Source organism: Methylocapsa acidiphila B2 (genome assembly GCF_000427445.1).
Taxonomy (GTDB): domain Bacteria; phylum Pseudomonadota; class Alphaproteobacteria; order Rhizobiales; family Beijerinckiaceae; genus Methylocapsa; species Methylocapsa acidiphila.
Window position 1 is genome coordinate 1 of record NZ_KE386496.1, and the last position, 457,868, is coordinate 457,868.

The 457,868-nt window shown below is 61.4% G+C and carries 401 protein-coding genes, 6 tRNA genes, 1 other RNA gene and 11 pseudogenes (1 of these 419 running past the window's edge); 173 read left to right on the plus strand and 246 right to left on the minus strand.

Annotated features, from left to right (window positions below):
• Positions 1-799: 799 nt before the first annotated feature.
• From dnaA to ruvA, 3 genes are all read left to right on the plus strand, one after another.
• On the plus strand, positions 800-2,326 hold the full coding sequence (dnaA, locus tag METAC_RS0101030) for a chromosomal replication initiator protein DnaA (protein WP_026605608.1): 1,527 nt from the start codon (positions 800-802) through the stop codon (positions 2,324-2,326).
• A gap of 110 nt (positions 2,327-2,436) precedes the next feature.
• Positions 2,437-2,985, plus strand: coding sequence for a crossover junction endodeoxyribonuclease RuvC (gene ruvC / locus METAC_RS0101035; protein WP_026605609.1), 549 nt, complete (start codon positions 2,437-2,439; stop codon positions 2,983-2,985).
• Between the two features lie 37 nt (positions 2,986-3,022).
• Positions 3,023-3,637, plus strand: a complete 615-nt coding sequence (ruvA, locus tag METAC_RS21775) for a Holliday junction branch migration protein RuvA (protein ID WP_036255188.1) — start codon at positions 3,023-3,025, stop codon at positions 3,635-3,637.
• 10 nt (positions 3,638-3,647) lie between these two features.
• Here ruvA and tsaD read toward each other — a convergent pair whose 3' ends face one another.
• Positions 3,648-4,706, minus strand: a complete 1,059-nt coding sequence (tsaD, locus tag METAC_RS0101050) for a tRNA (adenosine(37)-N6)-threonylcarbamoyltransferase complex transferase subunit TsaD (protein WP_026605610.1) — start codon at positions 4,704-4,706, stop codon at positions 3,648-3,650.
• Between the two features lie 213 nt (positions 4,707-4,919).
• Between tsaD and hemC the strand changes: the two genes are divergently transcribed.
• Genes hemC through METAC_RS0101080 form a run of 6 tightly spaced genes read left to right on the plus strand, consistent with a single transcriptional unit; the run spans position 4,920 to position 10,433 of the window.
• Complete coding sequence (gene hemC, locus METAC_RS0101055) at positions 4,920-5,864, plus strand: hydroxymethylbilane synthase (RefSeq protein WP_051335286.1); 945 nt, start codon at positions 4,920-4,922, stop codon at positions 5,862-5,864.
• Between the two features lie 5 nt (positions 5,865-5,869).
• Positions 5,870-6,628, plus strand: coding sequence for a uroporphyrinogen-III synthase (locus METAC_RS21780; RefSeq protein WP_036255191.1), 759 nt, complete (start codon positions 5,870-5,872; stop codon positions 6,626-6,628).
• Between the two features lie 29 nt (positions 6,629-6,657).
• Entirely contained in the window at positions 6,658-7,854 is a 1,197-nt protein-coding gene (locus METAC_RS0101065; RefSeq protein WP_156898059.1) for an ABC transporter substrate-binding protein, read from the plus strand.
• Entirely contained in the window at positions 7,851-8,822 is a 972-nt protein-coding gene (locus tag METAC_RS0101070; protein WP_425338898.1) for a YVTN family beta-propeller repeat protein, read from the plus strand. The genes METAC_RS0101065 and METAC_RS0101070 overlap by 4 nt, the downstream gene beginning before the upstream one ends.
• Complete coding sequence (locus METAC_RS0101075) at positions 8,809-9,588, plus strand: ABC transporter ATP-binding protein (protein WP_051335287.1); 780 nt, start codon at positions 8,809-8,811, stop codon at positions 9,586-9,588. Before METAC_RS0101070 ends, METAC_RS0101075 begins: the two co-directional genes overlap by 14 nt.
• The gene (locus METAC_RS0101080; RefSeq protein WP_036255195.1) at positions 9,585-10,433 is read left to right on the plus strand and encodes an ABC transporter permease; all 849 of its coding nucleotides are present in this window, start codon (positions 9,585-9,587) and stop codon (positions 10,431-10,433) included. Before METAC_RS0101075 ends, METAC_RS0101080 begins: the two co-directional genes overlap by 4 nt.
• A gap of 20 nt (positions 10,434-10,453) precedes the next feature.
• Here METAC_RS0101080 and METAC_RS0101085 read toward each other — a convergent pair whose 3' ends face one another.
• Positions 10,454-10,849, minus strand: a complete 396-nt coding sequence (locus tag METAC_RS0101085) for a c-type cytochrome (RefSeq protein ID WP_026605616.1) — start codon at positions 10,847-10,849, stop codon at positions 10,454-10,456.
• A 220-nt stretch (positions 10,850-11,069) separates the two neighbouring features.
• Here METAC_RS0101085 and METAC_RS0101090 point away from each other — a divergent pair, with 220 nt between their 5' ends.
• From METAC_RS0101090 to recQ, 4 genes are all read left to right on the plus strand, one after another.
• Positions 11,070-12,047, plus strand: coding sequence for an ABC transporter substrate-binding protein (locus tag METAC_RS0101090; RefSeq protein ID WP_245257395.1), 978 nt, complete (start codon positions 11,070-11,072; stop codon positions 12,045-12,047).
• 6 nt (positions 12,048-12,053) lie between these two features.
• Positions 12,054-12,791: an ABC transporter permease gene (locus METAC_RS0101095; RefSeq protein WP_026605618.1), complete on the plus strand. Its 738-nt coding sequence runs from the start codon at positions 12,054-12,056 to the stop codon at positions 12,789-12,791.
• Complete coding sequence (locus tag METAC_RS0101100) at positions 12,760-13,494, plus strand: ABC transporter ATP-binding protein (RefSeq protein ID WP_026605619.1); 735 nt, start codon at positions 12,760-12,762, stop codon at positions 13,492-13,494. Before METAC_RS0101095 ends, METAC_RS0101100 begins: the two co-directional genes overlap by 32 nt.
• 90 nt (positions 13,495-13,584) lie before the next feature.
• The gene (gene recQ / locus METAC_RS0101105; RefSeq protein ID WP_026605620.1) at positions 13,585-15,471 is read left to right on the plus strand and encodes a DNA helicase RecQ; all 1,887 of its coding nucleotides are present in this window, start codon (positions 13,585-13,587) and stop codon (positions 15,469-15,471) included.
• Between the two features lie 238 nt (positions 15,472-15,709).
• Here recQ and METAC_RS0101110 read toward each other — a convergent pair whose 3' ends face one another.
• Positions 15,710-16,204 carry a Fur family transcriptional regulator gene (locus tag METAC_RS0101110; protein WP_084143384.1) on the minus strand — a complete coding sequence of 165 codons (495 nt, stop codon included), beginning with the start codon at positions 16,202-16,204 and terminating at the stop codon, positions 15,710-15,712.
• Between the two features lie 207 nt (positions 16,205-16,411).
• Between METAC_RS0101110 and METAC_RS0101115 the strand changes: the two genes are divergently transcribed.
• Both METAC_RS0101115 and METAC_RS0101120 read left to right on the plus strand, forming a co-directional pair.
• On the plus strand, positions 16,412-17,197 hold the full coding sequence (locus METAC_RS0101115; RefSeq protein WP_026605622.1) for a 3-hydroxybutyrate dehydrogenase: 786 nt from the start codon (positions 16,412-16,414) through the stop codon (positions 17,195-17,197).
• 18 nt (positions 17,198-17,215) lie between these two features.
• Positions 17,216-18,259 (plus strand): patatin-like phospholipase family protein, encoded by a 1,044-nt coding sequence (locus METAC_RS0101120; RefSeq protein ID WP_036255196.1) that lies wholly within the window; start codon positions 17,216-17,218, stop codon positions 18,257-18,259.
• 8 nt (positions 18,260-18,267) lie between these two features.
• Here METAC_RS0101120 and METAC_RS0101125 read toward each other — a convergent pair whose 3' ends face one another.
• From METAC_RS0101125 to METAC_RS0101150, 5 genes are all read right to left on the minus strand, one after another.
• Positions 18,268-18,771 carry a TspO/MBR family protein gene (locus tag METAC_RS0101125; protein ID WP_051335754.1) on the minus strand — a complete coding sequence of 168 codons (504 nt, stop codon included), beginning with the start codon at positions 18,769-18,771 and terminating at the stop codon, positions 18,268-18,270.
• Between the two features lie 42 nt (positions 18,772-18,813).
• Complete coding sequence (locus METAC_RS0101130) at positions 18,814-19,326, minus strand: DinB family protein (RefSeq protein WP_026605625.1); 513 nt, start codon at positions 19,324-19,326, stop codon at positions 18,814-18,816.
• 38 nt (positions 19,327-19,364) lie between these two features.
• Positions 19,365-19,775, minus strand: a complete 411-nt coding sequence (locus METAC_RS21785; RefSeq protein WP_036255197.1) for a hypothetical protein — start codon at positions 19,773-19,775, stop codon at positions 19,365-19,367.
• A gap of 4 nt (positions 19,776-19,779) precedes the next feature.
• Positions 19,780-22,212: a phenylalanine--tRNA ligase subunit beta gene (pheT, locus tag METAC_RS0101140; protein WP_026605626.1), complete on the minus strand. Its 2,433-nt coding sequence runs from the start codon at positions 22,210-22,212 to the stop codon at positions 19,780-19,782.
• 250 nt (positions 22,213-22,462) lie between these two features.
• Positions 22,463-23,074, minus strand: a complete 612-nt coding sequence (locus METAC_RS0101150) for a DUF938 domain-containing protein (protein ID WP_026605627.1) — start codon at positions 23,072-23,074, stop codon at positions 22,463-22,465.
• Positions 23,075-23,274: 200 nt separating this feature from the next.
• Here METAC_RS0101150 and METAC_RS0101155 point away from each other — a divergent pair.
• The 7 genes and pseudogenes from METAC_RS0101155 (at position 23,275) to METAC_RS21790 (ending at position 29,633) form a co-directional block, all read left to right on the plus strand.
• Positions 23,275-23,351, plus strand: a tRNA-Arg gene (locus METAC_RS0101155).
• Between the two features lie 398 nt (positions 23,352-23,749).
• Complete coding sequence (locus METAC_RS27345; RefSeq protein ID WP_342446958.1) at positions 23,750-23,824, plus strand: hypothetical protein; 75 nt, start codon at positions 23,750-23,752, stop codon at positions 23,822-23,824.
• A pseudogene (locus tag METAC_RS0101170) lies at positions 23,815-24,231 on the plus strand (SDR family NAD(P)-dependent oxidoreductase); the annotation flags it as partial. The gene METAC_RS27345 and the pseudogene METAC_RS0101170, both read left to right, overlap by 10 nt.
• 11 nt (positions 24,232-24,242) lie before the next feature.
• Positions 24,243-24,434, plus strand: coding sequence for an SDR family oxidoreductase (locus METAC_RS0101175; protein ID WP_198017146.1), 192 nt, complete (start codon positions 24,243-24,245; stop codon positions 24,432-24,434).
• Between the two features lie 311 nt (positions 24,435-24,745).
• The gene (locus METAC_RS0101185) at positions 24,746-26,815 is read left to right on the plus strand and encodes a YgiQ family radical SAM protein (protein WP_026605630.1); all 2,070 of its coding nucleotides are present in this window, start codon (positions 24,746-24,748) and stop codon (positions 26,813-26,815) included.
• Between the two features lie 339 nt (positions 26,816-27,154).
• On the plus strand, positions 27,155-28,006 hold the full coding sequence (locus METAC_RS0101195) for an outer membrane protein (protein ID WP_026605631.1): 852 nt from the start codon (positions 27,155-27,157) through the stop codon (positions 28,004-28,006).
• 304 nt (positions 28,007-28,310) lie between these two features.
• Positions 28,311-29,633, plus strand: a complete 1,323-nt coding sequence (locus METAC_RS21790) for a S53 family peptidase (protein ID WP_156898060.1) — start codon at positions 28,311-28,313, stop codon at positions 29,631-29,633.
• Positions 29,634-29,962: 329 nt separating this feature from the next.
• On the opposite strand, the gene METAC_RS0101210 is transcribed toward METAC_RS21790, so the two are convergent.
• Positions 29,963-30,385 (minus strand): hypothetical protein, encoded by a 423-nt coding sequence (locus METAC_RS0101210; RefSeq protein WP_026605633.1) that lies wholly within the window; start codon positions 30,383-30,385, stop codon positions 29,963-29,965.
• 443 nt (positions 30,386-30,828) lie between these two features.
• Between METAC_RS0101210 and METAC_RS0101215 the strand changes: the two genes are divergently transcribed.
• Positions 30,829-32,058 carry a LysM peptidoglycan-binding domain-containing M23 family metallopeptidase gene (locus METAC_RS0101215; RefSeq protein ID WP_245257396.1) on the plus strand — a complete coding sequence of 410 codons (1,230 nt, stop codon included), beginning with the start codon at positions 30,829-30,831 and terminating at the stop codon, positions 32,056-32,058.
• Positions 32,059-32,189: 131 nt separating this feature from the next.
• On the opposite strand, the gene METAC_RS0101220 is transcribed toward METAC_RS0101215, so the two are convergent.
• The 3 genes from METAC_RS0101220 to METAC_RS0101230 all read right to left on the minus strand — a co-directional run bounded on the left by METAC_RS0101220 (position 32,190) and on the right by METAC_RS0101230 (position 38,573).
• On the minus strand, positions 32,190-34,160 hold the full coding sequence (locus METAC_RS0101220; protein ID WP_026605635.1) for an elongation factor G: 1,971 nt from the start codon (positions 34,158-34,160) through the stop codon (positions 32,190-32,192).
• Between the two features lie 109 nt (positions 34,161-34,269).
• Entirely contained in the window at positions 34,270-37,401 is a 3,132-nt protein-coding gene (locus METAC_RS21795) for an efflux RND transporter permease subunit (RefSeq protein ID WP_084143386.1), read from the minus strand.
• Entirely contained in the window at positions 37,398-38,573 is a 1,176-nt protein-coding gene (locus METAC_RS0101230; protein WP_245257397.1) for an efflux RND transporter periplasmic adaptor subunit, read from the minus strand. Before METAC_RS0101230 ends, METAC_RS21795 begins: the two co-directional genes overlap by 4 nt.
• 234 nt (positions 38,574-38,807) lie before the next feature.
• Here METAC_RS0101230 and phhA point away from each other — a divergent pair, with 234 nt between their 5' ends.
• From phhA to maiA, 6 genes are all read left to right on the plus strand, one after another.
• Positions 38,808-39,683 carry a phenylalanine 4-monooxygenase gene (gene phhA, locus METAC_RS0101235; protein WP_026605637.1) on the plus strand — a complete coding sequence of 292 codons (876 nt, stop codon included), beginning with the start codon at positions 38,808-38,810 and terminating at the stop codon, positions 39,681-39,683.
• Positions 39,684-39,751: 68 nt separating this feature from the next.
• Positions 39,752-40,855: a 4-hydroxyphenylpyruvate dioxygenase gene (gene hppD / locus METAC_RS0101240; protein WP_026605638.1), complete on the plus strand. Its 1,104-nt coding sequence runs from the start codon at positions 39,752-39,754 to the stop codon at positions 40,853-40,855.
• Between the two features lie 209 nt (positions 40,856-41,064).
• Positions 41,065-43,554 (plus strand): arylsulfatase, encoded by a 2,490-nt coding sequence (locus METAC_RS0101245; protein WP_026605639.1) that lies wholly within the window; start codon positions 41,065-41,067, stop codon positions 43,552-43,554.
• A 305-nt stretch (positions 43,555-43,859) separates the two neighbouring features.
• Positions 43,860-45,176: a homogentisate 1,2-dioxygenase gene (hmgA, locus tag METAC_RS0101250; protein WP_036255198.1), complete on the plus strand. Its 1,317-nt coding sequence runs from the start codon at positions 43,860-43,862 to the stop codon at positions 45,174-45,176.
• Positions 45,173-46,252, plus strand: coding sequence for a fumarylacetoacetate hydrolase family protein (locus METAC_RS0101255; RefSeq protein WP_026605641.1), 1,080 nt, complete (start codon positions 45,173-45,175; stop codon positions 46,250-46,252). The genes hmgA and METAC_RS0101255 overlap by 4 nt, the downstream gene beginning before the upstream one ends.
• Entirely contained in the window at positions 46,245-46,904 is a 660-nt protein-coding gene (maiA, locus tag METAC_RS0101260; protein WP_026605642.1) for a maleylacetoacetate isomerase, read from the plus strand. The genes METAC_RS0101255 and maiA overlap by 8 nt, the downstream gene beginning before the upstream one ends.
• A gap of 34 nt (positions 46,905-46,938) precedes the next feature.
• Here the strand turns inward: maiA and METAC_RS0101265 are convergent, their stop codons facing one another.
• The 3 genes from METAC_RS0101265 to METAC_RS21800 form a co-directional block, all read right to left on the minus strand.
• On the minus strand, positions 46,939-49,389 hold the full coding sequence (locus tag METAC_RS0101265; RefSeq protein ID WP_198017147.1) for a patatin-like phospholipase domain-containing protein: 2,451 nt from the start codon (positions 49,387-49,389) through the stop codon (positions 46,939-46,941).
• A 287-nt stretch (positions 49,390-49,676) separates the two neighbouring features.
• Positions 49,677-51,194, minus strand: a complete 1,518-nt coding sequence (locus METAC_RS0101270; RefSeq protein WP_156898061.1) for an esterase-like activity of phytase family protein — start codon at positions 51,192-51,194, stop codon at positions 49,677-49,679.
• A gap of 252 nt (positions 51,195-51,446) precedes the next feature.
• Positions 51,447-52,736, minus strand: coding sequence for a TIGR03862 family flavoprotein (locus tag METAC_RS21800; protein ID WP_051335291.1), 1,290 nt, complete (start codon positions 52,734-52,736; stop codon positions 51,447-51,449).
• A 173-nt stretch (positions 52,737-52,909) separates the two neighbouring features.
• On the opposite strand from METAC_RS21800, the gene METAC_RS21805 reads away from it, so the two are divergent.
• From METAC_RS21805 to METAC_RS0101325, 7 genes are all read left to right on the plus strand, one after another.
• Entirely contained in the window at positions 52,910-53,572 is a 663-nt protein-coding gene (locus METAC_RS21805) for a methylated-DNA--[protein]-cysteine S-methyltransferase (protein WP_084143388.1), read from the plus strand.
• A gap of 98 nt (positions 53,573-53,670) precedes the next feature.
• The gene (locus METAC_RS0101290) at positions 53,671-54,213 is read left to right on the plus strand and encodes a GNAT family N-acetyltransferase (RefSeq protein WP_026605645.1); all 543 of its coding nucleotides are present in this window, start codon (positions 53,671-53,673) and stop codon (positions 54,211-54,213) included.
• A 221-nt stretch (positions 54,214-54,434) separates the two neighbouring features.
• Positions 54,435-55,790 (plus strand): COG4223 family protein, encoded by a 1,356-nt coding sequence (locus METAC_RS0101295; RefSeq protein WP_026605646.1) that lies wholly within the window; start codon positions 54,435-54,437, stop codon positions 55,788-55,790.
• A 46-nt stretch (positions 55,791-55,836) separates the two neighbouring features.
• A complete protein-coding gene (locus METAC_RS21810) occupies positions 55,837-57,372 on the plus strand; it encodes a heme biosynthesis protein HemY (protein ID WP_051335292.1) in 1,536 nt (511 codons plus the stop codon).
• Positions 57,373-57,477: 105 nt separating this feature from the next.
• Positions 57,478-57,553 (plus strand) — tRNA-Thr (locus METAC_RS0101305).
• A gap of 1,828 nt (positions 57,554-59,381) precedes the next feature.
• The gene (locus METAC_RS0101320; protein WP_084143390.1) at positions 59,382-62,471 is read left to right on the plus strand and encodes an HsdM family class I SAM-dependent methyltransferase; all 3,090 of its coding nucleotides are present in this window, start codon (positions 59,382-59,384) and stop codon (positions 62,469-62,471) included.
• The gene (locus METAC_RS0101325) at positions 62,468-63,250 is read left to right on the plus strand and encodes a hypothetical protein (RefSeq protein WP_026605650.1); all 783 of its coding nucleotides are present in this window, start codon (positions 62,468-62,470) and stop codon (positions 63,248-63,250) included. The genes METAC_RS0101320 and METAC_RS0101325 overlap by 4 nt, the downstream gene beginning before the upstream one ends.
• Before the next feature lie 462 nt (positions 63,251-63,712).
• Here the strand turns inward: METAC_RS0101325 and METAC_RS0101335 are convergent, their stop codons facing one another.
• The 9 genes from METAC_RS0101335 to METAC_RS24965 all read right to left on the minus strand — a co-directional run bounded on the left by METAC_RS0101335 (position 63,713) and on the right by METAC_RS24965 (position 70,451).
• Positions 63,713-64,114 (minus strand): type II toxin-antitoxin system HicB family antitoxin, encoded by a 402-nt coding sequence (locus METAC_RS0101335; RefSeq protein ID WP_026605652.1) that lies wholly within the window; start codon positions 64,112-64,114, stop codon positions 63,713-63,715.
• 3 nt (positions 64,115-64,117) lie between these two features.
• The gene (locus METAC_RS0101340; protein WP_026605653.1) at positions 64,118-64,306 is read right to left on the minus strand and encodes a type II toxin-antitoxin system HicA family toxin; all 189 of its coding nucleotides are present in this window, start codon (positions 64,304-64,306) and stop codon (positions 64,118-64,120) included.
• A gap of 827 nt (positions 64,307-65,133) precedes the next feature.
• Positions 65,134-65,667, minus strand: coding sequence for a hypothetical protein (locus tag METAC_RS21815; protein ID WP_051335293.1), 534 nt, complete (start codon positions 65,665-65,667; stop codon positions 65,134-65,136).
• 58 nt (positions 65,668-65,725) lie between these two features.
• A complete protein-coding gene (locus METAC_RS26955) occupies positions 65,726-67,864 on the minus strand; it encodes a hypothetical protein (RefSeq protein ID WP_036255199.1) in 2,139 nt (712 codons plus the stop codon).
• Positions 67,857-68,165: a hypothetical protein gene (locus METAC_RS0101360; RefSeq protein ID WP_026605656.1), complete on the minus strand. Its 309-nt coding sequence runs from the start codon at positions 68,163-68,165 to the stop codon at positions 67,857-67,859. The genes METAC_RS26955 and METAC_RS0101360 overlap by 8 nt, the downstream gene beginning before the upstream one ends.
• Complete coding sequence (locus tag METAC_RS0101365) at positions 68,162-68,650, minus strand: hypothetical protein (protein ID WP_156898062.1); 489 nt, start codon at positions 68,648-68,650, stop codon at positions 68,162-68,164. The genes METAC_RS0101360 and METAC_RS0101365 overlap by 4 nt, the downstream gene beginning before the upstream one ends.
• Entirely contained in the window at positions 68,647-68,868 is a 222-nt protein-coding gene (locus tag METAC_RS0101370; RefSeq protein WP_084143872.1) for a helix-turn-helix transcriptional regulator, read from the minus strand. Before METAC_RS0101370 ends, METAC_RS0101365 begins: the two co-directional genes overlap by 4 nt.
• A gap of 346 nt (positions 68,869-69,214) precedes the next feature.
• The gene (locus METAC_RS0101380) at positions 69,215-69,907 is read right to left on the minus strand and encodes a hypothetical protein (protein ID WP_198017148.1); all 693 of its coding nucleotides are present in this window, start codon (positions 69,905-69,907) and stop codon (positions 69,215-69,217) included.
• A gap of 343 nt (positions 69,908-70,250) precedes the next feature.
• A complete protein-coding gene (locus tag METAC_RS24965; RefSeq protein WP_026605661.1) occupies positions 70,251-70,451 on the minus strand; it encodes a hypothetical protein in 201 nt (66 codons plus the stop codon).
• A gap of 92 nt (positions 70,452-70,543) precedes the next feature.
• On the opposite strand from METAC_RS24965, the gene METAC_RS0101395 reads away from it, so the two are divergent.
• The gene (locus tag METAC_RS0101395) at positions 70,544-70,786 is read left to right on the plus strand and encodes a helix-turn-helix domain-containing protein (RefSeq protein WP_026605662.1); all 243 of its coding nucleotides are present in this window, start codon (positions 70,544-70,546) and stop codon (positions 70,784-70,786) included.
• Positions 70,773-72,281 (plus strand): hypothetical protein, encoded by a 1,509-nt coding sequence (locus METAC_RS0101400; protein ID WP_026605663.1) that lies wholly within the window; start codon positions 70,773-70,775, stop codon positions 72,279-72,281. The genes METAC_RS0101395 and METAC_RS0101400 overlap by 14 nt, the downstream gene beginning before the upstream one ends.
• Here the strand turns inward: METAC_RS0101400 and METAC_RS0101405 are convergent.
• Positions 72,259-72,639: a hypothetical protein gene (locus METAC_RS0101405; protein WP_026605664.1), complete on the minus strand. Its 381-nt coding sequence runs from the start codon at positions 72,637-72,639 to the stop codon at positions 72,259-72,261. The two genes, METAC_RS0101400 and METAC_RS0101405, sit on opposite strands and share 23 nt — an antisense overlap.
• 10 nt (positions 72,640-72,649) lie before the next feature.
• Positions 72,650-74,221, minus strand: a complete 1,572-nt coding sequence (locus METAC_RS0101410; RefSeq protein ID WP_156898064.1) for a hypothetical protein — start codon at positions 74,219-74,221, stop codon at positions 72,650-72,652.
• A 73-nt stretch (positions 74,222-74,294) separates the two neighbouring features.
• Here METAC_RS0101410 and METAC_RS25580 point away from each other — a divergent pair.
• A protein-coding gene (locus METAC_RS25580) for an IS5 family transposase (RefSeq protein WP_245257393.1) occupies positions 74,295-75,061 on the plus strand; the annotation gives its coding sequence in 2 pieces (ribosomal slippage) (positions 74,295-74,607 and positions 74,607-75,061; 768 coding nt in all).
• Here the strand turns inward: METAC_RS25580 and METAC_RS0101425 are convergent.
• From METAC_RS0101425 to METAC_RS0101465, 8 genes are all read right to left on the minus strand, one after another.
• Positions 75,048-75,500 carry a hypothetical protein gene (locus tag METAC_RS0101425; protein WP_026605666.1) on the minus strand — a complete coding sequence of 151 codons (453 nt, stop codon included), beginning with the start codon at positions 75,498-75,500 and terminating at the stop codon, positions 75,048-75,050. The genes METAC_RS25580 and METAC_RS0101425 overlap by 14 nt on opposite strands.
• 67 nt (positions 75,501-75,567) lie before the next feature.
• A complete protein-coding gene (locus METAC_RS0101430; RefSeq protein WP_156898065.1) occupies positions 75,568-75,960 on the minus strand; it encodes a hypothetical protein in 393 nt (130 codons plus the stop codon).
• Positions 75,961-75,970: 10 nt separating this feature from the next.
• Positions 75,971-76,294, minus strand: a complete 324-nt coding sequence (locus METAC_RS0101435; protein ID WP_026605668.1) for a hypothetical protein — start codon at positions 76,292-76,294, stop codon at positions 75,971-75,973.
• Positions 76,295-76,485: 191 nt separating this feature from the next.
• On the minus strand, positions 76,486-77,316 hold the full coding sequence (locus tag METAC_RS26205) for a coiled-coil domain-containing protein (protein ID WP_156898066.1): 831 nt from the start codon (positions 77,314-77,316) through the stop codon (positions 76,486-76,488).
• A 35-nt stretch (positions 77,317-77,351) separates the two neighbouring features.
• The gene (locus METAC_RS0101445; RefSeq protein WP_156898067.1) at positions 77,352-77,918 is read right to left on the minus strand and encodes a hypothetical protein; all 567 of its coding nucleotides are present in this window, start codon (positions 77,916-77,918) and stop codon (positions 77,352-77,354) included.
• 53 nt (positions 77,919-77,971) lie between these two features.
• On the minus strand, positions 77,972-79,252 hold the full coding sequence (locus tag METAC_RS0101450; RefSeq protein ID WP_026605671.1) for a tyrosine-type recombinase/integrase: 1,281 nt from the start codon (positions 79,250-79,252) through the stop codon (positions 77,972-77,974).
• A 781-nt stretch (positions 79,253-80,033) separates the two neighbouring features.
• The gene (locus METAC_RS26890) at positions 80,034-80,207 is read right to left on the minus strand and encodes a hypothetical protein (RefSeq protein WP_156898068.1); all 174 of its coding nucleotides are present in this window, start codon (positions 80,205-80,207) and stop codon (positions 80,034-80,036) included.
• A 230-nt stretch (positions 80,208-80,437) separates the two neighbouring features.
• Positions 80,438-81,334, minus strand: coding sequence for a ceramidase domain-containing protein (locus tag METAC_RS0101465; protein ID WP_026605673.1), 897 nt, complete (start codon positions 81,332-81,334; stop codon positions 80,438-80,440).
• A 406-nt stretch (positions 81,335-81,740) separates the two neighbouring features.
• On the opposite strand from METAC_RS0101465, the gene METAC_RS0101470 reads away from it, so the two are divergent.
• The 4 genes from METAC_RS0101470 to METAC_RS0101485 all read left to right on the plus strand — a co-directional run bounded on the left by METAC_RS0101470 (position 81,741) and on the right by METAC_RS0101485 (position 83,547).
• Positions 81,741-82,091: a GYD domain-containing protein gene (locus METAC_RS0101470; protein ID WP_026605674.1), complete on the plus strand. Its 351-nt coding sequence runs from the start codon at positions 81,741-81,743 to the stop codon at positions 82,089-82,091.
• A gap of 53 nt (positions 82,092-82,144) precedes the next feature.
• On the plus strand, positions 82,145-82,459 hold the full coding sequence (locus METAC_RS0101475) for a hypothetical protein (RefSeq protein WP_026605675.1): 315 nt from the start codon (positions 82,145-82,147) through the stop codon (positions 82,457-82,459).
• Between the two features lie 81 nt (positions 82,460-82,540).
• Complete coding sequence (gene phoU / locus METAC_RS21830) at positions 82,541-83,284, plus strand: phosphate signaling complex protein PhoU (RefSeq protein WP_036255204.1); 744 nt, start codon at positions 82,541-82,543, stop codon at positions 83,282-83,284.
• Positions 83,285-83,358: 74 nt separating this feature from the next.
• Entirely contained in the window at positions 83,359-83,547 is a 189-nt protein-coding gene (locus METAC_RS0101485; protein ID WP_051335295.1) for a hypothetical protein, read from the plus strand.
• 44 nt (positions 83,548-83,591) lie between these two features.
• On the opposite strand, the gene METAC_RS26960 is transcribed toward METAC_RS0101485, so the two are convergent.
• Both METAC_RS26960 and METAC_RS21835 read right to left on the minus strand, forming a co-directional pair.
• Positions 83,592-84,581: an efflux RND transporter periplasmic adaptor subunit gene (locus METAC_RS26960; protein ID WP_342446959.1), complete on the minus strand. Its 990-nt coding sequence runs from the start codon at positions 84,579-84,581 to the stop codon at positions 83,592-83,594.
• 42 nt (positions 84,582-84,623) lie between these two features.
• Positions 84,624-86,894: pseudogene (locus tag METAC_RS21835) on the minus strand (heavy metal translocating P-type ATPase); the annotation flags it as partial.
• A gap of 198 nt (positions 86,895-87,092) precedes the next feature.
• Here METAC_RS21835 and METAC_RS21840 point away from each other — a divergent pair.
• Together METAC_RS21840 and METAC_RS0101500 are read left to right on the plus strand one after the other, a co-directional pair.
• The gene (locus METAC_RS21840) at positions 87,093-88,343 is read left to right on the plus strand and encodes a DUF3734 domain-containing protein (protein WP_084143874.1); all 1,251 of its coding nucleotides are present in this window, start codon (positions 87,093-87,095) and stop codon (positions 88,341-88,343) included.
• Positions 88,340-89,077 carry an acetoacetate decarboxylase gene (locus METAC_RS0101500; RefSeq protein WP_026605677.1) on the plus strand — a complete coding sequence of 246 codons (738 nt, stop codon included), beginning with the start codon at positions 88,340-88,342 and terminating at the stop codon, positions 89,075-89,077. Before METAC_RS21840 ends, METAC_RS0101500 begins: the two co-directional genes overlap by 4 nt.
• A gap of 98 nt (positions 89,078-89,175) precedes the next feature.
• Here the strand turns inward: METAC_RS0101500 and METAC_RS0101505 are convergent, their stop codons facing one another.
• Positions 89,176-89,475, minus strand: a complete 300-nt coding sequence (locus METAC_RS0101505) for a hypothetical protein (protein ID WP_026605678.1) — start codon at positions 89,473-89,475, stop codon at positions 89,176-89,178.
• 215 nt (positions 89,476-89,690) lie between these two features.
• Entirely contained in the window at positions 89,691-91,331 is a 1,641-nt protein-coding gene (locus tag METAC_RS0101510) for a B12-binding domain-containing radical SAM protein (RefSeq protein WP_084143394.1), read from the minus strand.
• A 334-nt stretch (positions 91,332-91,665) separates the two neighbouring features.
• Between METAC_RS0101510 and METAC_RS0101520 the strand changes: the two genes are divergently transcribed.
• Together METAC_RS0101520 and METAC_RS0101525 are read left to right on the plus strand one after the other, a co-directional pair.
• Positions 91,666-92,652 (plus strand): efflux RND transporter periplasmic adaptor subunit, encoded by a 987-nt coding sequence (locus tag METAC_RS0101520; RefSeq protein WP_026605680.1) that lies wholly within the window; start codon positions 91,666-91,668, stop codon positions 92,650-92,652.
• Complete coding sequence (locus METAC_RS0101525; protein ID WP_026605681.1) at positions 92,652-95,786, plus strand: efflux RND transporter permease subunit; 3,135 nt, start codon at positions 92,652-92,654, stop codon at positions 95,784-95,786. The genes METAC_RS0101520 and METAC_RS0101525 overlap by 1 nt, the downstream gene beginning before the upstream one ends.
• A gap of 20 nt (positions 95,787-95,806) precedes the next feature.
• On the opposite strand, the gene METAC_RS0101530 is transcribed toward METAC_RS0101525, so the two are convergent.
• Positions 95,807-96,763 carry a LysR family transcriptional regulator gene (locus tag METAC_RS0101530; RefSeq protein ID WP_245257398.1) on the minus strand — a complete coding sequence of 319 codons (957 nt, stop codon included), beginning with the start codon at positions 96,761-96,763 and terminating at the stop codon, positions 95,807-95,809.
• Positions 96,764-96,804: 41 nt separating this feature from the next.
• Between METAC_RS0101530 and METAC_RS0101535 the strand changes: the two genes are divergently transcribed.
• On the plus strand, positions 96,805-97,677 hold the full coding sequence (locus METAC_RS0101535; RefSeq protein ID WP_026605683.1) for an oxidoreductase: 873 nt from the start codon (positions 96,805-96,807) through the stop codon (positions 97,675-97,677).
• Between the two features lie 141 nt (positions 97,678-97,818).
• On the opposite strand, the gene METAC_RS0101545 is transcribed toward METAC_RS0101535, so the two are convergent.
• The gene (locus METAC_RS0101545; RefSeq protein ID WP_245257399.1) at positions 97,819-98,970 is read right to left on the minus strand and encodes an adenylate/guanylate cyclase domain-containing protein; all 1,152 of its coding nucleotides are present in this window, start codon (positions 98,968-98,970) and stop codon (positions 97,819-97,821) included.
• 52 nt (positions 98,971-99,022) lie between these two features.
• Positions 99,023-101,404, minus strand: a complete 2,382-nt coding sequence (locus METAC_RS0101550) for a HAMP domain-containing sensor histidine kinase (protein WP_051335296.1) — start codon at positions 101,402-101,404, stop codon at positions 99,023-99,025.
• 233 nt (positions 101,405-101,637) lie between these two features.
• Between METAC_RS0101550 and METAC_RS21845 the strand changes: the two genes are divergently transcribed.
• The 4 genes from METAC_RS21845 (at position 101,638) to METAC_RS0101580 (ending at position 105,891) form a co-directional block, all read left to right on the plus strand.
• Positions 101,638-102,357, plus strand: a complete 720-nt coding sequence (locus tag METAC_RS21845) for a Pr6Pr family membrane protein (protein ID WP_051335297.1) — start codon at positions 101,638-101,640, stop codon at positions 102,355-102,357.
• 322 nt (positions 102,358-102,679) lie between these two features.
• Positions 102,680-103,540, plus strand: a complete 861-nt coding sequence (locus METAC_RS0101565) for an NAD(P)-dependent methylenetetrahydromethanopterin dehydrogenase (protein WP_026605687.1) — start codon at positions 102,680-102,682, stop codon at positions 103,538-103,540.
• 19 nt (positions 103,541-103,559) lie between these two features.
• Entirely contained in the window at positions 103,560-104,189 is a 630-nt protein-coding gene (fchA, locus tag METAC_RS0101570; RefSeq protein WP_026605688.1) for a methenyltetrahydrofolate cyclohydrolase, read from the plus strand.
• Between the two features lie 217 nt (positions 104,190-104,406).
• Entirely contained in the window at positions 104,407-105,891 is a 1,485-nt protein-coding gene (locus METAC_RS0101580) for a hypothetical protein (protein WP_026605689.1), read from the plus strand.
• Positions 105,892-105,901: 10 nt separating this feature from the next.
• Here the strand turns inward: METAC_RS0101580 and METAC_RS0101585 are convergent, their stop codons facing one another.
• Positions 105,902-106,111: a DUF2842 domain-containing protein gene (locus METAC_RS0101585; RefSeq protein ID WP_026605690.1), complete on the minus strand. Its 210-nt coding sequence runs from the start codon at positions 106,109-106,111 to the stop codon at positions 105,902-105,904.
• A gap of 103 nt (positions 106,112-106,214) precedes the next feature.
• On the opposite strand from METAC_RS0101585, the gene METAC_RS0101590 reads away from it, so the two are divergent.
• A complete protein-coding gene (locus tag METAC_RS0101590) occupies positions 106,215-107,330 on the plus strand; it encodes a COX15/CtaA family protein (RefSeq protein ID WP_026605691.1) in 1,116 nt (371 codons plus the stop codon).
• Between the two features lie 43 nt (positions 107,331-107,373).
• On the opposite strand, the gene METAC_RS0101595 is transcribed toward METAC_RS0101590, so the two are convergent.
• The 18 genes from METAC_RS0101595 to METAC_RS26215 all read right to left on the minus strand — a co-directional run bounded on the left by METAC_RS0101595 (position 107,374) and on the right by METAC_RS26215 (position 126,078).
• A complete protein-coding gene (locus METAC_RS0101595; protein WP_026605692.1) occupies positions 107,374-107,784 on the minus strand; it encodes a DUF2147 domain-containing protein in 411 nt (136 codons plus the stop codon).
• Between the two features lie 113 nt (positions 107,785-107,897).
• A complete protein-coding gene (locus METAC_RS24970) occupies positions 107,898-108,578 on the minus strand; it encodes a hypothetical protein (RefSeq protein ID WP_156898069.1) in 681 nt (226 codons plus the stop codon).
• Between the two features lie 712 nt (positions 108,579-109,290).
• Entirely contained in the window at positions 109,291-109,590 is a 300-nt protein-coding gene (locus METAC_RS0101610) for a hypothetical protein (protein WP_026605693.1), read from the minus strand.
• A gap of 71 nt (positions 109,591-109,661) precedes the next feature.
• On the minus strand, positions 109,662-110,294 hold the full coding sequence (locus METAC_RS0101615) for a hypothetical protein (protein WP_026605694.1): 633 nt from the start codon (positions 110,292-110,294) through the stop codon (positions 109,662-109,664).
• Positions 110,295-110,695: 401 nt separating this feature from the next.
• Positions 110,696-111,691, minus strand: coding sequence for a cysteine synthase A (gene cysK / locus METAC_RS0101620; RefSeq protein WP_026605695.1), 996 nt, complete (start codon positions 111,689-111,691; stop codon positions 110,696-110,698).
• Positions 111,692-112,004: 313 nt separating this feature from the next.
• Positions 112,005-112,640, minus strand: coding sequence for a peroxiredoxin (locus METAC_RS0101625; RefSeq protein WP_026605696.1), 636 nt, complete (start codon positions 112,638-112,640; stop codon positions 112,005-112,007).
• A gap of 224 nt (positions 112,641-112,864) precedes the next feature.
• A complete protein-coding gene (locus METAC_RS0101630; RefSeq protein WP_026605697.1) occupies positions 112,865-114,178 on the minus strand; it encodes an O-acetylhomoserine aminocarboxypropyltransferase/cysteine synthase family protein in 1,314 nt (437 codons plus the stop codon).
• A 134-nt stretch (positions 114,179-114,312) separates the two neighbouring features.
• Positions 114,313-114,825 (minus strand): L-2-amino-thiazoline-4-carboxylic acid hydrolase, encoded by a 513-nt coding sequence (locus METAC_RS0101635; protein WP_026605698.1) that lies wholly within the window; start codon positions 114,823-114,825, stop codon positions 114,313-114,315.
• 239 nt (positions 114,826-115,064) lie between these two features.
• A complete protein-coding gene (locus METAC_RS0101645; protein ID WP_026605699.1) occupies positions 115,065-115,886 on the minus strand; it encodes a lytic murein transglycosylase in 822 nt (273 codons plus the stop codon).
• 203 nt (positions 115,887-116,089) lie between these two features.
• Positions 116,090-116,944 (minus strand): polyphosphate kinase 2 family protein, encoded by an 855-nt coding sequence (locus tag METAC_RS0101650; RefSeq protein ID WP_026605700.1) that lies wholly within the window; start codon positions 116,942-116,944, stop codon positions 116,090-116,092.
• Between the two features lie 27 nt (positions 116,945-116,971).
• Positions 116,972-119,470, minus strand: a complete 2,499-nt coding sequence (locus METAC_RS21855; RefSeq protein WP_051335299.1) for a plasma-membrane proton-efflux P-type ATPase — start codon at positions 119,468-119,470, stop codon at positions 116,972-116,974.
• Positions 119,471-119,667: 197 nt separating this feature from the next.
• A complete protein-coding gene (locus METAC_RS0101660; protein ID WP_026605701.1) occupies positions 119,668-120,237 on the minus strand; it encodes a rhodanese-like domain-containing protein in 570 nt (189 codons plus the stop codon).
• Between the two features lies 1 nt (position 120,238).
• Positions 120,239-121,039 carry a quinoprotein dehydrogenase-associated SoxYZ-like carrier gene (locus METAC_RS0101665; RefSeq protein ID WP_026605702.1) on the minus strand — a complete coding sequence of 267 codons (801 nt, stop codon included), beginning with the start codon at positions 121,037-121,039 and terminating at the stop codon, positions 120,239-120,241.
• Between the two features lie 25 nt (positions 121,040-121,064).
• Entirely contained in the window at positions 121,065-122,015 is a 951-nt protein-coding gene (locus METAC_RS0101670; RefSeq protein WP_026605703.1) for a quinoprotein relay system zinc metallohydrolase 2, read from the minus strand.
• A gap of 132 nt (positions 122,016-122,147) precedes the next feature.
• Positions 122,148-123,059 (minus strand): ADP-ribosyl-[dinitrogen reductase] hydrolase, encoded by a 912-nt coding sequence (draG, locus tag METAC_RS0101675; protein ID WP_026605704.1) that lies wholly within the window; start codon positions 123,057-123,059, stop codon positions 122,148-122,150.
• A gap of 14 nt (positions 123,060-123,073) precedes the next feature.
• Entirely contained in the window at positions 123,074-123,892 is an 819-nt protein-coding gene (locus METAC_RS0101680) for an NAD(+)--dinitrogen-reductase ADP-D-ribosyltransferase (protein WP_026605705.1), read from the minus strand.
• A 118-nt stretch (positions 123,893-124,010) separates the two neighbouring features.
• Positions 124,011-125,600: an alpha-amylase family glycosyl hydrolase gene (locus METAC_RS0101685; RefSeq protein ID WP_026605706.1), complete on the minus strand. Its 1,590-nt coding sequence runs from the start codon at positions 125,598-125,600 to the stop codon at positions 124,011-124,013.
• A gap of 160 nt (positions 125,601-125,760) precedes the next feature.
• Positions 125,761-126,078 carry a hypothetical protein gene (locus METAC_RS26215; protein WP_156898070.1) on the minus strand — a complete coding sequence of 106 codons (318 nt, stop codon included), beginning with the start codon at positions 126,076-126,078 and terminating at the stop codon, positions 125,761-125,763.
• A 121-nt stretch (positions 126,079-126,199) separates the two neighbouring features.
• Here METAC_RS26215 and METAC_RS0101695 point away from each other — a divergent pair, with 121 nt between their 5' ends.
• From METAC_RS0101695 to METAC_RS21860, 4 genes are all read left to right on the plus strand, one after another.
• A complete protein-coding gene (locus tag METAC_RS0101695; RefSeq protein WP_156898071.1) occupies positions 126,200-126,493 on the plus strand; it encodes a hypothetical protein in 294 nt (97 codons plus the stop codon).
• A 734-nt stretch (positions 126,494-127,227) separates the two neighbouring features.
• Entirely contained in the window at positions 127,228-127,776 is a 549-nt protein-coding gene (locus METAC_RS0101705) for a CDP-alcohol phosphatidyltransferase family protein (RefSeq protein WP_026605709.1), read from the plus strand.
• 239 nt (positions 127,777-128,015) lie between these two features.
• Positions 128,016-129,164, plus strand: a complete 1,149-nt coding sequence (locus tag METAC_RS0101710) for an AI-2E family transporter (protein WP_026605710.1) — start codon at positions 128,016-128,018, stop codon at positions 129,162-129,164.
• 1 nt (position 129,165) lies between these two features.
• Complete coding sequence (locus tag METAC_RS21860; RefSeq protein ID WP_051335300.1) at positions 129,166-129,960, plus strand: P-loop NTPase family protein; 795 nt, start codon at positions 129,166-129,168, stop codon at positions 129,958-129,960.
• Here METAC_RS21860 and METAC_RS0101720 read toward each other — a convergent pair.
• Together METAC_RS0101720 and METAC_RS0101725 are read right to left on the minus strand one after the other, a co-directional pair.
• Complete coding sequence (locus METAC_RS0101720; protein ID WP_156898072.1) at positions 129,945-130,514, minus strand: hypothetical protein; 570 nt, start codon at positions 130,512-130,514, stop codon at positions 129,945-129,947. The genes METAC_RS21860 and METAC_RS0101720 overlap by 16 nt on opposite strands.
• A gap of 176 nt (positions 130,515-130,690) precedes the next feature.
• Positions 130,691-131,554 (minus strand): EcsC family protein, encoded by an 864-nt coding sequence (locus tag METAC_RS0101725; protein ID WP_051335301.1) that lies wholly within the window; start codon positions 131,552-131,554, stop codon positions 130,691-130,693.
• Between the two features lie 451 nt (positions 131,555-132,005).
• Between METAC_RS0101725 and METAC_RS21865 the strand changes: the two genes are divergently transcribed.
• Positions 132,006-132,716: a transglutaminase-like cysteine peptidase gene (locus tag METAC_RS21865; RefSeq protein ID WP_051335302.1), complete on the plus strand. Its 711-nt coding sequence runs from the start codon at positions 132,006-132,008 to the stop codon at positions 132,714-132,716.
• Here the strand turns inward: METAC_RS21865 and METAC_RS0101740 are convergent.
• From METAC_RS0101740 to METAC_RS0101785, 7 genes are all read right to left on the minus strand, one after another.
• Positions 132,685-133,215, minus strand: a complete 531-nt coding sequence (locus tag METAC_RS0101740; RefSeq protein WP_026605713.1) for a 4'-phosphopantetheinyl transferase family protein — start codon at positions 133,213-133,215, stop codon at positions 132,685-132,687. The genes METAC_RS21865 and METAC_RS0101740 overlap by 32 nt on opposite strands.
• Positions 133,216-133,349: 134 nt before the next feature.
• Complete coding sequence (locus METAC_RS0101745) at positions 133,350-135,770, minus strand: TonB-dependent receptor (RefSeq protein WP_026605714.1); 2,421 nt, start codon at positions 135,768-135,770, stop codon at positions 133,350-133,352.
• A 441-nt stretch (positions 135,771-136,211) separates the two neighbouring features.
• Positions 136,212-137,660 (minus strand): DEAD/DEAH box helicase, encoded by a 1,449-nt coding sequence (locus METAC_RS0101755; protein ID WP_026605716.1) that lies wholly within the window; start codon positions 137,658-137,660, stop codon positions 136,212-136,214.
• A 717-nt stretch (positions 137,661-138,377) separates the two neighbouring features.
• Entirely contained in the window at positions 138,378-139,478 is a 1,101-nt protein-coding gene (locus METAC_RS21870; protein WP_084143878.1) for a S1C family serine protease, read from the minus strand.
• A 155-nt stretch (positions 139,479-139,633) separates the two neighbouring features.
• A complete protein-coding gene (locus METAC_RS21875) occupies positions 139,634-139,906 on the minus strand; it encodes a hypothetical protein (protein ID WP_026605718.1) in 273 nt (90 codons plus the stop codon).
• 576 nt (positions 139,907-140,482) lie between these two features.
• The gene (locus METAC_RS0101780) at positions 140,483-141,526 is read right to left on the minus strand and encodes a glycosyltransferase family 4 protein (RefSeq protein WP_026605719.1); all 1,044 of its coding nucleotides are present in this window, start codon (positions 141,524-141,526) and stop codon (positions 140,483-140,485) included.
• Entirely contained in the window at positions 141,526-142,347 is an 822-nt protein-coding gene (locus tag METAC_RS0101785) for a UDP-2,3-diacylglucosamine diphosphatase (protein ID WP_026605720.1), read from the minus strand. The genes METAC_RS0101780 and METAC_RS0101785 overlap by 1 nt, the downstream gene beginning before the upstream one ends.
• A 463-nt stretch (positions 142,348-142,810) precedes the next feature.
• On the opposite strand from METAC_RS0101785, the gene METAC_RS0101795 reads away from it, so the two are divergent.
• Positions 142,811-143,428, plus strand: a complete 618-nt coding sequence (locus tag METAC_RS0101795) for a helix-turn-helix domain-containing protein (RefSeq protein ID WP_026605721.1) — start codon at positions 142,811-142,813, stop codon at positions 143,426-143,428.
• Between the two features lie 12 nt (positions 143,429-143,440).
• Here METAC_RS0101795 and METAC_RS0101800 read toward each other — a convergent pair whose 3' ends face one another.
• Both METAC_RS0101800 and METAC_RS0101805 read right to left on the minus strand, forming a co-directional pair.
• Positions 143,441-146,563, minus strand: a complete 3,123-nt coding sequence (locus METAC_RS0101800) for an efflux RND transporter permease subunit (protein ID WP_026605722.1) — start codon at positions 146,561-146,563, stop codon at positions 143,441-143,443.
• 3 nt (positions 146,564-146,566) lie between these two features.
• The gene (locus METAC_RS0101805) at positions 146,567-147,736 is read right to left on the minus strand and encodes an efflux RND transporter periplasmic adaptor subunit (protein ID WP_026605723.1); all 1,170 of its coding nucleotides are present in this window, start codon (positions 147,734-147,736) and stop codon (positions 146,567-146,569) included.
• A gap of 788 nt (positions 147,737-148,524) precedes the next feature.
• Here METAC_RS0101805 and METAC_RS21880 point away from each other — a divergent pair.
• Positions 148,525-150,255 carry an urease accessory protein UreH domain-containing protein gene (locus METAC_RS21880; protein ID WP_051335758.1) on the plus strand — a complete coding sequence of 577 codons (1,731 nt, stop codon included), beginning with the start codon at positions 148,525-148,527 and terminating at the stop codon, positions 150,253-150,255.
• Here METAC_RS21880 and METAC_RS0101815 read toward each other — a convergent pair.
• Entirely contained in the window at positions 150,237-151,103 is an 867-nt protein-coding gene (locus METAC_RS0101815) for a dienelactone hydrolase family protein (RefSeq protein ID WP_245257541.1), read from the minus strand. The two genes, METAC_RS21880 and METAC_RS0101815, sit on opposite strands and share 19 nt — an antisense overlap.
• Before the next feature lie 223 nt (positions 151,104-151,326).
• Between METAC_RS0101815 and METAC_RS21885 the strand changes: the two genes are divergently transcribed.
• The 4 genes from METAC_RS21885 (at position 151,327) to METAC_RS21890 (ending at position 157,616) form a co-directional block, all read left to right on the plus strand.
• Positions 151,327-152,655: a dicarboxylate/amino acid:cation symporter gene (locus METAC_RS21885; RefSeq protein ID WP_051335303.1), complete on the plus strand. Its 1,329-nt coding sequence runs from the start codon at positions 151,327-151,329 to the stop codon at positions 152,653-152,655.
• Positions 152,656-152,832: 177 nt separating this feature from the next.
• Positions 152,833-153,339, plus strand: a complete 507-nt coding sequence (locus METAC_RS0101825; RefSeq protein ID WP_026605725.1) for a DUF1269 domain-containing protein — start codon at positions 152,833-152,835, stop codon at positions 153,337-153,339.
• Positions 153,340-153,411: 72 nt separating this feature from the next.
• On the plus strand, positions 153,412-156,054 hold the full coding sequence (gene uvrB, locus METAC_RS0101830; protein WP_026605726.1) for an excinuclease ABC subunit UvrB: 2,643 nt from the start codon (positions 153,412-153,414) through the stop codon (positions 156,052-156,054).
• A gap of 62 nt (positions 156,055-156,116) precedes the next feature.
• Positions 156,117-157,616, plus strand: coding sequence for a S10 family peptidase (locus tag METAC_RS21890; protein WP_051335304.1), 1,500 nt, complete (start codon positions 156,117-156,119; stop codon positions 157,614-157,616).
• Positions 157,617-158,109: 493 nt separating this feature from the next.
• On the opposite strand, the gene METAC_RS25585 is transcribed toward METAC_RS21890, so the two are convergent.
• The 4 genes from METAC_RS25585 to folE form a co-directional block, all read right to left on the minus strand.
• The gene (locus METAC_RS25585; protein WP_245257400.1) at positions 158,110-158,424 is read right to left on the minus strand and encodes an MliC family protein; all 315 of its coding nucleotides are present in this window, start codon (positions 158,422-158,424) and stop codon (positions 158,110-158,112) included.
• 134 nt (positions 158,425-158,558) lie between these two features.
• Complete coding sequence (locus METAC_RS0101850; RefSeq protein WP_245257401.1) at positions 158,559-159,395, minus strand: lytic murein transglycosylase; 837 nt, start codon at positions 159,393-159,395, stop codon at positions 158,559-158,561.
• A 349-nt stretch (positions 159,396-159,744) separates the two neighbouring features.
• Positions 159,745-160,146 carry a phosphoribosyl-AMP cyclohydrolase gene (gene hisI / locus METAC_RS0101860; protein ID WP_026605729.1) on the minus strand — a complete coding sequence of 134 codons (402 nt, stop codon included), beginning with the start codon at positions 160,144-160,146 and terminating at the stop codon, positions 159,745-159,747.
• A gap of 194 nt (positions 160,147-160,340) precedes the next feature.
• Complete coding sequence (gene folE / locus METAC_RS0101865; protein WP_026605730.1) at positions 160,341-160,979, minus strand: GTP cyclohydrolase I FolE; 639 nt, start codon at positions 160,977-160,979, stop codon at positions 160,341-160,343.
• A 181-nt stretch (positions 160,980-161,160) separates the two neighbouring features.
• Here folE and METAC_RS0101870 point away from each other — a divergent pair, with 181 nt between their 5' ends.
• On the plus strand, positions 161,161-161,607 hold the full coding sequence (locus tag METAC_RS0101870) for an iron-sulfur cluster assembly scaffold protein (RefSeq protein WP_026605731.1): 447 nt from the start codon (positions 161,161-161,163) through the stop codon (positions 161,605-161,607).
• Positions 161,608-161,662: 55 nt separating this feature from the next.
• On the opposite strand, the gene METAC_RS0101875 is transcribed toward METAC_RS0101870, so the two are convergent.
• Complete coding sequence (locus METAC_RS0101875) at positions 161,663-162,484, minus strand: MipA/OmpV family protein (RefSeq protein WP_026605732.1); 822 nt, start codon at positions 162,482-162,484, stop codon at positions 161,663-161,665.
• Between the two features lie 119 nt (positions 162,485-162,603).
• On the opposite strand from METAC_RS0101875, the gene yidD reads away from it, so the two are divergent.
• Positions 162,604-162,903, plus strand: a complete 300-nt coding sequence (gene yidD, locus METAC_RS0101880; protein WP_026605733.1) for a membrane protein insertion efficiency factor YidD — start codon at positions 162,604-162,606, stop codon at positions 162,901-162,903.
• 5 nt (positions 162,904-162,908) lie between these two features.
• Here yidD and METAC_RS21895 read toward each other — a convergent pair whose 3' ends face one another.
• Positions 162,909-163,814: a TrmH family RNA methyltransferase gene (locus tag METAC_RS21895; protein WP_036255209.1), complete on the minus strand. Its 906-nt coding sequence runs from the start codon at positions 163,812-163,814 to the stop codon at positions 162,909-162,911.
• 285 nt (positions 163,815-164,099) lie between these two features.
• Here METAC_RS21895 and METAC_RS0101895 point away from each other — a divergent pair.
• From METAC_RS0101895 to ptsN, 3 genes are all read left to right on the plus strand, one after another.
• Positions 164,100-164,184: transfer RNA gene (locus tag METAC_RS0101895), tRNA-Tyr, on the plus strand.
• A gap of 434 nt (positions 164,185-164,618) precedes the next feature.
• Positions 164,619-165,257, plus strand: a complete 639-nt coding sequence (hpf, locus tag METAC_RS0101905) for a ribosome hibernation-promoting factor, HPF/YfiA family (protein ID WP_026605734.1) — start codon at positions 164,619-164,621, stop codon at positions 165,255-165,257.
• A 112-nt stretch (positions 165,258-165,369) separates the two neighbouring features.
• Positions 165,370-165,834 (plus strand): PTS IIA-like nitrogen regulatory protein PtsN, encoded by a 465-nt coding sequence (gene ptsN / locus METAC_RS0101910; RefSeq protein ID WP_026605735.1) that lies wholly within the window; start codon positions 165,370-165,372, stop codon positions 165,832-165,834.
• A gap of 33 nt (positions 165,835-165,867) precedes the next feature.
• Here the strand turns inward: ptsN and METAC_RS0101915 are convergent, their stop codons facing one another.
• Positions 165,868-166,866, minus strand: coding sequence for a glucokinase (locus METAC_RS0101915; protein WP_245257402.1), 999 nt, complete (start codon positions 166,864-166,866; stop codon positions 165,868-165,870).
• Between the two features lie 206 nt (positions 166,867-167,072).
• Here METAC_RS0101915 and METAC_RS0101920 point away from each other — a divergent pair, with 206 nt between their 5' ends.
• Entirely contained in the window at positions 167,073-168,689 is a 1,617-nt protein-coding gene (locus METAC_RS0101920) for a fumarate hydratase (protein WP_026605737.1), read from the plus strand.
• 134 nt (positions 168,690-168,823) lie between these two features.
• Here METAC_RS0101920 and METAC_RS21900 read toward each other — a convergent pair whose 3' ends face one another.
• The 6 genes from METAC_RS21900 to METAC_RS0101955 all read right to left on the minus strand — a co-directional run bounded on the left by METAC_RS21900 (position 168,824) and on the right by METAC_RS0101955 (position 181,151).
• Positions 168,824-170,257 (minus strand): L,D-transpeptidase family protein, encoded by a 1,434-nt coding sequence (locus METAC_RS21900; protein WP_245257403.1) that lies wholly within the window; start codon positions 170,255-170,257, stop codon positions 168,824-168,826.
• Between the two features lie 171 nt (positions 170,258-170,428).
• Entirely contained in the window at positions 170,429-171,382 is a 954-nt protein-coding gene (locus METAC_RS0101930; protein ID WP_026605738.1) for an acetyl-CoA carboxylase carboxyltransferase subunit alpha, read from the minus strand.
• Positions 171,383-171,517: 135 nt separating this feature from the next.
• On the minus strand, positions 171,518-174,826 hold the full coding sequence (locus METAC_RS21905; protein WP_051335305.1) for an efflux RND transporter permease subunit: 3,309 nt from the start codon (positions 174,824-174,826) through the stop codon (positions 171,518-171,520).
• Positions 174,823-177,939, minus strand: coding sequence for an MdtB/MuxB family multidrug efflux RND transporter permease subunit (locus tag METAC_RS0101945; RefSeq protein WP_026605739.1), 3,117 nt, complete (start codon positions 177,937-177,939; stop codon positions 174,823-174,825). The genes METAC_RS21905 and METAC_RS0101945 overlap by 4 nt, the downstream gene beginning before the upstream one ends.
• A 109-nt stretch (positions 177,940-178,048) precedes the next feature.
• Complete coding sequence (locus METAC_RS21910) at positions 178,049-179,407, minus strand: efflux RND transporter periplasmic adaptor subunit (RefSeq protein ID WP_051335306.1); 1,359 nt, start codon at positions 179,405-179,407, stop codon at positions 178,049-178,051.
• Positions 179,408-179,672: 265 nt separating this feature from the next.
• A complete protein-coding gene (locus tag METAC_RS0101955) occupies positions 179,673-181,151 on the minus strand; it encodes an efflux transporter outer membrane subunit (RefSeq protein WP_026605740.1) in 1,479 nt (492 codons plus the stop codon).
• Between the two features lie 332 nt (positions 181,152-181,483).
• Between METAC_RS0101955 and METAC_RS21915 the strand changes: the two genes are divergently transcribed.
• Positions 181,484-182,395, plus strand: coding sequence for a protein-methionine-sulfoxide reductase heme-binding subunit MsrQ (locus METAC_RS21915; protein WP_036255210.1), 912 nt, complete (start codon positions 181,484-181,486; stop codon positions 182,393-182,395).
• 121 nt (positions 182,396-182,516) lie between these two features.
• Here the strand turns inward: METAC_RS21915 and METAC_RS25590 are convergent, their stop codons facing one another.
• Both METAC_RS25590 and METAC_RS0101980 read right to left on the minus strand, forming a co-directional pair.
• Positions 182,517-182,756, minus strand: a complete 240-nt coding sequence (locus METAC_RS25590; protein ID WP_084143885.1) for a hypothetical protein — start codon at positions 182,754-182,756, stop codon at positions 182,517-182,519.
• Between the two features lie 467 nt (positions 182,757-183,223).
• Positions 183,224-184,156, minus strand: a complete 933-nt coding sequence (locus METAC_RS0101980; RefSeq protein WP_026605742.1) for a ribose-phosphate pyrophosphokinase — start codon at positions 184,154-184,156, stop codon at positions 183,224-183,226.
• A gap of 189 nt (positions 184,157-184,345) precedes the next feature.
• Between METAC_RS0101980 and METAC_RS0101985 the strand changes: the two genes are divergently transcribed.
• Together METAC_RS0101985 and METAC_RS0101990 are read left to right on the plus strand one after the other, a co-directional pair.
• Positions 184,346-184,852, plus strand: a complete 507-nt coding sequence (locus METAC_RS0101985) for a hypothetical protein (protein WP_036255215.1) — start codon at positions 184,346-184,348, stop codon at positions 184,850-184,852.
• A gap of 106 nt (positions 184,853-184,958) precedes the next feature.
• Positions 184,959-185,273, plus strand: a complete 315-nt coding sequence (locus tag METAC_RS0101990; RefSeq protein ID WP_026605744.1) for a hypothetical protein — start codon at positions 184,959-184,961, stop codon at positions 185,271-185,273.
• A gap of 92 nt (positions 185,274-185,365) precedes the next feature.
• On the opposite strand, the gene cckA is transcribed toward METAC_RS0101990, so the two are convergent.
• On the minus strand, positions 185,366-187,885 hold the full coding sequence (gene cckA / locus METAC_RS0101995; protein WP_026605745.1) for a cell cycle histidine kinase CckA: 2,520 nt from the start codon (positions 187,883-187,885) through the stop codon (positions 185,366-185,368).
• Between the two features lie 260 nt (positions 187,886-188,145).
• Between cckA and METAC_RS0102005 the strand changes: the two genes are divergently transcribed.
• Together METAC_RS0102005 and METAC_RS24975 are read left to right on the plus strand one after the other, a co-directional pair.
• Positions 188,146-188,421, plus strand: coding sequence for a hypothetical protein (locus METAC_RS0102005; RefSeq protein WP_026605746.1), 276 nt, complete (start codon positions 188,146-188,148; stop codon positions 188,419-188,421).
• Positions 188,422-188,696: 275 nt separating this feature from the next.
• Positions 188,697-189,686 carry a flagellar biosynthetic protein FliO gene (locus METAC_RS24975; RefSeq protein WP_051335307.1) on the plus strand — a complete coding sequence of 330 codons (990 nt, stop codon included), beginning with the start codon at positions 188,697-188,699 and terminating at the stop codon, positions 189,684-189,686.
• A 229-nt stretch (positions 189,687-189,915) separates the two neighbouring features.
• On the opposite strand, the gene dksA is transcribed toward METAC_RS24975, so the two are convergent.
• From dksA to METAC_RS0102035, 4 genes are all read right to left on the minus strand, one after another.
• Positions 189,916-190,320 (minus strand): RNA polymerase-binding protein DksA, encoded by a 405-nt coding sequence (gene dksA, locus METAC_RS0102020; RefSeq protein WP_036255217.1) that lies wholly within the window; start codon positions 190,318-190,320, stop codon positions 189,916-189,918.
• Between the two features lie 274 nt (positions 190,321-190,594).
• The gene (locus METAC_RS0102025) at positions 190,595-191,815 is read right to left on the minus strand and encodes an NADP-dependent isocitrate dehydrogenase (RefSeq protein WP_026605750.1); all 1,221 of its coding nucleotides are present in this window, start codon (positions 191,813-191,815) and stop codon (positions 190,595-190,597) included.
• A gap of 327 nt (positions 191,816-192,142) precedes the next feature.
• Positions 192,143-192,880, minus strand: coding sequence for a hypothetical protein (locus METAC_RS0102030; RefSeq protein ID WP_026605751.1), 738 nt, complete (start codon positions 192,878-192,880; stop codon positions 192,143-192,145).
• A 312-nt stretch (positions 192,881-193,192) separates the two neighbouring features.
• Positions 193,193-193,936, minus strand: coding sequence for a metallophosphoesterase family protein (locus METAC_RS0102035; RefSeq protein ID WP_026605752.1), 744 nt, complete (start codon positions 193,934-193,936; stop codon positions 193,193-193,195).
• Between the two features lie 257 nt (positions 193,937-194,193).
• Here METAC_RS0102035 and METAC_RS0102040 point away from each other — a divergent pair, with 257 nt between their 5' ends.
• Complete coding sequence (locus METAC_RS0102040; RefSeq protein ID WP_026605753.1) at positions 194,194-194,598, plus strand: VOC family protein; 405 nt, start codon at positions 194,194-194,196, stop codon at positions 194,596-194,598.
• Between the two features lie 153 nt (positions 194,599-194,751).
• Here the strand turns inward: METAC_RS0102040 and METAC_RS0102045 are convergent, their stop codons facing one another.
• Positions 194,752-196,338 (minus strand): CYTH and CHAD domain-containing protein, encoded by a 1,587-nt coding sequence (locus tag METAC_RS0102045; protein ID WP_026605754.1) that lies wholly within the window; start codon positions 196,336-196,338, stop codon positions 194,752-194,754.
• 485 nt (positions 196,339-196,823) lie between these two features.
• Here METAC_RS0102045 and METAC_RS0102050 point away from each other — a divergent pair, with 485 nt between their 5' ends.
• Positions 196,824-197,219, plus strand: coding sequence for a DUF6197 family protein (locus METAC_RS0102050; RefSeq protein WP_026605755.1), 396 nt, complete (start codon positions 196,824-196,826; stop codon positions 197,217-197,219).
• A gap of 450 nt (positions 197,220-197,669) precedes the next feature.
• On the opposite strand, the gene METAC_RS0102060 is transcribed toward METAC_RS0102050, so the two are convergent.
• Positions 197,670-198,362, minus strand: a complete 693-nt coding sequence (locus METAC_RS0102060; RefSeq protein ID WP_156898074.1) for a helix-turn-helix transcriptional regulator — start codon at positions 198,360-198,362, stop codon at positions 197,670-197,672.
• Between the two features lie 790 nt (positions 198,363-199,152).
• On the opposite strand from METAC_RS0102060, the gene thrS reads away from it, so the two are divergent.
• Both thrS and METAC_RS0102080 read left to right on the plus strand, forming a co-directional pair.
• Complete coding sequence (gene thrS, locus METAC_RS0102075; RefSeq protein WP_026605758.1) at positions 199,153-201,099, plus strand: threonine--tRNA ligase; 1,947 nt, start codon at positions 199,153-199,155, stop codon at positions 201,097-201,099.
• A 366-nt stretch (positions 201,100-201,465) separates the two neighbouring features.
• On the plus strand, positions 201,466-202,866 hold the full coding sequence (locus METAC_RS0102080; RefSeq protein WP_245257404.1) for an undecaprenyl-phosphate glucose phosphotransferase: 1,401 nt from the start codon (positions 201,466-201,468) through the stop codon (positions 202,864-202,866).
• A gap of 499 nt (positions 202,867-203,365) precedes the next feature.
• Here the strand turns inward: METAC_RS0102080 and METAC_RS0102090 are convergent, their stop codons facing one another.
• Positions 203,366-204,418 (minus strand): DUF2125 domain-containing protein, encoded by a 1,053-nt coding sequence (locus METAC_RS0102090; RefSeq protein WP_036255219.1) that lies wholly within the window; start codon positions 204,416-204,418, stop codon positions 203,366-203,368.
• Positions 204,419-204,564: 146 nt separating this feature from the next.
• Here METAC_RS0102090 and METAC_RS0102095 point away from each other — a divergent pair, with 146 nt between their 5' ends.
• Complete coding sequence (locus tag METAC_RS0102095; protein WP_026605761.1) at positions 204,565-205,089, plus strand: gamma-glutamylcyclotransferase; 525 nt, start codon at positions 204,565-204,567, stop codon at positions 205,087-205,089.
• A gap of 50 nt (positions 205,090-205,139) precedes the next feature.
• Here METAC_RS0102095 and METAC_RS0102100 read toward each other — a convergent pair whose 3' ends face one another.
• The 3 genes from METAC_RS0102100 to METAC_RS0102110 form a co-directional block, all read right to left on the minus strand.
• Positions 205,140-205,625 (minus strand): hypothetical protein, encoded by a 486-nt coding sequence (locus METAC_RS0102100; protein WP_051335308.1) that lies wholly within the window; start codon positions 205,623-205,625, stop codon positions 205,140-205,142.
• 128 nt (positions 205,626-205,753) lie between these two features.
• Positions 205,754-206,524, minus strand: coding sequence for a lysophospholipid acyltransferase family protein (locus METAC_RS0102105; RefSeq protein ID WP_026605763.1), 771 nt, complete (start codon positions 206,522-206,524; stop codon positions 205,754-205,756).
• A gap of 81 nt (positions 206,525-206,605) precedes the next feature.
• On the minus strand, positions 206,606-206,827 hold the full coding sequence (locus tag METAC_RS0102110; RefSeq protein ID WP_026605764.1) for a PsiF family protein: 222 nt from the start codon (positions 206,825-206,827) through the stop codon (positions 206,606-206,608).
• Between the two features lie 163 nt (positions 206,828-206,990).
• Between METAC_RS0102110 and METAC_RS0102115 the strand changes: the two genes are divergently transcribed.
• From METAC_RS0102115 to METAC_RS21930, 4 genes are all read left to right on the plus strand, one after another.
• Complete coding sequence (locus METAC_RS0102115) at positions 206,991-208,001, plus strand: ArsR/SmtB family transcription factor (RefSeq protein ID WP_026605765.1); 1,011 nt, start codon at positions 206,991-206,993, stop codon at positions 207,999-208,001.
• Positions 207,998-208,915, plus strand: coding sequence for a methylenetetrahydrofolate reductase [NAD(P)H] (gene metF, locus METAC_RS0102120; RefSeq protein ID WP_026605766.1), 918 nt, complete (start codon positions 207,998-208,000; stop codon positions 208,913-208,915). Before METAC_RS0102115 ends, metF begins: the two co-directional genes overlap by 4 nt.
• Positions 208,916-212,659, plus strand: coding sequence for a methionine synthase (gene metH, locus METAC_RS0102125; RefSeq protein ID WP_026605767.1), 3,744 nt, complete (start codon positions 208,916-208,918; stop codon positions 212,657-212,659).
• Between the two features lie 89 nt (positions 212,660-212,748).
• Positions 212,749-213,363, plus strand: a complete 615-nt coding sequence (locus METAC_RS21930) for a hypothetical protein (RefSeq protein WP_245257405.1) — start codon at positions 212,749-212,751, stop codon at positions 213,361-213,363.
• A gap of 127 nt (positions 213,364-213,490) precedes the next feature.
• Here the strand turns inward: METAC_RS21930 and METAC_RS0102135 are convergent, their stop codons facing one another.
• Positions 213,491-213,907: an SRPBCC family protein gene (locus tag METAC_RS0102135; protein WP_026605768.1), complete on the minus strand. Its 417-nt coding sequence runs from the start codon at positions 213,905-213,907 to the stop codon at positions 213,491-213,493.
• 332 nt (positions 213,908-214,239) lie between these two features.
• Here METAC_RS0102135 and METAC_RS21935 point away from each other — a divergent pair, with 332 nt between their 5' ends.
• On the plus strand, positions 214,240-215,190 hold the full coding sequence (locus tag METAC_RS21935; RefSeq protein ID WP_051335761.1) for an NADP-dependent oxidoreductase: 951 nt from the start codon (positions 214,240-214,242) through the stop codon (positions 215,188-215,190).
• Between the two features lie 208 nt (positions 215,191-215,398).
• Here the strand turns inward: METAC_RS21935 and METAC_RS0102150 are convergent, their stop codons facing one another.
• Together METAC_RS0102150 and METAC_RS26690 are read right to left on the minus strand one after the other, a co-directional pair.
• Positions 215,399-216,145, minus strand: a complete 747-nt coding sequence (locus METAC_RS0102150) for a peptidoglycan recognition protein family protein (protein WP_026605769.1) — start codon at positions 216,143-216,145, stop codon at positions 215,399-215,401.
• A 12-nt stretch (positions 216,146-216,157) separates the two neighbouring features.
• Positions 216,158-216,493 (minus strand): hypothetical protein, encoded by a 336-nt coding sequence (locus METAC_RS26690; protein WP_026605770.1) that lies wholly within the window; start codon positions 216,491-216,493, stop codon positions 216,158-216,160.
• Between the two features lie 194 nt (positions 216,494-216,687).
• On the opposite strand from METAC_RS26690, the gene rnpB reads away from it, so the two are divergent.
• Together rnpB and METAC_RS0102165 are read left to right on the plus strand one after the other, a co-directional pair.
• Positions 216,688-217,071, plus strand: an RNA gene (gene rnpB, locus METAC_RS25445) — RNase P RNA component class A.
• Positions 217,072-217,199: 128 nt separating this feature from the next.
• On the plus strand, positions 217,200-217,502 hold the full coding sequence (locus METAC_RS0102165; RefSeq protein WP_026605771.1) for a hypothetical protein: 303 nt from the start codon (positions 217,200-217,202) through the stop codon (positions 217,500-217,502).
• Between the two features lie 46 nt (positions 217,503-217,548).
• On the opposite strand, the gene METAC_RS0102170 is transcribed toward METAC_RS0102165, so the two are convergent.
• Positions 217,549-218,046, minus strand: a complete 498-nt coding sequence (locus tag METAC_RS0102170) for a putative molybdenum carrier protein (protein WP_084143406.1) — start codon at positions 218,044-218,046, stop codon at positions 217,549-217,551.
• Between the two features lie 414 nt (positions 218,047-218,460).
• Here METAC_RS0102170 and rpsA point away from each other — a divergent pair, with 414 nt between their 5' ends.
• Together rpsA and METAC_RS0102185 are read left to right on the plus strand one after the other, a co-directional pair.
• A complete protein-coding gene (gene rpsA, locus METAC_RS0102180; protein ID WP_026605773.1) occupies positions 218,461-220,227 on the plus strand; it encodes a 30S ribosomal protein S1 in 1,767 nt (588 codons plus the stop codon).
• A gap of 92 nt (positions 220,228-220,319) precedes the next feature.
• The gene (locus tag METAC_RS0102185) at positions 220,320-221,621 is read left to right on the plus strand and encodes an Hsp70 family protein (protein WP_026605774.1); all 1,302 of its coding nucleotides are present in this window, start codon (positions 220,320-220,322) and stop codon (positions 221,619-221,621) included.
• Between the two features lie 34 nt (positions 221,622-221,655).
• Here METAC_RS0102185 and METAC_RS21945 read toward each other — a convergent pair whose 3' ends face one another.
• Positions 221,656-223,119, minus strand: coding sequence for an arylsulfatase B (locus tag METAC_RS21945; protein WP_084143408.1), 1,464 nt, complete (start codon positions 223,117-223,119; stop codon positions 221,656-221,658).
• Between the two features lie 601 nt (positions 223,120-223,720).
• Between METAC_RS21945 and METAC_RS0102205 the strand changes: the two genes are divergently transcribed.
• Positions 223,721-224,695, plus strand: coding sequence for an amidohydrolase family protein (locus METAC_RS0102205; protein ID WP_026605775.1), 975 nt, complete (start codon positions 223,721-223,723; stop codon positions 224,693-224,695).
• A 55-nt stretch (positions 224,696-224,750) separates the two neighbouring features.
• Here METAC_RS0102205 and METAC_RS0102210 read toward each other — a convergent pair whose 3' ends face one another.
• Positions 224,751-225,989, minus strand: a complete 1,239-nt coding sequence (locus METAC_RS0102210) for a metal-dependent hydrolase family protein (RefSeq protein ID WP_026605776.1) — start codon at positions 225,987-225,989, stop codon at positions 224,751-224,753.
• A gap of 401 nt (positions 225,990-226,390) precedes the next feature.
• Between METAC_RS0102210 and METAC_RS0102225 the strand changes: the two genes are divergently transcribed.
• Positions 226,391-228,010 (plus strand): ABC-F family ATP-binding cassette domain-containing protein, encoded by a 1,620-nt coding sequence (locus METAC_RS0102225; RefSeq protein ID WP_026605777.1) that lies wholly within the window; start codon positions 226,391-226,393, stop codon positions 228,008-228,010.
• A 27-nt stretch (positions 228,011-228,037) separates the two neighbouring features.
• Here METAC_RS0102225 and ispG read toward each other — a convergent pair whose 3' ends face one another.
• On the minus strand, positions 228,038-229,339 hold the full coding sequence (gene ispG, locus METAC_RS0102230; protein ID WP_026605778.1) for a flavodoxin-dependent (E)-4-hydroxy-3-methylbut-2-enyl-diphosphate synthase: 1,302 nt from the start codon (positions 229,337-229,339) through the stop codon (positions 228,038-228,040).
• A 360-nt stretch (positions 229,340-229,699) separates the two neighbouring features.
• Here ispG and METAC_RS0102235 point away from each other — a divergent pair, with 360 nt between their 5' ends.
• The 8 genes from METAC_RS0102235 to METAC_RS0102270 all read left to right on the plus strand — a co-directional run bounded on the left by METAC_RS0102235 (position 229,700) and on the right by METAC_RS0102270 (position 237,804).
• Complete coding sequence (locus tag METAC_RS0102235) at positions 229,700-230,527, plus strand: SGNH/GDSL hydrolase family protein (RefSeq protein WP_026605779.1); 828 nt, start codon at positions 229,700-229,702, stop codon at positions 230,525-230,527.
• The gene (locus METAC_RS0102240) at positions 230,524-231,087 is read left to right on the plus strand and encodes a hypothetical protein (protein WP_026605780.1); all 564 of its coding nucleotides are present in this window, start codon (positions 230,524-230,526) and stop codon (positions 231,085-231,087) included. Before METAC_RS0102235 ends, METAC_RS0102240 begins: the two co-directional genes overlap by 4 nt.
• 1,101 nt (positions 231,088-232,188) lie before the next feature.
• A complete protein-coding gene (locus tag METAC_RS0102245) occupies positions 232,189-233,046 on the plus strand; it encodes a helix-turn-helix transcriptional regulator (protein ID WP_156898076.1) in 858 nt (285 codons plus the stop codon).
• Positions 233,047-233,273: 227 nt separating this feature from the next.
• Positions 233,274-234,158, plus strand: a complete 885-nt coding sequence (motA, locus tag METAC_RS0102250; RefSeq protein WP_026605782.1) for a flagellar motor stator protein MotA — start codon at positions 233,274-233,276, stop codon at positions 234,156-234,158.
• Positions 234,159-234,190: 32 nt separating this feature from the next.
• Positions 234,191-235,105 (plus strand): flagellar motor switch protein FliM, encoded by a 915-nt coding sequence (locus METAC_RS0102255; RefSeq protein ID WP_026605783.1) that lies wholly within the window; start codon positions 234,191-234,193, stop codon positions 235,103-235,105.
• Positions 235,106-235,330: 225 nt separating this feature from the next.
• A complete protein-coding gene (gene fliN / locus METAC_RS0102260) occupies positions 235,331-235,666 on the plus strand; it encodes a flagellar motor switch protein FliN (RefSeq protein ID WP_026605784.1) in 336 nt (111 codons plus the stop codon).
• Positions 235,667-236,704, plus strand: a complete 1,038-nt coding sequence (locus tag METAC_RS0102265) for a flagellar motor switch protein FliG (protein ID WP_036255222.1) — start codon at positions 235,667-235,669, stop codon at positions 236,702-236,704.
• Between the two features lie 14 nt (positions 236,705-236,718).
• Positions 236,719-237,804 (plus strand): EscU/YscU/HrcU family type III secretion system export apparatus switch protein, encoded by a 1,086-nt coding sequence (locus tag METAC_RS0102270; RefSeq protein WP_026605786.1) that lies wholly within the window; start codon positions 236,719-236,721, stop codon positions 237,802-237,804.
• A gap of 150 nt (positions 237,805-237,954) precedes the next feature.
• On the opposite strand, the gene METAC_RS0102275 is transcribed toward METAC_RS0102270, so the two are convergent.
• The 15 genes from METAC_RS0102275 to METAC_RS0102355 all read right to left on the minus strand — a co-directional run bounded on the left by METAC_RS0102275 (position 237,955) and on the right by METAC_RS0102355 (position 255,606).
• A complete protein-coding gene (locus METAC_RS0102275) occupies positions 237,955-239,478 on the minus strand; it encodes an ABC transporter ATP-binding protein (protein WP_026605787.1) in 1,524 nt (507 codons plus the stop codon).
• Positions 239,475-240,740, minus strand: a complete 1,266-nt coding sequence (locus tag METAC_RS0102280) for an ABC transporter permease (protein ID WP_245257406.1) — start codon at positions 240,738-240,740, stop codon at positions 239,475-239,477. The genes METAC_RS0102275 and METAC_RS0102280 overlap by 4 nt, the downstream gene beginning before the upstream one ends.
• Before the next feature lie 55 nt (positions 240,741-240,795).
• On the minus strand, positions 240,796-242,475 hold the full coding sequence (locus tag METAC_RS0102285) for a hypothetical protein (RefSeq protein ID WP_026605789.1): 1,680 nt from the start codon (positions 242,473-242,475) through the stop codon (positions 240,796-240,798).
• Between the two features lie 590 nt (positions 242,476-243,065).
• Complete coding sequence (locus tag METAC_RS0102295; protein ID WP_026605791.1) at positions 243,066-243,782, minus strand: pyrimidine 5'-nucleotidase; 717 nt, start codon at positions 243,780-243,782, stop codon at positions 243,066-243,068.
• A 110-nt stretch (positions 243,783-243,892) separates the two neighbouring features.
• The gene (argB, locus tag METAC_RS0102300) at positions 243,893-244,777 is read right to left on the minus strand and encodes an acetylglutamate kinase (protein ID WP_026605792.1); all 885 of its coding nucleotides are present in this window, start codon (positions 244,775-244,777) and stop codon (positions 243,893-243,895) included.
• An 82-nt stretch (positions 244,778-244,859) separates the two neighbouring features.
• Entirely contained in the window at positions 244,860-245,561 is a 702-nt protein-coding gene (yihA, locus tag METAC_RS0102305; protein WP_051335309.1) for a ribosome biogenesis GTP-binding protein YihA/YsxC, read from the minus strand.
• A gap of 17 nt (positions 245,562-245,578) precedes the next feature.
• Positions 245,579-247,465: a membrane protein insertase YidC gene (yidC, locus tag METAC_RS0102310; protein ID WP_026605794.1), complete on the minus strand. Its 1,887-nt coding sequence runs from the start codon at positions 247,463-247,465 to the stop codon at positions 245,579-245,581.
• A 159-nt stretch (positions 247,466-247,624) separates the two neighbouring features.
• Complete coding sequence (gene rpmH / locus METAC_RS0102320; protein ID WP_010300405.1) at positions 247,625-247,759, minus strand: 50S ribosomal protein L34; 135 nt, start codon at positions 247,757-247,759, stop codon at positions 247,625-247,627.
• Between the two features lie 66 nt (positions 247,760-247,825).
• Positions 247,826-248,506: a ribulose-phosphate 3-epimerase gene (gene rpe / locus METAC_RS0102325; protein ID WP_026605795.1), complete on the minus strand. Its 681-nt coding sequence runs from the start codon at positions 248,504-248,506 to the stop codon at positions 247,826-247,828.
• A gap of 37 nt (positions 248,507-248,543) precedes the next feature.
• Positions 248,544-249,467: a CbbX protein gene (gene cbbX, locus METAC_RS0102330; protein WP_198017149.1), complete on the minus strand. Its 924-nt coding sequence runs from the start codon at positions 249,465-249,467 to the stop codon at positions 248,544-248,546.
• 43 nt (positions 249,468-249,510) lie between these two features.
• Complete coding sequence (locus METAC_RS0102335; protein WP_026605797.1) at positions 249,511-249,936, minus strand: ribulose bisphosphate carboxylase small subunit; 426 nt, start codon at positions 249,934-249,936, stop codon at positions 249,511-249,513.
• Positions 249,937-249,949: 13 nt separating this feature from the next.
• Positions 249,950-251,425, minus strand: a complete 1,476-nt coding sequence (locus METAC_RS0102340) for a form I ribulose bisphosphate carboxylase large subunit (RefSeq protein WP_051335310.1) — start codon at positions 251,423-251,425, stop codon at positions 249,950-249,952.
• Positions 251,426-251,440: 15 nt separating this feature from the next.
• On the minus strand, positions 251,441-252,529 hold the full coding sequence (gene fba / locus METAC_RS0102345; RefSeq protein ID WP_026605799.1) for a class II fructose-bisphosphate aldolase: 1,089 nt from the start codon (positions 252,527-252,529) through the stop codon (positions 251,441-251,443).
• Between the two features lie 176 nt (positions 252,530-252,705).
• Positions 252,706-254,718 carry a transketolase gene (gene tkt / locus METAC_RS0102350; protein ID WP_036255223.1) on the minus strand — a complete coding sequence of 671 codons (2,013 nt, stop codon included), beginning with the start codon at positions 254,716-254,718 and terminating at the stop codon, positions 252,706-252,708.
• A 12-nt stretch (positions 254,719-254,730) separates the two neighbouring features.
• The gene (locus METAC_RS0102355; RefSeq protein ID WP_026605801.1) at positions 254,731-255,606 is read right to left on the minus strand and encodes a phosphoribulokinase; all 876 of its coding nucleotides are present in this window, start codon (positions 255,604-255,606) and stop codon (positions 254,731-254,733) included.
• On the opposite strand from METAC_RS0102355, the gene METAC_RS0102360 reads away from it, so the two are divergent.
• The gene (locus METAC_RS0102360; protein ID WP_026605802.1) at positions 255,605-255,895 is read left to right on the plus strand and encodes a hypothetical protein; all 291 of its coding nucleotides are present in this window, start codon (positions 255,605-255,607) and stop codon (positions 255,893-255,895) included. The genes METAC_RS0102355 and METAC_RS0102360 overlap by 2 nt on opposite strands.
• Here METAC_RS0102360 and METAC_RS0102365 read toward each other — a convergent pair.
• On the minus strand, positions 255,892-256,950 hold the full coding sequence (locus METAC_RS0102365; protein WP_026605803.1) for a class 1 fructose-bisphosphatase: 1,059 nt from the start codon (positions 256,948-256,950) through the stop codon (positions 255,892-255,894). The two genes, METAC_RS0102360 and METAC_RS0102365, sit on opposite strands and share 4 nt — an antisense overlap.
• Positions 256,951-257,196: 246 nt before the next feature.
• Positions 257,197-257,874, minus strand: coding sequence for an alpha/beta hydrolase (locus METAC_RS21950; RefSeq protein WP_051335311.1), 678 nt, complete (start codon positions 257,872-257,874; stop codon positions 257,197-257,199).
• Positions 257,875-258,237: 363 nt separating this feature from the next.
• On the opposite strand from METAC_RS21950, the gene METAC_RS0102380 reads away from it, so the two are divergent.
• Both METAC_RS0102380 and METAC_RS0102385 read left to right on the plus strand, forming a co-directional pair.
• Positions 258,238-258,906 (plus strand): M15 family metallopeptidase, encoded by a 669-nt coding sequence (locus METAC_RS0102380; protein ID WP_026605805.1) that lies wholly within the window; start codon positions 258,238-258,240, stop codon positions 258,904-258,906.
• Between the two features lie 22 nt (positions 258,907-258,928).
• Positions 258,929-259,348, plus strand: coding sequence for a secondary thiamine-phosphate synthase enzyme YjbQ (locus tag METAC_RS0102385; protein WP_026605806.1), 420 nt, complete (start codon positions 258,929-258,931; stop codon positions 259,346-259,348).
• Between the two features lie 24 nt (positions 259,349-259,372).
• Here the strand turns inward: METAC_RS0102385 and METAC_RS0102390 are convergent, their stop codons facing one another.
• The 3 genes from METAC_RS0102390 to METAC_RS21955 all read right to left on the minus strand — a co-directional run bounded on the left by METAC_RS0102390 (position 259,373) and on the right by METAC_RS21955 (position 260,647).
• Positions 259,373-259,690 carry a hypothetical protein gene (locus tag METAC_RS0102390; protein ID WP_026605807.1) on the minus strand — a complete coding sequence of 106 codons (318 nt, stop codon included), beginning with the start codon at positions 259,688-259,690 and terminating at the stop codon, positions 259,373-259,375.
• 66 nt (positions 259,691-259,756) lie between these two features.
• Positions 259,757-260,095 (minus strand): hypothetical protein, encoded by a 339-nt coding sequence (locus tag METAC_RS0102395; RefSeq protein WP_026605808.1) that lies wholly within the window; start codon positions 260,093-260,095, stop codon positions 259,757-259,759.
• A gap of 24 nt (positions 260,096-260,119) precedes the next feature.
• The gene (locus METAC_RS21955) at positions 260,120-260,647 is read right to left on the minus strand and encodes a hypothetical protein (RefSeq protein ID WP_156898077.1); all 528 of its coding nucleotides are present in this window, start codon (positions 260,645-260,647) and stop codon (positions 260,120-260,122) included.
• A gap of 163 nt (positions 260,648-260,810) precedes the next feature.
• Here METAC_RS21955 and METAC_RS0102405 point away from each other — a divergent pair, with 163 nt between their 5' ends.
• Together METAC_RS0102405 and gpt are read left to right on the plus strand one after the other, a co-directional pair.
• Positions 260,811-261,566: a competence/damage-inducible protein A gene (locus METAC_RS0102405; protein WP_026605809.1), complete on the plus strand. Its 756-nt coding sequence runs from the start codon at positions 260,811-260,813 to the stop codon at positions 261,564-261,566.
• On the plus strand, positions 261,563-262,081 hold the full coding sequence (gene gpt / locus METAC_RS0102410) for a xanthine phosphoribosyltransferase (RefSeq protein ID WP_051335313.1): 519 nt from the start codon (positions 261,563-261,565) through the stop codon (positions 262,079-262,081). Before METAC_RS0102405 ends, gpt begins: the two co-directional genes overlap by 4 nt.
• 78 nt (positions 262,082-262,159) lie before the next feature.
• Here the strand turns inward: gpt and METAC_RS21960 are convergent, their stop codons facing one another.
• From METAC_RS21960 to METAC_RS21980, 14 genes are all read right to left on the minus strand, one after another.
• On the minus strand, positions 262,160-263,716 hold the full coding sequence (locus METAC_RS21960) for a PepSY domain-containing protein (RefSeq protein WP_051335314.1): 1,557 nt from the start codon (positions 263,714-263,716) through the stop codon (positions 262,160-262,162).
• Between the two features lie 490 nt (positions 263,717-264,206).
• Positions 264,207-264,419: a hypothetical protein gene (locus METAC_RS24985; RefSeq protein WP_156898078.1), complete on the minus strand. Its 213-nt coding sequence runs from the start codon at positions 264,417-264,419 to the stop codon at positions 264,207-264,209.
• A gap of 78 nt (positions 264,420-264,497) precedes the next feature.
• A complete protein-coding gene (locus METAC_RS25595; RefSeq protein WP_245257407.1) occupies positions 264,498-266,072 on the minus strand; it encodes a vWA domain-containing protein in 1,575 nt (524 codons plus the stop codon).
• Positions 266,069-266,695 carry a hypothetical protein gene (locus METAC_RS0102435; RefSeq protein ID WP_245257408.1) on the minus strand — a complete coding sequence of 209 codons (627 nt, stop codon included), beginning with the start codon at positions 266,693-266,695 and terminating at the stop codon, positions 266,069-266,071. Before METAC_RS0102435 ends, METAC_RS25595 begins: the two co-directional genes overlap by 4 nt.
• Positions 266,692-267,705: a vWA domain-containing protein gene (locus METAC_RS0102440; RefSeq protein ID WP_026605814.1), complete on the minus strand. Its 1,014-nt coding sequence runs from the start codon at positions 267,703-267,705 to the stop codon at positions 266,692-266,694. The genes METAC_RS0102435 and METAC_RS0102440 overlap by 4 nt, the downstream gene beginning before the upstream one ends.
• Complete coding sequence (locus METAC_RS0102445) at positions 267,702-268,610, minus strand: hypothetical protein (protein ID WP_026605815.1); 909 nt, start codon at positions 268,608-268,610, stop codon at positions 267,702-267,704. The genes METAC_RS0102440 and METAC_RS0102445 overlap by 4 nt, the downstream gene beginning before the upstream one ends.
• Positions 268,611-268,619: 9 nt before the next feature.
• Positions 268,620-269,501 carry a DUF58 domain-containing protein gene (locus METAC_RS0102450; protein ID WP_051335316.1) on the minus strand — a complete coding sequence of 294 codons (882 nt, stop codon included), beginning with the start codon at positions 269,499-269,501 and terminating at the stop codon, positions 268,620-268,622.
• Positions 269,498-270,526: an AAA family ATPase gene (locus METAC_RS0102455; RefSeq protein WP_026605817.1), complete on the minus strand. Its 1,029-nt coding sequence runs from the start codon at positions 270,524-270,526 to the stop codon at positions 269,498-269,500. The genes METAC_RS0102450 and METAC_RS0102455 overlap by 4 nt, the downstream gene beginning before the upstream one ends.
• 177 nt (positions 270,527-270,703) lie before the next feature.
• On the minus strand, positions 270,704-271,024 hold the full coding sequence (locus METAC_RS0102460; protein WP_051335317.1) for a methanol dehydrogenase: 321 nt from the start codon (positions 271,022-271,024) through the stop codon (positions 270,704-270,706).
• A 55-nt stretch (positions 271,025-271,079) separates the two neighbouring features.
• A complete protein-coding gene (moxG, locus tag METAC_RS21975) occupies positions 271,080-271,703 on the minus strand; it encodes a cytochrome c(L), periplasmic (protein ID WP_425338901.1) in 624 nt (207 codons plus the stop codon).
• Positions 271,704-271,751: 48 nt separating this feature from the next.
• Positions 271,752-272,654 (minus strand): methanol oxidation system protein MoxJ, encoded by a 903-nt coding sequence (gene moxJ, locus METAC_RS0102470; protein ID WP_026605819.1) that lies wholly within the window; start codon positions 272,652-272,654, stop codon positions 271,752-271,754.
• A gap of 108 nt (positions 272,655-272,762) precedes the next feature.
• Positions 272,763-274,652 carry a methanol/ethanol family PQQ-dependent dehydrogenase gene (locus tag METAC_RS0102475; protein WP_036255227.1) on the minus strand — a complete coding sequence of 630 codons (1,890 nt, stop codon included), beginning with the start codon at positions 274,650-274,652 and terminating at the stop codon, positions 272,763-272,765.
• Between the two features lie 286 nt (positions 274,653-274,938).
• Positions 274,939-275,574 carry a response regulator transcription factor gene (locus METAC_RS0102480; protein WP_026605821.1) on the minus strand — a complete coding sequence of 212 codons (636 nt, stop codon included), beginning with the start codon at positions 275,572-275,574 and terminating at the stop codon, positions 274,939-274,941.
• A gap of 50 nt (positions 275,575-275,624) precedes the next feature.
• Positions 275,625-277,022, minus strand: coding sequence for an ATP-binding protein (locus METAC_RS21980; protein ID WP_036255228.1), 1,398 nt, complete (start codon positions 277,020-277,022; stop codon positions 275,625-275,627).
• Between the two features lie 388 nt (positions 277,023-277,410).
• Between METAC_RS21980 and METAC_RS0102495 the strand changes: the two genes are divergently transcribed.
• Positions 277,411-277,929: an SRPBCC family protein gene (locus tag METAC_RS0102495; RefSeq protein ID WP_245257409.1), complete on the plus strand. Its 519-nt coding sequence runs from the start codon at positions 277,411-277,413 to the stop codon at positions 277,927-277,929.
• Complete coding sequence (locus METAC_RS27405) at positions 277,926-278,903, plus strand: YVTN family beta-propeller repeat protein (protein ID WP_026605823.1); 978 nt, start codon at positions 277,926-277,928, stop codon at positions 278,901-278,903. The genes METAC_RS0102495 and METAC_RS27405 overlap by 4 nt, the downstream gene beginning before the upstream one ends.
• Before the next feature lie 61 nt (positions 278,904-278,964).
• Here METAC_RS27405 and METAC_RS21985 read toward each other — a convergent pair whose 3' ends face one another.
• Both METAC_RS21985 and METAC_RS0102510 read right to left on the minus strand, forming a co-directional pair.
• Positions 278,965-280,728: an enoyl-CoA hydratase-related protein gene (locus METAC_RS21985; protein WP_036255230.1), complete on the minus strand. Its 1,764-nt coding sequence runs from the start codon at positions 280,726-280,728 to the stop codon at positions 278,965-278,967.
• Between the two features lie 167 nt (positions 280,729-280,895).
• On the minus strand, positions 280,896-281,930 hold the full coding sequence (locus METAC_RS0102510) for a GlxA family transcriptional regulator (RefSeq protein ID WP_036255866.1): 1,035 nt from the start codon (positions 281,928-281,930) through the stop codon (positions 280,896-280,898).
• A 254-nt stretch (positions 281,931-282,184) separates the two neighbouring features.
• Between METAC_RS0102510 and METAC_RS0102515 the strand changes: the two genes are divergently transcribed.
• From METAC_RS0102515 to METAC_RS0102565, 10 genes and pseudogenes are all read left to right on the plus strand, one after another.
• Positions 282,185-283,357, plus strand: a complete 1,173-nt coding sequence (locus METAC_RS0102515; RefSeq protein ID WP_026605825.1) for a phosphoserine transaminase — start codon at positions 282,185-282,187, stop codon at positions 283,355-283,357.
• A gap of 64 nt (positions 283,358-283,421) precedes the next feature.
• Positions 283,422-285,008 carry a phosphoglycerate dehydrogenase gene (gene serA, locus METAC_RS0102520; protein ID WP_026605826.1) on the plus strand — a complete coding sequence of 529 codons (1,587 nt, stop codon included), beginning with the start codon at positions 283,422-283,424 and terminating at the stop codon, positions 285,006-285,008.
• 310 nt (positions 285,009-285,318) lie between these two features.
• A complete protein-coding gene (locus METAC_RS0102525) occupies positions 285,319-286,641 on the plus strand; it encodes a porin (protein ID WP_051335318.1) in 1,323 nt (440 codons plus the stop codon).
• Positions 286,642-287,071: 430 nt separating this feature from the next.
• Complete coding sequence (locus tag METAC_RS26225; RefSeq protein ID WP_156898079.1) at positions 287,072-287,161, plus strand: K(+)-transporting ATPase subunit F; 90 nt, start codon at positions 287,072-287,074, stop codon at positions 287,159-287,161.
• A 12-nt stretch (positions 287,162-287,173) separates the two neighbouring features.
• Positions 287,174-288,901, plus strand: a complete 1,728-nt coding sequence (kdpA, locus tag METAC_RS0102540; RefSeq protein ID WP_026605828.1) for a potassium-transporting ATPase subunit KdpA — start codon at positions 287,174-287,176, stop codon at positions 288,899-288,901.
• 39 nt (positions 288,902-288,940) lie between these two features.
• Positions 288,941-291,082: a potassium-transporting ATPase subunit KdpB gene (gene kdpB / locus METAC_RS0102545; protein ID WP_026605829.1), complete on the plus strand. Its 2,142-nt coding sequence runs from the start codon at positions 288,941-288,943 to the stop codon at positions 291,080-291,082.
• A gap of 13 nt (positions 291,083-291,095) precedes the next feature.
• Positions 291,096-291,689: pseudogene (locus tag METAC_RS26970) on the plus strand (K(+)-transporting ATPase subunit C); the annotation flags it as partial.
• A gap of 470 nt (positions 291,690-292,159) precedes the next feature.
• Positions 292,160-294,871, plus strand: coding sequence for a sensor histidine kinase (locus METAC_RS0102555; RefSeq protein ID WP_026605830.1), 2,712 nt, complete (start codon positions 292,160-292,162; stop codon positions 294,869-294,871).
• The gene (locus METAC_RS0102560) at positions 294,868-295,566 is read left to right on the plus strand and encodes a response regulator (protein ID WP_026605831.1); all 699 of its coding nucleotides are present in this window, start codon (positions 294,868-294,870) and stop codon (positions 295,564-295,566) included. The genes METAC_RS0102555 and METAC_RS0102560 overlap by 4 nt, the downstream gene beginning before the upstream one ends.
• A gap of 98 nt (positions 295,567-295,664) precedes the next feature.
• Complete coding sequence (locus tag METAC_RS0102565; RefSeq protein WP_026605832.1) at positions 295,665-296,123, plus strand: PTS sugar transporter subunit IIA; 459 nt, start codon at positions 295,665-295,667, stop codon at positions 296,121-296,123.
• Positions 296,124-296,378: 255 nt separating this feature from the next.
• On the opposite strand, the gene METAC_RS0102575 is transcribed toward METAC_RS0102565, so the two are convergent.
• The gene (locus METAC_RS0102575) at positions 296,379-297,524 is read right to left on the minus strand and encodes an LptF/LptG family permease (protein WP_026605833.1); all 1,146 of its coding nucleotides are present in this window, start codon (positions 297,522-297,524) and stop codon (positions 296,379-296,381) included.
• A gap of 39 nt (positions 297,525-297,563) precedes the next feature.
• On the minus strand, positions 297,564-298,439 hold the full coding sequence (locus METAC_RS0102580; RefSeq protein ID WP_026605834.1) for a hypothetical protein: 876 nt from the start codon (positions 298,437-298,439) through the stop codon (positions 297,564-297,566).
• A 228-nt stretch (positions 298,440-298,667) separates the two neighbouring features.
• On the opposite strand from METAC_RS0102580, the gene METAC_RS0102585 reads away from it, so the two are divergent.
• Positions 298,668-299,924 (plus strand): glycosyltransferase, encoded by a 1,257-nt coding sequence (locus METAC_RS0102585; RefSeq protein WP_026605835.1) that lies wholly within the window; start codon positions 298,668-298,670, stop codon positions 299,922-299,924.
• Here METAC_RS0102585 and METAC_RS0102590 read toward each other — a convergent pair whose 3' ends face one another.
• Positions 299,925-300,158 carry a hypothetical protein gene (locus tag METAC_RS0102590; protein WP_026605836.1) on the minus strand — a complete coding sequence of 78 codons (234 nt, stop codon included), beginning with the start codon at positions 300,156-300,158 and terminating at the stop codon, positions 299,925-299,927.
• A gap of 181 nt (positions 300,159-300,339) precedes the next feature.
• Between METAC_RS0102590 and ahcY the strand changes: the two genes are divergently transcribed.
• Positions 300,340-301,746 (plus strand): adenosylhomocysteinase, encoded by a 1,407-nt coding sequence (gene ahcY, locus METAC_RS0102595; protein ID WP_026605837.1) that lies wholly within the window; start codon positions 300,340-300,342, stop codon positions 301,744-301,746.
• A gap of 188 nt (positions 301,747-301,934) precedes the next feature.
• Here the strand turns inward: ahcY and METAC_RS21995 are convergent, their stop codons facing one another.
• Entirely contained in the window at positions 301,935-302,786 is an 852-nt protein-coding gene (locus METAC_RS21995) for an AraC family transcriptional regulator (protein WP_245257411.1), read from the minus strand.
• A gap of 655 nt (positions 302,787-303,441) precedes the next feature.
• On the opposite strand from METAC_RS21995, the gene METAC_RS0102605 reads away from it, so the two are divergent.
• Entirely contained in the window at positions 303,442-304,176 is a 735-nt protein-coding gene (locus METAC_RS0102605; RefSeq protein WP_156898080.1) for a hypothetical protein, read from the plus strand.
• Positions 304,177-304,264: 88 nt separating this feature from the next.
• On the opposite strand, the gene METAC_RS0102615 is transcribed toward METAC_RS0102605, so the two are convergent.
• The 5 genes from METAC_RS0102615 to METAC_RS0102635 all read right to left on the minus strand — a co-directional run bounded on the left by METAC_RS0102615 (position 304,265) and on the right by METAC_RS0102635 (position 308,257).
• Entirely contained in the window at positions 304,265-304,480 is a 216-nt protein-coding gene (locus METAC_RS0102615; RefSeq protein WP_026605839.1) for a hypothetical protein, read from the minus strand.
• Between the two features lie 299 nt (positions 304,481-304,779).
• Positions 304,780-305,943 carry a YncE family protein gene (locus METAC_RS0102620; RefSeq protein ID WP_026605840.1) on the minus strand — a complete coding sequence of 388 codons (1,164 nt, stop codon included), beginning with the start codon at positions 305,941-305,943 and terminating at the stop codon, positions 304,780-304,782.
• A 93-nt stretch (positions 305,944-306,036) separates the two neighbouring features.
• Positions 306,037-306,633 carry a TetR/AcrR family transcriptional regulator gene (locus METAC_RS0102625; protein WP_026605841.1) on the minus strand — a complete coding sequence of 199 codons (597 nt, stop codon included), beginning with the start codon at positions 306,631-306,633 and terminating at the stop codon, positions 306,037-306,039.
• Positions 306,634-306,747: 114 nt separating this feature from the next.
• Entirely contained in the window at positions 306,748-307,161 is a 414-nt protein-coding gene (locus tag METAC_RS0102630) for an EVE domain-containing protein (protein ID WP_026605842.1), read from the minus strand.
• 76 nt (positions 307,162-307,237) lie between these two features.
• Positions 307,238-308,257 (minus strand): NAD(P)H-dependent glycerol-3-phosphate dehydrogenase, encoded by a 1,020-nt coding sequence (locus tag METAC_RS0102635; protein WP_036255232.1) that lies wholly within the window; start codon positions 308,255-308,257, stop codon positions 307,238-307,240.
• 359 nt (positions 308,258-308,616) lie between these two features.
• On the opposite strand from METAC_RS0102635, the gene METAC_RS0102645 reads away from it, so the two are divergent.
• From METAC_RS0102645 to tgt, 6 genes are all read left to right on the plus strand, one after another.
• On the plus strand, positions 308,617-309,654 hold the full coding sequence (locus METAC_RS0102645; RefSeq protein WP_026605845.1) for an NAD(P)/FAD-dependent oxidoreductase: 1,038 nt from the start codon (positions 308,617-308,619) through the stop codon (positions 309,652-309,654).
• Between the two features lie 49 nt (positions 309,655-309,703).
• Positions 309,704-310,207 (plus strand): pantetheine-phosphate adenylyltransferase, encoded by a 504-nt coding sequence (coaD, locus tag METAC_RS0102650; protein ID WP_026605846.1) that lies wholly within the window; start codon positions 309,704-309,706, stop codon positions 310,205-310,207.
• A 112-nt stretch (positions 310,208-310,319) separates the two neighbouring features.
• The gene (locus METAC_RS22000; RefSeq protein ID WP_051335319.1) at positions 310,320-310,934 is read left to right on the plus strand and encodes a peptidylprolyl isomerase; all 615 of its coding nucleotides are present in this window, start codon (positions 310,320-310,322) and stop codon (positions 310,932-310,934) included.
• Between the two features lie 503 nt (positions 310,935-311,437).
• Positions 311,438-311,893 carry a peptidylprolyl isomerase gene (locus METAC_RS0102660; RefSeq protein ID WP_026605847.1) on the plus strand — a complete coding sequence of 152 codons (456 nt, stop codon included), beginning with the start codon at positions 311,438-311,440 and terminating at the stop codon, positions 311,891-311,893.
• Between the two features lie 84 nt (positions 311,894-311,977).
• Complete coding sequence (gene queA, locus METAC_RS0102665; RefSeq protein ID WP_026605848.1) at positions 311,978-313,072, plus strand: tRNA preQ1(34) S-adenosylmethionine ribosyltransferase-isomerase QueA; 1,095 nt, start codon at positions 311,978-311,980, stop codon at positions 313,070-313,072.
• Positions 313,069-314,199, plus strand: a complete 1,131-nt coding sequence (gene tgt, locus METAC_RS0102670) for a tRNA guanosine(34) transglycosylase Tgt (protein WP_026605849.1) — start codon at positions 313,069-313,071, stop codon at positions 314,197-314,199. Before queA ends, tgt begins: the two co-directional genes overlap by 4 nt.
• 84 nt (positions 314,200-314,283) lie before the next feature.
• Here tgt and METAC_RS22005 read toward each other — a convergent pair whose 3' ends face one another.
• From METAC_RS22005 to sdhC, 8 genes and pseudogenes are all read right to left on the minus strand, one after another.
• Positions 314,284-315,237 (minus strand): hypothetical protein, encoded by a 954-nt coding sequence (locus METAC_RS22005; RefSeq protein ID WP_156898081.1) that lies wholly within the window; start codon positions 315,235-315,237, stop codon positions 314,284-314,286.
• 223 nt (positions 315,238-315,460) lie between these two features.
• The gene (locus METAC_RS26975; RefSeq protein WP_280643021.1) at positions 315,461-315,700 is read right to left on the minus strand and encodes a peptidoglycan-binding domain-containing protein; all 240 of its coding nucleotides are present in this window, start codon (positions 315,698-315,700) and stop codon (positions 315,461-315,463) included.
• A gap of 33 nt (positions 315,701-315,733) precedes the next feature.
• Positions 315,734-316,807 (minus strand): annotated as a pseudogene (locus METAC_RS26980) (lytic murein transglycosylase); the annotation flags it as partial.
• On the minus strand, positions 316,755-317,315 hold the full coding sequence (locus METAC_RS22015; RefSeq protein WP_051335323.1) for a lytic transglycosylase domain-containing protein: 561 nt from the start codon (positions 317,313-317,315) through the stop codon (positions 316,755-316,757). The pseudogene METAC_RS26980 and the gene METAC_RS22015, both read right to left, overlap by 53 nt.
• A 236-nt stretch (positions 317,316-317,551) precedes the next feature.
• Positions 317,552-318,331: a succinate dehydrogenase iron-sulfur subunit gene (locus tag METAC_RS0102690; protein WP_026605850.1), complete on the minus strand. Its 780-nt coding sequence runs from the start codon at positions 318,329-318,331 to the stop codon at positions 317,552-317,554.
• Between the two features lie 64 nt (positions 318,332-318,395).
• The gene (sdhA, locus tag METAC_RS0102695; RefSeq protein WP_026605851.1) at positions 318,396-320,231 is read right to left on the minus strand and encodes a succinate dehydrogenase flavoprotein subunit; all 1,836 of its coding nucleotides are present in this window, start codon (positions 320,229-320,231) and stop codon (positions 318,396-318,398) included.
• Positions 320,232-320,294: 63 nt separating this feature from the next.
• Entirely contained in the window at positions 320,295-320,687 is a 393-nt protein-coding gene (gene sdhD, locus METAC_RS0102700) for a succinate dehydrogenase, hydrophobic membrane anchor protein (RefSeq protein WP_026605852.1), read from the minus strand.
• Positions 320,688-320,906: 219 nt separating this feature from the next.
• Entirely contained in the window at positions 320,907-321,320 is a 414-nt protein-coding gene (sdhC, locus tag METAC_RS0102705; RefSeq protein WP_026605853.1) for a succinate dehydrogenase, cytochrome b556 subunit, read from the minus strand.
• Positions 321,321-321,545: 225 nt separating this feature from the next.
• On the opposite strand from sdhC, the gene METAC_RS22020 reads away from it, so the two are divergent.
• Entirely contained in the window at positions 321,546-322,490 is a 945-nt protein-coding gene (locus METAC_RS22020) for a CE1 family esterase (protein ID WP_051335765.1), read from the plus strand.
• A gap of 10 nt (positions 322,491-322,500) precedes the next feature.
• Here the strand turns inward: METAC_RS22020 and METAC_RS0102715 are convergent, their stop codons facing one another.
• On the minus strand, positions 322,501-322,836 hold the full coding sequence (locus METAC_RS0102715) for a DUF167 family protein (RefSeq protein WP_026605854.1): 336 nt from the start codon (positions 322,834-322,836) through the stop codon (positions 322,501-322,503).
• Positions 322,832-323,122 carry a YggT family protein gene (locus tag METAC_RS0102720; RefSeq protein ID WP_026605855.1) on the minus strand — a complete coding sequence of 97 codons (291 nt, stop codon included), beginning with the start codon at positions 323,120-323,122 and terminating at the stop codon, positions 322,832-322,834. Before METAC_RS0102720 ends, METAC_RS0102715 begins: the two co-directional genes overlap by 5 nt.
• Before the next feature lie 140 nt (positions 323,123-323,262).
• Between METAC_RS0102720 and METAC_RS0102725 the strand changes: the two genes are divergently transcribed.
• The 3 genes from METAC_RS0102725 (at position 323,263) to METAC_RS0102735 (ending at position 325,924) form a co-directional block, all read left to right on the plus strand.
• Positions 323,263-323,338 (plus strand) — tRNA-Ala (locus METAC_RS0102725).
• A gap of 189 nt (positions 323,339-323,527) precedes the next feature.
• On the plus strand, positions 323,528-324,712 hold the full coding sequence (locus METAC_RS0102730; RefSeq protein WP_026605856.1) for a glycosyltransferase: 1,185 nt from the start codon (positions 323,528-323,530) through the stop codon (positions 324,710-324,712).
• Between the two features lie 147 nt (positions 324,713-324,859).
• Positions 324,860-325,924 carry a class I SAM-dependent methyltransferase gene (locus METAC_RS0102735; RefSeq protein ID WP_036255234.1) on the plus strand — a complete coding sequence of 355 codons (1,065 nt, stop codon included), beginning with the start codon at positions 324,860-324,862 and terminating at the stop codon, positions 325,922-325,924.
• A 232-nt stretch (positions 325,925-326,156) separates the two neighbouring features.
• Here METAC_RS0102735 and METAC_RS0102740 read toward each other — a convergent pair whose 3' ends face one another.
• The 6 genes from METAC_RS0102740 to petA form a co-directional block, all read right to left on the minus strand.
• Positions 326,157-326,501 (minus strand): DUF952 domain-containing protein, encoded by a 345-nt coding sequence (locus METAC_RS0102740; protein ID WP_026605858.1) that lies wholly within the window; start codon positions 326,499-326,501, stop codon positions 326,157-326,159.
• Positions 326,502-326,517: 16 nt separating this feature from the next.
• A complete protein-coding gene (locus METAC_RS0102745; protein WP_026605859.1) occupies positions 326,518-327,162 on the minus strand; it encodes an alpha/beta hydrolase in 645 nt (214 codons plus the stop codon).
• Between the two features lie 21 nt (positions 327,163-327,183).
• On the minus strand, positions 327,184-328,869 hold the full coding sequence (locus METAC_RS0102750) for a lysine--tRNA ligase (RefSeq protein ID WP_036255236.1): 1,686 nt from the start codon (positions 328,867-328,869) through the stop codon (positions 327,184-327,186).
• Positions 328,870-328,988: 119 nt separating this feature from the next.
• On the minus strand, positions 328,989-329,888 hold the full coding sequence (locus METAC_RS22025) for a cytochrome c1 (RefSeq protein ID WP_051335324.1): 900 nt from the start codon (positions 329,886-329,888) through the stop codon (positions 328,989-328,991).
• Between the two features lie 63 nt (positions 329,889-329,951).
• Complete coding sequence (locus METAC_RS0102760) at positions 329,952-331,217, minus strand: cytochrome b (protein ID WP_026605861.1); 1,266 nt, start codon at positions 331,215-331,217, stop codon at positions 329,952-329,954.
• A gap of 56 nt (positions 331,218-331,273) precedes the next feature.
• On the minus strand, positions 331,274-331,804 hold the full coding sequence (gene petA / locus METAC_RS0102765) for a ubiquinol-cytochrome c reductase iron-sulfur subunit (protein WP_026605862.1): 531 nt from the start codon (positions 331,802-331,804) through the stop codon (positions 331,274-331,276).
• A 223-nt stretch (positions 331,805-332,027) separates the two neighbouring features.
• Between petA and METAC_RS0102770 the strand changes: the two genes are divergently transcribed.
• The 3 genes from METAC_RS0102770 to hemF all read left to right on the plus strand — a co-directional run bounded on the left by METAC_RS0102770 (position 332,028) and on the right by hemF (position 334,299).
• Positions 332,028-332,492 (plus strand): tRNA (cytidine(34)-2'-O)-methyltransferase, encoded by a 465-nt coding sequence (locus tag METAC_RS0102770; protein ID WP_026605863.1) that lies wholly within the window; start codon positions 332,028-332,030, stop codon positions 332,490-332,492.
• A 99-nt stretch (positions 332,493-332,591) separates the two neighbouring features.
• The gene (locus METAC_RS25005; protein WP_026605864.1) at positions 332,592-333,275 is read left to right on the plus strand and encodes a hypothetical protein; all 684 of its coding nucleotides are present in this window, start codon (positions 332,592-332,594) and stop codon (positions 333,273-333,275) included.
• A gap of 112 nt (positions 333,276-333,387) precedes the next feature.
• Positions 333,388-334,299 (plus strand): oxygen-dependent coproporphyrinogen oxidase, encoded by a 912-nt coding sequence (gene hemF, locus METAC_RS0102780; protein WP_026605865.1) that lies wholly within the window; start codon positions 333,388-333,390, stop codon positions 334,297-334,299.
• A gap of 13 nt (positions 334,300-334,312) precedes the next feature.
• Here hemF and METAC_RS22035 read toward each other — a convergent pair whose 3' ends face one another.
• A complete protein-coding gene (locus METAC_RS22035) occupies positions 334,313-334,978 on the minus strand; it encodes a 4'-phosphopantetheinyl transferase family protein (RefSeq protein WP_198017151.1) in 666 nt (221 codons plus the stop codon).
• 145 nt (positions 334,979-335,123) lie between these two features.
• On the opposite strand from METAC_RS22035, the gene METAC_RS22040 reads away from it, so the two are divergent.
• The gene (locus METAC_RS22040; RefSeq protein ID WP_051335326.1) at positions 335,124-336,251 is read left to right on the plus strand and encodes a quinone-dependent dihydroorotate dehydrogenase; all 1,128 of its coding nucleotides are present in this window, start codon (positions 335,124-335,126) and stop codon (positions 336,249-336,251) included.
• Here the strand turns inward: METAC_RS22040 and METAC_RS22045 are convergent.
• The 3 genes from METAC_RS22045 to METAC_RS0102805 all read right to left on the minus strand — a co-directional run bounded on the left by METAC_RS22045 (position 336,170) and on the right by METAC_RS0102805 (position 339,258).
• Positions 336,170-337,552, minus strand: coding sequence for an MATE family efflux transporter (locus METAC_RS22045; protein WP_036255238.1), 1,383 nt, complete (start codon positions 337,550-337,552; stop codon positions 336,170-336,172). The two genes, METAC_RS22040 and METAC_RS22045, sit on opposite strands and share 82 nt — an antisense overlap.
• A gap of 13 nt (positions 337,553-337,565) precedes the next feature.
• Positions 337,566-337,922 carry a DUF6460 domain-containing protein gene (locus METAC_RS0102800; protein WP_026605866.1) on the minus strand — a complete coding sequence of 119 codons (357 nt, stop codon included), beginning with the start codon at positions 337,920-337,922 and terminating at the stop codon, positions 337,566-337,568.
• 133 nt (positions 337,923-338,055) lie between these two features.
• Positions 338,056-339,258: an acetyl-CoA C-acyltransferase gene (locus METAC_RS0102805; RefSeq protein ID WP_036255240.1), complete on the minus strand. Its 1,203-nt coding sequence runs from the start codon at positions 339,256-339,258 to the stop codon at positions 338,056-338,058.
• A 265-nt stretch (positions 339,259-339,523) separates the two neighbouring features.
• On the opposite strand from METAC_RS0102805, the gene METAC_RS0102815 reads away from it, so the two are divergent.
• From METAC_RS0102815 to METAC_RS0102825, 3 genes are all read left to right on the plus strand, one after another.
• Positions 339,524-340,144 (plus strand): 2,3-bisphosphoglycerate-dependent phosphoglycerate mutase, encoded by a 621-nt coding sequence (locus METAC_RS0102815; RefSeq protein WP_026605868.1) that lies wholly within the window; start codon positions 339,524-339,526, stop codon positions 340,142-340,144.
• A gap of 23 nt (positions 340,145-340,167) precedes the next feature.
• Entirely contained in the window at positions 340,168-340,815 is a 648-nt protein-coding gene (locus METAC_RS0102820; RefSeq protein ID WP_051335327.1) for an alpha-ketoglutarate-dependent dioxygenase AlkB family protein, read from the plus strand.
• A 285-nt stretch (positions 340,816-341,100) separates the two neighbouring features.
• Positions 341,101-341,400 (plus strand): usg protein, encoded by a 300-nt coding sequence (locus METAC_RS0102825; RefSeq protein WP_051335328.1) that lies wholly within the window; start codon positions 341,101-341,103, stop codon positions 341,398-341,400.
• Positions 341,401-342,051: 651 nt separating this feature from the next.
• Here the strand turns inward: METAC_RS0102825 and METAC_RS22050 are convergent.
• The 4 genes from METAC_RS22050 to METAC_RS0102850 form a co-directional block, all read right to left on the minus strand.
• Positions 342,052-342,330, minus strand: a complete 279-nt coding sequence (locus METAC_RS22050; RefSeq protein ID WP_036255242.1) for a hypothetical protein — start codon at positions 342,328-342,330, stop codon at positions 342,052-342,054.
• 216 nt (positions 342,331-342,546) lie between these two features.
• Positions 342,547-343,257: a RadC family protein gene (gene radC / locus METAC_RS0102840; protein ID WP_026605872.1), complete on the minus strand. Its 711-nt coding sequence runs from the start codon at positions 343,255-343,257 to the stop codon at positions 342,547-342,549.
• On the minus strand, positions 343,254-344,096 hold the full coding sequence (gene map, locus METAC_RS0102845) for a type I methionyl aminopeptidase (protein WP_036255890.1): 843 nt from the start codon (positions 344,094-344,096) through the stop codon (positions 343,254-343,256). Before map ends, radC begins: the two co-directional genes overlap by 4 nt.
• A 211-nt stretch (positions 344,097-344,307) precedes the next feature.
• On the minus strand, positions 344,308-344,622 hold the full coding sequence (locus tag METAC_RS0102850; protein ID WP_026605874.1) for a hypothetical protein: 315 nt from the start codon (positions 344,620-344,622) through the stop codon (positions 344,308-344,310).
• Between the two features lie 294 nt (positions 344,623-344,916).
• On the opposite strand from METAC_RS0102850, the gene METAC_RS0102855 reads away from it, so the two are divergent.
• On the plus strand, positions 344,917-346,245 hold the full coding sequence (locus METAC_RS0102855; RefSeq protein WP_026605875.1) for a homoserine dehydrogenase: 1,329 nt from the start codon (positions 344,917-344,919) through the stop codon (positions 346,243-346,245).
• 52 nt (positions 346,246-346,297) lie between these two features.
• On the opposite strand, the gene METAC_RS0102860 is transcribed toward METAC_RS0102855, so the two are convergent.
• Positions 346,298-347,839 carry a globin-coupled sensor protein gene (locus METAC_RS0102860; RefSeq protein ID WP_026605876.1) on the minus strand — a complete coding sequence of 514 codons (1,542 nt, stop codon included), beginning with the start codon at positions 347,837-347,839 and terminating at the stop codon, positions 346,298-346,300.
• Between the two features lie 120 nt (positions 347,840-347,959).
• A complete protein-coding gene (locus tag METAC_RS0102865; RefSeq protein WP_026605877.1) occupies positions 347,960-350,095 on the minus strand; it encodes a glycosyltransferase family 2 protein in 2,136 nt (711 codons plus the stop codon).
• A 290-nt stretch (positions 350,096-350,385) separates the two neighbouring features.
• Here METAC_RS0102865 and METAC_RS0102875 point away from each other — a divergent pair, with 290 nt between their 5' ends.
• Both METAC_RS0102875 and METAC_RS0102880 read left to right on the plus strand, forming a co-directional pair.
• Complete coding sequence (locus tag METAC_RS0102875; RefSeq protein ID WP_026605878.1) at positions 350,386-350,883, plus strand: hypothetical protein; 498 nt, start codon at positions 350,386-350,388, stop codon at positions 350,881-350,883.
• Positions 350,884-351,017: 134 nt separating this feature from the next.
• Positions 351,018-351,092 (plus strand) — tRNA-Gln (locus tag METAC_RS0102880).
• A gap of 340 nt (positions 351,093-351,432) precedes the next feature.
• Here the strand turns inward: METAC_RS0102880 and METAC_RS0102885 are convergent.
• The 4 genes from METAC_RS0102885 to METAC_RS0102900 form a co-directional block, all read right to left on the minus strand.
• Positions 351,433-353,229, minus strand: a complete 1,797-nt coding sequence (locus METAC_RS0102885; protein WP_026605879.1) for a recombinase family protein — start codon at positions 353,227-353,229, stop codon at positions 351,433-351,435.
• Entirely contained in the window at positions 353,226-353,780 is a 555-nt protein-coding gene (locus METAC_RS22055) for a DUF2924 domain-containing protein (protein ID WP_051335329.1), read from the minus strand. Before METAC_RS22055 ends, METAC_RS0102885 begins: the two co-directional genes overlap by 4 nt.
• 34 nt (positions 353,781-353,814) lie before the next feature.
• Positions 353,815-354,402 carry a DUF3489 domain-containing protein gene (locus METAC_RS0102895; RefSeq protein WP_245257413.1) on the minus strand — a complete coding sequence of 196 codons (588 nt, stop codon included), beginning with the start codon at positions 354,400-354,402 and terminating at the stop codon, positions 353,815-353,817.
• A gap of 351 nt (positions 354,403-354,753) precedes the next feature.
• A complete protein-coding gene (locus METAC_RS0102900) occupies positions 354,754-355,869 on the minus strand; it encodes a tyrosine-type recombinase/integrase (RefSeq protein ID WP_084143891.1) in 1,116 nt (371 codons plus the stop codon).
• A gap of 447 nt (positions 355,870-356,316) precedes the next feature.
• On the opposite strand from METAC_RS0102900, the gene METAC_RS25615 reads away from it, so the two are divergent.
• On the plus strand, positions 356,317-357,237 hold the full coding sequence (locus METAC_RS25615) for a DUF1403 family protein (RefSeq protein ID WP_026605882.1): 921 nt from the start codon (positions 356,317-356,319) through the stop codon (positions 357,235-357,237).
• Positions 357,238-357,300: 63 nt separating this feature from the next.
• Positions 357,301-357,987 carry an SMC-Scp complex subunit ScpB gene (gene scpB, locus METAC_RS22060; RefSeq protein WP_036255245.1) on the plus strand — a complete coding sequence of 229 codons (687 nt, stop codon included), beginning with the start codon at positions 357,301-357,303 and terminating at the stop codon, positions 357,985-357,987.
• Here scpB and METAC_RS22065 read toward each other — a convergent pair.
• From METAC_RS22065 to METAC_RS22070, 5 genes are all read right to left on the minus strand, one after another.
• Positions 357,984-359,060 (minus strand): TniQ family protein, encoded by a 1,077-nt coding sequence (locus METAC_RS22065; RefSeq protein WP_051335332.1) that lies wholly within the window; start codon positions 359,058-359,060, stop codon positions 357,984-357,986. The genes scpB and METAC_RS22065 overlap by 4 nt on opposite strands.
• Before the next feature lie 7 nt (positions 359,061-359,067).
• The gene (locus tag METAC_RS0102920; protein WP_026605883.1) at positions 359,068-359,946 is read right to left on the minus strand and encodes a TniB family NTP-binding protein; all 879 of its coding nucleotides are present in this window, start codon (positions 359,944-359,946) and stop codon (positions 359,068-359,070) included.
• 5 nt (positions 359,947-359,951) lie between these two features.
• The gene (locus METAC_RS0102925) at positions 359,952-361,634 is read right to left on the minus strand and encodes a Mu transposase C-terminal domain-containing protein (protein WP_036255246.1); all 1,683 of its coding nucleotides are present in this window, start codon (positions 361,632-361,634) and stop codon (positions 359,952-359,954) included.
• 658 nt (positions 361,635-362,292) lie between these two features.
• Positions 362,293-362,694 carry a DUF6481 family protein gene (locus METAC_RS26985; protein WP_084143420.1) on the minus strand — a complete coding sequence of 134 codons (402 nt, stop codon included), beginning with the start codon at positions 362,692-362,694 and terminating at the stop codon, positions 362,293-362,295.
• A 124-nt stretch (positions 362,695-362,818) separates the two neighbouring features.
• Entirely contained in the window at positions 362,819-363,046 is a 228-nt protein-coding gene (locus tag METAC_RS22070) for a PIN domain-containing protein (protein ID WP_051335333.1), read from the minus strand.
• 260 nt (positions 363,047-363,306) lie between these two features.
• Between METAC_RS22070 and METAC_RS25015 the strand changes: the two genes are divergently transcribed.
• From METAC_RS25015 to METAC_RS25020, 3 genes are all read left to right on the plus strand, one after another.
• Complete coding sequence (locus tag METAC_RS25015) at positions 363,307-364,101, plus strand: AprI/Inh family metalloprotease inhibitor (RefSeq protein ID WP_198017152.1); 795 nt, start codon at positions 363,307-363,309, stop codon at positions 364,099-364,101.
• A gap of 547 nt (positions 364,102-364,648) precedes the next feature.
• Positions 364,649-364,846: a hypothetical protein gene (locus METAC_RS26235; RefSeq protein WP_156898082.1), complete on the plus strand. Its 198-nt coding sequence runs from the start codon at positions 364,649-364,651 to the stop codon at positions 364,844-364,846.
• 304 nt (positions 364,847-365,150) lie between these two features.
• Complete coding sequence (locus METAC_RS25020) at positions 365,151-365,717, plus strand: DUF1003 domain-containing protein (protein ID WP_051335335.1); 567 nt, start codon at positions 365,151-365,153, stop codon at positions 365,715-365,717.
• Positions 365,718-366,738: 1,021 nt separating this feature from the next.
• On the opposite strand, the gene METAC_RS22085 is transcribed toward METAC_RS25020, so the two are convergent.
• From METAC_RS22085 to METAC_RS0102975, 3 genes are all read right to left on the minus strand, one after another.
• Positions 366,739-366,954, minus strand: a complete 216-nt coding sequence (locus tag METAC_RS22085) for a hypothetical protein (RefSeq protein WP_036255248.1) — start codon at positions 366,952-366,954, stop codon at positions 366,739-366,741.
• Positions 366,955-368,182: 1,228 nt separating this feature from the next.
• Positions 368,183-368,341, minus strand: a complete 159-nt coding sequence (locus tag METAC_RS25625) for a DUF3309 family protein (RefSeq protein ID WP_084143421.1) — start codon at positions 368,339-368,341, stop codon at positions 368,183-368,185.
• A gap of 114 nt (positions 368,342-368,455) precedes the next feature.
• Complete coding sequence (locus METAC_RS0102975; protein WP_036255902.1) at positions 368,456-369,190, minus strand: Crp/Fnr family transcriptional regulator; 735 nt, start codon at positions 369,188-369,190, stop codon at positions 368,456-368,458.
• A 616-nt stretch (positions 369,191-369,806) separates the two neighbouring features.
• Between METAC_RS0102975 and METAC_RS0102985 the strand changes: the two genes are divergently transcribed.
• From METAC_RS0102985 to METAC_RS27290, 3 genes are all read left to right on the plus strand, one after another.
• Positions 369,807-370,589, plus strand: a complete 783-nt coding sequence (locus tag METAC_RS0102985; RefSeq protein ID WP_026605889.1) for a sensor histidine kinase — start codon at positions 369,807-369,809, stop codon at positions 370,587-370,589.
• 179 nt (positions 370,590-370,768) lie between these two features.
• Positions 370,769-370,933: a DUF3309 family protein gene (locus tag METAC_RS25630; RefSeq protein ID WP_084143422.1), complete on the plus strand. Its 165-nt coding sequence runs from the start codon at positions 370,769-370,771 to the stop codon at positions 370,931-370,933.
• Positions 370,934-371,849: 916 nt separating this feature from the next.
• Entirely contained in the window at positions 371,850-372,197 is a 348-nt protein-coding gene (locus METAC_RS27290; RefSeq protein ID WP_156898083.1) for a hypothetical protein, read from the plus strand.
• Between the two features lie 396 nt (positions 372,198-372,593).
• On the opposite strand, the gene METAC_RS26895 is transcribed toward METAC_RS27290, so the two are convergent.
• Both METAC_RS26895 and METAC_RS26900 read right to left on the minus strand, forming a co-directional pair.
• Positions 372,594-372,758, minus strand: a complete 165-nt coding sequence (locus METAC_RS26895; protein ID WP_156898084.1) for a hypothetical protein — start codon at positions 372,756-372,758, stop codon at positions 372,594-372,596.
• Between the two features lie 24 nt (positions 372,759-372,782).
• Positions 372,783-373,079 carry a hypothetical protein gene (locus METAC_RS26900; protein WP_156898085.1) on the minus strand — a complete coding sequence of 99 codons (297 nt, stop codon included), beginning with the start codon at positions 373,077-373,079 and terminating at the stop codon, positions 372,783-372,785.
• A gap of 493 nt (positions 373,080-373,572) precedes the next feature.
• On the opposite strand from METAC_RS26900, the gene METAC_RS26255 reads away from it, so the two are divergent.
• From METAC_RS26255 to METAC_RS0103065, 7 genes and pseudogenes are all read left to right on the plus strand, one after another.
• Entirely contained in the window at positions 373,573-373,842 is a 270-nt protein-coding gene (locus METAC_RS26255; protein ID WP_156898086.1) for a hypothetical protein, read from the plus strand.
• A 231-nt stretch (positions 373,843-374,073) separates the two neighbouring features.
• Positions 374,074-374,791: pseudogene (locus METAC_RS0103015) on the plus strand (IS6 family transposase).
• Positions 374,792-375,805: 1,014 nt separating this feature from the next.
• On the plus strand, positions 375,806-376,540 hold the full coding sequence (locus METAC_RS0103035) for a response regulator transcription factor (protein WP_198017153.1): 735 nt from the start codon (positions 375,806-375,808) through the stop codon (positions 376,538-376,540).
• The gene (locus METAC_RS25025; RefSeq protein WP_198017154.1) at positions 376,506-377,963 is read left to right on the plus strand and encodes a sensor histidine kinase; all 1,458 of its coding nucleotides are present in this window, start codon (positions 376,506-376,508) and stop codon (positions 377,961-377,963) included. Before METAC_RS0103035 ends, METAC_RS25025 begins: the two co-directional genes overlap by 35 nt.
• A gap of 968 nt (positions 377,964-378,931) precedes the next feature.
• Positions 378,932-380,293, plus strand: a complete 1,362-nt coding sequence (locus METAC_RS0103055) for a hypothetical protein (RefSeq protein WP_156898087.1) — start codon at positions 378,932-378,934, stop codon at positions 380,291-380,293.
• Positions 380,294-380,447: 154 nt separating this feature from the next.
• Positions 380,448-381,755: an MFS transporter gene (locus METAC_RS22100; RefSeq protein ID WP_051335339.1), complete on the plus strand. Its 1,308-nt coding sequence runs from the start codon at positions 380,448-380,450 to the stop codon at positions 381,753-381,755.
• Between the two features lie 289 nt (positions 381,756-382,044).
• On the plus strand, positions 382,045-382,764 hold the full coding sequence (locus tag METAC_RS0103065) for a hypothetical protein (protein WP_026605899.1): 720 nt from the start codon (positions 382,045-382,047) through the stop codon (positions 382,762-382,764).
• A 44-nt stretch (positions 382,765-382,808) separates the two neighbouring features.
• Here METAC_RS0103065 and METAC_RS0103070 read toward each other — a convergent pair whose 3' ends face one another.
• Positions 382,809-383,183, minus strand: coding sequence for a hypothetical protein (locus tag METAC_RS0103070; RefSeq protein ID WP_026605900.1), 375 nt, complete (start codon positions 383,181-383,183; stop codon positions 382,809-382,811).
• Between the two features lie 702 nt (positions 383,184-383,885).
• Here METAC_RS0103070 and METAC_RS0103080 point away from each other — a divergent pair.
• Positions 383,886-384,119, plus strand: coding sequence for a hypothetical protein (locus tag METAC_RS0103080; RefSeq protein WP_026605901.1), 234 nt, complete (start codon positions 383,886-383,888; stop codon positions 384,117-384,119).
• On the opposite strand, the gene METAC_RS0103085 is transcribed toward METAC_RS0103080, so the two are convergent.
• Positions 384,099-384,377 carry a hypothetical protein gene (locus METAC_RS0103085; protein ID WP_026605902.1) on the minus strand — a complete coding sequence of 93 codons (279 nt, stop codon included), beginning with the start codon at positions 384,375-384,377 and terminating at the stop codon, positions 384,099-384,101. The genes METAC_RS0103080 and METAC_RS0103085 overlap by 21 nt on opposite strands.
• 244 nt (positions 384,378-384,621) lie before the next feature.
• Between METAC_RS0103085 and METAC_RS0103090 the strand changes: the two genes are divergently transcribed.
• The gene (locus tag METAC_RS0103090; protein WP_026605903.1) at positions 384,622-384,894 is read left to right on the plus strand and encodes a DUF2312 domain-containing protein; all 273 of its coding nucleotides are present in this window, start codon (positions 384,622-384,624) and stop codon (positions 384,892-384,894) included.
• Between the two features lie 422 nt (positions 384,895-385,316).
• On the opposite strand, the gene METAC_RS25030 is transcribed toward METAC_RS0103090, so the two are convergent.
• The 5 genes and pseudogenes from METAC_RS25030 to METAC_RS0103110 all read right to left on the minus strand — a co-directional run bounded on the left by METAC_RS25030 (position 385,317) and on the right by METAC_RS0103110 (position 388,575).
• A complete protein-coding gene (locus METAC_RS25030; protein WP_051335340.1) occupies positions 385,317-385,700 on the minus strand; it encodes a DUF5681 domain-containing protein in 384 nt (127 codons plus the stop codon).
• Positions 385,693-386,064 carry a DUF5681 domain-containing protein gene (locus tag METAC_RS0103100; protein ID WP_026605904.1) on the minus strand — a complete coding sequence of 124 codons (372 nt, stop codon included), beginning with the start codon at positions 386,062-386,064 and terminating at the stop codon, positions 385,693-385,695. The genes METAC_RS25030 and METAC_RS0103100 overlap by 8 nt, the downstream gene beginning before the upstream one ends.
• Positions 386,061-386,531 carry a DNA-methyltransferase gene (locus METAC_RS26995; protein WP_245257414.1) on the minus strand — a complete coding sequence of 157 codons (471 nt, stop codon included), beginning with the start codon at positions 386,529-386,531 and terminating at the stop codon, positions 386,061-386,063. The genes METAC_RS0103100 and METAC_RS26995 overlap by 4 nt, the downstream gene beginning before the upstream one ends.
• A 629-nt stretch (positions 386,532-387,160) precedes the next feature.
• Positions 387,161-387,376: pseudogene (locus METAC_RS27000) on the minus strand (ParB N-terminal domain-containing protein); the annotation flags it as partial.
• Between the two features lie 473 nt (positions 387,377-387,849).
• Positions 387,850-388,575: a hypothetical protein gene (locus tag METAC_RS0103110; RefSeq protein WP_026605905.1), complete on the minus strand. Its 726-nt coding sequence runs from the start codon at positions 388,573-388,575 to the stop codon at positions 387,850-387,852.
• Between the two features lie 266 nt (positions 388,576-388,841).
• On the opposite strand from METAC_RS0103110, the gene METAC_RS25035 reads away from it, so the two are divergent.
• A complete protein-coding gene (locus METAC_RS25035) occupies positions 388,842-389,285 on the plus strand; it encodes a hypothetical protein (RefSeq protein ID WP_051335341.1) in 444 nt (147 codons plus the stop codon).
• Here METAC_RS25035 and METAC_RS0103120 read toward each other — a convergent pair.
• A complete protein-coding gene (locus METAC_RS0103120) occupies positions 389,255-390,253 on the minus strand; it encodes an IS1595 family transposase (protein WP_026605906.1) in 999 nt (332 codons plus the stop codon). The two genes, METAC_RS25035 and METAC_RS0103120, sit on opposite strands and share 31 nt — an antisense overlap.
• Before the next feature lie 107 nt (positions 390,254-390,360).
• On the opposite strand from METAC_RS0103120, the gene METAC_RS0103125 reads away from it, so the two are divergent.
• The gene (locus METAC_RS0103125; RefSeq protein WP_051335342.1) at positions 390,361-390,600 is read left to right on the plus strand and encodes a DUF6471 domain-containing protein; all 240 of its coding nucleotides are present in this window, start codon (positions 390,361-390,363) and stop codon (positions 390,598-390,600) included.
• A gap of 9 nt (positions 390,601-390,609) precedes the next feature.
• On the opposite strand, the gene METAC_RS0103130 is transcribed toward METAC_RS0103125, so the two are convergent.
• The 10 genes and pseudogenes from METAC_RS0103130 to istA form a co-directional block, all read right to left on the minus strand.
• Complete coding sequence (locus tag METAC_RS0103130) at positions 390,610-391,416, minus strand: hypothetical protein (RefSeq protein ID WP_156898088.1); 807 nt, start codon at positions 391,414-391,416, stop codon at positions 390,610-390,612.
• Positions 391,417-392,120: 704 nt separating this feature from the next.
• A complete protein-coding gene (locus tag METAC_RS22120) occupies positions 392,121-393,902 on the minus strand; it encodes a recombinase family protein (RefSeq protein ID WP_051335343.1) in 1,782 nt (593 codons plus the stop codon).
• Positions 393,895-394,377, minus strand: coding sequence for a DUF2924 domain-containing protein (locus METAC_RS0103145; protein ID WP_026605909.1), 483 nt, complete (start codon positions 394,375-394,377; stop codon positions 393,895-393,897). The genes METAC_RS22120 and METAC_RS0103145 overlap by 8 nt, the downstream gene beginning before the upstream one ends.
• 5 nt (positions 394,378-394,382) lie before the next feature.
• A complete protein-coding gene (locus METAC_RS22125; RefSeq protein WP_051335767.1) occupies positions 394,383-394,772 on the minus strand; it encodes a DUF3489 domain-containing protein in 390 nt (129 codons plus the stop codon).
• Between the two features lie 576 nt (positions 394,773-395,348).
• Complete coding sequence (locus METAC_RS0103160) at positions 395,349-397,091, minus strand: recombinase family protein (RefSeq protein ID WP_051335344.1); 1,743 nt, start codon at positions 397,089-397,091, stop codon at positions 395,349-395,351.
• Positions 397,084-397,563: a DUF2924 domain-containing protein gene (locus METAC_RS22130; protein ID WP_051335345.1), complete on the minus strand. Its 480-nt coding sequence runs from the start codon at positions 397,561-397,563 to the stop codon at positions 397,084-397,086. The genes METAC_RS0103160 and METAC_RS22130 overlap by 8 nt, the downstream gene beginning before the upstream one ends.
• A gap of 2 nt (positions 397,564-397,565) precedes the next feature.
• On the minus strand, positions 397,566-397,913 hold the full coding sequence (locus METAC_RS22135) for a DUF3489 domain-containing protein (RefSeq protein ID WP_084143425.1): 348 nt from the start codon (positions 397,911-397,913) through the stop codon (positions 397,566-397,568).
• Positions 397,914-398,211: 298 nt separating this feature from the next.
• Positions 398,212-398,547 (minus strand): annotated as a pseudogene (locus METAC_RS0103175) (transposase); the annotation flags it as partial.
• Between the two features lie 149 nt (positions 398,548-398,696).
• Positions 398,697-399,435, minus strand: a pseudogene (istB, locus tag METAC_RS22140) (IS21-like element helper ATPase IstB).
• A complete protein-coding gene (istA, locus tag METAC_RS0103190; RefSeq protein WP_026605912.1) occupies positions 399,435-400,934 on the minus strand; it encodes an IS21 family transposase in 1,500 nt (499 codons plus the stop codon). Before istA ends, istB begins: the two are co-directional and overlap by 1 nt.
• A 112-nt stretch (positions 400,935-401,046) precedes the next feature.
• Between istA and METAC_RS22145 the strand changes: the two are divergent.
• Positions 401,047-401,313 (plus strand): annotated as a pseudogene (locus METAC_RS22145) (ATP-binding protein); the annotation flags it as partial.
• A 270-nt stretch (positions 401,314-401,583) separates the two neighbouring features.
• On the opposite strand, the gene METAC_RS27410 reads toward METAC_RS22145, so the two are convergent.
• Together METAC_RS27410 and METAC_RS0103205 are read right to left on the minus strand one after the other, a co-directional pair.
• Positions 401,584-401,871, minus strand: a complete 288-nt coding sequence (locus METAC_RS27410; protein WP_026605913.1) for a transposase — start codon at positions 401,869-401,871, stop codon at positions 401,584-401,586.
• A 176-nt stretch (positions 401,872-402,047) separates the two neighbouring features.
• Positions 402,048-404,063 carry a tetratricopeptide repeat-containing sulfotransferase family protein gene (locus tag METAC_RS0103205; protein ID WP_198017155.1) on the minus strand — a complete coding sequence of 672 codons (2,016 nt, stop codon included), beginning with the start codon at positions 404,061-404,063 and terminating at the stop codon, positions 402,048-402,050.
• Positions 404,064-404,202: 139 nt separating this feature from the next.
• Between METAC_RS0103205 and METAC_RS0103210 the strand changes: the two genes are divergently transcribed.
• Positions 404,203-406,512, plus strand: coding sequence for a phosphocholine-specific phospholipase C (locus METAC_RS0103210; RefSeq protein ID WP_026605915.1), 2,310 nt, complete (start codon positions 404,203-404,205; stop codon positions 406,510-406,512).
• A 106-nt stretch (positions 406,513-406,618) separates the two neighbouring features.
• Here METAC_RS0103210 and METAC_RS22150 read toward each other — a convergent pair.
• Positions 406,619-406,903, minus strand: a pseudogene (locus METAC_RS22150) (transposase); the annotation flags it as partial.
• Between the two features lie 222 nt (positions 406,904-407,125).
• Here METAC_RS22150 and METAC_RS27415 point away from each other — a divergent pair.
• Positions 407,126-407,413 (plus strand): transposase, encoded by a 288-nt coding sequence (locus tag METAC_RS27415; RefSeq protein WP_026605913.1) that lies wholly within the window; start codon positions 407,126-407,128, stop codon positions 407,411-407,413.
• On the opposite strand, the gene METAC_RS0103225 is transcribed toward METAC_RS27415, so the two are convergent.
• From METAC_RS0103225 to METAC_RS0103285, 12 genes and pseudogenes are all read right to left on the minus strand, one after another.
• Complete coding sequence (locus METAC_RS0103225) at positions 407,401-407,844, minus strand: hypothetical protein (protein WP_026605916.1); 444 nt, start codon at positions 407,842-407,844, stop codon at positions 407,401-407,403. The two genes, METAC_RS27415 and METAC_RS0103225, sit on opposite strands and share 13 nt — an antisense overlap.
• 500 nt (positions 407,845-408,344) lie before the next feature.
• Complete coding sequence (locus tag METAC_RS0103230; RefSeq protein ID WP_026605917.1) at positions 408,345-408,860, minus strand: pyridoxamine 5'-phosphate oxidase family protein; 516 nt, start codon at positions 408,858-408,860, stop codon at positions 408,345-408,347.
• A complete protein-coding gene (locus METAC_RS0103235) occupies positions 408,841-409,419 on the minus strand; it encodes a UbiX family flavin prenyltransferase (protein WP_026605918.1) in 579 nt (192 codons plus the stop codon). The genes METAC_RS0103230 and METAC_RS0103235 overlap by 20 nt, the downstream gene beginning before the upstream one ends.
• A gap of 105 nt (positions 409,420-409,524) precedes the next feature.
• Positions 409,525-411,333, minus strand: a complete 1,809-nt coding sequence (locus METAC_RS22155) for a UbiD family decarboxylase (RefSeq protein WP_051335346.1) — start codon at positions 411,331-411,333, stop codon at positions 409,525-409,527.
• A 424-nt stretch (positions 411,334-411,757) separates the two neighbouring features.
• Positions 411,758-413,398, minus strand: a complete 1,641-nt coding sequence (locus METAC_RS0103250; RefSeq protein WP_026605919.1) for a UbiD family decarboxylase — start codon at positions 413,396-413,398, stop codon at positions 411,758-411,760.
• Positions 413,399-413,821: 423 nt separating this feature from the next.
• Positions 413,822-413,984: pseudogene (locus METAC_RS25640) on the minus strand (IS6 family transposase); the annotation flags it as partial.
• 3 nt (positions 413,985-413,987) lie between these two features.
• Entirely contained in the window at positions 413,988-414,692 is a 705-nt protein-coding gene (locus METAC_RS0103260; RefSeq protein ID WP_026605921.1) for a hypothetical protein, read from the minus strand.
• Positions 414,637-415,677, minus strand: coding sequence for a GLUG motif-containing protein (locus tag METAC_RS0103265; RefSeq protein ID WP_026605922.1), 1,041 nt, complete (start codon positions 415,675-415,677; stop codon positions 414,637-414,639). Before METAC_RS0103265 ends, METAC_RS0103260 begins: the two co-directional genes overlap by 56 nt.
• 24 nt (positions 415,678-415,701) lie before the next feature.
• On the minus strand, positions 415,702-416,595 hold the full coding sequence (locus tag METAC_RS0103270) for a hypothetical protein (RefSeq protein ID WP_026605923.1): 894 nt from the start codon (positions 416,593-416,595) through the stop codon (positions 415,702-415,704).
• Entirely contained in the window at positions 416,568-417,443 is an 876-nt protein-coding gene (locus METAC_RS25040) for an autotransporter outer membrane beta-barrel domain-containing protein (RefSeq protein ID WP_198017157.1), read from the minus strand. Before METAC_RS25040 ends, METAC_RS0103270 begins: the two co-directional genes overlap by 28 nt.
• A gap of 11 nt (positions 417,444-417,454) precedes the next feature.
• Positions 417,455-418,288, minus strand: a complete 834-nt coding sequence (locus METAC_RS25045) for a two-partner secretion domain-containing protein (protein ID WP_026605925.1) — start codon at positions 418,286-418,288, stop codon at positions 417,455-417,457.
• An 88-nt stretch (positions 418,289-418,376) separates the two neighbouring features.
• Positions 418,377-419,551, minus strand: a protein-coding gene (locus METAC_RS0103285) for an IS3 family transposase (protein ID WP_156898090.1) whose coding sequence is annotated in 2 segments (ribosomal slippage) — positions 418,377-419,287 and positions 419,287-419,551 — 1,176 coding nt in all. Because the reading frame shifts where the segments join, the coding sequence is not laid out codon by codon here.
• A gap of 40 nt (positions 419,552-419,591) precedes the next feature.
• On the opposite strand from METAC_RS0103285, the gene METAC_RS0103295 reads away from it, so the two are divergent.
• Positions 419,592-419,798 (plus strand): L,D-transpeptidase family protein, encoded by a 207-nt coding sequence (locus METAC_RS0103295; RefSeq protein ID WP_026605928.1) that lies wholly within the window; start codon positions 419,592-419,594, stop codon positions 419,796-419,798.
• A 223-nt stretch (positions 419,799-420,021) separates the two neighbouring features.
• Here METAC_RS0103295 and METAC_RS0103300 read toward each other — a convergent pair whose 3' ends face one another.
• The 6 genes from METAC_RS0103300 to METAC_RS0103335 form a co-directional block, all read right to left on the minus strand.
• Positions 420,022-420,900, minus strand: a complete 879-nt coding sequence (locus tag METAC_RS0103300; RefSeq protein WP_051335347.1) for a dienelactone hydrolase family protein — start codon at positions 420,898-420,900, stop codon at positions 420,022-420,024.
• A gap of 32 nt (positions 420,901-420,932) precedes the next feature.
• Entirely contained in the window at positions 420,933-421,970 is a 1,038-nt protein-coding gene (locus tag METAC_RS0103305) for a DUF4424 family protein (protein WP_198017158.1), read from the minus strand.
• Between the two features lie 200 nt (positions 421,971-422,170).
• Positions 422,171-422,515, minus strand: a complete 345-nt coding sequence (locus METAC_RS26265) for a hypothetical protein (protein WP_210162535.1) — start codon at positions 422,513-422,515, stop codon at positions 422,171-422,173.
• A gap of 233 nt (positions 422,516-422,748) precedes the next feature.
• Positions 422,749-423,462, minus strand: coding sequence for a Crp/Fnr family transcriptional regulator (locus METAC_RS0103315; protein WP_036255927.1), 714 nt, complete (start codon positions 423,460-423,462; stop codon positions 422,749-422,751).
• A 164-nt stretch (positions 423,463-423,626) separates the two neighbouring features.
• Positions 423,627-424,898 carry an adenylate/guanylate cyclase domain-containing protein gene (locus METAC_RS25050; protein ID WP_051335349.1) on the minus strand — a complete coding sequence of 424 codons (1,272 nt, stop codon included), beginning with the start codon at positions 424,896-424,898 and terminating at the stop codon, positions 423,627-423,629.
• A gap of 611 nt (positions 424,899-425,509) precedes the next feature.
• Positions 425,510-425,749 carry a DUF2188 domain-containing protein gene (locus METAC_RS0103335; protein ID WP_026605933.1) on the minus strand — a complete coding sequence of 80 codons (240 nt, stop codon included), beginning with the start codon at positions 425,747-425,749 and terminating at the stop codon, positions 425,510-425,512.
• A gap of 32 nt (positions 425,750-425,781) precedes the next feature.
• On the opposite strand from METAC_RS0103335, the gene METAC_RS26270 reads away from it, so the two are divergent.
• Entirely contained in the window at positions 425,782-425,949 is a 168-nt protein-coding gene (locus METAC_RS26270) for a hypothetical protein (protein WP_156898092.1), read from the plus strand.
• A 195-nt stretch (positions 425,950-426,144) separates the two neighbouring features.
• Here the strand turns inward: METAC_RS26270 and METAC_RS22170 are convergent, their stop codons facing one another.
• The 5 genes from METAC_RS22170 to METAC_RS0103370 form a co-directional block, all read right to left on the minus strand.
• Positions 426,145-427,407, minus strand: a complete 1,263-nt coding sequence (locus tag METAC_RS22170) for a Gfo/Idh/MocA family protein (protein ID WP_051335350.1) — start codon at positions 427,405-427,407, stop codon at positions 426,145-426,147.
• Positions 427,404-428,810, minus strand: coding sequence for a D-arabinono-1,4-lactone oxidase (locus tag METAC_RS0103355; protein WP_084143429.1), 1,407 nt, complete (start codon positions 428,808-428,810; stop codon positions 427,404-427,406). The genes METAC_RS22170 and METAC_RS0103355 overlap by 4 nt, the downstream gene beginning before the upstream one ends.
• Positions 428,717-429,445 (minus strand): hypothetical protein, encoded by a 729-nt coding sequence (locus tag METAC_RS0103360; protein ID WP_026605935.1) that lies wholly within the window; start codon positions 429,443-429,445, stop codon positions 428,717-428,719. The genes METAC_RS0103355 and METAC_RS0103360 overlap by 94 nt, the downstream gene beginning before the upstream one ends.
• Positions 429,445-431,163 carry an AMP-binding protein gene (locus METAC_RS22175; protein ID WP_156898093.1) on the minus strand — a complete coding sequence of 573 codons (1,719 nt, stop codon included), beginning with the start codon at positions 431,161-431,163 and terminating at the stop codon, positions 429,445-429,447. The genes METAC_RS0103360 and METAC_RS22175 overlap by 1 nt, the downstream gene beginning before the upstream one ends.
• A 448-nt stretch (positions 431,164-431,611) precedes the next feature.
• A complete protein-coding gene (locus METAC_RS0103370) occupies positions 431,612-433,177 on the minus strand; it encodes an alpha-amylase family glycosyl hydrolase (RefSeq protein WP_026605936.1) in 1,566 nt (521 codons plus the stop codon).
• A gap of 356 nt (positions 433,178-433,533) precedes the next feature.
• Here METAC_RS0103370 and METAC_RS25055 point away from each other — a divergent pair, with 356 nt between their 5' ends.
• The 3 genes from METAC_RS25055 to METAC_RS27420 are packed head-to-tail and all read left to right on the plus strand — an operon-like array spanning position 433,534 to position 434,200.
• Complete coding sequence (locus METAC_RS25055; RefSeq protein ID WP_026605937.1) at positions 433,534-433,806, plus strand: hypothetical protein; 273 nt, start codon at positions 433,534-433,536, stop codon at positions 433,804-433,806.
• Entirely contained in the window at positions 433,807-434,064 is a 258-nt protein-coding gene (locus METAC_RS26705; protein ID WP_026605938.1) for a hypothetical protein, read from the plus strand.
• Positions 434,039-434,200: a DDE-type integrase/transposase/recombinase gene (locus METAC_RS27420; RefSeq protein WP_425338902.1), complete on the plus strand. Its 162-nt coding sequence runs from the start codon at positions 434,039-434,041 to the stop codon at positions 434,198-434,200. Before METAC_RS26705 ends, METAC_RS27420 begins: the two co-directional genes overlap by 26 nt.
• A gap of 153 nt (positions 434,201-434,353) precedes the next feature.
• Here the strand turns inward: METAC_RS27420 and METAC_RS0103390 are convergent.
• The 4 genes from METAC_RS0103390 to METAC_RS0103410 all read right to left on the minus strand — a co-directional run bounded on the left by METAC_RS0103390 (position 434,354) and on the right by METAC_RS0103410 (position 438,117).
• Positions 434,354-434,427: transfer RNA gene (locus METAC_RS0103390), tRNA-Gln, on the minus strand.
• A gap of 124 nt (positions 434,428-434,551) precedes the next feature.
• Positions 434,552-435,562 carry a cytochrome d ubiquinol oxidase subunit II gene (cydB, locus tag METAC_RS0103395; protein WP_026605940.1) on the minus strand — a complete coding sequence of 337 codons (1,011 nt, stop codon included), beginning with the start codon at positions 435,560-435,562 and terminating at the stop codon, positions 434,552-434,554.
• A 36-nt stretch (positions 435,563-435,598) separates the two neighbouring features.
• Positions 435,599-436,975: a cytochrome ubiquinol oxidase subunit I gene (locus METAC_RS0103400; RefSeq protein WP_026605941.1), complete on the minus strand. Its 1,377-nt coding sequence runs from the start codon at positions 436,973-436,975 to the stop codon at positions 435,599-435,601.
• Positions 436,976-437,337: 362 nt separating this feature from the next.
• Positions 437,338-438,117, minus strand: a complete 780-nt coding sequence (locus METAC_RS0103410; protein ID WP_026605942.1) for a HesA/MoeB/ThiF family protein — start codon at positions 438,115-438,117, stop codon at positions 437,338-437,340.
• A 145-nt stretch (positions 438,118-438,262) separates the two neighbouring features.
• Here METAC_RS0103410 and METAC_RS0103415 point away from each other — a divergent pair, with 145 nt between their 5' ends.
• Positions 438,263-439,621 (plus strand): cytochrome P450, encoded by a 1,359-nt coding sequence (locus METAC_RS0103415; protein WP_026605943.1) that lies wholly within the window; start codon positions 438,263-438,265, stop codon positions 439,619-439,621.
• A gap of 9 nt (positions 439,622-439,630) precedes the next feature.
• Here the strand turns inward: METAC_RS0103415 and METAC_RS0103420 are convergent, their stop codons facing one another.
• The 3 genes from METAC_RS0103420 to METAC_RS22190 are packed head-to-tail and all read right to left on the minus strand — an operon-like array spanning position 439,631 to position 445,716.
• Positions 439,631-442,792, minus strand: coding sequence for an efflux RND transporter permease subunit (locus METAC_RS0103420; RefSeq protein WP_026605944.1), 3,162 nt, complete (start codon positions 442,790-442,792; stop codon positions 439,631-439,633).
• Positions 442,789-444,123: an efflux RND transporter periplasmic adaptor subunit gene (locus tag METAC_RS22185; protein WP_245257415.1), complete on the minus strand. Its 1,335-nt coding sequence runs from the start codon at positions 444,121-444,123 to the stop codon at positions 442,789-442,791. Before METAC_RS22185 ends, METAC_RS0103420 begins: the two co-directional genes overlap by 4 nt.
• A 27-nt stretch (positions 444,124-444,150) precedes the next feature.
• Positions 444,151-445,716 (minus strand): efflux transporter outer membrane subunit, encoded by a 1,566-nt coding sequence (locus METAC_RS22190; protein WP_245257416.1) that lies wholly within the window; start codon positions 445,714-445,716, stop codon positions 444,151-444,153.
• Between the two features lie 873 nt (positions 445,717-446,589).
• On the opposite strand from METAC_RS22190, the gene METAC_RS0103440 reads away from it, so the two are divergent.
• From METAC_RS0103440 to METAC_RS22195, 3 genes are read left to right on the plus strand one after another with little or no spacing between them, the layout of a single operon-like run.
• Positions 446,590-447,600: an ABC transporter substrate-binding protein gene (locus METAC_RS0103440; RefSeq protein WP_036255937.1), complete on the plus strand. Its 1,011-nt coding sequence runs from the start codon at positions 446,590-446,592 to the stop codon at positions 447,598-447,600.
• Positions 447,578-448,624: a FecCD family ABC transporter permease gene (locus tag METAC_RS0103445; RefSeq protein ID WP_084143895.1), complete on the plus strand. Its 1,047-nt coding sequence runs from the start codon at positions 447,578-447,580 to the stop codon at positions 448,622-448,624. The genes METAC_RS0103440 and METAC_RS0103445 overlap by 23 nt, the downstream gene beginning before the upstream one ends.
• Entirely contained in the window at positions 448,615-449,487 is an 873-nt protein-coding gene (locus tag METAC_RS22195) for an ABC transporter ATP-binding protein (RefSeq protein WP_198017160.1), read from the plus strand. The genes METAC_RS0103445 and METAC_RS22195 overlap by 10 nt, the downstream gene beginning before the upstream one ends.
• A gap of 26 nt (positions 449,488-449,513) precedes the next feature.
• Here the strand turns inward: METAC_RS22195 and METAC_RS22200 are convergent, their stop codons facing one another.
• Positions 449,514-450,779 (minus strand): efflux RND transporter periplasmic adaptor subunit, encoded by a 1,266-nt coding sequence (locus tag METAC_RS22200; RefSeq protein ID WP_051335356.1) that lies wholly within the window; start codon positions 450,777-450,779, stop codon positions 449,514-449,516.
• Positions 450,776-453,961 (minus strand): efflux RND transporter permease subunit, encoded by a 3,186-nt coding sequence (locus METAC_RS0103460; RefSeq protein ID WP_026605947.1) that lies wholly within the window; start codon positions 453,959-453,961, stop codon positions 450,776-450,778. Before METAC_RS0103460 ends, METAC_RS22200 begins: the two co-directional genes overlap by 4 nt.
• Positions 453,962-454,044: 83 nt before the next feature.
• On the opposite strand from METAC_RS0103460, the gene METAC_RS0103465 reads away from it, so the two are divergent.
• Positions 454,045-454,716 (plus strand): TetR/AcrR family transcriptional regulator, encoded by a 672-nt coding sequence (locus tag METAC_RS0103465; RefSeq protein WP_026605948.1) that lies wholly within the window; start codon positions 454,045-454,047, stop codon positions 454,714-454,716.
• On the opposite strand, the gene METAC_RS0103470 is transcribed toward METAC_RS0103465, so the two are convergent.
• On the minus strand, positions 454,713-455,078 hold the full coding sequence (locus METAC_RS0103470) for a protease inhibitor I42 family protein (protein ID WP_036255251.1): 366 nt from the start codon (positions 455,076-455,078) through the stop codon (positions 454,713-454,715). The two genes, METAC_RS0103465 and METAC_RS0103470, sit on opposite strands and share 4 nt — an antisense overlap.
• Positions 455,079-455,473: 395 nt before the next feature.
• Here METAC_RS0103470 and METAC_RS0103480 point away from each other — a divergent pair, with 395 nt between their 5' ends.
• On the plus strand, positions 455,474-456,043 hold the full coding sequence (locus METAC_RS0103480; RefSeq protein ID WP_026605951.1) for a hypothetical protein: 570 nt from the start codon (positions 455,474-455,476) through the stop codon (positions 456,041-456,043).
• A gap of 26 nt (positions 456,044-456,069) precedes the next feature.
• Here the strand turns inward: METAC_RS0103480 and mtnA are convergent, their stop codons facing one another.
• Together mtnA and METAC_RS0103490 are read right to left on the minus strand one after the other, a co-directional pair.
• The gene (gene mtnA, locus METAC_RS0103485) at positions 456,070-457,191 is read right to left on the minus strand and encodes an S-methyl-5-thioribose-1-phosphate isomerase (protein WP_026605952.1); all 1,122 of its coding nucleotides are present in this window, start codon (positions 457,189-457,191) and stop codon (positions 456,070-456,072) included.
• 124 nt (positions 457,192-457,315) lie between these two features.
• Entirely contained in the window at positions 457,316-457,594 is a 279-nt protein-coding gene (locus METAC_RS0103490) for a hypothetical protein (RefSeq protein ID WP_026605953.1), read from the minus strand.
• A 163-nt stretch (positions 457,595-457,757) separates the two neighbouring features.
• Between METAC_RS0103490 and METAC_RS25070 the strand changes: the two genes are divergently transcribed.
• On the plus strand, positions 457,758-457,868 hold the 5' end (the start) of the coding sequence (locus tag METAC_RS25070) for a coiled-coil domain-containing protein (RefSeq protein WP_051335357.1). The gene runs 900 nt beyond the window's last position; 111 of the gene's 1,011 nt are visible here — the first part of the coding sequence; its start codon is at positions 457,758-457,760; its stop codon lies off the right edge, out of view.

Sequence of the window (457,868 nt, forward strand, 5' to 3'; positions counted from 1 at the left end):
ATCTATTTTCCAACTAACTCAACAGCTTGTATCCAAAGATCGCCGACGGACGTTTGATGCGACAGATTTATGCACAGGGCCGGAATTTCTCGGCGGCTTGCTGCGATGAACGGCGGTCATCCAGTCGACGATTTTGTCGCTGGCGGATCGGCGCGAAATCAGACGTTTACGTCAGGCGTCGGTCGAGCGAGCCGGCGGGCGGCGGAACCGCACTCGACGACTGTGAATATTTCGTAAAGCGGAGCCTTGCAGAGCCCTCGCCCTATGCTAAAGTCATTTCGCGTTCGGGATGCACAAGCTAAAGAGCCTAAGGCAAAACGACGCGCTCTTTCCAATTTTTTGTGTGTGCAGTGCGTATACACGCTACGCGTGATCGTATAACGCCTGTATCAAATTTGATCTCTCATGTTTCAACCATGGGGTTTCTTGAAACGAGCTCTCCGGTACGCGAAGGGCTCTCACACATTTCCGCAAATTCTGTCGCTGATTTGAAGCTTTGTTTTGGTATCAGAGTGCTATGCCTTTGGGTTACAAGGCGAAGCGAGGGGGATCTTTGACCGTGAATTTGATCGCGCTCTGTCTGCAGCTTTATCGTCAGGTTGGGTCGGATCGGCATGCGCCCACGCCGGAGCGGATGATGCGCTGGGCGTCAGCGCGGCGTCGTCTCTCCCGCAGCTAAAGTCTCCGCTTCTTTTCATTCACATCTCCCGAGAGACGTTCCGGCGCCGCATGCCGAGCGCCGACTCTCCTCGTCGTCCCGATGCGCAGAAGAAGACCGATGCTGGATTGGCGTAGACCGATGAACGAGCCTCGAGACCGAGGTGATTTGACCTCTCCGATCACCACTGCGACGAAAGAAGAAGCCTGGATGCGGATCTGCCGCCGACTGCGGATTGAGCTCGGCGATGATGTCTTCTCATCCTGGTTCGGTCGTCTGGAGCTCGACGAGCTTTCCGAGACGAGCGCATATCTTTCCGTGCCCACCAAGTTTCTGAAGAGCTGGATTCAGTCGCATTACGCGGAGAAGATTCAGAAGGCGCTCATCGGGGAGTTTCCCTCGGTCAGTAGCGTGACGATCGCCGTTCGCTCGTCGACAAGGCCGATGCCCGGCCGCCGGCCCGGACCCATGGAGCGCGCCAATAAAAGCGATGCGCGCACAGAGGGCGATAAAGCCCCGCCGCCGCCTTCCGCATATGGGCGTTCAGAAGTAAGACTTGCCGTGGAGTCGAAGACGCCCGAGCGGCTCGCAAAAGCGTCGGTGGATGGGGCGGAAGCCGAGATCTATGTTGGCTCGCCCCTCGATCGACGCCTGAATTTCTCGAATTTTCTCGTCGGCAAGTCGAACCAGCTGGCGCATGCCGCTGCGCAACGCGTCGCCTCGACGGAACCCGGCGAGCCGCTGACCTACAATCCCCTTTATCTTCACGCCTCGGTCGGCCTCGGCAAAACGCATTTGCTTCAGGCCGTCGCACATGCGGCGTCCGACGTCACGCGCCGCGTCATTTACCTTACCGCAGAGAAGTTCATGTATGGATTCGTCTCGGCGCTGAAGGCGCAGACGGCCATCGCCTTCAAAGAGCGGCTGCGCGGCATCGACGTCCTCGTGATCGACGACATCCAGTTCCTGCAAGGCAAGTCGATTCAACAGGAGTTCTGTCACACCTTGAACGCCTTGATCGACGCCAGGCGGCAGATCGTCATCGCCGCGGATCGCCCGCCGGGAGATCTCGAAAGCCTCGATGAGCGCGTTCGTTCGCGTCTCGCAGGCGGGCTATGCGTCGAGATGGGCGGCCTCGATGAGGCGCTTCGCGTCAAGATTCTTGAAACGCGCATCGCCGCGGCGCAGGCGGTCCATTCGAATTTCGACGTTCCCCCCGCCGTCATCGCCTATGTCGCGAGCGTCATCCAAACCAATGGCCGGGATCTCGATGGGGCGGTCAATCGCTTGCTCGCCCATGCTTCGTTGAGCGGGGCGCCGCTCGGCGTCGAGACCGCCGAACTCGCGATCCGCGACCTCGTCCGCACGCATGAGCCCAAGCGGATCAAAATCGAAGATATTCAGAAGCTGGTGGCGAGCCATTTCAATGTGAGTCGGGCCGATATTTTGTCGTCGCGGCGAACCGCGAATGTCGTGCGGCCGCGCCAGATCGCCATGTATCTTTCCAAGATTTTGACCTTGCGCTCATTGCCCGAAATCGGGCGACGTTTCGGCGGCCGCGATCATACGACCGTGCTTCATGCTGTGCGCAAGATCGAGGCGCTGACGACTTCCGATGGGACCTTGTCGGAGGAGATCGAGCTTTTGAAGCGGATGCTCATGGAATGAAAAAGTTCCGAGGCGTAGAATCTCCTGCTCGAAGGCCTCATTCGACCTTTTTCTGAACAGGCTCCAGCCGCGCGCTCCCGGTCTGCGCCGATTGGGGCTAGTCTCGCAGCATGACGCAAGAAACGATTCGCATCATCGGCATTGATCCCGGCTTGCGCCGCACCGGATGGGGCGTCATCGAATCATGCGGCTCGCGGCTGATCTATGTCGCCTGCGGCGCAGTGCGCTCGAATGAGAAAGCGGCGCTTTCCGAGCGTCTGCGCGAGCTGCATGACGGGCTCGCCGCGGTCATTTCCGCCTATGCGCCGGCGGAGGCGGCGGTCGAGGAGACCTTTGTCAACCGCGATCCGCAATCAGCCTTGAAGCTCGGCCAGGCGCGTGGGATCGCCCTGCTGGCGCCGGCGCGCGCCGGCCTGCCGGTCGCGGAATATGCCGCCAACCTCATCAAGAAGACGATCGTGGGCGCCGGCCACGCCGAAAAAGCGCAGGTCGCGATGATGGTGAAATTTCTGCTGCCCGCGAGCGACGCCGCGAGCGCCGATGCGGCCGATGCGCTCGCGGTGGCGCTCACCCATGCGCAACTCCGCGCGGCGGCGGGGCGCATCAGTTCGGCGCTGGCGCGCTGCTCGCGCGTCAAGGGCGAGACGGCGCAGTCATGACCCGACGGTCCATGACAATGGGCGGAGTCCTTCGGCGATGATCGGCAAGCTTCGAGGGGTCGTCGATTCCTTTGGCGAGGATTTCGTGATCCTCGACGTCAATGGAGTCGGCTATATCGTCCATTGCTCCAGCCGCACCTTGCAAAGGTTGTCGCGCGTCGGTGAGTTGGCTTCGCTCGCGATCGAGACCCAAATGCGCGAGGATTCCCTTCGTCTGTTCGGCTTCTCGACGGAGGCGGACCGCGACTGGTTCAAGCTCCTGCAATCAGTGCAGGGCGTCGGCGCGAAGGTGGCGCTGGCCGTTCAGGGCATTCTCGAGGCCTCAGAACTCGCCGCTGCGATCGCTTTTCAGGACAAGGCGGCGATCGCCCGAGCGAGCGGGGTCGGGCCGAAGCTCGCCGCCCGCATCGTCGCGGAACTAAAAGACAAGGCGCCGGCCGCTGGCGGCGCCGAGGTCCATCTCCAGGCTGCCGAAGGCGCGTCCGGCCAGGCCGCGCCGACCGCCGTCACCGATGCGATCTCCGCTCTGGTCACTCTCGGCTATGGCCGGCCGCAGGCGGCGGCGGCGGTCGCCGCCTCGGTCGCGGCATTGGGGGAGGGCGCGGCAACCGCCGAATTGATTCGCCGCGGCCTCAAGGAGCTGTCGCAATGATGAAACGGATTCACGCCTTGCCGTGATGCACGGCTTCCGCATTGGCGTCGAGCGGCCAGCGGGCCCGCGCGGCGAAGGTCAGATCGTCGATGAGGCCAAGCGACAGCCTCTCGAGCCCGGCCCAGGCGATCATCGCCCCATTATCGGTGCAGAGCTGCGGCGGCGGCAGGACGAGCCGCATGCCGCTCTCGCCGCAAAAGCGCATGAGCGCGCGGCGGATCGCGCCATTGGCGGCGACCCCGCCGGCGACGACCATGGCGTTCGAGGGACCGACCGTTTCGCGAAACAGGCGCAAGCCGACGCGTGAGCGATCGATGATCATGTCGACGACCGCCGCCTGGAACGAGGCGCAGAGATCGGCGACATCCGTCGGGCTGAGGGAATTCAGCCGCTCCATTTCGAGCCTGACGGCGGTCTTGAGGCCGGAGAGGGAGAAGTCCGGCTTCGGCCGCCCGAGCATGGGCCTCGGGAAGTCGAAGCGCGCCGCATTGCCCTCCGCCGCGCGCTTCTCGACCTCGGGGCCGCCGGGATAGGGCAGGCCGAGCATTTTTGCGATCTTGTCGAAGGCCTCGCCCACGGCGTCGTCGACCGTCGAACCGAGACGGAGATAATCGCCGACGCCTCTTACTGCGACGAGCTGCGTGTGTCCGCCGGAGACGAGCAGGAGCAGATAGGGAAATTCGAGGGCGTCGGTAAGCCGCGCCGTCAGCGCATGGGCCTCGAGATGATTGACAGCGATGAAGGGCTTACGGCTGGCTAAGGCGAGCGCCTTGGCGGTCGTGAGGCCGACGATGACGCCGCCGATGAGGCCAGGCCCTGCGGCGGCTGCTATGCCATCGAGATCGGCCAATCGCGTCCCGGCGTGGGCGAGGGCGCGCAGGACGAGCCGATCAATGATGTCGATATGGGCGCGCGCCGCGATCTCCGGCACGACGCCGCCATAGGCCGCGTGCTCCGCGATTTGGCTCATGACTTCGTTTGAGAGGATTTCCCCGGCGCCGCCCGGTTCGAGCCGGACGACGGCGGCGGCGGTTTCGTCGCAGGTGGTTTCAATGCCAAGAACGCGCATCGGCCTCTTTCAGTGCTGGGCCCGGACCCTTGCGCGACGCGCGGCACCGTGAAAAAAGCCGGGACCTCAACAGTAATGCGCTCTCGAACGGCTGACGGAAGTCCGTCCGGCTCGAAAATGCGCTTGATTTTCGATGATGGATGTTGGCGTCCAAGAACGGCCGCGTTATTTTCCAACCTATAGAACCATCCCATCGTTTTAGGAAATACGTCGATCTCCCTTTCACCTTCTTCCAGCGGCGCCCGCGGGCTCAAGATCGGAACGCGCGGCAGTCCGCTGGCGCTTGCGCAGGCGCATGAACTCCGGGGCCGGCTTGCGGCGTCGAGCCGCATCGACGGGGACGCGATCGAGATCGTCGTCATCAAGACCAGCGGCGACGTGATCCAGGATCGCGCGCTGAGCGAGGCCGGAGGGAAGGGGCTCTTCACCAAGGAACTCGATTTCGCGCTGATGCGGGGCGAGGTGGATATCGCCGTCCATTCCGCCAAAGACCTGCCGACAAGCCTGCCCGGCGAGATCGCCATCGCCGGCTATCTTCCGCGCGAGGATGTCCGCGACGCCTGGATCTCGCCCAAGGCGGCGCATCCGCTTGAGCTGCCGGCCGGCGCCGTCGTGGGCACGGCGTCCTTGCGGCGCGGCGCCATGGTGAAGCGGCTTCGTCCCGACCTCTCGATTGTCCTGCTGCGCGGCAATGTCGAGACGCGGCTTGGGAAGCTCGCGGCGGGCGAAGTGGACGCCACCCTCCTGGCGCTCGCGGGCTTGAAGCGGCTTGGTCTTGAAGATCGCGCGACGGCGGTGCTCGATGCGGGCGAATTCGTTCCCGCCGCCGGCCAGGGCGCCATCGCCATCACGCTCCGAGCCGGCGACCAGGCGGCCCTGGACGCGCTTGCGCCCGTCCTGGATGCGGCGACCGGCGCGGCGCTTGCGGCGGAGCGCGCCTTTCTTCATGTCCTCGACGGGTCCTGCAAGACGCCGATCGGCGCCCATGCCCGGCTCGCGGGCGATGAGATCAATTTTCACGGCGTCGTGCTAAAGCCGGACGGATCGCAGTTTTTCGAGGTCGTCTTGTCCGGGTCCGCACGCGAAGCGGCGGCGCTCGGGGCGGCTGCGGGGGATGATGTGCGCGCGAGGCTCCCAGCCGCCTTTTTCGAGGATTGAGAGCGATGCTGGTCTTGCTCACCCGCGCCCTAGACGAAGGCACGCGAACGGCGATCAAGCTCGCGTCGAGCGGCCATCGAGCGATTCTGTCGCCGGTTCTGGATATGGTGCCGACCGGCGCCGAATGGCCGCATGGCGTCGTCGGCGGCGTGCTGGCGACAAGCTCGCAAGCCTTCGAGCTTTTCTCCGACGCGCCCGAATGGCCTTCGCCGGAAGCGCGCCGCCTGCTGCCGCTTTACCTCGTCGGCGCGCGCACGAAGGACGCGGCGCGCGAGCGCGGTTTCGAGGGGGCCGCTCTGATAGCCGCCGACGCCAAGGAGCTGGCGGCGAGCGTCGCGGCGAACGTCGAAGCGTCGCGCCGGCTGCTCTATCTCGCCGGCCGCGACCGCAAGCCTGATCTCGAGAAGACGCTCGCCGAGGCCGGCAAGCGCATCGAGACGATCGAAGTCTATTCGGCGCAGGCGGCGGAATCCTTGAGCGATGAAGCGGCCGCCGCGCTTGGCGCCGGGACGATCGGCGCGGTGCTGCATTATTCCAGGCGCAGCGCGGAAATTTTCCTTAGCCTCGCGCGTCGCGCCGGCCTCGACGTTTCGAAGATGCCGCATGTCGCAATTTCAGCCGATGCGGCTGCGCCGCTGAGGGCGGCCGGTTTCGACGAGATGCATGTCGCCGAACAGCCGAACGAGCAGGCGGTGCTCGCGCTTGTCGCGGCGCTGGCGGCGAGGGCCGAGACCTTGTCGGCCCGACGGGGCGCTCGGTCTTGATGCGGCGGCGCCCGACCCTTCGATCTATAATGCGGAGGCTGGTTTTTCTCGCTTCGCTGCTCGCCCTGGGCCAAACGGCGGGGCTGGTTGCGGCGCGGGCCGACGATGCCGTCGAGGTGAAGGTAGGCTTTATTCGCGCGCCCCATGTGAGGGAGACGATCTCGATTCTCGACATTCCGGCCGAAGACGACGCCATCGCCGGCGCGCGGCTCGCCGTCGAGGATAATAATACGACGGGGCGCTTCCTGGGCCAGAGCTTTTCGATCGAGGACCGGCTCCTCAAAGCCGGAGACGATCCGTTGGCCGCCATGAACAGCCTTGTTGAGCACGGGGTGTCCTTGCTGCTCGTCGATCTTCCCGCCGCCCAAATCCTCGCCCTAGCCGATGCGGCGAAAAGCCGGAACATCCTCCTTTTCAACGTCGGCGCTCCAAACGACTCGCTGCGCGAAGAGAATTGCCGAGCTGACGTGATCCATGTCGCGCCGTCCCATTCCATGCTCGCCGACGGCCTCGCCCAATATCTTGTCTGGAAGCAATGGAAGCGCTGGCTTTTGATGAAGGGGTCGCATTCCGAAGACCAGCTTTTCGCCGACGCCTTGCGCCGCTCCGCCAGGAAATTCGGCGCCAAGATTGTCGAGGAGCGCGTTTACGAAGATACGGGAGGCGGCCGGCGCTCGGATTCCGGGAGCGTCCAGACCCAAAGGCTCGTGCCGGTCGCGACGCAAAGCGCGCCGGCCTATGATGTGCTCGTCGCGGCGGACGAGAGCGAGGTGTTTGCGGAATATCTTCCCTATCGAACCTTCGATCCGCGCCCGGTCGCGGGCTCGGCAGGGCTGAAGCCTCTGAGCTGGGATCCGACCCATGAGCAATGGGGCGCGATCCAGCTCCAGAACCGATTTATGAAGCTCGCCGCCCGCCGGATGAACGCGCGCGACAATCAGGCTTGGGTCGCGATGCGCATGATTGGCGAGGCGGCGACGCGGACGGGCTCGAGCGACCCTAAGCTCCTTCGCGAATATTTGATCGGGCCGGAGTTTTCCATCGCCGCCTTCAAGGGGCAAAAGCAGACCTTGCGGCCGTGGAACCTGCAATTGCGCCAGCCGATCCTGCTCGGCGACGGGCGCATGATCGTCTCGGTTTCGCCGCAGGAAGGCTACCTGCATCAAAATTCCGAGCTCGACACGCTCGGCCTCGACCAGCCGGAAACGAAATGCAAGCTGCAATGATGTCTCGCCTTGGCGTGGCCGCCCTCTCGATGCTCGTTGCGACGGTCGCGCCCGCCGCCGCCTACACCGCCTATGTCTCGAATGAGAAGGGCAATTCGATTTCCGTCATCGATACGGAAAAGCTCGAAGTCACGAAGACCGTCAAGGTCGGCCAGCGGCCGCGCGGCGTCGCCCTGAGCCGGGACGGCGGCCAATTGTTCATTTGCGCCGGCGACGACGACGCCATTCAGATCCTCGACACCAAGAGCTTGACGATCGTCGGCGAATTGCCCTCCGGACCTGATCCCGAGCTCCTCATCCTGAGTCCCGACGGCAAGCTTCTCTACACCTCGAACGAGAACGACAATCTCGTCACGGCGATCGACGTCGCCACGCGCAAGGTCGTTTCGGAAATTCCGGTCGGGGTCGAGCCGGAAGGAATGGCGCTGAGTCCTGACGGCAAAGTCCTCGTCAACACGTCCGAAACGACAAATATGGCGCATCTCATCGACACTGAGACGCGCAAGATCTTCGCGAATGTTCTTGTCGACGCGCGGCCGCGCTCTGCGCAATTCACGGCGGATGGCGGTGAGTTGTGGGTCTCGGCCGAGGTCGGCGGCACGGTCAGCGTGATCGGCGCCTCCACCCATAAGATCAAGCAGAAGATCGCCTTCGAAATCCCGGGCCTCGCCAAGGAGGCGATCCAGCCGGTCGGAATCAAATTCTCGCTAGATGGCCAGCGGGCCTTCGTCGCGCTTGGTCCGGCCAATCGGGTCGCGGTCATCAACGCCGCGACGAAGCAGGTTGAAAAATATCTGCTCGTCGGCCAGCGCGTTTGGCAATTGGCCTTCACGCCGGATGGAAAATATCTTTATGCGACCAATGGCGTCTCGAACGACGTATCGGTCATCGACGTCGCCGCGCTCAAGGTCGTCAAATCGATTGCGGTCGGATCCTTTCCCTGGGGCGTCGCGATTGCCGGACGATGAGCCCCCGCTAGCGGCCTTGACGGCTGCCTTGGAGATCGCCGGCGTCAGCCATCGTTACGGCAAGCGCCTGGCTCTAGACGACGTCTCCCTCAGCGTGAGGCCCGCGAGCTTTTGCGTCCTGCTCGGGCTCAACGGCGCGGGCAAGAGCACCCTTTTTTCCTTGATCACCCGCCTCTATGCGGCGCAGTCAGGGAAAATTAAGATTTTCGGTTGGGACGTCAGCCGCGACTCCGGGGAAGCGCTCCGACGGCTCGGCGTCGTCTTTCAGGCGCGCACGCTCGATCTCGACCTTTCTATCGCGCAAAACTTCGCCTATCACGCGGCGCTGCATGGCGTCGGCGCGCGGGAAGGACGGGCGCGCGCCGAGGCGCTACTGGCCCAGATCGGCATGGCTGATCGCGCCGGGGACAAAGTGCGTTCGCTCTCGGGCGGGCAGATGCGTCGCGTCGAGATCGCGCGCGCCCTTTTGCATCGTCCGAGCATGCTGCTCCTCGACGAGCCGACCGTCGGACTCGACGTCAAGGCCCGCGCCGATATTCTCCACCATGTGCGCGGCCTCGTCGCGCAGGAGGGCGTCGGCGTCCTCTGGGCGACGCATCTCATCGATGAGGTCGCGGGGAGCGACGACGTCGTCGTGCTGCATCTCGGCAGGCTGCTCGACAAAGGCAATGTCGGCGAGGTCGTAGCCCGAGCTGGCGCGGATGACATCGCCGCGGCTTTCGCGAAGTTGACCGAGGCGGGCGCACCGGGAGAAGCGGGTCGATGATCAATCCGGCTGTGAGCGCCTGCGCGACTAAAAAGGGCTTCGGCCTCGCCGAATATGCAATCTGCCTCAATGGCGTGGTCTGGCGCGAGGCCTTGCGCTTCTTGCACCAAAGGGAGCGTTTCGTCTCGGCGCTGGTGCGCCCGCTCGTTTGGCTCTTCATTTTCGCGGCGGGATTCCGCTCGGTGCTGGGCGTCTCCATCATTCCGCCCTATGACACTTACGTTCTTTACGAGGTTTACATCACGCCCGGCCTCATGGCGATGATCCAGCTTTTCAACGGCATGCAAAGCTCGCTTTCGATGGTCTATGACCGCGAGATGGGGAATATGCGGACGCTGCTCGTCAGTCCCTTGCCGCGATGGTTTCTATTGACCTCACGCCTCGTCGCCGGGGCGTCGGTCTCGCTGCTTCAGGTCTATGCGTTTCTGCTGGTGGCCTATGCGTGGGAGATCGAGCCGCCTTCGCTATGGGGCTATCTCACCGTGCTTCCCGCGCTCGTCCTGTCGGGGCTGATGTTCGGCGCGCTCGGGATGCTCTTGTCGTCGCTGATCAAACAATTGGAGAATTTCGCAGGGGTGATGAACTTCGTCATCTTCCCGATGTTCTTCGCATCTTCGGCGCTATATCCGCTCTGGCGCGTTAAGGAGGGCAGTCCCTGGCTTGCCTTCTTTTGCGAGCTCAACCCCTTCACGCATGCGGTCGAGTTGATTCGTTTCGCCTTCTATCAGCAGCTCAATCTAGGGGCGCTGGCGGTGACGATGGGGGCGACGATCGTCTTTCTCGGCGCCGCCATCACGGCCTATGATCCTTCGCGCGGCATGCTGATGCGGCGCGAAGGAGCTTGAGCATCGGCTGTCGCGAGGCCTTACTTCTTCTTGCCGTCGGCGCCGAACTGCGCGAGATAGGCGACGAGATTGTCCCGATCCGATTCCTTCGGCAGGCCGGCGAAGATCATCTTGGTGCCGGGGACCACGGCCTTGGGATTGGCGAGATATTCGTTCAGCTTCGCCTCGTCCCAGGTGATGCCGGAATTCTTGTTGGCGTCGGAATAGCTATAGCCCTCGACCGCGCCGGTCTTGCGCCCGATCAGGCCATTCAGCTCCGGACCGACGAAATTCTTGGCGCCTTCGCCGATCTGATGGCAGACCTTGCACTTCTGGTTGTAAATCGTTTCGCCGGCGGCGGCGTCGGCGGCCATGGCTCCGGCGGCGGACGCGGCCCAAGCGACCGAGGCGACCATGCAGACATATTTCAATTTCATATCCCGTTTCCTTCCCATTATGCGAGGGGCGTTGGATAAAACTCTCGCTCTTCGCCCGTCGTCATGGCCAAATCGGCGATCCGTTTTCGGGCTCGCGCAACCCTGCATCTATCCTGACACCATGCCTCAAGACAACCCGGACCTTTTCCAGAAATGTTGCGAAGGCCGCCGAAAATCAACGCGCGCCGGTGCGGCTGGGGGGATTTTATCCCGCGGCGTTGTGGTTTTTTACCTTGCCGTCGCGGTAGTTTTCATTTGCGCGCCTCTCGCTTTGGGGAGCGCCTCGGCCGCCGAGACTCTGCGCATCGGCGTGCAAAAGACCGGCACCCTTGGTTGGGAGCTCGCGATCATCAAGGCGAGGGGGCTCGACAAGAAAGCCGACCTTGATCTCAAAGTCGCTGAACTCGCTTCCCCCGAGGCCGGTAAGATCGCCCTGATCGGGGGCTCCGTGGACATGATCCTCTCCGATCTCCTGTGGGTTGCGCGCGAGCGAAGCCTCGGCGCGCATCTGCTCTTTAAGCCCTATTCCAGCGCGCTTGGCGCGCTCATGGTGCCGGCAGGCTCGCCGATCAGGGATTTGGCCGATCTGAAAAATCGAAAACTGGCGGTCGCCGGGGGGCCTTTGGACAAAAGCTGGCTCCTGCTCCGGGCGCTCGCGCGCCGCGCCAACATCGATCTGAAGGGCGAGGCGGAAATCATTTATGGCGCGCCGGCCCTTCTTTATGAAAAAGCGGCGAGCGGAGAGGCCGACGCAAGTCTGAACTTCTGGAATTTTTGCGTCGCCCTGGAAGCGCGCGGCTTCAAACGGCTCATCGGCATGGACGAAGTCGAGCGGCGCCTCGGCGCCAAGGAGCCAGTGGCCCTCGTCGGGTATGTCTTCGACGAGTCTCTCGCGCAAAAAAGCCCGGCGGCTTTGGCGCGATTTTTTGCGATCGCGGCGGAGGTGAGGGACAGTCTCGTGCATTCGGAGGTAGAGTGGGCGACGCTGGCGCCGCGCATCGGGGTCAGCGATCCGGTCCAGCTTGCGCTTTACCGCCGGACCTATGCGGACGGCGTTCCTAGGCGATCGATCGACGCCGAGGCCGCCGACGCCCGCGCGCTCTATCGCATCCTCGCCGAGATCGGCGGCGCCGATCTCGTCGGCCCCGCCCAGGATCTCGACGCGGCGATCTATTATCGCCCGCCTCAGGACAATTAATCCGTGCTGTCCAGATTGGCGTCGCTTCTCGTCTTGCTGCTTGTGTGGCAGCTGGGCTCGGTCTTCGCCGGCCCGCGCGCCCTGCCGGCGCCGCTGGCGGTGCTCGCCGTCATCGACGCAGAAGCGCGTTCCGGCGCGCTTTTCTTCAATTTGGCGGCGACCCTTCTTCGCGTCGTCGCGTCCTTCACTTTGGCCATGGCCTTGGGGACGGCGCTCGGCCTTGCCATGGGCCGGCACAAGCCCGTCGACCGTTTCTGCGATCCCTGGCTCATCATCCTCCTAAACCTGCCGGCGCTGGTCGTCATCGTGCTCGCCTATATCTGGATTGGGCTCAACGAGACCGCCGCGATCGGCGCCGTCGCGCTCAATAAATTGCCGATTGCGACGGCGACGGTGCGCGAAGGCGCGCGCGCGCTGGATGCGAGCCTCGATGAAATGGCGCGGGTCTTCGCCATGCCGCTCGGCGTGAGGGTCAGGCATGTGCTCCTGCCGCAGCTTGCGCCCTATCTCGCGGCGGCGATGCGTTCCGGTCTATCCTTGGTTTGGAAGGTCGTTCTCGTCGTCGAATTGCTTGGTCGCTCGAACGGAGTCGGCTTCGAGATCGGCGTGGCCTTTCAATTATTCGACGTGACAAAGCTTTTGGCCTATGCGCTTCCCTTTGTCGGGCTGATGCTGGCGATAGAGACCTTTATTGTCCAACCCATTGAGCGACATGTCTCCCGCTGGCGACCGGGTCGGACTTGAAGTCGCCATCGCCAAAAAGGCCTATCTCGGCGCGTCGGGCGAGTCGCGCGCAGCCCTTCGCGACGTCGCCTTCGCGTTGAAGCGCGGCGAGGTCTGCGCCTTGCTGGGCCCCTCTGGCTCAGGCAAGACGACTTTGCTGCGCATCGTCGCGGGTCTCGATCGTGATTTTGAAGGTGGAGTCTGGCTTCCGTCGCCGCATCGGCTCGGAATGGTGTTCCAGGAGCCGCGGCTCTTGCCCTGGCGCACCGTCGCCGAGAATTTACGCCTCGCCGGCGCTTCGGAGCCAAAGAGCCTTGCGGAAATCGCTGCGGTTCTCGGCCTCGCCCTCCATCTCGATCATTTTCCAGGCGAATTATCTCTCGGCCTCGCCCGTCGGGTCGCGATCGCGCGGGCTTTCGCAGTCAAGCCCGATCTTCTCCTGCTTGACGAGCCCTTCGTCTCGCTCGACGCCGCCCTTGCGCTACGCCTGCGCGGCGAGCTTCAGGCGCTGGTCGAGACGCATAAGGCGACGACTCTCATCGTCACCCATGACGTGGAAGAGGCGATCTCTCTCGCTGATAGGATCATCGTGCTGGCCGGCGCGCCGGGAAGCCTGATCGCCGATCTCGCGATCGAGACGCCGCGCCTCGCCATGACCTCTAGGCAGGCCGCGGCGATTAAGGCCGAATTGGCCGCGCTCGCCGCGCCGCGCGCGGATCGGTGAGATTGGAGCTTCCCGATCGAGCCCGCGCTTCCGTCTCGACCGGATCCAGCCTAGAAATCTGCGAGTTCAGGAAGGCGAATCGGGGGCGTTGTGCAAGCGGATATCAGAGCGGCGGAGGCGGCGCTCGAACGCGTATTCGGCTTCACGTCCTTCCGGCCGGGTCAGCGCGACATTCTCGAAGCCGTGCTTGCGGGTGAAAATGTCCTCGCTGTCATGCCCACGGGCGCCGGCAAATCGCTTTGCTATCAATTGCCGGCGCTTGTCCGTCGGGGCCTCACGATCGTCGTCTCGCCGCTGATCGCCTTGATGCGTGATCAGGTTCAGCAATTGCGCCGCGTCGGAATTGCCGCCGCCGCCCTGAACTCATCGAATAGCGGCGAGGATAACGCTCTGGTAGAGCGCGGCCTTCGTGACGGCCGCTACCGACTCGTTTATGTCGCGCCGGAACGTCTCGTACGGCCGGACGCCGTGGCTTTGCTTCGCGATTCGGGCGCGAATGTCCTCGCCATCGACGAGGCCCATTGCGTCTCGCAATGGGGTCATGACTTCAGACCCGAATATCTCGGCCTCGCCCAAGCGGCGCGCGCGATCGGCGATCTCCAGTTTGTCGCAGTGACCGCCACGGCCGACGCGCCGACGCGCGCAGACATTGTCCGCAGGCTTTTTTCCGCCGAGCCGCGCATCTTCGTCAGCTCCTTCGATCGGCCGAATCTCCACCTCGCCATGCGCCGCAAGTCGGACGCCGCGCGCCAAATCGAAGCGGTGGTGAAGAGCCATAAGGGCCAAAGCGGCATCGTCTATGCCGCCTCGCGCAATGGCGTGGAAAAGCTCGCGCGAAGCCTGAGCGCCAGCGGCGTTCCGGCGCTCGCTTATCATGCAGGCCTCGAGGCGGAGATCAGATCGGCGAACCAAGATGAGTTTCTGCGCAATGACGGCGTCGTCATCGTGGCCACCGTCGCCTTCGGCATGGGCGTCGACAAGCCGAACGTCCGGTTCGTCTGCCATGCCGATTTGCCGCAAAGCGTCGAGGCCTATTACCAGGAGATCGGCCGCGCCGGGCGCGACGGGTTGCCGGCCGACACTTTGACCTTGTTTAGCGACGCCGACATTCTGTTGCGGGAGCGCCAGATCGCCCAGGGCGACGCCCCGGAGGAGCGCAAGCGCCTGGAGCGGCGCAAGCTGCAGGCGCTGATCGCGCTCTGCGAGACGCCGCGCTGCCGTCGCCAGACGCTGCTCGCGGCCTTCGGCGAAGCGTCGCAGCCTTGCGGAAATTGCGACATTTGCGAAGGCCGATGGCCATTCTTCAACGGCGCGGTGGCGGCGCAAAAGGTCATGTCGGCCATTCATCGCACCTCGGGCCGGTTCTTTTCCGGTCATCTCGCCAATCTGCTCGTCGGCCGCGCGACCGAGGCGATCAAGCGGCATGGCCATGACCTTCTGCCGACCTTCGGCGTCGGCAAGGAATTGAAGCCTTCGGAATGGCGAAGCATCTTCCACCAGCTTCACGCGGAAAACTTGATTGCTCAGGACCAGGACGACCGCGACCGCTGGGTTTTCACCGAGGCGGGGCGCGCCGTGCTCAAGGGCGACGCGCCTTTGACTTTGCGGGGCGAGATCACTCTGCCGAGCGGGCGCAAGGCCGACCGGCGAGACAGTTTGCGCCACATCGAGTCCGTTCAGGCCGGCGATCCGACGCTCGAGGGAAGCGCCTTCGAGCCTCGGGCGGCAGGGCCGGCGCTGACCGCGGCGGAACATAGCCGCCTAGCCGCGCTCAAGGGCAAGCGCCTTGAACTCGCGCGGGCGCAGAAGATTGCACCTTACATGATTTTCCATGACAGCGTTTTGATCGCGATGGCGCAGCGCCGTCCACAAACAGGCGAGGCCATGCGCTCGATTCCCGGGGTTGGGCCGGGCAAGCTCGAACGCTATGGTTCGGTTTTTCTCGCCGTTTTGGCCGCCCACGACAAGGAAAGGTGAGAAGGCGCCATTGCCGGGCCATTTCACTTTGCGCGAGCGCTGTCCCAGGGGGCGCGGCTTGAAGCCGACGTCTCAGCGCGCGCCCACCAGAGAGCGGGGGACGAACTTAAAAATTGATAGGTAATGTAAATACCCAATCTTAGTTCGTGATTTTTACGGGACCATCACCCATTTGGATGAGAGACATCAGGTTTTCTTATGATCAGGCCTGGAAATAGGAGCGTGCGACAATCAATCTCTACGCGATTGCGCAAGTTCGACACCTTCCGGCGACTTCCATGACGGTGGCGCGCGGCGAAAACTGCGCCTTTTCGACCAAGCCGGCCAAGCTCCCGTTCAGCTCGTGAGACGTCGCCTCGACGACCTCGCCGCAGGTCTCGCAAATCAAAAATACGATGGGCTCCCGCGCCGCATGGCCGTGGCCGCAAGCGAGATAGGCGTTGCGAGAGGTGAGGCGATGGATGAGATTGGACTCGAGCAGGAAATCGAGGGCGCGATAAATCGAGATCGGAGCCGGCCTTTTACCAGTCGCCAGGGCGACGCGATCGATCATCTCATAGGCGCCGAGCGGGCGTCCTTCGATCGCGAGAATCTCGAGGATTCGCCGCCGGCTCGGCGTCAAGGCGATGCCTTTCTCGCGGCAAAGCGCCAGGGCCGCCGCGGCGCGATCGCCGCTGCGTCCCGGCGCTTCTCCGCCTTCGCCCGGCGGGCGCGGTGCGCGTGAAATCGTCATATAGACAATATAACCGGATTAAGGGGCCGAAGCGAACCTGGCGATGAAAAGCTTTTGCCGAGACTTCGTTTCGCCAAAGCAAGGGTGTAATTTAAGCCTACGGCTTAGCCGATTCGCCGATCTGAAAGCATGTCGCGCAAAAAATGCACGCGATTTTGATCTCGGACATGCTCCAACTGCTGACGCACGCAAGATTTTGGAGAACCCATGACCCTTAAAAACCGCAGCGCCATCGTCACCGGCTCGACCAGCGGCATCGGCCTCGCCATCGCCCGCGCCTTCGCTAAGGAAGGCGTCAACGTCACGATCAACGGCCTCGGCGATCCAGCGGCGATCGAGGCCGAGCGCGCCGGCATCGAGAAGGAGTTCGGGGTCAAGGCTTTTTACTCGCCGGCCGACATGACCCGGCCCGACGAGATTCGCGGCATGGTGAAGGAGGCCGAGGAGAAACATGGCGGCGTCGATATCCTGGTCAATAATGCTGGAATTCAGCATGTCGCGCCGATCGAGGACTTTCCCATCGAGACCTGGAACCTGATCCTGGCGATCAATCTTTCGGCCGCCTTTCATGCGATCGCCGCTGCGATCCCGGGCATGAAATCGCGCAAATGGGGCCGCATCATCAGCACGGCCTCAGCGCATTCGCTTGTGGCTTCACCGTTCAAGTCGGCCTATGTGACGGCCAAGCACGGACTGGCCGGGCTCACCAAGACTGCAGCTCTGGAACTCGCCACCTATGGCGTGACGGTCAATTGCATCTCGCCGGGCTATGTCTGGACGCCGCTGGTCGAAAAGCAGATTCCCGATACGATGGCGGCGCGCCACCTGACGCGCGAGCAGGTCATCAACGACGTGATTCTGGCCGCCCAGCCGACGAAGCAATTCGTGACCGCCGACCAAGTCGCCTCGCTCGCCGTCTATCTCAGCACGGATGCGGCGGCGCAAATCACTGGCGCGAATATTTCCATCGACGGCGGCTGGACCGCTGAGTAACAGCGCATTGATCTGGACATGGCGAGCGGTAAAGGCGAAATCGATTGGGGCGGCCAGAAAAAGGTCAACCTGGCCTTGCAGGGCGGCGGCTCGCATGGCGCTTTCACCTGGGGCGTGCTCGACTTTCTGCTCGAGGACGAAAGGCTCGATTTCGAGGCGATCACGGGGACGAGCGCCGGCGCGATGAACGCGGTCGTCCTCGCTGAAGGCTATCTCACCGATGGCCGCCAAGGCGCGCGCAAGAGCCTCGCGAGATTTTGGCGCTCGATCAGCGACGAAGGCGCGCTTTCGCCGATCGAGCGCAAGTTTCTTCACGCTTATTTTCTCGGGTGGCCGCTGCAGGCGCAATTCGCCACTTGGTGGGCGGACCTCGTGACCCATTACGCGAGCCCTTACGAATTCAACCCGCTCAACATCAATCCCTTGCGGGACCATCTCGCGAAGATGATTGATTTCGAGAAAGTTCGAGCCCTGACCGAGCTCAAGCTCTTCGTCGCTGCGACCAACGTCCAAAACGGCAAGATCAGGGTATTTGAAGGACATGAGCTCACCGTCGATCATGTGATGGCCTCGGCCTGCCTGCCCAATCTGTTCCAAGCGGTCGTGATCGACGACGTCCCCTATTGGGACGGCGGCTATATGGGCAATCCCGCGTTGTTTCCACTGTTCTACAAGACGGCGTGCCCGGACATCGTCATCATTCAGGTCAATCCCATCGAACGCGACGAAACTCCGCGCTCGGCGCGCGACATTCAGAATCGCCTCAACGAGATCACTTTTAACGGCGCTCTCATGAGCGAGATGCGGGCTATTGATTTCGTGGACCGGCTCGTCGACTCCGGCGTTTTGTCACGCGACAATTACATGCGGCCCTTCGTCCACCGGATCGACGGCGGGCGTTTGCTCGAGCCTTTCTCGGCCGCGACGAAGCTCGACGCCTCTTGGTCCCTGATCAGCCAGCTTCATGGCTTCGGCCGCGCCGCCGCTCGGCAATGGCTCGATTCGCACTATGATGCGATCGGCAAGCGAGGCACGCTCGATTTGCGCATGGCCTATTCGTAGCGCAGGCCTCACCGATTCAGGATGAGGATCGCGCCGTTCAGGGCGCCCGCATAGCAGAGCCAGGCGAAATAAGGGGCGAGCAGCATTGCAGATGCGCGATCCGCTTTGGCGCTTTGAAATATAGTCGCCGCCAGAATTGCGCATATGGCCAAGAGGATCGCGAATCCCGACCAAATCGCGTGTAGGCCGAAGAAGATAGGCGACCAGATCGCGTTCAGTACCAGTTGGCCGACGAAGAGGCGGAGGGCGCGCGTCCGCGCCGGCGAGGGAACGGCGCGATCCCAAAGGCGCCAAAGCGACAAGGCGATGAGAAGGTAAAGAATTCCCCAGGCGAGAGGGAAGACGAAATTGGGCGGGGTCCAGGGTGGTTTCGCCAAGCTGGCGTACCAGGTCGGAATTTGTGAGGCCGTCGCGCGCCCGCCTAGCCCGGCGATGGCGGCGCAGAGGGCGAGGCAGAGGCCGAGTCGTATCATTGACCTGACGGGCGGGGCGATAAGCGCGTTTTCACCCATTTTGTCGCCTCGCATGCATGGGGCGTCGCGCGGCTTGGCGCGTCAAGCCGGCTTCGGCATGGTGAGTCGTTGAAAAAAGAGAAGATCGAGTTCCGGCGCCCGTCCGACAAGCGCCGTCAGCAAGGCGTGGACTTGTCCGCGATGATGCGTTTGATGATTGAAGACATGGCTTAGGGCGGAGGCGAGGGGTTGCTCAATCGGCGTGGCGGGCGCCGAGATGCTGCGATACTTGATCACGCTGCTGAGCCGGGCGTCGTCAAGGCCCTCGACAAACGCGATGATCCGCCGATCCTCCGCCTCGCGCGCTTGGCGCAGCGCGCCGAGCGAATCGAAAAGGATCGCGTCGAGCCTATCGGGCGCCGCGCCTTCTCCGGTGAATCGCCGCAGCCAGATGCGATCCGCCGCCAGCAAATGATTGAATGTTCCATGCACGGATTTGAAGAAGGCCCCGCGATCGGCGCGGTAATCGGCGTCGCTCAGCGCGCTGGCTGCGTCGTAAAGCCGTTGGTTCGCCCACGCGTTATAATCGGCGAAGGCGTCGAAATGAGCTTTCAGCACCGGCTGCGCCTCCTCGAAAGGTCGCGCATGCGGATCTAGCGCAAATGTGTATGGCTTGGCGTGATCGTGAAGGCGAGCCTCTTGCCGTGGCCATGCGCATGATCGGCGGCTCTAGAATGCCGCCCGTGCGGGCCATGCGCATGCCGCGTCCAGCCATGTCGGCCGGCATGATGACGAGAATGGCCGGAGGCATGGGCGACGCGCTGGCCGGACGAGCCCGACTCGGGCTGGACGGCGTCGCCATCGGTGGAATCGCTGACGTCTTGGACCTGCGCGCCGCCGCCGCTATGGCCATGGGCGACGGGGCCGAAGGCCGCCAGGCATTGATTATAGGCGTCGGCGGCCTCGATCTTCTCGCAATCGTCAATTGTGCGGGGGGCGGCGCTCGCAAGCGCCGACGGCGCGAGCAATGCGGCGGCCAAGATCATCGTCGAAACATATTTCACGGCTTCATCCTCTGAGCGTCGCGCCGGTCTTCCTGCCGACTTCGGCGATGATCTTCGCGGCGACGGCGTCGATCTCGGATTCGGTCAGGGTTTTTTCGCGCGGTTGCAAGGCGACGGATATGGCGACGGATTTCTTGCCCTCCGGCACCCCTTTGCCCTCGTAGACGTCGAAGACCCCCACATCCGATACGAGCGTGCGCTCTCCGGCGAGCGCTGCTTTCACAATGTCGGCAGCCTGCACGGAGCGATCGACAAGGAAGGCGAAATCACGCAGCACGGGCATGAACTCCGAGAGTTCGAGCTTTGGTTTGGCTTTTGTCGACCTAGATTTTGGCGTTGGTATGTCATTCAAAACTAGCTCGAAGCCGACCAGGGGGCCCTGCGCGTCCAGTTCCTCGAGCACGCGCGGATGGATCTCGCCGAAGGCGCCGATCTGGTTCTTCGGCCCGAATTGCAAAATTGCCGAGCGGCCCGGGTGGAACCAGGCCGGTCCGCCGAGGACAACCTGCAATCCCCCGACCGGCGCGCCGAGCGCGGCGAGAAGAGCCATGGCGTCGGCCTTGGCGTCGAAACAATCGACGTCTCCGGTCGCGGCCGACCAGTGGCGTCCGACGCCAGCCGACTTGGCGCTGCCGCGCCGCACGCCGCACGCCGCCATGCGCTGGCCTGCTTCATCGGCGCCTTTGAAGATCTGACCCACTTCGAAGAGAGCGAGATCGCCGTGGCCGCGGTCGGCGTTGCGCTGCGCTGCGGCTATAAGCCCTGGCAGCAGGCTCGGCCGCATGTCGGACAATTCCGGCGCGATCGGGTTGGCGAGGGCGAGCTCGGGCGCGCCGCCGCCGAAAAGCTCGGCGCGTCGGTTTGAGACGAAGGACCATGTCACCGCTTCGACCAAGCCGCCGGCGGCGAGCGCGCGCTTGGAGGCGCCGACGCGTTTCTGCAATGGCGTGAGCACGGGATCAGCAACATGTTCCGAGGCGCGGGGCAGGGGCCTAGCCGCGACCCGTTCGAGCCCGGCGATCCGCACGATTTCCTCGACGAGATCGGCTTTGCCTTCGATATCGGGGCGGAAGGAGGGGGCCTTGACGAGGATCCGGTCGCTATTGCCAGCCGAGCCAGCGAGCTCGAAGCCGAGCCTTTCGAGGATCGCGGCCATTTCCGACGCTTCGATCTCGAGCCCCGCAAGGCGGGCGACTTCACTCCACGGAAAGGCGATCCGCGTATCGGGCTGCGGAACCTTGCCGACGCATTTCACAAAAGAAGCCACGCCGCCGCAGAGCTCCAGCACAAAGGCGGTCGCGAGATCGAGCCCCGGCAGGCAGAAGGCCGGATCGACGCCGCGCTCGAACCGATAGCGCGCGTCGGAATTTATGCCGAGCTTGCGTCCTGTCCGGGCGATGTTCACCGGGTCCCAAAGCGCCGACTCGATCAGGACGGATGTCGTCGCCTCATCGCAGCCCGAGGCCTCTCCGCCCATGATTCCGGCGAGCGATTCCACGCCCGCCTCATCGGCGATGACCACCATATCGGAGTCGAGGGCGTAGGTGCGCCCGTCGAGGGCGCGCAATTGCTCTCCCGGCCGCGCGCGCCGGATGACGATGTCGCCCTGGACCTTCGCGGCGTCGAAAACATGGAGCGGGCGGGCGCGGTCGAAGGCGAAATAATTGGTGATGTCGACCAGCGCATTGATAGGCCGCAGCCCGATCGCCTTGAGCCGCCTCTGCATCCACTCGGGGCTTGGTCCATTGCGGACGCCGCGCACGAGGCGAAAGGCGACGACCGGCGCGAGATGGGCGTCCTCCGGCGCAAAATCAAGCTTGACGTCGATCGGGAAGCGCGCGCCTTCCGGCACCGGCGCGACCGTGCGGTCCAAAAACTTGCCGAGGCCCGCCGCCGCGAGGTCGCGGGCGACGCCTTGGACTCCCATGGCGTCCGGCCGGTTCGGCAAGAGATTAATCTCGACCATGGGATCGGCGAGCCCGGCCCATTCCGCATAGGGCGCGCCGACCGGCGCCGACTCGGGCAGTTCGAGAATGCCGTCGTGATCGTCCGATAATCCGAGCTCCGACCCCGAGCAGAGCATGCCGTTCGACTCGACGCCGCGGATGACGCCTTTGCCGAGCGTCACCTTCTTGCCGGGGATATAGGCGCCGGGCAAAGCGAAAACCGACTTGAGGCCGGTTCGCGCATTGGGCGCGCCGCAGACGACCTGGATCGGGCGCTCGCCGCCGGCGTCGACCAGGCAGACCTGCAGCCGGTCGGCGTTGGGATGCGGCTTAGCCTCGACGACAAGCGCGGTGACGAAATCGCGCAAGGCGGCCGAGGGGTCCTCCACCCGTTCGACTTCGAGGCCGATCTTGGTCAGCGTCTCGACGATCTCGAGGAGTCCGGCGTCGGTTTCGAGGTGGTCTTTGAGCCAGGACAGAGTGAATTTCATGAGCGTTCCGAGCAAAAACGGCGGGGCCGCCGCCCTAGAGCAAATTCTCTTCGATCGGATGGATTTGCTCCGATCGAAGAGAATTTGCTCGAGCTTTTGAATCTGTAGCGTCTTCTAGTCGATCGCAGGAGTCGATGCGATCGGAGAGCGCTCTAGAATTCGGGTGCGGATCGAGCGGCGGATTTTCTTTTCTCTAGCGCCGATCGCGGCCGAGGGGAAATTCTTGTTGGCTTGGCGCTCGAAAGGCGTTTCAGCCGCCCTGCGGCAGGTGGAAAAGAAGCGTCAGATTATTTGCCGGCATCTCGAAAACGGCAGGCGCTGAAAATCCCTTGAGTCCAGCGATTTCGGCGACGCGCTCCAGATCCCTCACGCCCCATTCGGGATTTTCGTGGCGCAGCGCGCGATCGAAATCCTCATTGCTTTTGCTGGTGTGAGCGCCGTCGCGCTTATAAGGGCCGTAGAGGAGGAGGGGCGCGCCGGGAGGCAGAATCCGCGCGGCGCCGGCAAAGAGGCCTTCGGTCGCGGACCAAGGCGAGATGTGAATCATATTGATGCAGATGATCGCCGAGGCCGCTTTCACCGGCCAATCGCGATGCGATGAGTCGAGATCGATCGCGGCTTTGACGTTGGGCAGCCCGGCGGTTGCGATCCACGCGTCGATGCTGGCGCGGGCGCGTGGGCTCGGGTCGCTTGGTTGGATCGCATGGTTTCGCAGCTTTTCAGCGAAGTGAACGCAATGCTCGCCCGAACCGCTCGCAATCTCTAGGATGAGCCCCGTGGCGGGAAAATGAGCTTGAACGATGTCGAGAATCGCGTCGCGGTTGCGAAGCGCTGCCGGCGCGTGCAGGCGGAGATCTTCCATGAGTTTCTGTAGTTTTCTGCCCAAGGGGTCGTCGTTCAGCTCCTTGAAGCAGGAATCGTGCGGGCCAGCGAAAGAAATTGCGGGGGCGGATTTCCGCGACCGCTGGAACTGCTGGTTTCGAAAGCGGCCAAGATGACGCTTGGCGCTGCGCCGAGAAATCGGCTAAGGTGAAAATATAAGCGCAGGCTGACGCCGCGCAGGCACCCGTAGCTCAGCTGGATAGAGCGCTGCCCTCCGAAGGCAGAGGCCAGAGGTTCGAATCCTCTCGGGTGCGCCAATTTGGCCGAAATCGCCAGTTCCGTGAATGGTTTCCCGCTGGCTTTCGGGTATTCTCGCCGATTGCCGAGTGAGCCCGAACAGTGCTCATTGATTTCCATTTATGGCTAATCGCGATTTCAGCTCATGGCCTGCTTCACGAGGATAGCTGCCCGGCATCAGCCTTGCCACATTTTAGGATTTGGCTCCCTGCATGCGCACTCTGCGGCAAGACGACTTCAGACCGGGCGCAAATAGCCGTAGACCGCGCGTTTGACGCGCTCTTCGAGGGAAACGATCGCGGTTTCGCCGAACGGAAAGAGCCGGCGCCAGCATCGGCAGCCTCTGCGTGAGGCGACCATGAGGATCGAGGGAAAGCGCGCGCTGGTGACCGGGGGCAGCGCCGGGATCGGCGCGGAAATCGCGTGCCGGCTCGCCGCCCGGGGCGCCAAGCTGGTCATCGTGCGCGAGACGGGGCGCGCGCCGAGGCGGTGATGGCCCGAGCTCCCGACGGCATGACCTTCCTGTCGGCGGACCTGTCGCGATTGGATGAACAGAAAAGGATCATTTCCGAGGTCACCGATCGCTGGCCGGACCTTTCCATCCTCGTCAACAATGCCGGCGTGCAGATCGACATGCCGGCCACGGGGATTGGGGATCATGGCCGGATGGCGTTTCGGTCGGAGATCGCGGCGAACCTGACCGCCCCGGTCGCCTTGTGCTTCGGGCTGACGCCGGTCCTCGCCCGCCAGCGGGAAGCCGCCATCGTCAACATCTCCTTGGGCCTCGCCATCGCGCCGAAGCGGACTGCGCCGGTCTATTGTGCGACCAAGGCGGGGCTCTGCACCTTCAGCCGCGCCTTGCGATATCGCTGTGAAGATGCGCGCCGACGATCAGGGTGATCGACGTCGTCATGGCTCTCGTCGCCACTGGCATGACGAAGGGGCGGGGGACCGGCAAAATGTTGGCCGCAGATGCGGCGCAGGCCCCCCTGAAGGGCATCGAGGATGGCCGGGATGAGGTTTGGGTCGGGAAGACACAGCTGCTGCGGGCGATCGAGCGGATTTCGCCACCCTTGGCTCACAGGCTGTTGCGAAACGGGTGACGGAAATAGCCTGGCGGCTTCATGGCTGGTCCCGAAACGCGCTCGTGACGATGGCGTATGCGTGACCGCCCCAAGGCCGCAGGTTCGCTTTTTGACCTGTAGCGCGGCGCTCGCCGCGACGCCGAGGCGGCAAACCGCCGAACATCGGGCGGGCCTATCGACGCCCTTCGAAAAGGCTCCTATTGGTCAAAGTTAAATGGAAGACCAAGGCTGCTCGGAAGGCGACAAAGCAGGGCGGCTCGGAAAATCCCGAGATGTCCAAAGAAGTCAAATGCGTTTCCGAAGGGAGCGCGTCAGGATCGAGTAGGATCATGTTTTCGCCCGTCTCTCATCCGGCAAGCGCGAAGCCCCTTTTTTCCTACCGGAAATATTGGGCGCACGGCTGCGGCGCGGCCCCTTTCCTGCCTATGTCGCGGGCGGAGATGGAGGCGCTCGGCTGGGACTCCTGCGATGTGATTCTCGTGACGGGCGACGCCTATGTCGACCACCCGAGCTTTGGGATGGCGATCATCGGCCGACTTCTGGAAGCGCAGGGTTTTCGCGTTGGGATTATCGCCCAGCCCGACTGGCGTGACGCTTCCGCTTTTGCCGCGTTGGGCCGACCGAACCTGTTTTTCGGAGTGACCAGCGGCAATATGGACTCGATGGTCAACCGCTACACCTCGGACCGACGGTTGCGGCGCAATGATTCCTACACGCCGGACGGAGAAGGCGGCAAAAGGCCGGACCGAGCCGTCATCGTCTATGCCCAGCGTTGCCGCGAGGCCTTTCCGAATGCGCCCGTCATACTGGGCGGCATCGAGGCCTCGCTGCGCCGCATCGCCCATTATGATTACTGGTCCGACAAGGTGCGTCGGTCTGTCCTCCTCGACGCCAAGGCCAATCTGTTGCTCTATGGCAATGCCGAACGGGCGCTTGTCGAAGCCGCCCATCGCATCGCCCAAGGCGGAATCGGCCAGGATTTCTCCGACATACGCGGCCTCGCCTTTGCGCGGACGGCGACGCCCGAAGGCTGGCTCGAAGCGGCGGCCGACGATCTCGACGATCCAAATGAAGGCCGGCAGCGAATAGCGGAGCGGCGAAATGGCGATGACATCGTCATCAGGCTGCCATCCTTCGAGCAGGTGTCCGACGATCCGGAATCTTACGCCCGCGCCTCGCGCGTGCTGCACAAGGAGAGCAATCCGGGCAACGCGCGCCCGCTGACGCAAAAACACGGGGACAGGGACGTCTGGCTGACAGCGCCGCCTATTCCCTTAACGACGCAAGAAATGGACGGCGTCTACGATCTGCCCTTCGCGCGCGCGCCGCATCCAGCCTATGCGGGCGCGAAAATCCCCGCTTGGGAAATGATTCGCCATTCGGTGACGATCATGCGCGGTTGTTTCGGCGGCTGCTCCTTCTGCTCAATCACGGAACATGAAGGCCGCATCATCCAATCGCGCTCCGAAGAGTCGATTCTGAGAGAAATCGAAACCATCCGCGACAAGACCGAAGGCTTTACCGGAGTCATTTCCGACATCGGCGGTCCGACCGCCAACATGTACCGCATGGCCTGCAAGGATAAGGAGACCGAGGCGCTCTGCCGACGTGCGGCCTGTGTCTATCCGGACATCTGCAAAAATCTCGATACCAGCCACGACTCGCTAATTCAGCTCTACCGCAAGGCGCGGGCGGTCCCGGGCGTGAAGAAAGTCATGGTTGCGTCCGGCGTGCGTTATGATTTGGCGGTGCAAAGCCCGGCCTATGTGCGCGAGCTCGTCGAGCATCATGTCGGCGGCTATCTGAAAATCGCGCCCGAACATACCGAAGCAGGACCGTTGTCGAAAATGATGAAGCCGGGCATCGGCGCTTATGATCGCTTTAAGCGATTATTCGACGCGGCGGCCAAGACGGCGAAGAAGAACTACTTTCTCATTCCGTATTTTATCGCGGCCCATCCGGGCACTACAGACGAAGATATGTTGAATCTGGCGCTCTGGCTCAAGCGCAACAAATACCGCGCCGATCAGGTCCAAACCTATTTGCCCTCGCCAATGGCGCTATCTACAGCCATGTATCATAGCGGTTTCAATCCGCTGAAACCGGTGCGGCGCGACGCATCCGAAAAGGTGGACGCCGTGAAAGGGCTACGCCAACGCCGCCTGCATAAGGCTTTTCTGCGTTATCACGATCCCGAAAATTGGCCGGTCCTGCGCGAAGCTTTGAAAGCCATGGGTCGCGCCGACCTGATCGGGTCGGGCGTGGACCAGCTCGTGCCGATTTGGCGACCGTCCGGCGCTGACGAATTCGGGCGTAGAGGTCAAAAAGGCCGCGCGCGGCCTGAGGAGCGAAAGTTTTTGACAAAGGGCGTTCACAAACTGCCCCGGGTCAAAAGCTGAAAATGCAGCGTTATTCTGCGCGCGGGCGGCTTGCCCACGCGCAATGACGGCTCAATGTCGGCCGTCGGAGCGCGTTTCGATCGGGTTCACATCCGAGGCCGGGCTCACGCGCCGAGCTAAAGTGCAGCTATTCCAATCGGTTTCCAAAGGCGTTTGGCGTCCGGCGATGCCGAATGTCATAATCTGTACGCAAATGTACGCTCCCGCGGTGTCTCGTAAATGCTACAGCGTCCAAAATAGTACATTTGGCGCCCAACAATGTATCGAGTAGCAATTGCTCAGAGAAGAGAATGGCGTAACTTGCATAACGTTTGATGCTCTGAATTATGGGGAATACATATGTTGCGCACATTTCTTTTGGCGTCTGCTGGCGCCGTCGCGCTCGCGGGTTCCGCCTTTGCGGCCGATCTCCCATCCCGCGCCCCGCCGCCGGCCTATGTTCCGCCCGCGCCGATCTTCACTTGGACCGGCGTTTATATCGGCGGCCAGATCGGTTACGCCTGGACCAATCCAAATGTCACATATGGCGACGCCGGCTATACGGTCGGGGGCTTTCCGCTCGGCTATGCCGACTCCTATAATGTCGGCGGCAACGCCAATGGCGTGATTGGCGGCGCTCATGTCGGCTACAATCTGCAGTTGGGCCAGTGGGTGTTAGGCCTCGAAGGCGATGTTGACGGCTCCAGCATCAGCAAGACAGTCTCCGTCTCGCCTTACTCCAGCTACTACGCGGACTATATCCCGACCACCTTCCACTCTAACCTTGGCATTCAGGGGTCGATCCGCGGTCGGGTCGGCATCGCATGGGACCGCGCGTTGCTTTACGCCACCGGCGGCGTCGCCTTCGGCGGCTTCACGAGCTATGTTTCAACTTCCTATGCGAATCCGCAGGGGATTCTCTCGAATTTTCCCTTCTCGGGGAATGACAGCTTCTCGCAAACGCGCGTTGGCTGGACGGTCGGCGGGGGCCTCGAATACGCCATCACCAACAATTGGTCTGTCCGGGGCGAATATCGCTATACCGATTTTGGACACACCTCCAATTACCTGGTCAACGCCTTCCCAGTCTATCCTGGCGATGTGAGCGTTGGCGCATGGGTGCATCGTCATCTCACCGAAAATAGGGTTCAGGTCGGCTTCAGCTATAAGTTCGACACCTTCCAGCCCGCTCCGGTTGTCGCCAAATATTGATTGTAACTTTGGCGAATCTGATTTCTGATAAACCCAGTTGGTTTTTCTACAGTTGGGGCTAGCCTTTTTCTGGTTTGCGTCAACGGGAACTAACTGCGAAGCTGAAGCGTTTGCAAAGTGAAAGCGTGTTCCGAAAAAGGAGAGTTCTCTTTTTCGACGGAATCACGCTTTCACTTTTTTCTTCTGAGCGCTTCTTTATCGATTGTGAATCGCTCTGGAGTTTTGAAAATATGTGAGCGTCGCGTGTGAGTTTGCGTTCGTTGATTGATTTTTGATTTTGCAGCAAGCGAGCATGGAGAGAAGCATGCGTTTAAGCTCAGAAAAGGTCCTCGTCGCGACCACTTTGATGATCGGCGCGGCCCAGGCCCAAGTCAGCACTAATGTTAATACGCAGCAAACTGCTCCAGGATCAGTAGCGGCAATTACGCGACAAAGTTCGCCGACGGCTGGTGGTTATGTCGTCGTTCCAACATCGAGCGTTCCGAATCCCGGAGATCGCGGCAAGATTGCGCATACGAATTACCGCTTCTTCGTTCCTTACCAAGAAACGCAGGCCCAGTCCCAGACCCAGGCCGCTACTCCGAAGCTCGGCCCGCCCTTGGCCGGCTTTTTTTTCAATACGCCGGCTTCTCTCGCCTGCATCTATTCCGTGGTCTCGGCGAGTTCGGGATGCGACCCGAACATAGTCACGAAAGTTTCGACTTATGGCAGCAAGGTGATAGCCATCGTCGACGCCTACCACAATTCATCGGCTTTGGCTGATCTACAAACATATTCTACTCAATTTGGCCTGCCGGCGCCTAATCTTCAGATCGTCTATGCGACGGGCGTTCAGCCGCCTGTGGATTTTAACTGGGCCGGGGAAGAGGCGCTCGACCTCGACATGGCTCACGCGCTGGCGCCCAACGCAAAGATCATCCTGGTGGAAGCTGCGTCGAATTCCAATGCTGATCTTTTGCTCGCCGAGGATGTCGCCAGTGGGCTCGTGGCGGCGGCCGGAGGGGGGCAGGTTTCGAATAGCTGGGGGCAGGGCGAGTTTGTCGGCGAAACGACGCTCGATTCTCACTTTACGACCCCCAAGGTTGTCTATTTCGCTTCGACCGGGGATGATCCCGGCACGCAATGGCCGTCGGTTTCGGCGAATATCGTCGCGGTGGGAGGGACGACTGTCGTGCGTTCGGCCTCAGGCGCATTCCTCGGGGAGACGACTTGGGCGAGTGGCGGCGGCGGCCCCAGCACATATGTGGCGCGTCCGACATATCAAAATGGCATCGCCGGCGTCGTCGGAACCGCGCGGGGCGTGCCGGATGTCTCGGCTGTCGCTAACCCGAGCACCGGCGTGTGGGTTTATTGCAGCACGGGTTGCGGCAATGCGCCGATCAATAGTTGGTTCGGCATAGGAGGAACAAGCGTGTCGTCGCCCCTCGTCGCGGCGCTGACCAATGCAGCCGGGCATTTCGGTGTTTCGACATTTGCCGAGCTGAAATCGCTTTACGCATTGCTCGGGTCGAATCGATTCAATGATATTACGCTCGGACTCTGCGGCATTGGCAGCGCCTATTCGGCGGTTGCCGGGTGGGACTTTTGCACGGGCGTCGGCACTCCACATACGCCGATGGGGCTTTGATCGGTCAGCGCGGAACCGCCCGACCTGAGCGTTGCCTTGGCCTCGGTTTTTCATCGTGACTGAAGAATAAAAATAGAGGCGTCGACTTATCAGCGGTGATCGGCGACGCGATTCGGAAGAGTCTTATTTGATGAATGAAGACGGCCCTCGTCGCCCGATGAGGGCCAGTCATCGAAAGGGTGTGGATGGCGTCGCCGGCCTTGTCCAGACAGCGCTTCGCGTCGTGATTCGAAGCGGGCGCTTCTGCCGGACGGTTCAATGGGCGGATAAGGAAAATCAGGTCCCTCTCGCCATCCATCCGACAGGGACGATTTTCGAATATCGCAGCGCTACTGCACGACTATTTGGTCTATTGCGCCGCCGTGAGACATTGTCACCTTCGTCGGAACAAGGTCTTTCGGCAAAACAAATGTTTGCTGATATTCCACGGCGGTCGCGGCGACGTGATGCGGCTCAATTCCCGTCGGAGCCACTGCGGTAAGGACCAGGGCCAGCGTGGAGCGGTCGCCTCCCTGCGAATCCACGCGAGTGAGGGTCAGACTATAGCCGGGCGTCGGCTCTTGGCAAATTCCCTTCACCGTGAGCTGGACCGTATCGACTCCGCGCGCCGTCGTCGCGGTCCATTGGCAGGCGCCGATGCTGCGGTCTGGGTGTTCGGCCCTCTCTATGGCCAGGGCTGCTTGAGAAATAAGCCCCAACGCCACCGCGGCCAGCGCGCAAACAGCGGCCGCAATAATCTCACGACGCTGCATGGCGTCCTCCCGTTGGCATCAAAGTGACACATTCGAAGATTGTGGGAAAGCCGGATCCGAGGTGGATGGTCGTCTCCTCTTGGCGCGAGGGTCGCTCTCGCCGGCCTGAGCACTAAACACTCCAGGTTCGGCAATGTTCCGCCCGCGCCGAGCCGCCAGCGGCCGGCGCGCAGACTCAGCAGGGCGGCGGCGAAGAGCTTGTCCAGCCATTTTCGCTCAAATGGGATGAAACGCTCCGCCGCTTTTCGGGTTCAGGCGCGCTGAGCGACCTGCCGTCCGAGGACAGAAAAGCTACTCAGAACGAATTTCTTGAATATTCGTTCATCTAAACTCTCCCTTAACCCACGGCCCATCTAATGCGACCAAAGGGTACAGCGTCAGTGGGTTGCGTCATGGGCCATTTCTTATCCATTTTTTGCTCGCGTCTCGCATTTCGGCTCGCCGTGACAGGAGCTGCGGCCGGCATGCTCGCCGGTTGCTCGAGCTCCGAACGCTTGGGCGATCCTTTCAGCAACCCTTTCCAGACCTCGTCCGGTGGGGACGCCGCGTCCGCCGCGAGCCCCGCTCCAGCGGCTTCCGCTCCGGTGTCTCCCGTTCAGTCGCGTCCGCTTGCAGCCCCTGCGGCGAGCGCGCCGATCCTGGCTCAGCCGACTTCCAAGCTCGCCGCTGCGGCGCCGTCGCGCCCTGCGCAATCGGCCAGCGGATGGTCCGTGGAAGGCGGGTCGCCGGTCGTCGTCGCACAAGGGGAAAATGTCGAGGTTCTGGCGCGTCGTTACGGCGTGCCGGCCGAAGCGATCGTGCGGGCAAATGGTTTCGCCTCGGCGACGCAAGTTCAGCCTGGCTCGCGCGTCGTCATTCCTGTCTATAACGCGGCGCTGGCGGCCTCGAGCGGCGCGCATGTCCCAACAAGCGCGAGCGCAGCAACCGCGACGACGGCGCAGCAAGGCAAAAGCCGCTATGCCGAAAAAGCCAAGCTTCTGAAAGGCGGCGTCGGCGCGACCAAGCTCGCAGCCGCGGCGCCGGCCGTCCCGTCGAGCCCGGTGAAAGTTGCGTCGGAACCCAAGGCGGCGACGGCGAAAATTGCGGCGGCGGCGCCCAGTCCCGCTCCCGCGCCGATCAAGCCGACCCCCAAGCTGGCGCAATCCATCAAAACTGAAACCGTCGTCGCGCAGCCCAAGGCGGCTAAGCCAGAGCCGGCGAGCGTCGCGAAAGCCGAGCCCGCGCCGGCCGAGGCGAAAAAAGCCGTGGTCGAGCCGGTCCAGACCGCTTCCATGGATACAAGCAAATCTGGCGCTGACGCCGCCAATCCGGAATTCCGCTGGCCGGCGCGGGGTCGCATCATCCAGGCTTTCAAGCCGGGCGGCAATGACGGCATCAACATCGCCGTGCCAGAGGGAACCTCGGTGAAGGCGGCGGAAAGCGGCGTCGTCGCTTATGCCGGAAACGAATTGAAAGGCTACGGCAACCTGATCCTGATTCGGCATCCGAACGGCTTCGTCACCGCCTATGCGAATAATGGCGACATCGAAGTCAAACGTGGAGATACGGTCAAGCGCGGCCAGACCATCGCCAAATCCGGGCAAAGCGGCAATGTCGCCTCGCCGCAGCTTCATTTCGAGCTGCGCAAGGGCGCGACGCCGGTCGATCCGACGCAATATCTCGCCGGGCTCTAGCTGTTAGCCTTGGCCTTTGATGGCGCATCCTTCTCGCGAGACTTGAAGGATGCGCTACAATCACGGCTGAAGGCTGAGGATCGTTAAAGGCCTCGCCCCTCGCGAACACATTTGCAAAATGACTACAGGCGTCAGCGCATGGTCCGTTCGGGCGCGGCGCCGCGCGCTTCGGCGAGGTGATCGAAGCGACGCCGAAAGCTTCCGAGCCCCATCGTATCGGAGCGCAGCTCGATGATGAGGTCGTGAAGCTCTGAAGCCGGCGCCAGGGCTTCGACCTCGTCCCAGCCGGCCCAGCCCGGCCTCTCCATATAGCCGAGGATCTGGCCACGCCGGCCGGAGAGCAGACGCTGCGTCGCGGCGGTAAAGACGTTGGGGACGCTCGCCGTGACATGCTCGATCGGCTCGAGCAGGACGGGATCGGCCTTGGCGAGGGCTTCTCCGATGGCGATGCGCGTCGCCGTCTTGAACGCCATCTCCGAACTATCCACGGTGTGGAAGGAGCCGTCGACCAGGGTTACGCCTACGTCGACCACCGGATAGCCGAACGGGCCTTTCTGCATCGCCTCCTCGGCGGCCTCGCGCACCGCCGGAATATATTGCTTCGGCACCGCGCCGCCGACGATCTTATCGGTGAACAGGAAGCCCGCGCCGCGCGGGCGGGGCTCGATCTCCAGCTTGACGTCGGCGAACTGGCCATGGCCTCCGGTCTGGCGCTTCAAGCGGCCATGTTGGGTGACGGCGCTCTTGATCGTTTCCTTATAGGCGACCTTCGGAGAGCTGACCGCGACTTGAAGGTTGTAGAATGCAGCCAATCGTTCGAGAGCGACATTGAGATGGATCTCGCCGCGGCCCTTCAGAAGCGTTTCGCCGGTCTCGAGATTATGTTCCAAAGTGAGGGACGGATCTTCCTCGACGAGCTTGTGCAAGGCCCCTGAGAGCTTCACGTCGTCCTTGCGGTCTTTCGCCGCGATCGCCAAGGCGTAGAGCGGGGGCGGGGGCGCCGGGAAGGGGAGGGCCGCCGCGGGGCCCGCCGCTCCGAGCACCGTTCCCGTCGAGACGCCTTCCAGCCGTCCGAGCGCGACGAGTTCTCCGGCTTCGGCTTCTTGCGTTCGGACCGCCTCGCCGCTGACGAAGCGGGAAATTCCTCCGACGCGGACGCCGTCGAATGTGGCGCCGTCGCGGAGCGCGCCGCGCCAGATTCGTCCATAGGCGAGCTTGCCGGCTTGAACGGTCTTGAAGATTTGTAGCAGCGGCTCGTCGCCCTCGGCGATCCCATGGCGGGCGGCGGCGACGCGCGGACCTGGCGCATCATGGCGCAGGGCTTTCCACAAACGCGCCACGCCATGCCCTTGCGCTGCGGCGCCGAACAAGACCTCGACGATCGAATCCTTCGCCTGATCCTTGCGTAAATGCTGGTAGAGTTCGGCCGGCGTAGGCGCGATGTCTTCGAGGATTTGCTCCATGAGCTCGTCGTCCTGGTCCGCGAGAGTCTCGGCTATGCCCGCCAGCGCCTCCTTCTCGGGTTCGCGCATGTCGGGCGGAAGTTCGATCAACTCGGAGGCTTGCTTCGGACGGTAGCGGTAGGCGCGTTCGGCGACGACATCCACGAACCCGGTGACGGAGTCGCCTTCGCGGATCGGGATTTGGCGTAGCAGGAGAGGCCGCTTTGAATGGGCTTGAAGCGCCGCCAACATCTCGTGGACGGAGGTTGCGAGCGCATCGATCTTATTGACGAAGATAAAATGAGGAATTCCGCTCTCTTCAAGCGTCCGTAAAATCACGGGCAGCAGAGACGCACGCTCGACGGTGGGCTCGCAGACGACGACCGCGAGATCGGCAGCGGTCAGGGCGCAGGATGCGTCGTAGGCGAACTCCACCGAGCCGGGACAATCGAGGATGGACCAGCGATCGCCCAAATAGGTGCAATGGCCAAGGCGGAGCTCCGTGCTCATCGTTCGATTTCGCGCATTGCTTGACCGCTTGAGCGGCGCGCCGGCCGCGGCGAGGAGCGCCTCGAACAAGGTCGACTTGCCGCTGCCATATGGGCCAACGAGAGCGATCGAGCGCGGCCCCGCTGCGGCCTTCGGACAAGAACCTGTCATGATGACGCCTTCCTTCCTCCAGCGGAGCCGTCTTGAGCGCGGCTCCTGCAACGCTAGAACGGCGTCGCGCCGGCAAAGGATCCACAGCCTCAGCCGTTTGGGCGTCGCCTCAGGCCGCTTTTCGTCCTTCTTCGGCCGCTTGCGGCTCAGCTTTGGGCGGCCGCATTTTCGTCAGTTGACGTCCGGCATATGCGCTGAACGCCTCCATGTAGAGATAGGTGACCGGCGTCGTGAAGAGCGTCAGGACCTGCGAAACGAGGAGGCCGCCGACCACGGCGACGCCGAGCGGTTGACGAAGATCTGCGCCCGCGCCGATTCCAATGGCGATGGGAAGCGCCCCTAGGATCGCGGCCATCGTCGTCATCATAATAGGCCTGAAGCGCAGAACCGCAGCCTCGTAGATCGCCTCCTCGGCTGATTTTTGCTCGACCCGCAGGCGCTCCAGCGCGAAATCGATCATCATAATCGCGTTCTTCTTGACGATGCCGATCAGCATGATGAGCCCGATGATCGCCATCATCGTCAAATCGAAGCCAAAGAGGCGGAGAAAGAAAAGTGCGCCGACCGCCGCCGAGGGAAGGCTGAGTAAAATCGTGAAAGGATGGATAAAGCTCTCATAGAGAACGCCGAGCACGACATAGACAGCGAAAAGAGCTGTGGCGATGAGCAGCGGCTGCGTCGACAGCGAATTCTGGAATTCTTGAGCGGTTCCTTGAAATGAAGTCTGCAAGGTCGGAGGCAGGCCGATCTCCTTCTCCGCCTGTTGGACGCCTTCGACGGCCTGTCCGAGCGAAACGCCGGGCTTGAGGTTGAATGACAGAGTGACCGACGGAAATTGTCCTTGATGATTGACCGACACCGTTCCCGGTCGCGGCATGAGCTTGGCGAATTGGCTAATGGAGATCATCTTGCCGGCGCCGCCGCGCACATAGAGGCGCGAGAGCGCCGACAGGTCCTGTTGATACTGCGGCGCGACCTCGAGGAGAATATGGAAGGTGTTCAGCGGTCCATAGAGCTGTGCGATGAAAGGCTGGCCAAAGGCGTCGTAGAGCGTCTGTTCGATCGTCGTGACGTTGACGCCGAGGCGCGAGGCGGCGTCGCGGTCGATCTCGATCATTAATTGCGGGCTGCCGGATTGGAGATCGCTCGCGACGTCCTGCAGGCTCGGAAGCGTCTGGAGCTTGGCCAGGATCTTCGGCGCCCATTCGTTGAGTTCCTGGGGATTAGTGTCGAGCAGCGTGTATTGATATTGCGTCCGGGCGAGGCGCGCCCCGACCTGAATGTTCTGGATCGACTGCAGATAGGTCGAAATGCCTGGCAACGTCGCAAGCTTCGGACGCAGACGGTCGATGATCTGCTGGGCGGTGGCGCTTCTTTGGTCGAAAGGTTTGAGCTGAATGTATAGGCGTCCGGTGTTCAGGCCCGCACTTGCATTGCCGCCGATGAAGGAGCCGAAGCTCGCGACGTCGGGATCGGCGAGGATCACCTTGGCCACGGCTTCCTGGCGCTCGGCCATGCCCTGAAAGGAAATGTCCTGGTCGGCCTGTGTGAAGGCGAAGATGAGGCCTGTGTCTTCTTGTGGGAAAAAGCCTTTCGGCGTCGTGACGAAGAGCCAACCGGAGAGCGCGATGAGCGCGAGATTGAGCAGCATCACGGGGCGGCGATGCCGCAGCGAGAATTTCAGAAGGCGCTCGTAGCCAGCGACGCTCGCGGCGAAGGCTCGCTCGCTCCATTCATAGATTTTGCCATGGCGAGCGTCCTTCGGATTTTTCAGCACGAGCGAGGCCGTCATCGGCGACAGGGTCAGGGCGATGAGGGCGGACAAGACGATCGCCGCGGTGACGGTCACGCCGAATTCGCGAAACAGCCGACCGATGACGCCGCCCATGAAGAGCAGCGGGATAAAGACTGCGATCAGCGAGACCGTTATCGAGATGATCGTGAACCCTATTTCCTTCGACCCGTCCAACGCGGCTTTCATCCGACCGCCGCCTTCCTCCATATGCCTGTAGATATTTTCAAGCATGACGATGGCGTCGTCCACGACGAGCCCCACGGCAAGCGTTAACGCCATGAGCGACAGATTGTCGAGGCTGTAGCCGAGCAGATACATGACAGCGAAAGTGCCGAGAAGCGACAACGGCACGGTCGCGCCAGGGATAAGGGTCGCCCAGACATTGCGTAGGAAAGCGAAGATCACGATCACGACGAGGACGATCGTGCCGGCGAGCGTCAGCTTCACGTCGGCGAAGCTATCGCGGATGGAGATCGAGCGGTCGCTGACGACAGAGAGCTTGATGGATGGCGGAATCGACGCTTGAAGCGTGGGCAGAAGCGCCTTGATCCGATTGACGAGCTCGATCGTGTTGGCGCCCGGCTGGCGCCAGATGCCGATCATTTCGCCGCGCCGATCGCCGACCCAGCCGGCTTGCAGCGGACTTTCGGCGTCGATCACGACCTTGGCGACGTCGCCGACGCGCACCGGAGCGCCGTTGCGATAGACGATGACTGAATTGGCGACGTCCCGCGGCGAAAATAGCTGGCCGTTCGATCCGATTTGGTAGGATTGCCGCGGTCCCTGCAATGTGCCGACGGGAAGGTTCGCGGTATTGCTCGCGACGGAGTTCGCGAGCTCGTCCAAGCCGACGCCGCGCGCCGCGAGCGCCAAAGGATTGACCATGATCGTCGGCGCGAATTTCTGTTGCCCGAAGATGCCGACTTGGCCGACGCCGATCAGCATGGAAACACGCTGTGCGATGTTCAAATCCGCATATTGATCGAGCTCCGTCAGCGGCATCGTCTCTGAGGTCAACCCGAGGATGAGGATCGGCTGGTCGGCGGGATTGACTTTTCGATAGGTCGGCGGCGTCGGAAGATTTTTCGGCAGATAGCCGAGCGCTGCGTTGATCGCGCCTTGCACGTCGCCGGCGGCCCCGTCGATGCTGCGCGAGAGATCGAATTGCAGCGTGACGACCGTCGTGCCGAGAACGCTCGTCGAGGTGATCTGATTGACGCCTGGCAGGCTTGCGAATTGCCGCTCGAGCGGCTGGGCGACCGAGGCGGCCATGGTTTCGGGATCCGCGCCCGGCAGGTTCGCCGTGACCGCGATGGTCGGAAAATCCACGGTCGGCAGAGCCGCGACTGGCAATAAATTGTAACCGATAAATCCGCTGACCATCAACGCCGCCATGAGTAGCGTGGTGGCGATGGGGCGCTTGATGGAGGCTGCGGAAATGTTCATCTCGCGACGCTTTGGCCCTCGGCCATTGGCGTGACCGATAGTGAAGCCCCTTGCGCGAGAGGATTTGAAACCTGCACCTTGGCGCCTGGTTCGAGCCGGTATTGGCCCGCGGTGACGACCTCCTCGCCAACGCGTAGGCCCGAACCTATAAGCGCCAAGTTGTTTTCGGTCTGGACGACTTTGATTGGACGCATCTCGACGGTCGAATCCGGCTTCACGACATAAGCGTAGCTTCCATTGAGACCGGTCTGCACCGCGGCCGACGGAATGTTGACCCCGTTGCGAACGGTCTCCAGCACGAGATGCGCGTTGACGAATTGCCCCGGCCACAAGGCGACGTCCTTGTTCGCAAATTCGGCCTTGAGCCTCACGGTTCCCGTCGTCGGATCGACGGCGTTGTCGATGAGATTGAGCGCGCCGGCGGCGATTTCCCTTTGATCGGACTGGTCAAAGGCTTGGACGCGCAGCAGTCCGCCCTGCATCGCGTCACGGACGCGTTGGATATCCGCCTCTGGAAGCGTGAACACGACATAGATCGGCTCGATTTGGGTCACTGTCACGAGCGTCTGGGCGTTATTGCTATTGGCTTGAACCAGATTGCCGAGATCGACCTGCCTAATGCCTGTGATCCCGTCGACCGGCGATTTGATCGAGGCATATTCGACATTCAGCGCCGCGGCGTCGATCTGGGTCTGATCATTCTCTATCGTCGCCGTGTTTTGCGCGACCGTGGATTTTTGCGTCGTATATTGTTGCTCGGGCGTGAACTCTCGCTTCAGCAGTTTGCTGTAGCGCTGCAGATCCGCTTCGGCGTTGACGAGCGCCGCCTGATCCTTGGCGAGCACCGCCTTGGCTTGATCAAGGGCCGCCTGATAGGGACGCGGATCTATCTGGATCAGAAGATCGCCGGCGCGCACCTTTTGGCCTTCGCGGAAATTGACCTTGGTGATATTGCCTTCGACTCGGCTTTTGACAGCCACCGTGTTGAAGGCGACGACTTGACCTAGGCCGCGCAATATAACGGGCACGTCGCGCGCCACGGCGACGGCGGTCCGCACCGGAACGCCGGCGGGGTTTTGCGGAGGAGCGGCGCCTTGACGGCTCTGGGCAAATTGGTGGTAGAAAGCCGCCGCCGCGCCAGCGACGATAAAGAGGCCTACGAGGCCAAGCAAAGCTCTTCGCATCGACAACAGATATTTCTGGCCGCGACATGCCCCAAGTCTAATAACGTCGCGCTGTGCTGTGAGTTCCGGACGGCGCCCTCGCCGCAAAGGCGCGGCAATTCTTTTTGGCCAAAATCTTTGAGCGCGACTTTCGGGATGCGTGGGAACGCCTAATATATGTTGACGGGGCTATGGGCGTACATCCGCAGAGATTGAGGTTTGTCCGCCGGCAGGATCAAAGCCATGGAGCTGCTCGCCGACACCGACCGTCCGCCGCCCGGCGCAGAGCCGGATTGGACCGTGCCGCAGAGGCATAACGCCTACAGCGATGCCGATCACCGCGTCTGGGTCACGCTTTATGATCGTCAGGCCGAGATTCTACCGAGGCGCGCCTGCGACGCCTTTTTGCATGGGCTCGACGCGCTCGATCTCCACGGCGCCGGCATCCCGGATTTCCGTCCCCTGAATGAAAAACTTGGCGCGCTCACAGGCTGGAGGGTCGTGGCGGTCCCGGGACTCGTGCCGGACGCGGTCTTCTTCCACCATCTCGCCAACCGTCGGTTTCCCGCCGCCAATTTCATTCGTCGCCCCGACCAACTGGATTATCTCGAGGAGCCGGACGTCTTTCACGACGTGTTCGGTCATGTACCGCTTCTGACGGATCCGGTCTTCGCCGATTATATGCAAGCCTATGGCGAGGGCAGTCTCCGCGCTCTCGGGTTCGGCCGCCTCCCTAATTTGGCGCGGCTCTATTGGTACACGGTCGAGTTCGGCCTGATGGAGACGCCCGCAGGATTGCGGATCTATGGCGCGGGCATCGTGTCCTCGCGCACCGAGTCGATCTTCGCTTTGGAGTCCGGTTCGCCGCACCGCGTCGCCTTCGATCTCGAGCGGGTGATGCGGACGCCTTACCGCATCGATGATTTCCAGCAGATCTATTTCGTCATTCCGTCGTTGCAGGGATTGCTCCACGCAACCCTCGAGGTCGATTTCGCCCCTCTTTACGCAAAACTCTCGGGCGCGCCCGATTTCGAGATCGCCGCGCTCGCGCCTGGCGACAAGATCTTCTCGCGTGGGACGCAGGCCTATGCGCGAGGCCGAGTCCGTCAACATGCTTAGGCTCGAGAGCGGAGTCCCCGCCGTGACATGAAAGATCCTGCATCGCATTGAACGAAAGGATAGCGAAAATGGGCCCTTTTCCACACGGCGCCTCGCCTCCCGAGATCAGCGCCGAAAATCCGGCGGGGCTGGACGAATTTGAATTCGTAGAATTCGCCCATCCAAATCCAACAGCGCTCGCCGTGCTGCTCGAGCAAATGGGCTTTGAACGCGTCGCCCGCCATAAGGCGTGTCCGATCGCGCTCTATCGTCAAGGCGACGTCAATTACATTCTGAACGCCGATCGTGAAAGTTTTGGCGGGCGTTTCGTGGATCTTCACGGACCTTGCGCGCCATCTATGGCCTGGCGCGTCGTCGATGCGCGGCGGGCCTTCGCGCACGCCGTTTCGAAAGGCGGAAGACCCTACGGCGGAGAGCGTGGCGCGAAGACCCTCGATGCGCCGGCGATCGAAGGCATAGGCGGCAGCTTGATCTACTTCGTCGACCGCTATGGCGTAAAAGGCTCCCCTTACGCGGAGGCTTTCGAGTGGCTCGGCGAGGCGGACCCGAAGCCTGTGGGCTGCGGGATAGACTATATCGACCATCTCACCAACAATGTGTTTCGCGGCGACATGGATCGTTGGCATCGATTCTACACGGATCTCTTCAACTTCCGCCAGATCCGTTATTTCGACATTGAGGGAAAAAAGACCGGCCTTTTCTCGCGCGCCTTGACAAGCCCCTCCGGCAAGATCCGCATTCCGATCAATGAATCGGCGGACGACAAAAGCCAGATTGAGGAATATCTGCATCAATATGGAGGCGAGGGTATTCAACACATCGCCTGCGGTTGCCACGACGTTTATGAAACGGTGCGACGCCTCGCAGCGCGCGGCCTCGCCTTTATGCCGCCGCCTCCGGACGTCTATTATGAACGAGTCGACGCTAGGCTTCCGGGGCATGGCGAGCCCTTGGAGCGATTGCGCGCCAATGGTCTGCTTATTGACGGCGAATGTATCGGAGATGGGCTGCCAAAGCTCCTCTTGCAGATTTTTTCAACGACCGTCATTGGGCCCATTTTTTTTGAATTCATTCAGCGCAAAGGCGACGAAGGCTTTGGGGAAGGCAATTTCCGCGCCTTATTTGAGTCGATTGAGATGGATCAGATCCGCCGCGGCGTGCTCACGGCATGATTCGGCGAGCAAGGGTTCCTCGGGCCGTTGTCCCGGTCCTGGGTCATCGGGTCGTCGGCGACAGCTGCAAGTAATCTGTCCGATCCGATCGGCCTAGGCTCGTCGGCAATAGGCTTGAACTGTCGGCCTACTCATGCGTTTTCGTTCAAGCAAAGCTTTGCGAGAGAGGGAATAATTTGCCGGACTTTAAGACTTTGCGCTTCCGCGGCATGCTCGGGTTCGCTTGCGTGGCGTTCTCTTTATCCGTGGTCGCGACGGTTCATGCGCAGCAGATTTCCGGCGGGCCTGGCTCGCCCGACGCATTGACGACGATCGACGGTCGATATCTTCCGCCGCCGCCGCAACCCTTCACTGGCCAGATCGAGCTGAACGCCGCTCAGTCGAAGCCAGCGTGGCCGGCGCGTGTCGCGCCGCCGAAAGGCGCGCCGAACATTCTTTTGATCATGACCGACGACGTCGGCTTCGCGGCGCCGTCTACTTTCGGCGGGGTGATTCCGACCCCGAGCCTCGACCGCATCGCAGCGGAGGGCCTGCGCTACACGAATTTCCACTCAACCGCCTTGTGCTCGCCGACGCGCGCCGCTCTGATTACCGGCCGTAACCATCATTCGGTCGGCTTCGGCGTCGTTTCCGAGGCTGCTACGGGGTTTCCTGGATATAATAGCGTCATCGGCAAGGATAGCTCGACGATCGGACGCATTCTGTTGGAGAATGGCTATCGTACCTCATGGTTCGGCAAGGACCACAACACGCCGACCTGGGACGCGAGCCAGGCTGGTCCCTTCGACCAGTGGCCGACGGGCATGGGTTTCGAATATTTCTATGGCTTCGTCGGCGGCGACACGAGCCAGTGGCAGCCTAATCTGTTCCGCAACACCACCGCCATCTATCCCTATATCGGGCATCCTGGGTGGAACCTCACGACCGCCATGGCCGATGACGCGATCCATTGGCTGAACCAGCTGAACGACATCAATCCGGCAATGCCATTCTTGCTCTATTACGTGCCGGGCGGGACGCATTCACCGCATCACGCGACGCCTGAATGGATCAGGAAGATCAGCGATATGCACCTTTTCGACAAAGGGTGGAACGCGCTGCGCGATCAGATCTTCGCCAACCAGAAAAAGCTCGGCGTGATACCTCAAGACGCCAAGCTCACCCCGTGGCCCGAAAATCTATTGAAGCAATGGGATTCATTGACCGATGAAGAGAAGAAGCTCTTCATAAGGCAGGCGGACGTCTATGGCGCCTATCTCGCCTACACCGATCACGAGATCGGCCGCGTGATCGACGCGGTCGAGAGGATGGGAAAACTCGACAATACGCTCATCGTCTATATCAGCGGCGACAATGGCGCGAGCGCCGAAGGCTCGCCGAACGGCACGCCGAGCGAAATCCTACAATTCAACGGCGTTGAATTGCCGGTCAAGGAGCAGATGAAATGGTATGATGTTTGGGGCTCGGATCTGACCTATAATCATTTCGCGGTGCCATGGGCTTGGGCGTTCGACACGCCCTACAAATGGACGAAGCAAATTCCGTCCTTCTTCGGTGGGACGCGTCAGGGCATGGCGATTTCCTGGCCCGCGCGCATCAAGGACAAAGGCGGCGTCCGTTGGCAATTCCATCATGTCGTCGATATCGTTCCAACAATCCTCGAGGTCACCGGCATAGCTGCGCCGGTCATGGTCGACGGTGTCGCGCAAAAGCCGGTTGAAGGCGTGAGTCTCGCCTATAGTTTCGATAAGGCCAAAGGCGATGCGCCATCTCCCCATAAGACCCAATATTTCGAGATGCTGGGTGTGCAGGGGCTGTATAATGATGGCTGGATGTTGAGCGCGGTTCCGATTCGTCCGCCGTGGCAGCTTCTCGGCAAGGCGGTGCTCGATCCCGCGAGCGCATTCAAGTTCGAGCTCTATGACGTCCGGCATGACTGGACGCAAAATGACGACGTAGCTCCCGCGAACCCGGCCAAGGTGCGGGAGATGACCGACCTGATGTTCGCGGAGTTCGCCAAGCATCAGGTTCTGCCCTTGGACGCCTCGGTGGCGACGCGGATGGTGACTCCCCGCCCGTCCATGTCCGGCGGACGGAGGTCCTTCGTCTATTCGGGCGAGCCGGTCACGGGCATCCCGCGCGGGACCGCGCCGAGCCTGCTGAACACGTCCTACAACATCAAAGCGGAGATCGACGTGCCCGAGGGCGGCGCCGAGGGCGTCATCGTGACCGATGGTGGGCGCTTTGGCGGCTACGGCTTGTATCTTCTCAAGGGCAAGCCGATCTTCGTGTGGAATCTGCTCGATCTCAAACGCATGCGCTGGGAGGGCAAGGACGCGTTGAAGCCGGGCAAGCACACGCTGGAATATGATTTCAAATTCGACGGGCTGGGCTTTGCGACGCTCGCCTTCAACAATATCAGCGGCATCGGCCGTCCCGGCGTGGGAACGTTCAAGGTGGACGGAAAGCCGGCGTCGACCCAGACAATGGATCGCACCACGCCGCTGACGCTGCCTTGGGACGAGACCTTTGACATCGGGTCGGATACGGGCACGCCGGTGGACGACGACGACTATCAGGTCCCCTTCAGATTCACGGGCACAATCGACAAGCTGACGGTTAGCGTCGATCCGCCCAAGCTCACGCCCGCGGATGAGAAGCGTCTCCTGGAGGGCGAACGGAAGGCGAGCGATAATTAGCCGTCGGAGTCGATAAGCTTCGTCGCGCTGGCGGCCGGGACCGGGCGCCTGCCCCATGCGGGTAGGCGACAATAAACTGGTTTGCCGGAAAGCGGGACGGAGTCATAGTGGTGTGTGGAAGCGAACGTGAGCGAGGCTGCGGGATGGAGAACGAGGAAAATCGTCTCGCCTGTCGCGGCTTTGTCAGCCGCTCGATGGCGCCGGAGATTGATCGGGCTGTAGTCCGGGTCCGAGTGGAATCGGGACGGCGTCCGCTGCGTGCCTGCGGCGAGGCGACAGCCAAATAAAGCGTGGCGAGGAGCGAGATGACCACGCGTTATATGCATGGGTTTGGCAATGAGTTCGAGTCGGAGGCGCTTCCGGGAGCTCTGCCGCAGGGGCAGAACTCGCCGCAGCGTTGCCCCTACGGACTTTACGCCGAGCAGATTTCGGGCACGGCGTTTACGGCGCCGCGGGGCGCGAACGCGCGCTCCTGGCTCTACCGCATACGGCCGTCCGTTAGGCATGTCGGCCGGTTTGCGCGATTCGAGCTGTCAGATTGGAAGACCGCTCCGCATGTCGCCGCGCATGGCTTGCCGCTCGGTCCCTTGCGTTGGGGGCCGCCGTCGCCGCCGAGCGAGCCGTCGACTTTTCTGACCGGCATGCGCACAATGACGACGGCCGGCGACGTCAACGCGCAGGCCGGAATGGCGGCGCATATTTATTTCGCCAGCGAATCCATGACGGATGATTATTTCTACAACGCCGATGGCGAAATGCTGATCGCGCCACAAATCGGCATGTTGGATCTGGCGACCGAGCTCGGTCGAATGGCGGTCGGGCCAGGCGAAATCGCCGTCATGCCGCGTGGTTTGAAATTCAAAGTCGGGCTGGCCGATGGTCCGTCGCGCGGCTATGTGTGTGAAAATTATGGAGCCAGGTTCACCCTGCCTGAGCGCGGGCCGATCGGCGCCAATTGTCTGGCGAATAGGCGCGACTTCAAATCTCCTGTGGCTTGGTTCGAGGATAAGGAATCGCCATGCCGGTTGACCGTCAAATGGTGCGGGGAGTTCCATCGCGCGGAAATCGCCCATTCTCCCCTTGACGTCGTAGCCTGGCATGGCAATTACGCGCCATACAAATACGATTTGCGCACCTTCGCGCCGGTGGGCGCGCTGCTGATCGATCATCCCGATCCGTCGATCTACACGGTATTGAGCGCCCCTTCTGGCGAGGCCGGCGTCGCCAATGTCGATTTCGTGATCTTTCCAGAGCGCTGGCTCGTCGCGGAGCATAGTTTTCGTCCGCCATGGTATCATGTCAACATCATGAGCGAGTTCATGGGCTTGATCTATGGCCAATATGACGCCAAAGCGCAGGGCTTCGCGCCGGGCGGGATCTCGCTGCATAATTGCATGTTGCCGCATGGGCCGGACAAGGAGGCCTTCGACAAGGCCAGCAGCGCCGAGTTGCATCCGCATAAGCTCACGGACACGCTGGCCTTCATGTTCGAGACTCGCTATCCGCAGCACGTGACGAATTACGCCGCAAGCCTGCCGACGCTCCAACATGACTACATCGAGTGTTGGCGTGGGCTGGAAAAGCATTTCGATCCGACTCGGCGGGACTGGACCGGACCATGAAGCTCGCCACGCTCCGGACCGGCGGACGAGATGGGAGGCTCGTGGTCGTGTCGCGCGACGTGACGCGCGCGACCGATGCCGGCGCTGTCGCCGCGACCCTTCAGGACGCGCTCGACGACTGGGGCCGCGCCGCGCCGAGGCTGGAGGCTCTGGCCGAGCAGCTCGAGATCGGGGCGGTCCCCAATGAACGGTTCCACGAGCATGATGCGCTTTCGCCGCTGCCGCGCGCTTTCCAATGGCTGGACGGCTCGGCCTATGTCAATCACGTCGAGCTCGTTCGCAAGGCGCGCGGCGCCGAGATGCCGGCGAGCTTCTGGACCGATCCGCTGATGTATCAGGGGGGATCCGACGCATTTCTTGCGCCGCGCGCGCCGATTCGAGCGACGGATGAGGGATCTGGCATAGATTTCGAGGCGGAGATCGCGGTCATCGTCAATGATGTGGCGATGGGCGCGAGCCGCGAGGCCGCCGCCGCAGCGATCGTGCTGGTGATGTTGGTCAATGACGTCTCGCTACGCAATTTGATTCCAGGCGAGCTCGCCAAGGGCTTCGGCTTCGTTCAGTCAAAACCCGCCTCCGCATTTTCTCCGGTCGCCGTCACGCCAGGCGAGCTCGGCCAGGCGTGGGACGGCGGGAAGCTGCATCTTCCCTTGCTCGTCGACCTTAATGGCGCGCCGTTCGGACGCGCCGACGCCGGCGTTGGCATGATATTCGATTTTCCTCAGCTCATCGCTCACGCCGCCAAGACAAGGGACTTGACGGCCGGAACGATCATCGGCTCGGGCACGGTCTCGAACAGGGCGGCGGACGGCGGCCCTGCGCGTGCGATCCTCGAAGGCGGCGCGGGCTATTCCTGCCTCGTTGAATTGCGGACCGTGGAGGCGATCCTAACCGGCGGTCCAAGGACGCCTTATATGCGCTTCGGCGAAATTGTGCGGATTGAGATGAAGGATGCGGGCGGTCATTCGATTTTTGGCGCCATCGAGCAAAGGGTCGAGCGCTGCGCGGAGCAACAAAGCAGCGCGAGCGGGGCCGGTGGCGAAGCCGCGCCTTTCAAAGATCCGTCCTATGTCTGATCCCGTGCTTTATGGCTATTGGCGCTCGAGCGCGGCCTATCGCGTGCGCATCGCGGTGAATGTCAAAGGCGTCGCGGCGCAATATGAGTATGTGCGTCTGCGCGAAGGCGAGCAAAGGCGAAAGCCCTTTCTGGCCCTGAATCCCGCGGGCTTGGTGCCGGCTTGGCGGGACGCCGATGGATTTGTGCTGGGGCAATCGCTCGCCATCATCGAATATATCGACGATGTCTTTCCCGAACCGCCCTTGTTGCCGTCGGACCCGAGATTGAAGGCGATCTGCCGCGAGATCGCCTATGGGATTGCCTGTGATATTCACCCTCTCGGCAATCTGCGGGTGCTGGAAAGGCTATCCGCAGATTTCGGCGCAAGCGCGGAGGCGCGCGCCGCTTGGTGTCGGCAGTGGATCGGGCGGGGCTTCGCCGCGATCGAGCCCCGGCTCGTCCATTTCGCCGGGCGCCATTCTATCGGCGATCAGATCAGCTTGGCCGATATCTGCCTCGTGCCCCAAGTTTATAATGCGCGCCGGTTCGGCCTCGACTTGACGCCGTTTCCGCGGATCGTCGCGGCCGACGCATCGGCGCGGGAACAGCCCGCCTTCGCCGCCGCAGCGCCCGAGACGCAGCCCGATGCGCCATCGGCAAGCCCACCATAGGCGAGGCGGCTCCGCACCCGGTATAGCGCGCGCGTCAGTGTTTTGGCTGAGCCCCTGCGACGCCGAGGCCGGCGCAGACGGTCGCTCGAACTCTTCGCCGCGCCTGATCCTCGTTTTCGCCGTCGCGCCGGGCCACGGGGAAGGCGCTGTCCGGTTTCAGAAGATCCTGTAGGATCGCGCCTTTCATGATGTGGAATCCTAGCGCTCGATAGGCCTCGAGCTGTTCTTCTCCGAAAAATTGATCGCCCGTGGTCTCATGTGGGAAGCTCGGATTGAGGCGCTTGTAATCCAAAATATAATCGCTTTCATCGCCGCTGAGCGAGGCTTTGACGTATATCAGGACGCCGGTCTGGGCGACGCCATTGGCGTCGGGCCCATATTGGATCTCGCCGGCGGCCCAATGCGGCCCTGGTGCGCTCGGAATGTCGGAGCCGTCCGCCGCCGCCTTGACGAAAGCCGCATTCACGGCGAGCGAGCGGTAGCGGATCGCCGGCCAAGGCAAGTCGATGGTGACGCCGAGGTCTATGCGGGCGTAGCGCTCGAGGATCAGAAACGAGCCGAAGCCTAAATTCGGGTCCGCCTCGGCGTCGACCACGAAAATCACCTCGCAACGCCGCTTCAAAAGGGAATAGAGGCCGAGATTTTCAATATGGCCGCCGTCGGTCAAATAGACGGTCGCGCTTTTCTCGGTGATCCAGCTGAACATCTCCTTGAACAGAAGGAAGCTTCGCACGTCGAAGAGCCGGCTGATCCATGTCCTGCGGCCTGTGACGTAGCGCGGATTGCGCAGCCAATAACCGAGGCGAATATTGAGCACGGTGAGCGTGAAAGCCAGCGGCTTGATCGTCTCCGCGCCCATATTGGGCGAGAGCGCCGCCGCGGAAATCGCCATGGCGCTGCCGAGATCCAGCGCCGCTTCCTCCTGCTCTATGTTGCGCGTCCCGACATAGCCGGTTGCCTCGCTGCCGGTATATTCCGGTGTGAAGACGAAGAAATCGGCGTTTCGGCCGCGCTTGTTGGCGTATTGCGACCCCTCGATGTTCAAGGCTGCGTTGACGATCGGATAGGGGCAAAGATTCGTGTCGATCTGATGCAGCTTGGGCTCGTAAGCTTGCAGGTCGCCGTATTTCTCGTCGCGCAAGGCGGGATTGGTATTGAACAGAAACGCCTTGGCGAGCCGGTCGCGGTAGAGCCGATAGAGCGATGTCGCGTTGGGATCTATAAGGGTCGCCGCGCTCCCCATGATCGCCGCCGCGACCAAGTAGAGCCATGGGATCGAGGGCTGGTCGAGTCCGGCGAAGGACAACAAAAGATAGAGCAGCCACAAGAATGAGGGGATGACGATGGCGGCGAACCAAAGAGCCGCCATGGCGGCGATCTTCTTGAGCCAAGGCGCCCAGCCTGTGGCCTTTTTGGACAGGGCGACAATATCGCCGAAATATTTCGTAAAAAGAGCGAAGGCGGCGCCGATTGGCGCGAGGATGGGCGTTAGATAGACGAACCATCCATGCAGGAGCGCGCCGATGCAATCTCCCGAAAGGGTCCAGACGGTGCAAACCGATCGATAGGACGGCGATCCGAGCGCGCGCGCCGCGACCATCGACCGCAGGATGAAGGGCTGCGTCTCGAACACCAATGTAATTAGGGTGACGAAGAAGAGGATCTTGGAAAATGTAGCGAGGCCGCCGCGCAATTCGGCGCTCTCGACGGTGCGTCGTCTCGCCGTGAACGCCGCCTGCCAGAAATGTGACGTCGAAATCGATTTGGCGAAGGCCCAAAAGATCAGAAAGATGAGGTTCAGCGCCGCGACGATTGCCGTGAACCAGAAGCCATGGAGCCCCCAAAGCGGCGTCGAGGTCGCGATCCCCTGAGCGGCGAGAGCGTCGGCGAGATTCCAGCCAAGAAAACGCGGCTGATCGAGCGAGGCGGCGGTTGGGTGGCTAGCGAGGGTGAGCCAAGCGAAAAACAAAAGGATCGGCGCGAGGATGAGCGCGTTGGCGACAAGGCCGCGGCCGATGATTCCCAGTGCGGTGACGATGTCGAGGGCGCCGTGCGGAATGAGATAGTTGGAAAAGTCGCGGACGTGCCTGACTGAATCTGTGTCCGAGAAATCGCCGGCCTTGGGGCTCGTGAAGGGAAATTGGCCCTTGGAGCTCTGCGTCGCCGCGGTCAGCGAACAGCCGATGTAGCCTCCCCCGGACACGGTCGAAAGATAGTCGATCCCTTCAAGGCCCGAAAAGGCTTGCAGACCCTGCAAGGCGCCGAGCCCGAAGGAAGCTGATCGGATGCCGCCGCCCGAAAGCGCGACGCCGGTAAAGGACTTGTAGCCCGTCCGATCCCTTTTGTTCTTGAAGGAGTCGCGCCGCCGTTTGACGGCTGCTTCTTCGGCCTTGCAAACAGGACTCGGCAAATAGCCGGTTCTGCATAGGTTTGGATCATGGGCGTCGACATAGGCATGGTCGCCGCGCTCGGGCTCCTCAGGCATGGCGTCCTCCGTTCCTGTCGGCCGTGAAAGAATGCCCGCGAGATCAATGCGACGTGGAGACGGGCCGATCAGCATTATGGCTGGGACGAATTTCGATCGGCTGGAGCAGGCTGCCTAGGGCGCGTGGTTGCGCCTTTTCGGTCATGCAACTCCGATTCTACATGCGCGCCTCGCAGGACCGACAGATTCAATCAATGCTACGCCGGCCGACCGCGCCTGGCAAGAACGAACGCGCCGCAACGGTCGGCCCGTTGCGGCGCGTTCGCTCATTCCGGGGCCTTGATCTACTACCTCGGTCGGTCGTCGGACGGGCGCGGGGGATCATAAGTCGGCAAAGTGACGCGATACGCTAGGATGAGCGTGTCGACATTGGCGCCCGAAGCGTCCTGATAGGCCTGTCCCGCCATGAAGCCCTGCTGGGTGATGAAGTCGTTATCGCTGGCGACAAAGATAAAATAGTCTTGCGGGAAATCGCGGTCGCCGACCGGCGCGACTGCGATGCTCTCCCATTTTTCATATAAGTCGTTTTTGTCGTTGGGGAGGCCGTTATGCAACCCGAACTTGTTCAGCTGGGCATTGTCGTTGATGTCGAGAAACTTCTGATACGCGGCCGGCGTGATGGAGCTGTTGAGGACGCCGAGTGGCGCGATCGAACCGGTTGGCTCATCATAGGCGGAACCGCCGATATTTGTGGCGTGTGAAATGTCGATGAGGTCTATGCTGCGGTAGACCGACGCCGGATTGCTGGTCGTGAAGCCGGCGCTGCTGTCCCTAGCGAGCACGAGGAACTGATGATCGTTGAGGGCGAAGAGCTCGCTCTGCGCGGCGATCAGGAGCTTGGTCTTCTTGGTCGTCTGATCTTGGTAAAGCGGCAGCTGAACCACATATTCGCCTACCAGCCTCGGCGCGCGCCCGCTGATGTCGTAGGCGAGAAGCCTGGTGTTGCGCCGCGTCGTCTTGGTGTTGCTCGTGTCGAGGTCCTGAATGAGCGCGCTCTGCAGCAGCGCGAACAGGGTTCGGCGGTCCGGGCTCATGGCGAGCCCCTCAAGTCCTTGATTGTTCTGCCTGCCTGAGACCGGATTGCCGGGATCCGGATTATATGTGACCCCCACTGGCGGGCTGTTGGCGGAAAAATTCTCGACAATTGCCCCGGCGCTGTTTTTTCGCCTCGGGATGAAAGCTTCCGGCGGACGAATCGCTCCCAGAAGCTTGCCCGTGAGGCTATAATGGTAAATGTAGGGGCCATATTCCTCGCTGACCCAAACCGTCCCATCGCCGGGATAGACCACAGCCTCGTCGTCTACGCTGATATGGCCGTTCGACGCGATCGGAAGATCCGGAAAAGGCGCCTGCGCCGGCCTGACGCCGGCGGGATCCAGCCCGGTCGTGGCCCCGCCATTGAACAGGATCGACGTGTTGTAATTCAAAATGATCTGATTCTGATTGGCGGTGCTCGTTCCATAGAACGGCTTGAACGTGAGCTCGAAGCGCTGCAGGCGGCCGCGAAAATCCGTTGTTCCTTGCGTGTTCCAGCCGCGATCCGGCAACGCGTAGAGATCGCCGCGATAGCCGCCGCCCCAATTGCTCGTCCAGCTGTGCAGATTGAGCGCCATGCCCGAGCCCCATCCGCCGAGCGTCTCGCTATAGCGATCGACCGCATTCGACGCGACGCGCCCGACGCCGACGAGGCCCTTATTGACGAAAGTGGCGTCTTCGAAGGTCACGGATTGCGCGGCGGCGGGCGTGGCCGTCAGGGCGGCTGCGGCGAGGAGGCTGAGCGCCGCCGCCCTCAACGCGGGGCGCATCGGGCGACCCCGAGAAGAAGAAAATTGTTCTATCGTCATATGGTTGTCTCCGGCGGAGGTCTTTGGGCCGCCTGTAGCGAGTTTCAAGAGGGCTTAAAGCCAATGTGCGCGAGGCCAATGTCTGACTGAGGAGAGCGCTTGACCGAGCGCGAGACGAATGCGTTGGCCGGCGCCCGAACCTTCAGGACGCCTGTGGCTGTCGCCGCAACGGTCTGCCTGCTCAGTTCTAGTCATGCTTGCATGTCAATTATATTACGGAGACTTCGGGAGACTCGGTTGGCTGCTTCGAGGGTCGGGCGTTCCCATGCGCGTCGATGAGAAGAGCCAATTCACGACGCCAGCTCCGGCCGCGGCGCCGGTCGCGAAACAGGCTTGCAACAGATAGCCGCCTGTCGGGGCCTCCCAGTCGATCATTTCGCCGGCGACAAAGACTCCCGGACGATTGACCAGCATGAACCGCGAGTCGATTTCCGTGAAAGTGATCCCTCCCGCCGTCGAGATCGCTCTTTCGATCGGGGCCACGCCGATGAGCCGCAGCGGCGCGGCGTGGATCAGTTTTGCGAGTTGCGACGCGTTCATGGAGGACAAGCGCTCTGGCCCTTCGCCCGCGGACTCGTGAAGAAGGCCGATGGCGACGGGTTGAAGCCGGATCGACTTGCGGAGAAAGGTCGCAAGCGACTGTTTGGCCGGCCGCAGAGCGATTTCCGCCTCTAGGGTTGTGAGGCCGAGATCAGGACGAAGATTGATCTCGACAATGGCCTCGCCGGAGGCCGCAATGGCGTCGCGCATCTGCGCCGACAAGGCGTAGACGCCGCCGCCTTCGATCCCCGTCCGTGTGACGAGCGCTTCGCCGCGCGCCGACCGCCCGTCGAAGGACAGCTCGATATTCTTGAGCGGCTCGCCTTCGAAGCGCGTCCGGAAAATGTCGGACCAGCTGACGAGGAAGCCGCAATTGGCCGGCTTCAAGGGGCTCACTTCGATCACGTTTCGCCGCATGGTCTCGGCCCAGCTGGCGTCGGAGCCGAAGCGCGGCCAGCTTGCGCCGCCCAAAGCGAGCACCGTCGCCTCCGCCCGGACTTCGACCAAGCCGCCAGGGGCGACGAAGCGCAGAAGGCCGGCCTCATCCCACCCCGTCCATTGATGGCGCAGCGAAAATACGACGCCCTTGGACTTTAGCCGCGCAATCCAGGCGCGCAGCAGGGGCGAGGCTCTGAAGGCGGTCGGAAAGATGCGGCCGCTCGATCCGACGAAGGTCGTCTGGCCGAGGCTCTCGCACCAGTTCCTCAGGGCCTCCGGCGGGAAGCTTTCGATCGCGGGACGAAGCCGCGTTGCGGCGGCGCCGTAGCGCGCGAGCAAGAGCTCGATATTTTCGCTGTGTGTGAGGTTCAGGCCGCCGCGGCCCGCGAGCAGGAGCTTTCGGCCCGGCGCGGCCATGCGATCGTAGACGGTCACGGTCGCGCCGCCGTCCGCCGCGGCCTCGGCCGCCATCAGCCCAGCGGGGCCGGCGCCGATGACGACGACGTGAGGGAGGGTTGCAGGCATATCGCCTCTTTATCCGGTTCCGCGGGCTTGATAGGGTTTATCCCGCCAGAAGGCGTCGAGCGCGGCGTCGCGAAAAGTTCGATTCGCATCGAGACGACGAGCGATGGCCTGACGCCCAGAGGCCATGACGCAGCTTCGGGCGCAGCGCAAGCGGGACGAGGAAGGGGCTGACTATGACGTCGTCTGTAACACATATTGTCGCGGCCTTAGCGCCCTTGCCGCCGCGCGCCGGCTTCCGCGCCGAGTCGTCGAGCGCCGCCTGCGCCGGCCAAGGATTTATTCTCTTCGATACGGCGTTTGGACCTTGCTGCGTGGTTTGGGGCCCCCGGGGACTCCTTGGCTTGCAGCTGCCGGAAGGATGCGAGCGCGAGACCCGCGCGCGCATCCTGCAGCGGTTCCCGGACGCGCGTGAGGCGCTGCCGCCGGTTGACGCGCAGCAGGCGCGCGACGGCGTCATCGCGCTCTTGCGCGGCGAGGCGGCTGATTTTTCCGGAGTGGCGCTCGATCTCGACGGCGCGCCCGCGTTCCATCGTCGCGTCTATGAGGCTGCGCGCGCGATCCCTCGGGGCGCGACGGCGTCCTATGGCGAAATCGCAGCTCGGCTCGGCGCGCCAGGCGCTGCCCGTGCGGTCGGGCAGGCGCTCGCGCGCAACCCTTTCCTCCTCATCGTTCCCTGCCACCGGGTGCTCGGCGCCGGCGGCAAGCTCGGCGGCTTCTCGGCGCATGGCGGGGTTGCGACCAAGCAGCGCCTCCTCGCCGTCGAAGGAGTCGATCTAATTCGCGCCGCGAAAGTCTCTCGAGGCGCCAGGTCGCCGCGCGTTCCGCGACTGTCCTGAGTGTCGGCTCGGCGCGTTTGCGCAGCTCCAGCCTTCGGCCTATCAACGCCGGCGTGACGCCGTAGGCTCGCGGGTCATCTGATCCAAAGGAGAAATGCTTGCCTGATTCCGCCGAGCTGGACCGCCTCGTTTTGCGCGAGAGCGACGAGACGGACATTCCCGCCATCACGGCGATTTATCGACAGGCCGTCCTCACCGGTTGCTCGACCCTGGAAATCGAACCGCCGAGCGAGGCCGAAATGAAGATCAGACGGCGCCTCTTGCTCGCGGCGAATTATCCTTTTCTTGTCGCCGAAAGCGACGGCAAGGTAGTGGGCTTCGCCTTCGCGAATCTGTACCGCCAGCGCCCAGCCTATGCAAAGACCGTCGAAAATTCGATCTATGTGCGCGAGGGCGTTCAGGGCCGAGGCGTGGGCGCCAGGCTGTTGAGTGCGCTGATCGCCGAGACCTCGTCACGAGGATTTCGCCAAATGATCGCCGTCATCGGCGACGCGGCCAATGAAGGATCGATCCGGCTGCACGCGAAATTGGGCTTCGCCATTGTCGGCCGTCTCGGCGCAGTCGGCGCCAAGCAGGGGCGTTGGCTGGACACGGTCCTGATGCAGTTGCCGCTCGGCGTGGACGAGCGCCAATCTTCTTGAGCGAATGCGTTCTGGTCGGCGCCCTGGCGAGCGCATAGCGCCCGCCGCGCGGACCGCCGATGTAAAAAAGAACAAGATCGCTATTTCTATGCCTATATCGTCGGATCAAACTAAATCTGATGATTCTACGAAGATTTTGCCGACTCGCGAGCAGTTGATCGCGTCCGGCGTTGCGAAAAGTGGCTGGGTCCTTTACAAAGACGCAAAAACGAGGGTGTGGGATGGCTGGAGATCAGGACGACCGTTCACACGCGAAAGCCGATGAGGCGATCTCCGGCGAACGCCATCTGACGCCGCTGTCGCCCGAGAGCAAATCGGAAACCTCCGCCGCGGCCAGCCAACCCGTCGACGAGACGCCTGTTAGCTCCGAGGCGTCTGAAAGTTTGGAAGCGCCGTCCGCAATCGAAGCCTCTGCCGACGAAGCGCATGCTGATGCGATCCATGCGGAGGCCGAATCGGTCGGTGCGGACAAGTCAGCAGTTGAAGGGGGAGGCGCGCCGACGGAGCCTAAGGCCGAAGGGGCGGGGACAGTGCGGCAGCGCTCGGCGATTTGGCCACTTGCCGCCGCGATCGTCATTGGGGCGATCCTCGCGGTCGGCGGCGCATTCCTCCTGCGTTTCTTCGACAAATCCGGAACGGTCGCCGCTGACCTCTCGGGGCGGATCGCCAGTTTGAGCGAGCGGCTGGAGTCGACCGAGAAGAAGCTCGATTCGACCGAAAAGAAAATCGACGCCCTTGCGAACGCCGAGCGTGCGGCTGTCGCCGGCGTCGAGAGCCGGATCGGCGCGGCGGAAAGCGCCGCGAGCAAGACGGCGGCTGAGACCGCCGCGGCCCTGCGCGACGCGCAGAATAATTTTGCGGCGCGCTTATCCGCGCTCGTCAAGGCGCCGAATGGCGGCGCGGACGAGATCGTGGATCTTGGGCCGCTGCAAACGAGAATCGACTCGGTCGAAAAGAAGCTCGAAACGGTCGAGAACGCGCTCGCCGCGCCCAAGGCGGATGTGCGCGCGCAGCAGGATCGCGAGAACGTCGCCACTCAGCTCGAGCAGGGCGCCCATGCGCAAGCCGTCGCGATCGTGGCGGAAAGCCTTTTGCAAAAGGTCGATCGCGGCGTCGCGTTTCCGACCGAATTCGCCGCGCTGGAAAATTTGGGCCTTGGTCCGGCGCAACTCGCGGCCCTGCAGCCTTTCGCGGCGACGGGCGTCGTGAGCACGCGCAAATTGGCGGAACAATTTTCGGACGTCGCTTCGCAGGTGGCAGCAGCCGAGGAATCCGTTGAAGACAAGAACTTGCTCGAGCGGCTGAAGCGGGAAGCGTCGCATCTCGTTCGCATTCGGCCTGTCGGCGACGTCGATGCGAGCGACGTTGACGCGCCGGCCCTCGTGGCGCGCATCGAAAACGCCCTTGCGCGTCTCGACATCGAAGAGGCCGTTGGCGTTTGGGCCCAGCTTCCCGCTTCCGCGAAGGCCAAGTCGCAGAGCTGGGCTGACGCAGCGAAGGCTCGGATCGACGCAGTCAACGCGGCGCGGTCGCTCGAAGCCGACGCTGTAGCGGCTCTCGGCAAGCCGAAGTCCTGATCTCGCCGTCTCGAGATCTTGAACCGCATCCCACGACGAGAGAAACATGATCCGGGTCCTCATCTTCCTTCTTATCCTGATCGGCCTGGCTTTCGGGGAGGCCTGGCTGATCGACCGGCCCGGCGAAATTGTCCTGACATGGCAGGGATATCGGGTCGAAACCTCTGTCCTGGTCGGGCTCGGAGTGATCCTCGCCCTGGCGGCGGCGCTGGTTTTCCTCTGGAGTCTCTTGCGTTATGGGCTCCGCCTTCCGTCCTTGCTGTCGATCGCGACGAGGTCGCGCCGCCGCGACAAGGGCTATGCGGCCCTCTCTCGTGGAATGATCGCCGTCGGGGCCGGCGACGTCCAACTCGCCCGGAAATCGGCCGCCGAGGCGCAAAAATATCTCCGGCATGAACCTTTGACCTTGCTGCTCAGAGCTCAGGCCGCCCAGCTTTCGAATGATCCAAGCGAAGCGGCGCGCGCTTTTGAGGAAATGGCGCGGCGCAACGAAACCCGGCTTCTCGGCCTGCGCGGGCTCCACAGCGAGGCGCAGCGGCGCGGCGATGCCGAAAAGGCCCATCACTTCGCCAGCGCGGCGCATGAGATCGCGCCCTTGCCTTGGACGGCTCGGGCGGGGGTCGAGCATCGCGCGGCGGCCGGAGACTGGCGAAACGCGCTGGCGACGCTCGAGAGCGAGGCCGGCGCAAGGCATGTCGACAAGACCACCCGCGAGCGCCAACGCGCCGTGCTCGAGACGGCGATCGCTCTCGAGGCGGCGGATACGGATCCGGAGGAGGCGCTGCGCCTCGTTCGCGCCGCCGTCAAGCGCCAGCCCGGCCTCGTGCCGGCGATCGCGCTTAACGCCAAGCTCCTGAGCCGCAAAGGCGAGATTCGCAAGGTCACCAAATTGATCGAGACCGCATGGCCGCTCTCGCCGCATCCTGATCTCGCCAAGATCTATGTAAATCTGCGCCCGTCGGACTCCAACGCCGATCGGCTGGCTCGGGCGCTCGCGCTGGCGCGGCTTGCGCCGCGCGACGTCGAAAGCCGGATCGTCGTAGCCCGCTCCGCAATCGCCGCGGGCGACTTCAAGACCGCCCGCGAGAACATGGTGCCTCTCATCGAGGCCGGCGCGCGGCCGACGACCCGTATGTGCCTCATCATGGCCGATCTGGAGGAGGCGGAGCACGGGGCGGGCGGCTATGTGCGGGAATGGCTGGCGCGGGCCTCGCGGGCGCCGCATGACCCTGCCTGGGTCGCCGACGGCGTCATCTCGGATCATTGGCTTCCCGCGTCGCCGGTGACGGGCAAGCTCGACGCTTTCGTATGGCAGCGGCCGATCGAGCGCTTGAATATAGGCGCGGAGGCGGAGGAAGCGATTTTCACGCCCATCCCCGCGCCGCCCGCGCCTCCGCGAATCGACGACGCCCCGGCGAAGGCGCTGTCGCCGCCCCAATCCGAAGCCGCCGCCGCGCCGAGCAGCTCGCCGGTCGCAGAGGAGTCTCAGGTGGGCCAGGTCATTTTTCCGCTGCCCGCGGCGCCGGACGATCCCGGACAAGAAGAAAATCAGAAACCGCGCGGATTGGCCCAACTTTTATGACGGAGCTGGCAGGCGCGGCGCCGATGACATGCGGAGTTGCGAAACTGAGCCGGCCCGGCTAAAAGCGAAGCGCTTCCCATTCTGGCTTCCGTTGCACGGAAACAGGCCGCAATAGCTCAGCTGGTAGAGCACCTCATTCGTAATGAGGGGGTCGGGGGTTCGAATCCCTCTTGCGGCACCATCTAACTATCTGATTTTGTTAGAGCTATTTTCTTAGCGTGCATCAAAAGGCGGAAGCCGCGTGCGCCGTGTAAGCACTATGTAAGCAGCTGATCCAACGTCACAGCCCTAAAATTATCCCGCCCCCTCATCACTCGGAATCCGCCACAGGTCCGCGAGTGGCCGACTCCAGCTAATCTCTTTCTTTTCTTTCTTCTATAATAGGAAGGAAGCCGTCCAAGCCGTCCATGCCGTCCAAACAACGCAAAATCAATGCATTACAAAAGAGCCTTGCCGTCCACTAGCCGTCCAAAGCTGTCCAAATGAGACGTCACGTCGAGCTGGATCGAAGCCGCCGCGCTGGGCTGGAGCAAAACTCGCCCCCTCTTGATCTGGGGTGTTCCGGTTGCCGGTCCCTGCATGCTGAGGAAGCCGTCGCCGACATGACGGACCAAGAAAAAAGCCGCGCAGAGGGCCATATGAGCGCTGCAAGACCGGCCTTCCCATGACCAAGATCCGGCGGGGTCTCTTCGCCGCCCGCTTGCGGGCAGGATCAGAAGGGAAGACATGGGAGCCGACTTGCGTCGAGTGAAGCGCTCGAGCTGATTGCGTCGATGCCGGCGCAACCTATGAGCCGCACCTTTACAGCGCATTGTGAGCGCGCCGCGCCGGCTTTGATCGACGTCATTGCGGCTCGTGATCCAGGCCGAAGGCCGGCGTAGGGAGATGTTTCGGCGAAGTCAGGCGTCGAACTCATCGAGCGGCGAGGTTCGGCTCGACGTTGGCCCCGCGCCGCAGCCATGCCAAGCTTAGTCGACCTTGCTGGCGCGCGCGATCCACTCGTCGGCAAGGTTTCGGACCGCCGCGCCGTACGATGCTCGCCTTATCGGATCTTATATTTATGCGGACGGCCGAGACTTCGGGCTCCAGCGGATTTTCTATCACGCCACCAGCGATCCCGAATCGATGATCGCCCTCAAGGGCGCGGCGACGCCCGGTTTTGTTGTGTCAGGATGACCGGAAACCCCGCAGCGGCAGCCCATTCTGCGTTTCGCCCCGTCGGAGGCTGACGGCTCTCTCGAGTCTCAAGGCAGATCAGCCGAGAACAAGAATATCAGCCTCCGACCGCCGGAAAAAGGCCGAGCGGCGCTATAGCGTCAACCATGTCAACGTCATCCGTCAACATCGTCAACCCTGATTTTCCAAACTCTCGCTAGCAAAATCCCAGACTGCGCGGGCGGCGCAAAGGAAAAAGGGAGGGGGAAGGACCCGCGAGAGCATTTCGTGTACCACTGACGGTTCTACCCGATCGCGTTGAGCAGGTGTTTCAAGATTACTGATGCAGTTCTCGCCAAGAGGCCCATGACCGCGAGACCTCTACTCGTGCTGCTTCCTTGCCGCAGAACGCGCGGATCGGAAACCCCACCGCTCGGCAGAGCGCATTTGAGCATGGGTGTTGGTTTGGACTTATGCACGCGGTGCGTCGCGCTGGCATATCGTAAAGATGGTCCTTTATCAGGGGTCCTCACGGATTGTCGCAGGTCCGCCTATGCACCAGCCGCCAGACCCTCGTCCCCCGCGGCTGAGATTTGAGGTCCTCTTCTCCACTTTCGAGGCCTTTTCCAAAACCGGAAACCACCTCTGCGACTGCCATTCCGCGTCGACCCTGGCCACTCGCTCGGAAGATGCGCCAGGTGCTCGCCGCGGAGAAACGACGGCCTTCAGGGCGCTCAGATCCGCAGGCCCCCGAAAAATTTACAATTCGCTATGGTTTATCAGTTGTTTATCCAGCATGATGCGCGCGGCGGGTCTGCGCCGTTCGTCCATTTTCTGACCGGCCGAGTATTGAAATGCCGACTGCGCGCCCACAACCTGCTTCAGCTATGCTCGCACAGCGGATGGAAGCGGTCATTACCACACTAGGTTTCGACGAAACCCACGGGCTCATGCGGCGGTGGTCCGACTTCCAGTCTATGACCAATCGACATGTGGTGCGGCAAGCTTTCGACACTATCCGCGTGCATGCCGTGTTCGGTTTTACGTCTAGCCGTCACAATGCGCTGAAATTTGCACCCATCCTTTACTTGGCGATCGCGGACGACGACGCTGCAGCCACTGCGGTGCACCGGCTTGTCTGGAGTCAGGGCGTCGTCCCGATCCTGTTCGTCGCGACGCCGAGAGGTCTTCAAATCCGGCGCAGCCTTATGCCAAGCACGACGCGCCCGGTTATTGTCCCCTGGGACCGCTTGAGCGACCGCGCGAGCATTCCGCCCGAGTTGATGTCGCTCACCGCCATGGCGCTATCGAGTTCTGTCGTGTGGCGCGACTATATAACGGACCGATCGAACCGCGTTGACGCTGCACTGTTAAGGGCGATTGAATCCTTAAACAAGGCCGTTCGCCGCGACCACGCCGCGCTTCGTCAACAGCCCGCACTCATCAATGCCATTATCGGCCGCTTCATCTATTTCTTTGTCCTTCTCGACCGGAAGATTATCGACCGCACGTGGATCGCCGGGCTGAAGGATCAAACTGGTAAGGCGGCATGCCCGCAGATCGCCGCATCCATCGACGAGCAGGGCAATGTCGATATTAGCGACCGGCCGTGGCCCGCTCGGGAAGTTTGGTTGCTGTTTGACAAGATCGATGACGTACTAAACGGCGCGATCTTTCCGATTTCTTCGAGCGACAGGCGCTTCATTCCTACCAACGCGCTTCATTTGGTGCGCCGCGCGATCAGACACGGCGATACGCTCAGCGCCGGCGCGCGGCAGCTTGGTTTTCTCGATGTCTCGTTCTCGACGCTTCGCACTGAGACGATCTCAGCGATCTATGAGCTCTTTCTTATGATCGAAGACCCAGACGAGAAGGACGATAATGGCGCGTTCTACACGCCACCTTTCCTCGTCGACTATATGCTCGATGAAATCGACCGCATTCGAGCTTTCACCGCCAAAAGCCGCGTAGTCGATCCAGCGGCCGGCTCGGGAGTCTTCCTCGTCGGCGCCTATCGTCGTATCCTTGAGCGCGAGATGCCGCGCCGAAAGTGGACGCGCGCGCATTTTCAGAAAGCGCGCGCCATTCTGGAAAGCGCAATCTTTGGCATCGAGAAAAACCGCCAGGCTGCAAACGTCGCACGTTTTAGCCTCTATTTGACCCTGCTCGATTATGTCGAGAATGCCTCGATCAAGGAGCTCAAACAGCTGGCCGGAAGCCCCAGGGTCTTTCCGTGCCTTGGCGGGAATGTATTGGACCGTGATCTCTTTTCGATTTCCGGCGACGATTTGGCTCGCCTCGGGCGCTTCTCGCACGTGGTTGGCAATCCCCCCTGGGGAAGCTTCGGCGAACAGACGGGCCGTAGCAATGAACAGCGCAGCGTGACGAGCGGCTCACAGCGTGACGCACGGCTTAAGCTCGCCCGCGATTATCTCGTTTCGCTCGATTCGGTCCTGTACCCGGTTAGCAACAAGCGGCTCTCTGAATTATTTGTCTGGAAGATCCTGCGTGACCTTTTGCAAAAAGGCGGCGTGTTCGGCCTTCTAATCTCGACACGCAGCTACGTAGCGCCCTCCGCTGGGGCGTTCCCAGCGGCGCTTGCGAAGCACGTGAAGCTCGTCGGCCTCGCCAACCTGTCGCATTTCCGCTATCGCCTGTTCAAAGGCGCGCGCAGTCCCGCGCTTGCGATTTTCGCCGAGAATCGCGAGCCGGCCGACCTTGATACCGTATGGGTCTATTCGCCGCTCTTGACATCGCAGCCGATCGGCGAAGCGGGTCACCTCTGGTCAATTATCGTGTCGGAGAACGATGTCGAGCCGCACAAGCTTCGTGACTTGTCGCGCTCTCCCGAAAGTTGGTTCTGGGCGTTGATGCTTCGTCCCATGGACCGGCGCTTCGCCAACCATCTCAGGTTGTGGTCACGGCACTTCAAGCGCTCGTTTGGAGATTTTATTTCCGCATCGCATCTCGTCATGAGCCGCGGCGGCAACGCCTCACAAACTGGTGTTCCATCTGACCTGCTTCTCACGAGCGAAAATTATCAGGCGAAGCTCGGGCTGCAGGGGCTGAGAATTGGCGGCTACCCGCATGATCGCCTGCGCGCTCTAACCCCGAAGGGCGCGTTCGCGAAGCTGTTCGCAGGTGGCGTCGTATTTATTCCGCGACACATGAATGTGGTTCTTTATGTCGAGGAGCCGATTGCATTCGTTTCAACGTTCAACGCACTCTACACTGAAGATCCCCGCGCCATGGATAGAGGCGCAATCGCGGCCATGAAAGGCATTGCGCGTTATCTCACTTCGGACGTCGCGCGCTATCTTTACGCACTGTTCGGCAAGACCCGTATTCTTGACAGCGCTCGCCTTGAGAAAGGCGATCTCGAATTGGTTCCGTTTCCATTCGTGAATCTCGCCGACGCCGACCTGCAGCGGCTGGAGGAGATGGATGAAAACGCAATTACGACGCTCTTCGCCGAAAAGGTCGGGCTTGACGCGGCCTTCGTGCACGCTGTCACCGAATACAAGCTTTTTCGCCGCGGTTATGAGGACTCGCAAGTTCCAACTTCCGCGCTGGGGCCACCCGACAGCGAAACCGTGCGATACTATAAATCGATGCTATTCAGCCGCTTGGCCGAACACTTCGGCGCTGCCACGAGTTTCGAGTGCAGAGTCCGGCAGCCGCGTGCCTCCGAGCACTTCGCGGTCATGAGCATTCAGATTGGTCGTCTGGGCGCGACGCAGGCGGATGCGGTCGCGGAGCCGCTGTTCGATGCCATTAAGGCCAACATGGGGTTCAGTCCACTTGCGCGGATCATGTTCGACGCAGTTGCTTCTCGCGTTGCGGTAGCCAAGCCCTGGACGCGCGTTGCCTGGACCGTTGAACAAGCCTACGCAGACGCCCGTAGCATCTCCGAAGAGGTTTTGCGTTCCGGAGCAGCCTCGTGACTATTGCAGGATTTTTCTCGGCACATGCTGGCGGCGCCGATCAGACGGCCCGCATCCTTGTTTGGGAGCAGATGCTTTATCAAGCCATGCGCTTACTAGAAGAAGCGCATCGGCGGGTTTGCAGCCCTGATGGACAGGAACAGCTTCGCAAGCTCGATGGTTGGTGGCGTGAAACGAAATCAAGGCTCAACGGCAAACCATGTCTGGTACCCTCCGAGGAGGCGATCTCGGAGGCGCTTTGCACCGAGATGGAAAAGATTAGGGATGAGATCGTCCTAAAGAAGCTCCCGGCAGATGCGACGATGGCGGGTGTCGACATGCTGGCGGTCGCGAGCGAGCAGCCCCGAAAGATAAAGACTGGAATCGGAAAGCATTCTAAACCGACCGATATTCGCATTTACCGGCTTAATTCCGAGAAGCTCGACCTTCGAATCGAGGCAAAAGTCGTATTGCGCAATGCCGACCTGAAGAACAGCTATCTTTCGGGCAACGGCCTGAAGCGATTTTCTGATCCCAAGGAGCCCTACACCGATCATGAAATCGGCGGCATGGTCGCTTACTCGGTAACGGACGATAAGGCGACGTGGCTCACGCGCATTGATGATGCGCTTCGGGCTTCTACGCCGCCAGTACCGACCTTCAGGCATCACATCCAGACGTCGCCCGACGAAACTCTCTTTAGCCGCGTGCCGTATGCCATCACGACAAGCCTCCGGAACGAGGTTCTGGTATTTCACGTCGTTCTTGAGTTTATGTGCGAGCCCGACGCCCGCACATGAGCGGCGCAGCCAGTATCGATCCCATTCTTAATCCAGCCAGTTGACGCGGGTTCGGCGGTCACCACGTGGCGGCCTTTCCCTACGTCGCCTTCTATCTTCCTCGAAATCTGGCCGATGAAGTGTTGGCGATCTCCGACCCGGAAGACGTCGGCCTTGACCTTGTGAAGAGCGGGCTCGCGCGCCTCTACAGCCGTACGGACTACGACCTGCATCGTTTCGGTCAGATCGCGCCGACCCGGCATTTGGCGCGAGGCCGAGCGTTTGACGACCCGCATACCCACGTCGGCCGAGCTCGAGAGCCAGCCGTCGAGACGGAAAACCCTCGGCAGCAGTGCCGATCGACGCAAGACCGCCCTTTCACCGCGATCTCGGCTGTCCTTGCGTCCGCCGTCAACGAGCCGGAAAGTCGCGCCGCTTGGTCGGAGAGCCCACCCGCGCCGTGCATGACTCCAGGGATTAACCTTAGGCGTCCTCCAGCTTCATAACTTCCTTCGCGGCCCTTGCGAGAAAGCCAGATCGCGTAAGACCATGATGCTCAGAATAGGCGTCGATTTCCGCAAGGACGTCCTCTGGCAGGGTGATGTTGACACGAACGGTCTTTGCGACCGGCGACGGAGCCTTGACCAAAATAGCGACGCCGTCGCGGTTCTCTGGATTGTTCATGACCGATTCGAGAGAAGACGCCTCCGGGATAGCCTCGCCGTCGGCGACCATTCCTTCGATATGCAAAGCAAGCGCCTCCTCGGCCATGGCGCGAGCTTCATCAAGCGTGCGGCCGGCCGTGACGCAACCAAGAAAGTCGGGAAAGGACACGCCATAGTCGCTATCTGACTCCTTATGAATCAGTCCGATGTATTGACGCATGGCTCACCTCATCTTCAAGCCGGATTGCTTTTCAATGCTCTTGAGTGTTCCTATCGGAATGTCGCGCGAAGGATGCGGCACTGTCACTCGACCGAGCTTCGTATTGTGCTTGAACTGCACGTGGTCGCCTTTTTGGGCGACCTTGAACCAACCGTCACTCTCAAGCTTGGCTATGATGTCTCGGCTATTCATTGTGTGTATAAGTACACACTAGCAACGGTTGGTCAAGGCCTATTTGAAAGGATGGCCAAGACCGCGCCTCGTCACAAGCCGGCCCTTTCGAGGAAGCTCCAAGGCCATCTTGGCGGTCCTCGCCGGATCGCCGCGCCCGCGCCGACGTCGCCGAGCCGCAGGCTTCCTGGCACCGCGACCAGCCCCTCTGGCCGAGATTCCAGGTCCACTTCGTCACCGACGCCGCCATGGCCCAGGAAGCCGGCGGCCGAAGCTGCGTGGTCAAGCCGAAATGGTCATGCGGATCGCCGCAAAGTTGCCACCGCGTTCGCCGAGGAAGCCGCTACGCGCCTGCCGCTGAGCGCCCGATCGCCGCAAAGCCAGCGCAGTGCCGGTGCCGCCGTCGCCGAGCTACCGGCGCTCGCGCGCGGCAAGCCTGCCCTTAGGCTGAGAGTCCGGGTCCTCTTCATCGCCGTCGCCGGCGCGCCGCGGGAGCCGCCGCCCGACGCCGCACGGATCACGCCGAAAGGCCGCTGCGGACCGCCGGATCGCCGCCGCGCCCGCGCCGCCATCGCCGAGCTGCGGGCGTTCGATCGCTGCGAGCCAGCCCTCCAGGCTTGAGCGTCCGGGTCCTCTTGGGCGCCCGCGCCCGCCGCGCCGAGAAAGCCACCAGCCTCCGCCGCGCCCGCGCCGCCGTCGCTGAGCTCCCGGCAGCCAAGCCGCGCCAGAATCCCACCCCTACACGACCAAGACATAAGGTTCTCCCGGGCGTTGGCGCGTCAGTGCGCCGCTGAACGTCGTGACGCGGGACCATGGCGAGAAGCGCGGCGCTCGCTATGAAGCCGCGGCTAAGAGAGAGACTTCAGCAAATGCTTCAAAACCGCAGGCGGAACATAAGCCTCCGCTGAACGGTAAAACGTTGCCAGAACGACCTTTTCAGTCAACTCTTTCGGCAGCGAAGGCCCGTAGAATCCACGGACAGGAAGCCGCTTCGCGCCCAGGCGCGCTCTGAAGCCGGCTACTCCCTTTCCTTTGATGCCAAACGATCGCTTGAATAGATGGTCGACGCCCCATGTTTTAGCGTCAATTCCCTTCCCAGTGTCGCGCACCGGAAATTCCTTGATAGGAATGCCCTTTCCTGACGCGACGATCTGGTAAGCGAGCCGCCCCGGCGCCGCGCGCGCCCACCCACGCCCAGAATCCTTCATGCGCGATACGATTGAGGCGTACTTCGTGACATTGGTGTCTGTTTTCATCGTCCGTTGCACCTGCGTGCGCACCTTGTCGCCGCCTTCGTTCAGGCCGCGCGCGATCGCGCTAGACAATGCTTTTTCAAATGCCGCTTTGTTGAACCCCTCGATCCTAAAACGAAGCTCCAGCATTAAAACCCTCCCACAACTGCGCCAAGCCGCATATGAAATTCATGTGTAGAATTGTCGCTCAACCCGACCGTGCGATCGTGATGGTCCTGACGCCGCTGTGACGCCGCTCAACCATAATTCCCTTGGTCCGCAGGAGCGGGATGCAGCGCTCAAGGCAATTCCCGAGCCCCTGCGCCGTCTTCGGCCAGATGCGCATTTGACGGATGGATTCGGACGTAATGCCGGCGAGCAAGCCGAGCAGTTGAGTCGCTGTCCCGCTCCAGAATTTGAGGTCTTCACGTCTGATGAAATCGTCGATCGCCACGGCGATCACGTCGCTTTCGAAGGCGGCGTCCGCCGAATCGCGCCGGCCGCGCTCATAGGCTTCGGAGAAAGCACCAGGCTCCCATCCCAAGCCGGGCTCGGCGGCGGCGAGCCATTTTTCGAAATCCGCCATGCGGCTGGAGCGGGGCAGGCGGACCGATCCGATCCGGCGAAGCGCGGCCGACAGGGCGTCATAGAGCGCGCCCAGGACTCGAGGCCGGGCGATTTCCCAATCGCGCTCGATCTCGTCTTCCGGTCGCCGCGACTCCTCGGGGATAGAGGAAAGCCGCGCGATGATTGACCGGTCATTCAGGTCGGCGCGCTCTGCAAGTGCGGGAATACCGTTGATAACGATCGGCCGAGCGCCGTCGAAGATATTCTCGTCTTTGTCGGTGTGGAGCGCGCGCACCGCGAAGCCGCTCCCCGTCGATAATCGACACAGCCCGTCGGAGAGAGTCGCGTCGATGTGGGAGAGATTGTCGAACGCGATCAGGTGTCCGTTTTGTGCCGTGACGATAAGGTTTTGCTCATCCTTCGGCGGCCCTTGGATCGCGGGCGAGGAAGGATCGATGAGGCTACGCAGCAGACGGCAAAAGCTGGATTTTCCGGAACCCTGTTCGCCGTTCAAAATCAAGATCGGGTAGGGTCCGCGCTCGCGCAGGGCGGCTATAAGCCAGGCCACCACTATGACGAAATCATCCTCGCCGGCCAAGTTCCCAAAATGGCGGAGCTCGTCGATCGAATAGCCAGCCTCAGGCTCACAGAGAGGCCGCATGCGCGGCGAGCGGATAAAGGGTAGATCATGCTTTTCAAGCACGCGCCAGCCGTCGGATGCGATCTCGACTGCACGCCACGCGGCATCACATAAATCGACATAGAGTTTGCCGTCACGCCCGCCGACGCGGCGCCACGGGGCCTGCTCCTTTCCTTCGCTCGAGGCTCGCGCCTCCAGTACGCGGACAGTGTCCTCGATCGCTTGCGCGCCTGGCGCAAGGCCGCAGCTCTCATAAGCCCGCAGCGAAAGCCAGCGCTTGAACGCCTGCGACCGGATCGGCCAGCTTTCCTGATGGCCGCCGACGTCGATCGACGCGAAGGTTTCATAATCAGGTCCGCGCCACAACGCGCAGAATTGGGCAAGCGCCATAAGATCGTCGCGCTGCGATCGGCGTCGGCGGCTCTTGCCGCCTTCTGCAGATTTGGCGCGCTCGCCGAAAGCCGTCTCAAGCCGCGCGGCAGCGTCGACGAGACCGAGAGCCATTTCCTTGGTCCAGCCTTCGTCGAGCGCGTCTGCCGCATCCCAACCCTCGCCGGCCGTCGCCGGCGGCGCGATGATGGAGACTGAGCGCGCACCAGCCGCAACGGCAAGCCCTGCGGCCTCTTGGGCATAGGCGCCGCCAGGAGAGTCCGCGTCGGGCCATATGGTGACGTCTCGCTCCTCGAGCGGGCTCCAATCTGCCTTGGCGGCGGATTTCGCGCCGTTCGGAGAGGCGATGCACACATGATCGACGAGCAGCTTGCCGGCTGCGTCTGCGGCCTTTTCGCCTTCGCATAAAACCACGCCCGCCCTCGGCCGCGCGGCGAGGCGATCCTGACCATAAAGCGGGCGCGGCGCGGGCCAAGACTCCCAGCGCCATTTCGCCGCGCCGCCTCCGGCCGGTTCGAATAGGACGAGCGGACGGAATTGCTTGCCTGCCTTTTTGTCGAACCGGCAAACAAAGCCGAGCGGCGCGCCGGCGCTATCGAGATAGGCCCACATCGCAGAGGGCCTGCCGAGCGATGGATGACGTTCCGGCGGCGCCGGCGCATCCGACGGAGCGGGCAGAATCGCGCGAAACTTCGGCGCGTCGGCAGGTGGGCGAGCTTTGTTGTTGATCGGCGCGAAGGGGTCACTCAAATGGATCGACCCCGAGCATGTCGCCCACCTTGCGCGCGGCCTCGCCCTGGTCGAGCCCGAAGAGAAAAGCAGCAAGCGAGATCAAATCCCCGCCGCGATCATCGCTCGAGAAATCGCCCCATTTGCCGGTCCGTAAATTCACCTTGAAGCTGCCGTGGCGACGATCCGCGCGCATCGGGTTGCGAGCGACCCATTCATGGCCTTCGCGACGTCCGTCCGGAAGCCACCGCGGTAGGATGGAATCGGCGCGAGCCAAGGCGGCGGACGCGAGCCGGGCGAAGGCGATGCGGCGCGGGCTCATTTTCTTCGCCCCTGAATCGATTGACCCAGCGCCCTCGATTTCTCAGCAGATATTTCCGCAAAGTCACGCTCGCCGAGAACGTTTAGGAGAAGCGCCTTCGCTATTAATTCAAAGGCGACGCCGCAAAGCTCGCTCTCGCTTTGCCCTGTCAAAGAGGCCAGCGCAGACGTCACGCCCAGTCCGGAAGCGGGACCGCAGGTCCAACCCATTCCCTGGAAATCAATCTGAAGATCGTGAGGCCGCCCATTTAGCCGATAGACGCCAAACGGCTTCTTCAGCTCGCATTCGTCGCTAAAAGAACAAAGCAACTCGTAAGCGAGTTCGCCTTTGAGAGCGCCGTCGATCAGACCGGCCGAATTTAGATCGGTCATATCTCGCACGATCGCGAGCGCATCGGCGACTTCGGCAATTACCGATTCATATAAATGGAGATTCAATATTGGCTTTGCTGCCGGAGCACTTGAGTACGCACGCCGCGTCTTCATTCGACGAACTCCTGCGCTGTGTTGGCGCAGGCGCGTTGTGCGAGCCAGGCGTCGATGTCCTCCTGCCGATAGCGAACACAGCGGCCAACTTTGAGAAAGACAGGGCCGCCGCCTTTCCAGCGCCAGGCCTGCAGCGCCGCCGGCGTCAGTCCAAGGAATTGCGCGACAGCCTTCTCGTCGAGAAGCGCCGCGGCCTGATTGTTTGAAATCACATTCACGATGATCACCTCCGCTGAAATTGAACTTGCGGCGATGATCTTGGATTCCCGCCTTGCCGGCTATGCGCAAAACTGGCTGGAAGATGAGCGCGAATGCCTCATGCGTATGTGCGATAATTCGCGAAATTGACGTCACTGTCGCGCATTGACAATGGCGCGGCGGCGAGGCAGCGCATAGATCGCTTCGCGTCGAAGCTTTAGCCGAACGCTTCACGCAATGACATGCTCGATACAGCATCGCGAGATGTTCAGCCGACGGGGCGCGGCCTGCCGGCGACTTGCCCGCGCAGTATCCGGCTGCCAGCCAGACCGGCCTCCGTTTCTTGAGCGTGACGGCGGCCATGGCTCACGCCGCAGGAGAAAGCGCGCCGGCGGATGCGAACGATTCAAGGATCGCCTCGAAGTCGTCGCGCTGCAGGTAATCGGCGATGGCGGAGCAATAGCCGGCGAGGACGCGGATCTCGTCGCGCGAGGCCGAGCGCCTGCTGAGGAGGCGAGCAAGCGCCACGTTCGCCGCCTGCTCGGTGGCTTTCTCTCGCGCCACCGCCTGGACGAGGTCAGCCCTCTCGGCGATATTGGCGAGGTGCTTGAAATCTTCGTCGATCCACTCGCGCCAATATTCGAAATCTTTATCGCTGAAATTTCGGATGCTCTCGCGATTATCGGGATGAAGTTTTGTCGGTAAGTTGTGGGAGATCTCAAATTTCCAGCGATTCACCAGGCGCTCTAGATGCAGCTTGCATTCGTCCGCGTTCTTGCCCTCCAGCGTAACGCCAAGAAATTTGAAATGCCCACAGCGCCTCGCATGGCCAACCCACGCGTAGTATTTGTGGCGGGCGCTATTTGCTTCTTCTTTCGCGGCCGCGGACGCGGCGAGCGCTTGACGATGCGCCTCGATTAGCTTTTTGAGCGCCTGCAATCGGCCGGGCTTAGAGGTAGCTTGAGCGGGTGCGATAAATGCAGCGCCGGCCGATCGCATGGCGAGGAGCGGGCGGTTATTAGGCAAGCCTCGACCGGCTGCCGGAACGATGTTCGACATGATGTTGTTCCTCAGATGATTGTGGTAGGCGCCGCTGCTTTACGCGCCGCCAATCGTTGAAGAATCCCGCTCGGCGATCTTGACTGAGAAATCACCGTCCTGGACTTGGATCGTCGCAGTGCCCGCTGTGATGAGCGCATGAAGGCCTTCGGCCCGCGAGCTGATCAGGCGAAGCGATTTGCGCGCGGCCGATGGCGCCGAGGCGACGAGGAGGACCCTGCAAGCTGCAAGAGCGTCGCCGCGCTGGCGAGGCGAGGGCGTGCGCGGCTTTCTCGCTTTTGGTGAGGCAGGCCTGCGCACGCGCGCCACCTTTGGCTTTTCGAGCGGGTTGATCGCCATAGGCTCAACCCCGCGCCGCGGCGGCGATTGCGCGCAGCGCCGTAAGTTCGTCGCGCTCGCGCGGGTCAAAGTCCAAGCCTTCGCCCGGCTTCCGCGCCGGTGCTTGAAGCGCGGCGAGGCGATCAGAAAGGAGCCCGAAATGCCGCGCACCGACCCGGATCGCGTGCGAAGATCGGCCGTTGGCCGGAACGGTGACGTTCGGCATTGGTTGGTTTCCTGTTGTGAAATCGCAGCTATGATGCTATAAGAACGAAAGCCGCCCGCTTTGTCAATTAGAATCGTAACAAGGCTGCGAAAATGCTTCCCGTGCAATGCAAGATGGCGCGCACCGCTCTCAGTCTAGGAATTCGCAAACTCGCTGAACTAGCCAGTGTTTCATCAAACACCGTCTCCCGTTTTGAGGCCGGCGAAGAGCTGAAGCCCCGGACGGTCGAGGCGCTCCGCTCCGCCCTCGAATCTGCGGGCGTGATCTTCGTCGAGGAGAACGGCGAAGGGGCGGGCGTTCGGCTCCGCAAGGATAAAACCAATGCCGCGCCGTGACGAGTCGGGCGAAGCCGGGCGTCGAAACGAGGGGCGGCCCAACAATGATGCCCATGACAAGAAGGCCAAGACAGGGGCCCACAAGCAATCGAAAAGCGATCCTTATGAAGAGAGCCCTGGCGACGTGATGAGCCGGACGCTCGCGCTTCTTTTTCCCTATGCGAAGGACGAAATCTCAAAGGGAAACGCCACGCCAAGAGCATCATGGGCGCCGGGTGAGACACCACTTAAAGGACAGGCGCTCGACGAGGTAATTAAGACGCTCAAAAAGAAAAATAGACTGCGTTCTTTAGATGAGCTTCGAGCCCTGACCGATAAGACCTGGATGGATCCGAGACCTAAAGGTCTTTCGTCGAAATTAGACGCCGCATGTCCATTCTGGCGCGCGCGTTGGTGGACGGCGATGGCGGCCGCGGCGGCCCAGGAATCAGTTCAGCTGCGCCGCAAAAATCTTAAACGGCTAAAGCAGCGCAACAGCGAGATTGAAGCTCTTATAGAAAATCTCGACAGATTTGTCGCGGACTTTAAACCTAACGAGGTCGCTCCAATATATACTTTAGGCCTCGACCGCGTTGACTATGCCGAGACCACGCCGATTATTGAGCGCGCCGCTGAGGCGCACAATCAAGTCGCTGTTGCGCTTGCCGCGCTGAAGGAGTTGAAGGCCGCTGCGAAGCGCGAGCACAGGCGACTTTCTGCAACGAACCGGCCTGAGTCAATCATCTGGCTGCAGACGTTTTGTGAGGCTATGGGTCATTTATGGCGGTTTCTTACGGGGTCAAATCCGTCGTCGTCATCCGTCCTTTTCATTGACCTCGTCGAGGACGCTTTGACCAGCATTGGCGTCGAGCCAGAGCATGACCTCCAATCCAACATCCGAGCTGCCGTCGAGCGCGTGCTCGGCAAGCCAGGACAGGAGGGACGGCCATTTTGGGATCGGTTCGACAGGATGGAGGAGGGTTCTTACCCGCCGAGCTGGCTGCCTCGCAATATGAAAATGGATGAAAATATCGCCGAATGGAAGCATCGAGGCGACGATTGGAAGGCTGAGATCCGCAACATCTATTTTGAAGCGGTTGCCATTGACCCTGCTAAAAGATCTGTGGCGAATGCCATGCTGGCATGGATCTACCTTACAAAAGACGACGAAATCTGTAGTTTCATGGATAGCATTGGGTGGACGCCGCCGAAAGGGGTCGAAAGGATCGGGCTGCCCATTTTTCCAGATCCAGCTGATCTGAGAGATCTACAGACGGATTTTTGGAAGGATGAGTTACCGCGCTTGATCAAGCAGCAAAGGTCAGGCGACAGCGAGGCGGACGACAGGCTCCAAAAACTCTATGCCGACGCGGGACCTAAACAACGTGAACGGATTGAAGATCTCGGCTGGCGGCCGCCGCAGTCCATCGCCGACGTCGAGACTGCGCCCGCGCCCCAGCCGCCCGCAAAACGCGGCGCCCGGCGGCGCAACGTCAATCACCGGGAAAATTCATAAAGACATGCGCGCGCTCTGCAGCATCGGGCTGCAGCGCAGTCGTCGCCCGCGTCCGACGAACGAGCGAGACGGAGGTCGACGAACGGGCGATCATCGCATTTTCGGGCGTGATGTAGTTGACCCGGCCGCCGACGATACGCCAAACGAGGCCGCCGGGATGATCCAGCCAAGGCGGCGCGAAGAGATCATCGACCGTCCATCCTAAGCGCCAGGCGATCCGGCCGCGTTCTGCCAGGAAAGCCGCAGCGTCGACCAGCGCCTGCGCATGCCGCGTCGGATCGACGCCCTGCGGGCAATGCGCCTGCAAGCGCTGGAAAGCCTCGATATAGGGCACGGGAAGTGAAGTCTCGTCCGTCATGGCAAAACCTCTATCGTCCGCCGCCCATGCCGCCGGGCGCCGCCTCTGGCATGGAGACGCCGGTTCCGCTGCGCAGCGCCCCGCTCGCATACATGCTCTGCTCGACGCGCTTGACGATCGCATCCGTGTCAGCCGTCACCTCGATATGGAGATTAATGTCGGCCGCGCCCTTCAGCTCCGGCGCGGTTTGATGCGGCGTCGGCCCAAAAGCAAGCAGGCCCGGCGCGACGCTGGAGCCCGTCATCCCACGTCGCATTGTTTCCAAGTCGAGAGCGGAATTATAGCCTCCGGCGCGCCGGTCATTCGCGTCCAGCGCGCTTTGCGCGGCGATCCTAGCCTCGTGGGCGTCGGCGAGCTCGCCGAGCGCGCGATGCGCCTCCTGCCTCCGCCGTACGCTTTCTCTCAGCGCGGCCGTCTCAGCCGTCGGCGGCCCATAGATGTCGAGCCGCGCCAGCCGCTTCTCGTCTCGGTCCAAATCGTCGAAATCGCCGCCGGCGCCCGCAAGGCCCGAGGACGCCGCCTCATATTTATCGTCGAGACCTTGCATCCTTCGGCGATGATCGTTACGCGCGGCCTTGAGCGAATTTGGATCGCCATAAAAGGCGTCGTTCATCAAAGCATTGAAGCGCTTTTGATACGTGGGAGTCTTGTTCGGATCCACGTTTTGAAAATGCGTCAATCGATCCGTATAGCCGGCGATCGCGCGCGCCAAATCGTTCATCGGCGTAGCAAGACCGGCCGCGAGCTGCGAGCCGAGCGTCGCCCCAAGTCCTTCGAGCGCATGCTTGAGGCCGGAGAAGGCGATCGAGGGGTCTTTCGATTGATAGATGTCCGCCGCGCCGAGACCGTGGGCGCCGGCCAGCAAGGCCATATCCTTGTCGATTCGTGATTGCTGGGTCGCGAGCATGCCGACCAGCTGCGACGCCATTTGGTTTTGGAACAAGGCGCTGATGCGCTGAAGGATTTCATCCTTATCCTTCACCCCCGCTCGTTCAAGGGCCGGCAAAAGATATTGCTTGATCCACTCGTTCGGGTCGGACTGAGCCAGACGCCAACCTTGGATATGCATGCCAGGCTTGAGGCCTTTCGCCTCGCCCGTCCTCGTGCGCAAGAGATCTTCATGACGAACGAGCCCGAGGCTTTCGAAGTCAGTGAGCGCGCTATGCTTCATGATCCCGCCGACGATCGCGGCGTTGAAGGCGGAGACCGCCTTGCCGTAACTGGAACCGCCAAGTTCTTGTGCAAGCGTCGGCGCCGTCCCAAGAATAAATCTTTCCGAAAGGCTCGGCGTCGCCTGCCGCCCGAATTTGAACATTTCGTAATATTGATAGGGCCGGAGCGTATCTCCAAATACGTTCAGGCCCTTCGCGATGCCTTCCATATATTCATGAAACTGCTTCGGATTTTGCGTCACGCCCTTGATCTCGAGGCCCTTGACCAGCTGATCAAAATCCTCAGAGACATCAGCGCCCGGCCGCGCGGCTTGGGCGATGATGCGCAGCTTCGCCAGCGGCTCCATGATCTCGGCGGCCTCTTGATAGGAGCCAACAATCGAGCGCGCATTTCTAGGTCCCGTTGACAAATAGGATTCCCATTAGGGTAAGGTTCTGATTCAAGGTCGCTTTCGGAAGGAGGCGGGCTTGATTCGGGGATTGATGTCGGATGAGGAATGGGCGTGTTTCGAGCCGTTCGTGACGGTTCGCGGCGCGCATAGCGGGCGACGGCCGAAGGACCACCGCCTCGTTCTCGATGGGATTTTCTGGATTGCCCGCACCGGCGCGCAATGGCGGGACCTGCACGAGCATTTCGGCAAATGGTCGTCGGTCTATCGGCAGTTCCGGCGCTGGACTCTCAGTGGGCTGTGGGAGCTCCTTCTGGAAGCCCTGAATGAAACCGAGGGCGTTGGCGAGACCGTCCAGATGATCGACTCGACCATCATCCGGGCGCATCACTGCGCCGCCGGCGCTAAAGGGGGACTCCGCGTCAGGGTCTTGGCCGCTCGAGAGGTGGCTTCACGACAAAGATTCACCTCCGCACGAACGGCGAAGGACTGCCGATAGCCGCAAAGATCACCGCAGGCGAGGTCTCGGATTATTCGGGCTTCGCCCCCTTGATGGAAGCGGAAGGACCTGAGGCCAAAGTCCTGCTCGCCGATCGTGGTTATGATTCCGATCATATTCGCGAAACGCTGGAGAAAACAGGCGCTGCGGCCATCATTCCGACGCGCCGAAACCGCAAGATCCAAATCCAGATCGACAGTCACATCTATGCCTTGCGCAACCGCGTCGAGCGTTGCTTCAACAAGCTCAAAAACTCTCGGCGCCTCGCAACCCGCTACGACAAAACCGCAGCCAGCTATCTCGGGTTCGTCCAAATCGCCGCGATCAGGATCTGGATGCGCATATTTGTCAACAGGACCTAAGCATGTGCATGATCTCGGTTTGCCCGATCGCCGGAAATTTGGTCGCGAGAGCCGCGGCCTCTTGTTCCGCCTCGGCGATCTCTTTGCCCGACATGCCGGAGGCCTGCATGCGCAAGCGCTCGTGCACGCGATCCATTGATCCGCGAGCGACCTCATGCGCGGCCATGCCGCCGGCGACTGTGGCGCCGAGGCCAACGATTGAGCCCGCGCCCATTGCGATGCCCATGCCGCTGGAATGCGCCGAGGCGGCGCTGCGAGCGATCGAGGCTTGCGCGCGCGACACGCGGCTCGAGCTGTCGATAACCTGGCGCGCATTGGCGGAAATCGCCGACGCGGCCTGATTCATGCGCGCGATCTTTTTCTCGATCGCGGAAAGGGCGGCTCCGGTTCGATCATCTCCGGCGATGACGAGTTTGGCTTCGAGGATCTTTCCGGCCACGATTCAAACCCTCACTTGTCGTGATACTTCACCGCTCGCGCGAAGAGCCGGTCGATTTCATCGAGCGTCATGCGGTCGCAGGCGTCTGCGGCGATGACGCGGAACCCGAAGACGAGATGGTCGATCTTTTTCGCGAGATCGCCGACGCGGCGTCCGTAAAAAAACTGAAGAGCGCCTCTTTGATCTGGAGCACGTCGGCGAGCGACATGGCCCGCAGCACAAGCTCGCCGCCATCGATGTTTTGATCGTCGCTGAAGCTCAAAAGCTCCCGAATATACGCCGCGACCACTTCGTCTTTCTCGACAAAATAGCTCGCGCCATCCGCCATGCGGACAATGAAGCGCGGCTCGCCGAGGTTCATGTAATTGAACCCCGTGGGAGCTTTGAGAACGACCCGATTGACCAGCTTGTCGAACCACGGAAACGGCTCGACCAGCTCGATTTGCGTTGATTTCGTCATGTTGCGCTCCTCACGCATTAGTTGGCGCGACCAACGCGCCTGCATTGACATTTTTATTCATGACGCCAGCCATCACCGTGGCCAACGCGAGCGGCCCGACGGTTTTGGCGATCTTGGGCAAGCCGCGGAGCGCAAGGGGCATATCATCGACAGGGGGCAGGACTGCGCTCAAAATCGGCCCGCTTAACTCGGCGAGAGCGGCTACACTCGAACCGACGCCAGCGACCCGCTGCGAGATGGGGTCGACAACGATCGAGACTCTCGAGACATTCGCGACCACTCTCGAAATATTCGCGATCCTCTGTTCAACATCTTCAAACGTGGTGTTGCTCATGCCATTTCCTTCAAGTAGAGGATGCAGCGGACCGCCGACGTCATCGCTCGCGACCAGCCTGGAACCTAGTCGAAGTTGCAGACGTCGACGGCCGCCGGTGATCGCGCCCGTCCATTGGAGTAAAACGTCGCGATCTGCGGGTGTTTTGCGCCACCGCCCGCCGGGCCTTTGATCCGGATGGCAAAAGCGGATCAAATCTCGCCCAAATTTGCGACGAACATGGGGGCAAGATCATATTCGATCGGCCTCACGGGCCCCGCAGGAGCGCTGGATTCTGGTCGTTCTTGCGCGAATTGCGCTTGTCGCTCGGCCCGCATTTCGGCTCGAAACGCTTCATCCTCGGCACGCCTTTTTGCGTCCAGGCTGGCTCGCTCCGCAGCCTCTCTCTCGCGCAACGCGCGGCCGTCATTCTCGCTGAGTTCAGATTCTGGATTCGTCAACAGAGCCGCCGCCCAAGCCCGCAACGTCGCCGAAGCGGCTTGCACTCTTTCGTCACGGCGCGGCATTTCATGACCGGGACGCTCAACGAAGGGCCGCAGGTCTTCGACCGAAAAGCGAAGTTCCGCCGCGGCGTTCAGCACCGCCAACAGCTTTTCAAGCTCCGTGTTGAGTCCGAATGCGCGGGACAAGGTCTCTTTGATATGCGCGGCGACTACTGCCCGCGCAGTGGTCCCAACGCTTTCCTGGGCGTCGTCCGCCGATTGCACAGATTCGGCGTGATTTTTCTCCAGCTCCTCGATCGCGGCTTGAACGAGCCTCAGTTGTTCCGCGACATCAGATTTTGCTTTTGCGTGGGCGAGCTTAATGTCAGCGCCGCCGCCGCCATTAACCAGGAAAGCCTTCGCCAGGGCTTGAGCATCGGCTCGCTCGCCTTCAGTGCGGCGATCGAGCTCCGTCAGCAAAGCCCCCTCGCGCTCCTTGGCGCGAGTCAGAGCTTGACTTGCCGCGTCAGCCGCCGCCCTGGCCGCCGCAAAATCTTTTTGTGCAGCTTGTAGAGCTGCGCGAGCTTCAGGAAGAAGCATTTTTCTGTCTCCAGCGAAATAGGACTTCGGCGGCGCTAATGACTCACGATTGGCATGACGAAGCCGCGACGCCCCGCCTTCGCTTCGTCGTTTAATTTTTCAGCGACACTCTTCCATGAGGCGCTCGCCGACTCTTCTAACGGTTGGAGACTTTGATCAGCGTCGACGCCGGGAAGAAGCCGCGCGTGTTGCGTCGCACCGGCCGCACTGATCGGCGATTTGCTCAACAGTAGGCGCGCCTCAAGAGGCGAAAAATCCGTATTGAAGGCAAGATGCTTCGCAAGCTCCTCACGGCCGACTGCCTCGGGCGACGTGATAATGGCCTTCATGCGTTCGCGTGTGGCCGTTGCAGCGGCTTGTGCGGCCTCAGACTCAACATCAAATTTGCCCATGTGGTCTATCTCCTGTGAAAAATTCGCCTCGCCCACGCGCGCCGATTTGCCGAAGGTCAAATTGGTCGCAATTCGACTCCATGGAGAAGTTTCCATTGTGCCAATAATTGTCGTGGAATTGTCGCACCGGCGCGGACCCAGCCGGTTGGGTTGATCGTGATCGATTCGGAGCCCGCAGGACATGCGCGAAGATTGAGGCAAATCAGTCAAGCATCCCGCATTGACGGCTGCGGAAATTTGTGACAGCCGACGCCGCGAGAGCTTTAGGTCTTTGCGCTCTTTGGCGGCGTGGTCTTGCCGCCGTCGCCCGCGAGGCCGAACGCGATCCGATCGCCAACCACATCCGAGACCGCCCGAACCGGGTTCGCGTCAAAATTCGCGTAACGCCCCGTCATCGCTACCGTGGAATGACGAAGCAGGTCGCGGACCGCAAAGGCGTTGACGCCGGCCTGCGCGGCATAGGTTCCGACGGTATGCCTTAGATCATGCAGATGGACGTCCGGAATGCCAGCGCGAAGCCGCAAACGCTGCCAGGCGTTTTCAACAACCTCATTTGAGACATAGCGTTCGACGTCCGTGGAGCGCGGAAAAACCCAGGGTGAGCCCTCCACGCGGGCGACCCCGGCCAAGAGCTCCAGGGCGACGCCGCTGACTGGATGAGGCTTCCGCGCGCCCCCTTTCTTCTCAGGCAGATCGATCGTCGCAGTCTCAAAATTCACATGGGCCCATTCAAGAGAGACGATTTCGCCGCGACGGGCCCCCGTAAAGAGCAGAAGCCGAATTATGTTCAATACCTCGGGCGCGACGGGCGTCCGTCGGTTCTCCGGCTTCGCCAGATGCCGGTTTGTCGGTTTAGCCGGATTGATCGTCCAGGGGAGGCCCGCGCCGGCCGCTTCGCGCAGGGCTTCGCCGAGCCGTTTCAGTTCGTCGACGTTCAGGAACCGCTCGCGATGTGTCTCTGGATAACGCTTGATCCGTCGGCAGGGATTTGAGTTTTCCGACCGTAGTCCCCAAAGCTCGGCATTGCTGAAGGCCTTCGAGAGGAGCGCCAGCAATTTGTTCGCCTGGCTTGGCGTATCTCGCATTTCGAGATGCAACTTGACCAGGTCCTGACGCGTCACGCCCTCTGCCTTGAGCGCGCCGAGGCGCGGCCGCGCGACGCGATTAAACAGATATTCCGTTTCTTGCAGCGTTCGCGCGGCGCTGTGGACCTCGACATGCTCCGCAATATGCCGATCGAGGAGTTCATTGACCGTCAGCGAATCCCGACGCGCCGTCTTATCCCCCAAAGGATCGCCGCCGTCGGCAATGTTCACGAGCAACCGCCGCGCTCGAGCACGGGCTTCGTCGACCGTCAGGGCGCCATGGCGGCCAATGACCATCCGGCGCGAGCGGCCCAAGGCGCTTCGATATTGAAGAATGAAGCTCTTGACGCCTGACGGTTGGACCCTGAGGCCGAACCCTCGAAGCTCGGTATCCCAGACGAGGAGTGAGCGCTGGCCCGGCGCGATGTCATCAATGATGCGTTTGGTGAGCTTTGGCATGAAGCTTCATTTTGGACGGCTTGCGGACGGCGTTGGACAGGCGCTGAAATCTCGTAAAACATTGAAAGCAAATAAGTTTATACGGCTTGGACGGCCTGGACGGCTTTTGACCCCTACTGTCTTAATTGCACCAGCGAATGCGGCTCGACAGATAGCTCAAAACCCGATCTCGTGTAAGCACTATGTAAGCACGAGAGGTCGAAACCAACCGTAGGCCATCTCACTTCATAGAAGTGGAAGCCTCTGTTTTTAAATATCTATCCAACTCAATAGAACTCCGTGTAAGCAGGTAAAAATGCCAGTTTTCACCTTCGTAATGAGGGGGTCGGGGGTTCGAATCCCTCTTGCGGCACCAATATAGTCAAATAATTTAGACGCGGTTTGTGGGACCTTTTGGAAGACCGAGGCTTTTTGATAGGCGCTCGGGGAGCCGAATTCGAAAATTTGCAAAACGTCGGCCGCTGGTCCCCTTGCAGCGTTCTCGCGTCATCGATTCGGAACAAACTCTCTCGCCTGACCAACCGAGCTCGGGGCATTTTCTTTCAACAGGCTTTCGCGAGTCGTGTTCTTCGAAATAGTTTCCGAACATTCCGAACGAACGATTGGAAACCTGCCTGTCCAAGCCGAGGCCGCACCGGGACGGAGGACGGCGCCAAGTTCTCGCTTGTTTCCATAAACACCTAAAGCGAGATGGGGCGAACCAGAATCGAACGATCGGAAACCGCCGGAAAGGTCGTCGCCTTGACGCCGGAGACGCGTCCGACAACAATTATGCGCGTCGTCAGCTATTCATCTGCTTGCGCATACACCGGCGCAGCGCGGCGACCGAAATTTCGTAAAATTCTAATTCTGCGCCGAGACCGTTGCCACGGCAGCCACTATCACGGTCGCGGAGCAGAGCGACATAGGGCCAGTTCTGGTCAATCCATGCGTCGAGAGATTCCTCATCCATCATTGACCAATGTTTGGCCTCGCCAGACACAGCGCTGCAGCAGGTACTGCAACACACGCAGGATGCCGGAAATGACGATCCGATCGTCCACTCGCGACTTTCCAGGCCGCGTCCGCGATCGCGGCGGTTCAATGTGGCGAGGCTCTATCCGCCGCCGCAAGCTGCGCGTCTCGCGATGAGACGCGCCGTCGCGACGGCCAGCCCGATATTTTGAAGCCGGCCGAACCCTGTCGTCAGGATCGAGAAGCCGCGTCGGGCCGCGCCGGCCGCCAGGGCAGGACGGAGTTGGATCGCGCGAGCAAGGAGCGGAAGAACTCGAAGACGCCCAGGAACATGAGGGCCGAAAACACGTGCCAGAGCGCATGGCCCTGCACCAGCGAACTGGGGCCGTAAAAACATTTGGCGTAATCCCCGCCATGCCTGGCCAGAAACGCGTTATCGTCGCCGTCGGAAAATTTGAAGACGACCGCCGCGAGCGCGGGAAGGACCGCCAGGGCGAGGGGAGCCAGCAAGCCGTCGCCAGGCGCGGCACGCGTCTTGGGGTCTCGCACATATCGCAACGCGCCGGAAATCATGTAGACGATCAAGATGAAGACGAGGAAAGGCGTAAAATAATCCGAATCGAAGAAATGGACCTTGGCGCGCACGATTCCGCCCACCAGTCCGATGGCGATCGCGGAGAACATGATCACAAAGGCCCATGGATCGTCATATTCCAAAGGAACCATTTCAATAAAGCCGTAGGCTACGAGGGCGAGCAGAACAGCATAGACGCCCATGATGTCCACGGTTTGGCCGAATTCGCTGAGCGTTCCGTGAAACCACCCGCTACATATGGCGAGGATGATCAGGGCGGCGCCCACGGTCCAGCCGGTCCAGGCCTTGTTCAAGGTGAAAATCAGCAGGCCGACGGCGAGATAGGCCGCGTTGGACCAGAAATTATGGAATTGGAGAAAGAAGCCGGACGTGTTGACGAGCTCGCATTGCTCCTTATGATAAGACGTCACCCTGTCGGCCGCGACATGGGCCCATGGATGGATGTGTAGGAGCCCCAGCAGCAAAAATATGAGAGCCAGCGCGGGCAATCCCGCAGCGACGACAATCCACACCTTGCGATGCGTCTGCTCCACAGCGTCACTCCATTTCCTGTTCTACGAGCGCGCTTTGCTCTCCAGAGCATATTCCGGTCGGATGGAATCGATCCGATCGACAAGAATATGCTCAACCATTCGACTCTGGAGCGATTTCACATAGATCGCATGAATCTATGCGAGCGAAAGACGCTCTACGCGGAGATTATGGGCTTTCCCGCAAGCAGCGCAAGCATGACGCGCCGTCGGCGCGCTCCCGTGCAAGCACGGCTTGGGCGCCGCTACCAAACGCGAGGAAGCTCTCTAATTACATTATGGCGCACGGCAGAGCGGGAAGCAAAACCGAAAGCCGGGCCTTTTTAAGTCCGGGCGTCGTCCTGTCGACTAATTGAATCCATTTGGCCTGAAAGCGCTGAAGCGCCGCGAAGGGAAGGGTGGAAAGACCATGCCGATCTATATCACTCAAGGTCGTTACACGACGGACGCGTTGAAGGGCATGACGAGCAATCCCGAAAACCGGGAAAAGGCGGTCGCGGATCTGATGACCAGGGCGGGCGGCAAGCTCGTGGCCCTCTATTTCACCTTCGGCGAATATGACTTCCTCTCGATCGTCGAAGCGCCGAACGAAGCGGTCATGGCTTCCGCTCTGATCGCAGGCGCGGCGTCGGGCGGGGTCACGCACCTCAAGACATCGATCGCCATGGCCACGAATGACGCCATGAACGCCTTCAGGTCGGCGGGGGAGCTGCGCAAATCCTTCAAGCCGGCGGGGGGGCCGGCGAGAGCGTTGGAATAGCCGACCTTCGTCGCAAGAAGGCGCGCGTGCCTGTGGCAGGAAGGAGCAAGCCAATGTTGACGGAAGAAATGACGGATCTTCGGGATCGCATAGGAAAACTATTGGCCGATGGGTTGAAGACCGAGATCGAGCCCGTCCCCGAAACAGAAAAGGAGTTCGGCGACATCCTCAATAGGTTGCGCGCGCTCAATCCCGGCGATCTCTCGGGCAAGCTTGTAATCGCGGGTTTCATCGATCATCCCTACGGCGACGACCAAGTTCGCTGCATGGAATGCATGTATTATCTCGTGCATCAAAGGTGGTGCGATCTGCCTGAATTGGCTTTGCCGGTCGAGGCGGACTGGCGGTGCCGGCTGTGGCGCATCTGAGCGTCGCCGCGAGAAGGCCCTGACCGAGTTGACGGCATGTAGAGGTAAGGCCTCGCGGCGATCGATTGAGAGGAGCGGCGCATGTCGGAGCACATCATTAAGGCGTATGACGATGAACTCGACGTCCTTGATAAGAAAGTCGCGGAGATGGGGGGACTCGCGGAGAAAATATTTTCCGACGCTATGGAATCCCTGTCCAATTTCGACTCGCGGCTTGCTCAGGCGACAGTCCATGCGGATTTCCGCCTCGACGCCTTGCAGCGCGAAATTGAGGAAAGGGCGATTGTGACGATCGCCCGTCGGCAGCCTCTCGCCGTCGATCTGCGAGAGATCATCTCAACGATAAGGATGGCCAATGATCTCGAGAGGGTTGGCGATCTCGCGAAAAACATTGCCAAACGCGTGATCTATTTTTCGCCGAATTTGCGAATGCCGCGGTGTGTGGTCGGGCTCCGCTCCATGCATCGAGTCGCGGCGAATCTCCTGAACGACGCGCTTAACGCCTACTTGCGACGCGACGCCGACCTTGCGCTGCGCGCGTGGGCGGGCGATGTGGAGCTCGACGACCTGCACGACTCGGTGTTTCGCGATCTTCTGACTTTCATGATGGAAGATCCCGGCAACATCTCTTTTTGCGCGCATCTCTTATTCTGCGCCAAAAACGTCGAGCGCGTCGGCGACCACGCCACAAATATTGCTGAGACGGCGATCTATCGGATCACAGGAGAAGCGCCGCCGATAGATCGGCCGAAAGGCCGCAATCCGACCATGGTTTCCCCAGAGACGGCAGGGGAAGCAAATCAGCGACGATTTGGGCGGCCCTGAGATCAAATCGTGCACGCGGCGAGCGGATGAGCTAAAGCTTCGTCTCGACCCATCAAAGTCTTGGACTTGGCTTCATGCGCTTGAAATTGACCCCGCCTGGATTTCCCATATTTCTTCTGTCCGTCATTCTCGCGGGCGTCGCCATAGCAACCCTCTACACGCGCGTTCCGGTGGTCGGCCATTATGTCAGCGCGCATCGCTTCTGGGTCTTGGCGTCGGCTTACGCGGCTTTATTGGCGGGGGTTCTGTTTGAGGGCTTGTGAGCCGAGAGAGATCGGACAAGGCCGCGCCGCGCGCCGGGTCGAATTCAGTCCTTCGGCGCCGGCCTCTCCGTCATGATCGAGACCGCCGCCTTCATGCCTGGCGCAAGCGCGAGATCGGGGTTTGGCGCGGCGATGATCACCTCATAGGAAGAGGCGGGATAGGAAGAGGCGGGTTTGGCCGCTTCAGGCGAGGGGCGGATTTGCATGACCGCTCCAGAGAAAGTCCGGCTCGGCGGCCTGTCGATCGTGAACTCGGCCTGATCGCCGATCTTGACCGCGCCGATGTCTTTCGCCTCGACCTTGGCCTCGATACGCAAAACGCTCAAATCGGCGGCGATCTGGAACAATGGCGTTTGGGCCGCTGCGTCGATCAGCTGGCCAATTTCGACGCCGCGCGCCACGACCAAGCCGTCCGTCGGCACGACGATCGCCGTTTTGCCGAGAGCGGACTCTGCCGCGGCGAGCGTGGTCGCCCGCTTCGCCTTTTCCTGCTCTCCGAGCTCGATGCGCGCGCGGGCCCGCTCCTCGCCCTCGCGCGCTTTGGCGAACGCCTTGTGGGAAATGGCGCGGCGCTCGGCGCGCGCTTCAGCGCGATCGAGATTGGATTTCGCCCGCTCGGCCTCAGCGCGCTCCTTTTCGAGCCTGGCCTCCGCCGCAGCCAGATCGGTCCTGGCGCGATCGACTTCCGACTGATAGGGGCGGGGATCGATCTTCGCGCAGATCTGCCCCGCCGTCACGCGCGTGTCGCGGTCGCAATAAAGCGCTTGGATGGGGCCGGATACGCGCGCCGCCACTGGCGTGGTCGCGGCTGGAGCAAGGGTCCCGAGCGCGGTCACGACGCCGGCGCGGGACCCGCCAGCGGGGCTCGGGACAGGGCCGCGTCGAGCGCCGCCGCCATAATGCGCCCAATAGAACCATCCGCCGCCAAAGCACAAAAGGGCGAAGCTCACCATTGCGGCCTGCCGGCCCCAATGGGCGCCAGGCGCCCGCTCCATTGCTTCGCTTACGCGTTTCGGCTTGGGTTCGCTTGGCATAGGACTCTCTTGCGAGGATTCGCTGCGCCAGTCGATGGCCTGGTCATAGATATCTTCCTCTTGGGCGCTGTGGATGCGGACCAGAGATTCAATCGATTCGATGATTCGCTGCGCGTCGCGGATAAGGTATCGATCGGTCTCCGCCGGGCCGAGCCCGTCGGACAGGCGGGTCAGGAGGCGGGAGAGATGGAGAATCTCGCGATGGGCGCGGCTCATGGCGCATAGCCCATGGCCGTCGGCGAGGAAACTCGAAAGGCTTGGATAGACCACTGTCTCGTCAGCGCGCTCATGAGCGACGATCTCTGTCGCCACGATCCCATCGGCCTCGGCGATCAAGCGCGCGGCGACCTCGCCGGCCGCGTCGTCGAGCCCGTCCGCGATCTGGCGCAAGCGGTCGAGGCTTGCCCCTAGTCTCTCGTGGTCTTCATGGAGAATGCGGGCCGTTGCGGCCGGCATGGCCGCTTGCCGTCGGGCCCGCCCAGGGGTTAGAGCCCGTAGCGCGTTCAAAATGACAGCCACGTCGATGGCTTCCTGGGTCAGCGCCCCGGCGACGGGACTGAGCCAGCCGACGGCGGCGGCGGCCATGGCGACGCCCGAAAGCGACATGCCGACGATAATGCTTTGCAAGGCTATGGCGCGCGTGCGCCGCGCGATGACGACGGCGTCGGACACGCGATCGAGCCGATCGACGAGGATCACGACATCCGCCGCCTCCGACGAGGCGCTGGCGCCCCGCGCGCCCATGGCGACGCCCACGTCGGCCGCCGCCAGGGCGGGAGCGTCATTGATGCCGTCGCCGACCATCAATGTCGGATGAAGCCGCTGCTCGGCCGCGACGGCGTCGACCTTGTCGGCCGGAACGCGATCCGCGAGCACGGCGTCGAGATCGAGCGCGGCGCCGATCGTCTCGGCCGAATCGGCGCGGTCGCCGGTCACCATGACGATTCGGGCCACGCCCGCGGCTCGAAGCGCCTGGATGGCGCGCGGCGTCTCGCGCCGGAGTTCGTCGGCGAGGAGGAGGGCGGCGACGGCGCGGCCATCCACCGAGATGAACACGCTGAGGGCGGAGCGCCAAGAGGCCCGCCGCAGCGCCCGAAGCGCCCATTCCTCCGGGCGGCCGGCCCCGAAAACAAGCTGATGCGAGCCCACGCGGATCGCTTGTCCCCCCACGACGCCCTCGAGGCCAGAGCCCATGGTCTCACGGACATTCTCCGGGACCTGCAATGCGAGCTTTTTCGCCCGAGCCGCGGCGACGATGGCTCCAGCCACCACATGATGGGAGGCTTGCTCGAGAGAGGCGGCGAGCCGCAGGGCTCCTTCCGGGTCCTCGCCGGGAGCCGTTTCGACGGCGACCAGCCGCGCCCCGCCGACGGTCAAGGTTCCCGTCTTGTCGAACATCACCGTATGCGCGCGGGCCAGCGCTTCCAGAGGTCCGCCTCCCTTGATCAGGATGCCGCGCCGCGCCGCTTGCGAGGTGCCGGCGATGAAGGCCGCAGGCGCCGCCAGGATCAAGGGGCAGGGGGTCGCCGCGACGAGGACCGCCAGCGCGCGAATGGGGTCATGAGACAAGGCCCAGGCGCCGCCGGCGAGCGCGAGCGTCACGGGCAGGAGAAGCAGCGCATAGCGATCCGCCATCCGAATGAAGGGGGATTTGGCGGTCTGAGCCGCCGTGACGAGGCTGATGATTCCGGCGTAGGCGCTCTCCCCCGCGCGCGCCGACGCACGCATCTCGAACGTTTCGCCGGCGTTGATCGTCCCACTGCTCACTGCTTCGCCGGCGCGCCGCGCGACCGGGATCGGCTCTCCCGTCAGGGCCGATTCATCGATCGACGCGCTGGGGCTCGTGACTTGGCCGTCGACGGGGACGACCTCGCCGGCAAGAACCAGGATCGCGTCCCCGACAGCGACCTGATCGACCGGAATGTCCTCGAAAGCGCCGCCGTCGCGGCGATGCGCGAGGCGCGGGGCGCGGTCGATGAGCGATTTCAAATCCCGTTCGGCGCGTCCGACCGCGAAATCCTCGAGCGCGGCGCCGCTGGCATACATGACTGCGATGACGGCTGCGGCCAGGTTTTCTCCAAGCGCCAAGGCTCCCAACATTGAGAGCAGAGCGACCGCGTCGACGCCCATGCTGCCGATGAGAAGGCTGCGAATGATCGAGACGGCGAGACTCAGCGCGACGGGGATGGAGCCGCCGGCCCAGAGCCAACGCGCGGCGTCTGGGCGCCCCAGGACAAGAGCGACGAAGCCGCTGGCGAGCCCGACGATCGCGATCAGGATCAGGGCGCGACGCGCAGCTCGCGGATTGTTCATAGGAGTCACTTTTCCGTTGATCTTGTCATGTTACCCCTAACATCCGCGCCGTGACGGCGACGGTCGAGCTTTTCCGGGTCGCCGAGCCTCGACATGTATCCGCCGCCGTCGGACTCGAACCGAGCGATTTTCTCGTTCATTCAGCATTTGGACGAGAGTGCTTATGCTATAGGAGTGAAGGACAAGGAGAGTTCGCACATGCTGGATTCTAGCGGGACCTTCAAGCCTCGCCCGGATGAACATCGTCTTCCCTTCGAGAGAATCGCCCTTCTGCTGCAAGGCGGCGGCGCGCTCGGCGCCTATCAGGGCGGAGTCTATCAAGCTTTGGACGAAGCGGACCTCCTTCCCGATTGGGTAGCGGGAATATCGATCGGCGCCATTAATTCCGCATTGATCGCGGGCAATCCGCCGGAAAAACGCGTCGAGAAACTAAGGGAATTCTGGGAGCTCGTCAGCGCCCCGCCGATGAGTTCCTTCGGCGTTTCCATCCTCCCGCCGATTGAGATCACGGACCCCTCGATTCATCGGGTCGTCAATCAGGTCCAAGCCTATTTCGTGGCTCTTTTGGGCGCGCCGAATTTCTTCACGCCTCGTCTGCCGCCGCCGGTGCTTTTTCACCCGGACAAGCCCGACGGGCTGAGTTTTTATGATACCGCGCCCTTGCGGAAAACGCTCGAGCGGCTGGTCGATTTCGATCGGATCAACGCCGGACCCATGCGTTTCAGCGTCGGCGCCGTTCATGTGCGCAGCGGCAATTTCGTCTATTTCGATACGACGACTCACCGCATTGGCCCCGAGCATGTCATCGGCAGCGGCTCTCTGCCTCCCGGCTTCCCGCCGACCGAGATCGACGGCGAATATTATTGGGACGGCGGCATCGTTTCCAATACGCCGCTGCAATGGGTGCTCGATTCGCGGCCGCGGCAAGACACGCTGGCGTTCCAGGTCGATCTTTGGCACGCGGCGGGCCAGGTTCCGCGCAGCTTCAGCGAGGCTAGCGTGCGCGAGAAGGAGATCCGCTATTCGAGCCGCACCAGAGCCGCGACCGATCAGTACCGAAAGATGCAGAAACTGCGCATAGCGGTGGCGGAGCTCATCAAGGATCTTCCTGAAGAGCACCGCGACCGGCCCGAGGTGCGGCTGCTCGAAGCCGAATCCGATGACAAGGTCTGCAACATCATCCAGCTGATCTATCGCAGCGAAAGTTACGAAGGCCTGTCCAAGGACTACGAATTTTCTCGCGCCACGATGGAGGAGCATTGGCGCGCGGGCTATAACGACGCCATTCGCACGCTCAGCCATCCGGAGGTTCTCGAATGCCCGGGCCGCGCCGAAGGCGTGCGCACATTCGACGTGGCGCGAGCGACGCAGCAGAGACATAAATCTGAATTAGAGATCCAGAGTCTGGACCAGAGATCCAGCCATGACAGGCGAGGAGAGCCGCGATGAAGGAAAGTGACGTCCGCCGCCGAGCGTTTGCGATGCCGCTGACCAGCCCGGCTTATCCGGTCGGTCCTTACCGCTTCGTCAACCGCGAATATATGATCATCACCTACCGCACGGATCTCGGGAAGCTGCGCGAGTTGGTTCCGGAGCCGCTGGAGGTTGATGAGCCTTTGGTGAAATTCGAATTCATCCGCATGCCCGACTCCACCGGATTCGGCGATTATACCGAGAGCGGGCAGGTCATCCCGGTCAGCTTCAAAGGGCGCAAAGGCGGCTACAGCCATTGCATGTTCCTCAACGACCATCCGCCGATCGCCGGCGGCCGCGAGCTTTGGGGATTTCCCAAGAAGCTCGCCGAGCCGACCCTGAGAGCCGAGATCGACACCCTCGTCGGGACGCTCGATTACGGCAGAGAGCGGATTGCCACCGGAACGATGGGCTATAAGCATAAGGAGGCTGATCTCGCCGCGGTGAAGACCTCGTTGCTCGCGCCGAATTTTCTGCTGAAGATCATCCCGCATGTCGATGGGACGCCGCGAATTTGCGAGATCGTCGAATATTACCTGACCGACGTCGATCTCAAGGGCGCGTGGACCGGGCCGGGATCGCTCACGCTCACGTCGCATGCCTTGGCGCCGCTCGCCGAATTGCCCGTGCTGGAGGTCGTGTCAGCGACGCATATTCTCGCCGATCTCACCTTAGGGCTCGGCAAGGTTGCGCATGATTATCTGGCCTGAGCGCCACAGCGGATGAAGACTCTGGGACGACCGGCTTTGGGCCGGTCGCTCCGAAATGACCGTCGTCTAGCCACCCGCCGCGTCGCAGCGGTCGGGCCTCAGCAATTGCTGCAAATGCCCCTCCGCAGGATGCGATCGTCCCGATCATGAATTTGCCGGCCGCCGCCGCTCGGAGCATCGCCTGACAAACCGGGATGCGGGACGGTCCCGCCGCTCTTGGTCAGATAAGGCGCGTTGGCCAAGCTGCGCCCTGTCGTAAGTGGGGCCGACGCGTCTTGCGCCATTTCGGCAGGCGCATCCACGCCCTCCGCTGCGAGGCCGACGCCCGCGCCAAAAGTCACGGCATCGATAACAATCGCGCCGACAACAATGGCCCCAAAAGCCAAAATCTTATTCATGTTCGCCCCCCTTGCTCGCGAACAAAGCTAAAAACCGGCGGTCAACATTGCAAGTGGCGATAAGTTGCAGGGGCTGGCGCTGACTCGCCGGTTTTCTGCAAATATTTCGCTATTTTTCACTAATCCCTTCGGACAGTCGGGCGCCGCGGTCTATGCAGCTGGCGAAAGCGCGTGCGCTTGCAACCAAAAGTCGCGGTATCGGCTGCTGTCTGCGGTCATTGGCCGCGCGGCGCGGGCGTCTGAAATTCGAGAGTCAGCGCCTTGGCGGAATAATGCGAGGCGTCCGTCTTGCCTGCGCAAGCTTCGCGGGAGAACATGATCAGATGATGGGCGACGAGGCCGACGCTCAGGATCGGCTCGATCTGGCCGCGCAGCAGGCGAGGCAAGACGAATCTCCAGAATGCGCACCGATAGTCGCCGCGAACGCCGACTTTCCATAAGAGGCTCGACAGGATCACGAGCGCCTTGCGGATGTTGCGCGGCGACAGGCGCTGCCGGCTCTTTGGCCGCTCGAGCCGGTACGGCCTCGTCTCGCGCATTTGATATTCATAGCGGGCGAACAGCGTCTCCGGGCGATAGGCTCTGTCCATGCAATTGCGCCACATGGCGAGCACCTCGTCATAGGGCAGCTTGAAGCCGACATTCGATTCGCGCCCTGCGTCGTCCGGGCGCAGACGATCTTCCCGCCGGAGCCGATCCCATAGGGGCGTGCGCGGGAGGGCTTGCAGCAGATTGATGGTCGCCATGGGAATCTTCGATTGCTCGAGGAAGTCCAGAATTCGCTCGCCGGTGTCGCTCGTATCGGTGTCGAGACCGATGATGATCCCCGAAACGACCTCCATTCCGCATCGATTGATGGCGCGCACCGCGTCCAGGATCGGCAGAGCCATATTATGCGCCTTGTCGATGGCCCTCAGGGCCTCCGGCTCTGGCGTTTCGACGCCGCAGAAAATCGTGTCGAAGGCGGCCTCGCGCATGAGTTCGAGGATTTCCGGAGAGCGCGCAATATTGAGCGTCGCCTCGCAGGAGAAGCTGACGGCGTAGCCGTTGCGCTTCTGCCAATCGATGAGATGGGGCAAGAGCTCGCGAAGCGCGCGCCTGTTGGCGACGAAATTATCGTCGACGAAATAGATCGAGCCGTTGACGCCGCAGGCGACGAGCTTGTCGAGCTCGCCGAGGATCTGGGCTGGGCTTTTCAGACGCGCGACCCGGCCGTAAAGGCCGGGGATGTCGCAGAATTCGCAGGTGTAAGGGCAGCCGCTCGAAAATTGGATGCTGCCGAGAAAATAGCGGTCGATCCTGGCGAGTTCATAGGCGGGCGGCGGAAAATCGGCGAGGTCGCGGCGGAGGGTCGTCGTCAGAACGATCTGGGCCTCGGGGCGCGCCGCGTCGCGGGCGAGATGAGCAATCAGGGCGTCGGTCGCGTCGCCGAGCTCGCCGACGTGCAGATAATCGAAATCCGGATAAAGCTCGGGGCAGGCTGAGACGGAAGGGCCGCCGAGCGCGACGGGCTTGTCATGCTCATGAGCCCTGGCGCGAATATCCTCCATTTGCCGGCGCTGGATGTGCATTCCGCTGACGAGCACGGCATCGGCCCAGGCGAAATCCAGATCGCTCGCGCGCTCCATGTTTTCGTCGATGAACCTGACGTCCCAATGTTTCGGAAGAATCGCGGCGATGACCAGCAAGCCTTGCGGCGGCATGAAGGCGCTGACGCCGTCGGTCAGCGGATACGCGTGCTCGAACGTTCCAAAAGACGGGACATAGCGGGGGAAGACGCAAAGGATGCGCCTCTTCACATCAATGACCGGCGCATCGACGAGGCGACAGATTTGAGCCGGCGTGACTTGAGCCATTTTTTGCGCCCCGGAAGCTGGTCCGCTCTAGACAATGCTAGTCTTTATTCATCCCGTTATGAAGAATTAATCGGTCGAAAAGGCGGCGGTCCGCGATCGAAGCCTGCGCATTGGATGGCGAAGCCGAGGGTGAGCCTAAGATCCCGCGCCTAGGATCCACGGAAGCTTCGCCCGCGGCGATCGTGGCGGAAGCTTTGCGCCGGCGGTGGGAACTTCCTTGAGCAAAAGACAAAATTCGGTAATTTGGCGCCATTTCAGGGAGTCATTGAGCGTCAAACGAATTGCCTGCAGCTTTTGCGAGTCGATGATCAAATCAGCGAGACGAAATTTTTATATGAACGCCACCGAATTCGTTCCGCGACGTCTCGCCGCCGCGCGTCTCCTGATGTCGCTTCTTGTCTTCGTTTGCTGCGGTCACCGTCCACAAGCCGGCGAGTCCGCTAAAACGTCCGAGGCGTCGGCGGGAGAGGCCTGGAGCGCGCCCGGGCTGCCGGTCATCGTGGCCGCGGCCGCGCCCGCCTGCTTTTCGGCCTCGGTTAGGGCGACGGGGCTGCTGGCGCCGCGCGCCGAGGCGGTCGCCGGCGCCGCGCTCGACGGATTCGAGATTGCGGAGATTTTCGTCGCGGAGGGGGACTTCGTGCGGGAAGGTCAGGCGCTCGCGCGCTTGTCCCGTCTGCCGGGCGAAGGAATCACCCCCGCTCGAAACGCCGGAGCCTTGCCGCCGGCTTCGGTCACCCTGCAATCGCCCGCCGCCGGTTCGGTGATCAAATCGGCCGCACGAAGAGGCGCGGCGGCCTCGCTGCGCGGCGAGCCTTTGTTTCGTCTGGCGATCGACGGGGTAATCGAGGTTGACGCCGAAGTGTCGAGCATCGATCTCGCCGCGATCAAACCGGGCCAATCGGCGCGAATTGAAGCCGAGCCAGGGCAGGGTTTGACCGGCCGCGTGCGCAAGGTCGGGGCCGAGGTCGATCCGGTCACGCAGATGGGACATGTGCGCGTGGAAATTCCAGCCGACTCCGGCTTGCGCGCCGGGCGCTTCGTCCGCGCCACGATCGACGCGCGGCAGAGCTGCGGCATTTCGGTGCCCCGAGCGGCCGTTCTCTACAAGACCGAGGGCACCAGCGTCCAGGTCGTGCGCGAGGATCGGATTGAGACGATTCCGGTCAGGATCGGCCTGACCAGCGACCGCGACGCCGAGATTGCGGAGGGCCTGCAGGCCGGCGAACTCGTCGTAGCTAACGGCGGCGCTTCGCTCAGAGACGGCGACCGGGTCTTCGCCGTCGTCTCGCGCGGCGGGGATTTGTCGGCAGGGCGGCGCTGATGGCGATCAATGTCTCTGCCTGGTCGATCAGACATCCCCTGCCGGCCATCGTGTTCGCCCTGGTGAGCCTCGCCCTCGGCGTCGCGAGCTTTAGGAATCTGCCGATCACGCTGCTTCCGAATGTCGATCAGCCGATCATCACCGTGGTCATCGCTCAATTTGGCGCGGCGCCAGCCGAGCTCGAAATGCAGGTGACGAAACCGGTCGAGGACGCCGTATCGGGCGTGGAAGGCGTGCGACACATCATGTCGCAGGTCACCGATGGGGTGTCGACGACCACGATCAGCCTGGCTCTCGACGCCAACACGGATCGAGCGCTGAACGATGTGAAGGATGCAATCACGCGCATCCGCGGCAATCTCTCGCGGAGCATCAACGAGCCCTTGATCCGGCAGGTCGGGGTCGTCGGCTCCAGCATCGTCACCTATGCCGCGATCGCCCCGGCCAAGACGCCGGAAGAGCTTTCAAATTTCGTCGACGAGGTGGTCAAGCGCAAGCTCTTGGAAATTCGCGGCGTAGGCAATGTCGAGCGGGTCGGCGGCGCCGACCGCGAGATCTTAATATCGTTGAATCCCGCGCGGCTCGAAGCTTTCGGTCTGACCGCTTCGGACGTCAGCAGGCGTCTGCGCGGCAATAATCTCGATCTGACCGGAGGCCGCGCCGAGCTCGGCGGCGAGGATCAGTCGATCCGCACCATCGCCGGCGCCCGCACCATCGAGGAGCTTGCCGGCACGACATTGGCGCTCCCGCGCGGCGGGCAGGTGCGGCTCGACGATCTCGGCGTCGTGACGGACGCCATCGCGGAGTCGCGAACATTCGCGCGGCTCGACGGGCAGCCGATCGTCGCCTTCAGCATTCAGCGCTCGAAAGGCGCGAGCGACGTTGCGGTCGCCGCCGAGGTCCAGAAGCGCATCGACGCGCTTGCCTTGTCCCATCCCGATGTCTCGCTCGAGGTAATCGACAGCTCGGTCGCCTACACAAAGGGCAATTACCACGCCGCGATGAGCACTCTGTTTGAAGGCGCGGCGCTGGCGGTGATCGTCGTCTTCGTGTTCCTGCGCGACCTCCGCGCCACATTGATCGCAGCCGTCGCCCTGCCTTTGTCGATCATCCCGGCCTTCTTCGTGATGGACGCGCTCGGCTTTTCCTTGAACCTGGTGAGCCTTCTGGCGATCACGCTGGCGACCGGCATTCTGGTCGACGATGCGATCGTCGAGATCGAGAATATCGTCCGCCATATTCGCATGGGCAAATCGGCCTATCAGGCGGCGATCGACGCGGCCGATGAAATCGGCTTGGCGGTCATCGCGATCAGCTTGACGATCGTCGCGGTCTTCGCGCCGGTCAGCTTCATGAACAATATCGCCGGCCAATATTTCAAGCAGTTTGGACTGACGGTCTCGGCGGAGGTCATTTTCTCGCTTCTCGCCGCGCGTCTCATCACGCCAATGCTGGCCGCATATTTTTTGAAGTCGCGCGGACGCGAGGAAAGGGCCGAGAGCGCCGCGACCCGGCGCTATGGCCGCCTCGTCAAATGGTCGGTTGAGAACCGCTATCAGACGGTGGCGATCGGCGTCGTTCTTTTTGTTCTGTCGATCCTCAGCACGAAGCTCCTCGGCACCGATTTCCAGCCGATCCAGGACTCTGGACGCTCGCATCTGGCGATCGAGCTGCCGTCCGGCTCGACCTTGGTCGAAACGCAAAACGTCACCGACGCCATCGCCCGTCGCTTGCGCCAGCGTGCCGAGATAACCCATGTCTTCATCAATGGCGGCCATATTCCGCCGAGCACGACCGATGTGCGCAAGGCGGAATTAATCCTGAACTACTTGCCGCGATCCCAGCGCAAGGCGAGCGTGCACGAGCTCGAGGCCGAGATCCGCACGGAGCTCGCCGAAGTTCCAGACATCCGCAGCTGGTTCGTCGACGATTACGGCCAGCGGCCGGTGTCCTATGTCGTGACCGGTCCCGATTCGACGACGGTGGCGGATTTCGCGGCCACGTTGGCGACCGAGATGAAGCGCATCCCTTTGCTCGCTAATGTCGTCGCCTCGACGTCCCTGCAGCGACCGGAGCTCATCATCAAGCCATACCGCGACCTCGCCGCGCGCCTCGGCGTTTCGACGGAGGGGTTGTCGGAGACGCTGCGGATCGCGACCATTGGAGACGTCGGGCCGGCGCTCGCCAAGTTTGACGCCGGCGATAGGCTGGTTCCAATCCGCGCCCAGCTCGAAGCCGGCGCGCGCGCCAATCTTCAGGTGCTCGAGAATATCAGGGTGCCGACCGGCGCCGGGGGCTCGGTTCCCTTGCGCACCATCGCCCATATCGCGCTCGGCCAAGGCGAGGCGAGCATCGATCGCTTCGACCGCGAGCGCCAGGCGACGATCCAGGCGGATCTCGCTCCGGGCGCGACGCTGAGCGAGGCCGAGGCCGAAATCTACAACCTGCCCTCGATGCAGCACCCGCCCCACGGGATCAAGATCGCCAAATCCGGCGACGCCGAGGCCATGGCCGAATTATTCGACGGCTTCGCGCAGGCGATGCGCAGCGGGTTGCTGATGGTCTATGCCGTGCTCGTCATTCTATTCGCGAGCTTCCTGCAGCCCGTCACCATTCTATTCTCGCTGCCGCTGTCTATCGGCGGCGCTATTTTGGGCTTGTTGCTGACGGGTCGGCCGATGAGCATGCCCGTCATCATCGGCATACTCATGCTGATGGGAATCGTGACCAAGAACGCGATCATGCTGGTTGATTTCTCCATCGACGCGATGGCGAGCGGCATGGACCGGACGCTCGCCATCGTCGAGGCTGGCAAGAAGCGCGCGAGGCCGATCGTCATGACCACGATCGCGATGGTCGCCGGCATGCTTCCCAGCGCCTTCGCCATCGGCGCCGGAGGCGAGTTCCGTTCACCCATGGCGATCGCGGTCATCGGCGGCCTCATTGTCTCCACGCTGCTCTCGCTGCTTTTCGTCCCCGCATTCTTCGCCATGATGGATGACGTTGGGCTTGGGATCGGGGGCCTGTGGCGGCGCTTCATCGTCGAGCGGATGAGCGCGGACAAGGCGACGGTGGAAGAGTCCGACGACGCGGCGGCGAAACCGCCCGGTTCCGTCGGCCGGCCGGCGGAATAGCGATCAGATCGGGATATGCTCTAGTTCGAGCTCCGCTGTTCGGCGATGTAGTCGACGAAGGCGCGCAATGGCGTCGGCATCAACCTGCTGGAGAAGTAGAGTCTTGGCCCATCGAATTCAGGCCACCAGTCTGCCAGGACGGGGATGAGCGCGCCGCTTGCAAGATGCGGATCGAGCCAATTGCGAAAGGTATGAAGCAGCCCATGTCCCGCAAGAGCTAGATCCATTGCAGCCGAGGCGCCTGCCGCGCCGATGGTGACGCGAGCCGGCGGGTCGACGATTAAACTCTTGCCTCCCTTTTTGAACTCCCATTGGGCGATGGCGCCGCTCGCGAAGCGCACGCGGATGCACGCGTGCTTCAGGACATCCCGAGGATGCTTCGGGCCGCCGTGAATTTTCAAGTAATCTGGAGACGCCGCCAGAGCGCCGAATTGCCGGCGTGGGCCGATCGGAACCGCGATCATGTCCTGCGCAAGGTGCTCGCCGTAGCGAATGCCGGCGTCGCAGCCCTTCGCATTGATGTCGACGAGCCGATCGTCGACCAACACCTCAATCTGAACTTCTGGGTGGAGGTTGAGAAAGCCGTCAATCAGAGGCGGCAGAATGTCGACCATCACCGCGCCCGGCGCGTTGAGCTTGAGCGAGCCTCGCACCCGGCCCTGCGAACTCGCGGCGTCGTGAAGCGCGGCCCTCGCTTCGGCCATGACTGGCTCGATGCGCTTTGCGAGCGCGCGGCCGGCTTCCGTGAGTTGAACGCTCCGCGTCGTGCGGATGAACAATGGCGCGCCCAACTGCTTCTCCAGCCGCGAGATTGTGTCGCTAGCCGTGGAAGGGGAGACGCCGAGCCAGCGCGACGCCGCGCGAAATCCTCCGCCTCGGACGACAGCCAAGAACACTGAGAGATCGTCCAAGGACGCGAAGAATTTATTGTTCGGCATACCGAACAAACTATTCGGTCTCGCCTTGATTGTCGACATTCTGCCGATCAGTCATGTCTTCAGGCAAAGGAGATTCCATCATGACTGATAACTGTCCCGCAGCGGCCGCAGGCCGCTTGACCTTTTCCGGCTCCTCTATCTCGGTCAATCGAATGGGCTTCGGAGCGATGCAGCTTGCGGGTCCGAACGTATTTGGCGAGCCGAAGGAGGCGGATGAGGCCCGCGCCGTTCTGCGGGAGGCGCTGCGCCAAGGCGTGGACCATATCGACACGAGCGACTTTTACGGCCCGCGCGTGACGAACCGACTGATCCGAGAGGCGCTTTACCCCTATCCGAAAGGGCTCACGCTCGTGACGAAGATTGGCGTTCGGCGCGACGATAGCGGCGCTTGGATCCGCGATCGCGGCGAGGCGTTTCTGCGTAAGTCGGTTGAGGAAAATCTAGAGCGCCTTGGTCTCGAGCGCTTGGCCATCGTCAATTTGCGTATGGGCGGTCCCGAGGACGACATAGCTGCGCCGATGCGCGCGATGCGGCGCATGCAAGATGAGCGGTTGCTCGACCACATTGGCGTCAGCGTCGTTGATGCGACGCAACTGCGCATCGCGCGGGATATTGCGCCGGTCGTTTGCGTTCAAAACCACTATAATCTGGTTCATCGATCCGACGACGTGATGATCGACGCGTTGGCCGAGGACGGAATCGCTTATGTTCCATATTTTCCATTGGGCGGCTTCACCCCGTTGCAGGCGAAGGAATTGAGCAGGGTTGCCGATGAGATCGGACAGTCGCCACAAGGCGTCGCGCTGGCGTGGCTGCTCCAGCGCAGCCCCAATATCTTACTCATCCCTGGAACTTCTCGCCGCGCGCATCTGCACGACAATATCGCCGCCGCGCGATTGAAATTGAGAGATGACCACATAGCCCGCCTGAACGCCATAGGCTCCTGGCGATGAAGGAGGTTCCAACGAGGCCGCTCTTCCGACATGGCGATCCGGCCGATGCGCTCGATTCCGACGCAGGGGCCGTCGACCAATAAATCCAATGAGCTGTAGGATCGATTCCGATGATGCGCGTCATTTTCCAGAGTCGAACGACTAGATGATCTCATAGGCGCAAACCTCGCGCCGAAATCCCTTGAGCGGCATCGGCGGCAGGGAGCGCGCCTCGAAGAGGCCGGCTTCCGCAAGTTTCTCGACAGAGTGAAAAACCCGCGCCTCCACCAGGATTCGGCCTGCGCCAGCCTCGTCGCACAGGCGCGAGGCGAGATTGGGGACGCTGCCGACGGCGGCGTAATCGAAGCGCCGCTCGAATCCGATCCGGCCGAGCGTCGCGTCGCCTTGCGCGATGCCTATGCCGAAACCCAAGTCGTGACCGCGGGCCTTCCAGATTTCCGCGAGCGCGAACACGCTCTCGCGCATGTCGAGCGCCATGCGGACGGCGCGCTCGGCGTGATCGGGGCAGGGGAGCGGATCATTGAACAAGGCCATAAGCCCATCGCCGGCGAAACGCTCGAGCGTGCCCTCATAGGCGTCGATATGGCGTCCGAGAGCGCGATGATATTCGTTCAGGATCGTCATGACGTCGTCGGGCTTGGCCGTTTCGGCGAAGGCGGTGAAGCCACGGAGGTCGCAGAACAATACGGTGACTTCGCGTCTATGGCTCTCGAGTAGGCGCTCCCCGCCGCCGCTCGCGGCGACGAGATCGGCGATCTGCGGCGACAGGAAACGCTTGAGCCGGCTGATCCTTTCGATCTCCGCGACCTGCTCCGCGACCCGCGCCTCGAGCGTTTCCTTCCATGCCGCGAGCTCCTTGGTCTGCGCGGCGAGGGTCTCGGCTTGGTCCTGGACAATGTCGTGCAGCGCCTTGATCCGCAGCATGGCCCGCACCCGCGCCACGAGCGCCGCCTGGTCGAAGGGCTTTGTCAGATAGTCGTCGGCGCCGGCGTCGAGCCCCGCGATGACCTCCGTTCTATCTGCTTTGGCGGTAAGAAGGATCACCGGGATGAAGCCGAGGCTTTCGTCCCGCTTCAAGGCTTGCAGGACCGATATGCCGTCGAGCTTCGGCATCATCACGTCGAGCAGGATGAGATCAGGCTTGAGCGCGCGCGCCGCCGCGAGCCCTTCCTCCCCGTCGGATGCGGCGGCGATCTCATAGCCGTGCGCGCGCAGCCGCATCGAGACGATCTCGAGATTTTCCGGCACGTCGTCGACGGCGAGGATCAGGGGCGGGCTTCGCAAGGGGTTCACATTTCCTTTGAAAGCGAGATTCAGACATTCGCGCCCGACGCGGCGGCGGACGTTAAGGCGGCGCTTTTTGTGTCTCGACCCGAATTGGCAAGGCGATCATAAAGGTCGATCCGACGCCGACCGTCGAGAAAACCTTGATCGCGCCGCCGTGCATCTCGACAAAGCGCTTGCTGATCGAGAGGCCGAGCCCGACGCCGCCGCGCCGCCTCGTGCTCGCATTGTCGCCCTGATGAAAAGCGTCGAAAATACGCGCCTGCTCTTCGAGCGATATGCCGACTCCCGTGTCCTCGACGGCCAGCTCGAAATATTCACCCCTTGCGTGCGCCCTGATCGTCACGCCGCCCGCCTCCGTGAATTTGATCGCATTGCTCACGAGATTCAGCAAGACCTGCGTCAAGCGTCTTTCGTCGCCGCGCCCGACGGGAAGGACCTCGTCGATGTCCGCCGTTATGGAAAGTCCTTTGGCGCGGGCGAGCGAATAGGCCGTGGCCGCAACCTGCTCGACAAGATTGCGCATCGAATAGTCGCCGAGGTCGAGGGAAAGCTCGCCGGCTTCGAGCTTAGCGAGATCGAGCACGTCGTCGATGAGGCCGAGAAGATGGGCGCCATTGGCGCTCACGCTGTCGAGCGCGCGCGTCGCGCCTTCCGGTAGCGCGCCATAAAGACCGTCGCGCAGCAACTCGGCATAGCCGAGGATAGCGCTGAGCGGGGTTCGCAATTCATGGCTCATGTTGGCGAAGAAGCGCGACTGATGCTCATTCGCCAAGGCGAGCTTGCGGCTGGTGTCTTCGGCTGCGTGATAGAGCCGCGCATTATGCATCGCGAGCACCGACTGGTGCGCGAAGGTCTGGATCAGCCCGATCTTTTCCGCGGCGAAGCGGCCGGGGGTCCGGCTTTGAATGAGGAGCGCGCCGAGCGCCCCTTCGCTTCCGGTCAACGGAACGATTAGCGCTGATCGAAAGCCGGCGGCGAGCGCCGCGGTCTGCGATGGAAAACCCGGCGCTTCGCTGATTTCGAGGATTTGCACGGCCTCGCCGCCCCTCGCCGCCGCGCCGAGCAGACCGTCAATTCGGCTCACGCCGGTTTCGTCGCGCAATGTGGCGACGAAAGAGGGCTCGAACCCATGCGCCTCGGCCAGACGGAAGGTCCCGCCTTCCTGGTCGAAACTATAGATCGCGCCGCCATCGGCTTCGGTCAACTCGACCGCTCGCGTCAGGATCGTCGCGAGCAATTCCTTGAGCTCGAGCGAGGACGCCAGAGCAAGGCCGATTTCCTCTAGCGCCTTCAATTCGCGCACCGACTGGGCGAGATCGCGGGTCCGTTCCTCCACCTTTTGCTCGATTCTGGCGTAATTCGCCCGTAGCTCGCGCGCCATGTCATTGAACTCGTCCGCCAAGGTCTCGATTTCGTCGCCGGTGCGAACGATGATCTCCTGGCTGAAGTCGCCAGCGGCGAGCCGCGCGGCTCCGGCTTGAAGAGCCTTGATCGGAACCGTCATTCGCCGCGCGAGCAGCATGGCCGCGCCGGCGCAGAGCACGAGGCCGAGCGTGTAGAGCCAGCTGAGGCGGACGAGAAGATCGTAAACCGGCCCGTAAGCCGCGGCCAATGGCTGCTCGACGAACAGAAGCCAGTTCATCCGCGCGTTCTTGGCCGCGGCGGCGAGGACCGCGTCCTGGTCGAGGTTGAATCCGACGTCGATGGCAGCGTCGGAAGTCACGAGCGCCGCAACTTGGGGTAGCGCCGACATGTTCGTTTCGAGCGGCTTGAGGCTCGGATCCGTATGGGCGATGAGCTTGCCGTCCGTGGCCGTGATATAGGCCGAGACGTTATGGTCCGATTGGACGCCATTCAGGACATCCGTGAGGAAAGCGAGCTCGATTTCGGCGACGACGACTCCAGCGTCCTCGCCGGCGCTCGCCATCGACATTTGCAAGCGCGTGCCTGTCTGCGAAGCAATGACGGGGCCGAACCAGGCCACGTCCTTTTGCGCATTGCGGAAAGCGTCCGTCAGGCTCCAATTGTCGCCGCTGTCGACGACCGCCGTCGTGCGCGAGACGCTGAGGATCTCCAGACCGGCGCCATCGATCTGGACGATCCTGGCGATCGCCGGATTGATCTCTAGAAGCAGCGCGTAATCCGCGCGGCGGCGCTCGCGGCTCTCGTCCCCGGCGCGCGCCGCCCAGCCGATCTGCCGCTCGAGCTCCAGCACAAAATGCTCAATGCGCCGCGCCGCCGCTTCGGCCTTATCGCCTTGTGATTGAAGCATCGTGGTCTTGGCATTGCGGTAGGTGACCCATGCGTCGATAGCGCCGCTGATCGTCAAAACGAAGAGGACCAGCCCCACAAAAGCGAAAGCGTATTTGCCGAATAGGCTTCCGCGCGGCCGCTCGTCGATCTGCAGCTCCACCGGTTCGCCTTCGTTGCGTTGCGCCATCGCTGCTAAATCACGATGTATTTGGATGGAGATATCCAAATAAATGAAACGCGATCGCGTTTCGAGAGCAGGACTTTCCGCGAAAAACCGGATTCCACTCTTTCGCCTCCTGCTTGGGCGCCTAGCCCCGACCGGAGCGCCGGACCCCTAGCGAGGCTCGCCCATGGCATTTTGAGCGCGGTGATCCATTTTTCTGGGAAACCCCCACGCATGATCCAGCGGAGGATGCCCAGATGTATGGCGTTTCGGAAATTGTCGCTCCCGTCAAGACGTTGCGTGCGCTGGAGCTTAAGCGTGTTTGCGCTGCGGCTATAGCAAGCTTGGCGTGGTTCGCCTTGGTGGTCCAGGTCTATTTCGACATCAGTGATGCTCTCGCCAACAACCTGTCGGTCACGAACGGGCTTGTGCAATATTTCAGCTTTTTCACGATCCAGACGAATATGTTGATCGCGTTGATTCTGACAGTCTCCTTTGCGCGGCCGCAAGCCGAGCCATTCCTCATGCGGCCGAGCGTCAACTCGGCGCTCGCCAACTATATCGTGATCGTCGGCGTGGTCTATGCGCTTCTTCTGCGCCACCTTTGGGACCCGCAAGGGCTGCAATTTGTGGCCGATCGGGTGCTGCATGACGCGATTCCGGCGCTCTATCCGCTTTATTGGCTCGTGTTTCATCCGAAGGGACGGCTGCGCTGGATCGATCCGGTCATTTGGCTGATCTATCCAATTGTCTATTTCGCTTATATCCTTCTGCGCGGCGCGGTATTCGGCATTTACCCCTATCCGTTTGTCGACGTCATCAGGCTCGGCTATTCCGGGGTCGCCATCAACGCGATGTTTTTCCTGGCGGCGTTTTTCGCTCTGGGCGTGTTCTTCGCCGGGGTCGATCGCGCCTTGGCCGGGCGCGAAAGAAGGCTGCTGGCCGGCTTGGCAGAGCCGCCGAACTCTGACAAATAGTCTTCCGATCACTCCCGTCGAAGCTCGAAGGAGGGCGCATGGCCGTCTCTGAGACCGATCCCACGACCCGAAACGTAGAGAGAGCTTTCTCAATCAATTGATCGATTTTTTCGATCAATACATGCTCCACGCCTCCGAGCCGGCGCGTGATTGCCTAGCCTCGCGACAGCTCCCGCCGAGGCCGGCCCATCCTCCAAGGGGCGGCCCACACGAGGCGCTTCGAGGCCCGCCGGCGCCGCCGAGCGATTCGACCGCCCAGGAAGGCGTTTCGCAGCCTTTTAAGTCCCTCCGGCAAATTCCGCCCTAACCCAACGAGACCGTCATGACAAAAAAACTTCTCTTCCTGTTGGATACCGATCCGGCGCCGAGCGTCTTCGATACGGTCGTCGGCTATGACGGCGGCGCCGATCACGTCATAGGTTATGGCGGCGTGACGCTCGAAAACGTCGGCGCGCTCGTCGACGGCGCGATCTACACGCGCGGCCCCAAGGAAAAGCAATTCACCGCGATCTTTGTGGGCGGCGGCAATATCGTGGCGGGCGAGGCGGTTTTCGAGGCGGTGAAGAAACGCTTCTTCTCGAATTTTCGCGTGTCTGTGATGCTGGACAGCAATGGCTCCAACACCACCGCGGCGGCCGGCGTCGCGCTGCTGGCGAAAGCCAAGCCGCTCGCCGGCAAGAAGGCCGTGGTGCTCGCAGGCACGGGTCCTGTCGGCATGCGCGCGGCGGCCATGCTGCATATCGAAGGCGCCGAGGTCGCCATCACCTCGCGTTCGAAGCAAAGCGCGGAAGCGGCCAGCAAGGCGATCAATGACCGCTTCGGCTTCACGCCGGCGGCGATCGGCGCCGCCGACAACGCCGCCCGAGCAGCCGCCGTCAAGGGCGCGCACATTGTGTTCGCCGCGGGAGGCATTGGCGTGCCTTTGCTCGACGAAAAGGATTGGCAAGACGATCCCACGATCGAGATGCTCGCCGATTGCAACGCCCAGCCGCCGGTCGGCATCGGCGGGGTCGACCCATTCGACAAGGCCAAGGAGCGCCATGGCAAGATCGTGATCGGCGCGCTGGGGCTCGGCGGCCTCAAGCTGAAGCTGCATCGCGCCTGCGTCGGTCAGCTGTTCGAAAGCTCCGAACAAGTGTTCGATGCCGAGAATATTTACGCGCAAGCCAAAGCTCTAGCGTGACATCGGGGACGCGACAGTCATGACGAAGAACAGTTCCATCGCGGCCTTTCTCGACGATCTGGCCAGCGAGCGTCCAACCCCCGGCGGCGGCGGCGCGGCGGCGGTTTGCGGCGCCATAGGCGCGGCGCTCGTTTCCATGGTGGCCAATCTGACCATCGGCAAGAAAAACTATGAATCGGTCTCGGAGGATCTGGCGGCCGTGAACGCCAAGGCCGAGCATCTGCGCGCGGAACTGACCGGCGCCATCGAAGAGGATGTCGCAGCGTTCAATTCCGTGATGGGTGCTTATGGGTTGCCGCGCGGGACCGATGAAGAGAAAGCCGCGCGCACCGCCGCCATTCAAGCCGCCTTGAAGGAGGCGACGCTTGCGCCGCTGCGCGCCGTCAAAGCCTGTTTCGAGGTCATCCGCCTTTCCGCGGCTGCAGCGGAGAAGGGCAATCTCAATGTGATCAGCGACGCGGGAGTCGCCGTGCTGGCGGCCAACGCCGGGCTGCGCAGCGCGGCTTTGAACGTGTTCATCAACGCCAAGGCGATCAAGGACCGAGAATTCGCCGAAAAGCAGCTCGCCGAGGTCAATTCGCTCCTCTCGCAGGCGGCCGAGGCGACCGAGACCGTCTACGAAACTGTGCGGGCCAAGATCGGCTCTTGAGTTCCGAGATCGGCGCATGAATTTGGGGCGCGGCGAAAGCTTCGGCTGCGCCCCTTGCTTTCGATCGCTCGCCGGCGGTTCCAAGTTGGGATCGCCGGATGAAGCTTCGAAAGAAAAACCTCTTTATCGTTCATTAAGTTTGCTTCGGCCCGAAATATTAACTTCGCCGAAACCTTAACGTCGTCTCCTGAACGCGTTAAGATTCGGGAGCGGGCCCATGGGCTGGACGGACTGGGACGCGCCATGCTTGGAGCGTTCTCGGGAAGATGACTTCACTCCGGTGCGCGACGCCGTTGCGGCCTGGACGTGGAAGGTGGTCGTCGCGCCCGCGGCAGGCCTGGTCCTGATTTGCGTTTTTTTCCTTGCGGCGACGCCGCGCTACGAGGCCGAGGCGCAGGTCCTGCTAGCGCCGTCGGCGAACGTCGGAACCATAGAAGCAGACGCCGATGAGTTCGCCTCTCTCCGGGGCCAGACTCAACTCATCGCCTCGCGCGATCTCGCCCGCCGCGCGATCAAGGAGCTCGGAATTGAAGCGAGGCCGGAGTTCGACCCTCTGAACGGGGGGCTAGGTCCGGCCGCCCGCACGCTCATTTTGCTTGGCCTTATTCGTGATCCGGCCCGCATGAGCCCGGAAGAGCGCATTCTCAAGTCCTACGAGGATCGATTGAGCGTCAAGGCCGCGGAGGGCGCCGGGCGGCTCACCATCGCTTTCCAATCGGAAGACCGGGATCTCGCGGCGCGCGCGGCTAACCGGATCGCCGATCTCTTTCTCGAGATGCGTGCCGACGCCGGGTTGAGTGAGACTGACGCTAGCGTCGTCTCGCGCGCGACGGCGCCGGCCTTGCCGGTTTTTCCGGGCTACGCGATTCTGCTCGTGTTCGGAGCGGCGGCGACTCTTTTCACGGGCCTCGCCGCATGGGCGTCGAACGCGTTTTTGCGCGTGCTTCCGGCAAGCGGCATTGGCGAGGAACCCTTGCAGCCGCCGCGCGCCCTGGGTCAGGCGCCGGTTTTCGCCCGTTTCGCCGAAACCGCCCATGAAGCGCAGGAGCCGCCGAAAAGCGAGCTGGTCAGCCGCGCGAAGACGGATAATGCGCAGGCCATGAGCGAGGTCGTCGCACGGATCGCCGCCGGCTCGAATGCGTCCAGAGGCGCGCGCATCCTCTTCACGAGCCTTGCGGCGGCTGTGACTGCCCCTCAGGCGATGCAGGCGCTAGCGGGCCAGTTTGGGCGCGAGGGTAGATCGATCGTGATCTTGCTCGACGCGCGGAGCGGCGGCGTTTGGAGCGGTCGGCGAGAGGGCTCGGAAAGATCCGGATCGGTTGAGGCGCCGCGCCTTGGCGATCTCCTGGCGGGCAGGGCCTCCTTCGCCGAAGTGATTCGCCGCGACCCTGGCTCCCGGCTCCATTTCGTCGCGGCGGGACCGGAGGAAGCGATTGATCTTCGAGAATTCAGCAGCGTTCTCGATGCATTGTCCCGGACCTATGATTACATTCTCTTGGCTGCGCCTCCGGTCGACGAAGAGCCTTTGGCGCAGGAACTTGCCGCCGAGGTCGATTTCGTCGTGCTTGCGGCGCCTCCGCCCCCCGAAGAAAGCGCGGCGATCGCGGCCAAGGCCCATATGCTCGCCGGCGGCGCGCAGGAAGTCCTGATTATCGGCGCGTCGGCCGCTTGTCGCCCATGCCTCCGTCAGGACGCTGCCTGACGCGCCGACTTCAGTCGTCGGGCCGTTCCATCCATTTGATGAGCGGCATCAAGGGAAAGATCCACGCTAGGCCGAGCGCTGCGAGGATCAATCCTCGAACGACTTCCGGCATCTCCCGAATGGCGAGGCCCTGGGCCAGGACCATGGCCAAGAGCGCATAAGCGAGAGCAAAGCCAAGGGTGACGGCCGCGCCGATAAGTTTGCGAATCCGGCGGCGCATAATTTCTCCCGAATGGACTGCGGCGTCCTGGCGATGGACGGGGCCTCTTCAGGGCTTTATGTCGGAGCGACGTTATCGGTCAATATTGTAAAGGGCTCGGCGCATGGTCGGTTTGGTTCATGGCGCGGCGGCGCCCGGCGCGGCCTTACCGATTGACTCGCACGTTCAATATCGCGCTGTGGCGATCTGGCTCTGGAGCCTCGCGGCGCTCGTCTTTTTGATGGTTATAGTCGGCGGCGCGACCAGGCTGACGGAGTCGGGCCTGTCCATTACCGAGTGGAAGCCGTTAAGCGGCGTATTGCCGCCCTTGAGCGAAGCAGCGTGGCTGGCCGAATTCGAGAATTATAAAAAGATTCCGCAATATGCTCAGGTTTTTCCGGATATGGATCTGTCCGGCTTCAAGTTCATCTTTTTCTGGGAATGGAGCCATCGGCTTCTCGGGCGCTTGATCGGGGTCGCGACCGCTCTCCCCCTGGCCTTTTTTTGGGCGCGAGGGATGCTCCCCAAAGGCTTCAAGGCAAAGCTTCTCGGCGTTTTGGCGCTCGGCGCCCTGCAAGGATTCGTTGGCTGGTGGATGGTGAAATCCGGCCTCGTAGGTCGGATCGAGGTGGCTCAGGAACGGCTGGCCATTCATCTTCTTTTGGCGTCCGCGACCTTCGCCGCCCTGGTCTGGCTCGCGGCTTCTCTAACACGAAGCGCCCGGGCAGGCTCTGAACGCCCTGCGCCGGGGCTGAGTTGGTTCGCGAACGGCTTTATCCTTTTGGTCTTGCTGCAGATCGGCCTCGGCGCTTTGGTCGCGGGACTGCGCGCCGGGCGGGCCTTTAACAGTTGGCCCTTGATCGACGGCGCTTTCATCCCGCCGCGCGAAAAATTGCTCCTCCTGGAGCCGATCTGGCGGAATTTCGTCGACAATATGCTGCTGGTGCAGTTTCAGCACAGAATGGTCGCCTATGCGCTTCTCGCCGTCGCGCTCTTGCAGGCGCTCTATGTTTGGCGGCGCGCCGGATCGGGGCCCGACGCGCGCCGCGCTTTAATCCTCTTCGGCCTTGTCGGCGCGCAAATGGCGATTGGCGTCGCCACCCTCGTCCTCGCCGTCCCGCTCGCCGCGGGCCTTCTCCATCAGGCGTTCGCGATGATCGTTTTGGGCGCCGCCGTCATCCACGCCGAAGCGCTCTGTCGGCGGCGGAAGCCCGGCGAGGCCTATGCGAGCGCCGATTGATCCTAGGCGAGCCTCTTTGGCTTCGTGGCCGATTTGGCCGGGCTTACTTGACCCGAACCCAGGTTTCGGAGCCGCAAAGGGTGCTATTGGGGACGCAGCCTTGGATTTGAAGAGCGCGCTCGCTTTGTAGCGAGACCTTGGCGCTATAAAATTGGCCGTCCTCGGCATTGTAGGTTGTCCCGGTCCAAAGATTATTTCCGGCCGGCCGCAGATTGATCAGAACTTCAATGCCAAGCACGGAACGGCTGCGTTTGGCGGGATCCGGATTTTTTTCGTCGCGGCCCGGAGCGGTCCGCGTCGTGGCGACGAAGCCGCAATATGCGCCGCCGCATTTGCGGATTTGCACGGTGGCATTGCCGTCCGCCACTCTCCACTCGCCTATCGGGTCGGCTTTCGCCAGGCCTGCGCCGAAGGCGGCGAAGGCGATCGCGCTCAGGATCAATCGACGTTGCATGGGTCCTCCGTATTCTTTCGATGGTTCAAGACGCGCCTCAGCGCCCACAACGGCGCGCGTTCCAGCGCAAGGGTGTAGCTTTGGAAATGAGTTTCGTGAAGTCAAACTGCAGCTCAAGGCAGCGCGGCGTCGCTCAAATCTGCGTTCGTCGCGCGCGCGACGAGAGATTGGCGCGCACGCGACTTTGCCGTGAGAGCTTCGGCCGACTTCGGCGACGGAGATCTTTCCGCATGCGCCGGGAGGGGCCTCATTCTCTCTCCGCCTTTGGCGCCGGGAGCGGTGACGAGGAAATCCGCGAGATCGGAGGCGCCTTTGGCGACAACATAGTTGACGGCGGCGTCGTCGAGCGCGCTCCAGGGGTCCAGGTCCGTCGCGATCCCCTTTGCGAGAAGGCCGTCTTCAAGCCTGAACGCGCGCTTTTTCGCGGAATCGAAAACGTCGAATACGATCGTGACTTCAACTCCCGACGGACTCTGCGCGGCGTTGAGGTAGCCGCGCATGAGATAGTCGGCGTTTTTGACGTCGGACAGCGCGATGTCGCGTAGAGCCGCTTCTTCAGCAAAGGCCTTTTTCACGTGGTCCGCGACAGGCTCAGGAACGCCGCTCACGCTGACCAAGACGATGCTGGCGCTCCGCGCCTTGAGGCCCTCGGGCCGCTGCTGCGAAGCGACCTGAACTGACGGCGCGGCGAACGCATCGACGCCGACGACGAGACTCGCCGCAACTAAGGCCACGAACGCTGCTTTGGCGAGGGATTTCGTTGGAGATCCGCGTAGGCTGTCTGATCGAACCATGGCTCTCTCCCCTCTGCGGCTATGCCAAGTCTCTTCTTGGGTCTACGGACGGACCAAGTCCCTGGGGGCGACTCCGCGGCGGCGCTGCGCCGGCGCGCGGAGTTAGAACATGCTCCGGCTTTTTGATCTGGAGCGAGCTCTTATCAGTCGTATGGTTTCGTCCAATTCGAACGCGCTTTAGAGCCACGTCTCAGGTTTCGACACGTAAACGGAAACTTAAGAGACGTCCATAGCGGCCGGGATGCGGCTAAGCCGCTTGATGGCGTCGGCGGGCGGATAAAAGCCGCGGCTTGTTCTCGGCTGCCCGCCAAACGAGCTTTTCCTTATTCGTTCGGCCCCTTCATAAGGCCGATTCATAAACTGAATAAACTACTGATATTAAATAGAAAAAACTTGTTTTGTCGAATCTCGCGCCGAGCGTCGGACGGTTGCTTTGGCTTCGCGTAGGCGGCGTCGACAGAAATGCAACAGTCGCTGGAAAACGACTTGAATACCCGCGCGGGCGCGCGGATGACGCCCCGAGCAGCGTTGTTTCGATCTTTAAGGCGCGTATGAGGAATAGACGAGGCTCGTCGAAGCGACCGGCGTCTCGCCTTGCGCGGCGTTTGGGCGCCACGGTTCGGTAAGCGCGCCTGAGGCCGCGCGCCTTATGTTAGGGGGCAAGCGGCGCAGGCGCCAACGGCGAGCCTGCGCGCGGCGTTGCGACCTGAGCCTATCTCACATGTAGCGAACGCGAGCCTGCCGATTGTGACGAAGGCGCGAGCGACTTACGGATCGCCTGCGACACCGACGCGACAGTGGTTGAGAACATGCCGACGAAGTAACCGAACTGAAGCCCGGTCACCAACAGGACAATGTCCAGGAAGAGTTGCATAGGGCTTTGCGCGCTGGAAGTCGGAGCGGCCAAGAGCAAGGCGACCGCGAGCCCGCATGTAGGTATCAAAATCAATACCTTGAAACTGCGCCCGAGGACTGTCCCGAACAGCAGGCCTCCAATGAAAAGAACACCCATATCGATCCCTCCCAAGATCACAGAGCTTACCTTGCTTTTTCTTGCCGCTTGCTTTTTTTATTTATTAGAATTTAGCGCGAGTTCTTGTTTTCTACTATTGGGTCTGAAGCGCATTCGCCTATCAGGGACGCGACCGCCGAAGTTAAACCGGACAATTCGACGACCCCGTGAATCGGCGCGGCTCCGTCGTCGATATTGATTTCCAACGCCTCCGAGTTACGCCATGGACCCGTCGCCAATTTTGCGCCGTCCACCGGCAGGCGGACGCCGACGCCCGTCGGAATGACGACTCCTTCAAGGTATGACTCTTGTTCGTTCGCGCGCAAGGTGATTTTCGGTCGCGCATGCGGTGGAAATGGCTCGACCACAATGATGATGGCCTCGACCCCGTGTTCAGCGCAGCGCAGCATAAGTCCGGCGAGACGCGGGTCGGAGCGCGTGAGCGCCGCGACGCGCAATATGGCCGCGAATTCCTTCCCGCCGGAAGCGCCGGGATTGCGAACGCGGCGCCAGGAATCGGCGGCGGACGAGTCGGTTGCTTGCGCCGCCGCAAATATTCGCGTGGAGGCTGACGGCTCATCATGTTGCATCGCAGTATAGACGAGTGCGGCGCACAAGCTCTGGCGCGGGTCGCAGAGATACAGGCACAGGCTAAGTAGGAGAAGAAAAAGGATGCGACAAAGCATGGGCGCGAACTGGTTCATTGCGCTTCAACATAACGCAACAAATGTCCGCTGGCGTTCCGCACGCGCCGCCTCGATGTTGAATTTCGCGGGCTGTGTCAAAAATAGCGCGCGAAAGGTCTGTCAAACAGGACCAACATCCGTTGAACTCGGCCGTGATGATTTTGGATTGAAGTAATTTGAAATCGCAAACCCGTTCGCGCCGTCGAGACCATGCGACAAAGAATCGCGGGCGGCGCATGGTGGGCGGGTCGGTTCAAGAACGCCGCCGGCCGCGTCGCGGCGCGACATGCGTTCAAGACAATCGGCGCACGATCGTCTCGAGCACGCATGCGCCGTCGCGTATTTCGGTGCATCGCCGCCGCGGAAATGGGCGGCGGCGAAAACGTCCTATTGAAGACTCTGGAACGTCGTGCGGAGGATCAGAGTCCGTCAAACAGGGCGGTGGAGAGATAGCGCTCGGCGAAGGATGGAATGATCAGAACGATATTCTTGCCGGAGAACTCTGGCCTTAGTCCGATCTCGATTGCGGCGGCGACCGCCGCGCCAGATGAAATGCCGACCGGAATGCCCTCAAGGCGGGCGATGAGCCTCGCGGTGTCGAAGGCGGTCTGATTGCCTACGGCGACGACCTCGTCGATCAGCGAGCGGTCCAGGATCGCCGGCACGAATCCCGCGCCTATGCCCTGGATCTTGTGCGGTCCGGGCTGGCCGCCTGACAGCACCGGCGAATCCTCCGGCTCCACGGCGACGATGCGCAATCCGGGACGGCGCGGCTTCAAGACCTGCGCGACTCCGGTGATGGTGCCGCCGGTGCCGACGCCCGAAACGAAAGCGTCGATCTGTCCATCCGTGTCGTTCCAGATCTCCTCGGCGGTGGTGAGCCGATGGATTTCCGGATTGGCCGGATTTTCGAATTGCTTCGGGATCACGGCGTCCGGAGTCGATTCCGCGAGTTCCTGCGCCTTCGCGATCGCGCCCTTCATTCCCTGCGGGGCCGGCGTGAGGATGAGCTCGGCCCCGAGGAGGGCCAACATCTTGCGGCGCTCGATCGACATCGATTCCGGCATGACCAGAATCAGCTTATAGCCGCGCGCCGCGGCGACGAAGGCGAGCGCGATGCCGGTATTGCCCGAGGTCGGCTCAATCAGCGTCGTCTTGCCGGGCGTGATCTTGCCGGCGGCTTCCATGACGTTGATCATGTGCGCGCCGATCCGATCCTTCACGCTCGCAATCGGATTGAAGAATTCGAGCTTGGCGAGGAGATTGGCCTTGACGCCTTTTTCCTTGGCGATCTTGCTCAGCCGAACGAGCGGCGTGTTTCCGATCGTCTCCGTGATTGAATCATAGATCCGGCCGCGTCCAGGCGCTGGCGCGGTGTCGGGGCTTTCGGCCTTGGTAGCGGCGGTCTGCGCCATCGGTCATGCTCCAAACGAGGCTGCAGGCGGGACGCCCGCAACAGAAATAATCGCCCGGTGGAAAATCGCCGCCTTAGAGCATGTTCCAAAGTCGATCGGTTTCGTTTCGACCTTCAAACGCCGGATAGATCCGACATCTCACGGGAATATGTTCCAACTTTCCAATCTGAACGCGCTCTAGCAAACAGCCGTAGACGCTTCGCCACTCGGACATATTCATATCGCTCAGCGCGAAGGTCCGATCAAGGCGAACCTCTGCGCCGGCCGCTGCGCGCGAACGCCGCCGTCCGGCGCTCTTGGCGCGCCTAATGACTCAGTCGCGCGGTTGAGGGACGATGCGCAGATAGGGGCGCGGAGCGGTCCAGCCGCTCGGATATTTCTTTTTGGCCTCTTCATCCGACACCGAGGGGACGATGATCACGTCCTCGCCGCTCTTCCAATTCACAGGCGTCGCGACCTGATGTTTCGAGGTGAGCTGCAAGGAGTCGATCACGCGCAGCACTTCGTCGAAATTTCGGCCGGTGCTCGCCGGATAGGTCAAGGTCAGCTTTATCTTCTTGTCGGGGCCGATGATGAAGACCGAACGGACGGTCAGCGTGTCGCTCGCATTCGGGTGGATCATGCCGTAGAGATTGGCGACCGTCCGGTCGGGGTCCGCGATCAAGGGGAAGTTCAGCGCGTGGCCTTGCGTCTCCTTGATGTCATTGGCCCATTGCTCGTGGCTCGCGAGCTGATCGACGCTGAGGCCGATCACTTTGACGTTGCGCTTGTCGAACTCGGGTTTCAGCTTGGCCGTGTAGCCGAGTTCAGTAGTGCAGATCGGGGTGAAGTTCTTTGGATGCGAAAAGAGAACCGCCCAGGAATCCCCGATCCATTCATGGAAGCGAATATGGCCTTCGGTCGTATCCGCTTCGAAATCGGGGGCGACGTCGCCAAGTTGAAGCGCCATTTCTCATACTCCGACTTTGCTCTGCTGGAGGGTTCCCAGGCTGAGCGTTCCGCGGTCGGCCTGTCGCGCCAAGCCTTGCGCGCGATCCCGAACGCTCTCCATTGAAGGATATTAAGTCTAGGATCTATGTCAATAAATAAACCGCAATCTTTAGAACGATTCCATGCCCATGCTTGGGCGCCGCGCCTCGGTCAGGCCGCCTGAGCTTTCTGCTCGTCCTGGCGTCATGCGGCGCGCGCCGGCGCGGCGGCGGCGCTTAGGCTTTGGTCGAGATCGGCTAGAATGTCGTCGATGTGCTCAATGCCGACCGAGAGACGGACGTAACTTTCGGAGACTCCGGTGGCCAGCTGCTCCTCGGGCGTCAGCTGAGAATGGGTCGTGGTCGCTGGATGGATGGCGAGGCTGCGCGAATCCCCGATATTGGCGACATGGTAGAAGAGCTCGAGATGGTCGATGAACTTTCGACCGGATTCGGCGCCGCCGCGAAGCTCGAAGCCGACGAGTCCGCCATAGCCTCCGACGAGATATTTGTCGGCGCGTTCGCGCGCCGCGCCGGTCTGCAGGGACGGATAGATCACCGTTGAGACTTCGGGCTTTTTCAAGAGATAGTTGGCGACCGTCTCGGCGTTCTTGCTATGGCGCTCGATCCGCAAGGCGAGGGACTCGACGCCTTGGAGAATAAGGAATGCGTTGAACGGCGAGAGCGCCGCGCCGAGATCGCGCAACAGCGTGGTGCGCGCCTTGATGATATAGGCGACCGGCCCGAGCGGCTTGACCGCCTCGGTCCAGACCGCGCCATGATAGCTCGGGTCCGGCGTGTTCAAGGCGGGTTGGCGCTCCTTGAAGCCCTCCCAGTCGAAATTGCCTCCATCGACGATCAGGCCGCCGATTGAATTGCCGTGTCCGCCGAGATATTTCGTGGCCGAATAGACGACGATCGCCGCGCCGTGCTCGAGCGGCCGGCAAAGGACCGGCGCGGCCGTGTTGTCGACGATAAGAGGAATGCCGAAGGATCGTCCGATGGCGGCGACCTCGGCGATTGGAAAGACAATGAGCTTGGGATTGGGAAGAGTCTCGGCATAATAGGCGCGGGTGCGAGCATCGGTCGCGCGGCGGAAATTCTCGGGATCGCTCGGGTCGACGAAGCGGACCTCGATTCCCTGATCCTTCAATGTATTGGCGAAGAGATTCCAGGTGCCGCCGTAGAGATCCGTGGAGCTGACGATATTGTCGCCGGCGCGGGCGAGATTTTGCACCGAAAAGGCGGAGGCGGCCTGCCCCGAGGCCAAAGCGAGGGCGGCGACGCCGCCCTCCAGCGCGGCGATGCGCTTTTCGAGCACGTCGACCGTTGGATTGCCGATGCGCGTGTAGATGTTGCCGAGCTCCTTCAGTGCGAAGAGATCGGCGGCGTGCTGCGTGTCGTGAAATTGGTAGGATGTCGTCTGATAGATCGGCACGGCGACCGCGCCCGTGGTTGGATCGGCGCGCCAGCCGGCGTGGAGGGCGAGCGTTTCCGGTTTTTTTGATTGGGGCGCCATGAGAGTCCTCCTCGAGATCAAGCGAATTCGTTCGACGATGTTTCTGATCCGCTCGACACGCTCGCGATCGCGGTTCGCCGGGCGGGGCCGCCGAGACATATATTCTAGTTATTCCCTAAATTAAATAGAGATAACTATCCGTCGCGCCCGGGCTCGTCATCGGGCGCCGGGCCGGTCTCGATCGCGTAACGAAAATCGCAATGATCGGCGCCCTCCATGATGGTTTGGGTCCGGGTCAGGCGGATCATCGGATTAAAGCCGATGCAAAAGGCCTTGTCGCGATTGCACGACAGCACCGCGCCGAGATCAGCGACTCCGAGCGCGCGATACATGTCCGCGTAGCGGCACCTCAACACGTCGAATTCGAGACGGTCGGCCTCGCGCAGCTTGAGATCGATCGTAAGGGCGTCGCCCTCCGCCCAGGCGCTCAATATGTCGGCATAGGCAAGAAGGTCGGGAAAGCCGTTGTTCGGGCCATCGCGCCGCTGCGCCGCGAAAGTTTCGCCGGCTTTCTCGGCGAGCCCAATGACGGCCCGCACCAGGATCGCGATGGCGCGCTCCCGCCCGACATCCTCGGTGAGCGATTCGAGAATGCTCTTGGCGAATTCCGCCTCGATGCGTCGACGCTCGAGCAGGCTTTGGGTCATTCGCGTTAGGAGCTCGAGCAGGCAGTTAGAGCATGTTCCGAGAAGTTTGATCGACTTTTTCGATCAGAACATGCTTCGACTTTTCGATCAGGAGCGCGCCCTTGTCGATTGGACGATTCCATCCAATCGGAACGCGCTCTAGATCTCGAGGCACCGAGAATGTCGCAGCTCTCGAGGCCGGTCAAGCCGGCCTGTGCTTCGGCGGCGCCCAGCTCTCATGAGTGGGCAAGCGAGATCTCTCAGCGTCTTCCAGACCCGCCGTCTCCTCCATCGATCTGGCGGCCGACGATCGCTATCGCTTGCTGATAAACCGAGGCGGCGTTCCACGCCTGGATCGCGGCGAAATTGGCTTCGCCGGGCTGATAGCCGGCGCCTGCCTGCCAGCCATGGGCTTTGAGGAAATTCGCTGTCGAGGTCAAAGCGCCGGTCGGCGTCTCGAGACTTCCGCCCGCGCCATATTCGAGGATGGTCTTGGGCAAGAACTGGGTCTGACCGAGTTCGCCATGCATGGAGCCGCGCGTGCTTCCAGTGATGACTCCACGGTCGACCAGCGTCAAAGCCGCGTAGAGTTGATCGGTGAAATAGGCGGAGCGGCGGCAGTCATAGGCGAGCGTCGCGACGGCTGAGAGAACGTTCTGATTGCCGTGCTCTCGTCCAAAACCTGTCTCCATTCCCCAAATGGCGATGAGCGGTCCCGGCGGGACGCCGTAGCGCTGTTGGATAGACGCGAAAAGGGCGGCGTTGGATTGCTTGAGCGCGCGCCCGCGCGAGGCGATGACCGAGCCGCCGCGCTTGGCGAGAAACTGATCGAGCGACAAATGGAAGCTTCTCTGGCCTCTGTCGGCGGCAATGGTCGCCGTCGCATAATTCGTTCCCATGAGCGCCGCGATCGCCGTGGCTCCGACGCCCTTGGCCTTTGCTTCGCTGGCGAATTGCTGCTTCCATGCGTCGAAGCCGGCCGCCGAATTGCCGCATTGCGCCGCCTCCGCTCCGCCGGCCATCCCCGCGAGCGCCGCCAAGGCTGCGACGGCGATTGTCTTGAACTGCCTACACTTGGTCATTCAGAACTCCCGTCACTTAAAAATTGCTTTAGACGAATCGCTGATTGCGATTCCCGCCCGCTGGAAGGCGAGGTCGCCCGAATCTCGCACCGCCGAGATCGTCGTTACTTCATATCAAAGCGCAGCCGTATCGCCCAGCGCGACTCTTGTCGTCACGCAGAATCAAATTGAGATCGTCCTGCGCGCTGCGTTGCAATATGAGTCTACCTATTCCCGGCCCCTTTCTCTTCCATTGCGGCTGCGTGAAACTTCCGCCGAATGTCGTCGAGATCGACCGTTGGCTTGGGGAAGGACATTTTGAGGTCCTCCATCGTGTCGGCGACGATTTGCGACACGGCGAGATCGCGAAACCATTTGTGATTGGAGGGAATCACATACCAAGGCGCGTGAGGCCCGCTCGTGGCGTTCAACGCATCCTCGAAGGCGCGCGTGTAGTCGTCCCACAGCGCGCGCTCCGAATAATCCGATTCGCTGATCTTCCAGTTGCGCGTCGGATCGTCGAGCCGCTTGGCGAAACGGGCGAGCTGCTCCTCCTTGCTGATATGCAGGAAAAACTTCAGGATCGTCGTTCCGGCCTCATGCAGCCCTGTCTCGAATTCGCGGATGCGCTCGTAGCGCGCGGTCCAGGTCGCTTTGTCGATCAGCTTATGCACCCGCGTGATCAGCACGTCCTCGTAATGGGAGCGGTTGAAGATCGAGATCCAGCCCTTGGGCGGCGTATGCGGATGGATGCGCCAGAGGAAATCATGGGCGAGCTCCACGGGCGTCGGCTCCTTGAAGCCGGTCACTGAGGCGCCTTGCGCGTTGAAGGCGGCGAAGACGTGATTGACGGTTCCGTCCTTGCCGCCGGCGTCGAGCCCCTGCAACACGATTAGCACGGAGCGCTTTCTCTCGGCATAAAGTAAAGTTTGCTGCCGCCTGAGTTTTTCGGCGTAGTGCTCAAGCTCGGGCTCCGCCGTCTCATGGGTCTCATGAGGCCCCTTATAGGCCGGATCGACGTCGGCGAGCCGCAGCGGCTTGTGCTCCGGAGCGACGACAAACTCCTTGCGATAGTCCATGCCCGCCTCCGGGGGTTGCTTAATCGCTCATGCGCCGGCGCGTCCGTGCAAGGGCGTCTTCAGCCTCGATAGGAAAAGGGTGGCGCCGCCGGCCCTGAGCTCGATCTCTCGATAGGCGGCGCGCTTGACGATGTCCTGCACGACCATCCAGGCAAGGTTGTAGATCCAGACGAGCGCAATCAGCCCAAGCGAGAGCGGCGGGACGAGCAACCCGAAATAGCAGAGCAGGGCGGCGACGACCTGGGTCGCGAGAATCGCCCAGAACAGGGCGGGCGCCGGCTTCGGCGTCTCCCAGGCCGCGCCCTTCGTCCGCGTGACGAACAGCATCAGATGGCCGCCGACCACAAGTTGGAGAAAAAGGAGCGTCTGCAGATGCGCGGCGTCGAGCTTCAGAATTGTTCGCCCGATGTAGAGAAGTCCGAAGCTCTGCGCCACGGCCAGCGCGCCGAGCAAGGATGAAATCACGAGCACACGGCTCATGTCCCAGCGCACGGGCCTTTGGGGGACCTCGGCGTGGTCGAAGGCGATCGTCATGATCGGAATGTCGTCGAGCAGCGCCAGCATGATGATCATGACCGGCGTCAGTGGGAAGAACCCATAGGCGATGGTCGCGAGCACGATGAAGACCATGATGTCCAGCGTCATGGCGATGCGGTAGAGCGTGTAGCTCATCATCCGCTCGAAGATCCGCCGCGCCTCCTCTATGCCTTTGATGATGGTGGCGAGGCCCGGCGCGGTGAGGATCAGAGCCGCCGCGGCGCGGGCGGCGTCGGTCGCGCCGGACACCGCCACGCCGATGTCGGCTTGCTTCAACGCCGGCGCGTCATTGACCCCGTCGCCGGTCATGCCGACGATCAACCCGCGGTCCTGCAGCGCCTTGACGATGGCATATTTATGCTCCGGGAAGACCCGGGCGAAGCCGTCGGCGTTGTTAATCTTTTCCGCAATGTCGGATGGGACGGCTCCGCCTTTGGCGACGTCGCCCGTGAAGAGCTCGGTCGCGGGTTGGATATTGACGCCGAGACCGAGTTCGCCGGCGATCTGCTTTGCGATCGCGACATCGTCGCCTGTCACCATCTTGACCCTGACGCCATAGGCCTCGGCCCGGGCGATCGTCTCCTTGGAGTCGACGCGGGGCGGGTCGGAAAGAGGGATGAAGCCAAGAAAACGCCAATTCTCTCCGGGGTCTGCGCGGGCGACGCCGAGGGTTCGAAAACCCTTGGCGGCGAAATCGGCGACGCGCCGGTCCGCCGTCTCGCGCTCGGCGCCCTCCATTTTGACGAGATCGAGGATCACTTGCGGCGCGCCCTTGGCGACCTGGACGATGTTGCCGCTCGCGTCCGCGACTGTCGCTTCGGTCCGCTTCGTCACCGGATCGAAGGGCTGATAGGCCTCGCGCTTATAGGCTCCGAGCGCGGCGCGGTCGCGCTGGCCAGCCAGCACGGCGAGATCGATCGGATCCTCGTCCTCGGCCTTGGAGGCGAGAGCGGCGGCGAGCAATACCGATTGCGGATCAGTCTGGCCCCAGGGGGAGACCTCGCCGAGCGTCAGCTTGTTTTGAGTCAGGGTTCCGGTCTTGTCCGAGCACAGGACTTCCATGCCGGCCATTTCCTCGATCGACTCGAGACGCGAGACAATCGCCTTCTCGCGCGCCAGCATTTTCGCGCCGAGCGCCATGGTCATGGAGAGCACGGCCGGCATGGCGACCGGCACGGAGGCGACGAGCAGAATCAGTACGAATTCTGCGAGCCGCAGGACGCTGACCTCGCGCGAAAGTTCCACGGCCACCAGGATGACGGCGAGCGCCGCCGCGATGGCGATGAGAAAATCGCCGATGCGCATGACGGCGATCTGGAAATGCGACGCGGCGCCCGCCTTTTGCACGAGTTTCGCAGTGCGGCCGAAAAATGTCGCGGCGCCCGTGGCGATGACGACGGCCTCCATCTCGCCTTGCTTGGCGATGGAGCCGGAATAGACGATGTCTCCAGCTTTTTTCGAGACGGGAAGGGATTCTCCCGTCAAGGCGGCTTGATCGACGCTCAGATAGGGGCCGGAAACAAGCCGGGCGTCCGCCGGAACGATGTCGCCGAGCCGGATCTCGATCATGTCGCCCGGAACGATATCGCGCGCCGCGATCTCGCGCCAGGCGCCGCCGCGTAAAACTTTGGCCTTGAGGGCCAGCGCATTCTTCAAAGCGGCCAGCGCATTCGAGGCCTGTCGTTCCTCGAAAAAGCCGAGCCCTGCGTTAAAGGCGAGGAGCGCCAGGATGATTGTAAAGTCGCCCCAATCGTGGACGACCGCGGCCATGAGCGCGGCGGCCTCGATCATCCAGGGAATAGGCCCCCAGAAATAGCGCAGAAGGACCGCCCATTGGCTCGTCTTCTTTTCGTCCAGGGCGTTGGGACCGAATTTCGCGAGTCGGCTATCGGCTTCCGCCGCAGCGAGCCCGAGCTTCGGATTTGCGCCCAACCCCGCCAAAACGTCGGGGACAGGCGCCTTGGAAAAATCGACTGCCTGTGGCGCCATCGCTGTCCCTTCGATCGCACTGTTTCGCGCTAGCCGCGAATACGTCAGCAACACAACCAGAGCTCACGCAGTTTTTCTGCTCTCTATTGCCAAGGCAACACTTGGCGCGGTCGCTGGTTCCACGCGTCGGCGAGGCTTCAACGCCGCAGAACTGTCGCGAGCGCCATTGGCGGCTTTTGCCGAAACGGTTCGCCGTCCTATCGCGCCGTTGGTTGCGGCAGGATTTCGGCCGGGGGCGATTCTACGAGATCGCGGCCAGAATCCCGCCAAGCCTCGGGGCCGTCCGGATACCAATAGACATTGTGATAGCCGAAGCTGAGGGCGCGCTTCGCGGCGTTCCAGCTCGCCCAGCAATTTTGATGGCAGTAGAAAACGAGCGGATGTTGGAAATCGCCGTCGGCGAGACTTTGCAATCGGGCGCGAAACATATCGCTTGCGGCCTCGTCGAGCTGTCCCGCGCCGACGCCTGGCATCCACAGGCTTCCCGGCAGGTTTTGATGCGGCGCCGGCTTCCAGATCGAGCCGGGGGCGAGGCCGTCGGGACGGTGCGGCGGCTCGGCGGCGTCGATCAGGACGATTCCGCGGCCGCGCAGAAGCTCCGCCAAGGCGTCCACATGGATGACCTTGGCGCCCGCCAGAGTTGCGGGAACCTCGCCATGCATATGCCCGGTCCAATATCCTTGCGGCTCAGGCGTTTGCCCGACCGCGCCGCTCGCGAGCGCGAGAAGCAGCAGGCCGCCGAGGGCGCTTCGTCCTGAGAGGTTCATCTCAGCTTCCCAGCTGATCGAGGTCGAAACTCTGTTCGAAGACGGCGTTTTGGCTGTCCTGCGCCTTGATCGAAAGCTTGCCCTTCTTCGCGCCTTTGATCGCGAAGGTGAACGCCGGATCGGTGGCGAGGGAAATATCGCTTTCGAGGGACAGCACCGTTTGGCCGTCGTGGTCAATTTCTACGCTCTTCAGGAAGCGCGCTGGCGTGTAGAGCCGCGTGACTTGATCCATCTGCATCCCGTTGAAATTCGGGTGCCGGACGAGAAGTTGCGCCGCGAAAGAGGCGCCCGCGCCCGAATCTTCGGCCGGGCGAATCTTCATATGGCCGATGTCGGCCAAGGCGGCCGCATCGTAGGAGCCGGCCGGCGCCGAGCATCCGCCCGAGGCCTTGATGAAGCGATGGGTTTCGTAAAGCTCGCCGCGCGTGGTCTCCTCGATAGCGTGCATATAGGTGTAGTCGTTGATTCGGACACGCAGTTTCAGCAGGCGCGAGTCGCCCGCCGGCCCATAGGTCACATGGGCCGCGACCGGGGCCGGATTGTCGTCGATCACCAGGTAAAGGGCCTTCACGTCCGCGGGATTCTGGACAGCGATCGTCACTGGAACGAGGGCGGCGTCGAGCGCGCGATCCTGCGCGTCGAGCGTGATCTTGCCGTCGCCGTTCAGCACCTGCCGATCGCCGAACAGCGTTTGCCGCAAATCGGCCCAGCGGCCGGCCCGCGCGGTCTCGTCATCTTGCGCCGCCGCCGAACATAAGGGGAGGGCGACCGCAAGGGCGAATCCGAACCATAGCCTGTTCATGCCGAACTCCACGCGCGAGGATTGTTCACCGCCATTCGAGCTCTTTATAAGCCTCGGCGACATTGCGGCCATTGTAGTCGTCGAATAATTTCCATTTGCCGCGTTCCGATTGCGCGACGGTAGTGATCGCCGTCTCGATATCTTTTCCGCTCGCGATCGCCTGTTGCGTCTCGCGCTCCAGCACCTTCAAATATTGCTCGAGTCCAGCGGCGCCGATAGGCCATTCGACGGCGGTCGGGCCGTGGCCGGGCGCGATGCGCGCCGCGCCGATCGCCTTCAGCTTCGCAAGCTCGTCGAGCCAACCTTGCAGGCTCCCGTCCAGCGAGGGGATGCGGCCGACGAACACCAGATCCGCCGTCAGCAGCACGCCGGTTTTCTTGTCGAGCAGGCTCAGGTCGCTCATCGTATGGGCGGCCGGATGCGCGCTCGCCACGATCACGCGGCCGCCGAGATTGATCTCGGCCTTTTCCCGCACTTCCATTGTCGGCGCGACCGGCGCGCCCACCCGTTTGGCGCCGAGCAGCTCGGCGAGGCCCTTGGCGTAATAGTCGCCGCGCTGGGCGAGCTGCTCGGCGAGCCGCGCATGGCCGACGAAAATCGGCTCGTCGCGTCGGAACGCGCCGGCCCCGAAAATATGGTCGGGATGGACATGGCTCATCACGACATATTTGATTGGGAGATCAGTCTTTTGCTTGATCGTCGCGCGCAGATTCTCGCCATCGGCGAGGCTCCCGCCCGGATCGGCCACGAGAACGGCGTCGCGGCCTATGATGAAGCCTACGTTGGCGATCGCGTCTTCATTCTCCGTCGTGGCGTCTTCGTCGAATCCCCGACGAATATGAACGCCTTCGGCGATTTCATCGGTCGGGAAAGGGCCGGGGCTCGCGATCGCGCGCCTCGCCGCCGGGAGGCAGCAAAGGCAAAGTCCGCCGGCGAGAAAGCGACGTCTGGTCGTCGCCAAGGCTCCGGTCGTCAAGTCGGCGCGCCGACAAAGATCGGGCGCGGGTCAATCCGCGAGTTGCGCCTATCGACCGACAAAGGCGTCCTCCTTGTTGCGCGCGATCTGACGTCGCCTTGTCTGTTCAGTTAATCACGCGGATTTTCTCTGTCAAATGACTGAGGGATCGAAGGCGGCTCTGTGACGCGTCGCGAGCGCGAGCAATTGCGGAACTTGCTCGCGGATCTCCGAGGCCGCCTTACGGTCGAGCTTGCCGAGCCAGTCTTGCGGGATGGCGTCGCGCCCGTAAGTGGCGCCGGCCAGCATGCCGACCAGGGCCCCCGTGGTGTCGGCGTCGCCGCCTTGGTTCACGGTCTCAATAAGGCATTCGGAAAAGGATGCGGTCGCGAAATAGAAATGGAGCACGGTTTGAATCGTGTCGACGACATAGGCGGTGGATAGACCGCGATAGGGGTCGAAGCGGAGCGCCGGATGCGCGCGAAGCAAAACATCGACCACGGCGCGCGCGGCGATCGGGCCGCCGCCGACAAGGAGCGCCTGCACCATATGGACGAGCGCAAGGGCGACGGCATCGGACAAGGGATGATGATGGGTGATGTGGCATTGGCCAATCGTCCATTCCTTGGCGTTGGCGCCATTGCCGAGCGTCGCCAGCGCGACCGGCAGGACGCGCATGGCCGCGCCATTGCCGGCGTCGGCTTCATTCGGCGGCCCCGCCAACTCGCCTTGCGTGATGTAGCGACGAATGCCGCGCCTGCAGGTATTGCCGACGTCGACCGGCCCCGACCGCAGCCAGGCGGCGAATTCCTCGCAAATATCGCGGGCGTCGAAGCCGTCTCGCCGAATCAGCGAGCGGCCAAGCGCGAGAGACATTTCGGTGTCGTCGGTGACTTGCCCTGGCGCGAGGCGGAGCCAGCCGCCGCCGATGATCTTTTTATGCCGGCCGTGCCGTTCGACGATCTCGCCGGGGGTGAGGAACTCGACCGTCGCGCCGAGGGCGTCGCCGACGGCCAGGCCGAGAAAAGCCGCGAGCGCTCGATCCTCGATCTCTGGGGAAAGCATTGTCGCGTCCGCTTTCAAAGGCTGCTCGCCGTGACGCGATAATCGCCGCCGATAACGAGATATTCGGCCTCGCCGTTCAGCGCGTGCATAGACAGCAGCGTGTTGAAAAAGACGAGCTTCTCGAAGGGCACGCGCGCGGTCAGGATCGTGTCGCCGAAGCAGCCCGCGACGTCGCGATCGGCCGAGAAGGAAGCGAGATTATTGAGCCGCATGATCACCGTTTGCTTGTCGCATCGTTCCTGAATCTGATGCTCGTCGAAGGAATTGACTCCGCGATAGAGCGTGACATGGGTCTCGTTCGGCGCAACGAGGCGTTTCAACGCCCATTGGCAGAATTCATAGACGAGATCGAGCTGGGCGTAGATGGCGTTGTTGTGGAAGCGGCTCGACATTTTCTCTTCCACATAGCTCGTCCAATCGCCGCTGGCGATGCGGCGGATCGGCCCTTTGTGATAGGTCGGAAATATGCCGAACCGGCTTTCGACCCAGCCTTTGAAAACCGCGCCTTCCGGCCCGTTGCTGTCATAGCCCCAGCCCTTGATCAAGCGAAGGAAGGAGGACCGATAGCGTCTGCGGCCCGAGGGGGCGCGGCCGAGTTCCTCTCGCTGTTCCGGGTCGAGGCCGAACATGGCGTTCATATAGCAGATGAAGGCGTGGCCGGCGTCGTCCAAATCGTCGGCCTGGCCGAGCATCTCGAACAGCTGCCCATTCATCTGGCGCACCGCGGCGATGCTGAGCGGCATGGGCTGATCGTTGAAGTCGCAGCTCGCCAGAAATTCCGTGGGCAGTCCGACGAGATTCGTTGAATGGCCGACGGCGCCGTCTTTCTTCATTCTTTTATCCGCATCGGGTCAAAGTTTTATGTAGCAAAAATGACGCTGCCCACGCCAGCAAGAGTTTTGTCGCGAGGATGATAAGGCCGCGCTCGAGCAAGCCGGGAGGAGGATCCGCTCACGGCGGCGCAAAAATGACGCCTTCATCGGGGCGCAGGCGCAAGCTCGACCCCACCGATTCGCCTTTGCGGTCGCCATGGGTCGAGAGGGCGATTTCGAGGCCAGAAAGCTCGGCGGGAAGCGCCCAGTCTTGCGCGGCCTCGCCGAAATTGAGAGCGACGAATAGGCGCTCATCGCCTTCGCGCCGTTCATAGATCAGCAAATCCTCGTTGGAGTCGATGAGGCTCCAGGATCCCTTCGCCAGCGCCGGGCGCGCGCGACGATATTGGAGCAGAGCGCGCGTCAAAGTGAGGATGGACGTTGGATCGCCGCGCATGACCGCGACATTGCGCGTTCGATGGTCGTCGGTCAGCGGAAGCCAGGGCTCATGCGTCGAGAAACCGGCGAGATTGCTCGCATCCCACTGCATTGGCGTGCGCGCAGGGTCGCGCCCGACGCCGAGGCCCGGCTCGCGCTTCGCCCAGGGGTCGCGGATTTGCTCTGGAGCGATCGTGACGACGCCAATGCCGATCTCGTCGCCATAATAGAGCGTCGGCGTGCCGCGTAAGGTCAGGAGCAGCATGACGGCCATGCGGGCCTGCGCTTGCCCGACCCGCGCCGCGATGCGGGCGCGGTCATGATTGCCCAAAACCCAGTTTGGCCAGGCGCCTTCGGGCAGGGCGGCTTCGTAGCTTTGGATGAGCGCGGCGACCTGAGGCGCGCGCCAGGGCGTTTGCAGCAAGTGGAAATTGAACGGCAGATGCACGCCTTTCAGGCCCTCGCCATAATAAGCGACGAGCCTGTCGATCGGCAGATAAATCTCGCCGATCAACACGCGATCGTCGAACTCGTCGACGACCCGGCGTAGCCCAGCGATGATTTGTTGCACCTCGGGTTGGTCGGCTGAATAGGCTTGCGCCAGCCGTTCGAGCTCGGGTTGGTCGGGAGTCCAGGCGGGATTTGGTGGGTTGTCGCGAAGAGCGGCGTCTTTCATGAGATGCCAGATCACGTCGACGCGGAACCCGTCGACGCCGCGCGCCAGCCAGAAGCGCATGACGTCATGCATCGCCGCGCGGACTTGGCGGTTGCGCCAGTTCAGATCCGGTTGCTCGGCGAGAAAGGCGTGATGATAATATTGGCCGGTGTCTCGGTCCAAGGTCCACGCGCCGCCGCCGAAATTGCTGATCCAATTATTCGGCGGTCCGCCGCCGGGCGCTGGATCACGCCAAATATACCAATCGCGCTTGGGGTCCGCGCGAGAGCGCCGGCTCTCCTGAAACCAAGGATGCTCGATCGAGCTGTGGTTCGGAACGAAATCGACGATGACCTTCAGGCGCCGCTCATGCGCCTCGGCGACGAGCCGGTCGAATTTCTCGAGCGAGCCGAAGATCGGATCGACGTTGCAATAATCGGCGACGTCATAGCCGAAATCGGCCATGGGCGAGGGATAAAAAGGCGATACCCATAGGGCGTCGATCCCGAGCCAGGTCAAATAATCAAGCTGGCGCCGCAAGCCCGCGAGATCGCCGATTCCATCGTCGTTCGAATCCTGAAACGAACGCGGATAGATCTGATAGATAACCCCGTTGCGCCACCATTCACCAGACACTGAGTCATTCCCGGGCGAGGGCGCCTCGATTGCCAGAGACCTTGCGAGAGGGGTTCGAGACCGTTCGCCGCGTTCGCAAAGAGACTCGTGAACGCTTGTCAAAGGAAAGTGATTTCTCGCTTTCTAGGTTTCCAGACGAAATCATTTCATAAACGCGGCTTTAGGAGATCAACTTTATTTGAGCAGGCTGGGGCGCGAGTTGCGCTTGCGGACGTCCTATGCGAAATTGCATCGAAATTTGAGGAAACCGCCCGCCAAACGGGAGTTTGGCGTTCTCGTATCCGCTGCGGTTGGTAAGCGTCCATCGCTTTTTACCGCATGTTGGAAATTCACGACGCATGCTATGCGCCTGCGCCTTTTCGGCATTGGCGCGCATATTGCCTGCAACGATCCACACTGACGGCATGTCTTCTTGCCGCTTCCGAGACGGCGCCGTGCGCGCCTGGACTTTTTCGGCGAGCCGGACGCCGGTCCCCAATGACGCCGCCTCCCGAACCTGCTGCTCGCATGGACAATTGATTTCCGCTGCGCGGACGTTTTCGCCTGCGCAAACGAATAGCCAACGACAACCCTCACAACATGGAAGAGGAAACGATAACATGAAAATACGCGCCTTGATGATTGCCGGCTTGATGATTGCGACGATCGCTGGTCCGAGCATTGCCTTTGAACAATCTGCTGCGTCCAATGCGGCCGCGCTGTCCACGCTGCGCGGCGCCCAGGGCGACAGCCTCTTCCAGACCATCAGCTGCAATCCCAATGATGAGGACAAGCAGGCCTATTGCATGAGAAAATGCGAGGAGGAGATGGTCGATAGCAGCGAGCAATATCACGTCACGAAGGAAGAAGCTGAGGCGAGGAACAAGGCCTGCCAGACGAAGTGCGGCTGCTAAAGAGCGTTCCGACCGGATCGACGCATTCGGTCGCCTTAGAACCGCTTCTGCTTGGAAATTCCGAGCCTATTCAGTTCGATCAGATGGATTCAATCTGATCGAACTTACTCGCGTGCCGGTCACGCGCGCATGCGCCGTCTCTGTTGCGACGGCGACCGTTCTCGTCGCATCGGGTCCGACGCATCGCGTCGCCTCGGCGCGCGAGCAATGAAGTCGTTCGACCAAACCATCTTAATTGACGCCCGATGGATTTAAGGCTGCGCTTGGTTTGAGCTTCAGCTATGGACGTCAGCCGCGGGCGGGACGATTTTGATCCCCTTATTGGACGCGAGCCGCTTTAATCGCTCGCCCATCGGATATGAAAATCGACGACGCGTTTAAGTGCGCCCGAACCGCGCCATGAAAAGGCTCGGGTCCGGATGCTCGCGGCGAACGGTCCGGCCGGCTTGTCGTTTAGCGTCCTTCCATCCTGGTAAAGCTTCGCCGATCCCTTGGACGACTCACGCGCGGATCATCGGATCAGACGCCGCGTCTTGCCGGAGCGCGACGTTGATTGGCGCAGGGCTGAATTCGGTGTGGCGACAGGATCCGCCAGCGCCGACTGAGCATCAAGCTTGAACCTGGCGGTTTTACGTTTGCTTCCTATGCGTCCTGCCATTGGGAACGCCGCGCGCGATAGCACATTGTATACGATCGAGGCGAGCGATGGGGCTCTTTCAGCAGGGCGAAACGGCATGACTATTTCGCTTTACCGTAGTTTGCCCAATTTCATCACGGTCGGGCGTCTGGCCTTGGTTCCAGCGATAATCGCCGCCATATCCGCCGAGCGCTGGCGGGCGGCCTGCCTCCTCTTCGTCGTCGCGGGCCTATCGGACGCGGCTGACGGCTGGATCGCGAAGAGTTTCGATCTGCGGAGCGAGCTCGGCGCTTATCTCGATCCTCTCGCTGATAAAGCGCTGATCGTCTCGATCTATGTCGCGCTCGCCATCGTCGGCGCGGTGCCGGCGACGATCAGCATTCTCGTCGTCGCAAGGGATGTGATGATCGTAGGCGCCTTCATGGTCTCGTGGTTTCTGCACAAGCCGATGGCGGTCAGGCCGCTCTTGATCTCGAAGCTGAACACTTTAGTCCAACTCGGCTGCGCCGCTATGGTGCTCGCTGTGAAAGCCTTCGATTTCCCAGTTGGGAGCTGGTTCGAGATTTCGCTCTTCGCCGTCGCCTTTCTCACGATCGCGTCGATGGCCGCTTATTTCGAGCAATGGATGAAACACATGAGCGTTTGAGTCCGGCGCGCTATGGTTCTGGACGTCGCCCACCAACGCATCGTGATCTAGGAAGGGATTTCGCGGCGCAAAAATTCGCTGTGCGGCGCGGCTACGAGGCGTATTGCCGGCGTTTTTTTGCTATGACAAAAGCTGGCGATCGGACGGGCGGACAGCCGAGAGCCTCGATGCGGAGTCCCTTCGGCCCGAAAGAGCGGGCCGCTCCAAGCGCGCCGCAATCGCGAGGCGAGGCGACGAAGATGCGGATCGAATGGCAGATCGGCTTCTGGGCCGTCGTTCTCTTGATCGTCATCATCTTTCTTTGGCTGTTCAGTGGCGTGCTTTTGCCTTTCGCCGCGGCGGTCGCGCTCGGCTATCTTCTGAATCCGGTCGCCGACAGGCTCGAGCGGCTCGGCATGAGCCGGCTCGCCGCGACATTGCTCATCATGGTGGCCTTTGTCTTGATCTTGGCCGCGTGCTTTGTCCTGATCGTGCCGATTCTCGGGCGCCAGCTCGTCGCCTTCATCGAGGCCTTGCCATCCTATGTCCTCAAGCTCGAGCAATTGATCAGCTACGAGAGCGAACGCTTCAGCCGCGAATATGGCGGCGCGTTGCTGGCCCGCTTCGGGCTTGATGCGCAAGCCGCGTCGGAAATCAGGACGTCCACGACGGATCTCGTCGTCCAGGCCGCGCAATGGGCGGCGTCCTTCCTGAAATCGGTCTGGACCAATGGCGCCGCGCTGATCAGCGTGATCTCGCTGATCATCGTCACGCCGGTCGTCGCCTTTTATATGTTGCTCGACTGGGAGAAGATGATCTCGACGATCGACAGTCTCGTGCCGCTTCGCTATCGCGACACGGTGCGGGAACTCGCGCGGGAGATCGACGCCGCGATGGCGGGCTTCCTGCGCGGGCAATCTCTCGTCTGCCTTTTTCTGGGCGCATGGTACGGCCTCGGCCTCTCGCTGATCGGCCTGAATTTTGGGCTGCTCATCGGCCTCACCGCCGGGCTGTTGAGCTTCATTCCTTATGTCGGCTCGCTGACTGCGCTGGTCCTCTCGTCTGCGGTCGCCATCGTGCAGGACTGGCCGCAGTGGAAGCTGCTCGTTCTCGCGCTCATGGTCTTTCTCACAGGCCAATTTCTCGAGGGCAACATCCTGTCGCCCAAGCTCGTCGGCGATTCCGTCGGTCTGCATCCGGTGTGGCTGATTTTCGCCCTTCTCGCGTTCGGCAGCCTGTTCGGCTTCACCGGCCTCATCACGGCGGTGCCGCTCGCCGCCGCGACGGGAGTGGTTCTGCGTTTCGCCGTCAAACGCTATCGGGAGAGTGCAATCTTCACCGAATTGCCGTCTGGATCGCCGAAAATTTTCCTGGAAGCGACGGTGCTCAAACCGGAAAAGGATCGCTGAGATGGCCGGCGGGGCGGGTGGCGACCCTGTGTCGCCCGGCCGCCAGCTAACGCTGGATCTTGCCGCCGCGCCGGGATTCGGGCGCGAGGATTTTTTCATTTCAGGCTCGAACGAGAGCGCCTATGCGATGGTCGAGCTTTGGCCGAACTGGCCTGACGCCATGTTGCTCGTCCTCGCCCCGGCGGGCGCCGGGAAGAGCCATCTCGGCGCGATCTGGGCCGCGAGGGCCGAAGCGCGGATCTTGTCGGCCGCCGAGCTGATGCATTCGGACAAGCAGGTTCTCGCAGCCCGGCCACTGCTCATCGAGGACGCCGATGCGATCGGCGAGGCCGAGATCGATCTGTTTCATCTGGTCAATTTGATGCGCGAGCGCGGCGCGCCTCTCGTCCTGACTGCGCGAACCCGGCCAGACGCCTGGGGCTTGGGCGTTCCCGATCTATTGTCGCGCCTGCGTCTCGCGCCCGTGGTGGAGATCGGGACTCCTGACGATGCCTTGATGCGGGCCGTTCTCGTCAAGCTCTTCATCGACCGGCAGCTGATCGTCGACGCGAGCACTATCGAATTTGCCGCCCTCCGTCTCGAGCGGTCGCTCTATGCGGCCCGGGCCTTCGTGGCCGATCTTGATCGCGAAGCCATGTCGCGCAAAAGCCGGATCACCCGGCCTATGGTCGCCGAGGTGCTGCGCCGACATGAAGTTTCCGGCGAAAATCAAGCTTTGTCGGAAACCGAAAGCGACAGCTGCGACCAAGATGACAGCCGCAGGCGACAAACCGCCGCGCGTCAGGGGCCGACGTAGCGGATCGAGCGGCCGCGCGGATCCGTAATAAGCGTTCCCGCCGAAAGTCCGGTCTCCGCGGCTGAGCGGCCCGTCACCACATCGGACTGTCGCTGAAGCTCGCCGCCGCGTTCGGAACGGTTGGCGTCGATTTCGGCAAGCGCCGCGCGAGCGCGCTTGGAAAGGCCTTTCGTTTCATGCAAGGCTGCGAATTCGTCCGGCGTGTGGCGTTTGCCGGAATCGCCCGTGAAGATGCGGACCCCGCGATCGGTCATCACGGCGTCGCCTTCTTCCAGGCTGTCGTCTTCCATGATGCCGGAAGCGGCATGCGCGGCCGCGCGCGCCGCGCCGGAATGCCGCGCGTTCTCGACGGTCAGCCGATGATGAGGATGGTGCAGCGCAACGGTCGTTTCACGCGTGCGCTTTCGCGCATGGAAGGTCGGACGGGGATGGACGCGCGGCCTCATCGCGTAGCCTGGCGGCGGGCTTTGCTGCATCATGGGCGGCGGCGGGCTGAAGAGAAAATCGAAGAAACCGGCGTCGGCGCTGCTCGTCGACAGGCTAAGAAGAGCCACGGCCGCCAACGCCCCGCGCGCATATAAAAAAGTCTCGCGCGCATGGATGCTGAAACCAGAGAAAAACCGCCGCAAAAATCCCACGCTTGGACCTCCGTCACTTAATCGCCGTCTCGATTCGATCCAGTTCTGCTTCTATACTTCGCAGCTGCGAAATCGGGCAAGTTCCCGCCCGATCAGGCTCGCCTCAGGATTTGCTCGTATTCGGCCTGCACCACGGCCGCCCCATAGCGGCGCTCGAGCCGTAAAACCGTGAAATGTCCGCGCGCGAGGGTCTGGAAATGATCGACGAACGCGTAATTGATCGCTGCGCCGCAAAGAGCGCCGATCACCGGAGCGCTTTGGGCGGCGAGCTTTTGCGATACGACGAAACCGAAACGCGCGCCGACCTGGGTCACAAACCGCACCATTGCCGGCGAGGCCTCTTCGACCAATCCGCGCTTGGCCAGAAAGCCTGCGGCTTCGGACACGGATTTCGCGAGTATCCCACGCAGCGCGAAATAGCCGGTCTCGATGCTCGCGTCGCTCGAGCGCAGCGCCACGGGTCCCGCCTCGACTCTTCCGCCCAGGGCAAAGACCTCGAGGCAAGCGATGGCGGTTCGGGGGTGCGATAAGTCTTCCCCCTCGTTCTTGGCGATTTCGGCGATCGAGCGCAGCATGATCATCGTTGTGAAGGGCAGCTCGACCGCAAGGCCCGAGAGACCAAAGGCGCCGCCCGCAGCCCCAGCGAGGACGGCTGCGCCTTTGTGGCGCCGGCGAGAGTCCGCCGCGGGCTTCCGATCGAGACTGCGCAGCGCCACGGCGAGCGCGCTTCGGATCGCCGCCTCGGCCGACTTGTTGACGATCTCTGACACATGCGCCGGGAGGATCGAGCCGAGGATGCCGACCGGCCGACCGACCAAGGCGGTTAGGCGCATCGCCACGCTGGCGTGTTCCAGCTCCCGCACAGCGCGCTCCAGGGCGGCCAAGTCGTCGGCGGAAAGCGCCGAGTCCCGGATCCGCGCCAGCCACACGTCTTCCGCCGAGGGTGCAATGCTCACGAGGGAGCCTAAGTTCGTCACCTTCAAATCCTAGTTCTGCAAGACGTCCGGGGAGCCCTCTTCGAGGAATCGACCTACGATTGCATAATGCTGCGGAAATCTATCACCAGTGGCGCAGCCTGCTTAAATTTTGCCTCGGCGAAAAAATCTCAAATTCCATTTTCGACAAGCTTCGTGTCGTCTCATTAAACATTAAACCTCGACTGCCGTAACGCTTGCCGACGCTTTTGGTTCGCCTGCGCCCGCTTTTTCATGAATTGCGTTGCACCGATCAGGCCATTGAGCGCCGAGAGCTCATTAAGTTCAAGCGAATCCATCGCAGGACGATTAAGCGAGAAAAAAGGCCGGCGCCGCGGCGGCGCGAATCGTTAAAATCCTCAGCCTACCTTTAGCCGTTCGGCAAAGTCGCGCCGCCAAAAGCTTTCCCTAGCGAGATGCGGGAGAGCGAGACATGAAGGATCGACCGGCGAAGTCAAAGCCAATCTTTTTCGTAGAGTTTCGCGCTTTGACGCTTGCGCTAGCCTTGTTTTTTCTGATCTCCAGCATCGTCCTTCCCTCTGACGCTGAACAGGTTGAGCGCGCTCCGCCGGGCGCCTTCGCGCTTGTCGGCGCGCCCACCAGCATCCCTTATGGCTGGGCGGATTTCTGCCGTCGCTACGACGGCGAATGCGACGGCGCGCCGCTTCCGCCGCGCGATGTCGCTTTCACGCCTGATGCCGCCGAGGCGTTGGAACGCGTCAATACTTGGGTCAACGCGCATATTGAGGCGGTGTCAGACATGGAGCATTGGGGCGTTGTCGATCAATGGGATTACCCGAGCGACGGCAAAGGGGATTGCGAGGACTATGCGCTCTTGAAGCGAAAGCTTCTCATGAAAGAGGGGTTCCCGCGGCAGGCGCTTCTCATGACGGTCGTCAAGGACTTGAACAACGAGGGCCACGCGATCCTGACCGTCAAGACGGACGCCGGCGAATTCGTGCTCGACAATTTGAACAATGAGACGAAGCCTTGGGACCAAACCGGCTATCGGTTCATCAAGCGTCAATCACAAACCGACCAAAACGTCTGGGTGCAGCTCGGCGAACCGACCCCAGAGCCGGACTTCGTCTCCCGTCGAGCGCCGCCGCGCGTCACATATGGCCGACGAAGGCCAAGCGCATAAAGATCCAGAGCCCGTATCCGAAAAGGAAAAGCAAGGAGAGAAGCACCAAGCCGATGTAAAAATCCGGACGGCCCCTTTTGGATCCAGCGGGGCGTTTTGTCACGTCGGCGGACGCAGATCCTGATGCATCTTGACGAAAAGCGACGGCCGCAGCGATCGCATTATTGCTGGTGACGGAAAAGAGGCAGCCGGGATAGGCGGGCTTCTCGTCCGCATCCTGGACGATCTCAATGCGTCGCAAGTCCTCGAGCGGGCCTGTCGCCGCGCCGCATTTGACGATCGCCTTCTTGGTCGCCAAAAGCTCGCCGAACGCTTTTTTCGTCGAGGACCGCTGCATTGCGTAGGCGATTTCCGGCGGCGAGAAATTCTCATCGTAGAATTCGTGGTCGCCGTAATTCTCGGCGTCCGGCAGGTCTGCGATCGTCACGATCTCGAGTCCGATTCCGCCGGAGCAGCCGTCAGAAGCGATCAATCCATCCGATAGGGCGCTTTCCGCCACGGGCGCAGTCTCCCCCCAAACGCGCTTCTCGGGGCGTCGGCGGCCTGTCGAGCGCTTCTTAGCTATTCCCCACAAAATACCAATTTCGAAATCAAGCGCAAGCGCGGGAGAATGGCCGGCCTTGTGCGACGACGTTAAAATGTGACCTTCACCCCTGCATAAAACGAAATAGGCTGCATAGGCGTGACCGTCCGCGCGTCATTGGTGAAGGTTTGCGCGACGGCGAGCTGCGAGTTGGTGCCCGTGCTGAAATAGGTCCCATAGGTGGCGCTTCGATTGTTGAACAGATTGTTGATGAGCCCGAAGACCTGAACATTGTCATTGATCTGATAGGACGCATGCAAGTTGGCGACCCAATAGGCGGGCAATTTGGGATTGAGGTTGGAGTTGTCGCCGATAAAATATTGGCTGCCGACGATGCGGACGTCGCCGCCGAGCTTGAATTGGGGCGTGAAGGCGTAATCCGTCCCCAGCTTGATGAGATGACGAGGAATGCCCGGAATATGGTCGCCAGGCGTCACGTAGACGTTCCCATTGGCGTCGGCGTAGGGATTGTTAGGCGAGGAGAGCGTTCCGGCGAAGCGATAGGTCGCATCCACATAGGCGTAATTGGCGTAGACCATCCAATTGGCGTTGTGAAACTCGACTCCGGCCTCGACGCCCTGACGTAAGGTGCCGGGGACATTCGTGTAATATCCACGCCCAGTCAGCGTGCTGGCGACCGAGATAATGTCATTCGTGGCCTCGGTGTGGAAGTATCCAGCCTTCCAGTCGACCCGCGCGTCGCCGGGGAGCAGGGAGCTTCCGCGCAGGCCCGCCTCGACCGTGTGCGAGACGACTTGCTTAAGCGGCGGGTCGGCGACGAGCGAATTCGCAAGCAGGCAGGGACGGTTCGGATCGGCGCAATTGAGCTCGAGAGGCGTCGGCGCGCGATTGGCTTCCGAATAGCCGGCGTAGGCGGAAAGATTCGGCAGTATCTTGTAGGTGAGGCCGACGACCGGGTTGAATCTGGTGTAGCTGTTTTCGCTGTTGAGTTGGGACGCCTGGCCTGTCGTGTCGTTCGACGTGATATTGGCGACGTTGAAGCGCCCTCCGCCGGTGAGCGCGAGCTCCGGCGTTATGTTGAACGTGTCAAGCGCGAAAAGGCCGATATAGGTCGTCGTGCCTTGCAGATAGGTCGGAGCATAGCCGATTTGGCCCAGCGTTTGGATGATCGAGCCCGCGCCGGGAAACGACTCGTTGGAGTTGACGACCAGATTTGGATTGATCTCGCCGAGCGTGCTGGTGGAGCTGAAGCTGAAATTGCTGCGATCGACGCTGCCGCCGATCACGAAATAATTGTCATGATCGAAAATCTTGTCTTTGTTGGTCGCCTGGAGCGTGGCGCCTGCGGTGTTCGCATGAATGTAGGTGCGGTCGATCGTGCCGTAGACCGTGGTGTCGGAATAGGGGATCGGAGAGCCTTTTTGATTCGTGATCACGAAGGCGTTGCCATTGGTCTCGGACGGGAAATTGCTGTCATTGAGACAGAGATATCCCGCATAGTCGTTGGGCAGGCTGTTCTGCGAGCAATTCTGAATGTCGGCGTCATTGCCGTCCGTATGCTTCTGATTGAATGTGCGCAGATAGAAATTGCTGGCGATCGACCAATGTGGGATCACGTCGAATCGGCCGGTCATGGCGATGGAGCCCGCTTGGTTTTCCGTCGTTTGAGGCGAGGTGTAGACGCTTGCGTCATTTTGGGAGAGGAGCTGGACGGGCGTCGGTCCGACGACTCCCAAGCGCGACAGTGCGCCGGACGCGATGAGATGCAACTCGGCGTCCTGGGTGCGATAGCCGGCGTCGCCATAGACGCGGGCGAGCCAGGATGGTGAGAAATAGCGCCAGCCGCCATCGCGCGCGGCGTCCGCGGTGACGTACAGGCTGTAATTGTCGACCTGCTTTCCGTATTGGAAATAGCCGCTTGCTCGGCCGTAGGAGCCGCCGAGCGCTTGCGCTTCGAATCCTTGCCAGGTGAAGCCGTTCTTCATCTCGATGCTGATCGCGCCGCCAAGCGCATTGAGGCCGAAGATCGGGTTGGCCGTGAAGACCTCGGTGCGGTTGATCGCTTGCGGTGGAACGAGATCCCAGTTGACGGTGTCGCCGAAAGCTTCGTTGATGCGAATGCCGTTTTGATAGACGGCGAGGCCCTGCGGCGTGCCCTGCTGCGGCGAAGCATAGAAGCCGCGGTATTGCAGCTCCTGGGAAAAGGGATTGCCGTTGATGTCGTCGACGAAAACGCCAGGGACGCGCTGCTCCAAAGCGTCCGTCACGTTGGGAGAGCGCGTGCGCGCGAAATCCGGCGCGGTGACCGTCTGGACCAGGGCGGGGATCTTGTCGCGATCCTCGCCGCCGCCGGTGGGCAGGGGGGTCGTCGACACGACGTCGATTTCCGGCAGATTGACGACATTGGCGCTCGGCGCGTCCTGCGCCCGCGCCTCTGTTGCTTGATTGCAGAGGACGGCGCCGAGGGCGACAGCGCCGATGAGGGCAGAGTTTCGCGGTGTAGCAGGCATGAGCTCGACTCGATCATTTCTTCAACTGTGAAGTTATGGTCGAGCTTAAAGTCCGGCATCTGGCGCCACAAGTGTCATTTCGGGTACAGTTGGGAATTACTTTGCAAATTAATCAAAGATATACTTGAGAAATCCAAGGGGTGGCGGGAAAAGGTCATCATAGACATAGAAAAGTTCATCGCTGGGGCGCGCCAACGACGGTCTGCCTGCTTTGGCGCGATTTGCGCTGAGAGATCCTATGACAGCGATTGAATCCATGAAAAGCCGTCGGGGCGAGGAAGCCCGCAGGCCGTCTCGAACCGCAGTCGTCGCGCCAATGCGCTTCGCCTCGTTCGTCGCGCTTAACAATGAAATGAGCGAAGCTTCAACGGACTTCGAGAGCGGCCGCTCGCCGATGTCTTGGCGCAAGGGCTCCCGGAGCGGGGCGTCTGGTCAGTTCTTCTATTCCTCGACGACCTTGGCCGGTTTAAGCCTAACCGGGCGAAGAAGAAACATCGGGACATGGTCTCCCATGCCGACGACCGGCGCGTCTTCGTCTTCGGGGCGGCGTCTCGGTCCGCGCCGCGGCGCGGACGAGGCTGGCGCCTCACGGACGGGCGCGGAGTCGGCGGACGGGCGTTCGTCATCGCGCCGCGGCGCGCTGCTCGATCTTACGGATTTCCGTCGAGTAGCGCCATCTTCCGACTTTTCAGAGTCTTTGCGGGTTGAGCGACGGCCGCGTTCGCGTCCAAGTGGCTCTTCCGCATCTTCCTCGGTGAGATTGGCGAGCGTCTCCTCGCCGAGCCAGTCGATTTTCTGCGCGATCAGCCGCTCGATTTCGGCGACATGCTTTTGATCGGCGCGTGTGATGATCGAGATTGCGACGCCGCTCTTGCCGGCGCGCCCGGTCCGGCCGATGCGATGGACGTAATCCTCGGCATGGGTCGGGACATCGAAATTGAAGACATGGCTCACGTCTGGAATATCGAGGCCGCGGGCTGCGACGTCGGAGCAGACGAGGAGATCAACGTCGCCGGTCTTGAACGCATCGAGGGAGCTCATGCGCGCCCGCTGGTCCATGTCGCCATGCAGCGCCCCGGCGTTGAAGCCGTGCTTTTGCAAAGATTTGTGCAGGACGGCGACGTCCCGCTTGCGATTGCAGAAAATGATTGCGTTCTTGAAGTCCGCCGCTCCGCGAATGAGCCGCCGCAGCGTTTCGCGCTTGGCCGGCCCTGTCGCCGAGGCGACGAAATTTTGGGTGATGGTCGTGGCGGTCGAGGCCGCCCGCGCGACTTCGATGCGCACCGGATTATGCAGGAAGGTCTCGGTCAGCCGGGTGATTTCCGGCGGCATGGTAGCGGAGAAGAACAGGGTCTGCCGGGTGAAGGGCACGAGCTTGCAGATGCGCTCGATGTCGGGAATGAAGCCCATGTCGAGCATCCGGTCGGCCTCGTCGATGACGAGAATTTCGATGCCGGTGAGCAGCAGTTTGCCGCGTTCGGAGAAGTCGAGCAGGCGGCCCGGCGTCGCGATCAGGACGTCGGCGCCGCGCATGATCTTGGTCTCTTGATCGCCGAAGGAGACGCCGCCGATCAGGAGGGCGACATTGAGCTTGTGATTGACGCCGTAGCGGACGAAGCTCTCCTCGACTTGCGCAGCGAGCTCGCGGGTCGGCTCCAAAATGAGCGTGCGGGGCATGCGCGCCCTCGCGCGCCCCTGCTCGAGCCGCGATAGCATCGGAAGCGTGAAGGCGGCGGTCTTGCCGGTGCCAGTCTGAGCGATGCCGAGGATGTCGCGACCTGCGAGCGCATGGGGGATGGCCTGAGCCTGGATCGGCGTCGGTGTGGTGTAGCCCGAAGCTTCCACGGCTTGGAGGACCTTGGCGCTGAGACCGAGTTCGTTGAAAGTCATTCTAGTCCTGAATTGGGCGTTTGCGCCGCGAGGCCTGACGAAACCGACCCCGTTTTTGATCGGCTCAAATCGATCTGATTTGGAATCAGCTCGAGCTTTTGACGTTTGAGCGACTTCTTGTCGACCAAGTGATTCATTTGGTCGGAAAGCGCTTAGACCACGTTGCTTTTGGAAGAAAACGTCCAAAAGCATGAAACGTGATCGAATTTTGAAAGCGAGAGCGAGATTTTACGCGAAAAACCAGATTTCACTTTTTCGCATCCAGCTCTAAACCATCGCGCGCCGGCTGGCGAGCAATAGCCTTCCGGCGTTGAATTTGTCTCTATGTTCGAGATCAAGCTGCCGTAGCAAGAACCATGCACCGCGCTGACATGGCGGTCCGAAACGATCGGTCTCGCGCGCGGCGCCGGAAACCTCGACGAAAGGTCGCCGCCAAGCCGTGACGAAGTATCCCTCTAAAGCAATGAAATGACAAGCTGCACAATGTTTGCCGGGGCGCGGTCGAACGATCCTGAGCGCGCCGAATTGCCGCAGGCGGCGACGATTCTCAATAATTGAACGTGCGGCCCAGTTCAACTGGGCCTTGTCGCAGCGCCGAGCGCGCTCGATCGAAAAAGCGCTTCCGGGTCTTCGCGCTGAATGCGGAAAGATTGGAAGCGCGCCAAAGCGCGGATTCCTCAATGCGGCGCGGATTTTTTTAGGCGGCGTCCCAAACGCTTATTTTCGCTCTTGCAAGGCCACCCACAAGCGGCGGCGATCGGAGCGTCGCAATATATCGACAGCAACCGCGCGATTGATCCGATCCGCGTCGAGAAGGCGCACGAGGTCGTCGGCGCCGGTCACAGGAATATTGTCGACGGCCAGCACGATGTCGCCCGTCAAGAGTCCGGCGTGATCCGCCGGGCTCCCGGCCTCGACCATGCTGACGACTGCGCCTGTGGACTGCACGAGGCCGAGGCGCAAGGCGATCCGGCGCGGCAGGAGAATCGTTCCGGCGCCGACGCCGAGATAAGCCCGGCGGACGCGTCCATGCGCGATGAGTTCGCCGAGGACGAAGCTCGCCGTATTGGCGGCGACGGCGAAGCAAATGCCTTGGGCGCCGGTGATGATCGCCGTGTTGACTCCGATCACCTCGCCTTTCGTCGAAACGAGCGGGCCGCCCGAGTTTCCGGGATTGAGGGCGGCGTCGGTCTGGATAACGTCTTCGATGAGACGGTTGGCCTTGGAGCGCAAGGAGCGTCCCAACGCCGAAATGACGCCCGTGGTCACAGTCGTGTCGAAGCCGAGGGGATTGCCGATCGCAATGGCGATTTCGCCCGGCTTGAGCTTTTTCGAATCGCCCAGCCGGGCGGCGGGAAGCGTGACGGCTTCGTCGACCCGCGCCAAGGCGAGATCCGTATCCGGGTCGTCGCCGAGCACGCGGGCGGAGAGGCTGCGGCCGTCGAGAGTCGTCACGTCGACGCGTCGCGCCCCTTGCACGACATGGCTATTGGTGAGGATGAGTCCGTCGGGAGAAACGATGACGCCCGAGCCGGACCCGGCCTTGCGGCCGTCGCCGCGACGAATGTCGAGGCGCACCACGCTCGGCGCGACGCGCTCCACAATGCTCGTCACCCGCCTCGAATAGGCGTCAAGAAGCGCATCGTCGAGGGCGTCCTCGCGCTGCGCGGCATTTTGACGGGTCGGATGGCCCGACCCGTCTTTTCGGTCTTCGTCGAGCGTCTGCGAAAGTCTCGACCATGGTTCCAACTCGGCCTCGAATCCGCCATGCGCGAAGCGGGGCCAAGCGTCGGGCAGGGCATCACGATCATAGGTCATGCCGACTATATGGAGCAGGGTCGGTTGATGTTTAAGGGGCTCGAGGGAATGAGGAGACGGACGCTCGCGCCTGGTTGTGGTTGAAGCGCGTCGCGCGCGGGGACGGGTTTTCAGCGTCCGCGACCATCGCCGATCGGCCGGACCGAACATCCGCCTCAGCCAATGGCCAAGTTCGCTCGCGCCTTACAAGCAACGCCGGGCCCAATGCCATCCATTCGGACCCAAAACCCATTTGCGGCCGCAACCATATCCATATCCGTGATGGCCATAACCCCACCCGCCGTGATGCCACCCGCCGTGATGCCACCCGCTATGGTGCCATCCGCCATGATGCCACCCGCCGTGATGTCCATGGCCGTGATGATGCCCATGATGATGGTGATGGTGATGGTGGTGATGATGATGGCCGTGATGGCCGTGATGCCCATGGCCGCGAGCTAAGGCTCCTGTCGAGGCGAAGGCCGCGCCGAATATTATCGCGGCGCAAATCAGGATGAATTTACGCATAGGATGGGGGGCTCCCTTCGGGCTGCGAGGCGACTGTCGTCGGTCCTGTGACGCCAGCCTCGGGTAGAATAAAATTACAAATGACGATAGTGCATTGATATTATAGTTCTGAACGTCAACCTTCGACAGATGCGCCGCAGGGCGCCTCTGAGATGCGCCGAATGTTCGAAACAGGGGAGAAGAAGCGATCAAATAGCGCCGTGGATCGCTTAGCGACGTCATCAAGATAGCGACAAAAGGCCGCTCGAAAACTATCGGTCAGGCGCAAAGATCAGGCGCGAAGAATAGAGACATTCATCTGGAATGGCGCCGGCAGCCTACCGAAGAGGGCTCCAGCGGACTGATCCGATGAGCCCCCAAGCGCGCGCCGTCATGGAGCGGGAGGCAAAAAAGGGAATCCGGTTTTCGTAGAAAATTCCGCTCTCGCCTTCGATGCGCGATCGCCTTTCACGCTTTGGATGATGCCATCCAAAGCAAATCGATCTCGTCGTCTAGGCTCAGCCGGAAAAACTGGGGCTTGCGGCGTAGAAGTCGGGGCCCGAGGATTTCGCCTGCAATATATTGTCGAGGAATTGCTTCGCGCTATTCGCCCAGGTGAAGGTGAGCGCATGCTCGCGCGCCTTGTCGCGTGGGATTTCGAGGGCCGCAAGGCAGGCGGCGCGAAGATCATTGTCGAGAACTCCGGCGCCGCTCTCGCCGATGACGTCGAGGGGGCCGGGCACGGGCAGGGCTGCGACGGGAAGGCCGCAGGAGAGGGCCTCGAGCAAAACCATTCCGAATGTGTCGGTGCGGCTCGGGAACACAAAGACATCCGCGGAAGCATAGTGAACGGCGAGAGCGTCGCTCGTTTGCGATCCGAGAAAATGGGCCTCGGGGTAGGCCGACTGCAGGGATTTTCGTGACGGGCCGTCGCCGACGACGACCTTGCTGCCGGGAAGGTTCAGCGCGAGGAAGGATTCGACGTTCTTTTCCGGGGCGAGGCGACCCGCATAGAGGAAGATTGGCCGGGGCAAGTTCGTGACCACCGCTTTTTCCGGCGTGAACTGATTATGGTCCACGCCGCGCGACCAGTGCATCAGGCGCTGAAACCCGCGCCGCTGCAGGTCGTTCGCAATGGAGGCGGTCGAGACCATCACGCCCGAGCCTGCGTTATGAAAACGCCTGAGCAAGGCGTAAGTCAGCGTTTCGGGCACATGCGTCCGCTGGGAAATATACTCGGGGAACCGCGTATGATAGCTCGTCGTGAAGGGGCGCTGCGAGCGCAAGCAATATTGCCGCGTCGCCAGTCCCACCGGACCCTCTGTCGCGATATGGATATGGTCCAGCGTCGGACCCTCGATCCGTTTCGAGACGCCTCTCGGGCTCGCTAACGCCAGCCTGATCTCGCGATAGGTCGGCATTGGCACGGAGGCGAAGCCTTGCGGCGTCAGGAATTCTATTTCCGCTCCGAATTCCGCCAAAGCATTCGCCACGGATTCGAGTGAGCGCACGACTCCATTGATTTGAGGTTTCCAGGCGTCCGTAGCAATCAAAATTCGCATTAGGCAGCGGCCTTCGTCACCGCTTGAGCTCGTTCCTCGGCTGCGGCCTCGGCCAGGCGGCGCTGCTCGGCTGTCAGCTGCCAATGGATGATCTCGAGACGGCCGTCTGGATGTTCGCCGATCGCGGTGCAGGATTCGACGAAATCGCCGGTGTTGACATAGAGGATTCCGTTCATCTCGCGGATCGCGGCGTGATGAATATGGCCGCAGACAACGCCATCGGCCTGCTGGCGCCGCGCCGCTTCGGCTAAAGTGGTCTCATAGGCGCTAATGAAGTTCACCGCGTTCTTGACCTTGAGCTTGGCCCAGGCCGAGAGCGACCAATAATGATATCCCATCGCGTGCCGCGCCCGATTGACCCAGATATTCGACCAAAGAGCGACACTATAGGCCCAATCTCCAAGCCACGCCAGCCAGCGGGCATGCTGCACGACCATGTCGAACTGATCGCCGTGCACGACGAGCAGGCGCTTGCCGTCGCCGGTGACGTGATAGGCGTGGTTGACGACCTCGACGCCGCCGAACACCGTGCCGGCGAAATCGCGCGCGAACTCGTCGTGGTTGCCGGGCACATAAAGCATGCGCGAGCCCTTGCGCACTTGCCGCAGCAGCTTTTGCACGACGTCATTATGCGCCTGAGGCCAATACCAGCCGCTTTTAAGTCGCCAGCCGTCGATGATGTCGCCGATCAGATAAATGGTGTCGGCTTCATTGTGCTTGAGAAAATCGAGCAGAAGCTCGGCCTGGCAGCCACGAGTTCCCAGATGGATGTCTGAAAGAAAAATGGTGCGATAGCGCTTAGGCTCGGTTTCGTGCTTCACGGCGTGACCTAGTTTGTTTTCGAAAATATTACGTATTTATCAAAATCAGATTCTCGTGGCTTTTGGATGACAAACTAAGACAATAATACTGTCTCTTCTAGCTCATACACAGGTGCGTCATATAAAATTCATGAATAGAACGCCGCGAGAATGTGGCGCTTCATGAACGACGATATAAATTATGAAAGAGGCTGCGCCCCCATAGCGATTTTATAAGCCGTCAATCGCAGCGAGCCTCGGGAGGCGGACGATTAGGTCGGAACGGCTCACATAAAATTTCGTACTAAACGAGTAGCATTTCATAGAAACATCTTAAGGTTGTGTCGCCAGGCCAGAGCCGAGGCCGGCGTTTTTTCGCATTCTCCGCGCGCGAGCCGAGATATCCCCGAAGATTCGTTCGATATTTCAAACAAAATCGTCTATTTTCGCAAACGGCGTCGTTTTTTAATCGATGAGTTGGAGCATGGGCGTCGAAGGGCGTGACAAGGTCAAGGTTCTGGAGGCTGGCGCGCTCGCTTTGTCGGGCCAACTCGGCAAGACCGTGCAGCGGCTGCGCAAGGCCTATAATCTCTCTCTGTCCGAACTGTCCGAGCAATCGGGCGTCGCCAAATCGATCATAAGCCAGATCGAGCGCAACGAGACCAATCCGACCCTCGCCACGATTTGGCGGCTTGCGCAGGCCCTCGACGTCTCGATCGAGCGGGTGTTGCAGGCCGCGGACGACGAGCCCTTCCTTGAGAAATCGTCGCGCGGCGACACCCCGCTTCTGGTGTCCGACGACGGCAAGTGCCGTCTCGCGATCATCGGTTGGATCAAGACGGTCGAATGGCTGCAATGGTATGATTTTTCCGCTGATCCCGGCGGCGTGCTCGAGTCCGAGGCGCATCAGCGCGGCTCGGTCGAAAGCCTGTCAATCAGCGAGGGCGAACTCGAGGTCGAGGTCGCGGGCGCGATCGAGCGGGCCAAGGCCGGCGAGACCTTACGTTATCGCTGCGACCGGCCGCATATCATCCGCAATGTCTCGCAGGCCCCGGCCTCGGCCATGATGGTCTGCATTCTGAAGGCCGCGGCGATGGAATAGGTCGCGGGGCGTTCACTCCGCCGCAGGTCGTTCAGAAACGGCGCTCGCCGGGGCGAATAAGGGATCGCGGAGGCTCGCTCGGCCTTTGCCTTTATTGCGGTCCCGCGCGATCAGCGTGTACATGGCGGGCGTCACGAAAAGCGTGAACATCGTGCCGATGCTCATGCCCGACGCGATGACGACGCCAATGGCGAAACGGCTGCGCGCCCCGGCGCCGTCGGCGATGATCAGAGGGATCATGCCGACGACCATGGCCGCCGTCGTCATGAGGATCGGCCGCAGCCGAACCGCGGCGGCGTGCTCGATGGCCGCGCGCCGGTTCATGCCCTCTTCCTCCTGCAGCTTGTTGGCGAACTCCACCATCAAGATCCCGTGTTTGGAAATGAGGCCGATGAGGGTGACGAGCCCGATCTGCGAATAGATGTTCATGCTCGCCGCGCCGACGACGCCGAGCAGGTTCAGGGGTAAGAGCGCGCCGAACATCGAGGTCGGCAAAGCGATGAGAATGATAAAGGGATCGCGAAAGCTCTCGAATTGCGCCGCCAGCACGAGAAAAATGACGATCAGCGCGAAGACGAATGTCGCGAGAAGTGTGTTGCCCTCCTGGACATATTGCCGGCTCTCGCCCTGATAATCGACCGAGAAGCCCTCGGGCAAAAGCTCGGCCGCCGTTTTTTGCAGGAAGGCGATCGTCTCACCGAGCGTGTGGCCTGGAAATGGGACGCCCTGGAGGGTCGCTGAATTCAATTGCTGGAAGGTCGGCAGCCCGTTCGGTTGCACGCTGGTCGAGACGTCGGCGACGGTCGCCAGGGACACGAGGTCGCCCGAGGCCGTGCGCAGCTGGTATCGGGTCAACCATTCCGGCGTCAGTCGGAACTCCCGCGGTGCCTGAGCGATCACTTCATAGCTGCGGCCGCTGAGGCTGAAACGGTTGACGTAATTGGCCCCGAGCAGGGTAGCGAGCGAGCCGCCGATCTCCTGCATGTTGAGGCCGATCCTATTCGCCTTGTCGGCGTCGATCTTGAGCTCGATTTGCGGCAGGTCGAACTTGAGGTCGCTGTCGGTGAATATGAACAGGCCGCTCTCGCGCGCTGCGGTTTCGATCTTGGCCATGACGTCGGCGATCTGGCGATAGTCGCCGATGCTGCGGATAACGAATTGGAGCGGCGGTCCGCCTGTCGATCCAGGCAGCGCCGGCGGCGAGAAGGCGATGATCTGAGCGCCCGCGACATTGGAGAGCTTCGGCTGCAAGGCCTGCATGATCTCTTTCTGATTGCGCTTGCGCTCGTCCCATGGCTTCAGGATCAGGCCTCCGAAACCTTGGTGGACGCCGCTGGACCCGTTGATCATAAAGACGTGATCTTTTTCCGGGATGCCTTCGGCCGCCGCCTGGACCTCGGCCGTCGCCTTTTCCATATAGTCGAGGTTGGCGTATTGCGGCGTCTTGATCAGGGCGAAGATTGTGCCTTGATCCTCTTCGGGCGCGAGCTCCTTCGGCGTCGACATGAACATGATCGCGGTCAACGCTAGAACCCCGAGGAGAACCAGGACGGTCAACGCGCGAAAATTGAGGCTCCTATCGAGCAGGCGCTGATAGCGCCGGCGCAGCGCGTCGAACATGCGGTCGAGAAAGCCGACGAAGCCGCGCGCCTCGCCCGTCGGGGGCTTTAGGAGAAGCGAGCACATCATGGGCGACAGGGTGAGGGCGATGACGCCCGAAACGATGACGGCGCCGGCGAGGGTGAACGCGAATTCGCGAAACAAGGCCCCAGTGAGCCCGGTCACGAAGCCGATCGGCGCATAGACCGCGGCGAGGGTGATCGTCATCGAAATGACCGGTCCGGTGATCTCCCGCGCGCCTTGAAGGGAGGCGTCGACCGGCGTCATCCCCTCTTCGATATGCCGATAAATATTCTCGACGACGACGATCGCGTCATCCACGACGAGGCCGATCGCGAGGACGAGCGCGAGCAGCGTCAGAAGGTTCAGAGAATAGCCGAGTGCGAGCAAGACCACCATCACCCCGATGAGGGAGAGCGGAATGGTCACAATCGGAACGAGCGTCGAGCGCAAATTGCCGAGAAAGAGGAAGATGACGACGACCACGATGAGCGCGGCCTCGCCGAGCGTCTTCTCGACCTCGCGGATCGAAGCGCGAATGAAATTGGTCGCGTCATAGGCGATGGCGGCGTCGATGCCGACGGGAAGTTGCGCCTGGACTTCGGGAAAGGCCGCGCGGACCGCATTGATCACGTCGAGCGGATTGGCTGTCGGCGTCGAATAAATGCCGACGAACACGGCCTTGAGCCCGTCGAAACCAGAGGAGGAATCAACCGACTCCGGACCGAGCTCGATTTCCGAAATATCGCCGAGCCGGGTCAGGGCGTCGCCGCGCGCCATCACGACGAGCTGGCCGAAGGCGCGGGCCGAGTCGAGGGAGGTTTGCGCATTGATGCTGGTCTGGACGTAATCGCCTTTGATCTGGCCCGCTGCCGCGGTGAAATTATTGGCCGCCAGAGCGATCTTGACGTCGTTCGGGGTGACGCCCCGCGCCGCCATGCGATTGGGATTGAGCCAGACCCGCATCGCGAAGGTCTGGCCGCCGAGGATTTGCGCATTGGCGACGCCGTCAATGGTTTGCAGCTTCGGCTGGACGACGCGGGTCAGATAGTCGGTGATCTGCGAGGCGTTGAGGACCTCCGAATTGAAGGACATGTAAAGAAGCGCGGTCGAATCGCCGGTTTGCTTCACGACGACCGGGTCGAGCGCCTCGCGCGGCAAGAGATATTTGACCTGGTTGACCTTTGAGAGGACGTCCGCGACGGCCCGGTCGGGATTGGCGTTGAGCAGAAGGTTCAGCGTGACCGTCGAGACGTTCTGCTGCGAGTTCGACACCAGCGTGTCAATGCCTTCCGCGCTCGCCACCGCTTGGGCGATGGGCGTCGTGATGAAGCCTTTGATCACGTCGGCGTTGGCGCCGGGATAAGTCGTCGTGACCGTGATCGTCGTCGACGACAATTCCGGATACTGGCGAACCTGAAGCTTCGCAGCGCTCTGCAGCCCGACGAGCAGGATCAAGAGGCTGACGACCGTGGCGAGAACCGGCCGGCGGATGAAAATATCGGTGAATGACATTTTCTATTCTTTCGGCCGTTTCGCCGGCGGTTCGAGATGGGCGTTGGGATCGACGCGCACGCGTTGATTGGGCTGCAGCTTCAACTGGCCTTCGATCACCACGAGTTCGCCAGGCCGCACGCCTTCGAGCACGGCGACTCGATCCTCGCGGCTCTCGCCGAGGCGCACGAAGCGGCGCTCCACTTTGACCGGGGCGTCATTGGCCGGGCTCGCCTGGACCGACGCGGCCTGCGCCGCGCCGGTCTCCGGCGCGGCCGGGATCACCACGAAGACGCTGTCGCCGTAGAGCGAATAAGTGATCGCGGTGCGCGGAAGGGCGACAACCTGCGCCGGCGCGCCTGCGACGATGTTCACGTTGGCGAACATGCCGGGAAGCAGGCGCCGCTTCTTGTTCTCGAGCTCGCCGCGCACCAAAACATTGCGGCTCTCCTGGGCGACGCGCGCGTCGATGGTCTTGACGGTGCCGCGAAATATTTCGCCCGGATAAGCGTCGACGCCGACTTCCAGGGTTTCGCCCGGCTTCAAGAGATCGAGCGATTTTTCTGGCACGGGAAAATCGACGTAAATGGGGTCGAGCTGCTGCAAGGTGATGAGGCTCGAGCCGGGAGACACATATTGGCCGAGGTCGATCTTGCGGATGCCGAGCCGGCCGGCGAAAGGCGCCACCAAGGTTTTTTGGGCGATGGTCGCGCGAACCCGTTCGACCGCTGCTGCGGCGGTGTCTCGCGTGGCCTCGGCGGCGTCGAAATTCGCCTTCGCCGTGTTGCCGCTGATTGAAAGCTGGCGCTGCCGATCCAAGGCGAAATCGGCGTTCTTCAGGGTCGCGAGATTGCTCTTGAGGTCGGCTTGCTCGACGGAATTGTCGATGTCGAACAGATGCGCGCCCTTCTCGACGTCTTGCCCCGATTCGACGCGAACCGCGACGATGGCGCCGCCGACTTGCGGCGAGATGTCGATTCCCTGGAAGGCGTGGAAGGTGCCGATCGCCGGAAGCCGCGGGGTCCAGACCTCCGTCTTGGCGGCTTCCACCGCAACCGCGGGCGGCGGTGGCGCCGCTTGAGAAATGATCGATTTGATCATTTGCGGCTTGATCACGAATTGAAAATATCCGAGGCCGCCGCCGAGGCCGATGAAAAAGATCAGCGCCAGCACGAAAATGATGATGCGCTTCATGGAATCCGCCGAGCCGCTTTCGTTTGAAAATTCATGTTCCGCATTTCGATCACAGGCTCCATGATCCGGCCCGCCAAGTCTGCCGCCCGACGCCCGGCACAAAGGAATGCCTGTGATTTCGCTTGGGCCCAGGCGCGCGCCGACTTTAGATTTAAACGCGAAAATGCCTAACCGAAACCATCGGTACGATTATGCCTCCATCGAAGGCGAAATTGTGACGACGGGGACGTTCGCCAAGAGAAGCCGCGTGAAGTTTCTTTCTCTGGCGTTCAACAGAATGTGAACAAATCAGGACCGTCAGTCTCAACTCGACCGTTTGAGCCGCCGCAAGCGCGCCCGGAACCCGATCGCTCCGCCAACCAGGTCGCGACCAAAGTCACAGCCCTTTTTAAGGTCGTCGCCCTTTGCAGCTTTGGGCGATTTCTTTCGGCTCGAACGTCTCTGATCAAACGGGGCGCTCGAAATCATCCCGATTTTGGATTGGAACTCAGCTAGATCCCGATAGACATAGGATCCAATAGTTAGATGGGCAAAAAAATGGGCGCAGACGCGCCGCAGCTCTTTAATACACTTGTCGCCGCAGCCAAGCCATAGCGCGCCCTGCGCAATGAATAGTTTTAATTACCACGCCCTCGTTGCGCTGAACAGTCGTCAAGTTGCTTCACGGGCCGTTGCGACGCGTCGATTTTGCCGCAGTAAAAATGTGGCGCATCTGGCGCAAGGCGGCCGTTATAGACGCTACGGGAATAAGTCACGCGTCGGCGGCTCGAGATAAGGATCCTTTCGGAATGAATGCGCATGGCGTCAGTCTGCGCGCGCGCGGCATGCATTGCTCCGGATGCGAACATATAATCGAAGAGGCGGCGCGCGAGCTCGCCGGCGTGCGGAAGATCAAGGCCGACTATCCGACGGAAACGGTCTCGGTTTCGTTCGATCCCTCCTCGACCACCGTCCAGGAGATTTGCGCCGTCATCGCGCGCAAGGGGTACCGCTGCGCCCCGCTGGAGGAAGCGCCGCCCCGGCCGCGTCGATGGGCGCAGGCCCTCGGCCTCGTCGCCGGCATCCTCGGAATCGCCCTTATCATCCTCCTCGACACGCGCTGGATAAGCCAAAGCGGCGCGCCCGACATCAGCCAGCATATGAGCTTCGGCCTGATCCTGTCGCTTGGCCTTCTCACCGGTTTTCATTGCATCGGGATGTGCGGCGGATTCGTCTTGAGTTATGCGGCCGATGACGCGCGCGTCGGGCGACCTTCCTACATCTCGCATCTGCTCTACGGGGCCGGCAAGACTCTGTCCTACACGTTGATCGGGGCGACGTTCGGCCTCGTCGGCGCGATTATCGCCTTCACGCCGCTCCTGCGTGGAATCGCTGGCGTCGCCGCGGGCGCCTTCCTGATCATCTTCGGCTTGAACATGCTGAATCTGTTCCAGCCCTTGCGTAGAATTCGGCTGAAGACGCCGGAAGCTCTGGAGCGCTTTCTCCAAAAGAAGACACCGACCAGCCGCCGTCCATTTGTGATTGGTCTACTCAACGGCTTCATGCTCGCGTGCGGTCCCTTGCAAGCCATGTATGTCATGGCGGCCGGAACCGGCAGTGCGGTCGAAGGCGCCAAGATGCTCTTCTCCTTCGGCGTGGGAACGCTCCCGGTCTTGCTGAGTTTCGGCGTTCTCACGACGCTAATTTCGGCTTCGCTCACCCATCGACTGCTGCGCGCGTCCGGCGTGATCATCATTATTCTTGGCGCGGTGATGATCAATCGCGGATTGATCTTGACCGGCGCGGGCCATGATCTCGCCTCGATGCTCTCCGCTCTATCGGAGAAGGCTTTGCCCGCGCCTCCGACAGTCGCGCAGGGCGAGGCCCAAACGATTTACATGGACGTGAGCGCCTCGGGCTACTCGCCAAATTACTTTATTCTGCGAAAAGACCGACCGGTCAAATGGGTCATCGACGGCAAGGAGGTCACGTCCTGCAACCACCGAATTCTCGTTCCGAAGCTCGGTTTGGAATTCGATGTCGCGTCGGGCCGGCAGACGATCGAATTCACGCCGCGGGACGAAGGACTCATCTCGTGGAGTTGCTGGATGGGCATGTTGCACGGCGAGTTTCTCGTCGTCGGCGCGCCGGACGCGCGACCGCCGCCAGCCGTCGCCGGCAAGTCCGCGACCACTCCGGTCACAACGCCGTCAAAACCTGCTGATGGACCCGTATCTGCGTCAGCGGTCGTCGCCGGCCTGCCCGCCAACGGGCCAGCCGAAACGCCCCCACGACCTGCGGAGGAACCCGCGGCGGCGCCCGTCGCTGCGGATGGGCAGTCAGCGCTTGTAGAGACCTATAAGATCCAGCCCGGCGACTCCCTCGTCGGGATCGCCGTCGGGCTCTATCGCGATCGGAAGGCTTGGCGCGACATTACGCGCGCCAATCCAGGATTAAACCCCCGCCGATTGCGTCCCGGCCAAATCATAAATTTGCCGCGTCCAGTCGCGAGAGCCGTTGGTCAGGACAAGACGCCATAGGCTTTGAACCAAGCCTGCAACTCTTTCCAGGCGTCGTCGGCCGCGTCCTTGCGATAGCTCGGCCGGTAATCGGCGAAAAAGCCGTGCGGCGCATTCGGATAGATTTTGAATTCGGCCCGCTTTCCGGCGGCGCGGAGCTTTTCCTTGATTTCCTCGACCTGTTCGACCGGAATTCCAGCGTCCTCGCCGCCATAAAGGCCAAGAACAGGGGCTTTCACCTCTCCGGCGAGGTCGATCGCGTTTTTCGGCGCGCCGTCGCGCGGCGGATCCTTCAAGCTTCCATAAAAAGCGACGCCCGCCTTCAGATTCGGATTATGCGTCGCATAAACCCACACCGTGCGTCCGCCGCGGCAAAAGCCGATGATCCCGAGCCGGTCGGGGTCGCCGCCTTGGGCCGCCGCCCAGGCGACGGTCGCGTCGAGATCGGAGAAGAGCTCGGCGTCCGACTTGGTGTTCACCAGCTGCAGGAGTTGTTGAATGTCGCTGATCTTGGTCAGATCCCCCTTGCGGAAATAATAATCCGGCGCGACCGCGAAGGCGCCGAGCTTGGCGAGGCGCCGGGTTACGTCCCTGATATGCTCGTGGAGGCCGAACACCTCCTGGGCCACGAGAATAATCGGCGGCTTCTCGCTCTTTGCAGGCCGGGCGAAATAGACCGGCAGCTCGCCGTCCGAAACCTTGATCTTCGCGTCTTCCGCGATCAGCCCGTCCGCATCCGTCTTGACGACGTCGGCGCGAACGGGACCTGCGGCAAGCGTATAGCCTGCAGCCGCGGCCGCGCTGCTCGTCATGAAGCGCCGGCGCGAAAAGCGCCCGCCTAATTTGCTCAAGCCTATGATGTCGGACATCATCGTCACAGATTGCATGCCTGTTCTCCTGGAGGCCTCGCGGCGCGCCGCGGGTCGAAAGACGATACTCTATTAAATCGATAAAATTACAATTACCCAATGGCGCCGCCGCTGGCTTAAGCTTTCGACCGCGAAGGGCCTTGCCAATCGCGGCCAAGGGGCGCGATGATTGATTACGCAAGACGCGTCCGAAGAAACGCGCCGAGGCCCGAGGAAATCGCCCATGGTCGCACTCGCCTCCGACGCGTCAGTCGGCGCGCGACGAGCCACGCCTCTTCACAAGATCCTCTATGTTCAAGTGCTCGCGGCGATCGTTCTCGGAGCCTTGCTCGGCTGGCTCGCGCCGCAATGGGCGACGAACGAATGGGTGAAGGCGCTCGGCGACGGATTCGTCAAGCTGATCAAGATGGTGATCGCGCCGGTCATTTTTTGCACCGTGGTCTCGGGCATCGCCCATATTTCAGATGCGCGGAAGGTCGGCCGCGTCGCGGTCAAGGCCCTCGTCTATTTCGAGATTGTCTCGACCTTCGCCTTGGCGATCGGGCTCGTCGTCGGGAATGTCTTGCGTCCCGGCGCCGGTTTCTCCGGCAAGGTCGACGCCGCCGCGACCGCTGAATTCGCCAAGCAGGCCAGCGCCAAGCACGCGGTCGATTTCGTTCTCGACATTATTCCTGACAGCGTCGTCGGCGCTTTCGCCAGGGGCGACGTGCTCCAGGTCCTGCTGTTCTCAATCCTGTTCGGCTTCGCCCTGATGGCGCTCGGCGAGCGTGGCAGGAGCCTCGTCGCCCTGGTCGACGATCTGACTCATGGCGTCTTCGGCGTCATCAATCTGGTCATGCGCGCCGCGCCATTCGGGGCTTTCGGCGCAATGGCCTTCACGGTCGGCAAATATGGTCCGGCGGCGCTTGGCAATCTCCTCAGCCTCATCGGCAGCTTCTATTTGAGCGCCGCGCTGTTCGTCGTCGTCGTTCTTGGCGTGATCGCCCGAATCGCCGGCTTCAGCATTTTCCGGTTCCTGAATTACATCAAGGCCGAGCTTCTCATCGTCCTCGGCACGAGCTCGTCGGAGAGCGCCTTGCCCGCGCTGATGGAAAAGCTCGAGCGGCTCGGCTGCTCGAAGCCGGTCGTCGGACTCGTGGTGCCGACAGGCTATTCCTTCAATCTCGACGGCACCAATATTTATATGACCCTGGCGACCCTATTCATCGCCCAGGCCTTGGGCGTCGATCTGACGCTGGAGCAGCAATTCACCATTCTCATCGTCGCGATGCTGACCTCCAAAGGAGCGAGCGGCGTCACCGGAGCGGGTTTCGTCACCCTGGCGGCGACATTGGGCTCCGTGAGCCCGGCGCTCGTTCCCGGCATGGCCATCGTTCTCGGCATCGATAAGTTCATGAGCGAGTGCCGCGCCCTGACCAATATCATCGGCAATGGCGTGGCGACCGTCGTCGTGGCCTGGTGGGAGAATGAGCTCGATCGCGATCGCCTCGCTGCGACGCTCGGCGGGGGCGCGAAAAAGCCCGATCTCGATGCGGGCGCAGCTACCCGCTGATGCGGGGGGCCTCGTTCCTGCGCGCAAAATTTCGTCTCCAGCGCCGCCTAATTTCGCGCATATTTTTTCATCTTGAGCGCAACAAAAGAAGGCGCTGTCATCTGGCGTACATGGACCGCGTGCTGGTGAAATGATAGTCATCGTTCATTGTCAATTTTAGTCGGAAAGGGCCTCAGCATGAGCGATCTCGTCGTCATCGCGTTTCCATCGGAAGAAAAGGCGGAAGAGGTTCGGCAGAAGGTTTTGGAGCTGCAAAAAGACTATCTCATCGAGCTCGGCGACGCCGTGATCGCGGTCAAGCAGCCGAACGGCCATATCAAGCTCAACCAGCTCGTGAACACGACTGCGGTCGGCGCCGTTTCCGGCACTTTGTGGGGTACGTTGATCGGCCTGATATTCCTGCAGCCCTTGCTCGGCGCTGCGATCGGCGCAGCCTCCGGGGCGGTCGGCGGCGCGCTCGCCGATGTCGGCATCGACGACAAATTCATCAAGGAAGTCGCCGAGACGTTGGATTCTGGCAACGCCGCGCTTTTCTTGCTGATTCGCAAGCTCACCGCCGACAAGGTGCTCGCGGATCTGACCGGCGTCGGCGGCACGGTGCTGCGCACCTCCTTCGACCACACCAAGGAGCAGGCTCTGCGCGACGCGCTCGCCGGCGTGACTCCGGCCCAGCCGGCGGCCTGAGCGGGCGCGGCGCCTCGATAGAGCGCGGGCGCGGCCCTTTGATCCGCGCCCGATTCGGCCCATATTGGCCGAATGGATAAAGCTCCTGGCTTCTCAGCGAAAAAGCCCTCGAAACCTCCTGCGCGGCGCGGCGCGCCGCGCTCCAAGGCCTCGAAGCCCGAGGTTCAGCCGCTCGACGAGCATCTCGCCGCGCTGCTCAATCCCGCCCTGAACCAGCGCCGGCAGGCCGAGGGCTTTTCCGAGGCGCCGGGCGGCGCCTACGAGCCGGGCCCCGCTTCGCGCATCGACGCCAAGCTCGCCAAGGCGCTCGCGCTCGACGACGCGGAGGCCCGCGCAAAGAACGCGCCTTCGGCACTGCTGCATCAGCCGAAAGACGCGATCGGCGTCGCCGCCACGGTCGAATCGCTCAAGGATCTGCTCGAGCGCGGCGATCCCAATCTCCGCGAGAAAAAGCCCTGGACGCCGCATCGGCCGCCGCGTCCCGATAAGTCGGAAGGCGGCCTCCGCTTCAGGCTCGTCTCGGAATATGAGCCCATGGGCGACCAGCCCCATGCGATCGAGGAGCTCGTCGCCGGCGTGGAGGCAGGGGAGCGCGACCAGGTGCTTCTCGGGGTCACCGGCTCAGGCAAGACCTTCACGATGGCGCAAGTGATCGCGCGGACCAATCGTCCGGCGCTGGTCCTCGCGCCGAACAAGACGCTCGCGGCGCAGCTCTATGGCGAGTTCAAGAGCTTCTTCCCCGACAATGCCGTCGAATATTTCGTCTCCTACTATGATTACTATCAGCCGGAAGCCTATGTGCCGCGCTCCGACACCTATATCGAGAAGGAAAGCTCGATCAACGAGCAGATCGACCGGATGCGCCACGCCGCCACCCGCGCCTTGCTCGAGCGCGATGACGTCATCATCGTCGCCTCGGTCTCCTGCATTTACGGCATAGGCTCGGTCGAGACCTATACGGCCATGACCTTCACCGTGAAGCAGGGCGAGCGGATCGATCAGCGCCAACTCGTCAGCGATCTCGTGGCCTTGCAATATAAGCGCTCGGCGGGCGATTTCTCGCGCGGCGTGTTCCGCGTCCGCGGCGACACGATCGAGCTTTTCCCGGCCCACTACGAGGACCGGGCCTGGCGCATCGGCTTCTTCGGCGATTCAATCGAGACCATCGCCGAATTCGATCCGCTGACCGGCAAAAAGACGCAGGACCTCGAATTCGTGAAGGTCTACGCCAACTCCCATTACGTCACGCCGCGCCCGACCTTGCTGCAATCGATCAAGGGCATCAAGGCGGAGCTGCGCCAGCGCCTCGACGAGCTCAACGCCGCCGGCCGCCTGCTTGAGGCGCAAAGGCTCGAGCAGCGCAGCCTGTTCGATCTCGAAATGCTGGAGGCGACGGGTTCTTGCGCGGGCATCGAGAATTATTCGCGCTATCTGACCGGCCGTCGGCCGGGCGAGCCGCCGCCGACCCTGTTCGAATATCTGCCCGACAACGCCCTCGTCTTCACCGACGAATCGCATCAGACCGTGCCGCAGATCGGCGGCATGTATCGCGGCGACTTCCGGCGAAAGGCGACGCTCGCCGAATATGGCTTCCGCCTGCCGTCCTGCCTCGACAACAGGCCCTTGCGCTTCGAGGAATGGGAGGCGATGCGGCCGCAGACAATCCATGTCTCCGCCACGCCCGGCCATTGGGAGATGGAGCGGACCGGCGGAATCTTCGTCGAGCAGGTCATCCGCCCGACCGGGCTCATCGATCCGCCGGTCGAGGTGCGTCCCGCCCGCGCCCAGGTGGACGACGTGCTCGGCGAGCTGCGCGAGGTTTCGGCGCGCGGCTACCGCAGCCTCGTCACCGTGCTCACCAAGCGCATGGCCGAGGACCTGACCGAATATCTCCACGAGCATGGCGTCCGCGTGCGCTACATGCACTCCGACATAGACACGATCGAGCGCATCGAGATCATCCGCGACCTGAGGCTCGGCGCCTTCGACGTGCTGGTCGGCATCAATCTCTTGCGCGAGGGGCTCGACATTCCCGAATGCGCCTTCGTCGCCATTCTCGACGCCGACAAGGAGGGATTCCTGCGCGGCGAGACCTCGCTGGTGCAGACGATCGGACGCGCGGCGCGAAACGTCGAGGGCAAGGTCATCCTCTACGCCGACCACGAGACCGGCTCGATGCAGCGCGCCATGGCGGAGACCAACCGCAGGCGGGAGAAGCAATCCGCCTATAACGAGCAGCACGGCATCACGCCGGCGACGATCAAGCGCGGCATCCAGGATATTCTCGGCTCGGTCTATGAGCAGGATCATGTGACCGTTGATGCCGGCCTCGCCGCGCCGGAAATGCTCGCGGGCCATAATTTCAAGGCGACCGTCGCCGATCTCGAGAAGCGCATGCGCGAGGCCGCAGCCAATCTCGAATTCGAGACGGCCGCGCGCTATCGCGACGAATTGAAGCGGCTGCAGGCGGTCGAGCTCGCCATCGCCGACGATCCGCTGGCGAGCCAGGGCGAGGTCGAGGCAGAGGCCGGCGCCTATAAGGGCGCGCGCAAATATGGCAGCGCGGCCAATCTTCCGGCCAGCCGGCCGCACAAGCCGACCGACGCCGAAATGGGGCCGCATAATTTTGGGGGAGGCGAGGCCAAGCCGCGCGCGTCGGCGCGCAGTTCAGCCGGCAAGGGCGGGACGCGGGCTTGGAAAGGGAAGAAGCGGTGAGAGGTGATGCGCAAGCTTCGCCATGGTAGAAGCTTTGCTCGATCCTCACGTCAGAGCCTCACATGACCTCCGAAACACCGCCTCAACCCGCGCCCGAAAAGAAAGAGCATCAAGCGCCCAAGGGCGCCGCAGGCAAAACCGCCTGGACGAATGATCGCGGCGAGACTGCCGATATTGAGGTGATTTCGGATTGGATTGTCCTTCGCAAGAAGGAAAACCCCGCAGCCGAAATTTTCTACACCTATTATCGGCTTGCCGAGACCGAGAAAAAGAGGCCGATCAGCTTCGTCTTCAACGGCGGGCCGGGCGCCTCCTCCGCCTATCTGCATATCGGCGGGCTCGGCCCGCGGCGCGTGTTGTTCAAGCCGGACGGGAATCTCGAGCCGCCGCCGATCCAGATGGTCAACAACCCCGAGAGCTGGATCGGCTTCACCGATCTCATTTTCGTTGATCCCGTCGGAACCGGCTTCAGCCGGATCGTCGAGCCCGAGAAAAAGCCGGACGAAAAGGACAAGCCCGATCCGGCCAAGACTGTCGAGGAAAAGGAATTCTTCGCGCTGAACCGCGATCTCGAATCGCTCGCCGAATTCATCGAGCGGTTCTTGTCGAAATATAAGCTTTGGGACGTTCCGGTCGCGATCATCGGCGAGAGCTATGGCGGGTTTCGCACCGCCAAGCTCGCGCGGCGGCTGCAGGAAACCCATGGCGTCGGCCTTTCGACCGCCATCGCCATATCGCCCGCGCTCGAATGGTCGCTGCTCAACGAAAACGATTACGACGTGCTGCGGTCCATGGACGCCTTCTGCACCATGGCTCTGGCCGCAGCCTTTCATGGCCGCTCACGAGTCTTTGAAAAAGGCGCGCCGATCGAGGCGCAGCGGCCCGCGATCGAGTCTTTTGCAACCCGCGAGCTCGCCCATTCCTTTCTGGTCGGCACGGCGCATGATCCCGAGGAGCAGCGCCGAGTTTTTTCACGCGCCGCCGATTTCCTGGGCCTGCCCGACGACCTGGTGCGGCTCGCCCATGGCCGCGTGCCGTTCTGGCGCTTCGCCCGCGAGCTTTTGCGATCCGAGCGGAAAATCCTCGGGGTCTATGACGCCACGATCACCGGCGTCGATCCGTTCCCGGATCGCGAAAATCACGAAGGCCCGGACCCGACCTTCGCCGGCATCGATCGCATCTTCGCGAGCGGCGTCAATCATCTGCTGCGCGCCGAGATCGGCGTGGAGTCGGAGCGCCGCTACGAGCTTTTGAACCTCGCCGTGAACCGGGCCTGGAAGCGCGACGAGCAAAGACACGCGCTCGAAGGGCCAGCCGGTGCGACGGACGATCTGCGCTTCGCGATGAGCATGAATCCGAACATGAAAGTGCTGATCGTCCATGGCTATTACGACATGGTGACGCCCTATTTTTCGTCGGAGCGGCTGGTCGAGCAGATGAAGCTCTTGCCGGAGCAGCGCGCGAAGCTGTTCATTCGCCATTTCGGCGGCGGCCACATGTTCTACACATGGGACGAATCCCGCCGCGCCTTCCGCGATTGGGCGCGGAGTTTTTACGGGTGAGAGCCTTTAGCCCAACTATTCCCCAAGCAGCCCGACTCGTCGTCGGACGCGTAAACCGGCGGAGATCAAGCCGAAGCGCGCGATCATCTTTATGATCATGGATGCAACTAAAGATATTCTCTAAGGTTTTCGTGCAGACGCGAATGGATGGTGGCTCTTCTGAAACTGGGCGATGCGCGCAAAACTCAATCTATTGCAATATGTGTTTGTGCTCATCGGCCTGCTCGGCATCGTGCCTGTTCAGGCCGCCCAGCAGCTCGTTCCGACGCCTTATCCCGAGGTTCTCGGCCCCAATGCGCAGATCGGCGGGGGAGCGCCGCGGGCGCATCGGCATCGGCATCAGCATTTGATTCCCGATCCGGTGTTCCGCAAAGCCTCGGCCCCGATGCGCTCGGCAATCCGACGCCCTCGCACCGCCATAGGCATCAGCATCTTCTGCGGACGCCCTATTGGCGGCAATATCATCAATGGCGGTAAAGCATCGGGCTCGACGTCATTTTGTGACGCAGGTTTCGCTTTTGCCGCCGCGGGTCAGCGTCGCGCTCTTGCCCTTGATCCAGAATTCGGTTCCGCCGTCGGCGTAGCGGCCGCCATCCGCCGATAGGACCTGCGGGAGAGTAAGCGAGCGGCTCGATCCGCTGAAGGTCAAAACGACGTGACCGTCCGGCGCGCCTGGGGCAGAGAATTGCGCGGTCAGCTCGGCGCCGCCGCTGCAATCATATTGCGCTTCAGTGGCGCAAGCCGCGCCGGCGGTCGCTCCAAATACGATTGCCGCAGCAAGCTTTGTCCAATTCGAGAGTGACGCCACGGTGTTTGATCCCCAGCTTGTCGTTCATATTCGCGTCGGGCCGGCCAAAATTTGGCGCTGCTACGGGCATTAGCGTCTTTCGGCTACGCCCCATTGATGACATCTTCAAGCGCAGCAGAACGCCGCCGCGCACCCTATTGGTCGCCGGCGAGCCGCGAGGCGTAATAGGCGATGGTGCGGGCGTAGACGTCGGCCTTGTTCCATTCCTTGATGACGGCGAAATTGGGCTCGCCCGGATTCCAACCCGCGCCGCGCTGCCAGCCATAGCCTTTGAGATAATTGGCGGTGGAGGCGAGCACGTCGGGGACATTATGGATGAGATCGCGTCCGCCGCCGAAATCCACCGCATATTTGAGATAGGACGAAGGCATGAACTGGGTCTGGCCGAGCTCGCCCGCCCAGGCCCCGCGCATCTGGCCCGGCGTCAAATCGCCGCGCTGGATCAAGCGTAGCGCGTCGAGAAGCTCGGCCTGGAATCTCTCCGTGCGCCGGCAATCATAGGCGAGCGTCGCCAGCGCGGGGAGGGTGGGCGTATCGCCATTCACCGCGCCGAAATCGGTCTCGAGCCCCCAAAGCGCGACGATGATCGGCGCGGGGACGCCATAGGTCTGCTCGATCCGGTCGAAGGTCGCCGCATATTTCTTGATGAGGCTTGCGCCCTTATGCAGCCGGTATGAATTGACCATGCGGCCGGAGAATTGCTCGAAGCTCTGATGAAAGACATGCTGGCCGTGATCCCTCTTGATGATCGAGGGATCATAGGCGACGCCGTCGAGCGCGCTGATGGCCGCCGGAGAGATTCCTTGCGCGGCCGCCTCCCTTTTCATGCTTGTGAGGAAGGCGTCGAAGCCCACGGGATCGCGACAGGTCGCGGCGCGAAGCGGCGAAAATGACGTCAGTCCGAGAGCCAGACCGCAAAGCATCGGAAACGAGACGCGCCGCATGAATCGCGTGAAGAATTCGGATCGCATCAGAAACCCCGCCGAAATGCCAAACAATATGTTTTTCCTCGCCGATTAGGCGCGGCGCAGCAAGCTTTCGCAAGCGGTCCGGAGGAAAATCATACGTCCTGTCGGCAGGGCTCCGCCATGGGATCGGAGCGGCCGTCTCGATCAGTAATGCGCGGCGCCGCTCGGCATGAGTTCGGCGATCAGCAACATCACGACGATGACGACCAGGAGCGCATAGGCGAGATAGACCTTTTTCAACGACGCCTCCTCCGTAAGGGGACCGGAGAAACTCCGGTTCTCCATCAAGATGGGCGCTCCCGCCCGAGATGTCGATGGTTGGTCGATCGGAGCTTTTTCGCCAGCATCCCGCCTATTCGTGGATGAGCTTCGGAGCTCCGCCGTCGAGCGCGATCTTGCGATAGAAGCAGGATCTGCGGCCCGTATGGCAGGCCCCGCCGTCGCCGCCTGGCTCGACCGTGAGCAGGATGGCGTCCTGGTCGCAATCGGTCCTGATCTCGATGACGCGCTGCGCCTGACCGGAGGTGTCTCCCTTGCGCCAGAGCTGCTGGCGCGAACGCGACCAATAATGCGCGACGCCGGTCTCGATCGTCAGCCGCAGGGCTTCGGCATTCATATAGGCGAGCATGAGAATCTCGCCGTCGCTGGCGGCTCTTGCGACGCAGACGATCAGCCCGTCGGCGTCAAAGCGGGGGGTGAAGGCGCTCCCTTCCTCGAGCTCATGTTTCGCGCCCTGCGCCGCGCTGGGATTCATGAGAAATCGAGCCTCGGTGGTACGAAAAAGGGGAATCCGGCTTCTCGCGGAAAAGCGCGTGTTCGAACGCGATCCGTTTCGCGTATTTTTGGATGTTTCCGAAAACATCGCGATCGGCAGGCCGGACGAGGGCGGCGAACCGCCTTCGTCCATGACGTTGCAGCCAAATCGAGAAGGAGGCCTCGAGTCCGGCGCTATTTGCCGTTGCGCAAAAGCGTGAGAAACCGCACCTGTTCGGCGGGATCATCGCGAAACACGCCTGTGAACTGGGTGGTGATCGTCTCAGCCCCATGCTTGCGCACGCCGCGCATCGACATGCACATATGCTCCGCCTCGATCATGACGGCGCAGCCGCGCGGCCGCAAATGCTGGTCGATCGCGCCGACGATCTGGGCCGTCAAGGCCTCCTGGGTCTGCAGGCGCTTGGCGAAGACGTCGACCAGCCGCGCGAGCTTCGACAATCCGACGACGCCCTCCTCGGATGGGTAATAGGCGATATGCGCATTGCCGAAAAAGGGCACCATGTGATGTTCGCAATGCGACGAAAAAGGAATGTCGCGCACGAGCACGATGTCGTCATAGCCATGGACTTCCTCGAACACGCGCGAGAGCACCTCGGTCGCGTCTTCCCCATAGCCGGAGAAAAACTCCTCGAACGCCTTGACCACGCGCTTCGGCGTATCGATCAGCCCCTCGCGCGCCGGATCGTCGCCGGTCCAGCGCAAGAGCACGCGGACCGCCGCTTCGGCCTCCTCGCGAGTGGGGCGCCCCGCGGGCGCGGCGTCGATTGGGGCCTGAGGACGTTCGAGCAAGGACTTAACCACGTCATCCATGTGGCGCCTCCGATGTGTTTGAATGAGCGTCCCTGGCCATTTTCCCTCTTGTGGGAGCCCCGGACGGACGGTTGTCCGGATAGGATCGGCTGGAAACATTCCAAATCTCGTTCGCCAATCCGCCGTTTCCTATATAGTATGCGCCAAGCGCAGTCACCTGAATGAAATTTCCGGCGAAGCCATGCTGACGGACATTTATAACCAAAGAATACTGGAGCTAGCAGGGAACATACCACGTCTCGGCCGGCTCGCCTCTCCCGACGCCACCGCCAAGGCTCATTCCAAGCTCTGCGGCTCGACCATCATCGTCGATCTCGTCATGGCCGATGGAAAGGTGGTGGACTTCGCCCATGACGTAAAGGCCTGCGCCCTCAGCCAGGCGGCCGCCTCGATCATGGCGCGCACGGTCATCGGCGCGACGGGGGCCGAGCTGCGCGCGCTGCGGGACCAGGTTCGCGCCATGCTGAAGGAAAACGGGCCGCCTCCCGAGGGTAAATGGTTCGAGATCGCCGTTCTCGAGCCGGTCCGCGACTTTAAGGCGCGCCATGCGTCGACTATGCTGACCTTCGACGCGACGCTCGACTGCGTCAATCAGATCGAAGCGGCGGCCCGCGCCGCGGCGGAGTGACGCTGGTTACGGCTTCGCCCTCGCGCCCTCCGCGAAGCGTGAGTTTAGGATTCGCTCAGAACCCTCCGAAATTAAAAGAATAAGCGACGATGACGCCGCCGGCGAACTCGTTCAGCGAGCCGAGCCGGTTCGGGATCGGGCTTTCAGCCGCGCTGTTCATAAGCCGATTGTAGCCGCCGAAGCCTGTCACGCTCCATGAGGGGGTGATGTCATACTTGATCGCGGCGAGCCCGCCGAAGGACTCAACGCCGCCATAGGCCTGATAGGGATAGACATTTCCGTTCGCGAAAGCTTCCGCAGGCGTGACGGAAAAATAAGCGCTCATGAATCGCGTGTTCCCGAGCTGCAGCCTGGGGCCGAGCGAAAGCGTGTAGGGGCCGATCCGCTCGATGGCGTCGATCGAGACATTTGCGTCGAGGCCGTCGTGACCATTCACGCCCTGCCGGACCTCGAGGCGCGTGCGCAAATGTTCGGAGATCCAGCCTTCGACGAAGCCGCCGAGCTCCAGCGTCCAATTGACATTGGCGAGGCCATAGAAATTGCCATTGCCATTGCTCAGGCCGCGGCGGGGAAGCACGCGGCCGACAGGTCCGGCCTTGAGCCAGCCGAGATCGAGAAGCGCTACGCCGAAACCGTCGTCGGGAGCGGAAAAGGGCGGCGGCTCGTTCGGGCCGCGCCAAGCGAGCGTCCCGGTCGGCCAGACTCGATAGGTCTTCGCTCCGGGGAAGGAGGTCAGCGCCTCGGGGCCGAGACCGATCGTGACGAGCCAGCCTCCGGCGGGGGCGGGGGCGGGAGAGGTCTCGAGATCGGCGGCGAAGCCGACGGCGGGCGCGGCCGCGAAGAGGCTCGCGAGAAGAAACTTTTTGAAATGGGTCACTGCGACGCCCTGATCTGGCTCAATCGATTGTGACGCCAGTATGGCCTGTCGCCTCGGCCGCCGCGAGTGCATATATGCAACACCTGCCCGGCATCGACGGGCGCCTTCATCGAGCCGATATGCCGCAGCCTTTTCAGTTCGGGCAAACCATCGCCCATTATGCGATTCGCGCCTATCAGCTCTCGCTTTCAGCGCTGATCGGCGCCCATTGCCGCCATTTGCCGACATGCTCCTCCTATATGGACGAGGCGATCATACGGCACGGCGTCTGGGCTGGCGGCTTCATGGGGCTTGCGCGACTCTGCCGCTGCCAACCCTGGGGAACGGCCGGCTATGATCCGGTTCCGCAAAGCCTGCCGCCCGGCGCGCATTGGCTCCGGCCCTGGTCCTACGGACGCTGGCGCGGACCGCTGCCGTGACGCGCTCAGATTCCCAAGCGGCGCAGGGTCAAGGTTAACGCCACCGCGCAAGCATTCGAGACATTCAGGCTTTTGATCGGGCCCGGCATGTCGAGCCGGGCGAGGTCGTCGCAATTTTCCTTGGTGAGCCGGCGCAGCCCCTTGCCTTCGCCTCCGAGCGCCAAGGCGACCGGCCGCCGCAAGCGAAGCTCCGCGAAATCGACCGGCGCCTCCGAATCGAGGCCGATCCGCTGATAGCCCATCTCGCCCAATTCCTGGAGCGCGCGCGACAGATTGACCACGGCGACCACGTCGACATGCTCCAGGCCGCCTGACGCCGCCTTCGCCAGCACGCCGGCCATCTCCGGCGCATGACGTTCGGTCGTCACGAGCGCATCGACGCCGAAGGCGGCCGCCGTGCGCAAAATCGCGCCGACATTATGTGGATCGGTGATCTGATCCAGCACGAGGACGACCCCGCTGCGCGAAGAGATCTCGGACAGATCAATCGGTTCGAGCGGCCGAGCTTCGAGCATCAGTCCCTGATGCGCCGCGGTCGCGCCCAAACGGTGGGTGAGATCCTCCGGCTGAACGATATGGGGGCGCAGGCCCGCGTTGGCGATTTCGCCTTCGAGCCTGTCGGCGGCGGCTTGCGTCGCATATATGTCGAGGAGCTTTCTCCGCTTGACGCGCAAAGCCTCGCGCACGGCGTGAAAGCCGAAAAGGGCGACGAGTTCCGCCGCCGGCCGCCGGAAGGACGGCGTCTGGCCTTGTTCGGGGCCTTCCGTCGGGCGCGGCGCTTTTTTCGCCGGCTGCGGCCGAGGCTTTCCCTCGCTGGCCGCCGCTGGTCTGGGGCCTCGGCCAGGCGGCGCCGCGCGGCGGGGCGACGCGCCGCCCTTTCGGCCCGAGCCTTTTGCTGCGTCCCGCGTCAATTCCCGCTCACCCTCGCCATCTCGAGCCAATACAGTCCGTTCCTGTCACGCGCGACCGGCTCGCGCAAGTGGAGGAGCGGCGAAGGCGCCCGGTGTGAGCCGTTTTGTCTCGAACTCGAGACCTTGGCTAAAGTCGGATCAAATTCAAAAACTTGCCAAGCGCGCACGTGGAAAGCGCGGGCCGCGCGCCTTTGCCGATCGCCGTCACATTGCGGAGATTTTCGGTTGACAGAGGCAGGCGCCCTTCGCATAAGCGCATGCACCAACGCCCCAACCGGGGCCTTTGGGGGAGTGTCCCGAGCGGCAAAGGGGGCGGACTGTAAATCCGCTGGCTACGCCTTCGTAGGTTCGAGTCCTACCTCCCCCACCAGCCGGCTTTTAACCAGCAGGCGAGACATTTCGGCGCGGCGGGTCCAGCCCTCGTGGGGGCTATTGCCGAAGCCGGCGGTCAGGCGCATATTGGTTTAATCGTCATTATGCATTGGCGATCATCGGTTTTCTCGCAGATGCTCAAGCGCGCTCTTTGGCGCCCCGCAAATGGCTTAGTCGAGACACGGGGACGCGGCGTTCGCATTCTTCAAGCGGCGCTCAACCCGGCGGCCTGTCGGCTCGACTTAATTTCAATGGCGAAAAATTCGAAATATTCGCAAGCACGCGAAGGCATGGGGCGTCCGGCGACGGTTCGTTTCGGGCTGCGCCGCGCGCCATTGACTTCGCCCAGGCGGGCACATAACGCTTTTGTGACGAGCATCGACGGGCGGGACGACCGACAATGTAAAACGGTCGGACAGCGGAGATTAGGCAATGACTTTGCGCGTCTCAGGCAAAAATCTGGACATTGGCGCAGCCCTTCGCGGCTATGTGCAAGCGCGAATTGACGCGACGCTGACGAAATATGGCGCGGGCCCAATCATTGGCCATGTGACGATCGAGCCGGAGGGCTCCGGATATCGCACCGACTGCACGCTGCATCTGAATTCGGGGACCACGCTCCAGGTCGACGCGAAGGCGCGCGAGCCCTACGCCAGCTTCAATCGCGCAGCAGACAAGATTGAGAAAAGGGTCAGGCGCCATAGGAAGCGGCGTTCCGATCATCATGTCTCGTCCCAGCATGAAGAAGCGCTCGCGGAGCCGGACGCGGCGTCGCCGACGGGATCAGAGGATGCCCCCTCGAACGGCGCGACGGATGGATTTTGGCGCGAGCCGCAGGTCGCTCTGGCTCGCAATACGGCGGCGGAGCCGGCGTGGCTCGGGCTCAATCCCGCGATCATCGCCGAGCCGTGCTCCGGCGTTCCCGAGATGACCGTTTCGAACGCCGTGAAGGAGTTGGACTTGACGAATGCGCCGGTCGTCGTCTTTCGTCACGCCTTCGACGGGCGGACCAATATCGTTTATCGTCGCCCCGATGGAAATATTGGTTGGATCGACCCCGACCGCCGATGACGCCGCCGGAAGCGGCCCCGAATGAGGGATGGACGCTCGCGCGATCGAGCCCATCTTTCAGCGCAAATCGCGCCCTCTCACGCACACGCCCCATAGAGGATTGCTCGAGCCGATGCTGCTGACTAGTTTGATCACGCGCGACGCGGTGCTTCCGTCGCTCAAGGCCAATGGCAAAAAGCAGGCGCTGCAAGAGCTAAGCGATCGGGCTGGGTTCGTCTCGAATCTGGCTCCGAGAGAGATTTTCGACGCCTTGCTGCAGCGCGAGCGCCTGGGGTCGACGGGGCTCGGCGAGGGGATCGCCATCCCCCACGCCAAGCTTGCGCGCGCGACCTCGATTTTCGGACTTTTCGCCAGGCTCGTCCGTCCGATCGATTTCGAGTCGATCGACGGCGCGCCAGTCGATCTCGTCTTTCTTCTCGTTGGCCCGGAATCGGCCGGCGCCGATCACCTCAAGGCGTTGGCGCGAATCGCTCGATTGTTGCGCGACAAAGCCTTGATCTCGAAGCTCCGCGCCGCACGCGATAGCGCCGCTCTTTATGCGATCTTGACGGAAGAACAGACGTCGCGCGCCGCCTAGAGACCGTCTGAGCAACGGGCAGGCTCTCCCGCGTCAGCGCCACGTGCGCCGCTCATAGTCGATCGCATAGGCCCGCGGCGCCGTCGCGATCGCAGCCATGCCGGCGAGAACGCAATCCTCAGCGGTGATCAGTCTCGCGCGGACGCCGCGCATCAGACCCGCCATGGGAGACTTGCTCTCGAAATGAGCGCGAAACTCCAGGGGGTCGAGGAAATTCGCCATTCGCGGTAGGACCCCGCCGGCAAGGGTCACGCCGCCTTCCGCGAGCAGAGCCAAGGCGAGATCGCCAGCCAATCGGGCGACGAGCGTCCAGGCGAGCCTAAGCGTGTCAGCTTCGTCGCCGGTTGGACTTCCATGGGCGGCTTCGAGCAGCATGATGTCATCGAGGTCCGGCGCGATCTCGCCTTTGACCGCGCAACGGGCGCGGTGAAGCCTCGCGAGGCCAGGACCAGAGAGAACGGTTTCGACGCTGATCCTGCCATGAGCGGAGGCGTCGAGATGAGTCCAGAGGGCGGCTTGTTCAGCTCCGGCTGGCCCGAAATCCATATGTCCGGCTTCGCTCGCAAGGGCGAAATGACGACCCTCCAGCGCGACGAGAGCCGCCGCGCCAAACCCGGTTCCGAGGCCGAGAACCAGCTGAAGGCCGGCCCTCTTCGCGAATGCAGGGCCGATCGACAGCGTCGCATCGTTTTGCAGGACTGGCAGGGAAAGGGCCAAGGCTTCGAAATCATTGAGAAGAAGCCCTTGGCTCAAGCTTGCATGTGCGGCGACGGCTTCGCCTTCGATGGTCCAGGCCGCGTTGGTGAGCTTCACGCCGCGTTCCTCGACCGGTCCGGCTGCGCAGGCGATCAGAGAGCGCGGCGGTGCGCCAAGCTGCGCCGTCACGAAGGCGAGGCAAGCTTCGAAGCTCGGGTAGGCGGCGGTTTTGAGATGCGGACCGCGGCGGAGCGGTGCGCCAGGACTTGGCGCCAGCGCGAAACGCGCGTTGGTGCCGCCGATGTCGCACAGAAGGACGGGATAGGGAAAGTTCACGCCGCTCATCTTTGCGGTTTGGAAGGTTCGTTCCACAGAGGCTGCCGCCGAGATCTAACCTTCTTCGCGCCCCCGCGCCAAGCTCCTGATTGCCTTGCCGACGCGGGCGGGCCTCAGAGGGATTGTGCTCGAGGCTCGCCTTTGGACGCGCGCTCGGATAGATCTGCGCGTCAATTCACGATTTTCGCCGCATCAAGAGCCGCAAGATGACATTTCAGTATTCCCCGCTTTTCCCGCTCGGCAAGGACGAGACGAATTATCGCAAGCTCTCCTCGGAGGGCGTAAGGGTCGAGCCCTTGGGCGGGCGTCCGTTCCTGCATGTCGCCCGTGAGGCGATGCGCACGCTCGCCGAGCAGGCGATGATCGACGTCAATCATTTGCTGCGTCCGACTCATCTCGCGCAGCTCGCGAAAATCCTCGACGATCCCGAAGCGACCTCCAATGACAAATTCGTCGCCTATGATCTCCTGAAGAATGCGAATATCGCGGCGGGCGGCGTCTTGCCCATGTGCCAGGACACGGGAACGGCGATCGTCATGGGTAAGAAGGGCCGGCTGGTCCTGACCGAGGGCGAGGATGAAAGCGCGCTCGCCGAGGGAATCAAGGACGCCTATGAGAAGAAGAATCTGCGCTATTCGCAGCTCGCGCCTCTTTCCATGTTCGAGGAGACGAACACCAAGACGAATCTCCCGGCCCAGATCGAGATCTACGCGGAAGGGGAGGAGGCCTATAAATTCCTGTTCATGGCCAAGGGCGGCGGCTCAGCCAACAAGACTTTTCTTTATCAGGCGACCCCCTCGATCCTGACGCCGGAACATCTCGTCGAGTTTCTGAAGGGAAAGATTCTCTCCCTCGGCACGGCTGCCTGTCCGCCCTATCATCTCGCGATCGTGATCGGCGGGACCTCCGCGGAACTCAATCTCAAGACGGTGAAGCTCGCCTCCGCGCATTACCTCGATGCGCTTCCGACATGCGGCGGCGCGGACGGCCACGCCTTCCGCGATCTTGCGATGGAAGACGAGATTTTCCAGCTGACTCAGGATCTGGGCGTCGGGGCCCAGTTCGGCGGCAAATATTTCTGCCATGACGTCCGCGTCGTGCGGCTGCCGCGCCACGGCGCTTCGTTGCCGATCGGGATCGGCGTGTCCTGTTCCGCGGATCGCCAGGTGCTCGGCAAGATCACGCGCGAGGGCGTATTTCTCGAGGAGCTCGAGCGCGATCCGGCGAAATATCTGCCCGACGTCGACGAGGCCGCCCTGGGCGGCGTGGTGGTCGAGATCGATCTCACGCGCCCGATGCCCGAGATCCTGCGCGAATTATCAAAGCATAAAATCAAGACGCGGCTGTCGCTCACCGGCCCGATGATCGTCGCGCGCGACCTCGCTCACGCCAAGATCAGGGAGCGGCTCGAGAAGGGCGAATCCTTGCCGGATTATTTCATGAACCATCCGGTCTATTACGCGGGGCCGGCCAAGACGCCCGAGGGCTTCGCCTCGGGCTCCTTCGGACCGACGACGGCCGGGCGCATGGATTCCTATGTTCACCAGTTTCAGGCCGCCGGCGGATCGCTGGTCATGCTCGCCAAGGGCAATCGCTCCAGCCATGTGCGCGAGGCCTGCGCGAAGCATGGCGGCTTTTATCTCGCCTCGATCGGCGGCGCGGCGGCGCGCCTCGCGCAGGACTGCATCAAGAAGGTCGAGGTCCTGGAATATCCGGAGCTTGGCATGGAGGCGATCTGGCGGATCGAGGTCGAGAAATTCCCGGCCTTTATCGTGATCGACGACAAGGGCCATGATTTCTTCAAGGAGCTGAATTTGGGGTGACGCCCCCAAGCGTGTGGGTTCGCGTCGCGAGAGGGGTCGGCGCCGCAAACCCTTCAGCGCCTGTCTTAATCCCCCTTTAAGTGGCGGCGAGATCGAGCGCGCCGCCTTCGGGCGCAGGAGCGAGCGTCAGGCGCTCAGCGCTGTTCGGCCTCGGCCACCGCGGCGAAGCGGCCATTGGGCAGAGTCCGAGCTGCGCCGGTGATCGGCTTGTCGAGCGCGGAGGAGCTAGCCGGCTTTTTGGCCGATGGCGCGCTCGGCGCCGAAAGCGAGGCCTGGGGCTTGGCCCCGCCGGAAAGAAGCTGGCTGCGCTTCGGCGGCAAGGGAACATTCGCGCCTTGCGAGGCCGCCGAATCGATGGCGGCGACGTCGGGAGTCTCCGGCTCTTCCGGCTTGGCGCCGAAGAAGCGGCTGAAGAGAGAGGGTTGCGGCTTCGTCTGATCGGCCGCGACCTCGGCCGGCTCCTCCGGCTTCGTGGCGGCGGCCTGGGTCGTCGTCGCGGCCGACGTTTTCTTGAGCGCCGCCAATTGAACGAGCGGCGAGTTCCGGCCTTTCTTGTCCTTGCCCTCGTCGAGAGCGACGTCGACCGGCCCGCGAACGAGCGCGTCGGGCCGGCTTGCATAGCTCGCAATCGACGCGAAATCTGGATGCTGGCCTCCGTCCGCGTAGACGGTGCGAATCGGCCGCACGCCTTGCGCAGCGAGTTCGGCGACCTTGGCTTCGTCGCGCTGCGCCTTGGCCACGACCGCCCCGTGCACGTCCTCGTTCCGCTTGAGCGGCGGGCAGGCGCCGGTCGGGTCGAAATGAGACCCGTCCGCGGGCGTCGCGTTGAAGACATAATGCTTGCCGCAGACCCCGACTGCGACATCTTGCTGCGTCACCTCGAAATTGTCCGACCCTTCCTTCAATTGCTTCCAGAAGCCGATATTGGGGTCGAGCCGGTATTTGGCGAGGTTTTCGGCGGTCATGCGGAAGGGATAGGACTGCATCTGAACGGCGCGCTGGCCGCCGGCGAAACCTTCCCGCACGATGGCGTAGATCTCGCCGATCTGCGGATCGGTCATCGAGAAACAGCCGGCCGAGGAGCAAATGCCGTGCACCATGATTGAGCCGCCGTCATGGCCGAGCGCCCGATCATAGGCGTTCGGATAGCCGACGTTGAACGACAGGTAATAGGCGGAGTTCGGGTTCATTTGCGCCGGCGTCACCGAATAGAAGCCTTCCGGCACCTGGCGATCGCCTTCGCGCGCCTTGGGGCCGAGCTGGCCCGACCAGCGGCACATTGGATAGGTCTTCAGAAGCGCGTAGCGTCCGTCCGCCTTCATCTTCCAGATTTCGAGCTCGGACTCTTTCTTATAGGCGCGGATGAGAACCGGCGCTTCCTTGGTCGTGCCTTTCTCCGCCATCAAGGCGACAGTCTTGGGCGGGATCGGCGCGAAGGCGCGGGGGTTGGCGGTGGCGAGGCTCGGATAATCCTCGCAGCCGGCCAGCGAAAGGGCGGCGGAGCCGAGGAAGGCGAGCGCGCCGAAGCGGCGAAGGAGGGACCGGCTTGGGTAAGAATTATGGCGCATCGGGCCTGCCCCCGTTTGACGAATATGTTCGCGGCATGCCTTTTTGGTTTACGCGCAGCATCCTTATCCAGAGGTTACCGCAGACGCGCCAAATCATGGTTCCGGCGAAACAACTTCCTCTTGGTTAAATTCGCGAGCTTGCGCGAAAGTCTCACGCCGGAATTTGTCGTTCTATGGCTTCCGTCCGATATTCAGGAACTTTTCGGTCCGCGCCGTCCTGAGCTCGTCGGGGGACATATGCTCAAATTCCTTCAAGGCCTCGGCAATCGCTTCGCCTGTCGCCGCCGCCGCCGCATCAGGGTCGCGATGGGCGCCGCCGACTGGCTCGACGATGATTCTATCAATGATCCCGAATTTGAGCAGATCTTGGGCGGTAATCTTCATATTTGTGGCGGCGTCTTCCGCGCGGGCCGAATCACGCCACAAAATCGACGCAGAAGCCTCGGGCGAGGCGACCGTGTAGATCGCGTGCTCGAGCATTAAGACGGCGTTGGAGCTCGCGATGGCGATTGCGCCGCCTGAACCGCCTTCGCCGAGAATTACGGCGACGGTCGGCACGCCGAGCGTGAGCGAAGCGTCGGTCGCGCGGGCGATGGCTTCGGCCTGGCCGCGCTCCTCGGCGTCGACGCCTGGAAAAGCGCCCGGCGTGTCGACGAGCGAGATGACCGGCAGGTTGAAGCGATCAGCGAGCTGCATCAGGCGGACTGCCTTGCGATAGCCTTCCGGCCGCGCCATGCCGAAATTGTGACGGATTCGGGCCGCTGTGTCGGACCCTTTCTCCTGGCCTATGACGCAAACGGCGCGGCCGCGGAACCAGCCGAATCCGCCGACGACGGCCGAGTCCTCGCCGAACTGGCGATCGCCGGAAAGAGGCGTGAAATCCGCGACGAAGGATTTCACGTAATCGAGGAAATGCGGCCTTTGCGGATGGCGCGCGACCTGCGTTTTTTGCCAGGGCGTGAGACTGGCGTAGAGATCCGCCAGGGCTTTTTCCGCCTTGGCTTCGAGCTTGGCGAGTTCATCGCCGATCGCCACCGCGTCGCCTTGCGCCGCGACCTGACGCAGTTCGATCACTTTCGCCTCGAGCTCGGCGACGGGTTTTTCAAAATCGAGATAGCTTCGCATCGGCGCCGAGCATGTTTCAGGAGCGCGGAAACTGGCGATTTTGGGATGCGAAGTCAAGAATTTGCGCGCCGCCCATTCAGATCGCGTTTCTTAATCGTTTCCGGGCCGCTGGCGCGGGCCCGGATCGTCTCGCCGTCAAGCGCCGCGGGCCGGCGCATCGGCCCCGTCTCCTGCGAGGCGTGGAAAGCGCCGCCGCCAGATCCTGTGCGACCAGAGTCGGAAGCGGTCGAGATAGAGATAGACGATCGGGGTCGTGTAGAGGGTCAAAATCTGGCTGACGATCAGGCCGCCGACGATCGAAATGCCGAGAGGGCGTCGGAGTTCGCCGCCGTCGCCGAAGCCGATCGCGAGGGGAATCGCCCCGAAAATCGCCGCCATGGTCGTCATCATGATCGGCCGAAACCGCAATAGGCAGGCGCGGAAGATCGCGTCGCGCGGCGAAAGACCCTCGCTGCGCTCCGCCTCGAGCGCGAAATCGATCATCATGATCGCGTTTTTCTTGACGATGCCGATGAGCAAGATCACCCCGATGAGGGCGATGATGCTGAACTCGACATTGAAGAGCAACAGAGCCAGGACGGCGCCGACGCCGGCCGAAGGGAGGGTGGAGAGAATCGTGATCGGATGGATGAAGCTCTCATAGAGAATTCCAAGGACGATATAGACGGCGACCAGGGCGGCCAGAATCAGATAAGGCTCGCTGTTGAGCGATTGCACAAAGGCTTGCGCCGCGCCTTGCGGGCTGCCGTGAATGGTCGCCGGCGCATGGATCGCCGCCATCGCCTCCTTGATCTCGCGGTGGGCGTCGCTCAACGAGGCGCCGGGGCGCAAGTTGAACGAGACGGTGCTCGCGACAAAGGGGCCTTGATGGTTGACGGAGAGGGGCGTCTTGCCTGGTTCGAAATGGGCGAAGGCGGCGAGTGGAACCATGGTCTCATGCGTCGTGCTGACGGCCGCTCCGGCGGAGGCCCCGCCCTTGCCGGTGTTCGCCAGCGCGTTGGTCGAGGCGTTGCGGGCCGAGTCGTTCGTGGCGTTCGACGCGACCCCTGTTTTGGATGAGGCGGAGCTCGACGCCGAGCCGGTCGCGACCGTCCCGGTCGGGGCGTTGCTCGTGGCCGCTCCGGTTGGGGCGCCTCCCGACGTGCTGATATAGAGGTCTTTCAGGATAGCCGGGTCCTGCCAAAAGCGCGGCGCCACCTCCATCACCACATGATATTGGTTGGTCGCCGTGTAGATGGTTGACACCTGGCGCTGGCCGAAGGCGTCATAGAGCGTGTTGTCGATCTGGCTCGTGGTGAGATGGAGCCTCGACGCCGTGTCGCGATCAATCGTCAGCTCGGTCTCGAGTCCGCCTTGTTGCTGGTCGGAGCTTACGTCGACCAGCGAGGAGCTATGCTGCAGCGCCTCAACGAGGCGCGGCGTGAAGGCGTAGAGCTCGCCGGCGTCGTCGGCCTGCAAGGTGAATTGATATTGCGCATTGCTCATGCGCCCGCCGACGCGGATATCCTGCACCGATTGCAAGAACAGGCGTCCGCCCGGAACTTGCGCCAGCCTGCGACGAAGGCGGCCGATGACCTCGTCGGCGGTTCCGCTGCGCTCGGCCTTCGGCTTTAGTGTGATGAACACGGACCCGGTGTTCGTCTCGGTCCCGCCGGTGAAGCCGACGACCGTCGCGACCGCCGGATCGCTTTGAACGATGGACTGAAGCTGTCTCAGCTTTTGCTGCATGAATTGGAATGAAATGCTCTGGTCCGCCTGAATATTGCCGATGATGCGGCCCACGTCCTGCTGCGGAAAGAAGCCTTTCGGCACGATCCAGAACAGCGCGACGTTCAGGCAGATCGTGGCGAAAAGCGCGACGAGAACGACGAGGCCATGGCGGAGCGCCCAGGCGAGCGTCCTTTCATATCCCCGCATAGCCCACGCCAGGACGCCCAAGCCGCGCCGTGTAGACGCGGCCTCGCCTCTCGGGCGGAGCAGCGTCGCGCACATCATTGGCGTCAGGGACAAGGATAGGATGAGGGAGACGAGAATGGCGAAGGACAGGGTGACCGCGAATTCGCGAAAGAGCCGGCCGAGAATGCCTCCCATCAGCAGGACGGGAAGAAAGACAGCGATCAGGGATATGCTGATCGAGAGCACGGTGAATCCGACCTCGCGCGAGCCGCGCAACGCCGCCTCGACCCGGCTCATTCCGGCCTCGAGGTGCCGGGAGATGTTTTCGACGACCACGATGGCGTCGTCAACGACAAAGCCGGTCGCGATCGTCAGTGCCATCAGCGATAGATTATTGATGCTGAAATTCGCCAGATACATCGCGCCGAACGTGCCGATGATCGAGATCGGCGCGGCGATGCTTGGAATGAGCGTGGTGCGGAAATTGCCCAAAAACACGTACACGATGACGGTGACGAGGCCGATCGCGGTGATCAATGACCATTCCGTGTCGCGCAAGGCCGCGCGAATAGTGGTGCTGCGGTCGCCGGTCAACGTGAGCTCGATGTCGCTCGGCATGGCGGCTTGAAGATGCGGCAGCTCCGCCTTCACATTATCGACCGCTTCGATGATGTTCGCGCCCGGCTGGCGAAACAAGATGACGAGAACCGCCGTCTTGCCGTTGGCGAGGCCCTCGTTGCGGAGATCCTCGACCGAATCCACGACCTCTGCGACGTCCGTGAGTCGCACCGGAGCCCCGTTGCGATAGGCGACGATGAGCGGCAGATAATCCGCCGCACGCGTCGCCTGGTCGTTGGTGTAGATCTGCAGCCGGTTATCGCCCTGGTCGATCGCGCCTTTCGGGCTATTGGCGTTGGCGGAGGCGAGCGCCGCCCGTACGTCTTCCAGGCCCACGCCATATTTGGCGAGCGCATAAGGATTGAGCTCGACGCGCACCGCCGGCAAGGCGGCTCCGCCAATGGCCGCCTGGCCGATGCCGCCGAGCTGGGAAAGCCTTTGCTGCAGGATATTGCTCGCGGCGTCATACATCTGGCCCGGCGTCGAGGTCTTCGAGGTCAGGGCGAGAATGAGGATTGGGGCGTCGGCGGGATTGAGTTTGAAGTAGGTCGGATTGCTGCGCAGGCTCGTCGGCAGGTCGGCGCGCGCCGCATTGATCGCGGCCTGCACGTCGCGCGCGGCGCCGTCAATGTTGCGATCGACGTCGAACTGCATCGTGATCCGGGTCGAGCCGAGCGTGCTTTTCGACGTCATTTCGGCGACATGGGCGATTTGGCCGAGATGCCGCTCAAGCGGGCCTGCGACGGTCGCCGCGACGGTTTCCGGATTGGCGCCGGGCAATTGCGCCTGGACCGCGATCGTCGGGAAGTCGACCTGGGGCAGAGGCGAGACGGGCAGTTTCAGGAAGGCGAGGGCGCCAGCCAACGCGATCCCGACCGCGAGCAGCGTCGTCGCGACAGGGCGCGCGATGAAGGGCGCCGAGAGATTCATTCCGCCGACTCGCCGGAGAGCCGTGCGTCCGACTGCCGGCGGCCGGACAGCCTGACGGCTAGACGATCGAAATAGAGATAGATCACCGGCGTCGTGAAGAGCGTGAGCACTTGGCTGACGACGAGGCCGCCGACGATGGCAACGCCGAGCGGATTGCGCAGCTCAGAGCCGGTGCCCGTCCCGAGCATCAGGGGCAGGGCGCCGAGGATCGCGGCCATGGTCGTCATCAGGATTGGGCGGAACCGCAAGAGGCAAGCTTGATAGATCGCCTCGCGTGGTGCCAGCCCCTCGGAGCGTTCCGCGTCGAGCGCGAAATCGATCATCATGATCGCGTTTTTCTTGACGATGCCGATCAACAAGATGATCCCGATGACCGCGATGACGTCGAGCTCGCCGCCCGAGGCCATGAGCGCGAGCAGCGCGCCGACGCCGGCCGAAGGCAGAGTCGAGAGAATCGTGATCGGATGGATGAAGCTCTCGTAGAGAACGCCGAGCACGATATACATCGTGACGATGGCGGCGATGATGAGAAAAAGCTCGTTCGTCGACGAGGCGCGAAAGGCGCCGGCGGCGCCTTGAAACGAGGTGACGAAGCTGGCCGGCAGGCCGATTTCCGTCTCGGCGCGCTCGATCGCCTCGATGGCTGCGCCGAGCGACGATCCGGGCGCGACGTTGAAGGAAATCATCGCCGCCGGAAATTGCGAGAGACGGGTGAGCAGCAAGGGCCCAGTGCGCTGCTCGACATGAACGATCGCCGTGAGCGGCACCTGTCCGTTGGTCGTGGATGAGGACGAGGGCAGGTAGAGCAGCGAGAGATTGGCCAATGTCTGTCGCGTCGCCGCATCAGCCTCCAAAATGACCCGATATTGGTTCGATTGCGTGTAGATGGTCGAGACGATGCGTTGCCCGAAAGCGTCATAAAGCGCGTTATCGACCGTCGCGGGGGTGATCCCGAACCGAGCCGCCGTCGCGCGGTCGATCACGAGATCCACGGCCAGGCCCTGTTGCTGCGCGTCGTTTGCGACATCCGTCAGCTCCGGCAGCTGCTTCAGCCGATCTGTGAGCAGAGGGGTCCAGGTTTTGAATTCGGCTGCATTGGCGTTTTGCAGAAGAAAGTTATATTGCGCGCGGCCGATATTCGAGTCGATCGTCAAATCCTGGACCGGCTGCAAGTAGAGCGAGATCCCGATGATCCCGGCGACATTCTTCTGAATGCGCCGGATGATTTCGGCCGCGCCGGCGCGTTCGTCCCGCGGCTTCAAGTTGATCAGGATGCGGCCGCTGTTGAGAGTCGTGTTGTCGCCGTCGACGCCAATGAAGGAGCTTACGTTCTCGACCGCAGGATCTTTCAGGATCGCTTCTGCGAGCTGCCGCTGCAGGCGCGACATGGCGTCGAAGGAGACGCTTTGCGAGGCCTGGGTGATGGCCTGAATCAAGCCGGTGTCTTGCGCTGGAAAGAAACCTTTCGGAATGACGACGTAAAGAGCGATCGTGAGCCCGAGCGTCGCGACCGCGACGAACAGGGTGACCGGCTGGTGTGCGAGCACATAGGAGAGGGCGCGGCCATAAAGGGCGATCGTTGCGTCGAAAGCGCGCTCGGCGGCGAGATCGAGCCGGCTGCGCGAGGCGGTCGGACGATGATGAATGAGCCTGGCGCATAGCATCGGCACGAGGGTGAGCGACACGATCGCCGAAATGATGATCGTCACCGCTAATGTGATCGCGAATTCATGGAACAGGCGTCCAATCACGTCGCCCATGAAGAGGAGCGGGATGAGAACGGCGATCAGCGAGACCGTGAGCGAGATGATGGTGAAGCCGATTTGCCTGGAGCCTTTCAGCGCCGCTTCCAAAGGCGGGTCGCCGGCCTCGACATAGCGGCTGATATTCTCGATCATCACGATCGCGTCGTCGACGACGAAACCTGTCGAGATGGTCAGCGCCATCAATGAGAGGTTGTCGAGGCTGAACCCCAGCAGATACATGGCGACCAGCGTGCCAACCAGGGAGAGCGGGACAGACAGGCTCGGAATGATCGTCGCTGGCAAATTGCGCAGGAAGACGAAGATCACCATGACCACCAGCGCGATTGCGGCGCCGAGCTCGAACTCGACGTCGGCGACCGACGCGCGGATCGTCGTCGTGCGGTCGCTGAGCACGGCGATGTCGACTGCGGCGGGCAGCCCCGCCTTGAGCATCGGCAGGAGCGTCTTGATCCGGTTGACGACCTCGATGACATTGGCGCCCGGTTGGCGCCGGACACTGAGGATGATCGCGGGGGTGGCGTTGGCCCAGGCGCCGAGCTTGACGTTCTCGGGACCCTGGGCGACGTCGGCCACATCCGACAGGCGGACCGGGGCGCCGTCGCGATAGGCGATCACGAGATTGCGATAACCTTCGACGCTCGTGATTTGGTCATTGGCGTTGATCGTCGCGGCCCGAGCGGGCCCGTCGAAATTGCCTTTGGGCGCATTGACGTTGGCGTTGGCGATGGTCGTCCTGAGATCGTCGATGTTGAGGCTATAGGCGGCGAGCGCCTGCGGCTTGAATTGGACCCGCATGGCGGGCCTTTCCCCCCCGCTGATGCTGACCAGCCCGACCCCGGCCTGCTGCGAGATTTTCTGCGCCAGACGCGTTTCGCTAATGTCCTCCAACTGGATCAAGGGCAGGGTCTTGGAGGTGATGGCGAGAGTGAGGATCGGCGCGTCCGCCGGGTTGACTTTGGCGTAGATCGGCGGCGCCGGCAGATCGCTCGGCAGAAGGTTGTTCGCGGCGTTGATCGCTGCTTGAACCTGTTGCTCGGCGACGTCGAGGCTGAGGTTCAAGGTGAATTGCAGCGTGATCACCGAGGCGCCGGCCGAGCTCGCCGAAGTCATCTGGTTAAGGCCCGGCATTTGGCCGAGCTGGCGCTCAAGCGGCGCGGTGACCGCGGAGGTCATGACTTCTGGGCTGGCCCCAGGAAGAAAGGTGCGCACCTGAATGGTGGGATAATCGACCTCCGGCAGAGCGGACAAAGGCAGGAGTCCGTAGGCGACGCCTCCGGCCAGCATGATGGCGATCATCAACAGAGTCGTCGCGACCGGGCGGCGGATGAAAAGCTCGGATGGGTTCATCGCATCGCCCTAAGGTGCTGATTCAATGGGCCAGGGCGTCGTGGACGGCCGCGGCTCCGCTGCGCGGACGCCACGGTGGAAAAATGAATCCGAAGCGACCGGCGCGGCTTCATTGGCCGCCTTGCTGACCTTTGCGGTTTCTCCGCTTGGCTGGCTCCTGGCCGGCAGGCGTCCCTTTGTCGGCATCCGCCGCTGCGGCTCCGGCATCGCCGCCTTGCGCAGAGGCTGCGGCTGGAATGTAGATTCGAGCGCCGTCGCGCAATTGATCGGCTCCATCGACAACGACGCGATCGCCGGGCGAAAGTCCCTTGAAGACGGCGACCTTATCCGCGTCGGTCGGCCCGAGCTCGATCGGACGGACGGAGACGACGTCATCCGCGCCAATGAGATAGACGAACGCGCCGGGCGCGCCGCGCTGAACGGAGGCGGTCGGAATCGTCACGACATTCTCGAGCGTCTTGACCAGCAGGCGCGCATTGACGAACTGGTTGGGGAAGAGCTTGTCGTCCAAATTATCGAATTCGGCGCGGAGCTTCACCGTTCCGGTCGTTGTGTCGATCTGATTGTCGAGCGTGACGACCTTTCCCACAGCCAACTTGTTGATATTGGCGCGGTCATAGGCCGTGACCTCGAGTTTGGTCCCGCTTTCGAGTTCGGCGATGATGGCTTGCACCTCATCCTCCGGAACGGTGAAAATGACCGAGATCGGGTGGATTTGCGTCAAAACCGCGAGCCCGGAGTCGGTCGTTTGCACATAATTGCCGGCGTCTACGAGGCGAAGGCCGACGCGGCCGTCGATCGGCGAAACGATATGGGCGTAGATCAGGTTGAGCTTCTGCGTCTCGATCTGGGCCTGGTCGGTCTTGACCGATCCTTCATATTGCTTGACGAGAAAAGCCTGATCCTCTGCCTGCTGGCGTGCGATCGACTCCTGCTTGAGCAGAGTCTGATAGCGCGACAGGTTTACGCGTGCTTGGTCGAGCAGGCCTTGATCGCGCGCGAGCTGGCCTTCGTATTGCCGTTGGGCCAGTTCGTAGGGGCGAGGATCGATCTGTGCTAGGAATTGGCCTTTCTTGACCGTTTGGCCTTCCTTGAAGGCGACCTCGGTCAATTGCCCGTTGATCTGAGTTTTCACCGTCACGGTGGCGAGCGGCGTAACCGTGCCGAGCGCATTGACGATAATCTTGATCTCGCCGAGCGACGCGGTCGCCGCGCCGATCGGCTGGGCCGCTGTATGGGAAGGAGCGTCGGTCGGCTCTTTCGGCGCCCGAAGCAGCGTTGTGATCCGGTAAACGCCGAGGCCGAGCACGACGGCGAGGCCGATGAGAAAGATCGGCCCTAAGCGAAAGCCGCGCCGGACGCCAGCCGGAGGTCGATCGGTTTCCGACTCGCGGGTCGCTGGAGCCCTGTCGCGGAGAAATAAATTCTCCGCCGTCTCATCCTCGGTTCTGTGTGGCCGGTCATCCATTTCGGCGTCCTATTCCCAAGGCGCGCCATTCGTCGAACGGGGTGCGCGACACTTCCATGCAGCGCATCGCGCGCGATCTTCGAATTTGGCGCCTCGGAATCATTATTGCGTAAACGCCTCGGCGGCACCTTCTCATTTATATAGCCGGCGCCGAAACTGCCGCAATCTCGGCATGAAATGCGACGCAATGTCGGTCGGCTCCAATCAAATTTTCGTTTGCTGCGACTGACTCTTAGGTTCGCGGCAATGCTGCGAGCGGCGGCGATTAGAGATGCGGCATGGGATTTTGCGCTTCGAGCGCATGGCTCGTTGGCAGGAGGCCGGCGTCCCATCCCCCGCCCAGCGCCTCAATCAATGAAACGCTTGAGAGATAGCGGTTCTGTCGGATCGTCAGATCGGATTCCTGGTCGCTGAGCAGAGTCGCTTGGGCGACGACGACGGCGGTGAAGGCGACTGTGCCGGCGCGATATTGGTTGAGCAGAATATCGAGTTCTTCCTGCGCGGCTTTGACTGCTTGTCCCTCCACCGTCGCCTGGCGCGCATAGATGCGCAGCGCCGCGAGATTGTCCTCGACCTGCTGAAAGGCGGTGAGCACCGTGTTTCGATATGTCGCGACGCTTTGGTCGAAGGACGCGCGCGCGGCCTCGACCTGAGAGCCTTTCAAGCCACCGTCGAAGATGGTCTGCGACGCTGCGACGCCGGCCGTCCATGTTTCATGGGCGAGACTGAGGGCGAGCGCGTGCGGCCCGGAGAAGCCGTAGGAGGCGCTGAGGCTGATGTCCGGATAGTAAAGGGCGATGGCGGCGCCGATTAGGGCGTTTTGCTGCTGCATCGTCCGTTCGGCGGCGGCGATGTCCGGACGGCGCTCGAGCAGCGTCGAGGGCAGGCTGACAGGGATGGTCGGAAGATTATTCGCCAAGGCGCCCTTGGGGATGGAAAGCTCGGCCGGCGGCCGTCCGATCAAGACCGCAATCGAGTGCTCGAATTGCGCGCGGGACACGCCGACATTGATCGCCGACGCCTCTGTATTCAGGACTTGCGCCAATGCAGTCGCGACGTCGGCTTTCGACACAGTGCCGGCGTCATATTGATGTTGCGTGATCTCGAGCGTCTTCCTGTAGGCCTTCACGGTCGTGGTGAGCAGGGTTTCCAGCGAATCGGCGGCGCGGAGGTTGAAATAGGCGGTCGCGAGAAGCGCCTGCTCGGAGAGCGTCGCATCGGCGAGATCCGCCGCCGAGGCTTGCGCGCCAGCGACGTCGCTCTCCACAGTGCGGCGAATCTTGCCCCAAACGTCGAGGTCCCAGCTCGCGTTCGACGTGAGATCGGAGGTCACGCTCGTGCTCGGCCGGCCTGTGCCGCTCAGCGCCCTGCCGAGATGGGTGTCGGTCGCGCTGTAATTCGCCGTGATGGTCGGAAACAATCCGGCCTGCGCCTCCTTGATGACCGCGCGGGCCTGACGGTAAGTCGCCTCGGAGGCGAGCACTGTCTGGTTTGAGATCTCGACCTGACGTTCGAGCGAATCGAGCAGGGGGTCCTTGAAGACAGCCCACCAAGCGCCTCGGTCGATCCCGTCGCCGGGCGCGGCGAGCTTCCAGCCTTTAAGTTCCTTATATTTAGCCGGTTCGGGCGCCGGCGGGCGTTCATAATCGGGCCCGACGGTGCAGCCGGCGGGAATGCTGGCCAAGGTCGAAACAAGCGCGAGTATGGTGACGCGGCGCAGAGGAGCCGCTTGGCGCGCGTTCATTGCTCGGTTCGAACTCCGCTCCTCGAGATGCGGGAGCGCGGCGAAGCGTGGGCGCGAATGCGCACGACGCATGGCGGCTCTGCGGATCCTTTGTGACTCGTCACAGCGGAGATGAGGGAGAATTGCGGCGAAATGACAAGATCGTCTCGATTGGAAAAGGACCGCGTCAAAAGATGGCCGCGCGGCGCGCTCATCGGCAGGTCGAGCTTTCGCCTGACTGACGGAGCCAAAGCAAGGCGGGAAGCGTCACATGTTCGTGAGGGTCACGGCTTCGTGATGGCGATTGCCGGGAAAACGCGAAACAATTCGGCGTCGAGCCGCGAACACAGATCATGACGCCATCTCCCGCCAACACGTTTCTTCTCATTCCGCCCTGGACGGATCGCGCCGGGCGGTTCTCGCCGCTGAAATTCGTTGTTTTTCTCGCCGTGCTCGCCCCGGCGGCTTGGATAGTGGTAGAGGCGCGGCACGGCTGGCTCGGCTCGCGGCCGGTCACGGAGGCCATCCATCAGTCCGGCCTTTGGGCCATTCGGCTTTTGGCGGCGACCTTGGCGGTGACGCCGTTGCGCCGCGCGTCGCGGTGGTCGAAGCTGATTTCGGTCCGGCGGATCCTCGGCGTTTCGGCATTGGCCTATGCGGCGCTGCATCTCGGCCTCTATGGCCTTGATCAGCATTTCGATCTTGTCCAAATCGGATCGGAGATCGCGCGGCGCATTTATCTCACGATCGGCTTCGCGGCTTTTTGCGGGCTTTGCGCGCTGGGCGCGACATCGACCGACGGCATGATCGCGCGCCTTGGCGGGACGGCTTGGGGCCGGCTGCAGCAATTGGTCTATCCGATCGCCATTGTCGCGACCGTGCATTTCTTCATACAGTCGAAGCTCGACGTCAGCGAGCCGATCATAATGGGCGGCCTGTTTGCGCTTCTTTTCGGATTTCGGATCGCCGACCGTCGGTTTGGAGACCTCTCGCTTTTTGGCTTGATCGGACTGGCATTCGTTTCGGCCTTGGCTACGGCCGTTGGCGAAGCGTTTTGGTACGCCGTCTCGATTCGGGCGCCGCTCGCGATCGTTCTCGCCGCAAACTTTGATTTTTCCTATGCGGTGCGTCCGTGCTGGTTTGTGCTCGGCGGCGGCGCGATCCTTTGCGCCGCGCGGCTCATGCGCCCGATCTGGGCTGTCTCCGGCGGCGGCTCGCCGGCGACGAGGCGACGTATGGCCTCGGTCCGCCCGGAAATTTCCTGACGCTTGTCGCGAAAGGCGGCGTCGCCTCGGCCTTAGGGACAAACCCCAGCGGGCGCCGTCGCCAGTTCGACGTTTTGCGTCGGTCATCGATCATGTTTTTCCGAACATGATCGAGAAGCAGTCACTGACGAGAATCGGATCGGCTCGATCCAGCATCTCGATCCAGGTCTCTCGGCAGGTTGCCATGCTTGGCGAGGTGCCGCGCGACTTTCTCCGCAGCGAGGGGATCGGCGAAACGACGTCCTTCCATTGCGTCGAAGGAGCGCGACGCAGCGAAAAAATTGAAGCTGACGTCGCGCGAGTCGCGCGCAACAATGCCGGCTGTGCGGCCGCCGACCTCGATGACATAGGCGTCGGACATGATGGATTCTTCCAAAGGACCTAAGGGTTATTGTCTACAAAGTTTATAGTAATAATATACTAGTGAGTCAACTGACAGTTTCAGCTGGAGACGACCGCCGTTCGCGTCGCGCTTGAAAAGGCTCGGCGGGCATGCAGGCGTCTCTTCCTTTCTCACTGTTAACGCGCTGGCCAGACGACTCGCGACATAAAAGCTCGACCTTGCGCCAAGCTTCCGCCTCGAGCTAGGGAGCTTGGCGCGCGGCGGCGCGGACAAAATATAGGTTCCTCGCGCCTGATTCCCAGCATGGGCTTAAGCCGATCGAGCGACTTTTCCACGACGCTCGAAAAGGAGTTCCAGATCACGATGCTTTTGGATGGAAACACCCAGGCATGTGACGTGATTGCGATCTGAAAGCGAGCGCGGGATTTGCGCGAAAGGTCGGCGGGCGTTGTTTCGCCTCTGGTTCCTGAGCGGCGCGAAACGGCTCAATCGAACAGGCTGGAAACGCTTTCTTCCTTGGCGATCCGAGCGATCGCCTCGCCGATCAAGGGCGCGATCGAGACGATGCGGATGTTTCTCGAAAGGCGGATCGCTTCGGTCGACAGGATGGTGTCGGTAATGACGAGTTCTTTCAGCTGCGAGGCGGCGATGCGCGCGACGGCGCCGCCGGAGAGCACGCCATGGGTGATATAGGCGTAAACGTCTTTTGCGCCTTGCTGCAGCAAGGCGTCGGCGGCGTTGCATAAGGTGCCGCCGGAATCGACGATGTCGTCGATCAGGATGCAGGATTTGCCCGCGACGTCGCCGATGATGTTCATCACTTCCGATTCGCCGGCTCGCTCGCGCCGCTTGTCGACAATCGCGAGCGCCGCATCGATCCGTTTCGCGAGCGCGCGCGCGCGCACGACGCCGCCGACGTCGGGCGAGACGACCATAATATTGTCGAGCGGCAATCGATCCTTGATATCGCGCACCAAGTCGCGCGCCGAAAACAAATTATCGGTAGGAATATCGAAGAAGCCTTGGATCTGCCCGGCGTGGAGATCGACCGTGAGGACGCGATCGGCCCCGGCGTGGGTGATGAGGTTGGCGACGAGCTTCGCCGAGATGGGCGTTCGCGGCCCCTGCTTTCGATCCTGCCTTGCATAGCCGAAATAGGGGAGCACCGCGGTGATTCGCCTTGCCGACGCGCGTCTCAACGCGTCGATCATGATCAACATTTCCATCAGGTGATCATTGGCCGGATAGGACGTCGACTGGACGATGAAAGTGTCCTGCCCGCGAACATTCTCCTGGATCTCGACGAAGATCTCCATGTCGGCGAAACGGCGGACCTGGCATTTGGCCAAGGGCAGGCCGAGATAGGCTGCGATGGCCTCGGTGAGAGCGCGATTGGAATTGCCCGCGAGAATCTTCATGCGTCATCCCAGTACGCTGCGCTGATTTCGGGCTACCTTTAACCGCCTCGTCTGAAGCCGACAATCATGTGACGGTAAAAATTGGTTCGCCCGAGCCCGCCTCAGCGGATTCGTCCCGACCCCGCCGGATGGCGGCGCCGGATTTGCTTGCTCTCTTGAGGAAGTCAGCCCACTCACGCGCGAGCGCCAATGCCAGAGACGAACCAGCCCATCAAGCTTCGCGTGACCAGGGATGACGTCATCGATTTCGGCGAAGTGCCGTCCGACGTGAATGAAATTTTGCAGCGCGGCGTGTCGCTTTATCGACACGACCGCAATGGCGCCGATCTCGCCTTTCGTGAAGCTCTTGCGCTGCGGCCCGACGCTTTGCCGACCTATCTCTGCCTCTACAAGATCCACACCTATCAAGGCAATCTCGACGAGGCGCTGGCGATTGCGCAAGCCGGCCTCGCCGAGGCGGCTAGGCAGGCGGGGCTCGATCCGGACTGGAGTCAATGGAAGCCGGGGGAAATTTCTCCAGACGTCAATGGACCCGGCCATTTCGGCCTTTACACGTTAAAGGCCATGGCCTTCATTCATCTGCGGCGGGACGAAGCGGCGGCCTCACAGCGCTGTCTCGACAAGATCGCGGAACTCGGAGCCATGGAAAGCGTTGGCGGAACCGTCATCGCCGCCCTGGCGGCCGGAGTCGGTTGATCCGCGCGTGAACTGTCTTCGCGCCGCGGCGCGTATTATAGAAAATGCCTGCGGCGCGCCACCGGCGAGGCCGTGCGACGAATTCAAGGAAGAGTGAGCAGCTGGGATGCAAACCACATTCATTAGGACCACATCCGATGGCCGCAAGGTTGAGGTGATCGGGCCCAACGTCTGCGTGGACGGCAAGCCGGTCGCCGATTCGCTGGTCGAGGTCAAAAACCATCCGAACAAGGAGGCGATTCTCTTTTCGCTTCCCAACGCCGCCTTCATGGCCGGGCCCGTCGTTCTGACCGCTGAGGAGGCCTCGGTCGTCCGCGGGGCGCTCGCCGCGGCCAAAGATCCCTTGACCGATCGGATCGAAATCACCGAGCGGTTCCGCAAAGCCTGGAACGCGCGCAACCACGAAGCAGGCATCGAATAGGATTTCGATCCGGCTATCGCGCGAATCAGCCGGCCCGAATGCTCAACCTGAGTGCCGAGCTCGGGACCGTCCGAGTCTGAAGAGACTGCGGATCAATTCGGTTGGGTCGCAGTTCCCTTGACGGCCTCGATGAGCTGCTTGAGCGAAAAGGGTTTCGGCAAAAAGCCGAAATCCTCGCCTTCGGGAAGGTTCTTGGAGAAAGCTTCCTCGGCGTAGCCCGATACGAAAATGACTTTCGCCTTGACGCCGCGCTTGCGCAATTCGCCGAACATCGTCGGCCCGTCCATCTCGGGCATGACGACGTCGGAGACGACGAGATCGATGCGCCCCTCGTTTTGCTCGGCGATCTCCAGCGCCTCGAGCCCCGAGCCCGCCTGCAGCACGGTGTAGCCGCGCGAGGCGAGCGCGCGCGCGCCGAAAGCGCGGACAGCTTCCTCGTCCTCGACGAGGAGGATTGTCCCATGGCCGGTGAGATCCGCGGCGGGCGCTTTGGGAGCCTCGACGCTTTGCGCGGCCTCGGACTCGTCCGCGACATAGCGGGGCAGGAGGATGGTGAAGGTCGCGCCTTCGCCCGGCGCGCTCTTGCAGAAGACATATCCGCCGGTCTGCTGCACGATGCCATAGACCATGGAGAGCCCGAGGCCGGTTCCTTTGCCGACTTCCTTGGTTGTGAAAAAAGGCTCGAAAATCTTGTCCTTGACCTCGGCCGGGATTCCGCAGCCGAAATCTTCGACGTCGATGGCGACGTAATCGGCGGTCGGAAGAGATTGCTCGTCGAGCTCGCCGCATTGGTCGGCCGCGATATTGCGGGTCCGTAAAAGAATCTTTCCGCCTTTCGGCATGGCGTCGCGCGCGTTGACGATCAGATTGACGATGACTTGCTCGAACTGGTTCAGATCCGCCTTGACGAGCCAAAGATCTCGGCCGTGCCGCAGGTCGAGATCGATCTTCTCGCCGACTAGGCGCCGCATCAGCATTTGCAGATCCGCCAGAACGTCGCCGAGCTGCAAGACCTGAGGCCGCAGGGTCTGCCGGCGGGAGAAGGCGAGCAGCTGACGCACGAGCCCCGCGGCGCGGTTGGCGTTCTGCTTGATCTGCATGATGTCGCGGAAGCTCGGGTCCGTCGGTCGATGATTGGCGAGGAGCAGATCCGAATAGCCGATGATGGCTGTGAGCACATTGTTGAAATCATGCGCGACGCCGCCTGCGAGCTGTCCGATGGCCTGCATCTTCTGCGACTGCGCATAATTGTCTTGCAGCGTGCGCTGCTCGGTCGTGTCGAGCGCGTAGATCGTCGCTCCGGAGCCGTCGCCTTCGTCTGATCCGGAGATGAAGAGCCGGGCCGAACGCTCGCCGCCGCCGACAAGGGCGGCGTCGACCGGGGGCATGTCGCTCGTCGAATGGCGGGCGGCGGCGAGGGCGGCCTCGAGGGCGGTCCGGTCGCGCTCGAGAACCCCGGCGAAGATCGAGCCGGCGGGCGCGTCGGAAGACGGCGTCCGCGCCTCGGGCATCAGGCGCGCAAAAGCCGCGTTGGCGCGAATGAATCGTCCCTCTCGGTCGACGATTGCGATCGCCATCGGCGTCGAGTTGAAGAATCGCGTGAAGCGGAGTTCGGCCGCGCGCGAAGTCTCGGCCGGCTCCTTGTCTTGGGCGCGATCGAGGACGAGGGTGCGCGAAGGGCCGGCCGCGCCGTCCTGTCCAAAAGCGACGCGGTGGAGCAAGCGGGCGGGCAAGCTTTGGCCGTTGCGGCGCTTCAGGTCGATGTCGAGGCGCTCTGTGCGCACCTCGCCGGCGGCGCCTGCGATTGGAGTCAGGAGCGAAGCGCCGTCGCCGGCCATGAAATCGGCCAGCGCGAGCCCGCCCGAGCCGACCTGGGCGAGATCGTAGTCGAGCCAACCCGCTAGCGTCGCGTTCATATAGGAGACGGAGCCTTCCCGATCGCTCGAAAAAAAGCCGGCCGGGGCATAATCGAGAAAATCGATCGCGTGCTGCAATTCCTGAAAGACGTTTTCCTGCCTCTCCCTTTCGCGAGTCACGTCGGCGACGGTCCAGAGAACCGCGCGCCCGCGCTCGAAAGCCAGCGGCCTCACCTTGATCTTGTACCAGCCGACGCGCCCCTCGCCGTCGAGCGCGGGAGAGAGGCGCAGCTCCTCCACGTGGCGCCTCCCGTCGCGGGCGGCTTGAGCAAGCCTGTACACGGCTTCCGAAACTTCCGGCGTTCCAGAGAAGAGCCGCTCGACGGTGCGCAAATCGGCTTGGCTCTGCGCGCCGGCGAGCCGCATATAGCTCGGATTGGCGTAAAGGACGGCGCCTGATCCATCGACTGCGATCAGTCCCTCCGGATCGTCGTCGCAGACGAGTTTCGTGAGGTCGTTTTTCGTCGACTGGCCGACGAGTTGAAGAAAACCGGCGGCGATGGCGAAGAGAGCGCATATGCCGATAATCGCGAGAATGGCGAGCAGCCCGAGCACGAGCGTCGCCGCTTGGTCTTTCGGCAGGACAGAAAAAGCCGCCGCCGCGCCGGACATAACGAGAGCGAGAGCCAGGACCAGACCAGGGCTGCCGAGCCTCTCGCTTCGGTCGATCGCAATGGAATTCAACGGGTCGCTCATCGAAAGTCACCTTGGCGAAAGCGCTGGCGAGATCGGCTGGCTCGCGATGTCGTGAAAATGCAGCGCCGGCGAAGTCTTTGCAAGAATGTGTAAAAAAACGTCGAAGCCGATGGCCGCCCACACTTCGTCGGACGGATCGGCGCTGGATGGTCAACCAATTCGATCCTGGCGCGTTGAGCGAATGTCGACACAAAGGAGCGGCCGACAGTCCTAAGCCTTGCGTCATGCGGCGCGAGAATCCGATGCCGAGGAATTGAATAATGACAGGTTCAGCGACGATCTGCTTTGCGGCGATCGTGTCTTTGGCCGCGACGAGCGGCGCTTTTGCGCAAACTTATTATCGTGACGACGTTCCGCCGCCGCGTCCCCTGCCGGCGCAGCCCTATCCCTATCCGGGTTGGACGTGGGAAGGTCGGTCGGCCGCCGAGCAGGACCGGGCGAACTATGATTGGTCCGGGACGCGTGGGCGCATGGGGCTCGGCGCGAGCCCGATGCACCCTGAAGGCCCAGGCAATTTTTCGACGCCTCGGCCATAATTCACGAAGATTTTGGATCAAGACGATCCAAAATCTCGAAGGCGATAAGGCGCATGTTCTGAGCGGGATACGGACGAAATGCCGCTCCCGCTATTTTTTGCGCCGAGCCAGCGATTTTTTCCGCCAGGCCAAGGGCACGGGGGGCCGAATCGGGGCGAATCGAACATTAATCATTTGCGCACGGCTTCGGCCGAGGCGGCTTGCATCTCGACGAGCGATCGGGGCATGATAAATTTCGCCATCCCTGATCGCGCTTAGTCGAGGTAGCCGCACCAATGCAGGCCTTGAACGACCTATTGGCGAGCAAAAGCTTGATGTTCGTCGCCTCGGCCCTCGCCGTCTTCATCGCGGCGATCCTGCTCTATTTTCTATTTCGACTCGCATTCGGCCGCAGGCTCCGCTTGCCCGGAAACGGTCGAGGCCGGCTCCCCCGGCTCGGCGTCGTCGACGCCTTCGATCTCGATCGGCAGCGCCAGCTCGTCATCGTGAGGCGCGACAATGTCGAGCATCTCATCATGATCGGCGGTCCCAATGATCTCGTGATCGAGTCGCAAATCATTCGCGCAGAGGCGCGCGAGCCGCGGATTCGCGATAAGGAGCCGAGGGAGGCGATGCAGGCGCCGCCCAGCGCGGCGTGGCCCCCGGAACTCGACGCCGCCTTGCGGCAGCCGCCTCTTCCGCCATCTGCGCCCACGCCCATGCCCTCGTCTGCGCCCATGCCGGCAGGACCGGGGCCTTTGCGCAAGCCCCCGGTCTCGTCTGCGCCCGCCGCCGTCGAGCCCCAGTCCGCGACGTCCATGGCCGAGGCGTCGTCGTCCCTGACTTCGCCGCCGCGATCGCCTGTTTTTCCCTTGCCGCCGAGGCGTCCAGCCCCGGCTTTCGCGCCGAGGCAGCCCCCCGCGCCGCTCGGGCGCCTCGACCAGGCGCAGCGGGAAAAGGCGGAAGGGGGGGCTAGCGCGCAAAGCATATTTCCGCGTGCGCCGCTGGCGACCCCTTTCCTGCGGTCTGCGCCGCCCAGATCCGAGCCGGAAGGCGGCGCCGCCAAGCTATCGCCTACGAAAGTCGCCGATATGACGGTCGCCGGCTCGCCAGCGGCGGGTTCGGAACCGGAGGTCGCCGAAATAGACCCGCCTGAAACTGCGCCGTCGCAGACCATCGCCGCGCCGCTGGTCGCCTCGAGCGCGCCGGACGCTGCGAACGCGGATCCGTTGGATTCCATAGAGGAAGAGATGGCCAAGCTACTCGGGCGTAGCCCGGCGAATTGAAACTCGCACGTCCAAGTCCTCCGAGTGCAGAGCGAAAGCGCCGGAGGGTTGGGCGAAGACCGATCGGGGCCGGTGTGGATTTATGAATGGAGCCAAGCCCGGCGCCTAAAAGCAAGAGCTGGGCGTTCGCGACTGGGAGCGCGAGGAAATCACTCGATTAGACAATTTTGAATGCGCCGGCGCCGAAATTGGGCGAAGCGCTCCCTTACAGGCGAGTCTTTCCTTATTTTTAGTCGTCGCGATAGACCCGCTCGCGCCTCTCGTGGCGTTCCTGCGCCTCGACCGACAATGTCGCGATCGGCCGCGCATCGAGGCGCTTCAAGGAAATCGGCTCGCCTGTTTCCTCGCAATAGCCATAGGTGCCATCGTCGAGACGCCCGAGAGCGGCGTCGATCTTGGCGATCAGCTTGCGTTGGCGGTCACGGGCGCGCAACTCGATCGCTCGATCCGCTTCTGACGACGCCCGATCGGCCAGATCCGAATGATTTTCGCTTTCGCTCTGCAGAACAATCAGGGTTTCTTTGGCCTCGCGCAGAATGTCTTCTTTCCAATCCAGCAGCTTTTTCCGAAAATATTCGCGCTGCCGATCGTTCATGAAATCTTCGTCTTCAGAAGGCTTGTAATTATCGTTCATTAGTTCGGTAGGCACTTGCGAGTCTCCCCAAACCCAAAACGGAGCCCTTATAGCCTTTACTTCGTCTACAGACAATAAAATGTCGAGCAAACAGGAAGGCGCGGCAGATCTGTCCACTAAATGGGAAATGCCCGCCTGCTGAATTTTCGCGAAACCATGAAGCGATTCGCTACGAAACGTCGTTCGGCGGACACGGAATGCGTTGAACCACCGTCCGGCAGCGCCTTGAAAAGAAATATTTGCAATCTCGGAGCTATCTCGAACGCCGCCGGACTCACCCCTCGACGTTCATGGCTTTGCGTAAATTTGCGGCGACCTTGTCGAGAAAACCCGTGGTCGACAGCCAAGGCTGGTCGGCGCCGACGAGAAGCGCGAGATCCTTGGTCATGAAGCCGTCCTCGACGGTCGCGACGCAGACCTTTTCCAGCGTTTGCGCGAATTTTGCGAGATCGGCGTTGAAATCGAGCTTGGCGCGATGCGCGAGGCCACGGGTCCAGGCGAAAATCGAGGCGATCGAATTGGTCGACGTGTCCTTGCCCTTTTGATGCTCGCGGTAATGGCGCGTCACGGTCCCATGCGCGGCCTCGGCCTCGACAGTTTTTCCGTCCGGGCTCATCAAGACCGACGTCATCAGGCCGAGAGAGCCGAACCCCTGGGCCACCGTGTCCGACTGAACGTCGCCATCGTAATTCTTGCAGGCCCAGACATAGCCGCCGGACCATTTGAGCGAAGAGGCGACCATGTCGTCGATGAGGCGATGCTGATAGGTCAGGCCGGCGGCGCGAAAGGCTTCCGCGAATTCGCTTTCGAAGACTTCCTGGAAAAGATCCTTGAAGCGGCCGTCATAGCTCTTGAGGATCGTGTTCTTCGTCGACAGATAGACCGGATAGTGCCGGTTCAGCCCGTAATTCATCGAGGCGCGAGCGAAATCCCGAATGGAATCGTCTAAATTATACATCGTCATTGCGACGCCGGAGCCCGGATATTTATAGACCTCCTTTTCGATGACCGTTCCGTCTTCACCCTCGAACTTGACGGTCAACCGTCCTTTGCCAGGAACCTTGAAGTCGGTGGCGGAATATTGATCGCCGAACGCATGGCGGCCGATCACGATCGGATTGGTCCAGCCTGGCACGAGGCGCGGCACGTTTTGGCAGATGATGGGCTCGCGGAAGATCACGCCGCCGAGAATGTTGCGGATCGTTCCATTCGGCGATTTCCACATTTGCTTCAGCTTGAACTCTTCGACCCGCGCCTCGTCCGGCGTGATCGTCGCGCATTTGACGCCGACGCCCCATTTCTTAATGGCGTTCGCGGCCTCTACCGTCACCCGGTCGGCGGTCGCGTCCCGGTTCTCGATCGAGAGGTCGTAATATTCGAGATCGAGGTCGAGATAGGGATGAATGAGCTTGTCGCGGATGTCATGCCAGATGATCCGGGTCATCTCGTCGCCGTCGAGTTCGACGATAGGACTATCGACCTTGATCTTGCTCATTCTTGGGGCCCTTGAAATTTCAGCGGAAGCGAGAGAATTCTTTAGCGCATGCGCTCGAGAAAGTTGCGTGACTTTTTGGCCTCGGCGACCCCGCACGTCGAGAGGGGATCCGCGCGGCCGAATGCGAGCGTCTTAGAACGCCGAAAGGCTCGATCGCAATGGGTTCCGCGATTGGCGGCGTCCGGTCCCGCACTGAGCCGTGCGAGCGGTCGAGCCGCTCCCCGCGGGGAGCGCAAAAGAAACCGTTGAAAGAAAACGTCGAATGAACTGGGCGCCGATCAAAGGTCCCTTGGCGACAGGTCGGCGGGATCAGCCGCGGCGGCCGATTCATTTCCCGGTTCCGGCGCGCAGGGATTGCGCGACTGCCGGATCGACGTCGCCGACGAGGGAATCGAGAATCGCCTGATTTTGGGGGGGCGCATTGCGATAGGCGGCGACCAAAGCGGCTTTGCGACGCGGCTGATAAGTGAGGATCTTACGAATCTCGTTTTTGACGGCAATTTGCACGTCCTTGTCCGCCAAGGCGTTCGACGTGGCGGCGCGCTCGAGGCGCATGTCGGCGAGGCTCGATTCATTCGGAGCCGTGAGATAGGCGTTTTCGAGGAAAGAAACGCCGCCGTCGTTCGCTTGCCCGCCGGGAAGGTTCGCTAGCAAGAGCCAGGCTGCGCCGTTGATGGGGGAATAGGCGAGCGCCGTTTCGGCCCGCGATCTCGTCAGTTCGATGCGGGCGGCGTTGGCGGGCGTGAGAGCGGCGGCCCGATCGAGCCACATAAGGCTCGAATCGGCGAAGGCGGCGTCCGCCCAGAGGTCTCCTCTGATCCCGCCAAGGTAAGCAGCGAGCAAGGCGCTCAATCGATGATCTCCGGCCGCCGCGGCGCTGGCCTTGTCGTGCGCGAGGCCGGCTGCTTTAGGACGCAATAGCTCAGGCAGGAGGAGCCATAGGCCGCTGAGCGCGACTAGGACTCCGAAGGCGAGCAGCGCCTTGCGGACGGAGGCCGCCGCCGAGGAGATAGCCGGCGCCGGCGCTTTTTGGTAAGACGCCGAGTGCAAAGGGGGGCTCACCATCCTGTATGTCCCTCGATCTTGCGCCTATGCCTGTCGGCGCTGAAACTAAGTGGAACCGCCCGCTGCGAACTCGTCGCTACTCCAACCTCCAGCCGAGAAAGTCGCGTCGAGCAGGGGGCTGAAGCAAGACTTGAGGGGCGGGCGGTCATAGGCGAGGAAGGTTGCTCATCGCTACATCCTCAGCGGCGGTCTGTCGAGTTCTGACGCCGCCCGCACCTGTAAAGGGCAGGAGCCGTGCGCCGCCGCGAATTCGGACACAGACCCTCGACCAGGTCTTAAAACTCACGGGACTTCCTGGCGTTTGAACATGCTCTAGAGGAAGCCGATATTGTCGCCCTCGAGCCATAAGCAGGTCAATCGGCCGGTCGCATAGGCTCCTGTATCGATGCCGATGCGGTTTGGCCGCACCTCCGGATCCTTCGTCGGCGTATGGCCATGCACGATCACTTTCTCAAACGGTTCCTCATGCGCCAAGAAGTCCTCTCTGATCCAAAGCAAATCTTCGTCACGTTGACGCGACAACGGCGCGCCGGGCCGCACGCCGGCGTGAACGAAGAAATAATCGCCACAGGTGAAAGACAGGGGGAGCTCGGCGAGAAAGCGACGGTGGCTCGCGGGGATCGTCCGTGAAAGCTCTTCCGCAAGCGCGGCCTGCTCCATGGGGCCAGCGTTGATCGAGGGCTTTAGCCCATAGGACAAAAGCGTCGTCAAAGCGCCGAAGCGGGCCCAATCCTTGAGAATCGCAGGATTTTCGAGAAACTCCACGAGACAGACCTCGTGATTGCCTTTCAAGCAGAGGGTCTGGTGGGTTTCTGCGCGCCGGATCAGCCGATTGAGCACCCCCGCCGAATCAGGGCCGCGGTCGATATAGTCGCCAAGAAAAACTTCAACCGCGCGTTCGATCGGACGCGCCTCGAGATCCTGGTCGATCCGCAGGAAAAGCTGGTCCAGAAGATCGGCGCGGCCATGAATGTCGCCCGTCGCATAGATCCTCAGCCCGTCTGGAACGGCCGGGCGCACGGGGTCGGCTGAGCGGAAAAGAGGCGATTTCCACATTAACACGCCAGTTCATGAAAGCGGCGGATTGCCCCGGCCCGCGCCGGAAGGAGGGCCGTACAGCCAGCGACGATGAGAAGCAGGACCGATGGCGAACGCCTCGCCGCGGGGTGCGGCCCGGTCGAACGCACGGAACGCTTCCTGTTCCCATTAAACGCGAATCGGGTCCAGTTCATTTGATCCATAGCGGCGCGATATTCTAATGTTCAGCTTATGGCCGAAGCAATCGGGTAAGAGTCGTAGCGGCGAGGGCGGGCTTGAAAGCGAAGATCAGCATCATCTGTATCGGCGTGCGCGACTTCGAAAAATCGCGGAGTTTTTATCGGGACGGCCTCGGCTTTCCGACCCATAATTATATGATGGGCGACGATCATGCCATGTTCGCGATGGAAGGCGCTTGGCTTTCGCTCTATCCGCGTGACAAGCTCGCGGCGGATGCAGGGGCGCCTTCCGACGGCGCAGGCTTTTCCGGCGTCACGTTCGCGCATAACGTAAGCTCGAAGGAGCGGGTGGACCTCCTCTTCACGGAACTCATCGGCGCCGGCGCCAAGCCGATCAAATCGCCGCAAGACGCCGCTTGGGGCGGCTATCACGCCTATTTCGCCGATCCGGACGGCTATTTGTGGGAGATCGCCTATAATCCGTTCACGGACCTGACCTGACCCTGACGCAGGTTGGCCATGCGACAGTCTGGGCTCCGACGAACGCCTGCCTCTCGCGTTGTTTTGCTCGGAGTCTGGCGGGCGACCGAACGGCTCGTTCTGAAGAGTTGGAGTCGGCGAGGCGCGCGGCGAAAACTGCCTAAGTCCGCGGCGTTAAAAGGGTTCCGCTTTGAGGAAAGCCTTGAAGGCCGCGACCGCCTTTTCGAGTTCTTTGTCCATATCGGCAGTGGCTGCGCCCCACCGTTCGGCGGCCGCGATCGCCGCTTCGTCATGTGCTCCGGCCTCGTCGCGCCAAGCGCGAGTTTCCGCCTCTACGAAAGGGGTCTTGGCCTCTTCGTCATGCATCTCGCCGAGGGCCGCCTGCAAATCGCCGAGCGATTGCACAAAGCGCTTCATCTCCTTTCGGTCAGCGACGCCGTCGAGGGCGTCGCCGAAAAATTCGCTCATGTAGCGCAGCTTCTTGGCCTCGATCCGCACCCGGTGGCGCGCCTCGGATCCAAGATTGGCGAGATCGGCGCCGAGAGTTTTGAGCTTCTTGGATCGCTTTTTCAATCGGCCGCCGATGAAGTTGGAGAGCGAGGCTTCGAGCGCGTCGGATGGCTGCGCGCGCCATTGGCCATTTTCGATCCAGGCGATCAACTCGATGAGAAGGATCCGCCCCCGCGCGCTTCGCGCTCCATTGAGAGCCTCTTGATAAAGCCGGCGGCGCTTGGCTTCGAGGCGGTCTGCGAAAGGTTGCAGGGCCTGCCGCGCCGTCGGATCGGTCTTGGGCGAGCGCAGTTTCGCGCATAGAATATCGAGGTCGCGCGCCGCTCCGAGCAGGCCTGCGAGCCATCTGAGCTCATCCTGGATCTTGGCGACCGCGTCGTCGCGAACCATTGGCTTGAACAAGCTGATGGTGGCGCGCAGGCGCCTGATCGCGACGCGGGCCTGATGAACGGCCTCGACTCTGTCGTCCCCCGAAAAGGCGGCTTCATTCAGCATGAAATCATGGAGACGCCGGGAACAAATCGATCGGAACGCCTGCGGGTTTGTCTTTTCGGCGGAAAGGCGAAGCTTTTCTCCCTTGGCCGATCGGCCCCAGGAGCCTCGCGCGAGAAGATAGCCGCGTTCGGCTTTGCTGATTGCGCTCGGGAGCAGCGACGTCTCTTGCACAAGCCGCCGCGCGACGTCGAACAAGCCGGCCGCGTCGCCGCCTTTCAGCTCCAGCTCCAGCTCGCTGATCGGGAGCTTGGAACCGCCGGCTTCGATCTCGCCTCGATCCACGGCGCATTCGATGCGCGTGGCGCCCTGATCCAACTGGAAGGACATGCGCTCGATGCAGACCCGAAAGAGGGGACGCAGCGATTCGCGGATTTCGCGCCGCTCGGTCAATTCTCCGAGAGGCGTTCCGTCGATCGCCGCGAAATCAAGCGCAGGGCCGGTGATCTCGCATTCCCACTCCCTTCTCTGGACGCCTGATTCCATGTCGCGCTTGACGGTTTGAACGAGGCGTTTGGCCGATCGCCGCAGACGCAGGGAGAAGCCGTGTTTCCAGAGGTCTCGATCGGCCGTGTCGAAATAGGTCGCATCGAGGCGTTCGAACCGAGCGTCCTCCGGCCTGCCGTTCAAAGCCGGCGCGCCCAGGATCCTTTCCAACTCCGTCGGCGCGAAGAGAAATTTCAGTTCGGTCTCTAGCGCCTTGTCGGAGGCGGGGAGCGCTTTTTGATCTTCGCCGGATTTATACTTGTGCGCTCTCATGGATTGCCTTCGCCGCCGCCGTTGCGCGGATCGTGCGCGCCGGCGCTTTTTCCGTCCAGCTTGAAAACGGCGGCGCAGGCGCGTGGGCGCGGTTACGCCGAGGAGCGCCTCGCTCTCAGCGCGTCGAGGTCTTCAAGGCGTTCATTCGTACACTTGTAGGATAGTCTTCGACAACTTATGTGACGAGGCCGACGGAAAAATTCGTGAATCGGATGCGGAGGCTATTTTCGATGCGGTGCGCATGTTTTGAAATGTTCTAATTGGGCGTTCGTTCATTTTCGTTTGTTGAATGACGAATAATAAAAACCAAATAAGATCATAATGATAGAGTTAAATTATTTTAACCTGCGCCACATTGAAATGCTGTTCAGACTATGTTAATCGTGACGCCGTAGAGTAAGGTAGTTCTTCTGTGTTATATTTGTGTGCTGACAGATTTGAATATTTAGCTTTTGACAAATAATAGCCAAATTTAAGAGGAAAAAATGGTTCAAAGGGAAGTTATTATCGAGGTTTTGCTTGAGGCTAGCAATCTCTTGCAGAAAAAGGGTTGGAATAAATATTCCATGGCTCTCGACCAATACGGCAAGAAATGCGGTCCGGATAGTTCCGATGCGGCATGCTATTGTCTGTCTGGAGCGCTCGTCAAAGCATGGCGATCCATTGATCCAGAAAACGAGAATTTCTATTTCAGATATTTTGAAAAGAAGTTTTCGGACGTTTTGCGCGCCCGATATAATTATGATCGGACTTTTACGCAGTGGAATGATCATGTTGCAACGTCCCGTGAGGATGTCGTCAACTTGATTCATTTAGTTGTGACGTCGCTTTTGGTTGAGCAACCTTTGTTCGCTCCTGAGGTTGAACGGCTGAGCGCTTAACTGACGATGTTTTTGGATCTGCTCGATCCAAAAACACTGAAATGATGGAAGTTTATCATTGGCGTGGGATGCGGGCGGAACGTCGATGCCCCGCGTTCCTCTTTCGGCATTTTGGGATTGTCGCGCGAGTTCTTCAACAGAGAACGCGGTTCGCTGATGATTCGCGCCGTCGCCTGATGCGCTATCTCCTCGCCGCGTGATTGGGTCTCGAAGAATGAGACGAATCGCAAACGCCGTTTAGGGCGTGTGTAGACATCCGCGCCGAGCGGCGCCTCGCATGTGGATGTGATTGCGATGAAGGTTGATGTTTAGGCGGGCGTTCCATCTAGCAATAGCCCTTCAGCCTCGGATCGGCGCAAGATGGCTTGGCGCCGCGTCTGTCACAGTTCGGCGTGCGCCGCGTTCAATTTGCCAGGCCCCGTGCTTATGAGGCTTCGACTTCGCGAAACATCAATGGACTTGCAGCAGGAGCGCCACGAGCTCGCTCTGGCGATGCGTTCCGGTCTTCGCAAAAATTGACTTCAATTGGTTCCGCGCCGTCTCGCGGGAGATTTTAAGCTCGATCGCCGCGATCTCCGGTCCGGCTCCACGGGCGATGATGCATGCAAGCTTCGCCTCCGATGGCGTGAGGCCGAAGGCCTTCGCCAAGATCGGCGCCGGCGGACCAGGCTTCGGTCCCAGGGCGTTGAGCGTCAGCAGAGCGCGAACTTCAGGAGAGGGCCATCTCGCGGCGGGATCAATCGGCCAAATCCGCAAGAGAATCGGCAATTTGTCCTGACGCGGCACGATCAGCGGGTCGGCCGGCGGCGTAAGTTGAAATGGTTGCGACTTGAGCTGATCCGTGAAGGTTCTGAGCTTGGCGCGCGCCTCGATGTCGCGGATCAAGAGGCGCCGGTCCTTGACGCGCACGTCATTATCGAAGGCCTCGACGGCTGAAAGATTGACGCCGACGACATATCCGTCGAGATCCAAAAGCACTGCGGGACCGCGCAGCATATTGAGCGCGTTCTGCGAATTGAACGTCTCGACGTCTGACCTCGACAAGGCTGCGATTTCGACCAATCGGCGGGTGAAAGCCGCGAGGATTCGTCTTTCCTCGGTCTCCAAGTCGATTTCGTCATAGCACACGGCAAATGGGGTCATCGGATCGCCAATATAATTCGTGTGAGCGTTGCGGCGCATGCTGGGCCCCATCTCTTTCGTGCGTTCGAATAAAATGGTCCCGGTCTGACCAGAATGCGTGCAAGTCTCTTTCCGGGCAGTCACAAATTTAGGTAAAGGCGGATTGAGTTTCTGCGCTACGTAATAATGGATAATGATCTATCGAATTAAGCGGTACTCATAGATTCTATTGCTAGGTTAAATTATGGAGCGGATATGATTTTTTGATGTGCTGCAGCGCACACTCCAGCCAAAACTGAGCGATAGCCATAGTCGATTTTCGTACAATTGGTGCATCTTTATATAAGTTTATAATCATCAGGGGGGCACGTTGATGCTGACGTTTATTGTAAGCTGGATTTGACAAGAAAACAGCAAAAACAGAGCTGTCACAGGACCTGCTAAATATAATATTTATTTTGATAAAAATAACCTATTGAAATGCGTAATTCATTTTTCAAATATGCGGACGTTTCGTCGCCTGGTCTGGGAGCCGCCGCCCACGCTTTGATGTCGTCCATAGTTTTCGTTTTTTGCTATAGCATCGCGGTCTCGAGTCGAATGCAGACTAAAAGCGGGCGTCTCCGTCCTGCTGTTTAGGCCGACGCATGAGCCTTCGCCGCAATTTTGGCGATGGCGAGACGGCGCGAAGATAAGTAATCAAAGCTCGCCGCCGCCGTGATTCTTCTGTGTCGAGACGGCGGATGAGGCGTCATTCAGCAAGGGCTTACGCCGATTGGTGTCGGCGAGTGAGCAATAAAGGAGCCATGGCATGATTTCGGTGACGTTTCCCGATGGCGCTGCGCGCGCCTATGAAGCTGGCCTCAGCGGCTTTGAGATCGCAAAGAGCATCTCTCCTTCGCTCGCGAAGCGTGTTGTCGCCATGGAGCTCGACGGCGATTTGCGCGACCTCGCCGACTCCGTCACGCGGGACGCGCGCATCGAATTTATCGGCCGCGACGATCCACGCGCGCTCGAGCTCATTCGGCATGACGCCGCGCATGTGCTCGCCGAAGCCGTCCAAACGCTTTTTCCGGGCGTTCAGGTGACGATCGGGCCGGTGATCGAGAACGGCTTTTATTATGATTTCCACCGTGATGAGCCCTTCACGCCGGAGGATTTCGCTGCGATCGAGAAGAAAATGGCCGAGATCGTCGCCCAGGATCGGCCTTTCACCAAGGAAATTTGGTCTCGCGACCAAGCCAAGTCTTGGTTCGAGACCCATGGCGAAGCGTTCAAGGTCGAGCTTGTCGACTCCATCCCGGGGAACGAGGATCTGAAGATCTATCGGCAGGGCGATTGGCTGGATCTCTGCCGAGGTCCGCATATGCCCTCGACGGGCCGGATTGGCAAAGCGTTCAAGCTCATGAAGGTCGCGGGCGCCTATTGGCGCGGCGATTCGGCCAAGCCGATGCTGCAGAGGATCTATGCGACGGCTTTCGCCAGCCAGGACGAGCTCGCCGCCTATTTGAAGCAGCTCGAAGAGGCCGAACGGCGAGACCATCGCCGCCTCGGAAGGGAGATGGACCTCTTCCACTTCCAGGAGGAAGGTCCTGGGACCGTCTTCTGGCACCCTAAAGGTTGGACCCTGTTCCAGACTCTGATCGCCTATATGCGGCGGCGTCAGCAGGCGGAAGGCTATCAGGAGGTCAACACGCCGCAGGTGCTCGACCGCGCCCTATGGGAGACGTCGGGCCACTGGCAGACCTTTCGCGAGAACATGTTTTTGACCAAGACCGAGGACGAGCGGGTTTTCGCCCTGAAACCGATGAATTGCCCCGGCCATGTGCAGATTTTCAAGAACGGGTTGAAGTCCTATCGAGATCTGCCGATGAAGATCGCCGAATTCGGCGTCGTGCATCGTTATGAACCTTCGGGCGCCCTCCACGGGGTGATGCGCGTGCGCGCCTTCACGCAGGACGACGCGCATATCTTCTGCACCGAGGATCAGATCATGGCGGAGAGCATGAAGGTCAACGACCTCCTTCTCTCCATCTATGAGGATTTCGGCTTCGAGGACGTGGTCATCAAGCTGTCGACCCGGCCGGAAAAGAGGGTCGGCTCGGACGAGGCCTGGGACAAGGCCGAGGCCGCGCTCGGCCGCGTTCTCGAGCAGATCGCGGCGCGCGGCTTCAAGACCGGAATCAATCCGGGAGAAGGGGCTTTCTATGGGCCGAAGCTCGAATATACGTTGCGGGACGCGATCGGCCGCGAATGGCAATGCGGCACGACGCAGGTCGATTTGAATATGCCTGGGCGTTTCGGCGCGTTTTATATAGCGCCGAGCGGCGAGAAAACGACGCCCGTGATGATCCATCGGGCCATATTCGGCTCGCTCGAGCGATTCACCGGGATCTTGATCGAGCATTTCGCCGGCCATCTGCCGCTCTGGCTGTCTCCGGTTCAGGCCGTCGTCGCCACGATCACGCAAGAGGCTGACGATTATGCCTTCGAAATCGCCGCCGAGGCCCGTAAACGCGGCCTTCGGATTGAGATGGATCTGAGAAATGAAAAGATCACCTATAAGGTGCGCGAACATTCCCTAGCTAAGATTCCCGTCCTTCTCGTCGTTGGCAAGCGGGAGAGCCAAGAGCGCGCAGTCTCGATTCGTAGGCTCGGCTCTGCGGAGCAAGCGTCATGGAGCATAGAGGACGCCCTCGCCGCGCTGGCGGCGGAAGCGACTCCGCCGGATTTGAAACTGGCCACAGCGGGAGCGTGAGTAGAGGGCTTGAGCATTGGGCGCGAGGCCGGCGCGGGCCCAGGCGCGGTAATCTTCCTTCGGATGATTCGCCTACTTTGTGAGAATAGCTCAATAGTGCGACGATGAAATATGTGCGGCGGCTATGTCGCCGCGCATCCAGCGATTGTGCAAAAACACACATTCGCTTCCTCCCAGCCCATTAGTGGATGGCGTTTTTTGGATCGCATATCGCGCGGTCTGTCATTGCTCGGGTTTTTTGGTTGATTTTTGGATACTAACGTAGCTTAATAGGAACGAAGCAGCCTGCTAATCGACGCGAGATTGCAAATGTACTTTAACCGCTTGAGCCGGATAGCGGAGTCTGAGGTCCGAGTCGAGCGAAGCGTGAAGCGGATTGACGTCTCGTATAAGAATATCGAGACGATCGCCGGCTTCGTTGATATATTAGTTATAGTATTTGCGAGTGGTTTCGGAGGCGGCCTTTATCAATATCTTTGGTATGGGCAGGTGACCGGGGCCGAGGTGAATTTTGCCGTCGGCGTCGCCAATAGCTTGCTCTATGTCTATGTCGCGGGCTCGCGCGGCCTTTATCGTTTGCCTGTTCTTCTTGAACCCTCGCGCTACTTGGCGCGTATTTTCATGACGTGGGCGATCGTCGGTCTTTTCGTTACGTCCTTTTTGTTTTTCATCAAGGGGGAGACGGCCTTTTCGCATGGGGCGATGATTACTTCCGCCATGTTGCAAATCGTCTTGCTGCTTCTCGCGCGGTGGATCGCTGAGAAGGCGTCGAGATCGATGATGGCGACGGGCAGCCTGGCCGGGCGCCGCATCGTGACCATCGGGGAGCCGGACGAACTCCTCAGATTGAGCGCCGCCCTTCTGTTCCGCTATTTCGGCCTCAACGAGGTCGCGCGCGTCTCCGTCTCGGCAAAGCACGGGCCCGCGTCGGATGACCTCCTCGTAGATCTCGACCGCGCGCTCCATGAGGCGCGAGAGCAGGGCGTGGACGAATTCGTCGTGGCGCTTCGTTGGGACAGCAAGGAGCTTCTCGAAACGATCCGCACCCGGCTTCGCGCGTCCCCGCTCCCCGTGCGTCTCTTGCCCGATCACACAATCCGGTCGGTGCTGGGCCGGCGGGCGCTTTCGACGCGCGGCCCTGCTCTCACGGTCGAACTCCAACGCGCGCCTTTGACCCCGGTCGAGAGAATGACCAAGCGGGCGCTCGACCTTCTGGGCGCCGTAACGGCGATTGCGCTCTTGTCGCCGCTTCTGATCGCGACCGCTATCGTGATCAAGCTCGACAGTCCCGGTCCGGCAATCTTCCGTCAGCGTCGAAACGGCTTCAACACGCAGCCCTTCGTCATCTTCAAGTTTCGGACAATGACCGTCCAAGAGGATGGCGCGACGATCACCCAGGCGAGGCGCGGGGACCACCGCGTGACGCGGGTCGGCCAGTTTTTGCGGCGGTCGAGCATGGACGAGCTGCCGCAGCTCTTCAATGTCCTGTTAGGCGACATGTCTTTGGTGGGGCCGCGGCCGCATGCGCTCGCCCATGACAATGAATATAAAGCGCTGATCGCAAAATATGCCTTCCGCCATCATGTGAAGCCCGGGATCACGGGCTGGGCGCAGGTCAATGGCTTACGGGGCGAAACTGGACGTTTGGAACAGATGGTGGAGCGCGTCAGACTCGACCTTTGGTATATCAACCATTGGTCGTTCAGCCTCGACATCAACATCCTCGTGCGAACCTGCTTCGAAGTGCTGCGCAATCGCGCCTATTAGATCATCACGCGCAAAAGCGTGAACGTTTTGATCTGAGATAGCGTAACGACGGCGGGTCCGACGACCGGCCGGCGGATCAATACGGTTCCCTAGGCATAGGGACTGCCGACATAAAATTCGCCGCTGCTGTGGTCGAAGTTGGCGAGCAGGCCTCCGCCGACATTGGCGTCGTTGAGACCATATCACATCGATAATATATCAATGTCGACGACCGTCTCTTCCTCTTTAGGGTTGGTCCTGTAATCCAGGAATAGAACCGCCGCCCAAAGGCCAGCTGTCCGGGTCGACGACGACCCGAAGTCTGGCGGCCGCCGCGCCAGTTCTTCTGCGTCGCGCAGGCGGACGTGAGCACGCGCGACCACGCGCCCCTGCCTGAAAGGGCCTATCCTAATCAGAGAACTGATAGAATAGGCTCAATGTTTTTGAACCGGAGCGAATGACTTATGTCGACAAGAGCCGAATGCTCCAGTCGTCATCCGTCGTGCTTCTCCTTCACGCGTCAATAGAGCGGATACACCTGAACCTGGCTCCGAACCGGTCCGATTGAGAGCCATCCGTCAGCGATTGAGATCGGCACAGGCAGGCGTGATCCGCCACCAGCCTCCCGCTTGCCGAGGACATTCGCCACCAGCGAGCCGGCGGCGATGAGCGTGGGATCGACGCCGAGCTTTTGCAGAAACGGCTCAAGGCCCGCGATCGTGGCGGGAAAATTGCCCGTGATCCTGTGCTGATCGTCGAGAGCAAGTTCGCCATGGCCTTCGAGGGTCGAAGTGCCGCTCGCGAGGCGGATCGTCTTGAGATCGACCTTGCCGCCGGCCACGCGCCATTGCTCGAGGCTGTCCTGCAGCTTCGCAGCGCCGGCGAGATTCGCTTGCGTGATCGTCCCGGCGATCGTTGTCGTGACCGGCGGCTGTAGGCCGAAGCGGCTGTCGAGCACGGGAGCCTGGGCGTCGTTCACGGTCAGGCGGAAATCATAAGAAAAGGGGGCCGCGCCGGGCGGCGAAACGACATAGGCCAGCACATTGCTGGCGCTGCCCGACGCTTTTTCGAGATCGCCGAGGAGGCCCTGCACGGTCACCTGCTCGCCGAGAAGGGAGATGCGCGAAAAAGCCTCCGGCCGTCCCACGAATTCCATGCCGAGACTGCCCCATTGAGCCACCGCGTCGACCGCGCCGTCGCTCGTCTTGACGATGAGTGGCGCCTCCAATTCGGCGACGAGGGTCTGCGACCGCAACAGGGGGCTGGCGACGCGAAGGCCCCGCAGGCTGCCGGTGAATTTCTTGCCGGCGATCTCTCCCTGGAACAGGGGATTGGCGCAGGACACCTCGATTTCGAGCGGATAGCCGGAAATGCGCTTATCTGGACAAATCCAGCTGCGGCCGGCGGCGGCTTCATGCTCGATCCACGTGGCGAGGGCGCCGTCCGCTCGCCGCGACGCGACGAACCAAAACAGCGACCAGCCGATGATCACTGCGGCGAAAAGGGCCAAGACCATCGTGATCGGTCCGCTCGAAATCAAACTCTTCTTGGACTCAGAGCCTTGTGACGCCATGTTTTTTCCTCCCGGAGAGTCAATGCGCCGTGGGCCTTTTTCTTGTTGCGCGCGCTCCATGCCTGGGGCGAAGCTGGAAAGGTCCTCGACTTTTCTCTTTGCGCATCATCGTTTATAGCGCCGCCGGTCATGGAGCAAACATTCGAATGACTCTAGGTGAGGATCTTTGGATCTTCGGTTATGGTTCCTTGATGTGGCGGCCCGGCTTCGACTTCGTCGAGCGGCAAGGCGCGATCGTGCGCGGCTATCATCGCTCGCTTTGCGTCTATTCCCATGTTCATCGTGGAACCAGCGAGCGGCCGGGCCTCGTGCTCGGACTCGATAAGGGCGGTTCGTGCAAAGGGGTCGCGTTTCGCGTCGCTGCAGGTCGGGCAGAGACGACGCTCGCCTATCTCCGCGCCCGTGAGCAAGTCACGTCGGTCTATCGCGAAATTTCCCTGCCGGCGCGGCTCGCCGACAAACGGATGGTTCACGTCGTATGCTATGTCGCCGACCGCGCTCACGCCCAATATGCCGGACGGCTCGCGCGCGACGAACTCGCGCGCCTGGTGGAGCAGGGCGTCGGCCAATCAGGGGCGAATTCCGAATATGTCAAGAAGACGCAAGCTCATCTCGCCGAGCTCGCCATTCGCGACGAGATCCTGGACTGGCTGTCGAAGGAACTCGGCTGAGGCTCTTTTTTGTGCAATTTTTGATATGGCGCTCGACGTCGGGATCGCCCTCAGGCGCCTTCCGCGAGGCGGCTGGCGGTCAAATCGGCGAGCGCCGCCCGCCGCTCGTGCGGGCTTTCGGTCAACAGATGGACATGCCATTCGCGAACGCCCGCGCGCAAAGCCTCGCGGACCTGTTCCGGCTGGCCGCAAAATCGGCCCTCGCGCCATTCGAGCTCGAAAGCGGAGATCTGCCGCCGCGCATTTTGAGAGTCGAGCGCCACAGCGAGAACGATGGCCTTGTCGAATTCCGGCAGCCCGCCCCATAAGGCGTCGGCCTCGGCTGGAAACACCGAGCACACATAGCGACGCCCAGACAAACCGCGCCAGGCGTGGAAGCGTGAGGCCAAAGCGCGGCCCGCCAGACAATCGAGCGGGGCGTCGAGGCCGCGCGAACGCCATCTCGGGTCTTCGCGCGGCGCCTCGTCCGCGAGGTCGGGGCGCCGCGCAAGACGCGTGGCTCCGGTGACGGAATAAAACTGAACTAAAACGCCCATGACGCTTCGCCCAACGAATCAACTGGAACAAAGCTAGAACATATTCATCTCTTGTCAACCATGACGCGTAAAAGACACGAAAAAATGAAAAAGACGTAGGAAGCCGCAGGCGCTCGACCCCCGAGCGCTCAAAGCGCGGCCACGTTCCTCGGCTGGCCTGCGGCGCCTTTGAGGGAGGGGTCGGCGGCCAGCGCCTCAGCGACGAGCTTTGCGGTCGCGGCTTCGATCCGCGTCTCGAGAGCGGTCATGAAGCTTTGTTTGTCGAGGCCAGTTCCGATCGGCTCGAGAAAGGCGATCACAGCGGTTCCTGGACGTCGCAGGCCGTTGCCGCGCGGCCAGAAAAGGCCCGTGTTGAGGGCGACCGGAACGCAGACCGCGCCGGCTTCGACATAGAGATGCGCGACTCCGGCCTTATATTGCAGGGGGGCGTCGACCGGGCGGCGCGTGCCTTCCGGAAAGATGATGATCTGGCGGCCTTGGGCGAGCGCTTGGCGGACCTGGCGGTTGAGGTCCGACAGGGCTTGCCCGCGCTTCGCCCTGTCTATGGCGACTTGCTCGGCGCGTTGCAGATACCAGCCGAAAATCGGGATGGCGACCAATTCCCGCTTGAGGACGAAGCTGAAATCATGCGCCGCCAAGGGGAGCGCCAGGGTTTCTAGCGTCGATTGATGCTTGGCGGCGATGAGGCAGGCGCCCGCGGGCAGGTTTTCGAGACCGCGAAATTCAACTTTGATCCGGCAGATCTTCTCGAGCAGCCAAAGCGAGGCGCTGACCCAGATCCGCGCGAGGCTTTGCACCGCAAGTCGGTTAAAGGCGAGATAGGGCAGTCCTAAAATCGCAAGGACGGCGGTGAGAAGATAAAACAGCGCGGTGAAAAGATGCGACCTTATCGAGAGCATGCGGGTGAGAGCCGAGGCGAGAGGGCGGTTTGATTTCTGATTTTGAAGGCTCGAGCCGGCGCGAGAGGGCGGAGCGGCCCCTCAACTCCGCTTGCATTTGGAGCGGAACGTCCAGCGCGCCTTGCCGTGCAGGCCCTTGGCGTCGGCTTGCTCGGAGCAGGCCTTGGATTTGGCTCTTTTCGCGGCGTCTGGACCGGCGTCCGGCTTAGCCGCGACCGTCGGCGCGGGCGTTTGCGCAGCGGCCGGCTGCGCGAAGGAAAGCGCCAGAAGTCCTGCGGCGATAATGGATGAAGTCGTCCTCATGTCCGAAATCCTTTCGTGGCGTTTGATGCGCGCGCCCCCGCTACTTAACCGGCGGCCGCCGCGGAACCAAGGCGTAAAAATTCGGGGCGAGCCAAAGCGGATCTTTACATATAAATATATCTGCATATATAAACGCATCTAGTCGCTCTTGCCGAAGGCTATGATGCCTCAAACCGACCATGCGCCGTTCGAGACCATCCTCTCCGCTTTGACGGCGGCAGGCGAGGCGACGCGGCTACGCCTGCTCAGCCTTCTCGCCGAAGCCGAACTCACCGTGACCGAGCTCGTCACCATATTGGGCCAGTCGCAGCCGCGCGTCTCCCGCCATTTGAAGCTTTTGGTCGAGGCCGGCCTCGTTGAGCGCCACCGCGAGGGCGCCTGGGTTTTCTTCTTCATCGCCCAGGCCGGACCGACGGCGCGTTTCGCGCGCGATCTCGTCGACCGGCTCGCGTCCGGCGACGCCCATCTTCTTGCCGACCGCGCTCGGCTCGCCGAGGTGCGCCAAGCCCGCGCGGAGCAGGCCGCGCGCTATTTCGCGGCCCATGCGGCGACCTGGGACGACGTGCGAGCGATGCATGTTCCAGAGGAGCGCGTCGAGGCGGCGATCCGCGAGGCGATCGGCGCGAAGCCCTTGCATGCGGCGCTTGATCTCGGGACCGGCGGCGGGCGCATGCTCGAGCTTCTCGCGCCGCTGGCGTCCCGCGCGGTCGGCGTCGATCAATCGCCGCAAATGCTGAGCGTCGCCAGGGCGCGGGTCGAGCGCGCCGGCTTGCGCAATGTCCAGTTGCGCCAGGGTGACATCTACGCCTTGCCGGTCGAGCCTGACTTCTACGATCTCGCCATCATGCATCAGGTCTTGCATTATCTCGACGATCCGCTGCGCGCGATCCGCGAGGCCGCGCGGGCCTTGCGGCCGGGCGGGCGGCTCCTCGTCGTCGATTTCGCGCCGCATGAGCAGGAGGAGCTGCGCGTCGCTCATGCGCATCGCCGCCTCGGCTTCAGCGGCGAGGAAGTGGCGGGATTCATGACCGCTTCCGGATTGGATTTCGTCATGCGGCGCGACCTTGCGCCCGAGGCGCGCGAGGGCGGCAAGCTCACCGTTTCGCTCTGGCTCGGCCGCGACCGCCGCATGCTCGCCGATCCCGTCCCTTTAACCACGCGAGAAGTTGCATGAGCGAGAATCCGTCCTGTGAGTTTCCGCGCGCGAGCCGGACGCATTGCCCCGACATTCGCGTGTCTTTCGAATTCTTCCCGCCCAAGACGGTCGCCATGGAGGCGATGCTGTGGGAATCGATCAACCGTCTCGCGCCGCTCGGGCCGTCCTTCATGTCGGTCACCTATGGCGCCGGCGGCTCGACGCGCGAGCGCACCCATGCGACGGTGGCGCGGCTCGCCAAGGAGGGCGTCGTCAAGCCAGCCGCGCATCTCACCTGCGTCGGCGCGGGGCGGGAGGAAATCGACGCGATCGCGAAAGGCTATTGGGACGCGGGCGTCCGCCATATCGTCGCACTCCGCGGCGATCCGCCGGAGGGCCTCGGCGCGAAATTCATGGCCCATCCGGAAGGCTATGAAAGCTCCTGCGCGCTGGTCGCCGGCATCAAGAAAATCGGCGATTTCGAGGTTTCGGTGTCCGCCTATCCAGAGCGCCATCCAGAAAGCCTGTCGCTCGACGCCGACCTTGATTTCCTGCGCGCCAAGGTGGACGCCGGCGCCAATCGAGCGATCACCCAGTTCTTTTTTGAAAATGAAATCTATCTTCGCTATCTGGACCGCATTCGCGCCGCCGGCATCGAAATTCCGGTCGTCCCGGGCGTGATGCCGATGCAGAATTTCAAGCAGACGGCGGGCTTCGCCAAAAAAGCGGGGGCGAGCGTTCCGCAATGGCTCGCCGATCGCTTTGAGGGATTGGACGACGACCCGCAAACGCGCAGCCTGGTCGCGGCGACGGTCGCCGCCGAGCAGGTGTTGGGCCTTGTGGATCACGGCGTCCGCGATTTCCATTTCTACACCAACAATCGCGCGGATCTCGTCTATGCGATCTGCCATCTTTTGGGGCTTAGGCCGAAACTCGAGCAAAAGGCCGCTTGAATGACGCATTCTTTTGACGGCGCGGCGACCCGCAAGGCGCTCCTCGAGGCCGCGCGGAATAGGATTCTCGTGCTCGACGGCGCTATGGGCACGATGATCCAGCAGCATAAGTTCAGCGAGGCCGATTTTCGCGGCGCGCGCTTCGCCGACTGGCCGCGCGATCTGCGCGGCAACAACGATCTGTTGAGCCTAACCCAGCCGCAAGCGATCAAGGCGATTCATCAAGCCTATCTCGACGCCGGCGCTGATATTATCGGCACCAACACATTCAATTCGACGCGGATCTCTCAGGCCGATTACGGCATGGAGGCCTTGGCCGGCGAACTGAATTTCGCCGCGGCGAAGCTCGCCCGCGAGGCGGCCGACGAGGCCGAGCGCAAGACCAGCGTCCGTCGCTTCGTCGCCGGCGCGTTGGGGCCGACCAATCGCACCGCCTCGATCTCGCCCGACGTCAATAATCCGGGCTTTCGCGCGGTGAGCTTCGACGAGCTGCGCGAGGCCTATGCGGAGGCGGCCCTCGCTTTGATCGAAGGCGGCGTCGACATCTTGATCGTCGAGACGATTTTCGACACGCTCAACGCCAAGGCGGCGTTGGCCGCGATCGAGGACGTCTACAACAAGACCGGCCAGCGTCTCCCGATCATGATCTCCGGGACGATCACCGATCTTTCGGGCCGCACGCTTTCGGGCCAGACGCCGACCGCTTTCTGGCATTCGCTGCGCCACGCCAAGCCGGTCTCCTTCGGCCTCAATTGCGCCCTCGGCGCGCGCGAGATGCGCGCCCATCTCGCCGAGCTGTCGCGCATCGCCGACACGCTGATTTGCGCCTATCCCAACGCAGGTCTGCCGAATGAATTCGGCCTCTATGACGAGAGCCCCGAATTTATGGCCGAGCTGATCGGCGAGTTCGCGGAATCCGGCCTCATCAACATTGTCGGCGGCTGTTGCGGCACCACGCCGCCCCATATTCAGGCGATCGCCGAACGCATTAAGGGGCTCGCCCCCCGCGCGATCCCCGAGATCGCGCCATTGCTGCGCCTTTCCGGACTCGAGCCCTTCACGCTCACGCGCGACATTCCCTTCGTCAATGTGGGTGAGCGCACCAATGTCACGGGCTCGGCGAAATTCCGCAAGCTGATCAAGGAAAATGATTTCCCCGCCGCGCTTGACGTGGCGCGCGATCAGGTCGCGATGGGCGCGCAGGTCATCGACGTGAACATGGACGAAGGCTTGCTCGACTCGCAGGCGGCCATGGTCGATTTTCTCAATCTCGTCGCCGCCGAGCCCGACATCGCACGCGTCCCGGTGATGATCGACTCATCGAAGTTCGCGGTCATCGAGGCCGGGCTCAAATGCGTGCAGGGCAAGGGCATCGTCAATTCCATCTCGATGAAGGAAGGCGTCGAGAAATTCATCGCCGACGCGCGGACCGTGCGCGCCTATGGCGCGGCTGTGGTCGTGATGGCTTTCGACGAGAAGGGCCAGGCCGACACGCGTGGCCGCAAGGTTGAGATCTGCTCGCGCGCTTACGACACCCTCACGAAGGAGGTCGGCTTTCCGCCTGAGGACATCATCTTCGATCCGAATATTTTCGCCGTCGCCACCGGCATCGAGGAGCATAATAATTACGGCGTCGATTTCATCGAGGCGGCGCGGGAGATCCGCCAGCGCTTTCCGCTCGTGCATATTTCCGGCGGCGTCTCCAATCTCTCCTTCTCGTTTCGCGGCAATGAGCCGGTCCGTCAGGCCATGCATTCGGTGTTTCTCTACCACGCCATTCAAGCCGGCATGGATATGGGCATCGTCAACGCCGGCCAGCTTTCGGTCTATGCCGAGATCGACCCAGAGCTGCGCGACGCCTGCGAGGACGTCATCCTCAACCGCCGTCCAGATTCTACAGAGCGCCTGCTCGCGCTCGCCGAATCCTACAAGGGGCAAGGGGCGGAAAAGGTCGAGAAAAACCTCGCCTGGCGCGAGGAGCCGGTCGCAAAGCGGCTAGAGCATGCGCTCGTCAATGGCATAACCGAGTTCATCGATCGCGACGTGGAGGAGGCGCGCCTCGCCTCCGCGCGCCCGCTCGACGTCATCGAAGGGCCGTTGATGGCCGGCATGAATGTGGTCGGCGACTTGTTCGGCGCCGGCAAGATGTTCCTGCCGCAAGTCGTCAAATCGGCGCGGGTCATGAAACAGGCCGTCGCCTATCTGATGCCCTTCATGGACGAGGAGAAGCGCCGGACCGGCTCCGGCGAGCGCTCCACCGCCGGCAAGATCCTGATGGCGACGGTCAAGGGCGACGTCCATGACATCGGCAAGAATATCGTCGGCGTCGTGCTCGCCTGCAATAATTACGAGATCATCGATCTCGGCGTCATGGTTCCGGCGGCGCGCATACTCGAGACCGCCCAGGCCGAGAAGGTCGACGCCATCGGGCTTTCCGGCCTCATCACGCCCTCGCTCGATGAAATGTGCTATGTCGCCGCCGAGATGGAGCGCGCCGGCTTCGACGTGCCGCTGTTGATTGGCGGCGCGACGACGAGCCGGGTGCATACGGCGGTCAAGATCCATCCGAACTATGCCAGGGGGCAGGCGGTCTATGTCACCGACGCCAGCCGCGCCGTTGGCACGGTGCAGGCTCTGCTCTCCGCCGCGTCGCGCGACGACTACATCGGAACGATTCGCGCCGAATATGGAAGGGTTGCGGAGGCGCATCGCCGCGCCGAGATCGACAAGCAGCGTCTGCCGCTCGTCAAGGCGCGGGCCAACGCCTTCAAGCCTGATTGGGCGGGCTACGCGCCGCCGCGGCCTCTCTTCACCGGCGCGCGCGTGTTCAGCGCCTATGATGTGGCCGAGCTCATCCCCTTTATTGATTGGACGCCCTTCTTCCAGAGCTGGGAGATGCGCGGCCGCTTTCCCGCCATTCTCGACGATCCGAAGCAGGGGGAGGCGGCGCGGCAACTCTACGAGGACGCGCAAGCCATGCTTGTCCGCGTCGTCGAGGAGCGTTGGTTCGATCCCAAGGCGGTCATCGGCTTCTGGCCGGCGAATAGCGTCGGCGACGACATCGAGCTCTACACGGGCGAGTCCCGCGCCGACGCGCTGGCGCGCCTCCACACCTTGCGCCAGCAATTGCCGCGTCGCGACGGCAAGCCCAATCTCGCGCTCGCCGATTTCATCGCCCCGGCCGAGTCCGGCAAGGCGGATTATATCGGCGGCTTCGTCGTCACCTCGGGCGCGCAGGAAGGCAAGATCGCCGATCGCTTCGCCCGCGCCAATGACGATTATGGCTCGATCCTCGTGAAGGCGCTCGCCGACCGTATCGCCGAGGCTTTCGCGGAGCGCATGCATGAGCGCGTGCGGCGGGAATTCTGGGCCTATGCGCCGGACGAGGCGCTGACCCATGAGCAGCGCCTTGCGGAGGAGTACCGGGGCATTCGCCCGGCGCCCGGCTATCCGGCCCAGCCCGACCACACGGAAAAGGCGACGCTTTTCCGCCTGCTCGACGCGGAGCGCAAGGTCGGCGTGGCGCTGACGGAAAGCTTCGCCATGTGGCCCGGCGCCTCGGTGTCCGGCCTCTATTTCGCGCATCCCGACGCGGATTATTTCGGCGTCGGCAAGATCGAGCGCGATCAGGTCGAGGATTACGCGAAACGCAAGGGCATGAGCGTGGCTGAGGCCGAGCGTTGGCTTTCGCCGGTGTTGAACTATGACCCGGCGACGCTGGCGGCGGCTGCGGCGGCGGAGTGAGCGCATGCGTTCATGTTAGGTTTGTGATGGGGCGTGCAGAGAGCAGAGATTTTCTCCTGAATTCTGTACGCCATAAGGTGTTGATATAATTGACGCGGTTTTGCCGTGCAAAAATCTTGAATTTTGCAAGATCGACGGCGATTGCCGACACTGAAATCTTGCTGCATTCTGCGGGCGACATGCGACTTGTAATCCTTACGGGCGCTTCCGGTTCTGGCAAGACCTCAATCGCTAACGCGATCAAGCTCGAACGCCCCGAGCTCGCCGAAGTGCTCCACTTCGACTCCATCGGGGTTCCTTCATCAGAGGCTATGGTGACCGGGTGGGGGTCCGGCGAGGCTTGGCAACGCGCCATGACGTTCGCGTGGATGGCGCGGATTGCAGGTTTGGGCCGCCAGAAGCGCGCCGTGCTGTTCGAAGGCCAAATGCGGTTGGGCTTCATGCGCGAAGGTCTGTCGTCAGCTGGTATCGCTGATTTTAATGCGCTGCTTGTTGATTGCGATGACGAAACCCGGACGCGACGTCTCGTCGCAAACCGAAATCAACCCGAACTGGCGAACACGACGATGATGAATTGGGCCTCCTATCTGCGGCGAGAAGCGCAGGAGGCCGGTTATGAGATTCTCGATACGTCGCGAGCCCCGCTTGAAGCAAGCGTCGCGCATGTTTGCTTACATTTGATGGGTCCCTCTCCCACGGGATAGCACGGCCAAGCCTAGCCCTTTCGCGATTCTCTCAAAACTTGCGGCTTTTGAGGCGTTTTCGTGCGTTCCAAATATCTTGATAAATGCACGGCAAAGACGAAGAAGTCGCCTACGCCTGTCGCATGGTTCAAGCGACTCGCGCCTCAACGTACTTTTTGAAGTTATTCAAAATCGCTTGCCAGCCGCCGCGCTGCATTTCGACGGAATTCTCTTTTTCGGGTTCGAAGCTGACACGCACCGTTACGTCGCCAGCGTCGGCCAAGAACTCGACGGCGCAGGAACGGTCTCCAAAGTTAAATTCAATCAGCTTGTCAGCTATGATCTTGGTGTATGTTCCGGCGAAATCAAAGCCAAAGCTGCCGTCTTTGGCCTCCATGCGCGACGTGAATTCCCCGCCGACGCGGAGATCGACCGTGGATTTGGTTGTGTGCCAATCATCCGACGCCGCATTCCACTGCTTGATGTCGTCTGGAGTTGTGTAAGCGCGCCAGACCTGCCCAACAGGCGCCGCGATCTTTGTTTCGACGGTAATCTTCTCGCTCATGGCTTTTCCTTTCTGTTAGCGTTGTCATGTGGACGCGCATGCCAGCTAGTCTGTATCTCTTCAAGGCTAAAGCCAACCAGTTTGCGCGGTTCCCGCGAGAGCTCCCAAAAAATCCCCAGAGTTTTAGGTCAAAATCGTCGGTGCAGAATTCTTGATTTTCGAGCAAGGGAGAAGGTCCGTTTCGGCTTGAAGGGCGATATTCAAATTTGGGCAGCGCCTAAATCTCTTTAGTCACCGCTACGATCCCATTGGGGTACGACCCAGCATCATTGCGAGCCGCTATATTAACCGAAATGAATCGCGCGCCGCGCGCGTCGAAAGTGAGGAGCATGATGAAAGCAGCGCAATTCAGGCGGTTCGGAGGTCCGGAGGTCCTCGAGATCGTGGATCTTCCAGATCCACATCCGGGTCCGGGACAGGTCCGGATCGTCGTGCGCGCGGCCGGCATCAATGCGACCGAGTGGAAGCTGCGCAAGGGCCTGTTGAACTTCGGCGATGGGCTGCCGCAGACGACGGGTCGGGACGTTGCGGGCGTCGTCGACGAGGTCGGGGAAGGCGTCACAGATGTCGTTGTCGGCGACCGGGTATTCGGTGTCTCCGACGACGGCGCCGGAGCGGCCGAACTGGCGCTTCTGACCCATCGGGCGCCGATCCCGCCATCCCTCGGTTTCGTCGACGCCGCCAGCCTGCCCGTCGCGCTCGAAACCGCCACGCGCAGCCTGGACCAACTCGGCGTCGGCCCCGGCGTCATCCTGCTCATCAACGGCACCACAGGCGGAATCGGTGGCGTCGCCGTTCAACTCGCCATCGCCCGCGGCGCGCGCGTGATCGGCGCCGCCGGCGCTGCCAACCAGGACTATCTTCGACTCCTTGGCGCCGAACCGGTGACGTATGGCGAAGGCATGGCCGATCGAGTCCGCGCCCTCGCGCCCGATGGCGTCGACGCCGCGCTCGACGTCGCCGGAAGCGGAGTGCTGCCCGAGTTGATCGCTCTCGCGGGCGGCCCTCAGAACGTGGTGACGCTCGCCGACATCGACGGAGCGAAACAGCACGAGGTGCGCTTCAGCAGCGGGTTTCAAGGCCACGCCTTTCACGCGCTTGCTAAAATAGGAGGCCTCATCGAAGCAGGCCGCTTTTGGCTTCCCGTCGAGCGAACCTACCCGCTCGACGAGATCTCGGAAGCGCACCGCGTCAGTGAGCACGGGCATGTTCGAGGCAGGATAGTGCTGGTGATCCCACCGCTCCGATCCATTTGGCGGACCTGTTCTTGCTGGTTGGACTGAGACAGACGCCGCCGAAATCTCTGGCGCCGTGCGGCCAAAGCCGCAGAGCCTCGTCAAGCATGCGGTGGCCGATATGGATTAGGCTTCTTCCATCGGCCATCGTCGGAATCCGTCATTCATCTCAAGGCCGGCATGACAGGATCGATCCGCGCGCCAAACGCGCCGCCGCGAGATGAATGACGAGTTGCGATTTCAGACCACAGCAGCCCTATTTCGGCTGCGCCGCGATCACCTTGCGCAGCGTCGCGATGGTCGAGACATCCGCGATCCCATCGACCAGCTCGGGGCGGAAATGGCGCTGGAAGGCGCTGACGACCGCATGGGTCTTGCTGCCATAAAGGCCGGTGATGTTCAGCCCATAGCCATAGATCGCGAGCAGGGACTGCAGCCTTTCGACCTCGAGCCCATGCGCGCCGCGCTCGAGCTTTGGGCCGTCCTCGATCGGGCAGGGGGCGACGTAATGGCCGACGCCGGCCTTGGCCAGGCGCTCCCAGGGAAAATATTCGCCGGGGTCGATCTTGCGGTCGGGCGCGAGATCGGAATGGCCGAGCACGCGCTGCGGCTTGATCTTGTGGCGCGCGATAATGTCCTGGCAGAGCGCGATCACGACCGCGATCTGGGATTCCGGATAGGGCGGCGCGCCGCCGAGATGGCCGGCGTTGGCGATCTCGATCCCGATCGAGACGGTGTTCATGTCGCGGTCGCCGGCCCAATAGCCGATGCCGGCGTGCCAGGCGCGGCGCGCCTCCGGCACGAGCTGGAACACGCTCCCATCCTCATAGACGAGATAATGCGCCGAAACCTGCGCCTCGACGTCGCAAAGCCGCCGCAAGGCGGCCTCGCCCGTGGTGATGCCGGTGTAATGAAGGATGATCGAATCCGGCTTCCGGCCGAGGCGTTCGCCGTGGTTTGGCGAAGGCTCGACCGTCGCGGCGATAGAGGTGTCAGGTTTCAAGTGCTCAGAGTTTCAGTAACCGTAATAACCCGTGCAGACGGGATTGCCATAGGGGTCATAGCCCCAGCGCGCGCATCGCGCGGGGGGCGGCGCCGGCGGGGGATAATAGGCCGGCGGGGGCGGCGGCGGAGGCCTGGTGTTCGCGCCGACGATCGCCCCGGTGGCCGCTCCGAGCGCGCCTCCAGCAAGAGCGGCGCCGACGCCGCCGCCCGTGGCCGCGCCGAGCGCCGCGCCAGTCGCGCCGCCGAGCGCTGCGCCGCTCGTCGCGCGCTGCTCGGGCGTGTAGCCGCATCCGGCGAGCGCCAGGGACGAGACGACCAGAGCCGCGAAGGGAAGAGATTTGTGCATCAGCGTCACCTAAGCGTTTCGGTTCGCTTAACCCCGTCGGCCCAAACACTATAGGCGGGGCGTGAGGTCAAGCCAGAACTCGTTCTTCGGTTGTGAGTTTCAATTGCAGGGGGCATTTGAAGCACGGCGTTAATTGACAATCGATGAATGGCCGCGATTGACGGCGCCCCGCTTCGCGCCTATTTCCCCAAGGGCCAGCCGGCCGGACGGCCGCCGCCGCGGCGGAGGAAAGTCCGGGCTCCACGGAGACACGGTGCCGGATAACGTCCGGCGGGGGCGACCCCAGGGAAAGCGCCACAGAAAGCAAACCGCCGCGCGGCTTTTGTCGAGCGGCAAGGGTGAAAGGGTGCGGTAAGAGCGCACCGCGCGCATGGCGACATGAGCGGCATGGCAAGCCCCACCGGGAGCAAGACCGAATAGGGGCGACGCGGGGTTGTAAAGCCTCAGATCCGTCTCCGGATCGTCGCCCGGGTTGGTTGCTCGAGGCGGCCGGCGACGGCCGTCCCAGAGGAATGGTCGTCACGCGCGCGAGAACCTCGCGCGCCATACAGAACCCGGCTTACAGGCCGGCTGGCGCTTTTGCCACGAGCCTCCACGAGGCTATCGCGTTTTCCGGCGTGATTGCGCCCACATGGTGGGGCGCGACGCGCGGGGCGGGAGACCAGCCTCAATAGACTTTCAACGGTTTCGTCGCCATATTGCATCCATGACCGCCATTCTCTTCGACACGCTTCGCTTATCCCGCACCTTGCGGGATAAGGGCCATTTCTCGGCCGAGCAGGCCGAAGCGCTCGCCGAAGCCTTGGGCGAGGCGACTCAGGGCGACCTCGCCACGAAAGGCGATTTGCGGGAGACAGAAGCGCATCTGAACGCGAAAATCGAGGCGGTAAAAGCCGATATAGCCGAGGCGAAGGCCGACATCCTGAAATGGGTCGTCGGCGCCATCGGCTTTCAGACGGTCGTGATTTTGGGCGCTCTCGTCTCGCTGGTCAGAATTTTCGCGAAATAGCGAGGCGCGGCCTGCGGCGCAATCAGTCGCGGGACCAGCAAGACCTTCAAAACAAGAGCTGGAGGAAGTCCAGCGCCGCCGCATAAATGCCCGGCCATTCGCTTTCGCGCGGACCGGCGATATTCAAGGCGCCCGCCTCGAGCCCGGCGATCCAGTCGCGCGCGGTGAAAACCGCGTCGCGAGAGCGAAGGTCGGTCACGAGATGCGGCTTTCGGCGGGCGCGGGCGCAGTCGATCGTATATGCCGAGCCCGGGGAGACGGAAATCTCCGATGCGACGATGACCAAGGTTCCGTCGCTGTCTCGGACATTCCATCGCGTGCGCTGTTTCGGGTCCGCGCTCGGCGTTTGCTTCATGCGCGGATACTTGGCCAATAGGCCCGGCGGGTCCGGGCAATCTTCGGCCCAGCCGTCTTGCGGGCACCAGCCGAAGTAATCGAGGCCTCGCCTTATGGCAAAGTCCAGGCCGGCTCGGTCGACGCCGCTTTGTCCCCCTGAGACGATGCGCGCGAGCCCTCTGGCGACGCCCATTTTGACCTCTTGCATTGACGAATTCGGCGATCTCGCGAAGAACGGTCGCCTTCAGGTCTGAAAGGGCGCCTAGATCATGATGTTTTTGGATGGAAACATCCAAAAACATGAAACGTGATCGAGTCTCGAAAATGAGAACGGGATTTTTCGTGAAAAACCGGATTCCACTTTTTCGCATCCCACTTTTGCGGAAAAGGCGCCGACGGCCCTGCCGTGTATGTTTTCGCCTTCAAACCGGCCTGTCGTCCTTGCCGCCGCGCCCCGCCCTTGCTAGATAAGGCCCCTTGAGCCCTGCTTCTTCCCGCCGTCCCAGCGCCGGCCCGCTTCATGCGGAGGTCCTGTCGCCAAGTTGACGGACGCCGGCGGAGAGAAGCGCAACCAACATGAACAGCCGGCGCCGCCCAGATTTTCGGGCAATCAGGAGACCAAATGGCATCACCTTCCAGCTACGCGCCCTCGCGCGACGATTTCGCGGCGCTTCTCGACGAGAGCTACGGCCAGAACGAGGCCTTTGAAGGCTCGGTCGTCAAAGGCATTGTCGTCGCCATAGAAAAAGACGTCGCGGTCATCGATCTCGGCCTGAAGACTGAAGGGCGCGTCGCGCTCAAGGAGTTCCAGGGTCCGGGGCGCGAAGGCAAGCTCAGCGTCGGCGATGAGGTCGAGGTTTATCTCGAGCGCATCGAGAACGCCCTCGGCGAGGCCGTCATCTCCCGCGACAAGGCGCGCCGGGAAGAGAGCTGGATCAAGCTTGAGAAGGCCTTCGAGAACCAGGAGAAGGTCGAAGGGATCATCTTCAACCAGGTCAAGGGCGGCTTCACCGTCGATCTCGACGGCGCCGTGGCCTTTCTCCCGCGCAGCCAGGTCGACATTCGCCCGATCCGCGACGTGACGCCTCTCATGCAGGCGCCGCAGCCCTTCCAGATCCTCAAGATGGACCGCAGGCGCGGCAATATCGTCGTCTCGCGCCGCACCGTGCTCGAGGAATCCCGCGCCGAGCAGCGCCACGAGATCGTCGCCAACCTCGAGGAAGGTCAGGTGATCGAGGGCATGGTGAAGAACATCACCGATTACGGCGCCTTCGTCGATCTCGGCGGCATAGACGGGCTCCTCCATGTCACCGACATCGCCTGGCGGCGCGTCAATCATCCGACCGAGGTCCTGACCATCGGCCAGACCGTGCGGGTGAAGATCATCAAGATCAATCACGAGACGCACCGCATCTCGCTCGGCATGAAGCAATTGCTCGACGACCCGTGGCAGGGAATCGAGGCGAAATATCCAGTCAATGCGCGGTTCCGCGGCCGGGTCACGAACATCACCGACTACGGCGCCTTCGTCGAGCTGGAGCCTGGCATCGAAGGCCTGATCCACGTCTCGGAAATGTCCTGGACCAAGAAGAACGTGCATCCCGGCAAGATCGTCGCGACGAGCCAGGAAGTCGACGTTCAGGTGCTCGAGGTCGATCCGGTCAAGCGCCGCATCTCGCTCGGGCTCAAGCAGACCCTCGCCAATCCGTGGGAGGCCTTCGCCGAGAAATATCCGATCGGCTCCGAAGTTTCGGGCGAGGTCAAGAACAAGACGGAGTTCGGCCTGTTCATCGGCCTCGACGGCGACGTCGACGGCATGGTGCATCTTTCCGACCTCGACTGGAACAAGCCCGGCGAGCAGGTCATCGAGGACTATAAAAAGGGCGACATCGTCAACGCCAAGGTCCTCGACGTCGACATCGAGAAGGAGCGGATCTCGCTCGGCGTCAAGCAACTCGCCTCCGATCCTTTCGCGGCGAAGCCGGTCGAAGCCGGCAAGCCCGGCGAGGAAGGCGCAGCCGACCTCAAGAAGGGCTCGGTCGTCACCTGCGAGATTCTCGAGGTGAAGGAGGGCGGCCTCGAGGTGCAGATCGTCGGCACCGAGTTCAACGCTTTCATCAAGCGCAACGAGCTCGCCCGCGACCGCGCCGACCAGAAGCCGGAGCGCTTCGCCGTCGGCGAGAAGGTCGACGCCCGGATCACCCAGTTCGATCGCCGCGCGCGCAAGATCGCGGTCTCGATCAAGGCCCTGGAGGTCGCCGAGGAGAAGGAGGCGATCGCCCAATATGGCTCGGCCGATTCCGGCGCATCGCTCGGCGACATTCTGGGCGCGGCGCTGAAGGCCCGCGAGGAAGGCCCCAAGAAGGGCAAGGGCGCGGACGAAGAATAACGCCATCCGGGCTGCGCTTGCGGCTCGACAGAATTCAACGCCCGCGCGGCCCCCCGCGCGGGTTTTCTTTTGACTGGAAGCAAGGAACGCCCATGCCCGGCAAGGACGCGGCCGCGCCGATCGGCCTCGGCGTCGATTTCGGCACGACGAATAGCGTCGTCGCGCTCGCCTATGCCGACGGAAGCGTGGAAAGCCTGGCGTGGCCCTCGGCCTTCGGCCAAACGGACACGTTTCGCACGGCCTTGATGTTCTGGCGCGAGGGCCGCGCCGGAGTCCGTCACGTCGCCGGTCCGGCCGCGATCGCCCGCGCAATCAATCCGGAGGGCGATCAGCGCTTCATTCAATCGATCAAGACTCATCTCGCGAGCCCCTTGTTCACGGAGACGCGGCTTTACGGCGAGCGCTTCACCATCGAGCGGCTGGTCGCGACCTTTCTCGCCCGCCTCTTCGATCATGACGCGCTGCGCGCCGGAACGCCGCTCGCCGTGGCGGCCGGGCGGCCGGTGGTCTTCGCGGGCGAGCGGCCGGACGAAGCGCTGGCGGTCGAGCGGCTCGCAACCGCATTCGCCGAAGCCGGCATGAAGAGCGTCGAGTTCGCCTATGAGCCGCTCGGCGCCGCCTATTGGCATGCGCGCAAATCAGCGCGGGAAGAGATCGTGCTCGTCGCCGATTTCGGCGGCGGCACCAGCGATTTCTCCTTGCTCCGTTTTTCCCGAAATGCAGGCCGGCTCGAGGCGCAGGCGCTCGCCCATGACGGCGTGGGCGTCGCCGGCGACTCTTTCGACTATCGCCTCATCGACCATGTGGTCTCGCCGCGTCTCGGCAAGGGGACGCTCTATAAGTCTTTTGACAAGCGCCTGCCGATCCCCGCCTATTTTCATGCGGCCTTCGCGCAATGGCATCAGCTCTCCTGGCTCAAATCGGCGCAGACCCTGGCCGAGCTGAAAAAGCTCACGGCAAGCGCCGAGGCGCCTCGGCTGCTGGAGGATTTGACGATTCTGATCGAGCAGGATCTCGGCTTCGAGCTCTACCGCGCGATCGGCGGGCTGAAGGCGAGCCTGTCCGCCGCGCCGGAGGCGCATTTCACCTTCGCCCGCGAGGGGATCGAGATCGAGGCGGAGGTGACGCGAAAGGATTTCGAGGCATGGATCGCCGATGATCTCGATCGGATCGCACAGGCGATGGATCGCGCGGTCGAAAAGGCGGGGCTGAATTTCGCCGATGTCGACGCGGTGTTTCTAACTGGCGGGACTTCTTTCGTGCCCGCGGTGCGGGCGATGTTCTCGGAGCGTTTCGGCGAGTCGCGCCTCCATGTCGGCGACGCCTTTCAATCCGTAGCGTCGGGGCTCGCGTTGATCGCGGCGGATCGGGCGGGTCTCAGAGCTGGCGCATGAGACGCGCGCCGGCTCGAAGCGAGCGGCAAGAACATTATTCTGAATCGTCCTCGAACAGCATCTCTTCGTCGGGAAGCGCTGGCGGCAGACTGAGCCGTTCGCGCAGGGCCTTGAATTCCGTCGTCAAAAGCAACGGCTTGGCCATGACCGACGCGAGTTCATTGGCGCGCTTCTGCAAGGCTGCCGTCTTCTCCGGATTTGCGGCTGCGACATCGTTCTTTTCCGACGGATCCTTGGCGATATTGTAAAGCTCGACGGCGGCCGGCAGCGGCGTGCGCCAGATCAGTTTCCAGTCGCCTTGCCGGACGCCGGCCCGAAACGGCTCGACATTGTAGATGACCTCGGTGCGCGGCGAGGACTGGCCCTCGGCGATCGCGGCCCAAACGTCATACCCGTCGAGCGGTTTGTTCTTGCCGAGTTTGCCGCCGGCCAGCTTCACAAGGGTCGGATACATGTCGGTGACGTGGATCATGCCGTCCACGGCGCCGCCGGGCTTTATCTTTCCCGGCCAGTTAGCGAGCGATATTACCCGGGTGCCACCCTCGTAGAGAGAGCCTTTTCCATCTCTATAAGGGCCGTTATCGACGGGAATCTTGATTTTGGACATATCGCCTTCGCCCGCGAACATGGCGTTTCGCGTGCCGCCGTTGTCGCTTTGGAAGATGATCAGCGTGTTGCCCCGCATCTTCTTCTTGTCGAGAGCCTCGACGACGCGGCCGATCTGGTCGTCCATCGCGGTGATCTGCGCGGCATAGGCGCGGCGGCTCGGATCGGCGATGCTCGCGTAGCGATCGAGATAGGCCTGCGGCGCCTGATAGGGCGTGTGCGGCGCGTTGAACGCCAGATATAAAAACAACGGCGTCGCGGCGTCATGGGATTCGATCAGCGCCACTGCGTCGTTTCCGAGCAGCGTCGTCGAATAGCCTGGCTCCTTCACGGACTTATTGTCGCGATACCAATCGACGACGCCGTGCTGCTCATGGGTGAAATAATCGATCTCGCCGATGAGCGGCCCGTATTGGTGATCGAATCCGCGTTGACGAGGCCAGTATTTCGGATCGCCGTGGCCGAGGTGCCATTTGCCGACGATCGCGGTTTCATAGCCCGCGTCCTTCAGCGCTTGCGGCAGGAGCCATTCATCGGTCGCGAGGCCGTAAGTGTGGGTCGATAAAATGACCGCCGTCTGCAGTCCGTATCGGAAGGGATAGCGGCCCGTCATCAGCGCCGCGCGGGTCGGCGTGCACATGGGCTGAGCGTAAAACTGTTCGAGGCGCGCGCCGCCTTTGGCCAGCGCGTCAATATTGGGCGTTTGAATATCTGAGCCGTGATAGCCGACGTCTTTCCAGCCCTGATCGTCGGACAGGATGTAAACGATGTTCGGCGGCTGGATCCGCTCTGCGGCGAGGTCCTGCTGGGCGATTGCACCGGCCGCCGGAATCGCGGCTGCGATCAACGCCGCCAATGCTCGGGCGATCAAACGGTTCAGCGGCAAGCTCATTTCAAAACCTCCCTAAGCTCCAAGCGAATGCTCGAGATGAAAAGCGGCCCATTTTGTGGAGGCGCGACCGAAGCGACATGCCCGCTTTCACGCCCAGCTTTTTCTATGACCAACGGCGCGTCGACCAATGACAAATTCAGTTCCGCATGTCGAACGCTCGACTTTGCGTCCGACGCACCAATAAATGGGCGAAAGCGCGCTGTCGACCCATCGCTCGGGCGCAAAGGTCGTCGGCGCAGGCGACCGAGCTTCGGCTCCGGCTGCGATCCGGGCGACTCCAGGATAGGGTCGGTCCTCAGAGAGCGATCTTGGAGGTGCATATGGCGCTCTCCTCGCCCCGGCGCCGGAACCGATGCTCATTCCGCTCGCGTGGATCGTGCTTGAGAAGGAAGAGACCAGTTGAGCCCGATTTCGATTGTTGTGAATCTCGTCCGAAAGCGGGCGCGAGGCTGCGCTGCCTTCCAGATCGAAGCCGTTAGGACGTGCGACTCAATCATACGCGGCGGACACACCGCCTTGTGCGCCTTGTCCTCAATTGGAATTCCGCGTGCGGCATGCCACAAGCGATCTCTGTGGTGTTGGATATTCGGGAGATGACAGGATGAAGAGGAAGATCGGTCTTGAGGAGCATTTCTCGCATCCCGACACGGTTGGCGACTCGGAAGAATATTTCGTGGCGGAGAAATGGGACGAGATGAAGAAACGTCTCGTCGACATCGGGGATATTCGCTTGAGGCTCATGGATCAGCATGGCATGGAGATGATGATCATCTCATTGAATTCGCCTGCTATCCAGGCCATCGGCAATGTCTCCAGAGCGGCGGAGACGGCGCGTCGGGCGAACGACTTCCTTGCCGAACACATCGCCAAAAGATCTGATCGATTCCGCGGCTTCGCGGCATTGCCGCTGCAAGATCCTGACGTCGCCGCCATCGAGGCGCGCCGATGTATCGTGGACCTCGGCTTCGTCGGCGCCCTTGTCAACGGCTTCTCTCAGGTCGGCGACGAAGAGGCGGCCGTCTATCTGGATGACAGCCGATACAAAGATTTCTGGGCCGAGTTTGCGAAATTGAACCGCCCATTCTACCTGCACCCGCGCGATCCCATCGCGACATCCGCTCGCATCTATGACGGCCACCCCTGGCTCCTTGGCTCGGCATGGGCCTTTGGGGTTGAGACGGCGACGCATGCTCTCAGGCTGATGGGAAGCGGTCTGTTCGACCGGCATCCCGATCTACAGGTCATCCTCGGTCACCATGGCGAAGGGCTCCCCTTTCTGATCTGGCGCGTGGACCATCGGGTCGCTACGGCGCCAAGGGGGATTCAGATCAAGAAGACGTTTCAGGAATACTTCCATCAGAATTTCTACATTACGACCTCGGGTTCATTTCGAACGCAAGCTTTGATCAACGCGATTTCCGAGATCGGATCCGATAGGGTCCTTTTCTCTACTGACTATCCATTCGAGGAAGTCGGCGACGCCGCCACCTGGTTCGATGCGGCGAGCATCGCTGAAAACGATCGCGAGAAGATCGGTCGCCTGAATGCGGCCAGGCTCTTTGGACTAACGCCGTGATCGATCCGCGCCCCGCGGCGAGCCAAGTTCGTTCAGGGCGCTCGCATGTCGCGCTTCACCCCAGTTCATTCTTGAAAATCGCGCCATCTTTCATGACGAGTTTCAGATTTCTCTCCGGCTGAAGCATGACGCGCAAATCTTTGAGCGGATCGCCCTCGACGACCAGAATGTCCGCATAAGCGCCCGGAGATATTGTGCCCAGTTGGCCTTTTTGCATCAGCAGTTCCGCATTGATTGCGGTAGCCGATCGAATCACATTGGCCGGCGTATCGAGATCAATCCGCATTTCAAATTCTCTGAGCTGCGCTTTTTGCGCCTCCGGGCCCCATAGATCGGTGCCGAAAGCGATCGGAACATTGTATTGTTTGGCCCATCTATAAACTTGTTTGCCCCTTTCGACCGTTTGCCTGACATTTTCGACAATTTTGTCCGAAAGATGCGTTTCGTGAGCGCTTTCGATGCGTTGAACAAGCGATATGAAGGTGAGGTCGAGGAATGCGCCGCTTTGCGCGATCATTGCGACGGTCTCCTCGTTGACAAAATTGGCGTGTTCGATCGAACGCACGCCTGCCTTTAGGCACCGTCGAACCCCTTCATCAGTGTAGACATGGGCCATGACATAGACGCCGCGCGCGCGCGCTTCTTCGACGATGGCGCTCAATTCCTCTTCGGAAAATTCATAAAGCGTGGCGTGAGACTCTGACGGAAATACAACGCCGCCGGACACGAACAGTTTGATCTGCGTCGCGCCTTTCCGCAATTCTTCGCGCGCCGCCTTGCGCACTTCGTCAACGCCGTCGGCGATGACCGACATGACTGAAAAGGGACCGATATGGCCGCAAGGGTCGATGAGTTCGCTGACTTTGCGAAAGTCAGCGCCTCCGCCTGTCTGCGTCAGCGCTTTGCCTGAATAAAATACGCGCGGGCCTGTGATCGCGCCGGTCGCCACAAGATGGGCGATCGAATAATCCGCGCCGCCCGCCTCGCGAATGGTCGTATATCCGTCCATGAGGCTGTTGCGCAAATAGTTCGCCGAAGCTATGGCGATTTCCGACGCCGAATAGGCGATGTTCTTTGGGCTTAGGGAAAGTCCGGTGATGTGCGCATGAGCGTCGATCAGCCCGGGCATGAGCGTCCGGCCACCCAACTCGATTATTGCCGCGCCGGCGGGATCGATTGGCTCGGTAGACAGCGAATCTATGCGATTATTCTTGATAAGAACATTGTACGATCGCTGCAGTTCCGTGAAGCCGTCCAGAACGAGACTGGCGTTGGTAAAGAGAGTGTCGGGCATTAAAATTCGCGCCTCGCGTTATTGCTTGCAGGCGCTCAAATAATTGCCGCGCAGCATCTTGATGATCGCCAAAGCCGTCAATCAGTCAAGCGGACCGATCGTCGTTCCAAGCGATTGCGCCATGTTGGCGCAGGGTGGCCGAGATTGGTAAAGAGAAGCATCGTTCTGCTTCAAACGCATGAAACTTGCGAAGCTGCGCCGCTCGCTCCGCTGCCGTCTTTTCCCCGCGGAACCGGCGCCGGACATCCTCGTCCTCGATAGACTTGAATTCGGAGGCGCCGCCGACGTCTCGCTTGCCCTCAACCGCAAGATCCCATATCGCAGCGCGGCTCGCTCCCGCTCTTTCGCTTGAGCGCCCCATGGCGTAAAGGCGTGGGATCTTCTCCGGACGCCAGACACTCATGATTCGTCTCGATAATATAGGCAAGCAGAACGGCAAGCAGATCATCTTCGTCGAGGCGTCGGCGGCGCTCCTGAGAGGTGAGAAGGTCGGTTTGGTCGGCCCCAATGGCGCCGGCAAGACGACGCTGTTTCGGATCATCACGGGCCAGGAGCAGCCAGACGAAGGTCAGGTCGTCGCCGATCGAGGGATCACCATCGGCTATTTCAGCCAGGACGTTGGCGAGATGGCCGGCCGCAGCGCCGTCCTCGAGGTGATGGACGGCGCCGGCCCGGTGAGCGCCATCGCGGCCGAGCTGAAGGAGCTCGAAGCCGAGATGGCGGATCCCGAGCAAGCAGACATGGACGCGATCATCGAGCGTTACGGCGAGGCGCAGGCGCGTTTCGAGGATCTTGGCGGCTATGCGCTCGAGGGCCGAGCGCGCGAAGTTCTGGCGGGCCTCAGCTTCAGCGAGGAGATGATGGACGGCGATGTGGCCGCCCTTTCCGGCGGCTGGAAGATGCGTGTGGCGCTGGCCCGCATCCTCCTGATGCGTCCGGACGCTATGCTGCTGGACGAGCCGAGCAACCATCTCGACCTCGAAAGCCTGATCTGGCTGGAGGATTTTTTGAAAGGGTATGACGGCGCGCTGCTGATGACCGCGCATGATCGCGAATTCATGAACCGTATCGTCACCAAGGTTGTGGAGATCGACGGCGGCGCGTTGACGACCTATTCGGGCGACTATGAATTCTATGAGCAGCAACGGGCGCTGAACGAGAAGCAGCAGCAGGCCCAATTCGAGCGCCAGCAGGCGATGCTCGCCAAGGAGATAAAGTTCATCGAGCGCTTCAAGGCGCGCGCTTCCCATGCCGCGCAGGTGCAGAGCCGGGTGAAGAAGCTGGATAAGATCGAACGCGTGGAGCCGCCCAAGCGCCGACAATCGGTCGCTTTTGAGTTCCCGCCAGCGCCGCGCTCCGGCGACGATGTGGCGAGTTTGAAAAATGTGCATAAGCGCTACGGCAATAAGGTCATCTATGAGGGGCTCGATTTCGCTGTGAGCCGCAAGGAGCGCTGGTGCGTGATGGGCGTCAATGGGGCCGGTAAATCCACCCTGCTGAAACTCGTGGCCGGCGCCGCGCAGCCGGACAGCGGCGCGGTGGCCTTGGGGGGAAGCGTCAAGATGGGCTATTTCGCCCAGCACGCCATGGATCTGCTCGACGGCGAGCGCACGGTGTTTCAAGCGCTGGAGGACTCGTTCCCACAAGCGGGGCAAGGCTCGCTGCGGGCGCTTGCCGGTTGCTTCGGATTTTCCGGCGATGACGTGGAGAAGAAGTGCCGGGTTCTATCGGGCGGCGAAAAGGCCCGGCTGGTCATGGCCAAAATGCTTTACGATCCGCCGAACTTTTTGGTGCTGGACGAGCCGACCAACCATCTCGACATCGTGACAAAGGAGATGCTGATTACGGCGTTGTCGCAGTATGAAGGCACCATGCTGTTCGTTTCGCATGACCGGCGCTTCCTAGCGGCGCTGTCCAATCGCGTGCTCGAACTGACGCCGGATGGCGTTCACAAATACGGGGGCGGCTATACGGAATATGTCGCCCGGACAGGCCAGGAGGCGCCCGGACTGCGAAGCTGACCGATATGCAGACGCTCGAGCTTCTCGTCACTCCGCCGCGCTTTTGGCGCCGCCGAATCGCCGCTGGATATAATCGTCCACAATCGTCTTGAATTCGGCGGCGATTCCCTCGCCGCGCAGGGTCATGGCCTTTTCCCCGTCGATGAAGACCGGCGCCGCCGGCGTCTCGCCCGTGCCGGGCAGGGAAATCCCGATGTCGGCGTGCTTCGATTCGCCTGGCCCGTTCACGATGCAGCCCATCACCGCGACATTCAGCGTCTCGACGCCGGGAAAGCGGGCGCGCCAGAGCGGCATCTCGTCGCGAATATAGGTTTGGATGTCGCGCGCGAGTTCCTGGAACACGGTCGAGGTCGTGCGGCCGCAACCGGGGCAGGCAGCGACCAGCGGAACGAAGGTGCGAAAGCCCATGGTCTGCAGGATTTCCTGCGCGACCTTGACCTCCAGCGTTCGGTCGCCGCCGGGTTCCGGCGTGAGCGAGACCCGGATCGTGTCGCCAATGCCTTCCTGCAGAAGGATCCCGAGCGCGGCGGAGGAGGCGACAATGCCCTTGGAGCCCATGCCGGCCTCGGTGAGGCCTAGATGCAGGGCGTAATCGCTGCGCCGCGCGAGCGTGCGATAGACCGCGATCAAATCCTGCACATTGGAGACTTTGGCGGATAGGATGATCCGGTCGCGCGCGAGGCCGATCTCCTCCGCCCGCGCGGCGGAGAGCAGCGCCGATTGAACCATGGCCTCGCGCGTCACCGCCCCGGTCGAGAGCGGAACGGCGGCCTTGGCGTTCTGGTCCATCAGATCGGTCAGAAGCTCCTGGTCGAGCGAGCCCCAATTGGCGCCGATGCGGACCGTCTTGCCGTGTTTGATCGCCATTTCGACAATGGACGAGAACTGCCGGTCTTTCTTGTCCTTGAAGCCGACATTGCCGGGATTGATGCGATATTTATCGAGCGCCTCGGCGCAGGCCGGATGATCGGCGAGAAGCTTGTGCCCGATATAGTGGAAATCGCCGATGAGGGGGACCTCGCAGCCGAGCTGGCTAAGACGGTCGCGAATGTGAGGCACGGCGGCCGCCGCCTCGTCGCGATCGACCGTGATGCGGACGAGCTCCGAGCCGGCGCGGGCGAGCGCAGCGATCTGCTGCGCCGTCGTCTCGATGTCGGCCGTGTCCGTATTGGTCATGGACTGGACGACGATAGGCGCGCCGCCGCCGACCTCGACCGAGGCCTTGCCGACGCCGACCCGCACGCCGACGCTATGCCGGCGGGGAAGGGGGCCGGCTTCGTCCGGCTCGGCGGCGGAAAGGGAAAGCGGCGGGTTCTCGGCGATGTTCATTCGGCGCTCGGAGTTGGGGACATGCGCCGCCAATATGGAAGACAGGCGCGACGCGGTCGTGACCTTGAGGGCTTAAGGATAGTCGTGGGGAAAAACGCCCTTGCCGTCAAGGGCCAGGGGCGTGGATCATTCCATCTCGCTCGCCCGTCTTCGCCGAGACGTCGCCGCGCCAAATCATCGTCGTTCTCGGGCGGTGGCGAGGGCGAAATAGATCGATGCGAGCCGCCTCTTGAAACTCTTGCCTCTGCACAAGGCCGTGAGGCCGCTTCTCAGGGCCAAGCTCACGTGATACAGCCTCGCGGTTTTTTCAATCGGGCGTAGCAAGCCCGCAAAAACGAAACGATCGCGCGAGCGGCGAGCATGACGAAGCCGTTGGACCTGAAGCAACTGCGAGCTAGCGTAAAAGCACGTAAGCTCCATGAGAATCGCTTCGAAAAATGGGCGCACGGCAGCCGATGGAGCGGGGGGCTGCTGCTCGTCGCATTCGCTTCGCTGCTTTTCGCGCTCGATAGCCTTTTGGCCTTCGGCTTGGTCTTGTCCGGGCTGCGGGAGCCTGATCTTTTCTATGTGACGGCCTGGATGAGCACGCGCGCGGCCGATCACGTCGACTTGGCCGGCTTGCGAAAGATCCTGCCGCGCCATCCGAGGCTCTATGGCTCCTATAATGACCGCTTCGAGGCTGACGGCTTGCTCGGCGGCAGGCTGAGGCGCGACTTTCTGACCATCGCCCCCTCGAGCAAGCTAGACTGGGGGACGAAATCCTTCTGGTTCATGACGAATGATCAAGGCTTTCCGCCCGTTTCCGAAAGCCTCCTCCATTACGATATTCCAAAGCCCGCAGGCGCGTTCCGCGCGATCATGATCGGGGGGTCGACGGTCGAGGGCAATGGCGTGAACAGCCCGCTCGAAAGCCTGCCGGCGAAGCTGCAGGCGGAGTTCGAGGCGGCGCTGCGGGAACATCCGACGCCAGCCATCGAGCGCGTCGAGGTGATCAATGCGGGCGTGTCGAACTATGCGTCGGACGATGAATATTTGTTTCTTCTCGCTGATCTGCTGCAGTTTCAGCCGGATCTCGTGGTCGCCTATGACGGCTGGAACGATGCTGAGTTTTGCCGACCTGGATCGCGGGCGACCGGACGACGCGCCCCTATCGCAACGGGCCGAAGCAGGACAATGGCGCCAGGGTGAACGACTCTTTCACCTCCTGGGGCGCCGTGCGGATCGCCGCGGCGATGACGGCCCAGCACGCGCTCGAGGCCTTGGATGGGTTCGCGACGTTCAAGCTTCTGCATCTGGCTTTGACGCGGGTTGCGCCCGTCGGTGCGGTCGAGACGCCCTATCTACCAGCCTATTCCGAGCGGGCCGCGCAATTCTACATCGAAAATCGCGAACGAATGTTGTTTCTTGCGAAGCAATCGGACGCCGGCTTCGCTTCGTTCCTGCAGCCGATCATCGGCGTCGACGGCAAAGAATACGCTGAGATCGAACGGGCGCATGCGGCCCTCATGACGCCGACGGAGGTTCAGGAGCGCGCGGTTTTCTACGGGGCGGCGCGCCCCATGCTGCGCGATTTCAAGGCCCGGCATGAAGACCGTGGCGTCTGCGTGGCGGACCTCAGCGACAGCGTGTTCAAGGGGCGCACCGAGCCGCTTTACGCTGATGACGGGCACCTCTTGCCTGAGGGCAATAAAATCGTCGCGCAAAGGATCATGGCCGAGTTGCGCAGCTGCCAGCTGCTGCCTTTCTAAAAGCTTCTCGATCCGGGGCATTGCTCCGGTCGAGGATCAAGCGCAAATTCACTGCGTCTGTTCTTGGGGCGCCGGTCGCGAAACGCCAAGTGACAATTGGCACCGGCGAACAGCGCAATGCGGTATAGTAATTTACGAATGGTGGAATTTGCGATCGCATGGAGTCGCCCGGTCGGAGTGGGCGCAGACGAGAGGCCCTCCACAAAGTGTTCATATCGCGAAGGGTCCGTTCGAGCGATCGAGCGCATGCCTCGGCGTTCCGCTTTTGGCGTTGGCCGCGCCGATGTCTGTCGGAGGGATTCGTCCAGCTCCGGGCAATCGCGGTTTTGTAAAGCGTCATGTTATCGGAGCGGGATTTGCGTAGCGTGGAAAGGAAAATGCTGGGGCCGAATTTCCATTCGGACTTCGCTCCAACTTATCGAAATTGAGCGTTTCCTGATTTTGGCTCTCGATCCAAGCTCAGCGGCAGCTAGAGCTTGTGTTGAACAGATCAACTCTACATTTGGAAAAACTTGCTTGAGGTCTTTAGATTTGAGAGATTTTTTCTCCGGCATGTCCGGCCCCTGGGCAGAAAGCGCTTCTGACCGGGACGCCAAAAAATGAAATCCAGCCTGCCGTAATAAATCCCGCTCCCTTTTTCGAAACTCGATCACGCCTCCTAATTTTGGATGTTACTATCTTAGACTATCTTGATTTAAGCTTATAATCCTCGTACTCAAGTACATAAGTTTCTAGCATATAGATAATCAGCTGAGTGTTCGTCGACTTTAATGTATAATGTATTTATTATAATAAATACTATATTTTATACTTCGTGAGTACAAATTGGACGCCCTGGCGCTTATTGCTATGATATATGAAAGCATGCTGGATCTAGAGGGGCTCCCCGATCTAGCGGAGGCATTAGTGCGTCTCGGTGGGGGACATGTAGGCGCATTGATCACGAGAGGCGATGCGGATTCTGCATCAATACTATCAGAGTTGAGCTATAATACAGATAAGAACGCCGAGAAATCCTGGCTTGAAAGATACGCGCATATCAGCCCGCTTCTTCCTATGGTGAGGCGTGGAAAGCCCGGCGAAGTTATGACGGGATCGCGATTGGTCGCATCTGAATCCTATCAGAAGTCGGAATTTTATAACGAATGGGCCATCAAGCGCGACCACCTCGATTTCGTTGGGCTCATGCTGAGAAAAGAAAGTGGGATTGCGACTTACTTCGCCATGTTTCGGCCGCGGAGCGCCGGCCTCGTGAGCCAGTCCGAGATCGAAAGCATGAAGATCGTCGCGCCTCACATCAAGCGCGCATATCTCATCAGTGATCTGCTCGGCGAATATAAAACGGAGATCGATGCGCTTGGAGACATGATCGCCAACGCCGGTTTCGGAACGATCCTTGCGGCGCAAGATGGAAAAATCCTTTATGCAAATCATTTTGCCGAGACGCTGATGCATTTCGGTCGCGGCCTGAGCGCTCGCCAGGGACGCGTCGTCGCGACAGACTTCCGGGCGGCGCAAAAGCTCACGGCGCTGATCGCTTCCGCTGCAAATCCGTCCGGCGGAAGATGGATAGGCGGATCGATGATATTGCCGGATCAGGACGGTCGCGGATCATATGTCGTCCATGTGGTCCCTGTGTCCGAGCGAAACTCCCGTCGCATTATTTCCTATGACAATTTGGCGGCCGGCATTTTTATTCTGGATCGGCGCAGCGGCGCGGACGATCGCATCAGCGGCTTTGCGCGTCTTTTCGGTCTTAGTCCGACCGAAACGCGCGTGCTTTCGGAATTGATTTCGGGCGAAGGCCTCCCCCGCGCAGTGGAACGGCTGGCTATGACTGAGCCGACGGCGCGGACGCACTTACGCAACATTCTGGCGAAGACCGGAACGCATCGCCAAGCCGAGCTTATGCGCCTCTTTTTCGAAGTCACGATTCCCGGCCAAACGCCTCAGCGCTGAATCGACCCGGTCTGCACATCGGCGACGCTACGGGACGGCGACGGCCAGAGGTCGCGGTGGAAAAGACGTCACGCGGTTTTCCATTATAGCGCGATCAAATCCGCTCCGCACGCGCCGACGGCGTGATGCACGACGGAGTTTTTCCCAGGAGCAAACTTAATTCAGCTTGAAGCAAGGCCCGTTCGTTAACGATTTCTTGAGGCGCAACACGTGACGGAGGCAGGCAATTGGCGTTCGCAATCGGCATAATCATCGCGATCGGATGCATGCTCGGCGGGTTTGCCGCAATGGGCGGCCATGTCTCGGTCATCTGGCAGCCTTGGGAGTTTGTCATCATTTTTGGGTCGTCTCTCGGCACCTTTATCGTCGCCAATTCTCTATTGACGATCAAGGATACGGGAAGCGCCATCGTTGAGGCGGTTCTTGATCGCGCGACATCGCAGCGCGACTATCTCGACGTTCTCGGCGTGCTCTACACCTTGATGCGCGAATTGCGCGGAAAGGCGCGCAGTGAGGTCGAGCAACATGTGGATAGCCCGAGCGAATCCACGATTTTCAAGAATTTCCCAAAGGTTTTGGCCGATAAGGATCTGACAAGCTTCATTTGCGACTATTGCAGATTGATCATAATCGGAAACGCTCGAACGCATGAAATAGAAGCGTTGATGGATGAAGAGATCCAAACCGTCAGTCATGACAAGCTGAAGCCTTTTCATGCCTTGACGGCTATCGCGGATAGCTTGCCGGCGTTGGGAATCGTCGCGGCGGTGCTGGGCGTGGTCAAGGCGATGGGCGCGTTGGATCAATCGCCCGAGCTTCTCGGCGGCCTCATTGGAGCCGCTCTCGTGGGCACTTTCGCGGGCATCGTCATGTCCTACGCAATCGTTGGGCCGCTTGCGCATAAGATCAAGGTCACCAGATTACAGAGGGTTCGGCTTTACGTCATCGTCAAGCAGACCTTGCTCGCCTTCATGAACGGCGCCATGCCGCAAATCGCACTTGAACATGGACGCAAGACCATCGCGTCGCATGATCGTCCGTCTATCGACATGGTCGAAAATGAGACCGTCTCGGGTGGGGCCAGCAGAACTGGACAGCAGCAGGCGGCATAAGGCGGCGGCCATATTTATCCCCGAGGAATTCAATGCTGAAAAGCGGACCTGAACGGCTTCTCGACGCCGCGGGCGTATCGGTGGACCGCATGCCGATGTTGCATGTGATCTTCGATCGGATGGCGGCCCATTGCTCGGAAAACTTGCGGCAGTTGTCGGCTGCTCCAGCGTTTTTTTCTGTTGATTCGATCGGCACGACGCGCATTGGCGACGCGCTCGACGCATCGGAAGGCAGCGTCATTATCGGAATATTCAACGTTCAGGCTTGGGACGCACGGATACTCATAGGACTGGGTCATAATTTCATCTTCGCATTGGCCGAAGCCTTGTTTGGAGGCGACGGCGGCGAAGCGCCGGGAGGCGACAAGCGTCCATTATCCAACCTTGAAATTCGTCTTGCTCAAAAGACGTTCGAGCTGCTCGGAAGCGCGCTCGAAAGCGCGTTTGCGACGGTCTACGCGGCGCAATTCAAATTGGAGCGCGTCGAAACCCGGCTCGATTTCGCGGTTATCGCGCCGAGAAATACCTTTGGCGTGAATGCAACGATCAAGTTGCGGGTTTTGGGCCGCAGCAGCGGAATGTTCGTTCTCATTCCCCAGACGGCCTTGAATTCCGTCCGCCCACATCTGGGCCGAGATCTGTCGAACGATATGTCGGTCCGAGACCCCCGATGGACTAAGCAGATCACCAATGAAATCGGTCGCACGGAGGTCATCGTCCGCGGCGTCCTCCAGGAGCGTCATTTTGTCTTGGGAGACATCGCCTCGCTCCAAATCGGCCATGTCTTCGCCCTCCAAGCCACGACGAAAACGCGCGTAAAGCTAGAGTGCAATGCGCAACCGCTCTTTTGGTGCAGCCTCGGTCAGGCGGACGGCGTCTATGTGCTTCGCGTTGATGATTTCGTGAACCAGGAACAGCAATTCATCGACGATATGATTCAAAATTGAAAAATATATGCGCCGGATCGCGTAAAATGTCGCTTCGGCGCGCTCACGGCGAGTCATGCGTTAAGATCTAATCTATGTTGTGTGGTCTGCTGCGCGGATGCGCCGTTTCGCGCCGCAAAAGTGAGCGTCGCGACGACGATCTAAAAGGAGGCGATCGCCGCGCATAAATCAAATAAGACAGACATCGACCAAAATGTTCAACAATCGAATGGAGATAAATGAGCAATGTCGGACCTAGACGACGCGCCGTTGCAACATGTCGAAGCTGGCGTCGACGAAATTCCTATTAAGGCTACCAATCAGCAAAATCTCGATGTGATTCTTCGCATTCCGGTCGATGTTCAGGTCGTGCTCGGCTCGGCGACTATGCCTGTGTCGAACCTTTTAAAGCTCGGCCGGGGGGCTGTCGTTCCGCTCGATCATAGAGTCGGCGAACCGGTCGACGTCGTCGTGAATGGACGACTCATCGCGCGTGGGGAAATTGTCGTCGTCGAAGACGACAATTCGCGATTCGGCGTATCCCTGACGGAAATTGTCGGTCCAACCGGATCAATTGAATAAATGACGATGGCTTCGATGACGATGAATGGCGGCGCAGGCGCGCGGTCGTTTAAGGGACCCGAGAAAGTCGCCGCGCTTCTGCTTGCGATGGGCAAGCCCCTCGCCGGTCGTCTCTTGAAGCATTTCGACGTCGATGAACTCAAGCAGATCACGAGATCCGTAGCGGAGCTCGGAGTCGTGCCGGTTCCGACCATCGAGACGCTGGTCGAAGAGTTCGCCGGTCAGTTCATGAACGGCGCCGATCTTCTTGGATCGCCGAACGAGGTTGAGCAATTGCTCGATGGCGTCCTGTCGCCGGAGCAGATTGCGGACGTCATGTCCGACGTGACCGGAAATTCAAATCAGGCGATGTGGGAAAGGCTTTCCAATGTCCCGGAGTCGATCTTCAGCGGCTACTTACAGAAAGAACATCCACAAACGGCGGCGTTCATCCTGTCCAAAGTCAGCCCGGTCTGCGCGGCGAAAGTCATGGGGCTGTTTTCGAGGGATCTTCGGAATGAAATGATGCGGCGAATGCTGAGCATAGCGCCTGTCACAGAGGCGGCGGTACGAATTATCCAACGGCAACTGCAGGAGGACTTGTTATCTAATCTTTCACGTCAGAGCGGGAGCGAGCAAAATGTGAGGATAGCAAACATTATCAATAAGCTTGACCGCGATCAAATGGAGGACGTGATGCAGAGTCTCGCCGTGGCGCGGCCCAAAGCCGTCGAAGTGCTACGTGGCCTCATGTTCACTTTCGACGACATCATTAAGTTGCAGCCGAAAGCGCGCAGCGTGCTCTTTGATAAAATTCCAACTGAGCTCGTGGTTCTGGCGTTGAAAGGGACAGATGCGGCGTTCAGAGACGCTATTTTGTCATCCCTCGCGACTCGGGCGAGACGCATCGTCGACAGTGAATTGGCAAATGGAGGGCCGGCGCTTCAGCGAGACGTCTTGAAGGCGCGCAGGATGATCGCCGATACCGCTCTTGAATTATCGAGCAACGGCGAAATTGAATTGAGTTCGTCGGAGGACGAGGACGAAATTTACGAATAGAAGCTGGCGGGTCAATGTCAGAACAAGAAGACAAGGAAAGCAAGACAGAGGATCCGACCGAAGGCAAGATCCGCAACGAAATGGAACGGGGCAATCGCCCGTTCTCGCGCGAAGCGGCGACATTTGCTTCATTTGTCGGAATGTTGATCATAGCGTCCTTTCTAATTAGAGACGCCGGGCGCTCGGTCACCATCACGCTTGAGCGATTGCTTGCGGCGGTTGACGATATTCACATCGGCAACGGCTATGACGCGGTTGCTTTGGCGGGCGTTATCGCCCGCAGCATATTCAATTCGCTCATTCCTTTGTTCGCCGTTTTTGTTCTGGTGGGCCTGTCGGCCTCTTTCATCCAAAATCCACCGAGCATTTCGTTCGAGCGCATCAAGCCTGACTTACAACGGATATCATTGGTAAACGGTTGGAGCCGTATATTCGGAGCTCGCGGTCAGGTCGAGTTTCTCAAGGGCGCTTGCAAGATGCTTTTCATGGGCGTCGTCGTCGCCATATTTTTCCGTTCCGAGTTGGATGTGCTGGTGAACGCCATGGCGATCCAGCCGGAGACGATTCCCGAGTTGATTCTGACGACGGCCACGCGGCTGCTATCAATTGTCTGCATTCTCATGGCGTTGCTGCTTGTTGCGGATCTTCTCTGGGTCCGCAGACAATGGTTCAGCGACTTGCGTATGAGCAAGCAGGAAATTAAGGATGAATTGAAGCGCAACGAAGGAGATCCGATACGAAAGGCCAGATTGCGTTCGCTTGCGCTGGACCGCCTACGCAAGAGCATGATTGCGGCGGTGCCGAAGGCGACGGTGGTGATTGCTAATCCGACCCATTATGCGATCGCGCTTCGATATGTGAAGGAAGAGGGCGGCGCGCCCGTCGTGCTGTCGAAAGGGCAGGACTTTATTGCACTGAAGATTAAGGAGATCGCAGCTCAACATTCCATTCCGATTATTGAGGACAAGGCTCTTGCTCGGGCGATGTATGAGCGCGTGGAGATCGATCAAGCGATCCCGGTCGAGTTTTATCGAGCCATAGCCGAGGTGATCCACCTTCTCTACGCGAAGGGAGGCAAAAGGACGGCGGTGGCAAATTAGGAGGCGACGCCGGATATGGCGTCGGGAGGCGCCTTAGATCGACAGAAGGCGTCCGTAGTGACGTCGGTAAGGTCCTTCGAGACATCGCATCATCTTAAGTAATTGCGGAGCGACGAATACGATACGGCTCCTTGGCTCCAAGCAGCGTGGTCAATGTGGCGGCATCCAGATCCAAAGCGGCGGCGGCCCGGCGAATCGAACATCTTTCGTGATTGTAGCGTCGTCGAGATTGTCTGGCTTGAGGTAAATGAAATAATTGTCGTTTCGCTGGAATAGTTCTTTTTGAGGCCTGCTCTCGGGGCTAATCAACATGCTGTTTGTGAATCGCACATGCATATAATGCGGCAGCAATTGAGCGTATTTGTCGATTTTGGCGTTGAGATCGAAGTGGTAAGATTGTCTTCCAACCACTTTGAGAACCGCCGCCGTGGCTTTATCGATCGGCGTCAGGGGCATTTCTCGCCATTCTGATCCGACCTGAATGAAAGCCTGCACGCTTGGCTCGAGCACGTAGAGGGGCTTGTCGCCGGAAGTGTTCTCTAGATAGATCGTAACATCGTAATGATTGTCGCCTAGCTGCGAAATCGATTCAATTTCGCTTTTCAACGTCGACGTCGCGAGATCTTCGAGGGCGGAAAGACGGTCTTGCTCCAGAGCGATTTTATAGTGCTGATATCGCAGGACGCTATAATTTCCGAGCAACGCGAGCGTGAAAATTGCGGCGGCAATCCCGAGCGCGCGGCCGGCGGCCGCTGGGAGAAGGCCGCCAAGCTGGCGGAGTTCCCGGGCGCCATTTGTCCGCGAGGCGTGCGTGCTTTCCGACTGAAAGGCCTTGTTTCCTCGAGAGGAAATGGAGATCTGCGCAGGTTTGAATAGTTCGGCGTTTTCTCGGCGATCAGAGCCAAGCGATCCGACTGGCGTCTGTTTCAGCGTCGAGTAGGCGGCGGCGACTGGCGGAGGGGATAGCGACAGCGTGCTCGGCTGGTGCGGCGCCAAAGGTGCAGTTGGCGCATAGAGCATGCCGTGCTTCATGTGATACATGCGGTCGGCGCGCTTTGCGAGTTCCAGATTATGCGTGACGATGATCATGCCACAGGGGGTCTCGCGGCGCAGTTCCTCCAAAAGCGTGATGATGTCGTCTTCGGTGTCCTCGTCGAGATCGCTTGTGGGCTCATCGGCAAAGAGGAGGCGCGGAGCATTGATCAGCGCGCGCGCGATTGCCACTCGTCTCTGTTCGCCGCCCGACATCTCGCCAGGATAGGCCGACATGCGCTCCGACAGGCCCACCCTCTCGAGGAGCGCCTGGGCGCGCGCATAAGCGTCTTCGGCCGCCATGCTGGCGCCGAGCAAAGCGGGCAAGGCGACATTGTCAATCGCTCGCAGGTTCGGGAGCAGACTGAAGAATTGAAAGACGAATCCCATGCTCCGGCAGCGGATGTCGGCGATGGTCCTCTCAGGCGACGCCCAGAGATCTTGGTCATCCAGCAGCACCTGCCCTTCGGTCGGTTTCGCGAGGGCGCCGATCATCGCGAGAAGCGTCGATTTTCCTGAGCCGGAGGGGCCCACAATCGAGACGAATTCTCGCTCGCCGAGGGTGAGACTGGCCTGGCGCACGACTTCGCATTTGGCTCCATCGCCATAGCGCTTGCAAAGCCCTACGGCGCGCAAGATCATTGTGCGTTCTCGGATTGAATCATGGCGTAGGGCTCCGCATGGCGGGTGCGCCAAGCGGGGAAGAAAGCGCCGGCGACGCCGATCGCCACGGCGATTGCGGCCGAGGCGGCGGCGGCGGCCAAAATCGCCGAAGTCGGCGGCCAGCCGAACGGGACGCCGAGCGAGATGAAATAGAAGCCGAGAGACCGTGCGAAGGCGAAGATAAGCGATAGGCCGAAGGCGAGGCCGACGAGGCCGCCCAGTCCGACGATCAGGCCGGCCTCGGTCAGGATGACGCTCGTGATCTGCTCCGGCCGAGCGCCCATCGCCCGCAGAAGGCCAATCTCCCGGTAGCGCTCCTGTACGATCGCCGAGAACAAGAGCGAGACAAGGAACAGCAAAGCGACAAGCAATAGGCCGGCGAAGATGGCGACGCCCCAGGACAGGCTGGCCAACGCCTGCCTCGCCGCCGTAAACACGGGGTTTCCCGCGACGATTTTGAGTCCCGGGATTTGGCCTATGGCGAATCGCGCCTGTTCGGCGGAGGCTCCGGCGGTGAGTTGAATTAGAAAGGCTGACGCTCTGTCCGGCCTAAGATCGGGCAGACAGGCTGAGGGCGCGCCGCCGCCGCGGGGTCGATAGAGTTTGCGTGAGGCGGCCATCGCATCGGCGAGGCGGGCGAAGCTCAGGAAATAGGATTCATCGAAGGGGCCGACGCCGGTCTTCCCTAATCGCGCCGCAATGATGAAAGTGAGCCCGCAGATCGTGGCGGCCTCGCCGGGTTTGGTCGGAACTCGATCGCCGACGAAAAGATCGTTCGAGGATTCCGCCCGATCGCGTTCCGCAAGCCATGGCTGGACGGTGAAATCCGTGGCCGGGTCATAAGCGATGAGATTGACCGCCCGCCCCTCGATTTCGGCGCGAACGATCCTCTGAGCCGCGACTTTTCCAATTCCGGGCAGATGTCGCAACGTTTCGCCAAGGGCAGCATCGAGGTCTTGATCGGTCGGCTGAACGGTCAGCAAGCTGCTCGTGATGTTGACGAGCGTTGCAGATGGAACGACGACGAGATCCGCGCCCATACGGGAAAAGGTCGTTGCGACGCCTTCGCGCAAGGCCGAGCCTATAACATAGGCGGAAAAGCCGGCGCCAACCGAAATCATCGCCGCGAGCCCCAAGAAAAGGCTTCTCAGGCGCCGGCGGCCGACGTTTTGAGCCGCGAGCCGCAGCAGCAAGAAAAGGCCTCGGCGGTTCAACGCCATCGAATCCCCGAATACGAACATGTGGCGCATTCGCCGCCGGGCTCGAACGAGTCTTTTGATTCGGCGGTCATTGGACTCAGACCGTGGTGCAACGGCTATGGATCAGCTCTTGATTGTTGCGGGGCACGATCACGCAATCATGATGTCCGCCGAAATTGGGCATGTAGCCCACCGGCTCCAACGTGTCCTGAGTGAAGACGAAGGTGCCGCCTTCCAACCTCTGGAAGCCGCTAAAGATCTGGAGAACATATTTCCCGTCGTAGGTGACATGCATGGTCTGGCAATCGACCCCGACGTTTTCAAAGCGCTTGATCGTCGACCAGGTGTTGGTGTCGACGACGACGATCGCGCTTTTCGCCGGCTTTTGATGCAGCTCGGACACGAACATTTTCGACCCGTCCATCGAGTATGTAATGTGGAACGGGCTCGGCGTCGCTCCGACCCAATGCGAATCCTTGAAATTCAGAATGCGGGTCCATTTGCGAGGATCCCGGTCGAGGCAGTTGAAAATGCCCATGCTGTTTTGCCGGGTGTTGTTGGTCATCGCGAACCATTTGCCATTGGGGCCAAAGCCGCATTCGTGGCCAGAACTGACCACCGTGTCGAGCCTGATCTCCCAAATGCCGTCGGCGATTTTCTTGACCGGGATATTCTCCTTCGAGGTTCCCTCGGGTGATGAAATGCAGGCGACCGGCTCCATCGTGGTGCGATCGATCACGACGCCGACGGCGAACATGCGCAGCGTGACGAGCGACACGGGATGGATTGGATGATGCACGCAATTGTCCGAGCCGGTCAGGCTGCGGACCGCATCGCCGGGAAGCTGCCCCGTGTAGGCGAGATATTCGCCCATAGGAACCATTTCCCAGTCGAGCTTATTGCCTTTCGTGCCGCGATAATCATAAAGCCCGGTCTCGGGCGCCATGACGAGTTGCGTGATGCGGACTGTCCCGCCCTTGAACCAATTGTCGGCGAGGGCGCCATTAGGCTCATCGCCGATCCAATCGAAGCGAAATGCAGCCAGCACCTTGGTCTTTTGGATGCCTGTGGCGCGGGAAAAAAATGCGACAATATCTTTCTGGCCGTCCGAAACGGAGAAGCCGGAGGCGTCGGGAAAGATGACGGTGTGAACCCCAAGTCCGATCCCCGTCGTCTCCGCGATATTCTCCAAAAGGTTCATCTGTTGGCCGTCGAAGCCGACGCGATAAATTTGATTGCCCTGGCCCCAAAGCGGATCGAGCATTCCATGCTCGCGCAATTGGCTCGGAATTCCATAAATCAGGGCGTTCTGGCCGCCTTGGGTCGAATTGATGAATTCGAATCCCTTGCGCGGCTCCGCCGAGGGGAAGGCCGCGAGATGATGCGCGATCGGGCAGCTGTCGCCATAATTCCAATATTCGATCCAGGCCATGGTTTTGCCGCTGGCGAGATCTTGCAATTGTGCGCCGCCGCCGAGCTTGGTGGGCGTCAGCCAAAGGTAGTCGCCGAGCGCATTGAAGCGAGGGGTCTCGCTCTGGGCTGTCGGTTGCGCGGAGGGGGCGCCAGCCGGCTCGCCGAAGAGACGCGACCAGAAGCCCTCGGCCCGCGCCCCTCCGCCGCCAAGAATTGCGCCGATGACGCCGCCGCCCGCGCCCTGCAGGATCTTTCTGCGATCGAGGGCGCCATGCCGGTTGAAGAGTTGCAGAGAAGCGGGCGCTGCAATTGTCCGAATCGTGGACCCTTCTTTTTTTGATGCGGACGAATCGCTCGGCGTCATGGTTGCTTCCTATCGGCTTTGAGATGTCGGTCTCGAGGCGTGAGCCCCAGAAAATCGAGAGGGATCGAGTAAGCGGCGGCGCAGGCCGCGCCTCCTGATCCAGAAAATCTTAGGCCGATCTATGCACTCAACAATGATTTTTTACGACTGACGAAAACATTTCAGAATTTTTTCTTTAAGCGCGATGGTCAAGTCTCACCGCTTCGGGCGCACCGACAATCGAGAGATAAAAATATGGAGGGCCGCGATCTTCGGGGAGGTGCAAAAGGCGTTTGGCTGCGCGTCCGAGAAAAGGCCGCGCTCGGACGTCCGTCCGCGTCCCGCGCTCTGTGACTTTTCGCGCCGGAGAAGAGAAATGGCCCGAGAGAAAGGGATGTACCCTTCCGTCCGCGGCGAAAGGATGGATGGTGAGGGCTGGCGGCCATCGGCAGGGCGGAGCGCCCTTCACCTGCGCCGGGTCGTCCGGTCCAGATGACCCAAACGACAAAGAGGCTGCTCTCGCGAGTTCATTCCAATCAACTGATTGTCGATAATTTCTGGAGCGGGCGAAAGGATTCGAACCGTTCCCGCCGCCGATCCGACAAGAGCGCCTATCCGCCGCCCACGGTCTTGCCGACTATGCCCAAGGCCGCAAGCGCCTCTTCCAGAAATCCCTCGAGGTCGCTCGTTACGAAATCCACATGTGGCGGCGTATCTTCGGTGATTTCAAACGGTTCGCGGTGATCTTTCTGGCCGGGCTTTGGCACGACGAGCGCCGTCGTCATCCCCCTCTGGTGGGGAACGACGAGGTTGCGGGAGATGTCCTCGAACATGATGGCGCGTTCTGGATCGACCTCGTGCCGGTCGAAGAAGCGCTGATAAGTCACGGCCTCGGGTTTCGGCACGAAATCCGCGGCGACAATATCGAAAATATCCTCGAACATCGTATGGAGGCCGAGTGCCTCGGCCGTGCGTAGAGCGTGGTCGCGCGAACCATTGGTCAGGATGAGCTTGCGGCCGGGCAGGGCGGCGAGCGCGGCCGCGAGCAGGAGATTTGGCTCGAGCGAGGAGCGGTCGATGTCATGGGTGAAGGCGAGAAAGTCTTCCGCGCGGATGTCATGCTCTTGCATGAGTCCGCGCAGGGTCGTGCCATAGCGCTGATAATAATATTTTTGCAGCGCCCGCGCGGACATGCCGTCGAGGCCGAAGAGATGACCGAGGAAAAGCGTGATGCGCGCGTCGATCTTTGGCCAGAGATCGCTGCCGGCGGGATAAAGCGTATTGTCGAGATCGAACACCCAAGTGTCGATGTGCTGGAGAGCGTCGATGCGCGCCCCCGAGCCGGTTGGCGCCGCGCTCGTGCGCTGGGGTTCCGGTTCGGCCTCGGGCGCAGCCCGTGATGCGTGCGATCTATCGTCCAAAAACTGCTTTGCGTCCTTTACCTTGTGATTAGGGTTCCGGCGCCGTGATCGGTCAAAAGCTCGACGAGCACGGCGTGCGGGGTCTTGCCGTCGAGGATGACCACGCCCTCGACGCCTTGCTCGAGCGCGTAGATGCAGGTCTCGACCTTGGGAATCATCCCCCCGGTGATCGTCCCGTCGGCAATGAGCGCGTGAATCTGATCGACGCGCAATTCCTTGATCAAATCCTTATTCTTGTCGAGAACGCCCGGCACGTCGGTCAAAAACAGCAGCCGCTTGGCCTTGAGGGCGCCGGCGATCGCGCCCGCGAAAGTGTCGGCGTTCACATTATAGGTCTCGCCGTCGACGCCCTGAGCAATCGGGGCGAGCACGGGAATGAGCTCGCGCCCGAGCACCTGGTCGAGCACGGTCGTGTCCACTTTGGCAGGCTCGCCGACGAAGCCGAGATCGATCGCGCCGCTCGTCGGCGCGGCTTTATTGGCGATCACCATATTGCCGTCCTTGCCGCAAAGCCCGATCGCGCGTCCGCCTTCAGCGTTGATGAAGCCGACGATCTGCTTATTGATCGAGCCGGCGAGAACCATCTCGACGATCTCGATCGTGGCCCGATCGGTGATCCGGAGGCCGTCGGCGAAAGCCGATTTGATGCCAAGCTTCGCCAGCATGGCGCCGATTTGCGGGCCGCCGCCATGCACGACGACCGGATTGACGCCGGATTGCTCGAGCAGCACCATGTCGCGGGCGAAATCGCGCCCCACCTTGTCGTCGCCCATCGCGTGGCCGCCATATTTGACCACCACGATCGCCTCGTCATAATGCAGCATATGCGGCAGCGCCTGCATCAGGATGGCGGCCTGCTCTTGCGCCCGCTCCTGCTCGCTGCGCTGGAATGTTTCGTTCATCGAGTCCCGTCCGGCTTAACCCGTTGCAATGTCTATCCGTTCACTATGACAAGCTCAATGCTGCGCGCGCCTGGCGATCCGATCACGGCTCGCGTTCGGCCAAGAGACGCGCGATCGCCGCGCGAAGCTCGCCGACGCCTTCGCCGGTTTGCGAGGAGGTGAAGATCGCTTCCGGAAAGGCGGCGGGCCGTTTTGCGATCGCGGCGAGCGTCGCCGCGACGCGCTCCTCCTGGTCGGCTTTCTTCACTTCGTCGCGCTTGGTCAGGACGATCTGATAGGACATGGCGGCGCGGTCGAGGAGATCGAACATCTCGAGATCGATCGGCTTCAGGCCATGGCGGCCGTCCACGAGCACGAACACGCGCAGCAATTGCGCGCGTCCGCGCAAAAAATCCCGCATCAGTCCGGTCCAGGACGCGATTTGCTCTTTTGACGCCGCCGCATAGCCATAGCCGGGCATGTCGACGAGGCGCAATTTTGCGCGATCGGCGTCGCCGCCCAACGCGAAAAAATTGAGCTCGCGCGTGCGGCCCGGCGTGTCTGAGGCGCGCGCGAGCCGCTTGCGATTGGTCAAGGCGTTGAGAAGTGAGGATTTGCCGACATTCGAGCGCCCGGCGAAGGCGATCTCGGGCGCACCGGGCGGCGGCAGGCCGCCGATCTTCGCCGCAGCCCAAATGAAGGTGCACTCCTCGGCGAAGAGCTTGCGCCCGATTTCGGCGAAATCCGGCTCATCCGGCGGGGGATGAGCTTGGTCGTCGCCGCTGGCGCTTTTCTCTTGGTTCATGGTTTGGTGATTTTAGTTCAGCCTGGCGCTTTTTTTCTGAACATATTGGCGAGATTGTCCCAGAGCTCGATTTTTGCGCCGGCTTTCTTCATGAGCAGGCTTTGCTGGATGACGGAGAGCGTGTTGTTCCAGGTCCAGTAGATGACGAGCCCGGCGGGGAAGCTGCCCATGGTGAAGGTGAAGACCAAGGGCAGCCAGGCGAAGACCATTTTTTGCGTCGGATCCGCCGGCTCCGGGTTCATCTTCATCTGGAAGAACATGGAGACGCCCATGATCAAGGGCCAGACGCCGAGCATCAGATAGGCGCCGAACACCGGGATCTGGCTCGGATCGAAGGGCAGGAGCCCGAATAGGTTGAACACATTGGTCGGATCCGGCTGCGACAGATCCTTGATCCAGCCGAAGAAGGGCGCCTGGCGCATCTCGATCGTGATGACGAGCACTTTATAGAGCGCGAAAAACACCGGCAGCTGGATCAGCATCGGCAGGCAGCCGGCCACCGGGTTGATCCGCTCGCGCTTGTAGAGCGCCATGGTCTCCTGCGACTGCTTCGGCTTGTCGTCGGGATAGCGCAGCCTGATCGCCTCGATCTGCGGCGCGACCGCCTTCATCTTCGCCATCGCCATATAGCTGCGGTTGGCGAGCGGGAAGAACAGACCCTTGATCACGACGGTGAGGCAGAGAATGGCGACGCCGAAATTGCCGACGAATTTGTAGATATGGTCGAGCGCCCAATACATCGGCCGCGTAATGAAATAGAACCAGCCCCAATCGATCAGGAGGTCGAATTTGAGAATGCCGAGGTTGCGCTCATAGGCGTCGAGCGCGTCGACCTCCTTGGCGCCGGCGAAGACCATGGTCTTGGCCGCGCCCGAGGCGCCCGGCGCGATGGTCTGGCCGGCCTCGCCGACGAAGCCCGATTGATAGATCTTGACCGGCGCGCCGGCTGCGCCCTCGGCCTGGCGCTCGGAAAAGCTGGCCGCGATCGGCCGATCCTGCGCCGGGATCACGGTCGCCGCCCAATATTTGTCGGTGATGCCGAGCCAGCCGCCGGTTCCCTTGAAGGTCTTCTGCGCGCCGTCCTCTTTCTCGATCTTGTCGTATTTGATCTCCTGCACGCCAGCGTCGCCGACGACCCCGACGAAGCCCTCGTGCAGCACGGCGAAATTGGCTGAGGCCGGCTTGCCGTGGCGGGCGACGATCGCATAGGGGTGCAGCGTCACCGGCTTTTGGGTCTTGTTCTCGACGCTGTCGGTCACGCTGAACATATAGCGCGGGTCGACCTCGATCTTGCGATGGAAGACGAGGCCCTGGCCATTGTCATAGCTGAGCGTGACCGGCTCCGTCTCGGTCAGGGTCTCGCGGTCGGCGCTCCAGAGCGCATCCGGGCCGGGCAGAGCTAAAACCTCGCCGGAGGCCGCGAAAAAGCCGGTCTCGGCGTAATAGGGCGCGGGCGAGCCGAGCGGCGAGAGCAGGACGATATTGGGGCTCTTTGGATCGGGGGTCTCGCGATAGGCCTTCAGCGAGACGTCGTCGATGTGGCCGCCCTTGAGCGAGATCGAGCCGAACAGGGCCTTGGTGTCGAGCTTGATCCTGGGGCTCGCGGCGAGCGCCTCGACGCGGGTTTTCGGCGCGGCTTCAGGAGCGCTCTGGCCGGGCGCGCCCTGTCCCGCAGCGCCCGCAAGGCCGTTTGGAGCCTGGCCCGGGATCTGGCTATTCGCCGTCGTCGCCCCCGAAGTCTGAGCGCCCGGAGTCTGGGCGCCCGACGTCTGGGCGGGGCGCTGCGCGAGCCGGGCCTTGTCCGGCGGCGGCGCGAAAAAATAGCTCCAGACAAGGACGACGAGGCAAGAAAGGCCGATCGCCAAATAGAGATTGGTGGTGTCCCTGGGGTCCCGCTGCTGCATGCCTCTGGCGTCCGCGCTCGTGCCGATCCGCCCCATCTCGGGGCATGTCCATAATAGGGGCCTGAAATCCAAAACCGCCAATGGGCCGAAAGCAATTGCGTCGGCTGGATTGGTCGCTGTCGGATTTCGCCTCGCGGCGCGCCCGGTCCGCGCCGCGCGTTAGGCGGAAAGCCGCTTGCGTCCGCGCGCGCGCCGCGCCGCGATCACCTTGCGGCCGCCGACCGTCGCCATACGAGCCCGAAACCCATGCCGCCGCTTGCGCACAAGCTTGCTCGGTTGATACGTCCGCTTCACCTTGAAAACTCCTTGGCCGACGCCTGAAAATGGAGCGAGCCTTATAGGGGCGCAAGGCGCGGCAAGTCAATTTGGCGTGGGGCGTCGTCCAAGCGCGGCGGCGCGAATTGCGGCGATATTGGCCGCGTAATGCTCGGGACCGCCCTTGAACACGGCGGAGCCCGCGACCAACGTATCGGCCCCGGCCGCCGCGACCAGAGCGGCCGTCTCCGGATTGATTCCCCCATCGACCTCGATGCGGATCGGGCGCCGGCCGATCATCGTCTTGAGCTCGCTGATCTTGTCGATCGCCGAGGGAATGAAGGCTTGGCCGCCGAAGCCCGGATTGACCGACATGACGAGAACGAGATCTATGAGATCGAGGACATGCCGGACGCTCGCCGTCGGCGTCGCGGGATTGAGCACGACCCCTGCTTTCTTGCCGAGGCTCCGGATCGCCTGCAGCGAGCGATGCAGATGCTGCCCCGCCTCGACATGGATAGCGATCAAATCGGCGCCGGCTTCGGCGAAACCGGCCAGAAAGGGATCGCAGGGCGCGATCATCAAATGCACGTCGAAGGGAATTGTCGCATGCGGCCGGAGGGCCGCCACGACAGCGGGACCAATGGTGATATTGGGCACGAAATGACCGTCCATCACATCGACGTGAATCCAATCGGCGCCGGCTTCTGCAATTGCGCGGACTTCTTCGCCGAGCTTGGCGAAATCGGCGGACAGAATCGACGGGGCGATGACGAGAGGGCTCATGCGAGCTTCTTTATCTATTTTTCCGAAGGATCGGATCTTATTTTTCTGACGGATGGGAATCGAAGACCCGGCTCGCGAGCACGTCCGGCGCGTCGATGGTCATGAGATCATCGAGCGAAACCGGGCCATCCTGTTCGAAATAGCGATTGGCGTGGCGCAGCCGCGCGCGATCGAGCGCATTGCGGATCGAGCGGGCGTTTGAGAAGAGCGGCTGCTTGCGTCGCGCGGCGATATAGCTCTCAAACGCCGCCTCGCCCGCTTCGCTGAACTTGTAGCTTTGCGCCGCGAGCATGGACTTGGCGATCTGCATCAGTTCCGGGTCCGTATAGTCCGGAAAATCGATATGATGCGCGATGCGCGAGCGAAAGCCGGGGTTCGAGCGGAAGAATTGGTCCATCCTCTCGGCGTAGCCGGCGAGGATCACGACGAGGTCCTCGCGCTGATTTTCCATGACCTGCAAGAGGATTTCGATCGCCTCCTGGCCATAATCGCGCTCGTTCTCCTGCCGGTAGAGGTAATAGGCCTCGTCGATGAACAGGACGCCGCCCATCGCCTTCTTGAGGATTTCCTTCGTTTTCGGCGCCGTATGGCCGATATATTGGCCGACGAGGTCGTCGCGGGTGACCGAGACGAGATGGCCCTTGCGAATATAGCCGAGCTTATGAAGGATCTGCGCCATGCGCAGCGCGACCGTGGTCTTGCCGGTGCCGGGATTGCCGGTGAAGGACATGTGCAGGGTGGGCGTCTCCGACTCGAGGCCCATGCGCCGCCGGACTCGGTCCACGATCAAAAGCGCCGCGATCTGGCGAATCCGCTTCTTGACCGGAGCGAGGCCGACGAGCTCGCGGTCGAGCTGATCGAGGACATCCTGAACATGCGTCTCGGCCAGCTCTCGGCGCAGATCGATCGTTTCGGGCGGCGCAGACGATCCGCTTTCCATCGAAATTTCGCTGCCTTCCATTTTCTGACCTCCGCGGGCCGCAGGGCGCGCGCGGGCGTCGGCGTCAAGATTTGTAGCGGTCGCCCTCCGGCCGGTCGGCGGCATAGGCTTGCGTCGCATAGATCTGCCGCCGGCCGGGGCCTTCTTGCCGGAGGAGGCGGAAGCCGGGTTCGGTCTTGGGACGTCCGACGATGAAAGAGATCCGCACGCTTTCCCAACCATGCGAGGCGTCGAATCCCGAAAGCCGAATATAGAAGCGATCGCCATGCGCCTTGCGGCAGGCGTCGAGCTCGATCATCACCGCCGCCGCGTCCTTGACGTCGAACATCGGCAGGTCCCACATTTCCCAATAGGTGTTGCGGGGATGCGGGTCGTCGGTATATTCGAGATTCACCGCCCAGCCCTTGTCGATGATATATTGCGCCTGGGAGCGGATCTGGTCGTCTGTGAGGTCAGGCAGGAACGAGAAGCAGCCTTGCGTGATGCGCATAAGGTCAAATCTCCTATTCCGCTGGAGTGACGGTCGGGACGAAATCTGGCGTGTCGGTCGATGCGTAATTGAAGGAGACGTCCTTCCAGGTGTCGAGCGCCTGCTTTAGAGGCGTGCAGGCCTTGGCCGCGTCCTCGAGAATTTGCGGACCTTCTTGCAGAATGTCGCGGCCTGCGTTGCGCGCGAAGATCATCGCCTCGAGGGCGACGCGATTGGCGGTCGCGCCGGCGGCGATCCCCATCGGATGGCCGATCGTGCCGCCGCCGAACTGAAGCACCACGTCCTCGCCGAGAAGATCGATGAGCTGGTGCATCTGGCCCGCGTGAATGCCGCCGGAGGCGACCGGCATGAGCTTGTTCAGCGAAGCCCAATGCTGATCGAAGAACAGCCCGTGCTCGAGATTTTGCGGATTATAATCCTCGCGGCAGATGTCGTAATAGCCCCGCGTGGCGTTCGGATCGCCTTCGAGCTTGCCGACCACGGTTCCGGCGTGGATATGGTCGACGCCAGCGAGGCGCATCCATTTGGCGATGACGCGGAAGGAGACGCCATGATTCTTTTGCCGCGTGTAGGTCGAATGGCCGGCGCGATGGAGATGCAGGATCATGTCGTTCCGCCGGGCCCATTTGGCCATCGACTGGATCGCCGTGTAGCCGATGACGAGATCGATCATGACGATGACCGAGCCGAGCTCCTTGGCGAATTCGGCGCGCTCGTACATGTCCTCCATGGTCGCCGCGGTGATGTTGAGATAGCTGCCCTTGACCTCGCCGGTCGCGGCCTGCGCCTTGTTGACGGCCTCCATGCAATAGAGGAAGCGATCGCGCCAGTGCATGAAGGGCTGTGAATTGATGTTTTCGTCGTCCTTGGTGAAATCGAGGCCCCCTTTCAGCGCCTCATAGACGACGCGGCCGTAATTGCGGCCGGAGAGCCCGAGCTTGGGTTTCACCGTGGCGCCGAGCAGCGGCCGGCCGAATTTGTCGAGCCTTTCCCGCTCGACGACAATGCCGGTCGCGGGACCCTGAAAGGTCTTCACATAGGCGACAGGGAAGCGCATGTCCTCGAGGCGAAGCGCCTTCAGGGGCTTGAAGCCGAAAACATTGCCGATGATCGAGGCGGCGAGGTTCGCGATCGAGCCCGGCTCGAAGAGATCGAGCTCATAGGCGATGAAGGCGAAATAGACTCCGGGCGCATTCGGCACGGGATCGACGCGATAGCATTTGGCCCGATATTTGTCGCAAGCGGTCAGCCGGTCGGTCCAGACCACGGTCCAGGTCGCCGTGGAGGATTCGCCGGCGACGGCCGCCGAGGCCTCCACCGGATCGACCCCGTCCTGGGGCGTGACCCGAAAGACGGCGATAATGTCGGTGTCCTTTGGCTCATAATCGGGCTGCCAATAGCCCATGTCGCGATATTCCATGACGCCGGCGGAATAGCGTCCGCGCTTTGGAGCCTCCGTCGGCGTCAGCCTCTTGTCGAATAGGCTCATGTTGGGGGGCTCCGATCACTCCGCGGCGGCGCTGCGCTGCAATTCCACGCGCGGATCGAGGCTGCCCGAGGCGTAGCGCTTGGCCATGGCGGACATCGGCAGCACCTTGATCCTCGAAGCGTTTCCGGCCGTGCCGAACTGCTCGAAACGTTGCTTGCAGACTTTCTCCATCGCCTCCATCGCCGGTTTCAGGAATTTGCGCGGATCGAATTCGGCGGGCTGCGTATGGGCGATGCGGCGGACCTCGGCCATCATCGCGAGGCGGCAGTCGGTGTCGATATTCACCTTGCGGACGCCATGCTTTATGCCGCGCACGATTTCCTCGACCGGAACGCCGAAGGTCTGGCGCATGGCGCCGCCGTGGGCGTTGAAAATGTCCTGCAATTCCTGCGGAACCGATGACGAGCCGTGCATCACGAGATGGGTGTTGGGCAGCTTCGAGTGGATCGCCTCCAGCACGCGCATGGAGAGAATTTCGCCGTCCGGCTTGCGGGTGAACTTATAGGCCCCGTGCGACGTGCCCATGGCGATGGCGAGGGCGTCGACCTTGGTCCGCGTCACGAAATCGACGGCCTGATCGGGATCGGTGAGAAGCTGGTCGCGGCTGAGCTTGCCTTCGGCGCCATGGCCGTCCTCCTGCTCGCCGCCGCCGGTCTCGAGCGAGCCCAGAACGCCGAGCTCGCCTTCGACCGAAGCGCCGACGAGATGCGCCATGTCGGCGACCTTCGCGGTGATGGCGACATTATAGTCATAGGAGGCGGGCGTCTTGGCGTCGGCTTCGAGCGATCCGTCCATCATCACCGAGGAGAAGCCGTATTGGATCGCGGTGAGGCAGGTCGCCTGGCTGTTGCCGTGATCCTGATGCATGCAGATCGGGATGTCCGGATACATCTCGATCAAGGCCTCGATCATCTTGGCGAGCATGATGTCGTTGGCGTAGGCTCTCGCGCCTCGGCTCGCCTGAATGATCACCGGAGCGTCGACGGAGGCGGCGGCGGCGAGGATCGCCAGGCCTTGCTCCATATTGTTGATGTTGAAGGCGGGGACGCCATAGTCATGCTCGGCGGCATGGTCGAGAAGTTGGCGGAGGGTGATGCGGGCCATGGGTTAGTCTCCGTCGCGGATTGCGGATAGGGGGCTTTGGAGCTGGTTTGATCCGAGATCTCGGGCCATTCGAATGCAGTGCGCCGGCCGCGGCGATGCAAGGGAGCCCCGCCGGTCTTGCGAGAGCCGAGCGCGGGATTCGTAGCGATGGTCAAACCCTGCGCCGGCCATGAGCGTCAGGCTCCCTGCGGCTTCAAAAGGCTGCGGACCTCGGCGATGATCGCATCTACGGTGATGCCGAATTTCTCGTAAAGTTCGCCGGCAGGCGCGCTCGCGCCGAAGGACGACATACCGACGAAGCGGTCGTCTGGCCCGAGAAAAGCGTCCCATCCTTGGCGGATCGCGGCCTCGATCCCGACGCGCGGCGCGCCGCCGAGGACGCTTTTGCGGTATTCCGGAGACTGCGCGGCGAAAAGCTCGAAGCAGGGGGCGGAGACGACCGCCGCCTTGACCCCTTCGCCGGCGAGCCGCTTCGCGGCCTCGACCGCGAGCTGGACCTCCGAGCCTGTCCCGAGAAGCGTAACGTCCCGGCCGCCGACCGGTTCCTCGAGCACATAGGCGCCCTTCTGGGACAGGTTCTCGCGTCTATGCGCGCGCCGCAGGATCGGCAGGTTCTGGCGAGAAAGCGCGATCGCCGAGGGCGCCTTTTCGCTCTCGAGCGCAAGCTCCCACGCCTCGGCCGTCTCGACCGCGTCGGCCGGGCGAAACACGAGAAGGTTGGGGATGGCGCGCAAGGAGGCGAGATGCTCGACGGGCTGATGCGTCGGCCCGTCCTCGCCGAGGCCGATCGAATCATGGGTAAGTACATGGATGACCCTCAGGCCCATCAGCGCGGCGAGCCGGATCGCGGGCCGGCTATAATCGGCGAAGACCAGAAAAGTCCCGCCATAGGGAATGAAGCCGCCATGCAGCGCGAGCCCGTTCATGGCCGCAGCCATGCCGAATTCGCGCACGCCATAATGAATATAGCGACCGGAGAAGTCCTCCGACGTCACGCTTTTCATATCGGCGGCCTTGGTGTTGTTGGAGCCGGTGAGATCGGCCGATCCGCCGATCAGATTAGGCTGCGCCGGGCTCAGCCGATCGAGCAGCTTTTGCGACGAGACCCGCGTCGCCTGCGCCGCGCCGCCCTCGCTCGCCGCCTGCTTGAACGCCTCGACGGCGGCGGACGCCTCGGGTCTGATCGCGCCGGAAAGGTCGAGGTCATATCGGGCGCGGATTTCGGGGGCTAGCTCGGCGTAGCGCGCGAGCCAGGCCTGATGCTCCGACGCGGCGCGCTCGGCCGCCTCGCTCCAGGCCGTCCTTATGTTGGCTGGAACCTCAAAGGGCTCGCTGGTCCAGCCCAAGCGGGCGCGCGCGCCGGCAATCTCTTCCTTGCCGAGCGCGGCGCCATGGACCGCATGGGTCCCGGCCTTGGTCGGCGCGCCGAACCCGATCACGGTCTTGCAGGCGATGAGAACCGGCCGGTCGGATCGGCGCGCGGCGTCGATCGCGGCGGCGACGGCCTCCGGGTCATGGCCGTCGACGCGCGACGCCGTCCATCCGGCCGCCTCGAAACGCGCGAGCTGATCGACCGAGTCCGCGAGCGAGACCTTGCCGTCGATGGTGATGCCGTTGTCGTCCCAAAGCACGATCAGCTTGGAGAGCCCGAGATGGCCGGCGAGGGCGATCGCCTCATGGCTGACCCCTTCCATCAGGCAGCCGTCGCCCGCGATCACATAAGTGTAATGGTCGACGATCTCGCCGCCATAGCGGGCCGCCAGCAGCTTCTCGGCCAGCGCCAGGCCAACGGCCGCCGCGAGCCCTTGTCCGAGCGGGCCGGTCGTGGTCTCGACGCCCTGCGTGTGGCCATATTCGGGATGGCCCGGCGTCTTGGAATCGAGCTGGCGAAAGCGCTCGAGCTCCTCCCGCGTCACGCCCGGATAGCCGAGGAGATGGAGCAGGGCGTAAAGCAGCATCGAGCCGTGGCCGGCCGAGAGAACGAAACGGTCGCGGTCATGCCAGGCGGGATCGGCCGGATCGAATTTCAGGAATTGCGTGAAAAGGACGGTCGCGACGTCGGCCATGCCCATGGGCATGCCGGGATGGCCGCAGGTGGCCTTCTCGACCGCGTCCATGGCGAGAAACCGCAGGGAATTGGCCATTTCGGCATGGGTCGCGCTCTTGGAGACTCTGGCGAGCATGTTCATGTCAAGGTTCCGTCAGCTTGTTCGCCGCCGCCGCTCAACGAGCTGCAGGATGAAGGGTGTCAGGATCAGCTGCATCGCGAGATCGAGCTTGTTGCCTGGAATGACGATCGAGTTCGCGCGCGACATGAAACTGTCGCGGATCATGGAATGCAGATAGGGAAAATCGATGCCGCGGGGCTTGCTGAACCTGATGATCACCATCGATTCGTCGGCCGTTGGAATCCAGCGGGCGGCGAAAGGGTTCGACGTGTCGACCGTGGGCACGCGCTGAAAGTTTATGTCCGTCTCTGTAAATTGCGGGCAAATATAGTTAATGTAATCGGGCATCCGCCGCAAGATCGTATCCGTCACCGCCTCCATCGAGTAGCCGCGCGCTGAGCGGTCGCGATGGATCTTTTGAATCCATTCGAGATTGATGACCGGGACGACGCCGATCTTGAGATCGGCATATTTCGCGATATTCACCTGCTCGTTGACGAGAGCGCCGTGCAGACCCTCATAGAAGAGAATCTCGGTCTTCTCCGGCAAAGGCGCCCAATCGGTGAAGGTGCCGGGCGGGGCGCCGTAAATCTCCGCCTCCTCTTCGTCATGGACATAATGGCGGCTCATCGCGGTGCCGGTTTGGCCGTAGGTCCGAAAGACGTTCTCGAGTTCCTCGAGCAGATTGGCGGGCGGACCGAAATGGCTGAAATTCTGATTTCCCTTGGCTTCCTCCCGCTCCATGACATTGCGCATCTCGATGCGGTCATAGCGATGGAAGGCGTCGCCCTCGATGAAGGCGGCCTCCACGCGCTCGCGGCGAAAGATCTGCTCGAACGTGCGCTTGACGGAAGTCGTTCCCGCGCCGGACGAGCCGGTCACCGAGATGATCGGATATTTGGCTGACATGACGCTTCTTTATCTAAACCACGATGATGATGGCATCGTGATCGGTTCCGATAAATTGGAGCGAAACGCGGAACAAAAGGCGCTCGGCGCCTCGCAAGGGCTGCATGCAAGCTCCGGATCGCGACGATCTCGGACCCTGTTGGTCCAAGATCTTCGTGATGATTTCAATCATTCAAGGCGGGGAGCGGGGGCGACGCAGGCCCCCGCCTTCCTCATCCTGCTCCAGATCAATATGTTGGAGCATGTTCCGGTAGAAAAAGTCGCTCAGCTCTTTCGGATCACGCTCTAGAGACGCATCAGGCCGCGCTTGCCGAACAGGGGCGCGCGTTCGGCGGAAAATTGCGGGTCCTTGTGATAGCGGGCGACGAGTTCGACCTGGTTCGAAGAGCCGAACACAAGCGGCGTGCGCGCATGAACCGAGGCCGGGACCACGTCGAGAATCGGCTCAAGGCAGTCGATCGCTCGGCCCGCGGCCCTTTCCACGATCAAGGCGATGGGATTGGCCTCGTAGATGAGGCGCAGCCGCCCCTCGGCATAGCCAGGCCTATGGTCGCCGGGATACAGGAAGACGCCGCCGCGCAGCAGGATGCGATAGGCTTCGGCGACGAGCGAGGCCACCCAGCGCATGTTGTAATTGCGCTTCAGCGGTCCCTCGGCGCCCTGGACGCAATCGTCGATATAGGCGCGGACGGCGGGTTCCCAATGGCGATAATTCGAGGAATTGATCGCATATTCATTGGAATCGGCCGGAATTCTCACCTCCGGGACGGCCAGGTGAAAGCGTCCGTCGCGCCGGTCCAGGGTGAAGATCTGGGTCGCGCCGTCGCCGAGCGCGAAGACGAGAGACGTTTGCGGCCCATAGATCACGAAGCCGCCGGCGATCTGCGCCCGCCCGGGCTGCAGGAAATGCGCATCCGCGCTGGCCGCGTCCGGGAGCGCCGGCAGAATCGAGAAGATCGTTCCGATCGAGACATTGGCGTCGATCATCGAGGAGCCGTCGAGCGGGTCCATTGCGACGGCGAGCGGCCCCGCCGGGTCGAGCGGCAAGGCGTCTTTCAGCTCTTCGGACGCGACGGCGGCGACGGGCGCGCGCCGGAAGGCCTCTACGAACAAGTCATTGGCAAGTATGTCGAGCTCCTTTTGGACGTCGCCATCCGCGTTCGCGCTCCCGCGGCTCGCGCCGAGGCGTCCATAGAGCTGGCCGAGGCCGATCAGGTCGGCCAATGCGATCGCCGCGACGGCGATCTCGCGCAGCGTTTTCGCGGCCGGCGCCAAGCGGCCCTCAGCGGCGACAGCGCGCTCCAGAAAGGCGTCCAGGTTCAAGGTCCCCTCGGTGCTCGCCATGTGCGTCCTTCTTGGTTTGCATGCGCGGCGAACATCGCCCAAAGCATTAAAAATTAAAAGTGAATAATATTCGGACGGCGCGGAAAGCAATTTCGGCTTCGGGACGTCGCTCGCGCTTCGATCTGGGCGGGGCAAAGAGATCGGCCGTCGCAATGATCCGCGCCAATGGCGCGCCGCTCAGCTTATCTCCTTATAGTTGTGTAATAACAGCTTTACGACCTGAAATTGAGATTCGGAGAGGACAGGTCAGTGAGCCTCCTCTGAGGCGGCTTTCCTGGTCTTGAGCGCGCCGAGGAGGAATTCGCCCGCCGCGCTCACGCTCTCGTCGTCGATCGCATGACCGAGCTTCGGCCGGGCGATCGCCGTAACGGGCGCTTGCGCGGCTTCGAGCGCGGCCCGCGCCATGTCCAACGCCGTGAACGGCACGACCGCATCGGCCTCGCCATGGACGAGGAGAACCGGCGGCCGGCTCCGGATTTCCGCGTTGAGCGCCTCCGCGCCATGAAGCGCGCCGGAAAAGGCGACGATCGCGCCGATCCGCTCCTTCCGCCGCAGGCCCGCATGCAAGGCCAGCGTCGCGCCTTGAGAGAAGCCGACAAGAGCCAGATGGCTCGGTTCGAGCCGCCGCCGCGCCATTAACTCGTCCAGCGCCCGATCGAGCATGTCTGCCGCCGCCCGCAATGCGGCGAGCATTGTCTCCGGCGACTCAACGTCGAACCATTGCCGCCCCCTCGGCGCCGGATCGCAGGGAAAAGGCGCGTTGAGGGCGAGAAATTCCGCTTTGGGTAGGATTGGCTGCCAATTGAGGGCGAGGTCGATTATGTCGTCCCCATTGGCGCCGCGGCCATGCAACAAAACGACAAGATAGACAGCCTTGCCGCAAGAGAGGGGCGCGCAGCTTGGCCCTTCGAGATCAATCGCCATTGACATTTCCTTTGCGTTCTTCGCGGAGTTTCCGCCTGCGCTCGGCGGAAGCGCGTCAATGGATAGCTCCGACGCCGGAGATCGAGCGGGACGAACAATGGCGGACAATCCAGCATAGCGCGTGCCGCCTGCTCTCATTCGACGGGGACGATCTCATCGAGGTTTTGGCGCGGAAGATTCTAGGTGAGCCGACCTAGGATCATCGCGATCGGACGACCGCTCTGATCGACAAATAGGCTCGACTTTTTGAACTGGGAGCGATTTCTTATCGACGGAACGAGTCTCGTTATTCCATAGGCTGACGTTTTGCGACGCATGATGTCTCTCACTCGATCGATTCGGGCCGAATGTTAAGGATAGCTGATGAGCGAAGCCTATTCCGCCGCACTCACTTTGCTCATGCTTTCGGCGGTCTGCGCCGGTGCGGCGCGGGGACAGGAGCCGCCGAAGGATTTCGTCCGGCTGGCCGATCTTGCGCCGGGGATCAAGCAGGACATTCGCTACGCCGGCGCGGACAATTTCATGGGCCGTCCCGTGCCCGGCTATGTCGCGCCGCAATGCTGGCTGCGCCGCGAGGTGGCCGAAGCGCTCGCCGCCGCGCAGCGGGAGGCGGAGCAGGACGGCCTTGGCCTCATCGTCTATGATTGTTATCGGCCGCAAAAGGCGACTAAGGCTTTCATAGCCTGGGCTCAGGACTCGTCCGATCAGGCCATGAAGCCGATCTATTACCCGAATGTGGACAAGACGGCGCTTTTCGAGCTCGGCTATATCGCCAAGGCCTCCGCCCATTCGACCGGCCTCGCCGTGGACTTAGGCATAGTAGGCCTCGATTTCGGCACGCCCTTCGATCTCTTCGACGCGGCTTCTGCGACTGATAATCCAGATATCGAAGCCGCCGCCAGGGCCAATCGCGTCAAGCTCTTCGCGCTCATGCAGCGGCACGGCTTCTCCAATCTGCCGCAGGAATGGTGGCATTTCGCCCTTGAAGGCGTGAAGGACGCGCCGCCGTGGGACTTTGACGTCAAGGAGTGACCTCGAATTCGGGCTGAGACCGATGTGGCAAGCGCTCCATCATCTATTCGTCGCGACCGCGGGCAAGGGCCTTTACGAGATCACCCGCGACACAGCGGATTTCGTGCGCGGGCGAAACATCTCGACCGGGCTCCTGACGATCTTTTGCCGACATACCTCCGCGTCGCTCCTGATCCAGGAGAACGCCGACCCGGACGTGCGCGCCGATCTCCAGACCTTCTTCGAGGCGCTGGCGCCGGAGGATCGCGGCCGCTACGTCCATGCGACGGAGGGGCCAGACGACATGCCGGCCCATATCCGAGCGGCGCTGACTCAGGCGCAGCTCGCGATTCCAGTCGAATCGGGTCGACTCGTCCTCGGCGCCTGGCAAGGCGTTTATCTCTTCGAACACAGGCGCGAGCCGCATCGGCGGGAAATTGTGCTGCATCTCTTCGGCGAATAAGCCTCCAAGACGCCTGCAAGCGTCTCACTCCGGGCCGGCGAGCTCCGCGAGCGATGCCGAGATCGTCCCGACCTCCGGCCATTCGAGCTTCAAAGGCTGCTCCGCGCCCTCGAGCAGCAGGCCGTCCGGCGTCACCTTGGCCGAGAAGTCGAGATCGCTCGCGATCGGGCTCATGTAGACTTCATCGACCTTGCTCTTGCCGTTGCGCACGGCGGCGAGCGCGCGGGACAGCGTTCGCGCTTCTTGCAGCGTGAAATCGAAGCTGCGGCCGTCAGAGAGCGCGAGCCGGAGCATGGCGCCGAGGCCCCGATGGGTTGCTTGAATCACCGAGCTCTTGCTCATGGGCTTGCGTCCAATGTCGGAGGGATAGGAACATGTGCTCGACGGGCGGCCGGGGCGAAGCCGTTCTCACGTCTCGGATCGGTTGGAGCGGCTCCGCGCTTTCTCTTCGACCCAAGTCGAGACCGTGTCGATGAGCCGGATCGCCCCCGGCAGGCGCCCATAGGCGTCGCGTTGGGCCTCCGTCTTCGGTTCGAGCGTGCGCCACCATTCGATCAATTGCTTGACGAGAGCCCGCGCCGATGAGTCGCCCGGCCCGACGATCAGAGAAGCGACGCCAAAGCTCCGCTCGACGTCCCGGAGGCAGGTCAGGACATAGGTTCGATCTTCTGCGCTGAAGGGCAGCGGACCCTCGGGCGCGCGACGCACCATCCGCAGCTCGCTCAGCTCTGGAATATAGTCTTTCATAACTGCCGCGCCTTCATTCCCCGGTCAGGCCCGGCTCGGCGTGCGAAGGCCTTGTTCGAGCCGCTCGGCCGCTCGTGCAAAGGCGTCGGCCTTGCGGCGAAGACCGGCTGCGAGATCTACGGCGATGGCGCTTTCCGCGAGAGCGTCTGGCGCGGCGCCCAATGCGGTCTCCCAATCTGGGCCATGGAGGAGCTCGGCGGCTTCCAAAACATGCGTGCGCCATTGATCCGGCGCCGCGCGCGCCGCCGTGCTCGCGACCCCGGAGCCGATCGCGGCCGGCTCGTCCAGTTCCTGCGCGGCGTCCGCGAGCCGCGCTATTTCCGGCAGCACAGCGCGAAGCGCCTCCGCGCTCGAAAAAGGCAGGAGCCATGACCGCTTGTTTGCGCGCCACTTGGCTTTCGGCATCCAGCGCAACAGGCGGTTCAGCGCCTCGCTATAGCCGGTCGCGATAACGATTCCTTCGTCGACGATTCGCACCCAAGGCGTGGGCGGAAAAGGATTGGAGGCAAGGGCCTCTCGGGCGGCTCGCTCGGCGTCTATTTCAGGCGGCATGATGGGCTCTTGCCGAAGGCTCAGGGGCGTCGACATGGAATGTGCGATGCCCAGACAAGCAAGAGTTGCGCCGCCAGCCGCGCAAGCCGGAACGGCGCCATTCCTGCGTGAAAAAGTCGAATTCCCAAGGCATTCATGTTAGTGGTTGGAGGGGAGTACGGCCATGACGAAAGCAGCTTCCGTCTCGGCGGCGATTCTCGTCATCGGCGATGAGATCCTGTCGGGGCGCACAAAGGACAAGAACATCGGCTATATCGCCGATTATCTCGCCAAGATCGGCATTGATCTTCGCGAAGCGCGCGTCGTGGGCGACGTCAAGAGCGAAATCGTGGCCGCGGTCAACGCGCTCCGTTCCCGCTATGACTATCTGTTCACGACCGGAGGGATCGGGCCGACGCATGACGACATCACCGCCGACGCTGTGGCGGCGGCGTTCGGCGTCGATATTATCGAGGATCCACGCGCCATCGCGCTCTTGCTGGAGCGGATCGCGCCGGAAGAGCTCAACGAGGCGCGCCGGCGCATGGCGCGCATTCCGCGCGGCGCCGCGCTGGTCGAGAATAGAATATCGAAGGCGCCGGGATTTTGGATCGGCAATGTCGTCGTGATGGCCGGGGTGCCCGCGATCATGCAATCCATGCTGGATCATGTCGCGCCGCGGCTCGCGACGGGCGTGCGCATCGTGGCGCAAACCATTCCGGCCCGCGGTCTGCGCGAGGGCGATTACGCAGCTGCTCTCGGCGATGTCGCAGCCGCGAATCCGGAGCTGTCGATCGGCTCCTATCCCTCGTTCCGCGATGGCGGATTCCATAATGAAATCGTCGTTCGCGGACGCGATGCGGCGCGGGTCGGCGAGATAGCGGCGGCTATCGACGCAATGCTTTCGCGCCTCTCCGAGCGGCGGCGCGAGGAAATATGACGACGACGCCCGGAGCTAAGACGCCTTTCGTGGAAAAGGCCTTTCACGTCTCCTGGGATCAGTTCCATCGCGACGCGCGGGCCTTGGCCTGGCGTCTGAACGGCTCCGCGCCATTCACCGGCGTCGTGGCGATCACCCGGGGAGGCCTCGTGCCGGCCGCGATCGTGGCGCGCGAGCTCGACATGCGGATTATCGACACGTTCTGCGTTGCAAGCTATGTCGCGGAGAGCGTTCGGTCGGAAGTCCGAGTGTTGAAAAACGTGTCGCCGGAGCTGGGCCGGACCGAGGGAGAAGGATTGCTCGTCGTCGACGATCTCGTCGACACGGGCGCGACGATCATGGTTGTCCGCGCCCTGCTGCCGAAGGCGCATGTCGCGACCGTTTACGCCAAGCCGCTCGGGCGGCCGCTCGTCGACACATTCATCACCGAGGTCTCGCAGGACACCTGGATCTATTTTCCATGGGACCTCGGCTTGAGCTTCCAGGCGCCGATCGCCGGCTCGGAACGCGGCTGACGTTCCTTCGCTCGAAACGCGAACCCCTTCGCGTCTTATCGTCGCCTGCGCTCCGCGAGAGCGGTCGCGTGGCCGGGCCTAGTTCATCCGTCCGCTCATCGCTTGGCTTTGTCCTTCCGTCGACGCCCCAGCGAGCCGCGGCGGCGCAATTTTGATGTCGACGGTGCGACGCAAGCGCCGCCAACCGATGACGACCGAACTCAGCGCCAAAACCAGTCCGAGGCTAATCCAGATCGTGATCCAGACGATCCAAACCGCATGCTGATGAAGCCAGCCGAAGTCCCAATGATGCAAAGCGACGTAGAGCCATCGATAAGCGCGCCGGCTTGAATCGATCTTTGTGACCAGACGTCCATCCTGCGGATCGATGTAAAGAGACGTATGCGCGCTGTCCGAAAGATCGATGCGCATGACCGGAAGCGGTCTGTCGAGGGCGCCTTGTCGCCGGTTCGGATAATAGTAGGAATCATAATTCGTCAGTAGCGCTTGGCCGGCTATGGCTTGCTCGCCGGCCAAGCGCTGCGCGGCGGCGAGAAGCGCATCCTTGTCGAGGCCGACGTCGCTCACGTCGAGCGCGATCCGACGTCCGCTGCGGTCATAGGCCAGCAGTTGCGCCTGATCGCCGAGGTGGCTCCAGCCGATCTCGACCACGCTTTCCCTCAATTCCGGCGAAAGCTCCGGCGCATGCGCGGCAATGGTCGAGGGCCAATCGCCGCCGCGGAATCGCGCAAGCTCCTCGGGACTCGCGGTGGGCTCCGAAAATATCTGCATCGGATTTGTCGATAGAGCGCCGCTGAAGGCCCAAAGCACGGCGAAGGCGCCGCCGATGAGGCCGGCCCAAAAATGATAGCGCAACCAAAACTCTCGATAGGGCTGCGTGCGGCCTCCGGAATAAGTGCGTCCGCCAAAAAAGCCGGGCTTCCAGCGGAGCCAGCCGATCACAATGCCCGTGGCGCCCGCGACGAAAGCGAAAAGGCCGCACCAGAAAAGCGTGTTGCGACGCAGGTCGCCGGCGCGAAGGAAATCGAGCGGACGAAAGAGATGAATAAAATTGCCCGCATAATAGAGGCTGCGCCGCCACAGCGTGCTGACTTGCAGAACTTCGCCCGTCTTCGCGGAGACGATCAATTCGGAACCGAAACCATCGTCGACGGCGAAGCGATGAAACGGCTTGTATGCTTGATGGTTGCGCAATGCCGACGAAGCGTCGAACGTATCGACATAGCTTACGGCCAGCGGCGCCTTGCCGGAAGTAGAGTCCGCCGCCAGCCAGCGCCGGGCGATGCGCATGGCGTCGTCAACGGAATAGGATCGGATATCCCCATCAATCGCGGACGCCGCGAAACGCTCGCCCGAAGCATCCTCGAGCAGCCACACCGGTTCGTCGTCCACGCGGGCGAGGCGGCTGTTGACGATTTCCTGCCGAGCGTCGTGCACGACTGCGCCGAGCGCCTCGCCGAAGGAAAGCCATGAATTCTCCGGGTGCAAAATTTGCGCGTGCGAGAGGCGGTCTTCAGGCGTCGTGAGGAGGGAGGAGGAATAGGCGATGATGAGACCGGAGGAAAGCCACAGAAGCATAAAAGACGCGAGCGCGACGCCGACCCAGCGATGCGTGAGGTAAAGGAGCCGAATCATGGGATTATCCGAAAATCATTGGCGTTAAGTCGATCATTCGTCGCAGCTCGATCCCTTAGACGGCCCCAGCCCATGAGGCGTGATCCGAGGAAATTACTATATATCTATAGATTAAATAGAAATATGTGCAAGCGCAAGAACTTGCCAAAAATGGACGAATGTCCAGGCTCCGGCCCGAGATGCGTTTCCCTAGCCATTGGGGCTAGACGTCGCGCATTTGGAGAGGTCGTCCGCAGGGCGCTTTGGCGTCAGCGATCGCTGAAACAGGCCCCTATTTTCGTGCAGGTGCGCCTCTTTTATGAGCGGTGCGAGCGCGATGAGCTTTGGGCATATTTTGTAACGGCGATCATGCAAGGGCGACGAGGCGAGATTGCAGGAGGTCGATTTTGGCGCGCCCATACATTTGACGCTTCGCAAGTTTCCGTCTGCAGATCTGTCCCTCGACCTGGTCGTTGGACCACGGGGACGCGATCGCGGCAGCGACGGCGGCTCAGTTCTTCATCGCGCCGTTTGCAAGCGCAGCGACAAGGCCACCCTTGGCTCGGTCATTCCAGGCGTCGAGTTCGGTTGTTGCCTTGCGTCTGATCATGTCGTCAAACTCGACGATCAAATCGCGCGTCTCAGTGACGAGTAAAACGCCGCTTTCGATCGCGACGACCGTCATGGTCTCCACTTTCGTCAGATGGTCGCGACTCGTCGTCAACAATGGCGCGATTGTTCGAGCCGCTGGCGCGGCAGGCAGTTGCTGTTGCATCTCATCAGCAAACTCTGCGAGAAATCCTTATTGCTGTCCCATGCCTTGTTCAGGCGCCGGAGGCCAGACTTCATGGCTTGGGCGGTCTATCGTGCGGATCGGCGACGGAACCCGATTGACGACCGGCGACAAGGATTTGATGTAGACAGCGATCGCCCGCGCGTCCGCCACGTCCAATTGGTTGAATTGCGACCGCCAAGGCATCGCCGATGAAAGAATTCGGCCGTCCGGAGCGCGGCCCTCCTTGAGGGCGCCGACGATGTCGTCGACGCTCCAATTGCCGATCCCGGTTATCGGATCGGGCGTGATGTTTGGAGGAAAAATGCGCCCCAAGGCGCCGGCCGCGATCGGATGATCCCCGCCGGTCATCAGCCGAGTGACGATAAGATCGCCCGATTCTGTGCGTGGAGAGTGACAGCCGACGCAACCGGTGATTTTAGAAAGATAGGCGCCTCTCGCCAGCTCATCTGAGGAATCCGCATGCGCTGATCGGGGCGCGAGACAGAGTACGAAAGCGATAGCCGCGGCGCCGGCGAGCCTGCCTCGGCCCTTTCCGCCGCTAGGCGCATCAGGGCGTCTCGCCGCCGCGCCGGCCCGCTGGCGTCGGTCCTTGCGAGGCTGGATCAAGAGTCCGGCGGCGCGCCTATCGAGCAATGGCAGCAGCCCATAAACCGTGACGAGAAGCGCGAGGGAAAGTCCGGCGGGAATCCACGCGACGCCGACCGCGACATAAGCGGGGCGTTGCGCAACGGCGGCGTCCAAAGCGGTCATGAGGCTTGGAACGCTCTCGAGATGGGCGTAGCGAAGGCCAGTTTCCGCGGCCAGATCTTTGAGATGCGCCTCATCGACAGCAGATAGATATTCATGGCCGCCCGCTGCAGTCCCGCCGAAAGGCGCGTTGCGGGGATTAAAGCCTTCCCTTTCCTCGGCGCCTGGAGGCGGCGGCGCGCTCATGTTCTCGTTGGGAACGTCGCTGGGTCGCCAGAACCCCGTCTCTTGGCCAAACTCATCGAATTTCGGAATCGGCGAAAGATCATATCCGCCGACGCCAATGACCAACCCTTTAACCTGACCCGCTTTGCCCTCGAATTGCGGCCCCCCCGTCCAAGGGAGCGGCGGCGCTTCCTGGCCGTCGCTCATGAAAATAAGGTCGGCGCCGAGTTCATCGGCTAAAGCTACGGATCGAAAAAATCCGCTTGCAATGTGGCTTTCGCCTTCCCACCCCATGCGCCAATCAAGCGCTGCGATTTCACGATCCAGCGTTTCGAAATTATCGCAAATCTCGGTTGGTTCGAATAGGAGAAATGGGCGACGTTCCGCGAAGATCGCAAGCCCCATCCGCGACTGGCATGGTAGGCCGACCAACATGTGGCGCAACGTGTCCTTCACCATGGCGAGGCGGCTGACGGCTTCTCCGCGCAGCTGATAATCACGCGTATTCATGCTGCCTGTGATGTCCACCACGGCGAGGAGATCGAATGTTTGGCGTTGGAGGTGGAGTGGCGGCAGGACCATGGCAAGGCACAGCAAGAACGCGGCTGCCGCCGTGAGCTGGAACCGGAGATCGTGCAACGCCGGAATGGCCGTCGGCAAAAATTTCACGGCAAGCCCTCCGGGACGCCCGGCATGTCCGGCCAGAGTTGCTTCGACGCGGGCAGCGTATCGCCTTCGTTTTCCTGGCCAAAGGAAAAGTCGCGCACAAGACGCAGAGCCACGTCGAGATTATATTTCGTATTCCAATCGCTCGGATCCAATTCGAGCGCGCGTCGATAATTCTGCTTGGCGAGATTGACGAATGGGACGGCGGCGCTGAGATCGCCGTTGGAGATCAGCACAAAGGCTTGTCTCAGGCGCGCATTGCCGAGGTTGAAAAGAAGGTTTCGATAGACTTTTTGATCGTCGCGCCGCGCGAGCAATTCCAGAAGCCCTTGCGTCTCATCGATGCGTTGATGCGCCAGCAGGAAGCCGGCGCGCGCGAAAATCACCGCGGCGGATGCATCACTACTGATTTTGACGTCTTGATCCGCACGCAACGCGGCGATCGTGCGGTTGTCGGAAAGGCGCGCGAGCCAGGTCGCGCCGGCCGCGATCAGCCAGACGAGCGATGCAAGAAGAACGAAGCCGGCGACCAGGTCGACCGCTTGGTGAAACACGCGACGGACGGCGTTGAACCGCATCCATTTCCTTTGTGGCCATTTTTGTGAAAGGTCCCTTGCGCTGCTCATGATGAAACGGCTGCCTTTGGCTTGCGAGGCGCGCCTGTTTGGCTCCCTAGCTGGCGCTCTGCGAAGCGCGTCGCGAGTAGCGCTAGAAGCGCGGATAAAGCGACCGCGTAGGCGTGGTTCGAATAGTCGCGGCGCGGCGTTTGCTCGAAATAGATCGTCGGGCTGGTCTCCAGTCGGTTGATCGCCTCGACGGCCGTCCGAATCGCGTCCGGGTTGTCCGCCTCGAACGCGCGATAAGGGACGCCGAGGCTTTCAAAGAAGCGATGAAGGGCTGCGGGCGCATCTCTGTCAGGTAAGGCCTCGGTCTCGAAAAGGCCTGGATCGCCATCAGTGCGAAGGTAAAGATAGTAGAGATGCGCGTTGAGTTTCAACGCCTCGGCGCGAATTTTTTCCTGGACTAACCGATCGATGACGCCGGCGCCATCCGATACGAAAAGGACGACGCGCGTTGCGGTCTGATCGTCGCCCTCGAACGTCGTCAGGGCCAAGCCGAGTCCGCGCCCGATATCGGTATGCGCGAGAGCAGGGCGGTTCATTGCGTCAAGGGCGGCCATGATCGGCGCGCGTTTCGCAGTCATCGGCATAGCCAAGATCGGCGAGGTCGAAAACGCAACGACCGCGAATTGATCATGTGGTCTTTTCGAGAAAAGTTCTTTGACTAGCCGGACTGCGGCTGCCGTTTTGGATTCCTCGCGTCCGTTCGGAGTCCGATTGGCGAAGGTTTGATCCATGCTCACGCTGCGGTCGAGCAACAGGACGATATGCGCTCCTTCGCCTATGCGCTCGATATTGTCGCGCTTGCGGTGCAGGCCGGCGACGCCAAGGATCAAGGCCGCGACGCATGTCGCCGCAACCAAGCGCAGAAACCCGTCGAAGCAGGTTGAGAGCAGGTCCCTCGGCATGAGCGCCAGCCATGGGTAGGCGTGAGCCTTTTGACCCGGATTGATCAAGGGGATAAGCGCTAAGACGAGCAGCCACAGAAGCTCCGGATGATCGAAGGAGAAACTCATCGCAGCCCACGCTCTACAGCGCTCAATTTTTGGCACAGGCCAACAGCGTCATGGAGGGAAAATGCGCTGGCGGCGCGGCGATCGGATTCAAAAAACAAACGGCGGGACGCGTCGAAGAATGCCGCGATTTCGACTCTGCATGACTGAAATTGCGGATGGGCGGAGAGAAACGAGTTGAGATCGTCGGCGAGGACAACGCGCTCACCGGTCTTGTTGAAAGCAAGATGTAGCAGCGACAGCGCTTTGCGATAGACATCCTCTCGGGGGGCCTTTTTCGCAAGTGTCTTCAGGCGTCTTGCCGCATTTGTGAAAGGGCGCGCCGGCCGTGAGTGGAACGGAGGCCAAGCGTGGCCGAAAGCGAGCGCGAGATAGGACGCCACAGCGGCGAAGCCCGCGACAAAGGCGCCAGCGCGCGTGCGAGCAAGATCTTCCTCATAAGCCGCAATATCTGGCTGGAGGAATGTATTGTCTTTGCTTTCCTTCGGCGCCACTTCCCGAATTGGCGAGGAAAGGAACGACCATTCCGGCGCGGTCGCCGCAATCGTTTGCTCCGCCGTGTCGAAAAGGAGCTGAAAGCCTGGAATCTTCAGCCAATGGGGCTCGAGTGGATCGTAGAAGGTTTGATAGGTCAGCTTCAAACGATAGCGCACGGCGCCGTCCGCCGCAGGCTCCGAGACGGTTTGGATGGCTTTTAGCGTGAGCCAATAGTTCAGCGGACCCGGCGCTGGAAGAGATGATGTCTTCAACACTGTGCCAGCGTCGACCAAAACGACGACCTCGTTGGCAATAAGATCGCCTATGAAATATCCGAAAAGCCTGGGCTTATGAAGCTCGACCGATCGCACCTGCGCCATGGCCGGCGCGGTCGAAAGGATGAGGCAAAAGCCATAGGCTAGAACGCGCATTCGGAATCCTCACCCGAGAAGGAGATGCTCGCTGAGGCGGTCGGCGTCGAATCGATCGACGATAAGGAACGGGGATCGTCCATAGCTCTGGCAGAGGCGCTCGAACTTTCGCGCTCGATCATGCGCTTCCTCCAGCAAAATCTTGCGGAGTTTCGGACGCATAAGCGTTAGTCTCATGTCCCCACTCTCCAGATCGCGAAGCTCCAATAGCCCCCAGGACGGCAGCTCTTGCTCTTCCTGGGCGCTACGCAGGACAATCGGCGCAACATCGTGCCTCGCCAGCGTCTCCAGTATGATTTTGATTTGATGCAGAGGCATGTGAAAGTCAGACGCAAGAAAAAGTAGCTGGCGATGCGCGCCGAGCCGCTCGGCGACATGTTTTAGTCCATCGACGTTTCGCCCCGTCGGGACAAAGCTGTAGAGCCGTTCAAGAATATTGGTTTCTGTTCCCCTTTTACGGCTTGCCGGAAGAAACAATTCCTCGACGAGGCCTTCGTCGCAGCCGATGAAACCGAAAGCGTCGCCCGCGCGATGGGCTGCGAGCGCCACAGCGCGGACGAGTTGCGCGAGCATCCGCATTTTCGGCATGCCCTCGCCAAAACGCATGGATGCTGAAAGATCGGCTATGACATAGACAGCGATACGGCTGCGCTGTTCTGATTGCCGCACGTAGATTTCATCGAAAGGACTGCGAAGCGACTGCCGCAAATCGATGCGCCTGGCGTCGGGTTGACGCCAGAACGGAACATAGTCGCAAAAGTCGCCGTCGGCGCCGTAATGGCGGGTGCGATGTGAGCCATGCCCATATTGACTTGGATTCCAGCGAATTCGGTATGAGATTTCCCTTATGGGTTCCGCGTTTGGCCCTACTCTGCGATCGCCCTCTTTCATGGGGTTGGGATCTTGTCGAAGACGGCCCGACAAAGATCACGAATGATCCGCTCGCGGCGCATTTCATAAATGAGATCGAGAAAGATACGATGCGCGACGACTTCAACAAATACTTCGCGGAGGTCCTCGGGGACCACGACGTCGCGACCCTCGAGCCAGGCGCGCACGCGCGCGGCGCGCACGAGATAGCTCATGCCGCGAGGGCTCGCGCCGCCGTTCACCAAGCGGTCCGTGTCGATCCCATCGAGCTCGATTCCGGCCGCCCCCGGATAGCGGATCGCTTCCCAGAGCGACAGGAGATAAGTCTCTAGCGTCGGGCTGGTGCGCACAGTCGCTTGAATGAGCTCCGCCGCGGCGTCGAGCTGATGGAAGTCGATCAGCTCCGCCGAGACGCCTGCAATCAAGGCGTCTACATCATGGAAGCGCGAATTAAACACCAATTCCCGCCGAACCTCGCGATCAATCGGCGTTTCCACCGTGATTTCCATAAAAAACCGATCTCGAGCGGCGGCCGGCAATTCGAATGTCTCTTCCTTCTCGAGGCGGTTGCGATCGGCGAAAACCTGGAGATATGGAAAGGCAAATTCCTTGTTGAACGCAGTCACGCTCCGCTCAGCCATAAGCCGAAGCAACAGGGCGTGCACTTGAGGCCGCGCGCGATTGATTTCGTTAAAGAAAAATATCGCGAGTTCCGGACCTTTTTGAAGAACAGGGCCGTTTTCGATGCGTGGCCTTCCATCCGCGCCGATTGCGGCATGATACAGCAAGTCGCTCGGCATCAGGTCGATCGAGCCTTCCATACGTTGATACGGACCTCCGATGGCGCGCGCCGCTGCGCGCAGCAAGGTCGTCTTGCCGACGCCGACATCGCCCTCCAAAAGAACATGCCCGCGCGCAAAGATGGCAATGATTAGGAGCCGGACCACGCGCTGCTGGCCTATGACGACGCGCGAAATCTCCTTTTCGACGGCAAGCGCGCGATTTCGCCATTCGTCGAGCGCAATACGGTCATTTGCGGCGGTCATGTTAATGTTTAAATTCAATGGCGCCCTCGCGCGATCAAAAAGGAGCGTGACGCAAGCCGGAAACGTCCGGCGCGGGTCCTGCTTAAACCCGCGCCGGACGACATCGCGTCGGGTATTTGCTCCGCCCGGATGAGAGCCCGCGATGTTCCTTGAACGAAAGCGTGGAGCTCTCGCGACTTATTTGGGACCGCTAGGAATCTTGTTGACGTCGTAGATGAACTGGCCCCAGGATTTGAAATATCGGACCCGTTTTGCGTTGCGCTCGTCCATCTGATCCTCGGCTTCCTGCTGCTTCGCGAGTTCTTTCGGGTCGTGATGTGGATCGTATTTCGAGCCGATGCCCTGTTCTGGGTAGCCCGGCTGGGGCTCCCAACAATTGCCCGGAGCCTTGCAATGCGTGCCGTCATAGGCGGCCATCGCAACCGGCGCAGTAAAGAGCGTGAGGCCGGCCGCGACGCTGAGCCCAGCAGCCGAAGATATGAGAGAAGTCCATTTCATGGTAGGCGTCCTTCTGGCACGTTTTTCTCGTCGGTGCGTCAGCGAGTCGTCGGTCTTATTTGGCTGGCTGGCGTTGAGCGCTTTCGTTCGGCAGCGCGCAAAGGCCGTCGGCCTTCGCAACAGTGGTGTCCTTTTCCAATTGATAGGGAGTGTAAATCTTCTTTTCCTCTTCTGAGAGCCATGGCGCGTCCTGGACCGGGCCGCTATAGAGATGACGCACCCAGCTCATGACCTGTAACGTCTCGTCGAGCGTTAGATCTTCGTTATGTGGTCCCATCATCCCATTCGCGCCGCCGAATATTGTTGCAAATAGGCCGGCGTCCGTCGTGTTGACTGGATAGGTCCAGTAGTTGTCGCCGAGGTTCGGTCCGAGCTTGCCTTCGGCATATTCTCCGTGGCACCCAGAGCAGGCGGTCAGAAATAAGGACTTGCCGGACGGGAAGCACGACTTCACTTCATTGTATGGGTTATGGCCGGTCGCCAGGAACTGCTTGACGGCAGCCGTGTCATGGCCATTGGCCAGGGCGTCGTCGAGCTTGAGAGGCTCTCCGGTCACGGTGTTGTAAAGGTCGATGGTCGCGCCGGAGCTTGCGGCCTTGGCCGCGTCGATCATGGCGGGGGCGATGGTCATGGCGAGCGCAGCGGCTCGCGTGAGCGCGCCTAGTCTATTGTTTGTCATTTCGCTTTCGGTTCTTAGAGGAGTTGTTTGCGGCGGCGCCTGGATCAATCATGACCCGGCCTTAAGCATGATCACATTTTCCTCGTCCAGGATCGCCTTGATGTCCGGTTCAGCCTTTTGGATCGCCGCGTTCAGCTCCTCGAGCAACGCGTCGTCGCCTTTGCGGACGCCCATCGCCGTATCAAAATGATGCGGAACGGGCTTTCCCGTCGAGCTGACCACATCATTGGGGATGATCGTGACAGTCAGCGGCGTCGACGCGGCCTTGACATAGCGCGCGACTTCGGGCTGGAAGGCGACGGCGAGATCGGCGTTGCCGTCCGCGACTTCCTCCACGAGCTTGCCCGGCGGAACCTGCACATATTGGTTGCGACGCGATTTGTAGCCGACCAACGAATAGAGATAGTTGAGTTCGGCCTCGAACTTACCGATGGACTTCAGCATGGTCTCGCCAGGCGATCCAAGCTCCACCGCGATGTTATGCAGCTTCGGAATGCGGGGATCGCTCCAGGTCTTGATGTCGAGACTTTTGTCGCTGCGGGAAATGAACGCGTAGCCGGAGCGATAATAGGGCCGGGTCGTTGAGACGCGGTCGTCGCCGGCGTCGAGGCCGGCGATCACGTCGCAAGCCTTCTCGTCGAGTAGGTCGCGGACGAGGTAGATGGCCGGTCGATTGGTGTAAACGAAGACCGCTTTGCGGTTCATGGCTTTGGCCACGGCTTTCGCGATCTTGTCTTCGAAGCCGCGCTCGTCGGGCGTCGAATAGGGCGAATTGACGGAGGAGGCGCAGATGCGAAGCACGCCTGGATCAGGGGCGACATGCGCGGCCTGCGCATCTCCGGCGGGGGAGCCTATTTTGGTCTGAGCCGCGGCTGGCGCGGTGGAAAGAGCGACGACACCGGCGCTGAACAGCGCGGCCACGACGCGCGGCGGCTTGACGTGTTGATGCATAGGAAGACCTTCGGAAAACTCACATGCTCGGCCGACGAGCGGATTGCCGGCGCGCCATGGAGCCCGCTCCACTGCGCGCCGGAGATGCGGCGGAGCGGGCTCGAGGGCTCAGTTCACGTCATATTCGCCGACCTTCGGGTCGTCGTAGGGGCCGTGGCCGCCCAAGGAAAAGACAAATACGCCGCCGCCTTGCTTGGTGTAGCGCTGCAGGTTCTTGAAGGCGCCGACGGCGCCGAGACCGGCGCTCGGATCTTCGAGATCGAACACCATGCCGACGCCCGGCCAGCCGCCGACCCCATAATAGATTGCGACATATTGGACGCCCTTGTGCTCATAGGTGATCGGGTAGCCGACCACGCCGGAGGGAAGCTTGAACTTCCAGAGCAATTCGCCGGTGCGCGTGTCGCGCGCCTTCAGGAAGCCGTCGAGCGTGCCATAAAAGACAAGATTGCCGGCTGTCGACATAGTTCCGCCCCAAACGGCGAAGCGCTCCATCTTGTCCCATTTGATCTCGCCGGTAATCGCATTATAGGCCTTGATTTGGCCAAGACCTTCAGCTGCCTGGCGATTGCCTTTGGGCCCAGGGTACATCGACAAGGTCGCGCCGACGAAGAATTGACCGGCGCGATAGGGCAGCATGAACGGCTCCCAATCCATGCAGATGTGGTTTGCGCCGAGCAGGAAGATCTGCTTTTGCGGATCGTAGGAATCGAATCCCTGGTTGTGATAGCCCATGGCCGCCGGGCAGATGTCGCGGCCCTTGTGGTCCATATAGGTCGCATATTCTGGATCGCGGATCGGTATGCCGGTCTTCATGTCGACGTGTTTGACCCAGTTGACCGTGTCGTCGATCTTATGAGCCGAGACGAGATCGCCATTTTCGCGATCGACCGTATAGATGATGCCATTGCGATCCGGATGGGTCAAAAGCTTGCGAAGCTTGCCGGTGCTATCTTTCTGCTCGCTGAGCATCATAACGTCGACGCCAGCGTAATCCCATTCGTCATGCGGCGTCTTCTGGTAGCCGAACTTGGCTTCTCCTGTGTCGACGTCGCGGCCAAAGATCGTCATCGTCCATTTATTGTCGCCAGGACGCATTGTGGCGTTCCAGGGTGCTGGATTGCCGGTACCGAAATAGACGAGATTCGTGCCGGGATCGAAGGCGTACCAACCCCAATTGGTGCCGCCTCCGATTTTCCATTCGTCGCCTTCCCATGTGGTCTGACCGAGGTTGGCCTGTCCATATTGCGGATTGTGAATGTTAAAGTCCTTGGCGAGCAGAAGATCCTTGTCCGAGCCCGTGGCGTAGGCGCGCCATTTCTTCTCGCCGGTGCGGACGTCATAGGCCGTGACATAGCCGCGAACGCCAAGCTCGGCGCCAGAGGTGCCTGTCAGCACTTCGTCCTTGACCACATATGGCGCCTGCGTCTCCGTGGCGCCGACCTTGATGTCGGCGTTCTCGATCTCCCAATAGGTTTGGCCGGTTTCGGCGTTCATGGCGACGAGGTGTCCGTCGAGTTGGTTCTTGAAGATGAGCGCCGGGGTCTTGCCGTCGCCGGGCCAATAGGCGAGACCGCGATTGACCACGTCGCAGCAGGCGACGGCGCGGGCGGAGGCGCTCTGCTTGGGATTATGCTCCCAGACGATCTTGCCTGGATTGTCGAGTTCGAGCGCGTAGGTTCGATTGGGGAATGGGCCGTTGATGAACATCTTGCCGTTGACGACGAGCGGCGCGCCTTCATGGCCATTGAGAACGCCATCCGAGAACGACCAGGCCGGGCGCAGCTCTTTGACGTTCTCGGTGTTGATCTGAGCCATCGGGCTGTAATTGTCTGCGTCGTAGGTTCGGCCGGGCATGACCCAATTCTCGTTGCTTTTCGAGAGCTCGATCAGCCTGTCGTTGGCCTGCGCGGTTGGCGTTACGCTTGCCGCGGCGGCGAGCGTCGCCAACACGGAGATTGAGGTCAAAAACCGGCGCCTGAATGGAGTCTTCTTCATAAACCTATCCCTGTCTTTCCACCCGTAGACCGCTCATGCGCCGCCAATTTCAGTTTGGCTGTCGGCGCTATACGAATTGGCGGTTATGCATTTTGAAACGCGGTCTTAATTGTTTGACGCGCATGTTGCATTGGCGGCGACAGTACTAAGTTCGAGAGACAAAAAAGCAAGAACAATAAGTCTGCATCACTGTAGAATTAGTGAAGCGCCTTATCGAATTAGTCCTATGTATGTTAGAAAAGTACACGTCGCCGCCGAACCCCGCTCCACGGCTCGACGCCGCCGCTTAGGTCTTGGCTTTCAACTCGACGGCGAATTTGATGAGAGCCGAACTCGTCGGAATGCGCAGTTTCTGCTTGATGACGCTAACGGAATTAGCGATTGTCTTGTAGCCGAGCGAGAGTTCGACGGAGATTTCGGTCATGCTCTTGCCGTCGCCGAGCAGCCCCAGAATCAGGCGCTCTCTTTCGCTGAGTTCGTGTAGAGGATCATTGATGGCGGCGAGATTGGCCATGGCGAGATGTTGTGCAACCGCGTGCCCGAGATAGACCGCGCCTGTGCGAACTTTGTCGATCGCCTTGAGGATCGCGTTCGGTTCGTCGTTTTTGGTGATGTATCCCTTGGCGCCTTTTTCCAAAGCCGAAGTCACGAAGCTCGGAGCCTCGTACATGCTGAATATGATGACCTTCGCCCGGGCGTTGTCGGCAAGAAGCTCGGGGATGATGTCGAAGCCAGTGGCGTCGGGCAAGGCGACGTCGAGAACGATGACATCGGGTGCGAATTCGCGATTTTTCGCAAGGCCTGCGGCGGCTGAAATCGCCTCCGCCATCTCGATGTCTGGGCGCCGGTTGAAGATGCGCTGGCATCCGTCTCGTACAATCGGATGATCTTCGATCACGAGCACTTTTACATGGTCGTTCATTCCGTCTCGATCCTTAAATTCGAGTCATGCGCCGAACCTCGGCGCAACTGTCACGCAGCGGCGACGGCGACGGGTATGACCGCTTCGACTAATGCTCCGGCCTCGGGACCGTTCGAGACTTTGAGTTGGCCGCCTAACTTGCGGACGCGCTCACTCATGCCGAGAAAGCCGAAGCCGAATCTGAAATCGGACGGCAGGCCGACGCCGTCGTCCTCGATTGACACGTGAATGCAGCGGGCGCCTGTCGTTGAAGCGGCGGCGGCCGCGTTAGGGCAGCGGTCGATCTCCAGCGCAATGCGAACGCTTCTGGCCTTCGCATGGCGGGCGACATTGGTCAGGCATTCCTGGATGATGCGATAACTCGTCAGGCTCACCTCTTCGTCGAAGGTGGGCTGTTCGTCGGGGAGGCGAAGCTCGCACTCGACGTCGCGATGGGCCGAGCGCCAATCTTCGACGAGATGCCGCGTGGCGTTGAGAAGGCCGACTTGATGCAAAATTACTGGGCGAATGCGTTCGAGGATTCGATAGTTCTGCTTTTGAATTGAGTCGGCGAGCGCCGAGATCGCTTCGGCGCGGCTGATGATTTCCTGTCTGCGCTCGGCGTTGAGCGGCGATGACGCGTCCTCGATGATGCATGACGCGGCAGCCCTAATCCCGAACAGAGACGCCCCGAATTCATCGTGGAGTTCACGGGCAAGCTCCTTGCGCTCCGCTTCCTCGATCGACATCATGCGATCGATGAGGAGATGATTGTCAGCTTCGGTTCGCGCGAGAGAGCGCGCAAGCCGGTTGAATTGTTCGCCGATTTGACGCAACTCGCCGACGCATATTTCGCCGAGCCCAGAAAACTGTCCGCGTTGCAGACGTCCGAGGCCGTCGACGAGGTCATTGAGCGGCCTTAGCATCTGATTCGCAGTCAGCGAGATAAGCGTCACGATTCCGACCGAGATCGCCGCCAGAAGGCCCGTGAGGAAGACAAGTCCATTCCAGATTTCCGCGACCTCGTCCGATGGTTTCGTCCACATGACGAGTTCGCCATATGGCTGGCCTCTGATGGTCACTGGATAGGATTTGACGATTCGTTCAGGCTCGAAAATATTCACGAACCATTGAGGCGCCTCCACATTGCGGGACGCTTGGACCGGATCGTCATCGTTGGCCCCGGTCGAAGAACTATACCTGACTGTGATGTGGCGAATATGGGCCAATTCGTCCTGCAGTTGCCGCAACGCCTCCTCCGGCTTAGCGGCGACTACGACATCGTCAAGCGCATATCCAATCAGAATGCTGCCGAGATTGACGCCCGACGCGATTTCCGACCTGATCCGGTCTGTCGCTCCCGATAGCGTCACGACAATCGCGACGACGATCCCGAGAGCGAGCAAGGTCGACGGAATGAATATGAGCCGCGCCCGCATCGAGGCGCTCGCGCGCGTGAAATAAAGCATTCTCAGGGTCCTTTGGAGTTCTCGTGCGCGGATGCGCCTGTTGTCGCTTTCGGGTCGCCGGGTCCCTGCCTTCGCGAAATCTCTGCGGCGTTTATATCCGAAGAATTTTCCTATGCGCCTCGAATGTTTCCAAAAGTTGGCCTATTTCGTGGAAATATTCCCGAGGAGCATAGAATAAATCTAAACGACCGTAGAATAGCTCCAAACGTACTGGCTCAGTGTGAAATGGGGAGGCATATAATACTATCATTATCCTGTTGCTTCTGAAACGCGTCATTGCTAGGTGACCTAATTCATTGGCAGGCAATTCGAGGGATCAATGAAAAAGTCGTCAGGCCGTTCGCGGCGTGGGATGAAATGCTGCTTGGCCCAAGGGGGAGCAAAGATCATGCTTGTCGTCGTGCCTTTCGTTATAGGGCTCGACGCTGAAGCGCATGGTCCGACGCCGCATAAGATCGATGAGTCCGTGGCGATCGCCGCCAAGCCCGAGGCGGTCTGGGTTCTGGTAGGAGATTTCGCGAATATGGCGAAATGGCATCCGCTTGTCGCCGAGAGCGCGGCGAAGTCGGACGAGATCCAGGGCAAAATGAGGGTGCTCACTTTGAAGAGCGGCGGACAGATCGTCGACGGCCTCACCGAATATGATCCGACGAAAATGACCTACTCCTATCGTCGCGTGGATGACGACGTGAAGGCGCTTCCCGTGAGTTCCTACACGGCGACGATCACAGTCGCGCCAGCCGCCGATGGAACGGCCAGCGTCGAATGGATCGGGCGCTATTATCGCGGGGACACTGGCAATGATCCGCCCGAAGAGCTGAATGACGAGGCGGCGACGAAGGCGATGACGGACTTCTTTCAAAGCGGGTTGCGCAATCTAAAGACGGTTGCGGAACATAAAGGATGAAGCGCTCGCTGAAGTGGCGTCTTGCGTATCTGGCGTTTTTTAGCCTCGCCGCGACGCCTCCGACTTGCAGAGCCTCGGCCGCGGCCATTCTATATGTGGCGAGTCAGAATGCGTCGAGCATTAGCGAGATCGAAGCGAGCTCGACGGGCGAGGGACGGCGGATCGCAATTGAGCGCGAGCCGGTTGGGTTGGCTCTCTCGCCAGACGGGAGGCGACTATTTGCAACTCATCCAGAAGCCGGTCAGATCAGCGTCGTCGATGTCGCAAAAGGAAGCGTCGAGAGATCAATTTCCTATCCAGGCACGCCATTTGGAATCGCGGTTGACGCGGATGGCGGTCACGTTTTCATAGATGATTGGAACCGTGACGTCGTCTCGAAAGTCGATGTAGGGACGGGCGCTGTCGTAAAGGAGGCTCCGGTCGGTCGTTCTCCGGCTGGTCTCGTGTTCGACGACGCAAAAAGGCGGCTTTTCACAGCCGATCGGGAGGCCGACGCCGTCAGCGTGCGCGACGCCGATACGCTTGCAGCGATCGCGGCCATTCCCGTCGGCAAAGCTCCTTTCGCTATAACGTTTTCGCCAGCGTTGCGTCGGGTCTATGTCGCTAATGTGCGCAGCAATGACCTTAGCATCATCGACGCCGACTCCCTGCAGGTCATCGCAACTGTGCCTGTTGGCAATATGCCCTATGGCGTGGCGGCGTCGCCGGATGGGGCGCGCATTCTCGTGTCCAATCAGGCGGCGGGCTCTGTTTCGCTGATTGACGCGAGAAGCTTGAAGATCGTCGCCGTGATAAAAGTCGGCCAATATCCCGAAGGCGTAATCTTTGGCTCGACGGCCGACATGGCTTTTGTCGCTAATTGGTTTTCCGACACGATTTCGGTTGTCGACGTCGCCCGCGAAACCGAAATCCGCCAAATAAAGGTCGGGAGCGGCCCGCGCTCCTTGGCGTTGGGTTCGGCGAATGAAAAGTGACCGGCGAGCCCGACGGCAGGACATGCGCGGCGAGGTCGATGGCGTTTGCCGCTCGAGTCGCCTATGAGGGCGGATTGCCTTTGAAGACGAAACGTCGGCGCGCCGCGTGGTAGGCAGGGTCGGGGCCAAAGAAATTGACCCGCATTTGCTCCAACTCCTCGGCGCGATAGGCTGCGAGGGGCTTGATGGCTTCTTCGTCGAGGCGCCGCTCGTGCTTTGTACGGAGCTTCGCGCGGAATTCTGGGTCTTTGGCGAGTCGTTTCGAACGCTCTCTCAGCTCGGCTTCGAAGGCGTCGACGTCGGAGCCGAAAATGTCGTCGAGAAGGCCAATCTCCCGCGCCGCGCGCGCGCCGATAGGCTTGCATGACAGGGTCAATTCCTGCGCCTTCTCTTGTCCTACGCGCCGCGGAAGCGCATAGGTCCAATATTCCGACCCATATAGATTGCCCATGCTCCGATAATGAGGGTTGAGGACGACGCCGGATCTTGCAAAGATATAATCCGCCGCCAGCGCCAACATGGCTCCGCCGGCGCCTGCGTTGCCGCGCAGGCCGGCGACGACGAGATGGGACATGGTGTTGAGGATCTCGACGATCAGATCGTCGATTGCATTGATGTTCCGCCAGGACTCGGCGGCCGAATCGTCGCTGGCCTCGATCACATTGAGATGGATGCCGTTTGACCAGAAATCGGCGCCGCCAAGCAGCACGATGATCCGCGTTGGGCGCGTGCGGGCGTAAAGGAAAGCGTCCCGCAGCCTATTGCACTGGGACGTGCTCATTGCCCCATTGTAGAAGTCGAATGAGAGATAGCCGATCTCATCCTCCTCCTCGTAGACGATCTCTCGGTAGGTGCGATGATCAGCGGGAGCAGTTATCGGCAGCGGCGCCTCGGGCGCGCCACGGAGCAGAGGTCCCAGAACCTGCGTCGCCGGCAGCTTGATTCCCGCGACCGCGCACAATTCCGCATCGCATCGTTCGCAGCCTATGCCGGCGCGCACGAGGCTGCAGGCCTCCTCCGAAAGATAATTTTCATCCTTGGCCTTCAGATGGGAGATCCACACGGCCCCGTCGACCGCGCCGATGCAGATCGCGCCGTCGCGCCGCGCCAAGACTTGGCCTGGAGGTCCTTGAAGACGCTCCTCAACATGGGCGCCATAGAGGAAGCATGTCTTGCCGAGCAGGACCCCGAGGACGCCGGGAGCGCTGTCCGCGGCGCGGATCTTCCGGACGATCGCAGCTGTTGTGTCCCGCGTCCAGTCGATTGCGCGGTCGGCCTGCCGCATCGGCGCGCGCAGGCGTCCGCGCGCATGCGGGGCAACCTCGGCGAGCTTCTCCGGACGCCAGGCGCCGGATTGGAAATCGCCTGATTCCACTCGGGCGATCGCCTCAAGGACGCCGCGTAACGCCGCCTCTGTGACTGGGCCGCGATAGAGACTGCTCTTTGCTGAAGGGGCGGTCTCTAACGCAAATTCATGCGAGGCCCAGATCGCCCCAGCATCGAATTCCTCCGCCGCCTGTAGAATCGTCACGCCCCAAGTCTGCTCGCCATTAGCGATCGCCCAATCGAGTGAGGATGGACCTCGGTCGCCTTTGACGCCGGGATGAACGATCAGGCAAGGACAGCGGGAACCGACCTCTTTCGGAATTGCGATCTTCAGCATCGGCGCGACGACGAGATCCGGCGCTTCACGGGACGCGGCCGCGATCATCGTCTCGCCTGTCGCTGCGATGCAGACGCGGATTTCGTGGCCTCTCTCGCCGAGCTCGATCCAAAGACGCTGGCTGAGGCTGTTGTGGGCCGATGTCAGAAAGAGAATTCGCATGGTTTCGCCCTCTATTTTTTGTTATTTAAAATGAGCCTAAGCAAGTGATCGCGTCAGCCGAGGACAAAGCGAGATGAGAGGCGGGTCGCCGCCCCGATGAATTGTCGCGTCGCTGTATCTGCGCGGCCTCTTTGCTTGGAGGCCCGCGCTTTTCCTGTTGCGGCGTTTCAGCTCAGCAGGGTGGATCGAAATCTCGCGCGATAATCGTGCGGACTTACCTCGAAAAGGCGCTGAAACGTGCGCCTCATGCGTTCGGCATTGCCGAAGCCGCATTCCCTCGCGATGGTCTCAACTGGCAAAATGGATTGTTCGAGCTTGAGGCGCGCCGCGTCGGCGCGGGCGCTTTCGGCGAATTGCGCGGGCGTCTCTCCCGTTTCGCTGCGAAAGAGCCGGGAAAAATTGCGCGGGCTCATGCCCATGCGATCCGCTAAGGCCGCCACGCTGAGATCCTCTCCGGGATTCCCGGTAATCCAGGCTTGCAACTCCTCGATTTCTGGTCGGGTCCTCACTTCCAAATATTTTACATTGTAGGCGCTGAATTGGGACTGCCCGCCGGGGCGGCGAGGAAAGACAACCATCATCCTTGCGGCGGCAAGCGCAATTTCCCGGCCGAGATCTTCTTCAACAAGGGCCATCGCGAGATCGATTCCCCCAGTGATGCCGCCCGATGAGTAGATGTTCCCGTCGCGGGCGAAGAGGAGACTGGAGTCAACCTCCGTCGACGGGAACTCGCTGGCCAGGACGTCGGCAAACATCCAGTGCGTCGTCACGCGTCGGTGATGCAAGAGGCCGGCGGCCGCCAGGATGAAGGCGCCGGTGCAAACCGACGCCACGCGCCGCGAGCGCGGCGCTATCGCGCGCACCCATTCGACGAGCGCAGGATCCTTGTTAGCCTGCGCGCAATTTGTAACGCCGCCCGCGACGATCAGCGTGTCGAGGCTGTCGACGACATCAAGGTAGCTGCGGGTCGCGACAATCTCGATTCCCGATAAGGTCCCGACCGGTCCAGGCGCAGCGGCGAGGATTTCGCATTTGTAGCCTGACTGCCCAGTTTTCCCAAACCTCGGCAACCACACATCCGCCCAGTGGAACGCCTCGATGGGGCCGCACACGTCGACAATATCGCAACCCGGGTAGATCAAGAATCCGATCCGCCGGAATTGCGTGAGCTGTTGCGGCAATGGATCTTGGTTCGTGTTCATGGCGCGATCGTCCCCTTCGAACTCATCCTCTACAAGGACAAAGATCCCACGTTTTCGGCCAAGAACTTTGGTTGAGGCCCGCATAAAATGCCGCAAGCTCCGCGTCGGTCGGATTGATGAGAAAAGCGCGGGGCGGTGCAGAAATACCACGAAAACCACGAAGCGTTCATCTTGACGGTTGCGTCCTACGGCCCTATCCAGATAGGCGGGACACCTTTCCCCAACGAAAGGCGCCCATCTGAAAGGATGGTCACATGACTACGATAATGCCCGCCGCGCGGCCGGCGACGCCCAATTTTTCCTGCGGCCCCTGCACCAAGCATCCCGGCTGGAAAATCCAAAATCTCCAGGGCCCAACTGTCGGGCGCTCGCATCGCTCCAAGGTCGGCAAGGCCAAGCTGAAGCTGGCGATCGACCTCACACGCGAGATTTTGCAGGTTCCGCCGGATCATCGCATAGCTATCGTGCCCGGCTCCGACACCGGCGCCGTCGAGCTTGCGCTTTGGTCCATGCTCGGCCAGCGCGGCGTCGAGGTGATCGCCTGGGAGTCCTTCAGCGAGGGCTGGGTCATCGACGTCGTCGAGCATTTGCAGATCAAGAACGCGCGGGCCCAGGTCGCGGATTATGGCGAGATCGTCGATCTTGCGAGCCTCGATTTCGACAACGACGTCGTCTTCGCCTGGAACGGCACGACCTCGGGCGTGCGCGTGCCCAATGCGGACTGGATTCCGGCTGATCGCAAGGGCCTGACCATTTGCGACGCGACCTCGGCGGCCTTCGCGCAAAGGCTCGATTGGGCGAAACTCGATGTCGTGACCTTTTCCTGGCAGAAGGTGCTCGGCGGCGAGGCGGCGCATGGCATGCTCATTCTCGGGCCGCGCGCGGTTGAAAGGCTTACGAGCTACACGCCGGCCTGGCCGCTGCCGAAGCTGTTCCGCCTGACCGAAGGCGGCAAGCTGATCGAAAGCATTTTCGAGGGCGAGACCATCAACACGCCCTCCATGCTTTGCGTCGAGGACTATATCGACGCGTTGAGCTGGGCCAAATCGATCGGCGGGCTCGAGGCGCTTATGGCGCGCGCCGACGCCAATTCCAAAGCCTTGAGCGAGTGGGTCGTTAGAACGCCTTGGATCGACTTTCTCGCGAAGGACCCGACGGTCAGGTCCAACACCAGCATATGCCTCAAGATCGTCGATCCGCTCATTCTCGCGCACGGCCTCAAGGCCGAGGCAGAGTTCGCCAAGTCGATCGTCGACATGCTCGAGGCGGAAAAGATCGCCTATGACATCGGCGCCTATCGCGATGCGCCCCCGGGCCTTCGCATCTGGTGCGGCGCGACGGTCGAGACAAGCGACATCGAGGCGCTGACGCTCTGGCTCGATTACGCCTATCAGAAGCTCAAGGGCGCGCTCGCCAAGGCCGCGTGAAGGGACGCCCCGCGCCGGATCGGGCGCGGGCACAGCCTGCAGACGCTCCAGACCGGGGAACGCCATGGCTCCGCGCGTGCTGATTTCCGATCCCCTGTCGTCCGCCGCCGTCGCCGTCTTCAAGGATCGCGGCGTGGAGGTCGATTTCCAGCCTGAGCTTGGCAAGAACAAAGAGAGACTCGCCGAAATCATCGGCGGGTTCGATGGGCTTGCCGTTCGCTCCACAACCAAAGTGACCGCCAAAATCATCGGAAAGGCCGCCAGGCTGCGGGTGATCGGCCGCGCCGGCATCGGCGTCGACAATATCGATATTCCCGCGGCCACGGCCAAAGGCGTCATCGTCATGAACACGCCGTTTGGCAATTCGATCACGACCGCCGAGCATGCGATCGCCTTGATGTTCGCGCTCGCCCGCCAAATTCCCGCCGCCGATGCTTCGACCCAAGCCGGCAAATGGGAGAAGAACCGTTTCATGGGCGTCGAGATCACCGGCAAGACTCTGGGGGTTCTCGGTTGCGGCAATATCGGCTCGATCGTCGCCGAGCGCGCCCTCGGCTTGCGCATGCGCGTCCTCGCTTATGATCCTTTCCTCTCGCCAGAGCGAGCCCTCGATCTTGGGGTCGAGAAGGTCGAACTCGACGAACTGCTGACCCGCGCGGATTTCATCACCGTCCATGTTCCGATGACGCCGCAGACCAGGAACATCCTCTCGGTCGAAAACCTCGCCAAGACCAAGAAAGGCGTGCGGATCGTCAATTGCGCGCGCGGCGGGCTCGTGGACGAGAAGGCCCTGCGCGCGCTTCTCGATTCGGGCCATGTGGCGGGCGCCGCTTTCGACGTCTTCGTGAACGAGCCGGCGACGGATAATCCGCTTTTCGGCCATCCCAATGTCGTTTGCACGCCTCATCTCGGCGCTTCGACCAACGAAGCGCAGGAAAACGTCGCGCTCCAGATCGCCGAGCAAATGTCGGATTATCTGATCCGGGGGGCGATCTCGAACGCGGTCAATTTTCCCTCGATCACGGCCGAAGAGGCGCCGAGGCTCAAGCCCTTCATCGACCTCGCCGACCGTCTCGGCTCCTTCGCCGGGCAACTCGTCGAGACCGCCATTAAGAAAGTCAGCATCACCTACGAAGGCGGCGTCGCCGAGCTTAAGACAAAGGCGCTCACCGCTGCCGCTATCGCCGGCCTGCTGCGCCCCTGGCTGTCCGACGTGAATGTCGTTTCGGCGCCGAGCGTGGCCAAAGAGCGCGGCGTCGTGATCGACGAGGTGACGCGCGCCGCAGAGGGCGACTACGAATCGCTCGTCACGCTGACGGTGACGACCGAGGCCCATGAGCGTTCCGTCTCCGGAACAGTGTTCCACGACGGCAAGCCGCGAATCATCAAGATTAACGGCATCGAGGTCGACGCTCTCGTCGCGCCGTCGATGATTTATGTCAGCAACGAGGACAAGCCGGGCTTCATTGGCCGATTCGCGAGCATACTGGGCGACGCCGGCGTCAATATCGCGACCTTCGCCTTAGGCCGCGATCGGGAGGGCGGCTCAGCGGTCGCGCTCGTCGAGGTGGATAGCGCAGCTCCGAACAAGATCCTCGTTGAGGTTGAGAAGCTTCCGGGCGTCAGAGAAGCCAAGGCCTTGTCGTTTTAAAAGGCGCGGCCCAAAAGTCTGAGCGCGAGAGATTCGATATAGTCCCGCCGGATCGCGCGAATATCCACAATGTTCGACCGTCAATTCCGGTCTGATCACTTTTCCGGCTGCTGTCGAATTCAGCTCTCTCGCCCTCCGGACGAGCAAACTCGCATTTTTGTTCGAAAGCTATGCTGTTCGTTTCATCCGACTGTTGCTGGAAAGCATCGCATGGCCCGAAACACCCCATCATGCGACCGACTTTGATTGAATCTATCTGCATGTTGTGTGCTCTTTTGGAAATCCCGACCGCCTTGATGGGAGTGGAGCGATGGGTTTTCTACCGAATTTTCGTATTTCGTCGCCGCTGAGCGCAGCGATCGTCGTTCTTGGCTCCGGGTTGTCCGCCCAAGCTGCTGACGTTGCTATCAAGCCAGCGACGCCTGCGCCAGCCTGGATCGACACCTTGACCGTGACCGGAGCAATCGAAGCCGGCGAGACGTTCAATCCAGGCTATCCGTCCAATGGATTGAATTTTGGCAGCCTGTTCACGGATAAGGCCAATTCAGTCCTGCTCAATCAGGCGTTGCTGACCGTCCAGCGGCCGCTTGACACTAATGCGACCGGCTATGATGTCGGGTTCAAGATCCAGACGATGGTCGGATCCGACGCGCGCTATACCCATTATTTGGGCGAGCTCGACTATATCCTCCCCGGCCGCATTCAATACGACATTGTCGAGGCTTGGGGCGCGGTCCATCTGCCCTGGCTCTACAAAGGCGGCATCGACGTCAAGGTCGGTCAATACGTGACCCTTGAGGGCGCGGAAGTCATTCCAGCGGCCGACAATCTGCTCTATTCGCACTCGTATATCTTTAATTTTGGCGTCCCCTTGAAGCACACGGGCGTCATGACGATCTCGCATATCGATCCTTTGTTCGACGTTTATGCGGGCGTCGACACCGGCGTCAACACCTCGGTCGGCTGGCCGGGCGACAACAACCGGGCCCTTGCTTTCCACGGCGGCGTCGGGCTCAACCTGCTCGACGGCAATCTCACCATTCTGGCGACCACCCATATCGGACCGGAAAATCCCGACGTGCCGGCGGTCGTCACCGCCTGCGAGTGTAATCCCAACCGCGCCTTGCGCTATCTCAACGACGTGACGGCCACGTGGAAGGCGACCGACAAGCTGACCTTCATCACCGACCTCAATTATATCCACGACAACGCCTTTCACGCCAGCGGATATGGCGTGGCGCAATACGCCGCCTACGCCATCAATGATTGGCTGAAGATCGTCGGCCGCGCCGAGGTTTGGCGCGACGCGCAGGGCTTTTTCGTCGCCGCTTATCCGGGCAATATCGACTTCGTGAATGCAGAGCATGGCTTCAACTACGCCAATATGGGCGATGGAACCTACTATACTTATGGGATCATCCCCGCGTCGGCCCCGACGACCTATCTCGAGTTGACCGCCGGGCTCAATATCACCCCGACGCTTCCGACCGATCCGGCGTTGCCCCTGATCAAGGGCCTGATCGTTCGTCCCGAAGTGCGCTACGACGCATCCTTGAGCCATACGACGCCTTTCGACGCCGGCCAAAAAGCGTCGCAGTTCACTTTCGCAGGCGATATCATTGTGAAATTCTAAAAAGGATCGTCAAAATCTGACGTCACCCGAACGGGGCCGCTTGCGGCCCCGTTTTGCTTTTCCGCCGAAGTTTTTTGTCGTTTGACCGGTGGTTTCGCCGGTTTAGGGCCTTCGGGACCGCGCTCGAGCCAATTCCCTACGCAGGCTTGCCGGCTTTGGCGAGGCCGGTAGCGCCTAGCTGACCTAGCTCAAGGCGCTTTTCTTTTATGCGATTTATATTTCCCGCGCCGCCGGGAACGCTCGACCCTATATGCGCCGGCCGCGATATAGGCCCCTATGCTCGCCTTGCGCTCAGCGGGCGGGACGCAGAAGGGATCCACTGCAATGCTTAGTTATCTGCTCGATCCGGTCTATCTCGCCGTTGGCGTCGCAGCCTTTGTGGTCACCGCGCTTTATCTCGAAGCTTGCGCCAACTTGTGAGGCTCCTTCCATGACATTCGATCTCGTGCTGGGTGCGCTCGTGACGATCGGCCTGCTTGTTTATCTGGTCGCGGCCCTAATTCGCCCCGAGCGTTTTTGAGGAAGAGTTTTCATGACCGCCAATGGCTTCATTCAGATCGCGCTTTTTTGCGTGGTCGTCACGCTGCTGGTCAAGCCATTCGGCTTGTACATGACCCGCGTGTTCAACGGGGAGCGGACCTTCCTGTCGCTTGTGCTGCGCCCCGTCGAGCGGGCGATTTATTTGGCGAGCGGAGTCAAGGAAGACGAAGAACAGGACTGGCGCGGCTATGGCCTCGCCATGCTCTTCTTCACTGTGGCCGGCTTCATCGCCCTTTATGCGATCCAGCGCTTGCAGGCCGTTCTGCCGTTCAATCCTCAGAATTTGGACCCGGTCGCGCCGGATCTCGCCTTCAACACCTCGGTAAGCTTCGTCACCAACACCAATTGGCAATCCTATGTGCCCGAGACCACGATGAGCTATCTGACCCAGATGGCCGGTCTCACCACGCATAATTTCGTGTCGGCGGCGACGGGCATCGCGCTCGCCATTGCGCTTGTCCGGGGGTTCGCCCGGCGCTCGGCTCTGACGATCGGCAATTTCTGGGTCGATATGACTCGGACTGTCCTTTACGTGCTCTTGCCGATCTCGATCGTCGTCGGATTATTCTTTGTCTGGCAGGGCATGCCGCAAAATCTAAATCCTTACATTGAAGCGACGACGCTCGAAGGCGGAAAGCAGCTCATAGCGCAAGGACAAGTGGCTTCGCAGGAAGTCATCAAGATGATCGGCACCAATGGCGGCGGCTTCTTCAACGCCAATTCGGCGCATCCCTACGAGAACCCGAACGCCCTGACCAATTTCATTCAGATCGTACTTATCTTCTCGATCGGTGCGGGGCTCACCAATGTGTTTGGCCGGATGGTCGGCAATGAGCGCCAGGGCTGGGCGATCTTCGGAGTCATGGGCCTTCTGTTCCTCGCCGGCACCCTCACGGTCTATGGCGTCGAGAGCCGCGGGAATCCGGCTTTCGCCGACCTTCCCGTCGCCGCCGCGCCGAGCGCGCTGCAGGCCGGCGGCAATATGGAAGGCAAGGAGGTGAGATTCGGCATCGCCAACTCCTCGCTCTTCACCACGGTCACAACCGACGCATCCTGCGGCGCCGTGAACACGATGCACGACAGCCTGCTCCCGCTCGGCGGCATGGTTCCGATGATCAACATCATGTTGGGCGAGATTATCTTCGGCGGCGTCGGCTCCGGCCTTTACGGGATGCTTCTCTTTGCGATCGTCGCGGTGTTCGTCGCTGGCCTCATGGTCGGCCGGACGCCGGAATATCTCGGCAAGAAGATCGAGGCGAAGGAGGTCAAGATGGCCATGCTGGCCATTCTCATCCTGCCTTTGTCCATCTTGGGCTTCACGGCGATCGCGGTCGTCGTCGCTCCTGGGCTCGCCGGGCTCGCCAACGCCGGCCCGCATGGCTTCAGCGAGGCGCTTTACGCCTTTACCTCCGCCACCGGAAATAATGGCAGCGCCTTCGCCGGCCTCAGCGCCAACACGCCGTTTTGGAACACCACGCTCGGCCTCGCCATGTGGATCGGGCGGTTTCTGTTCATCGTCCCGATGCTGGCCGTCGCCGGATCTCTGGCGCGCAAGAAGCTTGTTCCGGCGTCGTCAGGAACCTTCCCGACGGACGGCGGGCTATTCGTCGGCCTTCTGATCGGCGTGATCTTGATCATCGGCGGGCTCACCTTCTTCCCGGCCTTGGCGCTCGGCCCCATCGAGGAGCATCTCGCCATGTATGCGGGCCTTCTCTACTGAGCCCATTGTAGATTTTTCGCGAAGGACAAGGCGAAATCCATGGAAACCAGAACATTGCCGCATAAGGTCAAGGCCCGCGGCGGCGTCTCTTCCCTCTATGATCCGGCGATCATCCTCCCGGCCATCGGGGACTCCTTCCGCAAGCTCGATCCGAGGCTCATGATCCGCAATCCGGTCATGTTCGTCGTTGAGATCGTGAGCGTGCTGACGACGATCCTCTATCTGAAAGATCTCGTGACCGGCGCGGACGCGGCCTCGCTGAAATTCACCTTCCAGATCTGGTTTTGGCTCTGGATCACCCTGCTTTTCGCCAATTTTGCTGAAGCCGTGGCCGAAGGCCGAGGCAAGGCGCAAGCGGCGACCTTGCGCAAGGCGCGCAGCGACACGGTCGCCAAGCGCGTCGTTCCAGGGCAGGGTTCCCGCACCGAGCAGGTCGCAGCCTCGGCCTTGAAGCCCGGCGATCTCGTCGTGGTCGAGACGGGGGACCTAATCCCGAGCGACGGTGACATTGTCGAGGGCGTCGCCTCGGTCGACGAGTCGGCGATCACCGGCGAATCCGCGCCAGTCATTCGTGAAAGCGGCGGCGATCGCTCGGCCGTCACCGGCGGAACCCGTGTTCTCTCCGATTGGATCAAGGTGAAAATCACTGCGGCTCCGGGATCGACATTTCTCGATCGCATGATCGCCTTGGTCGAAGGCGCTGAGCGGCAGAAGACCCCCAACGAAATCGCGCTCAACATCCTTCTCGCGGGCCTCACCCTGATCTTCGTCTTCGCCGTCGCGACCATTCCGAGCTTCGCGCATTATGCGGATGGCAAGGTTTCGGTCATCGTGTTGGTGGCGCTTTTCGTCACGCTGATCCCGACCACGATCGGCGCGCTTTTGTCGGCGATCGGCATTGCCGGCATGGACCGCCTTGTGCGTTTTAACGTTCTCGCCATGTCCGGGCGGGCGGTCGAGGCGGCGGGCGACGTCGACACCTTGTTGCTCGACAAGACCGGCACGATCACGCTCGGCAACCGCCAGGCGGCGGAATTCATCCCGCTCCCCGGCGTCACAGCCATGGAACTCGCCGATGCGGCCCAACTCGCCTCACTGTCGGACGAGACGCCGGAAGGCCGCTCGATCGTCGTGCTCGCCAAGGAAAAATACGGCATTCGCGGGCGGGAGATGGGCGAGCTCAACGCTAGATTCATCCCCTTCAGCGCCTTCACGCGATTGAGCGGCATCGATACCGAGGCCTCCGTGATCCGCAAGGGCGCGGTGGACGCTGTCCTGGCTTTCGTGCGCTCGGATGCGGCGAGCCCGGCAGGCGCCTCGCAGGAAGGCGCGGTCCCAGCGGCGCGCGCCCTCGTTTCCGAGGCTGAGGTTCGCGCCCTGACGGCAAGCGCTGACAAAATCGCGAAATCGGGCGGCACGCCGCTCGCCGTCGCCAAGGACGGTCGGCTGTTGGGGGTCATTTACCTGAAGGACATCATCAAGGGCGGCATCAGGGAGCGTTTCGGCGCCCTCCGTCAGATGGGCATCAGGACCGTGATGATCACGGGCGATAATCCCCTGACGGCGGCCGCGATCGCGGCCGAGGCGGGGGTCGACGACTTTCTCGCCCAAGCGACGCCCGAGGCGAAACTGAAGCTGATCCGCGAGGAGCAGGCGCAAGGCAAGCTCGTCGCCATGTGCGGCGACGGCACCAATGACGCGCCCGCGCTCGCCCAGGCGGACGTCGGCGTGGCCATGAACACGGGAACCATGGCGGCGCGCGAAGCCGGCAATATGGTTGATCTCGACAGCGATCCCACCAAGCTGATCGAGATCGTCGAGATCGGCAAGCAGCTCTTGATGACGCGCGGCGCGCTGACGACCTTCTCCATCGCCAATGACGTCGCGAAATATTTCGCGATCATCCCGGCCATGTTCATCGCCTTCTATCCGCAGCTGCAGAGCCTCAATGTGATGCATCTTGCGACGCCGGAAAGCGCGATCTTGTCGGCGATTATTTTCAATGCGCTGATCATCGTCGCTCTGATCCCGCTCGCGCTGCGCGGCGTCGCCTATCGGCCCGTCGGCGCAGCTACCATTCTGCGCCGCAACCTTCTCATTTACGGCCTTGGCGGCGTCATCGTTCCCTTTATCGGCATCAAGCTGATCGACATCGTGATCCGCGCGATCGGCCTTGCCTGAGGACAAGCCAAACATGATCAAGCATTTGCTTCCCGCCGTCATGCTGACGGTTATCCTGACCGCCCTGACAGGGCTCGCCTATCCGCTCGCGATGACGGGAATAGCTCAGCGACTCTTTCCGCATCAGGCCAATGGAAGCCTCATCGAGCGCGACGGAAAGATCATCGGATCCGAACTGATCGGGCAGAACTTCACCTCGGACGGCTATTTCCACGGCCGGCCCTCGGCGACGACCGATACGGACCCCAATGATTCGACCAAGACCGTGCCGGCGCCCTATAACGCCGCGAATTCGGGCGGGTCCAATCTAGGACCGACCTCGAAGGCGCTCGTCGATCGGGTGAAGGCGGATGCAGAGGCGCTCGCCGCGCAAAACCCCGCCGCGCCCGTGCCCGTCGATCTCGTGACGACGTCGGCAAGCGGCCTCGATCCGGACGTCACCCCCGCGGCGGCGCTCTTCCAGGTTCCGCGGGTCGCCAAGGCGCGCAAGATCTCGGACGAGCAATTGCGTCGCCTGGTCGCCGACAACACGACCAACCGATTTTTGGGTGTCCTCGGCGAGCCGCATGTGAATGTGCTGAAGCTCAATCTCGCGCTCGACAAGGCCTTCCCAATTCAGGAGAGCCGAGCCGGGGAGGCGGGAGCGCCAGCAGCCGAGCCTAGTTCGCTCGCTGCGGCTCCCGCAGCGGAGCCAAAGGAGGAATCCGCCGCAGCCGCAGGGACCATGGTCGAGGAAGAGCGGGTGGCTCCGGCCGCTGCGTCGGCTGCGGTCGAGGCGCCGGCGCCGAAAGTCGCCGCTGAGTCGCCGGCTCCTTCCATGGCGCAGTCCGAGACGGCGGCGCCAAAGCCGGGACCCATATTTCCGTCCGAAATCGCGGTCGCCCATGCCGCGGAAAAGCCGGGGATCGCGCGCCTCAAAACCTGCACCGACCAATATCGCGCAAATGCCGCCACAAATTCGAACGGCGGCCTGAAATGGACAGATTATTGGAAGGAATGCAAAAAACGCCTAAAAGGCTGACGCATTATTTTGCCCGCTCGGGCGCGAAACCTTTCTGAGCGAAAGCGCAGACGAATATGGAGAAACGCGACAGCGCTGAGCGGAGGCCCTCGCCCGACGCGCTTCTGCGTGATGCGCAGCAATGCGAGCAGGGCCGGCTGAAGATCTTTCTCGGCGCGGCGCCCGGCGTCGGCAAGACCTATGAAATGCTGACGACGGCGCGCGCCAAGAAGGTCGAGGGCCTCGACGTCGTCGTCGGCGTCGTCGAGACGCATGGGCGCAAGGAGACGGAAGCGCTCCTGCAAGGGCTTGAGATTGTCCCGCGCCGAAGCATCTCCTATCGCGGCCATGGCCTCACCGAGATGGATCTCGACGCTATTCTCGCGCGGCGGCCGAGATTGGTTCTGGTCGACGAGCTCGCCCACACCAATGCGCCGGAGAGCCGCCATCCGAAGCGCTATATGGACGTCGAGGAGCTGCTCGCCGCAGGGATCGACGTCTACACGACGCTGAACATCCAACATGTCGAGAGCCTCAACGACGTCGTCGCCAGAATCACGCGCGTCCGGGTTCGCGAGACGGTCCCGGATTCGATCATCGACCGCGCCAATGACATCGAGGTCGTCGATCTCACGCCGGAAGATCTGATCGAGCGCCTCCATGAAGGAAAGGTCTATGTGCCGGATCAGGCGCAGCGGGCCGTCCAGCATTATTTCTCGCCCGGCAATCTCACGGCGCTGCGGGAGCTTGCGTTGCGTCGGACCGCGCAGCGGGTCGACGAGCAGATGGTCGACTACATGCGCCTTCACGCGATCGAAGGCCCGTGGCCGGCCGGAGAGCAGGTGCTCGTTCTCGTCGACGCGGCGAAAGCCGGCAATTCGGTCGTGCGCTACGCCAAGCGCATGGCGGATCGCTTGCGCGGGCGATGGGCCGCGATCCATGTTGAGACTCCGGCTGACGCCCGGATGAGCGAGGCCGAGAGGGACCGCGTCGCGCAGACTCTGCGCTTGGCGCAAAGGCTCGGAGCGGAAGCAATCTCGATTCCCGGCCAGGACGTCGCCGACACAGTCGCCGAATATGCGCGCGCCAATAATTTCGCCCATATTATTATCGCCAAGTCTGAGCGCAGGTTCTGGCGCGATTTTTTTCGCGGGACTTTCAGTCAGAAGCTGATCCGAATCGTCGGCGATGTGAGCGTGCATGTCATCGCGCGCCCGGCCGATCGGAACGCCGCCGTCGACCCCGGGACCAACAAGACGGCGGCGGAAAAGGCTCCGAGCGACGTCAAAGCCTATTTGGCGAGCCTTTCCTTCGTCGTGGCGGCGACTCTCATCGCCATTTTCCTGCGCCAGACGCTCGGCGTGTCCAATGTCGCTCTGTCCTATCTCTTGGCGATTCTGGCGAGCGCCGTGACCTATGGCTTGTGGGCGTCCTTGCTGGCCTGTCTCGTCAGCCTACTCGCCTATAATTTCTTTTTCCTGCCGCCGCTCTACACGTTTACGATCACCGACCCGGAAAATGTGGTCGCGTTGTTCTTTTTCGCCGCCGTCGCGATCATCGCGAGCAATCTCGGCGCGCGGCTGCGCGCCCAGGCGATCGCGGCGCGACAAAAGGCGCGCATCACGGAGGAGCTCTATCTCTTCAGCCGCAAGCTCGCGGGCGTCGCTGCGCTTGACGACGTGCTGTGGGCGACCGCCCATCAGATCGCCTTGATGTTGAAGGTGCGCGTGGTTCTGTTGCTGCCCGAGGATGGCGGTCTCGCGGTCAAGGCTGGGTTTCCGCCGGAGGATGCGCTCGACGACGCCGATCTTGCCGCGGCGCGCTGGTGCTTTGAAAAGAACCAGCCGACGGGACGGGGCGCGGACACATTGCCGGGCGCGAAGCGCCGCTTCATGCCTTTGCGCACCGGACGCGGCGCCGTCGGCGTGGTGGGCGTCGACCGCGACGCGCCGGGGCTTCTATTGACTCCGGAAGAGTCGCGCCTCTTCGATGCGTTGTCGGATCAGGCGGCGCTCGCCATCGACAGGGTCAATCTCGCGCGGGAAATCGATCGCGCCCGCCTGGCGGAGGAGACGGAACGCCTGCGCAGCGCGCTTCTCACCTCGATCTCGCATGATTTGCGCACGCCGCTCGCGTCGATTATCGGCTCGGCGACGAGCCTCGTCAGCCATGGGCAGGAGTTCGATGAGCAGGTTCGGGCGAGCCTCATGCGCACCATTCAGGAAGAGGCGGAGAGGCTCAATCGCTTCATTGGCAATCTGCTCGACATGACGCGGCTCGAATCCGGGCCGCTCAGGCCCCAGACGACGCCGACGGATCTCTCGGACGTCATCGGCGCGACCTTGCAACGAGCGGCGAAAATTCTCCAGAATCACGAGGTTTCAATTCGACTCGAAGACGGTCTGCCGATGCTCGAGATCGATATGGTGTTGATGGAGCAGGTTTTGTTCAATCTTTTCGACAATGCCGCCAAATATGCGCCGCTGCATTCCCAGATCACGATCACAGCTCGACGCGAAGACAAGAGCGTCGTCATCCGAGTCCTCGACGAAGGGGAGGGGATCCCAGATGCGGATCTCGACAAAATTTTCGACAAATTCTACAGGGTCCGACGGGCCGACCGGCAACGCGCCGGCACCGGTCTAGGCCTGGCGATCTGCCGCGGGTTCGTCGAGGCCATGGGCGGATCGATCACGGCCGGAAACAGAATTGACCGGCGAGGCGCCCTTTTCACCATCACGCTTCCCGCCCGGGACGAAGCGAATCCCGGCGCTAAGGGCGCCCGATGACCCAGCGCGCAGGTCCGCTTCGCGTTCTTGTCGTCGACGACGAGCCTGCGATCCTTCGCTTCTTGCGCCCTAGCCTGGAAAGCCAGGGCTATGTCGTCTCAGAAGCCGCCGACGGGGCCACGGCTTTGCGATTGGCGCTCAGAGACGCGGCGGATCTCATCGTTCTCGATCTCGGCCTACCCGACATGGACGGATTCGAGATCGTCCGACGGATCAGGGAGAGTGGCGGAACATTGCCGATCATTATTCTTTCGAGCCGGGAGAACGAGGACGCCAAGGTCAAGGCGCTTGATCTCGGAGCCGACGATTATGTGACCAAGCCGTTTGGAATCGACGAATTGCTTGCGCGCATCCGCATGGCGCAAAGGCATCGCCTGCAGCAGGCCGGGGAAAAGCCCTTATTTTACGCCGGCGACCTTTGCGTCGATCTCGTCCGGCGGATCGTGACCGTGCGCGGCGAGGAGGTCAAGTTTTCGCCACGCGAATATGAGGTCTTGCGCCTGCTGGTGGCGCATGCCGGCAAGGTCCTCACGCATCGTTTCATGTTGCGTGAGATTTGGGGCGGGGACGCAGACGTGCAATATCTGAGGATCTATATTCGCGCCCTGCGTCAGAAGATTGAGGCGGATCCCGAGCGGCCGAAGCACATTCTCACTGAAACCGGCGTCGGGTATCGTCTGCGCGAGCCGAATTGAACAGGATAGGAAAATAGAGGAGTTGGGCTTTCCGCCTGCATCCCGCCGTAAATCATCGTGATCTAGACTTGCTCAGGAATTCTTGCGAAGGCAATTTCATGGATCTCGCCGACCTTATCGACCCGAGCCGAGTGGTTTTCGCGGCCCGCGCGACGAACAAGGAGCAATTGCTTCGCGATCTCGCGGGTCGCGCGGCCGCTCAGCTCAATCTCGACGCGCAAGTCATTTCTGACGCTCTTCTTGCGCGTGAAGACCTCGGCTCGACGGGGCTCGGAGAAGGCTTTGCGCTCCCTCACGCCCGGATTCCGGGCCTCGACCGCTTTTTTGGCATGTTCGCGCGGCTCAACCGGCCGATTCACTTCGAGTCGATCGACGGCAAGCCCGTCGACCTCGTCTTCCTTCTGCTGATCCCGGCGACGGCGGGCGGCGAGCATCTCGCCGCGCTCGCCGCCGTTTCCAGGCATTTGCGCGACCGCGAATTCGCGGCGAGCTTACGCAAGGCGGCGAGCTCGGCGGCGCTTTGCGGGCTCATCTGCGATCCGCAGCATTCGCGTTAGATCACAGGCCCGGACGGGGTCGGACTGAAACTGATCGAGGGATTCCATGCGCGCTTTCGATCCGAATTTTCAGACATCTGTATGCTTCGCCCCTACCGCGGAAGCGATGAGAACGTAGCGCAACGCGCCGCGGGATTGCTCGCGCTGTGGTTCGCGGATAGACTTGTCGCGCGCCTTTCGATTTGCAATTGAAACGCAGGGACTGACCGGCGATCAGCTGGACTCGTCGACGTCGGAAGGCTCGGTCGCGTCTTTCTAGCCCTCGCGACCCGCCAACTGGCGGGGGCGGGTCCTGAGAAGTGGAAAGCTTGCATTCTGGCGTTCGATCAGCAACAGCGCGATCATGAATTCGGCGACGATCGCGGAGGCGATGAGCCAGACGAGCTGGGTGTTCTGGCGCACCAGACTTTCGGCGCCTACCATGAACGCGATGTGAATGATCGGGATCAGCGCGATAATGACCGTCCCAGCCGCTGACGCGCGGCCCGTCGCCGAGCAGAAGTTCAGGATAAGCCCGATCGCGAGCAGCGAATGGGCAAGCGCCAGGATCGGGATGGCGAAGCGCTTGGTCCCTTCGCTCATCCATTCGGCGTATCGGCGTGGTCCGAGATCGGGACCGGGACGTCCGGGGAAAAATTCGCTGAACGTCAGCTCGAAGGCGCCGCGCCAATCGCGCTTGGGCAGCCCGCTGGCGCCCTGCATGTTGATCGGAATGACATATTCGTCGAAATTGGCGCTTTGCATGGTCGCGCCATTCTCGGCGCGCGTTTGAATCGAGCCATTGCTCAAAATCATCACGACGCCGGTCTCATTGCGGCGGAACTCCGTCACGGCGGCGTTGATGATCTGCTCTTCGTTCTTTTCGGGAGAGAATTGCCGAATATACATGCCGGTCGCCACGTCGACGGAGCGCCAGCGCTCGAAATATAAGGTGCGATAGCCATTGTCCAAATGGTAGAATCGACCGGGCTCGAGCATGCGATGATTGAGCGAGTTCTGAATCACATAGATCACGTCATGCATCTTGCCGACATTGGCGGGCGCGACGACCGTCGAGATCCAATAGCCGAAGACGACGGCGACGGACGCGACGAGGCAGGCGGGGACGCAGAGCGACCAGACTGAGAGGCGCAAGGAATAAAGAACGGCGACCATGCCTTCGGAGGACATGCGGGAGAATTCGAGCGCCACCGCGATTCCGACGGCCATTGGCAAGGCGACGTAAAGGACCGTCGGCAGCGTGCCGTAAAGAGCCGGAAGGAAAAGGCCTCCTCTCATGGCGGCGGCCGGAAGCTGATGGAAGAGAGAGGCGAGGACGACGGGAATGCAAAGGCCAGCCTCGATCAGCAAGGCTAGGACGGCGATCCGTTGGACGAGATATAAAGTAAGGAGGCGCGGCATCGCAGGCTCCGGAAAGCGGCGCTCGGCAAGCGTCCGAGATCAGATTTTCATGCGCGCCGCCGCCGCGCGCGCATGTTCACGCCATGCGGCGTCGAAGACGCGATCGGAGGGCAGCGAGGTCGCGCCGGCCCAATGGGCGAAGAAAATCCGATCGCCGACCCAATCGCGCGGCCGGCGCTCGTCGTCGAAGCTTACCGCCGTCACCTTGTAGAAGCTTTCGTCCGAGGCTCCAGCTACGCATTCGGCGAGAGAGGCGATCTTCAGTTGCCGCCTATGGGCCACGAAATTGCTCAAGGGCTGCGCGAACAGCATGCCGCGTTTGCGCACCGAATGGAAGATCCTTCCGTCCTCGGCGATGACTTTGTAAAAGTCCTGCAGCGACAGGATCTTGTTCGAGGTCAGGAAGAAGCCGTCGTTGAAGCGCCGGGCGTCGCGCAGAAAATCATATTTCTCGCTCTTTGTATTATAGACATATTCGTCGCTCGTGGACGCCATGATGAAGTCGACCTTGCCGGGCTCCAGACGGCCGAAGATCTCGCTCACGTCGCGAAACAAGATCGTGTCGACGTCGATATAGAGGACTTCGTCCAGCGGCAGGGCGAGGGAGAGAAATTTTCGAAGGCGTCGACGATGCTTCGGAAAAAAGGGGTAAAGGCGCTTCGCCAAAGCGTCGAGATCGCGCGAATCTTCCGTGACGAGATGGGCCCCATAGACTTCGGCTGCGCGTCTGGTCAAAGCAAGATTGTCGTCGTAGGGAATGAGATAGAGCGGAGTCGCCGCATTTGTGGCGCGATAGCTTTCGAGAAAGGGCAAAAGCCAATCGGAGATGCGGTCATTCGCGACGATCGCGACTCCATAGGACTTGGCTGCGGAGAATTTCGGTGAAGCTTGGTCTTGCGGCGGGGCTTCGCGCATAGGGGATGGGGCTCGGGGCGTGTTGCGGGGCGGAGTAAGCCGAGCCGTCTTGCTCGACTTGGTTCGGCAGGGTCGAACGACGCCGGAGAGAGCGGCGGTCGTCGATGTCAAATCTCCGTCCGGCGGGCCGAACGGAGACGGCCGAAGGCCGGCAAAGTCATTTCAGACGGACCAGCCGCCGGCATGCGGAAGATTTTGCATGCGGCTCGATGTACATTGATGAGGACCATGGATCAAGACTCTGAGGGCGACGCGACGGGGGCGGACCGTCCGCTCGCCGGAAAAACTGTTCTTCTTGCGCATCCGGCTTGGCATTCCTGCGGCAGCCATCAGGTTTTTGTCTCGCAGGCGCAGGCCTATCGAAGTCTCGGCGCGTCGGTCTTGAGCTTGGCAGTCGCCGATGCGCCCGGCGCGACGGCTGGCTCCGGCCAGCACACGGCCTATCTCGCGGCGAGCGGCGATCTCGAAGCTGATGTGCGCTTTTTCGCGGGCATGCCGTTGCTGCGCGTCCTGGAGGTCGATTTTCTTCGCGCCGCCCGAAAATGGCTGCATGGCGATTTCGCTTCGATCCTGATCGAGACGACGAAGCTCGCCGCGATTCCCGATGCGCTCGCAGCTTGGCCCCGGATTGATCTGATCCATTGCAATCATTTCTTTTGCATGCCGGCGGCGCTTCGCCTGCGCGAGAAACATCATTGCCCGGTGCTGCTCGACAGCCATGATCTTCAGGCCCGTCAATATGTGCTGCGCAATGAAGCCGGCTGGACCTTGAAGCCGCCGGCGCGTTTCGAGGACATGCTCGCAATCGAGCTTGAGGCGATGAAGGCGGCTGACCTGCTGGTTCATTTGAACAAGGACGAGGCGGCGGCCTTCCAGAAGCTCTTGCCGGAAGCCAGGCACGCCCTGGTCTATCCCGCGGTGGCGCCGATTTCCGCCGGGCCGGGCGGGGACGATCTCATCATGATCGCCAGCGCCAATTACGCCAATTTTCTCGATGTGTCCTGGTTTCTGACCGAGGTGCTTCCCCTCGCGCCGGAGGTCTCGGTGAAGATCCTCGGCAATATCAAGGGCGCATTCAAGCTCCGCGCGCCGAGCCTTTTGAGCAAGCACGCCGCGCTTTTTCACGGACGAATCGACGATCTCGACGCCGCCTATCGCAACGCCGCCGCTATCTTGCTTCCGACGACGCAAGGGCATGGAATATCGATCAAGATGATCGAGGCCCTATCGAGCGGTGCGCCCTTGATCGCGACGCCGCACGCCTTCCGGGGCTCAGGGCTCGATCCGGCCACCTTCGCCAATGTCGCGCTGGCGTCCGACGCGGCAGGGTTTGCGGCGGCGTTGCGGCGCGCGGCGGCCTCCAAAGCCGAGGCGCTGACGGACCGCGCCCGCGCGGACACGCGCGGGGCCTATGAGCGCATCTTTTCGTTCGAGGCTTATCGAAAGGCGCTGCTGAAGCTCTCCGCGCCTTTTTTCGCCGCTTGATCAGCCGCGCCGAATGTGTACGTCGAGTTCGGGCACGACCTCCAATTGGAGGCGCAAATCCAGCATCGCGCCGCTCAGGGTCTCGAGCACATGGGTGTCGTCGCTGACGCCCGAGAAGGTAACCTGCAGGACGCCGTCGCGCACCGCGACCTCGCTCAGATTCCCGCTTCCGTCCAGAATGCGCGCCTTGATCGCGTGGGCGACGAAATTTTCAATCTCTTTAGGCTCGGCCATGCGCGTCTCCTCGATTCTCCCGCAAGCCTATAACGCGCCGGGCAAATTCCATAGTCGGCGGAGATGGCTCGCGGGGCAGGGTCGCCGAGTCTGGACATAAAGAGTTGCTTATATCTTTATTGCCGTCGGTCGGCGGGCCTGCTATAGAGCCGGCGTCGTCATTCTGGAGCGTCAAAAGTCCATGACCCATTCGTTTAATGATTACGCCATCGCCGACATCGGCCTCGCCGACTGGGGCCGCAAGGAACTCGCGATCGCGGAAACGGAAATGCCCGGCCTGATGGCGACCCGCGCCGAATTCGGGCCGAGCCAGCCGCTCAAAGGCGCGCGGATCGCCGGCTCGCTGCATATGACGATCCAGACCGCCGCATTGATCGAGACCTTGAAGGCGCTCGGCGCCGACATCCGCTGGGCCTCGTGCAATATTTATTCGACCCAGGACCACGCCGCCGCCGCGATCGCCGCCGCCGGCATTCCGGTCTTCGCCCGCAAGGGGGAGAGCCTCTACGATTATTGGGAATATACCCATAAGATCTTTGAATGGGGCGACGGCGGCGCGCCGAACCTCATTCTGGACGATGGCGGCGACGCCACTTTGCTTATTCATCTCGGCATTCGCGCCGAGGCAGGCGATGTGGCTTTTCTCGACAAGGCGACCAATGAGGAAGAGGAAGTCCTCTTCGCCGCTATCAAGCGCCGCCTTTCGTCAAACCCCGGTTGGTACGGCAAGATCGGCGACGCGATCCGCGGCGTGAGCGAGGAGACAACTACCGGCGTCCATCGCCTCTATATCATGGAGAAGGAAGGCAAGCTTCTCTGGCCTGCGATCAACGTCAACGATTCGGTCACCAAGTCGAAGTTCGACAATCTCTACGGCTGCCGCGAATCCCTCGTCGACGGCATTCGCCGCGGCACCGACGTGATGATGGCCGGCAAAGTCGCCATGGTCGCGGGATTCGGCGACGTGGGCAAAGGCTCGGCCGCCTCGCTGCGCAATGCAGGCGCCCGTGTGCTCGTCTCCGAGATCGATCCGATCTGCGCCTTGCAGGCCTCGATGGAGGGCTACGAGGTCACCACGATGGAAGATGCGGCGCCCCGTGCGGACATCTTCGTGACCTGCACCGGCAACGTGGACGTCATCACGCTCGACCATATGCGGGCGATGAAGGACCGCGCCATCGTTTGCAACATCGGCCATTTCGACTCGGAAATTCAGGTGGCCGCGCTGCGCAACCTGAAATGGCACAATGTGAAGCCGCAAGTGGACGAGATCGAATTCGCCGACGGCAAGCGCATCATCCTTTTGTCGGAAGGCCGCCTCGTCAATCTCGGCAACGCCACCGGCCATCCGTCCTTCGTGATGTCGGCCTCCTTCACCAATCAGGTGTTGGCGCAGATGGAGCTTTGGACCAAGCAGGGCCATTACGCCCGCAAGGTCTACACCCTGCCCAAGCATCTCGATGAAAAGGTCGCGGCGCTGCATCTCGACAAGCTCGGCGTCAAGCTCACCAAGCTTTCGGACCAGCAAGCAAGCTATCTCGGGCTGCCGCAAACCGGCCCATTCAAGCCGGACCATTACCGCTATTGAGTCTTGTGTCGCGCGCAGTTGAAACAGGCCACGTGTTCCACGCTAACAAGGGCCGCCTTCGGGCGGCCCTTTGCATTTCATGTCATTGAAGAGCTGAGTCAAAGCAGATGACGAGCGCCCCCGCGCGGTGGATTGATGATCATGAACGCATCTACTTTGCAGTTCCACTCCTTAGGGTGCCAAAAAACTCACGACTTCAAAGGCAAATAAATATCGGTCAGATGCTGATGCTCCGGCGTGTCATGGTCGAGATTCAAATAGTGAAAATAGACGGGGAAGTCCCGTAGTTCTTCGCCGCTGTTCGGGAGCCATTGTCTATAAAGCTCATAGACGCTTTCGCTGATCCTCTCTCGCGAACCTGCGTGCGTGACCACGGCGCAGCGGCCGCCGGGGATTGTCTTCATGACAATTCCGTGCGGATTGCCGGGCGCGGATTCCATCAGCGAACCGCAAATGTCGAAGCGGAATTCATCAGGCGGAGTCACATTCGGGTCATTATGGGGGACGCCATAGGTTTGGCATTTGTTGACGGGCGAAAGACCAGTCGCCTTTCGCCATTCGATAAACCGCTGGACTGAATCATTGAGCGAGGCAGGCGAGCCCTTGTGCTCAAGCGCCGCAACCAAAATAGGCTCGACATTGACAATTCTAACTTCCATTTTGTTCGTCCTTTCGCGGGCCGGGATCGGAATCTGACAGCGTCTGCTCCACGAAGCCCAATCGGGCTTTTTGCGGAATTCGCTCGGCGTTTGATCAAATGTATTCTTGAAAGCGCGGGAGAAGGATTCAGGGTTTTCAAATCCTGAATCCAACGCAATGTCGATAATCGGCGCGAGAGGATTAAAGGCCAATCGATATGAAGCTCTTTTGAGCCTCATGAGCTGAATATATCGGGCGATGCTTATCTCGCAATATTCTGAAAACTGCCTGTGAAAGTGATATTTCGAAAAAACCTGCGACGTTGCTGAGAGCGTCAACAGTAAGGTTTCTATCCAAATGCGTATCAATATAATCAAGTACGCGGCTGATGCGTTGCGCATAGTTGCGTTCCTTGGTGGAGGTCTTGAATTCCATTTTCGCAAAGTGTCAGAATCTGGCCCTGCTGTCTTGACTGAAATTGCTGTCTCAACGGGTCGCTGCGCAATCGTCCTTGCTCCGCTGCGCGATTAAGATCGACGCCAGACGCGCCCAGGGCATCGGCTTTGGAACTCTAACGATAGACGCCAAAAGCGCACAGTCTGGGCTGCTGCGCGCGGGGCGATGCCCGCCATTCAGACGATATGTCCGCAATCAGAAAGTGGTTCGCGAGCAACCAGCCGTCTTGTCTATGAAATATGAATATTTATCATCCATCTTCAGGTCGGCCTGCGCTACTATAGTGAGGTCGAATCGGAGCCATTGCGGCGCCGCCGACCAATTCCGCAAAGAGCAGGGGGAAAGCCTTTGGAACGGCAAATATCATCGGCAAGGGTTGCTTCAATCTTCGCGTGGCTCGACAGCTTGTTCCGCTGTTCCGCTGGCCTGAGCGGTCGGGGTGAGACGGCGGCTTCCTCCTGCTGCCTCCTGTTTCTCGTTCTAGCGATTGCTTGTGGGGTCGGGCGCCCGCAAGTCGCCTTGGCGGCGGGGACGGATTGGGTCTTGCTATGTCCCACCGGGGGCGCGGGCGAGCCGCGATATCAGGATCAGAATGGGAACGTGATTGACATCGCCGATCCCGGCGACCGCGCCATCGCCACCAAGGCGTGCAATCCGCGCGTCCTCGGAGCGAACGCGAACGTCAATGTCAGCGTGACCAATAATAACGCGAATACGATTTATGTGGCGTTCACTGACTATGCGACTCAAACGCCCGGCCAGATTACGTGGAGCGGGAATTGCTCGGTCGTAAATTATCAGGTCGTGATTCCGAAAGGAACGACTTGCACGGCGTCCGTGCCCGCCGCCGCAGGCATCACCCGCTTTTGCGCCTTCACGAATCAGGTGCCTGTAGGTCAGACGCCGAACTGCAACTTGGCGCAAACCCACAATCAAACCATGGTGGAAACGAATTTCGGCACTGGATCCAGCGGGGTTTGCTATCCGACGTCGCAGAGCACCTGCGTCTGGTACGACATCAGCGTCATTCCGCAAAATTGCACGCCGAGCGCCTGGAGGCAGAACCATTGCCAGGACACCGGCGGCGCGGCCTATAATCTCCCGGTGTCTCTCGCCTGCCAGGGACAACCCACCTATACGTGCAAGGGTCCGCCGAGCAATATTCCGTTTGGAAATGCGAATTATCCCAGCAATTGCGGAGTCCCGACGGCGAACTGCGTCGGTAATTCTCCGGTCTGCGACAACGCTTATTTTTGGCCGACCCCGTCGCCGCAGCCGAATTCCGAATGCTTGGCCGGTCAGACGCTGGTGATCACCTTCTTGGCCGGATCTTAAAGCGCCGCATAGAAACGCAACCCGGGGCTGAAGGCGAGACGACCGCCGCCTTCAGCCGATTTCAATTCGGCCAATTGCTCGGTCTTGTTCAATAGCCGTGGCGACGATAGACCCGACGCGAGGTCCGGCGCGCCGATCGATGAGCGACTCCAGCGCGGGTCACGACCTGCACGACGGGCTCGTCATAATTTGAGTACTCTGAAATATTCGCCAGATTCGCAGGCGGGAGCGCCGCGGCGGCCGGCTCGCAACTCAAGAGCAAGGCGCTGCCGAGCACGAGGCCGAGGGTTTCTATTCGAGTCATATGCCATCCCCGATTGTAACGAGCTGTTGGAGCGTTAAAGATTTCTTTCCCGCCAAATAACTTTAGCCGGTCATTGAGTGATCAAGACCGCGATCGTATCTGCGCGGTGGGATTGCATCCTCCAGGAAGATCGCGACCCATCGGCTAAGGCTCCAACGCTCGAGCAGGAGATATGGTTGCGTCGCGAAGGACCTCTTTGTGACGCTTTGCCCGAGTCCGCCATAAATTAAATGGGCGATTTTGATTTGCGAATTGCGGCCGGGAGTTGCGGCTGCACGGCAACCGCGTCGAGCCCTATGTCAGCCTTCGTCTCGATACCATTTCGGCAGCAGAATGATGCAATTGGGGTTGAACCCCGCTTTTTTCAAAACGTCGACGACCGCCACCGCCGCGTTTTTTTCGAGATCGATCACGGTCACCGAACCGTCGCTCATATCCGGTAGATTTAGCAGGCTGTTCTGCACGAAGGCGTAGCGTCCATCCGGGGAAAAAGCGATATGATGGGCGCCGGCGGCGGCGGGAATGCTCTTGATCAGTTTTGGATGCAAGGGGTCGCCGCCAATGTCGAATATATTGAGATAGCCGGGCTTCGCCGTCGTGACATAGAGCCGGTCGGCCTTCTCATTGAAGGCGAATTCTAGGGGAACGCCTTGCTGCTCGGCCCCGAAATCGAAGGCCTGCTGGAAGGCGAAATCCTTTGTTTCCGGCCGCCAAAGCGCGGTCCATAAGGTCCCGCCATACATAGTGTTGATATAGGCCAGGGCAGGCGCGCGGCCCGGCGCAAAGGCGACCTCGACAGGCGCTTCGCCCGAAGGGGAAGGCTTGTTCGACAGTTTGTGGGTCGAGAGCAGCTTTTGCGAACTGGCCTCAATGACCGTCACGGTTTCGCCGGGGTCCTTGAGATCGGACGGCCGGACAGTGCTCGTTACGATGATCCGGTCAATCTCATCATTGAGAGCGAGCCCATGCGGCGTCTTGATGAAGGGGCTCGTGGGCGCGGGGGCTGAAATCACGCTACGGACCTTGTCCGTCTGCGCGTCGCCGACCACGATATTGCTGGAGCCCATGCAGGTCAGGTACCAAGTTCGCCTGTCCTTGGAAAAGACAATGTCTTCCCCAACCTTGCAGTCCGGGATATCGACGATTTTCTTGACGTCCGGAAAAGACTTGAGATCGAAAATCGTGAGCACGCTCTGGCCGAGCGCCGTGACATAGGCTTTGGAAAGATCGCGATTGTAGAAAATATGATGCGCGACAAGGTCGGGCGGAAGGGGAATGTTCTTGACGATCGTATTGAAATTCGGCGAGGCGGGATCAACGTCGATGACCGCTATGCCCTCCTTGCGCACGGTTTCCGTCGGCTTGCTTTCATAATTCAGCATGGCGAGGATCTCGCTATGCGCCGTCGTCGAGACGGCGATGCCCGCGCCTAACGCCGCGGCCATAATGATTCTTCTCGACATGATTTTGTCCTTTCGGTGAGGCGCTTCGTTCGGAGGCTGATGGCGGTCGCGACGCTGCTAAATACGACCGGTCGACTTTTAGTCGGATAAAACTTAAGACGCGCAGTAATCCAAGAGAATCTCGTCGAGAAAGCGCTGCAGGGGTCGGGCCGAATGCTCGATCTTCATGCGCAGCAAGGCCCCTTGCCAAGCATCGATGAGCAGATCCGCGAGAGATCGTGCTGTCTTGTCCAGCCGGACCGATCCTTCCCGCTGCGCGCGATCCAGGCCCGCCTCCAAGGCGTCGCGATAGCGGTCCACGGCTTCCTTCAGCGCAGCGCGCGCCGCTTCGCTTGTGTCGCCGATTTCGCCCATCAAATTGCCGAGCAGGCAACCGCCTTCGAAATTCTTGCTTTGCAAATCTTCGATCTGGCTCAGGAAATAGGATTTGAGGGCGGTCAGCGCGTCATGTTCCGGCGCATCGATGCAGCAGTTCAGCTGTTTGATGAAAGGATCAATGTAATGGGCGATGACCTGGACGCCGAAATCCTCTTTGCTTGCAAAGTAATGGTAGAATGATCCTTTAGGAACTTTGGCGGCGGCCAATATGTCGCTTAAGCCCGTGCCATGATAGCCGTTCCTCATGATCAGGGCCAAACCCTGGTCGAGGACAGCGAGTCTGGTGGCTTCGACATTCCATTGCGGAGACATACGATCTAAATACGACCAGTCGTCTTATGAGTCAAGCAAGCTCGTCGTCGGGAGCGGAGCGCGGCCTGATTCAAATTGCAAAGTCCAATGGGCGAAGCCCGGTCTGGCTTGGCGTCAGGCGCCGCCTTCCTTGCAGATGATCTTCCATTCCGCATCGGTGACCGGCTGGACCGAGAGCCGCGAATTATTGACGAGCACCATGTCCTTCAGGCGCGGATCGGCCTTGATGGCGACGAGGGAGACCGGCTTCTTTAGAGGCTTGACCGCGCGCACGTCGACCATGCCGAACTTGCCGCTGGCGTCGGAGGGATCGGGATAAAAAAGCTTGATGACCTCGACGATCCCGACGATCTCCTTGCCCTCGTTCGAGTGATAGAAGAAGGCTTCGTCGCCGAGCTTCATCGCCATCAAATATTGCTTGGCAGTATGGTTGCGCACGCCATTCCAAAAAGTGCCGGCCGCGCCCGCGGCGACCTGGTCGGCCCAGGACCATTTATTGGGCTCGCTCTTGATCAGCCAATGCGCCATGGATCTCGCTTCTCCGCTTGCGCGCAAAGCTAGACCATTTCCAACATTGCTGGGAAGAGGGGCGTCCTCGAGTCGCTCAGCTCAAATCGCCCGACTCGGCTTTCGACGGCCGCGCGAGCAGCGCGGCGATCGCCTCGTCAATGGTGATCCGCTCGGCGAGCACGGCGTCGACCGCGGCCGCGATCGGCATATCCACGTCTTTGGCCCGGGCGAGGTCGACCAGAATTCCGCAGGTTTGCGCGCCCTCCGCTAGGCCGCCGCGTTGCGCGGCTTCCGCGACTCCGAGACCGCGGCCGAGCGAAACGCCGAGCGAATAATTCCGAGACATGGGCGAGGTGCAGGTCAAAACGAGATCGCCGAGGCCGGAAAGGCCCATCAGCGTGCCAGGCTCGGCGCCGAAGGCCCGGCCGAATCGGCTGAGCTCGGCAAAGCCGCGCGCGACCAGCGCCGCGCCGGCGCTCGCGCCGAGGCCGCGCCCGGCGGCTATGCCATTGGCGATGGCGAGCACATTTTTGGCGGCGCCGCCGATCTCCACCCCGCGCAAATCGGTCGAGGAATAGAGCCGAAACCAAGGGGTCGCGAGCAGGCTCGAAAGCCTTGCGGCGAGATCGCCGTCCTGCGCCGCGAGGGTGACGGCGGTCGGCAGACCCTGTGCGACATCCAGCGCAAAGCTCGGGCCGGAAAGGATGGCAGGCGGGTTTTCCGGCAGGATCTGAGCCACGACCTCGCTGAGAAAAAGCCCTGTGGCGTGCTCTATCCCCTTGGCGCAGACGATGACCGGGGCGCCCTTAGCGATCAGCGGTGCGGCGGTCTCCAGAACTTGGCGCAATGTCTGGGCCGGAACCACGGCGAAAATAACGTCTGCCTCCAGAGCCTCAACGAGCTCGGCGGTCGGATGAACATTGGACAGGAGAGGAATGCCAGGTAGATGGCGCGCGTTGACGCCGGTCGCCGCCATTTCGGCCACATGAGCAGCGTCGCGCGCCCAAAGCGACACGATTGCGTCGCTGTTTGCGCGGGCGGCGAGATTGGCCAGGGCGGTGCCCCATGCTCCGGCGCCGAGAACCGCGATTCGCCGGTCGGCCGCTATCACCATTGCCGATGGTTCTCCCTTGGATGGGCTGCTTCGAGCCGCTTTGCCGGAGATTTGGGGTTGCTCCGACTTAACGGTATTTTTTTGATATGTCGCGCGCAAGGCGTTATGTCCGGCGCAAGGCCTGTCGCCAACGGCCTTGTGTCTTCGGTCCGGCGTGATATGGCCAAATCGTCCGCCCTGGCGCGAAATTGCGCCGAGCCGCGGGCGCGATCAATCCATTCCGCAGTCTGGCCGACCGAGGCGCGACCGCGCGTTGCAGCAAATCATCCACGCCGGTTGGCGTTTGACGAAAGCCGCTCCGCCGCGCAAGCATGGGCGGCGGGAGCGCGAGCCTTCTCGCATGGCGCTTGGAGCCAGGAATGACCGAAAGCATCAAGACCGACGTCGTCATTGTCGGCGCCGGGCCGGCTGGGCTCTTCGCGGTTTTCGAGCTGGGCCTGCTCGACATCAAATGCCATTTGGTCGACATTCTGCCGAAGCCCGGCGGCCAATGCGCGGAGCTCTATCCAGAAAAGCCGATCTATGACATTCCAGGTCATCCGTTCGTGACGGGGCAGGGGCTCGTCGACAAGCTTCTTGAGCAGATCGCGCCGTTCAATCCGACCTTCCATTATGGCGAGATCGTCGAGGCGCTGGAGGTTCTGGGGACCCCTGACGCGCCCTTGTTCCGCGTGCGCGCCAGCGGCGGCCTCAGCTTCGAATGCAAGGTCGTCATCGTCGCCGCGGGCGGCGGCTCCTTCCTGCCGAAGAAGCCGCCGATCGACGGGATCGAGGCCTATGAGGCGAAATCGGTTTTCTACGCCGTGCGCAAGAAGGACGAGTTCCGCGACAAGAATGTCGTCATCATCGGCGGCGGCGATTCGGCTCTCGACTGGACGCTCAATCTGCAGCCGATCGCTAAGCGGCTGACCCTCGTCCACCGCCGCGACGAATTTCGCGGCGCGCCGCATTCGGTCAACAGTATGCGGGAGCTGGTTGGCGCGGGCCTGATCGATTTGCATATCGGCCAGATCGTCGGCCTTAGCGGCGAGGCGGGCGAGCTTTCAGCCGCCACGCTCAAGGCCGCCGATGGGTCTGCGCGCGAGATCGCTTGCGAAAGGCTCATTCCCTTCTTCGGGCTCACGATGAAGCTCGGCCCGATCGGCGAATGGGGGCTCAATCTCCATGAGAATCTGATTCCAGTCGACACCGAGAAATTCGAGACGAATATTCCGGGGATCTTCGCGATTGGCGACATCAACCATTATCCGGGCAAGCTGAAGCTCATTCTCTGCGGCTTTCACGAAGGATCCCTGGCGGCGCAAAAGGCGCATCGCTACGTCTATCCGGACAAGAGATTGACGTTCCAATACACGACCTCTTCCTCCAACCTGCAAAAGAAGCTTGGCGTTCATTGAGCCGCGCGTCCGAGACGCTCCTTTGCGCCTACCCGAGCGGAGCGATCATATGATCCGAGTCGCGCTCTACACGGGCTCCTTCGATCCTTTGACCAATGGTCATCTCGACGTCATAGAAAGCGCGGCGGCGATTTGCGACGAATTGATCGTCGCGCTCGGCGTCAATCCAGGCAAGACGCCCATGTTCAGCGTGGAGGAGCGCGTCACGCTGGTCGAGGCCGTATGCGGAGGGCTTTTCGCCGCGAAGCCTTGCCGGATTCGGGTGCAGACTTTTTCGGGCCTTGCGGTCGAGGCCGCGCGTGCGGCGGGCGCGACGCTTCTCGTGCGGGGGCTGCGCGACGGTTCGGACTTCGATTATGAGATCCAGATGGCCAGCATGAATGCGGCGATGGCGCCGGAGGTCAAGACGGTGTTTTTCGCGGCCTCTCCCGCGGTCCGTCACATTACGGCGACATTGGTGCGCCAGATCGCAAGTCTTGGCGGCGATCCGTCTTCCTTCGTGCCGGATCTCGTCGCCCGCGCGCTCGCCGCAAAGCGGCGCGGCGCGAGTTAGAAGAATTTTCAAGCGAGGCGACGCCGGTTCGGGTCGGCTATGCGCCGAGACAGAATACGAGAGCTTCGCCAAACAGGCTCAAAGCCGATCAGCATGGGAGGATGGAATTCGAATGTCGCTTCAACGAATGATTTTGGGCCTGGGCCTGGCGCTCGCCCTGATGTCCGGCCTCGCCGCCGCCCCCGCGCAAGATCCGCAAAACACGCTCTATCTCGACACCAAGGACGGCCGCATCACCATCCTGCTGCGTCCTGATCTTGCGCCGAAACATGTCGCGCAGATCGAGGCCCTGACCAAGCGCGGCTTCTACGACGGCATCGTCTTCCATCGCGTCATCGAGGGCTTCATGGCGCAGACCGGCGATCCGACGGGCACCGGAATGGGCAAGTCCGACCTACCCAATATTCCCGCTGAATTTTCCTCCGAGCCCTTCAAACGCGGCACGGTGGGGATGGCCCGCTCCCAAGATCCCGATTCGGCCAATTCGCAATTCTTCATCTGTTTCGGGGAGGCGCCGTTCCTCAACGGCAAATATACGGTCGTCGGTCAGGTGATCTCCGGGATGGACGTCGTCGACAAGATCAAGAAGGGCGCAAAGGAAAGCAACGGCTCGGTCACCAATCCCGACAAGATCGTCAAGCTCCAGATCGCTGCGGACGCCGACGCCGGCAAAGCCGATGCAGGCAAGGGCGGAGCAGCCAAGGCCGGCGCGGGAAAAGCCAAATAGGAACCGTTCTCGCCGATGGATTTGGAAACGGGGCGCACGGAGCCTCCGACCTCGATCCTGTGACGACCGCGCGGCGCCTTAAAAGAAAAATTGGGCGCCGCACGCGAAATCCCGACTCATCCCCAATATGGGTGATGCGTCGCACGTTGCAGCACGGCATGATCCTATCGTTTTCAACGACCGAGTTTTGATGTCGCCGCTCTCGTAAGAAGCCTCGGGGGGAGTTTCTTCCTAGTTTCCTTTCTGGGCGGCGAACTGGATTTATGCGGGCGCTGGCATATTGTTCCGCACCTCAGTTTTGAGTTTTCAGAACGAATGTTGCTCTTCTTGCGCATCAGCCAGCCGGTGCGCAAGAATTTTGCCCTTCCAGCTTCCAAGGATCGACGCTCAAGACGCGGACCCGCGCGATCCGTCGCCGTTTCGCCGCCCACCCCACGGTTTACCTTGGGGCGCGCTTGGTCTATTGCGTCGGCCACGTAGAGTTTAAATCGTAGGAGTTCCGAATGCCGGAAGCCGGGAACACGCTCACCCTGGAGACGACGCAAGGCCCCGTGGTGATAGAAATGCGGCCGGATCTTGCGCCGGGCCATGTCGCCCATATCAAGAAGCTCGTCGAGGAGAAATTCTACGACGGCATCGTCTTCCATCGCGTGATCGACGGCTTCATGGCCCAGACCGGCTGCCCGAACGGCACGGGGACCGGCGGATCGAAATATTCCAATCTCAAGGCCGAGTTCACCGCCGAGCCCCATGTGCGCGGAATCTGCTCCATGGCGCGGGCGCAGGACCCGAATTCCGCCAATTCGCAATTTTTCATCTGCTTCGACGACGCCCGCTTTCTCGACCGCCAATATACGGTTTGGGGCAAGGTGATCTCCGGCATGGAGAATGTCGATAAGATCAAGCGCGGCGAGCCGGTGCGCGATCCCGACAAGATCGTCAGCGCGACTCTGAGCTGATTCTTTTCCGGGCTGGAGCCCGATTGTTTCAGGCGGCCGACAAGGCGCCTTGCCTGCGCAGCCGCGGCGCGCAATGACGAAATCATGCGCGTCGATCTCTTCGACTTTGATCTTCCCCCCGATCGCATAGCTTTGCGCCCCGCCGAGCCGCGCGACGCCGCGCGGCTTCTCGTGATTCGGCCGCATGACGAGCCGTCCTTCGATGATCGCGAGGTCTCGGATCTGCCAGGGCTGCTCGAGCCGGGCGACGTTCTCGTCGTGAATGATACGAGGGTCATCCCGGCCAGGCTCCAGGGCTTTCGCGCCAGGGGCTATTCCGGCGCCTTTATCGAAGCGACGCTCCACAAGCGCGAAGGCGCCGCGCTTTGGCGCGCCTTCGCGCGGCCGGCCAAAAGGTTAAGGCAAGGCGATCTGATCCGCTTTCGTGCGGCGGAGGATGCGGAAGGCGCCGAAAGCCTGGAAGCGGAAGTCGTCGAAAAAGGCGAGGAGGGGGAGATCACGCTGGCCTTTGCGCTCTCGGGCGTCGCGCTCGATCAGGCGATTCTGCGGATCGGACGCCTGCCTTTGCCGCCCTATATCGCCAGCAAGCGGCCAACCGATTCGCGAGATGTGCAAGATTATCAAACCCTGTTTGCGGATCATCCGGGCGCTGTCGCGGCGCCAACCGCGAGCTTGCATTTCACGCCGCGCCTTCTCGAGGCTCTGCTCGCGCGTGGGGTCCGAATCGAGAAAGTGACGCTTCATGTCGGCGCCGGCACCTTCCTGCCGGTGAAGGCCGAAGATACGGCCGACCATAAGATGCACGCCGAATGGGGTGAAGTGACAGAGGCGACGGCCGATGCGTTGAACCGCGCGCGGGCGTCTGGCCGAAGGATCGTCGCCGCCGGCACGACGAGCCTGCGGCTCCTTGAATCCGCCGCAAGGGCGGATGGAATGATCGAGGCCTTTTCCGGCGACACCGCGATCTTCATCACGCCGGGCTATCGGTTCAAGGCGGCAGATGCGCTTTTGACGAATTTCCATTTGCCGCGCTCGACGCTGTTCATGCTTGTCGCGGCTTTTTCCGGCCTGGAGCGTATGCAGGCGGCCTATAAGCACGCGATCGCGTCGGGCTATAGATTCTACAGCTATGGCGACGCCTGCTTGTTGTTTCCCGCCGCGACGGAGCGGCCCGCATGAGCGAGGGCTTTCATTTCGCCGTCGCGCATACAGACGGCCGCGCGCGCACCGGGGCCATAAATACGCCCCGCGGCGTAATCCGCACGCCGGCATTTATGCCGGTGGGCACGGCGGCGACCGTCAAGGCCATGCACCCCGAGGATGTGAGGGCGCTCGGCGCCGACATCGTCCTTTCCAACACCTATCATCTCATGTTGCGCCCCGGCGCCGAGCGCATCGCCGAGCTCGGCGGCCTGCATAAATTCATGAACTGGCCCTGGCCGATCCTCACCGATTCCGGAGGCTTTCAGGTCATGTCCCTCGCCAAGCTCAGGAAGCTCGACGAGAATGGCGTGACCTTCCAATCCCATATTGACGGGTCGCGGCATCTTTTGACGCCGGAGCGCTCGATGCAGATTCAGGATCTACTCGGCGCCGACATCCAGATGCAATTCGACGAATGCGTCCGGCTTCCCTGCACGGAGGAGGAGGCGCGCCGCGCCATGCTCTTGTCGCTGCGCTGGGCCGAGCGGTCGAAATCGGCCTTCGCACAAAAGCTGGGGCGGGCGATCTTCGGCATCGTCCAGGGCGGCGCGAGCGAGAGCTTGCGGCTCGAAAGCGCCAAGGTTCTCGTCGAGATGGAGTTCGACGGCTATGCGCTCGGCGGCCTCGCCGTCGGCGAGCCGCAAGAGGTCATGCTGGCGATGATCGACTGCGCCGTCCCGAGCCTTCCAGCCGACAAGCCGCGCTATCTCATGGGCGTCGGCGCGCCCGACGATCTCCTCGAGGCGGTGCTGCGCGGCGTCGACATGTTCGATTGCGTCATGCCGACGCGCGCCGGCCGCCATGGCCTCGCCTATACGAGGCTCGGCCGGCTCAATCTGCGCAACGCCCGCCACGCGGCCGATCCGGCCCCAGTCGATCCGCTATCGCCTTGCGCGGCGGCCCGGACCTATTCCCGCGCCTATCTGCATCATCTCGTCAAATGCGGCGAGATCCTCGGCATGATGCTGCTGACCGAGATCAATCTTGCCTATTATGAGGCGCTGATGGCGGACGCGCGGGAAGCGATCGGCGCCGGCAGGTTCGAGGCTTTTTGCGCCGAGACGAAAGAGGCGTGGCGAAGCGGGGAGGCGGGGGGTGGGTGAGTTTGAAGGTCGTCTAGTGACTTATAGCTGTCGCTTGTCGACACCACTCTCTCCGAAGATCTAGATCTTGATGAGCGATTTGCCCTACCCGTCTCCGGGCTTGCTCAACTTCGTCAGTGGAACCTTCGGAATGATGCACGCGTCGTCGTCACCGCCGCCAACGCGGGTGAACAGATCATCTCCTTTTGATTCGTCGGACAGCTCGCCCACTACAACAGGCCTTCCGGTCCAACCACAATCGCCGCAAACTGGGCGCTCCCATGCCACCTCGGGCAAGTCTTCGCGCCAACCCTCCTCCGGCAAAAGGTGCGGCGAATTGCAATTAGGACACTGTTCCGGAACCGAGCGGATGTGACGGAGCACGAGTGATGCAACGAGTCCAAGCACGTGCTCTATTGTCGTCTGCGCTGCCTCCGCGTCATGCCAAGTTGCCGACTGAGCGTGTGTAAGCCAATTCGCAAATACCCAGGCATCGGTAAGCAACGATTTGAACAGGTGACGGCGTTCCTTCTGACTGGAGCCCGCTAACGCTACATCGCAGATCAATTCGCTCCAAGCTCGGAAATCAGCGCGCTTGGCCGTTGCTTCGGTAGTCCATGCGGCAATGTCTTGAGCTGCCCCAACAAAAGCGAGAAGTGCTTCCCGGCCGCGCATGCCGATCGCTTGATAGTCGGCGACGTTCTGAGCCTGTCCCAGCGCATCGGAGGCCTCGTGCAGCTTAGCGAAAACAACCCCAAATGGCCTGATGTTCCGGTCTGATCTCCTTTGCCTCTGAGTACGAGGCACTCGCAGACAAAGCCCCATGTGGAATGTAACCGCTAGGTCCATATTGGGGAACTGAGCCTGTGAATAGAGATTCGTCGGGTTGGTGATTACCCACCAGCGGCCATCGGTTGCATGGACATCCCATACATCGTGCCGGTGACCGATGATTGCTTCAGAATAGACCTTCTGGAGGAAGCTCACCTCAGTGCCAGGTGATTGCGACAAGTAGTATTGAATAACGCTGGCCTTCTCCTCCTCGGACGCTGGCAGCATAATTTGCCTCATTTCTCGCAGGCGTTTTGCCAAGTGGCGGATGCCATACTATCAGATTGCTCTTCTTGCGGAGATCAATCGGAGCCATCTAGGAGCAGCGTGAAATTAGGAGCAAAGGATGCTTTGAGGAACTTTAAGCAAATGCGCTTGACCGCTTATGACCCATCGCGGACATCCTAACTAATCCACTATTAATCGGCGGGGCGTCGGGGCAGGCAGCGCCTTATTGAATCGTGCCCCCCGCAACCTCCCTCAGCCGCTTGAGAACGTCCAGCGTTCCATAGCCATCCGCCGGCGGAGCGTTGTATTTGATCTGAAACGCGTGGATCGCGTCGCGCGAGGCCTGGCCGAAGCGGCCGTCGATCGCGCCTTTGTAGAATCCGAGCTTTTCCAACAGCTGTTGAATCTCGGCCTTTTGTGTCCGGCTGAGGAATGTTTCGCCCGCAGGCCAGTGTCCGCGCAAGTCGCCTTCGCCTTTGATGCGGTCTGCGAGCAGGCCGAGCGAAAGCGCATAAGAGTCGGAATTGTTGTAGACCTTGAGCACCCAGTAATTTTCTGAAAGCAAGAAGGCCGGGCCTTTGGCGCCTGAGGGAAGGAACAGGGTCGCCTCGCCTGAGGTCGGAAGCGGGCGCCCGTCGGCGCGCCGAACGCCATGTGCGGCGAAATCCGCAAAAGAGCTATGTAGAGATTCGAAAGCGATATCTTTCGGAAGCGTCGCCTCCATGCCCCAAGGCAGGCCGGGCTTCCAGCCGGATTGGCGCAAGAAATTTGCGATCGAGGCGAGGCTGTCTTGCGGCCTGCCCCAAATGTCTGGAGAGGAAGCGCCTTCCGCGCTGACGGCATATTTGAGATAGGCCGAAGGCAGGAATTGCGGGCCGCCCATGGCGCCGGCCTAAGAGCCCCTCAATTTTTCGCGCGGAACCTCGTCCTGGTCGAGGATGAAGAGGGCGCTCGCCAATTCGTCGAGGAAGAGCGCACGGTCCTGGCGGGTGAAGGCCAGGGTCGCGAGCGTGCGGATAATGTCCTTGCCCTCTTGCGCCTTGCCGTAATCGCTCTCCATCCCGAAGGTCGCGAGCAGGATCTCGCGCGGGACGCCGGCGCGCGCTTCGATTTTTGCGAGTTCGGCGCCCCATGATTTCAAGCCGGCGCGGCCTTGCGCGACGCGTCGGGGCGAGGCGGCTTCGGCGAGATAGGCGCTCAGCGGCTTGTCGAACTCGGCCTGCCGGCTCGTCGGCGTGGGCGCCGCCGGATCGGGCGCGAGGCCCGCGATCGCGGCGTCGAAGGTCGCGCGACGCACGCCTTTGGCTTCGGCGAGCGGCCAGACGGTTTGACGAAGAAAGGATTGAAATTCGGCGGGCGCTTGCTGCGCGCTTTCCGCATGCCCCGGACCGCTCGGCGCCAGGCCGCCGAGCGCGAGAGCGGCGATGAGCAAGACGAGGCGGCGAGTCAACGCTTGTGCCTTGCGCGCATGTTGGGCAGGGCCTCGCTCGTCGAACAATATCCCTGCGGTCCTCAGCCTATTGCAACGCGCTGATCTGTTGCGGTTCTGCGGCTTGTTGTTGCGGAGCAAGGAACGAAAAGACTTCGGCGAGTGGATTTTGCGGCTCTGCGGACTCTGCCGGTTGGGCCTTTATCTCGGGGACGACAGGCGGGGAGGAGGCCGTCCGCAAGGCCGAGAGCATGTTCTTCTGCCGCGCCGTGTAGTAGTAGCCGGCGCTGAACAAAGTGACCGCACGATCTTCGTCGCCATCCGCGAGTCTATAGGCGTTGGCGAGATAGGGCACGGCGTAGGTGAGATTGATCTTCGGATCGAGCAGGCCCTTGGCCTCGCCCTTGTAGCCCATTTCTCGCGCGGTCGCGATTTTGATCTGCATTAGGCCGAAGCAATGCTGATGGACGACGCGCGGATTATAACGGCTTTCGCGCTTCACGATGCGATGAACGAAGGATTCTGGAACGCCGTGGATCTCGGCTTGGCGGGCGATCAATTCATCATAGGTCTTCGGACGTTCTGCGGCCGATACGCTGACCGAATAGACGAGCGCTCCGACGAATGTGCATGATAGCTTGCGCCACATAGCCTTGGTCCTCCGTGGTCCCTCCTTTATTCAGGATGGATTGCGGCTGGAAAAGGGCTTTCGCGCTTCAGAGCGCATTCCGTTGGCCTGTGTGGCTTCGGCGCAACAGAAAGACAGGGCTCTCATCACAGCATGAGAATGCGCCGCCATATCTTTCAATTGTCTAAATACGAGAGAAAAAGCGCCGCAATTTTTGAATTTGCGGCGGCTGGAGGAGACAAGCGCCGTTCGCGTCGTCAGATCTGGCGCTCGATCATCAGGCTCTTTATTTCGGCGATCGCCTTGGCCGGGTTCAATCCCTTGGGGCAGGCCTTGGCGCAATTCATGATCGTGTGGCAGCGATACAAGCGGAAGGGATCCTCGACATTGTCGAGCCGCTCGCCGGCCGCTTCGTCGCGTGAATCGATCAACCAGCGATAGGCCTGAAGCAGGGCGGCGGGTCCGAGATAGCGGTCGCCGTTCCACCAATAGCTCGGGCAGGAGGTCGAGCAGCAAGCGCAAAGGATGCACTCGTAGAGGCCATCGAGCTTTTCGCGCTCGGCCGGCGATTGCCGCCACTCCTTCTCGGGCGCCGGGGTGCTCGTATGCAGCCAGGGCTCGATCGAGGCGTGCTGGGCGTAGAAATTGGTGAGATCCGGCACGAGGTCCTTCACCACGGCCAAATGCGGCAGCGGATAAATGCGGATCGCGCCCTTCACGTCGTCGATGCCTTTCGTGCAGGCGAGCGTGTTGGTCCCGTCGATATTCATCGCGCAGGAGCCGCAGACCCCCTCGCGGCAGGAGCGCCGGAACGTCAGAGTCGGATCGATCTTGGATTTGATCCAGATGAGCGCGTCGAGAATCATGGGCGCGCAATCGTCGCGATCGACGTAATAGGTGTCGATGCGCGGGTTGCGCGCGTCGTCTGGACTCCAGCGATAGATGCGGAGCTCCTTGAGATTTTTCGCGCCCTCGGGCTTCGGCCAAACCTTGCCGGCGACGGGGCGGGAATTTGCGGGAAGCGCGAATTCGACCATGGTCAACTCATCCCTGATGTCATTGCTCGCGCGAGGCGCCTCTGGCCCCGCGATCCGGCGGGTCTTAATAAACCCGCGGCTTCGGCGGGATCGACTGGATCTCGTTCGTCATCGTCTGGCTGTGAACCGGGCGATAGTCTATCGTCACCTTGCGGGCGGCTGGATCGATCGACGCCAGCGTGTGCTTCATCCAATTTGCGTCGTCGCGCGCGGGATAGTCCTCCCGCGCATGGGCGCCGCGCGACTCGGTGCGATTGGCGGCGCCGGCCATGGTGACGACGGCCTGAACGATGAGATTGTCGAATTCGAGCGTCTCGACTAGGTCCGAATTCCAGATCAGCGAACGGTCGGTGACGCCGATATGCTCCTTGGCGGCCCACACGTCGAGAATGCGCTTCGAGCCTTCCGCCAGCGTCGCGCCGGTGCGATAGACGGCGCAATCGGATTGCATGACCTTCTGCATGCGCAGGCGCAACTCCGCCGTCGGAATGTCGCCCTTGGCGTTGCGGAAATGGTCGAGCCGGGACAGAGCGAGATCGGCGGAATCGGCTGGAAGCTCCGGCTGTTTGGCGCCCGGCGTCGCGAGCTCCGCGGCGCGCAGGCCCGCGGCGCGGCCGAAGACCACGAGATCGATCAGCGAGTTTGATCCGAGCCGGTTCGCGCCATGAACCGAGACGCAGGCGGCTTCGCCGATCGCCATCAGGCCGGGGACGACCACATCCGGATCCCGCTTCTGCTTGATCACCACCTCGCCGTGATAATTGGTCGGGATGCCGCCCATGTTGTAATGCACGGTCGGCAACACAGGGATCGGCTGGCGGGTCAGGTCGACGCCAGCGAAGATCTGCGCGCTTTCGGAAATGCCGGGCAAGCGCTCGTGGAGGATCTTGGGGTCGAGATGGTCGAGATGGAGATAGATGTGGTCTTTATTTTTGCCGACGCCTCGGCCTTCGCGGATCTCCACCGTCATTGCGCGTGAGACCATGTCGCGCGGCGCGAGATCCTTCACGGAAGGCGCGTAGCGCTCCATGAAACGCTCGCCGGCCGAATTGGTGAGATAGCCGCCTTCGCCCCGCGCGCCCTCGGTGATGAGGCAGCCCGCGCCATAAATGCCGGTCGGATGGAATTGCACGAATTCCATGTCTTGCAAGGGGAGCCCGGCGCGCAGCACCATGGCGTTGCCGTCGCCCGTGCAGGTATGGGCGGAGGTCGCCGAGAAATAGGCGCGGCCATAGCCGCCGGTCGCGAGCATCACGAGCTGGGCGCGGAAACGGTGGATTGTGCCGTCGTCGAGCTTGAGGCAGACGACCCCGCAGCAGCGCCCATCCTTCATGATGAGGTCGATGGCGAAATATTCGATGAAGAATTCAGTATTATAGCGCAGCGCCTGACCATAGAGCGTGTGCAGCATGGCGTGGCCGGTGCGGTCGGCGGCGGCGCAGGTGCGCTGCGCCGGCGGCCCCTTGCCGAAATCCGTGGTCATGCCGCCGAAGGGCCGTTGGTAGATGCGGCCGTCCTCGGTGCGCGAGAAGGGCACGCCCCAGTGCTCGAGCTCATAGACGGCCGCCGGCGCATTGCGGCAGAGATATTCGATCGCGTCCTGATCGCCGAGCCAGTCCGACCCTTTGACAGTGTCGTACATGTGCCATTGCCATTGGTCCGGGCCCATATTGGCGAGCGAAGCGGCGACGCCGCCTTGCGCCGCGACCGTGTGCGAGCGCGTCGGGAAGACCTTGCTGATGCAGGCCGTGCGCAAGCCGGCTTTGGAACAGCCGACGGTCGCGCGCAAGCCGGCGCCGCCGGCGCCGATCACGATGACGTCGAAACTGTGATCGGTGATCGGATAGGCCGCGCCGTTATAGGCGGGAGCGCTTCCGTTCGCGGCGAGGGTCGAGGCCATGCGGACGCCTTTCAAAATTAGTCTGTGTCGGGGCCATGCGCGTCGGCTTGGGGCGCTCGCCGATCAGGCGAAGCTCAGCTTCAAGACCGCATAAACGCAGGCGAGGCCAATTGCGAAGGAGAAGAAAAGATTGGCGAGGAGCGACGCGTCCTTCAAATGCGGCGCATGGACGTAATCGTCGATGATCGCCTGCATGCCGATCTTCATGTGCTGGACGCCGGATAGGATGAACATCAGCAGCAAGATCGCGACGGGCGGGCGGGCGAGAAAAGCGCGGGCCGAGGCGTAATCCTTGCCGACCAGCGACAGCACGATCCAGACGAAGGCGATCGTCAAGAAAGCGAGCGCGACAGACGTGACGCGCACGCGCCAAGCGTCCTGCGTTCCCGTTTTCGCGGCCCCCAGGAAGCGCACCTTGCTCGCGGCGGTCCTCGTCGTTGCCCGGTCATGCGCCATGATGGCCAAATCCTTCGCTAAGATCACAATGATTTCGGAGCGAACCGATCCGAAATCACGAACATGATAGATTATCAATAGGCTAGAGCTGGATGCGGGGTTGGTTTCCCGCATTATCCCTTATTTCGCCGGCCGAAAAGGAGCCCGTCGGGATCGCCGACGCTGGGGGCGGACTTCCCTCGATCGGATGGGAGGCCGCCGCCATATCGACGAGGGGCGTCAGCGAGCCCAGAAAGCCAAGAGCCAAACGCCGGCGGCCAAGAGCGCGCCGCCAATCAGCGTGGCTTGCGCCAGCCATTCGCGCTGGGGATAGGCGAATCCATGGCCCGAATCCCAAATCAAATGGCGGACGCCGCCAAGCAGGTGATGGAACAATGCCCAGGTGAAAGCGAACAGAATCAGCTTCCCGACAAGCGAGTTCATGAACGATGAGACGATCGCGAAGGCCTCGGCGTCGGTCGAGGCCGCGATCAAGAACCAAGCCAGCAGCAATGTTCCAAAATAGAGCGCCGCGCCGGTGATGCGATGCGCGATCGACATCATCATGGTCAGCGTGGGGCGGTAGATCAGCAGATGGGGGGAGAGCGGCCGCCGGCTTTCGAGGCTGCCAGGGCGTAAATCGACCTCGGCCATATAGATGTACTCTCGCCCCCTACAGTTGGTTTTTTCTCCCTTAGCGCAAACCGCAGGAAGGAGCAATGTAAACGTAGCCGTGCGACGATATTCGCCAGCGGCCGCCTCTGGCGGGCGTTTTTGCGGTGGCGACACGAAAAAGCGCATCGACTTTTTCGCATGAATCCGTCAGCCATGACCTCAATGGTATGCTTCAGCGGGGCATTGCTTGCTATGGCGGGAAATATGAACGTTCAAGGCGTCGAATTCCTTGCGTGTCTTTCGTCCGCGCAGCGGATCGCCGCCGCGCTGGCGGTGATCGCCCTGGGGCTCGCCGGCCTGCCTGAGCCGGCGGCGGCGGCCTCAGGCCGCATCAGCATCGAATCCGGGGGCGTCGCCCGGACGGCTCTGCTCATTGAGCACCGGCGGTTGAAAAAGGCGCGGCGGCCGGTCGTCATCGTGTTGCGCGGCGGCAAGGACAGGGCGGCTCGCTTGCGGCGGGTCTTTGGATTCGAGGACATGGCGCGCTCGTCCGGACCGGTTCTGATTTATCCCGATCCTATCGGCGGCCATTGGAGCGATATCGCCGGCGCGGAGGCGAGCCGCGACGCGACCTTCATTCGCGACCTCATCGCGAAGCTGGTCTCGGATGGCGTCGCCGATCGACATCGAATCTTCATCATAGGAGTCTCGAGCGGCGGCCCAACGGTCTTGCGGCTCGCCTGCGACGACGCCAATCTTTTCACGGGCGTCGCCGCCGTCGTCACCGGCATGCCCGCGGATCTCGCTGCGACATGCAAGCCTTCGCGTCCGCTTCCCTTTTTGATGATCGCCGGAACCGCGGACCCCGTGGTTCCCTATAAGGGCGGCAAGTCCAATTGGCCGGAGGGCAAGACCGATCTCGTCTCGGTCGACGCCGCCATGGCTATTTTTGTGAAGGCGGCGGGCTGTGGCGACGGCCGGACGACGACGGCTTTTCCTGATCGCGACCCCCATGACGGGTCTCGCGCCTATCTTGACAGATGGAACGGATGCAAGGCGCCTGTCGAGCTCGTCCGGGTCGAAGGCGGCGGCCATACGATTCCCGGCCATGTGAGCGCGCCGAGCGTCGATTCGGCGCGGGGCCCGCGCAACGCTGACATCGACAGCGCCAAGATTATTTGGGATTTCTTTCGTCGGCTCGGCGATTGAGTTTTTTCGCCTATTTTGAGGCGGGACGAGCTAATTGCGCCAATCTTGCGTCTAGGACCTCAGCGTCGCCGATCAAGCTCAATGTCTTGAGGCGACTGGTCGCGCCGGCCTCAATCCGCACAGAGGCGAGGGGCAGGCGGAGCGCCTTGGCGATCAGGCGAATCAAAGCCTCGTTGGCTTCGCCGTCTTGAGGGACCGCGCGCACTTTGACTTTCAGCACCATCCGCCCGTCGCTGAGACGCTCGACGCCGCCGATCTCGTCGCGCGCGCTTTTGGGGGTGAGGCGCGCCCATAGCAACACGCCGTCGCCTTGGGGGCGCCAAGGCGGGCTTGCCGGCTGATCAATAGACGTTGGGATAGATGTACTGCCAGATAATGTCTTGGATCAGGAAAATGAGCAGAAGGAGAATGATCGGGGAGATGTCGATGCCGCCGAGATTGGGCGTAATTTGGCGAATGGGTCGAAGGACCGGCTCGGTTAGTGCGTTCAAGGCGTTCCAGATTGAGCGCACCAAATCATTGCGCACATTGACGACATTGAAGGCGACCAGCCACGACAGGATCGCCGAAGCGACGATCAAATAAGTGTAAAGCCGCAAGATCAGCAATAGGAGGTCGAGAACGGCGCGCATGACGACTCCAAGGCACGAGCTTATCGAGCTTCGTTTATCCGCCTGGAGCCTGGCTGGCAAGCCAGCGGAGACGCGAAGCGAGCCTCCCCTAACCAACCATCTTGCGCCGGCGGCGCGGCTCGCGTAAAGAGCGGCGCGAAGGGGCTGTAGCTCAGATGGGAGAGCGCTGCAATCGCACTGCAGAGGTCGGGGGTTCGAATCCCCCCAGCTCCACCAGACCCCTTCTTTCGCGGCGAAGGCTAAGACTTCAGCGGCGTCGCGCCAGCCGAAGATCAAATTGACATCGACCGCCACGGCCAAATGCCCTGAAGCGGCGCCGCTTGCATGTAGTCGGGATAGCGGCGACGGTCGGCTGGCCGGAGGCGAGACCGCCCGCGGAAGTTCCTCTCGCCGAGCTGACGTTCGATGATCATCTTGCATGTCATTGCGACCGTGAATCCCGAGAGCGGCGGCCCGATTGAGGGGATCATGACTTCGGCGGGTGTTTTGCGGGCGCAGGGGTGCGACCGTGAGATTCTGTCTTTGGATTCGCCGGACGATCCTTGGGTGAAGTCTTGTCCGCTGCCGGTCCATCCGATGGGGATCTCGCATCCGTCCTATTCCAAATGGCGCAAGCGGCTGCCTTGGCTTCGCTACGGCTACACGCCGCATTTCGTGCCCTGGCTGCGGGAGAACGCGCGGCGCTATGATGCGATCGTCGTGAACGGGCTGTGGAACTACTCGTCCTTTGGGGCGTGGCGGGCGCTATCCAAGCTGGACGCACGCTATTTCGTCTATCCGCATGGGATGCTCGACCCTTATTTCAACAAGATCCAGCCGGTGAAGCGCCTGGCGAAGCAGGTTTTATGGTGGTTCAGCGAAGGCCCGCTGATCGCCAACGCCGCGCGGGTGATGTTCGTGACGGAGGAGGAGCGGCAGCTGGCGCGCCATTCGTTTTGGCCCTATCGGGGACGCGATCAAGTGGCGCCTTACGGGATCATCGACGTCGCGGGCGATCCGGCGGCGCAGGCGGCGCAGTTCCGCAGCCTGCTTCCGCGCCTGGGCGAGCGGGATTTTCTTCTTTTCCTGAGCCGGATCCATCCGAAGAAAGGCTGCGATCTTCTGATCGAGGCTTTCGCCGAGGTCGCGGCGAAGGCGCCTCATCTCGACCTCGTGATGGCGGGGCCGGATTCGGTCGGCTGGGGGCAAAAGCTTCAGGATCTGGCGGCGGCGCGGGGGATTTCGGATCGGGTGCATTGGCCGGGCATGCTGAAGGGCGATCTGAAATGGGGCGCGTTTCACGCGACCCGGGCCTTTGTTTTGCCGTCGCATCAGGAGAATTTCGGGATCGTGGTGGCGGAGGCGATGGCCTGCGGCAAGCCGGTCCTGACGACGACCAAGGTGGCGACTTGGCGTGAGGTGGACGAGAGCGCTGCGGGGTTCGTCGAGCGCGACGATCTCGCCGGGATCATCCGCCTGCTGGAGCGGTTCCTGGCGCTTTCGGCCGAGGAGAGGGCGGCCATGGGCCAACGCGCCCGGCAAGGCTTCGTCGAGAAATTCGACATCGGCGCCTTCGCCCCAAAACTCATCGAAATCTTGAGAACGAGTTGAGACGCCTTTCTCTAGCGCAGCTTCTTTAAAAAGGGATTTTGACCGAGGCAGGTTCGAGCGCTGGGCGGCCCTCTGGACGGGGGCCTTGCTCGCTCTTATGTCGAGGCCAATTGCCGCCTGGCGCGGCTTCGCCGATCGGAATGCCCCATGAACTCCCCTTTTTCTCGCCTTTCGACGCGCGCTGCTTATGGCGCGACCCAGTTGCCGCGAATCGCCTGGTATCTCGGGCAGGGAATAGCCAGAGACCGGATGGTGCAGCGCGCGCGGGAAAAGGGCAGCGCGCGGCCGCGCCCGCAGACCGACGCCCCTGTTCCCAGCCGCAAGCGTCTCTTCGAGGACATAGCCGCGCTCCTGAAGCAGGATCTCGCCAATGTCGAGGCGGGCCTCTATCCCATGCCGGCCGACCACGACGGCTCCTTTGCGACGATGATCCAACGCTCGCGCGCCTTCTTCCAAGATCTTCCCGCCATCCATCGGCGTCGGGAGAGCGGCGACCATAACGAAGTGCTGACCGAGGAGATGCGCGGCAAGCGGCCTCTCTATTATCTTCAGAATTTCCATTTTCAGTCCGGCGGCTGGATGACGGAGGATTCGGCCAGGCTCTATGACACCCAGGTCGAAACGCTGTTCTACGGCTCGGCGAATGTCATGCGGCGCCAGGCCTTGCCGCCGCTTCATGAGATCTTCGCCGGACGCGATCAGCGCCGGCTGAGCCTGCTCGACATAGGCTGCGGCACCGGGCGCTTTCTCGATTGCGTCAAGCAGGCCTGGCCCCGGCTGCCTGCGATCGGCCTCGACCTGTCGGAGCCCTATGTCGAAGAGGCCAGGCGCCATCTGGCGCGCTGGTCGGGGATCGGGCTCATGGTGGCCAATGCGGAATCGATTCCGCTGCCGGACGAGAGCCAGGACGCCGTGACCTGCGTCTTCCTGTTCCATGAGCTGCCGCCCAAGGTGCGCCGCATCGCGCTCGCGGAATTCGCCCGCGTTCTGAAGCCTGGAGGCCGTCTCGTCCTCGTCGATTCGATTCAGCGCGGCGACCAGCCGGATTATGACGGCCTGCTCGAGCTCTTTCCGCAGAGCTTTCACGAGCCCTACTATCTCAGCTACATCGATGAGGACTTTGCCGCCCTGGGCGAGGCTTGCGGTTTGGCCCATGTCCGCGACGAGAGGGCTTACGTGTCGAAAGTGATGGTGTTCGACAAGCCGTCCTGATTGAAGCCGCTGGCCAACCTGCCCAACGGGGCGGCGCGTGAACGGGTCCCAAGAAACAGGCGCCTGAACGCCGGGCCGAACGATCGGAAACCAACGCCTTGGCCTCATGCCTGACCAAGGCTTCCGAGCCGAGCGCCGGGTGAAACGCGCCGTGGCGAGGCATAGCCGAAACAAGCTCAACGGTTCGCTTGAACGCCCCGCGAACGATCGGAAACCCGAAATTCGCCCGCTGCTAAGCGAGAAGCCCGGAGAAATCGTGGCCGCCGTCCGGCCTTAGAGGAAGGGGCTTGACGAAAACCACGGCGTCGAGCGGCAAGGGGCCGTAAAGATGCGGAAAGAGCGCGCCGCCGCGCGAGGGTTCGTAGCGCAAGGCCTCCCCGAGCCCCTGCGCCTCGACTGCGACGAGCAGCAGATCGTCTTGGCCTCGAAAATATTTCTCGGCGGTCTCGTCGGCCTGATCGGCGGTCGAGAAATGGATGAATCCGTCGGCGAGATCGATCGGGGCGCCGTCGAACCTCCCCCGGTCCTCGGCTTGGCGCCACAGGCTGGCCGGAGCAATCTTGTAGATCAAGGCCATGGTTCGGTCCGTCCCCTCATGCGCTCGGCTCGGCGGCCTGTTTCACGTCGGTCAAGAGCTTTCGCGCCTCGATGATGTCCTCGGGACTGATCCCATGCGCGCGGTCGGTGAAAACATGCGACCGGATCAGCGCGCCGCCGGCCTGAAGGGTCTTGATCGCGCCGCGCGTGCGATCGACCGGAATGACCGCATTGATCTCGCTGCCGCTGACATAGATGGGTACGGCGAGAAGGCCGGAGCCGGGCCTGCGCCCGATCGCCGCGACGTCGATGAGGCCGCCCGACAAAATCAACGCGCCGCCATAAGAGCGCGGGTTGCGGACCAGGAATTCGGCGATGACGCACGCGCCATGCGCGAAGCCGCCGAGAACGATGCGATCTTGCGCGACGCCCCGGTTGCGTAGGGACTCGACGATCGCGCGGCAATGGGCGAGCGATTCCTCGAGGCCAGCCTTATTGTCTTCAAATGGTTCGAGGAGGTTCCTCGGAAACCAGGTCCCGCCCTTGGCGGCGGGCAGGATATAGCGCACATCGGGGCAATCGACATCGATCGCCAAGGCCTGCATATCGTCCGGCGTCTGGCCATGGCCGTGCAGGAGGATCGCGACCGCCTCGGCGGCGTCCCAATCGGAGCCGAATTCGCGCGGATCGGGAAAGGTCATGAGGATCGCCCTTTTTTTGATCTAGGCGGATCGCCGCGCCGCGAATTCGGCATGCGCGCGGATGAGGTCGCCGGCAAGCGCCGAGGCGATCAGCATGCGCGTCTCCTCGATCCCATAAAGCGCGACGAAAGATCCGAAGCGGGGACCGCGCGCCTCGCCGAGGAGCACGGCGTAGAGCATGGCGAACCAGTCGTTCGAGACGCCGGGGCGCTCTGGCGTCGCGCCCTTGGCCTTCAGGTCCTGATAGCGCGGAATTTTTCGCGCGATGTCGTAAAGTGTGGATTGGATTTCTTCCGCGCTCGCGTCCTTGGCGACGCCTGCGAGCGCATCGGACAATTGGCGCAAGGCCTCGCGCTCGATCTCGTCGGGCGCGCGATAGGTTTTTGCCGGCCGCACGAAATCGCGGAAATAGCGCGCCGCATAGGAGGCCAGCCTATCGAGGCGCGGATGGGTGGCGGGGGAGACGTCCGGCGCATAGCGGCGCAGGAAGCCCCAAAGGACCTGAGGGTCCTCGCTATTTGCGACGGCGGCGAGATTGAGCAGCATGCCGAAGGAAATCGTGGTTCCCTGTCCGCCGCTATGGCTCAGAATTTCAGGCTCGGGCGGCGCGCCCAAATGAATGTGCCAGACCGGATTGCCAAGCCGTTCCTTGGTCTCCTGCCGCGGATAGGCGTCGAGAAAGCCGAGATAATCGTCGACGGCGCGCGGTATGGCGTCAAAATAGAGCCGCTTGGCGGCGGTCGGCTTCTGATACATGAACAGGGAGAGGCTCTCGGGGCTGGCGTAGGTCAGCCATTCCTCGATCGTCAGCCCATTGCCCTTTGACTTGGAGATCTTCTGGCCCTTTTCGTCGAGGAACAATTCGTAGTTGAAGCCTTCCGGCGGGGCGCCGCCGAGCGTGCGCACGATCGCGCCCGAGAGCTTGACCGAATCGATGAGATCCTTGCCGGCCATCTCGTAATCGATTCCGAGCGCATACCAGCGCATGGCCCAATCCGGCTTCCATTGCAGCTTGCAATGGCCGCCGGTGACCGGAGTCGTGAAGGCTTCTCCGGTTTGCGGATCGCGCCATGAAAGCTCGCCCCTGGCGGCGTCGACGGCGTCGATTTGGACCTGCATGACATGCCCGGTGACCGGATGGATGGGCAGGAAGGGCGAATAGGTGGCGGCGCGCTCCTCGCGAAAGGTCGGCAGCATGATCGCCATCACCTCATCGTAATGGGCGAGCATGTGGAGCAGGGCGGCGTCGAAACGGCCGGACTTATAGTAATCCGTCGCCGAGGCGAATTCGTAATCGAAGCCGAATTGGTCGAGAAAAGCGCGAAGCCGCGCATTGTTATGCGCGCCGAAGCTCGGATGGGTGCCGAAAGGGTCGGGCACCTGCGTCAGTGGCTTGCCGAGATGGGCGGCGATCAGCTCCTTGTTGGGAATATTGTCCGGGACCTTGCGCAGCCCGTCCATATCGTCCGAAAACGCGATGAGCCTTGTGTCGATTTCGTCGTGGGTCAGGACGCGGAAGGCGTGGCGGACCATGGTCGTGCGCGCGACCTCGCCGAACGTGCCGATATGGGGCAGGCCCGACGGTCCGTAGCCGGTTTCGAACAGGACTTGGCGCTGGCCTGTGGCCTCGACCCGCCGCAGGATCTTGCGCGCCTCCTCGAATGGCCAGGCATTGGCCTGACCGGCGAGCTCGAGAAGCGGCGACATGGCGATTTCCAGGACTAGCGAGGGGGCGCCCGGACGCCGAAAGGCGTGACTTCAAGTCTCGCAGGCGGCGAACGGGAATGACTCGACGATAAGGAGGCTGGCCGCGGCCGTCAATCGGTTCAGGCGGGCGGCTGCGCGCGATGCGCCTCGGAGGCGCCATTGTGGAGGCGCGCCCAGATCTTCCGTTTCACGAGATAGAGCAGCGCGGCGAAGACCGCGAGATAGACGAGGACGCGAAAGCCGATGCGCTTGCGCTCGACGAGCTTGGGCTCCGCCGCCCACATCAGGAAGGCCGAGATGTCCTTTGCGTATTGCTGCACCGTCTTCGGCGCGCCGTCCGCATAATCCACCGCGCCGTCGCTCAACGGATTGGGCATGGCGATCTTATGGCCGGGGAAATATTCGTCCCAGTTCGGATCCTTATCGTTCGTGTAGCCGGTCAGGAGGGCGTAAATATAGTCGACGCCGCGCTCCTGATATTGAATGAACGGATCGAGGAGAAAGAGCGGAAAGCCGCGCTCATAGGTCCGGGCCTTGGCGAGCAAGGACATGTCGGGCGGGACCGCCCCAAAGGCGGCGCGGGCGGTTTGTTCGTTGGGAAAGGCCCAGGGGAAATAGTCCGAGAGCCGACCCGGACGCTCGAACATTTCGCCGGCGTCATTGGGCCCATCCTTGATCTTATAGGCTTCGGCGATCGCTCTGGCCTCCGCCTCCGTCAGGTTCGGTCCGTCAGGGGACATGAGGTCGCGGAAGGCGACCATCTTCAGCGAATGGCAATTGGAGCAGACCTCGCGATAGACCTTGAGGCCGCGTTGAAGCTGGGCTGGATCATATTTGCCGAAAGGTCCGGCGAAGCTCCAAACCTGCCTCGCGGGAATGTCTATGGCGAGCGCGTGAGGCCCCTGCGCGCCGCTTGGCGTCTCCGACGCTCCGGCGGCGAAAGCGCTTCCTGTCGAAGCCGCTGAGGCCAGGAGTATAGCCAGGCCCAAGGCGCGCCCGAACAAGCTGCAATGGCTCATGAACTCGTTCCCTGTGAGACTTGGCTTTGGGAGATCTCGGCGGCGGAGTTTTTCGCGGCTACTCTACTGGCCGGGCATTTGGGTGGCCTTGGCGGGTAGAACTTGCGCCTGTGGCCCTAGCACCGAATCCGCGATCGTCGCCGGCAAGGGCTGCGGCCTCTCGATGAGGCCGAGCAGCGGCAGGATGACCAGGAAATGGACGAAATAATAGATCGTCAGGAGCCGGGCGGCCAGCACATAGCCGCCCTCCGGCGGCTGCGAGCCGACATAGCCGAGGAGCAAGGCGCAGGCGACAAAGATCCAGAAGAAAATTCGGTAGAGCGGCCGATAGGCGGCGGATTTCACCCGCGACGTGTCGAGCCAGGGCAGGAAGGCGATGATCAACACCGCGGAGAACATGGCCGCCGCCCCGCCGATCTTCGAGGGGATTGAGCGGAGGATCGCGTAAAACGGCAAATAATACCATTCCGGCACGATATGAACCGGCGTCTGCAATGGGTTCGCCTCGATGTAATTATCGGCGTCGCCGAGATAGTTCGGCACATAGAAGACGAACCAGCCGTAAAAGATCAGGAAGCAGGCGAGCGCGAAACCGTCCTTGACCGTGAAATAGGGATGGAAGGGCAAGGTGTCCTTGCCGCTCTTCGGCTCGATGCCGGCCGGATTATTAGAGCCCGGCACGTGAAGCGCCCAAATATGCAGGACGACCACGCCCGCGATCATGAAGGGCAGCAGATAATGCAGCGCGAAGAAGCGATTGAGCGTCGCGCTGTCGACCGCATAGCCGCCCCAGAGCCAGGTCGTGACATAATCGCCGACGAAAGGGATCGCGGAAAACAGGCTGGTGATGACGGTTGCGCCCCAGAAGCTCATCTGTCCCCAGGGCAGGACGTAGCCGAGAAAGGCGGTCGCGATCGAAAGCAGAAAGATGACGACGCCGAGGAGCCACAAGACTTCGCGCGGGGCCTTGTAAGATCCGTAATAGAGCCCGCGGAACATGTGAATGTAGAGCGCCAGGAAGAACATCGACGCGCCGTTGGCGTGCATATAGCGAAAGAGCCAGCCGTAATTCACGTCGCGCATGATATGCTCGATCGACGCGAAAGCCAGACGCGCGTCCGGCGTATAGTGCATGGCGAGCACGACGCCGGTGACGATCTGCGCCGCCAACATGAAGGAGAGGATGCCGCCGAAGGTCCACCAATAGTTCAGATTGCGCGGGTTGGGGAAGACGACGAACGAAGAATGGAGGAGGCCGAGAATAGGCAGCCGGCTTTCCAGCCAGCGGGCGGCCGCGCTCTTCGGGACGTAGGTCGGATGTCCGCTCATGCTCTCGTCTCTGTTCGGGGACTTGGGTTCGGCGCATCCGGCGCGCGCCGGCAAGGCTAACCTATCTTGACTTTGGCGTCGCCATCAAAGGCGTAAGGCGGGACCGCGAGATTTTTGGGCGCGGGACCCTGGCGGATGCGCCCGGACGCGTCGTAGACGGAACCATGGCAAGGGCAGAAATAGCCGCCCTGGAAGGGTCCGTCATTGCCGAGCGGCACGCAGCCGAGATGTGTGCAAATGCCGATGACGATGAGCCATTCCGGCTTTTGCGTCCGCGATTGATCCGTCGCGGGATCGGGCAGTTCGTCGATCGGAACCGCGCGGGCGGCCTCGATTTCTGCCTGCGTCCGATGCGAGATGAAAACCGGTTTGCCTCGCCACTTGATTGTGACGATTTGGCCTTCGGCGATATTGCCGATGTCGACCTCTGTCGAGGCGGCGGCCAAGGTCGTCGCGTCGGGATTCATTTGGTCGATCAGCGGCCAGACCGCCGCTCCCGCCCCCACGACGCCGACCGCGCCGGTTGCAATGAACAGGAAGTCCCTCCGGGTCGGGGTCGGCTCGTCCGCGGTCGCGCTGGCTTCCATTCATTCCTCGTATCGGGGCACCTCACGAGGCTAACGACCTATTCAAGCGCCGTAAAAGAATCAATAGGTTTAATGCCGCACTGCAAAGCTTGCCCCTGTTCCGGCTTCAGGATTTGCCGGCGCGGATGAATTCTTCCAGTGAAATGTGACAGTTCTTCCCGAACGCTTTCGATTCTCCCATCCAAACTGCCGAGACATGTCCACCGTCGAAATCGAGCCCCCGCTGACGATCGCGCTTTTCCAACCAGACATCCCGCAAAACGCCGGGACGATCTTGCGCATGTGCGCCTGCCTCGGGCTCGGCGCGGCGATCATTGAGCCTGCCGGATTTCCTGTGAGCGACCGGCATTTCCGCCGCGCCGGCATGGACTATCTGGCCCATGTCGATATCGCCCGGCATTCGTCCTGGAGCGCTTTCGAGGCATGGCGGAGGGCGCGCGGCGCGCGGCTTCTCGTCCTCTCGACCAAGGCGAGCGTTCCCTATACGGACTTTATTTATGCGCCCGGAGACATCTTGCTTCTCGGCCGGGAGTCGGCGGGCGCGCCGGAGGCGGTTCACGCCGCTGCGGATGCGCGCCTTCTCATCCCGTTGCGAGCGCCGATGCGCTCGCTCAATGTCGCCGTCGCCGCGGCCATGGCGGCGGGCGAAGCCGTAAGGCAAATCCGCTTGGGCGTCGCTGGCGGCTGAGGCGTCCGTCTCTTCGAGCTCCGCCCAAAGGGTGTGAATTCCCACCCTATAGGGCGTTCGCGCGCTCTAGCCTCTCGTCAATGCCGAGAGGAGGGCGTCATGCCTGATTTCCAGAATCGTTTGAATGGGTTTCTTCAAGTCGTCGTCAATCTCGTCAAGGTCGCTGTGGCGGTTGTTCTCGGGGCGGTCGTCATCGGCGTCGCCGCGACGGATTTCAAGTCGATTACCGCCGCGTCGCAGCAAATCCTCGCGAAGGCGAGCGACGCCAGGGAACTCGATTTCGCCGGGTTCAAGCTGAGCCTCAGCGAAAGCACGGTGACGGAAGCGCTGGCGCAATATGCCGCCGATCCGAGCAAGATCTCTCCGGAAGTGACGCAAGCCATCCGGGATCTCCGCCCAGATGAGTTCGCGCGCTTGATGGATGTCGGCCAGCTCGACGGCCTGTGCCGCTACCAGAATCCGAGCGCGCGCATGCTCGGAGACGTCGCCCTCGATTACGACCTCGCCGCGAAGGGGCTGACCTGGATCGGCGACAGCCCCGACACATTTGCGAGCGTCGAGGCTTATCTCGCTGAGAAGGCGGCGGAGGGTATGCCTAGTCCCAACGGACGCCCAATTTCCTGCTACCAAATGACGCTGACCGATCTCGGCCGCAATGTGAAGACGGGCCTGGTTCAGTCCTTCAAGAAAGCGTTCGACCCGACGGACGGGTGGAGCGCGCCGTCGCCGTCGGCACCGGCGGCGCAAGGCTCGTTGCAAAAACAAAGTTTGGCGCAGAAATAGAGCGAGCCGCGCATCCGGCGCGATTGATTTGCCGCAAAGGGGATCTTCGGCTAACGGCCTATGCAATCGTCAAAAGCCGAACGAAGCATCAACCCCTGCGGATAAAGCGCCAATGTTGGACCGCGAAATTCATGATCGACGCAAGAGTGAGGCGCGCGCCTGGTTCGAGACGCTGCAAGAGAAGATCGTCGCGGCCTGCGAGCTTCTAGAATCCGAGGCTCCGGGGCCCTTCGCCAAGCCGGATATGCCGGCGGGGCGTTTCGAAATAAAGCCTTGGCAAAGAACGCAGGACACCGGCGCCGATGGCGGCGGAGGGCGCGGAGCGCATCTCGCGGGCCGGGTCTTCGAGAAAATGGCGGTCCACACGTCGACGGTCTTCGGCGCCTTTCCGCCGGATTTCGCGAAGCAGATTCCGGGGGCGGAGACAGACCCGCGGTTCTGGGCCTCGGGGATTTCGCTCATCGCCCATCCCTGGAACCCGAATGTTCCGACCGTCCATATGAACACGCGCTTCATCGAGACGAGCAAGGCCTGGTTCGCGGGCGGCGCCGATTTGACGCCGGTGCTCGACCGTCGAAGAGTCCAGAGCGACCCGGACGCGGTGGATTTCCATGCCGCCATGAAACAGGCCTGCGTCGGCTCAGAGGCCGTGGCCGATTATGCGCGCTACAAGCAGTGGTGCGATGAGTATTTCTTCTTGAAGCATCGCAATGAGCCGCGCGGGATCGGCGGCATATTCTACGATTACCGCGATTGCCCGCGGGGCGATGACGCCGTCTTCGAGGCTAATTTCGCCTTCACCCGAAATGTCGGACTGAGCTTTCTTTCGATCTATCCCGAGATCGTTCGGCGTAATTTCGGCCTGAGCTTCACGCCGGCGGATCGCGAGGAGCAGCTCATTCGTCGCGGCCGATATGTCGAGTTCAACCTGCTCTATGATCGCGGCACGATTTTCGGCTTGAAGACCGGCGGCAATGTCGAGACGATCTTGTCCTCCATGCCGCCGCTCGTGATGTGGCCCTGAGCTTCGCTTGGGTTCAGACGACGGCCGCCGCTGCGGCATAGCCCTCGGGAGCCGTGAGCGGCATTGCGGCGAGCGTCGCGAGATTGGAAGCGAAGCTTTTATTTTCGGGGCGAATGTTGAAGCCGTCCTGCGTCGCCTCAATTGAAAAATCTCTCAGATGGTTCGCGATTCCGAGCCCGAGCGCCTTCAGAACAGCCTCTTTGGCGGTCCAGATCCGATAAAAGCCAGCCCGCCGCGCGGGTTGCGCGAGGCCGGCCAGAAAGCGATGCTCGTCGACGCTGAAGAAGGACCGGGCGAGATCGAGCTCCTCCACCTTGTCCCGCATCAGCTCGATGTCGACGCCGATCTGACGATCGGAGATGCCGATCAGGGCGAAGGCGCCGGAATGCGATACGTTGAAATGCGGCGCCGGATCTCCCGCCAGACGCGGCTTGCCGAATTCGCCCGTAACGAAGGAAATATCCTTGGGCGCGCGTCCGGTCGCCGCGCCGAGCAGGCTGCGCAAGGCGGCGCGGGCCGAGAGAAAGCGACTGTGGTCCTCGGCGCGAAAAAAGCGATTGGCGCGCTTGATCTCTTCTTCTGAGAGCGCGCAGGCGAGGGCGCTATCGAGCCCGGCCGTGTCCGCGCGGCTGAGAAGCCAGAGTTCCGCCTGAAGGCCCTTGGCCGGGAGCCTTCGCAAATCGAGGCCTGCTTCGCTAAGAGGGCCAGTTGGACTTAGATCTTCGGCTTTCCGCTTTGGCATTCGCGCAGATTATTTCATGGCGTCGCGACGGAATAGGGCTATTCCTGGCGCGCGAGAGCTTCGAGAAAATTCGCCGGTAAAAATGATTGATCCGCGCCAAAGCGCCGCGCAGCTTTTCAATGCGCTTATTCGGCCGATTCTGTTTCGGTTCGATCCTGAAACCGCGCATGCGCTCGCCATCAAGGCCTTGGCGAATTTTCCCCTGCCTCGCCCGCAGCCCGACGATCCGCGCCTCGCGGTCCGCGCCTTCGGTCTCGATTTTCCCAATCCGATCGGGCTCGCTGCGGGGTTCGACAAGAATGGCGAGGTTGTCGACGCCATCTTGCGTCTCGGCTTCGGCTTCGCCGAGGTTGGAACGATTACGCCCCTACCGCAGCCCGGCAATCCCCGGCCCCGCCTTTTCCGGCTAACCCGCGACGCCGCCGTGATCAATCGCTTCGGCTTCAATAGCGAGGGGCGCGCGGCCGTGCACGCGCGCCTCGCCAGGCGAGCGTCCCGACGGGGCCTTGTCGGCGTGAACATCGGCGCCAATAAGGACGCGAGCGACCGCACGGCGGATTACATCCGCGGAATCGAGGCTTTCGCTGATCTAGCGAGCTATTTCACGATCAATATTTCCTCGCCCAATACGCCGGGCCTTCGCGATTTGCAGGCGCGAGACGCGCTTGACGATCTGCTCGCCCGCGCGCTCGCGGCGCGCGACGCCGCAGCTGAAAAATTCGGACGCAGACCCGTCCTGGTGAAGATCGCGCCGGACCTGTCGCTTTCGGAGCTGGACGCGATCGTCGCTTGCGCGCGAGCGCGGCGGATCGATGGGCTGATCGTCTCCAACACGACGATCGCGCGGCCGAGGACCCTGATCGAAACCCGTCTCGCACGCGAATCGGGCGGACTGTCGGGCCGGCCTTTGTTCGAGGTCTCGACCCGAATGCTGGCCGCCGCCTATCAGCGGGTCGAGGGCCAGTTCCCCTTGATCGGGGTCGGCGGCGTCGATAGCCCCGAGACGGCGCTCGCCAAGATCGAGGCGGGGGCGAGCGTCGTTCAGCTTTATTCCGCGCTGGTGTTCAAGGGCCCGGAGCTTCCGAGGCGAATCAAGCGCGGCCTTCTCAGCCTCATGGCGCAAAAATCCTATCCGCGGCTCGCCGACGCGATCGGGGTCGCGGCCTCGGATTGGGCCTCTGGAAAAGTTTCGGCCGATAAGACGAGATAGCGCCGCCATTGGGTTAGGCCGCGCGCGACGAGAAATACGAGCAGAGCCGTCCAAAGGCCGGCGTTGCCGAAGGGTCGCGCGAGATAAAAGCAGGCTATGTAAAGGCCGAGCGAGATCAGCATCATGTTGCGCATGTCGCGCGTCCAGGTCGCGCCGATAAACACGCCGTCGAATTCGAAGGCGGCTGCGCCGGCGAGCGGCGTCAAAGCGGCGAAGGGTAGAAATTCGCGGGCATAGCCGCGGACGTCGGGGTTGGTCGTCAGAAAGTCGATGAAGGCTCCGCCGGCCGCGAGCGCGGCGGACGAGACGAAGGCGGCGAAGGCGAGACACCAGATCATGGTCAGGCGCACGGCCTTGCGGAACCCTTCGCCGTCGCGCGCGCCGACCGATTGGCCGCAGAGCTGCTCGGCCGCCGTGGCGAAGCCGCTGAGAAAATAGGCCGATGCCAGGAAGAGGTTGAGAAGAATGGAATTGGCGGCGAGCCTTACGTCGCCGCCGCGCGCGCTTTGGCCCGCGAAAAAGGCGAAGGCGAAAACCAGCGCCGCCGTACGGAGCATGATGTCGAAATTGACCTCGAACATTCGCGCGAGCTTGGCGCGCTCGAGCACGCGCGCGAGAGGCACCGACCAAGGATCGCCGAACAGACGCCGCAGGACGAGAAGGCTCGCGACCGCGCCCAAAAGTTCGGAGGCCAGCGTGCCGATCGCTGAGCCGCGCACGCCGAGATCGAAGCCGTAGACGAGGGCGACATTGAAGGCGATGTTGATGAGATTGACGAAGATCTGCAGAAACAGCGCCTCGTCCGCTCGGCCGCGTCCCGTGATTGCGCCGAGAGCGACATAATTGACGAGAACGAAGGGCGCGGACCAGATTCTTATGTCGAAATAGAGCCGCGCTGCCTGCGTGACCTCGGGGCTGGCGTCGAGCGCCGTGAAGCCGATGAAGGCGATCGCGGACTGAAGACAGATCAGGACAATCCCGACGCCGAGGCCGACGATCAAGGCGCGAGCCAGCGTCGCGCGCTGCTCCGCGTGATCGCCATTGCCATGGGCTTGCGCGGTGAGCCCCGCGGTTCCCATGCGTAGAAAGCCGAAGCTCCAGAAGATGAAATCGAAAATGACCGCGGCGGCGGCGATCGCGCCGAGAAGATAGGCCTGCCCGAGCCGTCCGATGACCGCCGCGTCGGCGATCCCGAGCAATGGGGTCGACAAATGCGCAAGCGTCATCGGCAGCGCGAGGCGCAAAACCCGGCGGTGATCGACTCGCGCTGGATTGGCCGCGCCGGCCCTCTCGAAGCTCATGTTCGGCGGCGTCTCAGCGCTCGCCGCGCATGTTCAAGAGCCGCAGGACGAACCAGACTGGAACCACGATCGCAGCCCCGACGAGGACATAGTCCAGAACCTCGCGAACGGCGTCGAAGCCGAGCGACCAAATCCTATTGATGAACTGAGTGAGGCCGCGAAATATGTCGATAGGCCGGATGTCCAGCCACATCAAAAAGGCGCCGACGATCAAGGACACGAAGAAAAGGCGAAGGACGACGCTGCCGGGCGCGCCGCCGAGAAAGCGCGCGAGCGGAGAGTCGTCGCGCCGCCAAGGCCGCCCTTGCCGATAGGGAGTCTCGCTCCAGCGCGGAGGCGTCTCGGGCGCGGGCGGGCGGTCGTCGCTCATGCAGAACCTCTGGAAGCTGGTGAAAGGGCAGGGCGCGCCCGTAATTCAATTTGATCTCGGCGCAAGAAACGCGCCTGCGTTTGAAAAAATCGTCATCGACTGGCCATCGGCCCGAGCGAACGGTTTCCTCGCTTCATGTCAACTCGACCGCCAGCGCTGTCGCCTCGCCGCCGCCGATGCAAATCGCGGCGGCGCCGCGCTTTAAGCCATATGTCTTCAGCGCCGCCAATAAGGTCGCCACGATTCGCGCGCCCGAGGCTCCGATCGGATGGCCCAGCGCGCACGCGCCGCCATGGACATTGACCTTTTCATGCGGCAAAGCGAGCTCGCGCATGGCCGCCATGGCGACGACGGCGAAGGCTTCATTGATTTCAAAAAGATCGACGTCGCGCAAGGCCCAGCCGGTCTTGTCCATCAATTTCCGCAACGCCCCGATCGGCGCCGTGGGGAATTGATCCGGGGCCTGGGCATGGCTCGCATGCGCGCGGATGGTCGCGAGCGGCCTGAGGCCGCGTTTTTCCGCTTCCGAGCGGCGCATGAGGACGAGCGCCGTCGCGCCATCCGAGATCGAGCTTGAATTCGCGGCGGTGACGGTCCCGCCCTCCTTGAAAGCGGGCTTCAAGGCTGCGATCTTATCGAGCTTAGCCTTGAGCGGCTGTTCGTCATGAAGGATGATTTTTTCCGCCTTGCCGGCTGGCGCGGCGACCGGCGCGATTTCGTCGATAAAGTTTCCGTCCCGAATCGCCTTCTGCGCCCGCAACAAGGAGGCGGTCGCGTAGGCGTCCTGCGCCTCGCGGGTGAATTGGAAGGCCTGCGCGCAACTCTCAGCGAAGACGCCCATCAGCGGATGCGCGCCATAGGCGTCTTCTAGCCCGTCGAGGAACATATGGTCGAGGAGCCTGCCATGTCCCATCCGATAGCCCGCGCGCGTGCGTTCAAGGAGATAGGGCGCGTTGGTCATGCTCTCCATGCCGCCGGCTACGATCGCCGTCGCGCTTCCGGCCTGGAGAAGATCATGCGCGAGCATGATCGCTTTCATGCCGGAGCCGCACATCTTATTGATGGTCAGGCAGCCGGCGGCGGCGGGGAGCCCGGCGGCGAGCGCCGCCTGGCGGGCGGGCGCCTGGCCTTGTCCTGCGGTCAAGACGCAACCCAGGATTGCCTCATCGATGTCTTCGGGGTGGAGGCCCGAGCGTTCGACCGCCGCCGCTATCGCCGCTGCGCCGAGGCGAGGCGCCGCGAGATCCTTGAAATCGCCCTGAAATCCGCCGATCGGGGTGCGCGCGGCTGAGGCGATGACGATGGGATCTGGTTCGGCAATTCGGGGATTCGGCATTGCGGGGGTTTCGAAGTTTCGGAGCGTCAGTTTGGCGCCATCGACCGGTTATATAATGCGTCCGCGAGCCTTTGCCGCAAGTCGGCGAGGGTTTCGCGCGGCGGCGAAATGTCCTAGAGCGCTTCCTGACCGACCGAAGTCACGCGGTCGATAAGAAATCGCTCTAATTTCAAAAGATTGAGCATATTCTTGTCGATCGGATCGATTCAATCTGACCGGAATGCGCTCCAGCGCTGCATTGATTTAATGCCGAAAAGGATGGGAAATGGATCGCATTCTCGTGCTCGTGCGCCACGGCCAGAGCGAATGGAACATGAAAAATCTGTTCACGGGCTGGAAGGATCCGGGTCTCACCGAAAAAGGCGTCGAGGAGGCGCGCACCGCTGGACGCAGCCTGAAGGCGCATGGGCTCGAATTCCGACGCGGCTTCGCGTCCAATCTCATCCGCGCGCAGGATACGTTGAAGCTCATTCTCGCGGAGACCGGCGCGCCGAACGTCCAGACGGAACATACGATCGCCCTCAATGAGCGGGACTATGGCGATCTCTGTGGGCTCAACAAGGACGACGCGCGAGAAAAATGGGGGGAGAAGCAGGTCCAGCTCTGGCGCAGATCCTATGACGTCTCGCCGCCGGGCGGCGAAAGCCTGAAGGATACGGTGGCCAGGGTTCTCCCTTATTATATTCAGACTATCCTGCCCGCCGTGCTGCGCGGCGAATGCACGATCGTCTCGGCGCATGGCAATTCATTGCGGGCGCTGATTATGGTGCTCGACGGACTGAATTCGGAGACGATTCCGACCGTGGAGCTCAAGACCGGGCTGCCAATGGTCTATCGGCTGCGACCCGATTCGACGGTGGAGACAAAGGACATCCTGGCGCCCTGAGGGCGTCGGCTGAGGCGGCTTCAATGCGAGATTTATTCGAGACGGCCGAGGCGCCGACGCGAATCGTCCTCGCCCCTGGCCTGATCTATGCGCCGGCCTATGTCGACGAGACGGCGCAACAGGCGCTCGCCGCCGATGTCGCGCAGGTCATCGCTGCAGCGCCCTGGTTTCAGCCGCGCATGCCGCGCACGGGGCATGCGCTCTCGGTCAAAATGACGAATTGTGGCGCGCTCGGCTGGGTTTCCGATTGCGACGGCGGCTATCGCTACGAAGCGACCCATCCCGAGACGCGCCGGCCTTGGCCGCCGATTCCCGAGCGCCTCTTGAATATTTGGTGTGAGATGGCGGACGATCCGCATCCGCCACAAGCCTGCCTGGTCAATTTTTATGACGGCAAGGCGCGCATGGGCCTGCATCAGGATCGCGATGAAGCGGATTTATCCGCGCCTGTCCTTTCCGTCTCGCTCGGCGATTCCTGTTTGTTCCGCTATGGCCCGCGCCGGAGCGCCGCCGCGAACCGGCTGGAGCTGCGGTCCGGCGACGTTCTTGTGCTCGGCGGCGCCTCGCGGCTCTATTATCACGGGGTCGACAAGGTTTTCGCCGGCGGTTCGTCGCTCTTGCCAGGGGGCGGGCGGATCAACTTGACTCTACGGCGCGTCATGCGGCCCTAAGGGGCGTTCCGACCTTTGATCGGAACATTGAACTTTCCCCTGCGATAGCGATTTCGATCCTGGCGGCAGCGCGGGGCGCGCGCGATTTGGCGACGGCTCGTTTACGCGTGTGGCCGCCTGCCGCCGATTTTGCACATAGGGCCGCTCCTCGCCGTGAGGCAAAACGTTACATTAATATGACGCGGGTCCAATGGACACAGGCGCGGGGAAATCAATCCTCGAGCCTATGAGCCGGACGCGACGATTCTTGTTTCCCGGGCTCAATCAGCGCGGAGGCGATGACCGATGATCGACGCCAAGAAAATCGAGGCGCATAAGGCTTCTAAAGATTTTATCAAGCAGCTTGCCGGCTACGGCTTGACGACGGCGGAGATTCTCTACCGTTTGCCGGATCACCCGCGCTTGCTGCAGACCTATATTTGGCAGGATTACGATATAGCGCCCGATTTTCCGACGCTGATCAAATTCCTGGCTTTCTGGAGACAGAAGCTAGACGGCCCGCTCCACAGCGTGCGAGTCGGACATTCCAAGCTCATCAAGCCGGCGGAGATCCGCGCCATCGACGGCGAGTTTCGGCTGCATTGAGCAATACTTGGACTCGCCCGACGGCGAAAGCCTGCGCCTTAGTTTTCAAGGGACCGCAAGAAGATCCATCGCGGTCTTGACCTCGACAGTCCGCTCTCGGCGATCGCGTGCAGGATAGCCGCCTTTATCGACATAGTTTTGGAAAATCGTGGCAACTGCCGCAAGGCGTCCAAATGGGCGGCGACAAAACTCGTCAAAGGCTTTTCCTCGCGTGTGGAGAGGCGGTGGAGCGATTTGGCCTGCGCCGGAAGGAGCTGAGGGAATAGCCGCCGCGCGTCGTCCTGTCGGACGACCGGCCGCAACCCGGACCGATGCTGTTTACGCGGGCGGTACGACGCCGCCACACCGCCCAGCGTCCTCGCAGAGTTCCGCGCGAATTCGAGAATCTTGCGGTTTCCGAGTGCCCGATCACCATCCGGCTCACTAGCGCAAGATAATTCGACGCCGGAACTGCGCCGCCGCGGAACCGGGCCGTCGAAACCTAGGGCGACGCCGATCGGGACTAGGGCGCGGCCTCGGCGGAAGTCGGATCGTTCGTCGCCATGACGGGCTGGGCGGCGACCGCCACCCAAGCGAACGGGCCAACGCGGCTTTTCAGCCTGCACGGCGTAAAACCGAGACCGGCTCGCGTCGCGCATCCGTTGCTCCACTCTATCTGTTTGGGATTGGCTTCGCTGTTCTGTCGGGGGCGGGTCCGCTCTCGACGCCTGGCTTGCCTTCGATTCCAGGCGCGCCGGCCGCGCTTGACGAGCCCCGATAGTCCGGCGACTCGCCGACCGATCGGCCTTCGCTTTGTTTTTGGATGGCTGGGCTCGGCGCCACATTCGTTCCCGCGGCCGGACCCGTGGTCGAGCCGGCCTCTTGCGCGCTGGCGGCGCCGCAAAGCGCAGCCGACCCTATGACGCAACTCATCAGCATGCGAATGAACATTTCACTCCTCCTTTGTCTGGCTGTCGCTTAGACTGCCCGAAGCAGAAGTTTAATTGGCAAGCGAGTTCGAATTTGAGGTTTCATTACCGAGATCTCGCGCGCGTTCCCAACGAACGTGACGCCCGAAGATTGGTTGCCGAGAAATAGACATTTTATCTATTCAATGCTTTACGGAGCCTGAGGCGAAGCAAAGCCTCAAAAGCATTGCGTGGAGCTTTAAATCAGCCGCAGGCCCTTCAAGCTCGCATGGCCATGCTTGCCGATAATCAGATGATCATGGACCGCGACCTTTAGCGGCTTGCCCACGGCGATGATCTGATGGGTGAGATGAATGTCGTCGGTCGAAGGCTGTGGATCGCCCGATGGATGATTATGAACCAGGATGATCGCGGAGGCGCTGAGCTCGAGCGCGCGACGCATGATCTCACGGGGATAGACCGGGGCGTGATCGACCGTGCCGACGCCCTGAACCTCGTCGGCGATCAGGACGTTCTTCTTGTCGAGAAAGAGAATTCGAAACTCCTCATGATCGAGGAAGGCCATGGTCGCGCGGCAGTAATCGACCACCGCCGCGAAGCTCGACATGGTGGGGCGTTTCTCGATCGCAGATTTGGCGAGCCGCTTCGCCGCCGCCTCGACGATCTTCAGTTCGACCACGGCGGCGTCGCCGAGACCGTCGATTTCGCGAAGCCGCTCCGGACGCGCGGCGATGGCCTCGGCGAAAGAGCCGAAGCGACCGATGAGGGCCTTGGCGAGCGGCTTGACGTCGCGCCTCGGCATGGCGCGAAAGAGGATGAGCTCGAGAAGCTCGTAGTCCGCTAGGGCGTCGGCGCCGCCCTTATTAAAGCGTTCGCGCAACCGTTCGCGATGGCCGAGATAATGCGGCGGCTCGCCAGCCGGGTCGGAGCTGGCCGGCGCTTTCGTCATGCGCCTTCCGCAGCGCCGATCTCGTAGGGTGGACGGTGAAGCCCTTTCGACGAAGCGGTGAACACTTCATAGCCGGTCTCGGTCACGCCGATCGAATGCTCGAACTGGGCCGAGAGGGAACGGTCACGCGTCACGGCGGTCCAGCCGTCGGAGAGGATCTTCACTTGCGGGCGGCCGAGATTGATCATCGGCTCGATCGTGAAGAACATGCCGGGCTTCAGCATGGCCCCTTCGCCGCGCCGTCCGTAATGCAGGATATTGGGCTCGTCGTGAAACAGGCGGCCGAGGCCGTGGCCACAAAAATCGCGCACGACAGAGCAGCGCTCCGATTCGGCGTAATCTTGAATCGCTGCGCCGATGTCGCCGGTCGTCGCGCCGGGCCGCACGACCGCCATGCCGCGCATGAGCGCCTCATAGGTCACCTCGACCAAGCGCTGGGCGCGGCGGGAAACCTCTCCTACGTAATACATGCGGCTCGAATCGCCATGCCATCCGTCCAGGATGAAAGTGACGTCGATATTGATGATGTCGCCGTCCTTGAGCGGCTTGTGGTCCGGCATGCCATGGCACACGACATGATTGATCGAGGTGCAAATCGATTTCCGATAGCCGCGATAATCGAGCGGCGCCGGATAGGCGTCATGCGCCATTGCGAAATCGAAGACCAGAGCGTCGAGCGCGTCGGTCGTCACCCCGGGGCGGACGTGTTCGGTCAGCATGTCGAGGGCGTCGGCCGCTAAGCGGCCGACCCGCCGCATTCCGGCGAAGGCCTCTTCTCCGTGCAACTTGATATGGCCGGTCCTGCGGCCGGCGACTTCGACGGCGTCGATGAAGGTCATTGGTCTCTTTCCGCGGTCGGCTCGCTGCGGCAGCCTTCCTTGCGCCTCGCCGCCATTGGCGAACGAGGCCTCGGAACGATCCCCATCGACTATGCCGAACGGTTCTCTGCGCGCCGCGCTCAATGTAAGCGATTGGCGCGCCGAAGCAAGAACGTGCGGCCGAAGGCTCGCCAGGTCGCCGAGCCGCCGTCACTGGCCAGGGCCACGCGCGTCACAAGGCCACATAAATGAATTTGTCTTTCTTCACAGCCGGAAAATTCTCGCGCAGGGCCTTGGCGATCTTGCCGACGAGCTCCTTGTCGCCCGCCGCCGACGGTCCGACGAAATCCGTGCCTTGGCTCCAAGTCTCGAAATAGCAATGCAGCGTTTCGTCATAATCCGCGCCGGTCGGGTTGGCGGACTTGTCCTGCAAGGAGGCGACGCCGTCCTTCGACACTTCCAGGCGCCAATCTCGGTCGTCTTTCACCGAGCCGATCAATTTGGCGAGATCGGCTTCCGACCAATCGCTCTTCAGGTCCAACGCCATGCTTTTCATCCCTTGCTTCGGCTGCGCCGCGGCCTCTGCGCGCCCCGTCCTCGAACAGGCGCACTCATGCAAAATCGGTGCAATGCCAAGGCAAGGGCGGCGGAAGCGGGGCGCTCCTTGATCGAGCGGGGAAATTAGGGCAAAGCAACGTCGGCGAGACGGTCCAATGACGGGTCGCGTCGCGTCGGTCCGATTTCGCTGGTTCCGTCACGAAGCGCGAGAGCGGCGAAAGCCCGAGTCAGCCTGGACTTTGCCCTCGGCCCGGCTTCCTCCAGCCTTCTGGTTTCGTCAAATATGCTGCCTTCCCTGCGCGTTGGGATTGCCGGTCTCGGCACAGTCGGCGCCTCTGTCGTCAAGCTGCTCGATCGTCAGGCCGAGGCGCTCGCGAGCCGGATCGGCCGCGGGATCTCCGTCGTCGGCGTTTCCGCGCGGGATCGCGCGAAGGAGCGCGGCGTGGATTTCGGGCGTTTCGCCTGGTTCGACGACCCGGTGGCCTTGGCGCGGGCCGAGGAGGTCGATCTCTTCGTCGAGCTGATCGGCGGAGAAGCTGGCGTTGCTCTGGCGGCCGTCGAGGCGGCTCTTTGCGCCGGCAAATCGGTGGTCACCGCCAACAAGGCGCTGCTCGCCAATCACGGGATGCGCCTTGCCCAGCTCGCCGAGGAAAAAAACGCCGCACTCGCCTTCGAGGCGTCGGTCGCCGGCGGCATTCCGATCGTCAAGACCTTGCGCGAAGGCCTCGCCGGCAATTCGATCGAGCGCGTCTATGGCATTCTTAACGGCACCTGCAATTATATTTTGACCCGGATGGAGCTCGAGGGCCTCTCCTTCGAGCAATGTCTGCGCGAAGCGCAAAGCCTCGGCTATGCGGAGGCCGATCCGACCTTCGACATCGGCGGCTTCGACACGGCGCATAAGCTCGCCATCCTGACCTCGCTGGCGTTTGGAACGGTCATCGATCCGGCGTCGATTGCGATCGAAGGCATCGCCTCGATCAGCCTCGCCGATCTCGAAGCCGCCGCCGAACTCGGCTATCGGGTCAAGCTCCTCGGCGTTGCGCAGCGCACACCGGAAGGCATCGAGCAGCGCGTGCATCCGACGATGGTGGAAAAGTCGTCCTCCATCGCGCAGGTGATGGGGGTCACCAATGCGGTGACCATCGACGCCGACGCCGTGCACGAATTGACTTTGGTCGGTCCGGGCGCCGGAGGCGAGGCGACGGCCTCGGCGATCGTCGCGGATTTGGCCGATATTGCGCGCGGCGTTCGCTCCGCGCCATTCGGCCTGCCTGTCGCCTCGCTCACCAAAGCGCCCCAGGCGCCCATGCAACTGCACAAGGGCGGCTATTATATTCGGCTTTCGGTGTTTGACCGACCGGGCGCGGCGGCGGCGATCGCGACGCGCATGGCGGAGCGGCAAATTTCCCTTGAGAGCATCGTCCAGAGGCGCCGGCCCGGCGCTCACGGCGCCGCGGCCGGCGGAAATATCGAACCCTCGGGCGCGGTGCCGGTGATCCTCATCACTTATGCGACGCATGAGAAAACCATCCGCCAGGCGCTGGAAGCGGTCGTCGCCGACGGTTTCTTGGCGGAAAAGCCGCAGGTCATACGCATCGAGCGCGAGTGACGGACTGTCTCGTCCTAGGAGTTCGGCGCCGAAGCGAGCTCGTGGCGTCCCATTATCGACCTTGGCGGGCGAAGGCCGCGATTTTCTCGCGTTGCGCGGCAAGCGGCGGAGGCCCTGCGGTTGTTTTGGTCGTCTCCTGTTCGTCGATGCGGAACTTGGCGACGAGTCGCGCGAGTTCGTCGGTTTCGCCTTTGAGCGAATAGGTGGCCGCGGTCGCCTGCTCGACCATCGCAGCATTTTGCTGCGTTAGCTGATCCATCTGGTTGACTGCGATATTTACCTCGTTGAGGCTGCCGGCTTGCTCCTTCGCCGAGGCGGCGATTTCCCCGACGAGCCTGTCCACCCCGGCGACCCGGTCGATGATTCTTTGCAGCGAGGCGCCCGTCTGCCGCACCAGGTTGACGCCGACGCCGACCTCGGCTGAGCTCGCGGCGATCAAGGCCTTGATTTCCTTGGCGGCCTCGGCCGAGCGTTGGGCTAAAGCGCGGACCTCTTGCGCAACCACCGCGAAGCCGCGGCCGGCGTCGCCCGCGCGCGCGGCCTCGACCCCGGCGTTGAGCGCCAGAAGATTGGTTTGAAAAGCGATTTCGTCGATCACGCCGATGATCTTGGAGATCTGCTTCGAGGAGGTTTCGATCTCGCTCATCGCCGCTACGGCCTGCCTGACGACGTCTCCTGAGTCCTGGGCGTCCGACTTCATCGTGGCGACGACCTTGGCGGCGTCCAACGCGCCGGCCGCGGTCTGCTTCACGCTGGCGGTTAGTTGCTCCATCGCCGCTGCGGTCTGCTCGAGATTCGCCGCTTGTTTCTCGGTCCGCCGCGACAAATCATCGGAGGCCTGGGCGATCTCTTCCGCTCCGCTCTTGAGGCCTTGCGAAGATTTCGCGACGGCTGCGATCGCTTCGCGCAGCCTGCCGACAGCTGCATTGAAATCGAGTTTGAGCTGCTGAAATTCAGCTGCGAGGTCGGCGTCGATGCGCGACGCAAGATCGCCGGCCGCGAGGCGGGCGAGAGCCTTAGCCGTCGCGGCCATGGCCTCCTCGGTCCGGCGCTCCGCCTCCTGCCTTGCCGCCTCGGCGCGGCGACGCTCTTCGTCGAGCGCTTCCAGATAGCTCGAGATCGCGTAATCCATATCCAACATGACGGCTTTCATGAGCGCCGATAGAGAGTGGGCCATGCCCTCGGGGCCGGACCGCGTCCGCTGCAACAGACCCGGCCATTGGTCCTTTACAAGCGCATGGATCAGGCTCTCCGTCACAAGGGCGTAGCCGCCAACGTACCACCGCGGCTCGAGGCCGAGGCGCGCATGCGTTTGCCCGATCGCTTTGACGGCCCGAACGTAGGTCTCGCCGTAATCGGCGGCGGCGATGATCTCCCAATGCTGTTCCTGGCGGCTCTTCGCGCTCGCCATATGGGAATCGTCGCGAAAAAACCTGCGCGTGTCAGGCGCTTCGCGCACCTTGGCGTAGAAGGCGCCGAGCGCGGGTCCTATGGCGGCGGCGATCAGCGGCTTGAGATCGCGCATCGACGCTTTCGTCTTCTCGTCGAAATTTAGAAAATCCAAACGTTGCTGCAGCGGATCTTGCGCGCTCATTATTTTTCCTGTCAGATCGTGTGAAATAGAATTCCATGATCGCCTGACGAGAAATCAGTCATGTAGATTGCGCGAAACTGTCGCTGACGGCTTTTGATCAGCCTCGCGCTTGTGCTGGAATTACCCCAAGGTTTCCTCCGGCCATGGCGAAGCCAGAGCCGGATGGAAAAACGGATCCTCGCGCAATGCTCCGAGCCAGCGAGCCTCGATCCAGCGTCGCTGACCCTCTGCGCTCTGCGCATCCGGGGCTGCGCGACGCGCGCCCGAGACGCGACCCAGCCGGACGCCCGGATCGATTTGCGTCGTCCAACCCTTGGCGGAGAGCCGCAAGCAGAGGTCGAGGTCGTTGTAAATCGTCGGCACATGCTCCGCATCGAAACCGCCGACGAGCATGAATTTCCTTCGGGCAACGGCGAGGCCGGCGCGGGGAACCGCTGAAACCTCGTGAGCACTTTTATCGCGGCCGAGCAGGTCGCCGCATACCGTCGCGAGGGCTGCGCCGACTCGGCGACGCTGATCTTGCGCGTTGAACCACAGTCCGGCCTGCCTAAGGCTCCCATCGACGTCGGAGATCAGGCCGCCGACGGCGCCGACATCTTGAAGCAGGGCGCGCGCGACGAGGCGATCGAGCCAATCCTCCGCGAGGATCTCCATGTCGTCGTCCAGAAACACGAGGACGTCGGCCTTGCGCCGCGCCGCGGCGGCGTTGCAGAGGGCGGAATCATTGATTGGCTCTGCGCTGTGGAGAACGCTGACGATGCGGTCGCCGCGAAATTTCTCGAAGAGCCGCAGAGCCGCCGGCTCGACGCTGCCGCCGTCGACGATGATGACCGAGAAATTATCGAAGGCCGTCTTCTCGAATATGCTTGCAAGGCAGAGGCTGAGCGGGCCCGCCCGATCCCGCGTTGGGATGACGAGCAAAGCCGCTGGATGACCGGCCGGGCGCGGCGCCGGCGCGGATATTCGCTCGTCGGCTTGCGGCCAGGGTTGAGAGCGGGTCAAAAGAACGCGCCGAAGGGCATGCGGCGCGAACGCGGCCAATTCGGCTGAGGCGCGGGTTTCTCCGTGATCGATGAACGAAGCGAGTTCGGCCTCCGTCCAGTCGCCGAAGATCCGCGCCCGTAGAAAGGCCGCACGGCCGAGATAAGGGCGACAGGCTTGCAGCGTGGGGCTCCATCCGGGTTTCAGAACCGGGATGAGCTTATGGTCCGCGCGACGAAAGTCTTCGTCAGCATAAAAGATCGCGGATGAGGGCGCGCGCGTAGCGGCCTCTATGACGGCCGCCAGGGCGAAGGGAGACAGAGCGTCTCCGGCCTCAAGCGCGGCGACGAGCGCCTCGGGCGGGAGCGCCCGCAGGGCGGCATGGGCCTCGCCGCGCGGCAGACGAAAAATGCGCGGCTCGCCAGCGGGAACCGAAATGCCGCCGTCCGCCGCCAGAATGAGGCGCCAACGCGGATAGAGCTGCGCGCGTAAGGATGTGATCAAGCGGGCGAGCGCAGCGGCGTCGGCCTGCTCCGCATCGACGATGATGTGGATTTCGAGGCTCGTGGTCCAGTCGTGGCGGGGCGCGTCGATCCCTTCGAGGTTGAAGGCCCGCGTGTGCGTCTCGCGCCAGGCGCCATAATTCTCGATTGGCTTCGCGTTCGATGTCCAGTCGATCTTGATGCGGTCCTCTCTGTTTCGGCCGAAATGGCCGGCGAGGACCGCGGCCAGCGCCGAGCCTGGCCGGCGACGCAAGCTGTTCGTGAAGAGGGCGCCGGATGAAATCCGTCTCATCGACTCCACCACGAAATCGAATCGGCCCAAGCGATTGGCAGGGCTCACGCTGATGCGAATAGTTCCGGGCGGAATCCTGCCCATCCAGAGCCCTGCTCCAGCGACAGGTCCGGTTGCGATCCGATCCGTCCAGACGCCGGTCGAGGTCCAAAATCGAAACACCGGCCGCGCAGGCTCGTCCCAAAGGCTTGCGCGATAGACGATCTCGACGAATTTGCCGGGCGCCAGCGCGGCGCCGGCCTCGATTGAGAGCCAAGGCTCGGTCGACATGGCGATAAAGCGCCCGCCGTGAATTTCGACGTCTTTTTCCGGCGCGAGGGCGAAGTTCGGCTTTTTCAAATCGCTTCCCATGATTTTGTCGTCGGGCAGGGCGGCGACAAGCGTCGCGCCCCACGTTGCGTGCCATGGGCGCGAGCCGGCCAGCTCCCGCTTGATCTGTGGCGCCGCAGCCTGCTCGGGCCGAAGGGAGGAGCCGCGCAATGCTTTTTTTGCCGCATCCGTGCGACATTGCAATGCCGTTCGCGACACTTAAAAAGTAAGAAGCAGATTTTGGGGTTTTCAATTTCCTGGGTCAGGCTCCGGCGTCGCCCCGAGAGCGCAAAAGGGGTCGCGGCGGGAAGCCGTGGTCCCTCGGAACCGCTTTAGCCATTTCGTTTGTCGCTGATCCGTAACGGGCAAGCGCAGCCGAGCGGGCCCGGAGCTGAAGTCTTGATGGGTCGGTCGGCGTTCGCGCCGGGATCGGCCGCCGCGATCATGAGCAAAGGACGCGCATGCCCTTCTTTCGCCGAGCCATCGTGTTGTTGTTCGGCGCGGCGATCGCCGTCGCCGCCGGGGTCGTCGTTCTTCCGGTTGCGGCTCTTGTCGATCCGGTCACGCGAGCGGCGGGCTTCGCAATCGCGGAGGTCGCCTTCTTCGCGCTCACACGGATGGACCCGGACGATTTGGCGTCCGCTGATCTCGGCGGCATTGTCCATTTCGCTTGGACGGCTTTCATGGCCATTTGCGTCATGCCTCTGGTTTTCACCATTTTGCTCGGCGAGATCGCCAAGGTTCGGTCTTTTTTTTGGTATGCTGGGGCGACCGGGCTGATCGCAGCCTCCACGCCCTGGCTCATTCGGGGCGCGTTTCACTCCCAAAGGGCGGCGAGCGCCAGTCCGGAAGAGCTGCGCTTCGCCCTTTTGTTTTTCCTCACCGGAATCGTGTCCGGCGCCGTGTTTTGGCTCGTCGCGGGCGGCTCCGAGAGCAGGCGCCGAAAGGAATCGGCCTAACCGATAGACTTCGCCCCTTCGTTGCACGTCGGAACCGTTGCAAAGCTTTGCGCGGGACCGGTTGCGGCGGGCGCGGGCAGGCATTATGGTCCCGCCGCGCCAGGGGGCCTCGAGCCTCCGAACGATGCGGCGTTTGGGGCGTAGCCAAGTGGTAAGGCAGCGGATTTTGATTCCGCCATCCGGAGGTTCGAATCCTCCCGCCCCAGCCAGACATTCCGCCCATGCGGAGACTTTCTCCTGCTTGCGCGGAAGCGGCGCAAAGTCAAAGGCTTGTGCTACCCGAGAGAGTCTCTGCGGCGCAAATGAGGCCAGTTCGGGCTGGCTCAAGGCCGATTTTGGGGCTCCGTCTCTGACGGGCGTTTTCGAATCTCCGGGATTTTTGCCGCGCCGCGCCTGAGACCGGTTCGTTTTGGGCGGAGACTCGGGTTCGCGGCGGGGCCGCGCTGGATTAAACCGAGTTCGACAGGCGATGCGCTCGATCGAAGGCGGGCAGGGCCGATCAGAGGCCTCGCGTTTGGAATCGACTGGAAACTTGGCGGTTCGCTGCGTTCAGCGTAGCCCGAATCGCTGCTCCTGCTCCGCCCAATTGAAAGGCAGAGAACGAACGAGCCCGCTCACGGTGACGCTGGCGGGAACATCGCCATTGGCGATTGCCGCGACGATGCGCGGCGACAGGAAGGCGAGCGGCGCCAGGAAGCGGATGTGGCGCACGACCTTCTGTTCACGTTCGGCGAGCTCTTCGAACGATTGAACGCGCCCGTCCATCAGATCGTTCATCCAGGATCTAGCCTTGGCGATCGCGGTCAGCAGAACGTCCCGATCTCGGGGATCGAGATCATGCGACCCAGGCAGATGGACGACTCCCTTTCGACGCCTTGCGACGGGTGGCGACCAAGGGATGCTGAGCAAACGTTCTGCGTCGGCGCCTCCAATCGATGGCTCGATGTCCGAGATATAGCTCTCTGCTTCTGACCTCTCGTTGTCTGAACGCGCCGCGCGCTTAGCGGTGCGGTCAGTAGACTGCTGTTTGAAGCAAGCCTCGGCTCGCAACGCATCGCCGTCGTCATCCCGCTTGTCGTTCAAGGTGATCTCGATCGCGCACGGGCGCAGAACGACGCGCGCGATGCAACGCGCGATCAGGTCACGATCGCTGTCCGGCGACGCTGCCGCGACCGTCGAGGCGCTTGTCTCTATCGTCGGTTGATCGCGCGAGCCCGCGTCGGCGTGTCGATTGACCGTGTGATCTGGCGCCTCGACGTCTCGCGCGGCGATCGCCCGACGGACAGAGTCGACGACGATCGCTTCAATATCCGGTCCGGATACGCGGGCGACGGATCCGACCTCTGCTCTTTGTTTTTGCAGAAGCGCCTGAGAGACGTAATAGCGATAGCGCACGCCTTTCTTATTGGCGTGGCTGGGGCTCATGGGATTGCCGCGATCGTCGAAGATCAGCCCTGTGAGCAAGGAAGCCGACTGCGTGCGGCGCATTTTTCGCCGCACGGCTTGGCCGGCGAGCTTTTCCTGAACCGCGTCGAACAGCTCTCGAGCGAGGATCGGCGCCTGCTCGCCCTTATGGACCTCGCCGCGATAGGCGACCTCGCCGATGTAGAAGCGGTTCTTCAGAATATGCGCCAAAGCTCCAACCATGAAGCGCGGGGCCGCGATGGTTCTGGCGCTGGCGAGCACCCGGGGCTTTGGCTTGACGCCTTCCGCTTCCAGCGCGGCGGCCAGGTCTTCGATCGAGCCGAGCCGGAGATAATCCGTAAAGATCTTGTGGACGAGATCAGCGTCTTCCGGCGCGACCTCGAGCTTCTTGCCGATACTGCGATAGCCGAGCGGCACAGGTCCCCCGACCCAGATCCCATTGCGCTTGGAGGCCGCGATCTTGTCGCGCACCCGCTCGCCGATTACCTCCCGCTCGAACTGGGCGAAGGAGAGCAGGACATTGAGCGTTAGCCGTCCCATGCTCGAGGTCGTGTTGAAGGACTGCGTGACCGAGACGAAGGAGACCTCGTGATCGTCGAAGATCTCCATCAGCTTGGCGAAGTCGGCGAGCGACCGGGTCAAGCGGTCGACTTTGTAGACGACGATAATATCGATGTTGCGGGCTCGGACATGTTCCAGCAGGGCCTGCAGGGCAGGGCGCTCCAATGAGGCGCCGGAGAGGCCGCCGTCGTCATAGCGTTCCGGAGAGAGTCGCCAGCCTTCATGCGCCTGGCTCTTGATATAGGCCTCGCAGGCCTCGCGCTGGGCGTCGAGGGAGTTGAAGGCGAGATCGAGATTATGCTCGGTGGATTTGCGCGTGTAGATCGCGCAGCGCTGAGGTTTTGGGGTTGGCGCCTTCATCCGCGATCTCCCGAAGCCCTCAAACCCGACGCTTCTTTGGATCGCGGTCGGACCGCGCCGCGGCTTGATCGCTTTCCTCTCGTCGTCCTAATTTGCTGCTCTGCATACGGTCCGGCCTGCGTCCGCTCGTTTGGCCCGCGTAGGCCAAAGAACCGCGGTCCGTTCCAGCTCGTGCCCGTGATCTTCCGAGCGATGGCGGATAGGCTGGGATAGACCTGCCCCGACCAATAGAACCCGCCGGGCGCGACCATGATCTCGTGGATCTTGCCTTCATGCTCGCGAACAATGATCGAGCCGATCTTCAGATGGCGAACCGGCTCGGTCCCTGGCTTCGCCAGCGACGTGAGAAGCCGGCGCAGCTGCGGATCAAGTCCGCCCAGGCTCTGCTCCTGGAGTCGATAAGCGAGGGCGCGGGCGATGAGGCCTTTGGATAGAGCATCCGGCGCGGGACGCCCCATCGTCTCGCGCCAGAGCGCACGCAACCTCTCGACGTTCATCGCCGGGATGCGATCGATCTCGGCGACGAGGTTTTCGACAGCCGATTGTGACATCGGCCGTCGATCCGAAACACGTGCGGCCATCGCGTTAGGCCTCGATCGCCGCCGCCGGCTTTTCGACGATCCGATAGAGCGAACCCTTGGCCTCATCGCGGACCCGCTCGACGGCATATCCCCTCTTGCGCAGTCCGGTCAGCGCCGCCCGCGTCGTATGCGGCAACCAGCCTGTGGCCTTGATCAAGGCGTTGAGCGAAGCGCCATCATCCTTGGAGAGTATTTCGACGATCATGGCTTGCTTGGAGCCTTGGCGAGGGACGCCGTCGGTCGATCGCTGTTCCGGCTGCGAGGCAGCTCTGGCCTTCGGCGCCTTCCCGGCGGCGCTGGGCCGGGCCGACTTCAGAGCTGAACCACCGGAGGCCATCGCCTCGTCTTCGGCTCCGATCGCCTCGCGGCCAGCGCGCGTGATGACAAGGCTAAAGTTCTTTCCATCCGCTTCGCGCCAGATCGGCATTCCCGGCTTCGATCGAATCTCCCGCATGAGCTTGCGCGCGACGAGGCTCGCGCCAAGTTTCGCGGCTGCCGCCTTGCCCATCCCCTGCGGCGCAACGGCGACGCCATCGTCCCGGGCGGCGGCTTTCGAGAGCGCGATTAATTGATTATCTGTAAGCTTCGGCATGCTGTCCTCCTTCGCCAATGACAGCATCCGCTGTCACCGACGCGACCCCGCCAGTGGCCAAAAGCCGGCAGGGTGAAGGAGGTTGGCGCGTTATAAACCGCCCGGGTCGTCGCCTGACGACGCCTAGCAATGCTCCGTTCGGCGCCGAAGTCCAGTCGCAAAGCGAGTCGTTTGGCCCGCGCTGCGCGCAAAGGTACCGCGGCAAGATCGCGATTCAATCTTTAATGCAGCTGTCGGTTTTGCTTAAGAACTTCAATTTGAATCGCTTAGTTAAAAACGCCGTGCTCGATTTTGCCTTAGCGATTCACCTGCAATCTTAGTTTTATATTGAATTCATTCATCTTTTTAGCCTCATAGTCCTGCGGCCTTGGTGAGATTGACGCGGAATTTGTCCCGCCGCCGCTGGTAGCGCCGCGTCATCTCGGCCGAGGCGTGGCCGAGCTGCTTTTGGACATAGCGCTCATCGACCTCGGCGGAACTGGCGAGCCCGGCGCGCAACGAATGGCCGGCGAACTTGCGCTTGCGCTCGCCTTCGCTGAGGTCGCCGCGAACGCCAGCGGCGAGCGCGGTCTTCTGCACCAGCCGCGCGACATGCTTGTCGATCAGGCGGTCGGCGGCGACTTTGGTCCCGCCGACCCGGCGGAAGAGGGGGCCATGGCTGATCCGGGCGAACTTGAGCCAGAGTTCAATGGCTGCGACGGGGCAGGTCGCCTCGGACGAGCCGCGGCCGATCTCGACCTCGCGCCAGCCGGTCTTCCCCTTGACCTGAACCAGCGCGCCCTTGGCCTCGATCGCGACAAACCCGCAGCCGTCTTCGGTCTGCCCCGGCCCGCAGTCCAGGCCGACGATCTCGCTGCGCCGCAAACCGCCGGCGAAGCCGAAGAGGAGAATGGCGCGATCGCGCAGGCCGCGCAGGCTATGATCGAGCGTCGCCAGCATGGCCAGCAGATCCTCGGCCAGCACCGCCTCCTTCTGCTCCGGCGGGCGGCCATGCTTGCGGCGGATCCCGGCCATGACCTCGGCGATATGCCGGTCGCTCCGGTCGAGTTTTTGGCCGCGCTGGGCGAACTGCCAGGCGAGCGCCGACAGGCGCCGCTCGATCGACCGTACGGACAGCGGTTCGCCGCGCGCGCCCATGCCGCGCTCGGAGGCGCAGGCGGCGAGATAGAGGCCGATAACTTGCGGGTCCGGGGGCAGGGGAGCAAAGCCCCGGCGGCGGCTCCAGCCGGCGTAATGGCGCCAGTCGGCGGCATAGGCGCGGTTGGTGTTGTCCGCCTTGGCGCCGCGAGCGTAGTCTTTCGCGGTCTCGGCGAGACGTTCGAGGCCAACCGGCAGGCGCGCCGATGTTTCGGACGCGCGCGCCAAGTCCTGGCTCAAGTCCCCGGCCAAGTCCTGGGCCTCCGGCGGGCGGGCTTCGGGGCCGGCCTGCGGCCCAGAAGGCTCGTCCTGGGGCGATTTTTCCGTCATTTCGGCTGGTTTTCCGTCATTTTGGGCGCGTTTTCTTTCGCCCCGAATCAGTGTCCGATAATTGAACATTATCGGACATTAAATGCTGTCGACAAGCCCGGCGGTTAACATCAAATAGAGCTGACAAAGCGCCGCCATGGCTTAAGATCGCGCATGGCCCGAATCGATCCCATTCCCTCCCTTTCCGCACCCGAGCCCGCCGCCGAGCCTTCCCACGAGGCTTCGTTTTCCAGCCGTCGGCGCCCCCGCTCTGCACATGAACCAGCTGCCGAGCCCCGTATCGAACTGACCGATCGAGCTTTTCCAGGATGGGCGAGGAGTTTTGCGAGCCAAAACTCCGAGGGGAGGCTGGGCCAAGGCTCCGCTCGGCGAAGCCAAGGGGAAGGACCAGTCGAGGGGCACGCGGCGTCCCGGCCCGACCATCGAAACACATCGGATCTATCCGATGTGCCATTTGGCCATGACGCTTCGCTCGATGCGGCTTTTTCCGCCGGCGCCGGCCTCGCTCTCTTCGACGCCGCTCTGGCGACGCGACCGCATATTTCCGGCGTCCTGCGGCAGCGTCTGGCGCTGCGCGCCGGCGTCGCTTGCGCCGCGATGATGCGGATGCGCGAGGACGAGCGCGCCTTGCGGGACGCCCAGCATTTCATCAAGGCCGGCGCCGACCCTGGCCCGGCCGGGCGCCTCCACCGGCTGTGGCGGCTCTTCGCGGCGCGGCGGGCGCGGATCGACGGCAAAGCTCTGCGCGCCGCGGCCGATCTCCTGGGCCTCGATGCGCCGGCCTCGATCCAAAGCGTCGATCTCGACCGCCTCGTCGCCGCGCTCGACAGCGTCGCGAAAGACCACCCTAATCCCATCGTCGCGGCGGCCCTGTCGGGATCCGCCACGCTGCAAGCGCTGCCAAATGCGGCGCGCGGCGAGGCCGAAATTCTGGCGCTATGGGTCGCAGATTTGGCGCTGGCGAATCGACTCGGCTGGGATCGGCCGGTTCCGCTCATCGCCGCGTCGATCCTGCATCCGTCGCTGCGCGCCAAGTCGAGCAGAAAACGGCCGCAGCCAGATGATCAAGATTGGCTGTCAAGCTGCGCCAAAGCCTACGCCCGCGCCAGCGCAGAGGCTTATGATCTCGCCAGTGATCTCGCTCGGCGATCCGCAAAACTGCGCTTGGCCGCCTTGAGCCTGCGCGCCAAAGGCGCCGGCCGGGCCGTCGAATTGTTGCTCACTGACGACGTGGTTGCGCCGGCGATGGCGGCGATGGCGGCCGGATTGTCGGATCGCGCGAGCCGTCGCCTATTCGATCGCCTCATCGAACTCGGCGCCGTGCGCGAACTTTCGGGTCGGCCGAGCTTTCGGCTCTATGGCCTATAGCGTTTTCGAGCGAAGCGGGGGCCCTTTGCGTCAAGACGCCGCGGCAAGACAAGGAGTGAGGGCATGAGCCGCCGGAAAAAACGCGAGGCGCGGCCGCTCTTCGATTCCGATCTCGCCGAACTGCCGGAGGGCGCGCGCTGGCGCGAATGGATGGGACGGGTCGAGGCGGCGATTTTCGCTTCGGCTTCGCCGGTGACGCGCGAGGCGTTGGCGCGGCTCGTCGGGCGGGAGTGCAATCTCGACGATCTCCTCGACGACATCGCCGATGAATTGCGGAGCCGCCCCTACGAGCTCGCCGCCGTCGCCGGCGGCTATCAGTTGCGCACCAAGCCGCGCTACGCCGGCGCCATCCGCGCCTTGGGGAATGGGGCCACGGACGGCGGCTTGCCCGAGCTGACGCCGACCGAACTCTTTGCCGTAACCGCGATCGCCTATCTGCAACCCGCCACCCGCGCGGAGTTGTCGCGGCTCGCCGGCAGGGAGGTCAGCCGCGACGTCATCGCCCGCCTCAAACGCCTCGACTTGATCGCCGCGGGGCCGCGCGCGCCCGAACCCGGCGCGCCTTACGCCTATGTCACGACGCGGCAATTCCTCAGCGTCTTCGGATTGGCGAGCTTGCGCGATCTTCCCGACATCGAGCGGTTGGAGGACGCCGGCTTGCTTGACCCGGTCCCTCCCGCCGTCGACCTCGACGGAGTCTTGGGTCTCGGCGAAGAGGACGCGGCGTTCGAAGACGAAGCGGATGACTAGGCTTTCGAGCGGGCGGCTTGCTTGTCCAAAAGGCGGCGCCGCGCATGGACGGCGCCATAGGCCGCCAGCAACGATGTCAATTCGGCCGCGGGTGCGCCGGCTGCGCGCTTGCGACTCCTCGGCGCCGGCTCGTCGTCGATGTCGAGGCGGCGCGCCAGCCGGCGCACCAAAGGTTGCAGGCTCGCGTCGATTCCGCCAGCTGTGACGATGGTCCGGCGCCAGGCGGCGATTATGGGATCGGGATCGGCCCAAAAATGCCTGCGCAATCGTTGGTCGAAGCCGGGCTCGATTCGCGTGAGGCAGCGGAGTCGCTCGGCCGTCGACAGTTTCGAAAATTTCTGATCGCACGGCGGATCTTGCAGAGAGGGCAGGGCGAGGAGCCGCTCGGTCAGCGCGCTCCTCCCCAAGAAGCCTTTCGCCGCCTCGATGCGGACCAGATCGTCGATCAGCTCCGCCGCTTGGCGCGTCGCCGCCGCGAGTTTGGGAGCCTGGGCCCGGCGAAGATCGAATCCGCAGACGGAGCATTGGAATTGGGGAGCGAGAGCGCGTTGGTTGAAGGGCGCGAGACCTTGGCGGCAAGCCGGACAGCGATCGATCAAGCGCCGGCCATGACGTCGGCAGGTCATGACGCTGGCGCGCCGCCAGGCCCGCCGGAAATAAGCCGCCTCGTCGTCGGCGAGGCACTCCGGGCAGAATTGCAGCCACGTCGCGCACATTTGGCCGGCCCGGTCCAAACCGACGGAATGGCGGAGCGGCAGAAGCAAGGGCCGCCAATCTCGGCCTCCGATTGTCATCGCCGCGATCCTATCGCGGCAAACGCCGGTTTGACGATGCAACAGGTTCAGGAGGGTCGCCGGCGCCTCGAGATCGAGCCGCGCCGACCAAGCGCCGGCGCCGAACCCGAGGCAGTCCCCAAAATGGCGCGGCGACAGGCCATGGGCGAGAGCGAGACGATGCTGCCAGCTCGAGAGCAGCTCGTCTTGCGCCGGGACCACCTCCGCCGGCCAGCGTTCGGGCACCAGGGTCGCGAGCCGCGGCTGCACTTCGATCGCGGGGCCGCCATGTTTGGGCAACGGCGGCCTATAGCAAGTCTTGGCGCAGCGGCGCCCTGCGGCGCTCGGACAGCGGCGTGTAACAAAGCGCGGATAGCGTTCGCGGCGTGATCCTCTCGGCGCCGTCATGGATCGCCAGTATGGCGGCGTCGACAAGAATGCGGACCGTCTCGCCGATCAGCCCTTCGGACAGGCCAAACACGCGCCGGGCGAGAGCTTCATCCGACAGATTGGATGGACGCGCGAGCGGCAGCGCCGCCTCCAGCGTGTCGAGCAGCGCCAGATAGGGCTCGCCATAACGCCAGCGCGGCACGGGCAGGGCCTGCAGCCGGCTCGCCATCTCCTGCGTGGCGTTGACGTGATCATAGACGGCGACCTCGCCGATCAGCACTGGCGACACGTCGTATTCCCGGCCGAGGCGCCTCAGAAACGCGAAAATCGCCTCGACGTCGCGCGAACGGCCGCGCAAGGCATTGTGGAATTCATCGAAGATCAGGACGCGGGGCTGCAATTGCTGGAGCAGCGCGTCGACCTGTTCGGCCAGTCTCGAAACCGAGCGAACGGCGGCAGCCGGCGCGCCGAAGCCTGCAATGACGCTCGCATAGAAATGCGCCAGGCCTGTTCCCTCGCGGGTCTGTAAAATCCATGCCTTGCGTTTGGGCGCGGACCCGAGGTGTTGCAGCACGAAACGCTCGGCGATCATCGTCTTGCCATTGGCGTAGGGGCCGACCAGCATCAATCCCTCGGTGCGCAGCGACGCCGGCCGCTCCAGCAACTCCTGGAGCCTCCGATGCGCGGCGAGCGCGGCGTCCGTGCCGATCCAGCGCGGCGCGCGGATGAAGGCGATGCGTTCCGTCGGCGGCGCCGCCAAGAGGGGCCGAATATGGTCGAAAAGATGCTCGGCCACCCGCGTCACCAGTTCTCGATCGGCAACAGCTTCTTGGACCGGACGGGATGGGGCGCGGCCGGCGCGCCTGCCGGCTCCAGGGATTGATGCGGCTTTGCGGCCTCGGCCGCTTTGGCCGAGCGGACGGCGTCGCGAAGTTCGCCTTTTGAAGAACGGGGGGCTTGCGTCCTGGTCGTTCGCGCGGTCGTCACGATCGCGCCGATCTCGCGCGATATCGCGACCTTTTCGGTCGCCGAGCGGGCTTGCGCCGCCCGTTGTTCGCGGCGATCACGCAGATGCTCCCATAAGGTGAGCGGCGTGGTTGCCCCGTCGCGCCGCGCCGCCACGCGGAACGTATTGTCGCCGGGATCGCGCACATAGATGCGGCTGATGTCGCGCGGATCGTATCTGATCTCCAATTTGTCAATTCGGTCGCGTTCAGGGACGAGAACGCCGAGCCAGGGCGCATAATAATGCAGTGCAAACAACTCGACGCCCTGTGGCGTCAGCCGTCGCTGCGCGCCTGGCAGGAAATTGAGCAGCACGGCGTCGGGAGCGTCGGCGCCGCCCGGCAGATCGGCGGCATGGGCGCGCCATTCGGCGAGTGGAACCTTCAAGGTCTTCTCGTTCATCTGGCTGTTGTGATCGATGATGGCGAGCGCCACGCAGCGTTCGAGATCGGCGAAGGTCAGGCAGGCCCGCTTCTCCGATGGATAGCCGTCGCGATCCATGATCGAGCGGCCGGTGGCGCCGTCATGCGTCCCGATCACGCCGTTGAGCTTTCCGAGCAGACGCTCGACCACGCCGCCCTCGTGCACGCGGCCTCGATCGCGGCGCCGGATGGACACGCCATATTCCGCGCAACCTCTCTGGAACGCCTTTCCGCGGAACTCCTTTGCCGAATCCGTGACGATTTGTTTCGGACGTCCGAAGGTCGGCCAATCATGCTCGATGCCGCGCGATTCGAGCCACGCCGCCTTCGGGCAGATGGCGTGGGCGAGGCACAACGCGACCGATAGCGTGCTCGGGGCCTCCAACGTCAGACAAAATCCCAGAACGCAGCGCGAGAAGACATCGACCAAAATGGTCAGATAGGCGCGGCCGACGAAGGCGCCCGCGCCGTCGATCACCTCGACGAACTGGATGTCGGTCGGCGTGTGGTCGATTTGCGTCACGGCGAGCGGTCCGGGCGCGCTGATATAGCCGGGTCGTGGCCTGAGCCGCCGCAGATGGTTCGGATTGGCCGAGCGCCGCTTGGCGATTTCCTCGGGCGTAAACAAGGCCGCGATGCGGCTGCGGACCGCCACATAGGATAGCGGCCATAAGCCTGCCGCTTCGCAGCGCGCCCGGATCTCGCCGACGACTGGAGCCAACGGCGGCGCCTCCAAAACCATCCATTTTTCTCGCAAAGTCGCAGCGATGATCGCCTCGACATTTTCGGCGAGCCTCTTGCTGCGGCCCGCGCCGCGGCGGGAGAGCAACGCCGAAACGGTCCGCTCGAGCCGATATTGCGCAAGCAGCACGTAGATGCGCCGCGTCGAGACCCGGAGCTCCCCAGCGGCGCGGGCGATCGCCGCATTGCGGGGTCCTTCCCCGTCCAGCACTTTGTCCAGCTCGCGGGCGATCAGTTTGGCGTTCCGCCAATTCTCATCGGCAGCGGCGCTCGGAGCCTTCGCCGTGCTTTGGACGCGTGAATTGAAGCGCCGCAAAAAAGCCCCCGGAATTGAATCTCTTAAGCAAAATTGAAGTTTTAAATCAAAAACGCGGCCCTGATAACACTCCAACCTGACGAAATCATTACGCTTTCGCTTGTTGAAGTTTTAAATCAAAACCGACAGCTGCGGGCTATCCCCCAAGACTTTTGTGGGACGCGCTAACCCGAAAATCCCCGTTGGGGTTTCGCCCGAGCCGGTCAATTCCAACAGGCCTATTTCCTTGGAAACACGCCGGTTTCTGGATGGAGATCGGCAATGCGACCAGCGAGGGAGCTGCGGCTCGGCCCAGCCTAATCGCCCCACAAGCCGGCCAGCGTCTCCGACAGGGCAGGGGACCTTGATCCCATCCGTCCCTCACCGCCCGGCGCCCTTGGCTCGGAAACGTGGAGCCGGCGGAGGGCCCAAATTGAAGTCCCAAATAAAAATTGAAGTTCATAGTCAAAAAACAGGCTGCAATTTCGGCCTAACCTCATGGGAACATCAGGGTTTATGGAATTGCAGTCCTAAAGCAAAAGCCACAACTTGGTCGCGCCGCGCTCGGCCTCCGAGTTAGGTGACCGAACGCGGCTGTTATCGGGCCTGGGAATATTGAGAGCGTCGATAGAGCGTCCTTGCGGCAAGGAAACGGATTGTCCGCCAGGCATCGAACGACTTAGTTTTGCCGAGCTTTGCGCGCAGCATAGCGTTGATCGCGCGCCGCCTTGCGCGCGGCCTCGTCCGCGATCACGCGCGCGGCGAGCCCGGCCAGTCTCGCTCCCTTGGCTGCCTGTTCGGCGGCCGTGGCTTCCTCGGCTGCGATCCTCTCGGCTTCCAGGGCGGCTTCGCGTTCAGCCCTTTCGGCGGCCTCGCGGGCGAGCTGCTTACATGTGGCGGCGGCGCGCTGGGCCTCCCGGATTTTTCTCGCCTCGAGGATCGCCTTTCGCTCGGCTTCCCGAGCTAAAACTGCCGGATCGTCGGGCCCCGGTTTGGCTCGAAATTTAGTCAATCGCGCGGCGACAGCATTTACGGCGGCGCTCCGACGCTCAACAAAACCCTTTTCTCTAAAATTGCTCAATGTTCGCCTTCTACTTTTGTCGTTGTGAGGGAGGGTCTAACATGTACCTCAAGACGCCAGGTTTCAACCGAAGTCAAAAGCTTCGCTTTGCCGCGATAGCGACCTCCCTCAGCAAAAGCGACAATTACAGAGCGTAGGGGATGCGGACGCCAGGATCGCCGGATGGGAAATTCTTGACGTCGTGGGTGACCAAAAGCATGGCGCGATCCCGCGCCGACGCCCAGATCACAGCATCGGGCAATTTGATCTTATGCCGCCGGCGCAGACCAACCGCCCGCGCGGCGATCCGCTCGTCGACGCCGATGATCTCAAAGCCGCTCAGAAAATCGCGCGTGATATTTCCTGCGCTCATGCTTGCGATCCTCGGCGCTTAGGGATCGCCGCGCCAAGAGGATGGAGCAAAGGGAGGGATAGCAGCGACAAGCGTCTGATCGGCTCCATCTGGACGCGAGGCAAGAAATCTGAATCCCGCGTGCGAGTTAACCTTTTCGGCCCCATAATTTCTAATAAGATGGGCAGCAAAAGTCTTCGCAGACACGCCGGAATGACATAAGAGGCTGCGGCGATCGATTATGAGGACCAATGCGGACGAACTACGAGGGTCCAAGATATATGCGCGCGAGGACCGCATGGCTGGCCGCTCTGGCTCTCGCTGCGAGCCTTCTTTGTTGCGTTAGAGCGCTGGCGGTCACTCTGGTCCGCGCTGAAACCGGCCAATGGGATCTCTCGCAGGACGGCGCCAACAGGAGCTGCCGCCTCACTCTGCAGGCGGGGCCGGTCACTTCGAGTCGTCGCGGTCTGGGAATGCCCGCCGGCTGCCGCAGAGCGCTCCCGATCCTCGCCAGCGTCGAAAGCTGGAGCCTTGTCGGCGACGATCACCTCGAATTTGCCGACACGACCGGCGAACCGGTGCTCGATTTTACAGAGCAGCCGGAGGGCTACTTCCTCGCCAGCGGCCCGCAGGGTGAGACCTATCGGCTTGTTTCGGTCGAACGCGTGCCGCAAAGGAATCCTTTTGCAGCCAGCCAGAGCGGCGCGAAGCCGGGCCAAGAAACAGGCCAGCAGCCCGTCCAGATTGCGACGAAGGGCAACGCTCCGGGCGGCGCGATTCGTCCGGCTGATGTGGCCGGCCGTTATTCAATTCTGCGCGAAGGCGGCCAGGATGCGGGCTGCATGTTGACCTTGGACGACAAGGAGGCCGGCCGCGGCGGCAACAAGGCTTTGCTCGCGCCCGCCTGTCGCGATCAAGGAATCGTGATTTTCGATCCCGTTGGCTGGCGGATCAGCGGCGGCCGCCTCATCCTTACCGCTCGAAAGGGCCACACCGCAAACCTCGATCTGCAAGCCGACGGTTCCTGGCTGAAGGACCCTAAGGAAGGCAAGATCCTTAGCCTGAAAAAGCAGTGAACTCCCCTCCACGGACTGGCATAGACGGATTGTGCGGCTGCAACTGGGACAGACCGGAGCGCCGCCGATCCCCGGCCACCACATCCAGCAGCACATCTTGTGCGCCGCCTCTTCAGACAAATCGCAAAGATGAATCAGCGAAAATGTCCGCGCTACCGCTGATGCGACAAAATGCTGCGCCACAGCAGGATTCCAAGAAAATAGCCAATCATCCTTGTACGATATAGCGAACCTAACGTCTTTCTATCTGATTGATTCTATCGTTCGGTGTGTTGGTGCCATAATAACGGCGAATTGAGACCGTCAGCTCCGGTCTCCTTGTAGCGTAACTTCGAGCCGCCGTCTCGGCGCCAGCGCGGCGGCATAGGCCTAGGTGCACTTGAGCGTGGTGCTTAAGCTAGAGACCGTCCCGCCGACGACCGGTTTCAAATCGCGGCTCTCAGTCGATAGAGACGACACCTTGACCCCGCGATCTATGAATGGAACGCGCTTGTCAAGCGAACGGCGAACACTACGTTAGTATCTCTAAAGCATAGGAGCGCCTAATATGGCCAAAGTCAAAAATTTGCGCCGTGACATTGAGACATTGAGAGAAACCATCCATCTCCATTGGGAGGATCTTGCGACTCGCAATGTCACCGCCGGCGAACGAGATGAAATTCGTCAGGACATAAGATCGTGTGTAGGCGAATTGGAGAAGCTTCTCCACCGCCTCGATAATTTGAAACCAAAATCTGAAAGCTAAAATTCCTTCGAAAAGTTTCAGACGATCGCTCCTTCCATCCGCATTGCCGCGACACGGCGTTCGGCTGCAACGTCAAGCTTATAGCCCGCCATCCCGTCCCATGGCCGCAAGGCGCAGGCCCTTGGTCACAAATTTATCGTCGGCCATGTTATCGGCTTCGGGAAGCTTCGCAACCGTCGCGGGAGCGGAAATGCTTGCCTCGCCCCACTCGACTCACGATCCCTTATTTCCAACAGGGAGAAACAGGTCAGAGCGGCTGGCGTCCGCCTGGCATCCGACCTTCTCACATAGTCAAGGATAGGCCATGGCCGATACGAACGTCCCGCTATCGCTCCTGCCGGCCCACATCGAAGAGACCGTCCGCTCTATCGCGCGGCTCCACGGCGAGCACCACCAGAACACCACGCCCCTTCAACGAACCGTCGATCGCATGACGGCCTTGGTGGGTCGCCCTCAATTCATCGGCGTGTTGACCGCCATCGCGGCCGGTTGGGTCAGCCTCAATCTGTTCGCCGCCGCGCTTGGCTTTCGCCCTATCGATCCACCTCCCTTCTCGGGGTTGGCAAGCGCGGTGTCGCTGGTGTCGCTCTACATAGTCGTCTTGATCCTGGCGACCCAGCGGCGCGAGTATCAACTTGCCCAACTCCGCGAGCAGCTGACCTTGGAGCTGGCGATCTTAAGCGAGCAGAAAACGGCGAAGGTGATACAGCTACTGGAAGAGTCCCGTCGGGATAATCCACTCATTCGCGACCGGGTGGATCAGGAAGCGGACGCCATGGCTCAGCCTGCCGACGCACAATCGGTGCTCGAAGCGATCAAGGAGAGCCACGCCGAGGCGGAGCAGATCAGCGGCCGCGCGGAAAATCCATAGGGGCGGGAGACCCGCCGCAACCTGTAAAGCCAAGGTTGAGCAGACGGCTATGTCCGAATGTCATGACTTCAATCAAGCGCAACCAACGAACCGCTTCGGAGCCGCCTGGGACATGGCCTCCGCCGTCTAGGACATCGCGCTTTGTCGCTCCCACAGAAAGCGGCTTACCTTCGAGCCCAAGACGACCCTTCCCGCGGACAATCCTCGAACATTTGCTGATCAGAGGCGTCAGCCTAAGCCGCAGGCAGCCAATCGAGGATCTAGGTCGGATCGTGATCACCGCCTCCAGAGATCCAAAGTCTGGTCGTCCCCCCACGTCATGCGGGAGACAATACCCCCTTTCGATGGAGCGCCGCCGCGTTCAGCGAGACTAACGACATAGAACGAGTTCGTCTGAATCGGCGCGTTAATTCAGGGAGATCATCATCAGTCTCCATTGAGATGCCAACGCTGGGTTCATAGTGCTGTCCGAGATCGCCAAGCGCCTCGCGCGGATGTCCGGGTCGAGGGCCTCAGCTCTGGCTTCGCGAACCCAACACGCGGGGCGGACGCTGCGTGACTACCGCCACCTTAACGGGCGTCAGTGCGCCGATCAGATCCTTAACAGTCTTGGTCTTAGTCGCTGCGGCGGAGCAATTAGACTGGCTGACTGCGATGAAGGCGCCTACCCCCGCGCCCGCGAGAAGGCGACGTAAGTGAAGACAACCTGCAAGCCTCCAGCCCGCGGCCGACGCCAGCGGGCGGCCCGCAGCAGCATCTCGTCGGGCTGATCGGTCACATCCGCCAGCGCTTGAGCCAGAAAGTCGAATGTTAAATTGGAATAGAGCGCTACGGCGCCACGCCAGGTGCGCGCAACAGCGGATCACCCCTTTGCTTAACTCGCGATTCCGCTGTCAAATCGTCCTCACCACGCCAAATCCCGGCAAATTCCAACTCCACCCAGAATGATGACTTGAGCAGTCACCTTGGCCAGACGCGGAACTCCAGTCCTATGCATCGCGCGCAATGCTTCGTCCCGAAGTCATTTCCTTACATGGCTCATCACCCCAATCAGCAAACCCGCGGAAAATGCGGCGAGCACCGACAAGAACGGATAGACCGTGCTCGTCGTAGCGGAGCCCTGCTCGGGGACGAGTTCGGAAATCGACGCGGTCAATTTTGTGATGTCGCCGCGCAAAGCCGCCAAATCCGCAGCGAACGTCTGCGAGACTTTCTCGGTAGTCTTGATATCAGACACCTTGTTCTCCTGGGTTTCACAAAATTGGCTTGAACGCCGCTGTCATAAAAGGGCTGCGGCGCCACTTGAGGAGCCAACGAGACGAAAGGCTCGGGGATCCCACCGAAGCTAGCGGCGAGGACTGCAGTCCAATTATTTGGCGCTGCTTCTTTTTCGCTGATGGCGAGCGATCCATGTTTATACTGATCTCCCAAGCCCGACGAAAGTCTGATGGAACCCATAAGATCGTTGCCGACGAGAATCCTAATGGCTCGTTGAAATTGCTTGAAGCCAAGCATCGGACCGACGCGGAGTTTGATCAATGCCCGATCAAATTGTTCGAGCGTTTCGAGTACTGAAGCTGGGTTTGCTAGCCACGGGAATGCGCACCGTGGACTCCTCCAGCCGCCTCGTTCGAAGGCGGACAGCCATCGAGCGTAATATTGCACCCAGTCGGATAATTTTGACGCAATCCCGCCGCTGAATCCGATCTGTTGTCGGTCACCAATTCGAAATGAAGTCGACTACCTGAGCCGGCCTACGGTTCTCTCTGTTTGCTCCCCGTAGGTCGGGAACTACGGCACTTCCCCTCGTAGATCATCAATGAGGAGAATGGAATGCCGGGGGAAGCGAGAACTGACGATGCGACAATTGCGATAATTATTGCGGCATGACATGATAAAACGATCCACAATGCCCAACCGAAAAAGGGCGAAGGAACAATCATACCCGTCATCCGCATGCAACAGCGAATTCTTATCGTGGAAATCCGCCTAACCTCCCGGCGTCCAGTGGTCGTGTGGATCATTCAACCGGATCATCCGCGGACACTTTTTCACCAAAATGCACCGCTAGCGGGCGTAAGCGCCTAACTCTTGCCCAGCCTAGGACTTGACCGAACTCAACAGCGTTCTCTGTAAATGAGTTTTAACGCCCCACTGAAGGCGGCCGCCTAACGGAGAATCTCAACATCCTCCGCCAATCAGCCTACAAGACGCTGTCCCTCATCCCAACCTGCCAGCCCGGATATAAATGCAGTCGCCGCGTCGCCGACGCAGATCTTTTGAGCTCGGCGGCGGAGGAATTGGCCTCCCGCTTGTCAAAAGCCACGCTCGGACGCGCCTGCGTCGCCGTCCTGCTACGCCCCTCTTGCTAAGGACACCCCCGCCGATTTGACCGATTACTTCGGCGAGGGCTGTGCTCACACTTGTCCGATTGCGAGAGGGCGACTCTTACTCTTGCGCAGAATTCAGCGCACTATGCCGAGGACCCAGAGGATCAAAACAATGATCAGAACCGTGCCAAGCACGCCCCCGAGGCCTGTTCCCCCATAAGTGTTATAGGCGTAATATCCACCGCCGCCGCCAAACAGCAATAGTAAAATAAGAATGATAACGATCGTACTCATGGTCTTGCTCCTGTTTGAGGCGTCGCTGAAGCGATTACAAATAGCCCCTTAGAAGGATATTCGGCTTTGCCGAACTGGCAAGGCATCATCACCATTCTTGCAGCCGGCACGCGGTCAAGGCCCATGCCTGGAGAACGAGTCTGTTGCTAGATTGCCGAGTAGACGATCAAACTCCATCTTCGAAACGCCGTAGCACTCGCACGAGAGGTTCTCGAGCGCGCGACGATCGAGGATCGTGACGTGCCCACGCTTATAGCGGATGAGGCCGGCCCGCTGCAACGCGCCTGCCGCAGCGGTAACGCCGGTCCGCTGCACCCCTAGCATCATCGCCAGAAATTCCTGCGTAAGTAGAAACTCATCCGATTGCATGCGATCGTGCGTCATGAGCAGCCAACGACAACATCGTTGCTGAATTGTATGAAAGTGATTGCACGCGGCGGACTGCGCGACCTGGTTGAAGAAAGCGTGGGCATAGCGAAGCATCACCTTCCGCATCGATGCGCTTTGCGCCATTTCCTTTTTGAATAGCGTCGCCTTCATTCTCAAGCCAGCGCCAGGAACTTGCACGTAAACGCTGGTGGGCGCCCTACTGTCACCAAACACGAGGGGCAAACCGACCACGCCCTCATTTCCGATGGTTCCCACTTCCGCCGCTTCGCCGTTCGCCATGGTATTTACCAGGGAGCCGACGCCAGTCTCAATGAAATAGACAAATCCAATTGGCTTTCGAGCATGGTAGAGCGACTGCCTGTACTCTAGCGCTATAGGCTGAAGATGCGACCGAATCCGCTCGTAATCCCCCTTCGTCAGCAAACTAAGCAAACGGTTGGAACGCAGGACCGCAGCCATGCGGCTCTCCACCACCTTGCTCCTCCTCTCTGTCATACTTAAATTGCATCACGGCCGCCGAGCCGACTGACGAACTAACTTACTTTTCGAGGCAGTGCGTGTTGCGCCCTTGTTGCATTGTCGTCGACAAGTATCTTCCTTGCGCCTTATCGCGGGCTCTCGTCGACCGCGCCTAAACGCCTATAACTAATATAGGGTGCGCCCATTTTCTGGTTGTGGCAAGGCCAATGTCTTACATCAGACATTTTATCGACTTTGCTTCGCGTAGGAGGCGTTGTCGGGGAACAGCTGAGACGTCGCGATAAAGCGCGGACGCGGGCACGCCCTGTCAACCTAATATTCGAACCCAGTACAGCCCTCAATAGATCTTCCTACGAAACAGTCAGGAGAAACGAATTCAGACCTCCTTCAATGCTTCATGGGATCAAAGCCGATCTCAGCGGCTTCAAATGCAAGGAGCGGGGGACGCGCCAAAGAGATCGAAACTGCGAAATCAATGTCTCATATCCGACATAACTGACTTGGATCAATGCAATTTGGTTGACTGTGATGCAGCTTCCGGCAGCTTCGGCTTTCCGGGCAACGGAAGCCAACGCCCGCAGGAAGGGTTGATGATATGACCATCGAACATTTGCTGCACCGCGCGGGCTTACCGTCAAACACCATATTTGAAAGCCCGGAGCGCTGCACGAACGCGAGCTATGAACGCGAACTGACTAGACATAGATGCACAGAGCGCTTGTTGCGAGACGCTCTCGCTCGGGAGGCAGCGCTGCTTCGGCAAAAGGACGCGTTGATCCAACAAGGGGAGATTTTGAGCGAGGAGTCCGATCACAGACTGTTGAATGGGCTGCAGATGGTCGTAAGCCTGCTTTCGCTGCAAAGTCGGGCGGCGACGAATGCCGAGGCGGCGGCGCAATTGGCCGTCGCAGCCCATCGCGTGGCCACGATCGAGCGCGTCCACCGGCGGCTCCATTATTTGGATGGCGTAAAAGCGGTTGAGTTCAAGCAATACCTCGAGGATCTTTGTCGCGATTTCTCCACGATGTTGAACTCAGAGGTTCTCCCAGAGCAGGCCATCGTCGTCGAGGCGATTGAAATCAAACTGCTCACCGCCACCGCCATTCCGCTCGGCTTCATCGCCAACGAACTGATCACGAACGCAGCGAAATACGGCAAAGGCCAGATCGCGGTCAGGTTGGAGGCAAATCCCGGAAAGGGCTACGCCCTATCGGTCGCCAATGATGGCCCGGTTTTGCCGGAGGGATTTGATCCAGCCGCCTGCAAAGGATTGGGGATGAGGATTATTCGCTCTTTTGTCAAACAGATCGGCGGTGAATTGCGGATCGGTGGAGGCGATAAGAAGCAAGGTGCCCGGTTTACGGTGCTATTCTCCTGAATGTTGGCAAGTCGGTCGCCGATCGGGTCCGATGATAGCTCTGCTCGCAACGCTGGTGTCGTGGAACCGGGGCGAGGTAAAAAGAACGGCTTCTGGACAATGAATCGCGACGTTCTCTACCTCATCATCGGCGTGCTAGCAGTCAATGTTCGGTTAGGTTCTGGAACGGGAGATTGGTCATGTCACTTGGGCTCATACTCGTCATCATCCTCATTATCTTTTTGCTTGGCGGCTTCAGTGGTCGTTTCGGCGGCTATGGCTATGGCTATGGTCACGGCGGCGTCGGCGTCATCGGCGTCATCCTGATTATTGTCGTCGTATTGCTTCTTATGGGTAGGTTGTGACCTGACAAAGCGACGTCAAACTCTGCAGCTTGAAAGAATGCGTCAATCCACGGCCTCGGCGCCGGGCGGTTGGTTCCAGTCGTCGTTGGCTAAACCGGCGCGCTTGCCTCACGTTAATGTATCGAAGACCCGGAAGCAGGCGTGAGGTATGTAATGAGACGAACCTTTTAGGAAACGGGAAGCAGCTAAGACGCTGCTAAAAGCGAAGTTAGGGCGCAGTGGGGAAGCCTGGCTGATGACGGTTCTGTGCTCTCCAAAGGTAAGCGCAACGCATTGAGCGGTTTTTCTCAAACCCGTTACGGCCTGACAACGGAGCAAGCCGAACGTGAAACGGAGTTTTGAACCCAGCACCTCAAATAGAAGCAAGGTCTGTGCGCTTTCCTCGCGCGGATGCTCGCAGACGCGGCGCATGGCTATTTTGCATCCTCAGTCCCGGCAGCAAACCCAGCATCGTAAGGTCCGGAAAGGTCCGGGTGGAAACGACAGGTTCTGTGCGGCCATCGCCATCGAAAAGGCGTTCGGCTACGTCAGCAATTCCGCCAACCGTCGCGAAATGAAAGTAAATGCGCATTGCGCGTTTCGCTTCGCAAACGGAGTCGGCGCAGCCAAAGCCCTCAATCATAGTCAATGTGAGACCCTTCCGCGGGAAACCAAGAGGAGAAGCGCATGCGAACATTCATTTTGGTGACGACGTCGGCGATTTCGCTAACGGCGGGAAGTGCTCCTTACGTCAATTGCGCGCAGGCGACGCCATCGTTCAAGGAACTGCAAGACGCCGCTCCTGTGAGTAACATCGAGAACGTCCAGTTCTCCTTCGGCGGCCACCGATATTGTTGGTATCCCGGGGGCTGGCAAGGACCCGGTTGGTACTGGTGCGGCTATGCTCGGAGGCGTGGCCTGGGCTGGGGCGGCGGCCATGGCTGGCATGGTTGGAGCGCTCCGGGTCGCGGTGGTGGCCAGGGCGGCCATCACGACGAGGGTGGCGGTCGCCACGGTGGTGTTCATGGCGGCGAAGACGGTGGTCCGAGCGGTGCTGGCGCGAGCGTCAAGGGCGGCGGCGGCCCAGGTGGTGACCAAGGCGGTCACAGCGGCGGAAGCGGGGCTCCGAAGAGCGGTGGCGGGGGCACCGGGGGAGGGGGCGGTGGGCCAGGGGATGATCAAGGCGGTCACAGCGGCGGAAGCGGGGCTCCGAAGAGCGGTGGCGCTGGCGCCGGGGGCGGCGGTGGCCCAGGTGGTGATCAAGGCGGTGGGGGCCACTGAATAAATTGCTTGAAGCACACGACTTGGTCGAAGGGCATTCTGCGGAAACATCCAAACAGGAGACCCCCGGATGAAACCTATCACTATGGTAATTATTGGCGCGCTGCTTGTTGCGTTAGCCGTAGTTGGATACCTGTATTATCAGAGAACGAATAACGATATCACAATCAAACTGCCAAAGGTCGAGTTCAAGCAATAAGATCTTGCTCGAAACAGACGCGCATCGGCCACGGAAGGGCATTTTAGCGTCAGCTCAACATCAGAAACCATCTGGGAGACAAAAGTCATGCAGAAAAGTATTGCGTCCTGCCTAACGACCCTGGGCATTGCAGCTGCCGTAGTTCTTCCTTCGGCCTATGTCGCTCATGGTCGGAGCGATCGGGCAGAAAGGCCCGCCTTTTCAATCAGCCAATGGGTCGACCATGCCGACGCGGGCATCGCGGATCTCAAGGCAAACCTTCGCCTGTCGGCCGAGCAAGCCAAACATTGGCCCGGCCTTGAGTCCGTGCTGCACGATATCGCGGTGAAGCGCGCCAAGAGTTTGGCAGGCGAGCGCGATGGTCAAACCGGCAACGCCTCCAGCGAATCATCAGCCCTCGCTTCCCCTCCGGTGGCAGAGGAAGACGAAAATGTTGAGGCCCCGACGGAACGGGACGCACGTAGTAATATGGCCCCTGACGACATTGGGGAGATGAGGCGCGAGGCCGATGCCCTTACGGTGCAGTCCGCGAACTTGCGGCAAATCGCCGACGCAGCGAAGCCGCTCTATGACTCCCTTGACGACCATCAACGCCGACGGCTTGTGCAGTTCGTCCATAACGTTTTGCGGGGCGACGAAGCGGAGGATTCGCGCGACCGGCGCCGCTGAGCGAGATGCGTTCGGCAAAGAGGGGATCGACCATCGCCGTTGACACGTCTCTCGATTCGGTCCCCGATCAAGCTTGAATCCACTCTGACTACAGGTGCCTGCTGGTTGTGATCTAACGCCCAAAAGTTCTTGGAAACTGGTTATGACTTCGAAGACAATTCAACGTTTCACGTAGTGTGTGATAGGCGAATCAAGGACTAGACATTCTGCCAGCGGCCTTGAGCGCCGGCCCAGCGGACGCGTGACTGTATTATCGATGGGGCGCTCGGGCCGCGAGCCACACGCCGGCATGATGCCGAGACAAGCCTCTGCTGCTCTATGCAGTTTAACGACTCTACACTGACCGGGAAGATGAGAAGACTGGTGCGCAGATAACGCCACACCATGGTGTTCTCCTTGTTATCAAGTTAAATTCAAGGGGACCCGCGAATCCGATAAATTATCATTGCTCTACGCGCAATTCGGATGCACCTTCACTATGCAAATGTCTATTGTCTTGAAGGAGGAATAGATGAAATTCATACGAATAGTCGTTCTAGCGGCCTGCGCCGCCTATGGTGCAATCATAGGCGGCGCCAACTTGGCCCAAGCCACGCCAATGAATGGCGTCGGCATGACGGCGCCGGCGGTGCTGATTATTGAAAAGCCTATTGCGGATGCGTTCCCCGTCGAAAAGACATACTACTACTACCACAGACGGCATTATTATCATCCTTATTACCATCGTCGGTATTATCACCGCCATTACCACCACCGGTATTATCACCACCGCTATTGGTAGGGAAGCGAAACGCGGATAGCGGTATAGAGCCGGCTTGACGGGTCGGCTCTATTAGTGAGTGTCCCGATCAAATAGTTCGTTTGGGCATAGTCAATTTAATGAGGAGGTAGAGTGCGCCGAGGCCGATGAGAGTGATCGGCCCCCATTGATGGGTCCGGTTTCGATGTTGGCGCATTGACGGGCACCGTCACATTAACGGACATGGAGCGAAAGGTGGGGTAAGCATGAGCGATGTCGAACCTTCGCGAACCGCTTTATCGGCGTCATCGGTTTCCCCCTGAGATCATCAGCTATGCGGTCTGGCTCTATTTCGGCTTTCCCTTGAGCCTCCGCATGGTCGAGGAGATGCTCGCGGTGCGAGGCATATGCGTGAGCTACGAAACCGTGCGGCGATGGGCGATTAAATTCGGCCGGACGTTCGCCAGTGAGATCCGCCGAAGGGCCCCGGCGCGCGGGGACAAATGGCATCTGGACGAAGTCGTGGTTTCCATCGCTGGCGAGACGTACTGGCTCCGGCGGGCGGTCGATCAGCACGGCTTCGTTCTCGACGTTCTGATCCTCAAGCGGAGAGATCGTCGCGCAGCGCAGCGTCTCCTGACGAAACTTCTGAAACGTGCAGGCGTTCCTCCTCGGGTCATGATCACCGACAAGCTTAAATCCTACGGCGCGGCGCGGGCGGAAGATGGGCCTTCAGGTTGAGCATCGCCAGCATAAAGGCCTGAACAATCGGGCCGGGAATTCGCATCAGCCGACAAGGCGACGAGAACGGATCATGAAGCGTTTCAAGTCGAGAGCGCAGGCGCAACGGTTCTTGTCCAGCCACGATCAAGTCGCCAATCTCTTTCACATCCCTTATCCAGAATACACAACAGCGGACGAGCGCCACGCCGCGAGTGAACGCGCTTTTACGGCGTGGCGCGCAATTTCCAAAGCAGCCCTCGCCGCATGATATAGGCTCGGCCCCATATGGACGCCCTCTTCTACCTGAGTCAGGCTAATGTGACGGTGCCCCTCGATGATGCGTAGCCCGTCCCTGATCGGAGATCGATCCGCGTCATTCGGACCTCGCCCGTCAACGAGGGCGGCTCAGCAGTCGCGCAAGATGCAGAATCTCGCGATGGGCGCGGCTCATGGCAAAAAGACAGGAGCTGTCGGAAAGAAGATTCGCGAGCTGCGGATAGATGGCGTTTTCGTCCGCACGCTCGCATGCCGCTTGAGCTGCCGGAGAATGGTCGTGTCGCTGGCCGCCATGCCCAGACAGCACAGCAGCCTTTCGCTGACGCGGCCGCCAGCGGCGTGTCCAAAGAGCCGCAGGAACTCGCCGACGCGGCGTGTTCACCGAGCGAAAGCGGGCGGCGCCTGTCAATTTCTCGATGACGGTCTTCTGCCCACATTCCTCGTTGCGGCATCTCCAGCGGCCTGTCCGTCCGCAGCCGGACGATCACCGGCGCGCTCTGGAGCGGAAGATCCTGCAAGCGCCGCACGTGTCAACTGTGCCTCAACGTCGATTGCGTCGCGCACCTCGGGCAAGATCGCGCCCCGGTTCCTTGCGCCGAAACAAGCCAACGTCCGTGGAAAAATTCGACGCCGCGCACCTCAATCCCCGGCCCAAAGGACAATTTCGATTTTTTTTCTCCATGCCCTATCAGGACAAAAAGCGCCACCTATGCAATATCAAGTACGCAAAGTGAAGCAAACCCCTAGATCTGGAACAATCAAGGTGCGATGATCACTTGCGTCAGGCAGCGGGGGGATGGAAAATCTATCTCGACCTCACGCGCTGAAGGCGCGATTAGCAATGTCGTCATAAGCGGCATGAATAGACGCCGACAGATGCGATGGTCGGCCCCGCGGCGCGCACCGGGTACCGCAGGTGCGAACGCCCGTGCTTGACGGCCGCGGCGGCTCTCGGCCGTTCGAACTGCCGCCTAAGACCCAAGCGTTTTGCTCCCCGCAAATTGACTTGGTCAAGATCGAGGTTTTCATGCGGCTTCTTGCAATCGAAGACGAGCCCAGGCTCGGGCAGTTGATCGTATCAAACCTAACGCAAGCGGGGTTTGCCATAGACTGGTCGCAGACGTTAGGTGAGGGGAAGGAGTTTGTGGCGGCAAATTGCTATGATCTCATTTTGCTCGACCTGAGGCTTCCCGATGGGAACGGCCTCGATTTCCTTAGAGCCCTCCGGCAGAGCCGTAACAATGTTCCCGTCGTCATCTTGTCAGCTGCGGACACCGTAGATGATCGTGTGATCGGCCTAACAGAAGGTGCTGATGACTATATCGTAAAGCCGTTTTCCTCTTCCGAATTGGTCGCCCGAATACGTACCGTCTTGAGACGGCCCGGGGCAGCGCTTGGGATCAACCTTGTCTGTGGAAATGTCGAATTCAACACCGTCAGCTCAGCAGTTTCTATCGGGGGTGCTCCGATCCAAGTGCCGCGTCGCGAACTCTCCATCCTCGAAGCGCTTATGCGGGCGAACGGTCGAGTAGTTACCAAAGCTGCGCTTGAGGAAGCCGCCTACGCCATGGATAACAATCGGCAGTCCAATGTCATTGAATCGCACCTGTCCCGGCTTCGTCGTCGCCTGGAATCTGCCGACGCACAGATTAGTATCAGAGTGGCTCGTGGCATTGGCTATCGCCTGGAGGAGACAAGGGACCAAAATGCGGTATCTGACGAATTCTCCAGCATCCCTTAAAGCAAGACTGCTTGCTGCGCAGTGTGTTGTCTTCGTTGCAGCATTGCTGGCCTTCATCGGCACATATTTGGCATTTGAAAAAGGGGATATGCGATATCATGTCATCGATGCTACGTATGATTTGACCCATCAGTTGGCGCGGTCGATTGTCAAATCGCCAGATGGCTTTCCCGAGTTCGCAATCCCAATCAGTCTCGCCCACGAAATCGAACGGTATCCTCATGCGCAATATGGGGCCATCGATGAAGCGACAGGCGGCGCAGTCGTCAGTCCCGGGCAAGCAATGCCGCCGGCCGAATTGCCAAAAGAGCCGAATGTCTCCGAGGGATGGTTTCGCTATGTCGGATCGGACAATGTTCCGCGCAACGGCGCTTTCAAACGGGTAATAACGCCCTACGGTTCCTATCGCGTTTATTTCGTGCAGGTAGAATCCGTGTTTGGTCTGACATTAGCGGGCCTGGAAGACGAATTACACGACGAGATATTCCCTGTCTTTTTGCCAATGATGATAATCGGCCTACTCGTCACGTGGAATACCGTCCGGAGGGCGCTGCGGCCACTGCAACGCGCATCGGATGAGGCGGCGACGATATCGATGGATCGTCCCGATAGTCGAGTATCGACCGATCGTTTGCCAGCCGAGATATTGCCTTTAGTCACCGCGATTAACAAGGCGATCGGCCGTCTCCAGGCCGCTCTCGCGCAGCAACGGCGCTTCAGCGCCAACGCCGCCCATCAATTGAGAACGCCGCTCGCGATCCTGCGAACAAGGATCGATGGGCTTCCGCCCACGACGGTACGGACCGAGCTTTTGCGCGACGTCGATCGCATGACGCGTCTCGTCAGCCAGCTTCTCACGGCCGCCCGCCTCGAGGCGGGGCAAATGGCAAATTTTGAAGAAGTCGACCTGACGGAATTCGTCAGACGAATACTGGCCGAAATTGCGCCGCTCGCCCATGCCGCTGATCGAGATCTGGAACTTGATTCGCCAGGCAAAGTGACTGCGATAGTAAGCGCCTCGGCTCTTGAGGAAGCTGTTCGCAACCTCGTCGACAATGCCCTACGCCATACCCCGCCCGGCAGCACGGTAAGTGTCTCCTTGCAGCCTGGCGCGACGATCGAGGTTCGTGATAGTGGGTCCGGCGTGCCTCTAGAGCTCCGCGGGCAAGTCTTTGAGCCTTTTTGGTCGGCTGCGCGCAAATCTGAAGGAGGCTCCGGACTCGGGCTGGCGATTGTGCACGAGGCGATGCAGGCCCAAGGCGGTTCGGTGGAAATTGCCGACGCAAAGGGTGGGGGAGCCATCTTCCGACTCGCGCTCCCACAGGATTCGATGCTCGTACGAGGACTCGGCCTTGCGTCAGTCGACGCCTCCCACGCGGCTGGGACGGCGATGGATCCTGGATTTTCAGCTACCAAAGCCTAGAGGCCCCAATTCAACCGCATGCGATTGCGGTCCGATGCAACCGAAAGCCTCGCGCCACGCCGGCCATTCGTAGAAATTTCGATAGCGAGGAGGAAGCCAAGCTGATTGCTTTGGCGGGATCCTATCCCCCCGAGGCCCACGTTTCGCGGATACCGTGATTGTCGGAGAACGAGGCCGTAGAGCTGGACATCATCGTTCGCGGCAGTGACAGCACGAACTGGTGCACTCTCAATGAACCGGCGCGTAAGTCTGCCGTAATACTGGGGTCAGACTACGGTTAACATAAACTAATATAGTCTCCTCGTGCGGTTAGAAGCGAGTCACAGAACTTATGCCTGAAGCCCCGATGGATTTCGAAAGTCGCTCTTAAGCTTGCCACTTCCGTTCCGTCGAACTCGCGGAATTCAATTGTCTCTCGTGTCAAATATCGCTTTCTATTATCCCTGGTGGGCGAGCTCCTGCTAGCAGCCTCCGCCATCGGGCCGCTTGCCCAAGCGGCCGTGCGCGGAGATGCAACCCCAACGGTGCGGGTTGTCGATCCGCTGGGCCTTTGTCATGCGCCAGGACAGAAAGGCAGCCGCGGCTGCCTCCAAGCGAACAGGCGTGGAGGCTGGGTTCTTCTGGGGATTCGGGCGACGAAACGAGAGGCGAAGCGGGTGCAATCTGCGCGGAGGGCGCGCCTGGCTCATTGGCGCCTCGGCCGAATTTTGGCCTCAAAGTACGCCGATTGGCGACAATCCGAAGCATACCGAATAGTTCCCGAACGCTAATATCATCGAATGTAGCGATCGCAACAAGTTAGTGCAGGTGCTATGAACCGGATGGCTATCAAAACTATGGCGCTACAAGCATCTTCAGTCTCGCAGTCTGGCCGATGCCCGCTTGCGTTCGCGGAGAGATTCTCGCCGCTGCCGGGTTGCTTTGCTTCCCCCAGTCGGCGTGACGGTCTGGCAATCGGAATACCAACGTTGATCGCCTTGGCGCCGATGCTGGGTCATCGCCTCGATGATCGGAAAATTGTAGCCAGACGACAGGCTTCCGACCTTGCTTCGCATTATGCCCTGGCGTCGGAAATTCCATTGCCTGCCGGAGTGGACCTAAAGGACTTTTTTGTCGCGCCGCTCGACATTTTGCCGTTTCGACGAGCTGGCCAGCGGCGCTTTCAGCTGCTTGAGCTCAATGGAACTGGAATCGGCGGCCTGACCAATATGCCGGTCGAATTAGTCGAAGAAATCCTCGATACGATCGGTGAGATCGGAAATGCCTGCAAAGGGCCAGCGCCGCTCGTGGTGGTGGCGTCTTCAGGACGGGAGGCGATGGGCGATCGCAAGCCTAGTCACCTGCTGCATGAGAAGCTTCTATTCGTCGATCGGATCGCCCGGGCTCTGGAAGAGCGCCTTGGCGATGTCGAAATTCTCGCGCTTGATACGCTAGTTGCGAATGGCGGGTGGCGAGGCCCCTCCCGTCCGACTGTGCTCCTGGGATACACCCGAGAGCTAGTTTCGCACACTCATGTCATCTGCGGTATGCCGCGTTTGTTCGGCCGCAGGGTTGCTGGAATTGTCAATGACCGGTTCCTGTTCAATCTGACAGCGGCATATGGCGCCTTGGATGTCGACTCATTCTTACCAGCCAACCGGTGCTATGAATCCGGAGCTGACAAGGCGACCGCCTACCGCCATGTAAATTCCTTCGCCGCCCGCAATACCTTCGACGAGGTGGGTGCAGCAATCCACTTCGACGTTTGCAAAGATGCAGAAGGCCTAATCGAAACCGTCCAGACTCGCCTCGGCCGCGGCGAGCAGATCGTCATCAAGCCGAGCGGCACGGGGCACGGCGACGGCATCGAGTTCTTCTTCGGCGGCGAAGACGAAGAAGTTATCCGAGAGCGGTTAGGGCGCTCGCTGGCCGTCGTTCATGAACGTTACGGACAAGGCGCCGGCTTCCCCTACGCCGCGACGGAATATCTGGACGCCGAAGTGATCAGGACGCCGGGCCATATCTTGAAGGGCTGCAAATTTGAGCTGCGGATCGTCGTTTACCGCAGAGGCTCGATGTTGCGGGCAGTTCCGTCAATCGCTAAGGTGGCGCCGGAAGTCTGGGATGCGCACAATCCGACGCGCGGTTCCCTTATCAACAATATTTCTGCCTCGGTCAGGGGCGAAAAGACCGGCGGCGCGGATCATCTGCTGCCGTTGTGCCTGCCGGAGACGCTATCCATCCTAGATCTCGATGAGGACATTCTGACCAAATTGTGCCGTTGGGGGACAGGTTATGTCGCCCATGTCCTTTCGGAAACTCGGCGCCCGTCGTCCACGGTGGGCCTGTGATGAAGCGGCGGATCTTTTCGCTTCTCGAAATCTTGCTTGGTATCGCCTTGTTGCGAGCAGCCCGCCGCGCTCACCGCCAGCGGGTCGGTCTGGTCCATAGCAAGGACTGTCTACTAGAATTTGGAGACGCCCGCCCGCATCGGGTGGGCGCCGCATGACAGGGCGAGCGGCGCCGCTGCCACGGGCATGGCGGATTTATGCCGTCTGCAATTTCATCAGCCAGATCGGGACCTGGATGCAGTCGACGGCGCAGGCGTGGCTGGTCCTCGAACTGACGGGGTCGTCGGAGCTGCTCGGCCTTTTGGTCGCAATCCAATATTTTCCGGCGGTCGTTTTGGCCATACCGGCAGGGAAAGTAGCGGATCGGTGGGGTAGACGAAACCTTTTGCTGTACGGCCAGGCCGCGATGGCGATGCTGGCTGGAGGGCTGGCGGCCGTCGTGGCGGCCGAGAAAGCCATTTATCCCGTTCTCGCAGGCTTTGCGTTGCTGCTCGGCATTGGCAACGCGCTATCGCAGCCAGCCCGCATCGCCATGGCCGCGACTTTGGCTGGTGGAGAAGGCGCCGGAACTCACGGGCGCGTGAGAGCGGCAGGGATGGCGACGCTGTCTTTCAATCTCGCACGTATCTTGGGGCCGGCTCTGGCGGGTTTCGCAATCGCCGCATATGGTCCTACTTTCGCCTTTGCAATCAACGCCCTCTCTTTCCTTCCGCTTCTTCTGTTTCTTGCCGGCATGGATGCGGACGACCGGGTCTCGTCGAGCCTGCGGGGCTCCGGCCGTGCGGCGTTCAGTCTGTTATGGACCAATTTGTCGACGCGGATTCCCCTGCTGACGGTGGCTGTAGTCGGGGTGTTCGCAATCAATGTGCAAACCCTCGTGCCGGCTTATGCGCGGTTCGGGCTGGGGCTCGATGCCAACGGTTTCGGATTGCTAATGGGCGCGTTCGGCGTCGGGGCCTGTCTTGGAGGATTTCTGCAATGGCGGTGGCCCGCCGCCTCGATCTGGCGCCCGCTGGCCGCGGCTGCGGCGCTCGGCTTATGCCTTGCCGCTTTGTCGGCGACCCATCGATTTCCGCTGGCCGCTCTCATCCTGACGGGATTTGGCGTCTGCACAGCGACCGTGCTTTCCTCAGCCTCGGCCGCGGTTCAGCGTTTAGTTCCCGATCATCTGCGCAATGCCGCCACCGCCTTGCAGGTGACGATTGTGCTTGGCGCCAATCCGTTGGGAAGCGCCCTGACAGGGTGGATGATCGAGCTTTTTGGCCCGGATGGCGGCAGCGCCGCGCTTGGCGCCATCACCCTCGCTGCCGTCATGGCTCTCACGCTTACCCGTCGTCTTCATGCAGTCGGTGCACTGAACGCCGTCAGACACAGATTCGCGCAGAAGCTTCAGCCAGCTCGATCGACTAGCGCGGCGAAGGCGGCTGTCAGGTCAGCCGGCACCGTGTCAGATAGCGCTTAATTGGCTATTCCTCAATCTCTGTGAAAAGTGCCCGTCGATCGATCCTGCAAGCGGCTGCAAATACGAGGCCTTTTGGTCAAATTTTAGCGTTTGTCATTCTTTCCCAATTTTCGGCATCTCCCAATCCAAATCTGATCGACCTATCGAAGCGTTAGAAAACACGAGGTCGTGGGCTTTCACACAGTTTGAGGAAGAGCCAATCAGCGACATCCCGACAGCCATAGTGTCGCCGCAACATTCAATCTCTTTAAGCCTAGCGAATGTTCATGCAGACAAATGACGAGAGCTTATGCATAAGATCAAATATCGATTCAGCGATCCCGGACTCAAACCGCGCCGGACGAAGCTAGATGTGCCTGGTTGGGGCGGAGGCCCAGAGCCTCGCAGGACCGGTTCCCACGAACAGCCATGGCATTGCATCCCCTTCACCGAAAGCGCACAATACGGAATTGAACTGTTCTATCCGTTCGAGCAGGACCTGCGTGTGAGCACGCGGGATGGGCGCCTCGTAATCGAAGGCCGCTCGGACCCCGATGAGACAGGCGCCTATCAGCCGCCGTTCAGATCTTTCGGCGACCAATATTACACCTACCAAATACTTCTGGACCTAAAGGTTGAAGATGGGTTCGCATTTAGAACGGAACCACATCCCCGCTTCTATACCGATGCGACCGACACCGTCCCCATCGCCGTGCCGGCGCTCTTGAGGAACTGGTGGCCCATGATGTTTTTTATGGTTTTCAAATCGCCGAGCGAAGGCCGAACCCATATCTTCAGATTGGGCGAGCCCTTCGCGCAGATCATCGTCATCCCTGAAGATCCGGACTTTCAGCTGGTCCCGATGTCGGAAGAGGAGGCCGCTGAGCGCGAACTCCAAGCGCGGCGGATTTACAACTCCCGCTCGACGTTGTCGGCGGCAACCCAGTGGACTTCAACCACTAATACGGTATTTGACGCAACCTATCGCCAGATCCACCGGGCGGCGACAGAGAAAAGCAGGAAGAAATAATCGCCCGCAACCCCTCCCAACCATCTTGACCGCAAATGCCTCACCTACTCGGGCTGCCCATCATTTTCCTCATAATAGTGGTGATGATGATGATGATGGTGATGATGGTAGTAGTAATCGTACGGCGGATAATAATGATGGTGATGGTGATGATAATAGGGATAGTCGGGATAGGCTGGGTAATATTGCGCTGCTCTCACATTTGCATTTCCTGAAGCCGTCTTGTTGGTGAATGCGCCTCTGGCCGCCGCGGCGTCTGCCGCACGTAGAAGGGCCGCCGCATTTGGTATGGGCTCCAGCAGTTCGGCGTAAGAGCCGGGGTTCATCAGCTTGGCGACATTCTCCGTTGAGGCTTGCGCCGCGCTCCCCGACGCCACGGCGGATATTGCGCCAATCATTCCAACAATCTTCTTATCCATCTTCTTCCTCACCGCAGGATTTCGTTTACGAAATCCGGGACCTGACAGTAGACGCGTCGGCGCTCAAGGCGCAAAAGCCAGTCGAGTCCACACGGATGACTATCCTTTGAGGCTCTTTTGAGGGAGATTTCGGTGCTACCCAAAATTCAAGCTTTTTGCGACGAGCGTTTTGGCGTCAGCCCGACAGCACCTTATGAATGCGCCCCTTCCGATGAATTGGCCATGAATGGAATATGGCCCGCTGAGGTCAGCGCCGCGAAGGCCGCACCGGGGAAAACGGTTCGAGCCGGTTTAGAATCGAGCGTTAAGAATCATAGTGGGGGGGTCACCAAGAAATCATGGCGCGTCCGGCCGCTTCCTCGTGAGGATCTTGCGGCCTGTGAACATGGCCGACGTGATGCTGGATGCCGAAGGCCGACCTGCCGTTGGCGATTTACGACCAAAGCCATACGCTCGAAGGATTTGTTCGGGCTTTCGACATCAGATGACGAAACCACGGAAATCCGGGCAGACCGCGTAGACTTCGACGCGGGATCTGAGGTTTTTCATAGGCGCTGGCTTCTGGCAGTTTTGGTCTCACGATTATGATCGTCGGTGTCGCTTGCTTGTCATCAATGTTAAAGTGGGCTGTCGATATGCGACCTTTTAATGATGTCGATTTGAGTACCGACCCAAAGTTTCGGAGCCCTGCCAACGGATCTGGTGTTCTCATGGTTCGCTGACTCCGGCGCATGGCCTGAGCATCTGGGAACGGGATGCGGCGTCGTCAATAAAGAAGTCGTCGGCCCGCTTCGCTTGCTCGACCATGTCGAGACGATACTGGGCCTCGGACGCCCCGAGATCGCCGCCGTCCGGCGCATCGCCATCTATGGGCGCAAGATCGAGGCGGCGGGGACAGTCAGGTTCTGGTCCGAATCATTCCGCGTCGACCCATAGTCTGCGGCTCGCGAGCTGCTCGCATGGCGCGACGAGCTGATCGAGGCCGGATGGCGCCCAAACGTCGGACTCGCGCGTAGCCGCCTCGCGGATCTCGCGGCGGCGGAACAGGTCGGCCCCGATCTGCCGTCGGGCCGCGCGGATCGCCTGCGTGCCGCCATCGACGCGCTCGGCCAGACGCCGCACCTTCCTCTGGATTCCCTCACACTGGTCGACTCCCGAGCCGTCCTGCCGATCGGCTGGCGCGCCCTGCTCCACGCCTTGGAGCGCTGCGGAACGCGCATCGACGAATTAGGGATCCATTCGCTGCCCGTAACACATGACACGACTTGTCTTCTCGTCGTTTGCGCCCTCGTGCGAGGAACTATTCGTTAACCCGACCTACCTAGCGTCGCCTCCGGACCGCTTTGCGTATCGGTTCCGATTTTCAAAAGAGCCTCGTTCGGAGGCAAGCCTGGCCGGGATTTGTCGCTGAGACGTTTGCAGGCCGACAGGAGGGATCATGAGTGGACAAGATGGGGTGGTGGGCGATCGTCTTCGCTCTTTCGTCGAGCGCATCGAGCGTATCGACGAGGACCTCAAGGCGATGAACGACGAGAAAAAGGACGTTTTTGCCGAGGCCAAGGGCGAGGGCTTCGACGTCAAGATCCTGAAGGAGGTCATCCGGCTGAGGAAGCAGGACCAAAACGAGCGCGATGAGCGTGATACGCTGCTCGACCTTTACCTTCGCGCAATTGAGACTGCCCCAGCCCTGACGGCTCAGGCCGCCGAGTAAAACCTAACTCCACCCCGACCAAAAGGCGTCCGGGGCGGGTTTCGCATTGGCGGCAAGCGGCTAGGGTCCGACGAAAGCCGGGCCTGCTCCGTCGACGATATGTCACAGCTCGGCGAGCGCCTCGATGCGATCGAGATCGAGCTTGCCAGCCGCGCCCACCCTCTGACGCCGCCCGGGATTTCCGGGCGAAACTCTTCATAGAGGCGATAAGCCCGTAGGGCGATCTCTTGCGGTGGCAACGAGCGCGCTAACTTCTCCATCGCTCGACGCGCGGTCTGGAGACTATCGCCGAACTTGCCGGGCAAGTAGCGCTCCATGCTGGCCGCCGAAATCGGCCGGTCCTTGCTGAGCGCGCGAAGCCCATCGGGCGTGCGGACAACCGCCGCGGCGCGATGCAGCAGATCCCACTCGACTGTCCGGCGTCATCGCCTGATCTGCACAGGCCCAATTCGGTCGGCCGCCTGATCCCAGTTTCCGTCCGGCAAGCCGCCGATGACTTTGATGATCAAGGGGCCGGCGTCGCCATGCTTTTGGGCATGGGCGCGCATCTTCAGGAGCGAAGCGGCGCCGCCGACGTCTCCCTTGACCGCGGCGGCGGCAAGCTTGCGGATGGTCAATTCGATCCGCGACGCTTTCTTCATCTTGCCGCGCTCTCGAAACTCGACCGGAGCGTTCAGAACCTTGTCCATGATCTCGCCGACCTGGAGATCGCGGCGCTTGCCTCGGCCGCGCGGATTGGGACAGACGCCCTTCTTGAACTGCGAATGCTTTGGCGGCTTGCCATAGCCGACGTCGTAATCACTCATCTCGCGCGTCCGGTTCCAACAGGTTTTGCTGGCGCTCATACTCAACGATAACTTCGCCTGGGCCGCCCTGCGCGGCGACGAATTCCTGATATTTCAAACGGACCGCCATGGCGCGTCTGTCGCCGGACATCTCTTTGGTCGACAGTTGCAGAAGAATGGCTTCAAAGACGCTGATGCGCCGGGATGCGCCGTTTTCGACAATGTCGATTTGCTGCGCGAAGGCTGCGTCGATCAGCTCAACAATTCCTTTCGACGCGCGTCTCTTATAATGGCGCTTTAGATTGCCGCATTGTCCCCTTTTCCACTGCGCGCTTTTGGGCGGCCGCTTGTAGCCGACCTCGTCGTCCTTGCGCCGGAGGCTCATGGCGTCGGCCTCCGCTTGGCTTTGATCTCTGCGAATGTCTCGCCGGAGGCGTGGCGCGCCTGTTGTCTGGTTATGTTTTGCCAACGCTCGATCGCGGTATCGACATAGAGCGGATCGATCTCGAGGCAATAGCCGCGCCGGCCGGTTTGCTCGGCGGCGAGAATCGTCGTGCCGCTGCCGCAAAAGGGATCGAGAACGACGTCGTTACGCTTGGTCGAATCCAAGATCGCGTCCGTCACCATGGCGATCGGTTTGACCGTGGGATGCAGGTCAAGTCCGCTTCGCCGTCCTTTGCGTGGAAAGCTATTGGCGCCGGCGTAGTTCCAGACATTTGTGCGATTGCGGCCGAAGCGGCCGAGCTGGACATTGTTGCGGTGGCCTTGTTTGCCGTTCCTGAACACGAACACAAGTTCATGCGGGAGCGGTAAAGCGAGCCCATGCCGCCATTGCTCTTCACCCAAATACATAAGTTGATGAGATCGAATCCATTGGCGCGGCCGGCGGCGAGCATTTCGCCCATATGGCGCCAATCCATGCAGGCGTAGAGCAGGGCCCCGCGGGCGGAGCGAGAACCGGCGAGCTTTAACGTCGCAATCAAGAAGCGGGCGAACTCATCCTCGGTCATCTCGCCTGAGGCCATGGCGAATTCGCGATGCTTTTTCGCGCCGCCGCCGCAGACATGGCCGTCGACCTTGACGTTGTAGGGAGGATCGGTGAACACGGCCGCCGCTTTCTCGGTCCCGAGGAGGGCGTCGTAAGCCGCGCCTTCGAGCGCGCTGCCGCAATAGAGGCGATGATCGCCGAGCAGCCAAAGATCGCCGAGGCGGGATGCGGCAGGCCCAGCGGCCGCCTTGAACTCATCAGCGGCGTCGGCAGTCTCGGGCGCATCCAATGATTGGATGCGAAAGTCTATTTCCGGAGGCTCGAAGCCAATGGCCTCGATGTCAACATCGAGAGCGATCTCGGACAGCTCCTTCAGATGCAAGGCCAATCCGGCGTCGTCCCAGGAGGATCTGTCGTTGAGTTTATTGTCCGCCAGCATGTAGGCTCTGGCTTGAGCCTCGGTCAGATGGTCGAGACAAATGACGGGGACTTTGTCGGACCCGTTCAGCTTGGCCGCTTCATAGCGGCCGTGGCCGGCGATGATCTGTTTGTTCCGATCGATCAGGATTGGCGCGTTGAAGCCGAACGCCTCAATGCTCCTGGCGATGGCTCGAAGCTGGGCTCGATCATGCTTGCGCGGATTGCGCGGGTCGGGGGTCAAATCTGCGATCGCGAGAAATTTGAGTTGATTGGCGGGAGCCTTGGTCACTGGCGGCCCCGTCCGAGGTGCGGGCGATGACCGAAAAGGAAACGACGTTTTTCGCGTCCCACGCGAAGTGTTGGAAACTGCGGACTTTGATCTTGAGCGGTTCGCCGCTCCCTTGTGGCGCCAGGCCGCCTTCCATCAACGGGGCTCGGCGCCCCGAGCCGCGGCGGCGCGTTCATCCGTGTGGTCGGACGGGGGAGGGTGTGTGCGCCCAAAACGAGAGGCTCCGCCGCCGCCGAGCCTCGACAGTGGCATGAATCGCGCGCCTGGCGCTGCTTATTTGCGAAAAAGCGCCTCGCTTCGGCGCGGCGGAGGTGGCGGCGATCGCAGACAGGATTTAAGGGCAGCATGATCAGTTCCTCCGCCGCGCCTCGATTGTGTGGCGCTTGGCAAAGAAACGATATGGCTGTGTTCACGCCCGAAAAAGTCGCCCGATTTTATAATATGAAAAATAATATCGGGCGGTTCGCGCGGCCCTATTTTGTCGACGCCTTTAGCTCCCGAAGGAGGCCGGCCAGCCTGTTCCCTAATGTCTTGTTTTTCGGTGTGGGCGCATTTGGATGTTCGTGCGCCACCCATGCGCTCATGTCCAGAGTCCACTCAGCGGTCGCTTTCGAAGCGCAATCGGGCCCGAAACGGCGGCGCACCTCGGCTTCCACGAGGAACCATGACGTGGGCCTTCCGGGCAGACCGGTTTGATAGGCGGGCGTATCTGCTGTTGAAGGAGGCTTTGCGGCCTGTTCGGTTGGCTTTTCAGGAAGGGCCTCTAATGCGCTGTCGAGCTCGTCCGACGGAACTCCCCAGAGCGGCGGCGGCAACGGGCGTCCAACAGTGAAAACGATTGCCATTGGTTTGGCCATAAATGGCTCCATCCAGGCCATTTCCGGGTCTCGGGCGAATTTTGGCGGTGCAGTGGAACGCCGCGCTTGCGCGGCCTGCAGACCCTTCTTCCGGCGCATTCGCATTTCACGAATGGCGTATAAGCAGATCCCCTTTGAAGCCTGCTCATCGACATAGGTCTTCATCTCCGGGTATTGCCTATAATAGTCCTCGATGACAGCCTCCCGAGCGATAGGTCCTCGTAGTCTATGCTTGGCGTAGCCTTCCGCGACCGCCAAGAACCATATTTCGTCCTCAAGCGCCCTCTTTTGATCGAGCAGGGTGAGGCTGTTTTCGCTGTTGGCTATGTCAGTGGTCGGCATTTCGCTCTCCCGTCCGCTCGAGCCCGCGTGAGGGACCTCGTCGTTCGCTGATACGGCTATGAGTTTCCCTGTTGCTTTCGAAAAACTCCCTGTTTCAGAATAAAAATTCCCTGTTCCCTTGCACAGGGAACTTCAGAGGAACATCCTGATTTTACGCAGATATTCGCGCTGATTTTCGGGAGGACGGGAGAGATTCAGCGAAATTCCCGGTATTATGGCGCAACCGCCACAGGAAATGAATCGGGTCCGCGCCTAAATTTTCAGGCATGGCCGACCCTCATGTTATCTCTGCATTACGATTGAAACGCGCTGAAATCAGCGGTTACATTCACGATCTTGAAAAGCGGCTTGCGCGCCAGCGGGCAAGCCTCGCGAATATCGACGCAACGATTAGGCTTTTTTCGCCCGGCACCAACCCCGAGGCCATACCGCCAAAGCGGGTCTATCGGCGCACGCTATATTTCGCCCGCAATGAACTGTCGCGCCTTACCATGGATACCCTACGATTGGCGAGGGGTCCTTTATCGACGGCGGACATTGCGAGTGCCGTCATACGGGCTAAGGAAATGCCTTGCGACGATCTCGGCTTGGGCGAGATCGTCTTGGACCGAACGCTTGCGGTGCTGCGTGGGCTTCTTAAACGCGGGATGGTAGCCAAAACCGGGACGACGCGGTCTGCTCAATGGGCGGTCGCGCCGTCGCTTTTGTGACGCTGCCAGTAGCCGACGAAATCGGGGCTGCTCTTTTTGTGCATCGCCAGACCGGCGACCATATGAACTTGTTCGCCGTTCGACATACGGCGATGATCTTCGCGCCAGCTCGCTTCTTGCGCATAGCGAAGCAGATAGATGCCGGCGATATGATGATGATGGCCGTGCTCGGCGCGACGCATGCGGCTGAAGAACTCCTCCGCCCAATTCGTGCAAGCGCCGTCCATGCTGTAAGCCTCTTGGTGATTGATGCGCTTCATCTCGTATTGGGCGTGCAGCGCGTCCCAAGAGCTTCCTTCATCTGCATTGATGACCGTTCCCTTGGCGATGCGCGAGCGGATGAAGGAAAGCGCCTGTCCCTCAGTGCGGAAGACGGCCGGAAGCGAACGACCATTGCGCTCGCGGACGATGACGACGGCTTGGCGCTTGCCATTTTGGTTGCGGCCTAAGCGGCGATCGACGCGGTTTTCCTTGATGTTCGCGGGCTTGATGTACCCGCCGAAATATCCACCGTCGATCTCGGCGACCTTTCCTTCGCCGCCGACCGTGCGGCCCTTCATTTCTTCGGCCATGGCCTCGCGCAGCTTGTGCAAGAGCACGAAAGCCGCCTTGTAAGAAAGCCCGAGATCGCGGGAGATCGCCAGCGCGGACTTACCCTTCACTTCGTTGCAGAAGATCGCGATGGCCGCGAGATAAGCCCGCAAGGGGAGCTTGTGAGATGCGAACAGCGTTCCCGACGTGACGCTGAAATCCTTCTTGCAGGCGCGGCACCGAAAGCGCGGCGCGCCATTTGGGCGCCGGCAATCATAGGCGTCGAGGCCGCCGCAGTTCGGGCAAACCGGCTTTCCTTCCGTCTCAAGCCAGCGAACCTTGCAGAACATCGCCTCGGCTTCCGCGTCCGACATGCGGAAGACCTGAGCGAGGCTCAGGGTCTTGGCAGGGCGGGAAAGAAGGAAATGCTGTGGCATCTGTCATATCCGCTAGGAACCTAGCTAAAGTGACAGCTTAATCTGTCATTGTCAACAGCAATCTTTCATATATGATAGCCTCCGATCAATTTTGATGGGAGGGCGCCATGGGAATCGCGACCAGCGAAAAAGAACTGGCCCAAAAGACCGCACGGTTTTTGAAAGCGGAGATGAAGCGAGCCGGCGTCACCTATTCCGAACTCGCAAAGCGATTAGAGGGGCATGGCCTGCAGGAGACTGAGGCGTCCATCACTAGCAAGCTCGCGCGCGGGACGTTTGCTGCAACTTTTTTCTTGGCCTGCCTCGCGGCATTAGAGATTGGAGGGATGCGGCTTGATGATCTTTAAACGCAAGCCTTACTCTCCCATCCCCTCTCGCATCATGCGGCTTGTACCTCTGAGTTCGAGGTGTAGGCCAATTTTTGTAAAAATATCATCAAGTTTTGCTATATCTTGAATTGATAAATCTTCTTCATAATAAATAATTACTTTTTTAGAAAACTTAAATTCAGGCAATATAATTGCCTCTTTCCCTTTCTCTTTAATTGCTGATAAAACCCCTTTATTGGCGGCATCAGTTGCAAATGGTTCCGCATACGTCGAAATATCTGATATAAACTGAAAAGCTGGTAAATACGAACCAATGAATGCGGCAAAAAAATATGTTTTGCTTTGTATATTGAATATAACTTTATACGGTATTTGTATTTCTATAAGTATTCCATTATTAATAATTGTTTTTGTTGCGGTCCCCTCTTCAATAATATTTTCTCCGTTTGTATTAAACGCGTTATTGAATATATCCTCCCCGGTCTTTGTTGTTATTTTTGGCTTCAGCGTATCTTTGGCGCTATCTGCAGCAATATTTTCTAGCTTGTATGCAGATGGCCAAAAATACCACCCTGCGCCGCACAATATTGTGGCCCCTACAATTATCGGGGTCAGAAATATCAATAGCTTCTTTCTATCATGTAGATATACGTTTCCAGATTCAGAACGAACCTCCAGCAAAAGCCCGATTAACCCAACAACGCCGCCTATCCAGAAAATCCAGGCCGCCACCCCATGTGAGAAATGTAAATAATCTGGCGCAGCCATCATTGCCCCCGCAAAAGCTTGGGGCCAGAGCTTGCGAATAAACGACAAGAAGACGTTGTTATCCATACTCGTACCACTGACTCCGCCTGCTTGATTCCGCAACGGGTAGCCGAGCATTGATTAGTGGAAAGCGCGCACCGCGCAGCCCTGATCACTCACTGACTCCTTTCGGACTCAGATGGGGGGCTGGAGCTAAATCGCTTGTGGCGGTTGCGCCATAATACCGGAAATTCCCTGTATTTTCCCTGATAACAGGGAATTTTGGTGTGGAGACGGGTTCGCCGTGGACTGTGTCGTCAGCCAGCGTTTAACATATTTATATTGCAGATGCTTTTGTTTTTGGGTCAGAGCGATTTCCGCCGCGAATTCACGGCGTTGTCGGCTCGTCTGGAACCGCGCTCGGTGACAGAGACGGTTCTCGACGTCGTCGTCGCCAGCCGCCGCCTGATTTTCTCTCCACGGCCATTCCGAGGTTCACTGCTCGGTCGCTAACGAGCAGCTTGCGCCCGCCGTCGCGGAAGGCGTCCCGCCAGAGGCAGTGGGCCGGCGGACCGTTAGGGTGTGTTCGGTTCAGCATTGCTCCGAGCTTGTCGCCTTGGTAGTCGTCCGCACTTCGGTCGATTGTCAGCGGGGCCTCGACCCTTAACCGCAGTTTTTTGACGAGAGTTCTCGATCACCTCTCGCTGCCGCGAATGCGTTGTCGGGAGGTCTTAAACTAAGGGTCGATCAAAGCCGCGGCGCCGCGCTTGGACTGGCGTCGTCTGAGCGATTCAAGCTGAGCTGCCGAGATGCGATCCTCGACCAGTCTCGTTGTTTGAACGGAAGCCCAAAAGCATTCTCTGTTCGACCCAATCGGCCGGCAGTCGCGGCAAGAGCCGCATCAGGGATTTGGCGGTAAGCTCAGATGGCTGTCGGCCGTTGACGAGCGCAGTCGTGATGTCCGGGGCCAACCAGGGCAGGCGCAGGATCGAATAGAGGTGCGGCGCCGTCACGCCCTCGTCGTGCGCAAGGTCGCGTACGCTGAGCGCGGGATTCCGACTGAGCCGCTCCTGAACGCTATGGGCGCGCGCAAGAATGCGCAGAAGGCTCGGATCGGGCGCAGCCTGATCGGCGGCGCCCTCGATCAGCATGCGCATTTCGCGGCCGACGCGCTTGAGCGCCACAGGCGATGAGAGCGTGACGAGATCCTCGCGGGCGGCCGCTGGCGCGCAACCTTGCGCCTCGAAATTGATCGTTCCATGGAGAACCGCCATGAGTCGGGATCGGGCGAGCATGACGTTGAGACGATCGCGGCCGACTTCGATGCGGCACTGCAGTCTGGCGAGGATCGCTTTGATTGTCTGCGGCGCTGAACCGCCAAGGTCTTCGGCGATCTGACGGCCGGCTTCGATCAGCCGGCCGGCCGTCGCGATGTCGGCTTTGCAAGCGCATGCGTCGAGGATTGATCCGCCGTCGGCGAAGAAGTCGAGCAGCCTGGCAATCACGAGGGTTTCCAAATCGCCGGCCGGGATCCGTCGGCCGTACGATCCCTTTCCTTTTCCTTCCCCCCTCACAAGCGAAGAAGACACGTAGTAGCGGTAGCGCGCACCCTTCTTGACGGCATGGGTCGGTGTCAGCCGTTCGCCATTTTGATCGAAGACCATGCCGGCGAGCAGGCTCGGCGATTCGGCGCGCGCGCCGGTCACGCGATCCACGCGGTTGGCGGCGAGCGTCGCCTGAACAGAGTTCCAAAGTTGCGCGTCGACGATTGCCGTATGCTCGCCCGGATAGACTTCGCCCTTGTGGCTGATCTCGCCGCGAAACAGGCGGTTCTGCAGCAGGGCATAAAGCGCGCCGCGCGAAAAGCCCTGGCCGCCATATTCTGAACCGTCGGCCCGTAAGCGGCGCTTGCTGCCGATCCCGGCGTCGGCTAGCTCATCGCGTAGCGCGTGAACCGATGTCAGGACGAGATAGCGCTGAAAGATATCGACAACGACAAGCGCCTCTTCCGCGTTGACGACAAGCTTGCGATCCTTGACGTCGTAGCCGAGCGGCGGCATGCCGCCCATCCACATGCCCTTCTTCTTCGAGGCGGCGATCTTGTCGCGCACCCGCTCGCCGATCACCTCGCGCTCGAACTGCGCGAAGGAGAGCAGTACATTGAGCGTCAGCCGGCCCATGCTGGTCGTCGTGTTGAACTGCTGGGTGATCGACACGAAGGAGACCCCACGGCGATCGAAGACCTCGACGAGCTTGGCGAAGTCGGCGAGCGCGCGGGTCAGCCGGTCGACCTTGTAGACGACCACAACGTCGACGCGTCCGGCTTCGATATCGGCAATCAGCCGTTTCAGGGCCGGACGCTCCATCGAGCCGCCGGAATAGCCGCCATCGTCATAGTGGGTGGGGAGCGCCGACCATCCTTCGTGTTTCTGCGAGAGGATGAAGGCGGCGCAGGCTTCGCGCTGGGCGTCAAGCGAGTTGAAAGCCTGGTCGAGGCCTTCCTCGGTTGATTTGCGTGTGTAGATCGCGCAACGCGCCCTATTGGCGGCTCGTCGCTGAGTTGTTTCACCCATGGGGCCCTCCCTTGCCGCTGCTATCGCCATTCACCCTCGGCAAGCCGAAGAAGCGGGGGCCGGACCAATGCGCCGAGGTGATTTTCTTCGCGATTTGGGTCAGCGACGGATAGGTTTCGCCGGCGTATTCGAATCCATCCTCCAGCACGGTGACGGTGTGCGAGCGGCCATGCCATTCCCGAATCAGGCGGCAGCCGGGCTTCAGATCAGAGCCCGACGTCGGAGCCGCTCGACCCGTCTCGCGCAAGGCCTTGGCCATAGTCTGCAGCTTGCGCCTGGTCGCTTTCCCGAGTCCGCCATGCTCGACTTCCTGAATCCGGTAACCGAGCGCTAGAACGAACAGGTCCCGGCTGATTTGCGGCGGCTCGCTGCGCCAGAGGCGTCGCCATTCCTGTCGCAACTCTTCGAGGCCGAGCGCGCGAAAGCGCTCGACCTCGGCTCGAAGCGCGGCGCGATCGAACGACGGCCGTGACATGCGGGTCACGCAGCTTTCCGGCGCGTCTTTTCCTTGCGCGGCGGCGCGTTGTCCACAATGCGGTAGATCCGGGCATCGCCCGGTTTTTCCGACGCTAGCGTCAGGCCGAGCTTCTTGCGCACCACTGCCGCGAGGAAGCCGCGGACCGAATGCTCCTGCCAGCCGGTCGCCGTCATAATGGCGGCAAGTGTCGCGCCCTGAGGACGTCGGAGCATCGCGAGCACCGCTTCCTGCTTTGTGCCCGCCCGCAGCGCAGGCTTTTGGCCGGGCGACGCAACGGCCGCGGCTTGTGCGTCGGCCTCGACCTTCGTGCTGGTGGGAGCGATGGGGGCGCCCGCCGCAGTCCGGCGGGTTTTCGGCGAGGCGATTTTATGCAGCGGTTTGCTGTCCGACATTTTTCGAGGATCCTTCTTGCGTTGGGACGGCATGCGCCGTCACCACCGCAACCCCGCAATGGCCGCATCGCCAGCGGGGCAGGATCAACAAAGGCCAAAGGGTCCTTGTCTTGTGCAGACAGTGACGCTCTCTTCGCCGCGCAAGTCCACTCTTTTCTGAGGCTACATTCACACACGGGTCTGCTTCAAAAGGCGACCAAGCCCACCGTCTCTGCATCCGAGAGTTCGAATTCTGCTTGGCCAGCCAGTATATAACTAATTGATATTACATATATTTCTATTCCAGGCCCGCGCCTATGTCCCCGCGGAATGGCGGGGTTTTTCGGGCTGGCGCCGCATCGGATTTGCGGCGGAGACGGTTTGCCGCGCGCTCTCGGCTTCGGCGGTCCGAAAATCTCTCCGGGCCCATTTCGGGGTTTACTTTTTTCGCCGAAGTAGCAGCGGGTTTCGCGGCGAAGCCGGGGCGCATCGCGGCCAAGTTTGAGAGACCAGCGCCTAGAGCGCTTCCCGATCAGATGGAATCATCTGAACGAAAAGGAATCGCTCAAATTCATAGAATCGGAACATGCTCGGACGTCAGCGAAAGCCGAGCAGCTTTCTCTGTTCCGCCCAGTCGGGCGGCAGGCGCGGCGTCAGCCGCATCAAGGTCTTGGCGGTGAGCTGCGGCGGCTGTCGGCCGTTGACGATCGCCGTAGAGATGTCCGGCGCGAGCCAGGGCAGGCGCAGCAGCATATACAGATAGGCGGCGGACACTCCTTCTTCGCGCGCGACGTCATGCACGGTCAGCTCGGCGTTCTGGATCAGCCGCGCCTGGACATGGTGAGCGCGGGCGAGGGTCCGCAGCAAGCTCGGATCGGCCGTCCTCTGGTCATCGGCGCTCTCGACCAGCATGCGCATCCCGCGGCCGACGCGCTTCAGCGCCGCCGGCGCCGTCAAAGTCAGCATGTCGCCGGGCGCATTCGCCGGTTCGTGGTGCTGCGTCGCCGGATTGATTGACCCGGCCAGCAGTTCCGAAAGTGCGGTTTGAGAAAGTGCGATGCCGATGCGATCGGATCCGATTTCAACGCGGCAATGCAGCGCCAGGAGAATCGCTTTGACTTTGTCCGGCGCACCAGCGGCAAGCTCTTCCGCAACCTGACGGCCGCGTTCGATCAGGCGGCTGCATCCTGAACCGCTATCCGCTTCAGCCCCCATCGTGTCGAGGATCGCTCCGGGGTCGGCGAAAAATGCGCGCAGCCTGTTGATCACCAATCCTTCCAGATCGCCGGCCGGAATCCGTCGGCATCTCGATGAGCTCTTTCCCGTTCCGGTGATGAGGGAGGTCGAAACATAATAGCGGTAGCGTGCGCCCTTCTTGACCGCATCGCTCGGTGTCAGCCGCTCGCCGGCCTCGTCGAAGACCATTCCGGTCAGCAGGTTCGGATGGCTTGCGCGCCCGCCCGTGGCACGCTCTACCCGGTTTGCGGCGAGCGCGGCTTGGACCGCGTCCCACAGCGGCTGGTCGACGATCGCGGAATGTTCGCCGGGATAGGACCCGCTCTTGTAGGCGATCTCGCCGCGGTAGAGGCGGTTCTGGAGCATCAGATAGAGCGCGCCGCGGGACAGCTTCTGGCCGCCATACTCCACACCGTCGGGCCGCAGGCGGCGCTTGCTCTTGATCCCTGCCTCGGCAAGCTCGTCCCGAAGGGCATGAACCGACTTCAGCGCGAGATAGCGCCGAAAGATATAGAGGACGATGCCGGCTTCGTCCTCGTTCACGGCGAGCTTGCGGTCTTTGACGTCATAGCCCAAGGGCGGCATGCCGCCCATCCACATGCCTTTTTTCTTGGACGCGGCGATCGTGTCGCGCACCCGCTCGCCAATCACCTCGCGCTCGAACTGGGCGAAGGACAAAAGCACGTTCAGGGTCAGCCGCCCCATGCTCGTGGTGGTGTTGAATTGCTGGGTGATCGATGCGAAGGAGACGCCGCGGCGGTCGAAGATTTCGACGAGCTTGGCGAAATCGGCGAGCGCGCGCGTCAACCGGTCGACCTTGTAGACGACGACCACGTCGATCTGGCCGGCCTGGATATCGGGGATCAGCCGTTTCAGGGCAGGGCGCTGCATTGTGCCGCCGGAAAAGCCGCCATCGTCATAGAGCGTCGGCGCGGCCGTCCAGCCTTCATGCTTTTGCGAGGCGATGAAGGCGGCGCAGGCTTCACGCTGGGCGTCGAGCGAGTTGAAGGCCTGCTCCAGGCCTTCCTCCGAGGATTTTCGCGTGTAGATCGCGCAGCGGATCTTTTTGGCGGCCTGGCGCGGCGTCTTTTCGGCTTCACCCATCGCGCGCTCCCTTGTTCGGGCGCTCGGCGCCTGCCGCGGGCAGGCCGAAGAAACGCGGACCCGACCAATGCGCGCCGGTGATTTTTCTGGCGATCCTGGTAAGGGACGGATAGATCGTCCCGCCATACTCGAATCCCTCCTCGGTCACCGTGACGGTGTGGGTGCGGCCGCCGCCCCATTCCCGGACGAGACGGGCGCCGGGCTTCAGGCTGAGGCTCGGCGTCGCGCCGACCCGGCCCGTCGCCTGCAGGGCCTTCGCCATGGTCTGCAGCTTGCGTCTTGTCGCCTTGCCGAGCCCGTCATGTTCGATCTCCTGAAGTCTGTACCCGAGTGCAAGGACAAGCAGGTCGCGGCTGATCCTCGGCGGCTCGGAGTGGCAGAGCCGCCGCCATTCGCGTCGCAGGTCCTCGAGGCTGAGCGACCGAATGCGATCGATCTCGCGCTCGATCGCTCGTGTGTCTGTCCCAGCCATGTCTAGGCGGCCGGTTGTGTCGAGGCCTTCGGCTTCGTTTTGGGCGGCTGCTTGTCGGTCACGCGATAGACGCGCTCGTCGCCGGCCTTTTCCGAGATCAGCGTCAAGCCGAGTTTCTTGCGCACCACGCCGCCGAAAAAGCCGCGCACCGAATGTTGCTGCCAGCCGGTCGCTGTCATGATGGCGGCGAACGTGGCGCCCTTTGGCTGTCGAAGGAGGGCGAGAACGGCCTCCTGCTTAGTCCCGCCGCGCGCGGAACCCGCGGGAACGATCCCGGTCCCTGCGGGCTCCTTCGCGCGGTTCTTCGTGCGGGCCAGTGTGATCTCTTCGGGGGCTTTGCGATTTGACATTTTGAGGGATCCTTGCGGGCTGTGGCGGCGTCATGCGCCGTCACCGCCGAAGCCCCACAATGGCGGCGGCGCCAGCGGGGCAGGATCCCGGATGGGGCCAACCGGCCCTTATCTCCTGGCGACAGTGACGCTTCCTTCGCGCTTGAAGTCCACTCCTTTCTGCGAAGAAAATCGACGGCCGAACGCCCGGTCTCTGCGTTGAAGAGTCGCTCTGGCGCTCACGCGTTTCTGCATTCAAGATGTGAATAAGCTGGAATAAGGGCTCTGACGCAATCTTGATGGCTATTGAGCTTTGCGGCTACACGGCGCCGATGACGCGGGCTTGAAGGAGATCCAGCTTTCCTCTGCCGTACATCTGGCGTTTTACGAGTTTGAGTTTGGTGATCTGACCTTCTGTCTGGCCGTTGGACCAGGGCGATGTGATCGCGGCGCTGACGGCCGCCTGGTCCTTGACGACGCCGTTGGCGAAGGAGGCTGCCAAGCCTGATCTGGCCCGCTCCAGCCATGGCTCGAGATCGGCAAGAGACTTCTTGCGGATCATCATCTGGAAGGCGGCAATAATTTCTCTCGCCTCGACCAGCAAGGGCACGCCTGCCTCGATCGCCGCGATAGTGACGGTTTCGTACTTGGAAAGTGTCAAACAGCATCGAATAGGGACCGCGGATTTGCATGGAAAGGGGACCGCACTTTGATGCGGCAGGAACGACAGCGCTCGCCCCGGCGCAGCTGGTCGGGGTTGCGCAGCCGGGGCGAGCGCGGTGGGGAGAGGCTTTGCTTTGAAGGTCAGGCGCGGTTTTTGAAGCGCCAGCTTTCGTTGCCGGTTTGACGATGTCGCAGTGATGGGTGAGACGATCCAGCAGCGCGGTCGTCATCTTGGCGTCGCCAAAGACGCTTGGCCATTCGCCGAACGCCAGATTGGTGGTGACGATTGCCGAAGTGCGTTCATAGAGCCGGCTGACGAGATGGAAGAGCAATTGCCCGCCGGCCTGCGCGAAGGGCAGATAGCCGAGTTCGTCGAGAGCGATGAAGTCCATCCGGGTGAGGTAATCGGCGATGCGTCCCTGACGCCCGGCGCGCGTTTCCGACTCCAGCCGATTGACGAGATCGACGACATTGAAGAAGCGCCCACGCAAGCCGGAGCGGATGCAGCTGCGCGCGATGGCGATGGCGAGATGGGTCTTGCCGGTTCCCGTGCCGCCGACGAGAACGATGTTGCGCTGCTGCGCCACGAAGCCGCCGCCGGCGAGATCGCGCGCCAGGGTTTCGTTGACGGTCGCCCCGTCAAACTCGAAGTCGTCGATGTCCTTCGCCAAAGGAAGTTTGGCGATGGTCATCTGATATTTGATGGAGCGCGCTTGTTTTTCGGCGATTTCGGCCTTGAGTAGATCGCCGACAATCTGTGGCGGCTCATGCTGCCGCTTGATGCCGGTCGACATCACTTCATCACTTCATCGTAGGCGCTCCTCATGCCGAACAGCTTGAGTTCTCCCATGAGGTCGAAGATTTGCGTGCGTTCCATCATCAGCCTGAATTCCTCAGTTGATCGTAGCGGGCGCAATCGGCGAGCGGGACATGCCGGAGCTTCAGGGCGTCCGGGGTGACGATGGTCAGCGGCGGACCAGGACCGCGGCGGCGCGCCAGAATGTTGAGAATGACGTCGGCGGAATGGACGCCCTGGTCCAAAGCCTCGGCGCAGGCGGCCTCGACCGCCGGCAAACCATCGTTGATAACCGCCGCGAGGATTTTCACCATCTGGCGGTCGCCGTCGGCGGAGCCTGTGAGCTTGCGCCGGATTTTCTCCATCGCGGCGGGCAAAACCCAATCCTTGAACGGCGCGCCGTTCCTCAAGGCGCCGGGCTTCTTCGCCAGAACCGGCACGTAATGCCAAGGATCGTAGGCCGTCTCTTCGCGGCCAAAGCGGCGGCGGTGTTCGCCGACCACGAGTCCATCCTGACGGATGACGATGCGGTCGGCGTAAGCGTGGATCTCGACGGGGCGGCCAATGGCGCTCGCCTTGACCGAATATTTGTTGCTGTCGAAGCGCACCAGGCAGGTCTTGGACACCGAAGCGCTCACCGCGTGGAAGCCGTCAAAGCGACCGCCCAATGGCGTGAGCTTGGGGCGCTCTTCCTCAAAAGCCTCCCACACCGTCTTGTCGGCAATTTCGGGATGACGATGGGCCTTGGCGTAGGCGACGCATTTGTCGAGAAGCCAGGCGTTCAACTCGTCGTAGCTCTTGAATCGCAGACGCGGCGTGAAAAAGCGCTCGCGCACCAGGCCGACCTGGTTCTCGACTTGTCCCTTTTCCCAGCCGGACGCCGGCGTGCAGGCCACGGCCTCGACGAGATAATGCCCACACATCTGAAGAAAGCGGCGGTTGTATCGTCGGTCCTTGCCGACGAGGATCGTCTCCACCGCGGTTTTCATGTTGTCGTAAATGCCGCGCGCGCAGGCGCCCTTGAAAAAGGCGAAACCACGGTCATGCGCGTCGAACATCATCTCCTGCGTCTCGCGCGGATAGGCGCGCGCAAACAGCATGCGGCTGTGGCAGAGCCGCATGTGCGCGACTTTCACGGTCGTCGTCACGCCGTTCAGCACGACGATTTCGTGGCCCCAGTCAAACTGGTAGGCCTCGCCAGGAGCAAAGGCGAGCGGCACATAGGCTTGCGCCAACGCCGCGCCGCGCTCCTTGCGCCAGCTTATCGCGTAGCGCCGAACCGCGTCATAGCTGCCGTCATAACCAAAGCCGCGCAGGTCTTCGAACAGCCGAACAAGCGTCAATCGCTCGCGCGCCGGTTTCGCTTCGTTCTCCAGCAGCAGGGCATCCAGCCGCTCGCGCCACGGCCCGATCTTGGGAATCGGCTGCATCGAGCGCTCGTAATGGAACTCGGTCGCTTCAGAACGAATGACCTTCCGGACGACCTTGCGGGACACATGCAGCTCCCGGCAGATCTCCTTGATCGGCTTCTTCTGAACAAAATACGCCCGACGAATTTTGGCGATCGTCTCCACAACAAGCATTCCAATCTCGGCCTCCCAAAATCCAGGAGGCCAGTGTGGACCCTCAGCTCCGGGGCCCCGATTGGACGCAAATCACCCCAAAACTGGCGTCCTTATTCCATGCTTATTCACAGGCAAGAGCGGCCGCCTGGCCGAGAGACTGCTCCGCCACGATCTCATCGTCATCGATGAACTCGGCTATCTCCCGTTCAGCCAATCCGGCGGGCAGTTGCTGTTCCATCTCATCAGCAAACTCTACGAGAACACCTCGCTGCTAATCACCACCAACCTCGCCTTCGCCGATTGGCCCCAGGTGTTCGGCGACGTCAAAATGACCACCGCCATGCTCGATCGCCTGACGCACCACTGCGACATCATCGAGACCGGCAACACCAGCTAGCGCTTCAAAAACCGAACCTGACCAAGCCCTCATCCGCGCCGTCGCCCGGGACCTTCTCCTCGTGGGTGCACAGGGACCTCCCACGCCCTCCGCTCCGTGCAACGCCGAGGGCGCTGCGCTACGGGCGCGGGTCCCTCCTATGCACTACGTGAAGAAGCAAACTCCTTCACCCAAGAGGGGGCGAAATTGGACGCAAAAACGCGGTCGTAGTTGGAAGCGAATTGACATTCCGGACGGCGTCGGCCATGGCGTCCTCTGGCGCATCGCCGATCACGCGGCATGAGAAAACTCCTCCTTTTGCAGATTGAGTAGAGTTCGAAACGGAAGCTTCCGGTAGGCGAGCAAGATTCCGCTGGTCGCTGAGAATTGCCGATGGCGGGACTTGCATTTGAACACGCGGCGACACCGATAGGTATAGACGGCCGGGCAGCTGCAATGGGGGCAGACCGGGGAACCGTCAGAATCTGCCCACCGCATCTCGCAGAGCATCTTGTGGGCTGCGTCTTCCGACAAACCGCAAAGATCGACTAGCGACAGGGTCCGCGCTGCCGCGGACATAAGAAAATGTTGCGCCACGGCAGCAATCCAGAAAAATGGCCATGGCTATGTTTTTACGGTATAGTGACGCTGACGTCTACTTTAAGTAATTGACTTTGTTGCTTGGTGCGTTTGCTCCATGATGCCGCAAAAGTCTCGCGCAATGGGGCGACCTCATAACTGGTTCCACCGCTGCGCTAATCGCGGTACCGACCGATTGCGTCGCCCAGCGCCTTTCTCAACGGATCGAGCCAGGGATCGTAGTGCCGCCAGTGGGAGATTCCTTCTCGGAACAGCGGCTGGCGCACCTGTTCCGAGCTGGGGGTGTTTATCGCGCGCGGGCTGCGGTGAAACGCCAGACATGCCGGGTCGTACTCGAGTCCGCAATAGGCAAGAATCCCGCGCACGCTGGCGCCGAGGTCCTCGACCAGGTCCTCGTAGCTGACCCGAAGAACCCGTCCCGGCAGGACCCGATCCCAGTGACGCATCAACTCGAGATACGTCCGGTAATACCGTGCGATCTCCTCGATCCCGTAGCAGAACTCCTGCCCTCTTGCATAGAGTTGCTTTAGGTTGCTGACGCAGCAGGCCATCGGCTCGCGCCGGATGTCGATGATCGTTGCATTCGGCAGCATCAGGTGGATCAGGCCAATGTGCCGGAAGTTGTTCGGCATTTTGTCGATGAAACGTGGCCGCCCCCGCCGATAGACACGAGTCTCGTCCAGGTAGCGGAGACCGAGGCGCTCAAAATAGAGCGGATCCAGGCCCGGCAGCAGGTCGGGGTAGCGCGCACCGCCGCCATTTGATCCCTGCCCCTGGAATTCCGAAATGATGCGAGGGATGTCGTGCAATTCCTGCGTGCCATCGACGTCCGGGTGCGAGGCCAGGATCTGTTCGAGCAGCGTCGAGCCCGAGCGTGGCAGCCCGACGATGAAGATCGGGTCGCGAGCCGCTGCGCCGGCGCCGGTGCGGGCGGCGAAGAATTCCTCGCTGCACACCTCGAGCAAGCGCCGGGCGGCGCCCTCAATCGCCTCAGGACGGTAGCCGCTCTTCGCCCGCACCAGCGAATTGCCGCGCTCGTAAAATGCCCAGGACCCGCCGTAGTCGCCCCGATCTTCCAGCGCCTTTCCGAGCGCGAAGCAAAGGTGCGCGCGGTCCGGCAGTCCCGGGCGAGAAAGCGCCTCAAGGCCCCGCATGCGCGCGACCTCGTCGTCGCTGAACCGATAGGTCTTCAGGTTGGCGAGGCTCCAATAGGCGTCGCCGATATCGGCCTCGCCGCGGGTCGCATCCTTATAGGAGCGCACGGCCTCCTCGGCCCGGCCGAGCGCCTTCAGCGAGTGGCCCAGCACGATCCGCAGATGATTGCGCTGCGGCGTCTGCGAGAGCAGCTCGCTGAAGATTGGGATCGCCTCGTCATGGCGTCCGAGGCCCGCGAGTATAGTGGCGCGAAGAAATCGGGCCTCGGGGTCGGAGGGCGCGGTCCGCAGCCGGTGCTCGACCTGCTCCAGCGCCGCCGGATATTTCTGGCGCTCTATTAGAATGCGGATGTAATCGAGCCGCGCATCGGCGTAACCCGGCGCGGCTTCGACCACCTCGCGAACGAGCTCCTCGGCCCGATCCATCGCGCCACGCCGTTGCGCGATCCGCCCGAGCAGGCGCAGCGCCTCGACATGCCTTCCCTCTCCAGCGATCTGACTTGTCAGAAGATTTTCCGCTGCGGAAAGCTCGCCGTCGCAGAACCGGCCACCCGCCTCGACGATCGCGGGCGGTAGCTCCTGCAGCTTCGCTAGGCGCTGCGCCGCGACGCTCGCCCTCTGCGGCTCGCCGGCCGCGCTCAGCAGTCGCTCCAGCATCCCCCAGCTAGGCGCCAGGGCGGGATTCAGCGCGACCGCGCGTTCGAAAGACGCGATGGCGCGCGAGGGATCGCCCAGCGCTGCGAGGCAATGACCGCGCTCTTGAAAAAGGAGGCTGTAGTTCGGATGCGCCCGTTCAAACGCGTCCAGCGTCGCGAGCGCATCCTTCGCCTGACCGAGCAGCCGCTGGTTCAGCGCCGCCCAGTACAGCGCCGCCCGTTGCGACGGGGCCCGCTGCAGCAGCGCGCTGGCCGCCTCCAGCGCCTCGGCGTGCCGACGCCCTCGCGTGAGGTCCTCAATGCGGCGCAACTCGCTGGCGGCGGCGTCCGCCTCGGATTCGCGGAGATAAAGCTCAGTCACAGTTCCTTCGCTTAAGCTTCATCAGCCAGCAATGACCAGTTTTTATGCATGCCGCGCCGGACGGACATTGGGGAGGCTGCAAGTCGGCCGGCGTCTATCCATCACGCACGCTACGTTACTCGGGGGAGAACCTAATCCGATGAACAATACCGATCGCCGTCGGTTCCTGCAAATGCTGGGCACGGGCGCCATGGCTAGCACGCTTGGCTCAAGCGTCACGAAGGCGCTTGCGATCCCGGCCAACAACAGCACGGGCACCATCAAGGACGTCGAACATATCGTGATCCTGATGCAGGAGAACCGTCCGTTCGACCATCACTTCGGCACGCTGCGCGGCGTCCGCGGCTTTGCCGATCCGCGCGCGGTCCAGATCAATCTGCCGCTTCAGTCGGGCGGCGCCGTCAAGGCCTCGGTATTCCTGCAGCCGGCGGGCCCAGCCAACGTCAGCGCCGGCTTCAGCGTGCCGGCCAATTACGGCAATCTGGGCGGCCCGGCGAATGGCGTTCAAGTGATCCCGCCGTTTCGTATCGATCCCTCGAAAATCGGCTCCGGGCTCACGAGCCTCGGCTTCAGCTACATCGACGGCACCGACCACGGCTGGGACGGCACGCATCTCGCCTGGAACTTTGGGCAGTACGACAGCTGGGCGATCCAGAAGGGCCCGCTGGCGATGTCCTACTTCACGCGCGCCGACATTCCCTATCACTACGCGCTGGCCGACGCTTTCACCGTGCTCGACAACTACTATTGCTCGATCATGGGCCCGACTAATCCCAATCGTTGCTACCTATGGACCGGCTGCATCGGAAACGTCAGCTATCTCGGAGCGGAGGGCACGGACGGCCACGGCTCGGGCCCGATCACCGGCAACGGCCTCAGCCCGCTCGGCAATTATCTGGCCTGGGAGACGCTGCCCGAGGTGCTGGACAAGGCGGGCGTGACCTGGCGGATTTATCAGGACCTAGCAGGCGCCACCTTCGCGCCGGACTTCGGCGACGGCTCAACCGCCAGCAATTTCGACGGCAACTACACCGACAATGCGCTGCTCTATTTCGCCCAATATGCGGCGTCGAGCCCCGGAACTTCGCTGTTCGACAACGCCTGCACCGGGACGGAGCTGGCCGTCAACCAACCTCCAGCAAGCGCTCCGGCCTCGGCCTGGGAGACGTGGGCCGAGAGCCAGTTCCAATATTTCAAGGACGACGTGAAGAATGGCACGCTGCCCCAGGTTTCCTGGCTGATCGCGCCGGCCGGATACACCGAGCACTCCTCCAACCCGGTCAACTATGGCGCCTGGTACATCTCGCAGGTGCTTGAGACCCTAGTGTCGAAGCCCGAGTTGTTCAGCAAGACCGTCTTCATCGTCAACTATGACGAAGCCGACGGCAGCTTCGACCACCTCGTTCAGCCCTCGCCGCCGGCGACGCCCTCGTTCCCAGCTGCGCCCGATCTCGGCGGGTCGACGGTCGACTACCGCCTCGAGATCGTCACGACCTCGACGCCGAATGCCCCGATCGGCCTCGGCACCCGCGTGCCGTGCATCGTGATCTCGCCTTGGAGCAAGGGCGGCTATGTGAACTCGCAGGTCTTCGATCACACCTCGGTGATCCAGTTCATCGAGAAGCGTTTCGGGGTCTATGAGCGCAACCTCTCGCCCTGGCGGCGCGCCGTCTGCGGCGACCTGACATCCGTGTTCAACTTCAAGAACCCGAATGACAAGCCGGTTGATCTGCCGTCCACCAAAACCTTCCTGCCTCCAGTCGGAGAGCTCTCTGGCGCCGTCAATCCGCCGAGCGTCACTCCTACGGCGAAGAATGTGATCATAGGCGTGCCCCCGCAGGAAAAGGGCGTCCGCCCGGCGCGCGCCTTGCCCTACGAGCTGAACGTCCACAGCATGGTCCGCGCTTTCACCAACACGGTCGAACTGCGCTTTGTCAACAGCGGCAGCGCGGGCGCAGTGTTCCAAGTGCGCTCTGGCAAAACAACCGATCCGGTCCGCAACTACACAGTCGAGGCTGGCAAACAGCTGTCGGGAAGCTGGACGGTCTCTGGCTCATACGACCTGACCGTCTACGGCCCGAACGGGTTCACGCGTTACTTTAAGGGCAGCGTCGGCTTGAGCGCCGTGGCGGTCGATGTCCATTCCGAACACGAATACGGATCCGACGACAACGGCTCGTTCTCACTGTCGGTCCGGAATGCTGGCTCGCGGAACGCTAGCGTGACCTTGCTTGATGCGTACACGGGCGAGAAGGTCCATCGCGCGCTTCCCTCGGACGGGCATGCCGACTTCCAGCTGTCGCTTGACCGGTTCCAAGGCTGGTACGACGTGCTCGTCACGGTCGCGGAGGACCCGAGCTTCGAGCGTCGCCTGGCCGGGCATGTCGAGACCGGGCGCGACAGCGTGTCGGATCCGGCGATGGGCGGTCTGGTGACCCTGAAGGCCTGAGAACAGGCTCCTCGTCGCGCAAGCTCTTGGGAAAGCGAGGAACGGCCGTGCCTATGCACGGCCGTCCTTGGGGATGCTGCACAACAAGCTCTAGAGCGTTTTTCGTTCATGTTGCATCATATCCTGCGGCGGCGAAGAATTTTACGCATTCTTGCCGCGTGAAGAGGTCGATGAGGCGGCCGATGGCGTCCCAGAGGCCGCTGACGGTTCCTTCGGCGGCCTTTCGCAGATGCGCTTCGAGTTTGGAGAAGGCTTTCTCGATCGGGTGGAAGTCCGGGCTGTAAGGCGGCAGGTAAAGCACGCTCGCCCCCGCCGCTGCGATCATTGCGGAAACGGCCGGACCCTTGTGGCTCGACAGATTGTCCATCACGACGACGTCGCCGGACAGTAAGAGCCCGCCGACGTCGCGGCGGCCGCAGTGATATCTGTAACGCAATTTCGTAAGCTTAAATACCGCCTCCGCATCAAAATCATCTGATAAATCCGCGGCATCATGGAGCAAACGCACCAAGCAACAAAGTCAATTACTTAAAGTAGACGTCAGCGTCACTATACCGTAAAAACATAGCCATGGCCATTTTTCTGGATTGCTGCCGTGGCGCAACATTTTCTTATGTCCGCGGCAGCGCGGACCCTGTCGCTAGTCGATCTTTGCGGTTTGTCGGAAGACGCAGCCCACAAGATGCTCTGCGAGATGCGGTGGGCAGATTCTGACGGTTCCCCGGTCTGCCCCCATTGCAGCTGCCCGGCCGTCTATACCTATCGGTGTCGCCGCGTGTTCAAATGCAAGTCCCGCCATCGGCAATTCTCAGCGACCAGCGGAATCTTGCTCGCCTACCGGAAGCTTCCGTTTCGAACTCTACTCAATCTGCAAAAGGAGGAGTTTTCTCATGCCGCGTGATCGGCGATGCGCCAGAGGACGCCATGGCCGACGCCGTCCGGAACAAGCAGCCCGCGTTTGTTGAGGCGGTTCAGAGTGTCTCTGACCTTCCACTGAACGCGGGCGAAGCTTTGGCGATCGGCGGGGGCGAGACCTTTGTCGATCATCACGGCCCGGACTACATCGGGCGCGCGGATCGGCTCATCCGCCCGCCGCAGCGCGTCGAGCATGCGGCGCGGCAATTCTCCTTGCTCGAACCAGAGATCGGCTTGACGGACTCTCATCGCCGGGATCGTCTTCGGCTCCAATTCCGGAGCAAACAGGCGAAGCGCAGCGTCAAGATGAACGAGATCTGCGCGGAATTGACCAAGCTGGCGCTCTGTTTGGGCGATGACGCCTGCAATCTCAGCGCGCTTCGCGACCAGCGCGGACACAACGTGGCTCTCCGCCATGACCTTCCTCGATCTCGAAACGATCAAGGTGATTATCGTCCTCAAGCCAATATGATGTCAGCCCGGCGCTTGGTGCGTTTGCGCCATGATGCCGCGGATTTGCCAGAAGAAATGACACGGCGTGCCAAAATTCGTGGGCATTATGTGCCAACTGGTCGATGAGGATCGCCGCTCAGCGCACGTTCGGCTCGAATTTTGTCTCCAGTGCGCCGATACTGTTGAAAAAGTCGGTGGATGATTGATGCAATGACGACGCCGTGAAGCGCTGCTCCTGGCGATTTGGCGGGGCCCGGCGGCCATGATGGGACTTCCGGGGGCGTCGACCCGGTCATTCGAGATTTTTGCTTCGACGTCCATGTACCTTATTTTCTAGGGCGGCGGCTCCCATGGGGGGCATTAGGCAGTGGTGGCGGATGAGAGACATCAAAGCCTTGGTGGCTGCACATGAGTTGTCCCCACTAAGGAGACTACAGCTTCAGCTTATTCGTTGCGAAAAAATGTTATCTATCGGCCGCCCGCTCTCGCTCAGGCGGTCCGACCGGGACTCCGTTCTCCAGGCGTATGGCAAACCGCGTGCCGAAACCAAGGGCGTTGTCGATGTAACGGATGCGTGCTGGCCGAAACACATGCGCGCTGACTTCAAAAGCCTTTTTGGCCAACTCCAGCGGGTTCAACGTCAGGTCGCGTGCGAAAGGGAACTTGGCGAAATAGACCATGAACGCGTGCGCCGTCGCCTCGACGCTGGCCACGGGCTCGGCCATTCCCTCCATCTGTAGTCCTTTGATCTCACGCCACGAAGCAGCCGGCGGATGCACCGTGGCGGCGCAGGCTGAATTTGCCAGAAGATTTTGACAATGTCGGGAAGCAGCCGAGGAGAAAAAGACGAGTTCGTAGCCGTTTGCCGCGAAATAAACATCTGTCGCCCACGGACGCCCGTCGACACTGGTGGCCAGCGTCATGGTCGTCACGGAGGTCAACATCGTTTTGACCGAGGCATCAAATTGATCGAGTGTCATCGTTGCCCCATCGCCGAAACAGATCATGTTCGATTTCGAACTGATCGAGCAATTTGCCGACGGTTTGGTCCACAAGATCCATGATAGTCTTGGGTCCATGGTAGAAGGAGGGCGCCGGTGGAAGAATCACCCCACCCATTTCCGCTATAGCCGCCATGTGCCGCAGATGACCCAGGTGAAGGGGCGTTTCCCGTGGAACAAGGACCAGCTTGCGGCGCTCCTTAAGGGTCACGTCGGCTGCGCGTGCGAGAAGGTTGTCGCTGAGCGATAACGCGATTTGGGCCAGGCTCTTCATGGAGCACGGAACGACCGCCATGCCCATAACTCGAAACGAACCGCTGGAAATAGAAGCAGCCAGATTGCCGGGCTCATGAACGACGTCGGCGAGGCGTTTGACCTCCGCGATGTTTTTTTCTGTCTCTAATCCCAGCGTGACTTCCGCGCCCTTGCTCACAACGAGGTGGGTTTCGATCTCTGGGATGTCTTTGAGGACTTCGAGGAGTCGAACGCCGAATATGACGCCGCTGGCTCCGGACAGTCCAACGATAAGTCGTTTCATGACATTCTCTCAGTTTGAGCGCGCCAAACGAGCAGGCTGGCGCAAACCGCCAGCCGTCGGAGTCCCGGGCGTCCACGTGTTTAACAATAACGCAGGCGACGAATTTTATTCATCGGTATCGAAACGATCCTTCAACGGGAATCCTGGTGGGTAGTCCACCTGTCCGGTCTCTTCGTTCCAGGTAACCACCCCTGCGTGCGGCACGCCGGCCGTAGGACCGCCTACCGCGTCGGTATCCACGAGCCGTGCGGTTCTCAGGCCGTTGATCAGCCAGTCTCCGTTAACGGCTCGTTCGGCGCATCTCGTCCACTCGTCGCACCAGTCGCCTAAGCTGTAGCCGAACCATTTCCAGCGTGGCGTGACAGGTGGGAGGCCTGCCTTCTCCCATATAACCCTGGCCTCCTCCATGATTTCCTTGGAGGGTAGCGCCACCGGCGGCATGGGATAATGCATGGTTGCGTCGATCATGATCTTGGCTTCCCACTCGCGGTCGCGCAATTTGGGCGCGTGACCGTTCGCCTGATGGTCCTCGATTTTCACGGATTTCGTCAGGTCGGTGCGGTAGGCGATCGCCCATAACACTTCTTCGACGCTGTTCGGGTTTATATCCTCGTCAACGGCTACGCTGATCTTGCCTACGGAGCGCATAAAGGTCGTGGAGCCCTCCAGGGCGCGCCAAATCTCGGTTCTTGGCGTATTCTTTTCCAGGACGATCACGGTGAACCTCGAAACCCCAATCATAGGGCCATGAAGGACGACGTCCTTCACCTGCCGGATATACAGGGTGTTCTTCAGATGGTTCAGCATAACCGCGCTATAATTGAGCTGCTTGATGACGCCGGATTCGGACGGGGCCATCTGCGAAATCATCGAGGTCAGAATCGCCTTTTTCCGGCGCGTAATGGCAGTGACGGTTATGGAGTGATTGTATTCTTCCACGGACATATTGCCGTAGGATTCACCGAAGGGGGCTTCCATTTCCAATTTACTGGGATCAAGCCAGCCTTCAATAATGATCTGCGCGTCGGCAGGAACCATGAGCGGTATTGTTTTGCACTTCACCTTCCGATAAGGTGCGCCGGCCAGCGCTCCTGCAACATCCATGTCATCCAGATATTCGGGAACTTTCTGAGGTCCGACAACTTGCAGGGTCGGAGGCGCCCCGACGATCAAGGCCACAGGCATCTTTTCGCCGCGCTCTTTGTACTTTGCCCAGTTCTGATGAGCGCCGCCGTTGGTTTGAATGAGCCACATGCCGGTCATGCGGTCGGAATTCTTCAGACTGCAACGGTTCTGGCTGATGTTCTGAATTCCGGTGTCCGGATTCAGCGTGACGAAGAGCCCAGCCGAAAAATACGGCGCGGTGTCCCAACCCGGCGTGTTGTTGGGAACCGGAAGTGCATCCAGCCCTTTTCCAGCGCCACCCTGAATATCCTTCTCTAGGAGAATGACTTCATGAACAGGCGCCTCCTCCGAGGGGATTTCAACGGCAGGGAGGGGGCTTTGAAAAGCATGGGTCCATTTTTCAAAAATCTTTTGCGAGAGGTCCGAAAGGCTTTCGCCCTTATAGTCTATGCCCATTGACGCCGCATATATCTCCGGCGAACCGGCCGTGCCGCCGACTTGAACGTCGCAGTCTCCCTTGTATTTCCGGCCCTTTGCGTCAGTAACATTGGTGAATAAGAACGCTCGCTTCGGATTGTTCGCCAACACGGTTCCAACGTCGCCAACATAACCCCAACGGACAAATGCGTGCAGATGCTTGTCCTTGTTCATTTCTTCGTCGATTGTCCACAGTAGGTTTGAGTTCTTCAGCTTCTCAAGATGGTCGTTTAGGTCATCATAGTTGCGTTTGAAACCCGCTTGTGCGGGGGCATGTCTCGCTGGATTCTTTTCAAGAGAGATATCACTCATCGCTGATGCTCCGATTAAACAAGATACTCTTGAGATAGCTTTCAATTTAGTCCGTATTTGCCGCTGGCTTCCTAGCACCCATACACGAAACACGTATCCGCGAGCGTGTGCGGATATCCAGGCTAGCGGTCGGCGATGCGGTCGAGTTCCTGGCAGCGTTTGGCGTTGACACGCGAATTGTGGCTGGCGTTTCGCATGTTGACGTTTGTTTCGTCTTTCGACCGTTACATAAGCCGGTACATGCCACAGTTGATGAGTTGGGTGTCGGGGTAGCGCTAGACGACGCTGGTCTCTTGGATATAGGCCTGGCTGTCGTGAGAATGGTGAAGGAACAGCGCAAAGCGTGCGAGGTCGTCGTCGTTGCCCTTTATGACAACATCCTTGCACGGGGCGGTGTCGATCAAGACGGGTGAAATTCGGCGCCTTAGCTTTCTTTTTCCAGCCGGATATTGTCGACCCTCTCTTGCGGTTCAGCCGAGTTGCTCTGAGATGCTTCCGACCGGCGCCCGTTCAAGAACCAGTCGCCCTCGACAGCACGCTCTGCGCATTGATCCCACTCATCATTCCAATCGCCGAGCGAATAGCCAAACCACGGAGACTCTGGCTTCAGTTTAGGTAATCCAAGCTCCTCCCAAATGGCCTTTGCGCGCTCCATGAACTCGCGCTTTGGGAGAGCCACAGGAGGAAGGGTTCCTTTGGCAGTTGCGTCGACGAGCATTGTCGAGTTGTCTTGCGCGCTCTTTAGACTCGGACCGTGGCCTTTGCCGCGATGGGGCACGACGTGAATGTCCTCGATCGGATTGCAGCGGTAGGCCATGGCCCAGAGAACATGGTTGGTGTCGCCAGCGTCGATGTCTTCGTCGACTGCGATGCAGAATTTGCCGATTGCTGGCGTGAACGACGCCGCGCCCGTCAAAGCCCGCCAGATTTCAGTCTTCGGCGCGCCGTGTGTGACCGTGACGAAAACAAAGGGACGAAGGTTCGTTAAGGGTTCATGCAGGGTGACGCGCGAGACGTCTTTGATATTGAGCGTGTCGCGCAGATGAGAAAGGTAAAGCGGTTCATACGCCACCTTCTTGATGACGCTCGATTCGCTGGGTGTAATTTGGGAGATGATGGAGGATATAATGTATTTTCGGCGCCGCGTGATTGCCGTCACGTTCATCCGGAAATTATACTCCTCCAATGCCATATAGCCGTGGCTCTCGCCGAAGGGGCCTTCCGGCTCCAGTTCTTTCGTGTCGATCAGTCCCTCGATGATCACCTGGGCTTCGGCGGGCACGAGGAGGTCGACCGTCTTGGCGCGCACTACATTAATGGGGCAGCCCGCCAATCCTCCGGCGACTGTCAACTCATCGACGTCGAGGGGAAGCTTCTGTGGCCCGGTGAACTCCACGATCGGAGGCGCTCCGAGCACGACGGCCACGGGCATAGGCTCGCCCTTGGCGCGGTATTTCTGCCAGTGCACGTAGCCGCCGGCCAATGTGGTGCGCTCCATCATCACGGCCAGTCGATCCGGCGCTTTCAAGTTGCCGCGGTAGAGGCCGAGATTCTGGACGCCTGTTTCCGGGTCCCGAGTGATCCACAGCGCCGCAGTTAAATAGGGCGCGACGTCGAAGCCTGGAGTGGAGATTGGAATAGGGAGGGCGTCGAGGCCATTGCCTTCGCCCTTCAGCGCATCGCCGGTGATTAAGATCTCCTGGCAGGGGGCCTCAGCCACCTCGCGCGGGGAAACGGGATTGGCGATTGCATCGAGCCACGCCGCGCCGATGTCTTTGGCCGGCCGGTTCATGCCGATCGCGTAGATTTCCTCGGTCCCGGCAAGCGCCCCGATCGCCACAGAGCCATCCGGGTACTGACGCCCTTTGGAATCCGTCACGTTTGTGAAAAGAAAGGCTTTGCGGCCATCTTCCGGTATGCCGCCACGGTACTGCCAGCGAACCAATGGATGCATCTCGGTGTCTTTGTTGATCGGGCGATCAACGGTCAGCAACAAGCCTTTTGCGGCAAGCGTATTAATATGCTCCGGGAGATCGACGTAGCCGTGTTCAGCGGTTAGTTTCATTTCGCTAGCCTGATCCGTTGGATAAAAATACGTATTGTGGGTGCCTTTAAGGCGATCAATCCGCATTTATATTGAGTAGTGTAAGGCGTCGTCTTTCGGCTTGGGTTGCCGACTCTCGCTCTGCGCGCGTATGTCTTACGGATGGGGTATTCGTCGTTTTATTGGCGAATTAAATAGCACTAATATTTTAGGTGCCGTTCGCTGTGATAAAATGATTTTAATCAATCTTCGATCGATTTGCGTCGGAGCATTTCGTTCTGACCGTTTCGAGCAGCCTTGGCGACATCGGAGGGAAAGGGCCGCCCACTCTCTGTTTCGCGGCGAACTCCTGGCAATGAATAGGCTTCGCCAGATCGGCTCGATAGATCTGATGCGCATCAGTCGGGGCTGCGGCATCTTCGTCCGGCCCAATTTAATTGCCTATCGCCGCACGGTTTCGTACCTCACGCATACGCCTCGCGCCGCGAGCATCTCCTCGACCATGCGCAGGCTCAAGAAAAAAGCGGAAATAGAGCCAGGCCGAATAGCTGATGATCTCGGGCGGAAACCGATGACGCCGATAAAGCGGTTCGCGAAGGTTCGACATGGCTCATGCGTACCCCGCCTTTCGCTCCATGTCAGTTAATGTGACGGTGCCCACTGGCTCGGCGTCTCGTTCCTTTTTCGCGGAGTCGTCCTCGAGTTTGAAGCGTTGACCGTCGATCTCGATATGGCGGATCGCCGCGCCATAGCCCGCGCCACGAGGCTTGGCGGCGGCCTTTCGAGCCGACTGGGCAATGTGACTCCGGCGGGGGCGCGGCGCGTCATCTTCCTCGGACTCGTCCCGATCGCTCGATTTCGCACCCGCATCGCCGCCCCGGCTGGCATGTCCCGCGCCGGCCGCGGAGGAGGACTCGCTCTCCTTGATCGTCAGGCTGTCGTCGATTTTGGGGCCGGCGATGGCGGCGACTTTCTCTTTGCCCGCGGTTGATTGCGCGCCGCTCGGCGGCGTCTGGGCCGTCATTTCCACATTGGTGGTCGAAATCAGATTGGCCGCCGCCGTCGCGGTCGCCGCCTCCTGCGCAAGCTGTTGAGCTGCGGCGGTGGAGGTGGAAACGTTGGCGGCATTATCGTGATAGTCATTGTTTTTGAAGACGCCGCCCTCGCTGGATCCAACTAGCCCGCCGACGTGACTGCCATCGCCAGACACCGAGCCAACGGCGGTATTGCCGCCGAAAAAGCCCTCATTTGGAGAATTGCTATATCCGACATTCGCGCCGACCAGGCCGCCGGCGTAGTCGCCGGGCGCCGTCACATTCGGAGTTTAAAATGACGACCGGGCCGTAGCTGTCGCCCAGGCTCTTTCCAAGCAGCCCGCCAACATAGTTTCGACCAGTCACATTTCCCGAGGCGCTGGCGCCGTCAAGAAAGGAGCCGAATCCTTGCGCTCCTCCCACGTAATCGCGGCCCGACATTGTCCCGTAGGCTTGGGAATTAATGATTTCACCACCATCTCCAACCAAGCCGCCGGCGTAGTCGCCAGAAGCGGTTACATTTCCCTTGGCGTAATCGCGAATGAAGACGCCACCAGCACCCGCTACAAGGCCGCCGCCGTAGTTCCCATTCGTGGCCGTCACATTTCCGGTGGTGTAGGAATCCGTAACGTAGCCTGAAGGCCTCTGGCTGTGTGTTTGGCCGTTCGACCCAAGCAGACCGCCGATCGTATTGCCGCCGGTCGCATCTCCTGTGGCGTAAGAGTAGCTGACATCGCCTCCGTCATTTTCGCCGATAAGCCCGCCAAGATTAGTAGAAGAAGCAACATTGCCCCTCACGGTCCAGGTGGCGTAGGAATGATCTATGTTGCCATTGAGAACGGAATCGCTAATATTGTAGCCGATCAGCACGCCAACGTTACCACAGGCGGTCACGTCGCCGGTCGCGTAAGAGCGGCTGATATTGCCGCCGTAATTGGCGCCTACAAATCTTCCGACGTAATTGGCGTAGCTGTCCGCGGCGTCAGTAGCGTCAATGACGGCCCCGCCCTTATCATATCCGAGCAGACCGCCGACGAAGCTGCCGCCCGGCGAATTGATTGTCACATCAGCGTAAGAATTGCTGATGGAGCTGTCGATGGATTCCCCGATCAACCCGCCAATCACGATGGCGCCCACTCCCGTGATGCTTCCGGTCGCGAAAGCATTGATGACTGAGCCATAGCTCGCGGCAATCAGCCCTCCATTATAGCCGTTTGCGCTATCTTCAGTAGCGGCGGCCCCGCTCGTAATATTGACATTGACCACCCTGATATTTCGGACAACGCTGCCTCATTCAACTGTCTTGATCAGGGCGTCATTGCCAGCGCCGCTGACGTCGTTGATGGTCAGATTGGATATCGTATGACCAAGCCCGTCGAGAGTAGCGGGCGTCACGACGGTGTGGAATCTAATTCTCTGGGTCTGGCCCAGCTCGGCAATCGGCGCGCCGCTCAAAGCCGTGCTTGGGGCAGTCAGATCGCTGGCCAACGCATAATAGCCGGCGACGCCGCTAATAGCCGTCAATTGATCCCAGCTCGTGATGGGCGTGTAGACGTGGTTGTTTAAGGTAAGTGTTCTAGAACCGCTGAAATCCAGCTTGCCCACGAATGTCCCATTGCCAACGCCATCCGTTGTGCCAAACTCCATATAGAGTTCGTTCGAGCTGCCATCGACATTCGTCCTGGAACCATAGTTTGCGACGAAGCTCGCTGTGCCGCTCGCGGTCATCACGGCGTTGACGTAAATATTGCTTGCCGCGTCGAGCGTCAACGTGTTCGCCGACCAAGAGACAGGTCCATCAATGAAGATGTTCGCGGCGCTCACGCCGACAGATTGTCCGACCGATATATTGTTTCCGGCCACGAAGGCGAACGAGCCGGTATTGTCGCCAAGGTCCGTGACAGATGCGTTAAGGTTTATATTGTCTGCAGCCGTGAATGTCAGGAGGCCGGCTCCCGAGATCACAGGCGCATCTATGTTGATATCGCTTGCCGATGTCAGCACAAGGTTGATGTCTTTAAGCGAGGCGATCGAAAGCGGCGAGCTAATCGATATGGTCGAAAGCGGCGAGAGAGTCAGCGTATGACCGAAGCCGTTAAAGTTCCCAGTGAGTTGGTTTACAGACGAAAATCCGAGGGGTTTTACGTCTGCAAGAGTCAGATTGACGAGACTGGTGCCAAGCACGTAATTCGAAGTTGGATTTTTCTGGACCGCATCAAGATCCTTAACCGATTGATGGCAGTATAATTCTGGCCCTGCAGAGTCACGCGCCCGTTGCTCGAAAAATAGATCCTACCCGTGTAGGAGCCGGAGGTGTCGAGGCTCATGTAAAGCCCATTGGGGCTGCCATTGGCGTTTGCGCCTGAGCCATAGGTGGCGACAAGGCTTCCCGATCCGGTCGCGGTCATCAGATTGTTGACGAAGATATTGGCGCCGGCGTTGAGCGCCAAGGCGCCCGTCGTCCAGTTCGGTATGTCGCTTATGTTGATGTTATTGCCCGTAAACGTCCACGATCCTCGTGCCGTCCAGCTTTGGGGGCCATTGATATTGATGTTGTCGCTTGCGGTCGCAGTGAGCGTATTGACTGCGAGGGTGGAAGGCGCGTTAATGCTGACGTCTGTTCCCGCGTTAAGCCCAAGCGCGCCGCTTCCGGTGATCGCCGCGTTGATGTTTATTGCGGAGTATGCGGAGAGCGCCAGCGGTGTATTTTCAGACCAGTTCACCGTATCATAGACAAAGATACTATTCGCGGCCGTAAACGCCCATGAGCCAGCTGTGGTCCAGCCCTGCGCGGCCTTTATATTGATGTTGTTGCCCGCATCTGCCGTGAGCGGATTGACGACAAAAGGGGAGGGCGCATAGATGTTGATATCGTACCCGGCTCTTAGTGTAAGCGCCGAGGCGGCGCCGCTTCCGGTGATCTTCGCGTTGACGTTGATGTTCGTGTCTGCTGTAAGCGTCAAAGCACCGCCTGATGACCAGGTCACCGGATTGTTTACGTTGATGGAGCCGCCATTGCCGTCTTTGGCCACCGCCTGGACCGTCACATCGCCATTGGCCAGCGGTTCCCAAGCTGGGCGCCCATTATATCGCCGCCGGCAGCGATTGTGAAGTTCACCGGATCAATCAGCCAAGTGCCATTCTCGCCACTCGCTGATTTTGTCGTGATGACGGCGTCTTCGGCGATCGTCACCCGATTGCCGCTGGTCTCGATCTTGCCGCCATTTCCGCCCTTCGGCTCCGAGGCGTCGAGCTTGCCGGCGACTTTCACGGTTTCGCCCGAGGCCAGAAGCTTGATCGACCCAACATGGGCCGTGCCCGACGCGCCGGAGCCGCCCTTGAGCGCCGCCATGGTCTGCGCCTGGATGACGCCGCTATTGTTGACCTGCGCCGAGAGCACCGCGTCGGCCGCCTTGGCCGTCAGGACGACGCGGCCGCCGTCGGCCTTAATCGCGCCCTTGTTCTCCACCAGCGCGTTCAGCGTCCCTTCGTCGATCGTCACGTCGACAAGGGAATCTCCGTTGAAATTGAGGGTGATCTTATTGCCCGAGGCCATCGCGACGGTCCCCAGCGTGGCCGTGATCACGCCCTGGTTGGAGACCGTTTGGCCGAGCAGCGCGACATAGCCGCCGTCGGCTGCGTGGATCGTGCCCATATTGACCACGGAGGCCGAGGAGGAGCCAGAGAATACGTAGTTTCCGGCCATGAAATTCTTGTTGGAAATGTCGAGCGTTGAGGCGACGAATCCGCCGACATTGACCTGCGAATCCTTGGTGAAGAGGACGCCCGCCGAATTGATGATGAAGACCTGACCATTGGCGTTGAGCGCGCCGGAGATGACGCTTTGCTCATTGCCGATGACGCGGTTGAGCGTCACCGACGAGCTGCTCGGCTGGTTGAAGTTGACTGTCTCCTGGGACCCGATGGAAAATGACCTGCCCCCACTAGGTGGTCCGAGTTAAATGTTAGTGCATTACTGGTCTCAGGGCCAGCGGCTGAGCGCCCGGCGGAGCTGGTCGGGTTAGCGCAGCGGGGCGCTCAGGGAAGAGAACAATCGGCGCCGGCGGCCGATATCCCAGCGATGAATGTGGCCGGACTTCGTTGTAATGCCGTCGCCAGGCTTCGATCGCGGCCTTTGCCTCCTTGAGGGAATAGAAGATTTCTCCGTTCAGCATTTCGTCGCGCAGCTTCGAGTTGAAGCTCTCGCAATAGCCGTTCTCCCACGGGCTGCCTGGCTCAATATAGGCGGTCTCGGCTGCGACGGCTCCGATCCAGTCTCGCACCGCCTTGGCGACGAACTCAGGGCCATTGTCCGAACGAATGTGGTCAGGAACGCCGCGCAGGATGAACAAGTCCGACAGCACGTCGATCACTGTCGTCGAGTTGAGCTTTCGATCAATCCCGATCGCCAGGTATTCGCAAGTGACTTCGTCGATGACATTGAGCATACGATATTTGCGCCCGTCATGTGTCCGGTCCTCAACGAAGTCATCGGCCGATACATGGTTGGGTCGCTCGGCGCACACGCGCACGCAGGAGCCGTCGTTCAGCCACAGCCGGCCGCGTTTTGGTTGTTTTTGTGGGACTTTCAGCCCCTCCCGTCGCCAGATCCGCTGGACCCGCTTGGCGTTCACCATCCAGCCCGCGTGGCGCAGCAAAGCCGTGATCCGCCGATAGCCGTAGCGGCCATAGGCCTTGGCGAGTTCGACGATGTCGGCGGTCAGAGCCGCCTCATCGTCGCGGCCGCGGGCGGGCTTGCGCTGAGTGGACCGGGGCTGCCGGAGCACCGCGCAGGCGCGACGCTCCAACACCTTCAGTTCCGACCGCACCTTATCGACGCAGGCGTGGCGACGGGCGGGGCTTAGAAGTTTCCCCGGGCGGCTTCGGTCAGGATCAGCTTGTCCAGGGTCAGGTCCGACACCACCCGCCGCAACCGGGCGTTCTCCAGCTCCAGGTCCTTCAGCCGCTTGACCTGGTCGCTCTTCAGGCCGCCGTACTCCGCGCGCCAGCGAAAATACGTCGTCTCGGTCACCGCAATCGTCTTCACCGCCTCGGCGATCGACTTGCCCTGCGCCGTCAGGACATCAACCTGACGCAGCTTGGCGAGCATCTCCTCCGGCTTGTGCCGCTTTATTCCCATCGCTCCATCCTTCCAAATGGTCCGCGGACCAATATACCGGATGGATCACTTCAAGGGGCGCAGACCACTCGGCGCCCGGACCCTCTATCTCTACCAAGGCGACAGGGACGCGCTGCTTTGCATCTATCGAACCAAAGAGCCGCAGACGATCGGCAAGGCCGTCTCTTCAGGCTGCATTCGCATGATGAAAGCCGCCGCGATCAATCTTAACAATCGCATCGAGGGGGGCGCGCAAACTCACCGCTGAAGGCATGACGCGAATCCTCTTCGCGCCATGAAATCATCTCAACCGTAAAAAGAATCCTTCGTGAGTCTGGAATGAAGGGCGTTGATATGAGTCCGAAGTGAATTCATCAGTTAAGCAATTCAAATATTTAGTATCGGGGTCCCGCAGTTATCGACGTTCCGACGTCAGGCGGATTAGCCCCCCAAGTTTGAGACGGGCTCCTTAGCAATGGGATCATGATGCCCTATGGCGATAGCAATTTTCGGACGAACCGAAGGGTTTCCTCCACGGCGTCATGGGCAGCTTCGCGGTTGGCGACGATCCGTTGGCGTTTCTCGCTAGGATCGTCGAAACCATGCGTCGCGCCGGAAAACACCTCTATGCCGATGTCCCCGCCGCGACGCGCCGAGTTCTCGACGAGGCCAACGCAACGCTCGGCGGAAACTTCTTCGTCATTGTCGCCGGAGAACACGCGCACTGGCGCGTAGGGACGATAGGTCCCGTCGAAACGCTCATGCAAGGCGCAGGCGGGATAGAATGCGACCGCGCCCGCAAAGCCGGCTTGCGCGGCTGGCTGATTTTCCGCGAGAGTCGCATCCGACATCGCCGCCAGCGCCGCGCTGCCGCCATTCGACCACCCTTGCAGCGCGATCCGCTTCGGATCGACGAAAGCCTGTTGGCGCAAATAGACGAGCGCGCCATAGGCGTCGAGCGGACGCACGGTCACTTCATTGACCGCCTCCGGCCGATCCTTGTAGGAATGGATCGGAAATCCTTCCGGATAGCTGCGCGGGCCGAAACTGTCGACGAGAAGCACGACAAATCCCTGATCCGCCCAGAACCGCCCCCACGCGGCGTGACGCCTCGACAGGGTGGAGGCGTCATAAACCCCATTGGCGGTCGAGGAGTAAGGACCGGCGCGTCCGTGCATCATGACGATGGCGGGTCGTGGGCTCCGCGCCGCCGTCTCGGGCATGAACACATAGCCGACAAGCTGCGTTTTTCCGTCGAGGCTCGGAAAGCTCACTGGCTTTGGTGGATTGTCGGTTGACCGCGCGGGGTCAAAGGGCGCGACGGCGACCACGAGAGTAAAAAGGAACAAAAGGCGCAGACGCGTGGACATGTGGCGCAGCTTTCATGAGAATCCTGGGAAGGTCACACATCGGCCGGGCTGAATATCACAATGCGCAATTCGCCATTGTCATTGTCCTCAGGAACCGTGCCGGTCACGATTTCCAACCCTTGCGATTTTTCATTGGCGCCGCAAAAGGCGACGATGGCGTCGGCCCGAGGCTTCTGCACCGAGAGGGCGATCGCTGGCATTTCCAGAAAGCCGGACGGGCCATCGACGTCGATCGAGAGCTCAATCGCCCGCCAGGACCCACGCGACTTCAACCGCGCATGCAAGGCCGCCAGACTTTTCGCGGAAATGCAGTAATCGTCCTTCAGCTCGTCGAGGCTTTCTTCGTCGCCTTTGTCGACCGGATACTCCGCCTTGATGGGTGTGAAGGTCGCTTTGACCGGCGTGACAGTGTTGGCCGGCAGCTTGATCTGGAACTCGCGCACGACATCGAGCGTCCATCCCGCGCTCGGCGCCTCGTCGGACTTCGACGGATCGCGCGGCGACATCAATCCCATTTGCGCGAAACTGGCCGCGACGTCCGGCGGAAGCTCGCGTAGCGCCTTGTCGGTCGCGGCGCCGAACGGCAGAAGCGGTGCATGGGCGGCTTTCAAATCGGCGAAATGATTGAGCCCCAAGGCCTTCACCGAGGCATGCGGCTTCGTCTCGATATTTTCACCGCCGACCGAAATTTTGAGCCCGACCGGATTTTCCGCGTCGTCGAAGGGAAGCTCCCAGGTCTCGCTGTCGTCGTTGCTCGCCGCCAGGGAGGGCATGCTGACGCTGGCGGCGAGGCTGAGCGCGGCCGTCCCGGCATTCTTGAGGCCATAGGAATAGGCGACGCGATTGGCGGCGATTTCTATGCTCATGCTGACGACGGCGACATGTTGATCGTCTCCCATCTCCATGGCGCCGACTGTCAAGGCGGTTGGTTGCGGGCCTTCGTCCTCGTCCGATTGCGGGGCCGCGGGCTTTTCCGTGGCGGGCTTCGCATGTTCGGCGAGGGCGCTCGTGGTCGCAAGCGCCGAGCCGGCGCAAAGGAGGGCCAATGTCGCAAGGAGAATTCGGCTCATTTGCATTCTCTCAACAGGAAAAAGATGTGGGGCGGTCCTCCCTAGGATCAAAGGGAGGACCGTGGACGGCTTTGAACGCTAGGGCATGTTCCGAAAAAGCCGCCTGACTTTTTCGATTGGGCCATGCTCAAGCTCAATCGATCTGGAGCATGCTCTTGTCGATTTGAGGATTCCATACAATCGGAACGCGCTCCATCGGCTCAATTCGGATGGCAGTAGCGGCCGAGATAGCCGAGGTGGTAGCCGGGCGGGCAGGCGCGAGGAGCGCCGCTCACCGCGACGCCATAGGAGTGATGGCGCCAGTGATAGTGGTAGCCGTAGCGGTAGTGATAGTGGTACCGGTAGTGATGAAAGCGGTGATGATAGTGGTGAAAATGACGGCCCCAATGACCAAAATGGCCGTGCCGATGAAATCCGTGGTGGAAGTGATGAAAATGGTGGGAGCGATGGGAGTGATGGAAGCCGCGGGCGAAGGCCTCTGACGACAAAGCGGCGACGGAGAGAGCGAGGCTGGCGGCGACGACGAGAGATTTGAGGAGGCGCATGGATTTGAGACCTTTGTTGGTTCGAGCCTGGCCTTCGGGCTGGATGGGTTGTCCCTCGGGCATGAAGGGAATTTATCAGGGGCCTTCGCCCGGCGCTGTTCCCTCGGTGACAGGCCGCGACAATTGTCGAGATCTCCGCGAGCAGGCGTGCGCGTCAGCACCAGGTCGATGGAGGCGGCCCGATGGGCGCGGCCGAACCGATCCCCTCCCGTCGTCGGCGCGAGAGGGTCGCTTCAGACTTCCTCCCATTGCGCGATCCGAGCCAATTTCGCGCGGTCGCAGAACAGCCGATCGGAGGCGCGCTTGATTGCCTCCGCGGCTTCGAGAGCGCCGAGCGCGGCGTTGATCTTGGGCCGGCTCGCGCCGAGCAGCAGGGCGAGCTCGCCCTGCGAATAGGGGAGCTCGAGCGGCGTGCGGCGGCCGCTCGCCTCGGGTCCGCCTTTCAACGCCACGCAGAGAAATCGCGCGAGCCGGATCTCCAGGGGATAAAGCGCGATGGCCTCCATCTTGTCGCTCGCGTCGCGCAAGCGTCGGCACAGGCAAGCGATGACGGCGTCGGAGATCGCCGGGATGTTTGATCGAAGCTCGTGAAAGGCGTTGCGTTCGAGGCTGAAGGCGACAATCGCGGTCAAGGCGGTCGCCTCGGCGCTCCGGCTGCCGCCGTCGAGCAGCGCGATCTCGCCGAAGAGATCGCCGGGGCCGACGATCTGGAAGCTCAATTCGCGCCCCTCGCTCGTGGCGACAGCCAATCTGACGTGACCTTCGAAGATAATGTAGAGATGCGTTCCAGGATCGCCGCGCGCAAACAACATTTCACCGCGCGTAAATTGCGCTTCCCGAAATTTTTCGGCGCAGGCGGTGAGCGTCTCGGGCGAAAGGGCTCCAAACAAGGGCGCTCGGGCGAGAAGCTCCATGAGGCGCGACGGCCCGCTGCTTATCGGCTCCAAATCGTTTCCGCCATCGAGACGACCCACAAGTTTAAAACGCCCCCGCCGTTGTCGCGTGGGAGGTAGACCGAACGAAAGTAAAACATATTTCGTATAAGTTCCTAGACCTTTTCGAAGTTGGCAGAAGCCTCATTACGCCATGAAGAGCGCGTCTCAGCGCCCCTTCAAGGCTTGGCGATCGGACTCGTCTGACGTTGTGAGAGCACGATCCGGGAGCCTTGGGCATAGAGGTAGCAACGCCCATCGGCTTCCCTTGCGGCGTCATCGTCGTTGCAGAGCTTCAGGGCCTGGGACTCGGCCCGTCGTTGTGACGCGGCGCCCGAGACGACGGTCAACACCCCGCGCGGATGGATCGCGGCGGCCTTCGGCTCGGGCGCCTCGAGATAGCCGACCACATCGGCGCGCTTGGCGACCAATGGGCGAACGGCCGGAATTTGCTCGACATCGAATGGTCCGGCATAGGTCACGCGCGCCATCTCACGGGTCGCATGCGTCGCCCCGTCCGTCATCGGCGCCATGGCGTCGTCGACCGCCGCCAGTTCGCAGGGCTCGTTGTAGGCGATCTGACATCGCTCCAACACCTTTTCCTCGGCTGCGGCGACGGAGGGCCAATCTCCGGTCCACCAATGTGACTGCGCCTTGGGCGCAATTGCAAGCGCGCGGTGCGGACCAATGGCGAGGTAGTCGGCGACGAGTTTCGTCCGAGTCCTTTCATTCATTTTCGCCTGGCTGGCCGTCAGAACGGCCTCGAGCCTAGCCGCCAAATCGAGGCGCGCGGCGTGGCGCACGAGATAGAGTCCGCCGAGCGCGAGTGCGACGACGAGGCCGGCCGCAACGCCAGAAAACGCAAGCAGGCGAAAGGAGAATCTGGGCTTCGCAGGAGTCTGCCTAGGAAGGACGTCGATCGCCGCCGCCGCCAATGAGACCACCTCTACGGGGCGCGCGATATTCTTCACCTGATGCGCGCCTCCATCTGTGAATGGCGCGTCGATCTTGTCCCTGACTTGTTCGTAGGCCGCCAGCGAAAGGCAAATGCCGCCGGGCTCGGCGAGGGTTTGAAGCCGCGCCGCGACATTGACGCTGTCGCCGAAGAGGCTCCGATCCTGCACGATGACGTCGCCGATGTTGACGCCCATGCGAAAGACGATGCGCTTGCTTTCAGCGAGCTCGGCGTTGCGGTCGGCGAGCTGCTGTTGCAGGGCGATGGCGCAGCGGGTCGCGTCGCAGACGCTGCCGAATTCGAGCAAGAGGCTGTCGCCGACCGCGTTGACGATGCGGCCGCGATGGCCAGCGATGGTCGCATCGATGAATTCGCTACGGCAACGGGTCAGTCGTTGTAGCGTGCCGGCTTCGTCTTCCCCCATCATCCGACTATAGCCGACGACATCCGCCAAGACGATCGCGGCGAGCGTGCGCTTGACGGCGATATCGTTCATGCCAATCGTAATCCCGGCTCTTGACCCTTGCTCGGTCGATGTCTCGAAATTTCTATGGCCTTTCGGCCCGAACCGTCAAGCCGAAGCGACGCAAGGTGATCTTGGCGTCCAAGCGCCATTTACGATTTTAGCGCCTGAGGGTCGGCTCCATTGAGCGGAGCGCCCGTCAAAGCAGGTTTGATCGTCATCGGTGAATGCGCTCGATTATCGCGAAGGGCATGGCTGGCGCAGTCACGTCAACGCGACAGCGGCGCCCCCCCGCGAGTTCCAGCAAAGCCCGCCCTCCGATCCGTCCCGAAGGTCATAACAACCCGAAAACCAAACCACCCTTACGTGTGATACGGTCTCATTCGGGCATCCATTCAAATGTATCATTTGCTAGGCAAGGACAGTTTTGTTGATTCGAGCGACTGAGGCGACGTCGATCGATGTCACAGCGATGCGTATCTCATTGGCGAAGATATCGAGCATATTTTCGACTCAGGCCCGTCCGCTCGCCGTCAGGGCGAAGACTGGAACGCGTCCGAGCATGACGTCTTTCGCTCCCAACACAAGCATGCGCACCACATCGAGCGGCGGAGGCCGCGGCCTCGGTTGGCCGGGTTGACGCCTCAGCCCTTGACATCGGTCTCGGGCCGATCCCCGCCTGACGACGGTTCGTCGTGCCATCCACCGTTCTTGTCTTCATAAGAAATATCCGTCGCGTCTCCAGGGACGAGTTGTTCCTTCGCCGCGCGATCCGCTGCACTGCGGGCGAGCGCATGAGAGAGGAAAGTCTCGGAGAACACCCCATCTACCTTGTAGGCCCAGCCGCCGTCATGTTCGACGACCTCATAAACAATCTTGGTCATGTATCGCTCCTTTTGCTTATAAGCGGCGCCAAATGCCGAACCTCATTGCATCCGACTGGATTGTAGGGCGCCACCCGTTCAATTTCATCGGCGCCGGCGCGCGCTTTGTCGATATTCTCATTGAAGAGGGGCCAAAGAACCTAAAGCGCCAAGCTCTATTGGGGGTGCTCGTTAATCCGATCATCGTGCAGCGACGATAATGACACGCCAAGAAGCGAGCTCGAGGCCTTGCCTTCCAAGGTCGGCGTGCGTCGCATAGGGCGCTGCGCCAGTCCAGCTTCGCGTAATCAGCTGGAAATCGGCAAAATCGTCGGCCGCCCAAGCGCCGCCGGCTCATGGAGCCCCGTGCTCGCGCAGGCGGTTGCGGCCGCCAATTTCGATTCCTTCACAAGCTTTCAGGAATCCAAAGCGCGCTTCCGGTCTAGAACGCCGAAGCCGATCGGTCGGAACTGATCCTTCGCGTCATATTCGATCGAAACCGTCGACTGCAAATCAAGGCTGCGCCGGCCCGCCTCGAGGATCGCCGTCGTTTGGAGCTGTCTTTCAGGAGGCGGAAGCGTTGAGGGGATCGCCTCGACGCTTCCGCAGGCTCGCGCCCGGGCAACCGCCTCTATGAACTCAGCTATGCTCCGATATCCATAGCTCTCCTGGCCATCGAACCCGCCGTCGCTCGATGAATAGCGCATGAATAAGGGATTGGGACTGCTGTATCCGTCCGCCAAGGTCGCTACGCTATAGCCCCTATGCGCCTGGTCCACTCGGATCTCGCCGTCGCTCCAAAGCCCGAAGAAACGTTGCTGCGAATGGACGTCGGAAGGCGGCGCAACCCAGGACGCCGCATAGACAGCCGTGCCTTGCGCTCCACTTGGGATATTGGCCCAGTCCACGAGCAGCGTGATCGTGTCTTCGAGGGAACGGCCGAGCAAAGCCTCGCCCACGCCAGTAGCCTTCGAGGCGGTCACGCGCAGCGGCCGCCCGCGCCCCTCCATGGTCCATACGTGCCAGTCAACGTGATGCGCATTCAGGTAATAGCTGATGTCGCTATGGACGCCGGCCCAAGCGCTGAAGGTTTCGAGTTGTCTGCGGGGCTGGCTCATGTAGCTGGCGTAATAGCCGAAATCGCCGAGCCGTCGTGCGCGGTCGCGCGCATCCGCATAGATCGGATCCAGCCGCTTATGCATGTCCGTGAGAACCAGTACGTTTCGAGCCGCGTCGCATATGGCGAAATTCTCCTCGAGCGTCTGGACGAGGGGCTTGAGCACGAAGGCGTGAATCCCGAGGCGGGCCGCCCTAATCGTGATCTGCGCGTGGAGATGATCGGGAACGGCCACGATCGCGGCGTCGCCGGGCCGTAGCGCTTCCAGCGCGCTCTCCCACGATTGTTCGTCCACCTCATCATCGCCGGGCGAGGTTTCTATGTCCGAAGGGCGCAGGCCGGCATATCGCGAGAGGCTTTCGGCGATATGCGTCCGAATAGCCGGGTATCGGCGGCCGTCTCGACAGCAGAGGCGGATCTTGCCGATCTTTCCGCGCCGCTGGAGGTCCAGAAGGGAGAGGAGCGCCACCCCGGCTCGCTTGTCGGATCGCGAGGCGCCCGACGCGGTCCAGCCTGTGACATATTCACCGGCGCCGATCACCAGCACATCGGGCGTGGTCATGCTTCGAGCGTCCTTTCAGTGAACGCATTGCGTAGCCGATTTTCAGGATCGAGTCTGCGCCGCAAGCGTCGAAAATCGTCCCAACGTGGATAGAGCCGCCGCAATGAAGCCGGCGATGTCTTGAAATATTTGGCCCAATGCGGCCGGCCTTCGAACGCCGCCATATGCTTGCCGAAGGCGTCGAACCATGGCGTCCAATCGCTATCCCGTCCCCAGGGAAGATAGGCGATCGCGCCGATCCAGCAGCGCGCCCCTCCAAATGCGGGACTGAGCCAAATATCGTCGCCGGCGGTGAAGCGGATCTCGATCGGCAAATGCGCGCGAAAGCCGTGACTCTCCACGAGAGCTCTCACCCCGAGCGCCGCATCCCGCGCGCAATGCGCGGGAACCGCCCATTCGCAGACGCGTTGCCGGAACAGACAATCCAGGGTGAGCTTTTCCTGGCTCCGCCCGCTTGACCCTCGTCCACGCGCGAGAAAGGCTTGCGCATAGGCTCGATTGACCGCGGGAAGCAGCGATGGGCGCAAGCTCGCGGCCCAGAGCGCCGCCTGATAGGCGTGATAGCCGAAAACCCGTTCGCGCATTCTCAGGCTCAGGCTGGCGCGCGACTTTTCTCGGTTCGCAGCGGGCTCGGTTCGAAACGCGCGCCAGCCCCAGGCCTGCTCGACATACGGAAGATACCAGATGCGGCAATGATCCGCCGAGGACCACCATGACTCGTCGAGCGCGACTTCGAGTGTGATCGGTCCCTCCTCCACACGCAAATCGAAGGCCGGCGTGACTTTCAGACGAAAAGCCGTATGCACGCCAAGCGCGCCCAAGCTCAACCGCCCCGCCGCGAAGAGATCCGGTTCGCGTGTGGCGTTTGCGCGCTTCAGGCAACCGTCGACCGTGAGCATCTCGAGTTCAGAAATCCCGGTCGAAAGGACGCCGAACGCCGCTCCGGTTCCATGGGTGCCGGTGGCCAGCGCGCCGGCGACCGTCTGATCAGAGATCGAGCCGAGGTTCGGCAAGGCCAGGCCATGCCTTTCGAGGATATCGGACAGAGCTCGAAGACTCACTCCCGCTTCCACCTCGACCTCGTTGCGATCGAAGTCGATGGCGCGAATTTTGTCGAGCCCCCGCAGATCAAGCAGGCGCTCGTCGCTCATCGCGATGTCGTTGGCCGAGTGACCGGCGCCGAAGACGCGCACAGAGTCTCCGCTTCGCGCTGCGTCCTCCAGAGCTTCGGCGAGCTCATCGACCGCTCGGATGCGCTGCAGACGCAGAGGCCTGCAAGAGTGCGTGCGCGACCAATTACGGATCGCCCTCACTGGACGCGCACCCAGCCGCCGTTGATGCCGAGCGCCGCCAGGTGCCGCCTGGCCCGAATGTTCTTGCTCGCCAATTTCTCTCGAAACCATGGCGCGGCAGATTCAGCGCGACCGTTCATCCAATCTACCGAAGGGAGCTTGATCAGCCAAGCGTCGGAGGCGTCGGGGAACAACATCTGATGAAGCGCGATCGTCGGAACCTCCTCGACGCCGCCGATCGGACTTCCGCCGAGATTATCGGAAATAAGCTGAAAGCCCACCATGGAAAGCCTAGAGAGATTCCAAAGGGCGAATGTGTTCCAAGGGGAGGTTTCGCCTCCAAGCGCCTGCCGGCCGGGGGCGGCACCGTGTCCCGGATGCATGCGCGCGCCAACGACCAATGTCTTCGAATCCATCAGATGCGACATCTCGACGACCGCCCCGCGAGTCGCCCGCACCTCCAAGCTCCACATCAGAATTGCGTCCGCAGTGACACTCGCTTCGGCGACCAAGGCGTTGAGAGCGCTGCTATAGCCATTCCAGGGGCTCACCGTGATGGCTCGGACCTTGGCGCGAGCGTGCAACACACCTCCGAGACGCTGGCGAGCGGGCGCGTCGAAAGCGATGATCGCCTCGTCGGCGCAGGCGGTTGCGCAATCAATCCATTCACGCACACGCTGCTCGGGGGGCAACCCCCTCGGCCCGGCGTGGATGCGCGTAGCCGCTATGATTTGTCGCTTCTTCATCAGCGCGTCCTGAAGTCGGGATCGGACCCACCCTCCTTCACTGCGCGCAGGCGCATCTCGTTCAGCGGAAGGTAACGGCCCTGATGAAGCACAAGCCATATGCCCGGCAGACCGCCCGGGCCCTTCTCGGCCAGATCGCTTTTCATCTTCTTGAGAGTCGCCGTGAGCGCGTGCGAAGCGTCGGATAATCGCAAAAAGCAGGGAATCGCGGTCGAGGGGAGGCGCATGCGCAATTGCTCTAAAAGCAGGTCCGGATCGAAGTCGGATGCGGAGAGGATGGAGGCTAGACCGACTTTTCCATCATGCCCCGGAATCGGGACGCCGACGACCGCCGCTTCCAGGACGAGACCCGTCGCGAGCAAAGCCTCCTCGACTTCCACCGAAGAGTGATTTTCCCCTTTCCATCGAAAGCTGTCTCCCAGTCGATCCACGAATTCGAAAAACCCTTCCGCGTCGCGTCGCAACACGTCTCCCGACCGCCACCACATGTCTCCGGAAGCGAACAGGTTGCGCCAGATCTTCGCTTCATTGAGATCGGCGTCGAGATAGCCGTCGTATTTTCCTTCCGCTACGCGCAATAGTAATTCACCGGATTCCTCGGCGGCGACGGGGCATCCGGATTCGTCGATCAGGACGACCTCGTCGGCGTCCGGATGGTCCGGCGGCACATAGCCGCAAGCCCCCGGTCGTCCGGTCCAATTGGTCAACGCGCCAGCCGGCATTTCTGTGGCGCCGTAGTGTTCGACGACATGGGTCAATCCGAAGCGTTCAACCGTCTTTCGCCAAAGATCGCGCCTCAGCCCATTGCCGAAAGCGATTCGCAAAGGCGTGTCCCGGTCGCTCTCAAGACGAGGAATGCGGTCCAGCAAGCGCCAGAGCTCGCCGATATAGACCATCGATGTGCAACGGTATCGCCGCACGTCGTCGAGAAAGGCGCTCGCGGAAAATTTTGCGCGAATAACGGCCGTCGCTCCGATCTCAACACAAGCGCCGAAGGCCACCGCAAGGCCATTTCCGTGGTTCAACGGCAAGGAAATGTAGCAACGATCGTCACGCCTTATTCCCGTCCGCAATCCCCAAGCGACGCCCGCGCCGACGAGCCTCTTGTGACTGAACCGCGCCGCCTTGACGCGTCCGGAGGTGCCGCTCGTGAAGATGACCAACGCCGTGTCGTCCAGCTTCACACTCTCTCTGGCGCTTGACGAAATTCCGCCTTGTGACATCGAAAGGATCGACTGAAAGGAATCGCCGGTCGCGCCCGGCGAAGGAGAGCCGATGACGATGTCGACGCCAGCCAAGCGGGCTCTGCTCGCACTAAGCTCGGGGGGATCCCTGTCGCTCAGCAACGCCGCTTCGACGCCCGCTTTCGTCAGGCCGACGACCGCGGCGAGATATTCGGCGCCTTCGCCGCGCAGTCCGATCCTTGCGCGGCCTGTGCTCGCCGCCCAAGCGCCAATGCGATTGGCGGCGTCATCCAGCTCTTCCCAGGTCCAGCGCCGGCCTTCGACTTCCTCAACGGCGACGTCGTAGGGATGAGCCTCGACCGCCATATCCCATCGATCGGCCCATGATCGAATGTTGACCAGTTCGCGCCAGCGCGAGGATTCGAGCTGCGAGAGCGCGCCATAGGCCTCAGGCAGTTTTGCCGATGGCTTGATCAGGGGCTGCCAGGATCTCGATGCGGCGTCATCCGCATCGGCGGCGGCGCTCTTCAGCATCCGGAGCGCCAACGCGGTTTGCGGGGCCAAAGCTCAAGTTGAGACTCTGACACAAAATCCACCGACATTTTGCGCCTCCTAATGTCGACCGATAGCGCCACCTGTTTATGATGGGCTGACCATTATCGTCAAGGTTAAGCAAAGTCTAGCACGTCGATTTCGTGGCGGTGGTCATTTGTGCGTGATTCATTCTGGGCGGCTGCGGTGCGGCTTTCTGCATGATTATAGAGTCGACGAAGAGGGCGGCACGGCGACAAGCGTTGGTGATCGAAGAGGAGGATTTGGTTCCATTCACCACGATTGCGCGCTCGTGCACGGAGCCGGCGAAGCGCGCGGAGCGGGCGCGGATCTCGCTCGCCTATCCGAAACTTCCACTAGGCGAAGACGGCCTAACAGCCGGCTTAAGGCGCTCCCGGATCGGCGTCGGTTCCGCGCTCGTCAGCGTTGCTCACGCGTCATTTTCCGTCGCGAACCAACCGAATTGGAGGGGCAAGAGACAAACCGAACGCCCCACGCTCTCGCCGCTTTCTAGATTGACCATGGGAGCCGGAAAATAGATCTCCTCCTTATTTGAGGCCGACAGATTTGCTACGACATAGACCCTTTCATCGTGATGCCCCCTGGCGAAAATGATGGAATTTGTAGTGCAACTTACGGGCGTGAGCGGACGATCCGCAGCAAGCGACTTCATTCTGCGGCGCGAGGAGAATATGCCGAGAACCCGCGCGAGCAGCTTTTCTCGACACGTGGACTGCAACAGATGATGGATTTCGGCGACGCCAAATTTATAACGGTTTATTGAACGCGGACCTTCCTCGCTATTCAAAGCGGCCAATGGGGCGGCCAATAGAGTGTTCAAATACACCATCGGTATCCCAGGCAGTGAAGCGAGCAAGAACATTGCGAGGGCGATGCGACCGCAAACAAGCTCGAAATCCCCGGGAAACATCAGATGCAGCGGCCCGGAAATCTGATATATGCGGTCTCCGCGCGCGACCGGAATACATCCCACTCGAATGGCGACCTCGACAAGATCGTCGACTTCCTTATCGTCCAGGATCGGGGTCTGCGGCCTTAGATACAGGCTGTCATGATTGGCGAGGAAGAGGATCGAACGGGAGAAATCGACGTCTGCGTTGCTGGAGATCCAGCGATAGAAGCAATCGCTTTTCCCGGTCACGAGCGAATGCGCGAGGCACGGGGCCAGATCGAAACGAAAAGCGAAATCGGCGCCGCCTTTCCCGAGGAAATGGCCTTGCAACTCAGCGTCGACCTCCGCGATCAGATTCGGTCGATCGGCCCCCAGGCCCGCTCGCAACAATCGCAACACATCCGCCGCCTGAGGCAGGTTCGCGCAAGATGACCCCAATTCCTTCCATACATAGGCGATGGCGTCCAACCGGAGCGACGACACGCCCTCGGACGCAAGTGATTGCGCGATATCTCGAATTGCATGGAGAACGGCCGGATTTTGATAGTTGAGGTCGACTTGATCTGGTCCGAAGGTCGTCCAAAGATGCCGGAGGCCGAGGCTTGATTTGAAGGGCGACAACACGGGGGTGTCGCGCGGGGGGCGTTCGATCGCCCTGAGATCGGTCTTGGGATCGAGCTCGATGAAAAAATCGTCAAAGGCGGCGTCGCCCGCAAGAAATCTGGAAACCCAGGCGTGAGACGATGACACATGGTTCAGCACGAGATCGGCGATCAAACGAAAACGAGCGGATAATTTCCGAATCTCGCGCCAAGTCCCATATCGGCTCGAAACTGTTTTGTGGTCGGAGATGGCGTAGCCGCCGTCTCCCGTCGAAGGGAAAAACGGCAAGATATGCAGGGTTTCAAAAGCGCTTGCAAAGCGCTCGTCTAAAAATGCGTCGAGCTGCTCGAGCGTGTTGCCTCCGTCCGAAATATGATCGGGGTAGACGGAAAGGATGGCCGAGTTCGGAGCGATCGGCGAGGCTGGGGGCAGGTCGACCGACGCGCTGTCAGCATGGTCCAGCTGAAAAAGCTCGGCCACTTCAGGTCCGTATAGTCTCGTAATCGCACTCCGAACCATCGGTCTCCGTCTCCGGCGATCATCAAAATCGATGATCTTGGATCTTGAAAGCGTCTCGTGAAAAAATTTCGGCAAAGGCGCCTGCCCTTAAGCGAGCGCATTCGATTATCGCAGCTTTTCAGCCTAGCCAAGCGCGTTCCCAGTTCGGTCCGTGAATCGGCGCAATGCCGCAATCCCGACGGAACCAGTCGCAACACCCCGACACCAAGGTCTGGGATGACGGCGACACGTCATCCTCGGGCGGCTAGCTTTTTAGAGCCGGAGTCCACGGCGAAGCACGCGCCGATCACAACGCCAAATGCGGCGCGGAACCGGGGGTGAAGTTCTACGCCCATATCTCCGATCTCTATTCGCCCCTCAACACCAAGGTGGTCGATCCGAACATGCCCAAACCTATTGATGTGGAGCGAGTTCTTATCGATTGGAGGATTCCATCCAATCGCCACGCGCCTTATCTCTTCGACACCCGAGCGGAATACAAAGCGCTCGCGGCGATCATCGGCAGCGCGATCGATATTCCTGAACACGAAAAGCGCTGGAAGCGGTTTGCCCGCAAAGTGGGCCGATCATGGTGGATCGATGAAACCTAGGTGGAGATCAAGCGCCGCTGGATCAATCTCTATCGTGACGTCGACAGGGATGGAAAACCGTCGATTTCCGGCTGCGCGCTAATCGAGATGTCGCTGACGCAAAAGTTTTTCCCGCGGGCATTCACGAGCCAAGGCAAATTGCCTCGCGCCATCATTCTCGACGGGCTATCAGGCGTCGAGCAGGGGAGCCGGGGAGTTTTTGTGCGAGCATCGGCGAGGTTGGCGGACCAAGGTGCGATCACCAAAGTATCTCGATAATATAATTGAACAGGACCACAGATCCGTCAAGCTTCGTTTGGGTCCCATGCTCGGGTTCAAGCGATTTCGGCGCGCGTCGATCACGATCGCTGGCGTCGACCTCATGCATCGGATTAGGAAAGGTCGATTCGCATAGAGCCTGCGAGGCGACTGTTTGCGCCAATACCCCTGCGATATTTCGCGGCGTCGCCTGCGGCCGCCGCGATTGGCGTCAACTATGTCGTGGACAGGTCGGAGCTATTCAGGCGACCGTGGAAACCATAAATAGCTAATTTATCAGGGACGTAAGTGGCTGGGGGACCTGGATTCGAACCAAGATTGACGGAGTCAGAGTCCGCTGTTCTACCGTTGAACTATCCCCCAAACGAGCCCTGCGGCCAGTCCGCGGCGCGCCTTCTCGATCGGCGCGGATGGACGCGTGGTCTAGTTCGTCGCTCGGCCGCTGTCAACGCCGGCCGAGGATTTCTCGGCCGGCCCGCCGAAAGCCCTAGTGATAGCCTTCTCCCTCGCGCAATTTGCCGCGGAACGTCCAATAAACGAAGGCGGTGTAGCCGAGAATCACGGGCAGCATGATCGCGACGCCGAAGAGCATGATCTTCAAAGAGGCGGAGGCTGCTGCAGCCTGCCAAAGATCGACTGAAGGCGGGACGAGATACGGATAAGAGGAAATAGCCAAGCCCAGGAAGCATAAAAGGAAAATGCCGATCGTCCCGAAGAAGGGCTTGAGCTCGTCCCCGCGCGCCAGCCAGCGCCACACGAGAAAAAACAGGACGGCGGTCGCGAGGGGCAGGGGCCAAAGAAAGTAAATATTCGGAGTAGCGAACCAGCGCGCCCCGATATGTGCATAGCGTAAAGGCGTCCAAAGGCTGACCAGCGCGGCGAATATCGCAACCGTCACAAGAAATGGGGGCGCGACCCGGCGGGCGTGGGCCTGAACGTCGCCGCCCGTCTTCATGATGACCCAGCATGAGCCGAGCAGCCCGTAGCCGGCGACGAGTCCGAATCCGGCCATGATCGAGAAAATCGAGAACCAGTCGAACGGTCCGCCGGCGAACTCGTCGTTGCGAACCGTGATTCCCTTGAGCAGGCCGCCGAGGATGAGGCCTTGTGCAAAGGCGGCGGTGATCGATCCGCCGCAAAAGGCCAGCGTCCAAAGCCGTTTCGGCTTAGCCGTTGCGCGGAACTCGAAAGCGACTCCGCGCAGGATCAGCGCCAGAAGCATCAAGATCACGGGAATGTAAAGCGCCGGCATGATGATCGAATAGGCCAACGGAAAGGCTGCAAGCAGGCCGCCTCCGCCGAGCACCAGCCATGTCTCATTGCCGTCCCAGAACGGCGCGACCGAAGACATCATCGTGTCGCGATATCTGTCGTTTCCCGTAGTCAGATAAAGGACCCCGATTCCGAGATCGAAACCATCCAGAATCACATACATTGCGACGCCGGTCGCGATGATGCCGGTCCAGATGACAGGCAAATACCATTCAAAACTCATCATCGCCAATCTCCTTGGCTGATCTCCGCGGCGGGCTAATTAGATGTCGTCGCTGGTCGCGGCCGAGAGCGGACGAGAGGGCATGGCGATCGGAGCAGCCAGAACATCGGGCGTCGGGCCCTTGTTGATCAGCCGGTTGATTGCATAAATGCCGGTAGAAAAGACAACGCCATAGACGAGCACGAAAAGCGCGAGCGAAATCTGCACGGCCTGGACGTCGACCGGCGACGCCGCCTCGTCGGTGCGCAGGACCCCGGTCGCGAGCCAGGGCTGGCGTCCGATTTCCGTCACCATCCATCCGGCGATGATCGCGATGAACCCAGCAGGCCAGGACGCGGCCGCGACTTTCAAGAAAAGGCGGTTCGTTTCAAGCTTGCCGAAAATCCACAGAGCGCCGCCCCAAATGACGAAACCCAGAAGAGCGAATCCGATCGCGACCATTAGGCGAAAAGAGAAGAAAACTGGGACGACGGGAGGCCGTTCATTTGGCGCGTATTGCGACAGGCCAGGGAATTTGCCGTTCCAATCATGCCGGATGATCAGGCCGCCGAGATGCGGGATGGCGAGTTGGAAGAGATTGGTCTCGGCCTTCTCGTCGGGCCAACCGAATAGCACCAGAGGCGCAATCTCATTGCTGTCCCAATGCCCTTCGATCGCGGCGAGCTTTGCGGGCTGATATTCCGCCGTGTCGAGGCCGTGTTGATCGCCGATGAAGATTTGCAGCGGAACGAGGATCAGAGCTAGCCCGAGCCCCATGCGCAGCATGGTGCGGGCATGGGTCTCGAAACGTCCCGCGAGAGCGAAGCGCGCGCCGACCGAAAGCACGACGAGCGCGGTGGTGAGATAGGCGCCGGTCACCATATGCGCGAAGCGGTACGGAAAGGTCGGGTTGAAGACCACGTTCCACCAGTCGAGCGGGAAGGCGATCCCGTTGCGGATTTCAAATCCGCTTGGATATTGCATCCAGGAATTGGCGGACAGAATCCAGAACGCCGAGCCCGCAGTGCCGATCGCAACCATGATCGCCGAGGTCAGATGCAACCACGGCGGGACGCGATTATGGCCGAACAACATGATGCCGAGAAAGCTCGCCTCGAGAAAGAAGGCGGTGAGCACCTCATAGGCGAGAAGCGGGCCGAGCACGTTGCCCGTCACATGCGAGAACCGGCCCCAATTGGTGCCAAACTCATAGGACAGGACCAAGCCGGAAACGACGCCCATGGCGAAGGATATGGCGAATATCTTCGTCCAGAACCGGGCGAGGTCGCGATATCTGTCTTCCCCGGTCCAGCGCCAGCGCGCGAGCAGGACCGCGACGAAGGCCGAAAGGCCGATTGTGAAGGCCGGAAAAATGATATGAAACGTGACAGTGAAGCCGAACTGTATGCGGCTCAGCATCGTGTGATCGAAATCCATCTCGAGCCTTTCGAAAGCGGTGGCGAACAGGCCCGGGGCCGCAGACCGGTCGGGGAGAAAGCTGCAACGCCGGCAAGCCTATTATGCCACTGATAAATGAACTTATTTGATCTGCCGCAGTTCCGGCTCGAAGAAATGACGCTCTTAAGGGGCGCATGCGATCAGGGCAGTCACGTGTCGACAGCCGCCCTTCCAATCGCCAAGATCGTGCTATTGTGCAATGCGGCATGACGCCGCCGTCTCCGCGCCGTTCGGGCGGTTCGCGGGGTTCCGACTGCGCTGCCGCGTCTCGAAAGACTGCCGAGCGCTTCGAGGAGCAACCCGGCCGAAGACGATGATCGCGAGGGCCGTCTCGAGCGCCGTCATGGCGCCGCTACCGCGCCATTCAACGGATTCTCCGGATCCCAGCCATAGCGCAGAGTCTCGAACCGCATGGCGAGCGCGTCTATGAGGACGAGCCGTCCGACTAGCCCTTCGCCAAAACCGACGATCTCGCGGATCGTCTCGAGCGCCATCATGGCGCCGAGAACGCCCGTCAGGGCGCCGAGGACTCCGGCTTGGGCGCATGTCGGCACGGCTCCCTCGGGCGGCGGCTCGGGAAATAGGCAGCGATAGGTCGGATTTGGCTGGCCGTCCGGGCCCTGCTCAAAGGGCCGCAGCACGGTCAGCGAGCCGTCGAACGCGCCGACCGCCGCAGTGACAAGCGGGCGCTTCTCGTGAAAGCAGGCGTCGGAGACGATATAGCGCGTTGCAAAATTGTCCGATCCGTCCGCAACGACGTCAAAGGCGCGAATCAATTCCCGCGCATTGGCTTCCGTGAGCCGCGCCTTGAGCGGCGTGACGCGGACATTCGGATTCAATCTTTTGACGGCGTCGGCCGCGCTTTCTACCTTGGCGCGACCTGCGTCCGGCGTGCCGTGCAGAACCTGCCGTTGCAGGTTGGACAGCGAGACCTCGTCATCGTCGACGATGCCGATCTCGCCGACCCCCGCCGCCGCCAAATAGAGGATGAGCGGCGAGCCGAGGCCGCCGGCGCCGATGACGAGGACGTGGGCGCTCTTGAGCTTCTGCTGACCGGGCCCGCCGACGCCCGCGAGCACGATATGACGCGCGTAGCGCTCGATTTCCTCAGGCGAGAACATGGGCCGAGCATATAATGTGACGCGCCCGACGCGGCGCAGTGGCGGAAGCGCAAAGAAAGGTTATCTTCGCGCATTTGTGAGAAACCGTCGCTTCAGCTGTTCGAGAACACCGCTTAATCTGCGCCGAAGGAGTACGGAGAGGTAAATGACTCAAAGCGATTCCCCTGTCGCGAAGACGCCTGCCGAGGATGTCTATCTCGCGCCTCGTTTCGGCTTGATCGAATTCATCCGCCGTCTGCGGGAAGACCGGCTTTCAGTGATCGCGCCGGAATCCTATCGCCGCAATCTGATCCGCAATCGCATATTTTTCCTCGACTCTTTCGTCGTCAATAAGCCGGAATATATCGAGCATGTGCTGCTGTCCAATCACCGGAATTATGTCAAGAGCCAACTTGCCCGCACCTTGCTCGGTCCGCTGCTCGGCAATGGACTCTTGCTGAGCGAAGGCGCGTTCTGGCGGCGGCAGCGGGCAATCGCCGCGCCCGCCTTCCAACCGAAGCGGGTCGGCGGATTTGTCGACGTCATGGCCGCGGAAGCGCAAGCCATGGCGGAAGATTGGAGCGGCAGGCGCGAGCCTTTCGACGTCGCGGCCGAAATGATGGCGCTCACATTGACCATCATCGCGCGGACTATGTTCTCGACCGCCATTGCCGGCGAGATCGAAACCGTGAGGCAGCTCATGGACCAGGTCGTCGCACAGCCGCCCAATCTCCTCGATCTCTTCGGGTTGCCTCGCTGGTTGCCGAGAAGCCAACCCAAAAACTATCGAGCGGCCGTCCGCGCCTTTGACGCGCTGGTCAGCCGCATTATCGCCGAGCGTCGCGCTCAGGGAGTCGATCACGGGGATCTTCTTTCAATGCTGCTCTCTGCGCGAGATCCCGAGAGCGGCGAGGGGATGAGCGACAAGCAGTTGCGCGACGAGATTCTGACTTTCTTCGTCGCCGGCCATGAAACGACCGCCAATGCTCTGAGCTGGACTTGGCACCTTTTGGCGCAATATCCTGACGTCGAGGCGAAGCTTCGCGCTGAACTCGCGCGCGTTCTCGGCGGCCGCGCGCCGAATTTCGCCGATCTCGCCGAGCTCCAATATACGCGCATGGTTATCGAAGAGGCGATGCGCCTCTATCCGCCCGCCCACACGATCTCGCGGACGGCGCTGCGCGAGGATTGGATCGGCGGCGTGCGCATTCCGGCTGGCGCGGTGATCTTCATCAATGTCTATGTCACCCACAGAAATCCGAATCTCTGGCCGGAGCCCGAGCGTTTCGATCCGGAGCGCTTTGCTCCGGAAGCGGTCGCCAAGCGCCATCGCTTCGCTTATCTGCCCTTCGGCGGCGGGCCGCGCGTCTGCATCGGCAATGGATTCGCCATGGCGGAGGCACAGACGATTTTGGCGACGCTCGCGCAGCGCTGCCGCTTGCGCCCTGCGCCCGACCACGAGGTCAAGCCCATCGGCCTCGTGACGCTGCGTCCCAAGGACGGCGTTTGGATGAAGATCGCTTGAGCGCCCTCGTCACTCTGCGGCGTTGACGGGCGCGATCGTCGCATCCTTCGACTTCCCGCGCTCCTGCAATCGTTGAAGAACCACGAAAAACGACGGCACGAAAAGCACGGCGAGGCAGGTCGAGGCGATCATGCCGCTGAACACGCTGATGCCAAGGGAGCGGCGGGCGTTGGCGCCGGCGCCGGTCGCTACGACTAAGGGCACGACGCCGAGGATGAAGGCGAAGGAGGTCATCAGAATGGGCCGGAACCGCATGCGCGCCGCGTCGACCGCGGCCTCGATGATCGGCTTGCCGTCGACCAGTCGGCGCTCGCGTGCGACCTCCACGATCAGGATGCCGTTCTTGGCCGATAGGGCGATCAGCAGCATGAGGCCGATCTGCGTGTAGAGATTGTTGGCGACGCCGAGGCTCGTCAAGGCGATGACCGGTCCCAGCAGCGCCAAAGGCACGGCGGAAAGCACGGCAAGCGGTAAGATCCAGCTCTCATATTGGCCGGCGAGGCAGAGATAGACGAGCATGAGTGAAATCGCGAAGACGTAGACGAGCTGGTTGCCGACGATCTTCTGCTGATAGGACATCGCGCTCCATTCATAGGACACGTCATTCGGCAGGGTCTTCCTGGCGATCGCCTCCATCGTTTCCATGGATTGTCCGGAGCTAAATCCGGGCGCGGGTCCGCCGATGATCGTCGAGGACGGATAGAGGTTGTAGAGCGTGATCAGCGGAGGGGCGACGAGCGGGCTGATTTGCGCGATGGCGCCGATGGGGATCATTTGCTGATCCTTGTTGCGCACATAGAGGTCGAGGAGGTCCTCGGGGTGCCGACGAAACTTCGAATCCGCCTGCACATAGACCTGGTAGGACTGGCCGAATTTATTGAACTGATTGACATAGGTCGAGCCGAGATAGGCCGTGAGCGTCGAAAACACGTCGCCGACGGAGACTTTCATGGTCTCCGCTCGCGCGCGGTCCACGTTGACGCCGACGTGGGGCGCATCTGGTCGGAATGTCGTGAGAACATGTTGAAGCTGAGGATCTTTGTCGGCGGCGCCGATCATGTTGCGAGTCAGCTCATATAGTTTGCGATAGTCGAAACTGCCGCCGAGCAGCTCGACCTGCATTTGAAAGCCTCCGGCGTTTCCGATTCCTTGAATCGGCGGCGGCACCAGGACGAAGGCTTTGCCATCGGTGATCGCCGCGAGCTCACCCTGAAGCCGCTTGTAGATAGAGACCAGATCTTGATCCTTGGCCTTCTCGCGCAGGCTCCAGTCTTTGAAGATCACATAGGCGACGCCGCCATTGGCGAGCGTCGCGCTATTGTCGAGCACGGACTGGCCCGCGATGGCGATCACATTTTCAATTCCCGGAGTCGCGCGCGCGATCTCGCTGGCCTTTGCAAGCGTGGCCTGGGTGCGCTCCAGCGAGGCGCCGTCCGGCAGCTGCACGGCGATCATCGCATAGCCTTGATCCTCGTTCGGGATAAAGGCGGTCGGCAAGCGGGCGATGCCGAAGACGCCCAGCGCCGAGAGCCCGAGGCCGATCGCGACCATCAGGCCGCTTCTGCGCGCCATGGCCCCGATCAAGCCGGCATAGGCGTCCTCCATGCGTTGATAGACGACATTGAAGCCGCGATAGAACCAGTTGCGCTGTTCCGGAGGAGTAGGCTCGCGCAACCAGAGGGCGCATTGCGTCGGCTTCAGCGTCGCGGCGTTGACCGCGCTGATCAGAGCGGTGGCGGCGATCACCAGAGCGAATTGCGCGAACATGCGGCCGGTCAAGCCCGGCATGAAGGCCGCGGGAAGAAACACGGACATGAGCACGAGCGTGATGCCGATGATCGGCCCGAATAATTCGCCCATTGCGCGGATCGCGGAATCATGCCCCGACATGCCGCGCTCGATATATTTCGACACGCCTTCGACGATGACGATCGCGTCGTCGACCACGATGCCGATCGCCAGGACGATGCCGAACAAAGTCGAGAGATTGATGGTGAAGCCGAGCGCGGCCATTCCCGCGAAGGCGCCGATGATCGTTACCGGGACCGTCGTCGCGGGCACCAGGGTCGCGCGGAAATTCTGCAAAAAGACCAGGATCACGATCAGAACCAGGACGCCCGCCTCGTAGAGGGTCGTGTAGACTTCGTCGATCGAGGCCTGAACGAAAACCGTCGTGTCGAAAGGAACCGAGTAGGCGAGGCCTTGTGGAAAGCGGCCCGCCAATTGCGTCATTTTTTTCCTGACTTCCTTCGCGACGGTCAGAGAATTGGCGTCGGGCGTTTGATAGATGGCGACTCCCGCGCCCGGTCGGTTGTTGAGCTTGAAATCCTGCGAATAGGTCTGGGCGCCGAGCTCCACGCGCGCCACATCCCTCAAGCGGACGAGGCGGCCACCTTGAGCGGTCTGATCCTTGACGATAATGTCGGCGAATCCGGATGGGTCGGCCATGCGCGACTGGATGTCGACCGTATATTGAAAATCCTGATCCTTCGGCGCCGGCGGCATGCCGATCTGACCCGCCGCCACCTCCTGGCTCTGTTGCCTGATGGCGTCGATCACCTCTTTCGGCTGCAGCCCGAAGGAATAAAGCTTCTCGGGGTCCATCCAGATGCGCATGGCGTAGTCACCGGCGCCGATGACCTTGACGCTTCCGACACCGGGCAGGCGCGCGAGCTCGTTCACGAGATTGATGCTCGCGTAATTGCTCATGAACAGGCTGTCGAAGCGTCCATCCGGAGAGTTGAGGGTGACGATCTGAAGAATGGCGGTGTTTTTCTTCTGGATCGTCACGCCCTGCGATTGCACCGACAAAGGCAGCGAGGCGAGCGCGACGGCGACGCGATTCTGGACCAGGACTTGCGCCGTGTCCGGATCCGTGCCGATCTCGAAGGTCACCGTCAGCGTGTAGGTGCCGTCGGCGGCGCTGGTCGATTCCATGTAGAGCATGCGGTCGACGCCATTGACCTGCAGCTCGATCGGGAGCGCGACGGTGTCGATCACGGTTTGTGGGCTCGCTCCGGGATAGCTCGTGGTGACCTGCACCGTCGGCGGAACGACATTTGGATATTGTGATACCGGCAACCGGACCAAGGCGACGGCGCCGAGCAAGACGAGAACGATCGCCAGAACGTTGGCGAGAACGGGCCGCTCGATGAAGAATTTCGACATCATGGCCGGGCATTCCGATCCGCGTCGTCGGGGGCGCTCGAGGACGAGTCGGCGTCGTTCGGTTTCGGCGTCACCTTGGTCCCCGGCGCCGCGCGCCAGAGTTCGCCGACGACGATTCGGTCGTCGGGCTCGATACCAGCGGTCACGACGCGCAGCGTGCCGTATAATTCGCCGAGCTGAACATAGCGCTGCTCGACAATGTCGTCCTTGTTCACGATCAGCAGATAGCGGCCGCCTTGATCCTCGCCCAGGGCGCGATTGGGCACGAGCAGGGCCTGCTGCGCCTTCAGCCGGCGCGGCAGCCGAATGCGAACGAACATGCCCGGCAGCAGGGTCCGGTTGGGGTTGCGCAGAATGCCGCGCACGAGCAAGGTTCCCGTCGAAGGATCGATCCCCGGCGCCACATATTCGATCGTCCCGCGATAAGGAAATCCGTTCCCGTTTTCGAGGCCGACGTCCACCGGGATTTTGGTGAGCTCCGCGAGGCTCAACCGACGTTGATCGAGATTCGCCCGGATTTGAAGCGCCTCCTGCTCGCTCAAATTGGCGACGACGTAAATCGGGTCGAGCTGGAGGATCTCCGCGACCGCCGCTTGCTGGCCGACGCCGCCGATGACATTGCCTGGATCGATCAGATGCTTGCCCATCAGGCCATCGAAGGGCGCCCTGACCTCGGTATAGCTCATGTTCAATTGCGCGATCACGACCTGCGCCTGCGCCGAGCGCAAATCGCCCTCGGCCTTCGCCTGCTCGAAATGCCAATGATCGAGCTCGATTTGCGTCGCCGCGTCCTTTTTCACCAGGGCGCCGTAGCGCGCGACCTCGGTCTTCGCGTAGGCGAGCGCGGCCTGTTGCACAAAAAGCTGCGCCTGAGCCTGCTGCAGCTGTGCTTTATATTGGTCCTGCTGAACAGTGAAAAGAAGGTCATCCTTCTTCGCGACGGCGCCGTCGGCGAAATGCAGTTTCTCCAGATAGCCTTCGACGCGGGCGATCAGTTTGACGGTGTTGACGGAGGCCGCATTGCCGGTGACCTCGACATAGTCCGTAACTGCTTGAAGCTTCGGAAGCACGACCGGAATGACAGGCGAGGATTGCGGGTTCGGCGACGGCTGCGGCGAAGGCGTTTGCTGCGACTTTGCCGGCGGCGAGCTTTCAAACAGCTTTTCCCACCAACTCGCCGCTTGGGATTCGTCGGCGCCGCCGCCAATGAGCGCGACGAAGCCGAAAGCCGAGGCCATCATGACGCGGCGCCCGATTTGGCGCGCGGCGTGGTAGGCGCGCGCGCTTGGCGAGCGGTTCTTTCTGCGCGCCCGAGGCGCAGATCCGGTATCCATTGCGGAAAGCCTTTCCATTAGCAAAGCTCACCATTCAGGCGCGCGAACCGTCGGGCCGCGATCTTCCGGTCCGGGCAGGCCAGGGGCAGCGGGCTGCGGCGCGCCCGCCGGCGGAAGGACGTCGCCCCAGTCGGTGCGAGAACGCATCTCGGCGTTGATCGCGGGCGGCACGAATTCATTGGCGCCGCGGATCTGCCAGCCGCCACCGAGCGCGCGATAGACCATGGTCAGGCCTAGCGGCACATTGCCCTGGGCGACGGCGAGATTGGTCTCGGCTTGAAGGAGATTCTGCTCGGCGGTCAAAACAGTGGTGAAGTCCCGCGTCCCGAGATTATATTGCTCGAGCGCGATCGTAAGCGCGCCATTCGCGGCTGCGACGCTCCGGCGCAGAAATTCGGCTTGAATGCGGGATTGGAGGAAGACGGAAAGCCCGTTCTCGACCTCTTGCTGCGCCTTCAGCACGCTGTTTTGATAGTCGACCAGATATTGTTGCAACGTGGCGTCCTGCAGACGCACGTTGTTGGTGATCTGTCCATAATTGAGTAGATTCCATTGAAAGGACGGCCCGACGGAAAAGGCTCGTCCGATTGGATGCAGCATCTGCCCGAGATTATGGCCATACGCGTTGCTCGCGAGGCCGCCGAAAGAACCGGTTATGCTGATGGCCGGATAAAGGTCCGCCACGGCGACGCCGATTTGGGCGCTTTGCGTCGCCGCGCGCAGTTCCGCCGCGCGAATGTCCGGTCGGCGGCGCAGCAGATCGGCGGGGATGCCGACCGCCACTTTGGGAGGAGCGACCGGAATTTTGCCGGTCGAGCGGCCGAGCAGAAAGCCGAGCGGCTCCGGCGCGAGGCCGAGAAGAACGCGGAGCGCGTTCAGACCTTGCTGCAGCTGAATGGTGAGCTGCGGGATGCTCGCCTCGGTGGCGCCCAGCACATTTTCGGCCTGGTAGACGTCGAGCTTGGTCGCCGTTCCGCCGTGGAACTTGTCGGTAGCGATGGCGAGCGCCTTGCGTTGTCGCTGAACGTTCACGCGGGCGATCGCAATCTGCTTCTCGATCGTGCGGATGCCGATATAGGTTTTTGCGACGTCGCCCAAAAGTTCGACCAAAACGTCGTCATAGGTCGCTATGGACTGGAGATAGGCCGCGTCCGCGGATTCGACGCCGCGGCGGAATTTGCCCCAGAAATCGAGCTCCCATGCGGCTCTCGCTCCGAGCGAATCGCGCCAGTAGTTGATCAAGGGGTTGCTTGGATTGGCGGCGGGGTCGGCCTGGCTCTGAAGATTGTAGCTTGCCGCGCCGAGCGCCGCTTGCTGCTGCGGATAGAATTCTCCGATCGCGACGCCGAGCTCCGCGCGGGCTTGTAGCACGCGGGTTCCCGCGCTCAGCAAAGTCAGATTTTGCTCGTAGGCGATCTCGATCAGGCGCTCCAATATCGGGTCATGGAAGCTTTTCCACCAGCTTCGGTAGTTTTGCTTATCTGTCTGAACCGACGGAATCTTCGACTCGAGCCATTGAGCCGCGACAGGCGGCGGCGGCGGCGTGAAATCCGGTCCGACCGCGCAGCCGGCGACCGCCAGCGACGCGACCATGCAGCAGAATCGTCCCGCGCGTTTGCCCGCGCATCGAAAGAAATTGGTCCCCCGATTCGAGCCGGGACTCATTGATTATGTTCCAACTCGAAAACGCCTGGCCCGACTCCTGCCGCTCGCTGGGCGAATGCGATGCATGAGCGGAGCCCAGTAGGGACGCTCGGGCGGCGTCGATGGGCGAGGGAGTTTGCTGTCGACATGAATGGGCAAGGCCGAAATGAGTCGGGGGCGCTGGCTGAGCCGGAGCGGATAGTCAATCGCCGCTCTATTGCGGCCGAGGAGGGACAACCGCGCGGCGCAGGTCTGTTTGCTGAAGTTTACATGAGTGAAAATAGCAGATCGACCGCGCGGCGATATAATCTGCATCTAAGGACGCGTCGAAAAAGAAGACCTGTGGCTGCGTGGCAACAAAAGCTGAGAAAGACGAGGTCCGGCTCGTAATTGCAACCGACGCGCGATGTTCGCCGCTAAGGATGAGACATCGGCTTTCCGCTCGCCGATGCGAAAGGCATGATCCTTCGCGTGCGAAAGGAATGCGCCGGCGACGATTGGCTCCCGACAGGGCTCGAGATCCTTGACGCCAGCCATGGCTATTGAGCTAAAATATATAGCATGATAGGCACCATTGTCCCGGGTTGTTCTCGGCAGGTCTCTTCGTCAGCTTGCAGCGAGAGGATCTTCAGTCTTCCGACCTGGCTTTTTCTAGGTTGTCGTCTCATGATATTTGTCGATGCATTGCGCCGGGGCGGTATGGCGCGAATTTTCCGCGCTGCGGTTGGCCTGAGGGCTTGCGGCACAACGTCCGATGATCCGTTTCGCTCTTCTTTGTTGGTCAGCATCTTCGCCGCGAGGCGAACGGCTTTTGTTCTTCTCATGATAGCCGTCGGCGCACAAAGCTTTGCGTCGGAAGCGCAATCGCGCGAGATTATCGACATGGTCGGCCGCCATGTCGTTCTACCTAATAAGATCGGAAGGATCTTCTCCGCCGCGCCGCCGACGACCCTGGTCGTTTACGCGATGAAGCCGGACACGCTCATTGGATGGAATTTCGCTCCCGAACCGCCGAAGGAAGATCTGGCCAAGTTTCTCGATCAGCGCACGATCGGTCTTCCCGTGCTCGGCAATATGATGGGGCATGGCCAGCAGGCGAATCTCGAGGAGGTTCTCGCGGCCTCGCCGGATCTCGTCGTCGCCTGGGCCAATTCCTTCCTCGATACGGCGCCGATCGCGCAGCGCTTCGAAAAGGCTGGCGTTCCGGTGATTTTCCTCAAGCTGGAGGAGCTTCCTGATTACGTGGCGGCTTTCGCGCTCATGGGGGAGGTTCTCGATCTTGCTCCGCGCGGACGCGAGCTCGGGGCCTATGTGGCGAGCGCGCTCGCGCGCGTGGAAGCCGCGCTCGCGCAGGTTCCATCCGATCAACGTGTGCGCGTCTATTATGCGGAAACGCCGGATGGGCTCGCCACGGATTGCGACCGCTCAATTCATGCCGAAGCGATCCGCCGCGCGGGCGGGATTAATGTCTACCAATGCGCGCAGGGAGAGCTCGTCGGCATGGAGAGGATCAGCCTCGAGCAGGTCGTGCGCTTCGCGCCTGACATGATCGTCGCCCAGGATCGGTCTTTCGCGCGCATGGTCAGCGAGGATGCGCGCTGGCGCAATGTAAAGGCCGTCGCGTCGGGGCAGGTGCGCGTCGTTCCCCGCATTCCGTTCAATTGGATTGATCGTCCGCCAGGCTATATGGAGGCGCTCGGCGTCCAATGGCTGGCCAATTGGTTCTATCCGAACGCATATCCGCTTGATCTGCAAGCCGAGGTCAAGAAATTCTACAATCTCTTCTTCAATGTTGATCTCGGCGACGGCGATGTCGTTCGTCTTCTCCATTGAGTCGAGATCGACCGCGAGCCATCTGGTCCGAGGCTTGGCGCTTGCGGCCTTAGTCGCGGCGGCTATGCTCGCAGCTCTGAGTTTAGGCCGGTACCCGCTGGGGCTTGGGGATATTGCGCAATTTCTTTTGGCGTCCCTCGGCTTCGTCGATCTGGCGAAGCCGCGATATGATCTTCTTTTTAATGTGATCGTAGAGATCCGGCTGCCCCGCGTGCTCGCCGCGACCCTTATCGGCGCGGCGCTCGCCGTTTCGGGCGCAGCCTATCAGGCGGTTTTCCGCAATCCGCTTGTTTCGCCGGATATTCTCGGCGTGCTCAGCGGCGCCGCCTTTGGCGCAGCGACCGGCTTTCTCCTCGGCGGCGATCAAACCGTAGTCGAGATCCTCGCCTTTGTCATGGGGCTTGCCGCGGCAGGCGTCGGCGTCTTCATCGCCAGATTATTCGGCGGGGCCGCGATCATCATGTTGGTTCTCGGCGGCATGATCAGCGGCGCGTTCTTCGCGGCCTTGTTGTCGCTCGTGAAATTCGTCGCGGACCCTTATAATCAATTGCCCGTGATAGTCTATTGGCTGATGGGCAGCTTGGCCAATGTAACCCTGTCTCAACTTGGCTGGGCGGCGGCGCCGATCTGCTTCGGCATTGTCGCAATTGCGGGCCTTGGGCGCGGACTCGACGCCTTGGCGATGGGCGACGACGAGGCGCGCGCGCTCGGCGTTCCTGTGGCCTCCTTGCGATTTGGCGTGATCGCCGCCGCCACCCTGATGTCGGCGCTCACCGTGTCGCTTGCAGGCGTGATCGGTTGGGTCGGTCTTTTCATTCCGCATGTCGCGCGGCTCGTCGTCGGTCCGTCCAATTCGACATTGACGCCGGCGAGCGCGGCTTTGGGCGCGGTCTTTATGCTCGCCGCGGACGCTCTGGCGCGCAGCATTGGCAAGGTCGAGCTTCCCATCGGCGTCGTCACGCAATTGCTCGGCATTCCGGCGTTCTTGTTGGTTCTCTCCCGCGCGAGGCGCAATTGGATCTAACCGGTGCTTCGGCCTTGCAGCTTTGCGACCTGCGCTTCGCCTATCGCGGCCGCGATGTGTTGCGCGGGGTGAGCGTTTCTCTCGGATACGGAGAAGTCGTCTCGCTCCTCGGCGCCAATGGCGCCGGAAAGAGCACGTTGCTGCGCTTGGCGCTCGGTTTGATAGGGCCTTCATCGGGGAAGGTGCTGCTGGACGGCCAGCCGATTGAACGCATGTCGCGCAGAGAGGTCGCGCGGCATATTGCCTACGTGCCGCAAACTCACGTCCCGCCTTTTCCGTTCAAGGTGTTCGACGTCGTCATGTTGGGGCGGCTTGCAGAACGAGGGTTGTTCAGGCCGCCAGGTCCCGCCGATCGGGCTGTAGCCGCCGAATGTCTAGAGCGGCTCGGCGTCGCGCATCTGGCGCGGCGCGCCTACACCGAAATTTCCGGCGGAGAGCGGCAATTGACGCTTATAGCGCGCGCGCTCGCCCAGGGCGCGCGGATCTTGATCATGGACGAACCCGCCACAGGCCTCGACTTCGGCCATCAGATCCGCCTGTTGAAGCGGCTGCGCGATCTCGCTGCGGACAATTACGGAATCTTGATGTCGACGCATCATCCAGATCACGCGGCGGCCGTTTCGACGCATGTGGTCTTGCTGAAGGACGGCGTGGTCTTGAGCGAGGGGCCGCCATCCCTGACCATCACGTCCGAAGCAATCCTTCGCCTCTACGGAGTTCGGGCGAATGTCGCGCCGAACGCAATCCGTGACGCAATGGCGGCTGGTTTCGAAGACGACGCGCCGCTTGCGACGGCCCCTGCAGGCCTTTGCCTCGACTCGGGCGGCGTCTCGAGGTTCTCGGGTTCGACCGGCGAGAATTGACGAGGCCGCCTTGCGCCTTGCAAGCGCTATTTATCCTCTCGTCGGGCGATCGCCTCCTCTGGATCTATCGCGACGACCCGCATTCCGTCGGCGACATTTGCGGGCGGGCTCAAGATCACGCGATCGCCGGGATTCAACCCGGTGCGCACCTCGACATTCGCTCCATTGTCGACTTCGAGATCGAGCTTACGCAACTCGACTTTGCCGTCTTCGACGACCGCGGCGGCGAGGCCGTCCTTGTTGAAGATGACTGCTTGCGACGGGATCGTGATGACGGGGATTGGCCGATGGACTTGCAGATGCAAAATGCCGTAGAGGCCGGCCGCCAACACGCCGTCCTTATTGTCGACGTCCACCTCCGTCAGCAGGGTGCGGCTACCCGAGGCGAGCGCGCGCGCATTGCGCGCCACCTTGCCCTCAAAGACGCGGTTTGGGAGTTCCGGCACTGTCACTTTTGCCGAATCGCCGTCCCGCACGCCGAGATAGACGGACTGGGGCACGAAAACCTGCACGCGCAGCACGTCCGTTCGCGCGATAGAGAATAAAGGCGTGCCATTGGTGGGGTCCGCGGTGACAAGACTTCCGACATCGATCAAGCGGCTGGTGACCACGCCGTCGAAAGGGGCGGTGATCTGCTCGAAGGCGGTCAGCTGCGCCAGCCTGTTCACGGCGGCCTGTTGCGCGACCACATTGGCGCGAGCGACCGCGAGGCCAGCCGTGCGCGAGGCGAGAGTCAAGCGGTCCTGGTCGCCTTGCTGGGCGCTCGACCATCCTTGAGCGAGGAGCCGCGCCGTTCGCTGGTTCGTCACATGGCTGAGATCGACGTCGGCCTGCGATTGCTGAACCGCCGCTTCGAGTTGAACGAGCTGGGCTTTCGCCTGGGCGAGCTGTTGATCGAGATCAGGCGCCGCGATCACGGCGAGCACGTCGCCTGTGCGCACCTTGGTGCCGATGTCGACGTTGCGCGTCGAAATATATCCGGTGGCGCGGGCGGAGATCGTCGCATTCTCAAATGGCGCCATATTGCCGGGCAGCTCGATTGTGCGCGGCGTCGGGTCATTTTGCGCGATCATTACATTGACATGCGGAACGGCGTTCTTGCTCGCATTGAGCACGGCGAGCGTCTCAGCTTGGCGGCTGGCATAGTTCCAGGCGCCAAAGCCGATGAGGGCCGCCAAGGCGGCGCCCGTTGAAATTCCGAGAGCGCGCGCGACGCGCCGTCGCTGCTGGGAGTCGGTAGGCTCCGGCGGCGAGCTCGATCGGAACGTATGTCCGGATGGCGCTTGGTTCATTGCGAATGTCCTTTGCCGGCCGCTTGCGCTGGCGCTCGGGCCCCTTGCCCCTCGAAGCGGCCGAAAACTGAATAAAGGTAGGGAACGAAAAGAAGCGTCGTGAAGGTGCCGACGGCGACGCCGCCGATGACCGCGCGCGCGAGAACCGCATTTTGCTCCTCCCCCGGCCCACCAATTGCCATTGGAATCATGCCCACGATCATCGCCGCGGCGGTCATCAGCACGGGGCGCAATCGCGTCGTCCCAGCAGACAAAGCGGCGTCGAAAGCGCTCAGTCCGGCCTGCCGTTGCTCCCGGGCGAAAGTGACGAGCAGGATCGAGTTTGCCGAGGCGACGCCGACGGCCATGATTGAACCCATGAGCGAGGGAACGCTCAAAGTGGTGCCGGTAACGAACAACATGAGCAAAATGCCGGCCCCGGCTCCGGGCAGAGCCAAAATGACGGCGAGGGGATCGACGAAACTTTGATAGTTGACCACCATGAGCATGTAGACGAAAACCGCGGCGAAGAGGAGGCCGAGCCTCAGGTCGGAGAAAGCCGCTTGCATGCTTTCGATCTGGCCGCGTATCACGATGCGGTTGCCAGGCTTGAGCTCTGCCTGCGCGGCGTCGACCACCTTTTGGATCTCCGCCGCGACGCCGCCGAGATCGCGGCTCTGGACGCTGCCATAAACGTCATACACGCTCTGAATGTTAGACTGGTTGAAGACCGATTGGACTCCGATCCGCTTCGCGCTGGCGATGCTGCCGAGCATTGTGGGAATCGGCGTCCCAGCTACGTCGACGTTGCTCGCCAGCGGCGTATTGTCGAGCTGGTTCTTGTCGGCGATCCTATACTCTGGTGTTTGCACGGCGAAATAATAGGGGATGCCGTTCTTGGGGTCGGTCCAGAAATTGGGAGACACTTGTTGGGATGAGGAAAGGCTGATGTTCAGGTTATTCGCCGCTTCCTGCATGTTCAGGCCAAGTTGCTGCGCCAGCGTGCGGTCGATCGTGTAGTATAACTCTGGTGCATCGAGCTCCTGTTGGACATGTGCGTCGACGAGGCCTGGAATATTGGCGAGCTTTTGTCGCAGCTCCCCTGCGATCCGCTTGTTCGTCTCGCGATCGCGACCTTGCAGCTGGACGTCGATCTGCGTCGGCACGCCGAAGTTAAGCACTTGCGTGACGAGATCGGCGGGCTGGAAGTAAAACAGCAAATCGGGAAAGGCGATCGGCAGCTCCGCGCGCAGCTTCTTGACGATCTCCGCGGTTGGCGCATGGCCCTCGGCGAGCTCGATCTGGATGACGCCGTCATTGACGCCGATCGCCGAGCCGTCGGTGAAGGCGAGATTGTAGACGCGCGCTGGTAGGCCGATATTGTCGAGGATCAGCTTCAAATCCTTGGCTGGGACCATCGCCCGGACATTTTCCTCGATCGCTTGAAAAATCTGCTCGGTGCGCTCAATTCTGGTGCGCGCCGGCGCGCGGACATGCAGTTGGATGAGGCCGGAGTCCACGTTCGGAAAGAAATCGGAGCCGACATATAATGAAAGAACCCCAGCGCTTGCGACGACGAGGCTTGCGACCGCCGGCGTGATGATTCTGCGCCGCAAAATTCCCGCGAGCAGCCAGCCGTAGAACGTCCGGAAGCGGTCGAATCGCGCGTTGAACCCCGCATGAAAGCGCTCGAGCCATCCGCTCGCTTGGCCCCGCCGTTCATGCTCCTTGCGCAGGAGGAGGCCGATCATGATCGGGGTCAAGGTCCGGGAAATTCCGTAGGAGGCGAGCATGGCGAACACGACCGCCAAGGCGAGCGGCGTGAAGAGGTAGCGCGCAGCGCCCTGCAGGAAGAAGACCGAGACGAAGACGCAGCAGATGGCGAGAGTCGAGATCAAGGTCGGCACCGCGATCCCCGCTGCGCCTTCGAGGACGGCCTGGTCGAAAGGCTCGTCCTCCTCCAACAGCCGATGGGTGTTCTCGATCGTCACCGTGCTGTCGTCGACCAGAATGCCGACGGCCAGCGCGAGGCCGCCGAGCGTCATTGTGTTGATGGTGTGTCCGAGCGCCGCGAGCACGGCGATCGATGTGAGGATGGAGAGCGGAATCGAGACCATCACGATCAGCGTGGAGCGCCAGGAGCCGAGAAAGATTAAGATCATCAATGCCGTGAGGCCAGCCGCGATCGCGCCCTCGTGGAGCACGCCGGTAATGGCGTTTTGCACGAACACGGACTGATCGAACAGCATACTGATGTTCATGCCGGGAGGGGCGGCCCTCTGAATTTCGGGCAACGCGGCCTTGACGCGATTGACCACGTCGAGCGTCGAGGCGTTGCCGTTCTTTATGATGGTCAAAAGGACGGAGCGCTTGCCCTCGGCGCGCACGATATTCTGCTGCACGGCCCAGCCGTCGCGCACATGCGCGACGTCGGACAAATAAATGGTCGCGCCGCCCGTTTGGCGGATGGGAAGGCGGTTCAAGGCCTCAATCGATGGCGCGGCGTTGTTGACTTTCACGATGAACTGCTTATCGCCCAGTTTGGCGTCGCCGGACGGCAAGGTCAGGCTCTGGGCGTTGACCGCGGTGACGAGTTCAGAGGGCGACAGGCCACGCGCCTTGAGCGCGTCCGGGTCTATGTCGACCATGATCTGCCGATATTTGCCGCCATAGGGCGTCGGCAGGGTGATGCCCTGGATCGGCGCCAGCGCCTGGCGCATTTGATAGATGCCGTAATCGTAAAGCTGCTGCTCGTTCAGTCGATCCGAGCTCAGGCTCAATTGAAGCACGGGCACGGAGGATGCGTTGAACTGGACGATGACTGGCGGCTGGATGCCGACCGGCATGAGAGCGCGAATGGCGTTGGACGCCGAGACGATCTGGCTGATGGCCAGATCGACGTTCACATTGGGCTGAAAATAGATCCGCTCGACCGCGATGCCAGATAGGGTTTGGCTTTCGATGTTGCGTATGTCGCTGACGTTGGAGCTGATGGAATATTCACTATAGGTGGTGACGCGCTGCTCCATCTCCTCCGGCGTCAGGCCGGTATATTGCCAGATCACCGAGACGACAGGGATATTGATGTTCGGGAAAATGTCCTTGGGCGTCGTCAGGATCGCGCTGCCGCCGAGAAACATCATCATGAACGCCAGCACGTAAAATGTGTGGCGGTAGCGAAGCGCGTATCCGACTATGCCCATGATCAACTCCAGGGATCGGATCTTGACGTATTGTATGGTACAGTACATATCAAGTTCTCGCAACGCAGCTCACTAGGATGTGAATGGGCGAAATTTCATCAGACGAGGGCGTCGCTGTTTCGACGAAGCCGCCGAGCAAGCGTCTGTCCGCGCGCCGGGACGCGTTTCTGGCGGCGGCGCGGGAGGTGTTTCAAGATAAGGGCTATGCCGAAGCCACGCTTGACGACGTGATCGCGCGCTCCGGCGGCTCGCGCCAGACGCTTTACGCTCTATTCGGCGGTAAGCAGGGGCTGTTCGAGGCCATTATCAGCGACGCCTGCGAGACGATTTTTCGCGGCCTGACGCCTGAGCAACTGGCGCCTCGCGCACCCGACCGCGTGCTCAAGGAAGTCGGCGTCCGCTATCTCGCCATCGTGACTGGCCCGGATTGCGTCAGCCTGAACCGCCTCATCGTCGCGGAGGCCCCGCGAATCCCGGGGCTCGCCGGTCAATATTGGAAATTCGGCCCCGGCCGGAGCCGCGCTTTTCTCGCCGAGTTTTTCGAGCGCCAGACGAAGCGCGGCGTCCTGAACTTGCCGAATTGCGCGGCTGCGGCGGATCATTTTCTGGAGATGCTCGGCGGAACCGTGCGACTCCAGTGTTTGATCGGGCTACGCCCGCCGCCAACCAATGCTGAAATAGAGCAAATCGTTCAAGCCGCTGTCGTTCAGTTTTTGAACGGGTGCTTGGCCGACCCGAAAAAAGGTTCCGATTAGGGAATCTCGACGACGACATTTTCGCGCTTCGCCGGCTCTGGCTCCCAGGGGCGCTGATAGACGAAGGCGATGCGGGCGCGTCCCCCGGATAGCGCCATGACGCTCCACCGATGAAGGCCAGGCGCTCCGACGAGAGGCCGATCCGGATCGGCTCCGGGAGGCGCGTAGCCGCCGTCTTCCATGCGCAAGAGATTGAGATTCGCGCTGGCGCTTGGATCGATGCGCCAAGAATATCCGGTCGTGCGATTTTCGGCGAGTGCGATCGAGCCGCGCTCGCCAACAGCGAGCCGCAAGGTCCGGTCTCCGGCTTGCGCCGCGCAGCAGGCCGCGCCGGCGACGATCAGCAAGGCGCTACGCAACATTTTCCTAATTCTCCTCTGCGGTCTTGTGGTTTCAAGGTTTCGGCGCAGCGGTTCGTATCGGACCTCGCCAGGTCATTTGAGCGCAGGCAATGTACCTCGGTTGAGATCACGCTGGAAACATTTAGCGACGCATGCCGCCTCCCTGGCTGGCCGCTTCCCGGACCGGCCCAAATATTCTATTGTCGACGGGCAAATCGGCGGCGCGGAACGAATTTTTCGGCTCGAATCGCATTCGCACTTGCGTCGCATTCTGGCGCAGGCGCCAATCGATGCGCAAGGCGCGTCCTTGACCTTCGGCCGGAGTGGGAAGGGAAGCGTCTGTCTCGTCTACGGATCGGAGCGGCGGGCGTTCCGAGCGGCTTTCAATCGCCTCGAGGGTCAGGATAGGATTGCAAATGAGCGACTTTGAATCAGTGGAACATGGGGTGGAGACGCCCGGCCATTCACGCAAAGCGACGCTTTTTCTGAAGGAGCTGCCCTATATCATCGTTCTGGTGCTCACGATCCTGGGCGTGGCGCTCACCAGCGTTTGGCATCAGCCCTTCATCGGCTATTGGGAATTCATGGCTGTGGCGGTCGGCATCGTTTGCATCACCACGGGTTGGCTCCATATCGAAGATCGGCAGGCGCGCCTTCGCATGATCTGGACCCAGGCTCTGCATTGGGTGGCCTTCTTGGTCGCGATGAACATTCTGCTCTTGCCGGGCGTCCAGCGCATGCTGAATGCGCCGGCGACAGGGCTCGCCCTGCTGATGCTGCTGGCTCTCGGAACTTTCGTGGCCGGGGTCCATGTCTCCTGGCAAATCTGCGCACTCGGCGTCGCGATGGCGCTTTTCGTGCCGGCGATCGCCTGGCTTCAACAGTCCGCGCTCTTTCTGGTCCTCGCTGGCGCAGCGCTCGCTGGAGTCGTCATGACCTTCTGGTGGCGGCAGGGCGATCGCCCGTCGGGGAAACTGGCGTCTTAGCCGGATCATCGCCCAAGCTCGAGGGTTTAGCTCGCCCCTAACGGCTCGGCGGTCTCGCCGAGGCGATCCGGAAAAGCCTTGGCGAGCGCCTCGCGTCGTGCGGCGATGACCCCGCGTTCAGTGATCAGGCCTGTCACGAGGCGGGCTGGGGTCACGTCGAAAGCGGGATTAAGCGCCGGGCTGCCTTGCGGGATAACGCAGACCGTCTCGATGCGGCCATCGGCCATGCGGCCGGAAATATGGCTGATTTCCTCGGGCGATCGCGTCTCGATCGGAGTCGCTGCGACGCCGTCCTCGATCGTAAAATCGATCGAGGGCGAGGGAGCCGCCACGTAAAACGGCACGCCATTGTCCATTGCCGCCAGCGCTTTGAGATATGTCCCGATCTTGTTGCAAACGTCGCCGGCCGCGGTCGTGCGATCGGTGCCGACTATGACGAGATCGACCGCGCCATGCTGCATCAAATGGCCGCCGGCATTATCGACGATGATCGTATGCGCGATCCCGTGTTGATTGAGCTCCCAGGCGGTCAGCGAGGCGCCTTGGTTGCGAGGGCGCGTCTCATCGACCCAGACATGCAGCGGAACGCCTTTCTCGTGGGCCTTGTAGATTGGGGCCGTCGCCGTGCCCCAATCGACGGTCGCGAGCCAACCCGCGTTGCAATGGGTGAGAATATTGACCGGCTCGCCTGCCTTGCGCGCGGCGGCGGCCTCGATGAGCGGGAGGCCATGCTCGCCGATCGCCTCGCAGATCGCGACATCCTCTTCCGCGAGTCTCGCCGCGTGAGCGAAAGCCGCCTCCGCGCGCGCGGCTGGCGGGAGGGATGAAAGCGCCCGACTCGCCGATGCGAGGGCCCACTGGAGATTGACGGCCGTCGGTCGCGTCGCGGCGAGCAGGGCGCAAGTGGTCTCGAGGCTGGCGTCCGAGGCGTCGGCGCGCATCGCGAGTGCGATCCCATAAGCCGCGGTCACGCCGATCAGTGGCGCGCCGCGCACCTGCATTTGCTTGATCGCGCGAGCGGCTTCCTCGACCGTCGCAATCGAGACGGTTTCAAAGCGATGCGGCAGGCGCGTCTGGTCGATAATGTGGATCGCGGCCGAGTCAGGGCTAGCCCAAATCGTCCTGAACGCCTTGCCGTCAATCCGCATCTTGCTGCTCCCTCCATCAAGCCTCGGTTTTGACCGGGATCGGGGAAGGCGGCAACCAGTTTCGCGAGCAGAATTTCCGGCGGCGCCGTTCGCCAGGCGAACTCAGCGCCTCAGGCCCAAGGACCTATTTGGCGGTGCGCCCACAGTTCGAGCAGATGCTGTCGTCGATCTTGTTGTTTTGATTGTCCAAGGAACGTTCGAGCGGCGTCACGCCTCCGCTTTGGGATTCGCCGGGATGCGGGACCGTCTCGCCGGTCGGGGTCAAATATTTTTCGTTCAATAAGCCCGTCTCGGTCGACGCCGGGGGCATGCCGTTCCGATCGAATCCGCCGGTCTGAGCTTGCGCCTTCGTCGCCCCCAAGGCGGCTAGGAAAATAAATCCGATCCAAAATCCCTTGGTCATGGCCGCCTCCTTACATTTGTGTTCAAAAACGCTTGATTGACGGAGAAGTTGCCGTCGCGCGCGTAGAGGTGAGTGTCGCAGATGGGCATGAGCCGTTAAGGGCGCATTAATGAGAGGAGACGAAAAAAGATAGAAGTGTCTCTATTACCTCAGGAGGGCCAGCATGGATCGTTCCTCTGACGACCTGGATCCGCATGGCGAGCCGGCTGGCGACGGCGCCGATCCGCGGGGAAATTCCGACGCGCTCGGTTCGCGCGGCCCCGGCCGACGGGAA

Excerpts from the sequence above, each read along its gene's own strand:
- dnaA (WP_026605608.1), top strand. The coding sequence starts at position 800 with ATGAACGAGCCTCGAGACCGAGGTGATTTGACCTCTCCGATCACCACT.
- ruvC (WP_026605609.1), top strand. The coding sequence starts at position 2,437 with ATGACGCAAGAAACGATTCGCATCATCGGCATTGATCCCGGCTTGCGC.
- ruvA (WP_036255188.1), top strand. The coding sequence starts at position 3,023 with ATGATCGGCAAGCTTCGAGGGGTCGTCGATTCCTTTGGCGAGGATTTC.
- tsaD (WP_026605610.1), bottom strand. The coding sequence starts at position 4,706 with ATGCGCGTTCTTGGCATTGAAACCACCTGCGACGAAACCGCCGCCGCC.
- METAC_RS21780 (WP_036255191.1), top strand. The coding sequence starts at position 5,870 with ATGCTGGTCTTGCTCACCCGCGCCCTAGACGAAGGCACGCGAACGGCG.
- METAC_RS0101065 (WP_156898059.1), top strand. The coding sequence starts at position 6,658 with ATGCGGAGGCTGGTTTTTCTCGCTTCGCTGCTCGCCCTGGGCCAAACG.
- METAC_RS0101070 (WP_425338898.1), top strand. The coding sequence starts at position 7,851 with ATGATGTCTCGCCTTGGCGTGGCCGCCCTCTCGATGCTCGTTGCGACG.
- METAC_RS0101080 (WP_036255195.1), top strand. The coding sequence starts at position 9,585 with ATGATCAATCCGGCTGTGAGCGCCTGCGCGACTAAAAAGGGCTTCGGC.
- METAC_RS0101085 (WP_026605616.1), bottom strand. The coding sequence starts at position 10,849 with ATGAAATTGAAATATGTCTGCATGGTCGCCTCGGTCGCTTGGGCCGCG.
- METAC_RS0101100 (WP_026605619.1), top strand. The coding sequence starts at position 12,760 with ATGTCTCCCGCTGGCGACCGGGTCGGACTTGAAGTCGCCATCGCCAAA.
- METAC_RS0101110 (WP_084143384.1), bottom strand. The coding sequence starts at position 16,204 with ATGACGATTTCACGCGCACCGCGCCCGCCGGGCGAAGGCGGAGAAGCG.
- METAC_RS0101115 (WP_026605622.1), top strand. The coding sequence starts at position 16,412 with ATGACCCTTAAAAACCGCAGCGCCATCGTCACCGGCTCGACCAGCGGC.
- METAC_RS0101120 (WP_036255196.1), top strand. The coding sequence starts at position 17,216 with ATGGCGAGCGGTAAAGGCGAAATCGATTGGGGCGGCCAGAAAAAGGTC.
- METAC_RS0101125 (WP_051335754.1), bottom strand. The coding sequence starts at position 18,771 with ATGGGTGAAAACGCGCTTATCGCCCCGCCCGTCAGGTCAATGATACGA.
- pheT (WP_026605626.1), bottom strand. The coding sequence starts at position 22,212 with ATGAAATTCACTCTGTCCTGGCTCAAAGACCACCTCGAAACCGACGCC.
- METAC_RS0101150 (WP_026605627.1), bottom strand. The coding sequence starts at position 23,074 with ATGGAAGATCTCCGCCTGCACGCGCCGGCAGCGCTTCGCAACCGCGAC.
- METAC_RS0101175 (WP_198017146.1), top strand. The coding sequence starts at position 24,243 with ATGGCTCTCGTCGCCACTGGCATGACGAAGGGGCGGGGGACCGGCAAA.
- METAC_RS0101185 (WP_026605630.1), top strand. The coding sequence starts at position 24,746 with ATGTTTTCGCCCGTCTCTCATCCGGCAAGCGCGAAGCCCCTTTTTTCC.
- METAC_RS0101195 (WP_026605631.1), top strand. The coding sequence starts at position 27,155 with ATGTTGCGCACATTTCTTTTGGCGTCTGCTGGCGCCGTCGCGCTCGCG.
- METAC_RS21790 (WP_156898060.1), top strand. The coding sequence starts at position 28,311 with ATGCGTTTAAGCTCAGAAAAGGTCCTCGTCGCGACCACTTTGATGATC.
- METAC_RS0101210 (WP_026605633.1), bottom strand. The coding sequence starts at position 30,385 with ATGCAGCGTCGTGAGATTATTGCGGCCGCTGTTTGCGCGCTGGCCGCG.
- METAC_RS0101220 (WP_026605635.1), bottom strand. The coding sequence starts at position 34,160 with ATGACAGGTTCTTGTCCGAAGGCCGCAGCGGGGCCGCGCTCGATCGCT.
- METAC_RS21795 (WP_084143386.1), bottom strand. The coding sequence starts at position 37,401 with ATGAACATTTCCGCAGCCTCCATCAAGCGCCCCATCGCCACCACGCTA.
- phhA (WP_026605637.1), top strand. The coding sequence starts at position 38,808 with ATGGAGCTGCTCGCCGACACCGACCGTCCGCCGCCCGGCGCAGAGCCG.
- hppD (WP_026605638.1), top strand. The coding sequence starts at position 39,752 with ATGGGCCCTTTTCCACACGGCGCCTCGCCTCCCGAGATCAGCGCCGAA.
- METAC_RS0101245 (WP_026605639.1), top strand. The coding sequence starts at position 41,065 with ATGCTCGGGTTCGCTTGCGTGGCGTTCTCTTTATCCGTGGTCGCGACG.
- hmgA (WP_036255198.1), top strand. The coding sequence starts at position 43,860 with ATGACCACGCGTTATATGCATGGGTTTGGCAATGAGTTCGAGTCGGAG.
- METAC_RS0101255 (WP_026605641.1), top strand. The coding sequence starts at position 45,173 with ATGAAGCTCGCCACGCTCCGGACCGGCGGACGAGATGGGAGGCTCGTG.
- maiA (WP_026605642.1), top strand. The coding sequence starts at position 46,245 with ATGTCTGATCCCGTGCTTTATGGCTATTGGCGCTCGAGCGCGGCCTAT.
- METAC_RS0101265 (WP_198017147.1), bottom strand. The coding sequence starts at position 49,389 with ATGCCTGAGGAGCCCGAGCGCGGCGACCATGCCTATGTCGACGCCCAT.
- METAC_RS0101270 (WP_156898061.1), bottom strand. The coding sequence starts at position 51,194 with ATGCGCCCCGCGTTGAGGGCGGCGGCGCTCAGCCTCCTCGCCGCAGCC.
- METAC_RS21800 (WP_051335291.1), bottom strand. The coding sequence starts at position 52,736 with ATGCCTGCAACCCTCCCTCACGTCGTCGTCATCGGCGCCGGCCCCGCT.
- METAC_RS21805 (WP_084143388.1), top strand. The coding sequence starts at position 52,910 with ATGACGTCGTCTGTAACACATATTGTCGCGGCCTTAGCGCCCTTGCCG.
- METAC_RS0101295 (WP_026605646.1), top strand. The coding sequence starts at position 54,435 with ATGGCTGGAGATCAGGACGACCGTTCACACGCGAAAGCCGATGAGGCG.
- METAC_RS21810 (WP_051335292.1), top strand. The coding sequence starts at position 55,837 with ATGATCCGGGTCCTCATCTTCCTTCTTATCCTGATCGGCCTGGCTTTC.
- METAC_RS0101320 (WP_084143390.1), top strand. The coding sequence starts at position 59,382 with ATGCCGACTGCGCGCCCACAACCTGCTTCAGCTATGCTCGCACAGCGG.
- METAC_RS0101335 (WP_026605652.1), bottom strand. The coding sequence starts at position 64,114 with ATGCGTCAATACATCGGACTGATTCATAAGGAGTCAGATAGCGACTAT.
- METAC_RS0101340 (WP_026605653.1), bottom strand. The coding sequence starts at position 64,306 with ATGAATAGCCGAGACATCATAGCCAAGCTTGAGAGTGACGGTTGGTTC.
- METAC_RS21815 (WP_051335293.1), bottom strand. The coding sequence starts at position 65,667 with ATGCTGGAGCTTCGTTTTAGGATCGAGGGGTTCAACAAAGCGGCATTT.
- METAC_RS0101360 (WP_026605656.1), bottom strand. The coding sequence starts at position 68,165 with ATGAGCCCGCGCCGCATCGCCTTCGCCCGGCTCGCGTCCGCCGCCTTG.
- METAC_RS0101365 (WP_156898062.1), bottom strand. The coding sequence starts at position 68,650 with ATGAAGACGCGGCGTGCGTACTCAAGTGCTCCGGCAGCAAAGCCAATA.
- METAC_RS0101380 (WP_198017148.1), bottom strand. The coding sequence starts at position 69,907 with ATGTCGAACATCGTTCCGGCAGCCGGTCGAGGCTTGCCTAATAACCGC.
- METAC_RS24965 (WP_026605661.1), bottom strand. The coding sequence starts at position 70,451 with ATGCCGAACGTCACCGTTCCGGCCAACGGCCGATCTTCGCACGCGATC.
- METAC_RS0101395 (WP_026605662.1), top strand. The coding sequence starts at position 70,544 with ATGCTTCCCGTGCAATGCAAGATGGCGCGCACCGCTCTCAGTCTAGGA.
- METAC_RS0101400 (WP_026605663.1), top strand. The coding sequence starts at position 70,773 with ATGCCGCGCCGTGACGAGTCGGGCGAAGCCGGGCGTCGAAACGAGGGG.
- METAC_RS0101405 (WP_026605664.1), bottom strand. The coding sequence starts at position 72,639 with ATGACGGACGAGACTTCACTTCCCGTGCCCTATATCGAGGCTTTCCAG.
- METAC_RS0101430 (WP_156898065.1), bottom strand. The coding sequence starts at position 75,960 with ATGACGAAATCAACGCAAATCGAGCTGGTCGAGCCGTTTCCGTGGTTC.
- METAC_RS0101435 (WP_026605668.1), bottom strand. The coding sequence starts at position 76,294 with ATGAGCAACACCACGTTTGAAGATGTTGAACAGAGGATCGCGAATATT.
- METAC_RS26205 (WP_156898066.1), bottom strand. The coding sequence starts at position 77,316 with ATGCTTCTTCCTGAAGCTCGCGCAGCTCTACAAGCTGCACAAAAAGAT.
- METAC_RS0101450 (WP_026605671.1), bottom strand. The coding sequence starts at position 79,252 with ATGCCAAAGCTCACCAAACGCATCATTGATGACATCGCGCCGGGCCAG.
- METAC_RS26890 (WP_156898068.1), bottom strand. The coding sequence starts at position 80,207 with ATGATGGATGAGGAATCTCTCGACGCATGGATTGACCAGAACTGGCCC.
- METAC_RS0101470 (WP_026605674.1), top strand. The coding sequence starts at position 81,741 with ATGCCGATCTATATCACTCAAGGTCGTTACACGACGGACGCGTTGAAG.
- METAC_RS0101475 (WP_026605675.1), top strand. The coding sequence starts at position 82,145 with ATGTTGACGGAAGAAATGACGGATCTTCGGGATCGCATAGGAAAACTA.
- phoU (WP_036255204.1), top strand. The coding sequence starts at position 82,541 with ATGTCGGAGCACATCATTAAGGCGTATGACGATGAACTCGACGTCCTT.
- METAC_RS0101485 (WP_051335295.1), top strand. The coding sequence starts at position 83,359 with ATGCGCTTGAAATTGACCCCGCCTGGATTTCCCATATTTCTTCTGTCC.
- METAC_RS26960 (WP_342446959.1), bottom strand. The coding sequence starts at position 84,581 with ATGCCAAGCGAACCCAAGCCGAAACGCGTAAGCGAAGCAATGGAGCGG.
- METAC_RS21840 (WP_084143874.1), top strand. The coding sequence starts at position 87,093 with ATGCTGGATTCTAGCGGGACCTTCAAGCCTCGCCCGGATGAACATCGT.
- METAC_RS0101500 (WP_026605677.1), top strand. The coding sequence starts at position 88,340 with ATGAAGGAAAGTGACGTCCGCCGCCGAGCGTTTGCGATGCCGCTGACC.
- METAC_RS0101505 (WP_026605678.1), bottom strand. The coding sequence starts at position 89,475 with ATGAATAAGATTTTGGCTTTTGGGGCCATTGTTGTCGGCGCGATTGTT.
- METAC_RS0101510 (WP_084143394.1), bottom strand. The coding sequence starts at position 91,331 with ATGGCTCAAGTCACGCCGGCTCAAATCTGTCGCCTCGTCGATGCGCCG.
- METAC_RS0101520 (WP_026605680.1), top strand. The coding sequence starts at position 91,666 with ATGAACGCCACCGAATTCGTTCCGCGACGTCTCGCCGCCGCGCGTCTC.
- METAC_RS0101525 (WP_026605681.1), top strand. The coding sequence starts at position 92,652 with ATGGCGATCAATGTCTCTGCCTGGTCGATCAGACATCCCCTGCCGGCC.
- METAC_RS0101530 (WP_245257398.1), bottom strand. The coding sequence starts at position 96,763 with ATGTCGACAATCAAGGCGAGACCGAATAGTTTGTTCGGTATGCCGAAC.
- METAC_RS0101535 (WP_026605683.1), top strand. The coding sequence starts at position 96,805 with ATGACTGATAACTGTCCCGCAGCGGCCGCAGGCCGCTTGACCTTTTCC.
- METAC_RS0101550 (WP_051335296.1), bottom strand. The coding sequence starts at position 101,404 with ATGGCGCAACGCAACGAAGGCGAACCGGTGGAGCTGCAGATCGACGAG.
- METAC_RS21845 (WP_051335297.1), top strand. The coding sequence starts at position 101,638 with ATGTATGGCGTTTCGGAAATTGTCGCTCCCGTCAAGACGTTGCGTGCG.
- METAC_RS0101565 (WP_026605687.1), top strand. The coding sequence starts at position 102,680 with ATGACAAAAAAACTTCTCTTCCTGTTGGATACCGATCCGGCGCCGAGC.
- fchA (WP_026605688.1), top strand. The coding sequence starts at position 103,560 with ATGACGAAGAACAGTTCCATCGCGGCCTTTCTCGACGATCTGGCCAGC.
- METAC_RS0101580 (WP_026605689.1), top strand. The coding sequence starts at position 104,407 with ATGGGCTGGACGGACTGGGACGCGCCATGCTTGGAGCGTTCTCGGGAA.
- METAC_RS0101585 (WP_026605690.1), bottom strand. The coding sequence starts at position 106,111 with ATGCGCCGCCGGATTCGCAAACTTATCGGCGCGGCCGTCACCCTTGGC.
- METAC_RS0101590 (WP_026605691.1), top strand. The coding sequence starts at position 106,215 with ATGGTCGGTTTGGTTCATGGCGCGGCGGCGCCCGGCGCGGCCTTACCG.
- METAC_RS0101595 (WP_026605692.1), bottom strand. The coding sequence starts at position 107,784 with ATGCAACGTCGATTGATCCTGAGCGCGATCGCCTTCGCCGCCTTCGGC.
- METAC_RS24970 (WP_156898069.1), bottom strand. The coding sequence starts at position 108,578 with ATGGTTCGATCAGACAGCCTACGCGGATCTCCAACGAAATCCCTCGCC.
- METAC_RS0101610 (WP_026605693.1), bottom strand. The coding sequence starts at position 109,590 with ATGGGTGTTCTTTTCATTGGAGGCCTGCTGTTCGGGACAGTCCTCGGG.
- METAC_RS0101615 (WP_026605694.1), bottom strand. The coding sequence starts at position 110,294 with ATGAACCAGTTCGCGCCCATGCTTTGTCGCATCCTTTTTCTTCTCCTA.
- cysK (WP_026605695.1), bottom strand. The coding sequence starts at position 111,691 with ATGGCGCAGACCGCCGCTACCAAGGCCGAAAGCCCCGACACCGCGCCA.
- METAC_RS0101625 (WP_026605696.1), bottom strand. The coding sequence starts at position 112,640 with ATGGCGCTTCAACTTGGCGACGTCGCCCCCGATTTCGAAGCGGATACG.
- METAC_RS0101630 (WP_026605697.1), bottom strand. The coding sequence starts at position 114,178 with ATGGCGCCCCAATCAAAAAAACCGGAAACGCTCGCCCTCCACGCCGGC.
- METAC_RS0101635 (WP_026605698.1), bottom strand. The coding sequence starts at position 114,825 with ATGACCCAAAGCCTGCTCGAGCGTCGACGCATCGAGGCGGAATTCGCC.
- METAC_RS0101645 (WP_026605699.1), bottom strand. The coding sequence starts at position 115,886 with ATGACCAAGTGTAGGCAGTTCAAGACAATCGCCGTCGCAGCCTTGGCG.
- METAC_RS0101650 (WP_026605700.1), bottom strand. The coding sequence starts at position 116,944 with ATGGACTATCGCAAGGAGTTTGTCGTCGCTCCGGAGCACAAGCCGCTG.
- METAC_RS21855 (WP_051335299.1), bottom strand. The coding sequence starts at position 119,470 with ATGGCGCCACAGGCAGTCGATTTTTCCAAGGCGCCTGTCCCCGACGTT.
- METAC_RS0101660 (WP_026605701.1), bottom strand. The coding sequence starts at position 120,237 with ATGAACCTCTCAGGACGAAGCGCCCTCGGCGGCCTGCTGCTTCTCGCG.
- METAC_RS0101665 (WP_026605702.1), bottom strand. The coding sequence starts at position 121,039 with ATGAACAGGCTATGGTTCGGATTCGCCCTTGCGGTCGCCCTCCCCTTA.
- draG (WP_026605704.1), bottom strand. The coding sequence starts at position 123,059 with ATGCTTTCCCCAGAGATCGAGGATCGAGCGCTCGCGGCTTTTCTCGGC.
- METAC_RS0101680 (WP_026605705.1), bottom strand. The coding sequence starts at position 123,892 with ATGAAGAAAGACGGCGCCGTCGGCCATTCAACGAATCTCGTCGGACTG.
- METAC_RS0101695 (WP_156898071.1), top strand. The coding sequence starts at position 126,200 with ATGAAAATACGCGCCTTGATGATTGCCGGCTTGATGATTGCGACGATC.
- METAC_RS0101705 (WP_026605709.1), top strand. The coding sequence starts at position 127,228 with ATGACTATTTCGCTTTACCGTAGTTTGCCCAATTTCATCACGGTCGGG.
- METAC_RS0101710 (WP_026605710.1), top strand. The coding sequence starts at position 128,016 with ATGCGGATCGAATGGCAGATCGGCTTCTGGGCCGTCGTTCTCTTGATC.
- METAC_RS21860 (WP_051335300.1), top strand. The coding sequence starts at position 129,166 with ATGGCCGGCGGGGCGGGTGGCGACCCTGTGTCGCCCGGCCGCCAGCTA.
- METAC_RS21865 (WP_051335302.1), top strand. The coding sequence starts at position 132,006 with ATGAAGGATCGACCGGCGAAGTCAAAGCCAATCTTTTTCGTAGAGTTT.
- METAC_RS0101745 (WP_026605714.1), bottom strand. The coding sequence starts at position 135,770 with ATGCCTGCTACACCGCGAAACTCTGCCCTCATCGGCGCTGTCGCCCTC.
- METAC_RS0101755 (WP_026605716.1), bottom strand. The coding sequence starts at position 137,660 with ATGACTTTCAACGAACTCGGTCTCAGCGCCAAGGTCCTCCAAGCCGTG.
- METAC_RS21870 (WP_084143878.1), bottom strand. The coding sequence starts at position 139,478 with ATGACCTATGATCGTGATGCCCTGCCCGACGCTTGGCCCCGCTTCGCG.
- METAC_RS21875 (WP_026605718.1), bottom strand. The coding sequence starts at position 139,906 with ATGGGCATCACGGCCATCACGGCCATCATCATCACCACCATCACCATC.
- METAC_RS0101780 (WP_026605719.1), bottom strand. The coding sequence starts at position 141,526 with ATGCGAATTTTGATTGCTACGGACGCCTGGAAACCTCAAATCAATGGA.
- METAC_RS0101795 (WP_026605721.1), top strand. The coding sequence starts at position 142,811 with ATGGGCGTCGAAGGGCGTGACAAGGTCAAGGTTCTGGAGGCTGGCGCG.
- METAC_RS0101800 (WP_026605722.1), bottom strand. The coding sequence starts at position 146,563 with ATGTCATTCACCGATATTTTCATCCGCCGGCCGGTTCTCGCCACGGTC.
- METAC_RS0101805 (WP_026605723.1), bottom strand. The coding sequence starts at position 147,736 with ATGAAGCGCATCATCATTTTCGTGCTGGCGCTGATCTTTTTCATCGGC.
- METAC_RS21880 (WP_051335758.1), top strand. The coding sequence starts at position 148,525 with ATGAATGCGCATGGCGTCAGTCTGCGCGCGCGCGGCATGCATTGCTCC.
- METAC_RS0101815 (WP_245257541.1), bottom strand. The coding sequence starts at position 151,103 with ATGTCCGACATCATAGGCTTGAGCAAATTAGGCGGGCGCTTTTCGCGC.
- METAC_RS21885 (WP_051335303.1), top strand. The coding sequence starts at position 151,327 with ATGGTCGCACTCGCCTCCGACGCGTCAGTCGGCGCGCGACGAGCCACG.
- METAC_RS0101825 (WP_026605725.1), top strand. The coding sequence starts at position 152,833 with ATGAGCGATCTCGTCGTCATCGCGTTTCCATCGGAAGAAAAGGCGGAA.
- uvrB (WP_026605726.1), top strand. The coding sequence starts at position 153,412 with ATGGATAAAGCTCCTGGCTTCTCAGCGAAAAAGCCCTCGAAACCTCCT.
- METAC_RS21890 (WP_051335304.1), top strand. The coding sequence starts at position 156,117 with ATGACCTCCGAAACACCGCCTCAACCCGCGCCCGAAAAGAAAGAGCAT.
- METAC_RS0101850 (WP_245257401.1), bottom strand. The coding sequence starts at position 159,395 with ATGCGATCCGAATTCTTCACGCGATTCATGCGGCGCGTCTCGTTTCCG.
- hisI (WP_026605729.1), bottom strand. The coding sequence starts at position 160,146 with ATGAATCCCAGCGCGGCGCAGGGCGCGAAACATGAGCTCGAGGAAGGG.
- folE (WP_026605730.1), bottom strand. The coding sequence starts at position 160,979 with ATGGATGACGTGGTTAAGTCCTTGCTCGAACGTCCTCAGGCCCCAATC.
- METAC_RS0101870 (WP_026605731.1), top strand. The coding sequence starts at position 161,161 with ATGCTGACGGACATTTATAACCAAAGAATACTGGAGCTAGCAGGGAAC.
- yidD (WP_026605733.1), top strand. The coding sequence starts at position 162,604 with ATGCCGCAGCCTTTTCAGTTCGGGCAAACCATCGCCCATTATGCGATT.
- hpf (WP_026605734.1), top strand. The coding sequence starts at position 164,619 with ATGACTTTGCGCGTCTCAGGCAAAAATCTGGACATTGGCGCAGCCCTT.
- ptsN (WP_026605735.1), top strand. The coding sequence starts at position 165,370 with ATGCTGCTGACTAGTTTGATCACGCGCGACGCGGTGCTTCCGTCGCTC.
- METAC_RS0101920 (WP_026605737.1), top strand. The coding sequence starts at position 167,073 with ATGACATTTCAGTATTCCCCGCTTTTCCCGCTCGGCAAGGACGAGACG.
- METAC_RS21900 (WP_245257403.1), bottom strand. The coding sequence starts at position 170,257 with ATGCGCCATAATTCTTACCCAAGCCGGTCCCTCCTTCGCCGCTTCGGC.
- METAC_RS0101930 (WP_026605738.1), bottom strand. The coding sequence starts at position 171,382 with ATGCGAAGCTATCTCGATTTTGAAAAACCCGTCGCCGAGCTCGAGGCG.
- METAC_RS21905 (WP_051335305.1), bottom strand. The coding sequence starts at position 174,826 with ATGAATCTCTCGGCGCCCTTCATCGCGCGCCCTGTCGCGACGACGCTG.
- METAC_RS0101945 (WP_026605739.1), bottom strand. The coding sequence starts at position 177,939 with ATGAACCCATCCGAGCTTTTCATCCGCCGCCCGGTCGCGACGACTCTG.
- METAC_RS21910 (WP_051335306.1), bottom strand. The coding sequence starts at position 179,407 with ATGGATGACCGGCCACACAGAACCGAGGATGAGACGGCGGAGAATTTA.
- METAC_RS0101955 (WP_026605740.1), bottom strand. The coding sequence starts at position 181,151 with ATGAACGCGCGCCAAGCGGCTCCTCTGCGCCGCGTCACCATACTCGCG.
- METAC_RS21915 (WP_036255210.1), top strand. The coding sequence starts at position 181,484 with ATGACGCCATCTCCCGCCAACACGTTTCTTCTCATTCCGCCCTGGACG.
- METAC_RS25590 (WP_084143885.1), bottom strand. The coding sequence starts at position 182,756 with ATGTCCGACGCCTATGTCATCGAGGTCGGCGGCCGCACAGCCGGCATT.
- METAC_RS0101980 (WP_026605742.1), bottom strand. The coding sequence starts at position 184,156 with ATGAAGATTCTCGCGGGCAATTCCAATCGCGCTCTCACCGAGGCCATC.
- METAC_RS0101985 (WP_036255215.1), top strand. The coding sequence starts at position 184,346 with ATGCCAGAGACGAACCAGCCCATCAAGCTTCGCGTGACCAGGGATGAC.
- METAC_RS0101990 (WP_026605744.1), top strand. The coding sequence starts at position 184,959 with ATGCAAACCACATTCATTAGGACCACATCCGATGGCCGCAAGGTTGAG.
- cckA (WP_026605745.1), bottom strand. The coding sequence starts at position 187,885 with ATGAGCGACCCGTTGAATTCCATTGCGATCGACCGAAGCGAGAGGCTC.
- METAC_RS0102005 (WP_026605746.1), top strand. The coding sequence starts at position 188,146 with ATGACAGGTTCAGCGACGATCTGCTTTGCGGCGATCGTGTCTTTGGCC.
- METAC_RS24975 (WP_051335307.1), top strand. The coding sequence starts at position 188,697 with ATGCAGGCCTTGAACGACCTATTGGCGAGCAAAAGCTTGATGTTCGTC.
- dksA (WP_036255217.1), bottom strand. The coding sequence starts at position 190,320 with ATGAACGATAATTACAAGCCTTCTGAAGACGAAGATTTCATGAACGAT.
- METAC_RS0102025 (WP_026605750.1), bottom strand. The coding sequence starts at position 191,815 with ATGAGCAAGATCAAGGTCGATAGTCCTATCGTCGAACTCGACGGCGAC.
- METAC_RS0102030 (WP_026605751.1), bottom strand. The coding sequence starts at position 192,880 with ATGGTGAGCCCCCCTTTGCACTCGGCGTCTTACCAAAAAGCGCCGGCG.
- METAC_RS0102035 (WP_026605752.1), bottom strand. The coding sequence starts at position 193,936 with ATGTGGAAATCGCCTCTTTTCCGCTCAGCCGACCCCGTGCGCCCGGCC.
- METAC_RS0102045 (WP_026605754.1), bottom strand. The coding sequence starts at position 196,338 with ATGAGAGCGCACAAGTATAAATCCGGCGAAGATCAAAAAGCGCTCCCC.
- METAC_RS0102050 (WP_026605755.1), top strand. The coding sequence starts at position 196,824 with ATGGTTCAAAGGGAAGTTATTATCGAGGTTTTGCTTGAGGCTAGCAAT.
- METAC_RS0102060 (WP_156898074.1), bottom strand. The coding sequence starts at position 198,362 with ATGACCCCATTTGCCGTGTGCTATGACGAAATCGACTTGGAGACCGAG.
- thrS (WP_026605758.1), top strand. The coding sequence starts at position 199,153 with ATGATTTCGGTGACGTTTCCCGATGGCGCTGCGCGCGCCTATGAAGCT.
- METAC_RS0102090 (WP_036255219.1), bottom strand. The coding sequence starts at position 204,418 with ATGGCGTCACAAGGCTCTGAGTCCAAGAAGAGTTTGATTTCGAGCGGA.
- METAC_RS0102095 (WP_026605761.1), top strand. The coding sequence starts at position 204,565 with ATGACTCTAGGTGAGGATCTTTGGATCTTCGGTTATGGTTCCTTGATG.
- METAC_RS0102100 (WP_051335308.1), bottom strand. The coding sequence starts at position 205,625 with ATGGGCGTTTTAGTTCAGTTTTATTCCGTCACCGGAGCCACGCGTCTT.
- METAC_RS0102105 (WP_026605763.1), bottom strand. The coding sequence starts at position 206,524 with ATGCTCTCGATAAGGTCGCATCTTTTCACCGCGCTGTTTTATCTTCTC.
- METAC_RS0102110 (WP_026605764.1), bottom strand. The coding sequence starts at position 206,827 with ATGAGGACGACTTCATCCATTATCGCCGCAGGACTTCTGGCGCTTTCC.
- METAC_RS0102115 (WP_026605765.1), top strand. The coding sequence starts at position 206,991 with ATGCCTCAAACCGACCATGCGCCGTTCGAGACCATCCTCTCCGCTTTG.
- metF (WP_026605766.1), top strand. The coding sequence starts at position 207,998 with ATGAGCGAGAATCCGTCCTGTGAGTTTCCGCGCGCGAGCCGGACGCAT.
- metH (WP_026605767.1), top strand. The coding sequence starts at position 208,916 with ATGACGCATTCTTTTGACGGCGCGGCGACCCGCAAGGCGCTCCTCGAG.
- METAC_RS0102135 (WP_026605768.1), bottom strand. The coding sequence starts at position 213,907 with ATGAGCGAGAAGATTACCGTCGAAACAAAGATCGCGGCGCCTGTTGGG.
- METAC_RS21935 (WP_051335761.1), top strand. The coding sequence starts at position 214,240 with ATGAAAGCAGCGCAATTCAGGCGGTTCGGAGGTCCGGAGGTCCTCGAG.
- METAC_RS26690 (WP_026605770.1), bottom strand. The coding sequence starts at position 216,493 with ATGCACAAATCTCTTCCCTTCGCGGCTCTGGTCGTCTCGTCCCTGGCG.
- METAC_RS0102165 (WP_026605771.1), top strand. The coding sequence starts at position 217,200 with ATGACCGCCATTCTCTTCGACACGCTTCGCTTATCCCGCACCTTGCGG.
- METAC_RS0102170 (WP_084143406.1), bottom strand. The coding sequence starts at position 218,046 with ATGCAAGAGGTCAAAATGGGCGTCGCCAGAGGGCTCGCGCGCATCGTC.
- rpsA (WP_026605773.1), top strand. The coding sequence starts at position 218,461 with ATGGCATCACCTTCCAGCTACGCGCCCTCGCGCGACGATTTCGCGGCG.
- METAC_RS0102185 (WP_026605774.1), top strand. The coding sequence starts at position 220,320 with ATGCCCGGCAAGGACGCGGCCGCGCCGATCGGCCTCGGCGTCGATTTC.
- METAC_RS21945 (WP_084143408.1), bottom strand. The coding sequence starts at position 223,119 with ATGAGCTTGCCGCTGAACCGTTTGATCGCCCGAGCATTGGCGGCGTTG.
- METAC_RS0102205 (WP_026605775.1), top strand. The coding sequence starts at position 223,721 with ATGAAGAGGAAGATCGGTCTTGAGGAGCATTTCTCGCATCCCGACACG.
- METAC_RS0102210 (WP_026605776.1), bottom strand. The coding sequence starts at position 225,989 with ATGCCCGACACTCTCTTTACCAACGCCAGTCTCGTTCTGGACGGCTTC.
- METAC_RS0102225 (WP_026605777.1), top strand. The coding sequence starts at position 226,391 with ATGATTCGTCTCGATAATATAGGCAAGCAGAACGGCAAGCAGATCATC.
- ispG (WP_026605778.1), bottom strand. The coding sequence starts at position 229,339 with ATGAACATCGCCGAGAACCCGCCGCTTTCCCTTTCCGCCGCCGAGCCG.
- METAC_RS0102235 (WP_026605779.1), top strand. The coding sequence starts at position 229,700 with ATGACGAAGCCGTTGGACCTGAAGCAACTGCGAGCTAGCGTAAAAGCA.
- METAC_RS0102255 (WP_026605783.1), top strand. The coding sequence starts at position 234,191 with ATGCTGAAAAGCGGACCTGAACGGCTTCTCGACGCCGCGGGCGTATCG.
- fliN (WP_026605784.1), top strand. The coding sequence starts at position 235,331 with ATGTCGGACCTAGACGACGCGCCGTTGCAACATGTCGAAGCTGGCGTC.
- METAC_RS0102265 (WP_036255222.1), top strand. The coding sequence starts at position 235,667 with ATGACGATGGCTTCGATGACGATGAATGGCGGCGCAGGCGCGCGGTCG.
- METAC_RS0102270 (WP_026605786.1), top strand. The coding sequence starts at position 236,719 with ATGTCAGAACAAGAAGACAAGGAAAGCAAGACAGAGGATCCGACCGAA.
- METAC_RS0102275 (WP_026605787.1), bottom strand. The coding sequence starts at position 239,478 with ATGATCTTGCGCGCCGTAGGGCTTTGCAAGCGCTATGGCGATGGAGCC.
- METAC_RS0102280 (WP_245257406.1), bottom strand. The coding sequence starts at position 240,740 with ATGTTCGTATTCGGGGATTCGATGGCGTTGAACCGCCGAGGCCTTTTC.
- METAC_RS0102285 (WP_026605789.1), bottom strand. The coding sequence starts at position 242,475 with ATGACGCCGAGCGATTCGTCCGCATCAAAAAAAGAAGGGTCCACGATT.
- argB (WP_026605792.1), bottom strand. The coding sequence starts at position 244,777 with ATGAACGAAACATTCCAGCGCAGCGAGCAGGAGCGGGCGCAAGAGCAG.
- yihA (WP_051335309.1), bottom strand. The coding sequence starts at position 245,561 with ATGAACCAAGAGAAAAGCGCCAGCGGCGACGACCAAGCTCATCCCCCG.
- yidC (WP_026605794.1), bottom strand. The coding sequence starts at position 247,465 with ATGCAGCAGCGGGACCCCAGGGACACCACCAATCTCTATTTGGCGATC.
- rpe (WP_026605795.1), bottom strand. The coding sequence starts at position 248,506 with ATGAGCCCTCTCGTCATCGCCCCGTCGATTCTGTCCGCCGATTTCGCC.
- cbbX (WP_198017149.1), bottom strand. The coding sequence starts at position 249,467 with ATGGAAGGCAGCGAAATTTCGATGGAAAGCGGATCGTCTGCGCCGCCC.
- METAC_RS0102335 (WP_026605797.1), bottom strand. The coding sequence starts at position 249,936 with ATGCGCATCACGCAAGGCTGCTTCTCGTTCCTGCCTGACCTCACAGAC.
- METAC_RS0102340 (WP_051335310.1), bottom strand. The coding sequence starts at position 251,425 with ATGAGCCTATTCGACAAGAGGCTGACGCCGACGGAGGCTCCAAAGCGC.
- fba (WP_026605799.1), bottom strand. The coding sequence starts at position 252,529 with ATGGCCCGCATCACCCTCCGCCAACTTCTCGACCATGCCGCCGAGCAT.
- tkt (WP_036255223.1), bottom strand. The coding sequence starts at position 254,718 with ATGAACATGCTCGCCAGAGTCTCCAAGAGCGCGACCCATGCCGAAATG.
- METAC_RS0102360 (WP_026605802.1), top strand. The coding sequence starts at position 255,605 with ATGACGCTTCTTTATCTAAACCACGATGATGATGGCATCGTGATCGGT.
- METAC_RS0102355 (WP_026605801.1), bottom strand. The coding sequence starts at position 255,606 with ATGTCAGCCAAATATCCGATCATCTCGGTGACCGGCTCGTCCGGCGCG.
- METAC_RS0102365 (WP_026605803.1), bottom strand. The coding sequence starts at position 256,950 with ATGGCGAGCACCGAGGGGACCTTGAACCTGGACGCCTTTCTGGAGCGC.
- METAC_RS21950 (WP_051335311.1), bottom strand. The coding sequence starts at position 257,874 with ATGGCGATTGATCTCGAAGGGCCAAGCTGCGCGCCCCTCTCTTGCGGC.
- METAC_RS0102380 (WP_026605805.1), top strand. The coding sequence starts at position 258,238 with ATGAGCGAAGCCTATTCCGCCGCACTCACTTTGCTCATGCTTTCGGCG.
- METAC_RS0102385 (WP_026605806.1), top strand. The coding sequence starts at position 258,929 with ATGTGGCAAGCGCTCCATCATCTATTCGTCGCGACCGCGGGCAAGGGC.
- METAC_RS0102390 (WP_026605807.1), bottom strand. The coding sequence starts at position 259,690 with ATGAGCAAGAGCTCGGTGATTCAAGCAACCCATCGGGGCCTCGGCGCC.
- METAC_RS0102395 (WP_026605808.1), bottom strand. The coding sequence starts at position 260,095 with ATGAAAGACTATATTCCAGAGCTGAGCGAGCTGCGGATGGTGCGTCGC.
- METAC_RS21955 (WP_156898077.1), bottom strand. The coding sequence starts at position 260,647 with ATGCCGCCTGAAATAGACGCCGAGCGAGCCGCCCGAGAGGCCCTTGCC.
- METAC_RS0102405 (WP_026605809.1), top strand. The coding sequence starts at position 260,811 with ATGACGAAAGCAGCTTCCGTCTCGGCGGCGATTCTCGTCATCGGCGAT.
- gpt (WP_051335313.1), top strand. The coding sequence starts at position 261,563 with ATGACGACGACGCCCGGAGCTAAGACGCCTTTCGTGGAAAAGGCCTTT.
- METAC_RS21960 (WP_051335314.1), bottom strand. The coding sequence starts at position 263,716 with ATGATTCGGCTCCTTTACCTCACGCATCGCTGGGTCGGCGTCGCGCTC.
- METAC_RS0102435 (WP_245257408.1), bottom strand. The coding sequence starts at position 266,695 with ATGAGCAGCGCAAGGGACCTTTCACAAAAATGGCCACAAAGGAAATGG.
- METAC_RS0102440 (WP_026605814.1), bottom strand. The coding sequence starts at position 267,705 with ATGAGTTTCTCCTTCGATCATCCGGAGCTTCTGTGGCTGCTCGTCTTA.
- METAC_RS0102445 (WP_026605815.1), bottom strand. The coding sequence starts at position 268,610 with ATGCGCGTTCTAGCCTATGGCTTTTGCCTCATCCTTTCGACCGCGCCG.
- METAC_RS0102450 (WP_051335316.1), bottom strand. The coding sequence starts at position 269,501 with ATGAAAGAGGGCGATCGCAGAGTAGGGCCAAACGCGGAACCCATAAGG.
- METAC_RS0102455 (WP_026605817.1), bottom strand. The coding sequence starts at position 270,526 with ATGACCGCCGCAAATGACCGTATTGCGCTCGACGAATGGCGAAATCGC.
- METAC_RS0102460 (WP_051335317.1), bottom strand. The coding sequence starts at position 271,024 with ATGAAATGGACTTCTCTCATATCTTCGGCTGCTGGGCTCAGCGTCGCG.
- moxG (WP_425338901.1), bottom strand. The coding sequence starts at position 271,703 with ATGACAAACAATAGACTAGGCGCGCTCACGCGAGCCGCTGCGCTCGCC.
- moxJ (WP_026605819.1), bottom strand. The coding sequence starts at position 272,654 with ATGCATCAACACGTCAAGCCGCCGCGCGTCGTGGCCGCGCTGTTCAGC.
- METAC_RS0102475 (WP_036255227.1), bottom strand. The coding sequence starts at position 274,652 with ATGAAGAAGACTCCATTCAGGCGCCGGTTTTTGACCTCAATCTCCGTG.
- METAC_RS0102480 (WP_026605821.1), bottom strand. The coding sequence starts at position 275,574 with ATGAACGACCATGTAAAAGTGCTCGTGATCGAAGATCATCCGATTGTA.
- METAC_RS21980 (WP_036255228.1), bottom strand. The coding sequence starts at position 277,022 with ATGCTTTATTTCACGCGCGCGAGCGCCTCGATGCGGGCGCGGCTCATA.
- METAC_RS0102495 (WP_245257409.1), top strand. The coding sequence starts at position 277,411 with ATGCTTGTCGTCGTGCCTTTCGTTATAGGGCTCGACGCTGAAGCGCAT.
- METAC_RS27405 (WP_026605823.1), top strand. The coding sequence starts at position 277,926 with ATGAAGCGCTCGCTGAAGTGGCGTCTTGCGTATCTGGCGTTTTTTAGC.
- METAC_RS21985 (WP_036255230.1), bottom strand. The coding sequence starts at position 280,728 with ATGCGAATTCTCTTTCTGACATCGGCCCACAACAGCCTCAGCCAGCGT.
- METAC_RS0102510 (WP_036255866.1), bottom strand. The coding sequence starts at position 281,930 with ATGAACACGAACCAAGATCCATTGCCGCAACAGCTCACGCAATTCCGG.
- METAC_RS0102515 (WP_026605825.1), top strand. The coding sequence starts at position 282,185 with ATGACTACGATAATGCCCGCCGCGCGGCCGGCGACGCCCAATTTTTCC.
- serA (WP_026605826.1), top strand. The coding sequence starts at position 283,422 with ATGGCTCCGCGCGTGCTGATTTCCGATCCCCTGTCGTCCGCCGCCGTC.
- METAC_RS0102525 (WP_051335318.1), top strand. The coding sequence starts at position 285,319 with ATGGGTTTTCTACCGAATTTTCGTATTTCGTCGCCGCTGAGCGCAGCG.
- METAC_RS26225 (WP_156898079.1), top strand. The coding sequence starts at position 287,072 with ATGACATTCGATCTCGTGCTGGGTGCGCTCGTGACGATCGGCCTGCTT.
- kdpA (WP_026605828.1), top strand. The coding sequence starts at position 287,174 with ATGACCGCCAATGGCTTCATTCAGATCGCGCTTTTTTGCGTGGTCGTC.
- kdpB (WP_026605829.1), top strand. The coding sequence starts at position 288,941 with ATGGAAACCAGAACATTGCCGCATAAGGTCAAGGCCCGCGGCGGCGTC.
- METAC_RS0102555 (WP_026605830.1), top strand. The coding sequence starts at position 292,160 with ATGGAGAAACGCGACAGCGCTGAGCGGAGGCCCTCGCCCGACGCGCTT.
- METAC_RS0102560 (WP_026605831.1), top strand. The coding sequence starts at position 294,868 with ATGACCCAGCGCGCAGGTCCGCTTCGCGTTCTTGTCGTCGACGACGAG.
- METAC_RS0102565 (WP_026605832.1), top strand. The coding sequence starts at position 295,665 with ATGGATCTCGCCGACCTTATCGACCCGAGCCGAGTGGTTTTCGCGGCC.
- METAC_RS0102575 (WP_026605833.1), bottom strand. The coding sequence starts at position 297,524 with ATGCCGCGCCTCCTTACTTTATATCTCGTCCAACGGATCGCCGTCCTA.
- METAC_RS0102580 (WP_026605834.1), bottom strand. The coding sequence starts at position 298,439 with ATGCGCGAAGCCCCGCCGCAAGACCAAGCTTCACCGAAATTCTCCGCA.
- METAC_RS0102585 (WP_026605835.1), top strand. The coding sequence starts at position 298,668 with ATGGATCAAGACTCTGAGGGCGACGCGACGGGGGCGGACCGTCCGCTC.
- METAC_RS0102590 (WP_026605836.1), bottom strand. The coding sequence starts at position 300,158 with ATGGCCGAGCCTAAAGAGATTGAAAATTTCGTCGCCCACGCGATCAAG.
- ahcY (WP_026605837.1), top strand. The coding sequence starts at position 300,340 with ATGACCCATTCGTTTAATGATTACGCCATCGCCGACATCGGCCTCGCC.
- METAC_RS21995 (WP_245257411.1), bottom strand. The coding sequence starts at position 302,786 with ATGCGCAACGCATCAGCCGCGTACTTGATTATATTGATACGCATTTGG.
- METAC_RS0102615 (WP_026605839.1), bottom strand. The coding sequence starts at position 304,480 with ATGACTCGAATAGAAACCCTCGGCCTCGTGCTCGGCAGCGCCTTGCTC.
- METAC_RS0102620 (WP_026605840.1), bottom strand. The coding sequence starts at position 305,943 with ATGTCGAGAAGAATCATTATGGCCGCGGCGTTAGGCGCGGGCATCGCC.
- METAC_RS0102625 (WP_026605841.1), bottom strand. The coding sequence starts at position 306,633 with ATGTCTCCGCAATGGAATGTCGAAGCCACCAGACTCGCTGTCCTCGAC.
- METAC_RS0102630 (WP_026605842.1), bottom strand. The coding sequence starts at position 307,161 with ATGGCGCATTGGCTGATCAAGAGCGAGCCCAATAAATGGTCCTGGGCC.
- METAC_RS0102635 (WP_036255232.1), bottom strand. The coding sequence starts at position 308,257 with ATGGTGATAGCGGCCGACCGGCGAATCGCGGTTCTCGGCGCCGGAGCA.
- METAC_RS0102645 (WP_026605845.1), top strand. The coding sequence starts at position 308,617 with ATGACCGAAAGCATCAAGACCGACGTCGTCATTGTCGGCGCCGGGCCG.
- coaD (WP_026605846.1), top strand. The coding sequence starts at position 309,704 with ATGATCCGAGTCGCGCTCTACACGGGCTCCTTCGATCCTTTGACCAAT.
- METAC_RS22000 (WP_051335319.1), top strand. The coding sequence starts at position 310,320 with ATGTCGCTTCAACGAATGATTTTGGGCCTGGGCCTGGCGCTCGCCCTG.
- METAC_RS0102660 (WP_026605847.1), top strand. The coding sequence starts at position 311,438 with ATGCCGGAAGCCGGGAACACGCTCACCCTGGAGACGACGCAAGGCCCC.
- queA (WP_026605848.1), top strand. The coding sequence starts at position 311,978 with ATGCGCGTCGATCTCTTCGACTTTGATCTTCCCCCCGATCGCATAGCT.
- tgt (WP_026605849.1), top strand. The coding sequence starts at position 313,069 with ATGAGCGAGGGCTTTCATTTCGCCGTCGCGCATACAGACGGCCGCGCG.
- METAC_RS22005 (WP_156898081.1), bottom strand. The coding sequence starts at position 315,237 with ATGCTGCCAGCGTCCGAGGAGGAGAAGGCCAGCGTTATTCAATACTAC.
- METAC_RS22015 (WP_051335323.1), bottom strand. The coding sequence starts at position 317,315 with ATGTGGCGCAAGCTATCATGCACATTCGTCGGAGCGCTCGTCTATTCG.
- METAC_RS0102690 (WP_026605850.1), bottom strand. The coding sequence starts at position 318,331 with ATGGTCGAATTCGCGCTTCCCGCAAATTCCCGCCCCGTCGCCGGCAAG.
- sdhA (WP_026605851.1), bottom strand. The coding sequence starts at position 320,231 with ATGGCCTCGACCCTCGCCGCGAACGGAAGCGCTCCCGCCTATAACGGC.
- sdhD (WP_026605852.1), bottom strand. The coding sequence starts at position 320,687 with ATGGCGCATGACCGGGCAACGACGAGGACCGCCGCGAGCAAGGTGCGC.
- sdhC (WP_026605853.1), bottom strand. The coding sequence starts at position 321,320 with ATGGCCGAGGTCGATTTACGCCCTGGCAGCCTCGAAAGCCGGCGGCCG.
- METAC_RS22020 (WP_051335765.1), top strand. The coding sequence starts at position 321,546 with ATGAACGTTCAAGGCGTCGAATTCCTTGCGTGTCTTTCGTCCGCGCAG.
- METAC_RS0102720 (WP_026605855.1), bottom strand. The coding sequence starts at position 323,122 with ATGCGCGCCGTTCTCGACCTCCTATTGCTGATCTTGCGGCTTTACACT.
- METAC_RS0102730 (WP_026605856.1), top strand. The coding sequence starts at position 323,528 with ATGATCATCTTGCATGTCATTGCGACCGTGAATCCCGAGAGCGGCGGC.
- METAC_RS0102735 (WP_036255234.1), top strand. The coding sequence starts at position 324,860 with ATGAACTCCCCTTTTTCTCGCCTTTCGACGCGCGCTGCTTATGGCGCG.
- METAC_RS0102740 (WP_026605858.1), bottom strand. The coding sequence starts at position 326,501 with ATGGCCTTGATCTACAAGATTGCTCCGGCCAGCCTGTGGCGCCAAGCC.
- METAC_RS0102745 (WP_026605859.1), bottom strand. The coding sequence starts at position 327,162 with ATGACCTTTCCCGATCCGCGCGAATTCGGCTCCGATTGGGACGCCGCC.
- METAC_RS0102750 (WP_036255236.1), bottom strand. The coding sequence starts at position 328,869 with ATGTCGCCGCTTCTCGAGCTCGCCGGTCAGGCCAATGCCTGGCCATTC.
- METAC_RS22025 (WP_051335324.1), bottom strand. The coding sequence starts at position 329,888 with ATGAGCCATTGCAGCTTGTTCGGGCGCGCCTTGGGCCTGGCTATACTC.
- METAC_RS0102760 (WP_026605861.1), bottom strand. The coding sequence starts at position 331,217 with ATGAGCGGACATCCGACCTACGTCCCGAAGAGCGCGGCCGCCCGCTGG.
- petA (WP_026605862.1), bottom strand. The coding sequence starts at position 331,804 with ATGGAAGCCAGCGCGACCGCGGACGAGCCGACCCCGACCCGGAGGGAC.
- METAC_RS25005 (WP_026605864.1), top strand. The coding sequence starts at position 332,592 with ATGCCTGATTTCCAGAATCGTTTGAATGGGTTTCTTCAAGTCGTCGTC.
- hemF (WP_026605865.1), top strand. The coding sequence starts at position 333,388 with ATGTTGGACCGCGAAATTCATGATCGACGCAAGAGTGAGGCGCGCGCC.
- METAC_RS22040 (WP_051335326.1), top strand. The coding sequence starts at position 335,124 with ATGATTGATCCGCGCCAAAGCGCCGCGCAGCTTTTCAATGCGCTTATT.
- METAC_RS22045 (WP_036255238.1), bottom strand. The coding sequence starts at position 337,552 with ATGAGCTTCGAGAGGGCCGGCGCGGCCAATCCAGCGCGAGTCGATCAC.
- METAC_RS0102800 (WP_026605866.1), bottom strand. The coding sequence starts at position 337,922 with ATGAGCGACGACCGCCCGCCCGCGCCCGAGACGCCTCCGCGCTGGAGC.
- METAC_RS0102805 (WP_036255240.1), bottom strand. The coding sequence starts at position 339,258 with ATGCCGAATCCCCGAATTGCCGAACCAGATCCCATCGTCATCGCCTCA.
- METAC_RS0102815 (WP_026605868.1), top strand. The coding sequence starts at position 339,524 with ATGGATCGCATTCTCGTGCTCGTGCGCCACGGCCAGAGCGAATGGAAC.
- METAC_RS0102820 (WP_051335327.1), top strand. The coding sequence starts at position 340,168 with ATGCGAGATTTATTCGAGACGGCCGAGGCGCCGACGCGAATCGTCCTC.
- METAC_RS0102825 (WP_051335328.1), top strand. The coding sequence starts at position 341,101 with ATGATCGACGCCAAGAAAATCGAGGCGCATAAGGCTTCTAAAGATTTT.
- METAC_RS22050 (WP_036255242.1), bottom strand. The coding sequence starts at position 342,330 with ATGTTCATTCGCATGCTGATGAGTTGCGTCATAGGGTCGGCTGCGCTT.
- radC (WP_026605872.1), bottom strand. The coding sequence starts at position 343,257 with ATGACGAAAGCGCCGGCCAGCTCCGACCCGGCTGGCGAGCCGCCGCAT.
- map (WP_036255890.1), bottom strand. The coding sequence starts at position 344,096 with ATGACCTTCATCGACGCCGTCGAAGTCGCCGGCCGCAGGACCGGCCAT.
- METAC_RS0102850 (WP_026605874.1), bottom strand. The coding sequence starts at position 344,622 with ATGGCGTTGGACCTGAAGAGCGATTGGTCGGAAGCCGATCTCGCCAAA.
- METAC_RS0102855 (WP_026605875.1), top strand. The coding sequence starts at position 344,917 with ATGCTGCCTTCCCTGCGCGTTGGGATTGCCGGTCTCGGCACAGTCGGC.
- METAC_RS0102860 (WP_026605876.1), bottom strand. The coding sequence starts at position 347,839 with ATGAGCGCGCAAGATCCGCTGCAGCAACGTTTGGATTTTCTAAATTTC.
- METAC_RS0102875 (WP_026605878.1), top strand. The coding sequence starts at position 350,386 with ATGCCCTTCTTTCGCCGAGCCATCGTGTTGTTGTTCGGCGCGGCGATC.
- METAC_RS0102885 (WP_026605879.1), bottom strand. The coding sequence starts at position 353,229 with ATGAAGGCGCCAACCCCAAAACCTCAGCGCTGCGCGATCTACACGCGC.
- METAC_RS22055 (WP_051335329.1), bottom strand. The coding sequence starts at position 353,780 with ATGTCACAATCGGCTGTCGAAAACCTCGTCGCCGAGATCGATCGCATC.
- METAC_RS0102895 (WP_245257413.1), bottom strand. The coding sequence starts at position 354,402 with ATGCCGAAGCTTACAGATAATCAATTAATCGCGCTCTCGAAAGCCGCC.
- METAC_RS0102900 (WP_084143891.1), bottom strand. The coding sequence starts at position 355,869 with ATGACGGAAAAATCGCCCCAGGACGAGCCTTCTGGGCCGCAGGCCGGC.
- scpB (WP_036255245.1), top strand. The coding sequence starts at position 357,301 with ATGAGCCGCCGGAAAAAACGCGAGGCGCGGCCGCTCTTCGATTCCGAT.
- METAC_RS22070 (WP_051335333.1), bottom strand. The coding sequence starts at position 363,046 with ATGAGCGCAGGAAATATCACGCGCGATTTTCTGAGCGGCTTTGAGATC.
- METAC_RS25015 (WP_198017152.1), top strand. The coding sequence starts at position 363,307 with ATGCGCGCGAGGACCGCATGGCTGGCCGCTCTGGCTCTCGCTGCGAGC.
- METAC_RS26235 (WP_156898082.1), top strand. The coding sequence starts at position 364,649 with ATGGCCAAAGTCAAAAATTTGCGCCGTGACATTGAGACATTGAGAGAA.
- METAC_RS25020 (WP_051335335.1), top strand. The coding sequence starts at position 365,151 with ATGGCCGATACGAACGTCCCGCTATCGCTCCTGCCGGCCCACATCGAA.
- METAC_RS25625 (WP_084143421.1), bottom strand. The coding sequence starts at position 368,341 with ATGAGTACGATCGTTATCATTCTTATTTTACTATTGCTGTTTGGCGGC.
- METAC_RS0102975 (WP_036255902.1), bottom strand. The coding sequence starts at position 369,190 with ATGGCTGCGGTCCTGCGTTCCAACCGTTTGCTTAGTTTGCTGACGAAG.
- METAC_RS0102985 (WP_026605889.1), top strand. The coding sequence starts at position 369,807 with ATGACCATCGAACATTTGCTGCACCGCGCGGGCTTACCGTCAAACACC.
- METAC_RS25630 (WP_084143422.1), top strand. The coding sequence starts at position 370,769 with ATGTCACTTGGGCTCATACTCGTCATCATCCTCATTATCTTTTTGCTT.
- METAC_RS27290 (WP_156898083.1), top strand. The coding sequence starts at position 371,850 with ATGGCTGGCATGGTTGGAGCGCTCCGGGTCGCGGTGGTGGCCAGGGCG.
- METAC_RS26255 (WP_156898086.1), top strand. The coding sequence starts at position 373,573 with ATGAAATTCATACGAATAGTCGTTCTAGCGGCCTGCGCCGCCTATGGT.
- METAC_RS25025 (WP_198017154.1), top strand. The coding sequence starts at position 376,506 with ATGCGGTATCTGACGAATTCTCCAGCATCCCTTAAAGCAAGACTGCTT.
- METAC_RS22100 (WP_051335339.1), top strand. The coding sequence starts at position 380,448 with ATGACAGGGCGAGCGGCGCCGCTGCCACGGGCATGGCGGATTTATGCC.
- METAC_RS0103065 (WP_026605899.1), top strand. The coding sequence starts at position 382,045 with ATGCATAAGATCAAATATCGATTCAGCGATCCCGGACTCAAACCGCGC.
- METAC_RS0103070 (WP_026605900.1), bottom strand. The coding sequence starts at position 383,183 with ATGGATAAGAAGATTGTTGGAATGATTGGCGCAATATCCGCCGTGGCG.
- METAC_RS0103090 (WP_026605903.1), top strand. The coding sequence starts at position 384,622 with ATGAGTGGACAAGATGGGGTGGTGGGCGATCGTCTTCGCTCTTTCGTC.
- METAC_RS25030 (WP_051335340.1), bottom strand. The coding sequence starts at position 385,700 with ATGAGTGATTACGACGTCGGCTATGGCAAGCCGCCAAAGCATTCGCAG.
- METAC_RS0103100 (WP_026605904.1), bottom strand. The coding sequence starts at position 386,064 with ATGAGCCTCCGGCGCAAGGACGACGAGGTCGGCTACAAGCGGCCGCCC.
- METAC_RS26995 (WP_245257414.1), bottom strand. The coding sequence starts at position 386,531 with ATGTATTTGGGTGAAGAGCAATGGCGGCATGGGCTCGCTTTACCGCTC.
- METAC_RS0103110 (WP_026605905.1), bottom strand. The coding sequence starts at position 388,575 with ATGCCGACCACTGACATAGCCAACAGCGAAAACAGCCTCACCCTGCTC.
- METAC_RS25035 (WP_051335341.1), top strand. The coding sequence starts at position 388,842 with ATGGCCGACCCTCATGTTATCTCTGCATTACGATTGAAACGCGCTGAA.
- METAC_RS0103120 (WP_026605906.1), bottom strand. The coding sequence starts at position 390,253 with ATGCCACAGCATTTCCTTCTTTCCCGCCCTGCCAAGACCCTGAGCCTC.
- METAC_RS0103125 (WP_051335342.1), top strand. The coding sequence starts at position 390,361 with ATGGGAATCGCGACCAGCGAAAAAGAACTGGCCCAAAAGACCGCACGG.
- METAC_RS0103130 (WP_156898088.1), bottom strand. The coding sequence starts at position 391,416 with ATGGATAACAACGTCTTCTTGTCGTTTATTCGCAAGCTCTGGCCCCAA.
- METAC_RS22120 (WP_051335343.1), bottom strand. The coding sequence starts at position 393,902 with ATGGGTGAAACAACTCAGCGACGAGCCGCCAATAGGGCGCGTTGCGCG.
- METAC_RS0103145 (WP_026605909.1), bottom strand. The coding sequence starts at position 394,377 with ATGTCACGGCCGTCGTTCGATCGCGCCGCGCTTCGAGCCGAGGTCGAG.
- METAC_RS22125 (WP_051335767.1), bottom strand. The coding sequence starts at position 394,772 with ATGTCGGACAGCAAACCGCTGCATAAAATCGCCTCGCCGAAAACCCGC.
- METAC_RS0103160 (WP_051335344.1), bottom strand. The coding sequence starts at position 397,091 with ATGGGTGAAGCCGAAAAGACGCCGCGCCAGGCCGCCAAAAAGATCCGC.
- METAC_RS22130 (WP_051335345.1), bottom strand. The coding sequence starts at position 397,563 with ATGGCTGGGACAGACACACGAGCGATCGAGCGCGAGATCGATCGCATT.
- METAC_RS22135 (WP_084143425.1), bottom strand. The coding sequence starts at position 397,913 with ATGTCAAATCGCAAAGCCCCCGAAGAGATCACACTGGCCCGCACGAAG.
- istA (WP_026605912.1), bottom strand. The coding sequence starts at position 400,934 with ATGCTTGTTGTGGAGACGATCGCCAAAATTCGTCGGGCGTATTTTGTT.
- METAC_RS27410 (WP_026605913.1), bottom strand. The coding sequence starts at position 401,871 with ATGTCCGCGGCAGCGCGGACCCTGTCGCTAGTCGATCTTTGCGGTTTG.
- METAC_RS0103210 (WP_026605915.1), top strand. The coding sequence starts at position 404,203 with ATGAACAATACCGATCGCCGTCGGTTCCTGCAAATGCTGGGCACGGGC.
- METAC_RS27415 (WP_026605913.1), top strand. The coding sequence starts at position 407,126 with ATGTCCGCGGCAGCGCGGACCCTGTCGCTAGTCGATCTTTGCGGTTTG.
- METAC_RS0103225 (WP_026605916.1), bottom strand. The coding sequence starts at position 407,844 with ATGGCGGAGAGCCACGTTGTGTCCGCGCTGGTCGCGAAGCGCGCTGAG.
- METAC_RS0103230 (WP_026605917.1), bottom strand. The coding sequence starts at position 408,860 with ATGACACTCGATCAATTTGATGCCTCGGTCAAAACGATGTTGACCTCC.
- METAC_RS0103235 (WP_026605918.1), bottom strand. The coding sequence starts at position 409,419 with ATGAAACGACTTATCGTTGGACTGTCCGGAGCCAGCGGCGTCATATTC.
- METAC_RS22155 (WP_051335346.1), bottom strand. The coding sequence starts at position 411,333 with ATGAGTGATATCTCTCTTGAAAAGAATCCAGCGAGACATGCCCCCGCA.
- METAC_RS0103250 (WP_026605919.1), bottom strand. The coding sequence starts at position 413,398 with ATGAAACTAACCGCTGAACACGGCTACGTCGATCTCCCGGAGCATATT.
- METAC_RS0103295 (WP_026605928.1), top strand. The coding sequence starts at position 419,592 with ATGGATCACTTCAAGGGGCGCAGACCACTCGGCGCCCGGACCCTCTAT.
- METAC_RS0103300 (WP_051335347.1), bottom strand. The coding sequence starts at position 420,900 with ATGTCCACGCGTCTGCGCCTTTTGTTCCTTTTTACTCTCGTGGTCGCC.
- METAC_RS0103305 (WP_198017158.1), bottom strand. The coding sequence starts at position 421,970 with ATGAGCCGAATTCTCCTTGCGACATTGGCCCTCCTTTGCGCCGGCTCG.
- METAC_RS26265 (WP_210162535.1), bottom strand. The coding sequence starts at position 422,515 with ATGCGCCTCCTCAAATCTCTCGTCGTCGCCGCCAGCCTCGCTCTCTCC.
- METAC_RS25050 (WP_051335349.1), bottom strand. The coding sequence starts at position 424,898 with ATGAACGATATCGCCGTCAAGCGCACGCTCGCCGCGATCGTCTTGGCG.
- METAC_RS0103335 (WP_026605933.1), bottom strand. The coding sequence starts at position 425,749 with ATGACCAAGATTGTTTATGAGGTCGTCGAACATGACGGCGGCTGGGCC.
- METAC_RS26270 (WP_156898092.1), top strand. The coding sequence starts at position 425,782 with ATGCCGAACCTCATTGCATCCGACTGGATTGTAGGGCGCCACCCGTTC.
- METAC_RS22170 (WP_051335350.1), bottom strand. The coding sequence starts at position 427,407 with ATGACCACGCCCGATGTGCTGGTGATCGGCGCCGGTGAATATGTCACA.
- METAC_RS0103355 (WP_084143429.1), bottom strand. The coding sequence starts at position 428,810 with ATGGTTTCGAGAGAAATTGGCGAGCAAGAACATTCGGGCCAGGCGGCA.
- METAC_RS0103360 (WP_026605935.1), bottom strand. The coding sequence starts at position 429,445 with ATGAAGAAGCGACAAATCATAGCGGCTACGCGCATCCACGCCGGGCCG.
- METAC_RS22175 (WP_156898093.1), bottom strand. The coding sequence starts at position 431,163 with ATGCTGAAGAGCGCCGCCGCCGATGCGGATGACGCCGCATCGAGATCC.
- cydB (WP_026605940.1), bottom strand. The coding sequence starts at position 435,562 with ATGATGAGTTTTGAATGGTATTTGCCTGTCATCTGGACCGGCATCATC.
- METAC_RS0103400 (WP_026605941.1), bottom strand. The coding sequence starts at position 436,975 with ATGGATTTCGATCACACGATGCTGAGCCGCATACAGTTCGGCTTCACT.
- METAC_RS0103410 (WP_026605942.1), bottom strand. The coding sequence starts at position 438,117 with ATGTTCTCGCCTGAGGAAATCGAGCGCTACGCGCGTCATATCGTGCTC.
- METAC_RS0103415 (WP_026605943.1), top strand. The coding sequence starts at position 438,263 with ATGACTCAAAGCGATTCCCCTGTCGCGAAGACGCCTGCCGAGGATGTC.
- METAC_RS0103420 (WP_026605944.1), bottom strand. The coding sequence starts at position 442,792 with ATGATGTCGAAATTCTTCATCGAGCGGCCCGTTCTCGCCAACGTTCTG.
- METAC_RS22185 (WP_245257415.1), bottom strand. The coding sequence starts at position 444,123 with ATGGATACCGGATCTGCGCCTCGGGCGCGCAGAAAGAACCGCTCGCCA.
- METAC_RS22190 (WP_245257416.1), bottom strand. The coding sequence starts at position 445,716 with ATGGTCGCGTCGCTGGCGGTCGCCGGCTGCGCGGTCGGACCGGATTTC.
- METAC_RS0103440 (WP_036255937.1), top strand. The coding sequence starts at position 446,590 with ATGATAGCCGTCGGCGCACAAAGCTTTGCGTCGGAAGCGCAATCGCGC.
- METAC_RS0103445 (WP_084143895.1), top strand. The coding sequence starts at position 447,578 with ATGTCGTTCGTCTTCTCCATTGAGTCGAGATCGACCGCGAGCCATCTG.
- METAC_RS22200 (WP_051335356.1), bottom strand. The coding sequence starts at position 450,779 with ATGAACCAAGCGCCATCCGGACATACGTTCCGATCGAGCTCGCCGCCG.
- METAC_RS0103460 (WP_026605947.1), bottom strand. The coding sequence starts at position 453,961 with ATGGGCATAGTCGGATACGCGCTTCGCTACCGCCACACATTTTACGTG.
- METAC_RS0103465 (WP_026605948.1), top strand. The coding sequence starts at position 454,045 with ATGGGCGAAATTTCATCAGACGAGGGCGTCGCTGTTTCGACGAAGCCG.
- METAC_RS0103470 (WP_036255251.1), bottom strand. The coding sequence starts at position 455,078 with ATGTTGCGTAGCGCCTTGCTGATCGTCGCCGGCGCGGCCTGCTGCGCG.
- METAC_RS0103480 (WP_026605951.1), top strand. The coding sequence starts at position 455,474 with ATGAGCGACTTTGAATCAGTGGAACATGGGGTGGAGACGCCCGGCCAT.
- mtnA (WP_026605952.1), bottom strand. The coding sequence starts at position 457,191 with ATGCGGATTGACGGCAAGGCGTTCAGGACGATTTGGGCTAGCCCTGAC.
- METAC_RS0103490 (WP_026605953.1), bottom strand. The coding sequence starts at position 457,594 with ATGACCAAGGGATTTTGGATCGGATTTATTTTCCTAGCCGCCTTGGGG.